At 71.3% G+C, this 460053-nt stretch carries 407 protein-coding genes, 7 pseudogenes and 2 riboswitches (2 of these 416 only partly in view); of the genes and pseudogenes, 217 read left to right on the top strand and 197 right to left on the bottom strand.

Features of this window, described 5'->3' with window-relative positions:
* Positions 1 to 334 carry the final stretch of a protoporphyrinogen oxidase gene (hemG, locus tag OG510_RS07370; RefSeq protein ID WP_406135978.1) on the top strand. The gene continues 1088 nt to the left of window position 1, outside the view, so 334 of the gene's 1422 nt are visible here — the last part of the coding sequence; its start codon lies off the left edge, out of view; the stop codon is at positions 332 to 334.
* Between the two features lie 4 nt (positions 335 to 338).
* Complete coding sequence (gene hemQ, locus OG510_RS07365; protein ID WP_406135976.1) at positions 339 to 1076, top strand: hydrogen peroxide-dependent heme synthase; 738 nt, start codon at positions 339 to 341, stop codon at positions 1074 to 1076.
* 30 nt (positions 1077 to 1106) lie between these two features.
* Here hemQ and OG510_RS07360 read toward each other — a convergent pair whose 3' ends face one another.
* From OG510_RS07360 to OG510_RS07350, 3 genes are all read right to left on the bottom strand, one after another.
* Positions 1107 to 2735, bottom strand: coding sequence for an alpha/beta hydrolase (locus OG510_RS07360; RefSeq protein WP_406135975.1), 1629 nt, complete (start codon positions 2733 to 2735; stop codon positions 1107 to 1109).
* Positions 2736 to 2905: 170 nt separating this feature from the next.
* A complete protein-coding gene (locus OG510_RS07355) occupies positions 2906 to 4333 on the bottom strand; it encodes a DUF692 domain-containing protein (protein WP_406135974.1) in 1428 nt (475 codons plus the stop codon).
* 167 nt (positions 4334 to 4500) lie between these two features.
* A complete protein-coding gene (locus OG510_RS07350; RefSeq protein WP_406135973.1) occupies positions 4501 to 5226 on the bottom strand; it encodes a peptidyl-tRNA hydrolase in 726 nt (241 codons plus the stop codon).
* A gap of 103 nt (positions 5227 to 5329) precedes the next feature.
* Here OG510_RS07350 and OG510_RS07345 point away from each other — a divergent pair, with 103 nt between their 5' ends.
* A complete protein-coding gene (locus tag OG510_RS07345) occupies positions 5330 to 6007 on the top strand; it encodes an AIM24 family protein (protein WP_406135972.1) in 678 nt (225 codons plus the stop codon).
* A gap of 30 nt (positions 6008 to 6037) precedes the next feature.
* Entirely contained in the window at positions 6038 to 6241 is a 204-nt protein-coding gene (locus OG510_RS07340) for a hypothetical protein (RefSeq protein ID WP_406135971.1), read from the top strand.
* 68 nt (positions 6242 to 6309) lie between these two features.
* On the opposite strand, the gene OG510_RS07335 is transcribed toward OG510_RS07340, so the two are convergent.
* On the bottom strand, positions 6310 to 6735 hold the full coding sequence (locus OG510_RS07335; protein WP_406135970.1) for an OsmC family protein: 426 nt from the start codon (positions 6733 to 6735) through the stop codon (positions 6310 to 6312).
* Positions 6736 to 6766: 31 nt separating this feature from the next.
* Positions 6767 to 7837: a cell division protein ZapE gene (zapE, locus tag OG510_RS07330; protein WP_406135969.1), complete on the bottom strand. Its 1071-nt coding sequence runs from the start codon at positions 7835 to 7837 to the stop codon at positions 6767 to 6769.
* A gap of 68 nt (positions 7838 to 7905) precedes the next feature.
* Between zapE and OG510_RS07325 the strand changes: the two genes are divergently transcribed.
* From OG510_RS07325 to OG510_RS07295, 7 genes are all read left to right on the top strand, one after another.
* Complete coding sequence (locus tag OG510_RS07325; protein ID WP_406135968.1) at positions 7906 to 8703, top strand: pyrimidine reductase family protein; 798 nt, start codon at positions 7906 to 7908, stop codon at positions 8701 to 8703.
* Between the two features lie 104 nt (positions 8704 to 8807).
* Positions 8808 to 9278, top strand: a complete 471-nt coding sequence (locus OG510_RS07320; protein WP_164267118.1) for an indole-3-glycerol phosphate synthase — start codon at positions 8808 to 8810, stop codon at positions 9276 to 9278.
* A 61-nt stretch (positions 9279 to 9339) separates the two neighbouring features.
* Positions 9340 to 10734 carry a UDP-N-acetylmuramate--L-alanine ligase gene (murC, locus tag OG510_RS07315; protein ID WP_406135967.1) on the top strand — a complete coding sequence of 465 codons (1395 nt, stop codon included), beginning with the start codon at positions 9340 to 9342 and terminating at the stop codon, positions 10732 to 10734.
* Positions 10735 to 10743: 9 nt separating this feature from the next.
* Positions 10744 to 11151: a peptide-methionine (R)-S-oxide reductase MsrB gene (msrB, locus tag OG510_RS07310; protein ID WP_406135966.1), complete on the top strand. Its 408-nt coding sequence runs from the start codon at positions 10744 to 10746 to the stop codon at positions 11149 to 11151.
* Positions 11152 to 11221: 70 nt separating this feature from the next.
* Positions 11222 to 11878 carry a TetR family transcriptional regulator gene (locus OG510_RS07305; RefSeq protein ID WP_406135965.1) on the top strand — a complete coding sequence of 219 codons (657 nt, stop codon included), beginning with the start codon at positions 11222 to 11224 and terminating at the stop codon, positions 11876 to 11878.
* Positions 11879 to 11880: 2 nt separating this feature from the next.
* The gene (locus OG510_RS07300) at positions 11881 to 12615 is read left to right on the top strand and encodes a 4'-phosphopantetheinyl transferase (protein WP_406135964.1); all 735 of its coding nucleotides are present in this window, start codon (positions 11881 to 11883) and stop codon (positions 12613 to 12615) included.
* Between the two features lie 225 nt (positions 12616 to 12840).
* Positions 12841 to 14049 carry a Gfo/Idh/MocA family protein gene (locus OG510_RS07295; protein ID WP_406135963.1) on the top strand — a complete coding sequence of 403 codons (1209 nt, stop codon included), beginning with the start codon at positions 12841 to 12843 and terminating at the stop codon, positions 14047 to 14049.
* A 57-nt stretch (positions 14050 to 14106) separates the two neighbouring features.
* Here the strand turns inward: OG510_RS07295 and OG510_RS07290 are convergent, their stop codons facing one another.
* A complete protein-coding gene (locus OG510_RS07290; protein WP_406135962.1) occupies positions 14107 to 14892 on the bottom strand; it encodes a DeoR/GlpR family DNA-binding transcription regulator in 786 nt (261 codons plus the stop codon).
* Between the two features lie 124 nt (positions 14893 to 15016).
* On the opposite strand from OG510_RS07290, the gene OG510_RS07285 reads away from it, so the two are divergent.
* Positions 15017 to 15901 (top strand): SIS domain-containing protein, encoded by an 885-nt coding sequence (locus tag OG510_RS07285; RefSeq protein ID WP_406135961.1) that lies wholly within the window; start codon positions 15017 to 15019, stop codon positions 15899 to 15901.
* Between the two features lie 3 nt (positions 15902 to 15904).
* Positions 15905 to 16762: a ketose-bisphosphate aldolase gene (locus tag OG510_RS07280; protein ID WP_406135960.1), complete on the top strand. Its 858-nt coding sequence runs from the start codon at positions 15905 to 15907 to the stop codon at positions 16760 to 16762.
* Between the two features lie 277 nt (positions 16763 to 17039).
* Here OG510_RS07280 and OG510_RS07275 read toward each other — a convergent pair whose 3' ends face one another.
* Entirely contained in the window at positions 17040 to 18530 is a 1491-nt protein-coding gene (locus OG510_RS07275; protein WP_406135959.1) for a hypothetical protein, read from the bottom strand.
* Positions 18531 to 18564: 34 nt separating this feature from the next.
* Positions 18565 to 18705, bottom strand: a pseudogene (locus OG510_RS07270) (VOC family protein); the annotation flags it as partial.
* A gap of 35 nt (positions 18706 to 18740) precedes the next feature.
* Here OG510_RS07270 and OG510_RS07265 point away from each other — a divergent pair.
* Positions 18741 to 19400 carry a nucleoside/nucleotide kinase family protein gene (locus OG510_RS07265; protein WP_406135958.1) on the top strand — a complete coding sequence of 220 codons (660 nt, stop codon included), beginning with the start codon at positions 18741 to 18743 and terminating at the stop codon, positions 19398 to 19400.
* A gap of 219 nt (positions 19401 to 19619) precedes the next feature.
* Positions 19620 to 20744, top strand: coding sequence for a M24 family metallopeptidase (locus OG510_RS07260; protein ID WP_406135957.1), 1125 nt, complete (start codon positions 19620 to 19622; stop codon positions 20742 to 20744).
* Between the two features lie 96 nt (positions 20745 to 20840).
* Here OG510_RS07260 and treZ read toward each other — a convergent pair whose 3' ends face one another.
* Positions 20841 to 22586, bottom strand: a complete 1746-nt coding sequence (gene treZ / locus OG510_RS07255; protein ID WP_406135956.1) for a malto-oligosyltrehalose trehalohydrolase — start codon at positions 22584 to 22586, stop codon at positions 20841 to 20843.
* A gap of 295 nt (positions 22587 to 22881) precedes the next feature.
* Between treZ and OG510_RS07250 the strand changes: the two genes are divergently transcribed.
* Together OG510_RS07250 and OG510_RS07245 are read left to right on the top strand one after the other, a co-directional pair.
* Positions 22882 to 24261, top strand: a complete 1380-nt coding sequence (locus OG510_RS07250) for a GH1 family beta-glucosidase (RefSeq protein ID WP_406135954.1) — start codon at positions 22882 to 22884, stop codon at positions 24259 to 24261.
* A 14-nt stretch (positions 24262 to 24275) separates the two neighbouring features.
* Positions 24276 to 25370, top strand: a complete 1095-nt coding sequence (locus tag OG510_RS07245) for an alpha-L-fucosidase (protein ID WP_406135952.1) — start codon at positions 24276 to 24278, stop codon at positions 25368 to 25370.
* A gap of 65 nt (positions 25371 to 25435) precedes the next feature.
* On the opposite strand, the gene OG510_RS07240 is transcribed toward OG510_RS07245, so the two are convergent.
* On the bottom strand, positions 25436 to 26398 hold the full coding sequence (locus tag OG510_RS07240) for a GNAT family N-acetyltransferase (RefSeq protein ID WP_406135951.1): 963 nt from the start codon (positions 26396 to 26398) through the stop codon (positions 25436 to 25438).
* Positions 26399 to 26567: 169 nt separating this feature from the next.
* Here OG510_RS07240 and OG510_RS07235 point away from each other — a divergent pair, with 169 nt between their 5' ends.
* Complete coding sequence (locus OG510_RS07235) at positions 26568 to 27092, top strand: DUF1707 and FHA domain-containing protein (protein WP_406142326.1); 525 nt, start codon at positions 26568 to 26570, stop codon at positions 27090 to 27092.
* Positions 27093 to 27188: 96 nt separating this feature from the next.
* Here OG510_RS07235 and treY read toward each other — a convergent pair whose 3' ends face one another.
* Entirely contained in the window at positions 27189 to 29528 is a 2340-nt protein-coding gene (gene treY / locus OG510_RS07230) for a malto-oligosyltrehalose synthase (protein ID WP_406135950.1), read from the bottom strand.
* Positions 29529 to 29577: 49 nt separating this feature from the next.
* Positions 29578 to 31740 carry a glycogen debranching protein GlgX gene (gene glgX / locus OG510_RS07225; protein WP_406135948.1) on the bottom strand — a complete coding sequence of 721 codons (2163 nt, stop codon included), beginning with the start codon at positions 31738 to 31740 and terminating at the stop codon, positions 29578 to 29580.
* A 218-nt stretch (positions 31741 to 31958) separates the two neighbouring features.
* Here glgX and OG510_RS07220 point away from each other — a divergent pair, with 218 nt between their 5' ends.
* Together OG510_RS07220 and OG510_RS07215 are read left to right on the top strand one after the other, a co-directional pair.
* Complete coding sequence (locus OG510_RS07220; protein WP_406142325.1) at positions 31959 to 33191, top strand: SAV2148 family HEPN domain-containing protein; 1233 nt, start codon at positions 31959 to 31961, stop codon at positions 33189 to 33191.
* A 171-nt stretch (positions 33192 to 33362) separates the two neighbouring features.
* Complete coding sequence (locus OG510_RS07215; RefSeq protein WP_406135947.1) at positions 33363 to 34076, top strand: exonuclease domain-containing protein; 714 nt, start codon at positions 33363 to 33365, stop codon at positions 34074 to 34076.
* A 60-nt stretch (positions 34077 to 34136) separates the two neighbouring features.
* Here the strand turns inward: OG510_RS07215 and OG510_RS07210 are convergent, their stop codons facing one another.
* Positions 34137 to 34928: an IclR family transcriptional regulator gene (locus OG510_RS07210; protein WP_406135946.1), complete on the bottom strand. Its 792-nt coding sequence runs from the start codon at positions 34926 to 34928 to the stop codon at positions 34137 to 34139.
* A gap of 91 nt (positions 34929 to 35019) precedes the next feature.
* Here OG510_RS07210 and asnB point away from each other — a divergent pair, with 91 nt between their 5' ends.
* The gene (gene asnB / locus OG510_RS07205; protein WP_406135945.1) at positions 35020 to 36579 is read left to right on the top strand and encodes an asparagine synthase (glutamine-hydrolyzing); all 1560 of its coding nucleotides are present in this window, start codon (positions 35020 to 35022) and stop codon (positions 36577 to 36579) included.
* 61 nt (positions 36580 to 36640) lie between these two features.
* Here asnB and OG510_RS07200 read toward each other — a convergent pair whose 3' ends face one another.
* Positions 36641 to 37492 (bottom strand): phosphotransferase enzyme family protein, encoded by an 852-nt coding sequence (locus tag OG510_RS07200; protein ID WP_406135943.1) that lies wholly within the window; start codon positions 37490 to 37492, stop codon positions 36641 to 36643.
* Between the two features lie 88 nt (positions 37493 to 37580).
* Here OG510_RS07200 and mgt point away from each other — a divergent pair, with 88 nt between their 5' ends.
* Together mgt and OG510_RS07190 are read left to right on the top strand one after the other, a co-directional pair.
* Entirely contained in the window at positions 37581 to 38861 is a 1281-nt protein-coding gene (mgt, locus tag OG510_RS07195) for a macrolide-inactivating glycosyltransferase (protein WP_406135942.1), read from the top strand.
* A 37-nt stretch (positions 38862 to 38898) separates the two neighbouring features.
* Positions 38899 to 39447, top strand: a complete 549-nt coding sequence (locus OG510_RS07190) for a DUF1697 domain-containing protein (protein WP_406135940.1) — start codon at positions 38899 to 38901, stop codon at positions 39445 to 39447.
* Between the two features lie 24 nt (positions 39448 to 39471).
* Here OG510_RS07190 and OG510_RS07185 read toward each other — a convergent pair whose 3' ends face one another.
* On the bottom strand, positions 39472 to 40272 hold the full coding sequence (locus OG510_RS07185) for an ABC transporter ATP-binding protein (protein ID WP_406135938.1): 801 nt from the start codon (positions 40270 to 40272) through the stop codon (positions 39472 to 39474).
* 357 nt (positions 40273 to 40629) lie between these two features.
* Here OG510_RS07185 and OG510_RS07180 point away from each other — a divergent pair, with 357 nt between their 5' ends.
* Both OG510_RS07180 and OG510_RS07175 read left to right on the top strand, forming a co-directional pair.
* Positions 40630 to 41655, top strand: a complete 1026-nt coding sequence (locus OG510_RS07180) for a ketopantoate reductase family protein (RefSeq protein ID WP_406135937.1) — start codon at positions 40630 to 40632, stop codon at positions 41653 to 41655.
* Between the two features lie 356 nt (positions 41656 to 42011).
* Positions 42012 to 44660, top strand: a complete 2649-nt coding sequence (locus OG510_RS07175) for a fibronectin type III domain-containing protein (protein ID WP_406135936.1) — start codon at positions 42012 to 42014, stop codon at positions 44658 to 44660.
* Positions 44661 to 44782: 122 nt separating this feature from the next.
* On the opposite strand, the gene OG510_RS07170 is transcribed toward OG510_RS07175, so the two are convergent.
* The 15 genes from OG510_RS07170 to OG510_RS07100 all read right to left on the bottom strand — a co-directional run bounded on the left by OG510_RS07170 (position 44783) and on the right by OG510_RS07100 (position 61079).
* A complete protein-coding gene (locus OG510_RS07170; RefSeq protein WP_406135935.1) occupies positions 44783 to 45532 on the bottom strand; it encodes a sirohydrochlorin chelatase in 750 nt (249 codons plus the stop codon).
* 6 nt (positions 45533 to 45538) lie between these two features.
* Entirely contained in the window at positions 45539 to 46417 is an 879-nt protein-coding gene (locus OG510_RS07165; protein ID WP_406135934.1) for an ABC transporter permease, read from the bottom strand.
* Entirely contained in the window at positions 46404 to 47189 is a 786-nt protein-coding gene (locus OG510_RS07160; RefSeq protein WP_406135933.1) for an ABC transporter ATP-binding protein, read from the bottom strand. Before OG510_RS07160 ends, OG510_RS07165 begins: the two co-directional genes overlap by 14 nt.
* A 36-nt stretch (positions 47190 to 47225) precedes the next feature.
* A complete protein-coding gene (locus OG510_RS07155) occupies positions 47226 to 48338 on the bottom strand; it encodes an ABC transporter substrate-binding protein (RefSeq protein WP_406135932.1) in 1113 nt (370 codons plus the stop codon).
* Positions 48339 to 48584: 246 nt separating this feature from the next.
* On the bottom strand, positions 48585 to 49943 hold the full coding sequence (locus OG510_RS07150; RefSeq protein WP_406135931.1) for a sulfate adenylyltransferase subunit 1: 1359 nt from the start codon (positions 49941 to 49943) through the stop codon (positions 48585 to 48587).
* Complete coding sequence (cysD, locus tag OG510_RS07145) at positions 49944 to 50879, bottom strand: sulfate adenylyltransferase subunit CysD (protein ID WP_406135930.1); 936 nt, start codon at positions 50877 to 50879, stop codon at positions 49944 to 49946.
* A complete protein-coding gene (cysC, locus tag OG510_RS07140) occupies positions 50876 to 51445 on the bottom strand; it encodes an adenylyl-sulfate kinase (protein ID WP_406135929.1) in 570 nt (189 codons plus the stop codon). The genes cysD and cysC overlap by 4 nt, the downstream gene beginning before the upstream one ends.
* Entirely contained in the window at positions 51445 to 52146 is a 702-nt protein-coding gene (locus OG510_RS07135) for a phosphoadenylyl-sulfate reductase (protein WP_406135928.1), read from the bottom strand. The genes cysC and OG510_RS07135 overlap by 1 nt, the downstream gene beginning before the upstream one ends.
* Complete coding sequence (locus OG510_RS07130) at positions 52143 to 52328, bottom strand: hypothetical protein (protein ID WP_406135927.1); 186 nt, start codon at positions 52326 to 52328, stop codon at positions 52143 to 52145. The genes OG510_RS07135 and OG510_RS07130 overlap by 4 nt, the downstream gene beginning before the upstream one ends.
* Positions 52325 to 54022, bottom strand: a complete 1698-nt coding sequence (locus OG510_RS07125) for a nitrite/sulfite reductase (protein WP_406135926.1) — start codon at positions 54020 to 54022, stop codon at positions 52325 to 52327. Before OG510_RS07125 ends, OG510_RS07130 begins: the two co-directional genes overlap by 4 nt.
* Positions 54023 to 54196: 174 nt before the next feature.
* Complete coding sequence (locus tag OG510_RS07120) at positions 54197 to 54280, bottom strand: putative leader peptide (RefSeq protein WP_310591794.1); 84 nt, start codon at positions 54278 to 54280, stop codon at positions 54197 to 54199.
* Positions 54281 to 54405: 125 nt separating this feature from the next.
* Positions 54406 to 54984 (bottom strand): GNAT family N-acetyltransferase, encoded by a 579-nt coding sequence (locus OG510_RS07115; RefSeq protein WP_406135925.1) that lies wholly within the window; start codon positions 54982 to 54984, stop codon positions 54406 to 54408.
* A 33-nt stretch (positions 54985 to 55017) separates the two neighbouring features.
* A complete protein-coding gene (locus tag OG510_RS07110) occupies positions 55018 to 57633 on the bottom strand; it encodes a GNAT family N-acetyltransferase (protein WP_406135924.1) in 2616 nt (871 codons plus the stop codon).
* Positions 57634 to 57696: 63 nt separating this feature from the next.
* On the bottom strand, positions 57697 to 59001 hold the full coding sequence (locus OG510_RS07105; protein WP_406135923.1) for a GAF domain-containing protein: 1305 nt from the start codon (positions 58999 to 59001) through the stop codon (positions 57697 to 57699).
* Positions 59002 to 59441: 440 nt separating this feature from the next.
* Positions 59442 to 61079, bottom strand: coding sequence for an acyl-CoA dehydrogenase family protein (locus OG510_RS07100; RefSeq protein ID WP_406135922.1), 1638 nt, complete (start codon positions 61077 to 61079; stop codon positions 59442 to 59444).
* A gap of 17 nt (positions 61080 to 61096) precedes the next feature.
* Here OG510_RS07100 and OG510_RS07095 point away from each other — a divergent pair, with 17 nt between their 5' ends.
* Positions 61097 to 62251, top strand: coding sequence for a YihY/virulence factor BrkB family protein (locus OG510_RS07095; RefSeq protein ID WP_406135921.1), 1155 nt, complete (start codon positions 61097 to 61099; stop codon positions 62249 to 62251).
* Positions 62252 to 62644: 393 nt separating this feature from the next.
* Positions 62645 to 64984 carry an ATP-binding protein gene (locus OG510_RS07090; RefSeq protein ID WP_406135920.1) on the top strand — a complete coding sequence of 780 codons (2340 nt, stop codon included), beginning with the start codon at positions 62645 to 62647 and terminating at the stop codon, positions 64982 to 64984.
* A gap of 51 nt (positions 64985 to 65035) precedes the next feature.
* Here OG510_RS07090 and OG510_RS07085 read toward each other — a convergent pair whose 3' ends face one another.
* Together OG510_RS07085 and OG510_RS07080 are read right to left on the bottom strand one after the other, a co-directional pair.
* A complete protein-coding gene (locus OG510_RS07085; RefSeq protein WP_406135919.1) occupies positions 65036 to 65386 on the bottom strand; it encodes a hypothetical protein in 351 nt (116 codons plus the stop codon).
* Between the two features lie 113 nt (positions 65387 to 65499).
* A complete protein-coding gene (locus OG510_RS07080; protein WP_406135917.1) occupies positions 65500 to 69570 on the bottom strand; it encodes an amino acid adenylation domain-containing protein in 4071 nt (1356 codons plus the stop codon).
* A 261-nt stretch (positions 69571 to 69831) separates the two neighbouring features.
* On the opposite strand from OG510_RS07080, the gene OG510_RS07075 reads away from it, so the two are divergent.
* The 5 genes from OG510_RS07075 to OG510_RS07055 all read left to right on the top strand — a co-directional run bounded on the left by OG510_RS07075 (position 69832) and on the right by OG510_RS07055 (position 75032).
* Complete coding sequence (locus tag OG510_RS07075) at positions 69832 to 70815, top strand: Ig-like domain-containing protein (protein WP_406142324.1); 984 nt, start codon at positions 69832 to 69834, stop codon at positions 70813 to 70815.
* A 176-nt stretch (positions 70816 to 70991) separates the two neighbouring features.
* The gene (locus tag OG510_RS07070; protein WP_406135915.1) at positions 70992 to 72209 is read left to right on the top strand and encodes a low temperature requirement protein A; all 1218 of its coding nucleotides are present in this window, start codon (positions 70992 to 70994) and stop codon (positions 72207 to 72209) included.
* A 137-nt stretch (positions 72210 to 72346) separates the two neighbouring features.
* Positions 72347 to 73504: an XdhC family protein gene (locus OG510_RS07065; protein WP_406135914.1), complete on the top strand. Its 1158-nt coding sequence runs from the start codon at positions 72347 to 72349 to the stop codon at positions 73502 to 73504.
* Positions 73505 to 73600: 96 nt separating this feature from the next.
* Positions 73601 to 74323, top strand: coding sequence for a GntR family transcriptional regulator (locus OG510_RS07060; RefSeq protein ID WP_406135913.1), 723 nt, complete (start codon positions 73601 to 73603; stop codon positions 74321 to 74323).
* A gap of 25 nt (positions 74324 to 74348) precedes the next feature.
* Complete coding sequence (locus OG510_RS07055; RefSeq protein ID WP_164260629.1) at positions 74349 to 75032, top strand: GntR family transcriptional regulator; 684 nt, start codon at positions 74349 to 74351, stop codon at positions 75030 to 75032.
* On the opposite strand, the gene OG510_RS07050 is transcribed toward OG510_RS07055, so the two are convergent.
* From OG510_RS07050 to OG510_RS07035, 4 genes are read right to left on the bottom strand one after another with little or no spacing between them, the layout of a single operon-like run.
* Positions 74971 to 75657, bottom strand: a complete 687-nt coding sequence (locus OG510_RS07050) for an SRPBCC family protein (RefSeq protein WP_406135912.1) — start codon at positions 75655 to 75657, stop codon at positions 74971 to 74973. The two genes, OG510_RS07055 and OG510_RS07050, sit on opposite strands and share 62 nt — an antisense overlap.
* Positions 75658 to 75660: 3 nt before the next feature.
* The gene (locus tag OG510_RS07045; RefSeq protein WP_406135911.1) at positions 75661 to 76170 is read right to left on the bottom strand and encodes a (2Fe-2S)-binding protein; all 510 of its coding nucleotides are present in this window, start codon (positions 76168 to 76170) and stop codon (positions 75661 to 75663) included.
* Entirely contained in the window at positions 76163 to 77038 is an 876-nt protein-coding gene (locus OG510_RS07040; protein WP_406135910.1) for an FAD binding domain-containing protein, read from the bottom strand. The genes OG510_RS07045 and OG510_RS07040 overlap by 8 nt, the downstream gene beginning before the upstream one ends.
* Positions 77035 to 79434 (bottom strand): xanthine dehydrogenase family protein molybdopterin-binding subunit, encoded by a 2400-nt coding sequence (locus OG510_RS07035; protein WP_406135909.1) that lies wholly within the window; start codon positions 79432 to 79434, stop codon positions 77035 to 77037. The genes OG510_RS07040 and OG510_RS07035 overlap by 4 nt, the downstream gene beginning before the upstream one ends.
* A gap of 448 nt (positions 79435 to 79882) precedes the next feature.
* On the opposite strand from OG510_RS07035, the gene OG510_RS07030 reads away from it, so the two are divergent.
* From OG510_RS07030 to OG510_RS06985, 10 genes are all read left to right on the top strand, one after another.
* Entirely contained in the window at positions 79883 to 80986 is a 1104-nt protein-coding gene (locus OG510_RS07030) for a zinc-binding dehydrogenase (protein ID WP_406135908.1), read from the top strand.
* 58 nt (positions 80987 to 81044) lie between these two features.
* A complete protein-coding gene (locus tag OG510_RS07025; protein WP_406135907.1) occupies positions 81045 to 82295 on the top strand; it encodes an aromatic ring-hydroxylating dioxygenase subunit alpha in 1251 nt (416 codons plus the stop codon).
* On the top strand, positions 82282 to 82818 hold the full coding sequence (locus OG510_RS07020) for an aromatic-ring-hydroxylating dioxygenase subunit beta (RefSeq protein ID WP_406135906.1): 537 nt from the start codon (positions 82282 to 82284) through the stop codon (positions 82816 to 82818). Before OG510_RS07025 ends, OG510_RS07020 begins: the two co-directional genes overlap by 14 nt.
* Before the next feature lie 17 nt (positions 82819 to 82835).
* Positions 82836 to 83174, top strand: a complete 339-nt coding sequence (locus tag OG510_RS07015; protein WP_406135905.1) for a hypothetical protein — start codon at positions 82836 to 82838, stop codon at positions 83172 to 83174.
* A complete protein-coding gene (rd, locus tag OG510_RS07010) occupies positions 83171 to 83362 on the top strand; it encodes a rubredoxin (RefSeq protein ID WP_164260651.1) in 192 nt (63 codons plus the stop codon). The genes OG510_RS07015 and rd overlap by 4 nt, the downstream gene beginning before the upstream one ends.
* On the top strand, positions 83359 to 84546 hold the full coding sequence (locus OG510_RS07005; protein WP_406135904.1) for an NAD(P)/FAD-dependent oxidoreductase: 1188 nt from the start codon (positions 83359 to 83361) through the stop codon (positions 84544 to 84546). The genes rd and OG510_RS07005 overlap by 4 nt, the downstream gene beginning before the upstream one ends.
* 19 nt (positions 84547 to 84565) lie before the next feature.
* Positions 84566 to 85963: an MFS transporter gene (locus OG510_RS07000; RefSeq protein ID WP_406135902.1), complete on the top strand. Its 1398-nt coding sequence runs from the start codon at positions 84566 to 84568 to the stop codon at positions 85961 to 85963.
* 87 nt (positions 85964 to 86050) lie between these two features.
* Positions 86051 to 86350 carry a Dabb family protein gene (locus tag OG510_RS06995; RefSeq protein WP_406135901.1) on the top strand — a complete coding sequence of 100 codons (300 nt, stop codon included), beginning with the start codon at positions 86051 to 86053 and terminating at the stop codon, positions 86348 to 86350.
* The gene (locus tag OG510_RS06990) at positions 86350 to 87312 is read left to right on the top strand and encodes a cyclase family protein (RefSeq protein ID WP_406135900.1); all 963 of its coding nucleotides are present in this window, start codon (positions 86350 to 86352) and stop codon (positions 87310 to 87312) included. Before OG510_RS06995 ends, OG510_RS06990 begins: the two co-directional genes overlap by 1 nt.
* Positions 87313 to 87394: 82 nt before the next feature.
* Positions 87395 to 88222 carry a carbon-nitrogen family hydrolase gene (locus OG510_RS06985; RefSeq protein WP_406142323.1) on the top strand — a complete coding sequence of 276 codons (828 nt, stop codon included), beginning with the start codon at positions 87395 to 87397 and terminating at the stop codon, positions 88220 to 88222.
* Positions 88223 to 88377: 155 nt separating this feature from the next.
* On the opposite strand, the gene OG510_RS06980 is transcribed toward OG510_RS06985, so the two are convergent.
* From OG510_RS06980 to OG510_RS06945, 8 genes are all read right to left on the bottom strand, one after another.
* Positions 88378 to 89673, bottom strand: coding sequence for a CynX/NimT family MFS transporter (locus OG510_RS06980; protein ID WP_406135899.1), 1296 nt, complete (start codon positions 89671 to 89673; stop codon positions 88378 to 88380).
* On the bottom strand, positions 89670 to 90416 hold the full coding sequence (locus OG510_RS06975) for a FadR/GntR family transcriptional regulator (protein ID WP_406135898.1): 747 nt from the start codon (positions 90414 to 90416) through the stop codon (positions 89670 to 89672). The genes OG510_RS06980 and OG510_RS06975 overlap by 4 nt, the downstream gene beginning before the upstream one ends.
* A gap of 220 nt (positions 90417 to 90636) precedes the next feature.
* Positions 90637 to 90891 carry a hypothetical protein gene (locus OG510_RS06970; RefSeq protein WP_406135896.1) on the bottom strand — a complete coding sequence of 85 codons (255 nt, stop codon included), beginning with the start codon at positions 90889 to 90891 and terminating at the stop codon, positions 90637 to 90639.
* Between the two features lie 408 nt (positions 90892 to 91299).
* Complete coding sequence (locus OG510_RS06965) at positions 91300 to 91950, bottom strand: vWA domain-containing protein (protein ID WP_406135895.1); 651 nt, start codon at positions 91948 to 91950, stop codon at positions 91300 to 91302.
* A 14-nt stretch (positions 91951 to 91964) separates the two neighbouring features.
* Positions 91965 to 93089 carry a hypothetical protein gene (locus tag OG510_RS06960; RefSeq protein ID WP_406135894.1) on the bottom strand — a complete coding sequence of 375 codons (1125 nt, stop codon included), beginning with the start codon at positions 93087 to 93089 and terminating at the stop codon, positions 91965 to 91967.
* On the bottom strand, positions 93086 to 94285 hold the full coding sequence (locus tag OG510_RS06955) for a protein phosphatase 2C domain-containing protein (RefSeq protein WP_406135893.1): 1200 nt from the start codon (positions 94283 to 94285) through the stop codon (positions 93086 to 93088). The genes OG510_RS06960 and OG510_RS06955 overlap by 4 nt, the downstream gene beginning before the upstream one ends.
* Complete coding sequence (locus tag OG510_RS06950) at positions 94282 to 94698, bottom strand: hypothetical protein (RefSeq protein WP_406135892.1); 417 nt, start codon at positions 94696 to 94698, stop codon at positions 94282 to 94284. Before OG510_RS06950 ends, OG510_RS06955 begins: the two co-directional genes overlap by 4 nt.
* Before the next feature lie 9 nt (positions 94699 to 94707).
* Complete coding sequence (locus OG510_RS06945) at positions 94708 to 95451, bottom strand: hypothetical protein (RefSeq protein ID WP_406135891.1); 744 nt, start codon at positions 95449 to 95451, stop codon at positions 94708 to 94710.
* A gap of 173 nt (positions 95452 to 95624) precedes the next feature.
* Here OG510_RS06945 and OG510_RS06940 point away from each other — a divergent pair, with 173 nt between their 5' ends.
* From OG510_RS06940 to OG510_RS06930, 3 genes are all read left to right on the top strand, one after another.
* A complete protein-coding gene (locus tag OG510_RS06940; protein ID WP_406135890.1) occupies positions 95625 to 96359 on the top strand; it encodes a Crp/Fnr family transcriptional regulator in 735 nt (244 codons plus the stop codon).
* Between the two features lie 81 nt (positions 96360 to 96440).
* Positions 96441 to 98930: a hypothetical protein gene (locus tag OG510_RS06935; RefSeq protein WP_406135889.1), complete on the top strand. Its 2490-nt coding sequence runs from the start codon at positions 96441 to 96443 to the stop codon at positions 98928 to 98930.
* Positions 98931 to 99042: 112 nt separating this feature from the next.
* Positions 99043 to 99210, top strand: coding sequence for a hypothetical protein (locus tag OG510_RS06930; protein WP_406135888.1), 168 nt, complete (start codon positions 99043 to 99045; stop codon positions 99208 to 99210).
* Between the two features lie 65 nt (positions 99211 to 99275).
* Here OG510_RS06930 and OG510_RS06925 read toward each other — a convergent pair whose 3' ends face one another.
* On the bottom strand, positions 99276 to 100070 hold the full coding sequence (locus OG510_RS06925; RefSeq protein WP_406135887.1) for an FHA domain-containing protein: 795 nt from the start codon (positions 100068 to 100070) through the stop codon (positions 99276 to 99278).
* A 171-nt stretch (positions 100071 to 100241) separates the two neighbouring features.
* Here OG510_RS06925 and OG510_RS06920 point away from each other — a divergent pair, with 171 nt between their 5' ends.
* The 3 genes from OG510_RS06920 (at position 100242) to OG510_RS06910 (ending at position 104875) form a co-directional block, all read left to right on the top strand.
* Positions 100242 to 101888 carry a serine/threonine protein kinase gene (locus OG510_RS06920; protein ID WP_406135886.1) on the top strand — a complete coding sequence of 549 codons (1647 nt, stop codon included), beginning with the start codon at positions 100242 to 100244 and terminating at the stop codon, positions 101886 to 101888.
* 345 nt (positions 101889 to 102233) lie between these two features.
* Entirely contained in the window at positions 102234 to 103370 is a 1137-nt protein-coding gene (gene rsgA / locus OG510_RS06915; RefSeq protein ID WP_406135885.1) for a ribosome small subunit-dependent GTPase A, read from the top strand.
* Positions 103371 to 103543: 173 nt separating this feature from the next.
* Positions 103544 to 104875 (top strand): bifunctional transcriptional activator/DNA repair enzyme AdaA, encoded by a 1332-nt coding sequence (locus tag OG510_RS06910; RefSeq protein WP_406142322.1) that lies wholly within the window; start codon positions 103544 to 103546, stop codon positions 104873 to 104875.
* A 24-nt stretch (positions 104876 to 104899) separates the two neighbouring features.
* On the opposite strand, the gene OG510_RS06905 is transcribed toward OG510_RS06910, so the two are convergent.
* From OG510_RS06905 to OG510_RS06890, 4 genes are all read right to left on the bottom strand, one after another.
* Positions 104900 to 105265 carry a PPOX class F420-dependent oxidoreductase gene (locus OG510_RS06905; RefSeq protein WP_406135884.1) on the bottom strand — a complete coding sequence of 122 codons (366 nt, stop codon included), beginning with the start codon at positions 105263 to 105265 and terminating at the stop codon, positions 104900 to 104902.
* 63 nt (positions 105266 to 105328) lie between these two features.
* A complete protein-coding gene (locus tag OG510_RS06900) occupies positions 105329 to 107701 on the bottom strand; it encodes a glycosyl hydrolase family 95 catalytic domain-containing protein (protein WP_406135882.1) in 2373 nt (790 codons plus the stop codon).
* Positions 107702 to 107855: 154 nt separating this feature from the next.
* Positions 107856 to 108338, bottom strand: coding sequence for a DUF456 domain-containing protein (locus OG510_RS06895; RefSeq protein ID WP_406135881.1), 483 nt, complete (start codon positions 108336 to 108338; stop codon positions 107856 to 107858).
* Between the two features lie 235 nt (positions 108339 to 108573).
* Positions 108574 to 109728: a helix-turn-helix domain-containing protein gene (locus OG510_RS06890; RefSeq protein WP_406142321.1), complete on the bottom strand. Its 1155-nt coding sequence runs from the start codon at positions 109726 to 109728 to the stop codon at positions 108574 to 108576.
* A 1252-nt stretch (positions 109729 to 110980) separates the two neighbouring features.
* On the opposite strand from OG510_RS06890, the gene OG510_RS06885 reads away from it, so the two are divergent.
* Both OG510_RS06885 and OG510_RS06880 read left to right on the top strand, forming a co-directional pair.
* Positions 110981 to 112003, top strand: a complete 1023-nt coding sequence (locus OG510_RS06885; RefSeq protein ID WP_406135880.1) for a protein phosphatase 2C domain-containing protein — start codon at positions 110981 to 110983, stop codon at positions 112001 to 112003.
* A 115-nt stretch (positions 112004 to 112118) separates the two neighbouring features.
* Positions 112119 to 113861, top strand: a complete 1743-nt coding sequence (locus OG510_RS06880; RefSeq protein ID WP_164267061.1) for a pyruvate dehydrogenase — start codon at positions 112119 to 112121, stop codon at positions 113859 to 113861.
* Positions 113862 to 113934: 73 nt separating this feature from the next.
* On the opposite strand, the gene OG510_RS06875 is transcribed toward OG510_RS06880, so the two are convergent.
* The gene (locus tag OG510_RS06875) at positions 113935 to 117036 is read right to left on the bottom strand and encodes an alpha-mannosidase (protein WP_406135879.1); all 3102 of its coding nucleotides are present in this window, start codon (positions 117034 to 117036) and stop codon (positions 113935 to 113937) included.
* A 194-nt stretch (positions 117037 to 117230) separates the two neighbouring features.
* Between OG510_RS06875 and OG510_RS06870 the strand changes: the two genes are divergently transcribed.
* Positions 117231 to 117668 (top strand): ATP-binding protein, encoded by a 438-nt coding sequence (locus OG510_RS06870; RefSeq protein WP_406135878.1) that lies wholly within the window; start codon positions 117231 to 117233, stop codon positions 117666 to 117668.
* Between the two features lie 46 nt (positions 117669 to 117714).
* Here the strand turns inward: OG510_RS06870 and OG510_RS06865 are convergent, their stop codons facing one another.
* Together OG510_RS06865 and OG510_RS06860 are read right to left on the bottom strand one after the other, a co-directional pair.
* Positions 117715 to 118785: a DUF2637 domain-containing protein gene (locus tag OG510_RS06865; protein WP_406135877.1), complete on the bottom strand. Its 1071-nt coding sequence runs from the start codon at positions 118783 to 118785 to the stop codon at positions 117715 to 117717.
* Between the two features lie 166 nt (positions 118786 to 118951).
* The gene (locus tag OG510_RS06860) at positions 118952 to 119800 is read right to left on the bottom strand and encodes a (2Fe-2S)-binding protein (protein ID WP_406135876.1); all 849 of its coding nucleotides are present in this window, start codon (positions 119798 to 119800) and stop codon (positions 118952 to 118954) included.
* Between the two features lie 120 nt (positions 119801 to 119920).
* Between OG510_RS06860 and OG510_RS06855 the strand changes: the two genes are divergently transcribed.
* Positions 119921 to 120763: a GntR family transcriptional regulator gene (locus OG510_RS06855; RefSeq protein ID WP_406135875.1), complete on the top strand. Its 843-nt coding sequence runs from the start codon at positions 119921 to 119923 to the stop codon at positions 120761 to 120763.
* Between the two features lie 118 nt (positions 120764 to 120881).
* Here OG510_RS06855 and OG510_RS06850 read toward each other — a convergent pair whose 3' ends face one another.
* Positions 120882 to 121652 carry a hypothetical protein gene (locus OG510_RS06850; RefSeq protein ID WP_406135874.1) on the bottom strand — a complete coding sequence of 257 codons (771 nt, stop codon included), beginning with the start codon at positions 121650 to 121652 and terminating at the stop codon, positions 120882 to 120884.
* Positions 121653 to 121805: 153 nt separating this feature from the next.
* Positions 121806 to 123509 (bottom strand): PucR family transcriptional regulator, encoded by a 1704-nt coding sequence (locus OG510_RS06845; protein WP_406135873.1) that lies wholly within the window; start codon positions 123507 to 123509, stop codon positions 121806 to 121808.
* 285 nt (positions 123510 to 123794) lie between these two features.
* Between OG510_RS06845 and OG510_RS06840 the strand changes: the two genes are divergently transcribed.
* The 6 genes from OG510_RS06840 to OG510_RS06815 all read left to right on the top strand — a co-directional run bounded on the left by OG510_RS06840 (position 123795) and on the right by OG510_RS06815 (position 132225).
* Complete coding sequence (locus tag OG510_RS06840; protein WP_406135872.1) at positions 123795 to 124685, top strand: FAD binding domain-containing protein; 891 nt, start codon at positions 123795 to 123797, stop codon at positions 124683 to 124685.
* Positions 124685 to 125278 (top strand): (2Fe-2S)-binding protein, encoded by a 594-nt coding sequence (locus OG510_RS06835; RefSeq protein WP_406135871.1) that lies wholly within the window; start codon positions 124685 to 124687, stop codon positions 125276 to 125278. The genes OG510_RS06840 and OG510_RS06835 overlap by 1 nt, the downstream gene beginning before the upstream one ends.
* Positions 125279 to 125280: 2 nt before the next feature.
* The gene (locus OG510_RS06830) at positions 125281 to 127665 is read left to right on the top strand and encodes a xanthine dehydrogenase family protein molybdopterin-binding subunit (RefSeq protein ID WP_406135870.1); all 2385 of its coding nucleotides are present in this window, start codon (positions 125281 to 125283) and stop codon (positions 127663 to 127665) included.
* 239 nt (positions 127666 to 127904) lie between these two features.
* Entirely contained in the window at positions 127905 to 129383 is a 1479-nt protein-coding gene (locus OG510_RS06825; protein WP_406135869.1) for an NCS2 family permease, read from the top strand.
* Positions 129384 to 129420: 37 nt separating this feature from the next.
* Positions 129421 to 130572 (top strand): XdhC family protein, encoded by a 1152-nt coding sequence (locus OG510_RS06820; RefSeq protein ID WP_406135867.1) that lies wholly within the window; start codon positions 129421 to 129423, stop codon positions 130570 to 130572.
* A 156-nt stretch (positions 130573 to 130728) separates the two neighbouring features.
* Positions 130729 to 132225, top strand: coding sequence for a DUF6056 family protein (locus OG510_RS06815; RefSeq protein WP_406135866.1), 1497 nt, complete (start codon positions 130729 to 130731; stop codon positions 132223 to 132225).
* Here the strand turns inward: OG510_RS06815 and OG510_RS06810 are convergent.
* The 3 genes from OG510_RS06810 to OG510_RS06800 all read right to left on the bottom strand — a co-directional run bounded on the left by OG510_RS06810 (position 132200) and on the right by OG510_RS06800 (position 134080).
* Entirely contained in the window at positions 132200 to 132712 is a 513-nt protein-coding gene (locus tag OG510_RS06810; RefSeq protein ID WP_406135865.1) for a GtrA family protein, read from the bottom strand. The two genes, OG510_RS06815 and OG510_RS06810, sit on opposite strands and share 26 nt — an antisense overlap.
* Positions 132709 to 133692: a glycosyltransferase family 2 protein gene (locus OG510_RS06805; protein ID WP_406135864.1), complete on the bottom strand. Its 984-nt coding sequence runs from the start codon at positions 133690 to 133692 to the stop codon at positions 132709 to 132711. Before OG510_RS06805 ends, OG510_RS06810 begins: the two co-directional genes overlap by 4 nt.
* 208 nt (positions 133693 to 133900) lie before the next feature.
* Positions 133901 to 134080 carry a hypothetical protein gene (locus tag OG510_RS06800; protein WP_406135863.1) on the bottom strand — a complete coding sequence of 60 codons (180 nt, stop codon included), beginning with the start codon at positions 134078 to 134080 and terminating at the stop codon, positions 133901 to 133903.
* A gap of 189 nt (positions 134081 to 134269) precedes the next feature.
* Here OG510_RS06800 and OG510_RS06795 point away from each other — a divergent pair, with 189 nt between their 5' ends.
* On the top strand, positions 134270 to 135508 hold the full coding sequence (locus OG510_RS06795; RefSeq protein ID WP_406142320.1) for a cytochrome P450: 1239 nt from the start codon (positions 134270 to 134272) through the stop codon (positions 135506 to 135508).
* A gap of 105 nt (positions 135509 to 135613) precedes the next feature.
* Here OG510_RS06795 and OG510_RS06790 read toward each other — a convergent pair whose 3' ends face one another.
* Both OG510_RS06790 and OG510_RS06785 read right to left on the bottom strand, forming a co-directional pair.
* Complete coding sequence (locus OG510_RS06790; RefSeq protein ID WP_164266061.1) at positions 135614 to 136120, bottom strand: MarR family winged helix-turn-helix transcriptional regulator; 507 nt, start codon at positions 136118 to 136120, stop codon at positions 135614 to 135616.
* A 57-nt stretch (positions 136121 to 136177) separates the two neighbouring features.
* Positions 136178 to 137959 (bottom strand): FUSC family protein, encoded by a 1782-nt coding sequence (locus OG510_RS06785; protein WP_406135862.1) that lies wholly within the window; start codon positions 137957 to 137959, stop codon positions 136178 to 136180.
* A gap of 378 nt (positions 137960 to 138337) precedes the next feature.
* On the opposite strand from OG510_RS06785, the gene OG510_RS06780 reads away from it, so the two are divergent.
* The 8 genes from OG510_RS06780 to OG510_RS06745 all read left to right on the top strand — a co-directional run bounded on the left by OG510_RS06780 (position 138338) and on the right by OG510_RS06745 (position 147200).
* Positions 138338 to 139633, top strand: coding sequence for an ROK family protein (locus tag OG510_RS06780; protein ID WP_406142319.1), 1296 nt, complete (start codon positions 138338 to 138340; stop codon positions 139631 to 139633).
* A gap of 382 nt (positions 139634 to 140015) precedes the next feature.
* Positions 140016 to 140537 carry a flavin reductase family protein gene (locus OG510_RS06775; protein WP_406135861.1) on the top strand — a complete coding sequence of 174 codons (522 nt, stop codon included), beginning with the start codon at positions 140016 to 140018 and terminating at the stop codon, positions 140535 to 140537.
* A 52-nt stretch (positions 140538 to 140589) separates the two neighbouring features.
* Positions 140590 to 141657 (top strand): ABC transporter substrate-binding protein, encoded by a 1068-nt coding sequence (locus OG510_RS06770; RefSeq protein ID WP_406135860.1) that lies wholly within the window; start codon positions 140590 to 140592, stop codon positions 141655 to 141657.
* Complete coding sequence (locus OG510_RS06765) at positions 141654 to 142592, top strand: ABC transporter permease (protein ID WP_406135859.1); 939 nt, start codon at positions 141654 to 141656, stop codon at positions 142590 to 142592. Before OG510_RS06770 ends, OG510_RS06765 begins: the two co-directional genes overlap by 4 nt.
* The gene (locus OG510_RS06760) at positions 142568 to 143320 is read left to right on the top strand and encodes an ABC transporter ATP-binding protein (RefSeq protein WP_406135858.1); all 753 of its coding nucleotides are present in this window, start codon (positions 142568 to 142570) and stop codon (positions 143318 to 143320) included. The genes OG510_RS06765 and OG510_RS06760 overlap by 25 nt, the downstream gene beginning before the upstream one ends.
* A gap of 87 nt (positions 143321 to 143407) precedes the next feature.
* Positions 143408 to 144793, top strand: a complete 1386-nt coding sequence (locus OG510_RS06755) for an LLM class flavin-dependent oxidoreductase (protein WP_406135856.1) — start codon at positions 143408 to 143410, stop codon at positions 144791 to 144793.
* 120 nt (positions 144794 to 144913) lie between these two features.
* Entirely contained in the window at positions 144914 to 145963 is a 1050-nt protein-coding gene (locus OG510_RS06750; protein ID WP_406135855.1) for a hypothetical protein, read from the top strand.
* A 103-nt stretch (positions 145964 to 146066) separates the two neighbouring features.
* On the top strand, positions 146067 to 147200 hold the full coding sequence (locus OG510_RS06745; protein ID WP_406135854.1) for a hypothetical protein: 1134 nt from the start codon (positions 146067 to 146069) through the stop codon (positions 147198 to 147200).
* A 46-nt stretch (positions 147201 to 147246) separates the two neighbouring features.
* Here OG510_RS06745 and OG510_RS06740 read toward each other — a convergent pair whose 3' ends face one another.
* The 3 genes and pseudogenes from OG510_RS06740 to OG510_RS06730 all read right to left on the bottom strand — a co-directional run bounded on the left by OG510_RS06740 (position 147247) and on the right by OG510_RS06730 (position 150025).
* Entirely contained in the window at positions 147247 to 148260 is a 1014-nt protein-coding gene (locus OG510_RS06740) for an NAD(P)/FAD-dependent oxidoreductase (protein ID WP_406135853.1), read from the bottom strand.
* Between the two features lie 137 nt (positions 148261 to 148397).
* Positions 148398 to 148892, bottom strand: a pseudogene (locus OG510_RS06735) (isoprenylcysteine carboxyl methyltransferase family protein); the annotation flags it as partial.
* A 65-nt stretch (positions 148893 to 148957) separates the two neighbouring features.
* The gene (locus OG510_RS06730; RefSeq protein WP_406135852.1) at positions 148958 to 150025 is read right to left on the bottom strand and encodes a type III polyketide synthase; all 1068 of its coding nucleotides are present in this window, start codon (positions 150023 to 150025) and stop codon (positions 148958 to 148960) included.
* A gap of 184 nt (positions 150026 to 150209) precedes the next feature.
* Here OG510_RS06730 and OG510_RS06725 point away from each other — a divergent pair, with 184 nt between their 5' ends.
* On the top strand, positions 150210 to 151079 hold the full coding sequence (locus OG510_RS06725; RefSeq protein WP_406135851.1) for a UbiA family prenyltransferase: 870 nt from the start codon (positions 150210 to 150212) through the stop codon (positions 151077 to 151079).
* Between the two features lie 37 nt (positions 151080 to 151116).
* Here the strand turns inward: OG510_RS06725 and OG510_RS06720 are convergent, their stop codons facing one another.
* Positions 151117 to 152262, bottom strand: coding sequence for a D-alanyl-D-alanine carboxypeptidase family protein (locus OG510_RS06720; RefSeq protein WP_406135850.1), 1146 nt, complete (start codon positions 152260 to 152262; stop codon positions 151117 to 151119).
* Positions 152263 to 152630: 368 nt separating this feature from the next.
* On the opposite strand from OG510_RS06720, the gene OG510_RS06715 reads away from it, so the two are divergent.
* A complete protein-coding gene (locus tag OG510_RS06715) occupies positions 152631 to 153110 on the top strand; it encodes a hypothetical protein (RefSeq protein WP_406135849.1) in 480 nt (159 codons plus the stop codon).
* A 95-nt stretch (positions 153111 to 153205) separates the two neighbouring features.
* On the opposite strand, the gene OG510_RS06710 is transcribed toward OG510_RS06715, so the two are convergent.
* Positions 153206 to 153628: a hypothetical protein gene (locus tag OG510_RS06710; protein WP_406135848.1), complete on the bottom strand. Its 423-nt coding sequence runs from the start codon at positions 153626 to 153628 to the stop codon at positions 153206 to 153208.
* 550 nt (positions 153629 to 154178) lie between these two features.
* Here OG510_RS06710 and OG510_RS06705 point away from each other — a divergent pair.
* From OG510_RS06705 to OG510_RS06675, 7 genes are all read left to right on the top strand, one after another.
* On the top strand, positions 154179 to 155132 hold the full coding sequence (locus tag OG510_RS06705; RefSeq protein ID WP_406135847.1) for an urea transporter: 954 nt from the start codon (positions 154179 to 154181) through the stop codon (positions 155130 to 155132).
* A gap of 4 nt (positions 155133 to 155136) precedes the next feature.
* The gene (locus tag OG510_RS06700) at positions 155137 to 155442 is read left to right on the top strand and encodes an urease subunit gamma (RefSeq protein WP_164263540.1); all 306 of its coding nucleotides are present in this window, start codon (positions 155137 to 155139) and stop codon (positions 155440 to 155442) included.
* A 32-nt stretch (positions 155443 to 155474) separates the two neighbouring features.
* Complete coding sequence (locus tag OG510_RS06695; protein WP_406135845.1) at positions 155475 to 155924, top strand: urease subunit beta; 450 nt, start codon at positions 155475 to 155477, stop codon at positions 155922 to 155924.
* Positions 155924 to 157648, top strand: coding sequence for an urease subunit alpha (gene ureC, locus OG510_RS06690; RefSeq protein WP_406135844.1), 1725 nt, complete (start codon positions 155924 to 155926; stop codon positions 157646 to 157648). The genes OG510_RS06695 and ureC overlap by 1 nt, the downstream gene beginning before the upstream one ends.
* Before the next feature lie 78 nt (positions 157649 to 157726).
* Positions 157727 to 158425, top strand: coding sequence for an urease accessory protein UreF (locus OG510_RS06685; protein WP_406135843.1), 699 nt, complete (start codon positions 157727 to 157729; stop codon positions 158423 to 158425).
* Positions 158426 to 158537: 112 nt separating this feature from the next.
* The gene (ureG, locus tag OG510_RS06680; RefSeq protein ID WP_164263603.1) at positions 158538 to 159215 is read left to right on the top strand and encodes an urease accessory protein UreG; all 678 of its coding nucleotides are present in this window, start codon (positions 158538 to 158540) and stop codon (positions 159213 to 159215) included.
* Positions 159212 to 160153, top strand: a complete 942-nt coding sequence (locus OG510_RS06675; RefSeq protein ID WP_406135842.1) for an urease accessory protein UreD — start codon at positions 159212 to 159214, stop codon at positions 160151 to 160153. The genes ureG and OG510_RS06675 overlap by 4 nt, the downstream gene beginning before the upstream one ends.
* A 182-nt stretch (positions 160154 to 160335) precedes the next feature.
* Here OG510_RS06675 and OG510_RS06670 read toward each other — a convergent pair whose 3' ends face one another.
* Entirely contained in the window at positions 160336 to 160500 is a 165-nt protein-coding gene (locus OG510_RS06670) for a hypothetical protein (RefSeq protein ID WP_406135841.1), read from the bottom strand.
* A 1-nt stretch (position 160501) separates the two neighbouring features.
* On the opposite strand from OG510_RS06670, the gene OG510_RS06665 reads away from it, so the two are divergent.
* The 5 genes from OG510_RS06665 to OG510_RS06645 all read left to right on the top strand — a co-directional run bounded on the left by OG510_RS06665 (position 160502) and on the right by OG510_RS06645 (position 164944).
* A complete protein-coding gene (locus OG510_RS06665; protein WP_406135840.1) occupies positions 160502 to 161098 on the top strand; it encodes an ankyrin repeat domain-containing protein in 597 nt (198 codons plus the stop codon).
* 315 nt (positions 161099 to 161413) lie between these two features.
* On the top strand, positions 161414 to 162229 hold the full coding sequence (locus tag OG510_RS06660; protein WP_406135838.1) for a class I SAM-dependent methyltransferase: 816 nt from the start codon (positions 161414 to 161416) through the stop codon (positions 162227 to 162229).
* Between the two features lie 43 nt (positions 162230 to 162272).
* Positions 162273 to 162977, top strand: a complete 705-nt coding sequence (locus tag OG510_RS06655; protein WP_406135837.1) for a M24 family metallopeptidase — start codon at positions 162273 to 162275, stop codon at positions 162975 to 162977.
* Positions 162978 to 163136: 159 nt separating this feature from the next.
* Complete coding sequence (locus OG510_RS06650; RefSeq protein WP_406135836.1) at positions 163137 to 163937, top strand: SAM-dependent methyltransferase; 801 nt, start codon at positions 163137 to 163139, stop codon at positions 163935 to 163937.
* 125 nt (positions 163938 to 164062) lie between these two features.
* A complete protein-coding gene (locus tag OG510_RS06645; RefSeq protein WP_406135835.1) occupies positions 164063 to 164944 on the top strand; it encodes an aminoglycoside phosphotransferase family protein in 882 nt (293 codons plus the stop codon).
* 85 nt (positions 164945 to 165029) lie between these two features.
* Here OG510_RS06645 and OG510_RS06640 read toward each other — a convergent pair whose 3' ends face one another.
* On the bottom strand, positions 165030 to 166202 hold the full coding sequence (locus OG510_RS06640; RefSeq protein ID WP_406135834.1) for an ROK family protein: 1173 nt from the start codon (positions 166200 to 166202) through the stop codon (positions 165030 to 165032).
* 266 nt (positions 166203 to 166468) lie between these two features.
* On the opposite strand from OG510_RS06640, the gene OG510_RS06635 reads away from it, so the two are divergent.
* From OG510_RS06635 to OG510_RS06605, 7 genes are all read left to right on the top strand, one after another.
* Positions 166469 to 167683, top strand: coding sequence for a Gfo/Idh/MocA family protein (locus OG510_RS06635; RefSeq protein ID WP_406135833.1), 1215 nt, complete (start codon positions 166469 to 166471; stop codon positions 167681 to 167683).
* Entirely contained in the window at positions 167680 to 168603 is a 924-nt protein-coding gene (locus tag OG510_RS06630; protein ID WP_406135831.1) for a sugar phosphate isomerase/epimerase family protein, read from the top strand. The genes OG510_RS06635 and OG510_RS06630 overlap by 4 nt, the downstream gene beginning before the upstream one ends.
* Before the next feature lie 49 nt (positions 168604 to 168652).
* Complete coding sequence (locus tag OG510_RS06625; RefSeq protein ID WP_406135830.1) at positions 168653 to 169762, top strand: Gfo/Idh/MocA family protein; 1110 nt, start codon at positions 168653 to 168655, stop codon at positions 169760 to 169762.
* A gap of 85 nt (positions 169763 to 169847) precedes the next feature.
* Positions 169848 to 170786, top strand: coding sequence for a sugar phosphate isomerase/epimerase family protein (locus OG510_RS06620; protein WP_406135829.1), 939 nt, complete (start codon positions 169848 to 169850; stop codon positions 170784 to 170786).
* Between the two features lie 163 nt (positions 170787 to 170949).
* Positions 170950 to 172269, top strand: coding sequence for an MFS transporter (locus tag OG510_RS06615; protein ID WP_406135828.1), 1320 nt, complete (start codon positions 170950 to 170952; stop codon positions 172267 to 172269).
* A 122-nt stretch (positions 172270 to 172391) separates the two neighbouring features.
* Positions 172392 to 172982: a hypothetical protein gene (locus OG510_RS06610; protein WP_406135827.1), complete on the top strand. Its 591-nt coding sequence runs from the start codon at positions 172392 to 172394 to the stop codon at positions 172980 to 172982.
* 152 nt (positions 172983 to 173134) lie between these two features.
* The gene (locus OG510_RS06605; protein WP_406135826.1) at positions 173135 to 173536 is read left to right on the top strand and encodes a VOC family protein; all 402 of its coding nucleotides are present in this window, start codon (positions 173135 to 173137) and stop codon (positions 173534 to 173536) included.
* Positions 173537 to 173554: 18 nt separating this feature from the next.
* Here OG510_RS06605 and OG510_RS06600 read toward each other — a convergent pair whose 3' ends face one another.
* The 10 genes from OG510_RS06600 to OG510_RS06555 all read right to left on the bottom strand — a co-directional run bounded on the left by OG510_RS06600 (position 173555) and on the right by OG510_RS06555 (position 184601).
* On the bottom strand, positions 173555 to 175231 hold the full coding sequence (locus OG510_RS06600) for an AMP-binding protein (protein ID WP_406135825.1): 1677 nt from the start codon (positions 175229 to 175231) through the stop codon (positions 173555 to 173557).
* 30 nt (positions 175232 to 175261) lie between these two features.
* Entirely contained in the window at positions 175262 to 177199 is a 1938-nt protein-coding gene (locus tag OG510_RS06595; protein WP_406135824.1) for an FAD/NAD(P)-binding protein, read from the bottom strand.
* 32 nt (positions 177200 to 177231) lie between these two features.
* The gene (locus OG510_RS06590) at positions 177232 to 178623 is read right to left on the bottom strand and encodes a TrpB-like pyridoxal phosphate-dependent enzyme (RefSeq protein WP_406135823.1); all 1392 of its coding nucleotides are present in this window, start codon (positions 178621 to 178623) and stop codon (positions 177232 to 177234) included.
* Positions 178624 to 178641: 18 nt separating this feature from the next.
* Complete coding sequence (locus OG510_RS06585) at positions 178642 to 178869, bottom strand: acyl carrier protein (protein WP_406135822.1); 228 nt, start codon at positions 178867 to 178869, stop codon at positions 178642 to 178644.
* Positions 178870 to 179021: 152 nt separating this feature from the next.
* Positions 179022 to 179618 carry a LysE family translocator gene (locus tag OG510_RS06580; protein ID WP_406142318.1) on the bottom strand — a complete coding sequence of 199 codons (597 nt, stop codon included), beginning with the start codon at positions 179616 to 179618 and terminating at the stop codon, positions 179022 to 179024.
* Between the two features lie 413 nt (positions 179619 to 180031).
* Complete coding sequence (locus tag OG510_RS06575) at positions 180032 to 181174, bottom strand: LLM class flavin-dependent oxidoreductase (protein ID WP_406135821.1); 1143 nt, start codon at positions 181172 to 181174, stop codon at positions 180032 to 180034.
* A 63-nt stretch (positions 181175 to 181237) separates the two neighbouring features.
* Positions 181238 to 182560: an SfnB family sulfur acquisition oxidoreductase gene (locus OG510_RS06570; protein WP_406135820.1), complete on the bottom strand. Its 1323-nt coding sequence runs from the start codon at positions 182558 to 182560 to the stop codon at positions 181238 to 181240.
* Positions 182561 to 182563: 3 nt separating this feature from the next.
* On the bottom strand, positions 182564 to 183118 hold the full coding sequence (gene ssuE / locus OG510_RS06565) for an NADPH-dependent FMN reductase (RefSeq protein ID WP_406135819.1): 555 nt from the start codon (positions 183116 to 183118) through the stop codon (positions 182564 to 182566).
* A gap of 35 nt (positions 183119 to 183153) precedes the next feature.
* The gene (gene sfnG, locus OG510_RS06560; protein WP_406135818.1) at positions 183154 to 184272 is read right to left on the bottom strand and encodes a dimethylsulfone monooxygenase SfnG; all 1119 of its coding nucleotides are present in this window, start codon (positions 184270 to 184272) and stop codon (positions 183154 to 183156) included.
* Positions 184273 to 184508: 236 nt separating this feature from the next.
* Complete coding sequence (locus tag OG510_RS06555; protein WP_406135817.1) at positions 184509 to 184601, bottom strand: putative leader peptide; 93 nt, start codon at positions 184599 to 184601, stop codon at positions 184509 to 184511.
* Between the two features lie 137 nt (positions 184602 to 184738).
* Between OG510_RS06555 and OG510_RS06550 the strand changes: the two genes are divergently transcribed.
* Positions 184739 to 185686 (top strand): LysR family transcriptional regulator, encoded by a 948-nt coding sequence (locus tag OG510_RS06550; protein ID WP_406135816.1) that lies wholly within the window; start codon positions 184739 to 184741, stop codon positions 185684 to 185686.
* 88 nt (positions 185687 to 185774) lie between these two features.
* On the opposite strand, the gene OG510_RS06545 is transcribed toward OG510_RS06550, so the two are convergent.
* Positions 185775 to 186281 carry a hypothetical protein gene (locus OG510_RS06545; RefSeq protein WP_406135815.1) on the bottom strand — a complete coding sequence of 169 codons (507 nt, stop codon included), beginning with the start codon at positions 186279 to 186281 and terminating at the stop codon, positions 185775 to 185777.
* Positions 186282 to 186807: 526 nt separating this feature from the next.
* On the opposite strand from OG510_RS06545, the gene styB reads away from it, so the two are divergent.
* Positions 186808 to 187296: a styrene monooxygenase NADH-dependent flavin reductase subunit StyB gene (gene styB, locus OG510_RS06540; protein WP_406135814.1), complete on the top strand. Its 489-nt coding sequence runs from the start codon at positions 186808 to 186810 to the stop codon at positions 187294 to 187296.
* 56 nt (positions 187297 to 187352) lie between these two features.
* Here the strand turns inward: styB and OG510_RS06535 are convergent, their stop codons facing one another.
* From OG510_RS06535 to OG510_RS06490, 10 genes and pseudogenes are all read right to left on the bottom strand, one after another.
* Entirely contained in the window at positions 187353 to 187583 is a 231-nt protein-coding gene (locus tag OG510_RS06535; RefSeq protein WP_406135813.1) for a phosphopantetheine-binding protein, read from the bottom strand.
* A gap of 6 nt (positions 187584 to 187589) precedes the next feature.
* Positions 187590 to 188129: an isochorismatase family protein gene (locus tag OG510_RS06530; RefSeq protein WP_406142317.1), complete on the bottom strand. Its 540-nt coding sequence runs from the start codon at positions 188127 to 188129 to the stop codon at positions 187590 to 187592.
* 114 nt (positions 188130 to 188243) lie between these two features.
* Positions 188244 to 189896, bottom strand: a pseudogene (locus OG510_RS06525) ((2,3-dihydroxybenzoyl)adenylate synthase); the annotation flags it as partial.
* On the bottom strand, positions 189893 to 191101 hold the full coding sequence (locus tag OG510_RS06520) for an isochorismate synthase (RefSeq protein WP_406142316.1): 1209 nt from the start codon (positions 191099 to 191101) through the stop codon (positions 189893 to 189895). The pseudogene OG510_RS06525 and the gene OG510_RS06520, both read right to left, overlap by 4 nt.
* An 85-nt stretch (positions 191102 to 191186) precedes the next feature.
* A complete protein-coding gene (locus OG510_RS06515) occupies positions 191187 to 191966 on the bottom strand; it encodes a 2,3-dihydro-2,3-dihydroxybenzoate dehydrogenase (RefSeq protein WP_406135812.1) in 780 nt (259 codons plus the stop codon).
* Positions 191963 to 199264, bottom strand: a complete 7302-nt coding sequence (locus OG510_RS06510) for an amino acid adenylation domain-containing protein (protein WP_406135811.1) — start codon at positions 199262 to 199264, stop codon at positions 191963 to 191965. Before OG510_RS06510 ends, OG510_RS06515 begins: the two co-directional genes overlap by 4 nt.
* Positions 199265 to 199363: 99 nt before the next feature.
* The gene (locus OG510_RS06505; RefSeq protein WP_406135810.1) at positions 199364 to 199627 is read right to left on the bottom strand and encodes an MbtH family protein; all 264 of its coding nucleotides are present in this window, start codon (positions 199625 to 199627) and stop codon (positions 199364 to 199366) included.
* Entirely contained in the window at positions 199624 to 200439 is an 816-nt protein-coding gene (locus tag OG510_RS06500) for a YqcI/YcgG family protein (RefSeq protein ID WP_406135809.1), read from the bottom strand. Before OG510_RS06500 ends, OG510_RS06505 begins: the two co-directional genes overlap by 4 nt.
* 144 nt (positions 200440 to 200583) lie before the next feature.
* Entirely contained in the window at positions 200584 to 201993 is a 1410-nt protein-coding gene (locus OG510_RS06495) for a hypothetical protein (RefSeq protein ID WP_406135808.1), read from the bottom strand.
* 305 nt (positions 201994 to 202298) lie between these two features.
* The gene (locus OG510_RS06490) at positions 202299 to 203330 is read right to left on the bottom strand and encodes an iron-siderophore ABC transporter substrate-binding protein (RefSeq protein ID WP_406135807.1); all 1032 of its coding nucleotides are present in this window, start codon (positions 203328 to 203330) and stop codon (positions 202299 to 202301) included.
* Positions 203331 to 203465: 135 nt separating this feature from the next.
* Between OG510_RS06490 and OG510_RS06485 the strand changes: the two genes are divergently transcribed.
* The 4 genes from OG510_RS06485 to OG510_RS06470 all read left to right on the top strand — a co-directional run bounded on the left by OG510_RS06485 (position 203466) and on the right by OG510_RS06470 (position 209296).
* The gene (locus tag OG510_RS06485) at positions 203466 to 204512 is read left to right on the top strand and encodes a FecCD family ABC transporter permease (protein WP_406142315.1); all 1047 of its coding nucleotides are present in this window, start codon (positions 203466 to 203468) and stop codon (positions 204510 to 204512) included.
* A complete protein-coding gene (locus OG510_RS06480; protein WP_406135806.1) occupies positions 204509 to 205594 on the top strand; it encodes a FecCD family ABC transporter permease in 1086 nt (361 codons plus the stop codon). The genes OG510_RS06485 and OG510_RS06480 overlap by 4 nt, the downstream gene beginning before the upstream one ends.
* 100 nt (positions 205595 to 205694) lie before the next feature.
* The gene (locus tag OG510_RS06475) at positions 205695 to 207476 is read left to right on the top strand and encodes an ABC transporter transmembrane domain-containing protein (RefSeq protein WP_406135804.1); all 1782 of its coding nucleotides are present in this window, start codon (positions 205695 to 205697) and stop codon (positions 207474 to 207476) included.
* The gene (locus OG510_RS06470; protein WP_406135803.1) at positions 207473 to 209296 is read left to right on the top strand and encodes an ABC transporter ATP-binding protein; all 1824 of its coding nucleotides are present in this window, start codon (positions 207473 to 207475) and stop codon (positions 209294 to 209296) included. Before OG510_RS06475 ends, OG510_RS06470 begins: the two co-directional genes overlap by 4 nt.
* Positions 209297 to 209382: 86 nt before the next feature.
* On the opposite strand, the gene OG510_RS06465 is transcribed toward OG510_RS06470, so the two are convergent.
* Complete coding sequence (locus OG510_RS06465; RefSeq protein ID WP_406135801.1) at positions 209383 to 210246, bottom strand: siderophore-interacting protein; 864 nt, start codon at positions 210244 to 210246, stop codon at positions 209383 to 209385.
* Positions 210247 to 210437: 191 nt separating this feature from the next.
* Positions 210438 to 210566: riboswitch (cobalamin riboswitch) on the top strand.
* Positions 210567 to 210618: 52 nt separating this feature from the next.
* Here OG510_RS06465 and OG510_RS06460 point away from each other — a divergent pair.
* From OG510_RS06460 to OG510_RS06435, 6 genes are all read left to right on the top strand, one after another.
* Positions 210619 to 212220 (top strand): ABC transporter substrate-binding protein, encoded by a 1602-nt coding sequence (locus tag OG510_RS06460; RefSeq protein WP_406135800.1) that lies wholly within the window; start codon positions 210619 to 210621, stop codon positions 212218 to 212220.
* A gap of 1 nt (position 212221) precedes the next feature.
* Positions 212222 to 213169 (top strand): ABC transporter permease, encoded by a 948-nt coding sequence (locus OG510_RS06455; protein ID WP_406135798.1) that lies wholly within the window; start codon positions 212222 to 212224, stop codon positions 213167 to 213169.
* A gap of 143 nt (positions 213170 to 213312) precedes the next feature.
* Complete coding sequence (locus OG510_RS06450; RefSeq protein ID WP_406135797.1) at positions 213313 to 214068, top strand: ABC transporter permease; 756 nt, start codon at positions 213313 to 213315, stop codon at positions 214066 to 214068.
* Between the two features lie 95 nt (positions 214069 to 214163).
* Entirely contained in the window at positions 214164 to 215900 is a 1737-nt protein-coding gene (locus OG510_RS06445) for an ABC transporter ATP-binding protein (RefSeq protein ID WP_406135795.1), read from the top strand.
* Positions 215882 to 216967 carry a hypothetical protein gene (locus tag OG510_RS06440; RefSeq protein ID WP_406135794.1) on the top strand — a complete coding sequence of 362 codons (1086 nt, stop codon included), beginning with the start codon at positions 215882 to 215884 and terminating at the stop codon, positions 216965 to 216967. Before OG510_RS06445 ends, OG510_RS06440 begins: the two co-directional genes overlap by 19 nt.
* Before the next feature lie 48 nt (positions 216968 to 217015).
* Positions 217016 to 217417 carry a DNA glycosylase AlkZ-like family protein gene (locus tag OG510_RS06435; protein ID WP_406135793.1) on the top strand — a complete coding sequence of 134 codons (402 nt, stop codon included), beginning with the start codon at positions 217016 to 217018 and terminating at the stop codon, positions 217415 to 217417.
* 102 nt (positions 217418 to 217519) lie between these two features.
* On the opposite strand, the gene OG510_RS06430 is transcribed toward OG510_RS06435, so the two are convergent.
* The gene (locus tag OG510_RS06430) at positions 217520 to 218374 is read right to left on the bottom strand and encodes a GNAT family N-acetyltransferase (RefSeq protein ID WP_164267821.1); all 855 of its coding nucleotides are present in this window, start codon (positions 218372 to 218374) and stop codon (positions 217520 to 217522) included.
* 146 nt (positions 218375 to 218520) lie between these two features.
* Complete coding sequence (locus tag OG510_RS06425; RefSeq protein ID WP_406135792.1) at positions 218521 to 219348, bottom strand: LuxR C-terminal-related transcriptional regulator; 828 nt, start codon at positions 219346 to 219348, stop codon at positions 218521 to 218523.
* Between the two features lie 137 nt (positions 219349 to 219485).
* Here OG510_RS06425 and OG510_RS06420 point away from each other — a divergent pair, with 137 nt between their 5' ends.
* From OG510_RS06420 to OG510_RS06410, 3 genes are all read left to right on the top strand, one after another.
* A complete protein-coding gene (locus tag OG510_RS06420; protein ID WP_406135790.1) occupies positions 219486 to 221165 on the top strand; it encodes an AMP-binding protein in 1680 nt (559 codons plus the stop codon).
* A complete protein-coding gene (locus OG510_RS06415) occupies positions 221162 to 222760 on the top strand; it encodes an AMP-binding protein (RefSeq protein ID WP_406135788.1) in 1599 nt (532 codons plus the stop codon). Before OG510_RS06420 ends, OG510_RS06415 begins: the two co-directional genes overlap by 4 nt.
* Positions 222761 to 222960: 200 nt before the next feature.
* Entirely contained in the window at positions 222961 to 223728 is a 768-nt protein-coding gene (locus OG510_RS06410) for a polysaccharide deacetylase family protein (RefSeq protein ID WP_406135787.1), read from the top strand.
* 51 nt (positions 223729 to 223779) lie between these two features.
* On the opposite strand, the gene OG510_RS06405 is transcribed toward OG510_RS06410, so the two are convergent.
* Entirely contained in the window at positions 223780 to 224538 is a 759-nt protein-coding gene (locus OG510_RS06405; protein ID WP_406135785.1) for a hypothetical protein, read from the bottom strand.
* 203 nt (positions 224539 to 224741) lie between these two features.
* Here OG510_RS06405 and gcl point away from each other — a divergent pair, with 203 nt between their 5' ends.
* Positions 224742 to 226526, top strand: coding sequence for a glyoxylate carboligase (gene gcl, locus OG510_RS06400; RefSeq protein ID WP_164263098.1), 1785 nt, complete (start codon positions 224742 to 224744; stop codon positions 226524 to 226526).
* A gap of 642 nt (positions 226527 to 227168) precedes the next feature.
* Here gcl and OG510_RS06395 read toward each other — a convergent pair.
* The 3 genes from OG510_RS06395 to OG510_RS06385 all read right to left on the bottom strand — a co-directional run bounded on the left by OG510_RS06395 (position 227169) and on the right by OG510_RS06385 (position 230575).
* Positions 227169 to 228626, bottom strand: a complete 1458-nt coding sequence (locus OG510_RS06395; protein WP_406135783.1) for a catalase — start codon at positions 228624 to 228626, stop codon at positions 227169 to 227171.
* A gap of 201 nt (positions 228627 to 228827) precedes the next feature.
* The gene (locus OG510_RS06390) at positions 228828 to 229718 is read right to left on the bottom strand and encodes a 2-hydroxy-3-oxopropionate reductase (RefSeq protein ID WP_164263094.1); all 891 of its coding nucleotides are present in this window, start codon (positions 229716 to 229718) and stop codon (positions 228828 to 228830) included.
* A 35-nt stretch (positions 229719 to 229753) separates the two neighbouring features.
* Positions 229754 to 230575 (bottom strand): TIM barrel protein, encoded by an 822-nt coding sequence (locus OG510_RS06385; protein ID WP_406135782.1) that lies wholly within the window; start codon positions 230573 to 230575, stop codon positions 229754 to 229756.
* A gap of 125 nt (positions 230576 to 230700) precedes the next feature.
* On the opposite strand from OG510_RS06385, the gene OG510_RS06380 reads away from it, so the two are divergent.
* From OG510_RS06380 to OG510_RS06350, 7 genes are all read left to right on the top strand, one after another.
* On the top strand, positions 230701 to 230961 hold the full coding sequence (locus OG510_RS06380; protein ID WP_164263090.1) for a hypothetical protein: 261 nt from the start codon (positions 230701 to 230703) through the stop codon (positions 230959 to 230961).
* A complete protein-coding gene (locus tag OG510_RS06375) occupies positions 230958 to 231335 on the top strand; it encodes a helix-turn-helix domain-containing protein (protein ID WP_406135781.1) in 378 nt (125 codons plus the stop codon). Before OG510_RS06380 ends, OG510_RS06375 begins: the two co-directional genes overlap by 4 nt.
* Positions 231336 to 231609: 274 nt before the next feature.
* Complete coding sequence (gene uraD, locus OG510_RS06370; RefSeq protein WP_406135779.1) at positions 231610 to 232083, top strand: 2-oxo-4-hydroxy-4-carboxy-5-ureidoimidazoline decarboxylase; 474 nt, start codon at positions 231610 to 231612, stop codon at positions 232081 to 232083.
* A 5-nt stretch (positions 232084 to 232088) separates the two neighbouring features.
* Complete coding sequence (uraH, locus tag OG510_RS06365) at positions 232089 to 232478, top strand: hydroxyisourate hydrolase (protein ID WP_406135778.1); 390 nt, start codon at positions 232089 to 232091, stop codon at positions 232476 to 232478.
* A gap of 7 nt (positions 232479 to 232485) precedes the next feature.
* Positions 232486 to 233409, top strand: coding sequence for a factor-independent urate hydroxylase (gene pucL, locus OG510_RS06360; protein ID WP_406135776.1), 924 nt, complete (start codon positions 232486 to 232488; stop codon positions 233407 to 233409).
* Positions 233410 to 233580: 171 nt separating this feature from the next.
* Positions 233581 to 234966, top strand: coding sequence for an 8-oxoguanine deaminase (locus OG510_RS06355; protein ID WP_164263083.1), 1386 nt, complete (start codon positions 233581 to 233583; stop codon positions 234964 to 234966).
* 283 nt (positions 234967 to 235249) lie between these two features.
* Entirely contained in the window at positions 235250 to 236764 is a 1515-nt protein-coding gene (locus OG510_RS06350; protein WP_406135774.1) for a nucleobase:cation symporter-2 family protein, read from the top strand.
* Between the two features lie 108 nt (positions 236765 to 236872).
* Here OG510_RS06350 and OG510_RS06345 read toward each other — a convergent pair whose 3' ends face one another.
* Positions 236873 to 237742 (bottom strand): chitosanase, encoded by an 870-nt coding sequence (locus OG510_RS06345; RefSeq protein ID WP_406135773.1) that lies wholly within the window; start codon positions 237740 to 237742, stop codon positions 236873 to 236875.
* 233 nt (positions 237743 to 237975) lie between these two features.
* Between OG510_RS06345 and OG510_RS06340 the strand changes: the two genes are divergently transcribed.
* Positions 237976 to 238677, top strand: a complete 702-nt coding sequence (locus tag OG510_RS06340) for an alpha/beta fold hydrolase (protein ID WP_406135772.1) — start codon at positions 237976 to 237978, stop codon at positions 238675 to 238677.
* 61 nt (positions 238678 to 238738) lie between these two features.
* Positions 238739 to 238833: riboswitch (TPP riboswitch) on the top strand.
* Positions 238825 to 240231: a purine-cytosine permease family protein gene (locus OG510_RS06335; RefSeq protein WP_406135771.1), complete on the top strand. Its 1407-nt coding sequence runs from the start codon at positions 238825 to 238827 to the stop codon at positions 240229 to 240231. (Overlaps the previous riboswitch by 9 nt.)
* Here the strand turns inward: OG510_RS06335 and OG510_RS06330 are convergent.
* Positions 240228 to 240878: a TIGR03086 family metal-binding protein gene (locus OG510_RS06330; RefSeq protein ID WP_406135770.1), complete on the bottom strand. Its 651-nt coding sequence runs from the start codon at positions 240876 to 240878 to the stop codon at positions 240228 to 240230. The two genes, OG510_RS06335 and OG510_RS06330, sit on opposite strands and share 4 nt — an antisense overlap.
* 255 nt (positions 240879 to 241133) lie before the next feature.
* Between OG510_RS06330 and OG510_RS06325 the strand changes: the two genes are divergently transcribed.
* Positions 241134 to 242663 (top strand): YfcC family protein, encoded by a 1530-nt coding sequence (locus tag OG510_RS06325; protein WP_406135768.1) that lies wholly within the window; start codon positions 241134 to 241136, stop codon positions 242661 to 242663.
* 19 nt (positions 242664 to 242682) lie between these two features.
* Here OG510_RS06325 and OG510_RS06320 read toward each other — a convergent pair whose 3' ends face one another.
* The 4 genes from OG510_RS06320 to OG510_RS06305 all read right to left on the bottom strand — a co-directional run bounded on the left by OG510_RS06320 (position 242683) and on the right by OG510_RS06305 (position 247779).
* A complete protein-coding gene (locus OG510_RS06320) occupies positions 242683 to 243450 on the bottom strand; it encodes an aspartate/glutamate racemase family protein (RefSeq protein ID WP_406135767.1) in 768 nt (255 codons plus the stop codon).
* Positions 243451 to 243534: 84 nt separating this feature from the next.
* Positions 243535 to 245040: an NCS1 family nucleobase:cation symporter-1 gene (locus OG510_RS06315; protein WP_406135765.1), complete on the bottom strand. Its 1506-nt coding sequence runs from the start codon at positions 245038 to 245040 to the stop codon at positions 243535 to 243537.
* A 335-nt stretch (positions 245041 to 245375) separates the two neighbouring features.
* On the bottom strand, positions 245376 to 246995 hold the full coding sequence (aceB, locus tag OG510_RS06310) for a malate synthase A (RefSeq protein ID WP_406135763.1): 1620 nt from the start codon (positions 246993 to 246995) through the stop codon (positions 245376 to 245378).
* A 214-nt stretch (positions 246996 to 247209) separates the two neighbouring features.
* Entirely contained in the window at positions 247210 to 247779 is a 570-nt protein-coding gene (locus tag OG510_RS06305; protein ID WP_406142314.1) for an NTP transferase domain-containing protein, read from the bottom strand.
* 275 nt (positions 247780 to 248054) lie between these two features.
* Here OG510_RS06305 and OG510_RS06300 point away from each other — a divergent pair, with 275 nt between their 5' ends.
* Positions 248055 to 248363, top strand: a complete 309-nt coding sequence (locus OG510_RS06300; protein WP_406135762.1) for a DUF5955 family protein — start codon at positions 248055 to 248057, stop codon at positions 248361 to 248363.
* The gene (locus OG510_RS06295) at positions 248363 to 248719 is read left to right on the top strand and encodes a VOC family protein (protein ID WP_406135760.1); all 357 of its coding nucleotides are present in this window, start codon (positions 248363 to 248365) and stop codon (positions 248717 to 248719) included. The genes OG510_RS06300 and OG510_RS06295 overlap by 1 nt, the downstream gene beginning before the upstream one ends.
* Here the strand turns inward: OG510_RS06295 and OG510_RS06290 are convergent.
* On the bottom strand, positions 248688 to 249332 hold the full coding sequence (locus OG510_RS06290; RefSeq protein WP_164263057.1) for a response regulator transcription factor: 645 nt from the start codon (positions 249330 to 249332) through the stop codon (positions 248688 to 248690). The genes OG510_RS06295 and OG510_RS06290 overlap by 32 nt on opposite strands.
* A gap of 52 nt (positions 249333 to 249384) precedes the next feature.
* Positions 249385 to 250590 (bottom strand): sensor histidine kinase, encoded by a 1206-nt coding sequence (locus tag OG510_RS06285; RefSeq protein WP_406135758.1) that lies wholly within the window; start codon positions 250588 to 250590, stop codon positions 249385 to 249387.
* 135 nt (positions 250591 to 250725) lie between these two features.
* Between OG510_RS06285 and OG510_RS06280 the strand changes: the two genes are divergently transcribed.
* Together OG510_RS06280 and OG510_RS06275 are read left to right on the top strand one after the other, a co-directional pair.
* Positions 250726 to 251766 carry an ABC transporter permease gene (locus OG510_RS06280; protein ID WP_406135756.1) on the top strand — a complete coding sequence of 347 codons (1041 nt, stop codon included), beginning with the start codon at positions 250726 to 250728 and terminating at the stop codon, positions 251764 to 251766.
* Entirely contained in the window at positions 251763 to 252440 is a 678-nt protein-coding gene (locus OG510_RS06275; RefSeq protein WP_406135754.1) for an ABC transporter ATP-binding protein, read from the top strand. Before OG510_RS06280 ends, OG510_RS06275 begins: the two co-directional genes overlap by 4 nt.
* Before the next feature lie 119 nt (positions 252441 to 252559).
* Here the strand turns inward: OG510_RS06275 and OG510_RS06270 are convergent, their stop codons facing one another.
* Positions 252560 to 253363 carry an IclR family transcriptional regulator gene (locus OG510_RS06270; protein ID WP_406135753.1) on the bottom strand — a complete coding sequence of 268 codons (804 nt, stop codon included), beginning with the start codon at positions 253361 to 253363 and terminating at the stop codon, positions 252560 to 252562.
* Positions 253364 to 253660: 297 nt separating this feature from the next.
* On the opposite strand from OG510_RS06270, the gene allB reads away from it, so the two are divergent.
* Positions 253661 to 254998, top strand: coding sequence for an allantoinase AllB (gene allB, locus OG510_RS06265; RefSeq protein WP_406135751.1), 1338 nt, complete (start codon positions 253661 to 253663; stop codon positions 254996 to 254998).
* Positions 254999 to 255024: 26 nt separating this feature from the next.
* Here allB and OG510_RS06260 read toward each other — a convergent pair.
* Positions 255025 to 255575: pseudogene (locus OG510_RS06260) on the bottom strand (SDR family NAD(P)-dependent oxidoreductase).
* A 189-nt stretch (positions 255576 to 255764) separates the two neighbouring features.
* On the opposite strand from OG510_RS06260, the gene OG510_RS06255 reads away from it, so the two are divergent.
* From OG510_RS06255 to OG510_RS06235, 5 genes are all read left to right on the top strand, one after another.
* The gene (locus tag OG510_RS06255; protein ID WP_406135749.1) at positions 255765 to 256589 is read left to right on the top strand and encodes an AIM24 family protein; all 825 of its coding nucleotides are present in this window, start codon (positions 255765 to 255767) and stop codon (positions 256587 to 256589) included.
* Between the two features lie 265 nt (positions 256590 to 256854).
* On the top strand, positions 256855 to 258069 hold the full coding sequence (locus OG510_RS06250) for a sensor histidine kinase (RefSeq protein WP_406135747.1): 1215 nt from the start codon (positions 256855 to 256857) through the stop codon (positions 258067 to 258069).
* A complete protein-coding gene (locus OG510_RS06245) occupies positions 258057 to 258740 on the top strand; it encodes a response regulator (protein ID WP_406142313.1) in 684 nt (227 codons plus the stop codon). The genes OG510_RS06250 and OG510_RS06245 overlap by 13 nt, the downstream gene beginning before the upstream one ends.
* 4 nt (positions 258741 to 258744) lie before the next feature.
* Positions 258745 to 259932 carry a cytochrome P450 gene (locus tag OG510_RS06240; RefSeq protein ID WP_406135746.1) on the top strand — a complete coding sequence of 396 codons (1188 nt, stop codon included), beginning with the start codon at positions 258745 to 258747 and terminating at the stop codon, positions 259930 to 259932.
* Positions 259933 to 260002: 70 nt separating this feature from the next.
* Complete coding sequence (locus OG510_RS06235) at positions 260003 to 260422, top strand: PaaI family thioesterase (protein ID WP_406135744.1); 420 nt, start codon at positions 260003 to 260005, stop codon at positions 260420 to 260422.
* A 66-nt stretch (positions 260423 to 260488) separates the two neighbouring features.
* Here OG510_RS06235 and OG510_RS06230 read toward each other — a convergent pair whose 3' ends face one another.
* Positions 260489 to 261493: a Gfo/Idh/MocA family oxidoreductase gene (locus OG510_RS06230; protein ID WP_406135743.1), complete on the bottom strand. Its 1005-nt coding sequence runs from the start codon at positions 261491 to 261493 to the stop codon at positions 260489 to 260491.
* Between the two features lie 76 nt (positions 261494 to 261569).
* Between OG510_RS06230 and OG510_RS06225 the strand changes: the two genes are divergently transcribed.
* The 15 genes from OG510_RS06225 to OG510_RS06155 all read left to right on the top strand — a co-directional run bounded on the left by OG510_RS06225 (position 261570) and on the right by OG510_RS06155 (position 281429).
* Positions 261570 to 262334 (top strand): GntR family transcriptional regulator, encoded by a 765-nt coding sequence (locus OG510_RS06225; protein WP_406135742.1) that lies wholly within the window; start codon positions 261570 to 261572, stop codon positions 262332 to 262334.
* 328 nt (positions 262335 to 262662) lie between these two features.
* Entirely contained in the window at positions 262663 to 263667 is a 1005-nt protein-coding gene (locus OG510_RS06220) for a sugar ABC transporter substrate-binding protein (protein ID WP_406135740.1), read from the top strand.
* Positions 263664 to 264701 (top strand): ABC transporter permease, encoded by a 1038-nt coding sequence (locus OG510_RS06215; protein WP_406135739.1) that lies wholly within the window; start codon positions 263664 to 263666, stop codon positions 264699 to 264701. Before OG510_RS06220 ends, OG510_RS06215 begins: the two co-directional genes overlap by 4 nt.
* Positions 264698 to 265618 (top strand): ATP-binding cassette domain-containing protein, encoded by a 921-nt coding sequence (locus tag OG510_RS06210; RefSeq protein WP_406135738.1) that lies wholly within the window; start codon positions 264698 to 264700, stop codon positions 265616 to 265618. Before OG510_RS06215 ends, OG510_RS06210 begins: the two co-directional genes overlap by 4 nt.
* Positions 265619 to 265643: 25 nt before the next feature.
* Positions 265644 to 266789, top strand: coding sequence for an ROK family glucokinase (locus OG510_RS06205; RefSeq protein WP_406135737.1), 1146 nt, complete (start codon positions 265644 to 265646; stop codon positions 266787 to 266789).
* The gene (locus tag OG510_RS06200; RefSeq protein WP_164266683.1) at positions 266789 to 267370 is read left to right on the top strand and encodes a hypothetical protein; all 582 of its coding nucleotides are present in this window, start codon (positions 266789 to 266791) and stop codon (positions 267368 to 267370) included. The genes OG510_RS06205 and OG510_RS06200 overlap by 1 nt, the downstream gene beginning before the upstream one ends.
* Positions 267371 to 267582: 212 nt before the next feature.
* Positions 267583 to 269199, top strand: coding sequence for an ABC transporter substrate-binding protein (locus OG510_RS06195; RefSeq protein ID WP_406135735.1), 1617 nt, complete (start codon positions 267583 to 267585; stop codon positions 269197 to 269199).
* A gap of 12 nt (positions 269200 to 269211) precedes the next feature.
* On the top strand, positions 269212 to 270216 hold the full coding sequence (locus tag OG510_RS06190; protein WP_406135733.1) for an ABC transporter permease: 1005 nt from the start codon (positions 269212 to 269214) through the stop codon (positions 270214 to 270216).
* On the top strand, positions 270216 to 272138 hold the full coding sequence (locus OG510_RS06185) for a dipeptide/oligopeptide/nickel ABC transporter permease/ATP-binding protein (protein ID WP_406135732.1): 1923 nt from the start codon (positions 270216 to 270218) through the stop codon (positions 272136 to 272138). Before OG510_RS06190 ends, OG510_RS06185 begins: the two co-directional genes overlap by 1 nt.
* Entirely contained in the window at positions 272135 to 272917 is a 783-nt protein-coding gene (locus OG510_RS06180) for an ABC transporter ATP-binding protein (protein ID WP_406135731.1), read from the top strand. Before OG510_RS06185 ends, OG510_RS06180 begins: the two co-directional genes overlap by 4 nt.
* A 52-nt stretch (positions 272918 to 272969) precedes the next feature.
* Positions 272970 to 276410, top strand: a complete 3441-nt coding sequence (locus tag OG510_RS06175; protein WP_406135729.1) for a serine hydrolase — start codon at positions 272970 to 272972, stop codon at positions 276408 to 276410.
* 37 nt (positions 276411 to 276447) lie between these two features.
* Entirely contained in the window at positions 276448 to 277644 is a 1197-nt protein-coding gene (locus tag OG510_RS06170) for a M20/M25/M40 family metallo-hydrolase (RefSeq protein ID WP_406135728.1), read from the top strand.
* Positions 277641 to 278552, top strand: a complete 912-nt coding sequence (locus OG510_RS06165; protein WP_406135727.1) for a GNAT family N-acetyltransferase — start codon at positions 277641 to 277643, stop codon at positions 278550 to 278552. The genes OG510_RS06170 and OG510_RS06165 overlap by 4 nt, the downstream gene beginning before the upstream one ends.
* A complete protein-coding gene (gene menC, locus OG510_RS06160; protein ID WP_406135726.1) occupies positions 278549 to 279655 on the top strand; it encodes an o-succinylbenzoate synthase in 1107 nt (368 codons plus the stop codon). Before OG510_RS06165 ends, menC begins: the two co-directional genes overlap by 4 nt.
* A gap of 115 nt (positions 279656 to 279770) precedes the next feature.
* Positions 279771 to 281429 carry a PucR family transcriptional regulator gene (locus tag OG510_RS06155; RefSeq protein WP_406135724.1) on the top strand — a complete coding sequence of 553 codons (1659 nt, stop codon included), beginning with the start codon at positions 279771 to 279773 and terminating at the stop codon, positions 281427 to 281429.
* Here OG510_RS06155 and OG510_RS06150 read toward each other — a convergent pair.
* Positions 281401 to 282561 (bottom strand): serine hydrolase domain-containing protein, encoded by a 1161-nt coding sequence (locus OG510_RS06150; protein ID WP_406135723.1) that lies wholly within the window; start codon positions 282559 to 282561, stop codon positions 281401 to 281403. The genes OG510_RS06155 and OG510_RS06150 overlap by 29 nt on opposite strands.
* Positions 282562 to 282822: 261 nt before the next feature.
* On the opposite strand from OG510_RS06150, the gene OG510_RS06145 reads away from it, so the two are divergent.
* Positions 282823 to 285183 carry a GH92 family glycosyl hydrolase gene (locus tag OG510_RS06145; RefSeq protein ID WP_406135722.1) on the top strand — a complete coding sequence of 787 codons (2361 nt, stop codon included), beginning with the start codon at positions 282823 to 282825 and terminating at the stop codon, positions 285181 to 285183.
* Positions 285184 to 285320: 137 nt separating this feature from the next.
* Here the strand turns inward: OG510_RS06145 and OG510_RS06140 are convergent, their stop codons facing one another.
* From OG510_RS06140 to OG510_RS06125, 4 genes are read right to left on the bottom strand one after another with little or no spacing between them, the layout of a single operon-like run.
* Positions 285321 to 286031, bottom strand: a complete 711-nt coding sequence (locus tag OG510_RS06140) for a glycerophosphodiester phosphodiesterase (protein ID WP_406135720.1) — start codon at positions 286029 to 286031, stop codon at positions 285321 to 285323.
* Positions 286028 to 287395 (bottom strand): ABC transporter substrate-binding protein, encoded by a 1368-nt coding sequence (locus tag OG510_RS06135; protein WP_406135718.1) that lies wholly within the window; start codon positions 287393 to 287395, stop codon positions 286028 to 286030. Before OG510_RS06135 ends, OG510_RS06140 begins: the two co-directional genes overlap by 4 nt.
* Positions 287392 to 288282, bottom strand: coding sequence for a carbohydrate ABC transporter permease (locus OG510_RS06130; protein ID WP_406135717.1), 891 nt, complete (start codon positions 288280 to 288282; stop codon positions 287392 to 287394). The genes OG510_RS06135 and OG510_RS06130 overlap by 4 nt, the downstream gene beginning before the upstream one ends.
* On the bottom strand, positions 288279 to 289238 hold the full coding sequence (locus OG510_RS06125) for a carbohydrate ABC transporter permease (protein WP_406135716.1): 960 nt from the start codon (positions 289236 to 289238) through the stop codon (positions 288279 to 288281). The genes OG510_RS06130 and OG510_RS06125 overlap by 4 nt, the downstream gene beginning before the upstream one ends.
* A 383-nt stretch (positions 289239 to 289621) precedes the next feature.
* On the opposite strand from OG510_RS06125, the gene OG510_RS06120 reads away from it, so the two are divergent.
* Together OG510_RS06120 and OG510_RS06115 are read left to right on the top strand one after the other, a co-directional pair.
* Positions 289622 to 291250 (top strand): class I adenylate-forming enzyme family protein, encoded by a 1629-nt coding sequence (locus OG510_RS06120; RefSeq protein ID WP_406135715.1) that lies wholly within the window; start codon positions 289622 to 289624, stop codon positions 291248 to 291250.
* A gap of 206 nt (positions 291251 to 291456) precedes the next feature.
* Positions 291457 to 292248: a class I SAM-dependent methyltransferase gene (locus tag OG510_RS06115; protein WP_406135714.1), complete on the top strand. Its 792-nt coding sequence runs from the start codon at positions 291457 to 291459 to the stop codon at positions 292246 to 292248.
* An 89-nt stretch (positions 292249 to 292337) separates the two neighbouring features.
* Here OG510_RS06115 and OG510_RS06110 read toward each other — a convergent pair whose 3' ends face one another.
* Positions 292338 to 292778 (bottom strand): VOC family protein, encoded by a 441-nt coding sequence (locus OG510_RS06110; RefSeq protein ID WP_406135713.1) that lies wholly within the window; start codon positions 292776 to 292778, stop codon positions 292338 to 292340.
* A gap of 128 nt (positions 292779 to 292906) precedes the next feature.
* On the opposite strand from OG510_RS06110, the gene OG510_RS06105 reads away from it, so the two are divergent.
* Entirely contained in the window at positions 292907 to 293581 is a 675-nt protein-coding gene (locus OG510_RS06105; RefSeq protein ID WP_406135711.1) for a hypothetical protein, read from the top strand.
* Between the two features lie 35 nt (positions 293582 to 293616).
* On the opposite strand, the gene OG510_RS06100 is transcribed toward OG510_RS06105, so the two are convergent.
* From OG510_RS06100 to OG510_RS06085, 4 genes are all read right to left on the bottom strand, one after another.
* Entirely contained in the window at positions 293617 to 294048 is a 432-nt protein-coding gene (locus tag OG510_RS06100) for a VOC family protein (protein WP_406135710.1), read from the bottom strand.
* A gap of 211 nt (positions 294049 to 294259) precedes the next feature.
* Positions 294260 to 295078, bottom strand: coding sequence for an SAM-dependent methyltransferase (locus OG510_RS06095; RefSeq protein WP_406135709.1), 819 nt, complete (start codon positions 295076 to 295078; stop codon positions 294260 to 294262).
* A gap of 90 nt (positions 295079 to 295168) precedes the next feature.
* Positions 295169 to 295420 carry a DUF397 domain-containing protein gene (locus OG510_RS06090; protein ID WP_406135707.1) on the bottom strand — a complete coding sequence of 84 codons (252 nt, stop codon included), beginning with the start codon at positions 295418 to 295420 and terminating at the stop codon, positions 295169 to 295171.
* Positions 295417 to 296286, bottom strand: a complete 870-nt coding sequence (locus OG510_RS06085) for a helix-turn-helix transcriptional regulator (protein ID WP_164262205.1) — start codon at positions 296284 to 296286, stop codon at positions 295417 to 295419. Before OG510_RS06085 ends, OG510_RS06090 begins: the two co-directional genes overlap by 4 nt.
* Positions 296287 to 296603: 317 nt before the next feature.
* On the opposite strand from OG510_RS06085, the gene OG510_RS06080 reads away from it, so the two are divergent.
* The 3 genes from OG510_RS06080 to OG510_RS06070 all read left to right on the top strand — a co-directional run bounded on the left by OG510_RS06080 (position 296604) and on the right by OG510_RS06070 (position 299315).
* Positions 296604 to 297056 (top strand): ATP-binding protein, encoded by a 453-nt coding sequence (locus tag OG510_RS06080; RefSeq protein ID WP_406135706.1) that lies wholly within the window; start codon positions 296604 to 296606, stop codon positions 297054 to 297056.
* A gap of 122 nt (positions 297057 to 297178) precedes the next feature.
* Complete coding sequence (locus OG510_RS06075) at positions 297179 to 297559, top strand: hypothetical protein (RefSeq protein ID WP_406135705.1); 381 nt, start codon at positions 297179 to 297181, stop codon at positions 297557 to 297559.
* Between the two features lie 148 nt (positions 297560 to 297707).
* Positions 297708 to 299315, top strand: a complete 1608-nt coding sequence (locus tag OG510_RS06070; protein WP_406135704.1) for a hypothetical protein — start codon at positions 297708 to 297710, stop codon at positions 299313 to 299315.
* Positions 299316 to 299342: 27 nt separating this feature from the next.
* On the opposite strand, the gene OG510_RS06065 is transcribed toward OG510_RS06070, so the two are convergent.
* The gene (locus OG510_RS06065) at positions 299343 to 299822 is read right to left on the bottom strand and encodes a MarR family winged helix-turn-helix transcriptional regulator (RefSeq protein WP_406135702.1); all 480 of its coding nucleotides are present in this window, start codon (positions 299820 to 299822) and stop codon (positions 299343 to 299345) included.
* Positions 299823 to 299880: 58 nt separating this feature from the next.
* Here OG510_RS06065 and OG510_RS06060 point away from each other — a divergent pair, with 58 nt between their 5' ends.
* Positions 299881 to 300828 carry an amidohydrolase family protein gene (locus OG510_RS06060; protein ID WP_406135701.1) on the top strand — a complete coding sequence of 316 codons (948 nt, stop codon included), beginning with the start codon at positions 299881 to 299883 and terminating at the stop codon, positions 300826 to 300828.
* A 30-nt stretch (positions 300829 to 300858) separates the two neighbouring features.
* On the opposite strand, the gene OG510_RS06055 is transcribed toward OG510_RS06060, so the two are convergent.
* Positions 300859 to 301239, bottom strand: coding sequence for a winged helix-turn-helix transcriptional regulator (locus OG510_RS06055; RefSeq protein ID WP_406135700.1), 381 nt, complete (start codon positions 301237 to 301239; stop codon positions 300859 to 300861).
* Between the two features lie 73 nt (positions 301240 to 301312).
* On the opposite strand from OG510_RS06055, the gene OG510_RS06050 reads away from it, so the two are divergent.
* Complete coding sequence (locus OG510_RS06050; RefSeq protein WP_406135699.1) at positions 301313 to 302245, top strand: NADP-dependent oxidoreductase; 933 nt, start codon at positions 301313 to 301315, stop codon at positions 302243 to 302245.
* Between the two features lie 117 nt (positions 302246 to 302362).
* Here OG510_RS06050 and OG510_RS06045 read toward each other — a convergent pair whose 3' ends face one another.
* Entirely contained in the window at positions 302363 to 303733 is a 1371-nt protein-coding gene (locus OG510_RS06045) for a DEAD/DEAH box helicase (RefSeq protein ID WP_406135698.1), read from the bottom strand.
* Between the two features lie 179 nt (positions 303734 to 303912).
* Complete coding sequence (locus OG510_RS06040; RefSeq protein ID WP_406135697.1) at positions 303913 to 305076, bottom strand: glutathione-independent formaldehyde dehydrogenase; 1164 nt, start codon at positions 305074 to 305076, stop codon at positions 303913 to 303915.
* A gap of 327 nt (positions 305077 to 305403) precedes the next feature.
* Between OG510_RS06040 and OG510_RS06035 the strand changes: the two genes are divergently transcribed.
* Positions 305404 to 305970, top strand: coding sequence for a DJ-1/PfpI/YhbO family deglycase/protease (locus tag OG510_RS06035; protein WP_406135696.1), 567 nt, complete (start codon positions 305404 to 305406; stop codon positions 305968 to 305970).
* 10 nt (positions 305971 to 305980) lie between these two features.
* Here the strand turns inward: OG510_RS06035 and OG510_RS06030 are convergent, their stop codons facing one another.
* Complete coding sequence (locus OG510_RS06030; protein ID WP_406135695.1) at positions 305981 to 306664, bottom strand: endonuclease; 684 nt, start codon at positions 306662 to 306664, stop codon at positions 305981 to 305983.
* A gap of 260 nt (positions 306665 to 306924) precedes the next feature.
* On the opposite strand from OG510_RS06030, the gene OG510_RS06025 reads away from it, so the two are divergent.
* From OG510_RS06025 to OG510_RS06010, 4 genes are all read left to right on the top strand, one after another.
* Positions 306925 to 307476: a ferritin-like domain-containing protein gene (locus OG510_RS06025; protein WP_406135694.1), complete on the top strand. Its 552-nt coding sequence runs from the start codon at positions 306925 to 306927 to the stop codon at positions 307474 to 307476.
* 238 nt (positions 307477 to 307714) lie between these two features.
* Positions 307715 to 307972, top strand: a complete 258-nt coding sequence (locus OG510_RS06020) for a transposase (protein WP_406135693.1) — start codon at positions 307715 to 307717, stop codon at positions 307970 to 307972.
* Positions 307973 to 308172: 200 nt separating this feature from the next.
* Positions 308173 to 308694 (top strand): TerD family protein, encoded by a 522-nt coding sequence (locus tag OG510_RS06015; RefSeq protein WP_164262168.1) that lies wholly within the window; start codon positions 308173 to 308175, stop codon positions 308692 to 308694.
* A gap of 157 nt (positions 308695 to 308851) precedes the next feature.
* Positions 308852 to 309154 (top strand): hypothetical protein, encoded by a 303-nt coding sequence (locus OG510_RS06010; protein ID WP_406135692.1) that lies wholly within the window; start codon positions 308852 to 308854, stop codon positions 309152 to 309154.
* Between the two features lie 48 nt (positions 309155 to 309202).
* Here the strand turns inward: OG510_RS06010 and OG510_RS06005 are convergent, their stop codons facing one another.
* Positions 309203 to 310237 carry a methyltransferase gene (locus tag OG510_RS06005; RefSeq protein WP_406135691.1) on the bottom strand — a complete coding sequence of 345 codons (1035 nt, stop codon included), beginning with the start codon at positions 310235 to 310237 and terminating at the stop codon, positions 309203 to 309205.
* Positions 310238 to 310360: 123 nt separating this feature from the next.
* Here OG510_RS06005 and OG510_RS06000 point away from each other — a divergent pair, with 123 nt between their 5' ends.
* Positions 310361 to 310573, top strand: coding sequence for a hypothetical protein (locus OG510_RS06000; protein WP_164262164.1), 213 nt, complete (start codon positions 310361 to 310363; stop codon positions 310571 to 310573).
* A 76-nt stretch (positions 310574 to 310649) separates the two neighbouring features.
* Here OG510_RS06000 and OG510_RS05995 read toward each other — a convergent pair whose 3' ends face one another.
* The gene (locus OG510_RS05995) at positions 310650 to 311357 is read right to left on the bottom strand and encodes a TetR/AcrR family transcriptional regulator C-terminal domain-containing protein (RefSeq protein WP_164262162.1); all 708 of its coding nucleotides are present in this window, start codon (positions 311355 to 311357) and stop codon (positions 310650 to 310652) included.
* A 71-nt stretch (positions 311358 to 311428) separates the two neighbouring features.
* Here OG510_RS05995 and OG510_RS05990 point away from each other — a divergent pair, with 71 nt between their 5' ends.
* Positions 311429 to 313021 carry an MFS transporter gene (locus OG510_RS05990; protein ID WP_406135690.1) on the top strand — a complete coding sequence of 531 codons (1593 nt, stop codon included), beginning with the start codon at positions 311429 to 311431 and terminating at the stop codon, positions 313019 to 313021.
* A 66-nt stretch (positions 313022 to 313087) separates the two neighbouring features.
* Here OG510_RS05990 and OG510_RS05985 read toward each other — a convergent pair whose 3' ends face one another.
* From OG510_RS05985 to OG510_RS05960, 6 genes are all read right to left on the bottom strand, one after another.
* The gene (locus OG510_RS05985; RefSeq protein WP_406135689.1) at positions 313088 to 313948 is read right to left on the bottom strand and encodes a SagB family peptide dehydrogenase; all 861 of its coding nucleotides are present in this window, start codon (positions 313946 to 313948) and stop codon (positions 313088 to 313090) included.
* Positions 313945 to 314754 (bottom strand): hypothetical protein, encoded by an 810-nt coding sequence (locus OG510_RS05980; protein WP_164262155.1) that lies wholly within the window; start codon positions 314752 to 314754, stop codon positions 313945 to 313947. The genes OG510_RS05985 and OG510_RS05980 overlap by 4 nt, the downstream gene beginning before the upstream one ends.
* Positions 314755 to 314795: 41 nt before the next feature.
* Positions 314796 to 315752 carry a TOMM precursor leader peptide-binding protein gene (locus tag OG510_RS05975; RefSeq protein WP_406135688.1) on the bottom strand — a complete coding sequence of 319 codons (957 nt, stop codon included), beginning with the start codon at positions 315750 to 315752 and terminating at the stop codon, positions 314796 to 314798.
* A 125-nt stretch (positions 315753 to 315877) separates the two neighbouring features.
* The gene (locus tag OG510_RS05970; RefSeq protein WP_164262149.1) at positions 315878 to 316066 is read right to left on the bottom strand and encodes a hypothetical protein; all 189 of its coding nucleotides are present in this window, start codon (positions 316064 to 316066) and stop codon (positions 315878 to 315880) included.
* A 115-nt stretch (positions 316067 to 316181) separates the two neighbouring features.
* Positions 316182 to 317657 (bottom strand): YcaO-like family protein, encoded by a 1476-nt coding sequence (locus OG510_RS05965; protein WP_406135686.1) that lies wholly within the window; start codon positions 317655 to 317657, stop codon positions 316182 to 316184.
* Positions 317654 to 318910, bottom strand: coding sequence for a cytochrome P450 (locus tag OG510_RS05960; RefSeq protein WP_406135685.1), 1257 nt, complete (start codon positions 318908 to 318910; stop codon positions 317654 to 317656). The genes OG510_RS05965 and OG510_RS05960 overlap by 4 nt, the downstream gene beginning before the upstream one ends.
* A gap of 547 nt (positions 318911 to 319457) precedes the next feature.
* Between OG510_RS05960 and OG510_RS05955 the strand changes: the two genes are divergently transcribed.
* The 10 genes from OG510_RS05955 to OG510_RS05910 all read left to right on the top strand — a co-directional run bounded on the left by OG510_RS05955 (position 319458) and on the right by OG510_RS05910 (position 331285).
* Positions 319458 to 320384, top strand: coding sequence for a SagB/ThcOx family dehydrogenase (locus OG510_RS05955; protein WP_406135683.1), 927 nt, complete (start codon positions 319458 to 319460; stop codon positions 320382 to 320384).
* A gap of 157 nt (positions 320385 to 320541) precedes the next feature.
* Positions 320542 to 321483, top strand: a complete 942-nt coding sequence (locus OG510_RS05950) for a TOMM precursor leader peptide-binding protein (RefSeq protein ID WP_406135681.1) — start codon at positions 320542 to 320544, stop codon at positions 321481 to 321483.
* Positions 321476 to 322831 carry a YcaO-like family protein gene (locus OG510_RS05945; RefSeq protein WP_164262134.1) on the top strand — a complete coding sequence of 452 codons (1356 nt, stop codon included), beginning with the start codon at positions 321476 to 321478 and terminating at the stop codon, positions 322829 to 322831. Before OG510_RS05950 ends, OG510_RS05945 begins: the two co-directional genes overlap by 8 nt.
* On the top strand, positions 322809 to 323570 hold the full coding sequence (locus OG510_RS05940) for a type II CAAX prenyl endopeptidase Rce1 family protein (RefSeq protein ID WP_406135679.1): 762 nt from the start codon (positions 322809 to 322811) through the stop codon (positions 323568 to 323570). Before OG510_RS05945 ends, OG510_RS05940 begins: the two co-directional genes overlap by 23 nt.
* Entirely contained in the window at positions 323567 to 324325 is a 759-nt protein-coding gene (locus OG510_RS05935) for a hypothetical protein (RefSeq protein ID WP_406135677.1), read from the top strand. The genes OG510_RS05940 and OG510_RS05935 overlap by 4 nt, the downstream gene beginning before the upstream one ends.
* Positions 324322 to 325383 (top strand): LLM class flavin-dependent oxidoreductase, encoded by a 1062-nt coding sequence (locus OG510_RS05930; protein ID WP_406135676.1) that lies wholly within the window; start codon positions 324322 to 324324, stop codon positions 325381 to 325383. The genes OG510_RS05935 and OG510_RS05930 overlap by 4 nt, the downstream gene beginning before the upstream one ends.
* A gap of 31 nt (positions 325384 to 325414) precedes the next feature.
* Positions 325415 to 326365 carry an ABC transporter ATP-binding protein gene (locus OG510_RS05925; RefSeq protein WP_406135674.1) on the top strand — a complete coding sequence of 317 codons (951 nt, stop codon included), beginning with the start codon at positions 325415 to 325417 and terminating at the stop codon, positions 326363 to 326365.
* Positions 326362 to 327231, top strand: coding sequence for an ABC transporter permease (locus tag OG510_RS05920; protein WP_406135672.1), 870 nt, complete (start codon positions 326362 to 326364; stop codon positions 327229 to 327231). Before OG510_RS05925 ends, OG510_RS05920 begins: the two co-directional genes overlap by 4 nt.
* Before the next feature lie 51 nt (positions 327232 to 327282).
* Entirely contained in the window at positions 327283 to 328155 is an 873-nt protein-coding gene (locus OG510_RS05915) for an acyl-CoA thioester hydrolase/BAAT C-terminal domain-containing protein (RefSeq protein WP_406135670.1), read from the top strand.
* Positions 328156 to 328447: 292 nt separating this feature from the next.
* Positions 328448 to 331285: an AfsR/SARP family transcriptional regulator gene (locus OG510_RS05910; protein WP_406135668.1), complete on the top strand. Its 2838-nt coding sequence runs from the start codon at positions 328448 to 328450 to the stop codon at positions 331283 to 331285.
* Between the two features lie 142 nt (positions 331286 to 331427).
* On the opposite strand, the gene OG510_RS05905 is transcribed toward OG510_RS05910, so the two are convergent.
* A complete protein-coding gene (locus OG510_RS05905) occupies positions 331428 to 332051 on the bottom strand; it encodes a response regulator transcription factor (RefSeq protein ID WP_164265585.1) in 624 nt (207 codons plus the stop codon).
* Positions 332052 to 332305: 254 nt separating this feature from the next.
* On the opposite strand from OG510_RS05905, the gene pcaC reads away from it, so the two are divergent.
* The 5 genes from pcaC (at position 332306) to OG510_RS05880 (ending at position 336720) form a co-directional block, all read left to right on the top strand.
* Positions 332306 to 333607 carry a 4-carboxymuconolactone decarboxylase gene (gene pcaC, locus OG510_RS05900; RefSeq protein ID WP_406135666.1) on the top strand — a complete coding sequence of 434 codons (1302 nt, stop codon included), beginning with the start codon at positions 332306 to 332308 and terminating at the stop codon, positions 333605 to 333607.
* A gap of 4 nt (positions 333608 to 333611) precedes the next feature.
* A complete protein-coding gene (locus OG510_RS05895; protein WP_406135664.1) occupies positions 333612 to 334259 on the top strand; it encodes an MBL fold metallo-hydrolase in 648 nt (215 codons plus the stop codon).
* Positions 334260 to 334289: 30 nt separating this feature from the next.
* Positions 334290 to 335069 carry an exodeoxyribonuclease III gene (locus tag OG510_RS05890; protein WP_406135663.1) on the top strand — a complete coding sequence of 260 codons (780 nt, stop codon included), beginning with the start codon at positions 334290 to 334292 and terminating at the stop codon, positions 335067 to 335069.
* A 60-nt stretch (positions 335070 to 335129) separates the two neighbouring features.
* Positions 335130 to 335570 carry a DUF6278 family protein gene (locus OG510_RS05885; RefSeq protein WP_406135662.1) on the top strand — a complete coding sequence of 147 codons (441 nt, stop codon included), beginning with the start codon at positions 335130 to 335132 and terminating at the stop codon, positions 335568 to 335570.
* A gap of 568 nt (positions 335571 to 336138) precedes the next feature.
* Positions 336139 to 336720: a hypothetical protein gene (locus OG510_RS05880; protein ID WP_406135661.1), complete on the top strand. Its 582-nt coding sequence runs from the start codon at positions 336139 to 336141 to the stop codon at positions 336718 to 336720.
* Here OG510_RS05880 and OG510_RS05875 read toward each other — a convergent pair.
* Positions 336659 to 337402, bottom strand: a complete 744-nt coding sequence (locus OG510_RS05875) for a hypothetical protein (RefSeq protein WP_406135660.1) — start codon at positions 337400 to 337402, stop codon at positions 336659 to 336661. The genes OG510_RS05880 and OG510_RS05875 overlap by 62 nt on opposite strands.
* 117 nt (positions 337403 to 337519) lie before the next feature.
* On the opposite strand from OG510_RS05875, the gene ggt reads away from it, so the two are divergent.
* A complete protein-coding gene (gene ggt / locus OG510_RS05870; protein WP_406135658.1) occupies positions 337520 to 339355 on the top strand; it encodes a gamma-glutamyltransferase in 1836 nt (611 codons plus the stop codon).
* A gap of 25 nt (positions 339356 to 339380) precedes the next feature.
* Here the strand turns inward: ggt and map are convergent, their stop codons facing one another.
* Complete coding sequence (gene map, locus OG510_RS05865; protein ID WP_406135657.1) at positions 339381 to 340148, bottom strand: type I methionyl aminopeptidase; 768 nt, start codon at positions 340146 to 340148, stop codon at positions 339381 to 339383.
* A 41-nt stretch (positions 340149 to 340189) separates the two neighbouring features.
* Here map and OG510_RS05860 point away from each other — a divergent pair, with 41 nt between their 5' ends.
* Positions 340190 to 340444 (top strand): helix-turn-helix domain-containing protein, encoded by a 255-nt coding sequence (locus OG510_RS05860; RefSeq protein WP_406135656.1) that lies wholly within the window; start codon positions 340190 to 340192, stop codon positions 340442 to 340444.
* Here the strand turns inward: OG510_RS05860 and OG510_RS05855 are convergent.
* The gene (locus tag OG510_RS05855; protein ID WP_406135655.1) at positions 340362 to 341129 is read right to left on the bottom strand and encodes a hypothetical protein; all 768 of its coding nucleotides are present in this window, start codon (positions 341127 to 341129) and stop codon (positions 340362 to 340364) included. The two genes, OG510_RS05860 and OG510_RS05855, sit on opposite strands and share 83 nt — an antisense overlap.
* 105 nt (positions 341130 to 341234) lie before the next feature.
* Between OG510_RS05855 and OG510_RS05850 the strand changes: the two genes are divergently transcribed.
* From OG510_RS05850 to hydA, 5 genes are all read left to right on the top strand, one after another.
* Positions 341235 to 342094 (top strand): IS5 family transposase gene (locus OG510_RS05850; RefSeq protein ID WP_371628189.1). Its coding sequence is split into 2 segments (ribosomal slippage): positions 341235 to 341595 and positions 341595 to 342094, totalling 861 coding nucleotides; the frame shifts between segments, so codons are not numbered across the junction.
* 29 nt (positions 342095 to 342123) lie between these two features.
* Positions 342124 to 342507, top strand: a complete 384-nt coding sequence (locus tag OG510_RS05845) for a PPOX class F420-dependent oxidoreductase (RefSeq protein ID WP_406135654.1) — start codon at positions 342124 to 342126, stop codon at positions 342505 to 342507.
* Positions 342508 to 342750: 243 nt separating this feature from the next.
* A complete protein-coding gene (locus OG510_RS05840) occupies positions 342751 to 343593 on the top strand; it encodes a nitrilase-related carbon-nitrogen hydrolase (protein WP_406135653.1) in 843 nt (280 codons plus the stop codon).
* Positions 343590 to 344870 carry an aspartate aminotransferase family protein gene (locus OG510_RS05835; protein ID WP_406135652.1) on the top strand — a complete coding sequence of 427 codons (1281 nt, stop codon included), beginning with the start codon at positions 343590 to 343592 and terminating at the stop codon, positions 344868 to 344870. Before OG510_RS05840 ends, OG510_RS05835 begins: the two co-directional genes overlap by 4 nt.
* A 51-nt stretch (positions 344871 to 344921) precedes the next feature.
* On the top strand, positions 344922 to 346325 hold the full coding sequence (hydA, locus tag OG510_RS05830; RefSeq protein WP_406135651.1) for a dihydropyrimidinase: 1404 nt from the start codon (positions 344922 to 344924) through the stop codon (positions 346323 to 346325).
* A 97-nt stretch (positions 346326 to 346422) separates the two neighbouring features.
* Here the strand turns inward: hydA and OG510_RS05825 are convergent, their stop codons facing one another.
* Positions 346423 to 348402, bottom strand: coding sequence for a heavy metal translocating P-type ATPase (locus OG510_RS05825; RefSeq protein ID WP_406135650.1), 1980 nt, complete (start codon positions 348400 to 348402; stop codon positions 346423 to 346425).
* A gap of 95 nt (positions 348403 to 348497) precedes the next feature.
* Between OG510_RS05825 and OG510_RS05820 the strand changes: the two genes are divergently transcribed.
* Entirely contained in the window at positions 348498 to 348890 is a 393-nt protein-coding gene (locus OG510_RS05820) for an ArsR/SmtB family transcription factor (RefSeq protein ID WP_406135649.1), read from the top strand.
* 14 nt (positions 348891 to 348904) lie between these two features.
* On the opposite strand, the gene OG510_RS05815 is transcribed toward OG510_RS05820, so the two are convergent.
* Positions 348905 to 349489 (bottom strand): nuclear transport factor 2 family protein, encoded by a 585-nt coding sequence (locus OG510_RS05815; protein ID WP_406135648.1) that lies wholly within the window; start codon positions 349487 to 349489, stop codon positions 348905 to 348907.
* Between the two features lie 288 nt (positions 349490 to 349777).
* Here OG510_RS05815 and OG510_RS05810 point away from each other — a divergent pair, with 288 nt between their 5' ends.
* Positions 349778 to 350776, top strand: coding sequence for a TIGR03842 family LLM class F420-dependent oxidoreductase (locus OG510_RS05810; protein WP_406135647.1), 999 nt, complete (start codon positions 349778 to 349780; stop codon positions 350774 to 350776).
* Positions 350777 to 350804: 28 nt separating this feature from the next.
* Here the strand turns inward: OG510_RS05810 and OG510_RS05805 are convergent, their stop codons facing one another.
* The 4 genes from OG510_RS05805 to OG510_RS05790 all read right to left on the bottom strand — a co-directional run bounded on the left by OG510_RS05805 (position 350805) and on the right by OG510_RS05790 (position 354086).
* Positions 350805 to 351854, bottom strand: coding sequence for a biotin/lipoate A/B protein ligase family protein (locus tag OG510_RS05805; protein ID WP_406142312.1), 1050 nt, complete (start codon positions 351852 to 351854; stop codon positions 350805 to 350807).
* Positions 351855 to 352012: 158 nt separating this feature from the next.
* On the bottom strand, positions 352013 to 352828 hold the full coding sequence (locus tag OG510_RS05800; protein ID WP_406135645.1) for a phosphatase PAP2 family protein: 816 nt from the start codon (positions 352826 to 352828) through the stop codon (positions 352013 to 352015).
* Positions 352825 to 353430 carry a phosphatase PAP2 family protein gene (locus OG510_RS05795; RefSeq protein ID WP_406135644.1) on the bottom strand — a complete coding sequence of 202 codons (606 nt, stop codon included), beginning with the start codon at positions 353428 to 353430 and terminating at the stop codon, positions 352825 to 352827. Before OG510_RS05795 ends, OG510_RS05800 begins: the two co-directional genes overlap by 4 nt.
* Positions 353427 to 354086 carry a DedA family protein gene (locus OG510_RS05790; protein WP_406135643.1) on the bottom strand — a complete coding sequence of 220 codons (660 nt, stop codon included), beginning with the start codon at positions 354084 to 354086 and terminating at the stop codon, positions 353427 to 353429. Before OG510_RS05790 ends, OG510_RS05795 begins: the two co-directional genes overlap by 4 nt.
* 195 nt (positions 354087 to 354281) lie before the next feature.
* On the opposite strand from OG510_RS05790, the gene OG510_RS05785 reads away from it, so the two are divergent.
* Complete coding sequence (locus OG510_RS05785) at positions 354282 to 354791, top strand: phage holin family protein (RefSeq protein ID WP_406135642.1); 510 nt, start codon at positions 354282 to 354284, stop codon at positions 354789 to 354791.
* 323 nt (positions 354792 to 355114) lie between these two features.
* Here OG510_RS05785 and OG510_RS05780 read toward each other — a convergent pair whose 3' ends face one another.
* The 6 genes from OG510_RS05780 to OG510_RS05755 all read right to left on the bottom strand — a co-directional run bounded on the left by OG510_RS05780 (position 355115) and on the right by OG510_RS05755 (position 363449).
* Positions 355115 to 357229, bottom strand: coding sequence for a ricin-type beta-trefoil lectin domain protein (locus tag OG510_RS05780; RefSeq protein WP_406135641.1), 2115 nt, complete (start codon positions 357227 to 357229; stop codon positions 355115 to 355117).
* A 109-nt stretch (positions 357230 to 357338) separates the two neighbouring features.
* A complete protein-coding gene (locus OG510_RS05775) occupies positions 357339 to 358967 on the bottom strand; it encodes a beta-N-acetylhexosaminidase (RefSeq protein WP_406135639.1) in 1629 nt (542 codons plus the stop codon).
* 8 nt (positions 358968 to 358975) lie between these two features.
* Positions 358976 to 359839, bottom strand: a complete 864-nt coding sequence (locus OG510_RS05770) for a carbohydrate ABC transporter permease (protein WP_406135638.1) — start codon at positions 359837 to 359839, stop codon at positions 358976 to 358978.
* Positions 359836 to 360888, bottom strand: coding sequence for a carbohydrate ABC transporter permease (locus OG510_RS05765; protein ID WP_406135637.1), 1053 nt, complete (start codon positions 360886 to 360888; stop codon positions 359836 to 359838). The genes OG510_RS05770 and OG510_RS05765 overlap by 4 nt, the downstream gene beginning before the upstream one ends.
* Positions 360875 to 362200: an extracellular solute-binding protein gene (locus OG510_RS05760; protein WP_406135636.1), complete on the bottom strand. Its 1326-nt coding sequence runs from the start codon at positions 362198 to 362200 to the stop codon at positions 360875 to 360877. The genes OG510_RS05765 and OG510_RS05760 overlap by 14 nt, the downstream gene beginning before the upstream one ends.
* Before the next feature lie 61 nt (positions 362201 to 362261).
* Positions 362262 to 363449, bottom strand: a complete 1188-nt coding sequence (locus OG510_RS05755) for an ROK family protein (protein WP_406135635.1) — start codon at positions 363447 to 363449, stop codon at positions 362262 to 362264.
* A 188-nt stretch (positions 363450 to 363637) separates the two neighbouring features.
* On the opposite strand from OG510_RS05755, the pseudogene OG510_RS05750 reads away from it, so the two are divergent.
* Positions 363638 to 363811 (top strand): annotated as a pseudogene (locus OG510_RS05750) (transporter); the annotation flags it as partial.
* Positions 363812 to 364237: 426 nt separating this feature from the next.
* Here OG510_RS05750 and OG510_RS05745 read toward each other — a convergent pair.
* The gene (locus tag OG510_RS05745; RefSeq protein ID WP_406135634.1) at positions 364238 to 365635 is read right to left on the bottom strand and encodes an MFS transporter; all 1398 of its coding nucleotides are present in this window, start codon (positions 365633 to 365635) and stop codon (positions 364238 to 364240) included.
* Positions 365636 to 365790: 155 nt separating this feature from the next.
* Here OG510_RS05745 and OG510_RS05740 point away from each other — a divergent pair, with 155 nt between their 5' ends.
* Positions 365791 to 366621, top strand: a complete 831-nt coding sequence (locus OG510_RS05740; RefSeq protein WP_406135633.1) for a helix-turn-helix domain-containing protein — start codon at positions 365791 to 365793, stop codon at positions 366619 to 366621.
* Positions 366622 to 366731: 110 nt separating this feature from the next.
* On the opposite strand, the gene OG510_RS05735 is transcribed toward OG510_RS05740, so the two are convergent.
* The 10 genes from OG510_RS05735 to OG510_RS05690 all read right to left on the bottom strand — a co-directional run bounded on the left by OG510_RS05735 (position 366732) and on the right by OG510_RS05690 (position 375578).
* A complete protein-coding gene (locus OG510_RS05735; protein WP_406135632.1) occupies positions 366732 to 367838 on the bottom strand; it encodes a zinc-binding dehydrogenase in 1107 nt (368 codons plus the stop codon).
* On the bottom strand, positions 367835 to 368653 hold the full coding sequence (locus OG510_RS05730) for a phytanoyl-CoA dioxygenase family protein (protein WP_406135630.1): 819 nt from the start codon (positions 368651 to 368653) through the stop codon (positions 367835 to 367837). Before OG510_RS05730 ends, OG510_RS05735 begins: the two co-directional genes overlap by 4 nt.
* A 59-nt stretch (positions 368654 to 368712) precedes the next feature.
* Positions 368713 to 369447, bottom strand: a complete 735-nt coding sequence (locus OG510_RS05725; RefSeq protein WP_406135629.1) for an SDR family NAD(P)-dependent oxidoreductase — start codon at positions 369445 to 369447, stop codon at positions 368713 to 368715.
* Between the two features lie 31 nt (positions 369448 to 369478).
* Positions 369479 to 369895: an aspartate 1-decarboxylase gene (gene panD / locus OG510_RS05720; RefSeq protein ID WP_406135628.1), complete on the bottom strand. Its 417-nt coding sequence runs from the start codon at positions 369893 to 369895 to the stop codon at positions 369479 to 369481.
* Positions 369896 to 369964: 69 nt separating this feature from the next.
* Positions 369965 to 370486 (bottom strand): flavin reductase family protein, encoded by a 522-nt coding sequence (locus OG510_RS05715; protein ID WP_164267142.1) that lies wholly within the window; start codon positions 370484 to 370486, stop codon positions 369965 to 369967.
* Positions 370480 to 371670 (bottom strand): acyl-CoA dehydrogenase family protein, encoded by a 1191-nt coding sequence (locus OG510_RS05710; protein ID WP_406135627.1) that lies wholly within the window; start codon positions 371668 to 371670, stop codon positions 370480 to 370482. Before OG510_RS05710 ends, OG510_RS05715 begins: the two co-directional genes overlap by 7 nt.
* A 29-nt stretch (positions 371671 to 371699) precedes the next feature.
* On the bottom strand, positions 371700 to 372860 hold the full coding sequence (locus OG510_RS05705) for an acyl-CoA dehydrogenase family protein (RefSeq protein ID WP_406135626.1): 1161 nt from the start codon (positions 372858 to 372860) through the stop codon (positions 371700 to 371702).
* The gene (locus tag OG510_RS05700; protein ID WP_164267140.1) at positions 372857 to 373120 is read right to left on the bottom strand and encodes an acyl carrier protein; all 264 of its coding nucleotides are present in this window, start codon (positions 373118 to 373120) and stop codon (positions 372857 to 372859) included. The genes OG510_RS05705 and OG510_RS05700 overlap by 4 nt, the downstream gene beginning before the upstream one ends.
* A complete protein-coding gene (locus OG510_RS05695) occupies positions 373117 to 374787 on the bottom strand; it encodes an AMP-binding protein (RefSeq protein WP_406135624.1) in 1671 nt (556 codons plus the stop codon). The genes OG510_RS05700 and OG510_RS05695 overlap by 4 nt, the downstream gene beginning before the upstream one ends.
* Positions 374784 to 375578, bottom strand: a complete 795-nt coding sequence (locus OG510_RS05690; RefSeq protein ID WP_406135623.1) for an alpha/beta fold hydrolase — start codon at positions 375576 to 375578, stop codon at positions 374784 to 374786. Before OG510_RS05690 ends, OG510_RS05695 begins: the two co-directional genes overlap by 4 nt.
* Positions 375579 to 376142: 564 nt before the next feature.
* Between OG510_RS05690 and OG510_RS05685 the strand changes: the two genes are divergently transcribed.
* Complete coding sequence (locus tag OG510_RS05685; RefSeq protein WP_164267285.1) at positions 376143 to 376997, top strand: LysR family transcriptional regulator; 855 nt, start codon at positions 376143 to 376145, stop codon at positions 376995 to 376997.
* A 301-nt stretch (positions 376998 to 377298) separates the two neighbouring features.
* Here OG510_RS05685 and OG510_RS05680 read toward each other — a convergent pair whose 3' ends face one another.
* The 12 genes from OG510_RS05680 to OG510_RS05625 form a co-directional block, all read right to left on the bottom strand.
* Positions 377299 to 377973 carry a cation:proton antiporter gene (locus OG510_RS05680; RefSeq protein WP_406135621.1) on the bottom strand — a complete coding sequence of 225 codons (675 nt, stop codon included), beginning with the start codon at positions 377971 to 377973 and terminating at the stop codon, positions 377299 to 377301.
* 4 nt (positions 377974 to 377977) lie between these two features.
* Complete coding sequence (locus OG510_RS05675) at positions 377978 to 378262, bottom strand: cation:proton antiporter (RefSeq protein WP_406135620.1); 285 nt, start codon at positions 378260 to 378262, stop codon at positions 377978 to 377980.
* 234 nt (positions 378263 to 378496) lie between these two features.
* The gene (locus OG510_RS05670) at positions 378497 to 379408 is read right to left on the bottom strand and encodes a DUF6282 family protein (RefSeq protein WP_406135619.1); all 912 of its coding nucleotides are present in this window, start codon (positions 379406 to 379408) and stop codon (positions 378497 to 378499) included.
* On the bottom strand, positions 379395 to 380093 hold the full coding sequence (locus OG510_RS05665) for an RraA family protein (protein WP_406135618.1): 699 nt from the start codon (positions 380091 to 380093) through the stop codon (positions 379395 to 379397). The genes OG510_RS05670 and OG510_RS05665 overlap by 14 nt, the downstream gene beginning before the upstream one ends.
* Complete coding sequence (locus OG510_RS05660) at positions 380090 to 382312, bottom strand: isocitrate/isopropylmalate family dehydrogenase (protein ID WP_406135617.1); 2223 nt, start codon at positions 382310 to 382312, stop codon at positions 380090 to 380092. Before OG510_RS05660 ends, OG510_RS05665 begins: the two co-directional genes overlap by 4 nt.
* On the bottom strand, positions 382309 to 383151 hold the full coding sequence (locus OG510_RS05655) for an alpha/beta fold hydrolase (RefSeq protein WP_406135616.1): 843 nt from the start codon (positions 383149 to 383151) through the stop codon (positions 382309 to 382311). Before OG510_RS05655 ends, OG510_RS05660 begins: the two co-directional genes overlap by 4 nt.
* Positions 383148 to 384080, bottom strand: a complete 933-nt coding sequence (locus OG510_RS05650; protein WP_164265871.1) for a 3-hydroxy-3-methylglutaryl-CoA lyase — start codon at positions 384078 to 384080, stop codon at positions 383148 to 383150. The genes OG510_RS05655 and OG510_RS05650 overlap by 4 nt, the downstream gene beginning before the upstream one ends.
* A 281-nt stretch (positions 384081 to 384361) precedes the next feature.
* On the bottom strand, positions 384362 to 385264 hold the full coding sequence (locus OG510_RS05645) for a LysR family transcriptional regulator (protein WP_406135614.1): 903 nt from the start codon (positions 385262 to 385264) through the stop codon (positions 384362 to 384364).
* 158 nt (positions 385265 to 385422) lie between these two features.
* On the bottom strand, positions 385423 to 386712 hold the full coding sequence (locus OG510_RS05640; RefSeq protein WP_406135613.1) for a multidrug effflux MFS transporter: 1290 nt from the start codon (positions 386710 to 386712) through the stop codon (positions 385423 to 385425).
* Between the two features lie 43 nt (positions 386713 to 386755).
* A complete protein-coding gene (locus OG510_RS05635) occupies positions 386756 to 387745 on the bottom strand; it encodes an FAD-binding protein (RefSeq protein WP_406135612.1) in 990 nt (329 codons plus the stop codon).
* Positions 387746 to 387948: 203 nt separating this feature from the next.
* Entirely contained in the window at positions 387949 to 388152 is a 204-nt protein-coding gene (locus tag OG510_RS05630) for a 4-oxalocrotonate tautomerase family protein (RefSeq protein WP_164265867.1), read from the bottom strand.
* Positions 388153 to 388338: 186 nt separating this feature from the next.
* On the bottom strand, positions 388339 to 388701 hold the full coding sequence (locus tag OG510_RS05625) for a hypothetical protein (RefSeq protein WP_406135611.1): 363 nt from the start codon (positions 388699 to 388701) through the stop codon (positions 388339 to 388341).
* Between the two features lie 586 nt (positions 388702 to 389287).
* Here OG510_RS05625 and OG510_RS05620 point away from each other — a divergent pair.
* The 3 genes from OG510_RS05620 to OG510_RS05610 are packed head-to-tail and all read left to right on the top strand — an operon-like array spanning position 389288 to position 392245.
* Positions 389288 to 389515, top strand: coding sequence for an integrase (locus OG510_RS05620; RefSeq protein WP_406135610.1), 228 nt, complete (start codon positions 389288 to 389290; stop codon positions 389513 to 389515).
* A 49-nt stretch (positions 389516 to 389564) separates the two neighbouring features.
* Entirely contained in the window at positions 389565 to 391376 is a 1812-nt protein-coding gene (locus OG510_RS05615; RefSeq protein WP_406135609.1) for a gamma-glutamyltransferase family protein, read from the top strand.
* Positions 391377 to 391417: 41 nt separating this feature from the next.
* Entirely contained in the window at positions 391418 to 392245 is an 828-nt protein-coding gene (locus tag OG510_RS05610; protein ID WP_406135608.1) for an inositol monophosphatase family protein, read from the top strand.
* A 24-nt stretch (positions 392246 to 392269) separates the two neighbouring features.
* Here the strand turns inward: OG510_RS05610 and OG510_RS05605 are convergent, their stop codons facing one another.
* From OG510_RS05605 to OG510_RS05595, 3 genes are read right to left on the bottom strand one after another with little or no spacing between them, the layout of a single operon-like run.
* On the bottom strand, positions 392270 to 392878 hold the full coding sequence (locus OG510_RS05605) for a cysteine hydrolase family protein (RefSeq protein WP_406135607.1): 609 nt from the start codon (positions 392876 to 392878) through the stop codon (positions 392270 to 392272).
* The gene (locus OG510_RS05600; protein WP_406135606.1) at positions 392862 to 393383 is read right to left on the bottom strand and encodes a flavin reductase family protein; all 522 of its coding nucleotides are present in this window, start codon (positions 393381 to 393383) and stop codon (positions 392862 to 392864) included. The genes OG510_RS05605 and OG510_RS05600 overlap by 17 nt, the downstream gene beginning before the upstream one ends.
* A complete protein-coding gene (locus tag OG510_RS05595; protein ID WP_406135605.1) occupies positions 393380 to 393865 on the bottom strand; it encodes an ester cyclase in 486 nt (161 codons plus the stop codon). The genes OG510_RS05600 and OG510_RS05595 overlap by 4 nt, the downstream gene beginning before the upstream one ends.
* Before the next feature lie 304 nt (positions 393866 to 394169).
* Between OG510_RS05595 and OG510_RS05590 the strand changes: the two genes are divergently transcribed.
* Genes OG510_RS05590 through OG510_RS05570 form a run of 5 tightly spaced genes read left to right on the top strand, consistent with a single transcriptional unit; the run spans position 394170 to position 398793 of the window.
* Complete coding sequence (locus OG510_RS05590; RefSeq protein ID WP_406135604.1) at positions 394170 to 395333, top strand: LLM class flavin-dependent oxidoreductase; 1164 nt, start codon at positions 394170 to 394172, stop codon at positions 395331 to 395333.
* The gene (locus tag OG510_RS05585; RefSeq protein WP_406135603.1) at positions 395330 to 395992 is read left to right on the top strand and encodes an amino acid synthesis family protein; all 663 of its coding nucleotides are present in this window, start codon (positions 395330 to 395332) and stop codon (positions 395990 to 395992) included. Before OG510_RS05590 ends, OG510_RS05585 begins: the two co-directional genes overlap by 4 nt.
* Positions 395989 to 396540: an amino acid synthesis family protein gene (locus tag OG510_RS05580; protein WP_406135601.1), complete on the top strand. Its 552-nt coding sequence runs from the start codon at positions 395989 to 395991 to the stop codon at positions 396538 to 396540. The genes OG510_RS05585 and OG510_RS05580 overlap by 4 nt, the downstream gene beginning before the upstream one ends.
* Positions 396537 to 397316, top strand: a complete 780-nt coding sequence (locus tag OG510_RS05575; protein ID WP_406135600.1) for an alpha/beta fold hydrolase — start codon at positions 396537 to 396539, stop codon at positions 397314 to 397316. The genes OG510_RS05580 and OG510_RS05575 overlap by 4 nt, the downstream gene beginning before the upstream one ends.
* Positions 397288 to 398793 (top strand): aldehyde dehydrogenase, encoded by a 1506-nt coding sequence (locus tag OG510_RS05570; protein ID WP_406135599.1) that lies wholly within the window; start codon positions 397288 to 397290, stop codon positions 398791 to 398793. Before OG510_RS05575 ends, OG510_RS05570 begins: the two co-directional genes overlap by 29 nt.
* A gap of 123 nt (positions 398794 to 398916) precedes the next feature.
* Here the strand turns inward: OG510_RS05570 and OG510_RS05565 are convergent, their stop codons facing one another.
* Positions 398917 to 399621: a GntR family transcriptional regulator gene (locus tag OG510_RS05565; protein ID WP_406135598.1), complete on the bottom strand. Its 705-nt coding sequence runs from the start codon at positions 399619 to 399621 to the stop codon at positions 398917 to 398919.
* 278 nt (positions 399622 to 399899) lie between these two features.
* Between OG510_RS05565 and OG510_RS05560 the strand changes: the two genes are divergently transcribed.
* The 6 genes from OG510_RS05560 (at position 399900) to OG510_RS05535 (ending at position 406943) form a co-directional block, all read left to right on the top strand.
* On the top strand, positions 399900 to 401447 hold the full coding sequence (locus tag OG510_RS05560) for a purine-cytosine permease family protein (RefSeq protein ID WP_406135597.1): 1548 nt from the start codon (positions 399900 to 399902) through the stop codon (positions 401445 to 401447).
* A 155-nt stretch (positions 401448 to 401602) separates the two neighbouring features.
* Entirely contained in the window at positions 401603 to 403018 is a 1416-nt protein-coding gene (locus OG510_RS05555) for a phytoene desaturase family protein (RefSeq protein WP_406135596.1), read from the top strand.
* A gap of 83 nt (positions 403019 to 403101) precedes the next feature.
* Entirely contained in the window at positions 403102 to 404571 is a 1470-nt protein-coding gene (locus OG510_RS05550; protein ID WP_406135595.1) for an AlkA N-terminal domain-containing protein, read from the top strand.
* A 59-nt stretch (positions 404572 to 404630) separates the two neighbouring features.
* The gene (locus tag OG510_RS05545; protein ID WP_406135593.1) at positions 404631 to 405137 is read left to right on the top strand and encodes a methylated-DNA--[protein]-cysteine S-methyltransferase; all 507 of its coding nucleotides are present in this window, start codon (positions 404631 to 404633) and stop codon (positions 405135 to 405137) included.
* An 83-nt stretch (positions 405138 to 405220) separates the two neighbouring features.
* Complete coding sequence (locus OG510_RS05540; RefSeq protein WP_406135592.1) at positions 405221 to 406381, top strand: glycerate kinase; 1161 nt, start codon at positions 405221 to 405223, stop codon at positions 406379 to 406381.
* 133 nt (positions 406382 to 406514) lie between these two features.
* The gene (locus OG510_RS05535; RefSeq protein WP_406135591.1) at positions 406515 to 406943 is read left to right on the top strand and encodes a MarR family winged helix-turn-helix transcriptional regulator; all 429 of its coding nucleotides are present in this window, start codon (positions 406515 to 406517) and stop codon (positions 406941 to 406943) included.
* Positions 406944 to 407052: 109 nt separating this feature from the next.
* On the opposite strand, the gene pssA is transcribed toward OG510_RS05535, so the two are convergent.
* The 12 genes from pssA to OG510_RS05475 all read right to left on the bottom strand — a co-directional run bounded on the left by pssA (position 407053) and on the right by OG510_RS05475 (position 421900).
* Positions 407053 to 407907: a CDP-diacylglycerol--serine O-phosphatidyltransferase gene (pssA, locus tag OG510_RS05530; protein WP_203599940.1), complete on the bottom strand. Its 855-nt coding sequence runs from the start codon at positions 407905 to 407907 to the stop codon at positions 407053 to 407055.
* Positions 407894 to 408541 (bottom strand): phosphatidylserine decarboxylase, encoded by a 648-nt coding sequence (locus OG510_RS05525; RefSeq protein ID WP_164265481.1) that lies wholly within the window; start codon positions 408539 to 408541, stop codon positions 407894 to 407896. The genes pssA and OG510_RS05525 overlap by 14 nt, the downstream gene beginning before the upstream one ends.
* Positions 408542 to 408710: 169 nt before the next feature.
* Positions 408711 to 409916, bottom strand: a complete 1206-nt coding sequence (locus OG510_RS05520) for an acyl-CoA dehydrogenase family protein (RefSeq protein ID WP_406135590.1) — start codon at positions 409914 to 409916, stop codon at positions 408711 to 408713.
* Between the two features lie 42 nt (positions 409917 to 409958).
* Positions 409959 to 410462 (bottom strand): MaoC family dehydratase, encoded by a 504-nt coding sequence (locus OG510_RS05515; protein ID WP_406135588.1) that lies wholly within the window; start codon positions 410460 to 410462, stop codon positions 409959 to 409961.
* A 3-nt stretch (positions 410463 to 410465) separates the two neighbouring features.
* Complete coding sequence (locus tag OG510_RS05510) at positions 410466 to 411440, bottom strand: HpcH/HpaI aldolase/citrate lyase family protein (RefSeq protein ID WP_406135586.1); 975 nt, start codon at positions 411438 to 411440, stop codon at positions 410466 to 410468.
* Entirely contained in the window at positions 411437 to 413449 is a 2013-nt protein-coding gene (locus OG510_RS05505; RefSeq protein WP_406135585.1) for a protein meaA, read from the bottom strand. Before OG510_RS05505 ends, OG510_RS05510 begins: the two co-directional genes overlap by 4 nt.
* 9 nt (positions 413450 to 413458) lie before the next feature.
* Positions 413459 to 414856: a crotonyl-CoA carboxylase/reductase gene (gene ccrA / locus OG510_RS05500; protein WP_406135584.1), complete on the bottom strand. Its 1398-nt coding sequence runs from the start codon at positions 414854 to 414856 to the stop codon at positions 413459 to 413461.
* A gap of 380 nt (positions 414857 to 415236) precedes the next feature.
* On the bottom strand, positions 415237 to 416052 hold the full coding sequence (locus OG510_RS05495; protein ID WP_239074674.1) for a TetR family transcriptional regulator: 816 nt from the start codon (positions 416050 to 416052) through the stop codon (positions 415237 to 415239).
* 100 nt (positions 416053 to 416152) lie between these two features.
* Entirely contained in the window at positions 416153 to 417934 is a 1782-nt protein-coding gene (locus OG510_RS05490) for a 3-hydroxyacyl-CoA dehydrogenase family protein (protein ID WP_406135583.1), read from the bottom strand.
* Positions 417935 to 418357: 423 nt separating this feature from the next.
* Positions 418358 to 419146: a 3-oxoacyl-ACP reductase gene (locus OG510_RS05485; RefSeq protein ID WP_406135582.1), complete on the bottom strand. Its 789-nt coding sequence runs from the start codon at positions 419144 to 419146 to the stop codon at positions 418358 to 418360.
* A 1-nt stretch (position 419147) separates the two neighbouring features.
* Positions 419148 to 420521: an aldehyde dehydrogenase family protein gene (locus OG510_RS05480; protein WP_406135581.1), complete on the bottom strand. Its 1374-nt coding sequence runs from the start codon at positions 420519 to 420521 to the stop codon at positions 419148 to 419150.
* A gap of 11 nt (positions 420522 to 420532) precedes the next feature.
* Positions 420533 to 421900, bottom strand: a complete 1368-nt coding sequence (locus tag OG510_RS05475; protein WP_406135580.1) for a glutamine synthetase family protein — start codon at positions 421898 to 421900, stop codon at positions 420533 to 420535.
* Positions 421901 to 421974: 74 nt separating this feature from the next.
* Between OG510_RS05475 and OG510_RS05470 the strand changes: the two genes are divergently transcribed.
* The 4 genes from OG510_RS05470 to OG510_RS05455 all read left to right on the top strand — a co-directional run bounded on the left by OG510_RS05470 (position 421975) and on the right by OG510_RS05455 (position 425754).
* Complete coding sequence (locus tag OG510_RS05470) at positions 421975 to 422706, top strand: FadR/GntR family transcriptional regulator (RefSeq protein WP_406135579.1); 732 nt, start codon at positions 421975 to 421977, stop codon at positions 422704 to 422706.
* Positions 422707 to 422807: 101 nt separating this feature from the next.
* Entirely contained in the window at positions 422808 to 424283 is a 1476-nt protein-coding gene (eat, locus tag OG510_RS05465; RefSeq protein ID WP_406135578.1) for an ethanolamine permease, read from the top strand.
* A 59-nt stretch (positions 424284 to 424342) separates the two neighbouring features.
* Positions 424343 to 425041 carry a gamma-glutamyl-gamma-aminobutyrate hydrolase family protein gene (locus tag OG510_RS05460; protein ID WP_406135577.1) on the top strand — a complete coding sequence of 233 codons (699 nt, stop codon included), beginning with the start codon at positions 424343 to 424345 and terminating at the stop codon, positions 425039 to 425041.
* A gap of 113 nt (positions 425042 to 425154) precedes the next feature.
* Positions 425155 to 425754 carry a HEAT repeat domain-containing protein gene (locus OG510_RS05455; protein WP_406135576.1) on the top strand — a complete coding sequence of 200 codons (600 nt, stop codon included), beginning with the start codon at positions 425155 to 425157 and terminating at the stop codon, positions 425752 to 425754.
* Between the two features lie 137 nt (positions 425755 to 425891).
* Here the strand turns inward: OG510_RS05455 and OG510_RS05450 are convergent, their stop codons facing one another.
* A complete protein-coding gene (locus tag OG510_RS05450) occupies positions 425892 to 426947 on the bottom strand; it encodes an Rv2578c family radical SAM protein (RefSeq protein ID WP_406135574.1) in 1056 nt (351 codons plus the stop codon).
* A 146-nt stretch (positions 426948 to 427093) separates the two neighbouring features.
* Between OG510_RS05450 and OG510_RS05445 the strand changes: the two genes are divergently transcribed.
* The 4 genes and pseudogenes from OG510_RS05445 to OG510_RS05430 all read left to right on the top strand — a co-directional run bounded on the left by OG510_RS05445 (position 427094) and on the right by OG510_RS05430 (position 432205).
* Positions 427094 to 427537 carry an SRPBCC family protein gene (locus OG510_RS05445; RefSeq protein ID WP_406135573.1) on the top strand — a complete coding sequence of 148 codons (444 nt, stop codon included), beginning with the start codon at positions 427094 to 427096 and terminating at the stop codon, positions 427535 to 427537.
* A 261-nt stretch (positions 427538 to 427798) separates the two neighbouring features.
* Positions 427799 to 430204 carry an MFS transporter gene (locus tag OG510_RS05440; protein ID WP_406135572.1) on the top strand — a complete coding sequence of 802 codons (2406 nt, stop codon included), beginning with the start codon at positions 427799 to 427801 and terminating at the stop codon, positions 430202 to 430204.
* Positions 430205 to 430399: 195 nt separating this feature from the next.
* Positions 430400 to 431655, top strand: a pseudogene (locus OG510_RS05435) (IS256 family transposase).
* Between the two features lie 94 nt (positions 431656 to 431749).
* Positions 431750 to 432205 carry a GNAT family N-acetyltransferase gene (locus tag OG510_RS05430; RefSeq protein WP_406135570.1) on the top strand — a complete coding sequence of 152 codons (456 nt, stop codon included), beginning with the start codon at positions 431750 to 431752 and terminating at the stop codon, positions 432203 to 432205.
* Positions 432206 to 432512: 307 nt separating this feature from the next.
* Here OG510_RS05430 and OG510_RS05425 read toward each other — a convergent pair whose 3' ends face one another.
* The 5 genes from OG510_RS05425 to OG510_RS05405 all read right to left on the bottom strand — a co-directional run bounded on the left by OG510_RS05425 (position 432513) and on the right by OG510_RS05405 (position 437610).
* A complete protein-coding gene (locus tag OG510_RS05425; protein ID WP_406135569.1) occupies positions 432513 to 432749 on the bottom strand; it encodes a hypothetical protein in 237 nt (78 codons plus the stop codon).
* Positions 432750 to 432805: 56 nt separating this feature from the next.
* Positions 432806 to 433609 (bottom strand): hypothetical protein, encoded by an 804-nt coding sequence (locus OG510_RS05420; protein WP_406135568.1) that lies wholly within the window; start codon positions 433607 to 433609, stop codon positions 432806 to 432808.
* A gap of 229 nt (positions 433610 to 433838) precedes the next feature.
* Positions 433839 to 435911 (bottom strand): hypothetical protein, encoded by a 2073-nt coding sequence (locus OG510_RS05415; RefSeq protein WP_406135567.1) that lies wholly within the window; start codon positions 435909 to 435911, stop codon positions 433839 to 433841.
* Between the two features lie 29 nt (positions 435912 to 435940).
* Complete coding sequence (locus OG510_RS05410; protein WP_406135566.1) at positions 435941 to 436936, bottom strand: hypothetical protein; 996 nt, start codon at positions 436934 to 436936, stop codon at positions 435941 to 435943.
* Positions 436937 to 436968: 32 nt separating this feature from the next.
* Positions 436969 to 437610 carry a hypothetical protein gene (locus OG510_RS05405; protein ID WP_406135565.1) on the bottom strand — a complete coding sequence of 214 codons (642 nt, stop codon included), beginning with the start codon at positions 437608 to 437610 and terminating at the stop codon, positions 436969 to 436971.
* A 478-nt stretch (positions 437611 to 438088) separates the two neighbouring features.
* Between OG510_RS05405 and OG510_RS05400 the strand changes: the two genes are divergently transcribed.
* The gene (locus tag OG510_RS05400) at positions 438089 to 438430 is read left to right on the top strand and encodes an Lsr2 family protein (protein WP_406135564.1); all 342 of its coding nucleotides are present in this window, start codon (positions 438089 to 438091) and stop codon (positions 438428 to 438430) included.
* A gap of 284 nt (positions 438431 to 438714) precedes the next feature.
* Here OG510_RS05400 and OG510_RS05395 read toward each other — a convergent pair whose 3' ends face one another.
* The 4 genes from OG510_RS05395 to OG510_RS05380 all read right to left on the bottom strand — a co-directional run bounded on the left by OG510_RS05395 (position 438715) and on the right by OG510_RS05380 (position 442362).
* A complete protein-coding gene (locus OG510_RS05395; protein WP_406135563.1) occupies positions 438715 to 440289 on the bottom strand; it encodes an amidase family protein in 1575 nt (524 codons plus the stop codon).
* A gap of 139 nt (positions 440290 to 440428) precedes the next feature.
* Entirely contained in the window at positions 440429 to 441271 is an 843-nt protein-coding gene (locus tag OG510_RS05390; RefSeq protein WP_406135562.1) for an MAB_1171c family putative transporter, read from the bottom strand.
* 13 nt (positions 441272 to 441284) lie between these two features.
* Entirely contained in the window at positions 441285 to 441833 is a 549-nt protein-coding gene (locus tag OG510_RS05385) for an ImmA/IrrE family metallo-endopeptidase (RefSeq protein WP_406135560.1), read from the bottom strand.
* A gap of 22 nt (positions 441834 to 441855) precedes the next feature.
* Positions 441856 to 442362, bottom strand: a complete 507-nt coding sequence (locus OG510_RS05380) for a hypothetical protein (RefSeq protein WP_328333510.1) — start codon at positions 442360 to 442362, stop codon at positions 441856 to 441858.
* Positions 442363 to 442688: 326 nt separating this feature from the next.
* On the opposite strand from OG510_RS05380, the gene OG510_RS05375 reads away from it, so the two are divergent.
* The 5 genes and pseudogenes from OG510_RS05375 to OG510_RS05355 all read left to right on the top strand — a co-directional run bounded on the left by OG510_RS05375 (position 442689) and on the right by OG510_RS05355 (position 449814).
* Positions 442689 to 443153, top strand: coding sequence for a hypothetical protein (locus OG510_RS05375; protein WP_406135559.1), 465 nt, complete (start codon positions 442689 to 442691; stop codon positions 443151 to 443153).
* Positions 443154 to 444196: 1043 nt separating this feature from the next.
* A pseudogene (locus OG510_RS05370) lies at positions 444197 to 445048 on the top strand (collagen binding domain-containing protein); the annotation flags it as partial.
* Between the two features lie 233 nt (positions 445049 to 445281).
* The gene (locus OG510_RS05365) at positions 445282 to 446373 is read left to right on the top strand and encodes an IS110 family transposase (RefSeq protein ID WP_406142311.1); all 1092 of its coding nucleotides are present in this window, start codon (positions 445282 to 445284) and stop codon (positions 446371 to 446373) included.
* Between the two features lie 198 nt (positions 446374 to 446571).
* The gene (locus OG510_RS05360; RefSeq protein WP_406135557.1) at positions 446572 to 449058 is read left to right on the top strand and encodes a SpoIIE family protein phosphatase; all 2487 of its coding nucleotides are present in this window, start codon (positions 446572 to 446574) and stop codon (positions 449056 to 449058) included.
* Positions 449059 to 449091: 33 nt separating this feature from the next.
* Complete coding sequence (locus tag OG510_RS05355) at positions 449092 to 449814, top strand: methyltransferase domain-containing protein (protein WP_406142310.1); 723 nt, start codon at positions 449092 to 449094, stop codon at positions 449812 to 449814.
* 54 nt (positions 449815 to 449868) lie between these two features.
* On the opposite strand, the gene OG510_RS05350 is transcribed toward OG510_RS05355, so the two are convergent.
* The gene (locus OG510_RS05350; protein ID WP_406135556.1) at positions 449869 to 450864 is read right to left on the bottom strand and encodes an MASE1 domain-containing protein; all 996 of its coding nucleotides are present in this window, start codon (positions 450862 to 450864) and stop codon (positions 449869 to 449871) included.
* 191 nt (positions 450865 to 451055) lie between these two features.
* Between OG510_RS05350 and OG510_RS05345 the strand changes: the two genes are divergently transcribed.
* Genes OG510_RS05345 through OG510_RS05325 form a run of 5 tightly spaced genes read left to right on the top strand, consistent with a single transcriptional unit; the run spans position 451056 to position 456843 of the window.
* Positions 451056 to 451889: a M55 family metallopeptidase gene (locus OG510_RS05345; RefSeq protein WP_406135555.1), complete on the top strand. Its 834-nt coding sequence runs from the start codon at positions 451056 to 451058 to the stop codon at positions 451887 to 451889.
* A complete protein-coding gene (locus OG510_RS05340; RefSeq protein WP_406135554.1) occupies positions 451882 to 453228 on the top strand; it encodes a M20/M25/M40 family metallo-hydrolase in 1347 nt (448 codons plus the stop codon). Before OG510_RS05345 ends, OG510_RS05340 begins: the two co-directional genes overlap by 8 nt.
* Before the next feature lie 13 nt (positions 453229 to 453241).
* The gene (locus tag OG510_RS05335; RefSeq protein WP_406135553.1) at positions 453242 to 455239 is read left to right on the top strand and encodes a prolyl oligopeptidase family serine peptidase; all 1998 of its coding nucleotides are present in this window, start codon (positions 453242 to 453244) and stop codon (positions 455237 to 455239) included.
* Positions 455236 to 456264 (top strand): LD-carboxypeptidase, encoded by a 1029-nt coding sequence (locus tag OG510_RS05330; RefSeq protein WP_406135552.1) that lies wholly within the window; start codon positions 455236 to 455238, stop codon positions 456262 to 456264. Before OG510_RS05335 ends, OG510_RS05330 begins: the two co-directional genes overlap by 4 nt.
* Positions 456265 to 456273: 9 nt before the next feature.
* Positions 456274 to 456843, top strand: a complete 570-nt coding sequence (locus OG510_RS05325; protein ID WP_406135551.1) for a GNAT family N-acetyltransferase — start codon at positions 456274 to 456276, stop codon at positions 456841 to 456843.
* A gap of 59 nt (positions 456844 to 456902) precedes the next feature.
* Here the strand turns inward: OG510_RS05325 and OG510_RS05320 are convergent, their stop codons facing one another.
* Positions 456903 to 457238: a DUF6204 family protein gene (locus OG510_RS05320; protein WP_164265292.1), complete on the bottom strand. Its 336-nt coding sequence runs from the start codon at positions 457236 to 457238 to the stop codon at positions 456903 to 456905.
* 227 nt (positions 457239 to 457465) lie between these two features.
* On the opposite strand from OG510_RS05320, the gene OG510_RS05315 reads away from it, so the two are divergent.
* Complete coding sequence (locus OG510_RS05315; RefSeq protein WP_406135549.1) at positions 457466 to 459406, top strand: DUF5107 domain-containing protein; 1941 nt, start codon at positions 457466 to 457468, stop codon at positions 459404 to 459406.
* A 45-nt stretch (positions 459407 to 459451) separates the two neighbouring features.
* Here OG510_RS05315 and OG510_RS05310 read toward each other — a convergent pair whose 3' ends face one another.
* Together OG510_RS05310 and OG510_RS05305 are read right to left on the bottom strand one after the other, a co-directional pair.
* Positions 459452 to 459826, bottom strand: coding sequence for a VOC family protein (locus OG510_RS05310; protein ID WP_406135548.1), 375 nt, complete (start codon positions 459824 to 459826; stop codon positions 459452 to 459454).
* An 80-nt stretch (positions 459827 to 459906) separates the two neighbouring features.
* A protein-coding gene (locus OG510_RS05305; RefSeq protein ID WP_406135547.1) for a methyltransferase domain-containing protein crosses the window boundary here: on the bottom strand, positions 459907 to 460053 show its 3' portion. It continues 663 nt past the right edge of the window; the window shows 147 of its 810 coding nt (coding positions 664–810); the start codon falls outside the window, past its right edge; its stop codon occupies positions 459907 to 459909.

Genomic DNA, 460053 nt, shown 5'->3' with positions numbered 1-460053 from the left:
GGGCCGCCACGGCGACGAGGAACATCTGCACCGTGAGGACACCGACCTGGTGGACCTCTCCCTCCGTGACCTGGGCGAGGCCGTCGGGCTCACGGCGAAGCCGGTCGCCGCCGAGGTGACCCGGTGGATCGGCGGGCTGCCCCAGTACCCCGTCGGCCACCTCGCACGGGTGGCCCGGGTGCGGGAGACGGTCGCCGCCCTGCCGGGCCTGCGGATCTGCGGCGCGGCCTACGACGGGGTGGGCATTCCGGCCTGTATCGCGGGCGCCGAGCGGGCTGCGAAGGAGATCACAGCAACCCTGGCGTCGGGCACCACCGGCGGCGCGGGAGAATAGCGGCATGACTGATGCTCCGGAGACCGTGACGTCCCCCAAGGCCCCGAACGCGGGCAAGAAGGCCAAGGACCTCAACGAGGTCGTGCGCTACACGCTGTGGTCCGTCTTCAAGCTGCGCGACGTGCTCCCCGGCGACACCGACCGCACCGCGGTGGCCGGTGAGGTCCAGGAACTGTTCGACCAGCTCGCGGCCAAGGACATCACCGTCCGCGGCACGTACGACGTCTCCGGGCTGCGCGCCGACGCCGACCTGATGATCTGGTGGCACGCCGAGACCGCGGACGAGCTGCAGACCGCGTACAACCTCTTCCGCCGCACCCGCCTCGGCCGTGCCGTGGAGCCGGTCTGGTCGAACATGGCGCTGCACCGCCCCGCCGAGTTCAACAAGTCGCACATCCCGGCCTTCCTCGCCGACGAGACGCCCCGCGACTACATCTCGGTGTACCCGTTCGTGCGCTCCTACGACTGGTATCTGCTGGCCGACGAGGACCGCCGCCGGATGCTCGCCGAGCACGGCAAGATGGCCCGTGGCTATCCGGACGTACGGGCCAACACGGTCGCGTCCTTCTCGCTCGGCGACTACGAGTGGCTGCTGGCCTTCGAGGCCGACGAGCTGTACCGCATCGTGGACCTGATGCGTCATCTGCGGGGCTCCGAGACGCGGATGCACGTACGCGAAGAGGTCCCCTTCTTCACCGGCCGGCGCAAGTCGGTGGCCGACCTGGTGGCCGGGCTCGCCTGAGGCGGACCCGGTCGTCCATGACCCGGAAGATCAGAGAACGGGCCGCGGCCGCGGCAGCGTCCGTTTCTCCAGCGACACCGGGTCCGGCAGCGGGTGCGGCGCGCATGCAGCGCGCCGCACCGGCGTCCGCCCCGTCAGCAGATAGTCGTCCAGGTACTTGTTGACGCATGTGTTGGGGCCGCCGCCGATGCCGTGCGTACCCGCGCCCTTCTCGGTGATCAGCACCGACCCCCGCAGCCGCCGCTGGAGCTCCAGCGCACCCGGGTAGGGGGTGGCCGCGTCCCGCTCGGCGGCCAGGATCAGCGTGGCCGGCAGCGCGCCGTCGGAGCTGCGGACGTCGAGCGGCTTCTGCCGCGGTGCGGGCCAGTAGGCGCACGGCAGATTCATCCAGGCGTTGTCCCAGGTCTCGAAGGGCGCCCGGCGTGCCAGCGCGGTGTTGTCGGCGTCCCAGACCCGCCAGTCGGCCGGCCAGTCCGCGTCGTTGCACTCGACGGCCGTGTAGACCGCCGTGCCGTTCTCGTCGGCCTTCGCCGCCGCGGGGTCGGGCGCGGCCAGCTTGACCAGCGGCTTCGGGTCACCCCGCAGATACCGCGAGAGCGCCAGCGCGGTGGCCGGCCAGACGTCGTCGTAGTAACCGGCCTGGAGAAAGGCACCCTGCAGCTGCGCGGGGCCCACACCACCCTCCGGCTTGTCCGCGAGCCTGGCGCGCGCCGTCTCGTACGCGGCCAGCACATCCGATGCGTCGGACCCCAGGTGGTACGTCTTGTCGTGGCGCGCCACCCAGGTGCGGAAGTCCGTCCAGCGGCGCTCGAAGGCGAGCGACTGGTCGAGGTTGTCGCGGTACCAGATCTTGGCGGGATCCGGGTCGACCGCGGAGTCGAAGACCATCCGGCGTACGTGCGAGGGGAAGAGCGTCGCGTAGAGCGCGCCGAAGTACGTGCCGTAGGAAGCGCCCATGAAGGTCAGCTTCCGCTCGCCCAGCGCGGCCCGCAGCACATCGAGGTCACGGGCGTTGTTCAGCGAGTTGTACTGCCGCAGAGCCGGACCGGTCCGGCGGGCGCAGCCCTGCGCGTAGCTCTTCGCCTGCGCGATCTTCTTCTGCTTGAACGCCTCCGACGGATAGATCGGGGCCGTCGTCGCGGGCTTCGCGTACTGGGCGGGGTCCTCGCAGGAGAGCGGCGCCGAGCGCCCCACCCCGCGTGGTGCGTAACCCACCAGGTCGTACGCGGCGGCCAGCGGCTTCCACACGGGGACCGAGGCCGCCATCGGGAAGAACATGCCGGAGGCGCCGGGACCGCCCGGGTTGTAGACCAGGGCGCCCTGGCGGTCGGCGGGTTTGCCGGTGGCTTTGGCCCTGCTGACGGTCAGGGAGATCTGCCGGCCGCCCGGCCTGGCGTAGTCGAGCGGGACCCGGACGCTGCCGCACCGGACGGACGCGGGCAGTGACTCGCTCTTGGGGCAGGCGCCGAAGGTGATCCCCGCCGCGGCGGCGCGGGCGGCGGCGGCCAGGGTGCCGGCCGCCTCGGCCGCGCCGGTGTACGGGCCCGCCGCGTGTGTGCCGGCCGGGGCGTCCGTGCTGCCGGGCGGCGCGGCGGCCAGGGCGGCCACTCCGGACAGCACCAGAACGCCGGCCGTTCCGTACCGCGCGACTGCCTTCATCGGATCGGGTTCCCTTCGCCCAGCGACCGAAAGTACAGGTACTGAATAGAACTGAATAAAAGGGATAATTCGCCCGGAGGTTGATGTTGTAAAGGACCGCTCGGCGGTGTCGGTGTCATTGACCCCGCTGTGTCATCGACCCCGCCGGCCGGTGGCGTACACGCCGGGATTCAGCGGTGCGCGCGGCTGAGCCTGGTACGGGCCGCGCGGGCGAACCTGGCCGCCCTGGTCGGCGGGCGCGGGGCGGACCGTTCCCGCCACCAGAGGGTGAGCCGGCGCCTGGCCGCGGGGTCGTCGGGGTGCCCGCTGCGCAGCAGCTGCTCGGCGAAGTCGAGCGCGTCACGCCGGTAACCGCCGCTCATCGGGCGGGACTTGGCGTACGAGAGGAACGCGGGCCGGTATCCGGTGCCGAGCAGGGCGGGCAGCTCGGGGGCGATCTGCGCCACGACGTCGGCGCGCTTGGCGGCCAGCGCACGGCTCTGCACGCCCAGCCGCCGGATGTCGAACCCCTCGGGTGCCGGGGTCCCCGCGACGAGGGCGGAGAGCAGCGCGGTCTCCGCGAGGGCCAGCCGCTGCCTGGCCGCGGTGGTGGAAGCGGGCGTGGGTGTGGGTGCGGGTGCCGGGGCGGCTGCCGGGGCGGGCCTTGTCTTCCCGGCGTTCCCGGCGGCCCCAGCTTCCCCGGACGCCACAGCCGCCCCTGACGCCCCAGCCGGCCTGGACACCCCAGCTGCCCCGGCCGCCCCGGACGCCACAGCCGCCCCTGACGCCCCAGCCGCCCCGGCGGTCAGCGTCTCCCGTATCGCGGTCAGTTCGCCGGCCAGTTCGGCCGCGGGCGGGAAGTCGTCGTCCCGTTCGAGCAGCACGCCCGGCGGATCCACCCGGTCCCGCAGCTGGGCCAGTACGCCGAGGACCGGTGCGGTCACCGGGTGGGCATGGGTGTCGTGCCAGACGCCGTCCTTCTCCACGCCGCCCGCCACATGGACGTACGCGATGGCCTCCACCGGGAGTCCGTCCAGCGCCGCCGCGGGGTCCTCGCCGCGGTTCACGTGGTTGGTGTGGAGGTTGGCCACGTCGATGAGCAGCCGTACACCCGTACGCTCCACCAGTTCCGCCAGGAACTGCCCCTCCGTCAGCTCCTCGTCGGGCCAGGAGATCAGCGCGGCGATGTTCTCCAGGGCGAGGGGGACGGGCAGGGCGTCCTGGGCCGCGCGCACGTTCTCGCACAGCACACGCAGCGCGTCCCAGGTGCGCGGGACCGGCAGCAGATGTCCGGCCTCCAGACCGGGTGACGCGGTCAGCGGGCCACCGGCGCGTACGAACGCGATGTGCTCGGTGACGAGCGGAGACTCCAGCAGGACGGCCCGCTCGGCCAGCGCCGCGAGCCGGTCGGCCGACGGGCGTTCGGCGCCGCCGATGCCCAGCGAGACGCCGTGCGGAACCACCGTCACACCGCGCTCGCGCAGCCGCAGCAGGGAGTCGGGGAGATGGTCGGGGCAGAGGTTCTCCGCGACCACCTCGACCCAGTCGATGCCCGGCAGTTCCTCCACCGCCGCGGCGATCTCCGGCCGCCACCCGATCCCGGTTCCCAGCTTCTCCATGGTGTCCCCCTCCGGCGTCGCTGCCACGGCGCCCGCGGGGGTGATGACCCCGCGGGGCCGCGGTGAATCCACCGGGTGGGACGTTCAGAGCTTTATTTGAGGTTCCCGGCCCACCGGAAACGGGGGCACCGGCCGGAGCCCGGGCCGCCCGCGAACCGGCCGTCCGTTCACGGCCGTACGCCGCGCGGGAGGGGGCAGAAGCGGCTGCCTCCTTCGACCGCGACGGTCTCCCCGGGGGCGATCTCGGTGAAGCCCGCGTCATGTACGACCGGCAGCCCGCTCGTGGTCAGTTCGCCCCAGTGGCCGGGAGCGGCCGTCCGTACCGACAGCGGGAACCCGGCCGCCCGCCACGCGTCCCGCTCCGGATCCGAAAGCTCCCACCAGGCGAGCTGTGCGCCGTGCCCGGTCTGCGCCATCGACTTTCCCGCCGACATGTCGACTTCCGGGTTGAGCCAGATGACCGGCGCCGTGGGCGAGGGCGCCGGAAGCGGCCCGTGATCGTCCAGGTCGGTGCCGCTGACCTGGAGCTTCGCCAGCTCCTTCGGCCAGCCGTCCAGCGGCACCGGCGGGAAGACCCGCACCTCGGCCGCGGTCCCGGTGACCGTGATGCCGGGCAGGGCCGACGCCTTGCGCCACTCGGCGCCGCGCGCCCGCCGTACGACCTTGCGGATCCGGGCGTCCTGCCAGTCCGCCATCGCCTGCGCCCACTCGCCGTCACCCAGCGAGCGCTCGTCCGACAGCATCACGAGCACCGCACGTGCCGACGTCTCCAGTGCGTCCGTACGGGCCGGGGGATCGGTCTTCTCGATGTGGACCACCAGCGGGAGGACGAACTGAGGGGCCTCGTCGCGTGCCGTCGGCTCCGCGCGGAAAGGGCTGTCGTTGCTGCTCACCCGCCCCAGTCTGCCAGCCGGTTCCCGGCGGGATTCCCGCGGATTCCCGGCGGATCCGCCCGCTTTCTTGGCGGAGGGAGATCCTCCGGGTGAGGATGCCCCCATGAAGAGCGATCTTTTCCAGACCGAGAACATGGCGCAGCAGGCGACAGCCCCCGGCATGACCCTGCAGAACGCCAAATCGATCAAGTACACGGTCAACGGTGACATGCTCGCGCGGCAGGGCGCGATGATCGCCTTCCGGGGGAATCTCCAGTTCGAGCGCAAGGGCCAGGGCATAGGCGGCATGCTCAAGCGGGCGGTCACCGGCGAGGGCCTGCCGCTGATGTCCGTCACCGGGCAGGGCGAGGCGTGGTTCGCGCACGAGGCGGCCAACTGCTTCATCGTCGACATCGAGCAGGGCGACGCCCTCACCATCAACGGCCGCAACGTCCTGTGCTTCGACTCCACCCTCTCGTACGAGATCAAGACGGTGAAGGGCTCGGGCATCGCGGGCGGCGGGCTCTTCAACAGCCTCTTCACCGGCTACGGCAAGCTCGGCCTGATCTGTGAGGGCAACCCCATCGTCATCCCGGTCTCCCCGCAGCAGCCGGTCTACGTCGACACCGACGCGGTGGTCGGCTGGTCCGCCCATCTGCAGACCTCGCTGCACCGCTCGCAGTCGATCGGTTCCATGATCCGCGGCGGCTCCGGCGAGGCCGTCCAGCTGATGCTCCAGGGCGAGGGGTTCGTGATCGTACGGCCCAGCGAGGCCAAGCCCGAGAAGCCGCAGCAGCACTGAGCGGGGGCCCGGCTGAGTAGGCTCGTACGCATGGACGAGTCCTACTGCGAGACACCAGCGACGGCCGCACCCGCACCCGTGTCCGCGTCCGGAGAAGCCGTGCCGGGCGGTCCGCCGTACGCCGAGTGTGTGCTGTGCCGCGAGCCGACCGAGTACCCGGAGTCGACGCGCGGTGCGACGCTCTGCCCCGTCTGCGAGTGGCAGGAAGCGGGCCGGACCGCCTGCTCGGGCTGAGCGCGGGGCGGCGGTGAGGGCCTGGCCGCGGGGCCGGCCGGGGTGAACCGGCCGGCCGGGCTCGCGGGTCAGCTCAGCTTGGCGGTGAGCGTGATCGTCGTACCCGTGAGCGCCTGGCTGACCGGGCAGTTGGCCTTGGCGTCCTCGGCCGCCGCCGTGAAGGCGTCCGCGTCGAGGCCGGGAACCTCGCCCTCCACGGTGAGGTGGATCCCGGTGATGCCCTCGCCCGGCTGGAAGGTGACCTCCGCCTGCGTGGTCAGCTTGGCGGGCGGGTTGCCCGCGCCGGTCAGGCCGTTCGAGAGGGCCATCGAGAAGCAGCTGGAGTGGGCGGCCGCGATGAGCTCCTCCGGGCTGGTCCTGCCGTTCGGCGTCTCGGCGCGGGAGGCCCAGGTGACCGGCTGCTCGCCGATGCCCGAGCTGTCGAAGGTGACCGTGCCCGAGCCCTTGAAGAGCTCGCCCTCCCAGACCGTATGAGCGACACGCGTGGTGGCCATGTTGATTCCCTTCTGGTGGCGTGCCCCCAACCTACTGGCGCACCAGCGGCTTCGCGTCGCGCGCCAGCGCCGTCAGCCGGGAGATCGCCCGGAAGTACTTCTTCCGGTATCCGCCGTTCAGCATCTCGTCACTGAACAGCCGGTCGAAGGGGAGCCCGGAGGCGAGCACCGGGACCTCACGGTCGTAGAGCCGGTCGGCCAGGACGACCAGGCGCAGCGCCGTGGACTGGTCGTCCACCGGCTTCACTCCGGTGAGGCAGACCGCGGTGAGGCCCTCGGTCAGTGCGCCGTAGCGGCTCGGGTGGATCCGGGCCACATGGTCGAGCAGGGCGGGGAACGGGTCGAGCGAGGCCCCGGGGGTCGCGTACGCCGCCTTGGTGACCTGCTCGTCGTCGTACGGCGCCGGGGCCTCGGGGAGCCCGCGGTGGCGGTAGTCGTCGCCGTCGATCCGCAGGGGCAGGAAGTGCGCCGACAGCCCCTGGATCTCCCGCAGGAAGTCGGCCGCCGCGAACCGGCCCTCGCCGAGCTTGCCGGGCAGTGTGTTGGAGGTGGCGGCGAGCGCGACGCCCGCCTCGACCAGCCGGCTGAGCAGTGAGGAGACCAGCACGGTGTCGCCCGGGTCGTCCAGCTCGAACTCGTCGATGCACAGCAGCCGGTGGCCGCTCAGCGTCCGCACGGTCTGCTGGAAGCCCAGGGCGCCGACCAGGTTGGTCAGTTCGACGAAGGTGCCGAACGCCTTCTGCTCCGCGGGCGCGGGCGTCGCATGCCAGAGGGAGGCGAGGAGGTGGGTCTTGCCGACGCCGTAACCGCCGTCGAGATAGACACCGCGCGGCCCGGCGGGCGCGGCGGGCTTGCGGCCGCCGAACCAGCGCTTGCGGCCCTGGCCGCTCGCCGTCGCCCCGCCGAGCCCGGCGGCGAACGCGCTGAGCACGGTCACCGCTTCGCTCTGGCTGGGCTGCTTCGGGTCCGGTACGTACGTATCGAAGCGGACCGAGTCGAAGCGCGGCGGCGGCACCATCTCGGCGACCAGGCGGTCGGCAGGGACACGCGGCTCGCGGGCGCACAGGGACTGGGGGACCACTTCAGCTATGGGCGACGACACGTGCCCAGCCTAACGGCCTGCGGCCGCCGGACGGTGGCGGCCGAGAGTGCCGTGCCACACTGCCTGACATGCGACGCCTGCTCCCCGTGACCGACCAGACAGCTGCCGCTCCCGGAACGGAGCACCCCGGCGGGGCCGCTCGTGAGTGGAGCCTGGACGAGCTCGCCGAGGCTTACGCGTACCCCGCGGACACCGGACCCGACAGTGCCTGGCTGCGCGCCAACATGGTGTCCTCGCTCGACGGCGCCGCCCAGCACGAGGGCCGCTCGCAGCCGATCTCGACCGCGACGGACATGCGGATCTTCGGGACACTGCGCGCGCTGGCCGATGTGGTGGTGGTCGGCGCGGAGACGGTACGTCTTGAGGGGTACCGCCCGGCCCGTGCGCGGGCCGCCTTCGCCGAGCGGCGCGCGGCGGCCGGGCAGGGGCCCGCGCCCGCCATCGCGGTGGTCAGCGCGAGTCTGGAGCTGGACTTCTCGCTTCCGCTGTTCACCGCCCCGCTCGTGCCGACCCTGGTGATCACCGGCGCCGGGGCGCCGTCGGGCCGGCTGGCGGCGGCGCGGCAGGCGGGCGCGCGGGTGGTGATCGCGGGGGACGCGAACGCGGTCGACCCGGCCAGGGCGGTGCGGGAGCTGGCCGGACTCGGCTACCGGCGGCTGCTGACCGAGGGCGGTCCGCGGATGCTCGGTCAGTTCGTCGCCGCCGGGGTGCTGGACGAGCTGTGTCTGACGCTCTCGCCGATGCTCACCTCGGGTGATGCCCAGCGCATCGTGGGCGGTCCGGGGCTGGCGGAGCCCGAACGGTTCCGGCTGGCGGGGCTGCTGGAGGAGGCCGGGTTCCTTTTCGCCCGATACCGTCGGATCTGACAATCTGCGGAATCTTCCGTTCCGCTTTCCGTTCAGTGGGCAGACTTAGATCGCAGACCCCGTGCGGGCACGGGGAAGGATGGTTTCAGCAGAAGGGCCCTCAGTTGTTCACGAGCGTATTGATGATCGAGAAACCTCTCACGTCCGAGGACGTGGAGTTCGTGACCACGCTGCACGGGGACGATCCCGTCTCCTTCATCGTGCTCATGCAGCCGCGCGGCGATCAGGCGGACTTCCTGCTCCGGGCGATCGACGACGTGGCACTGGGCGAACTGGACGAGGTGGGCCACGAGAACGAGGTGCCCGAAGGACAGGAGGCGAGGATCCCGGCGGAGTCCGCGCTCCTGCAGTCGCTGGAGGCGCTGCGCGCCACCGGCTGCAAGGCGGCGGGCCGGGTGGTCGAGCAGCATCCGCTCGATGTGCTGCAGACCGTGGTGGGCGAGCAGTCGGCCGATGAGGTGATTGTGCTGACCGCACCGCACTACGTGGAGGAGTTCTTCCACCGGGACTGGGCCTCGCGCGCCCGTCACAAGGTCGGCGTACCGGTGCTCAAGCTCTTCGCGCACAGCGAATAGGCTGGGGCCTTCCATCCCGCAGCCGCAGAGCTGCAGACGCAGAGCTTGGGGAGACACCCGTATGGCACCCGGTAGCCCGACCGCCATGGACCGACCGCACTTCATCGGCATCGGCGGCGCCGGCATGTCGGGTATCGCGAAGATCCTCGCCCAGCGCGGCGCCCGGGTCGCGGGCAGCGACGCCCGCGACTCCCCGGCGGCCGAGGCGCTGCGCGGGCTGGGTGTGACGGTGCACGTGGGCCATGCGGCCGAGCATCTGGCGTCCGACGCGACCTGTGTCGTCGTCTCCAGCGCCATCCGCGAGGACAACCCGGAGCTGGTCCGCGCCGCGGAGCTGGCCATCCCGGTGGTGCACCGCTCGGACGCCCTCGCCTCGCTGATGCACGGGCTGCGCTCCATCGCGGTGGCCGGCACGCACGGCAAGACGACGACCACGTCGATGCTCGCCGTCGCCCTGACCGAGCTCGCCCTCGACCCGTCGTACGCGATCGGCGGCGACCTCGCGGGCCCCGGCACGAACGCGCGGCACGGCGCGGGCGACATCTTCGTCGCGGAGGCCGACGAGAGCGACCGCAGCTTCCAGAAGTACGACCCCGATGTCGCCGTCGTCCTCAACGTCGAACTGGACCACCACGCCAACTACGCCTCGATGGAGGAGATCTACGACTCCTTCGAGACCTTCGTGGGCAAGGTCGTCCCCGGCGGCACCCTGGTGATCAACGCCGACCAGCAGGGTGCGGTCGAGCTGACCGCCAGGGTCCGCGACCTGTCCACCCTGAAGGTCGTCACCTACGGCACGTCCGAGACGGCCGACGTCCGCGTCCACAAGGTCACCCCGCGGGGTCTGACCAGCGAGGTCACGGTCCTGCTGAACGGGAAGTTCCTGACCTTCACGGTCTCCGTCCCCGGCAGCCACTACGCCCACAACGCGGTCGCCGCGCTGGCCGCCGGTGTCGCCCTCGGCATCCCGGCGCACAATCTGGCGTCCGCGCTCGGCAAGTACACCGGTGTCAAGCGCCGCCTCCAGCTCAAGGGCGAGGCCGCGGGCGTCCAGGTCGTCGACTCGTACGCCCATCACCCCACCGAGATGACCGCCGACCTCGAAGCGATGCGCGGCGCGGTCGGCGACGCGCGGATCCTGGTGGTCTTCCAGCCCCATCTGTTCTCCCGCACCCAGGAGCTGGGCATCGAGATGGGCCAGGCCCTGCGGCTCGCGGACGCCTCGGTGGTCCTGGACATCTACCCGGCCCGCGAGGACCCGATCCCGGGCATCACCAGCGAGCTGATCATCGACGCCGCCCGCGCGGCCGGCGCCGATGTCACGGCCGTCCATGACAAGGAGCAGGTCCCGGTGACCATCGCGGGAATGGCGAAGCCAGGTGATCTCGTTCTCACCATGGGAGCGGGCGACGTCACCGACCTCGGCCCGCGCATCCTGGACCACTTGACGAGCTGAGGGAGCGCCATGCCGTACGACATCGAGAAGCCGGACGAGCAGTGGCGGGCGGAGCTGTCCGAAGCGGAGTACGCCGTGCTGCGCAAGGCCGGCACCGAGCCCGCCTTCGTCGGCGAGTACACGGACACGAAGACGACCGGCCTCTACTCGTGCCGGGCCTGTGGGGCCGAGCTCTTCCGCTCGGACACCAAGTTCGAGTCGCACTGCGGCTGGCCGTCCTTCTACGACCCGAAGGACACCGAAGCGGTCGAGCTGATCGAGGACCGCTCGCACGGTATGCGCCGGGTCGAGGTGCGGTGCGCGAAGTGCGGCTCGCACCTCGGGCATGTCTTCGAGGGAGAGGGCTACCCGACCCCGACCGACCAGCGGTACTGCATCAACTCCATCTCGCTGCGGCTGACGCCGGACGAGGGCTGAGCGCACCGGCCCCCGGGAAAGCGGCGCCCGAGGTGGCCACGAGGGTGTCCGGGCACGGACAATCACCCGTATGACCCGTACGCAGATGCCGACCGCCTCCGCGCAGCCCGTCCCCGGGCCGTCCGGGCGCAGGAACGCGACGCCCGTCCCGGGGCTGCGCGAACGCAAGAAGCTGAAGACCCGGCAGACCATCCGGCGTGAGGCGTACCGCCTCTTCGCCGGGCAGGGGTACGAGGCGACGACGGTGGACCGGATCGCCGAGGCGGCCGAGGTCTCGCCCAGTACCTTCTTCCGGTACTTCCCCACCAAGGAGGACGTGGTCCTCGTCGACGAGTACGCCCCGGTGCTCGCCGGGGCGCTGGAGTCCAGGCCCGCGGACGAACCGGTCGTGGACGCCATCCGGCACGCGTTCACCGGCTCGCTGGCCCAGCTCCTGGGCGCCGACAGGCAGGAGCTGCTGTTCAGGACCAGGCTCGCCTTCGCGATTCCCGCCATCAGGGTGCGGGCGGCCGATCAGCAGCTGCGCAGCCAGGACGCCGTGGCCGCGCTGATCGTGGAGCGGACGGGCCGCGAGCCGGGCGACCTGGAGGCCAACTGCGCGGCCGCGGCGATCACCGCGGTCTTCTCGGCGGTCGTCAGGCACTGGACCGAGAGCGGGGGCGCCGGGGATCTCGCGGAGCTCTTCGACCGCCAACTGTCCATGCTCTCCGCAGGGCTGAGGATCTGACCATGGGGACGACACAGCAGGAGGGAATTCCCGGGCCCGGTCTGCGGACCGGCAGTTTCGGGCCGGCCGAGGGCGGTACGGGGCAGCCGGGGGCCGGCCGGGTCGTCCTGGTCGAGTCCTACGGGGACCCGGTGGAGGCAGCGCCGCTCCTTCCCGGGGAGGAGGAGCTGGTGGCCCGCGCGGTGCCTTCGCGCCGGGCCGAGTTCGCCACGGCGCGCGCCTGCGCCCGCGCGGCGCTGGCCCGGCTGGGGGTGGCGCCCGCCGCGATCCTGAGCGGTGCGCGGGGCGAGCCGCTGTGGCCCGCCGGGATCGTCGGCGCTATGACGCACTGCGCCGGTTACCGTGCGGCCGCGGTGGCCCGCGCGTCCGGCGTCGTATCGCTGGGCATGGACGCCGAGCCCCATCTCCCGATGCCGGGGGATGGGGAGCTGCGGCTGGTCACCGTGGACGAGGAGCGGCGGCACCTGCCGGAGCTGGCCGCGCGGAACCCGGACGTCTGCTGGGACCGGCTGCTCTTCAGCGCCAAGGAGAGCGTGTACAAGGCGTGGTATCCGATCACCGGCCGGTGGCTCGGATTCGACGAGGCCGTGATCACGCCGGATCCGGACACGGGCACGTTCACCGCCCGGCTGCTCGTGCCCGGTCCCGTGGTCGCCGGAGAGCGGCTCACCGGGTTCGAAGGGACCTGGGCGATCCAGAACGGCCTGATCCGCACCACCGTCGCCGTCCACCACTGACAGCGGCGCATGCTCGAACAGTGCGTGAAGTGTGCGCGTGCGTGCTCGTAACTGCGCTAACCAAGGTTTTTCCGAGCAGCTCTTGTCATTTATGGCGGGTGCAGGGCAGGATCAGTGCGACGTGGCAGGTCAGGACACCGGATTCCGCCGCACTGGACAGCAGGCGACACCACAGCCGACCGGCCGTACCGCACCGCTTCCGCACATCTGCGTTTAAGGAGCACCATGCAAGACCTCCGTATCGGCGTGGTCGGCCTCGGTCTGCGGGCCAATCTGGCCGATGCCGCCCACCACCCCGGCGCCGGGTCCGTCGTGGCCGCCGTCGCCGACACCGACCCTGCCGTGCGGGCCGGGGTCGCGGACCGGTTCCCCGGGGCCGTCGCTGTGGACGACTACCGCAAGCTGCTCGAGGACGACACCGTCGACGCGCTCGTCGTGGCCACCCCCGACGACACCCACGAGGCCGTCGCCTGCGACATCCTGCGGGCGGGCAAGCCGGTGTACGTGGAGAAGCCGCTCGGTATCACCGTCGAGCAGTGCGACACCATCCTGCGCACCGCGTACGAGACCGGCACCCGGCTCTACGTCGGCCACAACATGCGGCACATGGGCGTGGTGCGGCTGATGCGCGACATCATCGCGCGCGGCGACATCGGTGAGCCGAAGACCGTGTGGGTACGGCACTTCGTCTCGTACGGCGGCGACTACTACTTCAAGGACTGGCACGCCGACCGCACCCGCACCACCGGGCTGCTGCTCCAGAAGGCCGCGCACGACATCGACGTGGTGCACTGGCTGGCGAACGGCTACACCTCGCGGGTCAACGCCATGGGCGACCTGATGCTGTACGGGGACCTGCCGCGCCGCGAGCCGGACACCCCGCGGCCGGACGGCTGGCTGCGGGAGTTCGACTGGCCCCCGGCCACCCGCAAAGACCTCAACCACGTGGTGGACGTCGAGGATGTGTCCGTCATGAACATGCGGCTGGACAACGGTGTGATCGCCGCCTACCAGCAGTGCCACTTCAGCCCCGACTACTTCCGCAACTACACGGTCATCGGGACCGAGGGGCGCCTGGAGAACTTCGGCGACCGGCCCGGCGACGAGGTGAAGGTCTGGAACACCGGGCCCACCGGCTACCGGGCCGACGCCGACGCGGTCTACAAGGTGCCCGAGTCGAAGGGCTCGCACGGCGGTTCGGACGAGCGGATCATCGGCGAGTTCTGCCGCTTCGTCAGGGACGGCGGGGTCACCGACACCTCGCCGGTCGCGGCCCGGATGAGTGTGGCCGCCGGAGTGATGGCCACGCAGTCACTCCGGGACGGCGGTGCGCCGTACGATGTGCCGCCGCTCGACCCGGAGCTGATCGCCTACTTCGAGTCGGGCCAGCGGCGGGGCGCGCAGGACGCGGCCCCGGCGCTCGCCCCGCGGTGACGGCTCACCCCTGACGGCCGCTCACCCCGCGGTGACCGCTCGTCCGCGGGTGGCCGCTCACACCGCGATGACTTCGACGCCGGCGTCGGTGAAGAGAGCTGTCATCTCCTCGCTGATGCCGGTGTCCGTGACCAGGGTGTCCACCTGATCGGTGGTGCAGATCCGGGCGAAGGCGCGGGTGCCGAGTTTGGTGGAGTCCGCGGCGACGACCACCCGCTCGGCCCGCTCGCACAGCAGCCGGTTGATGCCCGCCTCGTCCTCGTGGTGTGCGGCGGCGCCGTGGGTGACGTCGAAGCCGTTCACCCCGAGGACGGCGGTGTCCATGGTGATCTGGCCGAGGACGCCGTCGGCGAGGGGGCCCGTCAGCTCGTACGACTGGGGGCGGGCCACCCCGCCGGTCACCACGATCTTGAACTGGGGCCTGATCGCCAGCTCGTTGGCGATGTTCAGCGCGTTGGTCACGACGGTGAGCGCCGGGGTCCCGGATGCCAGATCGGGCCGGACCGCGAGCGCGCGGGCCACCTCGGTGGTGGTGGTGCCGCCGGTCAGGCCCACCGCCTCGCCCGCGGTGATCAGCTCGGCGACGGCCTGTGCGATGCGCTGCTTCTCGGAGGCGCGGCGGGCCGTCTTGTAGCGGAGCGGGAGTTCATAGCTGACACCGTGGACGACGGCGCCGCCGCGGGTGCGTACCAGCATCTGCTGCTGGGCGAGCTGGTCGAAATCGCGCCTGATGGTGGCGGCCGAGACATCGAGCGCGAGAGCCGCCGCTTCGACATCGAGACGGCCCTGCTCGACGAGCAGTTCCAGGAGTGCCTTCCAACGCGCGTCGCGGGACTGGGACATCTCTCGCACTCTCCTCTTCGGTGGAACGCTGTGACCTTAACCCAGAAACGTCTACGTGCTTGATTGTGCTTGAAACAAGGAAGTATCTTGCAGAAACAATCAATACTTTGAGGGGTGGATCAGCATGAGCCATGTCCAGAACGAGCTGGCCAGTCAGCCCGAGTGCTGGGAGCGCGCCGCGGCGCTGGCCGGGAGCCAGGCGGCGGCGCTGCCGGCCGCCGGCGAGCGTGTCGCGATCGTCGGCTGCGGCACCTCGTGGTTCATGGCGCAGGCGGTGGCCGCGCTGCGGGAGGGGGCCGGGCAGGGCGAGACCGATGCGTTCGCCGCGTCCGAGTTCCCCTTCTGCCGCAGCTACGACCGGGTGATCGCGCTCAGCCGCTCGGGCACCACGACCGAAGTGCTCGAACTCCTCGCCAGGGTACGCGGAAAGGCCCGTACGACCGCCATCACCGGTGACCCCAAGACCCCGGTGATGGAGGCCGCCGACGACATCGTCGTCCTCGACTTCGCCGACGAGCAGTCCGTCGTCCAGACCCGGTTCGCGACCACCGCGCTCACCCTGCTCCGCGCCCACCTCGGTCTGCACACGGACTCCGTCGTGGCCGACGTGCGGACCGCGCTCGCCGAGCCGCTGCCCGAAGGTCTCGTCGACTGCTCGCAGTTCACCTTCCTCGGCCGCGGCTGGAGCAACGGTCTGGCGCAGGAGGCCGCGCTGAAGATGCGGGAGGCGTCGCTCTCCTGGACCGAGGCGTACCCGGCCATGGAGTACCGCCACGGCCCGATCAGCATCACCACCGAAGGGACCGCCACCTGGATGTTCGGCGAGACCCCTGAGGGCCTGGAGGAGCAGGTCCGCGCCACCGGCGGCATGTGGGTGGCCGGCGGTCTCGACCCGCTCGCCGAGCTGGTACGGGCGCAGCGCCTCGCCGTCGCCATCGCGGCCGCCCGCGGCCTCGACCCGGACTCGCCGCGCCACCTCACCCGTTCCGTCATCCTCGACGAGGGCTGAGCGATGGCCCTTGCCGAGAGCGGAGCGCTGGTCGCCGGTGCCGCGGCGCGGCGCGGCGCGGTGGCCGCGTTCAACATCATCACGCTGGAGCACGCGGAGGCCGTGATCTCCGGGGCCGAGGCCGCCGGTGCCCCGGTGATCCTGCAGATCAGCGAGAACGCGGTGAAGTACCGGCAGGGCCAGGTGCTTCCGCTGGCCCGCGCCGCCGCGGAACTGGCCGCGGCGGCATCCGTACCGGTCGCCCTCCACCTCGACCATGTGAAAAGCGACGCCCTGCTGCGGCAGGCCGCCGACGCCGGGTTCAGCTCGGTGATGTACGACGCCGCGCACCTGCCGTACGCGGAGAACCTCGCCGCGACCCGGGCCGCGGCCACCTGGGCGCACGCTCAGGGGCTGTGGATCGAGGCCGAGTTGGGCGAGGTCGGCGGCAAGGACGGCGCGCCGCCGCTGGACGCGCACGCGCCGGGTGCGCGGACCCGCCCGGACGAGGCGGCCGCCTATGTGGCCGAGTCCGGGGTGGACGCGCTCGCCGTCGCGGTCGGCAGCTCGCACGCGATGACCTCGCGGACTGCTGTCCTCGACCACGAACTGCTCGGCCGGCTGCGGGACGCGCTCGACGTGCCGCTGGTGCTGCACGGCTCTTCGGGGGTGCCGGACGCCGAACTGTCGGCGGCGGTCACCGGCGGTATCGCCAAGGTCAACATCGGTACGGCGCTGAACATCGCCATGACCGCGGCGATCCGCGAGGTGCTGACGGCCCAGCCCGACGCGGTCGACTCGCGGAAGTACCTCAAGGCCGGCCGGCAGGCGATGGCGGACACGGTCACCGGTCTGGTCAAGCTGGTCGGGGCCACGGCCTGAGGGGGCGGGGGCGGGCGCGGATGGGTGTGCGTCCGCGGATGGGTGCGCGGACGTGTGCGCGTCCGCGGGCCGGCTGCGCGGCTGTCGCGTAGCCGGCGGGCAGTCGGCGGCCAGTAGGCAGTCGCGGCGGGCAGTCGGCGGCGGGCATGGGAGCGTGCCGGCAGTCGGCCGCCGAGTGCGTGCGGTCCGCGCACCGGCCGCGCGCCGCCCTCGTAAGCTGTCTGCCACATGAGCCCGATGTGTCCAGGGCCCAGTGGCGGACGGCGGCGGCGGGCGGCTACTTGAGCCGGGCCACCGCCCACTTCGCCTCCTGGGCCGGCATGCCGAGACTCCGCTGGGCGGACTTGCCCATGCCCGCGTGCAGTTCCCCGGCGACGGCCAGCGACTCCCGGGCGACGGACGCGAGCCCGGCCCCGGCCGCCGCGCGGGCCAGTTCGAAGAACTCGGCGGCCACCATCCGCCCCGGACCCAGCCGCCGCCACCGCCGCTCGGCGCCGTCCGAGTCGAGGAGCTCCGGGACCTGCCGCAGCGTCCGCCAGGCCGCGGGCAGATCGCCGGTGCGCCGCTGGAGCTCGGCGAGCCTGCGGCACGCCATCCCCCGGTCGCGCGCCCCCTCCGCCAGGGCGGCGCAGGCGGACTGGGCGCGCGCCGATTGGCCGAGGTCGCCGAGCGCCTCCAGCTCGACACTCAACACCCGCAGCAGATCGGCCCGTTCAGCTGTGGCGGCCTCCTCGGCCGCGTCCAGGATGCGCAGCAGTGCCACCCGCGCCAGCTCGGTACGGCCCTGCCTCCTGGCCAGCCGTATCCAGGTCAGCTCGGGCTCCCGCGCGGGGTCGTCGCCCAGCTGCGAGACGTCGAGCCCGCGGGCCCACTCCCGTACGGCCCCGGGCCGTTCGGGTATCTCCGGCAGCCCCCACCGGGCGGCCTGCGGCGCGGCGTGGGCGGCGCGCAGCAGCGGCAGATCCTCCGCGTGGCCGTGCAGCGCCACCAGTACGGCAGCGAGGCGCAGCTCATCGCTCGCCCCCGGATCGGCGGTCTCGGCCGCCAGCAGCCTGCGCAGCAGCGGCAGATCGCGGTCCTGCCGGTCGAACTGCGCCGCCCGCAGCACCGTGGCGCGCCGGGCCTTGTCCCCGGCCAGCCGGGGCCACGACGACGGGTCGTCCCGCAGCTGTGCCAGATCCGTCAGACCCGGACTCAGTACGGTCTCCCGCAGGGGCGGGCGCGGATGCGGATCGAGCCGCGCACAGGCCCGGCCGCCCGCCGCTTCGAGCAGCAGATGGTCGGGCTCGGTACGGAGCAGGGCCGTGTGCAGCCGGGTGAACAGCTCGCCGGGGGAGCGGTCGGGAAGGTCCAGCGCCCCGCGCAGCGCGGCCCGCCGGGCGTCGAGATCCGGCAGCGACTTCCGTATCGCCTCGTCCGACGCGGCCACCGCGGCGGCCGGCTGTGTCCCGGCGTCGGCGGGGGACAGATGCAGCAGTCCGGGCCACCCGGGCAGCCCGATCGCCAGCTCCAGCGCCTCGTCCGCGCTCGCGGCGACGAGCCCGGCCGCGCCGTCCGCCGACGCGTACAGCACAGGCCCCCCGCCGCACACGGCATACGTGCCGCCTCTGCCGTCCCCGGCCACCGCCTCCAGCGGCGCGCCCGACGCCAGCCGGACCGCCGGGCCGTGCGCGGCTCCCGCCAGATCGAAACCGAAGGGGCGCGCGGCCGCCTCGGCCAGCTCCGGCCGGTCCCCGAGGAGAGCGATGGCACGTCCGTAAACCGTCATACGGGAAACGTAACAGCCATGTCCGACATGACTCTCACGCCGGTTGCAGCAGGTCCCACCGGTTCCCGTAGAGGTCCTCGAAGACGGCGACCGAACCGTACGGCTCGCGACGCGGCTCCTCCAGGAAGCGGACGCCGGCGGCCCGCATCCGTGCGCGGTCCCCGGCGAAGTACTCGCGCGGGCATGACCCGTACGGAGACAATGACCGCCATGACACCGCAGCACCTCATCGACCGTGCCCGGCTGCTCGCCTCGGCCGGGCAACGGCGGATCCTCGGCATCGCGGGTCCGCCCGGCGCGGGCAAGTCCACCCTCGCCGCCGGGCTCGCCGAAGCGCTCGGGCCGGGCGCCGTCGTGGTCCCGATGGACGGTTTCCACCTCGCTGGGGCCGAGCTGCGCCGTCTCGGGCGCGCCGACCGCAAGGGGGCCCCGGACACGTTCGACGAGGCCGGGTTCGCGGCCCTGCTCGCCCGGCTGCGTACCTCCGGCGGTGACGTCGTGTACGCGCCCGCCTTCGACCGGGCGCTGGAGGAGCCTGTCGCGGGCTCCGTGCCGGTGGGCCCCGAGGTCCCGCTCGTGATCACCGAAGGGAACTATCTGCTGCACTGGCCGCGCGTACGGGCCCTGCTCGACGAGGCGTGGTTCATCGGGCCCGGGAGCCCGGAGAGCCCCGGGAGCGCGGAGAGCCTTGAGGATTCCGCGGACGCCGCCCGGGTCAGCAGGCTCATCGAGCGTCACATCTTGTACGGCAGGAGCCGCGTGGAGGCCGAGCGCTGGGTGCTGCGGTCCGACGAGGCCAACGCCCGGCTCGTCGCGCGCACCAGGGACCGGGCCGATCTGATCGTGCCGTATCCCTATGCCTGTTCCTGAGCGCTGCTGTCCCTGAGCAGTGCTGCCGTTCCTGAGCACCGCCGCTCCCGAGCGCTGCCGTTCCTGAGCACCGCCGCTCCCGAGCGCTGCCGTTCCTGAGCATTGCTGCCTCTGAACACCGGGCCCGGCCCCTGGACACCGGGCCCCCGCGCACCGCGCCCCCCGAGTTCCCGCCCCGGCGCCATCGCATCTCCGTACCGCGCCCGGCAGGATAGGTCCATGTCCACCGAACCCGTACCGTTCACCGCCGACGACTACCGCGCCCGTATGGCCCACGCCGCCCGGAGCGCCGCGGATGCCGGGCTCGCCGGAGTGCTCGTCGCACCCGGCCCCGACCTCGTCCACCTCACCGGCTACCGGCCGACCGCCGCCACCGAGCGGATGACCATGCTGGTCGTCGCGGCAGGCCAGGACCCGGTTCTCGTCGTACCGACACTGGAGGCCGCGGACGCCGAGCACGCCGTCGGCGCCCCCGCGCTCACGCTGCTGGACTGGACGGACGGGAAGGATCCGTACGCCATCACCGCCGGGCTCCTCAGGCCGGACGGCCGGTTCGCGGTCAGCGACAACGGCTGGGCGATGCATCTGCTCGGCCTCCAGCGCGCCCTCCCCGACAGCTCGTACCAGTCGCTGACGGAAGCCCTGCCGATGCTGCGCGCCGTGAAGGACGCGCCCGAGCTGGCCCGCCTCGAAGCGGCGGGCGCCGCGGCCGACGCGGCCTACGAGGAGATCCTCAAGGTCCGTTTCTCCGGGCGCAGGGAGACCGACGTCGCCGCTGATCTCGCCGCGCTGCTGCGGCAGTTCGGGCACTCGCAGGTGGACTTCACCGTCGTCGGCTCCGGGCCCAACGGCGCCAACCCGCACCACGAGGCCGGCGAACGGGTCATCGGGACCGGCGACATGGTCGTCCTCGACTTCGGCGGGCTCAAGGACGGGTACGGCTCGGACACCTCCCGTACCGTCCACGTCGGCGCCCCGGGCGCCGAGGAGCAGCGGGTGCACGACATCGTCCGCGAGGCGCAGGACGCGGGCTGCCGGGCGGTGCGTCCTGGCGTCGCCTGCCAGGAGATCGACCGGGCGGCGCGCGCGGTCATCACCGACGCCGGGTACGGCGAGCGGTTCATCCACCGCACCGGCCACGGTATCGGGGTGACCACCCACGAACCCCCGTACATGATCGAGGGCGAGGAGCAGCCGCTGGTGCCCGGGATGTGCTTCTCGGTGGAGCCGGGCATCTATCTGCCCGGCCGCTTCGGCGTCCGGATCGAGGACATCGTCACCGTCACCGACGACGGCGGCCGGCGGCTCAACACCACCCGCCGGGAGCTGGCCGTCGTCGAGTAGCCGCCCGCCCGCGCCCAGGCCCGCCCGCGCCCGCCCACGGCGCCCGCGGGCCGCACGCCCGCCCACGGCGCCCGCGCGCCACGCGCCCGCGGGTCGTCAGGAGTCCGCCAGGACGACACACGACTCGGGCGGCAGCAGCAGCATCCCGTCGGTACCCGGCGGCCGGACCGGCTCCCAGGAGGCCAGGATCCGGCCGCCGCGTTCGTTCAGCGGGATCCTGGCCGCCCCGGAGCCGAGGTTGACCGCGATCCGCAGATCGCCCCTGCGGAGCGCCAGCCAGCGGGCGTCCTCGTCGTACGCCACCTTGACCGCGGCCAGATCCGGATCGACCAGGTCGGGACAGGTGCGGCGGAGCGCGATCAGCTCGCGGTACCAGGCGAGCAGCCGTGAGTGGTGGCCGCCGTCCAGCTCACCCCAGTTCAGACAGGACCGCTCCCTGGTGGCGGGCGACTGCGGATCCGGGATGTCCGCCTCGGCCCAGCCGTGCTCGGCGAACTCCCGCCGCCGCCCGTTCCGTACGGCCTCCGCCAGATCCGGGTCCGTGTGGTCGGTGAAGAACTGCCACGGCGTGGCCGCCCCCCACTCCTCGCCCATGAACAGCATCGGCACGGCCGGCCCGGTGAGCACCAGGGTCGCCGCGCACGCCAGCAGACCGGGTGACAGGGTCGCCGAGAGCCGGTCGCCGAGCGCCCGGTTGCCGATCTGGTCATGGGTCTGTGCGAAGCCGACGAAACGGTGCGCGGGCGTCGACGTACGGTGCACGGGCCGCCCGTGGGTACGGCCGCGGAACGTCGAGTACGTACCGTCGTGGAAGAAGACCCGGGTGAGTGTCTTGGCCACGGCGGCCAGCGGCGCACGGGCGAAATCCGCGTAGTACCCCTGGGACTCGCCGGTCAGCGCGGTGTGCAGGGCGTGGTGGAAGTCGTCGTTCCACTGGGCGTGCACCCCCAGACCGCCCGCGTCCCGCGGGGTCGTGGTCCGTGGGTCGCAGAGGTCGGACTCGGCGATCAGGAAGAGCGGCCGCCCGAGACCGGCCGAGAGCGCGTCGGTGGCCGCGGACAGCTCCTCGATGAAAGTCAGCGCCCGGTTGTCGGCGAGCGCGTGGACCGCGTCGAGACGCAGCCCGTCGATCCGGTAGTCGCGCAGCCAGGCCAGCGCGCTGCCCAGCAGATATGCCCGGACCTCGTCGGAGCCCGGCGCGTCCAGGTTCACCGCCGAACCCCACGGGGTGTGGTGGGTGTCGGTGAAGTACGGACCGTAGGAGGGCAGGTGATTGCCCGACGGGCCGAGGTGGTTGTGGACCACGTCGAGCACCACCCCGAGACCCTGCTCGTGCGCCGCGTCGACGAACCGCTTCAGCCCGTCGGGGCCGCCGTACGGTTCGTGCACCGCCCACAGCGAGACCCCCTCGTACCCCCAGCCGTGCCGGCCGGGGAAGGGACAGACCGGCATCAGCTCCACATGGGTGATGCCCAGCGCCGCCAGATGGCCGAGGCGCTCCGCCGCCGCGTCGAAGGTGCCTTCGGGGGTGTACGTGCCGATGTGCAGCTCGTACAGCACGGCGCCCGGCAGCGGCAGACCGGGCCACTCCTGGCGCCACCGGTAGGTGTCGTGGGCGACCACGGCGCTCAGCCCGTCGGGCCCCGCGGGCTGGCGGCGCGAGCGCGGGTCGGGCAGCACGGGACCGCCGTCCAGCCGGAAGCCGTAGCGGTCACCGTCCGCCGCGTCCGCGGTGACGGCCCACCAGCCGTCCCGCAGCGGGTCGCGCTCCATGGCCAGTTCGCGCCCGGCCAGCTCCAGCGTGACGTCGCTCTTCTCCGGTGCCCACACATCGAACAGCACAGCATCCCCCTAGGGCCTGTCGTCAGAGTGCCGCCTGCCGCGCGACGCCTGGCACGCACGATCGCGGCGTTGCCGAAATGCCCTAGTAGCTCCGCTACGAGAACATTCCGGCGCCTTGCGATCGCACGCACCAGACGCCGCGCGGCCGCCCTTCGGGCAACGACGGCACTTTGACGACAGGCCCTGGGCCACTTGTTTGGATCATGTCGTCGCGACCGCCATCAGCCGGCAGGCTCTCATCTTGACAAGATCAGGGGCTGGAGCGAGCGCACTCGGGCCATTAGGGTCGCGATCCATGAGGATTCCCCCACTGCCCGCCTTCCCGCCCGGCTTCCTGTGGGGCGCGTCCGCCTCCGCCTTCCAGACCGAGGGCGCGGCGGGCACCGACGGCAAGGGCCCGTCCGGCTGGGACGACTTCGCCGCCCGGCCCGGCCGGATCAAGGACGGCGCCGACGGCTCACTCGGCACCGGCTTCTACGAGCGCTACCGCGAGGACGTGGCGCTGCTCGCCGGGCTCGGCGCCGGGGCCTTCCGCTTCTCGGTCAGCTGGCCGCGCGTCGTCCCTGACGGCTCGGGCGCCCTCAACCCGGCCGGCCTCGACTTCTACGACCGGCTCGTCGACGAGCTGTGCGCCCGGGGCATCACCCCCGCGCCGACCCTCTACCACTGGGACACCCCGCTCGCGCTCGAACAGGCCGGCGGCTGGCTCAACCGCGACACCGCGTACCGCTTCGCCGAGTACGCGGGCGCCGTCGCCGAGCGCCTCGCCGACCGGGTCCCGATGTGGATCACCATCAACGAACCGGCCGAGGTGACACTCCTCGGTTACGCCCTGGGCGAGCACGCCCCCGGCAAGAAGCTGCTCTTCGACGCGCTGCCCGCCGCCCACCACCAGCTGCTCGCGCACGGCCTCGCCGTCGGGTCGCTGCGCGCGGCCGGGGCGTCGGACATCGGGATCGCCGTCTCGCACACCCCGGTCTGGACGGCGGGCGAGAGCGACGAGGACCGGTTCGGGGCCGGGCTCTACGACACGGTCTCCAACTGGCTGTTCGCCGACCCGCTGCTCACCGGCGCCTACCCGGACGAGAACTTCGCCGCCCTGATGCCGGGCCCGGTCGCCGACGACCTGGAGATCATCTCGGCGCCGCTCGACTGGTACGGGGTCAACTACTACAACCCGACGCTCGTCGGGGCCCCGGCCCCGCAGGCACTCGACACCTTCGCCGGGTTCGGCATACCGCCCGAACTCCCCTTCGGGATCAGGGAGATCGACGGATACGACCGCACCGACTTCGGCTGGCCCGTGGTCCCCGACGGGCTGCGCGACATGCTGATCCAGCTGGAGAGCCGCTACGGCGACCGCCTCCCGCCGCTCTACATCACCGAGAACGGCTGCAGCTACGACGGCCTGCGGGACTCCCGCAGGATCGACTTCATCGACGGCCATCTGCGCGCCCTGCACACCGCCATGGCCGAGGGGGTCGACGTCCGCGGCTACTTCACCTGGTCGCTCACCGACAACTTCGAGTGGATCGAGGGGAACGCCCAGCGGTTCGGCCTGGTCCATGTGGACTACGAGACGATGCGGCGTACGCCCAAGGACTCCTACCGGTGGTACCGCGAGGTGATCCGCAGTTCACAGGCCGGACGCCCTTACGAACACCACCCGGAATGATCAATACTTCAACCATGGTCGCTCCGTGGTGGCAACAGGCTCAACTGGGGATCTTCGTGCACTGGACGCCCGCGTCCGTGCCGGGGTGGGCCCCGCCGTACGACGCCGCCGGGCGCGCACACCTCGGCTGGACCTCGTACGGCGAGTGGTACGAGAACTCCCTGCGCTTCCCCGGCAGCCCGGTGTCCGCCCACCACAGGGAGACCTACGGCAGCCGCCCTTACACGGCGTTCGGCGGTGACTTCGCCGACGCGCTGGGCGGCTGGGACCCGGCGGACTGGGCGCGCCGCTTTCGCGCGGCCGGGGCCCGTTACGTGGTCCTCGTCGCCAAGCACCACGACGGCTACTGCCTCTGGCCGTCCGATGTGCGCAACCCGCACCGCCCCGGCTGGCACACCCCGCGCGACGTCGTCGGTGAGTTCGCCGAAGCGGTCAGGGCCGAAGGGCTGCGCTTCGGCGTCTACTACTCGGGCGGACTCGACTGGACGTTCCAGCCGCGCCCCATCGCGACCGCCGCCGACACCGTCGCCGCCGTCCCGCGCGGCGCCTACCCGGCGTACGCGGACGCCCAGCTGCGCGAGCTGATCAGGCGCTACCACCCGGACATCCTCTGGAACGACATCGCCTGGCCGGCCGGGCGCGCGGGGATCAGGAGCCTGGTGGAGTACTACCGGTTCACCGTTCCGCACGGCGTCGTCAACGACCGGCTCTACCCGTACACCCCGCTGTGGCGGGCGCTGCGGCTGCCCGGTATGCGGGCGGCGTACAACAGCTGGGAGCGCCGCACGGTCGTCAGCGACGAGGGCTTCGTCCCCAAGAAGCCGCCGTACTACGACTTCAGGACCCCGGAGTACTCCCGCTACACCGGCCCCGACCCCTTCGAGATCACCCGCGGCATCGACCACAGCTTCGGCTACAACCGGAACTCGGGCGGCGACTCCTTCATCGGCCGTGACGCGCTCGCCGAGCTGCTCGGCACGGTCCGGTCCGACGGCGGGAACCTGCTGCTCAACGTCGGCCCGCGCGGCGAGGACGCCACCATCCCGCCCGAGCAGCAGCGCCGCCTGGACTGGCTCGGCGAGGCGGCCGGGATCGGCTCCACGGCGTAGGCGGCGCACTCCCGCACCCGCCAGTCCGACACCCGTCGGTCCCGCACCCGTCAGTCCCACACCCGTCAGTCCCACACCATGTTGACCGCACGCTCGAAGTTCACATAGCCGGCCCGCTCGAAGGCCCGCGCCATCGGGACGTTGCCGACGTCCGTCGACGCACGGATACGCGGTACGCCCTCGGCGGCGAGGATCCGGGTCCCCTCGGCGAGGATCTCGTCGATGTAGCCGTGCCCCCGGTGGCCGGGCAGCACCCCGATGTACGCGATGATCGCGTGGTAGTTGTTGCGCGCGGGGAGCACGAATCCGACCGGATCGCCGTCCGGCAGCTCCGCGATCCGCCACCACGCGCCCGGGCTCCGGTACTGCGTCAGCTCCTCGTCGTACTGCTCATCGGCCACCACACGCGGACTCAGCCCGGACTCCAGCGAGGCCCTGCTGTGCGCGTCGAGCGTCCCGTCGAGCACATCGGCCATCAGCGAGACGAGCTCCTCCCGGTCACGCACCGCGCGGAACACCAGCCGGCCGCCGGGCTCAGGCACCGCGGCCGTCCCCGGGGTCCACTCCAGCCGCAGCCGCTCGACCAGCAGCCGCGCCCCGGTCCGCCCGACCGCCCGCATCCGCGCCTCGACCGCGTCGCGGGCCACCGGGTCCGTACGCCAGTCCGGCGGGATGTACCGGCCGTACTCGGGTCGCTCCGCCCCGGCGGGGAAGAGCCGCGCCATCGCTGTCTCCAGCAGCCGCAGCCCGGTCTCGCCGCGTTCCGGTTCGGGCAGGGTGTCGTCCAGATCGAAGAAGTCGAGGGTGAGCGGGGCGGCCCCGGCCGTCTGGGCCCACCAGGCGGCACGCGCCATTACGCGGTCGCCGCGCAGCGCCACCCACATCCACTCGGGGCGGCGCAGCCCGGCCGCGAGGTCGTCGGCGAGTTCATGGTCGAGGACATACGGCAGTGTACGGAAGAGGCTGAGCTCGTCCGGCCCGGTCAGGGGGCGGATCACCAACTCGTGGGCGGGCGGTGGCTGGGTCAATTCGGCTCCTGGGCAGGGGCGATGTCCGCAGACCGTAACAATCGGTGTCCGTCCTGGTCACATGGATATCGGAAACCCGGGGCCGCCTGGACACCTCGATCGGGTCCGGCCGACAATCGACCCTGTGACGTCCTCTTCAGACTCCCCGGCGCCCGCCCACGAGCAGCACATGGCCCCTGCCCGGCTGTCCGACGCCGAGCGGGACCGGGTGCTCGCCGTACTCAAGGAGGGCGCGGTCCAGGGCAAGCTCTCCCACGACACCTTCATGCGCCGGATGGAACTGGCCCTGGCCGCGCGCGGATCCGGTGAACTGTCCGCTCTCACCGCGGACCTGGAGAGCGGGACCGGCTGGTCGCAGCGGCTGCTGGGCGCGGTGGGCCAGGTGTCCGCCTTCCCCGGCCGGATGCGCAGGGCCTGGGCGGCCGAACGGCTGCCGAAACTGCTGCTGCCCGCGCCCGGCCCGTACCCGCTGCGCATCGGCCGCGACCCGGTCAACGGCCTGCGGCTGAACCACGAGACGGTGTCACGGATGCATGCCGAGCTCGGGGTGCGGGCCGGGGTGTGGATCCTGCGGGACCTCGGCTCGGCCAACGGCACGACGGTCAACGGCCGCCGGGTCACCGGAGCGGTCGCGGTCCGGGACGGCGACTCGGTCAGCTTCGGCCGGATGCACTTCAGGCTCGCCGCCCAGTGAGAGCTGCGAGACCTGCGAACCCCGCCGGCCCTGCCTGCCCCACGAGACTCGCTGTCGCCCCTGGGCGTGCTGAACCGCCGTGCTGCGAGCGGCGGTTCACCCCGCCCCCGACGCCACGACCCGCTTGAGCAGTGCCACCGGCCGTACCGCGAACAGTTCGCTCAGCGCGACCCGGCCGGTGAACTCCCGTTCCGGGGACAGCAGATCGAGCCACACCCCTGCAGGCAGCGGCAGCTCCGTGCCGCGCCAGCCGCCCGCCTCCTCGAGCCGCAGGGACAGCCGGGTCACCGCGGTGACTGCCTCGCCCGAGCGGCAGAAGGCCAGACAGTGCGCGGCCGCCGGGCCGTCGGCCGCCAGCGGGGTGTACGTACCCGACTCGCCGAAGACCTCCGGGCAGTCCCGGCGCAGCAGCAGCGCCGTGGTCGTCAGCGCCAGCTTCTCGTCCGAGGGGTCGACGGGCACCGGCGGTCTGCGGTTGTCCGGGTCGACCAGCGCGATGTACGTGCCCTCCGTGCCCTGGTAGACGTCCGGCACGCCGGGCATCGTGAGGTGGACCAGCGCGGCGCCGAGCGCGTTGGCCCGTACGTACGGGCCGAGCTCCCGGGCGAACGCGGCGACCGCCGACTGCGCGGGACCCGCAGGCCCCGCCGCCGTGAAGTCCTCCACGGCCTGCTCGTACACCTCGTCCTGCTCGGTCCAGCTGGTGTGCAGCCCCGCCTCGCGCACCGACTTCAGCAGTGCGGGGCCGAGCCGGTCCCGGTCCGGCAGCCCGAAGCCGAACGCGGTCTGCCAGGCCACCCAGGCCAGCTGCGGGTCGGGTGCCGGTGTGGGCAGCCGGGCCAGCAGCGCGGCCCACCGCTCGGGGCACTCGGTGAGGACCGCGATCCGGGCCCGTACGTCCGCGCTGCGCTTGGTGTCGTGCGTGGTCAGCACTGTTCCGCCGGCCGGCCAGTCGCGTGCCGTCCGCGCGCAGAACGCGTGGAAACGCTCCGGGCTCACCGCGGGCGCCCCCGGGTCGCCGCCCACCTCGCCCGCCGACACCAGCGGCGCGTACCGGTAGAACGCGGTGTCCTCCACGGACTTGGCGCGCAGCGCCGACGCGGTCTGCGCGAACCGCGCGCAGAAGGCGGTGCGGTCGGGGCCGCCGCCCAGCCTGCCGAGCGCCAGATCCCGTACGACACCGACGGCCGCCGACTCCTCCGGCACGGTGAACGACGCGACGGCCTGCTGTACCGCTTCCGCGTCCAGCGTGGCCTCCGCCGCGTCCGGGGTGGGCCCGCCGGCGGTCACATACGGCCGGTAGACGGGCATCCGTACCAGCAGCTCGCGCAGCGCGGCGCGCAGCGCCCACGGTGCGTGGTCGCGCAGCGCGGGGTCGGCCGCGCAGATCCGCTCGGCCGTGCGGACCAGGAACGTGGTCTCGGCCGCCAGCTCATGGGTGATGACCTTGTACGCCGCCCGGCGGAGGGTCGGCTCCCAGTAACCGCCGCGGTCGCCCGGGGGCCCCGCCCGGTCCCGGTAGCGGCGGGCCAGTTCGTCGGCGCCGGCCGGGTCGGTGAACAGGCCGTCGATCCGGTGCAGCGCGTCGTACCCGGTGGTCCCCGCGACCGCCCAGTCGGCGGGCAGCCGCTCGTCGCCGGTGAGGATCTTCTCCACCACGGTCCAGCGGCCGCCCGTCGCCTCGCCGAGCCGCCGCAGATAGGCGCCCGGTTCGGCGAGCCCGTCCGGGTGGTCGACGCGCAGCCCCTCGATGACGCCGTCGTCCATCAGCTCCAGGATCTTGCCGTGGGTGGCGTCGAAGACCGCCGGGTCCTCGACGCGCACCCCGATCAGGTCCGAGATGGTGAAGAAGCGCCGGTAGTTGAGCTCGGTGCGGGCCAGCCGCCACCAGGCCGGCCGGTACCACTGGGCGTCGAGCAGCTCCGGCAGCGGCAGCCGCTCCGTGCCCTCGCGCAGCGGGAACGTGTGGTCGTAATAGCGCAGCACGTCCCCGTCGACCCGCAGCCGCTCCAGTTCGTCGCCCAGCGGGTGGCCGAGCACGGGCAGAAGCACCTTGCCGCCGCCCGACTCCCAGTCGATGTCGAACCAGCGGGCGTACGGCGAGCCCGGCCCCTCGCGCAGCACCTCCCACAGCTGCCGGTTGTACCGGGGGACCGCCGCCATGTGGTTCGGCACGATGTCCACCACGAGTCCGAGCCCGTGCGTGCGCGCGGTGTGCGCCAGCGCGCGGAGCCCGTCCTCGCCGCCCAGCTCGTCGCGGATCCGGGAGTGGTCCACGACGTCATAGCCGTGGGTGGAGCCGGGGACCGCCTCCAGCACCGGCGACAGATGGAGGTGCGAGACACCGAGTGCCGCCAGATACGGCACCGCTGCCTCGGCGGCCGGGAACGGGAACTCCGGCTGGATCTGCAGCCGGTACGTCGCAGTGGGCGTCATGGGAACCTACGTACCCCGTTTCGCCGGCTCCCTGTCACCCCGCCGCTCGTCAGGCCGGCCGTTTCAGCACGGTCAGGCTCCGTCCGATCAGCGCGAGCCGGTCGCCGGCGTCCACCTTCGGGCCCGGCCCCGGCGGCACCCCGTCCTCGTGTGCGGTGTCCACGACGACCTCCCACTGCCTGCCGTGGTTCACCGGCACCAGGAACTCGATCTCCTCCGCGCTCGCGTTGAACATCAGCAGGAACGAGTCGTCGGCGATGTGCTCGCCGCGCGTCCCGGGCTCCGAGATGGCGTTCCCGTTCAGGAAGACCGACAGGGCCTTGGCGTGCGCCGCCTGCCAGTCGCGCTGGACCATCTCCTCGCCCTCGGGGGTGAACCAGGCGATGTCGGAGAGGTCGTCGTGGGTGCCCTCCACCGGGCGGCCGTGGAAGAAGCGCCGCCGCCGGAAGACCGGATGCTCACGGCGCAGCGCCACCATCGCACGGGTGAAGGCCAGCAGGGTGCTGCTCCCGCCGGAGCCGCCCCGGCTGCCGGAGCCGGTCTCGGCCGCACCGGCCCCTTCCGGGTCGGGCCAGTGCACCCAGGCCAGCTCGCTGTCCTGGCAGTACGCGTTGTTGTTGCCGTGCTGGGTACGGCCGAACTCGTCGCCGTGGCTCAGCATCGGGACGCCCTGCGACAGCAGCAGCGTGGCCATGAAGTTCCGCATCTGGCGGTCCCTCAGCTCCAGTACGCCCTGGTCGTCGGTCTCCCCTTCGGCGCCGCAGTTCCAGGACCGGTTGTGGCTCTCGCCGTCCCTGTTGCTCTCGCCGTTCGCCTCGTTGTGCTTGTCGTTGTACGCCACCAGGTCGTGCAGCGTGAAGCCGTCGTGGCAGGTGGTGAAGTTGATCGAGGCCAGCGGGCGCCGCCCGTCGTCCTGGTACAGGTCCGACGAGCCGGTCAGCCGCCCGGCGAACTCCGCCAGCGTGCGCGGCTCGCCCCGCCACAGGTCCCGGACGGTGTCGCGGTACTTGCCGTTCCACTCCGTCCACAGCGGCGGGAAGTTCCCCACCTGGTAGCCGCCCTCGCCCACGTCCCACGGCTCGGCGATCAGCTTCACCTGGGAGACCACCGGGTCCTGCTGTACCAGGTCGAAGAAGGACGACAGCCGGTCCACCTCGTGGAACTGGCGGGCCAGGGTCGCCGCCAGGTCGAAGCGGAAACCGTCGATGTGCATCTCGGTGACCCAGTAACGCAGCGAGTCCATGATCAGCTGGAGGACGTGCGGGGAGCGCATCAGCAGGCTGTTGCCGGTGCCCGTGGTGTCCATGTAGTAGCGCGGATCGTCCGTCAGCCGGTAGTAGGACGCGTTGTCCAGGCCCCGGAAGGAGAGCGTCGGACCCAGGTGGTTGCCCTCGGCCGTGTGGTTGTAGACCACGTCGAGGATGACCTCGATACCGGCCTCGTGCAGCGCCCGTACCGCCTGTTTGAATTCGAGCACCTGTTCACCGCGGTCGCCCCAGGAGGCGTACGCGTTGTGCGGGGCGAAGAACCCGATGGTGTTGTAGCCCCAGTAGTTCGAGAGCCCGCTGTCCGCCAGCCGGTGGTCGTTGACGAACTGGTGAACGGGCATCAGCTCCAGCGCCGTCACCCCGAGCCCGGTCAGATGCTCGATGACGGCCGGATGGGCCAGCGCCGCGTACGTCCCGCGCATCTCGTCGGGGAGCGCCGGATGGAGCATCGTCAGGCCCTTCACATGGGCCTCGTAGAGCACCGTCTCGTGGTACGGGGTGCGCGGCAGCCGGTCGTCCCCCCAGTCGAAGTAGGGGTTGACCACCACCGAGGTCATGGTGTGCGGGGCGGAGTCCAGGTCGTTGCGCGAGTTCGGCCGGCCGAAGTGGTAGCCGTACACGGACTCGTCCCATTTGACCTCACCGCTCACCGCCTTGGCGTACGGGTCGAGGAGAAGCTTCGCCGAGTTGCAGCGCTGCCCGCTCTCGGGTGCGTACGGGCCGTGCACCCGGAACCCGTACCGCTGGCCAGGCATGATGCCGGGCAGATAGGCATGGCGGACGAACGCGTCCGTCTCCCTCAGCTCCACCGCCGTCTCTGAGCCGTCGTCGTGCAGCAGGCACAACTCGATTCGGTCGGCGGCCTCCGAAAAGACCGCGAAATTGGTCCCGGCGCCGTCGTACGTGGCGCCGAGCGGGTATGTCTGTCCCGGCCAGACCTGCATGGGCACGACTCTTCCACATCAGGCGCCGAGTCTCGCGTGTCAGCGCGTCCTCGCCACGAACCACTATGAATCCCCTCACTCGGCCCCCTGCGGTCGCGGAGAACGGTCACCACGAATAGGGGAGTTGGGAAATCAGCCTGTGCATCCGGCTGCACCGGCTCCCGCGCGCGGAGTACCCTTCCTTGATCGTTGCAGGGGCGGTGAAAGGCGGTACGCGGGTGGGCTCGGGAGGGCTGGAGCTGCCCCCAGGTGACCCGGGTCACGACGGGGGCTCCACAGGGGTCCCACCCGGGGCGGTCTCCCTGGCGAGGCCCATGGAGATCGGGGCGGAACTCGACTGGGACGCCGGTGCGTGGAACGAGGTGCGCACCCGCGCACAGCGGGCCGGGCGCGCCTACATCTGGCTGAACCTGGTCGAGCAGCGGCTCCGCGCCGTGGTGGCCGCCGTGCTGCGCCCCATCTACGAACCGGTGCACGCCGACGACTGGGTGGTCGCGGCGGCGGGCCCGGCCGGCCAGGAGTGGGTGCAGCGCGCCGTGGCCGTACGGGAGGTCTCGCGCCGCAAGGGCTATCTGCTGGACCCGGCCGACGACAACGTCCTGAGCTTCCTCACCCTGCCGCAGCTGCGTGAGCTGATGGTCCAGCACTGGCCGTGCTTCGAGCCGTACTACGACGACCGGCGCGACGTGGAACTGGCCCTGGACGAGCTGGAGGTCACCCGCAATGTGGTCTCCCGCAACCGGGCGCTCTCGGAGGCGGTGCTGGCCCAGGCGGAACGGGCCTCGTCCCGCCTGCTGAACATCCTGGGCGCGGGGTCGGGCGCGCCGTCCGCCGACCGGCTCCCGGTGGACGCGGTCGAGGACCTGGTGGGCGACCGGTACGCGGACGTCATCGGGGTCCACCCGGACCGCGTCCGGCTCCAGCGGCAGATCCCGGCCGAGGATCTGTTCGGCGGGGCGCGCAGACTCGATGCGATAGGGATAGGGCTGAACCTCCTCGTCCAGAACTTCTCCGGCCGCAGGCTGGTCAGGCTGGCCGAGTCGGGGTGCCGGGTCCGGCTGCTCTTCCTCAACCCCGCCAGCAGCGCGGTCAAGCGGCGCGAGCGGGAACTCGGGCTGAAGAAGGGCGAACTGAGCCGCTCGGTGGAGACGAACATCCTGCACATGCGCCGGGTGCGGTCCAGGCTCCGGGATCCCGGGGCCTTCGAGATCCATGTGTTCGACGAGACACCGCGCTTCATGGCCTGTCTGGTCGACGGCGACGGCTCGGACGGTCTCGCGGTCGTCCAGTCGTATCTGCGCCGGGCACGCGGGATGGAGGCGCCGGTCCTGGTGCTGCGGGGCGGCGGGCGCGCGGTGGTCAGGCACGGACAGGACTCCGAGCACGGCCTCTTCGAGACATACCGGGACGAGTTCGAGTCCGTGTGGGGTGACTCGCGGCCGGTGTCCTGACCTGCCGTCGCTCCCGTCGCTCCCGCAGCTCTCGCCGGTGCGCGGCCCGGCGTCGCCGACGGCGAGCGTGTCCTGTCCGGTGGACAGGCGGACCGGGTGGCCCGACGCGTTGTCAGTGGCGCGTGCGAGGGTGGTCACCACTTGGGGGACGTACCACGAAGGAGGGCCGCCATGAGCTGGCACCGGGGACCACTGGTCGGCTTCGACCTGGAGACGACGGGCACCGACGTCGAGACCGACCGCATCGTCACGGCGGCCGTCGTGCGGCTGGACGCGGACGGGGGAGTCCAGGAGCAGCGCACCTGGCTGATCGACCCCGGAGTGGTGATACCCGAGCAGGCGGCGGCGATCCACGGCATCTCGACGGACCACGCCCGCACGCACGGCGCCCCGGCGGCCGCCGCCGTGGAGGAGGTCGCACAGACGGTCGCCGATGTGCTGCGCTCGGGGGTGCCGCTGGTGGTGATGAACGCGCGGTACGACCTGTCGCTGCTGGACCGCGAGTGCCGGCGCCACGGGGCGGCGTCCGTCAGTGAGCGGCTCGGCACGGTGCCTTCGCCCGTCGTCGACCCGCTGGTGATCGACAAACACGTCGACAAGTACCGCAGGGGCAAGCGCGCCCTGCACGCGCTCTGCGCCTTCTACGGGGTGACGCTCGATGACGCGCACGACGCGAGCGCGGACGCGGTGGCCGCCGCCCGGGTGGTGCGCCGCATGGGGGAGATGCACCAGCCCGTCGGGGCGATGCCGCTGGCTGATCTGCAGGGCCTCCAGGTGCGTGCGGCGGCCGAGCAGTCGGCCTCGCTGCAGGCGTATCTGCGCCGCACCGCGGACCCGGCGGCGGTCGTCGAGGCGGCCTGGCCGGTGATCCCGCGGAGGGGATGAGACGCGACTCGTACCGGGTAAGTCCGCCGGGGTCGCGATGCGTTGATTCCCGGCTGATCCTCAGTCACCGGTGCCGTGCCGGGCAGGAGATGGCCGCGCCCCGTCGAGCAGGGACGAGAGCTGGTGTGCCGCGGCGGTCACCGCCTCCACGACCGGGGGCAGCGCCTCCGGCGGGAGCCGGAACACCGGCGCGGAGACATTGACCGCGGCGATGACGTCGCCCCGGTGGTCGTGCACGGGGACGGCGACCGCGATCAGGCCCGGCTCCGACTCCTCGACAGCCACCGCGTAACCCCGCTCCCGCTCGGCGCGCAGGCGTGCGAGGACGGCCGGTACGTCCCGGGGTGCCGCGTCCGTGCCCGGAAGCCGGGCGGCACCGTCGGTGGTCAGGAGCGCCCCGACCTGTTCGTCGGGCAGCCCGAACAGCAGCGCGCGGCCGGCGGAGGTGCAGTTCAGCGGGGACGTACGGCCGGCCCACTCGTGCGCCTGGAGCGCGCGCGAGGTGCGCTCCGTCAGTACGGTCATCGCGCCGTGCCCGGAGAGCACCGTCAGATACGCGGGCTCGCCGACCCGGTGCACCAGTTCCCGCAGCACGGGCGGGGCCTCGCGGCGCAGCCGGTCCTCGCCGGCCGATGTGGCGAGCGCGAGCACCTGCCAGCCGATGCGGTAGCGCAGGCTGCGCGGGTCCCGCTCGACGAATCCCTCCTGGGCCAGCACCTTCAGGGTCCGGGACACCTGTGTCTTCTCGCGGCCCACCGCACCGGACACCTCCTGGACGCCCATGGGGCCCTGCCCGAGGGCGCGCAGCACGTCCAGCGCGCGGTGCACACTGCTCAGGTTCTCGCTCGTCATGCCACGACAGTACAGGCGGTACGAGGCCGGCCGTGCGTATGGAGCAACTCGCATTGTTCTTCACGCACGGGGCCGCTCTATGGTCGATGGCATGTGCGGAATCGCGGCGATATACAGCCATGCAGGACATATCGACACCGAATGCGCCGACGCGGCAGCGGAGAAGATGCTCGACCGGCTGGCCCACCGGGGCCCCGACGACAGCGGAACCCGCACGGTCGGCCGCCACACCTGGCTCGGCCACCGCAGACTGTCCATCGTCGACATCGACGGCGGACACCAGCCACTCGGCGGTGCCTGCGGCAATGAAGACGGGTCAGGTGACGACTGGTCACTCGTGTGCAACGGCGAGATCTACAACCATCAGGCGCTGCGCGAAGAGCTGCCCGCCGCCTTCGGTTCCTCCTCCGACTCCGAGGCCGCCCTGGCCCTCCTGCGTACCGAGGGCCCGCAGGGGCTGCACCGGCTCCGCGGTATGTGGGCGCTGTGCGCGGCCACGCCCGCGGGCCGCTTCGTCGCCGCCCGGGACGCCGTCGGGATCAAGCCGCTCTACTGGGCGCGTACGGACACCGCCGTGCACTTCGCCTCCGAACTGCGCGCCTTCGACCCCGCGGTCCAGCCGTGCGCCGAGATCTTCCCGCCCGGCTGCTGGTGGACACCGGAGGACGGCCTGCACCGCTTCGCCCGCGCGGTCCCCGCGCACAGCGCCCGGCAGGACTGGGACGGGGTGCCGAGCGAGGTCGCGGAGAAGGCCACCTTCGAATCCGTCTCCGACTCCGTCCGCCGGCATCTGATGGCCGACGTCGAGGTCGGGGTGTTCCTCTCCGGCGGGCTCGACTCCAGCCTCGTCGCCGCTGTCGCAGCCGACGTCTATGCCCGGCAGGGCCGACGGCTGAAGACGTTCGCCGTCGGCACCGGGGACTCCCCCGACCTCCTCGCGGCGCGGGAGGCCGCCGCGTTCCTGGGCACCGAGCACCACGAGGCGCTCCTCGACGCCGGTGCGGCGCGCACGGTGCTCGACGACGTGGTCGTCTGTGTGGAGTCCTTCGACGCCAGCCTCATCCGCAGCGCCGTCCCCAACTGGTTCCTGGCCGAACTGGCCTCACGGCACGTCAAGGCGGTCCTCACCGGCGAGGGCGCGGACGAGCTGTTCGCCGGTTACGGCTACTACCACGAGCAGCACGGCGCCCCCGCGGACCTGGACACCGAACTGCGACGCACCGTGGGCGCGTTGCACGGCCTCAACCTCCAGCGCTGCGACCGCGTCACCATGGCCCACGGCCTGGAGGCCCGCGTCCCCTTCCTCGACCACGACGTCATGGCGCACGCCATGTCCCTGCCCGCGCATCTGAAGGCGCTGGAGGAGGACGGCATGGAGAAGGGGCATCTGCGCCGCGCCTTCGCCGGCCGGCTGCCGGACCACCTGCTGTGGCGCCGCAAGGAGCAGTTCGGCACGGGCAGCGGCGCGCAGAGTCTGCTCGCTCCGCTGTGGGACAGCCGCATCACGGAAGCGGAGTTCGCCGCGGCCGTGGCCCGGGACGGCATGCCGGAGCTGCGCAGCAAGGAGGAGCTCGGTTACTACCGCATCTTCCGCGGCGCCCTGCCCGGTGTCCGCCCCGACGCCGTCCTCACCCGCTTCGCGACGGTGTGACGGCGGCGCCCCGGGTGCGACCAGTCCTGGAACGTCGGCGGCGCCCCGGGCGTAACCACCCCTAGAACGGATACCAGCGGACCCCGGCGTCGTTCTCCCGCAGTGAGGCCACCCTGCGGCGGAACTCGTCGAGCGCCCGCGGGTTGGCCGGAGCGTGCTGGGCGACCCAGGCGCAGCTCGCCGTTTCCCGGGCGCCGCGCAGGACCGCGCAGCCCTCCCATTCGCGGACGTCCCAGCCGTACGTGCCGACGAACGAGTCGTACGCCTGCGGGGCGAGCCCGTAACGGTCGCGGGACAGGGCCATGACGACCAGGTCGTGTTCCCGCAGGTCCGACGAGAACGTCTCCAGGTCGACCAGGACGGGCCCTTCGGGGGCGATATGGACGTTGCGGGGGAGCGCGTCGCCGTGGATCGGGCCCGGGGGCAGCCGGGGTGTCAGCGCGGCCGCGGCCGAGGCGAAGCCGTCGCGGCGCTCGCGGAGATAGTCCGCGTCCGCCGGGTCGATGGCGTCCCCCGCGAGCCGCAGCCAGCGTTCGACCCCGCCCAGCAGTTCACGCCGGGGGAGCGTGAAGTCCGGCGCGGGCAGCGCGTGGACGGAGCGCAGCAGCGCCGCGAGGTCCGCGGGCCCGGCCGGGCGGACCGCTTCCGGCAGCCGGTGCCAGAGGGTGACCGGGTGGCCGTCGACCAGCCGGGGCGCCGGCTCGGCCGCGCGCACCGCGGGGACGCCCGCGTCCGCGAGCCAGCCCGCCACGGACAGTTCGCGTTCCGCCCGCTCCAGCAGCTCCGGGGCCCGGCCCACCTTGATGACGAGCCCGCCGTCAGCGAAGACCGCGTTCTCGCCCAGCGCCAGCAGCTCCGCGTCCTTCGCCAGACCGGCCGTCCGCAGGATGTCCCGCGCCGTTGCCTCGTCCATGTGGTGTCTCCCGCTCTCGTTCGGAACGGGCCAAGTTTCGCATCCACGCAAGGGGGCCCGTCATCCGGCGGGGCCCGTCGTCCGAGGGATGGCCGTACTTCGCCGAAATAAGTTGCACGAGACGTGTCGTCTCGCCTACCGTTACGGCATGACCTCACCGAAGCCCGCCCATATCGCCATGTTCTCCATCGCGGCCGCCGGGCATGTGAACCCGAGCCTGGAAGTGATCAGGGAACTCGTCGCCCGCGGCCACCGCGTCACGTACGCGATCCCGGAGTCGTTCGCCGGGAAGGTCGCGGAGACCGGCGCCGAGCCCGTTGTCTACACATCGACACTGCCCACCGACGACGACCCCGAGGCATGGGGCACCGAGGTGATCGACAACATCGAGCCGTTCCTCCGCGACGCCATCGCCGCCCTGCCGCAGCTCATCGAGGCCCACGAAGGACCGGACGGGGCGGGCGTACCCGATCTGATCGTGCACGACATCACCTCCTACCCGGCGATCGTGCTCTCCCGCCGCTGGAACATCCCCGATGTCTCGCTCTCCCCGAACCTGGTGGCCTGGCAGGGGTACGAGGAGGAGGTCAGTGAGCCGATGACCGCGCAGCTCATGGCGACCGAGCGGGGCCGGGCCTACTACGCCCGCTTCCACGCCTGGCTGCGGGAGAACGGCATCGACGAGCACCCCGACCCGTTCGTCGGCCGCCCCCGCCGCAGCATCGTCCTCATCCCGCGCGCGATGCAGCCCCACAGCGACCGCGTGGACGGGACCAGATACACCTTCGTCGGCGCCTGCCAGGGTGACCGCAAGGACCAGGGGGAGTGGCAGCGTCCCGCGGGCGCCGAGAAGGTGCTGCTCGTCTCGCTCGGCTCGACCTTCACCAAGCAGCCCGGCTTCTACCGTGAGTGCATCGCGGCCTTCGGCGACCTGCCCGGCTGGCATGTGGTGCTCCAGATCGGCAAGTACGTCGACACGTCCGAACTGGGCCGGGTCCCGGACAACTTCGACGTCGTGCGCTGGGTGCCGCAGCTGTCCGTGCTCCGGCAGGCGGACGCCTTCATCACCCACGCGGGCGCGGGCGGCAGCCAGGAGGGGCTGGCCACGGCGACGCCGATGGTCGCGGTCCCGCAGGCCGTGGACCAGTTCGCGAACGCCGACATGCTCCAGTCCCTCGGCGTGGCCCGGCACGTACCGATGGCCGACGCCACCGCCGCGACGCTGCGCGAAGCCGTACTGGCCATGGCGGACGACCCGGAGGTGGCCCGGCGGCTCGCGGACATCGGTGCCGAAATGGCCGGGGAAGGAGGCACCCGGCGCGCGGCCGACCTCATCGAGGCCGAACTGGCCGCGCCGCCCCGCCCGTAGCCGCCCGGCTGTCCGACCCCCCGTCTATGTTCGTCCCATGACGACCAGATACGCGGTACTGCTGCGCGGGATCAACGTGGGCGGCGCCAGGAAGGTCCCGATGGCGGACCTCAGGGAGCTGCTCACCGGACTCGGCCACGGCGACGTCGGTACGTACCTCAACAGCGGCAACGCCGTCTTCAGCAGCGAAACGGCCGGCGAGGACGGACTGGCGGCCGCGGTGGAGGAGGCCATCGCGCACCGCTTCGGCTTCTCGGTGGACTGCCTCGTCCGCAGCGGCGCCTATCTGCGGGCCGTGGCCGACGGATGCCCGTTCCCGGCGGCGGAGCTCCAGGGCAAGCAGCTGCACGTCACCTTCTTCTCCGGCCCGGTGGGGCCCGAGCGGTTCGCCGCCCTCGACCAGCGGGCCTATCTGCCCGAGGAGTTCAGGCTCGGCGACCGGGTGCTGTATCTGTACGCCCCGGACGGGCTCGGCCGCTCCAAGCTCGCCGAGGCACTGAACAGGCCCGCCGTGAACAAGGACATCACCGGCACCTCCCGCAACTGGAACACCGTGCTCAAGCTGGCGGAGCTGACTGCGGGCTGACCGCAGAGCCCGGCCCGCGGTCAGTCAGTGCCGGGCGGCCCGCTCCGAACGGGCCGCCCACCGGCCGTCCGTGCGGGTGATCCGCACCGGATGGTCGAAGCACTTGCTGACCTGATCCGTGGTGAGCACATCGTCCGCAGGACCCGAGCCCAGGCACGCGCCGTCGCGCAGCAGCATCGCGTGCGTCGTGGACGCGGGCAGCTCCTCCAGATGGTGGGTGACCAGGATCGTCGCCAGCTCCGGGTGCTCGGCGCGCAGCTCGTCCAGGCTGGTCAGCAGCTGCTCTCGGGCGGCCAGGTCGAGACCGGTGGCCGGTTCGTCGAGCAGGACGAGACGGGGGCTCGGCATCAGCGCACGCGCGATCAGGGTCCGCCCGCGCTCACCCTGCGAGAGCGTCGGCCAGCGCGACTCGGCCTTCTCGCCGCCCATGCCCAGCATGGTGAGCAGCCGGTCGGCCCGCTTGAGCTGCTCCTGGGTCGGCGACCAGCGGGGCACCGGCTCGATGGAGTTGGTGAGCCCGGTCAGCACGACATCGCGGACCCGCAGCGGCGAGTGCAGCGGATGGCGCGGATTGATATGCCCCAGATGGGAACGCAGCTCCCGCAGATCCACCCGGCCGAGCGTCCGCCCGAGGATCTCCACCGTCCCCCGGGTGGGGTGCGTCACCGCGCCCAGCAGCCCGAGCAGGGTGGACTTGCCCGCGCCGTTGGCGCCGAGCAGAGCCCAGTGCTCCCCGCTGTGCACGGTCAGCGAGACCGAGTCGAGCAGCAGGTTCCCGTCCCGTACGAAGTCGACGTCGTCCGCACGGATCACGACGGTGCTCACAGGTCGTTCAGCTCCTTCATCCTTTTTCTCGGTCGGGCGCAGCCCGCGACCGGGGTGAGAACCGATGGGCCTCGCCGGGCGGTGCGCCGCAGGGACAGCGGGAACCGGGGCAGAGAGGCGGGTCCGCGCGTCTCGCGCACCGTCCGTATGTCCGCCCGGATGCCCGCCGGCGCGCGGTCGGCGGGAGGGAGGCGGTTCTGCACCGAGGCGGTCCCGGTCAGGGAGAGCGCCTGTTCGAGCTGGTCGGCGGTAATCGTGTCCGGACCGATGTACCGGATCCTACCTTCCTGCCGGGGACCGCCCGGAAGGTGTCATGGATCATGGCCCCGCACCGTCAGGCTGTGCCAGAGTCCCGGTATGCGCTACATCATCATCGGGGCCGGTGCCGTGGGCGGCACCATCGGCGGGCTGCTGTCCGAGAGCGGCAGCGAAGTGGTCCTGGTGGCCCGCGGCGCGCACTACGCGGCCCTGCGGGACGGCGGACTGCGGATCGCGACCCCCGATGGCTCCCGCACTCTCGCCCTGCCGGTCGCCGACGGGCCCGAAGCGGTGGAACTGCGCCCCGACGACGTCCTGGTCCTGACGGTGAAGACGCAGGACAGTGTCGCGGCGCTCGACGCGTGGGGCCCGCGCCCGGTGTCCGGCACCGGCGCGACCGCCGCCGAGGTGCTTCCGCTGGTCTGCGCGCAGAACGGCGTGGAGAGCGAACGCCTCGCGCTGCGCCGCTTCCGCCAGGTGTACGGCATGTGCGTCTGGCTGCCCGCGACCTTCCTGGAACCGGGCTCCGTGGCCGCCGCCGGTTCACCGCTCACCGGCATACTGCACATCGGCCGCTGCCCCTCGGGCACGGACAGCACCGCCCGGCAGATCTCGGCGGATCTGGAGAAGGCCCCGTTCGAGGCGCCGGTCGTCGCGGACGTGATGCGCTGGAAGTACGCCAAACTCCTCTCGAACCTGGTCAATTCACTCCAGGCGGCCTGTGGTCTCTACGGCACCGACCCGGCGGCGGACACCATCATGGAGCAGCTCCTGGGGCAGGCGGAGGCCGAGGGGCGCGCCGTCTACGCGGCAGCCGGGATCGAGGCCGCGAGCGCCGAGGAGCAGCGGCGGACCCGCGGCGACAAGATCACCCTGCTGCCGGTCACCGGGCAGCCGCGCGGTGGCGGTTCCTCGTGGCAGAGCCTCAGCCGGGGCACCGGCACGATCGAGGCCGACTATCTGAACGGTGAGATCGCCCTGCTCGGACGGGAGTACGGCGTGCCGACCCCGGTGAACGCCGTACTCCAGCGGGTGGCCAACGCCTTCGCCCGCGAGCACCGGCCCGCCGGCTCCATGCCCGCCGCCGAGCTGGCCGCCCTGGTGGCCGACGAAACCCGGCACTGAGGGGGGCCGCCCCCGACTTCCGGGGCCGGACCCGACTCCCGACCTCCGTTTTCCGGCCACCGGCCCCTGACTTCCGGCTCCAGGCCCCAGCCCAGGCTCCCGGCCTCGACCCGGGCTCCCGACCCCCACTCCGGCCCGGCCCGGCCCGAACCCGTGCGCACCCGTAGCGCACCCGTCCGTGCCGCGACTCCGGCCGGGCTGGCGCGTTGCGAGCATCTTGTGTGCATCCCCGACGCGCCCGGATTCCTCCGATGACCTGTCGGCAATGACCGGCGCCTGACGGGTATTCCTGTCCGATCCGTTGACCGTTGCATCTCAACCCTCCTACCTTTCTCCTGCCTCATGAACCTGATTCCATGGGAGGGAAGATGCTCGCACCCCGAAGAGCCACGCTCGTCGCGGCTCTCTCCGCCGTCCTGGCGCTCGGCGTCCCTGGCAGCGTGACCGCGGCCGGAGCCGACCCCGGTGACCGCGGCTCCGCCGGTTCGCACTCGGCGGACGTGTATGTGACCCCGTCCGGTGACGACCACGCCCAGGGCACCGCCCACCGCCCCGTCAGAACCCTTCAGCGCGCCCGGGATCTGGCCCGGACGAGGTCCGCCCACCACCACGGGGATCTCACCGTCCACCTCGCCTCCGGTACCTACCGCACGGCGCAGCCACTCGTGCTCGATGCCAGGGACTCCGGGCACGACGGCCACCGGATCATCTGGCAGGGCACCGGCTCCACCGTCATCAGCGGCGGCAAGAAGGTCCAGGGCTGGCAGCCGGTCCACGGCCGCCCCGGCCTCTACTCGGCGCCCGCGCCCCAGGGGCTCACCGACACCCGCCAGCTGTACGTCGACGGGGTCAGGGCCCAGCGTGCCCGCGGCGAAGTGCCCGTCGGGCTGACGGCCACACCGTCCGGCTACACCACCACGGCGGACACCATCGCCCACTGGCGCCACCCGTCGGACGCCGAATTCGTGTACTCCAGCGGCGAGGAGCTCTGGAACGTCGAGCGCAACGGCCTGGGCCAGTGGACCGAACCCCGCTGCCGGATAGCCTCCGCCAAGGGCACCACCCTCACCATGGTCCAGCCCTGCTGGGACAACTCCAACAAGCGGGTGGAGTTCCCCGACATCCCCGGGCGCACGGTGTCGATGGTCGGCCCCGGGCACCTCACCAACAACGGCAAGGCGTCGTACATCGAGAACGCCTACGAACTGCTCGACCAGCCCGGCGAGTGGTACCTGGACCGCACGGCCCACACCGTCTACTACCTCCCGCGCAAGGGGGAGGACATCCGGCACGCGGACGTCGAGGCCGCCGCCGCACAGAAGCTGGTCGACGGGCGGGGCACCGCCTCCGCCCCGGTCCATGACGTGGCCTTCCGCGGGGTGCGGTTCAGTTACGCGACCTGGCTGACCCCGTCCACGCCCGAGGGCTTCTCCGAGATCCAGGCCGGCTACACCATCACCGGTGCGAACGGCTGGGCCACCCAGGGGCTGTGCGGATTCGTCAAGGGCGGCACCTGCCCGTTCGCCTCCTGGACCCCGATGCCGGGGAACGTCTCCTTCACCCACGGCACGCGTATCGAGTTCAGCGACGACGACTTCACCCACCTCGGCGCCGCCGGCCTGCAACTGGGCACCGGAACCAGCGACGCCAAGGTGCGCGGCAACACCTTCACCGACATCTCGGGCAACGGCCTGGAGATCGGCGGGGTCGACGGCCGTACCCCCGCCGACCACGTACAGGTGACGGACAATCACCTGTATGCCCTGCCACGCGAGTTCCACGGCTCGGTCGGCATCCTCAACGGATACACCCAGCACAACACCATCGCGCACAACCAGCTCGACCACCTCGGCTACAGCGCCGTCTCGATGGGCTGGGGCGGCTGGCCCGACAAGGTCGGCTCACCCGCGACCCCCAACCCCAGCCACGACAACACGGTGAGCGACAACCTGATCTTCGACTACATGCAGATGTTCGACGACGGCGGCGGGATCTACACCCAGGGCCTGACGGGCACGTCCCTGGCCGACGGTGAGAAGGTCACCGGCAACGTCATCCACGGTCAGTGGGGCCTGGGCAAGAGCGTCTACACCGACAACGGCTGCACCTACGAGACCGTCGAGGGCAATGTGCTCTACGGCGCCTCGTACGCCAATGTCGCCAGCCGCCACACCGACTACCGCGACCAGCTCGGCAACAACGACCCGACGCTCGTCAAGGACAACTGGTGGGAGGAAGGCACCGCCGACGGCGACAACAAGGGCCTGGTCACGACCGGCAACCACATCATGGCCTCACCGTCGGACGCCCCCGCCGCGATCGTCGCCGCCGCGGGCATCGAGCCCGCGTACCGGGGTGTGCTCGGCCGCACCGCGGGAGCCGTCTCCGTACCCGAGGCGCCGTCCCGGGTCGGCACCAGCACGGCAGGGGCCGATGCCCTGTACGCGATCTTCAACCCGGCCTTCGCCGACGGGGGTTCACCGGTCCGCAGCTACACCGCGCACGCTCTGCGGCCGGACGGCACCGAGGCCGCGCGGCAGACCGTGCCGGCGGCCGACTACCGGCGTCTCGCGTACATCCGTATCGGCGGACTCCCCGCCGGCGGCGGCCCCTTCACCGTCACCGTCACCGCGGCCAACGCCCACGGGAGCAGTGCGCCGTCCCTGGCGTCCGCGCCGCTCACCCCGACGGCCGTCACCGTGCTTCCCGACGCGCCGACCGGCCCGAAACTCCGTACCGGTGCGACAGCCGCGACCCTCGCCTGGACGCCGCCGAAGAACATGGGGGACGCCAAGGTCATCGGCTACCGGCTGACGGTCTCCGACGGCCGCACCATCGAGGTCACCGGCCGGGACGCGATGGTCGGACAGCCGTCGGGCAAGGGGATGTTCCGCGTCATCGGCGGACTCAAGCCCGGCACCCGCTACACCGTGACAGTCGCCTCCGTCACCGCGGCGGGCGCGGGCCCGGCGGCCACCGTCACGGCGACCACCGAGGCGGGGTAGCGGAGTACGAGGACGAGCACCCGGGCGGGCACCGCACACCGTGCCCGCCCGGCACGGCCCCCGCCCGGCACGGCCCTTGGCCGGTCAGGCAGCCGTCCGGTCAGGCAGCTGTCCGGGGGATGTCAGGCGCTCAGCGCCGCAAGGTCGAGCGCCCGCGCCTCGTCGTACCTGGCCAGCAGCAGCCGGGCCAGCTCACCGCAGGCGCCCAGCACACCGGAGAGCACATCGGCGCCGGCCGCGCGGGCCCCCGCCTCGATACGGTCGGGCAGCCGGCCGGGCGCGATGACATACGGCGCGACCGCGACGTGTGCGACACCCGAGGCCCGCAGCTCCCGTACCGCGTCCTCGGTACGGGGCAGGGCAGCGGAGGCGAACGCAGGCCGCACGGCGCACCAACCGGTGTGCCGCAGCTCCCGCGCAATTTCAGCGATCACTGCGATCGCCTCCGGGTCGGTGGAGCCCGCCGAGGCCAGGACCAGCCCCGTCGAGCGTTTACGGGACGGGGTCAGCCCCGCCTCGTACAGCCGGCGTTCCAGCGCGTCCAGCAGCAGCGGGGACGGGCCCAGCACCTCGGCCTGGCGCACCCGCACCCCGGCCGGCGCCTCGCGCAGCACCCCGGGGATGTCCCACTTGGCGTGGAAGGCCCGGGTCAGCAGGAGCGGGAGGGCCACCACATCCCGTACGCCGTCGGACGCCAGCCGTGCCAGCACCTCGGGCACCGAAGGCGCCGCGAAGTCCAGGAACGCCGTCTCCACCCGCGCCCCGGGCCGCAGCGACCGCACCCGCCGGGTCAGCGCGCGGACCGTCGCGGCATGCCGGGGATCACGGCTGCCGTGCGCGACGACGAGGAGCGCCGGGCGGTCGTCGTACATCCCGGCTCAGCTCCGGACCAGCAGCCCGCGGCTGCGCAGCACACGCCGCTCCAGCGGGCTGAAGATGAGCAGGTCGATGGCGATACCGACGATGAGGATCAGGAAGATCGCCAGGAAGACCATCGACATGCTGCTGGTCTCCCGGCCCTGCTCAAGCAACTGGCCGAGACCGATGCCCAGATCGGGCGAGGACGCGATGATCTCCGCGGCCATCAGCGACCGCCAGGAGAACGCCCAGCCCTGCTTCAGGCCCGCCAGATATCCGGGCAGTGAAGCGGGCAGCACCACATGCCAGGTGCCGCGCAGCCCCGACGCGCCGAGCGTACGGCCGGCCCGCAGATAGAGCGGCGGCACCTGGTCGATACCGGAGACCAGGCCGTTGGCGATCGAGGGGACGGCGCCCAGCAGGATCACCGCGTACATCATCGTGTCGTTGAGCCCCAGCCAGATCACCGCGGGCGGCACCCAGGCGACCGACGGCAGGGACTGGAGGCCCGAGAGGATCGGGCCGATCGCCGCCCGGACGAACTTCACCCGGGCCACCAGCAGCCCCAGCGGGGTGCCGATGACCAGGGCCAGCAGGAAGCCCAGCAGGCCGCGCGAGATACTCGTCCAGATGTAGCCCAGCAGAGTGCCCTGCGCCCAGGCGTCGGACACCTCGCCCCACACCTGGCCGGGCGAGGGCAGCTTGTAGCTGTCGGTGACCTTCGCCCAGATCAGGATCTGCCAGACGACCAGGACGAGCACCACGGCCACCACCGGCGGCAGTACCTTCCCCACCAGCACCTGGCGGACCGGGACCCGGTCCACCCGTACGGTGTCGAGCGCGTCCAGGCCCGCTTCGAGGCCGGCCAGCTCGTCCGTCTTGACGTCAGTGTCGGCCATGTCGGCGGATCTCCCCACGCAGTTGTTCAGTGATCTCCACCGAGAGCTCCGCCACCGCGGAGTCCTCGATCCGGCGCGGATGCGGAATGTCCACCGTCCACTCGCGCGCCACCCGGCCCGGCCGCGAGGACAGCAGCACCACCCGCTCGGCGAGCCGCACCGCCTCGCGGACGTTGTGGGTGACGAAGAGGACGGAGACGCTCGTCTCGCGCCAGATCCGGGTCAGTTCGTCGTGCAGCACATCGCGGGTGATGGCGTCGAGCGCGGCGAACGGCTCGTCCATCAGAAGCAGTTGGCTGTCCTGGGCGAGTGCGCGCGCCAGCGCCACCCGCTGCCGCATCCCGCCCGACAGCTCGTGCACCCGCTTGGCGTACGCGCCGTCCAGCCGTACGAGGGCGAGCAGCCGCTGTGCCTCGTCCCGCCGGTCCGCCTTGGGCACGCCCCGCAGCCGCAGGGCGAGTTCGATGTTCTTGCCCGCGGTCAGCCACGGGAACAGCGCGTGCTCCTGGAACATCAGCGCGGGTCGGCCACCGGGGGTCGTGATGGTCCCCGACGACGGTGCGTCGAGTCCGGCCACCAGATTGAGCAGGGTGGACTTGCCGCAGCCGGACGCCCCCAGGAGCGTGACGAACTCGCCCGGCGCGACGTCGAGGGTGATGTCGTCGAGGACGAGCTGCCCGGCGGGTCCGCCGAAGGACTTCGAGACGTGGCCGATACGGGCCGCGTGTGTCACCTCGGTCCGGTCGTCCGACTTGGCGAGTGCTGTGGCCATGGTCGTCACCTCCTGGGAACGGGTCTGGATCCGGGGTTACTTGACGCCGAGACCGGCATCGGAGACGGCCGGGCGGCCGGCGGCCTTCAGGGCCTTGTTGAGCGGCCGCAGGTCGTAGATGCCCTTGAGGTCGGGCTTCTGCAGCAGCCCCGCCTTGACCGCGTGGTCCGCCTCCGTGCTGAGCGTCGCCGCGAGCGGGTCGTCGGTGGTCTGGATGGACTTCCACGCCGGGTCCAGCACATCGGCGGGCAGCGCCTTGCCGGACAGCTTCTTCAGCGCGGCGTTGGCCGACGCCTTCGCCGCGTCCGGGTGGGCCTTGATCCAGGCGTTGGTGTTCACCGAGCCGCGCAGCACGGCCTCGACGACGTCCGGGTGTTCCTTGAGGAACTTCTGCGACACCACGATGTTCGTGATCACGAACTTCTTCTGCGGCCACAGGTCGCTCTCGTCGAGCAGTACCTTGCCGCCCTGCTGCACCAGCTTGGACGCGGTCGGCTCGGGCACCCACGCGCCGTCGATGGAACCGGAGGCGTACGCGTCCGGGGTCACCTTGTTGTCCGTACGGACGACGGAGACATCACCCTTGCCGCTGGTGGCGTCGGTCTTCCAGCCCTTGCTCGCGATCCAGTTGAGGAACGCCACGTCCTGGGTGTTGCCGAGCTGCGGGGTGGCGATCTTCTTGCCCTTGACGTCGTCCAGGGACTTGATCTTCTTCGGGTTGACCACCAGCTTGACCCCGCCGGACGCGGAGCCGCCGATGATGCGCAGGCTCTTGCCCTGGGATGTGGTGTAGCCGTTGATGGCCGGGGACGGGCCGATCCAGCCGATGTCGATCGAGCCGGAGTTGAGCGCCTCGATCTCGGAGGGGCCCGCGTTGAAGGTGGAGACCTTGAGCCGGGTCCCGCCCAGCTCCTTCTGGAATATCCCCTGCTGGTCGCCGACCAGCGCGGTGGCGTGGGTGAGGTTCGGGAAGTAGCCGATCTTCACCGAGTCGGCGGAGAGCTTCTTGGCCCCCGCGGCGACCTGGGACTTGCCCGGGTCGTCCTTGGCCTTGTCCGATCCGTAGCCGCAGGCGGTGAGCGCCACGGCCAGCAGCGGGAGGGCGGCGGCGGCCGCGAGACTGCGGCGCAGGGGGAGAGTGGCAGGCACGGGAGGTTTTCCTCTCGGTGGCCCGGTGCGGGTGTCCCTCAGGACACCGCCGGGCGGTCGGCTTGGTGTGCGGGTCTTCGCCGGGTCGGGCGCGGCGAGTGGGCTGTCCGGGCGCGCAGGCAGTGCGCGTACGCCTTCACGCACATCGCCCGACCCCGCCCTGACCGCTGCCGAGGGCGCCGCTGCCGATGCGGCCGCCCTCCTTGGCGAAGGTGGCGTAGATGTCCAGGACACGCAGGGCCATGGCTAGAAGTCCCACCCGGTCTCGTCCTGCGCGGTCACGTCCGCCTCCGCCGCGGTCTGCGCCGCGGCGGCGAAGGCGTCGCCCGCCATCCCGGCGGCCAGCGTGGTGCCGTCGGCCGGGTCGATCAGCAGGAAGGAGCCGGTGCGCCGGGAGTCCGCGTACGCGTCGAGCGCCAGCGGCTCCGCGGTACGGATGACGACCCGGCCGATGTCGTTGGCGACCAGCTGGCCGGGCGCCGGGTGCTGGGACAGGTCGTCCAGGGTCAGCCGGGACGGGATGTCCTTGACGATGGCCTTGACCGTGCGGGTGGTGTGCTTGAGCAGCACCCGCTGGCCCACCGAAAGCGCCGAGTCGGCCACATGGCAGACCGTCGCCAGGACGTCCTGCGTCGGCACCGGGGCGTGCTCGGTCGGTGCGATCAGGTCGCCGCGCGAGATGTCCAGGTCGTCGGTGAGCCGTACGGTCACCGACTGGGGTGCCCACGCGATGTCCGCGCTCTGCCCCAGGACGTCGATGCCGGCGATGGTCGACGTACGGCCCGAGGGCAGCACCGTCACGGCCTCGCCGACCCGCAGTGCGCCCGAGGCGATCTGGCCCGCGTACCCGCGGTAGTCGGGGTGTTCGGCGGTCTGCGGGCGGATGACGTACTGGACGGGGAAGCGGGCCTTGCAGCCGGTGAGGTCGTGGCTGGAGGGGACCGTCTCCAGGTGTTCGAGGACGGTGGGGCCGCCGTACCAGTCCATGTGGGCGGAGGGCTCCACCACATTGTCACCGGCCAGCGCGGAGATCGGGATCGCGGTGATCTCCGGGACCCCGAGCGAGGCCGCGTACGCGGTGAACTCCTCGGCGATGGCGGCGAACACCGGCTCCGCGTAGTCGACCAGGTCCATCTTGTTCACGGCCAGCACCACGTGCGGGACCCGCAGCAGGGCGGCGACGGCGGCGTGGCGGCGGGTCTGCTCGACCACGCCGTTACGGGCATCGACCAGGACCACGGCGAGTTCGGCGGTGGAGGCGCCGGTGACCATGTTGCGGGTGTACTGCACATGGCCGGGGGTGTCGGCGAGGATGAACCGGCGGCGGGGGGTGGCGAAGTAGCGGTAGGCGACATCGATGGTGATGCCCTGCTCGCGCTCGGCGCGCAGCCCGTCGGTGAGCAGCGCCAGGTCGGGGGCTTCCTGGCCCCGGCCTATGGACGCCTGCTCGACGGCTTCGAGCTGATCCGTGAAGATCGACTTGGAGTCGTGCAGCAGCCGTCCGACCAGGGTGGACTTGCCGTCGTCGACGGAACCCGCGGTGGCGAAGCGCAGCAGCGTCGTCGCCGAAAGCTGCTCGGCGGACTGTGCGGTTGACGTGGTCATTTAGAAGTACCCCTCGCGCTTGCGGTCTTCCATCGCGGCCTCGGACATCTTGTCGTCGGCGCGGGTCGCGCCCCGTTCGGTCAGCCGGGACGCGGCGATCTCGGTGATCACGGCGTCGAGCGTGGTGGCGTCGGAGTCGACGGCGCCGGTGCAGGACATGTCGCCGACGGTGCGGTAGCGCACCTGGCGGGTCTCGACGTGCTCGGTGTCCTTGGGGCCGCCCCACTCACCGGCGGTGAGCCACATGCCGGAGCGCTTGAAGACCTCACGCTCGTGCGCGAAGTAGATCTGCGGGAGGTCGATCTTCTCGCGTTCGATGTACTGCCAGACGTCCAGCTCGGTCCAGTTGGAGAGCGGGAAGACACGGACGTGCTCGCCGGGTGCGTGACGGCCGTTGTAGAGCTGCCACAGCTCGGGGCGCTGGCGGCGGGGGTCCCACTGGGAGAATTCGTCGCGCAGGGAGAAGACGCGTTCCTTGGCGCGGGCCTTCTCCTCGTCGCGGCGTCCGCCGCCGAACACCGCGTCGAAGCGGTGCTGCTGGATGCCTTCGGTGAGCGGGACGGTCTGGAGCGGGTTGCGCAGTCCGTCGGGGCGCTCACGCAGCTTCCCTGCGTCGATGTACTCCTGGACGGAGGCCACATGGAGGCGCAGTCCGTGTTCGGCGACGACGCGGTCGCGGTAGGCCAGCACCTCGGGGAAGTTGTGCCCGGTGTCGACGTGCAGCAGCGAGAACGGCACGGCGGCCGGGGCGAACGCCTTCAGCGCCAGGTGCAGCATGACGATGGAGTCCTTGCCGCCGGAGAAGAGGATCACCGGCCGCTCGAACTCGCCCGCGACCTCGCGGAAGATGTGGACGGCCTCGGACTCCAGCGCGTCCAGGTGGCTCAGGGCGAACGGGCTGTCGGTACCTTCGGTGACAGTGGCAGCGGTCGTCATCGGGCCAGGCCCCTCTCGGTGAGCAGCGCGTGCAGCGCGGCTGCGGACTCCTGCACGGTCTGGGTGTGCGACTCGATGCGCAGGTCCGGGGTCTCCGGTGCCTCGTAGGGGTCGTCCACCCCGGTCAGACCGGAGATCTCGCCCGCCGCCTGCTTGGCGTACAGGCCCTTCACATCGCGTACGGAGCACACCTCGACCGGGGTCGCGACATGCACCTCCAGATACGCGGTGCCGTTGCCCGCGTGGCGCTTGCGCACCGCCTCACGGCTGTCCGCGTACGGCGCGATGACCGGCACCAGCGCCTTCACGCCGTTGGATGCCAGCAGTTCGGCGACGAAGCCGATCCGCTGGACGTTGGTGTGCCGGTCCTCACGGCTGAAGCCGAGGCCCGCCGAGAGGAACTCGCGGATCTCGTCGCCGTCGAGCACCTCCACCCGGTGGCCCTCGCCGCGGAGGGTGTCCGCGAGTTCGTGGGCGATGGTGGTCTTGCCCGCGCTCGGCAGACCGGTGAGCCAGACAGTGGCTCCCTGGTCCGTCGTCATCTCGTTCTCCTGATCCTTCGTCATCAGCCGTGCAGCCCGCACTCGGTCTTGTTCCGGCCGGCCCAGCGGCCGGCGCGGGCGTCCTCGCCCTCCGCGACCCGCCGGGTGCACGGTGCGCAGCCGATGGAGGGGTATCCGTCCATCAGCAGCGGGTTGGTGAGTACGCCGTGCTCGGCCACGTACGCGTCCACGTCGTCCTGTGTCCAGCGGGCGATCGGCGAGATCTTGATCTTCCGGCGCTTCTCGTCCCAGCCGACGACGGGGGTGCCCGCCCGGGTGGGGGACTCGTCGCGGCGCAGCCCCGTCGCCCAGGCCGAGTAGTTCTTCAGCCCGTCCTCGAGCGGCTTGACCTTCCGCAGCGCGCAGCACAGGTCGGGGTCCCGGTCGTGCAGCCGTGGCCCGTACTCGGCGTCCTGTTCGGCGACGGTCTGCCAGGGCAGCAGGGTGATGACGTTGACGTCCATCACGGCTTCCACGGCGTCCCGGGTGCCGATGGTCTCCGGGAAGTGGTAGCCGGTGTCGAGGAAGACGACATCGACGCCGGGGAAGGCGCGGGAGGCCAGATGGGCGACGACCGCGTCCTCCATGGATGAGGTCACACAGAAGCGCTTGCCGAAGGTGCCGGTCGCCCAGGTGAGGATCTCCAGGGGCGACGCGTCCTCCAGTTCACGGCCCGCGCGCTCGGCGAGGGCCTTCGGATCCTCGGTTTCCTGCGTGGTGGTCATATCCCGTCCCCTTCGGCGCCGTTGGCGTGCTGCTGGAGTCCCCGGGCCAGCAGCCCGAGGAACTTCAGCTGGAATGCGCGGTTGCATGCCGCGCATTCCCAGGCGCCGTGTCCCGTCTCGTTGGGGCGCAGGTCCTCGTCGCCGCAGTACGGGCAGAAGAAGGGCGCCGCCCGCTCGCTCACGAGAGGGACTCCGCGTCCGCGCGTGCGGCCCAGGTGGCGAAGCGCTCGCCCTCGGCACGCTCCGCCTGGAAGTTCTTCAGTACCCGCTCGACGTAGTCGGGCAGCTCGTCCGCGGTGACCTTCAGCCCGCGGACCTTGCGGCCGAACCCCGCGTCGAGACCCAGCGCACCGCCCAGGTGGACCTGGAAGCCCTCGACCTGGTTGCCGTCGCTGTCCAGCATCAGCTGGCCCTTGAGGCCGATGTCGGCGACCTGGATCCGGGCGCAGGCGTTGGGGCAGCCGTTGATGTTGATGGTGATCGGCTCGTCGAACTCCGGGATCCTGCGCTCCAGTTCATCGATGAGCAGGGCGCCGCGCGCCTTGGTCTCGACGATCGCCAGCTTGCAGAACTCGATGCCGGTGCAGGCCATCGTGGAGCGGCGGAACGGCGATGCGTTGACCTTGAGGTCGAGCGCTTCGAGGGCGGAGACCGCCGATTCGACCTGCGACTCCTCGATGTCCAGCACGATCATCTTCTGCTCGGCTGTGGTCCGCAGCCGCCCCGAGCCGTGGGCGTCGGCCAGCTCGGCGATCTTCGTCAGGGTGGTGCCGTCCACCCGTCCGACGCGGGGCGCGAAGCCGATGTAGAAGCGGCCGTCGCGCTGCTTGTGCACTCCGAGGTGGTCGCGCCAGACGTCGGCGGGCTGCTCGGGCGCGGGACCGTCCGTCAGTTTCCGCTGGAGGTACTCGTCCTCCAGGATCTGCCGGAACTTCTCCGGGCCCCAGTCGGCGACCAGGAACTTCAGCCGGGCGCGGGTGCGCAGCCGGCGGTAGCCGTAGTCACGGAAGATCGAGATGACGCCCTCGAAGACGTCGGGCACCTCGTCCAGCGGCACCCAGGCGCCCAGCCTGACACCGAGCTTCGGGTTGGTGGAGAGCCCGCCGCCGACCCACAGGTCGAAACCGGGTCCGTGGTCGGGGTGGTCGACACCGACGAACGCGATGTCGTTGATCTCGTGCGCCACATCGAGCTGCGGGGAGCCGGAGATCGCGGTCTTGAACTTCCGCGGCAGGTTGGAGAACGCGGGGTTGCCGATGAAGCGGCGGTTGATCTCGTCGATGGCCCAGGTGCCGTCGATGATCTCGTTCTCGGCGACGCCCGCCACCGGGGAGCCGAGGATCGTACGGGGGGTGTCACCGCACGCCTCGGTGGTGGAGAGGCCGACTGCTTCGAGGCGCCGCCAGATCTCCGGGACGTCCTCGATCCGGATCCAGTGGAACTGGATGTTCTGCCGGTCGGTGAGGTCGGCGGTGCCGCGGGCGAACTCCTGCGAGATCTCACCTATGACGCGCAGCTGCTCCGTGGTGAGGCGGCCGCCGTCGATGCGTACCCGCATCATGAAGAACTCGGCGTCCAGCTCCTCCGGTTCGAGCACCGCGGTCTTGCCGCCGTCGATGCCCTGCTCGCGCTGGGTGTAGAGACCCCACCAGCGCATCCGGCCGCGCAGATCGCCGCCGTCGATGGAGTCGAATCCGCGCTTGGAGTAGATCGTCTCAATGCGTGTCCGCACATTGAGACCGTCGTCGTCCTTCTTGGCCTGCTCATTGCCGTTCAGCGGGGTGAAGTGGCCCTTGGCCCACTGGCCTTCGCCGCGGTGCCGGGTCACTTTGCGTCGGGGCGTGGCTGGCGGGGGCGTTCCAGGGGTGGCGGCCATGATGCTTCGTCCTTCTGTGGCGGCTCAAGGGGGCGGTTGATCAAGCTGAAGGGACCCCGGTGACCTGCCTGTTCAGGGCAGGGCGCAGTGGCGGTGGGATTGCAGGACCCCAGCGGGGGGCTTCGCTCGTCCGCTACGACGGGGACGGCGGGAAAACGGCGTGGCTGGTGGAGATCAGCGCGCCGGACAGATGGCGCTGGACATGCGGCCGAGATCGACGTGGCGTCGACTCACCAAGGCAATTCCAGTTCCAGACATGACGGAAGCGTGTCACGGCGATCTCACGCCAGTCCACTACTATCCAATATTTGGACGAGATGGTCCCGCATCGTGGGACGGTGTGGTGCCCGTCACTCGGCGCGGGCCGCCCGCGCGGGCCGGTGTCAGGCGTCCGCGCCCGGCCACGGCCCCGGCGTCTCGACGTCCGGCTCCTCCTCGGTCTCGGTCCTGAAGAGCCGGAAGCCGCGGCTCAGGTAGTTGTCCATCGCGTGGGCGCCGTCCTTGCTGCAGGTGTGCACCCAGACCCGCTCGGTCGCCGCACGCCCCGGGGTGCGGTCGGCGAGGTCCCAGGCCCGCCGGATGCCGTACGTCAGCAGATGGCCGCCGATCCGCCTGCCGCGGAAGGCCGGGATCAGCCCGAAGTACATGATCTCCACGGCGCCGTCGTCGTGCGCGCACAGCTCCACATAGCCGGCTGGGGTGCCCCGCTCGTACGCCACCCAGGTCTCGGTGCCCGGCCTGGCGAGCGTCTCCTGCCACTGGGCGTACGACATCGAGAGCCGGTCCGTCCAGCGGATGTCCCCGCCCACGGAGGCGTACAGATACCGGCTGAACTCCGGGGACGGGACCTCGGCCCGCACGATCCGGATGTCACCGCCGGGCTCGGCGGCCGGACGCAGATCGGCCGGGGAGGTCTGCTCCAGATACCAGGTGGTCACCGTGACGGTGGTGTCGCTCTTCATGGGGGTCAGCGAATCACGCGGGGGAGCGGCGGCTCACAGCAGCCCCGCGGCCCCCCGGCGCAGAAAGGCCAGCCTGGCCCGCTTCTCCGGCTTGTCGATCTCCGGGCCGAGCTCGAAGCCGAAGCGCAGCAGCCGGTCGATCACCTTCTGATTGCGGACGTCGGGTTCGACGACGATGCGCTGCCGGGTGGGATCCGCCAGTACGAAGCGCAGGAACACGTCCAGCAGCGTGCTGGTGAAGCCGTGCTCGGGCGTGCCTTCGGCGGGGCCGATCAGCAGATGGATTCCGTGATCGCCCGGCTGGACCTCGTAGCACTCGCCCACCGGGTCGGCGGACGGCTCGTAGCTCTGGAAGAGCGCGGCGGGTACGCCGTCGCGGTACAGCAGGTAGGCGTGGTGCGTGGTCAGTGAGTCGACATAGCTGTATGTCTCCAGGACGTCCTCGGGGCTCGCGTCGCCCATTCCCCAGTAGCGGGCACGCTCCTCGCTGACCCACCGGTGGATCAGGGCGCTGTCCCGCCGCGGGTCGACCGGGCTGATCCGGACGGTCCCGAATCCCTCGACCCGCTGTTCGTGCACGGTGGTCATGGAGCTCCTCAGCTGGTTCCAGTCGGTGATCACGGGGACGAGCCCGCCACGCACCCACAGCGGCAGCTGGTCGAGCCGGTGGGGGTCGCCGGATATCCCGGACGCCCCGAGCGGCACCGCCCAGAGGCTGTCGTCGCGCCGGGCCAGGTCCCAGACGTAGCGGGCGGCCGGTGCCCGGGAGGCGTGGTGGGTGAGGCCCGGGACGCTGGAGGTGGACAGGACGCAGTCGTGGTCGCCGGACAGACCGGGCCAGCCGCCGGGCGGCGGACCCCATGGGCCGCCGGGCTCGTCGGTCAGCGCCTGCCACGGGGCGAGCCGGTGCAGTGCGCCCCAGGGGACGTCCGGCGGCGCGGTCTCCTCGGCCGCCTCCCGGACGACCGCCGCCCGGTCGATCTCCGGCAGCAGCTCCGAGGTGAGCAGCCCGTCCAGCGCGAAGGCGACCCGGGTGACCAGGGCCAGCCAGGGGCGGAAGACCTCCGGATAGCCCTCGGCCACCCCGGGTCCGGCCAGGGCGGCGAGCGCCGGATGCCCGGCCAGCCGCCGCACCACGGCCGCCCGGAGCGCGGCGTACGCGGCGGCCTGTGTGCTCCCGGCGTCCATCCGCCGGTCCCAGCCGGCCAGCCGCTCGCGCAGGGCGGCCGCACCCGGACCCGGGTCATCGCCGGCGTCCAGCAGATCGAGCAGGGGCTGCTCCACGGGCAGCCGCGTGTCCGTGTGCACCGCCGCCATGCCGGGCGCCGTCCAGTCCGCCGCCCCGGCCAGCAGCTGCCGGATCCGCCGGGCCCGGTGCGGGGGCGAGAACTCGACCCCCAACGGGGCTGCCAGCTCCCGCTGGTTGGCCATCACCGCCACCCGGTCGACGGCCTCGCGCGGCAGCGGTGCCCGCGTACCGCGCCAGGCGTACCGCGTCTCCCAGCCGGGCACGGCCCGCAGCCCGTTCGCCCGGTCGCGCACCGGGACGGCGCCCGCGACCCGGTGCAGCAGGCCGCCCCGGGTGTCAGCGGCCTGGACGACGTTGACGGGCTCGGCCCACCGGTCGAAGGCCCGGTCCACGTCGTCGACCGTACGGGCGCGCAGCAGCAACGCCATGGCCTCGAAGCCGAGTTCACCGGTGACCCGCGGGGGATACCGCAGGCTGATCGCCGAAGGGGCGTCCGGGCCGCCGACGATGACCGGGCCGCGCGCCGTCTCGGTCACCTCCACCGTGACCGGCTCGCCGCCCGCCACCTCGATGGTCTCGGTGTGCGACGGGGCGGGCTCCCAGCCGTCCGGGCCGAACGCCTCCACGCCCGCGCCGGTGCGCCGCAGACGTTCCCGGTAGAGGTCCTGGTAGTCGGCCATCGCGTTGGTGATCGACCAGGCCACCGTCGAGGCGTGCCCGAAGTGCGGGACGCCGGGGACGCCCGGCACCGCGAGGCCCGCCACGTCGAACTCCGGGCAGGCCAGGTGGATTTGCTGGTAGACGCCCGGCGCCTCGATGAAGCGGTGCGGGTCGCCCGCCAGGATCGGCGCGCCGCTCGCGGTGCGTTCCCCGGTGACCAGCCAGCCGTTGCTGCCCGCGCTGTGGGGGCCGTCGGCGGCGAAGAGGCCCACGGCGCGGTCGCCCAGTGCGGCGGCCACCTCCTCGCGCCACAGCTTGGCGGGGAACCCGGCGAAGAGGATGTGGGTGGACAGCCAGACCGCCAGCGGTGTCCACGGCTGCCAGCTGCCGGGCTCCAGGCCGGTGGCGGCGAACTCCGCCGCGTCCCCGGCCCCTTCGGCCAGCCCGGCGTTGACGCCATCGGTGTAAGCGCTGACCCACTCGGCGGTGTCCGCGTCCAGCTGTGCGTAGCAGCGCCGCGCGGTGTCCGCCAGCCTGGCCTGGCGGGCGAAGCGGTCCCAGCCGACTGCCTCGGGCCCGAGGAAGGCGGCGCTCGTGCCCTGCGCCCGGTGCCGTTCGGTCTCGATCTGCCAGGCGCGGTCCGTCGCCGCGTTACGGCCCTGCGCGTGGGCCAGGGCCAGGGCGCTGTCCGCGCGCAGATGCGGAATGCCCCAGTGGTCGCGGTGTACCTCGGCGCTCACCCTTGCCCCCGTTCCATTAGGTTAGGCTCGCCTAAGCTAATGCATGCCTGGTCGGGAGACAATTCACGCCCGCGGCAGTACGGACCTGCGCACCGCCGGCGCCGTCGAGTACGGCAGCAGGTCCGCCGGGTCGTCCGGGCCCTTCACCTCCACATCGACCCCGTCGGCGAAACGGTACGGGCGGTGCGCCAGCACCTCGGCGAGACCGCGGCGCACCCGCGACATCTCCGCGCGCACCGTCACCGTCCGCGTCGCGTCACCGAACAGGTCGTCCGCCAGCTCGGCCGCGGTCCGGCCCTCGCGGTGCAGGCTCAGCACACACAGCAGCTCCGCGTGGCGGGGCGTCAGATCCTGGGTCCAGCTGCCGGAAGCCCCCGACACGGTCACCGACCAGCGCCTGCTCCCGCTCAGATCGAGGACGACCCGGCTCGCCGCCGCCCCGTCACCCCGCGGGCCGGGCCCCGGCCGCTCCTCGTCCAGCCGGATCAGCCAGCCCCCCGGCAGCGGCTCCACCGTGCACATCCCGAGCGAGGGCAGCCAGATCCGGCCGGGGCCGAAGGACTTGGGCAGCGGCAGACGTCCGGCCGGCGGCATCCCGGTCACCGCGGCGGGCCAGCCGTGCGCGTCCACCGCAAGGGCCCGGCCGCCCACCCTGTTCAGGACCGGCGCCGCCACCGAACGCAGCCGTTCCACGGAGTCGAGATGGCGCTCCCGCAGCTCGGCGGCGGCCAGCCGGGCCACCGAGTCCACCAGAGCGAGCATCGCCGGGTGGAAGGTGGAGTCGGGGCCGCTCACATCGATGACCCCGAGCAGCCGCCCGTCGCGCGGATCCTGCACGGGCGCTGCGGCGCAGGTCCAGTTCTGCAGCGTACGGGCGAAGTGCTCGGCGGAGTGCACCTGGAGGGTCTGACCGGTCGCCAGGACGGTGCCGACCGCGTTGGTGCCGGTGGAACCCTCGCTCCAGGCGGCACCCTCCTGCAGCCAGATGCCGTCGGCCCGGCGCAGGACGGCCCGGTTGCCCTCCCGCCACAGCACCCGGCCGTCGGCGTCGGTGACCACCATGACCTGCATCGACGCGTCGGCGACCGAGGCCAGCCCCCGGCTGAGCGTCGGCAGCAGCTCACCCAGCGCGGTGGCTCTGCGCCGGTGCTCCAGCTCCTCCACGCCCAGCAGCACACTGCTGGTGTCCCGCTCCGGGTCCAGGCCGATCCGGAGCATCCGCTGCCAGGAAGCGCCGATGACCGGGCGCGGTGCCAGCTCCGGACGGTCCCCGGAGAGCGTCGCCTCACGTATGCCGTGCAGCGTACGGGCGCTCTCGCGGGTGTGCCGGGCTATGGGGCCGGCCACGCCGGGGGCTCCGCTCCTCATGGGTACTCCCGATTGTGGTCCACGAATTCGGCCTGAGTCCGGCCTGCCCGGCCGGTGGGCCCACTTGGTCCGGCCGTTCCGGCCGTTCCGGCCGTTCCGGCCGTTCCGGTCGGTCCGGTCGGTCCGGTCGGTCCGGTCAGTCCGGTTAGTCCGGTCATTTCGGTTGTCCGGTCGGTCCGGTCGGTCCGGTCGGTCCGGCGTTCCGGTCGGTCCAGCTGTGCCGTGCCTCATCGTGCATCTCCGGTGGCCCCGGCGCACCGGACTCCGCACAACCCTTGCAACGATCTGCAACCCTGGCGTAAAAAAAGGCCGTTGCACGAAGCTGGGTGTCCAGCCGGGGTGGTGCCGTGTCGGCGCAGCATCGACCCCGGCTGGCCCCGTGCCGTGCCGCGCTGCCCGGCACTGCTCGGCGCTGCCCCGAAGGGAGCGGCCGCCGTCCGCTATCCCTCGGCCCGTGCCCGGTCGACGACCGATCCCAGATCCAGCGTGTGCGGCAGTGTGCCGAACGCCGTACCCCAGTCGCCGCCCAGCCGTGAGGCGCAGAACGCGTCGGCGACCTCGGGCGGCGCCCAGCGCACCAGCAGCGAGCCCTGGAGCACCAGCGCGATGCGCTCGGCGACCCGGCGCGCCCGGGCCTCGATCCCGTCCAGATCGGCCAGCTCGGTGAGCAGGTCCCTGATGGCCCGGTCCAGCCGGTGGTCGGCGCCGCGCGCCCTGCCCACCTCCTGGAGGAACGCGTTGAGCGCCTGCGGCTCCCGCTGGAGCGCGCGCAGCACATCCAGCGCCTGTACGTTGCCCGATCCCTCCCAGATGGAGTTGAGCGGCGACTCGCGCAGCAGCCTGGGCAGCCCGGACTCCTCCACATAGCCGTTGCCGCCCAGACATTCGAGCGCCTCGGCCACCACCGGCGTACAGCGCTTGGTCACCCAGTACTTGGCGGCCGGCACCGCGAGCCGAAGGAACGCCCGCTCCTCATCCGTGTCGCTGTCGTACGCGGCGGCCAGCCGCATCGCCAGCGTCGTCGCCGCCTCCGACTCCAGCGCCAGATCGGCCAGCACGTTGCGCATCAGCGGCTTGTCGATCAGCTCCCCGCCGAACGCCCTGCGGTACGCGGTGTGGTGCACGGCCTGCGCCACCGCCTGCCGCATCAGCGCGGCGGAGCCGATCGCGCAGTCCAGCCGGGTCGCCGCCACCATCTCGATGATGGTGCGCACCCCCCGGCCCTCGTCGGCGACCCGGCGCGCCCAGGTCCCGTCGAACTCGACCTCGGCCGACGCGTTGGACCGGTTGCCGAGCTTGTCCTTGAGCCGCTGGATCGCGAAGACGTTACGGGCGCCGTCCGCCAGCACCCGGGGGACCAGGAAGCACGTCGGCCCGTCCGGCGCCTGCGCGAGCACCAGGAAACCGTCGGACATCGGCGCCGAACAGAACCACTTGTGCCCGGTGAGCAGATACGCGCCCTCGTCCCCGGCGACCGGGGCCGCGGCGGTCGTGTTGGCGCGGACGTCGCTGCCGCCCTGCTTCTCGGTCATCGCCATCCCGAACAGCGCTCCCGGCTTGCTGCCCGGGGCCCCGAGGTCCCGTTCGTACACATGCGAGGTGAGCCGCGGCTCCCACTCGGCGGCGAGCGCCGGATCGGCCCGCAGCGCCGGCACCGCCGCATGCGTCATCGACACCGGGCAGCCGTGCCCCGCCTCGACCTGCGACCAGACCAGGAACCCGGCCGCCCGCCGCACATGCCCGGCCGGCCTGCCCCAGGCGTCGGTCAGCCCCGCCGACACGGCCTTGCCGAGCAGCCGGTGCCAGGCCGGATGGAAGTCCACCTCGTCGATCCGGTGCCCGTAGCGGTCGTGGGTCCGCAGCCGCGGCGGGTTCTCGTTCGCCTGGAAACCCCACTCCCGCGCCTGCGTGGATCCGGCGCTGCGGCCCAGCAGGGCCAGCTCCTCCCGCACGCCGGCGGCGAGATCCGGCGCGGTGTGCCGGTCCACGGCCTCGGCCAGGACCCGGTCGGTGGTGAAGACGTCATGTCCCACCAGGGGCGGAGGCTGGTTGGTCACTGTGTGAGTGCTCGGTGCCATGGGGCTACGGTATGGAGGTGCAGGCAGCAAATGAAACAGGGGAGCAGCATCCGGGTCTGCTCCACCGGGCCAGAGCCCTCTACCGCAACGTCTCCAAACGCAGGATGGCGTGGTTGCTCCTCAAGGACACCGTCAACTCCTGCATGGAGTACCGGATCCTGGGACTCGCGGCCGAGGCGGCGTTCTTCACGCTGCTCTCCCTGCCACCGCTGCTGCTCAGTCTGATCGCCCTGCTCGGGTACGTCGACGGCTGGACCGACACGCACACCGTCGCCAGCCTGGAGAAGAACATCCTGCACGCGGCGAGCACGGTCCTCTCCGACCGGGGAGTCCACGACTTCGCCGAGCCGCTCCTGGAGAACGTCACCCACGGCAAGCGCCCCGATGTGGTCTCCATCGGTTTCGCCTTCGCGCTGTGGTCGGGGTCGCGGGCGGTGAACGTCTTCATCGACACCATCACGGTGATGTACGGGCTCGACGGCCGGCGCGGCATCGTCATGACCCGGCTGCTCTCCATCGTGCTGTACGTCGTCGCGCTGGTGATCGGGGCGGTGGTGCTGCCCCTCGCGGTGGCGGGCCCGGACCGGGTCGTGCAGTTCGTGCCCGGCGGCGAACAGGTCATCGCCGTCCTGTACTGGCCGGTCGTCGTCCTGCTGTCGATCGCCTTCCTCACCACGCTCTACCACGTGTCCGTACCGGTGCGCTCCCCCTGGATCGAGGACGTGCCGGGCGCCCTGGTGGCCCTGGGCATGTGGTTCCTGGGGAGCCTGCTGCTGCGCATCTACCTCACGAGTACGGTCGAAGGCCCGACGATCTACGGCTCGCTGGCCGCACCGGTCGCGGTGCTGCTGTGGATCGGGGTCTCGGCCTTCGCCGTCCTGGTCGGAGCCGCGGTCAATGCCGCCATCGACCGGATCTGGCCCTCGGTGGCGACCGCGGCGGCCCGAGCGGCGAACGAACGGCTCCGGCGCCGGCAGACGGCACCCCCGGAGGGCGGAGCGCACACCCCGGACCATCCGGGCGCGGCGGCCCCCGATTCGGACGACGACGGGTCGGACATGCCGTCCGAATTCCCCGAACGCTGGTCGAAGTTCCTGCCGCCGGAGGATGTCACGGCCCGCCTGCGCTCCAAGAAGCCGGACGACAAACGCACCACACCGGACCAGGACTGACGACGGACGGCCCTTGCACCGGGGTGGGCCTGCCCTGGCGCGGATGTACGCGCGGCCTTCTCCGTGGCCGCCCCGCATGCTGTCCCGGGCGAGGGCGCCATCCCCGCCCCGGACCGCGCGGCGTCGTACCTGTCGTACCCCCGGGCAACCGCCATCGGGGTACCCGGGGTTACGGCCTTGGGAAAGGCTTGGCAACCCCCTTACGGAAAACGTTCCAGGACGGGGCGCAGCCGGGGCCCGCCCGGCGCCTCCGTATCGCGTGCGCGGGTCGCCCGTCCGGTGGGTCTGCTGATCGCCTGGTGTCACTGACCGTGGTGCACCCCGTACGCTGAGGTGCGCGACAGAGGCGCGCGGTGTACGCGGAGACGTTCAGGAAGCGCGGCGGGGGGCGGCATGGCACTCGGTTACAGCCGGCGTACCGGCGAACTGCCCTTGGAAGTGACCGGATTCGTCGGCCGTTCCGCGGAGCTCGACCGGATCCGTGAACTGCTGGCCCGGGCACGGCTGGTGACCCTCGTCGGCCCCGGCGGTGTGGGCAAGAGCAGGCTGGCGCTGCGCGCGGCGCTCACCCTCAAAGGGGGGTACACGGACGGCATCGTCCTGGCCGAGCTGTCCTCGCTGCACGACCCCGAGCTGCTGCCGCAGGCCGTGGCGAGCGCACTGGGACTGGCCGAGCAGTCCGGGCGGGTGCTGCTGGACGTCGTCATGGAGCACCTCCAGGAACGCAGACTGCTGCTCGTCCTCGACACCTGCGAACACCATCTCGACGCCTGCGCGTTCCTCGCCGACCTGCTGCTGCGCGAGGCCCCGGGAGTGACCCTGCTGGCCACCAGCCGCCAGCCGCTGGACGTCCCGGGCGAACACACCCTGCACGTACCCCCGCTGGCGTACGACGACGCGGCGACACTCTTCGAGCAGCGCGCGGCGGCCGTCGTGCCCGGCTTCCGGATCAACGCGGGCAACCACCAGGACGTACTGGCGCTCTGCCGCCGCCTCGACTGCATTCCGCTCGCCATCGAACTGGCCACCGTACGGCTCAGGGCCATCCCGCTCGACCAGCTGACCGCCCGGCTCGAACACCGCTTCCGGGTGCTCACCGGCGGCCGCCGCAGCGCCGCGCTGCCCCGCCACCAGACGCTGCGCACCGCGATCGACTGGAGCCACGACCTGTGCTCCGCCGAGGAACGGCTGCTCTGGGCACGGCTCTCGGTGTTCGCCGGTCCGTTCGACCTGGCCGCCGTCGAAGAGGTCTGCTCGGGCGCCGGCCTGCCCCGCGAGGAGATCATCGAGCACCTCATCGGCCTGGTCGACAAGTCGGTGGTGCTGCGGGTGCTGGACGGCGACGACGGCTCACGCTACCGGCTGCTCGACACCATCAGGGAGTACGGGGCGGACCGCTGCGCCGCGCTCGGCGGCGAGCAGGAGCGCTGCCGCGCCCGCCACCGCACCCACTATCTGGCCCGGGTCCAGCACTTCTACGAGACTGTCCTGACATCGGAACAGGTGCCGCTCTACTGGGAGTTGTACCGTGACCTGGCCGATCTGCGCAGCGCGCTCGACTACTCGCTCTCGCGGCCCGACGGCATCAGGCCCGGTCTGGAGATGGCCGCCAGGCTCTGGCCGTTCTGGGTGACGGCCGGGCTCTCCAAGGAAGGCCGCTACTGGCTGGGCAAGGGCATCGACGCCGACCCCGAGCCCTGCCGCGAGCGGGCGCTCGCGATGCTCTGGCGCAGCCTGCTCGCCCTGGTGCAGGGCGATCTCGAACCGGCACTCGCCGGATTCGAGGCGACCCGTGAGGTGGCGGGGCAGGCCGGGTCGGAACTCGATCTCGCCCTCGCCACCGGCTACACAGGCGGCGTCCGCTGGCTGCTCGGCGACCCGGAGACGGGACAGCGGCTGCTCGACGAGGCGCTGGCCCGCCAGCACCGCATCAACGACCGGCTGAGCCTGGTCGTCTTCCACTACCAGAAGGGCTATATGCACGCGGTGCTGCGCGACTCGGCCGCCGCCGTCGAGGAGTGCGAGAAGGCACTGCTGCTGCTCGGTGACGAGAGCGGTGAATGCATCATCAAGGGCCAGATCCTGGTCATCGAGGCGATGGCGGCCTGGGGGCGGGGGGAGCCCGCGGAGTGTGTGGCGCTGGCCCGCTCGGGTCTGCAGCGCAGCCGCGAGGTCCACGAGATGTTCGGCGCTGCGAACAGCCTGGAGCTGCTGGCCTGGGGCGCCGCCGAACTGGCGAGCCCCAGCAGGGCGGCCTGGCTGCTCGGGGCCGCCGGGGCGCTGTGGCGCAAGGTCGGCTCCCCGATGATGGGGGCCGCGGTGTACCTGGACGACCACGCGCGGGTGGAGAGCGCGGTCCGCGCCGAGCTGGGCGAGGAGGAGTTCGCCCGGCTCTTCGCGCAGGGCGCCGAACTCCCGCTGGACCGCGCCGTCGAGCTGGCACTCATCGACGCCGACACCCCGGCGGTCCCGCTGCCCCGGCAGTCGGACCCGCCGCCGGGCGACACACTGACCCGCCGGGAGCGGCAGGTCGCCGCGCTGGTCTCGGAGGGGCTCACCAACCGGGAGATCTCCGAACAGCTGGTGATCTCCAAGCGCACGGCCGACGCCCATGTCGAGCACATCCTGGCCAAGCTGGGCTTCTCGTCCCGCGCGCAGATCGCGGCCCTGGCCGGGCAGTCCGAAGAGCCCGGGGCCGCCGGGGACGGGACCACGCAGGCGCCGCCCGAGTAGCCGGCCCGAGTAGCCCGGCCCGGGGCAGGGCGGCGCCCGCGCGCGGCGGCGTCAGGGGCGCCGGTCGCTCTGGCCGCAGATCCACGACAGCGCGTCGTACAGCCCGCGGGCGTGGTCGTCGGTGACTCCGCGCTGCACCGCGTCCTCCAGCTGTACGGTCACCGCGTCCACCTCTGCGGTCAGCCGCCCGAGGTCCGGCGCGCCGCCGGTGATGCCGGTGGCCGGAGCCGCTTCGGCCCGCCCCAGGGCCCACAGATACCCGGTCAGCACACCGCGCGAAAGCTGCGTCTGGGCTTCCGGGGCCGCGGCCGCTTCCACCTTCCGGTACGCCGCCTCCACCTCGGCGCGGTACCTGGTACCCACGCGTTCGTCGTCGAATGGTTCTCTCTCCGGGGTGCTCATACCTCTGAGTGTGTCCGATTCCTTCGTGGTGATGTCTCCGTGGGGGTTCCCCCGGGACGGTTTCGGTACGGCTTCCGGCGCTACGGTGCCGCGGCACCGTCCGCGCCCCGACATCAGACCGACGACGCGCCGGCGGCGTCGAGATGGCGGCTCAGCGACCGCCCGATGTGCGCGAGCGGCGCCGCCTGGGTCATGGCGTGATGGGTGCACGCGATGTCGTGCGACTCGATCCGCCCGGTCACCCAGGGACGCCACGCCTCGCCGGTGAGGGCCTGCGCCGACTTTCCCTGGGTGGCGTGGAAGTACAGCAGGTCCCCTTCGAACACGCCCTCCACGAAAGTGGGCTGCAGGCGCACCGAGTTGGTCAGGACCGACGTCATCGCCGCCACATGGTGCTCGCCGAGCCCGGGGTGCTCGGCGAGCGCGGCCGGGCGCCCGTTCCCGCCGTCGCTGCTGAGGATCGCCGCGACCTCGGTGGCGGTCAGCGCCGAGAGACCGGGGCCCTGCGGGGTGTGCCCGGCCGCTTCAAGCAGCAGCGCCAGCGCCGCGTGGTCGTCGGGCAGTGACCTCAGCCGGCTGCGCGGGTCGATGGGACGGGAGTCCAGCATGGCCAGCAGCGCCACCCGTTCACCCCGGTCCTGGAGCCGTACCGCGATGGCGTGCGACAGCGCACCGCCCAGGGACCAGCCCAGCAGGTGGTAGGGGCCCGACGGCTGTACGGAGCGGATGTGCGCCACATAGTCGGCGACCATCTCCTCGAAGGTCGCGGGCAGCCCGCCCGGCCCGGAGAGCCCCCGCGCCTGCAGCCCGTACACCGGCAGGTCCGCCGCGAGATGACGTGGCATCCCCGCGTAGCACCAGCTCAGACCGCCCGCCGGGTGGACGCAGAACAGCGGCGGCCTGGACCCGTCGGTGCGCAGTGGCAGCAGCATCGCGAAGGGGTCCTGTGCCGTGCCGGTGTCGAGCAGCCGGGCCAGTCCGGCCACGGTCGGCGCCTCGAAGACCGCGCCGATGGACAGGGCCGTGCCCAGCGACGAGCGGATCCGGCCGATGAGCCGGGCGGCGAGCAGCGAGTATCCGCCGAGCGCGAAGAAGTCGTCGTCGATGCTGACGTCACCGACGCCCAGCACCTCGGTGAAGAGCGCGCAGAGCGTCTTCTCCTGGGCGCTGCGCGCGGGCCTGCCGGTCCGTTCGGCCGCGGGCTCCGGTGCCGGGAGCGCGGCCCGGTCGAGCTTGCCGTGCGGGGTGAGCGGCAGCGTGCCGAGCAGCAGATACGAGGCGGGAACCAGAGAGGCGGGGAGCCGCTCCGCCGCCCAGGCCCGCAGCGCGGCGCCGTCCGGGGCGCCACAGTCCGGGGCGCCACCCGCCGGGGCGCCACCGTCCGCGAGCCGCGGCCCGGGGACCGCCCCCGGGGAGCGCCCGCCCGCGGGCACCACATACGCGGCCAGCAGCGGCTCGCCCCGCTGAGACATGCGTACCGCGACCGCCGCCCTGGCCACCCCGGGGTGGCGGGCGAGCACCGCCTCGATCTCGCCCGGCTCGATCCGCAGCCCCCGGAGCGTGAGCTGGTCGTCGGTGCGCCCGAGGTACTCGAGCGCACCCTGCGCGGTCCACCGCACCAGATCGCCGGTGCGGTACATCCGGTCGCCCGGCGCCCCGAACGGATCAGCGAGGAAACGTTCGGCCGTGAGCTCGGGCCGGTTGAGGTATCCGCGCGCCACCTGCGCACCGGCCAGGTGCAGTTCGCCGGGCACCCCGGGCGGCACCGGGTCCAGCCGGGCGTCCAGGACATAGGCGCGGACGTTCTGGCCCGGCCGCCCGATGACCGGCAGGTCGCCTTCCGTGTCCAGCCTGCAGTACACGGCGTCGACCGTGCACTCGGTCGGGCCGTAGTAGTTGTACGCGGTCGTGTCCGGGCACTCCCGCAGGGTCCGCCACAGCGCCTCGTCCAGCGGCTCGCCGCCCACCATCAGCAGCCGGGGACGGTGCCGGGCGCCCGAGAGCAGGCCCGCGGCGATCAGCTGGTGCAGATAGGAGGGGGTGACATCCAGGAAGTCGATCCCGTGCCGGTCGACATACCGGGCCAGCGCCGCAGGATCGAGCCGTACGGCGTCGTCGATCACATGGAGTTCCTGACCTGCCGCCAGGAAGAGCGGACCCTCCCAAGCGGTGTCGAAGGTGAACGTCGCGGTCAGCGCCGACCGCAGCGGCCGCCCCGCCGCCGCGACCGCCGGTGCGATCAGCTCGCTGTGGTGGTCGGCGCAGAGATTGCTGAGCGAACGGTGCTCGACGACCACGCCCTTCGGCGCCCCGGTCGACCCCGAGGTGTAGCTGACGTACGCGGGATGGTGCGGCAGCAGCGGGGTACGGCGGTCATCGTCGCCGGGGTCGCTGTCCGGCGCCGCGGCCAGTTCACCGACCGTGCCGGGTGCGTCGATGAGCAGCGCGGGCACGGCGGGCGGCAGCACATCGGCGCCCGCAGCGGTGGTGATGACACAGAGCGGGGCGGCGTCGGTGAGCAGATACCGGACGCGCTCGGCGGGGTGCTCCGGATCCACCGGCACACACGCGGCGCCCGCCTTGAGCACGGCGAGCAGCGCGACCGGGTAGTCGACGGTGCGCGGCAGCGCGAGCGCGACGAAGGTCTCGGGGCCCGCTCCGCGCGAGATCAGCAGCCGGGCCAGCCGGTTGGCGCGCGCGTTCAGTTCGCCGTACGTGAGGGTGCTCGCCCCGCACACCAGGGCGGTCGCCTCCGGCGCCCGGCGGGCGTGCGCCTCGAACATCCCGGTCAGCGTGGCCGTGGCCGCCGGGCGCCCGGTGTCGTTCCAGCCGCTCACCACCAGGTGCCGCTCGTCGTCCGTCAGCAGCCCGATCTCCGCGACGGGCCGGTCGGCGCCCGCGGTGGCCAGCGTGTCGAGCAGGGCCAGGAACCTGCGGTGGTGCGCGGCCGTCACCTCGGCGCTGTACAGGGCGGGGTCCGCGTTGAAGTCGATGCGCAGCGAACCGTCGGCGGGGCGGTCGTACACATTCACGCCGAGCCCGGTCACCGGCCCGTTGGAGAGGTTGTGCAGGACGGCCGGGTGCCGGCCGAACGTCAGCTGCGGGTCGTATCCCATGATGTTGATGCCCCAGTCGCCCAGATACCCGCCGGCCGGGATCCCGCCCAGGTCCTTGACGAGATACGGCGCCGGGTAGCGCTGGTGGCGCAGCAGCCCGCGCGCCTGCCGTGCGGTGTGGCGCACCAGCTCGGACACCGTCGCGCCGGGCTCCGGGCGTACCGCCAGCGGGAGCACGTTGGCCAGCATCACCGGGACCGTACGCGCCACCGCCCCGGTGCGGCCGGTGACCGTCAGATCGAGTGACACCTCGTCCTGTCCGCTCAGCCGGTGCACATACAGCGCGAGCGCCGCCATCGCGACCGACGGCAGGCTCGTCCTCGCCTGCCGGGCCAGGGCCCGCAGTCCGGCGGCCGCCGGGGCCGCGACCGGGCCGCTCTCCCGTACGAAACGGTGCGGGACCGACTTCAGCCGGCCCGCAGCCTCGGGCGCCGTCGGGTGGCCCGCGAGCTGCGCGGTCCAGTACTCCCGGTCCTCGGTGAAGCGCTCCGAGGCGTGGTACGCGGCCTCGTCGGCCAGTACGTCCTCCAGCGTCCCCCAGGCGGAGTCGGGGCGGAAGCGGCCGGACTCCAGCGCCGAGTACAGCTCGGCCACCCGCTGGATGAAGAGGGAGAAGCCGTAACCGTCGAGCGCGATGTGGTGCACGCTGATGTAGATCAGGAAGCAGTCGTCGGCGGTCCTGAGCACCGCGAAGGTGAAGAGCGGGGGCCGCCCCAGGTCGAGCGGGCACCGCATGTCGTCCCACATCCAGGTGTGCGCGGCGGCCCACGGGTCGTCCGCGCCGCGCAGATCCACCAGGGGCAGCGGCCACCGCGGCGCGGGCCCGACGCGCTGCCAGGTGCGGCCCTCGTCGTCCGTCTCGAAACAGGCCCGCAGGGCCTGCGTCTCGCCGACGGCCTCACGCAGGGACTCCTCCAGCAGCTCCAGGTCGAGCGGGCCCCTGATCTCGACGTACTCGGCCGCACGGTAGTTGGGGTTCTCCGCGTCCAGCTCCTGGGAGAACCACATTCCCGTCTGTGCGGCGGTCAGCGGCAAGCGACCGTTCCGGCTGCCGGACTTCCTGTTCATGCGTGCCGTCTCCTGACGCAGGTGCTTGTCTCTACGGGCCATCAGGGCCAACGAGCGTCACCGGACAGGTGTATTGGTCCGGGGCGAAACTCTTTGGGACGGGCGTTCGCGCGCGGGCCGCGCAGCGGGCGGTCCGGCCGCTCCCTGCCCTGTACCAAGACTTGGCCTGTGCTTTACGAGAAGCTCTGCAACCGCTGCGCCCGGACAGTTGTCTCTAGGGGTGTTGTGTCCAGCGGGAAGTAATGTGAGCGGAGCATGAGCATGGGCCGGGTCAAGGGCAGCATAGGGATCGCACTGCTGGTCAGCGCGGTACTGGCGGGCACGAGTGCCTGTGGGGGAAATGCCTCGGCATCCGCCTCGGGAGACTCCGCGAACGGCGCGTCGGCCAAGGCGTCGGCGAGCGCGCACCCGAAACCGACCCATCCGGCGGGCCCGCCCATGCTGCTGGAGACGATAGCCCCGAAGACCGGGACGACCGTCGGCGTCGCGATGCCGATCTCGGTGGTCTTCACCAACCCGGTGGCCACCTCGGCCCGTGCCACGGTCGAGAAGCACCTCAAGGTCTCCGCCTCCACACCGGTCACCGGCGCCTGGCACTGGTTCAGCAGCACCCGCGCCGACTGGCGGCCCGAGAAGTACTGGCAGCCCGGCACCAAGGTGACGCTGGACGCGAACCTGACGGACGTGAGCAACGGCAACGGCCGTTACGGTACGCACAACTACCAGCACAAGTTCACCATCGGTGACGACGTCGAGGCGACCGCTTCGGTGCCCGGCCACTCGATGAAGGTGACGCGCGACGGCAAGGTGGTCCGCACCCTCCCGATCGACGCCGGCAGCCCCAGCTTCCCCTCCTGGGACGGCACGATGGCCGTGATGGACAAGGCCAAGGAGGTCCACATGACCTCGTGCAGCGTCGGCATCAGCTGCACCAAGGGCAGCCCGGACTTCTACGACCTGACGCTGCCGTGGGACGTGCACCTCACCAACTCCGGTACCTACATCCACTACTCGACCGGCGACCCCTACCCGGGCCACAGCTACGGCTCGCACGGCTGTGTGCACCTCTCGCTCGCCGACGCCAAGTGGTTCTACGACTTCGTCAAGCAGGGCGACCCGATCACCATCACGGGCTCCCCGCGCGGCAAGGCGGCCGGTGACAACGGCTACGCCGACTTCAACCTCTCCTGGGCGCAGTGGCTGAAGGACAGCGCCACCGGCCAGCAGACGACGGCCACCGGCTGACGCGGCTCCCGCTTCCCGGAGCCCGGCCGCTGACCGGGCTCCGGCCTCCGCGTCCTGAGCCGCAGCCTCCTGAGGCGCCGCGTCGATGAGGCGTTACGCCGCCGACTGCGCCATGGTGAGGTGCTGAGCGGCCCAGGCACAGGGCAGGGCCGGGCGAGCGGAGGAGCGGCGCGCTGATGACCGAAGAGACGACGGCGTCCGGAGCTGGACAGGGCGGATTCCCACGGCCCGGGCTCCGGATGCGGGCCAGGGACCCCGCCGAGCCGCACCGGGCGTCCACGCCGCTGGAGCTCTTCTTCGACCTGTGCTTCGTGGTGGCGGTGTCCCAGGCGGGCGGGCGGCTGGTGCACGCGCTCACCGAAGGCGAACCGGCCCACGGGATCACCGGCTACCTGGTGGTGTTCTTCGCGATCTGGTGGGCCTGGGTCAACTTCTCCTGGTTCGCGTCCGCGTACGACACCGACGACGTGATCTACCGGATCGCGACCCTGGTCCAGATCGCCGGGGTGCTCGTCCTCGCCGCCGGGGTCCCGCGCGCCTTCGACCACGCCGACTACACGGTCGCGATCGTCGGCTATCTGATCATGCGGGTCGTCCTGACACTCCAGTGGCTGCGGGCGGCGCGCAGCGAGACGGGCGCCGCCAGGACCACGGCCCGGCGGTACGCGGCCGGGCTCGTGCTCGTACAGATCGGCTGGGTCGTCCTGCTGCTGCTTCCCGGCGCCGCGTGGAAGTGGGGCTTCGTCCCGATGGCCGCCGCCGACATGGCGGTTCCCGCGTACGCCGAGCACCGCCACCGCACCCCCTGGCATCCGCACCACATCGCCGAGCGCTACGGGCTGTTCACCATCATCATGCTCGGCGAGACCGTCGCGGCCGCCACGGTCGCGGTGCAGTCGGCGGTGGACGAGTCGGCCGCGCTGGGTGAGCTGCTTCCGATCGCGGCGGGCGGCCTCGTCATCGTCTTCGGCGCCTACTGGATCTACTTCGCGGTGCCCATCCACGAGCACCTGGTCTCCAACAGGCAGGCGTTCCTGTGGGGTTACGGCCACTATCTGGTCTTCGGCTCGGCCGCCGCGATCGGCTCCGGTATCGAGGTCACCGTCGAGGAGGTGACGGGCCACACGGACATCCCGGCGGTCGCGGCGGCGGCGACGGTCACGGTGCCCACCGCGCTGTTCCTGCTCACGGTGTGGCTGCTGCACAGCCGCCACTTCAAACGGGGCCCGGCCCAGCGCGCGGTCCTGCCGGTCAGCGTGCCCCTGGTCCTCGCGGCCACTTTCGCCGGGCACCGGGCGGTACCCCTGGCCGGCCTCGTCGTCGCGGTCACGGTCGCGGTGGGCGTGGGGCTGGCGCACCGGGCCGCCGCCGCGTCCCCTGGTCACGAACAGTAAGAAACCCCGGGAATGTATACGACTGCTGGGAGATTCTCTCTCAGTTGCCTGTCTGGTGCGACCCATAGGATGAGCTCCGGCATTTTTGTATACTAAGAGCCTCCGGGAGGGTGGTCGGCGGGGAAGGGAGCCGGGGCATGAGGGAGGTACTGGACCAGGCCATGGCGTGGTACGGGCGGGGCGTGCGGTTCGCGCAGGCGACCGTCGTGCGGACCTGGCACTCGTCGCCCCGGCCACCCGGAGCGACCATGGTGGTCGCCGAGACCGGCGAGGTGGCGGGCAGTATCTCCGGAGGCTGCGTGGAAGGGGCGGTGTACGAACTCGCCCGCGAGGTGCTGGAGACGGGGCGGCCCGTGACCGAGACCTACGGCGTCAGTGACGGCGACGCTCTCGCGGCCGGGCTCACCTGCGGCGGCATTCTGGAGGTCTTCGTCCGGCCGGTCGGGACCGGGCAGGACCCGGCGCTTGAGGACATCGCGCACGCGATCGGGGCGGGCCGGCCGCTCGCCGTCGCGACCACCCTCGCCGACGGTCATCTCCCGGCAGGGGCGCGGCTCGTCGTCGGCCCCACCGGGGTCCGCGGCTCCCTGGGAGACGTCCGGCTGGACTCGTCGGCGGCCGAGTGCGTACGCGAGATGCTGCGCCGGGGCGAGACCGGTGTGCCGCGGTCCGTAGCGGGGTCCGGGTGTTCATGGGCGGTACCGGTGTTCGTCGAGTCGTACGCTCCCGCGCCCCGCATGCTGGTCTTCGGCGCGATCGACTTCGCCGAAGCGGTGACTCGTATCGGGAAGTTCCTCGGCTATCACGTGACCCTGTGCGACGCGCGGCCTGTGTTCGCGACCTCGGCGCGCTTCCCCCAGGCCGACGAGATCGTCGTCGACTGGCCGCACCGCTACCTCGCGGCCCAGCGCGAACGGATCGACGAGCGCACGGTGATCTGCGTTCTGACGCACGACCCGAAGTTCGACATCCCGCTGCTGGAGGTCGCTCTGCGCACGGACGCGGCATACGTGGGCGCCATGGGCAGCCGGCGCACCCACGAGGACCGGCTGGAGCGACTGCGGGAAGCGGGGGTCGGACAGGCCGAACTGGGGCGTCTGTCCTCACCGATCGGACTGGACCTCGGGGCCAGGAGCCCGGAGGAGACGGCCGTGTCCGTGGCCGCCGAGATCATCGCGGCGCACTGGGGCGGCACCGGCAAGCGGCTGTCCGGGACCCGCGCGCCCATCCACCACCGGACGCCCCGGGAACCCCTGCCGGGCAGGCCGCCGGATCCCGTGCGCGACACCGGGTGAAAACAGAAAACTGTATGCTTCACACGGTTACTCACCGACAGTGTCCTCCGTCCTCCCGGCCCGGCCTGTCGTGCGGAGGGGAAGGGAAGGGGCGCTGTGGCGAGGCGAGCGGTCCACAAGATCGGAGCCGACGGAGTGGAGACTCCCGGCACCATCACGGATTTCGTCACGGCCCAGATCCGCAACCGGATCGTGCTGGGAGCGCTCGGTCCTGGAGCCAAGGTGCCGGTGTACGAGCTGGCCGACGAGCTGGGCGTGAGCCGCGTACCGTTGCGCGAGGCCGTCCGCCAGCTCGAGGCGGAGTCCCTGGTGGACAACCTGCCGCGCCGCGGAACGGTCGTACGGCCGCTGAGCGCCCACGATCTTCAGGACGCGTTCGTGATCCTCCAGGCCATCGAGCCGATCGCGGCGCGCCGCGCGGCCGAGTCCGACGACGGGACGATCAGCGCCTCGATGCGGCGGTGGCTGGAAGAAATGCAGGAACTGGCCGACAAGCGGGTGCCGCAGGTGTCCGAGGCGATGCTCCACGCGCACCGGGAGTTCCACTTCGCGCTCTTCAGGGCCGCGGGTGAAGGAGTGCTGCAGCGCCACCTGTGCATGCTGTGGAACACTTGCGAGCGGTACGTGATGAACAGTCTGCCCAACCACGAGCGGCAGACCGCGGCGGCGCGAGAGCACGCCGACCTGGCGCGGTGCATCCAGGAAGGCGATCCCGAAGGCGCGGCGGCGGTCCTGCGCCGGCATCTCGAGGCGAGCCTCGCCGGCGCCCTGGACTATCTCGCGGGGCAGGGAGCGGAGTCCGCCCCGTCGCCTTCCTGATCCTGGTAACGACGAGGAGATTTCCGTGACAGACGGTCGTGGGGCGGAGTCGTCCGCCGCTCAGCGGGCCTACGCCGAGATCGCCGAACGGATGGCCTCGGGTGAACTCCGTCCCGGCGTCTGGCTGCGCGAGGAGTCGCTGGCCGCATCGATGGGGATCAGCCGGACGCCCGTACGGGAGGCGCTGCGCAAGCTCAACTCCGAGGGCCTGGTCCGCACCGAACGCTACCGCGGCGCGCAAGTCGTGGACTGGAGCCCGGAACAGGTCGCCGAGATCTACGGACTGCGTGCGGTGATCGAGGGCTATGTGGCGGCTGTCGCCACACAGAACATCACCGAGGACACCCTGCGCGCGCTCGAAGCCAACCTCGTCGAATTCGAGACGGCGACAGCGGAGGGCGGCGCCGCCGGCAGACAGCGGGCCGCCGCGCTGAACAACGACTTCCACAAGATGCTGCTGGAGGCCACCGGCAACAGCAGCCTCATGCACCTGCTCACCGGAGTGCTCGGGCTGCCCCTGGTGCACCGTACGTTCCTCCGCTACACCGAGCGCGACCTCGCGCGCAGCGCCGAGCACCACAGGGAGCTGATCGAGGCGCTGCGACGCAGGGACGCGATCTCAGCGGAGATGATCATGAAGGTTCACATCAGGGCTGCCCAACAGGCAGTGCTGGAGCAGCAGGAGCGTGACGTCCCCGCAGACGGGTGACGAGCCACGTCGCCAGTACGCCACCCACGAAGGCACCCGCCGCCGGGGCGCAGCGGCGGGCGATGGGCCATACGAAGGCGAGCGCGTTCAACTCGGAGCCCCCGGCAGGGGCGTCGGTGGTGGTGGCAGGGGCAGCGGCGGCCGCCGGAGTCTGCTGACCCGATGCGCCGGCCGGCTGTTCCCGGGTCAGCATGCCTTCGAGGTTGGTGGCGAACTGCCCGATGATCCGCGCCCCGACATCCGCCATGGCGCTGCGCCCGAACTGCGCCACCTTGCCGGTGATCTGCAGCTGGGTGCCCACCAGGACACGGGTCCTGTCACTGCCGTCGGCCACCAGGTCGACAGTGACGACCGCTTCGGCCGAACCCTTCCCGCTGCGCTCACTGCCGCCGGCGTCGAGCACCATACGGCGCTTGTCGGCGTCGCGCTCACGGAAGGCCGCCGTACCGCCGTAACTGACCTTGATGGGACCGACCTTGACGGTCACCGTCCCCTCGTAGGAGCCGTCGTCCTTCGGCGTGACACTCGCCCCCGGCATGCAGGGCGCGATCCTCGGTACGTCGGTCAGCAGCGCCCACGCTTCTTCCGGGGCGGCCGGGACGACGAACTCGTTGGTGAACTCCATGCTCTACTCCTCGTGGTTCCGGGTCATGACCGCTGCGTCCTCAGCGGCGATTCCGTCTTCCAGGGCCTCTCCGACCGCGCCGACGATGCCGTTGTAGCCGGTGCAGCGGCAGATGTTGCCTGACATGGCGACGCTGACTTCCTCCCGGGTGAGCGGCTGCCGCGCGCACACCAGATGGTGGCCGGAGAGCAGCATCCCGGGTGTGCAGAACCCGCACTGCAGCGCGCCGTGCCGGGAGAAGGCGGACCGCAGCCGTTCCGCGTCGGGACCTTCCAGTCCTTCCACGGTCACCACGTCGCTGCCTTCGCAGGCTCCTGCCAGGGTGAGACAGGCGCGCATGGGCAGACCGTCGACCAGCACGGTGCAGGCCCCGCACACCCCCTGTTCGCAGCCCAAGTGCAGCCCGGTGAGGTCGAGTTGGTCGCGGAGCAGGTCGGCGAGGGTGGTGCGGCCCGCCGTCCGCACGGTGTGCGGCCGGCCGTTGACCGCCATACGGACCGTGATCTCATTCATGCGGTGTCCTCCCCTCTGCGGCCCGCAGTGCCCGGTGCACCGTGACCGCGTGCAGTTGCAGCGCGTGCCGCGCCGTGGAATCGATGGCCGACAGGCTCTGGCCGATGTCGGCCGCGAGGGGCTCGACGAGGCGGACCGGCGCGAGATCGGCGGCCGCCCTGCCCCGTACGGCCGCTTCGGTGCTGCTCAGCCGGAGCGGCCGGTCGGTGGCCGCTCCGAGCCACAACTCGACGTCCCGCCACGCCCCGTCCGCGTCCCGTTCGCCGAGGACGACGCCCAGGGACTCGGCGAACTCGCCGGGCTTGCGGCACATCTTGTACATGCCCCAGCGTGCCGTCGGAGCGAGGCGCCGTACCTCCACCTCCGTGATCAGCTCATCGGGTTCGAGTGCGGTGGTGAAGAAGCCGAGCAACAGCTCCCTCACCGGGACGGCACGTGTGCCGCGTACCGACCGGACGTGCGCCGTCGCGTCCAGGGCGGACATGACGGTGGGCCACTCGGCCGAGGAGTCGCTGTGCGCGAGACTTCCGCCGAGGGTGCCGCGGTTGCGGATCGCCGGATAGCCGATCCCGGCCGCGGCGTGCGGGAGCAGCCCCCGGGTGACGTCCGGCGCGAGCCCGTACTCGAACATCATGTGTGTGGTGGTCGCCCCGTAGGACGCGCCGGTGGGTGTCTCCCGGCTGGTGCGCAGAGCGGCGACGCCGGTGAGGTCGACCAGGGTCTCCGGTTCGGCCAGCCGCATGTTCATGATGGGCACCAGGCTCTGGCCGCCGGCGATGACCTTGCCGTCCTCGCCCGCGGCGGCCAGCAGTCCGGTCGCCTCGTCCAGTGTGGTGGGGCGCTGGTACTGGAAGTCCGGTGCCTTCACCGGGTCACCTCCAGCGCCGCCTGCTCCTCGGGTTCGGCGTCCGGCCGGCTCAGCTGGAGCGCCGTCCACACCCGCTCCGGGGTCATGGGTGTCTCGTTGACCTCCGTGCCGTACTCGCGCAGCGCGTCCCGGACGGCGTTGGCGAGGGCGGCGGGCACCGGAATGGCGCCGCCCTCGCCGGCGCCCTTGATGCCGAACGCGGTGTGCGGGGACGGCGTCGCCATGTGTTCGATCTTGAGCTGCGGGACCTCGGTGGCCCCCGGGAGCAGGTAGTCCAGGAAGCTCGTCGACTTCGGCTGCCCGTCGGCGTCGTGCACGATCTCCTCCAGGAGGGCGTTGCCGATGCCCTGGGCGATGCCGCCGGTGATCTGACCGTCGACGATGAGCGGGTTCACCACGGTGCCGCAGTCCTCGACGGCGCCGTAGTCGAGAATCCCGACCGCTCCGGTGTCCAGGTCCACCTCCACCACGGCCACCTGGGTGGCGTAGGTGAACGCTCCGGTCTGCACGTCCGGCCGGTAGTAGTAGGTGGCTTCGAGCCCCGCCTCGATGCCCGGCACATGGTCGGGGGTGAAGAGGAATTCCTTGGCCAGCCGGGCGTAGGTGACCGAGCCCTTCCTGCCCACGACGGCGTGATCGCGCAGGATCAGGTTCTCGGCCGGTTCGTCCAGCAGCACGGCCCCGATCCGCTTGACCTTCTCGGCCAGCGCGAGGGCGGCCCCGTGCGTGGCCCCGCCGGCCATCACCATCGTGCGGGAGGCGAAGGTGCCGTCGCCGCGCGGTGTCATGGCGGTGTCGCCGTGCGACACGGTGATGTGGTCGAGGTCGACGTCGAAGACCTCGCTGACGACCTGCGACAGAGTGGTCTCCGAGCCCTGTCCGTGGCTCTTGATACCGACGCCAAGGCTGAAGCTCCCGGTGGCGTCCATGGCCAGCCGCGCACCCTCCGTACCGATGGTGACGGCCAGCCCCCGCGCGGCCCACTCGATGCAGCCGTGAGCGGTCTGCTCCGTGAAGGACCCGTACCCGATACCGATGCGTGTGCGTGCCGCTGCGGGAAGCGCCCGCTGACGCTCGCGCCACTTGTCGTGCCCGATGAGGGCGGTGGCGCGGCGTACGGCCTCGGGGTAGTCGCCGCTGTCGTAGACCTTGTTGGCGACGGAGACATACGGCATGTCCTCGCTGCGCACCATGTTCCTGATGCGCATCTCGTACGGCTCCATGCCCAGTGCGTGGGCGAGTTCGTCGATGGTGCGCTCGATGGTGAAGGCCGCGGCCGGCCTGGCGACGCCGCGGTACGGGCCCGACGGGGTCTTGTTGCTGGCCAGACTGCGGGTACGGAAGCGGTAGTTGCGCAGCCGGTACGGTCCGGGGATCATCGCCGAGGCCATTGTGGCGTCCATCGTGGCCGTCCACGGGTGCACCGAATAGGCTCCGCCGTTGACGAGGATGTCCGCCTCCACACCGAGCAGCGTGCCGTCGGCCGCCGCGTGGGCGGTGACCCGGTGCCGGTGGTCCCGTGCCTGCGTCGAGGAGACCTGCGCCTCCCAGCGGTCCTCGACCCAGCGCACCGGGTGGTCCACCTGGGTGGCGATCGCGGCGAGCGTGATCTCCTCGGGGTAGACCGAGCACTTGGCGCCGAAACCGCCGCCCATGTCGGGGGCGATCACCCGCACGCGGCGTGCCTCCATCCCGAGCTGCAGCGCGATCATGTCCCGGATCATGTGCGGGGTCTGGGTGGACGACCACACCGTGAGCTCGTCGGCCGACCGGTTGTACTGGGCCATCACGCCCCGGGTCTCCAGCGGTACGACCGCCTGGCGGTGCATCGTGTACTCGCGGGTGACGGAGACGGCGGCCTCGCGGGCCGCCGCGTCCACATCGCCCACCTCGCCCGAGGTGGTGGCGTAGATGTTGTCCGGCCAGTCGTCGTGCACCGTCGGGGCGTCCGGGGCGAGGGCCGAGTCGAAGCCGACCACGGCCGGGAGCGGCTCGATGTCCACGCCGACCCGGCCTGCCACATCCTCCGCCTCCGCCCGGGAGGCGGCGATCGCCAGGGCGATCGGCTCCCCGACGTAACGCACCTTGTCCGCCGCGAGGTTGGGCAGCGGTGCGGCACGGAACCCGTCCAGTGTCGACGTCGCCGTCAGGGGCTCGGCGAACGGCGCGAGCCGTGCCGCGGTCCACACCGCCTCGCGGTCCGCCCCCGGAACCGTGACCGCGCGGAGCCGGCCGTGCGCCGCCTGGCTCCGTACGAACGCGACCTCACGCAGCCCGGGGAGCCGCATGTCGGCGACGAAGCAGCCCCGGCCCGCCAAGTGCCGGGAGTCCTCCCGGCGGGCTGCCCGCGCCCCGACCCCGTTCCGCCGTGCTGAGACGGCCTTCTCAGTGCTCACATGGCTCACCTCACTCGTAGTGGCTGGTCTCCGGCTGCTTCTGCCGCGCGACCGCCGTTGAGGAACCGTATACAAGATGGAGGCTACCGGCTAGTGAGGACGGAGGTGTTCCGTCGTTCCCCGTGACGACTCCCCATGACGCGCCGAGCCCCGGATGGGCCCGGAAGGGGCCGCAGAGCCCGCACCATCCAGGGCGCTTGCGCGGGTGATCGGCCCGCAATCACGGGCTACATGAGCCTTGACAACCATCCAGGCGCCCAGCATTCTCAATGTGCATAAAGAATTCTATCTGCTGCTGAGTGGCCTTCCCGGTGCGCCTCCGCATCCCTGCGCTTGTCCGCGAGCTCCTCTTGAGGGGAGTCGATCGCCGCAGGTTGTATACGAGGTGTTGTTTCCCTTCGGGGTTCTCCCTTTCTGCCCCAGCCCCCGCCATGAGGAGTGATGTCGTGTGAGCAGAACCAGCAGGACCAGTGGGACCAGCAGGGCCGCGGTGCTGTACGGGCCCGGCGAGCTGAGGATCGAGGAGTTTCCGCTCCCCGAGATCCGTGCCGACGACGGTCTGCTCAAGGTGGAGGCCACCGGGGTGTGCGGCACCGACATGGCCGCCTACCACGGGGTCAACCCGTTCTACGAGCTGCCCTGCGCGCTCGGCCATGAGCTGGTCGGCAGGATCGTCGAGATCGGTCCTGATGCCAGTGCGCGGTGGAACGTGTCGGCCGGGGACCGCGTCGTGGTGGAGGAGTACCTGCCGTGCGGCACCTGCCGCTCCTGCCTGGCCGGCGCCTACCAGATGTGTGAGGTGCCGCGGTACGGCGGCAAGTCCGTGCACAGCGGCTGCGGACTGTTCGGCGGCTACAGCGACTACCTCTACCTGCACCCGCAGGCGATCGTCCACAAGGTCGCCGATGACATCCCCGCCGAACTCGTACAGCTCTACATCCCCCTCTCCAACGGCCTGGACTGGGTCGCCGGCATCGGCGGCCTGCGGCCCGGCGGCACCGTCGTGATCGTCGGGCCAGGGCCGCACGGCCTGTCCTGCGTGGTCGGGGCACGCGAAGCGGGCGCGGGCACCGTTGTCGTCGTCGGCCGGCCTGCGGACGGGACCCGGCTGGACGTCGCCAGGGCGCTGGGCGCGGACCACACCCTCACCGGTGACCTGCCCGAAGTCCTCTCGGCGGTCCGGGAACTCACCGGCGGCGTCCTCGCCGACACGGTGATCAACGCCGCGGACTCCTCCGCCGCCCTGGAGACCGCGACGGCCGTCGCGGGCAACCGGGCGACCGTGGTCCAGGCCGGCCTCGCGAAGGGGGGCGGTGGCGGGGCGGAGGCCCTCGTCGACGCGATGAACCGCAAGGTCCTCACGCTCCGCGGCGTCCGCGGCCGCCCCAGCCGGATGGTGCCGCCGACGCTGCGGCTCATCGAGTCCGGCCGCTACCCGCTGGAGCGCATGTGCACCGGCCGGTTCCCGATCGAGCAGACCGAACAGGCCCTGACGGTCACCGCGAGGGACCCCTCCGCCATCCGTTCCAGCATCATCCCCGGCCTCGTATGAGCGCACACCGGCGAACACACGCGGACCCGGAACACCAGCACCAGCAGGAGGAAGGCACGTGACTTCGGCCCACACAGCCCACACAGCCCACACAGCGAACGAACCGCTCATCACCGACGACTGGCACGTCAGCGGCAAGATCTACCGCGACCCCGCGATCTTCGCGCGGGAGCTCTCAGCCGTGTACGGGCGCACCTGGGTGTTCGTGGCGCACGAGAGCGAGATACCGTCCGGCGGCGACTACCGGACCGCCCACATCGGCCGCCAGCCCGTCATCGTCAACCGCGGCTCCGACGACGGCGCCGTCAACGTCATGTTCAACCGCTGCCGCCATCGCGGAGCAGCCGTCTGCCGGCGGGAGTCCGGCAACGCCAACTTCTTCCGCTGCGCCTACCACGGCTGGACCTACGGCTCGTCGGGCGAACTGACCGGCGTCCCGTTCGACGACGGCTACGGCGACAGCTTCGACCGGCCGGCGATGGGCCTGGTGCACGTCCCGCGCGTGGAGACCTACCGCGGCTTCGTCTTCGCCTCCCTCGACCCCGGCATCGAGCCGCTCCCCGAGTACCTCGGCAACGCCCGCCGCTATCTCGACTTCATCGCGGACATCGGCACGGACGGGCCCGAACTCGCCTCCGGCGCCCACAAGCTGGTCTTCAAGGGGAACTGGAAACTCCAGGTGGAGAACACCATCGACCCCTACCACTTCTCGTTCACGCACAAGAGCTGGCTGGACATCCTCAAGGAACGGTCCGGGAAGAGCAGCCCCTGGCTGAAGAACGTCCGCACCAATCCGGAGTGGCGGGGCATCGATCTCGGCGGCGGTCACGCCGTGCACGAGTACGGCAGCCTGGACGCCGGGGGACCGGACAACGCCCACGCCATCGCGATCGGCGAGCTGATCCCCTTCAACCTGAACATCTTCCCGAGCCTGGCCTTCGTCGGCGCGCATCTGCGGCTGATCGTCCCCCGCGCGGTCGACGAGACCTGGGTCTACCTCTACCCCCTGCTGCCCAAGGGCGCGGACGAGGCGGAGCGCAGCCGGATCCTGCGCGACCACGAGATCTTCTACGGTCCGTCCGGCTTCGGCTCCACCGACGACGTCGAGGTCGCCTTCGACCGGGTCACGGACGGCAGCCAGGCATCGGAGAGCAGTGCCGACTGGGCGCTGATGAGCAGGGGACTGGACCGCGAGGAGGTCGACGAGGCCACCGGTGTGCGGATCGGCAGGTCGTCCGACGAGGTGCCCCAGCGGGCGTATCTGCGCCGCTGGCTCGAACTGCTGGAGGCCGGCCATGAGCAGGACTGACAACGGGGTGCCGCGCGTGGACGACCGGACGCTGCGGGCCGCTGTGGAGGAGTTCCTCTACGCGGAGGCGGAGCTCCTCGACACCCAGGACTACGCGGGCTGGCTCGGACTCTTCTCGTCCGACGCCCTCTACTGGATCCCCGTGGCCGGCGGCGACGCCGACCCGACCCGTGCGGTGTCGATCGTCCACGACGACTACGGCTCACTCTCCGAGCGGGTGTGGCGCTTCGACAGCGGCCTCGCCTACGCCCAGGAGCCGCGCTCGCGCACGGCGCATCTGGTGACCAATGTCCGGGTGACCGGCGTACGCAAGGACGAGTCCGAAGGCTCAGGGAGCGTGGAGACCGTCGAGGCCGAAGCGAACTTCCTCACCGCCGAGTTCCGCAAGGACGTCCAGCACACCCACGCGGGGCGCTGCCGCTACCTGCTGCGCCGGTCGGGCGGCGAGTTCCGGATCACGCGCAAGACGGTCGAACTCCTCAACAGCAGCGGCTACCTGGGCAATCTCAGCCTGCTCCTGTAGCGCGGAAAGGACCCGGCATGACCGACGGCATGCCCCTGGAGCAGATCCTCGCGGCGCTGGACCCTGACCCTGACCGACTGGTCGTACGCAATGAGTTCGCGGCCGTCGCCGTCAGCCTGCGCGACCCAGGGCCCGGCCGGCCCCGGCTGCTCATCGAGGACCTCCGTACCCACCGGACCGTGGAACTGGACGCACTCGAACTGGAGACGCTCGCCTGGGCCCGCCACGAGGACCTCGCGCCCCTGCTGGACCCCAGCAACTCCCGCTGGCCCGGCGGTTCCACACCCCCCGGCACACCCCCCACCACACCCCCCACCACACCCCCCGACGCACCACCCGAGAGGGAAGGCACATGAGTACCACCAGGACAGCACAGAAGTGGATCTGCATGTCCTGCGGGGACGTCTACGACCCCGCGGAGGGCGACCCGGAGGGCGGCATAGCCCCCGGTACTGCCTTCGAGGACATCCCCGACGGCTGGGTCTGCCCGGTCTGCGGCGCCCGCAAGGACGACTACGAGCCCTACGACGAGGACGCGGCGTGAGCGCGCCCCGGGACGGCACGCCCGTCGACATGCTGCTGATCGGCGGCGGCGCTGCCTCCGCAGCGGCGGCGGCCGAGCTGCGCAAGCAGGGCTTCCGCGGGTCGGTCGCGCTCGTCACCCGCGAGCTGCTCACCCCGTACCATCGGCCCGCCGTCACCAAGGAGTTGCTGGGACCCGACGCGGACCGGCACGACCCGTCGCTGTATCCGGCGGACTGGTGGCTCCGCCATGACATCCGGCTGATGACCCGCTCCGCCGTCGCTGCCCTGGACACGCGGGGCCGCACGGCGACGCTCGTGAACAAGAAGGTTCTGCACTACGACAAGGCCCTCCTGGCGACCGGGGCCATGGTGCGCAGGCTGTCGGTGGACGGCGCCACGCTCGGCGGCATCCACTACCTCCGTGCCCCCGGCAACGCGGCGAAGCTGCGTGCCGAGGCGAGCGAGGCCCGGCGGGCCGTGCTCGTCGGCGGCTCCTTCATCGCGGTCGAGGTGGCTGCGGCGCTCTCCACGGCGGGCGTCCACTGCACGATGGTGATGCCCGAGAACGGCCCCCTGGAGCTGGCGTTCGGGCCCACCGTGTCGGCGTACACGGCAGGGCTCCTGCGCGCGCACGGCGTGGAGCTGGTGTGCGGCCGGCAAGTGGCCGGGTTCACCGGCGACGGCCGGGTGGACGGTGTCCGCACGGACACCGGCGACCGGATCCCGGCGGACCTCGTGGTGGTCGGTATCGGCGCGGTCCCCGACACCAAACTCGGCCGGGCGGCCGGCATCGAGGTGGGCCCCACCGGTGGCTTCGCCTGCGACCCGACGCTGCGCACCAGCGATCCGCACATCTTCGCGGCGGGCGACGTCTGTGAGTACGACAGCCCCGTGCACGGCCGCAGGTTGCGGGTGGAGCACGAGGCGCACGCGACCGCGCAGGGGGCGACAGCGGCACTGGGCATGCTCGGCTCCCCGGCCGCGCACCTGGAAGTGCCGTACTTCTGGACCGATCTGGCCGACTGGGCGCGGTTCGAGTACGTGGGCCCGGCCTCCGACTGGGACAGCGAGCACATCACCGGCTCCCTCGACAGCGGCCGGTTCACAGTCCGGTACACGCGCGGCGAGCGAGTGGTCGCTGCCTTCACCTGCGGACGGCCCGATGACCTGGAGCAGGCCCGTACCGCCATCACCACCGGCTGACCTCACCGAAGGAGCACCCGTGGAAGAGATCCAGGCCACCGGAGAGCCAACGCGGACACCGGCGCCGCACGAGCCCGGCCGGATGCCGCTGCAGGCGAAGCGGGCGGCGAGGGCCGCGTTCCTCGGTTTCGCCGTCGACTACTTCGACATCTATCTTCCGGTGGTCGCGCTCGCACCCGCGCTCCACTACTTCCAGTCGCCGTCCCTCTCCGGGACGGCGGGGACCACGCTCTTCTTCCTGACGTTCGCGGTGACACTGATCGGGAGGCCGATCGGCTCGGCCGTTTTCGGCAGCCTCAGCGACCGGATCGGCCGCCGCCGTTCCACCCTCATCGCCGTCGCCGGCTTCACGGTCGCCACGTTCCTGATGGCCGCCCTGCCGGGGTACGCGGACTGGGGGTACGGCGCGCTGGCCGCGCTCATGGTGCTCAGGCTGCTGGGCGGCGTCTTCATGGGCGGCGAGTACACCAGTGCCAACCCGCTCGCCCTGGAGTCCTGCCCCACGCAGAAGCGCGGCTTCGTCGGCGCGCTGATCGCAGCCGCCTACCCGGTCGGCTACATGGCCATCTCGCTCGTCACGCTGCCGCTCCTCCAACTCCTCCCGGCCGGCGGGACCGGATCCGCGTATGTGCAGTGGGGCTGGCGGATCCCGTTCGTCGTCGGCGGCCTGCTCGGCGTGGTCTTCTTCTGGTACTTCCACCGCACCGTCGAGGAGTCCGGTGCCTGGACAGCGGCGGTCCAGGACCGGGCGGCCGGGGCGGAGGACCGGGGCGGAGTGCGGAAGGCACCGCTGAGAGAGCTGTTCGCAGCGGGCAACATCCGCCGGCTCGGGCAGGTGTTCCTGCTGATGAGCGGTCTGTGGTTCGCCGTCCAGTCGGTCGTCTCCCCGATGTCCGGGCTGCTGATCTCACAGCTGAGGCAGGACCCGGACGCGGTGACCGCCGGTCTGCTCGTCGCCAACGTCGCGCTCTTCGCCGGCTACCTCACGCTCGGCGTCCTCGGCCAGAGGTACGGCAGGCGCAAGGTCCTGCTGCTGTCCGGGACCGGTACGGCGACCATCGCCGCACTCACCTTCTTCCTCGCCATCCGCATCCTCGACGGTGGCGGCAACTTCCCGCTGGCGATGGTCCTTTACACCGTCTGCCTCGTCGTGGCCGTCTCCCCCTACGGAGTGGCGACGGTGTACCTGCTGGAGGCGTTCCCCACCCACATCCGTGCCTCCGGCTACGGCGTGGCCTTCAGCTTCTCGCTCGTCGTCCCGTCGTTCTACAGCCTCTACATGCTGGGGCTCTCGGCCGTCATGCCGTACGCCTACACCCCGCTCGTGCTGATCGTGCTCAGCGGTGTCCTCACCGTCCTGGGCGCCCGGCTCGGGCCGGAGACGAAGCACCTGGACCTCCGCCCACAGCCCGCATGAGACCCCAGCGATCTCCTGCCCCCGACCACCGGGCGGTCCCGCCCGGTCCACCCCGGAACTCCACTCTCCCGAAAGGATTTCGACACCATGATCCGTCATGTCTTTCTCTGGAAGGTCGCTCCCGGATGTGACCACGACAAGGTCATCGAGCTGCTGAGCCGGCTGTCCGAGCAGATCCCCTCGCTGCGCAGCTGGGAGATCGGCAGGCACCAGGGCGACCCGGGTGACAACGGCACCCCGTGGGACGGCATGCTCATCTCCGACTTCGACGACTGGCAGGGCCTCCAGGAGTACTCCGACCACCCCTTCCACGTGGAAATCGTCAAGGAACTCAAGCCCCTGGTCGCCGACCGGGCCGTCGTCGACATCGAGAGGGGGAACGTCTGATGGCGAACAAGGCAGACACCAAGGCCGGTATCGAGGTCGCCAGGAGCCCCTACGGCGAGGACGACCAGCGGGGTGCGCTCAATCTGATGACCCCCGCCTCGCAGGCGGCCATCATGTCCCGCGCCGACGCCTCTCGCGTCTACGACCTGAGCATCGACTACTTCATCGGGATGCCGAGCTTCCAGGCGGCCGGCGACCCCGCGTACCAGATCTTCATGAGCCACACGCCCGACGGCACGGCCGTGGACAACCTCAACGGCGCGGGCGGCGAGGTCAACCGTCGCGTCTGTTACTCCGGTGACGTCATCTTCATGTACACCCACACCGGCACCCACATCGACGCCCTGAACCACTTCGGCGTCGGCGGGGAGATCTACAACGGTTTCCGCGCCGACGACCACCTGGGCAGCCGGCACTGGGACCGCGGTGGCGCCGAGCAGATCCCGCCCATCGTGGCGCGCGGTGTGCTGCTCGACATCGCCGGCCTCAAGGGCGTCGCGTGTCTGCCTGACTCGTACTCCATCACGGTCGAGGACTGCCAACAGGCCCTGAAGCAAGCCGATCTGGAGCTGGCCGAGGGCGATGTCGCCCTGGTACGCACCGGCCGGATGTCGCACTGGCCGGACGGGGCCAAGGTGCTCGGTAACCCTCCCGGCCTGAGCCTGGACGCGGCCCGCTGGCTCACCGGGCAGAGCATCATCGCGATCGCCGCCGACCAGGAGTGCGTGGAGGTGGGGCCGTCCGAGCACGAGGACAACTGGCTCCCGGGGCACTGCCACTTCCTCGCAGAATCCGGTGTGCCGATGATCGAGCTGGTCGACCTGGAGGCGCTGGCCCGCGACGGCGTGCATGAGTTCTGCCTGGTGGCGGCACCGATCAGGCTGCGCGGCGCCACCGGTGCGCCGCTGCGCCCGCTGGCCATGGCCCTGCGGGACCGGCCGTCCCGCCCGCGCGAGAAGTAGGGCGGTCGGTGTGACGGAATCAGTGTCCGGGGGGCGCGGGGCGCCCCCCGGCGCGCTGCCACGTTCGGCGGGAGCCCGCCGACTGCGCGTCCATGTGCTCCAGGTGGCATACGGGGACGAGGAGCCGGTGGCGGAGCGGACGGCACGGGTCGCGGAGCTCGTACGCGGGCAGCGCGGCGCCGATCTCGTGGTGCTGCCCGAGCTGTGGGCGCACGGTGCCTTCGCCGCGTCCTCCTGGCGGGAACGGGCGGAGACGCTGGACGGCCCGGTGCGCACCGCGCTGGCGGCGGCCGCGCGGGAGATCGGTGCCACCGTCCACGCGGGCTCGATCGTGGAACGCCCGCCCGCTCTCGTACGCCCGGATCCGGAAGCGGAGAACCAGGGGTGTGGTTTCTGGAACACCTCGTTGCTGCTCGGCCCCCGCGGCGAACTGGAGGCGGCCTACCGGAAGATCCACCGCTTCGGATTCGGCGAGGGCGAGGCGCTGCTCATGCGGCCGGGCGGGGAAACGGTGACCGCGCCGCTGAGCGGGGCGCGGGGGCTGCCGGTGACGAGGGCCGGACTGGCCACCTGTTACGACCTGCGGTTCCCTGAGCTGTTCCGGGAGTTGCTGACTGCCGGGTCCGAGGTATTCCTGGTGCCTGCGGCCTGGCCGGCGTCCCGTGTCGGCCACTGGACCCTGCTCGGACGGGCCCGCGCGGTGGAGAACCAGTGTGTCGTCGTGCAGTGCAACACCGCGGGCGCCCACAGCGGGCTGCCCATGGGAGGCCGCAGCCAGGTCGTCGGGCCCACCGGGGACGTACTCGCCGAGGCGGGCGACGGTGAGGAAGTGCTCGCGGTCGAGGTCGATCTCGCCGAGGTGGACATCGCCCGTGCGAGCTTCCCCGTACTGGCGGACCGACGGCTCTAGCTCCGCTTCCCAGGAGGGACGGCCCTCCCTGTGGCCTCGCCCCCGTACCGCCGGAGCGGTACGGGGGCGAGCGCCGGTTCCGGCGGTACGGGGGCCTCGACCGCTGCCGCCCCCGGTCCGGTCGGCCGGACCGGGCGTGGGTCTCACCCCGGTGGTCACGGGGCCTTGGCGAGTGAGGCGTCCTCCGTCACGTGCCGGTTGCGTGCGGCGGCCATACCGAACAGGAGCTGCGGCACCAGCATCACCAGCAGGACGGTCAGCGGCAGCGTCCAGTTGCCCGACGCGTCATGGAGCGAGCCCAGAGCCAGTGGGCCCACCGAGGCGAGGACATAGCCGAAGCCCTGGGACATGCTGGCCAGTTGGGCGGCATGCCGGGCGTCAGGGGCGCGCTGGACGATGAACAGCAGGGCGAGGCTGATCGCGCCGCCCTGGCCGAGACCGAGCAGCACCATCCACAGGTACGCGAGGCCGACCGGCATGACGAGCATCCCGGCGAGGCCGATCGCGCACAGCACCGTCGACAGCACGGTCACCGTCGCCGGACGCAGACGCCGCTCGGCGATGACGGGGGCGAGGAAGGAGCCGGCGATCCCCAGCAGGGAGGAGAAGGACAGCATCCAGCCGGCGGTTCCGCCGCTCATCCCGGCGTGCTCCAGGATGGCCGGCAGCCAGGCGGTGGCCGCGTAGTAGGTGAGGGACTGCAGGCCCATGAAGGCGGCGACGTGCCAGGCGAGCGGCTGCCGCCACAGGCCCTTCACGGGGTGCGAAGCCTCCCGCACCTCACGGGTGGAGACCCGTGTGCGGTTCCGGATCTGCGGCAGCCAGACCAGAGCGGCGACGAGGGCGAGGACGCCCCAGCCCGCCAGCACCATCCGCCAGTTCGCGCCGGACGCCTGCTGGATGGGCACGCTGAGCCCGGCGGCCGCAGCGGCGCCGGTGAAGAGGGACATCGAGAAGACGCCCATCAGCGGGCCGACGCGGTGCGGGAAGTCCCGCTTGATCAGACCGGGCAGCAGGACGTTGCCGATGGCGATGCCCGCACCGATGACGATGGTCCCGCCGAACAGCGCGACCGTGCTGGGCGCGAGCCGTACGAGCGTACCGGCGACGACCAGGCCCATCGCGACGAGCAGGGCCCGCTCCATGCCGAGCCTGCGGCCCAGGCGCGGAGAGATCGGCGCCAGCAGCCCGAAGCAGAGCAGCGGCAGCGAGGTGAGCATGCTGATCGCCGGGGACGACATCCCGCTGCTGTCCCTGATGGAGGGGGCCAGGGGCGAGACGGCGACCAGCGCGGGCCGCAGGTTCAGTGCGAGCAGCACGATGCCGGCGATGAGCAGCCCCGCCTTACGGGCCGGCGTCTGCGGCGGCCGGTCTCCGGGTGTGTGCGCGGGGCCGGTGGCCGTGGCGGACGGGGCCTGTGGGCCGACCGTCCCGGTGGTGTCCTTGTTCATCCGCTTTCCTTGTCCGATCCCGGGGAGCCGGATGAGCCCGACGAGCCCGGGGCGTCGGAGTCCCCGAGACCACGCAGGGCCTCCATGGCCGCTGACAGATGGGTGAACGCGGCCAGTTCCGCCGCTGCGGGGTCCTGGGCCTCGATCGCGTCGACGATGGCGGTGTGCTCGGCCACCTGCCGCCGTACCGTGTCCGGCAGGGGCGCGGTGGTCACGGAGCGGAGGGTCTCGCGCAGCGAGTCGCTGAACTGGTCGTACAGCTCAGCGAGTACGGAATTGCTGGCCGCCGCGGCCACCGCCCGGTGGAAGGCCATGTCGGCCTCCACGAAGGCGGCGTTGTCCCCCGCGGCGTTCCGCACGGCGAGAGCCTCGCGCAGTGCGGCCACGTCCTCCGGGGTGCGTCGCTGGGCGGCGTAGCGAGCCGCGTCCCGCTCCAGGCTGGCACGTACCTCGTACGCCTCGAGCGCGGTGCTGCGGTGCAGCCGGCGCTGGAGGGCGGCGCCGAATCCGCTCTCGGCCCGTACATACGTCCCGTCGCCGGGGCGGGGCTCCAGCATTCCGGTGTGGGTGAGGGCGCGCACTGCCTCGCGCACGGTGTTCCGGCCGACGCCGAGCTCCTCCACGAGGACGGGCTCGGGCGGGATCCGGACACCGACGGGCCACTCGCCCTCGGTGATGAGCGCCTCGATCTGCTCGATGACGGCTTCCACGAGGCTGGTGCGCGCGGTGCTCCGCAGGGGCATGTACGGCTCCTTCGGCCGGTCCTGGATCTGGCCACTGTTCTTGTGCGGCCGGCGCCAATATGCCGACCATACGAAGACACTAACATCCCATGTTTGGATGTTTGCCGTGCGGGCGGTGTGGGCTACGTCGCCCACGGGGCTTCCCGCCGTGGACCGGGAGGGGCAGGCCGACGCGGCCAGGACCGCGCCCGCGTCGGCGTGCCGGTTCAGGGGCTGGGACTCAGCTCGCGCGGACGAACTCCATATTGATCGAGTACATGAACTGGTGCACGCCCACGCACTCCCAGCCGACGTCTTCGACGGATCGCACGACCAGATCGATCTCCTTGCGGATCTTCTTCATGGGGTTCCTGATCCGGGCCATGCCCCGGGGGTCGATATCGATGGACGCTCCGAAGGTGCCGTCCCCCTGCGCGTGTGCGCGCCTGGCATCCGTGACGAGCTTCTGTATCCGGATCGCGTGCAGTATTCCCATGTGTGCCTCCCGCGCTGCGCTGCCGTGGGCCCGTAGGCGTGTCCAATTGCCTGACGAGCACGTGTCATTGGAGCCAGAATCGCTGTCTGGATGGTTGCGTGGCCGTGGCCGTGGCCGTGGCCGTTGCTGTGGCCGTGGCTGTGGGGCTGGGCACGTCGGCGGGGGAGGTCGGGGGTGGGCGGTGTGGCGCCGGTGTCTGTGTCTCGGAGGGGCGGGAGCGGGTGTGGGTCGGCTGCACCGTCGGCGCCGGGTGCGGGCCGCTTCCCCTCCCGTTCCCCGAGGAGCCGTGGAGATTGCCCGTCACCTGGACCGCGGCGCCGCAGACGAGCAGCACCGCGGCCAGCGCGGTCAGTTGGACGGAGGCGCGCAGTGGCCTGGACGCCGTGGAACGCGGGTCGACGTCCCTCATCAGTCCACGTATTCCTGGGCGACCTGGACGTACTCGAAGCCCTTGACGTCGGTGGCGATCTGCATCTGACCCGTCTTCGACGAGGCGATCAGGGTGTTGAGCAGACCGGTGATCGCCGCGCTCAGTGCCGACTCGGTGTCCGAACCGTCGGCGATGAACAGCGCCTTGGTCGCCACCTGTTCCAGGACGTCGCGCTTCGCGCCGCCGAAGCCGTACGCGATCACGTGAGGGTGGCGCGGCCAGTCCCTGTCCACGAGCGTGCGGAAGGAGTCCTTCCAGTACGCGTCGGTCGGAGCGCCGTCGGTCAGGAAGAAGACCGTCGGCCGTAGCACGTCGAGGTTCTGCGACCTCAGGTCGCTGACATCCTGTTCGATGCACTCCCTCACCCGGTCGAAGGTCTTGCCGTACTCGGTGCGCCCGCCGCAGATCACCTCGGGCATGGCCGGCACCTGCTCCATGTCCGACATCGGGATCACCACGTGCACATCGGTGGAGAAGGCGACCACGCAGACTCGGGCGAACTCCGAGACGCGGGGGTTTGTCGCCAGGTTGTAGTGCAGACGGGAGAGGGTCGCGTTGAGCACTGCCTCGTGCGGCTTCATCGACGAGGACGCGTCGATCACCACGTAGGTGGGCAAGCAGAGTGACATGGTGCACCTCTGAGCTAGTGGTTGGAGGCGATGGCGAACAGCAGGATCGCGGCTATGACGATGACGAGAATCCAGCCGGCCTGCGAGCCGGCCCCGGGCGGCTCGGCGGGCGTCTGCGCGGGTTCCTTCACGGGCTGATGGGCACCCGCCGGGGACTCCGGGACCGGCTGAGTGACCGGCTGCGGGGGCAACGGTGGCAGCGCGGTGCGTGTCGGACGTGGCGTGGTTCTGAGATAGGGGCCGCTGCTCAGCGCCTGGTTCAGCTGGGCGGCCGAGGGCCGCCGCTCACGGTCGGTCGCGAGCAGCATGTCGAGCAGGACTTCGGAGGCGGCGGGCTGGTTCGGCCAGGGGGACGCGGCGACCGTGTGGAAGGCGTGCGCGTCACGCCGGCCTGTCAGGCATTTGGCGACGAGCAGTCCGAGCCGGTAGCGGTCCGTGTACTCGTCGGCGTCGGTGCCCGGCGGCGTGAGTGGGTCGGCCCAGTTCGGCTGATGGATGTCATGCATCTTCTTCGGCTGACAGCCGTCGACGTCGATGAGGTAGACGGAGCGCTGTTCCGGGCTCCAGAAGGCGTTGGAGAACGACCAGTCCGAGTAGACCAGGCCCAGGCTCTCCAAGATCGCCGCGAGCTCCGTCAGTTGGAGGCAGGCAGCCAGCCTGCCCGCGAAGCCGGGAGGCGGCAGTCCGACGCCCCGGATCGACTCGTCGGACTTCGCCAGCCAGTCGATCTCCACGAAGCGGCGCTCGCTGAACGCGCCGCGCCGCAGCTCGGAACGGTACTGCTCGGGCGCCATCGGGATGACGCAGCCGACGGCCGGGTTGCCGGGCTCCTGGATACGGGCCGCGGGCCAGCATGTGCCGGTGTACAGGAGCGCACGATCCGCCTCAGGCAGCGTGCCCGGAGCCGAAATGAGCTGGTCGAGCCGGTCGGCGTCCTCCGGGTGCTGGTCCGGCCGGTAGAGCTTGGCCAGCCAGCCCGGATGGTCCGTCAGTGGCTTCACGGCGATGGCCTGGCCGTTGTGTTCGGAGACCGGCTCGCCCAGGGGCCCGAGATCGCTGGCGCTCACGGTCCGCGGCAACACCCAGTCCCGTACACCGGCCGCCCGGCCGTCGCCGTCGGTGAGAGGGGGCTCCGTCATGCCCGGTCACCGTTCCACATCACGACAGCGGTGCGGTCGTCAAGGCACTGAGGTGCGTCGAAGCCGACGTCGGCGGTGAACCGTGTGGCCGGGACCGGCGAGCGCCAGGCGTTCGCGAAGTACTCGTTGACGTTGCCCGCCGGGTCCGCCCACGCGTCGCCGATCCCGTCCGTGACCAGGGCGAGGGCGGCACCGGGAGCCAGCGTGACGTACTGGCCCATGGCCAGTTGCGGTGTGTCCGGCAGCCGCCCGGCGACCTCGTTCGAGACGACCGCGGCCGTGCGGTCCTTGGCCTCACCGGCGGAGAACCGCCACTGTGGGACGCGCGGGTCGAGCGTCCAGGCCGAACTGTCGCCGAGCCACGTGATCCATGCCTTGGCAACGCCGTTCGCGTCCGGCTCGGCGAGCACCGCGGTGATCAGCACGGTGGCCACGTGCGAGGTGTCGACGCCGCGTCCGGCCGCGTGAGCGGCGACCGATTCCGCGATCCGCCCGTACAGCTCTTTGACATCGAGCCCGCCGAACCCCACTGTCTCGATCTGCTCGCGCAGCAGGGTGACGGCCCGGCTGGACGCCGTGGTGGCCCCGGCGTCGGACCACGCTGCGCTGGACAGGCCGTCGGCCACGGCCACGATCGCGTACCGGCTGTCCCGGCTCCGCCCGATCCGGTACGAGTCCTGCCGCGGCTCGGCGGGCTGGCTGCAGCGGTGGCCGGGCCCGATGACGGAGGCCGCGCGGACGGTGAACGCACCGACCGTGGCCTCGTCGGCGGCGATCCCGTTCTGTACCGTGCGCTCGGGCAGCAGCCAGGGGTAGCCCTGGGCACGTGCGCCGTCGCCGAAGCGGGGAACGCTGAGGTCGGTCGGCCGCTCGCGCAGGAACGGCCGGGGCTTCGGGGGCTGCGGCTGCGGCGCCGCGGGCCCGGCGATGTAGCGGCAGACCGGGACCGCTGTGGTGGGCCGGGATTCCGGTTCGAGCCGGTCCCGCTGCCGGGCGAGCGCCGTGGACTCGGACCCGAGTACGGCCGCCGCGCCGACGACACCCACTGCCGCGAGGGCGAACCCGTCCACCAGCAGGTCGTACCGCTGATGCGACGTGCCGACCTCGATGAAGGCCCCGATGGCGACGGCCATGAGCAGCACCGTCCGCAAACGTCCGTCCATGAGGCCGTCCCGACGGCCGTCGTCGCGGCTCACGGCCGTTCCTCGGAATCCCGGGAATTCGGCCGGGAGGAAAAATTCTGAGTGCCGTGCTGCACCGCGAATACCTCACCTGAATGGGTGGCGGAATTGACCTGGATCACGATGTCCGGCCTTTCCGGAGGGCGCAGTGAAGCCAGGGCCATGACGTCCTGGGCGATATCCCGGTTCCGGTCGAGCAGCTGAGCCAAAGCTTCGGTCCAGTAGTCCACCGCCCCGGCGTCGACCGCTCCCCTCGTGGCGGTCGACTGCCGGGTCAGCGCGGCGGACAACTCGTGGTGGCGGCCGCCGCGTACCTGTGCGAGAACCCTGTCCATCAGCCTCTTCGCCTCCTGCCAGAGATCGGTGCCCATTGCGGAGACCAGAGCGGTGGCGCCGCTCGCGGCCAGCGCGGCGAGTTCCTCGTTCATCGGCGCGTCTCAACCCCGGTCGTTGTGGCGGATGTACTGGTCGCCCCGGTGCACGGCGAAGGCCGTGCCGTGTCCGGTGGCCTGGACGAGCTGCTCCACGGTCCGTGGTTCGGGCTGCGCAGGCTGCTCGCCGGAGACGGGATCCAGGCCGGAACCGACGCGTGGCCCGACGGGGCTGCCCGGGTACCAGAGCCAGGCCCGCGCGGCGTACTCCTTGACCCGGACGTCGGCCGCGGTGAAGGCGTCCGCTTCGAGCCCCTCGTAGCCGTGCCCGACTGTTTCCTCGTAGAAGTGGCGCGAAAGGATCGCGGCCAGCGGGGTGCCGCCGGTGCCGGCCAGGGTCGCGTGCCGCAGCGGGGCCGAGTCGAGCAGCCGGGCCAGCGCCTCGAAGGGGGCTCCGGAGACGGTCCCGTCCGGATCGAGCCGGATCTCCCCGGCGTGCACCGCGGCCCGCACGCGCAGCCGAGTGTCCACGCCGGCCTGCCCGTTGTGCTCGCGGATCCGTGAGCACAGCTCAGGGAGCAGCGGGAACAGCAGTCCGGCCTTGGGCAGTGCGGCCGGGGCGACGAGCTGGCAGCCGTCCCCGGTGTCGACGTACAAGAAGTCCCGCGTGTTCAGACCCGCGATGCCCAGAGCATCGAACAGCGTGGAGCGCAGAACTCCGCGGATCTCCTGAAGCCGCTGCTCGCCACGGCCCGCGGAACCCGCGATGTCGCACGCCAGCAGGGCTCGGTATTCATACCTCGGATTCACAATCCCTCCGCGATCACGACGAGGACCGGCAATTCGGCGATCGATTTGCCGTCGTCCCTGGTGTCCGGTGCAGACAAGATGATTGACGGGATCGTAGAGGAGGGGTCCCCGGGTAGAACGGCTACTAATACGGCTTGTACGGCTTCGGCCGAACGACGAGAGAGGTGTGGCCGATGAGCAACACACAGGTTCGCGGGTCCACTGCCTACTGGCCGTCGGCCGGGCTGCTCGGCCGGGTGGACGACGCCGACCGGGGAATCCTCCTGGGACTCGGCCACCGCGTGGTCTACCCGGCGGGTCAGATCACCATCCGCGAGGCCGACACGTCGGACTTCGCGCTGCTCCTGCTCGGCGGCACCGTGAAGGTCACCGCGCTCGCGCAGGACGGCCGCGAGGCGCTGCTGGCCGTGCGGATGGCCGGGGACCTGGTCGGGGAGTTCGCCGGGATCGACGGTCAGCCGCGCGTCGGCACCGTGACCGCCTGTGGCAGGGTGCTGGCCCGCTACATCCTCCGCTCCGAACTGCTGGAGTGCACGAAGCGGTATCCCTCCATAGGACTTGCGCTCAGCGCGAGCGTGGTGGCCAAGCTGCGCACGGCGACCGGCCGGATCGTCGACTTCACCGGCTGCGACGTGCTCGGGCGGCTGGCCAGGATCCTGCACCACCTGGCCGTCATCTACGGCCCTCCGGGCCGGAACGAAGTGCAACTCCCGCTGTCGCAACCGGAGATGGCGACACTGGCCGGCGCGGCGGAGTCGTCGATCCACAAGGCGCTCCGGGCGTTGCGGGAGTCCGGCGCGGTGGTGACCGGCTACCGCAGGATCACGATCCTCGACCTGGATCATCTCGCCCGGATCGCTCTTGCGGCCGGGGCCGGAGAATCACCGGCGATTTCGCCGAACACGTAAAAGCGCCGGGTTCGTACGGCGGGACGGCGCCAGCATGACCACGTGCCGGGACCCGGCAGGGGAGAGGACGGGGGGAAGAAGATGTCGGAGAACAACGGTGTTCCGGACGCTTCCGGGCGGATACGGACGGGCGACGTGTCCGGAACGATGGTCGTAGGCAGCCACAACACGGTGAGCAACCTCAAGATCACCGCTGAGTACGGTTCGACCGTCACCGTGCACGGGGGGCCGCTGCCGGATCCGGTCAAGCGCCGACCGATCTGCCAGCTGCCGCGGTCCGCCGCCGAGCGGCTGATCGGACGGGAGCGGGACGTACGCGTACTGCGAGACGCCATCGAGACACGGCAGTTGGTGCAGATCTGGGGCGCATCAGGGGTCGGCAAGAGCGCGCTGCTGCGCCACCTCGCGTGCGAGATGCCGCGCGGGCCCGAAGGGGTGGCCTATGTCGAGGCCGGCGGACGAACAGCCGATGACATCGCGCAGGCGATATTCGACATCAGCTTCGACGCGCCGGACTACAAGCCGTCGCTGGAGGTGCTGAAGGAGCATCTGAAGACCCTGCGGCTGCGGATCTACCTGGACGACGCGGGACTCGACGAGAAGGACCTGCGCCGGCTCTTCGACATGGCCGGGCAGTCCACGTTCGTCTTCACCTCGCAGCAGCGGTCCGCGGTCGACTGTGTGCACGCGATCCGGCTCGAAGGGCTGACGGCCCCGGCGGCGGCCGAACTGATGGAGGCGCTGCTCTCCCGCGAACTGCTGCCCGACGAGGCGCCGGTCGTGGGCGCGCTGTGCGACGCGGTGGGAGGCAACCCGCTCCGGCTGCGGCGCATCGCCCTGTCCGCCGTGACCGGCAAGGGTCTGCCGGGCATCGCCGATCTCCCGGAGCTGCTTCCCGCGCTGCTGAACAAGCTCCGGCCGCAGGAGCGCGACCTGCTGCACCTGCTCGGCTCGCTGTCCGGCGCCGAGCTGGCCACCGGGCATCTCCACGATCTGCTCGGTCTGCCGGACGTCGACACGCTCGCCGGTGGTCTGGTGCGACACGGCCTGCTGCTCGCATCGGAGAGCGGCTACAGCTGTCCGCCGGACGTCGCCGAGTCCGTGCTGGCCAACCGGAGGACGGTGTATCCCGCCGACCGGCTCTGCCGGACGCTCACCACGTGGGTCGAGGCGAGGGACACCACCCCGGACGACGTCGCGGCACACTTCCAGGCCCTGGATGTCGCGGTGCTGCGAGCGGAGAAGAGCGGACACGCGCAGCTCGGCGCGGCGCTGGCGCGTGCCGCCTCGCCGAAGCTGGCGCTGTCCCGGCAGTTCGACGCGTGGGGCAGCCTGCTCGGAGTCGGCTGGGCAGCGGCGAAGAGCGCGGGGGACAAGGAGGGAGAGGAGTTCTTCCTGCGCGAGGCCCGCACCCGCCGGAGGGCGATCGGGCGGGCCGCGCAGACGGCGGCGCTGGTGCTGGAGGCGGATGTGCTGTGGCGGGAACTCACCTCCCTGCACACGCATGCGGCGGTCCAGCAGGTCACCGGTGCGGCGTCGACCGGCACACCGCCGGTCGGTGCGGCGTCGACCGGCACAGCGCCGGTCCACCCGATCGCTCCGACGCACGGCGTGGTCCACACGCAGGCACTGACACACCCGGCCGCCGCCACGTCGGCCACGTCGGCTCCCGGGCACGCCGCCTTGTCCACCCACGTCGCGAGGCCGGTGGTCGACCTGTCCCGTTCCTCCGCGCAGCCGCACGTCGCCGCCCACCTGACCGGCGCACACTCAGCCGCACCGGTACCCAAGCGGATCGACCTCTCGGCGGCGCACTCCTCCGCCGCCCACTCGACGCATGCCGCGAGCACCTCCGCGCCCGCCACCACCGCGCCCGCGACGAGCGCAGGCCACACGGCACTCACCGCGGCCGGTGCGGCGAGTGCCAAGGGCGGAATATCGGCACTCGCCCTCGCCTGCACGATCGGCCTCGCGGCCGTACTGGGCGTGGGTGCCGTGGTCTACGCGAACGATCAGTCGCACCCGTCTCCCACCGTGGTGGCGGGCCCTGCCGGCGCGCCGAGCCCGATCGACGACACCTCGGCCGGTGCCGACACCGACCCCGGCGACGACACCGCGGCCACCGATGACACCGAGCCCAGCGATGACGCCTCGCCCACCGTGGATCCCGTGTGCGCGACAGCGCTCCCGAAGCTGACTTCGGAGTCCCAGCAGTACAAGACCGATGCCGACGCGTCGGACACCGCGTTCGACTCGTACAGCAGTGCTGTGGACAGCTACAACTCGGGCGTGACGTCCACTGCTCCCGACGACAGCGCGGTCGTCTCCGCCGACAACACCGTCGCCGCCGACCTGAACGTCATCGAGTCCACGTTGCAGCTCGCCATATCGGAAGCGCAGGACAGCTCCGTGGAAGCAGACCTCACCAGCATGCTGACGGCCGTTCAGCAGATGGCGAGTCAGTACCAGGCATTCCAACCCGATGTCTCAGGCAGCGTGATCGACACATCGAGTCAGAGCTCGGCGATGGGATCCGCCATCGACAGCCTGCTGACCGACTGCGGCGAGTGACCTCGCCCGGGACCAACCAGAAGAAAGGCCGGCCATGCCTGCGGAATCCACACACGGAGACATCCACACCGGGGACGTTTCCGGCACCTTCGTCGTAGGAGACAACAACCGCGTGACGAACACGACGCGGCGCCCCGTACAGCCGGTGCCGCAGCCGGGTCCGGACCCGGAGCCTCAGCAGCGGAGCTCGGCGGAGGACCAGGCAGCCGTGTTCGCAGTGCAACACGGCACCATGCACGTCACGTACAACGCCGAAGCCGAGCGTGAGGCGGAAGGCTGAGGAACGCGGCGTGCCCCGGCCTGTGTTCGGCCGGGGCACGTGCCGTGCGATCCGCTCAGTTGTCGTCAGTCCTGGTCGGCCAGCAACTCCAGGTCCTGAGCACTCAGCGTCGCCGTCTTCAGCAGTTCCCTGATCAGGTTGACACTGAGCGTCGAGCCGACCGGCTCGCCGACCTCGTCGCGCAGCAGTCCGCGTACGCCCCGGCGGTGCAGCCGTTCGCGTACGTCCTCGACCGTGTTCGCGACCGACTTGTAGGTCCAGGACTTGGTCACATAAGGGGAGGCGTTGACCACACGGGCCGTGTCCTCCCAGGCCAGCGGGAGCGGGAAGGCGTCGTGGCCCTCCAGGTAGCGCCGGGCGAGCGCGGTGAGCACCAGCCGCTCCTGCGGGGAGAGTTCGTAGACCGACTCGGGGTCCACGGTCTCCGCACCGCTCGTGGAGCGGGGGTTCCGGTCGTCCTCGTCCACGACGCGGACCTCCACCAGGTGGGAACGCCGCTTGGACGAGTTGATCACCAGCGGGGTGTACCCGGTCTCGATAAGGCGCTTGTGGCCGGTGAGCATCAGCACGCCGTCGGGCAGTTCGATCGGCAGATTGCCGGTGTTGACCAGCCACCAGTCGCCGTCCGCGGCCGTGCAGGTGAACACGCCGTGCCGACGGCTGACGGTCGGGTCGTCCACACCGACCGGCACATGCACGTCTTCCCGGTCGCGCCCGAACAGCAGCGTGTAACGGCGCGGCGGCACGGCGTACCCGCCTTCCGGACCCAGTACGAAGATCGTCCCCGGCGGCGCCGAGAGCACCCTGTCGGATGGACTGCCCGGCGGCAGTATCTGCGGTGGGAAGTTTCCGTACGCCATGTCGCATACCTCCGGGTCGGCTCGCGTCAGTGTAAGAGCGCACCGGGAGGACCGGTCCTCCCGCGAACGCGTACGGTGGGCAAGGGCGTGCGCGCCGCCAACTCGTCTTGCCCCGGCCTGACTTGCTCGATAGCCTGCCCGCTGTGAGCGCGAGCGGCCGGGGAACTGCTGATGATCGATAGCACGATCGCCGAATCGCTCGGCGCGGACGATCCGCAGGAGATCGGCAGCTTCACCCTCATCGGTCTGCTCGGTGTCGGCGCCATGGGCGAGGTCTACCTCGGGGCGTCCGACAAGGGCTACGCCGCTGTCAAGCGCGTCCGGCCACGGCTGGTCTCCAGCGAGCGCTTCGAACGCGAGGTCGGCATCCTCTACCGTGTGCCGGCCGGGGTCGGGCCGCGGGTGCTGGCGAGCGACGGCACAGCGGAACGCCCCTGGTTCGCCACCGAGTACGTGCCCGGACTCACTGTGGACGAGGCGGTCAGGCTGCGCGGCCCGCTGCCCGCCGCGGCGCTGTGGCTGCTGCTGGCCGAGGCGGCCACCCACCTGTCGGCCGTGCACGCGTCAGGCATCGCGCACCGTGACGTCAAGCCGGGCAACGTCATGCTGGTGCGGGACGGCGTGAAGCTGATCGACTTCGGGATCGCGCGCGCCGCGGACCAGGCGAGGCTCACCAAGAGCGGTGGCGGCTACGGGACGCAGGGATTCTCGGCACCGGAACAGCAGGCCGGGGACGGGGACGTGGGCGCGCCCGCGGACATCTACTCGCTGGGGACGCTCGTGCTCTACGCGGCTTCGGGCCGCACGCCCGGTGCTGTCCCCGACGCCGAGCCGCTGCGTGCCGTGGACGCCGGCCTCGCCGCCGTCATCGGATCCTGTCTCGCGACCGGCCCCGGGGCCCGCCCCACCGCCCGGGAGTTGGTGGACGCGGTCCGCCCACACCTGCCTGTTCCTTCTCCCTCCTGGCCTTCCGAGGTCATGTCACGCATCGCCTCGCGACGTGCCTTCGCCGCGACGCCGGTCGGCAAGCTGGAGACCGTCCCGCCGCCGGACCTGGACGCGGATCCGGTGCCCGAGGCCGCGCCCCCTTCCGCCGCGCCACCCCGGCACCCACGCAAACGCCTGTTCCTGCTCCCGGCCGCCGCGGTGATCGCCCTCGGCGCCGTCGCGGCGTTCGTACTCCTGCCGTCCGCTCCTCGGCACAACGGCGCCGCCCATCCGGCCCACAGCGCATCGGTCAGCGTCGAGCCCGTGGCCGGGGCGACACGGAAGTCCTCCGCGAGCCCGAGCCGTTCGGCCTCGTCCACCGCGGCGGAGTCCGGGCGCCCGGCCCCGGCCGGCACGGACAAGAGTGTCCCGGCCGGCCCGGGCACGACCGTCCCGCCGAGCGCGCCCGGCGTGCGTTCGCCCTCCGCCCCCGTCGCGACCGCCGGCTCCTCAGCACCCGCCACCCGCGTCACCGCGTCGTCGATCAGCGGTATCAACGGCAGCGACGACCCGGCGCAGGTCAAGGGCTCCGAGGCGGACACCGCCTGGGTCGGCAACGACGCCACCTGCTCCGCCTGGCTGGACGACAACGGCTCAGGCGAGCTCGCAGGCGTGCTCAATACCTCCCTGAAACGGAGCTGCGACGCCGAACTCCACCGCAGCGACGGCATCGCGTACACGTTCCATGCCTCCTGGGGCGCCGCGAAGACGAATTTCATCCCGGACGTCGGACACACGATGTGGATCTGCGTCTGGAACGCGAGCGACCGGTCCGACGAACAGTGCTCCGCCCGTTTCGCCATGAACGACGGCACCCCGGTCAAGGACTGAGACCAACGCTTGTACCGCTGGGAGGCCGGCGGCCGGCCGAGACCGACCTTCTTCAGGTATCCGCCGGACCCCGGACGCATGATCGGGCTCGGCCGGAGAAAAACCGTTGGCGCGCTGCCGGGGCCGTGGCTAAGGTCTGCTGTGTTCTTCCGGTGGCTTGTTGCTGCCGGAGCCGGCTGACGCAAGGCAGGAGGTGTGACCGATGGCTGTCGTCGTGATGGGTGCTGTCTGCACCCGGAAGCTCATCCACTCCACCTCTGTGGCCTCCGGCTGATCCCTCGCTGATCTGTCTTCCTCCGCGCCAGTGCGCGCGGTGCCGGGGCCACCCTTGTGAAGGGTCACCCCTTGTCTTTCTCTTCTTTCTCTTCTTTCTCCCAGGCTTCCTCCGCTTCTTCCGCTTCCGCGCACCCGCTCGCCGCTTACGGCTGGGACGCGGACTGGGAGGCCGAGTTCGCCCCCTATGCCGCTCAGGGGCTGCTGCCCGGCCGGGTCGTGCGGGTCGACCGTGGGCGGTGCGATGTCGTCACGACGGCCGGTCCTGTGCGGGCCGACACCGAGTACGTCGTACCGCGTGACCCCATGCGGGTCGTGTGCACCGGGGACTGGGCCGCGGTCGATCCGGTCGGTGACCCACAGTTCGCGCGGGCGCTGCTGCCCCGCAGGACCGCTTTTGTGCGCTCGACCTCGTCCGACCGCTCCGAGGGCCAGATCCTGGCCGCCAACGTCGACCACGCGATCATCGCCGTGTCGCTGGCCGTCGAGCTCGACCTCGGGCGGATCGAGCGGTTCCTCGCGCTGGCGTGGGAGTCGGGCGCCACGCCGCTGGTCGTCCTCACCAAGGCCGACCTCGTACCGGATCCGACCGGACTCTCGTATCTCGTCGAGGATGTCGAGACCACCGCACCGGGTGTGCAGGTGGTGCCCGTCAGCTCCGCCACCGGTGACGGTGTGGACGTGCTGGCCGCCCTCGTCGCCGGGGGCACCAGTGTGCTGCTCGGAGCATCCGGCGCGGGCAAGTCGACCCTGGCCAACGCGCTGGTCGGCGAGGATGTGATGGAGGTCCAGGCGATCCGGGACGTGGACGGCAAGGGCCGGCACACCACCACCACCCGCAACCTGCTCCTCCTGCCCGGCGGAGGCGTCCTCATCGACACTCCGGGGCTCCGCGGTGTCGGGCTCTGGGACGCGTCGAGCGGGGTCAGCCAGGTCTTCGCCGAGATCGACGCGCTCGCCGGGCAGTGCCGTTTCCACGACTGCGCCCATGACACCGAACCTGGCTGCGCGGTGCTCGCGGCCATCGACGACGGCTCACTGCCGGTCCGCCGCCTGGAGAGCTACCGCAAGCTGCTCAGGGAGAACCAGCGGATCCTCGCGAGGACCGACGCCCGGATGCGCGCCGAGATCCGGCGGGACTGGAAGCTGAAGGGGGCGGAGGGCCGGGCCAACATGGAGGCCAAGCGCGGCAAGATCCGCAAGCCCTGACCGGGCCGGGGGCGGGGCCGGCAGCTGGGCCCTTGCTCCGGGTCCCGGCCCCCGTCCTCCCTGGGGCCCGGGCCCACCTCCCCGCCCCACCCCGGGCACCCACCCCACCCCCGGTTGCGCTGTCCGATTTCCGCCAGCCGGAGGGTGGGCGCCGGGGCACACTGGACTCCGTGATGGATGAAGAGACCAGGTACGAGGCGGTGAGCAGCCGCGACGCGCGCTTCGACGGAGAGTTCTTCTTCGCCGTGCGCACCACCGGGATCTACTGCCGGCCCAGCTGCCCGGCGGTGACCCCCAAGCGCCGGAACGTCTGTTTCTATCCGACAGCGGCGGCGGCCCAGGGCGGCGGCTTCCGCGCCTGCCGCCGCTGCCGGCCGGACGCCGTGCCCGGGTCGGCCGCCTGGAACGTACGCGCCGACGTCGTCGGCCGCGCCATGCGTCTGATCGGCGACGGGGTGGTCGACCGCGAGGGTGTGCCGGGCCTCGCGGTACGGCTCGGGTACAGCACCCGGCAGGTCCAGCGGCAGCTGACCGCCGAGGTCGGCGCCGGTCCGGTCGCCCTGGCCCGTGCACAGCGCTCGCACACCGCCCGCGTCCTGCTCCAGACCACCGTGCTGCCCATCACGGAGATCGCGTTCGCCGCCGGGTTCGCCAGCGTCCGTCAGTTCAACGACACCATCCGGCAGATCTACGCCCGCACCCCGAGCGAGCTGCGGGCCGAGGCCGCCACCACCGTGCCGGGCGCCGCCCCGGGGACGGCCGCCGGTATCCCGCTGCGCCTCGCCCACCGCGGCCCCTACGCGGCACGGGAGGTCTTCGACCTGCTGGCGCGGGAGGCGATCCCGCGGACCGAGGAGGTGCTCGGCAAGCCCGGCTCCCGTACCTACCGGCGCACCCTGCGGCTGCCGTACGGCGCGGGTATCGCCGCGGTCGGCGAGCGGTCGGCCGGGCGCTGGCTGGAGGCGCGGATCCACCTCACCGACCTGCGGGACCTGACCACCGCGGTACAGCGGCTGCGCCGCCTCTTCGACCTCGACGCCGATCCGTACGCCATCGACGAGCGCCTCTCCGCCGACCCGCGTCTCGCACCGCTCGTCGCGCGCCGCCCGGGGCTGCGCTCGCCCGGTACGGCGGGGCCCGAGGAGTACGCGGTACGGGCGCTGGCCGGGCGGGAGAAGTCGCAGTGGCTGGTCGAGCGCTACGGCACGCCGCTCGACCGGCCCTGCGGCGGCCTCACCCACCTCTTCCCGGCACCGGACGAACTCCTCACCGACGAGCCGTCGCTGGGCGCCGTGTCCGGCGTACGCCTCGACCCGGGAGCCGACCGTGACGAGACCGAACAGGCGCTCCTCGCGCTGCCCGGGATGACCCCGCCGGCCGCCGCGCTGATCCGGATGCGGGCGCTGGGAGACCCCGATGTGACGCTCGCCGGTGAGCCCGGCTCGGAGATGTGGCGGCCCTGGCGCTCGTACGCGCTGCGGCACATCTGGCTCGATCAGCAGTGAGCACCGGGGGAGTGGCTCACCGCGTCACTCCAGACCCCAGCTGTGGATCTTCGCGGGGTGGATGCGGATCAGCTCGTTGCTGAAGTGCGGGCCCAGCTCGTGCGGTCCGGTCAGCAGCTCGGCCTCACCCCTGATGTCCACCCCGCGCACCTGCCACGGCTGCACGCTCACCACATCGTCCACGACCAGCGCCACCTTCGGATTGGCCTCCAGGTTGCGCCACTTCTTGGTCGTGCCCAGGGCGTAGCCCCCGATCAGGATCGTCCCGTCCTCCTGCGGATAGAAGCCGACCGGATTGGCCTGCGGCTGGCCCCTGGGGTCGACGGTGGCCAGCCGCCCCAGCCGCTGGGTGGCGAGATACGCGCGTTCGGCATCGGTGAATTCACTCATGTGCCCAGCATCGCGCGCCGGCCCCGCCACCGCAGCGGCGGCACGGCCCGCTCGCCCGTGGCGTTACCCGGGCAGCCCCCAGCGGGCGGCCTGTTCGTTGGGCGCGACCGGCCGCACCGTCAGGTCGGGCCGGTCACCCGCGGCGGTGATGAGCGCGGACTCGCCCCTGCGGAGCGCGAGGGTGACGGTGGCGTCGGCCGCGTCCTCGTACCGCACCTTGCGCCCGTGGCCGTCGCGTACGTCGATGCGGCCCGGGATCCCATGGCGTACGGCGCACGGTGCGCCCGCCTCACTGGTCACCCTGACCCAGCGGGTCACCCCCTTCTCCCGTACCGCGCTGAGCAGGAACGCCCCCTGAGTACGGAAGTCGTGCAGCACGAGGTCGCGCCAGGCCGCCGGGACCGCGGGGAACACCCTGAGCACACCACCCCACGACTGGCAGAGCATGTCGTGCAGCGACTGCGCCGCGGACAGCGGTGTCTCGATGACCGGGCCCGACTCCTTGTACATGGTGTTGGCCTGGATGAAGCGGGCCATCAGCTCACCGAGGTACTTCAGCGCGTCCTCGCCCTTGCCGAGCAGCGCGGACATCGAGACGGCGCCGGTGAACGTATAGCCCTGGAGGGCCCCTTCGAAGCCGACCCAGTGGGCCAGTGACTTCTCGATCAGCGCGCGTTCGTCCGGAGTGCGGCCGGTCAGCTCGTACAGCGGGTAGACCGCGAGGAGATGCGAGTAGTGGCGGTGGGACATCGCGAAGGGGACACCCGCGCCGATCATGAAGCCGTTCTCGTCGACCGGGTAGGGCACCAGCTTGGCCAGTACCTCCTGCCAGCGCTCCTTGAGCGGGTCCTTGATGCCCAGGACGGTGGCCGAGTCGACCAGGGTGCGGCAGCCCCAGCGCAGCAGCATCAGGTCGTAGTTGGTGTCCGGGGCGTTGACCCCGTACTCGGGCGAGAAGGTGGCCGGCAGATGCAGCTTGCCGTCCTTGCCCGGGGTCAGGAAGTGCAGGTAGTAGTTGACGGCCTTGCGCAGCAGCGGGAAGAGCGTGTCGCGCAGGATCCGCTCGTCCATGGTGTGGCGGTAGCTCAGCCAGACGTTGTGCAGCGCCCAGGTGAGGTTGCCGACCTCGGGTGTGGGCGGGTCCTCGCCGGGGATGCCCACGCCGTAACCGCCGTTGGCGACGGCCGCGCCGTTGACCAGCTGGGGGTCGGTGGTGCGGGGGATGCCTGCGGAGTCCTTCCGGTACGGCGCCGCCAGCTGGTTCGAGAGGTTCCCCCGGAACTCTCCCAACGCCCTTGTCACCGCGTCGAGTTCCAGATGGTTCGAGCCGTGGATCAGCCAGTACTCCAGCTGGACGTTGAGATTCCACCAGGTGTTGGGCCAGGGCGTCTCTTCCAGCCAGGGCCCTGATGTCGCCATGACGGGGGCGTCGGCGCGGGCGGCGGACGCGACCTTGTAGAGCTGGATCCAGTAGAAGCGCTGGATGCGCGCGTCGGGTACCGAGACGAAGCTCTTGCGGTAGTAGCGGTGCCACCAGGCGCGGTGGGACGGTGCGTGGACGTCGACGGGGACCGGTGCCACGGTGCGGATCAGCCGTACGGCGCGGTCGCGTGCGGTGTTCTTCGGGTGGGAGTGCGCCACGGTGGCGTACAGGGTGCGCCGGGTGCTCGGAGTGCCGTGCGCGCCGTGGGTGCGCTCCTGCCACGCGGTCACATGCTGGCCGCCCGCGAGGAGCGGCTGCACGGCGGTCGTCACCCCGCTGTGCTGCTCGGTCACGGCGGGCGGGTTGGCCGTGTAGCCGTCGGGGAGCGGCTTCGAGGCCGCGCGCGGGCTGATGGCTTCGGCCGGGTGGAAGACCCAGCGGAAGTCCTTCTCGCCCTCGCTCGGGGTGACCTCGACGGCCAATACGGAGAGCGAGTTGTGGACGAGGGCGCGCAGGGTGAGGGTGCCGCGGTCGGTGGTCAGGGTGCCGGTCAGCTCGGCGTCGCGCAGCCCCAGCCGCCAGTCGATGCCGGTGATGGTGCCGGCCGGTTCCAGCGTGAAGTAGCCGATGGGCAGCCGGGCCAGGCCGAAGAGCGAGCCGAACTCGGGGCGGTGGTCGGTGACCTCGGAGTGCTGGACGTTGAAGCGGACCGCGTTCCGGCCGGGCTCGGCGTAGATGCCGGAACCGAGGTAGCCGTTGCCGAGGTACGGGCCCTCGTACCAGGTCTTCGGCATCTGCTGCCAGACGAGGTCGGCGTCGTCCAGGATCGCCTTCCAGCTGTCATCCGATGACTGAACGGCGACCGGAGCGAGCCGGGGTGATGCCGCCCGGCTCTCTTCGGGGGCGGCCTGTGCGGGTACGGCGGCCAGGCCCCCGGTGAGCAGGGCGCCGCCGATGGCGGTGCCGGTGGCGAGAACGGTGCGTCGTTCCGGTGGTTCAGGTGCAGCGGCCATGACGCCTCCCGGCGGCTCGTAACCCATGAATTCATCCGAGCTATCCCTCGGAGAAAGGTAGACATGGCGCTGTGGTGCGTCAATGAGTAGGGAGGGAGTCGTGAGAGCTCCTATGTATTGCGGGCGTTGCGGGCATTGCTGTACCGGGGCGGCGTTACCCCCAGATGAGGGCGCCGAGCCAGGCTCCGGTGACGGTCAGGCAGGCGGTCAGCTCGACCAGCACCGCCGTGCCGATGGCCCGCATGACCGTGCGGGTGGATGCCCAGCCGGCCCGGTGGCCGCCGAGCCGTGCCCATTCCGCCCCGAAGATCCCTCCGATGAAACCGGCGATACCGCCGAGCACGGGCACGATGAAGAACCCCACGATGCCCGCGGCCCCGCCGATGTGGACCGTCCTGCGCGGCGCCCCGGACTCACGCGGGCGGCGGGTGGGCAGCAGCGGGCGGAGGGCCTGGTTCAGCAGCAGCAGAGCCGTGGCGCCGGCCAGGATGCCCCAGGCCAGCCCGGTGGTGTCGGTCAGCGCCCACCAGGCGACGGCGGCCCACACGATCGCCGGCCCCGGCACACCGGGAACCAGTACCCCCACCAGGCCGAGCAGCATCACCAGGCCGACCGCGACGAGCTGCCACAGACTCATCTGCCAAGCGTGCAGGAAGCGACCGTCTCCCGCAGCACGGCATCGGACCTCCGGCCACCGGAGCCGCGTGGGCCGGCTGGGTCGCCGGGTGCGCCGGGTGCGCCGGGTGCGCCGGGTGCGCCCTGTTCCTGGACGCGCGGATCCGGTGTGGGTGCTCGGGCCGCTGGGGCCGCTGGGTGTGCGGATCGGGCGGTGGGCGCTCGGCGGGTGTGCCGGGCGCGGACGCCGGGGGCCGTCAGCCGCTTCCCTCGACGGTCCCGGCCGGTGTGCTCCGGCCGGGCGTGCCCTGGGAGGCGGTGCTCGTGGGGGCGGCTGTGCTCGGGGCGGCTGTATTCAGAGCTGCCGTGCCCGGGGTGGCGGCGGCATTCAGGGCTGCTGTGCTCAGGGTGGCGGTGTTCCGGGCGGGGTCCCGGGCGACCCATCCCTTCTCGTACGCGTGCCAGCCGAGCTGCAGCCGTGTGCTGACCCCGGTCAGCTCCATCAGGCCCTTCACCCTCCGCTGCACCGTGCGCAGCCCGAGCTCCAGCTGCTTGGCGACGCTCGCGTCCGTCATCCCGGCCAGCAGCAGCGAGAGGATCTGCAGATCCGTGGCATCGGGCCCGGGTTCGCCCTCCTCGGCGACCTCTCCGCCGTGCCCCAGCCGCAGGGGCAGCGCCTCCCGCCAGACCGCTTCGAACAGCCCGCGCAGCGACTCCAGGAGTCCGCTCCCATGGACGACGAGCGCGGAAGGCTGTGCGCCCCGGCCGGTCAGCGGCACCATCGCCAGGCTCCGGTCCGCGATCACCAGCTTCGTCGGCACCCGGTCGACGACCCGTACCTGTTCCTTGCGGCCCATCGCCTCGGCCAGCGCCGCGATCCCGCCGGGCGCCTCCAGGACGACCCGCTCCAGCACCACCCGGTAGGCGACCCCGCGGGTCGCCGCCCGCTCCTCGGCATCGTTGTCAACGCCGGACACCGCGATCGGATCGCCGCCCGTCACCAGCGCGCACACCTCGTCCGTCGCGCCCAGCTGGAGCTGGAGGAAGCGCTGGGACACCGCGTTCGCCCCGGTGACCACCTCCACCAGGTCGAGTACGGCCGGCTCCCTCGCCTCCGCCCGGAACTCCTCGACCAGCAACGCCGCCGCCAGTTCGGCCTGTTCCAGCTCGTGGCGGTGCTGGGTGAGCAGCGCGCCGAGCGCGACACCCGGCGGCGCGGCCACCCAGCGGCCGGTCCTGGCGGACGACTGGGCGGCCAGACCGTGCCGTTCGAGGCGGCGCAGGGCGCGTTCCGTATCGGCCTCGGGGAGCTGGAGCCGGTGCGCCAGGTCGGCCACATCGGCCGCGCCCAGCGCGACGAGTGAGCGGTACGCCGACTCCTGAACGTCGTCCAGACCTATGACGCCGAGCAAGGGAACCTCGATCCGGTGGCGGTTTTGAGTCACGGCGGGTTTCCGCCATGGCACATCATCGCCGCTCAACTCCGGTTTCTGCCAGGGTGATCGAACTGGTGTAACAGAACCCGGCTCACCGCCGCGCCCGGTTGACCGTATCGGGCGGTTTGCGGCGCCCGTTCCGCAACTCCGTTGGGCCGCACCCCCGTGGGGGGCGGTGCGGCCCAACGGGCATTTTCGCGTGCTCTGTACCGGGACCACCCCATCGGTGGACAATAGGGGCATGAGTCAGCAGGGGGAGAAGCCCGCCACCGCCGACGACTGGTGGGGCCGGCTGTACGACGAGAGCGCAGAGGACCGGGCGACCGCCGACAAGGGCGACACCCTGGACGACCGTTTCGTCTCCGCGGCGGGGGCGGTGGGCGCCGCGCGGGGCGCGGTTCCTGGCGCGGACGGACCCGAACCACCGGGTACGGAAGGGCACTTGCCGTCTGCGGCCGATCCGCCCGGAACTGATCCGCCGGGAACTGATCCGCCGGGAACTGATCCGTCTGCGGCTGATCCGTCCGCGGCGGGGCCCGCGCGTGTGGCGTGGCCGGTGGCCGGGGCGGAGGGCCGGGCGCCGTGGGAGCCGCCTGAGGACGGCGTACTGCCTTCCCGTACGTTCCCGTTCCAGCGGGGGAGAAGCGGTGCCCCGCCCGGCACCGCGCCTGCACCTGCGCGGCCACCGCAGCCCACAGGGCAGCCCGAACCACTGCCGCCGGAGGCCGCGCCCCCGCAGGAGCCTGCGTGGCGGCCCGAGACCGTGCCGCCGCCCGCGACCGCCCCGCTACCGGAGCCTGCGCTGCCGGAACCTGCGCCATCGCCGGAGGCTGCACCGCCCCCGGAGCCTGCGTGGCGGCCCGAGACCGTGCCGCCGCCCGCGACCGCCCCGCTACCGGAGCCTGCGCTGCCGGAACCTGCGCCATCGCCGGAGGCTGCACCGCCCCCGGAGCCTGCGTGGCGGCCCGAGACCGTGCCGCCGCCCGCGACCGCCCCGCTACCGGAGCCTGCGCTGCCGGAACCTGCGCCATCGCCGGAGGCTGCACCGCCCCCGGAGCCTGCGTGGCGGCCCGCGACCGCCCCGCTACCGGAACCCGCCCCACCGCCCGAGGCCGCCCCACCCCCCGAACCTGCGCCGCCGCAAGCTGGACGGCTGCCCGAGACCCCGCCGCCTCCGGAGGCCACAGCCGCGCCGAAGGCACCCGCGCCGCGCCCCGGTGTCGCCCATGTGGGTGATGGGCCGCCCACCTACGACGCCGAGCCCACGGCCCTCCAGGACGCGAACCCCGACGCCCTCGACGAGCTCGTCGCCGACACCGTCCTCGACGGCGCCCGGTACGGCTCGTACACCGTGCGCGCCACCTCCGTACGCGGGGACTCCGCGCGGTACCGGGGCGAGCCCCGCAGGGACGCCCTGCTCACCGCCCGGTTCGGCAGCGGCGACAGCGCGCTCGTCCTGGTTGCCGTGGCCAGCGGCGCCCGCGCCTCGCACAGCGCGCACCTCGCGGCGGCCGATGCCTGCCGGTGGATCGGCGGGGCCGTCGGACGCAGCAGGCTGCGGCTCTCCGAGGACATCAGGGCGGGCCGCAGGGAGGACCTCAAGTCCGGGCTGCACCGCCTCACCGGCCGCGGCTTCGGCAAGCTGCGGGCCCGCGCCGCCGAACTGGGCCTGGAACCCCACGAGTACACGGCGTCCCTGCGCTGTCTGCTGCTCTCCGGGGACCCCGAGTGCCGTACCAGGGTCTTCTTCGGCGTCGGCAGAGGCGGGCTCTTCCGTCTCCGGGACGGCGCCTGGCAGGACATGGAGCCCGCGGAGCCCGGCCCCGCCGACACCGTGGGGGAGGCCGTGCTCGGCTTCGGCTCGGCGCCCTCCGAAGTCCACCCCTCCGAAGTCCACCCCTCCGACGTCCACCGCTCCGAGGTCCACACCTCCAGGACGTACCCCTCCGAAGTCCACCCCTCCGGGACGTACCCTCCCGAGCCTCCGTCCTCGGCGGCCCCGGCGCCCGCGCCGTCGCCCACCGAGCCGTTCCGCTTCCGTGCGTCGGTGGCCAGGCCGGGCGACACCCTGCTGCTGTGCAGCGCGGGCCTCGCCGAACCGCTGCGCGGCGAGCCGGCGCTCTCCGGTGAACTGGCCGCACGCTGGTCGCCCACCGAGCCGCCGGGGCTCGCCGAATTCCTGGCCGACGCCCAGGTGCGTGTCAAGGGGTACGCCGACGACCGCACCGCCGCAGCGGTCTGGGAGAGCTGACCACCACCGGCTGGGCCGATCGGCAGAGGGAGGGCCGAGAAGGCGGAGGGGAGGAGAGGGCTGAGAAGGCGTAACAGCGCAGGCGCGCCCCCGGCGCCCATGGGTTGATGGAGGCATGGCCAAACAGAACGTTGCGGAGCAGTTCGTCGACATCCTCGTCCGCGCGGGTGTGGAGCGCCTGTACGGAGTCGTCGGCGACAGCCTGAACCCCGTCGTCGACGCCATCCGGCGCAACGCGTCCATCGACTGGATCCAGGTCAAGCACGAGGAGACCGCCGCCTTCGCGGCAGGCGCCGAGGCACAGGTCAGCGGGAAGCTCGCGGCCTGTGCCGGATCCTGCGGCCCCGGGAATCTGCATCTGATCAACGGCTTGTTCGACGCCCACCGGTCCATGGCGCCGGTCCTCGCCCTGGCCTCGCACATCCCCTCGGGCGAGATCGGCCTCGGCTACTTCCAGGAGACCCATCCCGACCGGCTGTTCCAGGAGTGCAGCCACTACAGCGAGATGATCTCCAGCCCGCAGCAGATGCCGCGGCTGCTCCAGACCGCCATCCAGCACGCCATCGGCCAGAGCGGTGTCAGCGTGGTCACGCTCCCCGGCGACATCGCGGGGGCCCAGGCCCCGGACCGGACCGGCGAGAGCGCGCTGGTCACCTCGCGCCCCTCCGTGCGCCCCGGCGAGGCGGAGATCGAGAAGCTGGCCCGGCTGATCGACGAGGCGGACCGGGTCACGCTCTTCTGCGGCGCCGGCACGGCGGGGGCGCACGCCGAGGTGATGGAGTTCGCCGAGCGGGTCAAGTCCCCGGTGGGCCACGCGCTGCGCGGCAAGGAGTGGATCCAGTACGACAACCCCTACGACGTCGGCATGAGCGGGCTCCTCGGCTACGGAGCCGCCTACGAGGCCACGCACGAGTGCGATCTGCTGCTCCTGCTCGGCACCGACTTCCCTTACAACGCCTTCCTGCCCGACGACGTGAAGATCGCCCAGGTCGACATCCGCCCCGAGCACCTCGGCCGCCGCACCAAGCTGGACCTGGCCGTCTGGGGCGATGTGCGCGAGACGCTGCTGGCGCTGACCCCGAGGGTGAAGGCGAAGACCAGCCGCAAGTTCCTCGACAAGATGCTGAAGAAGCACGCCGACGCCCTCGAAGGGGTCGTCAAGGCGTACACCCGCAAGGTCGAGAAGCACACCCCGATCCACCCCGAGTACGTGGCGTCCGTCCTGGACGAAGTGGCCGACGGGGACGCCGTGTTCACCGTGGACACCGGGATGAACAACGTGTGGGCGGCCCGCTACCTGACGCCCAACGGCCGCCGCCGGGTGATCGGTTCCTTCAGCCACGGTTCGATGGCCAACGCCCTGCCGCAGGCCATCGGCGCCCAGTTCACCGACCGGAACCGGCAGGTCGTCGCGATGTCCGGCGACGGCGGCTTCTCGATGCTGATGGGCGACTTCCTGACTCTCGTGCAGTACGACCTGCCGGTGAAGGTCGTCGTCTTCAACAACTCCGCACTCGGCATGGTCGAGCTGGAGATGATGGTCGGCGGCCTGCCCGCGTACGGCACCACCCACCAGCACTCCGACTTCGCGGCCATCGCACGGGCCGCAGGGGCCTACGGCGTCCGCGTGGAGAAGCCGAAACAGCTGGCCGGGGCGCTCGCGGACGCCTTCAAGCACAAGGGGCCGGCCCTGGTCGACGTGGTCACCGACCCCAACGCGCTCTCCATCCCGCCGCGGATCAGCGCGGACATGGTCAGCGGCTTCGCGCTCTCCGCGTCCAAGATCGTGCTGGACGGCGGGGTGGGCCGGATGGTGCAGATGGCCCGCTCCAACCTGCGGAACATGCCCCGGCCGTAACCGGTCGCGCCCGGCCCTACGCGCCCCGCCTGAGCAGCACCGTACGCGCCCGGCCGTACGCGACCGGCCCCGCTCAGGCCGGGCGCAGCCGCAGGGTCAGGATCTGGAAGGGCCGCAGCGTCACCGCGAGCCTGTCCCCGTCGGCCGTCACCTCGCGCAGCGGCCGCTCCAGCAGGTCGGTGACCTCGGCCCGCTCCACCGGAAAGCCGAACCCGACCGTGGCGTCCGCGCGGCCGCCCGCCGACTCGTACAGCCGCACCACCACATCACCGCCCCGGTCCTCCGCGAGCTTCACCGACTCCACCGTCACGGCCGGATGGTCCGTGGTCACCAGCGGCGCGAGCGCCGGCGCGTCCGCCGTCCGCAGCGGCAGATTGAGCGCGAGCCCCTCCCGTACGGCGTCGGTCACCCCGGCGCCGGGGTACAGCGCGTAGCTGAACCGGTGGGTGCCCAGATCCGCCTCCGGGTCCGGGCTGTGCGGCGCGCGCAGCAGCGTCAGCCGTACGGTCGTGCCCAGGCCGTCCCGGTGCTCCGCCCGGGTCACATCGTGGCCGTACGTCGAGTCGTTGAGCACCGCGACCCCGTACCCCGGTTCGGCGACCCGCAGCCAGCGGTGCGCGCAGATCTCGAAACGGGCCGCGTCCCAGCTGGTGTTGGTGTGCGTGGCGCGGTGCACATGGCCGAACTGGATCTCGGCCGTCGACCGTTCGGCGTGCACATCGAGCGGGAAGGCCGCCTTGAGCACCTTCTCGGACTCCTGCCAGTCCACCTCGGCGACGATGTCGAGGCGCGGGCTCTCGGCGTCCAGCCGCAGTTCCTGAGTGATACGGGAGGCCCCGAAGGTCCGCACGACCCGCACCGCGGCCCGCAGCGGCCCCTCGGCGACGACCTCCACCGAATCGGCGTCGGTGAGATCGGTGCGGCTGCGCCGGTAGTGCCGGTCGATGTCCCAGGCGTCCCACTGGTTGGGGTGGTCGGGGTGCAGCTGGAGCAGATTGCCGCGGCTCCCGGGCGCCAGGACCTCGCGGCCCGCCGTCAGGTCGCGCACCGAGGACAGCAGCCCGTCCGCGTCCACCGTGGCCCGCAGCAGCCCGTTGTCGAGCACGGTCTCCGGGCCGTCCACGGCCACCGTGACGGCGGCGCCGGGCGCCGTGCCGCCGAGCGGCGCGGACCCGAGCGGCGGTACCTCGGCGAAGGCGAGGGCGCCGTCCGCCGTGCCGCCGTGGCGGTCGGTGCGCACGACCTCGCGGCGCCCGTACGGTGACGCGTTGAGCACCGCCCCGGGGGTATGGGTCTCGCTCAACGGCCGCACGTCAGGGCCGAGTTCCAGCGCTGCGAGCGCCCCGGCGATGATCGCCTCCAGCTCCTCCCGTACCCCCGCATAGGTCTCCCGCGCCTCCCGGTGCACCCAGGCGATCGACGACCCCGGCAGGATGTCGTGGAACTGGTGCAGCAGCACGGTCTTCCAGATGCGGTCCAGCTCGTCGTGGGGATAGGCGTACGCCCCCGACCGGAGCGCGGCGGCCGTCGCCCACAACTCGGCCTCCCGCAGCAGGTGTTCGCTGCGCCGGTTGCCCTGCTTGGTCTTCGCCTGGGTGGTGTACGTGGCGCGGTGCAGCTCCAGATAGAGCTCGCCCGACCAGACCGGCGCCTGCCGCCCGTACTCCTCCTCGGCCGCAGCGAAGAACGCCGACGGCCGCTCGATCTCCACGCGCGGTGAGCCCTCCAGGTCCCGGAGCCTGCGCGCCTTCTCCAGCATCTCGCGGGTCGGACCGCCCCCGCCGTCGCCCCAGCCGAACGGCACCAGGGAGCGGGTCGCCCGGCCCTTGTCGGCGAAGTTCCGCTCGGCATGGGCCAGTTCGGTGCCGTGCAGCTGTGAGTTGTAGGTGTCGACGGGCGGGAAGTGGGTGAAGACCCGGGTCCCGTCGATGCCCTCCCACCAGAAGGAGTGGTGCGGCATCCGGTTCGCCTGGTTCCAGGACAGCTTCTGGGTGAGGAACCACCTGATCCCCGCGAGCTTCGCCAGCTGCGGGAAGGCCGCCGTGTAGCCGAAGGAGTCCGGCAGCCAGATCTCCTCGGTCTCGACACCCAGCTCCTCGGCGAAGAACCGCCTGCCGTGCACGATCTGCCGGGCCAGCGCCTCGCCGCCCGGCATATTGGCGTCGGACTCGACCCACATGGAGCCGACCGGCGCCCAGTTGCCGTCCGCCACCGCCTTCTTGATGCGCTGCCAGATGTGCGGCTGGTGCTCCTTGACCCAGGCGTACTGCTGGGCCTGCGAGCAGGCGAAGACAAGCTCCGGGTAGTCGGCGGCCAGCGCGGTCACATTGGCGAAGGTACGCGACGCCTTCCGTACGGTCTCGCGCAGCGGCCACAGCCAGGCCGAGTCGATATGGGCGTGGCCGGTGGCCGAGATCCGGTGCGCGCCCGCGTCGGCGGGCCTGGCCAGCGCGGGGGCGAGCGCCGCCCGCCCGGCCGCCGCCGTGCCCGGCACATCGTGCAGGTCCAGCGCGTCCAGCATGTCCTCAAGGGCGCGCAGGATCTCGTGGTGCCTGCTCCGGTCGGTGGGCAGCTCCCGCATCAGCTCGGAGAGCACCTCGATATCGATGACCAGCTGCCAGACGTCCTCGTTGAGCACGGCGAGATCCGCGGATGCGAAGCGGTAGACGGGGTCGTCGCCCGCGGTCAGCACATCGCCCAGCGGAGTCGGCTCGAAACCGTGCCGCAGTACGGCCGGGTTGGCGGCGGCCTCCAGGAGCAGCCGCACCTGCTCGCCGCCCGCGGCGGGGGCCGCGACGGGCACATGGCGGTTGCGCGGATGGATGCCCTTGACCGGCACGCCATCGGCGTCGTAGACCATCCCCTCGGCCTGGAACCCCGGGCCGTCACCGGTGAACCCCGGATCGATCACGGCCTCGACCCGGCGGCCCGCCCAGGCGTCCGGGACGGCGCCCGCCAGCCGGAACCAGCTGGTCGACCAGGGCCGGCCCCACTGCGTCCCCGCCGCGAAGGGTTCGTACGTGCCGCGCAGCGCGTCCGCCACGGGCACCGGCTCACCCGGCACGTGCCAGACGGACAGGGTGAGCGCCACCCGGTCGGTGTACTGAGCGGGGCGGATGAACTGGTTGAGGGCCCGCTCCAGGCGGCCCTCGACCAGCGATCGGTCGTCGTGCATCGCGGCTCCTACGGAATCGGCTCGGCGTGACGTTCCCCGCTTGCCTTCCCCGGCGGAGCGCACGGCACCCGCCCGCCATGCGTGAGCACCCGCCTGCCGGGCATGCATTCCGTGAGGCCGTTCGGACACGGCAGAGCACCACCACAGAGCACCACGACTTGCAGGCGGGGGATATGACGGGGCGTCATAGTGGCATGAGTACCGCACCTGACCGGCGCGGCCAGGGCTCCGGCACGCCAGGGGGGCGCCGGAGCGGGCGGCTCCGCCGGAGACTGGGCCGGGGGGATCTGCCGGCGGTGAAGGACGTACGGCACGGGCTGAGGGAGCTGCTGCGGCGGTGCGGGAGTCAGAGCAGCGCCGATGTGGCCGAGCTGCTCACCAGCGAGCTGGTGACGAACGCGCTGATCCACACGGACCGGGGAGCGGTCGTCACGGCCGGGGTCGGCCCGGCCGGACTCCGGGTGGAGGTGCGGGACTTCACGGACGGGCAGCCTGAGCCCTACCGGGCGTCCGACGAGAGTACGCACGGCCGGGGGCTCGCCCTGGTGCAGGCGCTGGCGGACGCCTGGGGGGTGCGGACGCACGAGGTGGGCAAGTCGGTCTGGTTCGAACTCGAAGGCGGTCAGGTGTGAACCACACCTGACCGCCTCCGGGCCGCTGGGCCGAGCCGTCGGCCACTCAGCCGAATTGCTGTTCGAGATCCTTCAGTTTCTGCTCCAGGGAGTCGAGGCGGGGGAGCGTCTGGGTGTCGTCCTCGGCGGTGAGGTCGACGGTCGTGGCATCGGTTCCCGGTGTGGCCCGGTCGGAGTCAGGGCTCGTCACGGCCTGCAGGGAGGGCCTGGAGCGTAAGGGCAGCTGTCCTGGCTCGGGTATGGCAGGCTCCGATACCGCTTTCGCCGCGCCGACGGCCGGGGGTGCGGCCGCCGCCTCCACCTGACGGCCGGCCCGGCCGCGCCCCAGCGACCGGTGCTGCCGGTTGATCGCCTTGAGGTGAGCCCGCTCCAGCTTCTCGTGCTCCCGCTTCCGGAGCCGGTCCTGTTCCCTCTTGCGCCGGTCGTCGCGGACCTCGTCGACCGCCTCGTCCAGTGTCCGTACGCCCTCCAGGAGCATCAGCGACCAGGCGCCGAAGGTCTCCCGGGGGGCCCGCAGCCACCGTACGATCCGGATCTGCGGCAGCGGCCGGGGCACGAGCCCCTGCTCGCGCAGCGCGGCCACCCTGGTCTGCTTCAGCGCGCGGTCGAACAGCACCGCGGCCGAGAGCGACATCCCCGCGAAGAACTGCGGGGCGCCCGCGTGGGCCAGACCGCGCGGCGCGTGCACCCAGTTGAACCAGGCGGCGGCCCCGGCGAACGTCCACACCAGCAGGCGCGAGCCGAGCGCCGCGTCACCGTGGCTCGCCTCCCGTACCGCCAGCACGGAACAGAACATGGCGGCGCCGTCGAGGCCGAACGGAACCAGGTACTCCCAGCCGCCCGTGAGGTTGAGGTTCTGCCGGCCGAAGCCAACCAGCCCGTGGAAGGACAGCGCGGCGGCGACCGCCGCGCAGCAGAACAGCAGCAGATACGAGGCGGTGCCGTACACCGCCTCCTTGTGCCGTCTGCGTTCCTCGCTGCGCTCCCAGGTGTCGTCGGCCGAACCCTTGTCGGCGGAGCGCCTGCCGCGCACGAGCACCGCCACCGCGACCAGGACCCCCGCGATCATCACGCCACCGGGAAGCAGCCAGTCCAGAGATATGTCGGTCAGTCGCATGCGGTGTCCCTTGCATCGCGTCAGTGCATTGCGGCCGCAATATTGGCCCAGATCCCGGGGCGCCCAGAGCGTTTCGGGACAAGAGCACGCCAACGGAGTGCGGGGAGCACCGGATAGGGGCGATCTGATCGAACTGCCTTGCGTATGAGCCGTGTTGGGTTCGAATTCAGTCAGCCGAAGGAGGGGTGTCGGCGCTGAGCCGGGCGACTCGGTCGGCATCGCAGGTGCGGGGACAGGTGACGCAGGTGTCCCCGGGGCGCACGGTGTAGAAGAGGCAGCAGCTCGCCCGGTCGCGGGTCGGCAGCGTCCTGCCCTGCGGCCCGGCCAGTTCGCGGAAGCCCGCGGTGCCGACGTACGGGGCGGTCGTGCCCGGCAGCAGCAGCTCCAGCTCCGCCACCCCGCGCGCCTCGTCGCCGAGCAGATGGGCGACGTACCAGAGGCCCTCGACGATCTCGTCCGTCGCCATCCCCCACAGGGCCCGCCTGCCGCGGCGCATCCGCGGCCCGAAGCCGTCCAGCACCGGTTCCAGATGCTCGGCCACGGCCGCCCGCACCTCGGCGCGCAGCGCGTCCTCGTCCGCCACCACATACGCCCCGGGCTCACCGGCGGCCGGGTCGTCCGGCAGGCAGGCGAAAGCACCGGTTCTCACGGCCATCCGGCCCAGAGTGCGCTGGAAGGCGACGGAGCCGACCGGCAGCCTCGGCACCCTGCGGTGCAGGAACCACGGGACGGTGATCAGCAGACAGGCGGGCCAGGCGTACCGGTGGAAGCCGAAGCCGGCGATGACGTCGGACCTGGCGTGCTGCCCGTAGTCGCGCAGCACCTGGGCACTGTCCCAGTCGAGGAAGGCGTCGAGGTCGGCGCCGCCCGCCGCCAGGCCGGCCGCGGTCACCCAGCCGCCGCCGGACGGGGCGGGAGCGTCCGCCGACTCGGTGACGGACAGACTGGGGAACACCTCGGCCAGCCGCTCGTAGGCGGCGGTGACGGGGGAGCGCAGCAGGGTGGAGACAGTCATGCAGGGACCACCGAATCGCGATCGTTTGCAGGTAAGCCTTACCTTATCCGATCCGATCGATGTTTGAACTGCGGCCCGGTCCGCCTATCGTGCTGAACAGGACGCCGGAGGAGGACCCAGGTGGAACAGGGCAGAGCACGCGACGTGGTGCAGCCGTCCGTGCCCGCGTACCCGCCCGGCCCGGCCCGGATCCCCGATCCCGCCCGCAGCCCCGAGCGCTCGGATCGGTCGGATCGGGGCGAGGCGACTGGTCCGTCCGGTGGTGAGCACAGCCGCTGCGCACCGGCCGCCCCCGCCGTACGGCCGGTGCCCGGTCTGCCCGCGCCCGCCGGGGCGAAGCCGGTACGCCGCCACTCGGTGCGCGGCCAGGTACTCGACGCGCTGCGCACCGCCCTGGTCGACGGCGAGCTGGTTCCAGGCGAGGTCTACTCGGGTCCGGTGCTCGGTGAGCGCTTCGGTGTCTCCGCCACCCCGGTACGTGAGGCCATGCAGCAGCTGGCGGTCGAGGGCGCGGTCGAGGTCGTGCCGAACCGGGGCTTCCGGGTCGCCGAGCGGAGCGCACGGGAACTCGCCGAACTGGCCGAGGTGCGCGCCCTGATCGAGGTCCCGGTGATGCTGCGGCTGGCGCGCACCGTCCCGGCGGGCCGCTGGGCCGGGCTGCGGCCGCTCGCCGATGCCACGGTCTCCGCCGCCGCGGTCGGTGACCGTGCCCGCTACGCCGAGTCCGACCGCGCTTTCCACGGGGCGGTGCTCGGGCTCTCCGGGAACCAGCAGCTGGTCGCCGTCGCCGACGACCTGCACCGCAAGGCCCAGTGGCCGCTGGTGAGCGCGCCCGTCACCCGGCGCGCCGACCTCCTGGCCGACGCCTCGGAGCACACGGCCCTGCTGGACGCCCTGATCGCACGCGACCTCGCGGTCGTCCAGTCGCTCGTACGGGAGCACTTCACGGGATCGCCGGGCTGACACAGCCCGGCCGAGCTGACGGAGCGCCCGGCGGCGGGAGAACCCGGCCGAGTGCCGCCGACGGCGCTCCCGTACTCCGGCGGCGCACACCGGTGCTCCCGTACCCCTGTCCCGCGGCTCACACCGCCGCGGCCGGTGGGGTGAGCTGCGCCGCAAGCCAGGTCGGTACGCCGTCGAGCAGCCGGAACAGCCGGGCCGCCTCGGCCCGCAGCCTGGTCGCCTCCGGTTCCGGCTCCGCGTCGGCCAGCGCGGCGAGTGCCGGGGCCGTGCCGACGAGATAGCCCAGCTCCTCCCGTATCCGCAAGGACTCGGTGAAGCCGTGCTTCGCCTCGGCGAGTTCGCCCTCGCGCAGGGCGAGCGAGGCCAGATGGCGCCAGGTGAAGGAGAGCAGCAGCGTCTGGCCGTGTGCCGTGGCGCCCGCGTGGGCCCGGCGGTAGGCGGCGCGCGCCGACTGGGCCGAGTCGGCGAGGTTCTGGGCGATCAGCCCGCGGCGGAAGTCCAGCAGCGGCCGGCCGGGCGAGCCGGGCGCGATCAGCGCGGCCGCCCTGCCCATCGCGGCCCGTGCCTCGTCGGCCCGGTCCCTTATGCCCAGGAGCGTGGACGCGTAGCCGAGCTGGCCGCGTTCGCAGGCGGCGGCACCGCGTGCCTCGTCGCCGCGGGCGAGCGCCTCGGCCGTCCGCAGGGCGTCCTCCGCGTCCGTCCAGCCCTGCTCCGTGTAGAGACACCGCTCGATCAGCAGCGCGGCCCGGTGCAGGGCCGCTTCGGCGTCGTGCTTCGCGTGCGGTTCCAGCAGGGCGGCCGCGTCCGCCCAGCAGCCGCGCGAGCGCAGCCGCCATACCGCGGTCTGGAGTGGAGGATCGTCATCAGGTGTCGTTCCGTAACCAGACATGGCGGTATAGGCCACATTGCCCTCCCCGAGCGCACCATTGAGCTGTTGAGTCTGGGCGCATCTCAGCACGGATTGGCACGCCGGGCCAAGGGGTCGGGTGAATCAATTCACAATCTTGCCGGTCCGCGCGGACCCCCGCCGGGGCCCGGCGCGTCAGCTCATCCGCAGGGCCAGGAAGAAATCGAGCTTGTCCTCCAGGCGCGAGAGATCACGTCCCGTCAACTGCTCGATCCGGCCGACGCGGTAGCGCAGTGTGTTGACGTGCAGGTGGAGCCGGGTCGCGCAGCGGGTCCACGAACCGTCGCAGTCGAGGAACGCCTCCAGCGTCGGGATCAGCTCCGCCCGGTGCCGCCTGTCGTAGTCCCGCAGCGGGTCGAGCAGCCTGGCGGTGAACGCCCGGCGCACGTCGTCGGGGACGAACGGCAGCAGCAGCACATGCGAGGCGAGCTCGTGGTGGCCGGCCGCGCAGACCCGGCCGGGACGGGCCGCCGCCACCCGCCGGGCGTGCCTGGCCTCTTCCAGGGCGCCGCGCAGCCCCTCGGCGGAGTGCACCGAAGCGGAGACCCCGAGCGTCAGCCGCCCGTCGTCGGCGAGCCCGGCCGTGAGCGGTTCGCGTACGGAGGTGAGCAGCTCGTCGGCGTGCAGCCCGGCGTCCGGGCCCTGCTCCGTACCGTCGTCACCGGCCCCCTGGGTGAGCGGCGGCAGCGGAACGAGCGCGATGGCCTCGTCACCCGTGTGGGCCACCGCGATCCGGTCGGACGAACCGGGACCGCCGCCGCCCGGCAGCGCCTGCTCGACGAGGATCTCCTCCAGCAGGGACTGGGCCACAGGACCCGCGTCGATCACCGGGCCCTCCTGCTGCTCCCAGTCCACCCGGGCGACGACCACCTGCCAGCGCGGGGCCGACCCGATCCCCGGCATCAGCACCGGCGCCGCCACCCGCAGCCGGGCCGCGATCTCGGCGGGCGGCGCACCCGTCTGGACGAGTTCGAGCACTTCCTGGGCGAGCCTGCGCCGTACGGTGCGGGCCGCGTCGCGCCGGTCGCGCTCGACCGCGATCAGCTGGGTCACGCCCTGGAGCAGATCGAGCCGGGCGGCGGGCCAGTCGCTCGCGTCCGCCTCGACGGCGAGCAGCCAGTCGGAGAGCACGGTCTCGCGCACATCGCGCAGCCCGGATGCCACACCGCGCCCGCCGCCCCGCACCGGGAACAGCGAGTACGAGGTGGAGCCCACCGTGATCCGGTGCGGGCCGCGGCGGCCGGTCCTGGTCGCGGCGAGGTGCCCGGCCGCGAGCACGGCCCCGGCGCCTTCCGGCAGCGGGGCGCCCGCCCCGGCGATCTGGCGTCCGGTGGGCGAGAGCACCCACGCGTGCAGATCGAGATCGGTGGTCAGCAGATCGAGCACCACGTCCGGGCCACCGCCCGCGGGGCCCGACGTCATCAGCCTGCGGTGCCGGTCCACGACCGCGGCCAGGTCCCCGGCCCGCTCGCCCGAGACCTGGCGCACCACGTACTCGGTGACGACCGCGAAGGCGACCGACTCCTCCACCGCGAAGATCGGCAGCCGGTGACGCTCACAGGCTGCCACCAGGTCGTCCGGGATGGCCCCCAGCTCCGCCTCGCCCGCGGCCAGGCCCACGACCCCGGCGCTCGCCAGGATTCGTACGAACGGCTCGGAGTCCTCTGCGGTGCGCCGCCAGGCGAGCCCCGTGAGGACCAGTTCACCACCGGTGAGGTACCGGCTCGGATCGCGCAGATCCGTCGTCATCACACCGCGGACCGTGCGGTCCAGCTCATCCTCACCGCCGAGCAGCCGCAGGCCCAGTGCGTCCGTGTCCAGCAGTGCGCGCAGCCGCATCTCGTCGCCGCCGATCCATGTCGTCCGCCGTTCCGGTGCAGCCGGTCGGCGGAACTTGTCGTTTCCCGAGGAAAGCCGAGAGGTACCTGAACTCCGTCTTTCGTTCGAACATACAAGACGACCAAGGTCACCAGCCAACTCCTTCATGGTTTCGGTGACTGCACCCCGCGCGGCCCGGCTTGTGTACTTGTGCCGTCAAGCGTTAACAGCAGATGAACGTCCAGTCGAGGGCCGGCCGTCCCGGGCCCCAGCGAACAACCCGAATGAGAAGAAGAGAGCCGCTTCATGGACTTCCTTCGCCCCGCCAGCTGGGAGGAGGCGCTCGCCGCCAAGGCCGAGCACCCCACGGCTGTGCCGATCGCCGGTGGTACCGACATCATGGTGGAGATCAACTTCGACCACCGCCGGCCCCAGTACCTCCTGGATCTGAACCGCATCGGCCTCCTCAGCGAGTGGCACGTCGGCGAGGAGACCGTCCAGCTGGGCGCGTCCGTTCCGTACGCGAGGATCATGGAGAACCTGCGCACGGAGCTGCCCGGTCTCGCGCTCGCCTCGCACACCGTCGCCTCCCCGCAGATCCGCAACCGCGGCGGTGTCGGCGGCAACCTCGGCACCGCGTCGCCCGCCGGTGACGCCCACCCGGCGCTGCTCGCCGCCGGCTGCCAGGTCGAGGCCGAGTCCGTGCGCGGCTCCCGCCTGATCCCCATCGACGACTTCTACACCGGGGTGAAGCGCAATGCGCTCGAACCCGACGAGCTCATCAAGTCGGTCCACTTCAAGAAGGCCGACGGCCCGCAGCAGTACTCCAAGGTCGGCACCCGCAACGCCATGGTCATCGCGGTGTGCGCCTTCGGGATCGCGCTGCACCCCGAGACCCGGACCGTGCGCACCGGCATCGGCTCGGCCGCCCCCACCCCGATCCGGGCGAAGGCGGCCGAGGACTTCCTGAACGCGGCGCTCGAAGAGGGCGGCTTCTGGGACAACGGAAAGATCATCACCCCGTCGATCGCCAAGCAGTTCGCCGAGCTGGTCTCCGGTGCCGCGAACCCGATCGACGATGTCCGCGGCACGGCCAGCTACCGCCGCCACGCCGTCGGCATCATGGCCCGCCGCACGCTCGGCTGGACCTGGGAGTCGTACCGCGGCAACGGCCGCAGCACAGAGGGAGTCGCATAATGCGCGTGAACTTCACGGTCAACGGCCGTCCGCAGGAGGCCGACGACGTCTGGGAGGGCGAGAGCCTGCTCTACGTGCTCCGTGAGCGCATGGGCCTGCCCGGTTCCAAGAACGCCTGCGAGCAGGGCGAGTGCGGCTCCTGCACCGTGCGCCTCGACGGTGTCCCGGTCTGCTCCTGCCTGGTCGCCGCCGGCCAGGCCGAGGGCCGCGAGGTCGTCACGGTCGAGGGCCTGGCCGACTACGCCAAGCACCGCGACGGCGCCCACCCCGGCACCGGCTGCGCCTCGTCCGACTGCGGCACCAGCCTGGACGCCGCCAAGCGCTGGCAGTCCAAGCCGGCCGACGGCGCCACCGGCGAGGCCCGCGAACTCTCCCCGATCCAGCAGGCGTTCATCGACGCGGGCGCCGTGCAGTGCGGCTTCTGCACCCCGGGTCTGCTGGTCGCCGCCGACGAACTGCTGGAGCAGAACGACTCGCCGTCCGACGCGGACATCCGCGAGGCGCTCTCCGGCAACCTCTGCCGCTGCACCGGTTACGAGAAGATCCTCGACGCGGTCCGCCTCGCGGCCGCTCGCCAGGAAGAGACGGTCTGATCATGGGCGTCACTGGTTCACCCACCAATATCCAGCAGGGTTCGAAGACCAAGGGCGGTATCGGCGAGTCCACGCTCCGCCCCGACGGCACCCTCAAGGTCACCGGCGAGTTCGCCTACTCGTCCGACATGTGGCACGAGGACATGCTCTGGGGCTTCACGCTCCGCTCCACCACCGCGCACGCCGAGATCAAGTCGATCGACGTCTCGGAGGCGCTCGCGACCTCCGGCGTCTACTCGGTGCTCACCTACGACGACCTGCCCACCGAGGTGAAGAACTACGGCCTGGAGATCCAGGACACGCCGGTTCTCGCCCACGGGAAGGTCCGCCACCACGGTGAGCCGGTGGCCCTCGTCGCCGCCGACCACCCGGAGACGGCGCGCCGTGCCGCGGCCAAGATCAAGATCGAGTACGCGGAGCTGCCCGTCATCACCGACGAGGCGTCGGCGACCGGCCCGGACGCGCTGCTCGTCCACGAGGGCCGCGACGACCACCACATCGGCCACGTCCCGCACCCGAACATCGTGCACCGCCAGCCGATCATCCGCGGCGACGCCGACGGGGCCGCGCAGCGCGCCGACGTCGTCGTCACCGGCGACTACTACTTCGGCATGCAGGACCAGGCGTTCCTCGGCCCCGAGTCCGGCCTCGCGGTGCCCGGGGAGGACGGCGGTGTCGACCTGTACGTCGCCACCCAGTGGCTGCACTCGGACCTCCGGCAGATCGCGCCCGTACTCGGCCTGCCCGAGGACAAGGTCCGGATGACGCTGTCCGGCGTCGGCGGCGCGTTCGGCGGCCGCGAGGACCTGTCGATGCAGATCCACGCCTGCCTGCTGGCGCTCCGCACCGGCAAGCCGGTCAAGATCGTCTACAACCGGTTCGAGTCCTTCTTCGGCCACGTCCACCGCCACCCGGCGAGGCTCCACTACGAGCACGGGGCCACCAAGGACGGCAAGCTCACCCACATGAAGTGCCGGATCGTGCTGGACGGCGGCGCCTACGCGTCCGCGTCCCCGGCCGTCGTCGGCAACGCCTCCTCGCTCGCCGTCGGTCCGTACGTCATCGACGACGTCGACATCGAGGCCCTGGCGCTCTACACCAACAACCCGCCCTGCGGCGCCATGCGCGGCTTCGGCGCGGTCCAGGCGTGCTTCGCGTACGAGGCGCAGATGGACAAGCTCGCGGCGAAGCTGGACATGGACCCGGTGGAGTTCCGCCGGCTCAACGCCATGGAGCAGGGCACGCTGCTGCCGACGGGCCAGGTGTGTGACTCACCGGCGCCCGTCGCCGAGCTGCTGCGGCTGGTCAAGTCGCGTCCGCTGCCGCCCGAGCAGCAGTGGCTCTCGGCCGGCGAGGACGCGGACGTCCGCGCCCTGCCCGGCGGGCTCTCCAACACCACGCACGGCGAGGGCGTCGTACGCGGGGTCGGGTACGCGGTCGGCCTCAAGAACGTCGGTTTCTCCGAGGGCTTCGACGACTACTCCACCGCCCGGGTGCGGATGGAGATCATCAACGGCGAGCCCGTCGCGACCGTGCACACCGCGATGGCCGAGGTCGGCCAGGGCGGCGTCACCGTCCACGCGCAGATCGTCCGCACCGAACTCGGCGTCAACCAGGTGACGATCCACCCGGCCGACACCCAGGTCGGCTCGGCCGGTTCGACGTCCGCCTCCCGGCAGACGTACATGACCGGCGGCGCGGTGAAGAACGCGGCCGAGGCGGTACGCGAGAAGGTCCTGGAGATCGGCCGGGTCAAGCTCGGTACGTACCACCCGGCCTGGGCCACGGCCGAACTCCTCCTGGAGGGCGGCAAGGTCGTCACCGACGGCGGCGAGGTCCTGGCCGACCTGGTCGACGTCCTGGAGGACGAGGCGGTCGACCTGGAGCTGGAATGGCGCCACCGTCCCACGGTCGCCTTCGACCTGGTGACCGGGCAGGGCGACGGCCACGTCCAGTACTCGTTCGCCGCGCACCGCGCGGTCGTCGAGGTCGACACCGAGCTGGGCCTGGTCAAGGTCATCGAACTCGCCGTGGCGCAGGACGTCGGCAAGGCGCTCAACCCGCTCTCCGTCGTCGGCCAGATCCAGGGCGGTACGACCCAGGGCCTGGGCGTCGCGGTGATGGAGGAGATCATCGTCGACCCGAAGACCGCGAAGGTGCGCAACCCGTCCTTCACCGACTACCTGATCCCGACGATCCTCGACACCCCGACGATCCCGGTCGACGTACTCGAACTGGCCGATGAGCACGCGCCGTACGGTCTGCGCGGTATCGGCGAGGCCCCGACCCTGTCCTCCACCCCGGCCGTACTCGCGGCGATCCGCAACGCGACCGGGCTCGAACTGAACCGGACACCGATCAGGCCGGAGCACCTCACGGCCACCTGACCGTCCCCCAGCTCTCCGGGCGGCGCTGTGCCTCCTAGGAACGTCACAACTTCCCAGCGCGCGCCGCCCGGAGCCCCCAGTACCGCCCCGCTCGCGGTCCTTGCCCCCACAGTCCCCACACAGTGCAGTACTCAGTTCGTCTCGGGCCGTCCCCCGGGTCGTGCAGCCCACGCAACATCCCAAATCCCGCGTCTCCAATCTCCAGGCGGGTGCCCCTTTGAACCTTGGGAGTAGGCACCATGACCCAGCAGTCCCTTGAGCCGGAGACCGTCCCGGAAGACGCCGGCGCAGGCACGCGCCAGCCGTCCGGACGGTCCTGGCTGGACCGGTACTTTCACATAACGAAGAGAGGCTCCACAGTCGCGACGGAGGTGCGCGGCGGCATCACCACCTTCATGGCGATGGCCTACATCATCCTCCTCAACCCGGTGATCCTCTCCGGGGCCGATGTCACGGGCCACCATCTCAACGGCGGCCAGATCACCACCGCCACCGCGCTGGCGGCGGCCGTCACCACCCTGGTGATGGGCTTCATCGGCAATGTGCCGCTGGCTCTCGCGGCGGGGCTCGGCGTCTCCGCCGTGATGGCGTACCAGGTCGCTCCGGAGATGACCTGGGGCAACGCGATGGCGATGTGTCTCATCTACGGCGCCATCATCGTGCTGCTGGTCGTCACCGGCCTGCGCGAACTCATCATGAACGCCATCCCACTGGCGCTGAAGCACGCCATCACCATGGGAATCGGCCTCTTCGTCTGCCTCATCGGCCTGATCCAGGCCGGTTTCGTCACCGGGATGAAGGGCCCCGGCGGCGTCACCGGAGCGAAGCCGCTCCAGTTGGGCACCAGCGACATGCTCACCGGCTGGCCGGTGGTCTGCTTCGCCGTCACCCTCCTGCTGATCTTCGCACTCCAGGTCCGCAAGGTCCCGGGCGCGATCCTGATCGGCATCGTCGGCGGCACCGTCTTCGCGGCGATCGTCCACCAGGTCGCCGGGCTCTCCCAGAAGGACTGGGGACTCAACGCCCCCGCGCTCCACGGCTCGCCCGTCAGCGCACCTGACTTCGGCCTCTTCGGCAGTGTTTCGTTCAGCGGTATCGGCCATGTCGGCGGTATCACCGTCGGCGTCATCGTCTTCACCCTCGTACTCGCCGGATTCTTCGACGCGATCGGCACGATCATCGGTGTCGGCCAGCAGGCCAACCTCGTCGACAAGGACGGGAAGATGCCGGGCCTCAACAAGGCCCTGACCATCGACGGTGCCGGCGGCATCGTCGGCGGGCTCGCCGGAGCTTCGGGCCAGACGGTCTTCGTCGAGTCCACCGCGGGTGTCGGTGACGGTGCGCGCACCGGCCTCGCCAGCGTCGTCACCGGCCTGGGCTTCGCGCTCTGCCTGGTCTTCACCCCGCTCGCCCAGCTCATCCCCACCCAGGTCGCGTCCGCGGCGCTGGTCGTCATCGGCTCGATGATGCTGACCAACGCCAAGCACATCGACTGGAACGACCAGGCCACCTCCATCCCGGTGTTCCTGACCACCGTTCTGATGCCGTTCGCCTACTCCATCACCGTGGGCATCGCGGCCGGCGTCATCTCCCACGTCCTCATCAAGGCCGTCCAGGGCAAGTTCCGGGAGATCGGCTGGCTGATGTGGGTACTCACCGCAGTGTTCCTCGCTTACTTCGCCCTCCATCCCATTGAGAGCTGGCTGGGCGTCAGCTGACGCCCGCCCCCTTTCACACATCCGTGAGGAGACCGACATGCTGGACATCGCCGAAGAACTGAACCGGTGGGTCGAGCAGGGACGCGAATTCGCCGTCGCCACCGTGGTGGCGGTCGGTGGAAGCGCGCCGCGCCGCCCGGGAGCCGCACTGGCGGTGGACACCGAAGGCACGGCGATCGGGTCGGTCTCCGGCGGCTGTGTGGAAGGGGCGGTCTACGAACTGTGCCAAGAGTCCCTGGAAACGGGCCGCCCTGTTGTCGAACGCTTCGGCTACAGCGACGAGGATGCCTTCGCCGTGGGTCTGACCTGCGGCGGAGTCATCGACATACTGATCACCCCGCTCCGCGCCGACGCACCCTCGCGGCAGACGTACATGGCCGCGCTGGCCGCTGCCGCCGAGGGCACGTCGGCAGCCGTCGCCCGCGTCACCGAAGGCCCCGACGACCTGCTCGGCCGCGCCGTACTGGTCCACACCGACGGTTCGTACGAAGGGACGCTCGGCGGCCACCGCGAGCTGGACCGCACCGCCGTCGCCGAAGCGCTCGCCCTGCTGGACGCGGGCCGCACCGAGACCGTCACGATCGGCGAGGACGGCTCCCGCTGCGGCCGCCCGCTGACCCTGCTGGTCGAGGCGAGTGTGCCGCCGCCCCGGATGATCGTCTTCGGCGCGATCGATTTCGCTTCGGCCCTGGTCAGCGTCGGGAAACTGCTCGGCTACCGGGTCACTGTCTGCGACGCGCGCCCGGTCTTCGCGACCGCCACCCGCTTCCCGGACGCCGACGAGATCGTCGTCGACTGGCCGCACCGCTATCTGGAGTCCACCGAGGTCGACAGCAGGACGGCGCTCTGCGTCCTCACGCACGACGCCAAGTTCGATGTGCCGCTGCTGAAACTGGCCCTCACCCTGCCGGTCGCCTATGTGGGCGCGATGGGCTCACGCCGTACCCACATCGACCGGAACGCCCGGCTCCGCGACGTCGGCGTCACCGAGATCGAACTGGCCCGCCTGCGCTCGCCCATCGGCCTCGACCTCGGCGCCAGGACCCCCGAGGAGACCGCCCTCTCGATCGGCGCGGAGATCATCGCCCACCGGCGCGGCGGCACCGGCGTCCCGCTCACCGGCGCGCACACCCCCATCCACCACGACGGCTCGACGGCGCCCGCCGGCCGGATAGGCTCCGTCGCCTGATGCCTCCGGGCAGTGCGTGCTCGGGGGAGACGCACTGCCCGGCTTCACCCGATCGGGGCAATTAGGTGTCCTGAGGGGGTACGGGATGGAACGTGCGGGCATCGAATCACGTCTTCGGGGCCGACCGGCAATATCCCCCGAGAGGCAGTGGTGCACATGGCCGTCGACGCATCGAGCGTCACCGTCCCCAGGCAACCGGGCGACGGAGACCGGACGTCGAGAGGCCCCGGACGTGAAGGCCCGCTCCGGGAACTGGCCAGATCCTGGGCGCTCGTCCTCTCCCTGGTGCCGCTCGGCCTGCTCGCCGCCGCGGCATGGTACGGGCAGTATGTGCGGCCCAGCGCCGACGAGTGGTGCTTCCTGCCGTACGTACGCGACCACGGCATCTCCGGGCTCACCGGCAAGTTCTACTTCCACGACAACGGCCGGATCGCCAACGGCTGGCTCGTCGGCCTCTACGCCGAGCCCGGGGTCCCGGGACACCAGTGGTTCGGACTGGTCAGCGGTGTAGTGATGGTGGGGCTGCTTTGGGCGGTGGCCGCCCTGGCCGTCCGGGCCTGCCGGCTCACCGTGCCGCGCGGCGTGCCGCTCCTGGTGGCCTCCGTCAGCGCCGTGGTCTTCCTGCTCGCCACCACCAACACGTACAAGACGTTCTTCTGGCCGGCGGCCTCCGTCTCGCACACCGTGGCGCCCGTGCTGGCCTGCGCCGCCGTCATCCCTGCGCTGCTCGCCCGCGGCCCCCGGAGCAGGATCGCCGCCCTCGTCGTCGCCCTGTTCGCGGGCACCTTCCTGGGGACGCTGTCCGAGGAGACCTCGGTGGTGGTCATGGTGGTCCTCGCGGGCGTCGTGCTCTTCGCCGGGCAGGTCTTCACCGTCGGCGCACGGGGCTTCGTCCGCCGCTGGGCGCTCGCCACGATGGCCGGGGTGGCCATCGGCGTCCTGCTCCTGGTGACGTCACCGGGCTCCCGCGAGCGGCGGGAGAAGTTCGGCGCCGGCACCTCGATGCTGGCCCCCCACTCGCTCTCCGCCTCGCTGCACCTGTACGCCCACATCCTCTGGACGGTCCTGACGACCTGGCAGTACCTGGGCGCGGTCGCGGCCGGGCTGGTGCTCGGGCTGGTGGCGCGCCGGCAGAAGCAGGACGTCCTGCTGCCGTGCCGCCCGTTCCTCATCGCAGGCGTCGGGCTGCTGGCCTTCCTGGTCTCCGGCTTCCTGTGCACCGTCATCACGTACCCGGTGTTCGGGAAGCACGTCCTGACCACTCAGCGGACCTGGAACGACTATCTGCTGCTGTACGTCGTGCTGCTCGTCGGCATCGGCGCGCTGCTGGGGCGCGCGATCAGGCTGCGCCCGGCCGGTGCGCTGGCCCTGACGGCCGCCGCGGGGGTCGTCTGCGCCGGGGTCTGCGTCTCGCTCGCCCCGCCGCTGCACACCCTCGGCCACCAGATGCACGTCAGGGCCGAGAGGTGGGACCGCCAGGACCACTGGATGCGGCAGCAGGCGGCGGCCGGTGCGAAGGTACTGCCGTACAAGCCGCTCCACGTGGGGAAGATGCTGGAGCCGTTCGGGAAGAAACCGCACGGCTGGCCCGCCAGTTGTGTCGCCGACTACTACCACGTGGAGCGCGTCACCCACGCGAAGCGGCTGCCCTGACCCGTTCGTCGCCGGGCGCGGGCGCCGCGGCGCCCGAGTCGATGGCCCAGCGGGCCAGCAGGAAAGAGACGGGAGTGACGAGGACACCGGCCGCGACAGCGGCGATGTCCTCGTTCATCCCGAGCATGCTCACCGCCAGATAGAGCAGGATTCCGCTGCCCACGACATTGACCAGGCCGGACAGCGGATAGCGGGCGAACGCGCGCCAGGTGGGGCGGGTGCGGCAGGTGATGTACGAGTTGAGCAGGAACGACACGGTGATGCCCACGGCCCAGCCCAGCACATGGGCCGCCAGATACGGCATCCAGTGGTTCAGCGTGGCGAACACCGCGTAGTAGACAGCGGTGTTGGCGACCCCGATCGCCGCGAATGTGACGAACTGCCCGAATGTACGGGCCTTCGCGGCCGGCTTCGGGGAGCTGTCCGGCTGCCCGGCCTGCGGGGGAGGGGCGGGCGCGGGGGAGGGGCGCGTCGCGTCGGGGCTCATGAGGTCGGCCGCACCTGGCCCGCGGCCTCCAGCGGGGCGCGCGGCGAGAAGTCCCTGGGCCTGTTGTCGGTCTCGCTGACCACGTAGTGCGGCCTGCGCTTCGACTCGTGGTAGATCCGCCCGACGTACTCGCCGATGATGCCGAGGGTGGCGAGCTGGATCCCGCTGAGCGCGACGATAGCGGTGAGCAGCGTCGCGTATCCGGGGGTGTCGACCCCGTCGAGCACGACGTTCCCGATGATGTACGCCGCGTAGACGAGCGCGGAGAGGAAGAGGCACAGGCCCGTGTGGATGGCCAGCCGCAGGGGCTTGCTGTTGAACGAGAGCAGCCCGTCGATGCCGTAGTTGAGCAGATGGCGGCCGCCCCACTTCGACTCGCCTGCCGCTCGCTCGACGTTCTGGTAGGTGAAGCTGACGGTGTCGAAACCGATCCAGGAGAAGATCCCCTTGGAGAAGCGGTTGCTCTCCGGGAGGGACAGCACACTGTCCACGGCGCGGCGCGACAGCAGCCGGAAATCACCGGCGCCGTCGATGACTTCGACGTCCATGCAGCGCCGGACGAGCCGGTAGTACATGCGGCTGAGTGCGGTCCGCAGCGCGCCCTCGCCCGTACGGTCGCGCTGGGCGACGACCTGGTCGTATCCGTGCCGGTGCAGATCGAGCATGCGCGGCAGGAGCGTGGGCGGGTGCTGGAGGTCGGCGTCCATCAGGACGGCCGCGTCACCCGCGGTCATCCGCAGTCCGGCGAGCATCGCCGACTCCTTGCCGAAGTTGCGGCTGAAGGAGGTGTAGCGCACCCGTGTGTCGTCGGCCGCCAGCCGGCGCAGTTCGTTCAGGGTCCGGTCACCGCTGCCGTCGTCGACGTAGCAGATCTCGAATGTCTCCCCGGTCGGTTCGAGGGCGGCGACCAGGGCGGTGTGGAAGTCACCGATCACCTCCGCCTCGTTGTAGCACGGTACGACAACCGAAAGATGGACCATCGTCATTCACTCCGTGTCTCGTGCGAACGGCGATTTCCCTCCGGAAATCGCTACCCATCAAGAACGGTGGTGAGGGCGGTGGGGTTGCCTGTCGTGACCAAACCGATTCAGACTTTGCGTCACCGGGCCAACACGATCGAAAAGCAACCGAACGGTGGCGAGTCGGACCCGGTACGGGGGTGCGGGGCGGTGTAGAGCGGTGTACGGCTCAGCCCTGCGGGACTCTCTCCGACGCGCGCCGCTGGGGCAGCGCGCCCTGCCAGTACTGCGCGGGGTCCGCCTGCTGGAGGGCTTCCTCGGCGAGTTTCCGTGCCTCGGCGAGAACGTCGCCCTGCTCCTGGACCAGCTGGTCGTATATCGGCGAACCTGGGGTGGAGAGGTAGCTCACTGTCGTACGTTCCTTGGGTCTCGGGTTCCTGTCCTGCCGCTGGTGCCCGGAAACGGCCGGTCCATGCACGATCGGCCGCACGCCGCTCCGGCCGGCTCGCCGGCGGGACGGTCAGGACCCACCGGATCCAGCCGGCCCGACCCAGTCAGGAGTCCCGAGTTGAACACCTCACCTGTCTCCCCGCACCGGATGGACCCGGCCGGCGGCTGCCCGCACGCCGCCAACGCGCGGCTGCTGGCCGGTGGCGCGGTGGTCCCGGTCGTCCTTCCCGGCGAGGTCGCCGGCGCGGCGGTCCTCGGGCACGCGACGCTCAAGGAGTTCCTCACGCACCCCGATGTCGCCAAGGGGCCGCAGCACTTCACGGCGCTCCGCGAGGGGCGCATCGGGGAGGGCTGGCCGTTGCGGACGTTCGCCACCGTACGGTCCATGACCACGGCCGACGGCGCCGACCACCGCAGGCTGCGGCGCCTGGTGAGCCGGGCGTTCACCGGCCGCCGGGTGGAGTCGCTGCGGCCGCGGATCGAGACGCTGGCCGCCGGACTGCTCGACAGGGCGGCGGAAGCGGCTGGTGCGGCGGCAGCGGCGGGCGGGGACGGCACGGTCGATCTGCGCGGCCATTACGCGCTGCCGCTCCCGATGGGCGTCATCAGCGAGCTTCTCGGTGTCGGCCCCGAGCACCGGGAGCGGCTGCACCACCTCTCCGAGCAGGTGGTCTCCACCGGGATCGGACCCGAGGACGTGGTGGCAGCCAATCAGGAGATGGCCGCGGTGCTGGCCGCGGTCGTGGCGGCGCGGCGCGAGCGGCCCGGCGACGATCTCACCAGCGCGCTGATCGCGGCCCGTGAGGAGGACGGCGACCGGCTGAGCGAGCCGGAGCTGACCGGCACCCTGCTCCTGATGATCGTGGCCGGTCATGAGACGACGCTCAACCTCATCGTCAACACCGTACGGGCGCTCTGCGCCCACCGGGAGCAGCTCGACCTGGTGCTGGCGGGCCGGGCCACCTGGCTGGACGCCGTGGAGGAGACGCTGCGCTGGGACAGCCCGGTCAGCTTCTTCCCGTTCCGCTACCCGACCCGCGAACTGACCGTCGGTGGCACGGTGATCCAGCCCGGCACCCCGGTACTGGCCGGATACACGGCGGCCGGCCGCGACCCGGCCGCCCACGGACCCGACGCCGACCGGTTCGACCTCACCCGGGACGCCCGCCATCTCTCCTTCGGGCACGGCCCGCACGTCTGTCCGGGCGCTCCGCTGGCCCGGCTGGAGGCCACCATCGCCCTGGAACGGCTCTTCACCCGCTTCCCCCAACTCGAACAGGCCGTCCCCGAGGGGGAGTTGCCCCGGCTCTCGGGCTTCGTGGGGAACGGGGTGCTCGAACTCCCCGTACACCTCGGCCCCGACCGGAGTGCCCCGGCGCCCCGGTGAACGGCCCCGGCGCCGCGGTGAACGGTCCCGGCTTCCCGGTGAACCGCCCCGGCGCCGCGGTGAACGGTCCCGGTGGCGGGGCGCCGGGGCGTGCGACGTGCCGGCTCACTCCACGATGCTGCCCAGCCGCCCTTCCAGCAGCACCAGCAGTTCGCTCAGCGCATCGGACAGCTCGGCCCGGCCCCGGGCGTCGATCCCGTCGAGCAGCGCCGCCTCGTACCGCAGCTGGACGGGGAGCAGCCGGTCGAGGAGCGTGCGCCCCTCATCGGTGAGGGAGAGGTGCGAGACACGGCGGTCGCGGTCGTCGGGGCGCCGGGCGACGAGCCCCCGCTCCTCCAGCTGCCGTACGCGCTTGGTCACCGCGGCCCCCGACGCGAAGGTCTCGCGGGCGATCCGGCCCGGCGTCAGCTCACGGTCCACCCTGCGCAGGGTGCCGAGTACGTCGAATTCCGGCCGGGAGAGCCCTTCCCGCCGGAGCGGTGCGTCGGCGGCCTGCTGCAGCAGTGCGGAGCAGCGGTTGAGCCGTCCGATCACCGCCATCGGGTCGGTGTCGAGCCCGGGCAGCACCTGCTCCCATTGCCGGATCACCCCCGCGACGATGTCCTCGGCCATGTACACCCTCCTCGCTCTCGGTCGGGGTCGATTCTGCCCCCTGGGCGAGCCGTCTCCCTAAGCGGCCGGTGCGGACGGCGCGGTGTGGCGTACCAGCAGGGCGAGGGTGCGGTGGCCGTCCTGTTCCGCGGTGGCCACCGGTCCGGCGGGCAGGGCGCGTTGCCACCACTCACCGGCGGCGACGTCGGCGGCCTCGTGCAGCTCCACCAGCGCGAGTGCCAGACGGTCCCGGGCCCACCCGGTCGTGTGGTCGGGGACGGCCCGCAGTTCGACGATGCGCCGTGCGGCGGCCTCGGTCGCCGTGACGTGGGCCAGGGCCGCTTCGATACGGTCGGTGGCCCGGCGGTTGGTGACCAGCAGACAGCAGAGCAGCCCCAGGGCCGCGCCCATCAGGGTGTCGAGCGCGCGGTCCGCGATCAGGGTGCGGGCGGGCAGGGTGGCGCCGAGCTGGGTCAGCAGCAGCGCCATCGGGGTGACGCACACCGAACCCAGCCAGTAGTTGCGGGTGATGAGGGCCTCCGCGCCGATCTGGAAGGCCAGCGCCAGCGCCACCATGGTGAGTTGGCCGGTGTGGATCAGCGGCAGGAGCGCGAAGAACAGGGCGAGGCCGAGTACGTTGCCGATGAGGCGCTGCACGGCCCGCTGCCAGGAGAGCGTGGTGTTGGCCTGGAAGAGCGAGGCGGCGGTGACCACGGCCCAGTACGGATGCCCCACCCCGACGGCGAGCGAGGCCCAGCCCGCGAGCGCACAGCCGACGGCCACCCGCGCCCCGATGGGCAGCAGCGGTGACCCAGGACGCAGCCGTGCCAGCACCTGGCGCACCCCGGGGGCGCGGCCGGGCGGCGGAGGGCCCGGCCGGAGGGCGAGAATCCGGTCGTCGGCGGGGGTGAGCACGGCCGGGGGCAGTGACCGGCCGCGCCGCAGGACGCGCGCCAGGTCCGCGCACCGCTGCCCTTCGCTGTCCGGATCCGGCGCCGGTGTGACGGGTACGCCGGGTGCGGCGAGCGCGGCGGGTGCGGCCAGCGCGGACTCCGCGTGGACGAGCAGCCGTTCCAGTGCGGCCCGCTCCGATTCGGCCTGTTCCGGTGCGGTCCGCTCATCGCCGCTGCCCGGCCGGACTTCCGGCCGGACCAGAGCGAGGGTGCGCCGGGCGGCATGGACGGCGGTCGCGGTGGCGTGCCGGCCGGCGAGGCCGCCCTGCTGCTCGGCCCGCCACAGCGCGGCGGCCGCCTCCAGGGCCCGGGCGACGGCGATCCGCTCCGGTCCGTGCGGCCGCACCAGCGCCGGAGCCATCCCGACGGCCCAGGCCACCGCTCCGCCGCCGAGCGCGAGCGCCAGATGGAAGGGCACCTGTCCCAGGTGCTGGGGCACGAAGAAGGCGGACGCGGCGATGAACGTGAAGATCAGATTGCCGGGCGGCCCTATCCGGGTCGCGTCGCAGACCGTTTTGTGGAGGGCGGCCAGCAGCGAGGCGAGCAGCACCAGCAGTACGGGCGAGGTGACCAGCGAAGCGGACAGCAGCGCGGCACCGAGGCTCGCGACCATGCCGAGCACCACCCACAGCAGGGTGCGGGCGCGCGCCGCGTACGGCAGACCGTGTGCGTACAGGGCACACATGGCCCCGGCCGATGTGTAGAGGACGAGGTCCATCCGGCCGAGCGTGAGGAGCACCGCGTCGGGTACGGCGAGCGCCACCGCGGCGCTGAGCGCGGGTTTGTGCCAGATGTCGACGGGGCGTCTCAGCTGGAGCGTGGACCGCAGGGGGAGCGGGCGGGTCCGGGGGAGCCGCGCTCCCCCTTGTCGTCTCCCTGCCTGTTGTCTCCTGGCGTGCTTCGGCATAGTAAAAGCTTAGCAGGTGTTTTACTCGTAAAAGAAAAGCCGCTCGTCGGCCGCTGTCCATGATGTGGTCGATGGTTTGACCGGGTTCGGCCGTGCCGGATACGTTGCGCGCCATGCAGCCCTCCGCACACCTGACGACGCGTGGTCATGTCGACCTCAAGCGTGTGTGCTCCGCTGCGTGTCACCGGGCCTGAACGCACCGTCTGTACGGCGCCGCCCGCTGACGACACCTCCCCGCACCGGTTGCACCGGACGGCGCGGCGCCCCCTGGAAGAAGCAGCGCTCCGCCGGCGGCCCCGTCGGCGCGGTCTGCCGTGGGGCTCCCGCACCGGAGCCCCAGCTGGAGTGCCACCCCCACCGAGTACCGGGATGCCATCCGTGGACCGTACGCCCGCTCCCGCCCGCCGCCCCGTCCCTGTCCGTCGCACCGCTCCCGTCCGCCGCTCCGACATACCGGCCGCCGGCCCGCAGCGGCGGGCCGGCACCGCCACCGGTGCGGTGCTCGGCGCGATCCTCGACCACGGCCCCGTCGCCCGCTCCACCGTGGCCCGTCTCACCGGGCTGTCGCCCGCGTCGGTCACCGGCCACTCCAGACAGCTGCTGGCACGTGGGCTGATCCGGGAGGCCGCCGAGACGGCCGGGCCACGCGGTCTCGGGCGGCCGCACATCCCGGTGGAGATCGACACCGGTCAGTGCCTGGTGGCCGGTGCGCATATCGCCGTGGCCCACTCGACGCTCTCCCTGATGGACCTGCGGGGCCGGGTCGTCTCCGAGGACCGGCAGCCGCACCGGGACACGGACCCCCGGCGGGTGCTGAGCGCGCTGGCCGCGCGGCTGCCCGGGCTGGTGGCCGCGCACGCGGACGGCCGTACGGTGCTCGGACTCGGGGTGGCCACCGGGAACCGGGTCGACCCCGCGGCCGGGACGATCGTGCACCACCCCCAACTGGGCTGGCGCGATGTGCCCGTACGGGAGTACCTCGCCGCCGCCACCGGGCTGCCGGTCCATGTCGACAGCCACGCACGGGCGTTGGCGCGCGCGGAGCAGATGTTCGGTCAGGTGACCACCCGCAGCAGCGCGGTCCTGCTCTTCGTGGGCGCGGTCATCGACGCGGCCTTCACCTCCGCGGGAACGGTCCATCTGGGGCCGCGCGCCGGGGCCGGGAGCGTCGCGCATCTGCCGGTCGGCCCGGTCGGCCCGGATGGCCAGGTCGGCCGGGCCGGTGCCGCGATGTCCTGTGTGTGCGCCAGGCCCGGCTGTCTTCACTCGGTGGCATCGGAGTCCGCCCTGCTGGGCATGACGGCCGAACAGGGCCTGCGCGTACCGACGTTCAGGGAGCTGCTCGATCTCGCCCTGGCCGGTGAACCCCGTGCACGCGAGCTCTTCGGGCAGCGGGCCCGGTACGTCGGCCGGGCTGTGGCCCTGCTGCTCGACACCTTCGACCCCGAGATCCTGGTGGTCGTCGAACCGGCGGCCGCCCGGCTGCCGGAGTGTCTGGCCGCCCTGCGGGCGGAGGCGGGCGCACGTTCCCTGGTCTGCGACGACCCCGAACAGGCCATCGTGCCGGGCAGTTTCACCGGTTCGGTGCTGGCCACCGCGGGCGGTGCGGTGGCGCTGGGCGCCCTGTACGCGGACCCGCTCGGCCCCTGGCCCGCGGTGACCGCTGTGTGCTGACCCGACTCCAGCCCCGGCGGCGCGCGGCCGAATTAATTCAGAACGTTGCATTGTTGACCCGGCGGGAAACAGGACGCGAGGATGGATTCATGACCGGATCGCAGCGGATTTCCCCGTACATGTCCCGTGGGGCATGCGGCTGCTGCTGCGCGGTCGGGCCGGCCGGCCTCTTCGCCCGCCTTTTCTGTTGTCGCCACGCCGGGGTGTCCCGATAGCCGCTGGGCGTTCGGCCCACGCCTGCTGAAGAGCGCGCGGAATTGCTGTGGTTCCGCCCCCGCGCTGTCTCTCTTTGCGCTGTCTCTTTGTTCCTTTCGCTTTCCTGCCTCCGGGTGTGCCGTGCCGATCCGTCATGCCCGACGGCCCCATTTCTCCTGGGGAGATCATGACTGTCACCGCTGCTCCGTACCCCGTACCGTCCTCGTACTCCGCGCCCGCCATCCCTCCCGAGCGGTTCCGGCAGGTCTTCCGCCGGTATCCCGCCGGGGTGGTGGCCGTCACCGCCGACTCCGGGAAGGGGCCGGTCGGGTTCACCGCGACCTCGCTCACGTCGCTCTCCCTCGACCCTCCGCTGGTGTCCTTCGGCATCGCGGTGACCGCCTCGTCCTGGCCGCACATCGAGCGTGCCACGACAGCCGTCGTCAACTTCCTCGGCTCCGAACAGGAGTCGCTGGCCAGGACGTTCGCGACAAGCGGCATCGACAGATTCGCCGCGCCGACCGAGTGGCGGCGGCTGCCCGGCGGCGAGCCGGTGCTCGGCGGGGTGGCCGGCTGGCTGCGGATCGGCGTCGAGCAGATCGTGCCGGCCGGGGACCACCGGATCGTGGTGGCCCGGGTCGAGGACTCCTGGCTCGACGAAGGCAGCAGCCCGCTGGTCTTCCACGACGGCAACTACCTCTCGCTCTGAACCCGTTGCCCCGTACGCGGTGACGCGGTCCGCCCACTGATCAGGAATCACCATGTCAGCTTCTTCCCCGCCATCGGCGCCCGTCGGCCGCAGGTCCCTGCTCGCCCTCCTGGGCGGAGCGGCACTCGGCCTCGCCGGCTGCGCTCCACAGACCACCACGACAGCCGGCCACAAACCGCTCGGAAAGCTCCCGTCAGGAGCCCCGCCGCCAGGAACGAAACTTTCGGTGGCGGTGCGCACCACACAACTGCAACTGGCCCCGGCCGGGCTGACAAAGGAACTGCGGTTCACCGTTTCCGACTGGCCCAATCTGAATGCGGGCCCCGATATCATCCAGGGATTCAGGGCGCACTCCATCGACCTCGCGGTCAATGCGGGAATTCCCCCGATCCAGGCCGCGGCGATCGGGGTCGGCGCACGGATCGTCGCGGTCCAGGAGCGCAACCACCCCTCGTACGTCTTCGCCACCGCCCCCGGCTCGCCGATCAGGTCGGCCGCCGATTTCCGCGGCAAGAAGATCGGCTTCTCGCAGGGCCAGGCGCAGGGCGTCGTCGTCCTGCGGGCGTTGAAGAAGGCCGGGCTGCGCAACAGCGACGTCACGCTCGTGCCCCTGCCCAGCACCCAGTTCCTCACCGCGCTCCAGTCCCGGCAGGTGGATGTGGCCCCGCTGGCGGAGCCCACGCTCACCAAGTACCTCGGTCAGTACGCGAAGGACGGCGCCCGGGACGTCCACACCGACGTGGTCGACCTGCTCACCGTTCTCTGGGCGCCCGACGCGGTGCTGGACGACCCGGCCAGGGCCGCTGCCGTCCGCGAGTTCATCCCGGTGTGGGCCCGCGGCCAGGTCTGGGCCTGGGAGAACCCCGGGCGGTGGATCGACCGGTACTACGTGAAGGACCAGGGCGTCACGGCCGCGGACGGCAAGCGCATCGTCGCCTCCCTGGGCAGGCCGGTCTTCACCACACGCTGGGACCGGGCGATCGCCTGGGAGCAGGAGACCGCGGACCTGATGGCCGCGGGCGGCTTCGTGCCCCGGCAGGACGTCACCAAGCTGTTCGACCGGCGCTTCGAGCGGATCGCGGCAGCGGCCGTACCCGCCGCCTACCGGGAGGGATCATGACCGAAGTACTGCCGGACGCCCGCGTCCAGGGGCCGGCGCCCGCGGATGCCCGCGTCGATGAGGCGGCGCCCCCGGGTGCCCGCGTCGATGAGGCGGTGCCCCCGGAGGCCGGTGTCCAGGAGTTGCCGCCCCGGACCCGGCAGGCCGGCCGCACCGCCCGCAGGCGGCTGGGGCCCGGACGTGCCCTGCCCTTCGGCCGGCTGATCGGTCCGGTGCTGGTGGTCGCCGTCTGGTGGGCCGCGTCGGCCCTCGGCTGTCTCGACCCGCGGATCCTCTCCGGCCCCGGCACCGTGCTCTCCACCGCCGGTGACCTGGCCGCCGACGGACGGCTCCAGACGAACGTACTGATCTCGCTCCAGCGCGCCGGGCTCGGCCTCCTCTTCGGGGTGGCGTCCGGTACGGCCCTCGCGGTGGCGGCGGGGCTGAGCCGCACCGGGGAGTATCTGCTCGACGGCCCGCTCCAGATCAAGCGGGCCATCCCCTCGCTGGCGATGCTGCCGCTGCTGATCCTCTGGCTCGGCATCGGTGAGCAGATGAAGGTCACCGTCATCGCCCTCGGTGTCGCGGTGACCGTGTACGTCAACACGTACGCGGCACTGACCGGCATCGACAGCAGGTATGTGGAGCTGGCGGAATCCCTCGGACTCGGCCGCCTCCAGTTCATCCGCAAGGTGATCGGCCCCGGCTCGCTGCCCGGCTTCTTCGTCGGGCTGCGGCTCGGGGTGACCGCCTCCTGGCTCGGCCTGATCGTGGTCGAGCAGATCAACGCCACGAGCGGAATCGGCTACATGATGTTCCAGGCCCAGCAGTACGCCCAGTCCGACGTGATCATCGTGGGTCTCGTCGTCTACGGGATCTTCGGCTTCGTCTCGGACGCCCTGGTCCAGGCGATCGGAAGGAGGGCGCTGTCATGGCGACGCACCCTGGCGGGCTGACCGGTACACGGCCGGCCGTACGGATGACGAACCTGGTGCGCCGCTTCGGCGACCGCACCATCCTGCACGGGCTCGATCTCACCCTGGGCCAGGGTGAGTTCACCGCTCTGCTCGGCCGCAGCGGCTCGGGCAAGTCCACGCTGCTGCGCGCCGTGGCCCGCCTCGACCACGCGGTCGAAGGCTCCGGCGGACTCGACGTCCCCGACCGCGTGTCGCTCTCGTTCCAGGACTCCCGGCTGCTGCCCTGGCTGCGCCTGCTGGACAACGTGGTGCTCGGGATACGCGGCCCAGGCACCCGGGAGCGCGGACTGACCGCGCTCGACGAGGTCGGCCTCGCGGGCCGCGAACGGTCCTGGCCGCACGAACTCTCCGGCGGGGAACAGCAGCGGGCCGCACTCGCCCGCGCCCTGGTACGCGATCCCGAACTGCTCCTCGCCGACGAGCCGTTCGGGGCGCTGGACGCCCTCACCCGGATCAAGATGCACGGACTGCTGCGCGAGCTGTACGAACGCCACCGGCCGGCCGTGCTGCTGGTCACCCATGACGTCGACGAGGCGGTCGAACTCGCCGACCGGGTGCTGGTCCTGGACGAAGGCCGGATCTCGCTCGACCTGACGATCGGCCTCGCGGCGCCCAGGACCCGGCGCGATCCCCGGTTCCAGGAGTACCGCGACACCCTGCTGGCCGCGCTGGGCGTCACCGAGGCCGAGCCGCGGCCCGGGTCGTAGCCCTGAGCGCAGTCCGCGCCCCGGCCCAGTCCCAGCCCCGAGCACGCCCCCGTACCCACCCGTACCTCCTGAGGAGACGACCCCGCCATGCCCAGCGACCGCAATCACAACCGCAACCCCGGAGCCACCCCCGGCCGCGCCCCGCTGCACCTGAACGCGTTCCTGATGTCCACCGGCCACCACGAGGCGTCCTGGCGGCTCGCCGAGAGTCCGGCGCGCGCCGACTCCGATATCGAGCACTACAAGAACCTCGCCCGGATCGCCGAGCGCGGCAGACTCGACTCGGTGTTCCTCGCCGACAGCCCCGTCCTGATGGGCGACCCCGGCAGGCGGCCGTCGGCCAAGCTGGAGCCCACCGTCCTGCTCACCGCGCTGGCCGGCGCCACCGAGCACATCGGTCTCATCGCCACCGCGTCCACCAGCTACAACGAGCCGTACAATCTGGCCCGCAGGTTCGCCTCGCTCGACCATGTCTCCGGTGGCCGGGCGGGCTGGAACATCGTCACCACCGCGGGCGCCGACGCGGCCCGCAACTTCGGCCTGGACGACACCCCGCTCCACCACGACCGGTACCGCAGGGCCGCCGAGTTCGTCGAGGTGTCGACCAAACTGTGGGACAGCTGGGCCGACGACGCGGTGGTGGCCGACAAGGAGCGCGGGGTGCACGCGCTGGCGGACCGGGTACGCCGGATCGACCACAGTGGCGAGTACTTCCGCGTCGACGGACCGCTGAACGTCCAGCGCCCGCCGCAGGGCTATCCGCTGCTGGTGCAGGCGGGCTCCAGCGAGGACGGCAAGGACTTCGCCGCCCGTTACGCGGAGGCGGTGTTCACCGCGCAGCAGACCCTGGAGGAGGGCATCGCCTTCTACCAGGACGTCAAGCGGCGCGCACAGGCCGCGGGCCGCGATCCGGAGGGCATCCGCATCCTGCCGGGGATCGTCCCGGTCATCGGGGACACCGAGGCCCAGGCACGGGAACTGGACGCCGAACTGGACCGGCTGATCGTGCCCGACTACGCCAAGCGGCAGCTGGCGGAGCGGCTGCGGATCGCCCCGGACGACCTGGCACTCGACGAGGAGCTGCCCGACGACATCCCCACCGAGGACGAGATCGAGGGAGCGAAGAGCCGGTACACCCTCGTCGTGGAGCTGGCCAGGCGCGAGCGGCTGACGGTACGACAGCTCATCGGACGACTGGGCGGCGGCCGCGGCCACCGCACCTTCGCGGGCACGGCGGTGCAGGTGGCCGACACCATCGAGCACTGGTACGACAGGGGAGCGGCCGACGGTTTCAACATCATGCCGGCCGTGCTCCCCTCCGGCCTGGAGACCTTCGTGGACCAGGTGGTGCCGATCCTCCAGGAGCGCGGACTGTTCCGCACCGAGTACACGGGGCGCACACTGCGCGAGCACTACGGCCTGCCGCGCCCCGCCAACCAGCTGTTCGATCTGGCGACCCCACTGGCGGGCTGACCCGCCGGCCCGCGCGTGAAGGCAGACACGGACGCCCGTACGCGAAGGTCATGTGCACGCTAAGCGTGACGGCTAGGCTGGAACCCGAGCAGCGGCATGCAGGGGTACGGGGGTGTCGTCTTGGGTGTGCCGGGAAAGCCGTTACTCCGTGACACGGAGCCTGCGGCAAGAGGGCGCAGGCTTGTCGTCGGCGGGTGGGCCCTGCGGCTGGCGGGGGCGGCGCTCGGCCTGCCCGGCTGGCTGGTCCTCAGCTCCGGATTCCACAGTGACCACCTGTCGGAGGTGACGCAACTCGCCTGGTGGCTGCGCGGGCTCGGGGGCCTGGTGGCGCTCCTGGTGGGCCTGGCAGTCTTCGGGGCCGGCCGCCGCCTTGTCGTACGGGGCAAGCGGTACGCCGCCGATGTCATCGACTCCTTCGACGCGCTGCCCGACTCCCGCTACGTCCTGTATCTGCGCCCCTTCTCCAACGACTCCGAGATGGCCTCGCTGAACACGGACGTCCAGAGCGGCGGGGCCCAGCCGCCGAACCTGTTCTTTCTCTCCGGGCTGACCCACGAGGAGGCGCTGGTACGCCGCTTCGGGCGACTGGGCCGTGTCATCGCGGTCGGCAGACCGGGGGAGCACCTGCCCCCGGCCGGTGCGGTCCGCGGGCAACTTCCCCTCGACGACTGGCAGGCCACCGTCAGCGGGCTGATCGCCGGAGCGCATGTGGTGCTGATGTCGGTGGGTCCAGGACCGGGAACGGTCTGGGAGTTTACCGAGGCGGTGCGGCTCCTGCCGCCCACCCGGCTGGTCCTGGTGGTCTACTCCGACGCCGTGACCTACCAGCGTTTCCGGGAGGCGGTCGCTGTGGAGTACGAGCGGCGCTCACGTACCGAGACACCCGCGCCGGGCACCTCATGGCCGCCGCTGCCCGCGCTGCCGGACTACCCGCAACCCGCCCGTCCGCACCGCCCGCGCTGGGAAGTCCTGCTCAACGGCCGGAAGCGGCTGCGCTGGGACTTCGTACTCAAGGGTGTCGTGGTGTTCGCCCCGGACTGGAAGGCCGGCTTCACACGGTTCGACCCGACGACGCTGCGCCTGCCGAGTCCTCTGACGGTGACTCGCCTCGTCAGGCGTGAACTCCGGCCGATCATGGCCGAGTTGGACGCTCTGGCCGCACGGGACTGACCCACGGGGCCCGGCCACCGGGGAACGGATCCCGTACGGCCCCTCGTGGTCGTACGCTCGATACAGCGCGACAGTGCGACACCGCCGACCGGAAGGGTGGGCCATGGCAACCAGCGGGGGACAGTGGGCACTTGATCCCAGCGGCCTGCCTGCCGGAGGGTGGGCGCCGACAGGCAGGGCCCACGCGGACCCCGCCCCCAAGCCGGGAACGGTGCCGCTGCGCCGCCTCGACGCCAGTGACATCCTCAGAGGCGTCTTCGCCACCGTCAGGCGCTATCCGAAACCGCTGTATCTCCCGCTGCTCGCCCTCGCGTTGGGCTCCGCCGTGCTGCTCGGCGGCTGCGTCTGCGCCGCCTGGTTCCTGATCACGCACGGGACGGCACATGGCGGCCGGCCCTTCACGAGCCATCTGTCCGGGATGGTCACGGCCGGGGCGGTCGTCCTTGTCCCGGCTCTGATCTGCGCGACCGTCGCCTACGCCGTGACCGCGACGGTCAGCATCACCGTACTCGGCCGCCATGCCGTACTGGGCCGTCGTCCCCCGACCGCCCGTCAGGCGTGGACCGAAGCCCGGCCGTACCTGTGGCGGGTGCTGGGGACCCAGCTCCTGACCAGCCTGGCCGCCGTCGCCGTCATGGTCGCCTCCATGCTTCCGGCCATCCTGCTCGGTGTCGTCCTGCACAGCCTCACCGCCCTGGCGTTCGGCCTGCTTCTGCTGATCCCCGGCGTGCTCGGCGCCGTCTATGCGGGCGGGCGGCTCGTCCTCGCCGTGCCGGTCGTGGTCCTGGAGAACCGGCGCCCGGTGGCCGCCCTGCGCCGCGCCTGGAAACTCAGCCACGCGGCCTCCTGGCGCACGCTCGGTATCGCCTGCCTGACCAGAATGATCTGTTACACGGCCACCCAGCCGGCCATGGCCCTGGCGGGGACAGTCGCGACGCGGCTCGCCCCGCCGGGAGTCCTCGACAGCTCATCGAGCGGCCAGTCGTCGACACCGTTGACCGGCCTCATCCTTCCGGCTGCCGTCGTGGGGCTCGCAGCAGTCGGCGCCGCGATCGGCAGGGCCCCTCTGACGCCCCTGACTCTCGGCCTGCTGTACACCGACCGTCGCATCAGGCTGGAGCAGCTCGACACCGGCCTGGCCGCCGCGGTGGCCGGCCCGACCAGCCATGCCCCTTTCGCCACTTGCCCGGCGCCTTCGCCCGTACGACGGACCGAACGTCCCGGTGGCGTGGAGTGAGGCCGCGCGCCGGCCGAGCGGCTCGGCAGCCCGGAACCCCGCCCGGTCACTGGAGCGCGTGGACGGCCGCTGCGAAGACGGTGGGCAGGCGGGCGGCCGCGGGTACCACGAGGCCCGCCGTGCGTGGGCTGCCGCTGAAGGACAACAGCGCTCCGGTCAGCAGGCGGTGGCGCCGGGTCAGGCGCTGCCAGGCGGCCTCGTAGTCCGCGGGGCGGCCCGCGGCCAGGCAGCGCACGGCTGCCCCGGCGGTCGCCAGGGCCAGGGCGATCCCCTCGCCGGTGAGCGCGTCGACGTACCCCGCGGCGTCGCCGACGAGCAGTACCCGCCCGGCCACCCGGCTCCGTACCCGCTGGCGGAGCGGTCCCGCGCCCCGCACCGTGCTCGCGTGGGGGCGGCGCAGCGCCTCGTGCAGCGCAGGGAAACCGGCCAGGTGCGCGTCGTAGCCGCGGCGGCTGCGGCTGAGCACCGCGACCCCGACCAACTCGTCGCCGACAGGCGTCACATACGCCTCACCGTGCGCGGACCAGTGCACCTCGACGAAGTCGGTCCAGGGGGCGCACCGGTAGTGGCGGCGCAGCCCGTACCGGCCGGGGGAGCGGGCGGGCAGGTCGAGCCCGAGGGTGCGGCGCAGCGGTGAGTGCAGGCCGTCGGCGGCCACCAGCCAGCGGGCGGTGAGCCCGGCCGCTGTGACGGAGTCGGCGCTCTGCCGCACCTCGCCGACCTTGCCCGTGACCATCCGTACGCCCAGCTCGCGGGCGCGCTCGTACAGCGCGGCGTGCAGCACCGTACGGCGGATCCCGAGACCGGTCCCGTCCCGGAACGCGGCCTCGGCGCTGCGCCGGCCGTCGAGATAGCGGATACCGCGCAGCTCGCGCCCCCGCACCGGCACCCCCAGCGCCCGCAGCGCGTCGACCCCGCCGGGCATGACGCCCTCCCCGCATGCTTTGTCGACGGGTGAGGTCCTGGGTTCCACGACGACGGCCTCCAGACCGGCCAGCGCGGCATGGACAGCGGTGGCGAGTCCGGCGGGGCCGCCGCCCGCCACCAGTACGTCGATCACGCCGTGACATCCCCCGCTGTGACATCCCCCGCCGCACCGGACTCCGACGCACCGGACCCCGCTGTACCGGGCCCCGCCGTACCGGATCCCGACGCACCGGACTCCGCAGTACCGGACCCCGCCGTCCAGGAGCCCGTCAGTGCCGTGTTCTCGCAGCGGATACGGACGGTCAGCAGCGCGGCGTTGAGCACCGTGAACACCAGCGCGGTGAGCCACGCGGTGTGCACCAGCGGCAGCGCCACCCCCTCGGCGACCACGGCCACATAGTTCGGGTGCCGCAGCCACCGGTAGGGGCCGCCCTGCACTAGGGGCAGGCCGGGCACGACGATCACCCGGGTGTTCCAGCGCGGGCCCAGCGTTCCGATGCACCACCAGCGCAGCCCCTGGGCGGCCACCAGGACGGCCGCCATCGGCCAGCCCAGCGCGGGCAGGAACGGCCGGCCGCCCAGCCAGACCTCGGCCACGCACGCCGCGAGCAGCCCGGTGTGCAGGGCGACCATCACCGGATAGTGGCCCTGTCCGGCGACGGTCGCACCGCGTGCCATGCTCCAGCGCTCGTTGCGCCGGGCGACGACGAGTTCGGCGATGCGCTCGGCGGCGACAGCGGCCACCAGCAGCACGTACCAGATCATGGGGTCCTCCGAATCACGGCCGCAGCACGTCCTGCGGCTCATTGCGGCTGCTGCGGTTCGCCGGGCTACCAGCGCAGCAGAACCAGTTCGCAGCAGAAGCCCGGGCCCATCGCCAGCAGCAGCCCCGGTGTGCCGGGCGCCGGAGGGTCCCCCGCCAGAGTGTCGCGCAACACGTGCAGCACCGACGACGAGGACAGATTGCCCACATCAGCCAGGTGGCGCCAGGTCACCCCGAGCGCTTCGTCGGGCAGTCCGAGCGCTTCGGTGACCGCCTCCAGTACTTTCGGCCCGCCCGGGTGGCAGACCCAGGCCGACACGTCCTTCGGCTTGAGACCGTGGTCGGCGAGGAAACCCGTGACGTCCGAGGCGAGATGACGGCGGACCACATCGGGCACGGACGGGTCGAGCACCACCTGGAAGCCCGAGCTCTTGATGTTCCAGCCCATGACATGACCGGTGTCGGGGTAGAGCCGGCTGCGGGTGTCCACGACGGTCGGCCCCGGCAGCTCGCGCCGTGCGGCGGGGTGGTCGGGGCCGCACGCCACGACCGCCGCAGCGCCGTCCCCGAAGAGGGCGGTGGCGATCAGATTGGCCATCGAGCTGTCGTCGCGCTGGAAGGTGAGGGAGCACAGCTCGACGGAGAGCAGCACCGCCACCTGGTCCGGGTGTCCGAGCAGATAGTCGTGGGTGCGGGCCAGCCCCGCCGCGCCCCCGGCGCAGCCGAGCCCGAAGAGCGGCAGCCGTTTGACGTCGGGGCGCAGCCCGAGCCGGTTCGCCAGCCGTGCGTCGATGGACGGGGTGGCGATTCCGGTGACCGAGGTGAAGATCAGCAGGTCCACGTCCTCGGGACGCAGCCCCGCCGCGTGCAGCGCGCCCCGGACGGCCGTGGCGCCGAGCTCCGTCGCACCGGTGATGAACGCGTCGTTGGCGGCGCCGAATCCGTCCAGCTTCTCGTACGCGTCAAGCGGCAGCGTCATATGGCGGGTGCGGACCCGGGAGCTGTGGTGCAGCCGGTCGAGGACCCGCCGGTCGGTGCCGTCGGGCAGGCAGACGCGGGCCACCATGTCGGTGATCTCGTGCTGGGCGTGGCGGTGCGGTGCCAGGACACCGTGGACGGCTGCGATCCGGGTCATAAGTTCTTCCGCCTCGGGGATGACGTGCCCTGCATTGCAGCATCCCTGCCCCCGGCAGGGCTCCCGACACCCTGGCCGTCCACTCGGCGCCCCCGGCCGATTCGCCCGTACGCGTGGCGAGTCCGCACGGGTGAGCAGCGCGCGCAACGGTGGCGCCGGGGCAGGCCGTGTCTACGATCACCGGGTGGGAACTCCCGAGCAGCCCCTGGCAGATCGACCCGTCGCCGGGCGGGGCGGTGTCGCGGCCGCGCTGGCCGGATCGTGCCACCCCGGGCCCGTCGTGGCGGTCACCGTCCTGCTGACCGGGCTTGCCGTGACCGCGGGGCAGAGCCCCGGGCGGTGTGTGCTGACCGCCGCGGCCGTGCTCGCAGGGCAGCTGTCCGTCGGCTGGTGCAACGACGCGGTCGACGCCCGCCGGGACACCGCGGCCGGCCGCAGCGGCAAGCCGGTCGCCGACGGCAGGGTCGGCGTACGCACCGTGTGGGCCGCCGCGTTCACCGCGCTGGCGCTCTGTGTGCCGCTGTCGTTCGGCTGCGGCAGGTGGGCGGGCGCCGTGCATCTGACGGGGGTCGGCCTGGCCTGGGCGTACGACCTCGGGCTCAAGGCGAGCGGCTGGTCCTGGCTGCCGTACGCGGTGGGCTTCGCCGCACTGCCCGCCTTCGTCGCACTCGGCCTGCCGGGACAGCCGCGGCCCGTCTGGTGGATCGTCACCGCGGGCGCGCTGCTGGGGACCGGCGCCCATCTCGGCGACGTCCTGCCCGATATCCGCAGCGACCTGGCACTCGGAGTGCGCGGCTGGCCGCACCGGCTGGGCCCGCACCGCACCCTGCTGCTGCTGCCGGTCCCGCTGGTCGCCGCGTCCGCCGTCCTGGTCCTGGGGCCCGCGGGGCCGCCCTCAGGACTGGCGCTCGCGGCGCTCACGGCGGCGGTCGCGGCCGCGGTCGCCGGGACGCTGCTCGGCCGCCGCCGGGAGCGGGCCGCGTTCGCCTCGGCGGTCGTCGTCGCGGGGATCGATGTGGCGCTGCTGCTGTTCGGTGGCGCCGCCATCGTCTGAGCCGGCTGCCGGCCGAGGCCGTCGGTGTCCGGCCCCGTCAGCGCCGCATCCGCCGACGAAGCAGCCACAGCGAAGCGGAGAGCGAGACGAGCAGCGCCCCGACCGCGGCGAATCCGCCCAGCGTCGACGACTTCTTGATCGTGGAGTGGTGGTTCGCGACGAGCGCCGGGTCCGGCGGGGCCTGTGCGGGACCCGGGGCTCCCGCGGTCGTGGTCCGTGCCACGGCGGGCCGGAGCGAGCCGACCGGCCGCACCTTGCCGGAGGCGGCGAAGCCCCAGTCGAGGAGCGAGCGGGCATCGTCGTAGACCGTGCTGTCCTGAGGGTTCATCACCGTCACGATCAGGGTGTGGCCGCCCCGGCGGGCCGCGGCGATCAGGGTGTTGCCCGCCTCGGACGTGTAGCCGTTCTTGACCCCGATGAGGCCGGGGTAGCGGCTGACGTCCTGGGTGCCCGCCAGCAGCCGGTTGGTGTTCTGGATCTGGAAGGGCGCGCCGGCCCGCCCCGAACTGTCGAGCCCGCCGGGGAACTCCGCGACGCGCGTCGAGCAGTAGCGGGCGAACGCCGGGTCGGCCAGGCCGGTGCGGCCGAAGACCGCGAGATCGAAGGCCGACGAGTACTGGCCCGGTGTGTCGTAGCCGTCCGGGGACATGACATGGGTGTCCTCGGCCCCCAACTGCACGGCCCGCTCGCGCATCTCGTCCCTGGTCTTCTGCCAGCCGCCGTTCATGGAGGCCAGCACGTGCACCGCGTCGCCGCCCGAACTGAGGAAGACCCCGCGCCACAGGTCGTCCACCCGGTAGGCACGGCCCTCGACCACCCCGACCCGGGCGCTCCCCGCACCGACACCGTCGAGGTCCGCGCTGGTCACGGTGTGCAGCAGCCGCGTGGGCAGATGCGGCAGCACGGTGAGGGCGAAGAGCGTCTTGAGGGTGCTGGCCGGGGGCAGATGGCGGTGGGCGTTCCTGGACGCCAGCACATCGCCGGAGGTCGCGTCGGCGACCACCCAGGACAGGGCCGAGACCTGTCCAGGCAGCTCGGGGGCGTGCGTCCCGCTTCCCGTGCCGCTTGCCGGGCGGTGACCGGGGCGCGGGGCCAGCGCGGCGCAGGGCGCGATCGCGGTGACACCGGCGGCCAGCACCACGGCTCCGGTGCAGAGACTTCGTACGGCTGGTCTGAAGATCATTCAGTTACGTTAAAAACACTGGGCGTTACCCGCATCTCAGGCGTGGACCCAGGAGTCCGAACGGCCGATACCCGGCTGCCGTGCGCCGGAGGAGCCTCCGCGGGCCCGCGGACCGGGCGGCTGGCCTGTCCGGCGCAACCTGACGACCCGTACGGGTGGCCGGATTGGCCGGATGACCGCGAACCGGCTTACCGTGGCCCGGCAGTGGTGTGCGCTGCGCGCCGAGCGCGCGGCCGCGGCAGAGCCCGACCCGCGCACGTGTTCCGCCGCCGCGCACCCCTGGTGGCCGCAGCCCGGTTGCCGCAGTGCCCCGCGCCGGCCTGCTGCCGCGGTCCGTTACCCGCATCGTGTGCCCGGAGGTACCCCCCATGCGCTTGACGAGTGTCGGGTCTGCCGCCCTGCTGAGCGCCGCCGTGCTGTCCCTGGCCGCCCCGGCCGCGACGGCGGACGGCGACGGCGGGCCCGCGTCGTTCGGGTTCACCGTGTCGCCCCGGTCGGTCGCTCCCGGTGAGACGGTCACCCTCGCCGCCAGCGGCTGCCGGGCGCCCGGCGTCAGCGTCTCGTCCGGTGCGTTCGGCCCGGTCACGCTGCGTCATGGGCACCCCGCGACAGTCGTCGTCGACCCGGATGCGAAAGCCGGGAAGCGGTACGAGGTGACCTTCGCGTGCGCCGGGCGGAAGGGCAGTGCGCCGCTGCTGCTCTCCGGCACCCCGGACAAACGCATCAGGGCGGTCCTCAGCGGTTCGCTCACCGACCTGGACACCACCGAGCTGGTCGCGGGCGGTGTCCTCATCGCGGCGGCCCTCGGCGGGGTCCTCCACCTGCGCCGACGCGCCACGCACGGCTGATCCCGGCCGGTACGGCAGGCCCGGCAGCGGCAGACCCCCCCCCAGGAGGCCGACGAAGCCCAGGGGCCCCGGCGGGCCGGCCGCCACGACCGGCCTCAGTGGGCCCCGCACTCCGCCCTGATCAGCCGCGCCGCGTAGCGCGCGTCGAGGGCCGGGCTGTTGAAGCTGTCCGGATGCGCGCACATCCGGGCGCGGCCGGCCGCCGTGGTGCCCTTCCAGGTGAGCCGTACGGTCTGCTCGGTGAAGGCGCGGCGGTCGTACGGAGGCGGATTGGTGTCCCCCTCGGTCCGCTGGGTCTGCTGGGTCTCCTGCGTCTGCGCGCCGGGCGCCTGCGCGGGGTGTCCCGTTGTCCCGGGCGTGCGCTTCTCCGGTGTCTCTGTCCGGTGCGTCTGCGTCCTGGGCGCCGACGGCTTCGCGCTCGCCGGGTGAAGCACATCGCTGGGGGTGATCGCGGCTGCGGTGAGGGTGGCGCACAGGGCTGCCGCGGCGAGCGCGGTTCGCGTCAGGGCGGAGTGCATGGCGGGGCTCCTTCGGCTCGTCGGAGGCGGTGTCGGGGCGAGCCGCCCTCGGGCGGGCTGCGGGGGTCCTCACACTGCCGGTGCGGCGACGGGGGCGTCGGAATCGGTCGCGCCGTTGGGGGTGTCGCTCTGCCGGAGCGGTGGGGACACCGGGGACAGAGCCTGCCGAAGCCGTTCCAGGATGGGCGCGGCCCGGCAGCCCCGCAACCCGGTGCTTTTCCCGGGCGGAAACGCCTGGTCGACGGGGCACGCGGCAGTCCATGCCCAGTTCGGTCAAATGACAGGTATGAAGCGTTCAAAAACAGTTCAACCTCTTACCAAGACTTGCGGCCGGGCCGACGGGGGGCAGGCCGCGGTGAGCCGGTGGAGCGCCACATCCCAACAGCGGTTATGCCGTACCGTACCGCTCCGGACACGCTCGGTGGCCGATGTCCGTGACCTTGCTCCGCTTGTGCCGGGCGTACGGTTTTCAACAGAAAGTTGATCTAGCGCCAATCCCCCCTGATGTGGGGGTTTCTGGCCAATTCGCCATGTCCTCAAGGGAGTAGACATGTCTGCGGCGGAACAGGCGGTGCAGGCAAAGAGCCGGGCACCGCTCCAGCTCGGGCAGGTGGAGCTGCGGGGCATCGCCCAGGTCGCACTCAGCGCGAACTCGTGGACGGGGCTGCTGTTCACCGTCGCGCTCTTCGCCGAGGGCTGGCGCACCGGCGTGTACGGGCTGCTCGGCGCGGGCGTGTCCACCGCGACCGCCGCGCTGCTGGGCGCCGACCGCGGGAACCTGGTCAAGGGCCTTGACGGCTACTGCGGTTGTCTGACCGGTATCGCCCTCCTCGTCTCGTTCGGCTCCTCGGGACGTACCGTCCTGCTCACGGTCCTCGGCGCGGCGGTCTGCTCGGTGCTGAGCGCGGCGGGCGGCCGCCTCTTCGGGCGCATCGGACTGCCGGTGCTGACAGCCCCGTACTGCCTGGTCGCCGGGGTGCTGGTGATCGCGCTGCCGACGGCCCCGGCCGTGACGGGGGCCACCGCGCGGGTCGGCGGCTTCACCTCACTGACGGCGGCGGAGGCCGGCCGGGCGTTCTGCGACGGCATCGGGCAGGTCTTCTTCCTCGACAAGTGGTACGCGGGCCTCATCCTCCTCGTCGGGATCCTCCTCACCTCGCGTGCCGCCGCCGTCGCCGCGGCCGCTGCCAGCGCCCTCGCACTGCTGACCGCCTGCGTGGCCGGGCTGCCGGCCGACCGGATCACCCAGGGCCTCTACGGCTACAACGGGGTGCTCTGCGCCATCGCGCTGGCGGCCACCTTCCTGACCCTCACCCCGTGGACCGCCGGATACGCCGCGCTCGCCGTGGTCGCCTCGGTCCCGTTCACCGCCGCCTGGGAGGCGTTCACCCGGCCGTCCGGCGGATCCCCCTTCACCTGGCCGTTCGTTGTGACGACCTGGCTCTTCCTCGCGGCGGGTCCAGCGCTGGGCCGGCCCGGCATCTCGTTCGAGAAAGCAGAGTGACGCCATGAATCTCGCACCACGCGAAATCGACAAACTCCACGTCTATGTGGTGGCCGACCTGGCCCGCCGCCGCAGGGCCAGGGGAACCAAGCTCAACTACAGCGAGGCCGCCGCACTGATCACCGAGGCCGTCATGGAGGCGGCCCGTGACGGCCACACCGTCGCCGAGTGCATGGAGCTGGGCCGCAAGGTCGTCGCCCAGGACGACGTGATGCCCGGAGTACGGGAGATGCTCACCGTCCTCCAGGTCGAGACGGCGTTCGTCGACGGGACGAAGCTGGTCACCTGTCACGACCCGATCAGCGCCTGAAGCCTGCAGTCTGAACCACCGAGGAGACAGAGATGTCGGGCGGAGCCCACTACCTCTACGGAGATGACCCCGTGGAGATCAACGCCAATCGGGCCACGGTCAGGCTCACGGTCGCCAACACCGGCGACCGCGCCGTCCAGATCGGGTCGCACTACCACTTCTTCGAGATCAACCGCGCGCTGCGCTTCGACCGTGAAGCCGCCTTCGGTATGCGTCTCGACATCCCCTCCGGCACCGCCGTGCGCTTCGAGCCCGGCGACACCCGTGAGGTCGACCTGTGCGCCTTCGCCGGCACCGGGCGGCTCGTGGGATTCGCCGGGCTCGTCAACGGCGGCCTGTCGGCACCCGACACCAAGCGCAACGCACTGCGCCGCGCCGCGGAGCTGGGATTCACACACGCCGGCAGCGCCGCCGGCACGGACAGCACAGGGAACACGCCCGGCGCCGACAGCACCCCGGGCACCGAGGGGACTCAGCACTGATGGCGATCATTCCGCGCAAGCAGTACACCGACCTGTTCGGCCCCACCGTGGGCGACCGCTTCCACCTCGCCGACACCAATCTGGTGGTCGAGGTCGAGTACGACCACAACGCCGGTTCCTACGGCGAAGAGGCCGTCTACGGCGGCGGCAAGGCCATCCGTGACGGCATGGCCCAGGACCCCTCGGCGCTCAACCGCGAGGGCGCCCTCGACCTGGTCATCACCAACGTCGTGGTCATGGACCCGGTCCTCGGTGTCGTCAAGGGCGACATCGGTGTCCGCGGTGGTCTGATCGTCGGCGTCGGCAAGGCCGGCAACCCGCAGCTCCAGAACGGCGTGGACCCCAAGCTCGTCATCGGCCCCGGCACCGAGGTCATCTCCGGCGAGCACCTGATCGCCACCGCGGGCGGCGTGGATACGCACATCCACTTCATCGCCCCGCAGCAGGCCCAGGAGGGCCTGTCCAACGGCATCACCACCTTCTTCGGCGGCGGCACAGGCCCGACCGACGGCACCAACGGCACGACCTGCACCCCCGGCCCGTGGAACATCCACCGGATGCTGGAGGCCGTGGAGGACATGCCGGTCAACGTGGGGCTGCTCGGCAAGGGCAACGGCAGCCGGCCCGAGGCACTCCGCGAGCAGATCGAGGCGGGCGCGGCCGGGCTGAAGGTGCACGAGGACTGGGGCGCGACCCCGGCCACCATCGACACCGCGCTGAGCGTCGCCGACGAGCACGACGTGCAGATGGCCATCCACACCGACACCCTCAACGAGGGCGGGTTCTTCGAGGACACCCTCTCCGCGATCAACGGCCGTACCATCCACACCTTCCACACCGAGGGTGCGGGCGGCGGCCACGCCCCGGACATCATCCGGGTCTCGGGCGAGGCGAACGTACTGCCCGCGTCGACCAACCCGACGCTGCCGTACACCGTCAACGCGGTGGACGAGCTGCTCGACATGGTGATGGTCTGTCACCACCTCTCGCGTGACATCCCCGAGGACGTCTCGTTCGCCGACAGCCGGGTGCGCGCCGAGACGATCGCGGCCGAGACCGTGCTGCACGACCTCGGCGTGATCAGCATCTTCTCCTCCGACTCCCAGGCCATGGGCCGCGTCGGCGAGTCCTTCGTCCGGGCCTTCCAGACCGCGCACCACTGCAAGGAGCTGCGCGGCCCGCTGGCCGAGGACAGCTCCCGCAACGACAACCAGCGCGTGCTGCGGTACCTGGCCAAGCTGACCATCAACCCGGCCATCGCGGTCGGCGCGGCCGATGTGATCGGCTCCCTGGAGCCGGGCAAGCTCGCCGACATCGTGCTCTGGCCGATGCACTCCTTCGGCGCCAAGCCCAAGCTGGTCATCAAGGGCGGCATGGTCAACTGGGCGCTGATGGGCGACCCCAACGCGTCCCTGCCGACGCCGCAGCCCGTCTACTACCGCCCGATGTTCGGCTCGTACGGCCGCGCCAAGCAGCAGACCTCGGTCACCTTCATGTCGCAGGCATCCATCGCCGCCGGTGTCCCCGGCGAACTGGGCCTGCAGCGGCGGACCGAGCCCGTACGGCGCTGCCGCACCATCGGCAAGGAGCACATGGTGCGCAACGACGCGCTGCCGCGCATCGAGGTGGACCCGGAGACGTACAAGGTCACCGTCGACGGCGAACCCGCGACGATCGAACCCGCCGAGCGGCTCCCGCTCAACCACCTCTTCTACATCGTCTGACCGCCACCGCCCGGCCGCCCCGGCGGTCACGGCGGCCGGATCACCGCGTCCCACCCCTCGCACGAACGGAGCCCCGGTATGAACGACCCGATGCCCACAGCGGCGCTGCTCACCGGGCTCCAGCTCACCGACTCGGCCTTCCCCAGCGGCTACTACACCCTGTCGCACGGCCTTGAGGGCTTCCAGCAGGCCCGCGCGGTGACCCCGCGCGGCCTGCCCGGCCTCCTCCACGACCTGCTGCGGCACAGCGCGGGGCCGTCCGACGCCACCGCGCTCGCGCTCGCCCACCGGGCGGTCACCGCGGGCGACTGGGCGGAACTGACGGCCGTGGAAGAGCGGTTGCACGCCACCAAACTGGGCCGTGAGGCCCGGCAGGCCAGTGTCCGCACCGGGCGCCAGCTGCTCGACCTGGCGGCGGAGGTGTACGGGACTCCGGAGACCGAGCAGTACCGCACCCTCTACCGGGAGGGCGCCGTACGCGGCTGCCAGCCGGTCGTCGCCGCCGTGGTCCACGCGGGCAACGGGGTCTCCGTACGGCAGGCGGTCACCTGCGAACTGTTCGCCTTCGCGGCCAGTTTCGTGGGGGCAGCGCTGCGGCTGCGGCTGACCGACCACCGCCAGGCGCAGGTCGTCCTGCACCGGGCGGCGCCGGTGATCGAGGAGACCACCGAAGCATCCCTGGAGCGGGAGCTCGCCGACATCGGCGGCTTCGTCCCGGTGGCGGACATCATGGCCGGCCGCCACGAGCGGGCCGAGGCACGGCTGTTCGCCAGTTAGGCGGAGTGCGGCCCGGGCGGTGCCCGGCCGTACACCCCGTACGGCCGGCCCGGCCTCGCGGGCCACCCCCGCGGAGTCACCACACCAGAGAAGGATCACCATGCACGACCCCATGCAGGCCCGGCACCACCACCACGACGACGAACTCCTGCGGCGCCCGAAGGACGGCGTCCTGCGCGTCGGGATCGCGGGCCCGGTCGGCTCGGGGAAGACGGCTCTGATCGAGGCGCTCGTCCCCGTCCTGTTCGCGCGCGGCCGCACCCCGGCCGTCATCACCAACGACATCTTCACCACCGAGGACGCCGCCCACGTCCGGCGCACCCTCGACGGGATCCTCGACGCGGACCGGATCGTCGGCGTCGAGACCGGGGCCTGCCCGCACACCGCCGTCCGGGACGACCCGACGATGAACCAGGCGGCGGCCGACGAGCTCCTTGAGCGCCACCCCGACGTGGACACCCTGCTCTTCGAGAGCGGCGGCGACAACCTGACGCTCACCTTCAGCCCCGCGCTGGTCGACCTCTTCCTGTTCGTCCTGGACACCGCCGAGGGCGACAAGATGCCGCGCAAGCGGGGCCCCGGCATCACCGAGTCCGAGCTGCTCGTCATCAACAAGGTCGACATCGCCCAGTACGTGCGGTGCGATCTGGACGTCATGGAGTCGGACGCCCGCAAGGTCAGGGAGGGGCGGCCCGTGGTGCTGACCAACTCCCTCACCGGGGACGGCCTCGACGCCATCGCCGACTTCATCCTGGCCCACGAAGCCGCCCAGGCGGCGGCTCCCGCGTGACCACGGCGCCCGCGCGGCTGGACCCCGCGCACTACGAACCCCGGCGGACCCCGGCCCGGCTGCTCGGCCTGGCCGGTCCGGCGGACACCCTGGCCGCCGGGCGCCCCGGCAAGGTCGGCCTGCTCGAACTGCGGTACGCGCGCGTCGGCGACCGCACCGAACTCGTCGACCGCTACCAGAAGTCACCGCTGCAGATCATGCGGCCGCTGTACATCGACCCGCACCGGCCGGATCTGCCGGTGACCTATCTGATGTCGACCGGCGGCGGCATCCTGCAGGCCGACCGGAACCGGATCGACATCGAGTGCGGGCCCGGCACCGCCGTGCACCTGACGACCCAGGCCGCAACCAAGGTGCACCGCATGGAGTTCGACCACGCGACCCAGCTGGTCAACCTGACGGCGGGGGAGGACAGTTACGTCGAGTACCTGCCCGACCCGCTGATCCCGTACCGCGACGCGCGCTTCTACCAGCACACCCAGGTGACGGCCGACCCGTCGGCGACCGTGCTCATCGGCGAGACGATCGCGGCCGGGCGGCTGGCCCGGGACGAACGGCACGCCTACCGGATGCTCTTCAGCGACCTGGAGGTGCGGCGCCCGGACGGCTCGCTCCTCGCGGCCGACACCGTACGCCTCGAACCCCACGGTCCTGGCGGGGTGACCGGGCCCGCGGTCTTCGCGGGTCACGACCTGATGGCCTCGCTGTACGTGCTCACTCCGCTGGCCCCGGCCGCGCTGGTCGCCGACACCCTCCACGACGCGCTCGATGCCACCGGTCTGGTCTTCGGGGTGAGCGTGCTGCCCGACGACACGGGGGCGTGGGTGCGCGTCATGGGCAGCGACTCCCCGGCGGTCACCCGCGCGCTGCGGGCCGCGTGGGACGCCGTACGCCGCCTGCTGATCGGGGTGCCGGCCCCGGACCTGCGCAAGACCTGACGGCGGGGCGGCGTACCGGCCGGACAGCCCCTGCGGGACGGGGGGCTGCTCCTCCGCCACCGCGGGCAGGCTGTGCCCGCGCAGGTCCTGCCCGCCCGCGGGCGCCCGTGCGGCGGCCTGCTCGGGGTCCAAGCTCCGGCCGTCGTCCGCGATATCGAGGACCACCTGGTCGTCCAGGCTGGTCAGGTGAGCAGGGCGGCGGTGGCACCGGCGTGTGCGCGTACGTTGGCGTGGGCGCCCGGGGCGATCCGCAGCAGCGTGTACCCCACCCGGGCGGGGCGGGCGTCGCGGCCCTCACCGGGTGAGCGACCTGATCCGCGGAACAGCGCCCGACCGAGGAGGAACACAGTGAACGAGCAGGACAGCGCCGTCCTGGAGGCGGCCGGCCGTGGAGACACGGCAGCGGTACGGGCTGCCCTGGCGGCCGGCGCCGATCCGGAGGCCCGCGACGCGCACGGCCGTACCGCCCTCCTGCTCGCCGCCATCGGCGACCATGTCGAGGCCGCCCGGGTCCTGGTCGCCGAGGGCGCCGACCCCGACGCCCAGGACGACCGGGACGACAGCCCCTGGCTGGCCACCGGTGTCACCGGCAGCGTGGCGATGATGCGCGTACTGCTGCCGGCCGGACCGGATCTGACACAGCGCAACCGGTTCGGCGGGATCGCGCTGATCCCGGCGTCCGAGCGCGGCCATGTCGACTACGTACGCGCCCTGCTGCGGGAGACCGACATCGACGTGGACCACGTCAACCACCTCGGCTGGACAGCCCTGTTGGAGGCGGTGATCCTCGGCGACGGAGGCCCGGCGCACCAGGAGATCGTCGGGCTCCTGCTCGCGGCCGGTGCCACGCCCGGCCTGCCGGACGGCGACGGGGTGACGGCCCTGCGCCACGCCGAGCAGCGCGGGTTCACCCGGATCGCCGACGCGCTGAGGGACGCCGGGTGAGACGGACGCCGCAGCACCGGAACAGCTGAGCTGCCAGGCCCGGCCGCTCAGCTGTCCTGGAGGTGTCCACAGGTCCACATCTGCGAGGAATTTGGGTGATGTAACGAGCATTAGCCAGCTGATTTACGCCAAGGGTAGGGCAGATGCAGTATGGGGGTGACGGATTCCCGGTAGGTGCGGAGGCGAAGGCGGTGGCTGGTGTCGCGGAGGGTTCCGGGGTGCGTGAGCCGTCGCACGGGCCCCGGGGGTCCGCCGGGTGGCCGGGCTCTCCCTCCGTCTCTGATTCCCTGCTCACAAGGCGAGGTTTGGATCTTCATGGATGTCCGCAGCTCTGATGGCAGCGCCGGTGATGTCGACTACGGCGGCATCGGTACCGGCTATGTGAACTACCGGCGGCCCGATCCCCGGATCGCCCAGGTCATCGCGGACGCCCTCGGTGATGCCAGGAAGGTCGTCAACGTGGGCGCGGGGGCGGGTTCGTACGAGTCCGCCGCGCCGGCCGTCACCGCGGTCGAGCCGTCGGAGACCATGCGGGCCCAGCGCTCGACCGGCCTGCCCAGGGCGGTGGACGCGGTCGCGGAGAACCTGCCGTTCGCGGACGGGGAGTTCGACGGCGCGATGACCCTCTTCAGCGTGCACCAGTGGTCCGACGTCGACGTGGGCCTGCGCGAGATGCGCCGGGTGACCCGGGGCCCGGTGGCCGTACTGACCTGCGATCCGGCGCTGGTCAGGGATTTCTGGCTGTACGAGTACGCGCCCGAGGTCCTGGACACCGAGGCGCGGCGCTACCCTGCGATCGGCACCATGGCCGAGGCGCTCGGCGGCGCCGCGAGTGTGCGGGCCGTGCCGATCCCGCTGGACTGCACGGACGGTTTCAACGAGGCGTACTACGGGCGCCCCGAGATGCTCCTCGACCCGGCCGCGCGGCAGGCGTGCTCGGCGTGGAGCTTCGTGGACGACGGGGTGCGCGAGCGGTTCACGGAGCGGCTGCGCGCGGATCTGGACTCCGGGGCGTGGGACGCGCGCTTCGGCCATCTGCGCAGCCGGCCGTACTACGAGGGGTCGCTCGTCATCGTGCGCGCGACACCGCATGAGGCACAGGAACAGGGACAGGCGCGGGGACAGGCATAGGCGCAGGCACAGGCCCGGGCCCAGGAAACAGAGGAACAGCACCATGGCGGTACCTGACCGGATGGATGAGCAACTGCGGGCGCTCGGCCTGGAGGAGGCGCAGCGCAAGGCCGTGGCCCTCTTCGCGGAGGTCGAGGGGCGCGGCCTGGTGGCGCCGGGCGCCGGTGAGAAGGAGGTCAGCGACCGGATCCGCGACCTCGCGAACGACATGTTCGGGACGACGAAGCACTGGCACAAGCGGATCGTCCGCTCCGGCCCGCACACGATGTTCCCGTACCGGGAGAATCCGCCGGACCGGGTGATCGGCGAGGACGACATCGCGTTCGTCGACTTCGGCCCGATCTTCGAGGAGTACGAGGCGGACTTCGGGCGCACCTTCGTCCTCGGCGGCGACCCCCACAAGAAGCGGCTGCGCGACGACCTGGCGACGGTCTTCGCGGCCGGCCGCGAGGCGTTCAGGTCGGCCCCGGACATCACGGGCAAGCGGCTGTACGCCGAGGTCGAGCGGCTGGCCGCAGAGGCGGGCTGGACGCTGGGCGGCTGGCACGCGGGCCATCTGGTCGGCGAGTTCCCGCACGAGACGATCGACGGGGCCAGGACGGAGTCGTACATCACGCCGGACAACGACACCCCGCTCCGCCGCAGGGACCGGGCCGGATGGCGCTGCCACTGGATCCTGGAGGTCCATCTGGTCGACGAGGAGCGCCGCTTCGGCGGTTTCTACGAGCAGCTCCTCGACCTCGCCTGACCGCCCGGCGGGTACGGCGGCCGGGGCGGTGGCCGGGGCTGCGGCGGAGCCGTCGGGCCGCTGCCCGGAACTGGCGTCTCACCTGGCCGAGTTGGTGTGCGAAGCTGTCGGCACCGTCCGCCGGTGGGGAGCCGGGGCGGCCGTCGAGAGGGGCGCAGTGTGGGACAGGACGGCGGCTTCAGCGCCGAGAGGATCGACACCAGCAGACCGCATCCGGCGCGGATCTACGACTATCTGCTGGGCGGCAAGGACAACTACCGGGTCGATCAGCAGGCCGCCGAGGAACTCGCCGCCGCTGCGCCCGAGGTACGGATCGGCGTACGGGCCAACCGGGCCTTCCTGCGGCGCGCCGTCCGGCATGTGGTCGGCAGCGGTGTCCGGCAGATCCTCGATGTCGGCACCGGGCTGCCCACCTCCCCGAACGTGCACGAGACCGCGCAGGAAGTGGCGCCCGACGTGCGGATCGCGTACGTCGACAACGACCCGATCGTGAACGCGCACGCCGACGCCCTGCTCAGCCGCTCCGGGGCGACCAGTGTCGTGCTCGGTGACCTGCGGGACCCGCGGGCCATCCTGGACCACCCCGAGGTCCGCCGGGTCATCGACTTCGACGAGCCGGTCGCCGTGCTCCTCATCGCCGTCCTGCACTTCCTCACCGACGCCGAGGAGCCGGCGCGGGTCGTCGCCACCCTGCGCGACGCGCTGCCGGCCGGCAGCTTCCTGGTCCTCTCGCACGCCACCGGCGACTTCGCCGACCGCAGCGGCGCCCAGGCCGTCTACACCAACGCCACGGCCACCCTGAACCTGCGCTCGCGCGCCGAGGTGGAGCGGTTCTTCGACGGCTTCGACCTCATCGAACCCGGCCTGGCCCAGGTGCCGTTCTGGCGCCCGGACGCCCCGCCGCCCGCCGGGGCGGACGAGATCGGTTTCTACGGAGGGGTGGCCCGCAAGACCGTCTGAACCGGGCCTGCGGCCCGCCCTTCCCGCCGGGACGCTGCGGTGCTCCGGCCGCCACTCGCGGTCGGACTGCACCGCGGCACTCGGCGAACCCCGGGAAGTGGCCGCCGTACGGGGATAATCGGACGGTGAACTCTTCTCCGGAGAGGTGGCCGAGGGCCGAGCGCCTCGATGCCGAGCGGGTGGCGGAAGCCTTGTACACGCAGACGGGCGTTCGTCTCACGGTCCAGGGCCCGTGTCCGGGTGGGCAGGTGGGTGCCGCCTACGTGCGGTGGTCCGACGGCCGCCGGTCCGTCCTGAAGTGGCGGCCGCACAGCACGCTCGCGGACGTCACGGCAGGACCGCTCAGCGTGGCCGACATCCTCCGCTCCGCGGATTACCCGGCACCGGAGACCGAGTTGGCGGTCCAGATCGGCCATGCGGTGGTCGTTGTGCAACAGCTCATGCCGGGTGCGAAGATCGACGACCTGGACCACCGCGGTCTGGAGCAGGCCCTCGCACTCAACCGGTTGCAGGCCGGTCGACTCGCCGACCGCCCGGACATTCCTCCGGTCGGCCTGCACCTGAGCGAGGACGGTGTCGGCTATTGCCTGCACGAGCCGTTGCGCCGGCACAACCGTCGCAGTGCCGCACTCGAACGCTGGATCACCGCGGTCGGGGAGGACAGCCCTGACCAGCTCGTCGGATACGACGCAGTGCACTACGACTTCCATCCCGGCAACATGCTGGCCGACGGCGGTGTGATCACGGGCGTCGTCGACTGGGACGGCGCCGGGCGCGGTGATCGCCGATTCGATCTGGTGACCTTGCGCTTCGGCATCCATGCGAAGACGTGCGAACCGGGTGTCGGCAAACGACTCGATGACGTCCTCGACGCTGTGCCCGGCGATGTACTCCGACTCGCTTGGGCCCATATGAGCCTGCGCATGGTCGACTGGGCCATCCGGCATTTCGCTCCGACCGATGTCGAGCACTGGCTCGACCTGGCCGAACAACGCGCCTGCCAGTGAGCTCCGGTGCTCAGTGAGTACGTCCCGCTCTTCGGTGCCCCGCAGCGGCACCGGATCACCGCGAGACCGGCGGGGGCGGCCGATGTCAGCCGTGCGGGTGTGACCGCAGCAGGCGGGTGATGCCGTCGGGGCTGAAGATGTCGCGGGCTGCCAGGGCGACGGCGCCGGTCAGGCCGGGTTCGGAGCCGGGGTCCGTGGTGGTGATGGTCAGTCTGCGGGTGGCCAGGGGGAGGGCCCGCTGGTAGACCACGGCACGTACACCGGACAGCAGCTCGTCGCGCTGTTCGCTCATGGGGCCGCCGAGCACCAGGGTGCGGGGGTTGTACATGTGCACCAGCATGGCGACGACTTCGCCGATCTCGGTGGCGGCCTGCCGGATGCGGTAGAGCGCCCTGGGGTCGCCGTTGGCCACGGCTTCGGCCAGCAGCCTGGAGCCGGCCGCCGCGTCGCCGGGGCCGGTGTGGAAACCGAGGTCGCGCAGGACGGCGTGGTGGGAGGCCACGGCCTCCACGCAGCCGGTCTTGCCGCAGTTGCACAGGGCGTCGGAGTGGCTGGACGCCCGCAGATGGCCGATGTCGCCCGCCGCGCCGTCCGCGCCGCGGTGCACCCGGCTGTCGGCGGTGATGATTCCGGCCCCGATTCCGGCCCCGACCTTGACCACGAGCAGCGGCGGGTCGACGTCATGGCGTTCGGCCTCGCCGAGTGCCATCAGATTCACGTCGTTGTCGACCACCACGGGGGCGTGGAAGCGCTCGCGCAGATAGGCGCCGACGCCGAAGGCGTCCCAGCCCGGCATGATCGGCGGCCGTACCGCGCAGCCGTGCTGGAAGTCCACCGGGCCCGGCAGCCCGACGACGACCTCGCGCACCGATTCCCGGCCCCGGCCGTGCTCCCTGAGCAGTTCGCCCAGCCGGTCGGTGACCGCGCCGAGCACCTGGGCCGGGCCGGCCTCGACCGGTACGGCGACCACGTCACGGGCGAGAATCCGGCGGCTGAGGTCGGCGATGACCACCCGGGTCTCGCTGACGTCCACATCGGCGACGGCGATGGTGCCCGCGTGCGGGCTGATCGAGAGCTCCTTGGGCGGCCGGCCCCGCACCGACGCGCCGACCTCGGTCTCCTCCAGGATGCCGCGGCGCAGGAGCTGGTCCACCTGCTGTCCCACCGTGGAGCGCGCCAGTGAGGTGCGGCGGGCGATCTCCGCGCGGCTGGTCGCCTCACCCGATGCCACGGCGCCGAGGATCCGGCGCAGAGCCACCGTCGCGGAGTTCGCGTGCGCGGCCGGACGGCCCGGGGCCGCACCGGTCGGAGCCGGACTACTTGGGGCTGGACCGCTCAGCGCCGGACCTGTCGGAGCCGCATCGCCCAAGGCATCGAAGCTCTCGTTGTCGCCGTCTTTATGCACTACAGAAAACTAAAAGCGGCGTCTTGTGCTTGTCAACGGGCTGAATGAGGCTGGAATTCGTCGGACCGCGGAACGCATCTCCTGTCCGGCAGAACGAAAGCAACAGGAAGGTCCTTCAGATGTCCCGCGGGTACAAGGGCGCAGCCATCGTCGGCACCGGCATGATCGCCGGTGTCCATGCCCAGGCGGTGCGTGCCGCTGGGGGGAGAGTGCGCGGGGTGGTCGCCTCCTCACCCGAGGGCGGCGCGCGGGTCGCCACCGAGTGGGGGCTCCCGTACGGCTATCCGGATCTGGCGGCCGCGCTGGCCGACGACAGCGTGGACGTGGTGCACATCTGCACCCCGAACGCCCTGCACGCCACCCAGGCCGAGGCCGCGCTGCGCGCCGGGAAAGACGTCATCTGCGAGAAGCCGATGGCCACTTCGGTGGCCGACGCCGAACGGCTGGCCGCCGTCGCGCAGGAGACCGGACGTCTGCTGGCCGTGCCGTTCGTGTACCGCTACCACCCGCTCGTCCGCGAGATCCGGGCCCGGGCAGCGGCAGGCGAGTTCGGGGCCTGGCAACTGCTGCACGGCAGCTATCTGCAGGACTGGATGCTCGACGCGGACGCCGGAGGGTGGCGGGTGGACCCCGAACGCGGCGGGCCGTCCCGGGCGTTCGCCGACATCGGATCGCACTGGTGCGACCTGGTCGAGTGGGTCGCCGGAGTGCGCTTCAGCGAGGTCTCGGCCCAGCTGGCGACCACCGTCCCCGAGCGCCCCGCCGATGACACGCCAGGCGCACCCCGTACGCCGGTCCGTACCGAGGACGCGGCGGCCGTACTGCTGCGCACCACGGAAGGCGTCCTGGGCACGCTCACCGTCTCGCAGGTCTCGGCCGGCCGGAAGAACCGCCTCTGGTTCGAACTGGACGGCGCCGGATCGAGCGCCGTCTTCGACCAGGAACAACCCGAGACCGTATGGCTCGGCACCCCCGAAGGGGCCACGGTACTGGCCCGCGACCCCGGCCGGGGCAGCCCCGAGCAGCGCCGGCTGGCCACGCTGCCCGCGGGGCATCCGCAGGGATACGCGGACTGCTTCCGCGCGTTCGTCGCCGACGCCTACGCGGCGGCCGACGGCGGCGCACCGGAAGGGCTGCCGGTCGCCGCCGACGGGGTGCGCTCGGCGCGGCTCGTCGAAGCGGTCGTCGCGTCGTCCCGCTCGTCGGCCTGGACGACGGTCGGCGAGGCGCCCGGCGCGGTGACCATGACCGGCCCGGCCCCCGCGAACTGCCCCGCCCCCGTGACCGGCCCGGCCCCCGCGAACGGCCCGACCCCGAAGGAGTACGCCGTATGAAACTCGGAATGCTGACCGCCTGCCTCCCACAGCTCTCGCTGGAGCAGATCGCCGGCTGGGCCGCTTCACGCGGGTACGAGGCCCTGGAGGTCGCGGTATGGCCCGGCACCGGAGGGCGGGACTTCGAGGCCGCGCACCTCCCGGTGGCCCGGTTCGGCCCCCGCGATGCCGATACGACCCGCACGATGCTGGCCCAACACGGCCTGGACATCTCGGCGTTGGCGTACTACGAGAACAACCTGCACCCGGACCCGGGCCGGCGCGAGGAGATCCGTACCCATCTGCGGCACGCGATCGACGCGGCGGCGGCCCTGGAGGTGCCCTGCGTCGGCACGTTCATCGGCCGCGACTGGAACCGCTCCGTCGCACAGAATCTCGCCGATGCCGAGAAGGTCTTCCCGCCGCTGGTCGAGTACGCGGGCGAGCGGGGCGTGAAACTCCTGATCGAGAACTGTGTGATGGAGGGCTGGCACCCCGACGGCTACCCGGGCAACCTCGCCTACTCGCCCGAGCTGTGGGAGTGGATGTTCTCCCTCGGCCTGTACCTCAACTGGGACCCCTCGCACCTCACCTGGATCGGCATCGACCCGGTGGAGACCATCGCGCCCTACATCGGGCACATCGCGCACGCCCAGGCCAAGGACGTGGAGCTGCGTCCGGGCGACCGGCAGCGCTGGGGCCACTTCGGCCCGGCCGTGGACCGCGGCGGCAACCCCTGGGACATGGGCTGGTGGCGCTACCGCGTGCCCGGCCTCGGCCAGGTCGACTGGGCGCGTGTGGTCGACCGGCTGTACGAGGCCGGCTTCACCGGCACGCTCTCCGTCGAACACGAGGACCCCGTCTGGGGCGGCGACGAGACCCGTGTCAAGCAGGGCCTGGACATCGCCCACCGCACCCTGCGCCCCCTGATCGTCGGCTGACAGGCCGTACCGAAACCCGTCAACAAGCATCAGCGATGTGGAGCAATCCGTGACCTTCTCAGCCACCAGGCCCGCCCGTGTCGGCATCATCGGCACCGGCAACATCTTCGACAGGTACGTCAACGGCATGGCCCGCTACCCGCGGCTGCGGCTGACCGGCTGCGCCGACCTGGACCACGCCCGCACGCTCAAGGCCGCGGCGGACCACGGGATCAGGGCGTACGCATCGGTCGACGCGCTGCTGGGCGACCCCGGGGTGGACATCGTCGTCAACATCACCCCGCCGCTCGCCCACGCCGCGGTCTCCGCCCAGGCACTCAGGGCGGGCAAGCACGTCTACGTCGAGAAGCCCGTGGCCGCGACCGTCGCCGAGGCCGCGCCGCTGACCGCGCTGGCCCGCGAATGCGGCGTCCTGTTCGGCTCGGCCCCCGACACCTTCCTCGGCAGCGCCGCCCAGACCGCCCGCAAGGCCCTGGACGACGGCCTGATCGGGCAGCCGGTGGGCGTGACGGCCTTCGTCACCCACAGCAAGGCCGAGACATGGCACCCGAACCCGGGCTTCCTCTTCGCGCCCGGCGGCGGCCCCGGACTCGACCTCGGCCCGTACTACCTGACGAGCCTGGTCAACCTCATCGGCCCGATCGCCACCGTCTCCGGTCTGAGCCGGATCGGCGCGCCCGTACGGGAGGTGACGAGCCCCGGCCGCACGGTCGAGAGCATCGAGGTGACCACACCCACTCACGCGGCGGCCGTCATCGGCTTCTCTTCCGGCGTCATCGGCTCGCTCCAGATGAGCTTCGACGTATGGAACCACCATCTGCCGTTCATCGAGGTCTACGGCACCGACGGCACCCTCACGATCCCCGACCCCAACGGCTTCGACGGCGACGTACGGCTCCGCGGCAACCGCGAGGAGCAGTGGCGGACCCTGCCGCCCGTCTTTCCGCCGTCCGGCCCGCTCGACATGGACGTCCAGATGCTCCGCGGCGCCGGAGTCGACGACCTGGCAGGCGCCGTCGACGGCGCACCGCACCGGGCATCGGCCGAACTCGCCTTCCACGTACTGGAAGCGCTCGAAGCGGTGGAGACGTCCAGCGGCTCGCGGCAGGTCGTGGAACTCACCTCGACAGCCGAGCGGCCCGCGGCCAGGACCCAGTAGACGCCATCACCGGCGCACTCCGCACACCCCTGGTGCAGCCGGCGCGCCCCGCACATCCCGTACGTCATGGAGGAGAGACACCCGCATGAGCAGCACCGCACCCAAGTTCGGCGTCGACCTGATCACCTTCTACAACCCGTCGTTCTGGAACCTGCCCGACGAGAAGGCCATCCAGGAGCTTTCGGACCGCGACCCCGAAGCGATCTGGCGCAAGATCCTCGACGCGGCCGCGGCCGCGGGCATCACCAGCCTCGAGGTCACCTTCGGCCCGGCCGACATCGGCAGCATCCGCCGCGCCTTCGGCTCAGCCGCCGAGTTCAAGAAGGAACTCGACGGCCGTGGCATGGAGTTGAAGAGCGCCTTCTACCTCGAAGGCAGCTGGCAGCCGGACGCCGACCGCGGTGAGATAGCCGACAGCGCGGCCGCCTACGCCCGTTTCATCAAGGAGGCAGGCGGTGATGTGCTGGTCGCCGCACCCCCGATGCGGACGACGTGGAACGCCGAGCCCCCGCAGTTCAACGATTTCGACTTCCTCAAGAACGTCGCCGACATCGCCCATGTGGTCGGCCACGCCAGCCTCCAGGAAGGCGTGACCACCGCGCTGCACACCGAGGCGCACTCGACCTTCTGCACGGCCCGCGACGTCGACCTGCTGATGGCCCTGACCGACCCGCTGTTCGTCAGCCTGTGCCCGGACACCGGGCATCTGGCTCTGTCGGGCGGTGAGCCCACACAGATCGTCTCCCGGCACCGCGAGCGGGTCGTCATCTCGCACTGGAAGGACGCGACCGGCCCCGCGCCGCTGCGCGTTCCCATCGACGACTCGATCCACGACAGCCACCGCGCGTACTTCCGCAGGGTCGGCGCCGGCTCCGTCGACTGGTTCGCCTGGGGCCGCCTCATGCGGGAGATCGGCTTCACCGACCTCGCGCTGCTGGAACTGGACGCGGTCGCCGACCCGGTCACGGAGATCACGGCAGCCCGCGAGTTCATCGAGCAGTCCCTCACGACCGTCTTCCCGTAACGGCACCTCGCCCGTCACGGCACCTCACGCGCGCTGAGCGGCGCGCCGCGCCGCGCCGCTCAGCCATGCCTTGCCGCCGTACGCACCGGCATCCGTACCCCTTGCAGGCCGTACGCCCTACAGCCGTACCCCCGAGTCGCGTAGGCCCGTCGAAAGGCCGTCCATGAGTGACAGAGTCGTCAGCTCACCCGAGTTCACAGGTGAGCCCCCATCAGGCGAGACACCGTCTGATGAGCCCCCGCCATCCGCCCCCGCGCCGCCGGCGCGTGCGAGCGCGTCCTTCATCGCCGTCTACATCCTGGCTCTCTTCGGCAGCTACGTCGCGATCATCACCCCGTCCGTCGTCTCGCTCGCGCTGAAGATCCAGCAGATCGACCCCGCGGGCAAGGTCGGATCGCTCTCCCTGGTGCTCAGCGTCGGTGCGCTGTGCGCCGTCATCGCCAACCCGCTCTTCGGGAAGCTCAGCGACCGCACCACCTCGCGGTTCGGTATGCGCCGCCCCTGGATGATCGTGGGCCTCATCGGGGGCGCGGCGGGCCTGGCGCTCGTCGCGGGCGCCGCGAACACCGGCACGGTCCTCATCGGCTGGTGTGTGGCCCAGATCTTCTTCAACGCCCTGCTGGCCCCGCTCGTCGCCGTACTCCCCGACCAGATCCCCGTACGCCAACGCGGAGTCGTCGGCGGCCTGATGGGCATCTGCTATCCCGTCGGTCTGATCCTCGGCACCTGGATCGCGCAGCGCCTGGCGACCACCGCACCCCGGGCGATGATCCTGGTGCCCATGGCCATCGCCGCGGTGACCGTGCTGCTGCTGTGCGCCAGGCTCAAGGACCGCAGACTCGACCCGGCGGACCAACAGCCCTGGAACGCGGGCCAGTTCGTCCGTACCTTCTGGTTCAACCCGCGCAAGAGCCCCGACTTCGGCTGGGCGGTCCTCAGCATCCTGCTGGTCTCCACCGCGATCATGACGTTCGTGACCTACCAGGTCTACTACCTGTCCGACTACCTCCACATCAGCGAATCCAGGCTCCCCGGACTGACCTTCGTCCTCACCCTGGTCGTCAACGGCACGAGCGCGCTCACGGCGCTCGTCTCCGGATGGCTGGCCGACCGGTTCCACCGGCGGAAGTTCTACATGGTCTGCGCGGGGATCCTGGCGGTCGCCGGATTCCTCGTCCTCATCACCACACGCTCGATGACCGGCATGTTCACCGGCGCGATCGTGCTCGGCCTCGGCAACGGGTTCTTCTACAGCGGGCACTACACCCTGCCCAGCTCCGTGCTGCCGAGCGAGAAGGACGCCGCGAAGGACATGGGCGTCGTCAACATCGCGGTCACGCTGCCCAGCTCCCTGGTGCCCATCTACGCACCCACCCTGCTGGGCACCGGCGGCGGCAGCAACTATCCGGCGCTCTTCGTCTCCGGAATCGTGCTCGCGCTGCTCGGTATCCCCGCGGTCCGGCGCATCCGCGGCGTCAGCTGACCGGGCAGGCGGAGCGGGCAGCGGCCATCCGGCGGACCGGGCGCACCCGTGCGGAGGGCGTTCGCGTCCGACAGCGCCCGACACCCCGGTGAGCCGTCATTCGTGTGCTTAACGTGCCGGGCATGAGTCGCACCAGCCTTCTCTCCGTGACCGCCTGCGCCATGTGCCCGAGCGCCGCACCCACCGAGCGTGACAGGGCCCTGGCCGGTGGCGCCCCCACCGGGCGTGGCTACCACGTCGCACTGCACACACCCAGTGTGTTCGGCGCACCCGTGGACTACCACCCGACCGCGCTTCTCGTCGGAACAGCGGGCGAGGGGCAGCCGGTGCCCGATCCGCGCAGCCTCATCCCCGGCTCGCGCTCGTACAGCCCGCTCGAAGGCCCGTCCGGCAGGCCGCCACTGACCGGTGGGGGACCGGCGGCCGTCATCAACGACGCGGACACCTGGCGCGCCCCCGCATACATCCACATCTCGGGCGAACGGTGCTCGTACCTGCCGTGGAACCCCGCCCCGGCGACCGGCCACCCCACCCCGGCCGCCGGTTCCGCCCCCGAGACCGGCCCCGTCCCGGCCGCGCCCGGTGCCTGGGCCCGCGGCAGGGCCGCCGGGGCGGGCGCCGCCCCGGCGGCCGTCCTCTACGCCGCGGGCGGCGCGCTGCTGCTGGTGATCGCCGGGGTGGTACTGGTCCGACGGCGGCGGGCTCAGCACTGACCGCTCCCGCCGAAGCGCCCCCGGCCGCACTCCTCCGGCCGGGGGCGCGGGCGTGCGCCCTCCCGGGCGGGGTAGACGCCTCCCCAGCGAGCCCGGAGAACCCGGCGAAGCCAGCGACCAGGGCCGGGCCGGAGAGCGAAAGCAGGAGGACCATGGCGGTTCCGAAAACGACGGTGCTCGTACTGGACTGTTCCGAGCAGGCAGAACTCGCGGATTTCTACGCGCAGTTGCTCGGCGCCGAGACGCGGATGGGTGCCGACCCCGACGTCATGGAGGTCATCGGTAACCACGGCGTCCATCTGGCGGTCCGCAAGGACCACGGCTACGCCCCGCCGAGCTGGCCACGGCCCGACGACGCCTCGCAGGCGCACCTTCGCATCCTGGTGTCCCAGGCCGACATGGACGAGGCGGAGCGCGAGGCGATCGGCCTCGGTGCGCGGCCCCTCGACACCAAGAACAACGGCGGCCGGCGCGATGTCAGGCTGTACGCCGACCCCGCCGGCCACTCCTTCGCTCTCGTGGTCTCCCGCCAGGCCCCGCCGCCCGGTCCCTGAGCGCCCACGCCCCGGCCCCTATGCCTGGGCGGCGGGCAGCCCGGCGGCGAACTCGGCCTGGCGGGACCGCCGCAGCAGCCGGACCGCCTCGCGCTGGACCTTGCCCGATTCGGTACGCGGCAGGTCGTCCACGAACTCCAGGAACCGCACGAGCGCGGCCGCCGGAAGGCGTTCCCGCAGATGCGCGAAAAGTACCTCGGCGGTGGCCCGGCTGGCGTTCCACCCGGCGGAGAGCACGACGTACGCCTTGGGGACCAGCTCCTGGCCCTCGGACACCGGCACCACGGACAGTTCGGCGACGGCGGGGTGCAGCACCAGCACATGCTCCAGTTCGAGGGGCGCGACCCGTACCCCGCCCGGCCCCTCGAACATGTCCTTGCGCCGCCCGAGATAGACCAGGGAGCCGTCCTCGTCCCAGCGGGCCAGGTCACCGGTCCGGTAGAGCCCGCCCCCGGTGTGGCTGCCGACGTTGTCCTCCGGGTCCAGATAACCGCGCATCATGCCGACGGGTCTGTCGGCCAGGCTCAGACACAACTCCCCTTCCCGCGCCGGTTCGTCGGTGCCTGGCCTGACCACCACCAGGTCGTACCCCGGCAGCGGGTGCCCCATGGACACCGGGTCCGCGGTGGACGAGGCGGTGACCCCGGCCATCGCGGTGACCTCGGACTGCCCGAACCCGTTGCGGACGGTCACCCCGGCGAGCGCGCGGACCTGTTCGACCACATCGCCCATGAGCGGTTCTCCGACGCTGACCGCGTGTTTCAGCTCGGGCAGTCCGCCGGGCAGCCCGGTCCTGATCAGCGCCCGCCAGATACTGGGCGGCGCGCAGAAGCTGGTGACCTCACCGGTCCGCAGTACATCGAGCAGCCGCTGCGGGGTCGCGCCGGCGCTGTCCATGGACACCACGGTGGCCTCGGCGTTCCACGGCCCGAACAGTGAGCTCCACGGGTACTTCGCCCAGGCCGGAGCGGAGACATTGAGGTGTACGTCTCCCGGCTTCAGGCCGTTCCAGTACATGCTCGCCAGATGCCCGATGGCGTAACTGACGTGTGTGTGCACGACCAGTTTCGGCCGCGAGGTGGAGCCGGAGGTGAAGTAGTAGAACAGCGGCTCGTCGGCGCTCGTGGGGCCCTCAGGTACGAAGCGGCCCTTGTGCCCGGCCGATGCGGCGAAGTCGGCCCAGCCCTCGTGCCCGCCCTCGCCGCCCACGACGATCTTCGTGCCGAGCCCGTCCACCGCGAGCCCCGGCACGATCCGGTGGTCGGCGATCACATGCCGGGCCCCGGCCCTGCGGATCCTGGTGCGCACTTCTTCCGGCGCGATGGTGATGAACGCGGGCGCGACCACGGCCCGGATCTTGATCAGTGCGAGCATCAGCTCCCACAGCTCGATCCGGTTGTCCATCAGCAGCATCACCACATCGCCCCGGCGCACGCCCTGTGCCAGCAGCCAGTCGGCGACCCGGCCGGAGCGCCGGGACAGCTCCTGGAACGTCAGCTCGCCCTGCCCGACGATGCGCAGGGCCACCCGGTCATTGCCCTCGGCGATCCGGTCGAACCAGTCGATCGCCCAGTTGAACCACTGTGGCCGCGGCCACCGGAACGCCTTGCGCGCTGCCTCCTGGTCGTCGGCGTGGTGCAGCAGGAGGTCCCGTGCGGCCCGGAACTCCCGGTACGCGTCGTCTTGCCCCGGCACAGCTGATCCCCAATCGGTGGAAGGCGTCGATCACTGGAAGGCGCTGGACCTGGCCCGGCGCAGGACGCTGAGCGCGATCACGTCGGCGTCCCTGGAGAACGAGGTGGGCACGCCCGGCCGGCCGTTGCCGATCTGGGTGAACCAGCACACCCCCTCGGTGGGGATGCCCAGCGCGTACACGGCCCGGTGCGGGCGGCCTCCGGCGGTGACCACCCGGCGCTCGGCCGGTGTGATGTGCAGGGCGCCGGTCTCGAAGACCTCTCCGGCGCCGTCGTGCACGAACCCGACAGCCAGGCCCTCCTCGGCGAGCTGCCGCATCAGCGGGTCGGTGTTGTGCACCAGCCCCGTGGCCGGGATACGTGAGTCGATGAGTACGTCGCAGTGCCTGCGCGAACCCTCGACGGCCGGGGACTCAAGGAAGAACCGGCCCGCCCCGGGGTCACAGCCGTGCACCACGTCGGGCCCCACCACTTCGAGCACCCCGGCGTCGATCAGGGCCAGGAACTGCAGGGTGCGTTCCAGCGGCGGTCCGGTGAACAGCGGCGAGGTCCGGGAGACGAACCGGCCGAGGAAGTCGGCCCGGTGGGACCCCGGGGTCAGGCCGCCGAAGTCGACGGCGTGCCGCAGCACCTCACGGGAGTCCCGGATGGCGTCCAGCGCGGCCTTGAGCGGACTGTCGATGTTGCCCTGCCCGGCCTCGGTGACGTCGGCGAGCAGGATGCGCCGTACTTCGGCGACGAGGGCGTCACCCGATTCGAACCGTTTCGGGTGCAGCGGTCTGGACAGCCGGTCCAGGTCGACCGGGTCCACGTCGTCGAGCCCGTGGCTCAGCGCCACCTCGCGCCAGCTCGCCAGATCGGGGCCGAGCGCGTGCAGTTCGGCGGCGACGGCCTCGGCACGCTCCGGCCCGTGCTGGGCCCTGGCCTGGGTGGTGTAGTACACGTGGTTGATCTCGGCCTGCAGCAGGCAGAGCACGTCCTGGTCGAAGTCCAGGGCCGGGCTGCCCCGGTGCGCGGTATTGCGCTCGCGCAGCCGGCCGACGGCGGCCGAGGTGAGGAACCGGGGCGCGGAGCGGCCGGTCACGCCCTTCTGGTTGCGGCCCCGTGAGCGGATCGGCAGCCCACTGCGTGAACCGGCCACCACCCGGGGCTCCTTGCCGCCCGGCACGTAGAACATCGTTCCGTCGACGGTCTCCTTGAACTTCCCGCCGCGGCCCATGGTGAAGGACATCAGGATGTCGTAGAAGGACAGGCCGAGCCCCACGACACCGACCGCGGAGCGCGGCGCGACCGAGGCCAGGTCCAGATCGGCCGCCGAGTCCCCGCTGAGATAACGGAGTCCGGGTCCGCGCCCGGCGAACCGCGCCAGCTCGGGCCGGTGTTCCGCCGGCTCGGCCCTGGCGTGCCCGGTGGCGATCACCACCGCGTCGACGGTCAGGGTCTGCGGGCCGTCCGGATCACTGCCCGGATCGCTGTCCGGAGTGGACACCTGGAGTTCGTAGCTGTTCCCGTTCTCGCGTAACGAGGTGACCCTGCCGGCCACTTCGACGACCTGGCCGAGCCCGGACATGCCACGCACCACCGCGTCGTACACATACCGCAGGTAGCGGCCGTAGGCGTACCTGGGTGCGTAGTCGTCATGGCCGAGACCCGACAGCGCCGGATCCGACTGGGTGCGTAACCAGTGCTGGAAGGACAGGCCGGCGCCCGGCCGGCACGGGCCGCCGTCGGAGACCCCGGAGAACATACTGATCTCACCGACCACCGTGTTCATCAGGAAGCAGGTCTCCTGGTCGGTGCGCCAGATACGGCCGGCCCCCAGCTGCACCGCGTCGATCAGCCAGATCCTGACGTTCCGTGGCTCCGGCCGGTCCGCCAGATTGGCCGCGATCCGCTCGAACACCGAGATCCCGCGTGGGCCGGTGCCCACGATCGCGACGTTGAGCACCTCGTCGGTAACGTGTCGCACGACCTGCCACCCCCCATCTGGAAAGTTCGTCCTCAGCGCGCCGCGGCGCCCAGGTCGGTCATGGCCGGGAGCCGGCCGAGCGAGGCGGCGATCAACTCGTCCGATGCCGCCATGTCGGTCATGTTCCCGCTGAGGAACTGCTGGTAGGCCGACAGGTCGAGCAGCCCGTGGCCGCTGAGGTTGAACAGGATGACCCGCTCCTTCCTCTCCTTCCTGGCCTGCAGCGCCTCCTCGATCGCGCCCCGGATGGCGTGGGCCGACTCGGGGGCCGGGATGATGCCCTCCTCGTGGGCGAAGGTGATGCCGGCCTCGAACACCGGGCGCTGCGGGTAGGCCACCGCCTCGATCAGCTTCTGGTGGTACATCGCGCTCACCAGCGGCGCGGCGCCGTGGTAGCGCAGGCCGCCGGCGTGGATGCCGGGGGAGACGAAGGTGTGTCCCAGGGTGTACATCTTGGTCATCGGTGTGATGCCGGTGTAGTCGTTGTAGTCCCAGGCGTAACGGCCCTTGGTGAGCTTCGGGCAGGCTTCCGGCTCCACCGCGACGAACCGGGTGTCCAGGCCCTCGCGCACCTTCTCGTGGAAGAACGGCAGTGAGATACCGGAGAAGTTACTGCCGGCGCCGACCGAGCCGATCACCACGTCGGGGAAGTCGCCGATGGCATGGAACTGCCGTACGGCCTCCTGCCCGATCACGGTCTGGTGCAGCAGTACGTGGTTCTCGCCGCTGCCCACCGAGAGGTTGCAGCGCTCCACCTGGCGGGCGTGCTCGAAAGCCTCCGCGTTGGCGATGGACAGACTGCCGTCGGTGTCCGGGTCGCGGGCCAGCGCCGCGCGGCCGGCCTCGGAGTCCTTGTGGGGGCTGGAGATGACCTCGGCCCCGTTCATCTCCATCATGATCCGGCGGTACGGCTTCTGGTCGTAGCTGACCCGGACCATGTAGACGGTGCACTTGAGGCCGAAGATGCGGCAGGCGACCGCGAGGGCCGAGCCCCACTGGCCGGCGCCGGTGCCGGTGGTCAGGCTGGTGATGCCTGCCTGCTTGTAGTAATACGCCTGGGCCAGCGCGGTGTTGAGCTTGTGGCTGCCCGTGGTGTTGGTGCCTTCGTACTTGTAGTAGATGCGGGCCGGGGTGTCGAGCAGCTTCTCCAGGCGGCGGGCCCGGTGGAGCGGGGTCGGCCGCCAGCGCAGATACTCGTCGCGCACCGGCTGCGGGATCTCCACGAAGCGCTCCCGGCCCATGCTCTGCCGGTACATCGACAGCGGGATCTGCGGGGTGACCGGGCCGCCGTCCCCGCGGGTCTCCGGCCTTGCCTGGCGCAGTTTCGCCGCGTCCTCGACGCCGGTGAGGTCGGACAGCACGTTGTACCAGTGCGTGGGAACGATTTCTTCAGCGGTCAGCGAGGCTCCTGCCGAATTCACCATGGGTTCCGATCCTCGTCTCTAGGAGTTTTCCACGTGCGCCTTGACCAACTTCACGAGATCGCCGACCCGTTTCAGCGGGGCCTCGAATATCTCGCTGTCACCGATCTTGATTCCGCATTCCTGCTCGACTCGGACAACGATTTCAAGAATGGTCAACGAGTCGATTCCGAGCCCGTGCAACTCGTCGTCGAGCCCGATATCGGGCGGCGCGGAAGGGCCGAGTGCGGACGCGATGATTCCGCGCACTTGTGCGCCGGTCCTCTCGGGAGCGCCTGGCGTATCGGGAGCGCCTGGCGTATCGGGAGTTTCGATTCTTTCGGGAGACGTCACAATGATCCCTCTTCCCTGAACTGTTCTTCGCTTTCCGGCCGTTCCGCCGGCCCATGAGGGCCCGCTGCCTAGGCCATGGGGCCCGTCATCACCGCGGTACGGAGTCCGAGCAGCAGCAGGACGACCCCGCTCACCCAGGCCAGCGCCACCCCGACCGCGGGCCGGGCCAGCAACTTCCTCGCCAGGCCGACCAGGGTGACCACCACCGCGTACCAGCAGGCGCTGATCATGATCTGCACGCCGGTGAGCGTGATCACGTCGGCGGGTGTGCCGCCGCCGACCGGCAGGAACTGCGGGATCAGGGCCAGATAGACGGTGGCCATCTTGGGGTTGGCGGCACTGGTGACCAGCCCTGATCGGTAGGACCGCCACAGGCTGCCCGCGCTGGACTCCTCGGGTTCTTCCGCCTGTTGGCGGCCGAAGTTCCGCCGGTTGCGCACCGTCGTCACCGCGAGGTAGCAGAGGTAGACGGCGCCGGCGAGCTTGAAGATGGTGAACACCAGTGGGGAGGTCTGTGTCAGCGCGGCCAGGCCGAGAGCGGAGGTTGCCGCCCACATGAGCAGTCCGGTGCTGCTTCCGAGTATGGTCACAAGCCCGGCGCCGCGTCCAAAACGCAGTGTTTCATTCACCAGCACCATGAATGACGGTCCTGGAGCGGCCACCATCGCGAAAATCGTCGCGATGAAAACCCCACTCACCATGGGGCCGCCGCACATCCGATCGCCATTCGACCGGGGTGCGGCGCTAACGCATGCGCATCCAATCGAAATGCCCCTTCCAAGACCCGGCGCCCGGCCGGATCTTGATTGCCTTCGAGTGGCACGCTATCGGCTTCTGGTGGCTCAAGCAACAGTTTGTTGAAGAGGGTGCGGGGTGCGGCAGGAAGTTACAGCCCAGTAAGAATCGATTTCAGTCACCCGGAATACGCCTATGCCCCGGTCACGTCGCACGCGCTCCTTCGGGCCGTACACATTCAGCCATGAGCAGATTGCCGCGCATGGAATGAACGGAACCCCGCGTACCGAACGCACCGAGGGGGCCCAGCCGGTCGGCGGGGCCCCCTCGGCGCGGCGGCCGGTCAGGTGAACGGCACCTGGGCGGCCGGAGCGGCGCCCCGCGCCGACGGGTGCTGCCACAGACCGTCGGCCGCCAGCCGGGGCAGCACCCCCTCCCCGAACCAGTACGCCTCCTCCAGATGCGGGTACCCCGAGAAGACGAACTCCTCGATACCCAGCGCCGCGTACTCCTTGATCCGCTCGGCGACCTCCGCGTGACTGCCGACCAGCGCCGTGCCCGCGCCCCCGCGCACCAGGCCGATCCCGGCCCACAGATTGGGGTGGATCTCCAGGCCGCCCCTGCTGCCGCCGCCGTGCAGCGCGAGCATCCGCTGCTGTCCCACGGACTCGCTGCGGGCCAGCCCCGCCTGCACCGACGCCACCGTCTGCTGGTCGAAACCCGCCAGCAGCCGGTCGGCCTCCGCCCACGCCTGCTCGGAGGTGTCCCGGGTGATGACATGCAGCCGGATCCCGAACCGCACCGAACGCCCCTGCTCCGCAGCGAGCTTCCGGATCCAGGCGATCTTCTCGGCGACCTGCGCCGGAGGTTCGCCCCAGGTGAGATAGACGTCGGTGTGCCGGGCCGCGATCTCGCCCGCGATCGGCGATGAGCCGCCGAAGTAGACCTCGGGGACCGGATCCGGCGTCCTGGCCAGCTTCGCGTCCTCGACGCTGAGGTACTCGCCCCGCAGATCGACCGACTTGCCCGTCCACAGCCCCCGGACGATCTCCAGGAACTCCCCGGTGCGGCGGTAGCGGGCGTCCTTGTCGAGGAAGTCGCCGTACGCGCGCTGCTCGTGGCTCTCACCGCCGGTGACCACGTTGAGCAGGAGCCGGCCTCCGGTCTGCCGCTGGAAGGTGGCGGCCATCTGCGCGGCGAGCGTGGGGGAGACGAAGCCGGGGCGGAAGGCGACCAGGAACTTCAGCCGTTCGGTGTGCTGGGCGACCATCGCCGTGGTCAGCCAGGCGTCCTCGCACCAGGCGCCGGTGGGGGTGAGCGCGCCCACGAAGCCGAGATCCTCGGCGGCGCGGGCGATCTGGCTCAGATAGGCGACCGTCGGCGGGCGGTCGCGTCCGCTGGCGGTGGCGGGTGTGCCGTGGCCGCCGCCGACGACATGGCGGCTGTCGCCGTTGGTGGGCAGGAACCAGTGGAAGGTGAGGGGCACGTGGTGTCTCCGTTCGGGGAGTTCCGGGGGCGGGACAGGCAGCGGGAGAGGGGAGACGAGATGTCAGAGCAGGCCGTGGCGGGGCGGCCGGATGTTGTCGAGTACGTACCGTCCGATGTGCTGGACCTTCCAGCGGACCGGGTCGTGCAGCGTGTGGGTGCGGGCGTCACGCCAGTACCGGTGCAGATTCAGGGAGTTGAGAGCCGAGCGGGTCCCCGACACCTCGAACAGGGCGCCGGACACCTCCACCGCGGTCTGCGCCGCCTGCACCTTCGCCGCGGCCACCGCGATCGACGCCTCGGCCGCCGTGTCGTCCGTGAGATCGGCGCGCGCCGCGTCCACGGCCCGCGCACCGTCACGCAGCAGCGCCTCCGACGCCCGGAGCCGGACGGCCAGTTCACCGAAGCGCTGGATCAGCAGGGGATCCTCCGCCGCCCTCTCGGCGCCACTCTCGAACCAGGGGCGGCTCGTGGTCCGTACGAACCGGGCCGCCTCGGCCAGGGCGCCCCCGGCGATACCGGTGTCGATCGCCGCGTGCAGCAACTGCGCCACAGCGCCGTGGAGTTGTGGCCCCTGGAAAGTGAGGTGGTGCGGCAGGACGCGGTCGGCCGGTACCCGTACGTTCTCCAGACGGACCGTGCCGCTGGCTGTCGTGCGCTGGCCCAGGCCGTCCCAGTCGTCCACGACGGTGAGCCCCGGCGCGTCCCGGGGCACGTAGGCCACCTGCGGCGTCTCGTCCTCGGCGCGGGCCAGGACCGGGATCCAGTGGGCGAAGAGGGCCCCGGTGGAGTAGTGCTTGACACCGGTCAGGGTGTACGAGCCGTCCGGCCGTGGTGTCAGGCGGGTGCGGATGTCCTGGACGTGCCGGGTGCCTGCCTCCGACTGGGCGTTGCCGAAGCGCGCCCCGGACAGCAGCTCGCCGAAGAAGAACTTCCGCTGCTCGTCGGTGCCTTGCCGGCGGATCACGTTGACGTACGCGAAGTGGCTCTGCGGGATCTGGGCGAGGCTGGCGTCGGCGGTGGCCAGCAGCCGGAAGATCTCGGCGAGGGTCTCCGCGGAGACATCCGCTCCGCCGTGTCCGGCGGGGACGGTGACGGCGAGCAGGCCCGACGCGGAGAGCCGGTCCAGCTCCGCGCGCGGCAGACGGCGTTCGGCGTCCCTGGCCGAGGCGTCCGTACGGAACTCGTCGGCCAGCGACGCGGCGACCGCGCGGGCCTCCGCGTCATCGGCGATGACGTGGGCGGGGGCGACGGGGCCGTCGGGGGCGCCCGGGGTGGCGACGGTGGGGTCGGTCCTGGCGCGGGCGGTCCCGGTGGGGTCGGTCCTGGCGCGGGCGGTCCTGGCGCGGGCGGTCCCGGTGGGGTCGGTCCTGGCGTGGTCGGCCATGGCTCAGCCCGCCGCGGCCAGCAGTGGCGTACGGCCGATGGCCGCCGCGAACTGGTCGAGCACCTGCGTCAGGGCCTCGCTCGCCCCCGGCGCGACGGTGAGGGAGCCGTCCTCGTGAGCGGTGAGGTCCGTGTCGAGGGTGAACCAGCCCTGGACGATGTGCCCGGCGCCCATGGAGCTGAGGACCGGCCGCAGGGCGTAGTCGATGGCCAGCACATGCGCGGTCGTACCGCCGGTGGCGAGCGGCAGCACGGTCTTGCCGGCCAGGGCGTACTGCGGGAGCAGATCGAGGAGGGCCTTGAGGGCGCCGGAGTAGGCGGCCTTGTAGACGGGGGTCCCGACGACTATCCCGTCGGCGCGGGCGAACAGCTCGGTGGCCCGGACGATCGCGGGGTGCCGGAAGTCCGCGCCGAGCAGCGCTTCGGCGGGGATGGTGCGGACGTCGAGCGGGACCACCTCATGGCCCTGGGCCGTGAGCCGGGCGTCGAGATGGCTCAGGAGTCTGCTGGTGCGGGAGGTGGGGGAGGGGCTGCCGGAGACGGACAGGACGGTGGCCATCAGGGGTCCTTTCTGGAGAGTCGGGGGGTGTGTGCTCAAGCGGACAGGGGCGCGGACTCCGTGGCGTCGTCCGGCAGTTGGGCCTCCAGCTCGCGTACCAGCGGCAGCACACGCCGCCCGAAGTACTCGACTTCCTCGTGGTAGTGCAGGAAGCCGAGGAGGAAGAGATCGACGCCGAGCTTCTTGTACGCGACCATCCGCTCGGCGATCTGCTCCGGCGTACCGATGAGCCCGGTACGGAAGCCGTCGTTGTACTGGATGAGGTCCTCGAAGGAGGAGTCCTGCCACATGCCCTTGCCGTCGGCGGCTGACCGGCCCGCCTGTTTGACGGCCGCGCCGAAGCCCTCGACGGCCTCGGTGTCGGCCTGCGCGACGATTCCGCGCAGGGTGTCGCGCGCCTCGGCCTCGGTGTCGCGGGCGATGAGGAAGCCGTTGAGGCCGAACTTCGGGGCCTTTCGGCCCGCTTCGGCGGCCGACCTGCGGACGTCCTCGATCTGCTCGGTGACCCCGGCGAAGTCCTTGCCGTTGGAGAAGTACCAGTCGGAGACCCGGCCCGCCATGGCACGGGCTGCCGTGGAGTTGCCGCCCTGGAAGATCTCCGGATGGGGGCGCTCGGGCGTGTTCAGCGGCTTGGGCTTGAGGGAGAAGTCACGCAACCGGTAGAAGTCACCGGCGAGTTCGGCATGGTCCTCGGTCCAGATCTGCCGGAGCGCGCGGATGAACTCCTCCGAGCGGCGGTAGCGCTCGTCGTGTTCGAGCCAGGGCTCACCCAGGGCCGTGAACTCGCCCTTGAACCAGCCGCTGACGACATTGACCGCGAACCGGCCCTGGGAGAGATGGTCCGCCGTGGCGCCGAGCTTGGCGAGGACACCGGGGTGCCACAGACCGGGGTGCACAGCGGCGACCACCTTCAGGCGTTCGGTGGCCAGCAGCAGGGCCAGGCTGAAGCTGGTCGACTCGTGCTGGTACTCGGCGCCGTAACCGGCCATGTACCGGACCTGGCTGAGGGCGTAGTCGAAACCGTTGTTCTCGGCGAGAACGGCGAGTTCGCGGTTGTAGTCGTATCCCCAGTCGGTGCGCTGCTCGATTTTGCTGGTGACCAGACCACCGCTGACATTGGGAACCCAGTAGGCGAAGGTGAGGGGCGCGGGCATGCGGAACTCCTGTTGCGGAATGCTCGGAATTTCAGGCACGCCGAATACGGCGGGCTCGGCCGGGAGCCGGATTCGGACGGTGTGACGACAGCGCGCGGCGACCCCGCCGCACCGACCGGTAGGGGCGGCGGGGGCGAGGACGCGGTACGAGCGTGGGCGCGGGCTCGGGCGCGGAGGAGCAGAGGCAGAAGAGCAGAAAAGGCGGCGGACCAGCGAAAATCAGGCCGCTGGGCGGATCAGCGAGTCAGGCCGCAGGCACGACAGGAGGCGCTGGAGACGCGAGCGAGGTCGACGTAGCGTCGTCGCGTGAGGCCCTGTCGCTTGTTCATGAACTCGATGCTGGCAGCAGGCCGGGAGAACCGTCAAGGGGAACCCGACCGGTTTTGTGGCGCTGACCATTGAATTTCACGAACCTGTGACAGGGAAACCCTTGAATGGCAGGGAAAAACAACCGCATTCTGCTGGGATGCGGACCGAACAACTGGAATACATCGCTGCGGTGACCCGGCTCGGTTCGCTGCGCCGGGCAGCGGAGGAACTGCGCCTGTCGCAGCCCGCGCTGAGCGAGACGGTCAGAAATCTGGAAAGGGAACTGGGCGTCGACCTCCTGGACCGCAAGCGGTCCGGGTCGACGATGAGCGCCCAGGGCCGTGAGCTGCTGCCGCACATCGTGAGCGTGCTGGAGGCACTGGACCGGCTGCGGTCGGCGGCCGGCGAGCAGCACCGGATCAGCCGGATGGTGCGGGTGGGCACGGTGAACGCGGCGACCGTGCCGCTCCTGGTGCCCGTGGTACGGGACTTCCGCGCGACGCACCCGGTCACCCAGGTGGAGGTCGTCGGAGCACAGCAGACGGAGATCCAGCGGGCCCTGGCCGAGGGCGGGTTCGACCTCGGGCTGGTCAACCACCTGGACGGCGACGACGTACCCGCCGGCCTGGAGACGTCCCGGCTCCTGCGCGGCCGCCCTGTGGTGTGCATGCACCCCGACAGCCCGCTCGCTTCCCGCCCGGCGGTCACGGCCGACGAACTGCTCGGCGAGCCACTGGTCGCGATGCGCTCCGGCTATGTCATGCACCGGTTCGTGCACCGGCTCCTCGCGGGCCGTGTACCGGCGTTCTCGTACTCGACGGACGGTGCCGAGATGGGGAAACTGATGGTGGCCGAAGGGCTCGGGGTGACGGTACTGCCGGATTTCAGCGTGATCGGCGACCCGCTGGAGCGGCTCGGCCGGATCACCCACCGGCCGCTCGCGGACGATTCGACGCGGGTGCTGCTGATGCTGCAGCGGCGCAAGGGCGACTCGGTGCCCCAGGCGGCGCAGGATCTGCACCAGGGGTTCGTGGACAGAGCCAGGGAACTGAACCGGCTGCGGTCCCTGGCCGGCGCCGGCCCCACGGCGGCGCCAGGGACCTGAGCCGGCGCCGGAAGGCACAAGGTCGTCGAAGGGATTCCGCCCAGCGGGACAGCCTGCTGACACTTCCCGTACCCGGGGACCCGGCTGCTCAGTAGTGCCACCGGTTCGCGCCGGCCGAATAGCCGCACGCGATCCGCCGCCCGGCCGCGTCCGTGGTGGTCGCGCCCACGTCGGCGTTCCGGCAGAACTGTCCGGCGTGGTAGCAGTTGCCGGCGTTGGACCGGATGCCGCACACCTGTGTCCTGGCGGAGCCGCCGCCCGTCGACGTACTCCCGCCCGAGGCGGCGCTACCGCCGCCGGATGATGACGACCCGCCGCTGCCGGACGTACTGCCCGACGTACCGCCGGACTTGCTGCTGGGTACGGCGTGCGGTGGGTGGGCGCATGACTCGCCTGTCTCCACGGCCTTGAACGTGAGCGTGGTGGCCGTGCTGTAGACACCCGAGGACGGTGTCTGGGTGCACACCTTCCAGTTGTAGGTGTGCACCACGGAGCGCCTCAACTCGCTCGCGTCCGCGTACGAAACGGACTTCACGTGGTGCTTGCGGACGTCTGCCACTGCCTTCTGGAGGTTCCAGCTGGTGTGGTCGCTCACGGGCTCCGTGACGGCCGGCTTCTTCGAAGGGGGCGCGGAGGGCGAGGCGGACGGGGACGCGGTGGTGGTCGGTGTGGCGGACTGAGAAGCGGCTGTTCGCGCTGAAGCCGACGGTGTGGCTGATGCTCTGTCGTCCTGGCCCCCGCCGGAGCACGCGGAGACGCCCGCGAGCAGAACCGCCAGCCCGACCGCCGCCGGCCCTCGGGAGACCCGGCGCCCCTTCCTCCCGCCGTGCTCCCGGTCCTGGGCACCGTTGCGTTCCGACGATCTCGGTGCAGCCCGAAGAGACATGCGACCCCCTGGTTCTTGTTGCCACTCGCTGCCGCGCTCCTGGGCAGATTAGGGGAGATCTTAAGGAGGTTGTGAGGTTCTTGTGAAATCAGGAAGGTGGGGGTCGGTGCGCGATAGTCAGTGCGCGGCATCCCGAAAGTCGTCTTATGTAGGTTAGGCTAACCTAAGTTTGAATGGCTGGGCGGGGAACTCCGCTCCAACGCCGTCCCGTTCACCAGGAGAAAGGGGAGCGCCGATGCGACCGTCCAGGCCGGAGGTGTCCACGGCCCAGTACCGCAAGTCCGTTGCTCTGTTCGCGACGGGCATCGTCGTGGTGACTGCCGTCGATGCCGAGGGGAAGACACACGGCGCGACCGTGAACAGCTTCACCTCGGTCAGCCTCGATCCGCCGACCGTCATGGTCTCGCTGCGGAAGGGGAAGACCCACTCACTCATATCCGAGAGCGGCTGGTACGGAGTCAGCGTGCTCAGCCAGGAGCAGAGTGCGTACGCGTCCCACTTCAGCGGCCCGCGCGACGGGCTCGTGGAACCGGACTTCGTCTCGGGCGACCACGTTTCCACGCTTGAGGGGAGCCTCGCCCGGTTCGAGTGCGAGGTGATGCGCGAGATCGGGATCCACGATCACACCCTGTTCGTCGCGCGGGTGGATTTCTCCAGCGCGACCGACGGGATCCCGCTGGTCTTCTTCGGCAGCCGGCACAGCCACGTGCTGCAGCTCGGCTGAACCGGCCGTAGCGCCGCACGGGGCGACGCCCCCCGCCCCCCCGGCGGGGAGCACGGTCAGGAGCCGGCCCCGAGGAGCGGCGCCCAGATACCTATCTCGGGTCGTGCCGCGAGGTCCGCGAACCCGGCTTCCACCCCGTGCTCGCGCCGCCATCCCTCCAGGAGGGTCATCATGCGGATGGAGTCGAGCCCGTAGTCGACCAGGTTCTCGTCGAGGGGGACGTCCGCCGGGTCCTCGCCCAGCGCGTCGGCGACATCCGCGCGGATCCGTTCCACGGTGAGTGCCATGACCGCTCAGAGCTCCTTGAGAAGCGCGTCTGTGCTGGTGACGACGGCGCAGCGGCCGGCCGCCCAGCGCAGGGCCATGTCGTGGTCCTGCCGGGAGAAGTCGGCGACCGCGTCGGCGACCACGAAGGCTTTGATGTCCTGCATCCAGGCGTCGCACGCGCTCATCAGCACACCGATGTGCGCGTAGACCCCCACGACGACCAGTTGATCGCGCCCGAGGTCGCGCATCCGCCGGAGCAGATGCGTCTGGACGAACGCGCTGTACTTCCACTTGGTGATCACCGTGTCGCCCACCTGGGGTGCGAGGACGGCGGGAATGGCCTTCGCGCGCTCGCCGTCCGGCAGCCCCGGACCCCAGAAGTCCTGCTGGAGGCCCCGCTGTTCGGGCGTCTGGCCGCCGGGCTGCGCCGAGTACGCGACCGGAATGCCTCTGCGGCGTGCCTCGGTCGTCAGGCGCTCCACATTGTCCAGCAGCTCGGTGACCGGGGAAGCGCCTTCGGTGAAGGCGTCCAGGAAGTAGTTCTGCAGATCGTGCACGAGCAGCATGGCCCGGTCCGGGTCGACGGTCCACTCGACGCGGTTCGCGGGCAGCTCGTCCGTGGTGGGCATGGGGTACGGGGTGATGGCGGGAAGTGCCATGGCGGAAGCCTCTCGGTGGTGCGGGGGTGCGGTGGTTCCCGGGGCGGCCGCGGTACGCAGGTCCTTCTTGCTGACCTTGCCGATCCCGGTCTGCGGGAAGGCGTCGACGAACTCGACCCGGTCGGGGACCTTGTAGGCGGCCAGGCCCCGTTCGCGGACGTACTTCTTCACGGCGGTGGGCTTCAGCGGCTCCGCGCCCCGGCGCAGGATGACGTACGCGCAGCTGCGTTCGCCGAGGTAGCCGTCCGCCATCGCGACGACGGACACGTCGTGCACGGCCGGGTGGGCGAGAATGACGTTCTCGACCTCCTCCGCCGCGATCTTCTCGCCGCCCCTGTTGATCTGGTCCTTGGCCCGCCCTTCCACGACGAGGTGTCCGGTGGGGGTCCTGCGGACCACGTCGCCCGTGCGGTAGAAGCCGTCATCGGTGAAGGCGCGCGCGTTGTGTTCCGGGGCGCGCCAGTAGCCGCGGATCGTATAGGGGCCCCGGGTGAGCAGATGGCCTGTGGCGCCCGGAGCCACCTCACGGTCCGCGTCGTCCACGATGCGTATCTCGTCGTCCGGTGAGATGGGCCTGCCCTGGGTGGTGACCACGGTCTCGCACGGGTCGTCGAGCCGTGTGTAGCTGACCAGGCCCTCGGCCATCCCGAAGACCTGCTGCAGGGCGCATCCCAGTGCGGGCCGCACCCGGCGGGCCGCTGCCTCGCTGAACTTCGCGCCGCCCACCAGCAGCACCCGCAGGCTGGACAGGTCGTACGGTGTGCCGGGCCCGGCATCCGTCCAGACCAGGGCGAGGGGCGGCACCAGACCGGTGAGGGTCACGCCCTCCCGTTCGATCAGCGGGAAAGCGGTGGCCGGATCGGGCTGCGGGCACAGGACGACCCGCCCGCCCGCGTACAGCACACCCAGCGAACCGGGTGAACTGAGCGGGAAGTTGTGCGCGGCGGGCAGCGCGACCAGATACACGGAGTCCTCGTCGACCCGGCAGATCTCATTGGAGCCGCGCAGCGAGTAGAGGTAGTCGTCGTGCGTGCGCGGGATGAGCTTCGGCACTCCGGTGCTGCCGCCGGAGAGCTGGAGGAAGGCGAGGTCGTCCGGGGCGGGCCCGTCGCTCCCCTCGCTCCCGCCGTGGCCGTCCGGCTCACGGGGCACATCGGTGAGCGCGGTGTGCTCACCCGGCTCGCCCACCACGAACACCTCGCGCAGCGTGGGTACTTCGGTGCGGACGGCCGAGGCCAGGGCGCGGTGGTCGAAGCCGGCGTGCGTGTCGGGCACGACATACGCGACCGCCTCGGTGAACGAGCAGAAGTAGCCGATCTCCAGCTCCCGGTGGGCCGGCAGTGCGAAGACGGGCAGCGCGCCCATCCGGAAGAGAGCGAAGACGACCTCGAAGAATTCCGCGACATTGGGCAGTTGCACGACGACACGGTCGCCCTTGCGGATGCCCCGGGCGGCGAATCCGGCGGCCAGCCGGTCGGCCCGCTCGTCCAGCTCCCGGTAGGTCCAGGCCCGCCGCTCGCCCGCCGGGTCCACGACGGCGATCCGGTCGGGGTGCTCCGCGGCCCGCTCGCGCAGCATCCCGCCGAAGGTCTCGCCGCGCCAGTAGCCTGCCGCCCGGTAGCGCTCGGCGAACTCCTGCGGCCACGAGGGCGCTCCCTCGACCGCGGGGCTCACTGCTCGACCCCCAAGGCGTCCAGGAAGGTACGGAACTTGGCTGCGGTCTCCGCCGTCTCGGCCTCCGGCGACGAGCCGGGCACGACCCCCGCGCCCGCGTACAGGCGCAGTCGGCGCCCCTGCGCTTCGGCGCACCGTATCGAGACGACCCATTCGCCGTCGCCGCTCGCGTCGGACCACCCGGCCATCCCGGTGTAGTGGCCCCGGTCGAAGGGCTCCAGCTCGTTGATCACCTCACGGGCGCGCGCGGTCGGGGTCCCGCACACGGCGGGTGTCGGGTGCAGCGCACCGGCCAGCTCCAGCGCGGAGACGGCCGGGTCCTGCACCTCCCCGCTCAGGGTGGTCGACAGATGCCACATGGTGGCGGTGCGCACCAGAGTGGGACGTGCGGGCACGTCGAGGTGTGCGCAGTACGGGGCGAGCGCCGCACGCACGGCGTCCACGACCACCGCGTGCTCGTGCAGGTCCTTGGCGGAGTCCAGCAGCGCCGACGCCCGGCGCACATCCTCGGCGAGATCGGCGCTGCGGGGCGCCGACCCGGCCAGCGGGTTGGCGACCACGCGGGATCCACGCCGGGACACCAGCAGTTCGGGGCTCGCGCCGAGCAGCGTACGGCCGGGGCCCGACGGCATGGCGAAGGTGTAGCCGCCGGGGTCGGACCCGGCCAGTCTCCGGAGCACGGCCGGGATGTCGGGCTCGGCGGCGGACGTCAGCTCCAGGGTGCGGGCGATGACCACCTTGCTGAACTCACCGGCCCGCATCCGGCGGACGGCGGACGCCACCGATGCGGCGTACTGGCGGGCGGTGGGCACCTCCCGTACCGTCCAGCCGCCGGCCGGCGGCGTACAGGCGGGCGCGGGCAGTGCGATGAGCGGGTCGTCCCGCAGGGCGGGGGCCCAGCTCACCGTGTGCGGTACGGCCAGCAGCGCGGGGGCCGAGCGGTCGAAGGGCACCGTGCCGACGACGAGCGCCGCACGGTCACCGCTGCTCCGCCGCTCCGCGAGCAGCTCCGACACGCGTGCGGCCGGCGGGCGTTCGTCCTGCGGTACTTCGAAGCGGGCGCCGTGGGCGAGCAGAGTGCGGGTGGGCGAGGCGAAGAACCAGTGGTCGCCCGGCTCGTACGCGGTGAGGAGTGCGGTGGCGGCTGCGGCCCCCGTGAGGGGCCGGGGGCCGGAGCCCGAGGAGCGGGAGGTGCCGGCGGACACCGGCGGTCCTGCCAGGCCGGGAAGGGAGGTCACGGGGGCTCCGATCGGAGAGGAGGGGTGAGACGTGCGGAGGGGCTGGTGCCGGTCAGGCACGGAGTGTGGCGCCGCCGTCCACGTACAGGTCGTGCATCGTGATGTGACGGGCCCGGTCGGAGACGAGGAACGCGACGGCGTCGGCGATATCGGCGGGATCGGCGATCCGGCCGAGCGGGATTCCGGTGCGGTAGGTCAGCGGGTCACCGTCGATGACCCGCTGTGGTGCACCGGGGTCAGTCCACAGCTGCCGCTGCATATCGGTCAGGGTCGAGCCGGGCGAGACGATGTTGCAGCGCACGCCGACGGGCGCGAGTTCCAGGCCGAGGCACTTGGTGAACATGACCGCGGCCGCCTTGGACGCCGCGTACGCGGCCATCCCGCTGCGGGGCACCCCGGCCGCGTTCGAGCCGACGGTGACGATGCTGCCCGCGCCACGGCCGCCCATCACACGGGCCGCGGCCCGTGAAAGGTGGAAGACCCCAGTGGTGTTGACGGCGAAGGTCGCGGCCCAGTCGGCGTCGCCGAGATCGACCACAGGCGCGGGGCGGAGGATTCCGGCCACGCTCACCGCGATGTCCAGGCGGCCGTCGGTCCGCTCCGCCCGCGCCACCAGCTCGTCCACCGCGGCCGCGTCGGTGACATCGACCCTGCGGGCGGTCACCAGGCCCGGGTACGCATCGGCGAGCCGGTCGACACCGTCGGAGTCCTGGTCCGCCGCCACGACCCTTGCGCCCTGCCCGACGAGCGCCCGGACGACCGCCTCGCCGATGCCCCGGCCCGCGCCCGTCACCACGGCGACACGGCCGGAGAGTTCACTGCCCGCGCTCATATGCCCATGACCTTCCGTATGCCGGCCGGGGCCGGGGTCTGTGCCGATGCCGACGCGACGACGCGGGTCTCCGCGGCCGGCCGTACGCCGGCCAGATCGCGCAGTCTGCGGTCGAGATGGCGCCCGATCTCCGCGAGGGGGCCGTTGCGGGTCATGTCCTTGTGGCGGCAGGTGACGTTGTGGTTCTCGATCGCGCCCTCCACATACGGCTTCCAGTCCCGGTGTGTCAGCGCCGTGTCGACCTGGTCGACCGTGGCAGTGAAGAAGAGCAGGTCGCCGTCGAACACCCGGTGCTCCACGCCCTGTTGCAGGACCGCCGATGACACGAAGGTGTCCATCACCCCCTGGATCGAAGGTGCGGCCAGCTCGGAGAGGATGCCGCCGCGTTCCGCGATGACCGCCATCACCCGCTCCCGGTCCAGCGGCTCGTCGTCCAGCTGCGACAGGTCGTAGTGCGACATGTACAGCAGTGACCGCAGGGCCTGCTGCTCGTGGTCGTCTGCCAGCTTCTCCCAGGGGTAGCGCGGGTACGAGTCGAGCATCCCGAGCAGGGCGACCTGCTCCCCGTCCCGGCGCAGCAGGGTGGCCATCGTGTGGGCCACGACGCCGCCGAACGACCAGCCCACCAGGTGGTACGGGCCGTGCGGCTGGACCTCCCGGATGTGCTGGACGTACTCGGCCGCCATGTCCGCCAGCGAGGGTGCCGCCGGGAGTTCGCCGGTGAGCGCCCGGCTCTGGATGCCGTACAGCGGGCGCCGGATGTCGATGTGCTGGCGCAGCCCGGCGAACGGCCAGCTCAGCCCGGACGCGGGGTGCAGGCAGAACAGCGGCGGCAGATCGCCGCTGGTCCGCAGCGGCAGCAGGACACCGAGGGCCTGCCTGCTGCCCGCGCTGGAGGCGGACGGCGGCGCCAGGCCGTCCCGGTCGTCCAGATACCCGGCGAGAGCGGACACCGTCGGGCGGGTGAACAGGTCAAGGACCGGCACATCCCAGCCGAGGCGGGCGCGCAGCGCCGTCTGGACCCGGGCCAGCAACAGGGAGTGGCCGCCCAGGTCGAAGAAGTTGTCGTGCGCGCCGACCCGCGGCAGACCGAGCGCCTGCGCCCACACCTCCGCCACCAGCCGTTCGGTGTCGTTGGCCGGCTCCGTGTAAGGGGCCGTCGCGGCGCGTCCGTCCGCCGCCCCGTCCTCGGACGCGGCGAGCGCCTTCCGGTCCACCTTGCCCGACGTCATCAGGGGGAAGGCGGACACGACCCGGCAGTTCCGCGGCACCATGTACTCGGGCAGCGCGGTGCGCAGCCAGTCGAGCAACTCGTCGCCGTCCGCGGGCGGATGCCCCAGGTCCGGGGTGCACCAGGCGGCCAGCTGGTCGCCGCCGGGCCCGCCGTGCCGGACCAGGACGACGGCCTGGCGCACGCTCGGGTGCCGGCCGAGCACCGACTCGATCTCCTCCAGCTCCACCCGTACTCCGCGGATCTTGACCTGGTTGTCGACCCGGCCCAGGAACTCGATGTTCCCGTCCGCCCGGAAACGGGCCAGGTCGCCGCTGCGGTACAGCCGCGCCCCCGGCTCGCCCGAGAAGGGGTCGGGGACGAAGGCGGCCGCCGTGCGGCGGGGATCGCCGAGGTAGCCCCGGCCCAGCGGGACACCGCCCAGATACAGCTCGCCCGGCACCCCCACCGGCACCGGATTCATCGCCGGATCGAGTACGTACACCGCGGTGTTGGGGTTCGGCCGGCCGATGGTGATCCCCTGCTCCGCGTCGCCGCGGTAGACCTGGCAGGTCACCCCGATCGTGGTCTCGGCCGGACCGTACCCGTGGTACATCGTGGCGTCGCCCAGCCGGTCCCGGAAGCGACGGAACAGCTCGGGGGTGAGCACCTCGCCACCGCACCAGACGTGTTTGAGCGAGGCGCCCGCCTCCGCGATGTCCTCGCGCCCCAGCATGATGTCGAGGATCGAGGAGACGAGATAGACGAAGGCGATCCGCTCCCGCCCGATCAGCTCCAGGAGATGCGCCACGTCCCCCTCGCGCCCCGCGTCGGCCACCACCAGGGTCGCACCGGCGGCCAGTGGCAGAAAGATCTCGTTGACCGAGATGTCGAAGGTCAGCGGGGCTTTGTGGAGCACCGGGTCGTCCGGGGTCAGGCCCAGCAGCCCGATCTGCCAGGGCAGCCGGTTACTGATGGCGCGGTGCCGGATCATGGCGCCCTTGGGGGTGCCCGTCGAGCCCGACGTGTAGATCACGTACGCCAGGTTCTCCGGATCGATCGGCACGTCGGGGCTGTGCTCCGGATGGCCGGTGAACCAGTCCCCGTCGAGGTCCAGTTCGAGGGTCCGCACCGTCGCGGGCAGGTCGCTCGCGGCCTCGGCCGTGGTGAGGACGGCCGCAGGACGGGCGTTGTCGACGATGGTGGCGATCCGCTGCGCGGGCCACGAAGGTTCCAGCGGTACGAAGGCGCCACCGGCCTTCTGCACGGCGAGCAGGCCCACCACCATCTCGGCGCTCCGCGGCAGATGGATGCCGACGGTGCGCTCGGGGCCCACACCCAGCTCGCGCAGCCGGTGCGCCAGCCGGTTGGCCAGCGCGTCCGTCTGCCGGTAGGTGAGCCGGCGGCCGCCCGCGACCAGCGCCTCGCGCTCCGGGTGGCTGCGGGCCTGCTCCTCGAACATCGCGGGGAAACTGCGGGCGTCGACCGGGGCCGCGGTGTCGTTCCACTGGTGGAGCATCAGGTCCCGTTCGGCGCCCGAGAGTATCTCCAGCCTGCTGATCGGGAGGCCGGGCTCGGCCACCGCCTGCCGCAGCAGCCGCAGCAGCCGCTCGGTGAGCCCCCGGGCGGTGTCCTCGTCGAACAGGTCGACGGCGTACTCCAGGAACCCTTCGATGCCGTCGCCGCCGGGGGCGTCGCTCAGCGAGAGAGTGAGGTCGAACTTGGCGGACCCGTTGTGTACGCGGACCGGCCGGGCGGTGAGCCCGGGCAGACTCGGGTCGGGGCGCCCCGCACCGTAGGAGAGCATCACCTGGAACAGGGGGTGCCGCGCGGGTGAGCGGACCGGGCGGAGCTCCTCGACCAGCCGCTCGAAGGGGATGTCCTGATGGTCGAAGGCGGCCAGGTCGACGGCGCGCACCCGGGCCAGCAGCTCGGCGAAGCCGGGGTCGCCCGACGTGTCGGTGCGCAGGACAAGGGTGTTGGCGAAGAACCCGACCAGATCCTCCAGGGCCCGGTCGGTGCGTCCGGCCACCGGGCTGCCCAGCGGGATGTCGGTGCCCGCGCCGAGCCGGGTGAGCAGAGCGGCCAGGCCGGCCTGGAGCGTCATGAACACGGTCGCCCCGCAGCGCTGGGCCAGTGCCCGGACGGCGCGGTGCAGCTCCGCGTCGATACGCACCGGGACGGTCCCGCCCCGGTGGCCCGCGACTGCCGGGCGGGTCCGGTCGGTGGGAAGGTCGAGCTGATCGGGGAGCCCGGCGAGCTGCCCGGCCCAGAAGGCCAGCTGCCCGGCCGCGACATCGTTCGTCCCGGAGAGCAGTTCCCGTTGCCACAGGGCGTAGTCCGCGTACTGCACGGGCAGTGGCGCGAGGTGCGGGGCGCCGCCCTCCCGCCGGGCGGTGTAGGCCGCGGCCAGATCGTCCGCCAGCGGCGCCAGGGACCAGTCGTCACCGGCCGAGTGGTGCAGCAACAGCAGCAGTACGTGGTCCTCGGGGCCTGCCCTCAGCAGCCGTGCGCGCAGCGGGAGTTGGCTGGTCAGGTCGAAGGCGAAGCGGGCGGTCGAGGTGAGTGCGGCCGTCAGGCCGTCCGTTCCGGTCTCCGTCACATCCCATTCGACGGTGGCACTCCCGGCGTCCAGCACGACCTGGCACGGGTCGCCGTCGTCCGGCGGGAAGACCGTCCGCAGACTCTCGTGCCGGTCCACCAGATCCGTCACGGCGAGCCGGAGCGCGGCCATGTCCAGCGGCCCGGTCAGCCGCATGGCCAGCGGGATGTTGTACGTGGGGCTCGGCCCCTCCATCCGGTGCAGGAACCACAGCCGGCGCTGGGCGTACGAGAGCGGGACGCGCGCGGGCCTGACCGCCGGGACCAGCCGGGGGCGGGCCGGGGCCGAGGTGTCCAGCCGGGCGGCCAGCCGGGCCGGAGTGGGCGCCTCGAACAGATCGCGGACACCGATGCCGGCGTCCAGCGCGTCGCGGACCCGGCCCACCAGCCGGGTCGCCAGCAGCGAATGTCCGCCCAGCGCGAAGAAGTCGTCGTCGGGGCCCACCTGTTCGGCGTCGAGCAGGTCGGCGAAGAGCCCGCACAGCAGCTGCTCGCGGACATCGGCGGGCGGGCGGCCCGCCCGGCCGGCGGCGAGGGAACCGGGGGCGGGCAGCGCGGCGCGGTCCAGTTTCCCGTTGGCGGTCAGTGGCAGGGCGTCGAGCACCACGACGGCGCCGGGCACCATGTGCTCGGGCAGCAGGCCGGCGGCGTGGCCGCGCAGCGCGGCGGGGTCCACCGCCGCGTCGGCGTGCGGCACGGCGTAGGCGACCAGCCGGCGGCCCACGCCGGTGTCCTCCCGGGCGACCACGGTCACCTGGGCGATACCGGGGTGGGTGAGGAGAGCCGCCTCGATCTCCCCGGGCTCGATCCGGAAGCCGCGGAGCTTCACCTGGTCGTCGGCCCTGCCCCGGTGGTCGAGGAGCCCCTGCCCGTCACGGCGTGCCAGGTCGCCGCTGCGGTACATCCGCGAACCGGGCGGCCCGTAGGGGTCGGGCAGGAACCGTTCGGCGGTCAGTCCGGGCCGCCCGAGGTACCCGTCGGCCAGCCCCGGGCCCGCGACGTACAGTTCGCCGACCGCGCCCGGCGGTACCGGGCAGAGCGCGGAGTCGAGCAGCCGCACGCGCAGGTCCGGCAGCGGGACGCCGATGAGTCCGGTGGCGTCCGGTGCCGCGTCGGCAGGCCCGAGCTCCCGGTGGGTGACGTGCACGGTGGTCTCGGTGATCCCGTACATGTTGACGACCCGCGGCGCTCCTTCGGGGTGCCGCAGGAACCAGTCGCCCAGCACGGCCGGCCGCAGCGGCTCGCCGCCCAGAATCACATGACGTAGCGTCAGTTCGTTTCCGGTCAGCGGATCCTGGCGGTCGGCGGCGGACAGCTGCTCGAAGGCGGTGGGCGTCTGGTTGAGCACGGTGACGCGCTCGTCCACGAGCAGCCGCAGGAACTCGGCCGGCGCCCGGCTGACGGTGTGCGGTACGACGACCAGCCTGCCCCCGGTGGCCAGCGCGCCGAACAGTTCCCAGACGGAGAAGTCGAAGGCGTAGCTGTGGAACAGCGTCCAGGTGTCGTCGGGCCCGAAGCCGAACCACCGGTCGGTGGACGTGAGCAGCCGTACGACGTTGCGGTGCGGGATCACCACGCCCTTGGGCTCGCCGGTGGATCCCGAGGTGTGGATGACGTACGCGCAGTCGTGCTCGCTCGCCCCGGCGACGTCCGGCGCCGTGCGGGGGTGCGCCGCGAGGGCTTCGAGTACGGCGGGGGCGTCCAGCACCAGCCGGCCGGCGGCCACTTCACTGTCCGCTTCACCGCCCCCTGCATTGTCCACTTCTCCGTCTGCCGTCCCGGTGACCAGCAGCGCGGGGCGGGCCGAGCGCAGTACGGCGGCGGTGCGCGCGTCGGGCTGGTGCGGGTCCAGGGGCAGATAGCCGGCACCCGCTTTGAGCACGGCCAGGACCGCGGTCACCAGCCGCGCCGACCGGGGCAGGGCGAGGGCGACCAGGTCGCCCCTGCCGATGCCTCTCCCGGCGAGTTCGTGCGCGAGCCGGTTGGCGTCCTCGTCGAGCTCCCGGTAGGTGAGCCGGGTGGCACCGTGGACCACGGCGATGGCGTCGGGGCTGGTACGGGCCTGCCGGCCCACCAGCTCGGTGAGGGTGGTGCCCGGCTCGTCCGGCGGGTAATCCGCTGTGGCCGGGGCGAGTTCGGGGAGCTCGTGCCGCTCCTGTCCGGCCACGGTGTCCAGGAGGCCGATGGGGGAGTGCGGGGCGGCCGCGAAGGACTCCAGGAAGGTGAGCAGACGGCGGTGGTGCGCGGCGATCTCCTCGCCGTCGTAGAGGGCCGGGTTGCCGTCGAGGGTGAGATCCGCGCTCTCCTCCCGCGGGTCTTCGCGGAAGGTGAGGGTCAGGTCGTCGACCGGACCGGCGGAGAGGAAGTGCACCTGCGCCGGGCGGCCGTCGAAGCGCAGATCGGGGGCGGTCATCCCGACGTTCACCAGGGGGCCGGTCAGGCGGCGTCCGGTGGCGGGGAGCCGCAGATCGCGGCGGATGTCCTCGCCGCGGTACCTGGCGTGCCTGCGGAGCGCGCGGAGCCGCTCGTGCACCTGACCGGTCAGCTCGGCCGGGGTCATCCCCGGGCTGAGGTCGAGGACCAGCGGCAGGACGTTGACCGTGGCCGTCGGGATGCGGGCCGCGACCGATCCGAGGCGGCCGGCGAAGGGCAGTCCCAGTACGATGTCGGACCGGCCGGTGACCCGGTGCAGATAGGCGGCGACGGCGGCGAGCTGGAACTCCGGCCGGGTGGTGCGCAGTTCCTCGACCGCCCGCTGCACGGTGCGGCGCGCGGCCTCCGGCTGCGGGCACCGCGCCCGCAGGAATCCCGCGGAGGGCGGAGCCGTGCCGGAGGCGAGACCGGCGGGCTCGGCGGCGCCCCTCAGCAGGTCCTTCCAGTGGTCACGGTCGCGTCCGAAGCGCTCCGACGCCCGGTAGCCGGCCTCTTCGGAGAGCAGTTCGCCCAGCCCGGCGAACGGTGCGGAGGGGCTGTCATCGCCCTTCCCCGCCGCGGTGTACAGCTCGGCCACCCGGCTTTCGGCCAGGGCGAACCCGTAGCCGTCCAGGGCGATGTGATGGCACATGAAGTACCAGATGTGGTGCTCGGGGCCGATACGGATCAGCGCGTTGCGCACCAGGGGGCCGGCCGCGAGGTCCACCGGCCGCCGCAGATCCGCGCGCATCCACTCCAGGGCGTGCGCGCGCGGGTCCTGCCGGGCCGCGGCGTCGATCCTGAGCAGCGGCACACCGGTGTCCGCCCGGTCGGGTTCGCGCTGCACGGCGACCGGTTCCGCACCCGTGCCCCGCTCGGCGTAGCGGACCCACAGCGCCGGGATCCCGGTGACCGTCCGCCGCAGCGCCTCTTCGAAGCGCTGCACGTCCAGCGGGCCGGTCATCTCGATGTATTCGGCGCAGTTGTACGCCGGGCTCATCGGGTCGCGCTGCTGGGCGTACCAGATGCCCGACTGGGAGCCCGTCAGCGGCTGTCCGTCGGCAAAGTCGGTCATGGCGGGCGGTATCCGTTCTGTGGTCGGAGGGTCGGAGGGTCGGAGAGTCGCTGGGGCGGAGGGGCCCGGATGAGGGGCGGACCGGTTTCTGCCGCCGGTTCAGCCGGCGGGCTGTTGCGGCTCGTCGCGCAGGCTGCGGGGGCGCATGTCGGTCCACTTGCGCTCGATGTACGCCAGGCACCGCTCGCGGTCGCCCCGCATCCCCGTCGGGTGCCAGCCGCCGGGCAGCGGACGCCAGGCCCGCCACAGGGCGTACTGGCCCTCGTCGTTGACGACTGCGGCGTACTCGTCCGCGGCGCCGTCGGCGGCGCCGCCCGCGTCGGCGCCGGGCGCTGTGCCGTTACCGGGTCCTGTCGTGTTCATCGCTTGTGCTCCGGGATCTCTTCGTCGGTCGCCAGTTCTGTACGGTGCTCCCGGCCGGCTCGGAACGGGCAGGCGGGCACGGTCCCCTCAGGTGTGTCCGGCAGGAAGTACTGGCGCCACTCCAAATTGCCCTCTTCGCCGTAGTTGCCCAGTTCGGGGGCGGGCTCCATGCCGTCGAAGCGCCGGATCCGGTTGCGGATCACCTTGCGTGCCTTGGCGCCGCGCGGGGAGTCGGCCTCCAGGCCCTCGAAGACCCAGCGCGGCTGGAATGTGATCATGAATCCCTGGCTGTTGCGGCTGTGCCGGGTGACATGTCCCGGGGTGTTGCAGACCACGAAGATCTCGGTGCCGCCGAAGCTGAACTCCCACATCAGCTCCTGCGGATCGGTCGGCACCGCCCCGGGCCACGGTTCCGGGTCCTTCTCGTGCAGGAACTGCAGCACCGACCAGAACCGCTGGAAGTACTCGTCCAGGCTCAGGGCGTGTTCGTCGGGGCGGAAGAACACCACCAGGGAGGTGTCCTTGCCGAGCTCCTGGTAGCACTCCAGATAGCTGCTGAGGATGTCGACGAGTGGTCCCCATGTCCCGTCGTCGTGCGCACTCTCCACGAAGCCGAACCGCAGGGCGCGTTTCTTCGCGGCGGCCACCGCGAAGGTGCAGGGGAACGGATTCCCGGCGCTGAGCAGGGTCGTTATCAGATCCCGCGCCACGGAAGGGCCCCACTGGGGCGTACTCCCGATGGTGCAGGCGGCGATCTCCGCTTCGGCCGTCGGCCCGGCGGGCATGCCGTTGCTGTCAGAAGGGGTGGGCACTGCTGGAACTCCATCCCGGAAGGGGCCGTGACGTGCTCGGTCCGGCGACCGCGCTGAGTCGAACGGGCGGCGCGCGGGGCGGCGTTGCCGCGCGCCGCACCGGCCGGGCGCCGTGCTCGGTGGCGCCCGGCCGGTGGGCGAAGGTCAGAACTGCTGGTACATCTCTTCCGGGATGATCGGCTGGTGGTAGGTGCACTCGCCGGAGAGCACGGTCGAGCCGTGCAGCCGGGACACCGGGATGAGGACCTTGTCCCCCTCGTTGAACTCCAGTTTGTGCGTCGTGTTGTTCCAGAAGTGCATCTGGCCGCGCTCGACCATCACGAGCCGGTGCTCGTTGTGCACATGGGTGGTGGAGGTCTCCTCGTTGCTCTCCACGAAGGTGTCGAGGTCCACCACGATGTTGTTGTCCTCGATGTGCTTGTTGATCCGCTCGGCCTTCTCCTGGTGCAGTTCGATGCTGTCGGCCCAGGCCAGCTGCTCCGCGAGGTCCTCGTCCCAGAGCCGGGAGAACCAGCGGGCGTCGGCGAACCCCTGGTGGAAGCGGTCCACGGCCTGGTCTCCGTAGACGCTGACCAGCGGCAGCAGCAGCCGGTCGACCAGCGCGTCGAGGTCGGTCTCGCGGACGGCGCCCAGAGCGTCGAACAGGGTGCTGCGCAGACCGAGTCCGTCCTCGAAGACCTCTGCGAAGCGCGGCCCGTCGGCTGCTTCCTCGATCTTGTGGTGCAGCAGGGCGCCGAGGAACTCGGGGTACTTCTCGCGGTTGTGCGACAGCTGGTGCAGATGGTTGCCGCGCGCCAGCGAAGTGCCGAGGTAGAGCTGCCAGTAGGCGGCCGCGGTGGGCTTGAGGGCGGCGCCGGCGAGCAGGCTGCGGTACGTGTCGTGCAGCCCGGCCCAGGAACGGTAGTCGTCGAGGAGGAAGGTGCGGGCACCCGGGTGTGTCGCGTCGTACTCACCGAGCGCGGCGCGGCCGACTGCGGTGCGGGCGGCCGGCAGGAAGGCGCTGAGCTGCAGCATCACGAAGGTGGCGGACGCCTTGCGGTCCTTGGTGGCCAGAGCCGTGGTGAACGCTCTGCCGGGCTCCGCGATCCGCTGCTGGTAGTACTCGCGCACCTCGCGCCTGAGGTGGATGGGGTCACTGCTGCCGAGGGGCTTGCGCTCACCGTCGAGCAGGGTGAACAGATGCTGTTCGAGTACGGGAGCGGCAAGGGCGCCGAGCATCCGGTTGCGGTCGCTGTAGAACGCGGCGCCGTCGGTCTCGGGCGCCTTGCCGGCTGTCGGCGGCAGGTAGAGCAGTCCGCTGTCGTAGACGTTGCGCAGCATCCGGTGGCCGAGGAGCGCGCTGAGCTTGAGTGCCTTGGCGGCCGGCATCGGCTTGCTGTAGTCGAGCCAGGCCAGGTCGTCCGGCCTGACGGGCCGCCGGTAGGGGTTGTCCTCGGTGGTGAGTTCCTCCCACTCGGCGGCGCGGAAGGCGGTGTTGGCGGCGAACGCCTTGACGATGCTGTTGGAGTCCTCGGGATCCAGACTGCTGAGTATCTCCGAAGGGGCAAGTGTCATGACGGTCCTCCAAGCGGACGGGAACAGGCGGACGGGAGCAGGGGACGGAACTGGGGCACGGGGACAGGCGCACGGGGAGGCGGCCTGCGGGCACGACGGTGCTGCGGCATGCCACGGGGCCCGGCAGTCGGCGACTTGCTTAGGTAAGCCTTGCCTTAGTTGTGGCTCTCGTCAAGTGGCCTGTCGCCGTGGGGGCGCCGCGTCGGCCGTGGTCCCGTCCCGGCCGCGGACATGCCGAAGAGCCGCATGTCCGGCCCGCCTTGGCGGGCATGCGGCTCTTCGGTGCGCCGTGGTGGCGCCGGGCGTCAGCCCAGGGACTTGGCCAGCGGCGGCAGCAGCTTCCGCATCGACCACGGGATGCTCAGCACGCTGGGGGCGCTGGTGGCCTGGGACATGGTCCGGTCGAGCGGGACATAGGCGTGGTTGCGGACCGCGGGCAGCTTCTTGAACGCGGCGCTCGACTCCAGCTGGGTCCGGTCCTTGGGCGTGTTGTACCAGATGATCAAGGCGTCGGACGTCAGCTCGTCGAGGTGCTCCGTGCTCAGCGAGTTGGCGAAACTGTTCATCTTCGCGCCCTTCTCGACCACAGGATCCAGCGTGAGGCCGGCCTGCTGGAGCACCTTGGTCCTCTCGTCCTTGTACAGCACCACCCGGCCGTTGGCGGGCTGGGGGAATGCGTACAGGAAGCTCTTGCCGTGCAGCTGCGGGTAGGTCTTCGCGTCCTTGCGCAGTCCGGCCTTCACGTTCGCGACGGCCGCCTCTGCCTCCTTCTCGCGCCCGACGGCCTTGCCGATCAGGTCGGTCTGCTCCTCCCAGGGGGTGCCGTACGCCTGTCGGCCCTTCAAGTAGCCGACGGTGGGTGCGATCTGGGAGAGCTTGGCGTAGTCCGCGCTGGTCAGCCCGGACTGGACGCCGACGATGAGGTCCGGGTGGAGTGCGGCGATCTTCTCGACGGAGTAGCCGTCCGTGGTGTTGAGCACCTCCGGCCGGGAGTCACCCAGCGCCTTCTCGGCCCAGGGGCCGACGCCGTTCTTGAAGCTGTCCTCGGTCTTGACGATCGCCACGGGCTTCACGCCGAGCGCGAGCAGCGCGTCCTGGTCGCTCCAGCCCAGGGCGACGACCCGCTCGGGGGCCTTGGGGATCTTGGCCGTGCCGAACTTGCTCTTGATCGTGACGGGGAAGGAGCCCGCGTCGGCCTTGGCGGCCTTGGCGTCCGCCCGGCCCGCGTCACTGTCGGACGAGCCCCCGCACGCGGTCAGGGTCGCGGCGGCGGTCAGCAGACAGCAGGCGCCCAGCAGGGCGCGGCGTGACCGCGACGGGCGTATGGGGCTGTTCATGGTCGAAATCCCTTCTCGGGGCCGCCGGTTGCACGCGGGCGCGGCGGCATGACGGCGCGAGACGGCACCGTGCATTGCTGGTGGAGAGAAGGTTAGGCTAACCTCACCTTCGTGTCCTCGTCCGCTGCACCCCAGATATCTCCGGTACCGCCCCGGACCAAGGCCCGACGCGACAGCCGGCGATATTCCACCGTGGGCCGGGCTACGGGGCTGCTCATCGGCCTCGCCCTGCTGGCTCTCGTCGTGGCACTCAGCTTGGTGGTCGGTGCCAAATCCATCGCCTGGCACACCGTGTTCGACGCCTTGTTCCACTTCGACGGCAGCGACGACCAGCTCGTGGTCCGCCAGCAGCGGCTGCCGAGAACCGAACTGGGTCTTGTGGTCGGCGTGGCGCTCGGCCTGGCCGGTGCGCTGATGCAGGCGCTGACCCGCAACCCGCTGGCCGACCCCGGTCTTCTGGGTGTCAACTCCGGTGCTTCGGCGGCCGTCGCCGTCGGTATCGGCTTCGCCGGGCTGCAGAGTACGTGGGCCTACATCTGGTTCGCGTTCGGCGGCGCCGCCGCGGTCTCCGTGGTCGTCTACCTCCTCGGTTCGGCCGGGCGGTCCGGTGCCACGCCCGTGCGGCTCGCGCTGGCCGGCACCGCGGTGACGGCCGCGCTGACGGCGTTCACCACCGCCGTCCTGCTGCTCAAACCCGCCGCTTTCGACCAATTTCGCTACTGGAACGTGGGCTCGGTCGTCGGGCGCGGCAGCACGGTGATGTGGCAGGTGCTTCCGTTCATCGCCGTGGGGGTGCTCCTGGCGCTCGGCCTGGGCCGGTCGCTCAACGCCGTCGCGCTCGGCGAGGACACCGGCCGCGCGCTCGGAGCCCATGTGGGCCGCACCCGCGTCCTCGGCGCCCTCGCGGTGACGCTGCTCTGCGGCGCTGCCACCGCCGCCGTCGGCCCGATCGGCTTCATCGGACTCGCCGTACCGCATCTGGCGCGCTTCCTCACCGGGCCCGACCAGCGCTTCGTACTGCCCTGTTCGATGCTCGTGGCCCCGATCCTGCTGATCGGCTCCGATGTCGTCGGCCGGGTGGTGACCCGGCCCGGCGAGCTCGAAGTGGGCATCGTCACCGCCTTCCTGGGCGCTCCCGTCTTCATCGCCCTGGCACGCAGCGGAAGGATCGCCCAGCTGTGACGTCCGTCCTTTCGCGCCGGGACACCGGCGCCCGGACCCCCCGCCCGGCCGCGCACTTCCGGGTCGTACGCGTCGGCGGCCTGCTGGCGGTACGCGTACGGGTCCGCAGCGTGGCGGTGTGCGCGGCGCTCCTGGCGTCGGTGGTCGCCGTCGGTCTCTACACCCTGGCCACCGGGGACTACCGGATCCCGGTCGCCGACGTGGTGCGCGCCCTGCTCGGCAGCGGGGACCACGCCACCCGGTTCGTCGTCGACGGGCTGCGTCTGCCGCGGCTGCTGACCGGGATCCTGGTGGGCGGTGCGCTCGGCGCCGCCGGTGCGGTCTTCCAGAGCATCACCCGTAACCCGCTGGGCAGTCCGGACGTCATCGGCTTCGGTACGGGATCGGCCACCGGCGCCGTCGTGTGCCTCGTGGTCGTGCACGGTTCGCCCGCGGCCGTGTCCGCGAGCGCGGTGGCCGGTGGTCTGCTGACCGCCACCGCCGTCTATCTGCTGGCTTTCCGGCACCGTTCGGTGCAGGGGTTCCGGCTGATCCTGGTCGGCATCGGGGTGACCGGCATGCTGACCGCCTTCAACCAGTGGATGCTGACCAGGGCGTCGCTCAACGACGCCCTGACCGCCCAGGTGTGGCTCACCGGCAGCCTCAACAGCCGCAGCTGGAGCCAGGTGGTGCCGCTCGCGGCGGCCATGGCCGTGCTGCTGCCGCTCCTCCTGCTGCTCAACCGCGGCGGCAACCTGCTCGAAATGGGCGACGACAGCGCCCACGCACTCGGCCTCTCGGTGGAACGCACCCGGCTGACACTGGTGGTCACCGCCGTGGCCCTGGTGGCGGTGGCGACCGCGTCGGCCGGGCCGGTCACCTTCGTCGCGCTGGCCGCGCCGCAGCTGGCCCGGCGGCTGACCCGGGCGCCCGGTGTCGGCATCGGACCCGCCGCTGCCATGGGGGCCCTGATCATGCCGGTCAGCGATCTGGCCGCGCAGCGGGCGCTCCCGACGGAGCTTCCGGTGGGCGTGGCCACCGGCGCGGTGGGCGGTCTCTATCTGATCTTTCTGCTGGCCCGCCAGTACCGACGGGGCCGCTGAACACCGCGCGGTACGGGACCGCGACCCCGCAGCACGACAACACCCGTACAACACCCGTACGACGACACCGGTACGACGATGAACAAGCTTGGGGAGACCTATGGTGGCCCGCACAGCCGAGGCTGAACTGGAGAGGGTGACCACCGCGGCGACGCGGGATGACCCGGACGCCGGGGACGAACCCGTACCCGTGCCGGGACCCGAACCCACCGAACAGGGCGTACTGCGCTGGGCGTTCCTCCGCAGGCGCCGCTGGATCGTCGGCGCCGCGGCCTTCACCGCCGTCCACCAGATGTGCGAAGCGGCCGTCCCGGTCCTCATCGGCGCTGTCGTCGACCACGCCGTGCGCCGCGGCGGGCCGGGCGATCTGACCCTCTGGATCGGGCTGCTCGCCGTCCTGTTCGCCGTACTGACCACCGCCATGCGGCTCGGCGGACGCTGGAACCGGCAGGGCAGCCAGGGCGCCGCCCACGACCTGCGGGTGGTCGCGGTCGCCCGCATCCTCGACCCGAGGGGCTTCGCCGACGGCGCGCGCAACTCGGGCTCACTGCTGAGCACCGCCACGTCGGACAGCCTGCGCATCGGTCTGGGCAACCGCGCCTGGGTCATCGGCTCGGGAGCGGTCGCGGCTCTCGCCTTCGGCGCCGTCGCCCTGCTGCTCACCTCCGTGCCGCTCGGCCTCCTGGTGCTGATCGGACTCGTGCCCCTGCTCGCCGCCACCCGGCTGCTCGCCAAACCGCTCAGCGCGCGGGGCAGCGCCGAGCAGGCGCAGGTGGCCAGGGCCACCGGGACGGCCGCCGACCTGATACGCGGACTGCGCATCATCAAGGGGCTCGGTGTGGAGCCCGCCGCACAGCGGCGCTACCGCACGGCCAGCCGCAGCGCGCTCGCAGCCACCGTGCGGGCCGCGCGCTGGGACGCCGGGTACGACTCCGTGACGCTGCTGCTCAACGGGCTCTTCCTCGCTCTGGTGACGTGGGTCGGTGCCCGGCTCGCGGTCGAAGGCACCATCTCCATCGGGGAGTTCGTCGCCTCCGTGGGGCTCGCCCAGTTCCTGATCGGACCGAGCAGCCGGTTCGGCGGCGCGATGAGCCTGCGGGCGCGGGCGCGCGGCTCGGCGGGCCGGATGGCGGCGCTGCTGGCCGAGCCGTACGCGGTGACCGGCGGCAGCCTGCCCGGTGATCCGCTCCCGGCCGGGGCGCTTGAGCTCACCGGAGTACGCAACGGCCCGCTGCGGAAGCTCGATCTGCGGATCGAGCCCGGCACCACCGTCGGGATCGTCGCGCCGGACCCGGCCGTCGCGGCCGCCCTGCTCGACGTGCTCGCGCTGCGTACGGTCCCGGAGGACGGCGACGTCACCCTGGGCGGGGTCCCGCTGGCCGGTCTCGAACTCGACGCCGCCCGGCGGCTGCTGCTGGTCGCCGACCACGACGCGGACCTCTTCGACGCCACCGTGGCCGAGAACGTCGCGGTCGCCGCGCAGCCCGGGCGGGTGGCCGCCGCCATGACCGCGGCGGACGCCGACGAAGTCGTCCGGTCCCTCCCCCGGGGAGCGGAGAGCCGGATCGGCGAACGCGGCCGGTCGCTCTCCGGCGGCCAGCGCCAACGCGTCGCTCTCGCCCGCGCGCTGGCCGCCGATCCGCCCGTACTCGTCCTGCACGAACCGACCACCGCGGTCGACGCCGCGACCGAGGCGAAGATCGCGGCCGGGCTGCAAGCCCTGCGGACCGGGGGCAGCACGGTCCTCGTGACCACCAGTCCGATCCTGCTCCAGAGCTGCGAGCGGGTGGTCCTGCTGACCGAGGGTGCCGTGGGAGCGACCGGCACCCACCATGAACTGACCTCCGAACAGCCCTCCTACCACGCGGCGGTGATGGCATGACCGCGCCCACGACCGATCGCGTCGGCGACAGCGGAACACACCGGCGTGAGCTGCTGCCCACCGCCACCGCTGCCGACGTACGCGCCGACCTGCTGACCCGGATACGCGCAAGACCGGCCCGCCCGGTCGCAGCCCTGGCGCTGATCGTCATCGGGGTCGTCGGCGGACTGGTGATCCCCCGGGCACTCGGCCGGGTCGTCGACCTGGTGGCATCGGGCGGGCACACCACATCAGCGGTCACCGCACCTGTGATCATCGTGGCCGCGGCCTGCCTGGTCCAGGCCGTCTTCAGCGGCTGGGGCGACGCCCTGGTGGCGCGCTGCGGGGAGGAGATGCTCGCCGATATCCGGGAGAGCGCCCTCGGCAGAGCACTCGCCGTACCCCTGGAGCGCCTGGAGCGCTCCAGCATGGGCGACCTGGTCTCACGGGTCAGCAGCGACACGGCTCTGCTGGCGGAGGCCGTACGCAGTCTGGTGCCCCAACTGGTGGGCGCCGTACTGGAGATCGGGCTGACCATGGTCGCCCTGCTGCTGCTCGACTGGCGTTTCGCGCTGGCCGCGCTGCTCGCGGTGCCCCTGCAAGTGTGGGCGGTGCGCTGGCTGATGCGCACCTCACGCCCGGTGCGGCGCGCCGAGCGGATCGCGCAGGGGGAGTTGGCCCAGACCGTTCTGGAATCGGTCGACGGCGCCCATACCGTACGCGCCTTCCGGCTGGTGCCGGGCCGGCTGGCCGCGGCCGCCCACAGCTCCCGCGTCACCCGGGATCTCGCGCTGCGCTCCACCCGGATCGGCACCCGCTTCTTCGGCCGGCTCAACGTCGCCGAGTGGACCGGACTGAGCGCCCTGCTCGTCGTCGGCTATGTCCTGGTCCGTACGGATCACGTCGGCATCGGTACGGCCAGCGCCGCCGCTCTCTACTTCCACCGGCTCTTCGACCCCGTCAACGGGCTGCTGTCGTCCTTCGACGAGGTGCAGTCCGCCGGAGCCGCCGCCACCCGCGTCCTGGGGCTCGCCCAGCTGACGGAGCCCCTCACCGGCGAGGCGGACACCACGCGGACCACGGGCGCCACCGTCGAACTGCGCGGGGTGGGCCACTCCTATGTCTCCGGCCACCGGGTGCTCCACGGGGCCGATGTCCGGCTCGCCGCAGGGGAGCGCGTCGCGGTGGTCGGCACGACCGGCGCCGGAAAGAGCACCCTGGCCAGGCTGGCGGCCGGGGTCCACCGGCCCACCGAGGGCCGCGTACTGCTGGGCGGGGTGCCGCTGGACGCGATGTCCGCCCCACTGCTGCGGCGCACGGTGGCCCTGGTGAACCAGGAGACGCATGTCTTCGCCGGCTCACTCGCCGACGACCTCCGGCTCGCCCGGCCCGATGCCGACGAGTCCGAACTGCTCACCGCCCTGGAGACGGTGGACGCGCGGGACTGGGCGCAGGCACTGCCGCAGGGTCTCGCCACCCGGATCGGCCAGGGCGGCCTGCGCCTCACCCCCGTACAGGCGCAGCAGCTCGCCCTGGCCCGGCTGGTGCTCGCGGACCCGCCGATCGCTGTCCTGGACGAAGCCACCGCCGAGGCGGGCAGCGCGGGTTCGCGGGTCCTGGAGGCGGCGGCCGAGCGGGCACTCGAGGGGCGCACCGCACTGGTGGTGGCCCACCGGCTCACTCAGGCGGTACGCGCCGACCGCGTACTGGTGCTGGCGGACGGCCGCATCGTGGAACACGGCACCCACGGCGAACTCGTCGCGGCCGGCGGGGGATACGCGGCGCTGTGGGCGGCCTGGTCGGGGGCGCGCGGACAGGGCGCGGTCCCTGATCCGGCCTGATCCGGAGAACTGCGGAGGGACGGCCGGCGGCCTTCGAAGAGGAGCGGGAGGGCTCTTCGAAGGCCGCCGGGCGCGCGTCGACGCGCTCAGTCGTCCACGGGGTCCGACGGGGAGGGGGGTGCGGTGCTGTCGTCCTGGTCCTCGGTCAGCCCGCGCCGCCAGTACCCCTGGAAGCACACCGAACCGCGGTCGACACCCCGCTCCCGCACCAGGTGGCGCCGCAACTCCTTGATGGCGGACGCTTCTCCGGCCAGCCAGAAGTAGGGCGCCGCGTCGGGCAGAACGGCGCCCCGGACGGCGTCCAGCAGGGGGGAGGGGCCATGGCCGCGGTGCACCCAGGTGACCTGCGCGGTTGCGGGGAGCGGCTGCTCCTCGGCCGGGCCGGCCACCTCGGCGAAGATCTGGACCGGCAGCCCCGGCGGGAGCCCTTCGGCGATCGAGGCCATGGCGGGAAGGGCTGTTTCGTCGCCTGCCAGCACGATGGACCGCGTACCGGGCGGTGGCTGGAAGTTGACGCCGCCCGCGTCCTCGCGGGCCGGGCCGACGAGGAGGACGCGGTCCCCGGGACGGGCCGCGGCGGCCCAGCGGCCGGCGGGGCCGCCGTCGCCGTGCAGTGCGAAGTCGATGTCGACCTCGTCGGGATCGGTGCGCTGCGCGCGGAAGGTGTAGGTGCGCAGGACGGGCCGGGTCTCCGGTGGCATCGTCCGCCAGGCCGCGTACCACCCGCTCTCGGCCGCGCCTTCGGGCAGGAGGGGCTCGGTCAGGCCGGGGGCCGGGAACAGGATCTTGCCGCGCTGGTCGCGGTTGCCGGTCCGGAAACCGGAGAGCGTGGGGCCCGTGAAGGTGATCCTGGCCATCTGCGGGGTGAGCCGGACGGCTCGTTCCACCTGGACGGGAAAGACGCGGAACGCCGCTTGGACGGGGCGTGCGGTGGTGGATCCGGCAGCCATGTATCACTCCAGCCGATGAGGGGGCGGGGCTGGTGCGCGCCCTGGTGGGCGTACACCACCCCGGAATCACTTTGTTAAGGGTAGGCTAACCTAATTTCGAATGGGTTCCAGGGGGTTCCAGGGTGTCCGCGTGAGCCGGGTTACGGCCCCCGCCGGCCCGTGCGACACAATGAGCGCACGAGGCGACGGGGATCAGGAAGCCGGTGCGAGTCCGGCGCGGTCCCGCCACTGTGACCGGGAAGCGACCCTCCTGTACGTCACTGTCCGCAGGCGCGGACGGGAAGGCGGAGGGGAGCGATGATCCGGGAGCCAGGAGACTGACCCGTCGCCGGTCCGACAGCAGGGGCGAGGAAACCCCGGAGAGGATCGACTGTGACGACCCATGCCCGGACGGAGCCGCGATACCGGCCCGAACCCGGCAACCGGCCCGCGCCGGCCGGCCCGCCGAGCCCCGGCAGACGTAGTGTGCTGGCCGCCGGAGGCGCCCTGGCCCTTGCCGCGTCCTCCGGGCTGCTCGCCGGCTGTGGTGCGGACGCGAAGGACGGCGGGGGGAGCGACCGGTTCCGCGCCGCGTTCACGGCCGGCGGCTCGCAGGAGACCCTCGACCCGCACGTCGCCCCGAACTTCGTCGACCAGGCCCGCGCCAAGGCCCTGTACGACACCCTCGGCACCTACGCGGACGACATGTCCGTCCGTGAGCGGCTCGCGGAGTCCTGGGAGAGCGACGCGTCCGGCACCCGGTGGCGGATACGTCTGCGCAAGGCGGAGTTCCACGACGGGAAACCGGTCACGGCGAAGGACGTCCTCTACAGCTACCGCCGCGCCGCCGACCCCGCCACCGGCTCCCCCTCGCAGGTGCTGCTGTCGGCCATCGACTTCCACACCACCAGGGCCGACGGCGAACGGTCCGTCGTCTTCGCCCTGAAGGCGCCGAACTTCGAGTTCCCCACCGTCTTCGCAGGCCCCGGCACCGAGATCATCCCCGACGGTACGAAGGACTTCCGCAAGCCCGTCGGCTCCGGCCCCTTCACCTATGTCTCCTTCACACCCGGCGGCACCGCACGCTACCGGCGCTGGACCGGCCACTGGGACGGCGCCCCGCACATCGCCGAGCTGGAGATCGTCCCCGCGAACGAGGAGTCGGCCCGGCTCAACGCGCTGCTGTCCGGGCAGGTCCACTACGCATCCGACATGGCCGGAGCCTCCGTGGACCGGCTGAAGAAGGAGGGCTCGACGCGGGTGCTGACCGCCGAACGGGCCACCGCCCAGCAACTGCTGCTGCGAATAGGCCGGAAGCCCTTCGACGACCCCCGGCTGGTACGGGCCGTACAGCTCGGGATCGACCGGGCCGCGCTGGTCCGGGTCGCGCTGGCCGGGCACGGTGAGGTGGGGAACGACCTGTTCGGGCTGGGCCTGCGCGGCTACCCGCAAGGTCTCCAGCCCCGCGAACGGGACGTCGGCGAGGCGCGGAGGCTGGTGAAGGAGGCCGGCGCGGAGGGGCTGCACATCACCGTGGAGACCAGCTCCGTCGACGCCACCTGGGAGACGGCAGCGGACCTGATGGCACGCCAGCTGCGTGAGGTGGGGCTGAGGCTGACCGCCAACACCCGTGCCTCCAGTACATATTTCAGCGAGATCAGGACGCAGGGCGTCGCCGCCTTCAACACCACGTCCACGCTGCCGGTGTCCGACTTCCTCCAGCAGCGGGTACGCGGCGGGGCGGCCCGCAACCAGACGCAGTACGCGTCGAAGAAGTTCGACACGCTGCTCGAACACGCCCGCACCACCCGCGACGAGCGGAACCGGCTGGCGTTGCTCGCGCGCGCCCAGAAGATCGCCCGGGACGAGTCCGGGCTGCTGGTATGGGCGTTCTCGGACGCCAACGACGCGATCGGCCCCTCGGTCCGGGGGCTGCGTGCCGCACCTCCCAACTCGCACGACTGGGCCCGGTTCGACCGGGTCCGCCTCGGCTGACGTGCGCGCCTATGTCCTGCGGCGCTCACTGCTGGCGGTCGTGCAGTGCCTGATGGTGCTGGTCGCCGTGTTCGCGGTCGGTTCGCTGCTGCCCGGTGACACGGCCGACGTGCTCCGCGGTGAACTCGGCACGCCCGAGCAGGTGGCGTCGCTGCGGAGCCGGCTGGGACTCGACCAGCCGGCCTGGTCCCGCTTCGGCCACTGGCTCGGCCACCTGCTCACCGGCGACCTCGGGAACTCCCTGACGACCGGGCTGCCGGTCGGCGACGACATCGGCCGCCGTATCGGCGTGACGCTGCTCCTCGGCGTCCCCGCGCTGGTCCTGGTCACCGTCCTCGCGCCGCTCCTCGGCACGGTGTCGGGGCTGCGGGAGGGCAGCCGCGTCGACCGGACGCTGAACACGGCGGCCGTTCTGCTGCACGCCGTACCGGAGTTCGTGCTCGGGCTGCTGCTGGTGGCTTCGGTGTCACTGACGGCCGGGCTGCTGCCCGCCACCGCTGTCGGCATGGACACGGCGGCGCTGCTGGCCCAGCCGGCCGTGCTGGTCCTGCCCGTCACCGTACTGACGGCCCGGCATCTGTGTGACCTGGCGCGGCAGATCCGTGCCGGTGTGGCGGCGGGGCGGCACAGTGCGGTCGCCGCGCATCTGCGGCTGCTGGGGATGCCGGAACGGACGGTGGTGCTGCGGCATGTGCTGCCCGGCGCCCTGGGGCCCGCCGCGCAGCAGTTCGCGCGCTGTGTGGAGGGGCTGCTGGGCGGCACCGTACTGGTGGAGGCGGTCTTCGGCTTCCGGGGCCTCGGGAACGGTTTCGTCGATGCGGTGCAGAACCGCGACCTGCCCCAAGTACAGACGTACGCGCTGCTGTTCGCCGGTACGGCGGTCGCGGTGAACCTCATCGGCGACCTGGCCGCGCACCGGCTGGCCCCGCACCGCGAGGTGACCGCGTGACGGCGGAGGAGCGGGGGACGCGGGGAGAGCGGGAGGCATTGGGGGAGTGGGGGACGGCCGATGCGGATGGCTGCGCCGATGCCGTGCGCAGTGCTCGGCCTCGTCGGCCCCGTCGGCCGTGGGCCGCTCCGGTGCTGCTCGGCGTGCCGGTGCTCGTGGCCCTGCTGGGGCCGTGGGCGGCCGGGACCGCGCCGTCGGCGGAGGGCGCGCTGCCGTCGCAGCCGCCCGGCGGCGGGCACCCGCTCGGTACGGACGTACTGGGCCGCGACGTCCTGTGGCTCGTCCTGCACGGCGGCGCCTCCGTACTGGGCAGCGCCCTGGGCGCGTTGCTGATCGGCATGGCCGCCGGGGTGCCGCTGGGGCTGCTGGCCGCGGGCCCGCGACGCGGCATCGACGAGACGGTGATGCGCGGCCTCGACCTGCTGCTCGCCTTCCCCGGGCTGCTGGTGCTGATGACGCTGGCCGCGACGGGGCACCGCGAGTGGTACTGGCTGGTGACGGTCGCCGGGGTGCTCCAAGTCCCGGCCGTGGCACGGCTGGTACGCGGAGCCGCTCTGGCGCCGGGCGCCCGTACGGTCGTCGAGGCGCTTCGGATGCAGGGGCGCGGCTGGGCGTACATCCACCTCCGGCACCTGGCACGGGAGTTGGCCGCCCCGCTGGCCACCGACGCGGGCGGCAGATTCTCCGTGGTGCTGTACCTGCTGGCATCCGCCAACTTCCTCGGCCTGGGGCTGCCCGCGGCCTCGCCGGACTGGGCGGTGCTCATCGAGCGGAACAGCGACGCCCTGTTCACCCAGCCCGCGGCGGTGCTGGTGCCCGCCGGACTGCTGACGGCGCTGTGTGTCGGGGGCAACCTGCTCGTGGACCGTGCGCTGGCACGGAGGAGGAAGCCCCGATGAAGGGTTCTGTCCCTGAGCGGTCTGAGCGGCCTGTGGGGCCTGCGCGGCCCGCACGGCTTGTGGGGCCTGTGGGCCCTGAGCGGTCTGCGCGGCTTGTGCCGCTGCTGGACATCCCGGAGGTCTCCGCGTATGCCGACGGGACGGACCGGCCGCTGCTCGACCGGGTCGCACTGACCGTGCCGCCGGGGACCGTCACCGCCGTCGTCGGGCCTTCCGGAAGCGGCAAGACCACGCTCGGCCTGGCGGCGCTCGGCAGCTCCCGGGGCGGCGTACGGCTGGCCGGACAGGTGCTGTTGGGCGGCACGGACCTGCTGCTCCTGGAGCCGTCCCGGCGTTCCGCGGCCCGTGCAGGCCGGGCCGCGCATCTGCCCCAGCATCCGGAGACGGTGCTGGACCCGGTCCGCCGGTCCGGCGGCGCGCTGACGGAGCTGGCCGCGCTCGGCCACCCGGGGCGCGCCGCGCGGAAGCCCGCCGCGCGCCGGGCGCTGACCGACGCCGGCCTGGAGTGGGAGGCCGTCCACCGCCGCTTTCCGCACCAGCTCTCCGGCGGCCAGCAGCAACGTCTGGCACTCGCCTCCGCCCTGGTGACGGGGGCGCGGCTGCTGGTGCTCGACGAGCCGACGAGCGGCCTGGACCCGGCGCTCGCCCAGGCGCTGGGCCGTACGGTACGGGGGCTCGCGGACGGCGGCGCGGGGGTGCTGCTGCTCAGCCATGACCTGCGGCTGGTGCGGGAGACGGCCGACAGGGTCATCGTGCTGGAGCACGGCAGAGCGGTGGACGACGGGCCGACGGCGGACATCCTCGGCGCGGGTGGCGCGGGTGGCGCGGGTGGCGCGGGTGGCGCGGGTGGCGCGGGTGGCGCGGGTGGCGCGGGTGGCGCGGGTGGCGCGGGTGGCCTTGGCCCCGGCCCTGGCCCCGGTGTTCCCGGCCCCGCCCCCGGTGACCCCGGCCCTGGCCCCGGTGACCCCGGGCCAGGTTCCGCCGGCTCCGGCCATCGGGCCACCCGGGCCCTGCTCGCCGCGGAGTTCCCCGTCGGCGCGGGCGCGGGCGCGGGCGGGGTCGCAGGCGCAGTGCCGGATCCCGGCCCGGCAGCCACCACCGCGGGGGACCGCGCCGGGGTGGCCGCCACGGGGATCGTCGTGCGCCGCCGGTCCGGCGATCCGCTCGCCGGGCCGGTGTCGATGGCGTTCCCGCCCGGCAGCAGGACCGCGCTGCTGGGTCCGTCAGGCGCGGGCAAGACGACCTTCGCCCGGGTGCTGGCCGGACTGACCACTCCGTCCCGGGGAGAAGTGCGGTACGACGGCCGACCGCTCCCGGGCCGTGTCGACCGGCGGTCGGCCGCACAGCGGCGCGTCGTCCAGTACGTGCACCAGAGCAGCGCCGGCTCCTTCGAGGATCACCGTCAGGTCCTGCCGCAACTCGCCGACACCGCAAGGCTGTTGCGCGGTCTGCCGGAAGCGGAGGCGACGGCCGGGGCGCTGGAGGCCGCCCGGCTGCTGGGACTTGACGAGACGCTGCTGCACCGGACCCCGGGCCGCCTGTCCGGTGGCCAGCTCCAGCGGTGTGCGCTGGTACGTGCGCTGACCGCGCGACCGGCGCTGCTGATATGCGACGAGGTGACAGCGGCGCTGGACACCGCTTCCCGGCAGCAGGTCATCGACGCGCTGCCCGGTTTGCTCGCCCCGGCCGGAACGGCCCTGCTGTTCATCAGCCACGACGTGCCCGCGGTGCGGGCGATCGCCGATGAGGCCGCGCTGTTCGACGGCGGCCGCTGTGCGATCCGCGGGCCGGTCGACGAGGTGCTGCCCGCGGCGTGGTCGGGCGGACCATGACACAGGGCAACGCCGACCAGGCGTTCGTCGCTTCAACCCCGTTTCCGGTCTGTTGCGCCCGTTCGATGACGGAGGCTTGTACCGCGCGCTTGTGCAGAGGGAAGCTGAGCACTCAGCAGAAGGAGAATGTGATGCACGCACAGGACCGGAAGCCGGAAGAGACGCAGCGGAAAACCGCGGTCAAGCGCCACTCCGGTATAGCCGCCGTGACCGTCGGGACGCACAGTCCGGAGGCGATGCGGGCGCTACAGCGGAGCATCGGCAACGCGGCGGCGACCCGCATGATCGCACAGGAACGGCATGCACACGGCGCGGGCCGCGGCCAAGCCGTCCAGCGGGCGGCGACCGGTCCCGCCGCCGGGTACGCCGTGCAGCGGTGGCCGAAGGGAACGGCGATGCAGGGCTACGCCCGCCCGGGAATCTCCAACGCGGCGACCGACGAGATGATCAGCTATCAGGATGTTGGTCCCGAACGCCCGTCGTCGCCACGGGCGGAGAAGCGCGGCGACGAACTCAAGGGCAAGAACAAGTTCGACGTCGATCTCGCCGCCAACTGGGAGCAGGGCAAGCGCACCGGCAGCACCCATGGCACCTCGTCCGTCGCCATCTCGCGAAACCACAGGCTGTCGGATCACTACATCGGGCACATCATCGAGGAGGCTGCCGGGAGCAGACGGGCCGCCGGGGCAGCGGCCTTGCAGGTGCTGGAGATCGACACCGCAATGAGGCAGTTCTTCACCGCGTGTGCCCCCTCCACCTCGGTCGGCGGCATCATGGCCCGGTTCACCCAGTTCGCCACGCAGGGCGCCGGCTTCCACGAACTCGTCGTCGCGGCCTCGAACAATGGCCGGAACCTGCGAGCGGGCCACTCCAAGGACAACTCCACCATCCAGGAGCACTTCGACCCGGGCATCATGGCGGGTGGAACGCCGACCCCCATCACCAAGTCCATCCAGGACGCGGTGAACAATCTGGTGAGCGCGAAGGTCATCGGGAAGGCGCTGGCAGAGGAAGCGCTTCAGCCGTACCGGGGCTGGACCTCATCCGATATCCGCTTCCCCGCCTGACCCGGGAGGGGCCCGGGTAGCGTGCCCGCATGGCCCCGATCACCACCCGTGCCATCAGCACCCGCGCACTCAACCGCGCCACCCGGGAACGCCAGCTTCTGCTCCGCCGCGCCCCGGCCGGACGAGGACACCCCCGCACCACCGCGCTTTCTGCCCGAGTTCAACAATCTGCTGCTCGCCCACGCGGACCGTACGCGTGTCATCCCGGCCGAGTACCGGGGGCGCAACGGTGCGGGCAACCAAGCCTTCGGCAGCTTCCTGCTCGACGGATTCCTCGCCGGTAGCCGGCGGTTGAAGGAGCACGGCACCACGGCTGTGCTCCGCATCGAGCCGCTCGCCCGGCCCACCCGCGCGGACCGGGCCGCCCTTGCGGGCGAGGCCGGGCGGCTGCTCGCCGGTATGACGGGGGCCGATGACCACGACATCGGATTCGGTGTCCCCGGCGTATGAGCCGGGTGGCGGCCGGCTCACCGCCGACAGGTAGCCGTCCGCGGCGGCACCCAGCACCGGGTGCCGCCGCGGCCGGCTGCCTGCCGGCCGACCGGACAGGCCCTAGCCGAGTTCCAGTGTCGTGATGCCGTACACACACTGGTCGGCGACCGGTCGGATCGGGCCCGTGTACATGCGGGCCGTCTCGAAGGAGGGCGTGAGCTTCAGCGCCCTCGCCAGCGCGACAGCGGCCGGATTGGACTCGGGGACGTCCACCGCGACCTGCGCCGTACCGGTCTCCTCGGCGATCGCCCCGTACAGCGCGGCCGCGTCGGCGGGCGAGTTGGCGAACAGCGGCCCGATACGCAGAACGTCGCCCGCGGCCGGGCGGACCACCGCGTACCCGGTCAGCTGCCCGTCGTCGAAGCGTACGAACGCCCGGTGCCCCTCCGTGGTCAGCCAGTGCTTCAGGAAGGTCGGGCGGTCCGCCGGATAGCAGGCGCTGTCGTACGCGGCGATGGCCTCGTGGTCGCCCGGCCTGATCTGCCGTACGCCCGCCGGGCTGCGGGGCGGCAGGACGCCGGTGTGGCGGAAGGTGGTGTGGGCGAGCGTGAACCCGGACTTGCGGTAGTTGTCCTGCTGGGCTACCACCCCGTCAAGACCGATGGTGCGGGTCCCCGCGTGGGCCTGCGCCGCCTGCCAGGTGGCCAGTCCGTGGCCGCGGCCCCGCAGATCGGGGCGGACCAGATAGCAGCCGAGAAACGCGTAGCGCGCACCGTAGTTGACGACCGAGACCGCGGAGACCGGCTCCCCGTCGAGGCGTCCGAGGAAGAACCCCTCCGGGTCCTGGGCGAAGAAGCTCCGCCCGTCGCTGATCCCCGGGTTCCAGCCCTCGTCGTGCGCCCACCCGCTGATGACGGGCCAGTCCTCCTCGGCCGCCGGCCCGACGACGAGCTGCCCGGCGGATGAGTACGTCATGCATGCTCCGTAAGTGTATGAATGCGTTGACTCGCAGTAAGTGGGACGGACGCCCCGGGGGCGCCCCCCTGTGTCCGCGTGCCCTCCAAGGGGCCTTCCCCTGGGGGTTTCCTCCTGAGGCTTTTCTCATGGCTTCGGCCGGGATGTTACGGCAGCAGACCCGCCCGCCGGGCCGCAACGACGGCCTCCAGCCGGGTGTGCGCCCCCAGTTTGCGCATCGCGGAGCGCAGATAGCCCTTCACGGTCTCCGGCTTCAGCCCCAGCCGGGCGCCGGTTGCCGCGTTCGTCGCGCCGGTGGCCACCCAGGCCAGCACGTCCACCTCGCGCGGCGCCAGCGCGGCAGGCCGCTCGCGCGTCGGGGCGCCGCCGCCACCGGCCAGCCGGGCGCAGACGGCGAGCAGTTCGTCGCGCAGCTCCCGGTCCGCGATGCGCGGGGCCAGCGCGCGCAGTTCGCCGTGCGCCTCGCGCACCTGCTCCCACGCGCCGGGCCCGGCCACCGGCTCGCGCGCCGCCGCGAGCCGCTGTTGCACCTCGTCGCGCACCGCCAGCGACTGCTCGACGTCCCGGGCCGCCTCGACCGCCGCGTTGTACGTCCGGTCGCCGAACGACAGCCGTTCGCGTACCGCCCCGTACAGCACACCGCGCACCTTCCGCCGCACCACCACCGGCACCGCGAGCACCGCGTGCAGCCCTTCCGCGCCCACCGCCGTGTCGTACTCATGGCTGATGTGGAGCGACGAGCGGTAGTCGGTCACCGCACACGGCCGGGACAGCGCTATCGACTTTCCGCCGAGGCCGTTGCCCGCCGATACCGCGAGGCCGCGCAGCGCCGGTGTCGCCGTACCGCTCAGCTCCGCGATGCGCAGCTGCCCGGCCCCGGTCAGCAGGCCGCCGAACGCGACCGGCAGCCCGGTGGCCCGGCGCATCCGCAGCAGCGCCGCCCGCATGTCCACCGCTTCGACCGGCTCCGGCACGCCGCCGCTCCTCTCCGCCGGGCCAGGGGCTCCGGCGCTCCTCCACCGGGACACGCCTTCGCCCCCGTTCGGGGGTGGTGGGACCCGGGCCACTGATTACACGATGCTGGGCAGCAGTCCCGCAATGAGGAGGACACATGGTGTCGAACAACGCGACGGAGGAGTTCCGGGCCGCACGGGACTTCCTGCTCCGCCACCGCGAGGAGTACCGCACGGCCTACGACGGTTTCAGCTGGCCGCGCCCCGAGCATTTCAACTGGGCGCTCGACTGGTTCGACACCATCGCCCGGGGCAACGCGCGCACCGCGCTGCGCATCGTCGAGGAGGACGGCACCGAGTCCGAGGTCTCGTTCGACGAGATGGCCGTGCTGTCCGACCGGGCCGCCAACTGGCTCCGTGCGCAGGGCGTCCGGGCCGGCGACCGCATCCTGGTCGTGCTCGGCAACCAGCAGGAGCTGTGGGAGACGGCACTGGCCGCGATGAAGCTCAGGGCCGTCGTCATCCCGGCAACTCCGCTGCTCGGACCGGCGGATCTGCGTGACCGGGTCGACCGCGGCGGCGCCCGGCATGTGCTCGTACGGACCGAGGACACCGCCAAGTTCGCCGAGGTGGCAGGCGATTACACCCGGATCGCGGTCGGCCCCGACACCCCCGAAGGCTGGCTCTCGTACGGGGACGCCGCGGCCGCGTCCGCCGACTTCGAGCCCGACGGGGCCACCGGCGCGGACGACCCGCTGATGCTGTACTTCACCTCGGGGACGACGGCCAGGCCCAAGCTGGTGGAGCACACCCACACCTCGTACCCGGTCGGCCATCTGGCGACGATGTACTGGATCGGGCTGCGCCCCGGCGACGTCCACCTCAACATCTCCTCACCCGGATGGGCCAAGCACGCCTGGTCGAACCTGTTCGCCCCGTGGAACGCCGAGGCGACCGTCTTCATCCACAACTACACACGCTTCGACCCGGCCCGGCTGATGGCCGAGATGGACCGGGCGGGCGTGACGTCCTTCTGCGCGCCGCCGACCGTCTGGCGGATGCTGATCCAGGCCGACCTCAGCAGGCTGCGGACCCCGCCGCGCGAGGTCGCGGCGGCAGGCGAGCCGCTGAACCCCGAGGTCATCGAGACCGTACGGCGCGCCTGGGGCACCACGATCCGGGACGGCTTCGGGCAGACGGAGACAGCCGTGCAGGTGGCCAACAGCCCGGGCCAGCTCCTCAAGTCGGGCTCCATGGGCCGCCCGACGCCCGGGTACAAGGTCGAACTGCTCGACCCGGTCACCGGCGAGCCGGGGGTCGACGAGGGCGAGATCTGCCTGGACCTCTCCGCCCGGCCCGTCGGCCTGATGACGGGGTACCACGGCGACCCGGAGCGCACCGCCGAGGCGATGGCGGGCGGCTACTACCGCACCGGCGACATCGGCTCGCGTGACGCGGACGGCTACATCACCTACATCGGCCGCTCCGACGACGTCTTCAAGGCGTCCGACTACAAGATCTCGCCGTTCGAGCTGGAGAGCGCGCTCCTGGAGCACGAGGCGGTGGCGGAGGCCGCGGTCGTGCCGGCCCCCGACCCGCTGCGGCTCGCCGTGCCGAAGGCGTACGTGGTCCTGGCTGAGGGCTGGGAGCCGGGCCCGGACGTGGCGAAGGTGCTCTTCGAGCACTCGCGTACGGTGCTCGCACCGTACAAGCGGATCCGGCGGATCGAGTTCGCCGAGCTGCCCAAGACGGTCTCCGGGAAGATCCGCAGGATCGAGCTGCGCCGGGCGACCGCGGAGGGCTCCACCGCCGAGTACGACGAGGGGGAGCTGCGATGACTCTCTCCTACGCACATGGCACCGGGACGACACCGCTGCTCGGCGACACGATCGGCGCGAACCTGGACCGGATGGTCGCCGCGTTCCCCGCCCGCGAGGCGCTCGTCGACGTGCCGTCCGGGCGGCGCTGGACCTACGCGGAGTTCGGCGCCGCGGTGGACGAGCTGGCCCGGGGGCTCATCGGCAGCGGGGTCCGCACCGGCGACCGGGTGGGGATCTGGGCGGTCAACTGCCCGGAGTGGGTGCTCGTCCAGTACGCCACCGCGCGGATCGGCGCGATCATGGTCAACATCAACCCGGCGTACCGGGCGCACGAGCTGGAGTTCGTGCTGCGCCAGGCCGGGATCTCGCTGCTGATCGCATCGGCCGGGCACAAGAGCACCGACTACCGGGCGCTGGTCGGCGACGTGCGCGGCAACTGTCCACGGCTGCGGTCCGTCCACTACATCGGTGACCCGTCCTGGGACGAACTGGTGGCGGCCGCACGGCCGGTGGCGCTCGACGAGGCGCTGCTGTCCTGCGACGACCCGATCAACGTCCAGTACACATCGGGCACCACCGGATTCCCGAAGGGTGCCACGCTCTCCCATCACAACATCCTCAACAACGGTTTCTTCGTGGGGGAGTTGGTGGGCTATACGGAGCAGGACCGGATCTGTCTGCCGGTGCCCTTCTACCACTGCTTCGGCATGGTGATGGGGAACCTGGCGGCCACCTCGCACGGCGCGTGCATCGTCATCCCGGCGCCCTCCTTCGACCCGGAGGCCACTCTGCGGGCGGTCGAGCAGGAGCGCTGCACCTCGCTCTACGGGGTGCCCACGATGTTCATCGCGGAGCTGAACCACCCGGACTTCGCTGTGTACGACCTGAGTTCGCTGCGTACCGGGATCATGGCGGGCTCGCCCTGTCCCGCGGAGGTGATGAAGCGGGTCGTCTCCGAGATGCACATGGCGGAGGTGTCGATCTGCTACGGGATGACCGAGACCTCGCCGGTGTCCACCCAGACCCGCCGCGACGACGATCTGGGCCGCAGGACCGGGACGGCGGGCCGGGTGCTGCCGCATCTGGAGGTGAAGGTCGTCGACCCGGCGACCGGGGTCACGGTGGAGCGCGGTGAGCCGGGTGAGCTGTGCACCCGGGGCTACAGCGTGATGCTCGGCTACTGGGAGGAGCCGGAGAAGACCGCCGAGGTGATCGACGCGGGCCGCTGGATGCACACCGGGGATCTGGCCGTCATCCGGGAGGACGGATACGTACAGATCGTCGGCCGGATCAAGGACATGATCATCCGGGGTGGCGAGAACGTCTATCCGCGCGAGATCGAGGAGTTCCTCTACGGCCATCCCAAGATCGCCGATGTCCAGGTGATCGGCGTACCGGACGAGCGGTACGGCGAAGAGGTGCTGGCCTGTGTCATCCCGCGGGATCCGGCCGATCCGCCGACGCTGGACGGGATCCGGGAGTTCTGCCGCGACCGGCTGGCCCATTACAAGATCCCGCGCGGGCTGCGGATCCTGGACGCCTTCCCCATGACGGTCAGCGGCAAGGTCAGAAAGGTGGAGCTGCGGAACCTGTACGGCGCGATTGACGTCTAGAAGGGCGGCTGACGTCCGGAGGGAGCAGCGGCTGACGTCCTGAGGGGCGCCGGCCGGGGGCCGGGGCAGCGCGGGACGGGGGTCCGCGGCAGTGGGGGGACAGGGGTCCGAAGGGGAGGGCAAGGAGGTCCGAACACCGCCCGGCTGATCGAGGCCCCCACTATGCACTCGCTGTATACATGCTGTGTATAGTCCTGGTCATGTCATTGCTGAAGAAAAAGGCCGGCCGGCTCGGTGCCGCCGCTGCCGTGGCCGCGCTCATATCCGTGGCCCTGAGCGGCTGTTCGATGGAGACCACGTCGCCGTCCGAGGCGCGCGACCACGTGGGCCGGAAGGACACCGCCCCGCTGGGCCCCGCCGACTGCCGCAAGGTCAAGTGCATCGCCCTCACCTTCGACGCCGGTCCCGGCCCGAACACCGCGCACCTGCTCGACGTCCTGAAGGAGAAGAAGGTCCACGCGACCTTCTTCCTGCTGGGCCGGGACCATGTGATGAAGTACCCCGAGCTGGTCAAGCGTGAGGCGGCCGAGGGGCACGAGGTGGGCAACCACACCTGGACCCACAAGATCCTCACCAAGCAGAAGGCCGACGTCGCCCGCGCCGAGATCGACAGGACCGAGGTCGCGGTCGAGAAGCTCACCGGCAAGCGGCCCCGGGTGATGCGCCCGCCGCAGGGCAGGACCAACGACGACGTGTCCAAGATCTGCAAGGAGCTGGGCGTCTCGCAGGTGCTGTGGAGCACCACGGCCAAGGACTACTCGACGAACGACACCGCCCTCATCGAGAAGCGGACGCTCGATCAGGCGAAGCCCGACGGCATCATCCTGCTGCACGACATCTACAAGGGCACGGTGCCCGCGGTCTCCGGCATCATCGACACCCTGCAGAAGCGCGGCTACCACTTCGTGACGGTGCCGCAGCTGATCGCCCCCGCGAAGCTGAAGCCGGGCGAGATCTACCGCCCGTAGTGCGCCGAGGCAGCCCAGCTGCCCCGCGCTTGTGTCCGGCCGGGGCGCCGCTCAGGTCTGCGCGGCGCCCGTACTGACCAGTTCGTCGGCCGGTCCGTTCACCGGCTGCGGGACGCCCGTGAGATCCAGCGCGAAGAGCGGTACGGCCAGTGCGTCGGCCCGGGTGCGCGCGTCATCGGCGTACCCCGAGAGCGAGAAGAAGACGCACACCGCCGCCGAGTTCATCCCGTGCAGCCACAGACACTCGATGTCCCGCAGCGCGGCGGGCCGTGTGGTGGCCTCCACGGCCGCGATCAGACCAGGCCCGTGCAGATCGATGCCGGAGGCCGGCCGGCGCTGCGGCTGTGCGATCTCACGGAAGCCCAGCCACTCCAGATAGCGCGCCGCCGTCGACACCACGTCGACCGCGGTGCGGATCGGCATGGGACGGAAGGCGGGCCGTGGAGTGGCGGCCGTGCGCGGCAGCGGTATGTGGGCCGGTGGCCGCGGGCCGGCGGGGTCCGCCACCGGCCGTACCGCGAGCCGCAGGACCGTACCGCAGGAGCATCCCAGCTCGGGCCGCGGCCACTCGCCCTGTCGCCCGCACGACGCGCAGCGGACCGTGACCCACTCGTCCGACCAGCTCCGGCGGGTGAGCAGGACCGGGGGCGCGTCCGCCAGCAGCGGCGGGGCGAGCGGGGCGCCGCAGGCGCAGGGCAGGACCGTCGCCGTATAGGCGTGTTCCCTCAGGCAGACCGGACAGCGCACGACCGCGCTCGTCGCCCACTCGTCCGCGCCTCTCCCCGCACCCTTTCCCGCTCCCTCTCCCATGGGGACATCGTCCACCAAGCGGACCGGCCCGCGGGCGCACTTGGCGCAGGTGACGTAAGTCCGCCGTCCCTCTCTTGACGACAGGCGCAGCCAGCTCTTACATTGCTTCCGTATAGCAGAAATGAACTTCCGTAATACGGAATTGGGCGATCTCAGGTTGGCGCGACAGGAGGCCCACTCCGACTGGCGAGCAGGAGTATTCAATGCCTCGTATGACCGCTGCCCGAGCGGCAGTCGAGATTCTCAAGCGCGAGGGCGTCAGCAACGCGTTCGGCGTGCCGGGCGCGGCGATCAACCCCTTCTACGCGGCCCTCAAGGCCGCCGGTGGCGTGCGGCACACGCTCGCCCGCCACGTCGAGGGCGCCTCGCACATGGCCGAGGGGTACACCCGTACCCACCCCGGCAACATCGGCGTCTGCATCGGCACATCGGGCCCTGCGGGCACCGACATGATCACCGGTCTCTACTCCGCCACCGGTGACTCCATCCCGATCCTCTGCATCACCGGCCAGGCTCCGGTCGCCGTGATGCAGAAGGAGGACTTCCAGGCCGTCGACATCGCCTCGATCGCCAAGCCGGTCACCAAGGCGGCGACCACCGTCATGGAGGCCGCGCAGGTCCCCGGTGTCTTCCAGCAGGCGTTCCACCTGATGCGCTCGGGACGTCCGGGACCGGTCCTCATCGACCTGCCGATCGATGTGCAGCAGACCGAGATCGAGTTCGACCCGGAGACGTACACCCCGCTGCCGGTCTACAAGCCGGTCGCCTCCCGCGCCCAGATCGAGAAGGCGATCACGCTCCTCAACGAGTCGGAGCGCCCGCTGATCGTGGCCGGCGGCGGCATCATCAACGCCGACGCCTCCGAGCTGCTGGTCGAGTTCGCCGAGCTGACCGGTACGCCGGTCATCCCGACGCTGATGGGCTGGGGCATCCTCGCCGACGACCACGAGCTGAACGCGGGCATGGTCGGCCTCCAGACCTCGCACCGCTACGGCAACGCCACGTTCCTGGAGTCGGACTTCGTCCTCGGCATCGGCAACCGCTGGGCCAACCGCCACACGGGCAAGCTCGACGCGTACACCAAGGGCCGCAAGTTCGTCCACGTCGACATCGAGCCCACCCAGCTGGGCAAGATCTTCGCCCCCGACTTCGGGATCGCGTCCGACGCCAAGGCCGCCCTGGAGCTGTTCGTCGAGGTCGCGCGTGAGCTGAAGGCCGCGGGCAAGCTCCCGGACCGCAAGGAGTGGGCCGCGTCGGCCCAGGACCGCAAGGCCAGGCTGCAGCGCCGTACGCACTTCGACAACGTGCCGATGAAGCCGCAGCGTGTGTACGAGGAGATGAACCGCGCGTTCGGCCCCGACACCCGTTACGTCACGACCATCGGCCTCTCCCAGATCGCCGGCGCGCAGATGCTGCACGTCTACAAGCCGCGCCACTGGATCAACTGCGGCCAGGCGGGCCCGCTGGGCTGGACGATCCCGGCCGCGCTGGGTGTCGCCACCGCCGACCCCGGTGCGACGGTCGTCGCGCTCTCCGGTGACTACGACTTCCAGTTCATGCTGGAGGAGCTGGCCGTCGGCGCGCAGCACAACATCCCGTACGTCCATGTCCTGGTGAACAACGCGTACCTGGGCCTCATCCGCCAGGCGCAGCGCAACTTCGACATCGACTTCCAGGTCAACCTGGAGTTCGAGAACATCAACTCTCCCGAGCTCGGTGTGTACGGCGTGGACCACGTCAAGGTCGCCGAGGGCCTGGGCTGCAAGGCGATCCGGGTCACCGAGCCCGACCAGCTGCTGCCCGCCTTCGAGGAGGCCAAGAAGCTGGCCGCGCAGTACCGCGTCCCGGTCGTCGTGGAGGCGATCCTGGAGCGGATCACCAACATCTCGATGAGCGGCACCGACCTCGCCGGTGTCAACGAGTTCGAGGACATCGCGACGGAGGAGGGTCACGCTCCCACCGCGATCCTCCCGCTCAAGACGTCCTGACCTTCGGACGGAGAGGGGCGGGCCCGCCGGCAACGGCGGGCCCGCCCTTTTGCCGTGTGCGTTGCGCGCGCGTGGTGTGTGGCCCGTGGGCGGTGTGGGTTGCGGTGCGTTGCGCGCGTGGTGTGCGGGCCTCCGGGCGGCGTGCGGTGGTGCGCCTGGTGTGTGCCTGGCACCAGGCGTACGTACCAGGCACACGAGCACAGTCGCGGGCACACAAAAGGAGTGCGGAACAAGGGATCGTGGACCCTGTTCCGCACTCCGGCTTGTGTTGCTGGTGACCGCCCGACGGCACGAGACTGGGCGCGACAGGACATTCGCGCCGCCGGGCGGGGCATGGGGAGAAGCTCCGAGCGGTGAGGCTGCTGTGAGGAGCTGAGGGCTCCGAGCGGGGAGGCTCCGAGCGGGGGAGGTGTTCCGTGCCGGAACAGCAGGGGACCGCGGCGGAGTGCGATTGGCTCCCCGGTCCCTCTCCTTCACATCAGGAGAGCGCCGGGGAAGCCTTGACCACCGCACTGGCATCGTCACTCCGCCGCGGTCCGCAGGCTTGTCCGGACCGCCGGCCACCCCTCATCGGGACGGCGGACCGGACCGCGCCGGTGACCTGACCTCCCGTCAAGTCACCAGCGCCGTCTATCGGTCGACTCAGTCCTCGCGCAGGGCGCGGACCGCTTCCTCGACGCGCTTGCCGTACTCCGTGTCGGCGGCGTGGAAGTGCGCGAGGTTCTTCTCGATGACGTCCTCGAGGGTGACCTGCGAGAGGCCGCCCGCGATGTTGGCGATCAGCCGCGACTTCTCGTCGTCGGACATCAGCCGGTACAGCTCGCCCGCCTGGAAGAAGTCGTCGTCCTTGACGTGCTCGGCCGCGCCCTGTGCTCCGGTCCAGCCGGTCACGGCCAGCGGGGCGGCCAGCGGCGCGTCCGTCTGGGCCGGGCCCGCGTGGGAGTTGGGCTCGTAGTTCTTGTCCTCGCGCGAGCCGTAGCGGGTCGCCATGTAGCCGTCACGGCCGTAGTTGTCGACGGTCGCGTTCCGCGGCGCGTTGACCGGCAGCTGCGTGTGGTTGATGCCCACGCGGTAGCGCTGCGCGTCGGCGTACGCGAAGAGACGGCCCTGGAGCATCTTGTCGGGCGAAGGACCGATGCCGGGAACGAAGTTGTTCGGCGAGAACGCGGCCTGCTCGACCTCGGCGAAGACGTTGTCCGGGTTGCGGTCCAGGACCAGACGGCCCACGCGCTGCAGCGGGTAGTCGCTGTGCGGCCACACCTTGGTGACGTCGAACGGGTTGAAGCGGTAGTCGGCCGCCTCGGCCGCCGGCATGATCTGGACGTGCAGCGTCCAGGACGGGTTGACGCCCCGCTCGATGGCCTGGAGCAGGTCGGTCTGGTGGCTGTTGCCGTCCTTGCCCACCAGCTCGGAAGCCTGGTCGGCGGAGAGGCTGCGGACGCCCTGGTTCGTCTTGAAGTGGTACTTGACGAAGAAGGCTTCGCCCTGGGCGTTCGTCCACTGGTAGGTGTGCGAGCCGTAGCCGTTCATGTGCCGGTACGAGGCGGGGATGCCGCGGTCCCCCATCAGCCAGGTCACCTGGTGGGTGGCCTCGGGGGAGTGCGCCCAGAAGTCCCAGACGTTGTTGGGCTCCTGCTTGCCGGTGAACGGGTCACGCTTCTGCGAGTGGATGAAGTCCGGGAACTTGATGGGGTCCTTGATGAAGAAGACCGGGGTGTTGTTCCCCACGAGGTCGTAGTTGCCCTCGTCGGTGTAGAACTTCAGCGCGAAGCCACGGGGGTCGCGTACGGCGTCGGAGCCGCCCAGCGAGTCGGCCACGGTGGAGAAGCGGATGAACGTGTCGGTGCGCTTGCCCACGCTGGAGAGGAAGTCGGCGCGGGTGAAGCCGGTGACGTCGTCGGTCACCTCGAAGTAGCCGTAGGCGCCGGAGCCGCGGGCGTGGACGACACGCTCCGGGATGCGCTCCCGGTTGAACCGGGCGAGCTTCTCCAGCAGGTGCTGGTCCTGGAGGAGGATCGGGCCGCCGGCGCCGGCGGTGGCGGAGTTCTGGTTGTCGGCGACCGGGGCGCCTGACTCGGTCGTAAGCACGCGCTTCGACATCGTGGACCTTCCGTACTGGGGCTGCTGACGGCTTGAGGAGCGTAAATACGCTGCGAACGCCGCGTCAACAGTTTGTTGAAATTGAGGAGGGAGGTGACCGGACCGCGGCAGCGCCTGGGCGCGACAGGACAGGTGTCAGCGCTGCCGCGGACCGGAGTTCGGAAGGGGCCGGACGGAGCCCCGGAAGGGGAGCCTCGGGGGTCAGACCTGCTGGCCGGACAGCCGCTCGACCGAGCGCAGCAGCGCGGAGTGGTCGAGGCCGCCGTCGCCCTGGGCGCGCAGCGAGGCGACCAGCTGGGCCACGACCGCGCCGACGGGCAGCGCGGCGCCGACGTTGCGGGCGGCGTCGGTGACGATGCCCATGTCCTTGTGGTGCAGGTCGATCCGGAAGCCGGGCTTGAAGTCCCGGTTCAGGAAGTTGTCCTTCTTGCGCGTCAGGACGGTCGAACCGGCCAGGCCGCCGTTGAGGACGTCGAGGGCGGCGTTGAGGTTCACACCGGACTTCTCCAGGAAGACCACGGCCTCGGCGCACGCCTGGATGTTGACCGCGACGATCAGCTGGTTGGCGGCCTTCACCGTCTGGCCCGAGCCGTGCGGACCGCAGAGCACGATGGTCTTGCCCAGCGCGTCCAGGATCGGCTTCGCGGTGTCGAAGTCGGCCTGCTCGCCGCCGACCATGATGGACAGTACGGCCTCGATGGCACCGGCCTCGCCGCCGGAGACCGGGGCGTCCAGGACGCGCAGGCCCTTCTCGGCGCCGGCCTTGCCCAGGTCGACCGAGGTCTGCGGGGTGATCGACGACATGTCGATCAACAGCGCGCCCGCCTTGGCGTTCTCCAGGATGCCGTCAGGGCCGTACGCGATGGCCTCGACGTGCGGCGACGCGGGCACCATGGTGATCACCACGTCGGCGTCGCGCACCGCTTCGGCGATCGAGGAGACGGCGGTGCCGCCTGCGGCGGCCAGCCGGTCCAGCTTGTCCTGCTCCAGGGTGTAGCCGGTCACCGAGTAGCCGGCCTTGATCAGGTTCTCGGACATCGGGGAGCCCATGATGCCGAGGCCGATCCATGCGACCTTGGGGAGATTGCTCATGCGGGGGTCCTCTTTCAACACGCGGGTGAAGATGGTCAGTTGGGGAGCCAGCCGAAGGCTTCGGCGCTCGGGCGGTCGCCCGGCTTGTACTCCAGGCCGACCCAGCCGTCGTAGCCGGCCTTGCTCAGCCGGTCGAGCAGGTCCTCCAGTGGCAGCGCACCCGTGCCGGGCGCGCCGCGGCCGGGGTTGTCCGCGATCTGTACGTGGCCGGTCTGTGCGGCGTAGGTGTCGATGACCTCGTTGAGGTCCTCGCCGTTCATCGACAGGTGGTACAGGTCGAGCAGGAACTTCGCGTTCCCGAGCCCGGTCAGGGCGTTGACCTTGTTGACCACGTCGATCGCCGCCGGAGCGCTCACCAGCGGGCAGAGCGGCGACTCGGGCTTGTTGAGCGCCTCGATGAGCAGGATCGCGCCCACCCGGTCGGCGGCGCGGGCCGCTACCGTGAGGTTCTCCAGGGCCAGCTCGTCCTGGACGGCCGGGTCCACGCCCTCGACACGGTTGCCGTACAGCGCGTTGAGCGCCTTGCAGCCGACCGAGGCGGCGAAGTCGGCCGCGATGTCGATGTTGGCGCGGAAGCGGTCGGACTCCTCGCCGGGGACGGAGAGCGCGCCCCGGTCCGGGCCGGGCAGCTTGCCGGCGTAGAAGTTGAGACCCACCAGCTGGGTACCGGCGTCGTCGAGCGCCTTTTTGAGCGCGTCGAGCTCGCCCTGCGGCGGGGTGGGGGTCTCGATCCAGGGCCACCACAGCTCGACCGCGCTGAAACCGGCCGCGGCGGCGGCCGCGGGACGCTCCAGAAGCGGGAGTTCCGTGAAGAGGATCGAGAGGTTCACATCGAAGCGCTGGTCCGTGTAGCCCATAAGGCGTTCGGCGCTCCTTCCGTATTGCGGAAGTTACTTTCTACTTGATGGAAGATTGCCTGCCGACCTGCTGAGCTGTCAAGTGGGCCTGCCTTTTTTCGTCCCGCGCGCAGTAGGTTGTGCGCGTGCGATTGAGAGTGGAATTCACGACGGAGCCCTTTGATCTGGACGATGCGCCGCCGCATGCGGTGGTCGCCCGGGAGGTCATCCAGGCCGCCGAGCTGGACGCGGTGGATGTCGGACCGTTCGGAAACACCGCCGAGGGCGCATCGGACGCGGTGCTGACCGCGGTGGACGCACTGCTGCGCCAGGCCCTGGGCGCGGGCGCCACCCGGGTGTCCCTCCAGGTGAACGTGATCGGGCAGGACGGGGAGGACGTGAAGTGACCGAGCCGGGAGACCACCCACTCGTCGCCGCGGTGAAGCCGCTGGTCGACGCCATGGGGGCCGAGATCCTCGTACCGGGCCAGGCGACGGAGGACGACGTCGTGCTCGCCTGGGAGGGGGTGGACGTCCTGGCCGTACGGCTGCCGCAGCTCTCGGATTCCCTGGACCACATCCTGGCGGCGCTCGAACGCCGGCACGGGGTGCCGCTCTCGGAGCTCGACCGCAGGACGAAGCAGGCCGTGGTGCGGATACTGGAGGCGCGGGGCGCGTTCTCGGTGCGCCACGGCGTGGAGACGGTGGCCGGTGCGCTGGGTGTCAGCCGCTTCACCGTCTACAACTACCTGAACAGGGAAAACGTCGCCAAGAGCGAGTGAGCGTTCCCGTGGCGGCGCCGACGGGCCACGCCACGGCCGACAGCCGCCGTCCGGGATCCCGGGCGGCGGCTTTTGTCTCATCAAAGTTTTCAACAAAGTGTTGACGTGGTGTTTCCGAGGGCGTTAGCTATCCGCAGCCCGTCCAGCACAAGGCCCATACAAGGCCACGGAGGTCCCCGTGACTTCGAGTCCAGAGCGCTTGCCGGGGGAGAACCCCGGAACCCCCGGAGGTCTCGTCCGGTTCAACACCCTGCGGGACAGTGCGGCGCTAGCCGTGCTTCACGAGGTCTGCGCCAGTTCGGTCTGGGGGAGCAAAATCCTCGCCCAGCGCCCTTACGCCACAGCTGAAGCCCTCTTTCTCGCCAGTGACGCCGCCACGGCCGAGCTGACCACGGAAGACCTGGCCGAGGCGATGGCGGGGCACCCGCCGATCGGGCGGCCGAAACCCGGAGACCCGACGTCCTCCCGTGAACAGCGGGGGATGGCCGGAGCGACCGAGGAGCTCAAGGCCGAGATGCTCGAACTGAACCTGGCCTACCAGGAGAAGTTCGGACATGTCTTCCTGATCTGCGCGACCGGTGCCACCGGCGAGCAGATGCGCGACGCGATGAAAGCCCGGTCCGGCAATACGCCCGAGCAGGAACGCGCGATCGTGCGCACCGAACTCGGCAAGATCAACCGCATCCGGCTGCATCTGGTCGCAGCGGAAGCCGCGCAGCCCGCGGCGGCCGCGGAAGAAGGAGAGTGAAGGTCTTGAGCACGCAGACCACCGCATCGGTGTCCACGCACATCCTGGACACCAGCGTGGGACGCCCCGCCGAAGGTGTCGCCATCTCGCTCGCGGCCCGCAGTGGCCACGGCGCCGGGTGGACGGCGCTCGGCGGGTCCGCGACCGACGCGGACGGGCGCTGCAAGGACCTGCCGGCCCTGCCGGAAGGAACCACCCACGTACGCCTCGATTTCGAGACCGAGACGTACTTTGCCAAGAAACAAGCCGAGGAACAGCAGGACGCCCCCCGCGTAAGGGACAGCGGCGCTTTCTTCCCGGAGGTGGCGATCACGTTCGCCGTCGTCCCGGGTGAGCACTTCCACGTACCGCTGCTGCTCAACCCGTTCGGCTACTCCGTATACCGAGGGAGCTAGTACCGAAATGCCCACGATTCTCGGCCAGAACCAGTACGGCAAAGCAGAGAACCGCGTCGTCAAGATCACGCGGGACGGCGACACCCACCACATCAAGGACCTCAACGTCTCGGTCGCCCTCTCCGGCGACATGGACGACGTCCACTACTCGGGCTCCAACGCCAACGTCCTGCCGACCGACACCACCAAGAACACGGTGTACGCGTTCGCCAAGGAGCACGGTATCGAGTCCGCCGAGCAGTTCGGCATCCATCTGGCCCGGCACTTCGTGACCAGCCAGGACGGGATCCACCGCGCCAGGATCCGGATCGAGGAGTACGCCTGGGAGCGCATCGCGACCTCGGACGCGAGCTCGCAGTTCATCGGCGCCGACGACGTCCAGCACTCCTTCGTCCGCAAGGGCCAGGAGCTGCGCACCGCCGAGATCACCTTCGACGGTGAGAACTGGCAGGTCATCTCGGGTCTGAAGGACCTGAAGGTGATGAACTCCACCAACTCGGAGTTCTGGGGCTACGCCAAGGACAAGTACACGACGCTCAAGGAGGCCTACGACCGCATCCTCGCGACCGCGGTGTCCTCCCAGTGGCGTTACGGCTGGTCCAGCGACGCGGACCGCATGCCCAACTGGGACAAGTCCTACGAGCAGAGCAAGAGGCACATGCTCCAGGCGTTCGCCGAGACGTACTCGCTCTCCCTGCAGCAGACCATGTACCAGATGGGCTCGCGCATCATCAACAGCCGCAGCGAGATCGACGAGATCCGGTTCTCGCTGCCGAACAGCCACCACTTCCTGGTGGACCTGGAGCCCTTCGGGCTCAAGAACGACAACGAGGTCTACTTCGCGGCGGACCGCCCGTACGGACTCATCGAGGCGACCATTCTGCGGGACGGCGCCGACCCCCGTATTCCGGTCGACATGACCAACCTCTGAGACCCGAGCGGGGCGCCGCCGGGCCGCATCGGTCGGCGGCGGCGCCCTGAACGGACCCGACACACAACTTCACTGCACTACTTTCGGCACCCGGAGCCACGCGGCTGCGGCACTCAAATCCTCCTGGGGTCCTGCCGTGCCCACATCGCCACTGCGAGAGAAGGTATCCCCATGGCAGCAACGGCAGCCGCGCGCACGGTCATTGAGAACGTAGCCATCGCGACGGTCGACGCACACGACACCGAGTACGCATCGGGTCATGTCGTGATCGCTGGGAATCGCATCGAATCCGTCGGCGCGGGCAAGGCCCCCGAGGGACTCACCGGCGTGGAACGCCGGATCGACGGCACCGGGCACCTGGTGACTCCGGGTCTGGTCAACACCCACCACCACTTCTACCAGTGGATCACCCGGGGTGTGGCCACCGATCACAACCTCTTCAACTGGCTCGTCGCGCTCTACCCGACCTGGGCGCGCATCGACGAGCAGATGGTCCGCTCGGCCGCGCAGGGCTCCCTCGCGATGATGGCCCGCGGCGGTGTCACCACCGCGATGGACCACCACTACGTCTACCCGCAGGGCTCCGGCGACCTGTCCGGCGCCGTCATCGGCGCCGCCGCCGAGATGGGCGTACGGTTCACGCTGGCCCGCGGCTCCATGGACCGCAGCAAGAAGGACGGCGGGCTGCCCCCGGACTTCGCCGTCGAGACCCTGGAGGGCGCGCTCGCGGCCACCGAGGCGACGGTCGACCAGCACCACGACGCCTCCTTCGACGCGATGACCCAGGTAGCCGTCGCGCCCTGCTCGCCCTTCTCCGTCTCGACCGAACTGCTCAAGCAGGGTGCCGAACTGGCCCGCCGCAAGGGCGTACGCCTGCACACCCACGGCAGCGAGACCGTCGAGGAGGAGCAGTTCTGCAAGGAACTGTTCGGGATGGGCCCGACCGACTACTTCGAGTCGACCGGCTGGCTCGGTGAGGACGTATGGATGGCGCACTGCGTCCATATGAACGACTCCGACATCGCCGCCTTCGCGCGCACCGGGACCGGCGTCGCCCACTGCCCGTCGTCCAACGCCCGTCTGGCGGCCGGGATCGCCCGCGTCCCCGACATGCTCAAGGCCGGCGTGCCGGTCGGCCTCGGCGTCGACGGCACCGCGTCCAACGAGTCCGGCGAGCTGCACACCGAGCTGCGCAACGCCCTGCTCATCAACCGCCTCGGCGCCCACCGCGAAGCGGCACTCAACGCCCGGCAGGCGCTGCGCCTCGGCACCTACGGCGGTGCCCAGGTCCTGGGCCGCGCCTCGGAGATCGGTTCGCTGGAACCGGGAAAGCTCGCCGACCTCGTGCTGTGGAAGATGGACACCCTCGCCCACGCCTCCATCGCCGACCCGGTGACCGCGCTCGTCTTCGGAGCCGCGGCCCCCGTCACGCTCTCCCTCGTCAACGGCAAGCCCGTCGTCGAGGACAACCACCTGACCACGGTGGACGAGGACGCCATCGCCCGCTCCACGCGGGACGAGGCCCGGCGCCTGGCGCAGATCGCCGCGCGGGCCTGACGTCCGAAAGAAGCTCCGGCCGGGGAGGACGGTCCCCGGCCGGCGGCCGCGAACCCGAGCGGGGTTCACGGCAGCCGTGACCGGGGGGTGTGTGCCCAGAGTGCATACGCCCTCCGGGGCGGTGACGTACCCGGAAACCCTCGCCGGAACCCCCGTGCCCCGCCCGGTACTCGACTCAGAAACGCAGTAGCACCACCCGCACCCCCGCAGCCGCACCTGCATTCCGCACCACCTCCCTGATACCCACGTCACCGCCGACGTGTACCCGACCGGAGGAGCCACCGTGGCCGCCGAGCCCAGGTTTCGCACTGATGCAGCAGAAACAGCCGCCGACACCGAATCACCCGGGACCTCCGGAGAGACTTCCGCGGACCCCGGCTCCACCTCAGCGGATACGGGAAAGACCGCCTCGAAGCACCCGGTCGACGAAGTCCTCCCGCCCGTCAAGATGTTCAGCAGCGGCCTTCAGCATGTGGCCGCCATGTACGCGGGAGTTGTCGCCCCGCCGATGATCGTGGGCCCCGCCGTGGGGCTCAGCGCGAAGGAGACCTCGTTCCTCGTCGGGGCTGCCCTGTTCACCGCGGGCATCGCCACCCTGTTCCAGACCCTCGGATTCTGGCGGGTCGGTTCCCGTCTGCCGTTCGTCAACGGTGTCTCGTTCGGTGGTGTCAGCCCGATGATCGCCATCGGCAAGGGCCGCGGACACGACGGCATCGCCGTGATCTTCGGCGCGATCATCGTCGCGAGCGTGCTGGGGTTCATACTCGCCCCGTACTTCAGCAAGTTGCTCCGGTTCTTCCCGCCGGTCGTCACCGGCACCGTCATCACCCTCATCGGGGTCTCGCTGCTGCCGGTCGCGTTCGGCTGGGCGCAGGGCACCGAAGGGGCCGCCGACTACGGTTCGATGAAGAACATCGGGATGGCCGCACTCACCCTGGTGATCGTCCTGGCGCTGCGGAAACTGCTCCGCGGCTTCCTCCAGCAGATCGCCATCCTGCTCGGTCTGGTGGTCGGTACGCTCATCGCGATACCGATGGGCATGACCAGCTTCGACGCGATGCGCAACGCCGACCCGATCGGATTCCCGACGCCCTTCCACTTCGGCGCCCCGCAGTTCGAGGTCTCCGCCATCATCTCGATGTGCATCGTGATGCTGGTCTGTATGACCGAGTCGACCGCCGACATGCTGGCGCTCGGCAAGATCGTCGGGCGTCCGGCCGACGAGCGGACCATCGAAGGGGGCCTGCGCGCCGACACCCTGTCCAGCTTCATCAGCCCGTTCTTCAACAGCTTCATGGCGAGCGCCTTCGCCCAGAACATCGGCCTGGTGGCGATGACCAAGGTGCGCAGCCGGTACGTCGTGGCTACCGGCGGCGGGATCCTGATCCTGCTCGGTCTCTGTCCGATGGCAGCGGCCGCGATCGCCCTCGTACCGCTGCCGGTCCTGGGTGGTGCCGGGGTCGTGCTCTTCGGCTCGGTCGCCGCCAGCGGCGTCCAGACGCTGGGCGGCGCGGCCATGGAGAAGGGTGAGAACGCCCTGATCGTCGCCGCCTCGCTCGGTATCGGCCTGATCCCGATCGCGGCGCCGAACTTCTACCACGCGTTCCCGAAGAACGTCCTGGTGGTGCTCGACTCGGGCATATCCACCGGGTGTGTGGTGGCCATCGTGCTCAACCTGGCCTTCAACCACCTGGGGCGCAGGAAGGACGCCGGAGCCCCGGAGGGCCCTGAGGAACCGGCCGCCGAGGACAACGCGACACAGCAGGCAGTCGCCAAGGCGGCCGCCGCGCTGCACTGACGGTGGCGCGTGCCCGCCCAGGGCGTGAGTGACCGAGGCATGACATACGGGGCGCGTTCCGCACCACTGGTGCAGAACGCGCCCCGCCTGTCGGCAGCGGCAGCCCGGTCAGCCGATGCTGTACGGGTCCCCGTAGACCTTCCAGTTGAGCGGTGTGTGCAGGTCGAGGTTGCCGTTCTTCAGGAAGACGCGCTGCTCGGTGTCGACCCGGCTGGTGTCGCTGTGGGCCTCCTCCTGCTGCATCGCCCAGACGCGGGCGTCGAGGAAGGCGTTGAGATACGTGGTCTCGTCGCCGCCCTGGGCCGGGGTCTTGGCCTTGGCCAGCGCCCTCTTGCGGATGGAGCCGAAGCTGGTCTTGTCGTCGCCGTCACCGTGCATGACGATGGCGTCGTAGTACGCGAACTGGCCCAGGACACCGATGCCGTCCGTCTTGCCCTGCTTGACGGCCGGGTCGAAGTACACCCGGTCGCGCTCGTCGTTCTGCGCGGTCTGGAACGCGGTGTCCTTGGCCGCGGTCTTCCAGGCGCTCTCGAAGGCCGAGCCGAGCCCCGAGTGCGAGTCACTGCCGTTGACCTTCTCCAGCGCGGGGAGGTATTTGGCGAGCGGGTTGCCCGGCTCCCGGTCGGTGTAGAGCTTCACCAGGTCCAGCATGTCGCCGGTGCCCGAGCAGAACCCGATGATGCCGGCGGTGTAGCCGCGGCCGTCTCCTATGTCCTCGATGTACTTGTACTGGGCCTTCCAGTCCAGCGAGGAGTTCTCGGCGCTGGAGACCAGCTTCATGGCGATCTCCTTCTTCGCCGGGTCGTCGAGTCCGGTCGCGGCGGCGGCCACCTGCTGAGAGCTGTGCGAACTCACCGGCTGCGCAGGGGCGTTGGCGGCGTGGGCGGTGGCCGGTACGGCTACCAGGGCCAGCCCGAGCACGGTGCGCGTGATGATCCTCTTGCTGCGTCCAGCGGTGGTGCGGTGGGGGGCTTTCACCGGTCCTCCAAGGGGGAGTTGGTGCGTCGGTGTTCTGTTAGGAAGCTTTCCTATCAGCTGCCCGGAGGGTCGTACACCCCTGAGGACAGGGGAGTTGAGCGAATCGTGTGCGATCAGGTTCGATCCGGTCAGGGGGAATAGCGGGTTTTGCCCTGATGTGACTCTAGGTGGCCAAGTCGCTTCCGTACGCGACGTGGCGTAGGGGCCGTGCCGCGCGCTGTAGCGTCTGCGGTATGGACGATCACTCAGCGGCCGACGATCACTCCGTGGTCGATGTCGGCGACGTACGGCTCGCATACCGCGCCTGGGGCGACCCCTTCGGCGCGCCTGTGGTGCTGCTGCACGGGCTCGGCGGCTCGTCCGCGACCTGGGAGGAGACCGGCCGGGCGCTCGGCGCCGAGTGGCGGGTGTACGCCCTGGACCTGCGCGGACACGGAGAGAGCGACTGGCCGGACGAGTACTCGTTCGAGCTCATGCGCGACGACGTCCTGGGGTTCCTCGACGAACTGGAACTGGAGCGCGTCGGGGTCGTCGGCCACTCCATGGGCGGTGTCGTCGCCTATCTGCTCGCCCAGGAGCACGCGGACCGGGTGGAGCGGCTCGTCCTCGAGGAGACTCCGCCGCCGTACCCCAGGGAGATGGCCGAACCCGCGAGTCCCGAAGGGCCGGTCGACTACGACTGGAACGTGGTGCCCGCCATCAGGAACGAGATCGGGCGCCCCAGCCCCGAGTGGGCCGAGCGGCTCGGCGAGATCGTCGCCCCGACGCTGATCGTCACCGGCGGCCCGGACAGCTCCATGCCGCAGGGGCGGATCCCCGACATGGCGGCGGGGATCCCCGACTCCAGGGTCATCACGATCCCGGTCGGCCACACCGTGCACGCCCTGGAGCCCGCACAGTTCTCGGCAGCGGTCAGCGACTTCTTCACCAGCTGAGCCGCGCGCGGCCGCCCACCCTCACCGCGGACGGCGTGACGCCGCGCGTTAGCCTTGCAGCGTAACGGACACGGGGTGCCCCGCCCAGGGGCTGAGATCACACCCGCCGAACCTGAACCAGTTAGTACTGGCGGAGGGATGTCGCTCATGTCATTGCCACCTGCTCCCAGCAGCACACCGGCCACCGGACCGCAGTCCGTCTTCGACGGCCGGATGCCCGCCGAGCCCGGCGACCTGCGGATCGAGGCCCGCGGGATCGCGCCGGTGCCCGGCCACCACCGCTACGGCGGCCCTGGGCGGCTGTTCACCGTGTGGTTCGCCCCGAACCTGACCATGACCGGGGTCTTCACCGGCACCGTCGGTATCGCCCTCGGCCTCGACCTGCCCACCGCGCTGGCCGCCGTGGTGCTGGGCACCCTGCTCGGCGCCGTGCCCACCGCGTACCTCGGGACCTGGGGCAGCCGCACCGGTGCGGGCCAACTGCCCCTGGCCCGGCTCGCGTTCGGCCGGTCCGTCACGGTGCCCGGCCTGCTGCAGTGGCTGTCGTCGGTGGCCTGGGACGCGCTCATCGGACTGTTCGGCGGGGACGCGCTGGCCCGGCTCTGCGGCTGGCCGTTCTGGCTCGGCGTGCTGCTGATGATGCTGGGGCAGGGGTCGCTCGGCGTACTGGGCTATGAGGCGATCCACCGGCTGCAGAAGCTGATGACCTTCGTACTCGCCGCCGCTTTCGTCGCCCTGGCCTTCAGGCTGCCGGACAGCGTCCACACCGCGGCAGGCAGCGCACACGGCGCCGACCGCGCCGGCGCGTTCATCCTGACCAGCACCATCGCGCTCAGCCTCGCGCTGTCGTGGGCTCCGTACGCCAGCGACTTCAGCCGCTATCTGCCGCAGAACACCTCCCGCCCGCGCATGTTCTGGTACACGCTCCTCGGCGTCAGCGTCTCCTTCGTGGCCGTGCAGTCGCTCGGGCTGTGGGGGGCCGCCGTCTTCACCGACCAGACCGCCCGGGGTGTCGACCGGCTGCTGGGCGGCGGTGTGCTCGGCGCGCTGGGGCTGCTGGCCGTGGCGCTGGCCGCCCTCTGCAGCAACGCCATGAACGACTACAGCGGCTCACTGGCCCTGCAGACCATCGGGCTGCGCGTTCCGCGCCCGGTCGCGGCCGCGATCGCCGCCGTACTCGGTTTCCCGCTGGTGCTGTGGATGCACGCCGCCGACACCACCGCGCGCTTCCAGAACGTCCTGCTCTTCGTCGGCTACTGGATCCCCGGCTTCGTCGCCGTCGTCGCTGTCGACTGGTTCGCCCGGGGCCGCAGGGGCGAACCGGTCGACCCGACCACGGAGAGCGTCCGTACGCGGTCCGGCCGGCCCGCCCTGGTGGCGTTCTGCGCCGCGTTCGCCGCGGCGGTGCCGTTCATGAACACCGGCCTCTACACCGGCCCGGTGGCTTCCGCACTGCACGGCGCCGACCTCGCCTATTACGTGGCCTTCCTGACCGCGCTCGTCGTCTACGCACCCCTCAGGCTGCGCCGCCACCGGACCCCGCACAGCACCTAAGGCTTCCAGTCCGGGCTGCGCCCGCTGAGTCCGATCACCCGGTCGACGAAGGGGGCGTCCCGCGCGACCTCGACGGCCGGGCCGAAGGCCGGAGCGCGTGTCGGGCTGTCCGGCTGCCCGAGCAGCGCGTACGAGACACCCAGGCTCGCCGGGTCCGGGGCGTACCGCTGCCCGGTCGCGCGGGCCAGATCCCAGCCGTGCACCACCAGCTCGTTGAGCGCGATCCGTCCGGCGACCACCGCGGGCAGGGTGAAACCGCCCGCTCTCGTCTCGCCCTCCCAGGCGCCGGGGGAGTGCCAGGCCGCGATCAGGTCCGCCAGCTGCCGGGGCAGCGCCGTGCGCCAGTCCGCGGCCAGCTCGGGGTTGGGTACGGTGCCCGGCGCGGTGTCGGTGTGCGGCCCGAACTCCTTCTTCGCCGCGGCGCAGAACGCCACCGTCAGTCCGGAGACATGGGCGAGCAGGTCCCGGACCGCGAAGTCCGGGCAGGGCGTGGGGTCACCCAGCTGCCCGTCCCCGACGGCGTCGGCGAGCCCGGCCATGTGCCGGGCCGGTGGTTCCAGATCGGGCAGACCGCCGTCCTGGTTCCTGTGCGCGCCCGTGTTGGCTGCGCCCGTGTCCGTTGCGTCTGTGTCCGTTTCGATGTCCATACCCTTGAGACCGGATCCGGTACGAGAACTCATCGGTCGGCCGGCCGCCCGCCGTGGCAACATGCGGCCCCGCGCTCCCTGTGGTCCCGTTGGCGCAGAATCCTCCGGAGCGAACAGGGGCTGCACGATGGAGCTGGGACCCAGGACCGACGCCTCCCCGGCCGGGCGCACCGCGTCAGCCGTCGTGCCGTACGCGCGGGCGAGCGGGCCCGTCACCCGCTCGGCCGCACCGGGTCCGAGCCATGGGGCCGCCGCGTGAGCACCGTCCGGACCCGGCAGGCCCAGGACGGGAAGCCACCGGGAAAACGCGGCTTCGTCTTCCCGAGCGCCCTCACCGTCCTGGCCGTCGTCACCATCGCCGTCTGGGCCCTGGCCTTCCTCATCCCACCGGGCGAATACCGCAGGAACAAGTCGGGGGCGCCCATCCAGGGCACCTACCACCGGGTCGCGTCCGACCGGGGAATCGTCCACCGGCTCAACGATCTCTTCCTCTCCCCGGTCAACGGCCTCTACGGCGTCCAGGACGCGAAGACCGGCCAGGTCGGCCCCGGTCTGGCCGGTGAACTGTACGGCAGCGCGGGCGTGTTCCTCTTCGTGCTCGCGATCGGCGCCTTCATCACCGTCGTCTTCGCGACCGGCGCGCTCGACCTGGGCATCGGCCGCCTCGCCCACCGGCTCCGCGAGCGCGGCGCGCTGCTCATCGCGGGGGTGATGCTGGTGTTCGCGCTCCTCGGTACGGTCGAGGGCTTCGCCGAGGAGACCCTCGGCTTCTACGGGCTGATCGTCCCGCTGATGCTGGCGCTCGGCTACGACCGGATGGTGGCGACCGGCACGATCATCCTGGGCGCCGGGATCGGTGTGCTGTGTTCCACCGTCAACCCCTTCGCGACCGGGGTGGCTTCGTCGGCGGCCGACATCTCGCTGGGCGACGGCATCGTGCTGCGCGGGCTGATGTGGGTGGTCCTGACCTCGGTGACCATCGCGTACGTCATCCGTTACGCGAGACGGGTGAGCCGCGATCCAGGGCGGTCGCTCTCCGGCTTCCTGCCGGGCGACCGCGAACAGAGCGCCACCGGGGCGGCGGAGCCCCCGCCGCTGACCACCCTGCACAAGGTCATCCTGGTGCTCGTCACCCTGACCTTCGCGTTCATGATCTTCTCGGTCGTGCCCTGGGCGAGCGCCCTGTCCGGAGACGCCGACGCCACCCCGTACGGATTCGAACTGGGCTGGTCCTTCCCGCAGTTGGCCGCCCTCTTCCTGGTGGCCGGGGTGCTCGTCGGGATCGTGGCTCGGCTCGGCGAGCAGAAGCTGAGCGCGACGATCGTGCAGGGCGCCGCCGACTTCATCTCACCGGCGCTGGTGATCGTGCTGGCCCGCGGTGTCACTGTCATCATGAACAACTCGCAGATCACCGACACCGTGCTGCACTCCATCGAGGGCCTGGTCTCCGGCACGTCCTCGTCGGTCTTCGCGTTCTTCGTCTTCCTCGTCAATCTGCCGCTGGCGTTCCTGATCCCCTCGACCTCGGGCCATGCCACGCTCGCGATGCCGATCCTCGCGCCGCTGGCCGACTTCGCGGGGGTGTCGCGCGCCCTGGTCGTCACGGCCTGGCAGTCGGCGAGCGGCTGGATGAACCTCTGGGTCCCGACCACCGCCGTCACGATCGGCGGGGTGGCGCTGGCGAAGGTGGGTTACGACAAGTACCTGCGCTTCGTCTGGCCGCTGCTGGCGATCCTGTTCGTACTGATCGGGGGCTTCGTCGCGGTGGGGGCGGTGTGGACGTGACGCGCGGTCCCGGGGCCTCTCAGCCGTGAGCGTCGGCGTGGCCGGCCGCCGGGCCCGTCTCCGCGAAGGCGGCGCCCGGCCAGCCCGTGACGCGCTTGGGCCTGGGGCCCGCGTAGGTGCGTACCTTGGAGGTGGAGAGGCCGAGCCTGACCAGTGACTCGGCCACGGTGACGGCGGCCCCGACACCGTCCACGACCGGGACACCGGTGCGCTTCCTGATCTGCTCGTCCAGTCCCGCCATGCCGCCGCAGCCCAGACAGATGACCTCGGCCCTGTCCTCGGTCACGGCACGTTCGGCCTGCGACACGATCGACTCGACGGCCGCGGCCGGGTCCTCCTCCAGCTCCAGCACGGCCAGGCCGCTGGCCCGCACCGAAGCGCACCGGGCGTCGAGCCCCGCGAGCTTCAGCCGGTCCTCGATCAGCGGGACCGTCCGGTCGAGCGTGGTGACCACCGCATAGGTGTGTCCGAGGTACAGGGCGGTGCTCGCCGCCGCCTCGGTGATGTCCACGACGGGCACGGACAGCAGCTCCTGGAGCCCCTCCCTGCCGTGCTCGCCGTAACCGGCCTGGATGACCGCGTCGAAGGGCTCCGGGTAGGAGAGAACCCGGTCCATGACGGCGATCGCCGCGAGATAGCTCTCGAAGTTCCCCTCCACGGACTCGGCCCCGAAGCGCGGGGTCAGGCCCACGATCTCCGTGCCGGCCGACGCCACCGACCTCGCCTGTGCGGCGATCGCCTCCGTGATGGATTCGGTGGTGTTCACATTGACGACGAGTATCCGCATGGGGGTACCTCACAGATGGTGCGCACGGGTGCGCGGCTGGATCGGATGGGCCGGTGTTCTCCCGTACGGGCGCTGCCGCCCGTGTCAGTGCACGCTCGGCACGGCGATGGCCGCGCCGGGCACGTCCTCGTGGCTGACGTTCCGCTCGGAGACGGCGACGTACACGGCGGCGGCGATACCGGCGCCGATGAACCAGGCGAACGGTGCGACGGCGGAGAACAGCGGTACGAGGGCGCAGACAACGGCCGCGACGGCCGCCGGCGCGAAGGCGGCGATGGCGCGCGGATTCACCCCGCGTGTGTAGTGGTACGCGGCCGACGGTTCCATGGTGTACAGCTCGGGCACATTGACCCGCCCCTTCCTGATCAGCCAGTAGTCGGCGATGATCACGCCGAACAGCGGGCCGAGGAAGGCACCGAGACCGCCCAGGAAGTAGTTCACGACGGCCGGGTTGTTGTAGAGGTTCCACGGCAGGATGACGATCCCGATGACACCGCTGACGATCCCGGCCCGCCGGAAGTCGAGGTGCTTGGGGAAGAGATTGGCCAGCGCGTACGCCGGGGCCACGAAGTTGGCCATGAGGTTCACCGCGACCGTGAGGATGATCAGCGCCAGGCCGGCGAGCACCACGAACCAGGTGTTGGGGATGGCCTGTACGACGTCCGCCGGGCTGTTGATGACCTTCCCGTTGATCCGGAACTGCCCCCCGGCCAGCACGACGGTGATCACGCCGAAGAGCATGATGTTCACGGGAATGCCGCAGAAGTTGCCGATGGTGATCGACTTCTTATTGGTGCAGGACCGGGTGAAGTCGCAGAAGTTCAGCGCGAACGTGCCGTAGATGGCGACCCACAGCGAGGCGCCCGCGAAGATCTCACGCCACATCTTCCCGCCGCTCAGCGGGTGGTCGTTCGACAGCGCGATGGAGCCGCCCGCCCTCCAGAACATCCAGACGGCGAGCGCGGAGAGCGTGAAGAGGATGACCGGCCCCGCGAACGCCTCGTACTTCCGGACCATCTCGATGCCGTACATGACGATGCCGATCTGTACGCACCACAGGAACCCGAAGGAGATCCAGCCGAGCGTCGACAGACCGAGGAAGGAGTTCTCGGACAGCCCGGCCAGCGGGTGGTGCAGCGTGATCAGCAGAACGTTCAGCACATGGGACGCGAGATAGGTCTGGATGCCGAACCACGCGATGGCGACGGCGCCGCGGATGAGGGCGGGAATCTGCGCGCCCCGTACGCCGAAGCTGATACGGCTCATGACCGGGAAGGGGATGCCGGTCTTCTGGCCCATGTACCCGGAGAGGTTGAGTATCCCGAAGAGCAGCGCGGCGCCGATCGCGAGAGCGAGCAGCACCTGCCAGGCGCCGAGCCCGAGGGCGAACAGCCCGGTGGCGAAGGTGTAGTTGCCCAGACTGTGCACGTCGTTCGCCCACAGGGTGAAGATGTTGTAGCTGCCCCAGCGGCGCCCGTGGACCTCGGTCGGCGCCAGGTCGTCGTTGTACAGGCGGGGGCTCAGCGGGGGCGCGCCGGCGCCGGCGGCGGCATCGGTAGCGGTATCGGCGGCGGTATCGGTGGTGCCCACGGCCGGTGTCGATCGGGGCGGTTCCACAGGCGTGTCTGCACTCGTCACCGGGCCACTCATCCTTGATTAAATTCCGCAATGTGGAATACGGGTATCGGGATGCGGCAAGGCTAGATTCGTCCAAGTGGGCTGTCAAGGGTTTGTAGTTTTCCCGAACTTGCCTGGTGGGCGCGGTCGTAGACGCGTCGCGGAGAGGCTGCGGAGAGGTCGCGGAGGACTCGCGGATGCGCGGAGCGGGGAACCGGCCGAAGACAACCGGGACAACGAAAACCGGGGCAGTCCGGGCGCCGTGCGGCGCCCGGGACTGCCCCGGTCGGGTGCGTGGTGGTGCTCGGTTACCCCAGCTGCTCGTACGCCGGCAGCGTCAGGAAGTCCGCGTAGTCGGCGTCCAGGGACACCGTCAGCAGGAGGTCGTGTGCCTGCTGCCACTTGCCCGCGGCGAACGCCTCCGTGCCGATCTCCTTCTCGATCGCGGTGAGTTCGTCCGCCGCGATCTTCCGGGCCAGTTCAGCCGTCGCGTGCTCGCCGTTCTCGAAGACCACGTTCGCGTTGATCCACTGCCAGATCTGCGAGCGGGAGATCTCCGCCGTCGCGGCGTCCTCCATCAGGTTGAAGATGGCCACGGCGCCCATGCCGCGCAGCCACGCCTCGATGTAGCGGATACCGACCTGGACCGCGTTGACCAGGCCCTCGTACGTCGGCTTGGCGTCCAGGGAGTCGATCGCGATCAGGTCACCGGGTGCCACCGTGACGTCCTCGCGCAGCCGCTGCTTCTGGTTCGGGTTCTCGCCGAGGACCGCGTCGAACGACTTCATGGCGATCGGCACCAGGTCCGGGTGCGCGACCCAGGACCCGTCGAAGCCGTCGGCGGCCTCGCGGTCCTTGTCCGCCTTGACCTTCTCGAAGGCCACCTTGTTGACCTCGGCGTCGCGCCGGGACGGGATGAAGGCCGCCATACCGCCGATGGCGTGCGCGCCGCGCTTGTGGCAGGTGCGCACCAGCAGTTCGGTGTACGCGCGCATGAAAGGCGCCGTCATCGTGACCAGATTGCGGTCCGGCAGGACGAACTTGGAGCCGCCGTCGCGGAAGTTCTTGACGATGGAGAACAGGTAGTCCCAGCGCCCGGCGTTCAGCCCGGACGCGTGGTCGCGCAGCTCGTAGAGGATCTCCTCCATCTCGTACGCCGCCGTGATCGTCTCGATCAGGACGGTCGCGCGGACGGTGCCCTGCGGGATGCCGACGTAGTCCTGCGCGAAGACGAAGATCTCGTTCCAGAGGCGCGCCTCCAGGTGGGACTCGGTCTTCGGCAGGTAGAAGTACGGGCCCTTGCCGAGCTCGATGAGGCGCTTGGCGTTGTGGAAGAAGTACAGACCGAAGTCGACCAGCGCGCCGGGGACGGGGCGGTCGTCGAGGACGAGGTGGCGCTCGTCGAGGTGCCAGCCGCGCGGGCGCACCACGACGGTGGCGAGTTCGTCGGCGGGCTTCAGTGCGTACGACTTGCCGGACCTCGGGTCCGTGAAGTCGATCCGGCGCTCATAGGCGTCGGTCAGATTGAGCTGGCCGGTGACAACGTTCTCCCAGGTGGGGGCGGACGCGTCCTCGAAATCTGCGAGCCAGACCCTGGCGCCCGAGTTCAGGGCGTTGATGGTCATCTTGCGGTCGGTCGGGCCGGTGATCTCGACGCGGCGGTCGTTCAGCGCGGCCGGAGCCGGCGCGACCTTCCAGCTGTCGTCGTTGCGGACGCTCGCGGTCTCCGGGAGGAAATCGAGCGAGGACGTCCGGGCGATCTCGGCGCGGCGCTCAGCACGGCGGACGAGCAGCTCATCACGGCGGTGGGTGAACCGCCGGTGCAGCTCGGCCACGAAGGCCAGGGCCGCATCGGTGAGGACCTCGTCCTGCCGCGGCAGGGGCTCGGCATCGACGATGGCCAGCGGAGACGGCGCTGGTGCGGACATGAGCTGTCACTCCTTCAGCGGGCGGTACCTGACGGCCGCAGGACTCTCATGGTGGCACGGAGTGCCATGGGGTCGCGATACGGTCGCGGGCGCTCTGTGAGGCACAGAGCGCTTCTGACGTGTGGATACTAGTTTCCTCATGGTGGAAGTTCAACGCTGTGTTGACATCGAGATTCTTCGGATCGACAGAAGTCGTCGCAGAGTGCCAGGCTGGTCACTCCAAGTGGAACAGGTCTTCGACGGTGTCGATGTCGTACGCCTCGGCGACATCGGAGCACTCCACCAGGGTGATCGCGTCCTGGTGGGCCTTGAGGTAATCGCGGGCCCCGCGGTCCCCGGCCGCCGTCCGGGCGATGTCCGCCCAGCGCTCGGCGCCGAAGAGCACGGGGTGGCCGCGCCTGCCCCCGTACGCGGCGGCCACCAGGCTCGTCGCGGAACCGCCCGCCTCCCGTACCCGGGCCACCGCTGCCGCCCCGATCCCCGGCTGGTCGACCAGCAGGACGAGGGCGGCGTCCGCACCCGACCCGGCGAGCGACGCCAGCCCGGTGCGCAGCGACGACCCCATGCCCTCCTCCCAGCGGGGGTTGTCGGCCAGGACGCAGCCGGACAGCTCGGCCCGTTTCCTCACGTCGTCCGCCGCTGCGCCCAGCACGACATGCACCGGACCGCAGCCCCCTTCGCGCAGCACCCGGACCGCGTGCTCGACCAGCGGCCGGCCGCGGTGTTCGAGCAGGGCCTTGGGGCGTCCGCCCAGCCGGCGGCCACCACCCGCCGCGAGCAGCAGTCCGGCGACCGCCGGGCCGGCCGGCCGGTCGTGCCCGTGCCCCGGCTCCGGAGTACCCGTCCCCGTGTCTGTGTTGTTCACTTGGTTCCGCCTTCGTGTCGCATCGGGACTGGATACCTCATGGACACCACCCCGTCCGGCTGAATTCCCGTCGTGGAGTGGCGAGAACGACGCGCGGTGGCGTTAACTGACTCGTGACCCGCGGTGTCCGACCAGCGCCACACGGTCGATCAACCGTAGGGAATGACCAGCACAGAGTTGTGCGAGGGGGAGCTTTGTTGCGAAGTGCGGGGCAGAAACGCGTCACGGGAGCCGGTGCGGATCCGAGAGTGACGGAGCTCAGCTCGTCGGTCACCCGGCTCCGCCGTGAACTGGCCGCCCACCCGGCCCAGTTCCCCGACCGTGCCATCGCCGAGGACGAACTGGCCGCCCTGGAGGCGATGGCCAGGAGCGGCGTGCCGGAGATCCTGCGGCTGCGTCGCTCCCTGCTGCTGGTCGCCGGCGCGATCGGTTCGGTCAGCGCACTCGCGGTCTCGCTCTCCGAGGTGCGGAACGCGGTGGAGCTCTTCGGCTCGGCCTCCTGATGTCCGTGCGCCGGGTGGTGCCGGACATCACGACGCACTCCATGGCCGAGAGCCGGGACTTCTACGGGCTGCTCGGGCTGGGCGAGGTCATGAACCACGGCTGGGTCATGACACTCGCCTCGTCCGTCAACCCCACGGCGCAGCTCACCCTCACCACGCACGACGCGAGCGCCGCCGTGCAGCCCGACCTCTCGGTCGAGGTGGACGACGTGGACGCGGTGCACACGGCGGTGCTGGCCTCGGGGACGGAGATCGTGCACCCGCTGACGGACGAGGAGTGGGGCGTACGGCGGTTCTTCGTACGCGATCCGAACGGCAAGGTGGTCAATGTGCTGAGCCACCGGCACGGCGGATGAGCCGCTTCGCCGATGCCACGGCCACCGCTGACGTCCGGGAGTCCACGCCCAGCTTCGCGTAGATGTGCACCAGATGGGACTTCACCGTCGCCTGGCTGAGGAACAGCGCCTTGCTGATCTGCTGGTTCGACAGGCCGTCCCCGACCAGCTGCAGCACCTCCAGCTCCCGCCGGGTGAGCGACTCGCCGGGCGCCCGCATCCGGTCCATCAAACGGTGGGCGACGGCGGGCGCCAGCGCCGAGCGGCCGGCCGCCGCCGTCCGCACGGCGGCGGCCAGCTCCTCCGGCGGCGCGTCCTTCAGGAGGTAGCCGCTCGCACCGGCCTCGACCGCGGCCAGGATGTCCGCGTCCGTGTCGTACGTCGTCAGCACCAGGACCCGCGGCGCCCCTTCGACGGCGGCGATGGCGGCCGTGGCCTCCGAGCCGTGCATGCCCGCGCCGAACTGGAGGTCCATCAGGACCACGTCGAACTCTCCCGAAGCGGCCAGCTCGACGGCCTGTTCGGCGGTCGCGGCCTCCCCGGTCACCCGGAAGCCGGGCTCGGTGTCGAGGACGGCGCGCAGCCCGGCCCTGACCACCGGGTGGTCGTCCGCGAGCAGGAGCCGGATCGTCATGGGGACACCTTTTCCGTCATGTCGTCAGTCGTGTTGTCCGTCGTGTTGTCCGTCACGGGGACACGTCTTCGGACGTGGGCGCCTCTTCGGATTCGGGCAGCGGCAGCGTGACCGCGACGGCCGTCCCCTGGCCCGGTGTGGACTCGACGGCGAAGGTGCCGCCCAGTGACTCGACACGCGACCGCATGGCGGGCAGGCCGAAGCCCGCGTCGCCTGACGCGGCACCGGCGGACAGCGGATCGAAGCCGGAGCCGTCGTCCACGACGTCCAGCGCGACGGCGGTCTCCATGAAACTCAGGGTGATCTCGGCGCGGGACGCCCCGGCGTGCTGGACGGTGTTGGCCAGCGCCGACTGCGCGATCCGCAACAGCGCCACCTCGTACGGGGTGGGCAGCTCGACCGGCGTACCGCTGGTCGAGAAGCGGACACGGGGTCCGGGGCCGCCGGTGCACAGGCGGTCGAGCGCGGCCGCCAGCGAACCGTGCTCAAGGGCGGGCGGTGACAGTGCGCGGACGAAGCGGCGGGCCTCGGCCAGATTGTCCTGCGCGGCCTGTCTGGCCTGTTCGATGTGGGCGGCGGCAGGGGCGTCGGCGGGCAGGGTGCGCCCGGCCGCCCGCAGCAGTAGCTGGATGGAGGAGAGCCCCTGGGCGAGCGTGTCGTGGATCTCCCGGGCCAGCCGCTCCCGCTCGGCGAGGGTGCCCGCGGTCCGTTCGGCCTCGGCGAGTTCGGCCCGGGTCGAGATCAGCTCCTCGATGAGCCTGCGGCGGCTCTCGCTCTCGCGGTAGAGCACCTGGTAGCCGAGGACGGTGGCGACGGCGACCGCCGCGCCGAGGAGCGGCCCGATGAACGCGCCCGGATTCAGCGCCGCACCGTGCCCCACATAGGCCGCGATGGCCGCGCCGGCGGTGACCACCACGACCGGTACCGACCAGCGCACGGGCAGCAGATGCAGCTGGAGGAAGTACAGCGGGAACGCTACCCACAGCCCGTCGGGCGAGACCACCAGCAGCCCCAGCCACGCGAGGCCCAGCACCCCGAGCCAGAGGGCGGCGGACGGGCGCGAGTTCCGTACCGACGGCCAGAGCGTGCCCGCCGCGTACACCGCGCCCATGACCGCGGCCGCCGTCACCACCGCCGGCGCGTTCGCCGTGTGGCCGGTGAGCGCCCGCGCCGCGGCCAGCACCAGCAGCCCCGCCATCAGCAGATGGAGGCAGAGCCGCAGGACGAGCAGCGCCGGGGTCAGTGCACGAGGATCCATGATCCTCCCAGCCTAGGCGGATCGTCCCGGAACGCCCTCAATCGAAAGTTTGATTGCCGGCTCCGTCTTTTGATCCTCGCGAAGCCATCCGTGGCGCGATGCCCACGCACCCCTGTGGCCAGCAGGGTTGAGCACATGTTCGTTGCATGGAGAGATCTGAGATTCGCCCGGGGGCGGTTCGCCCTGATGGGCACGGTGATCGTGCTCATCACCCTGCTGGTCGGCCTGCTGTCCGGACTGACCGCCGGGCTGGCCAAGGACAACACATCGGCCATCACCAACCTGTCCGCCGACCACCTGGCCTTCGCCGCGCCGCCCTCCGGGCAGTCCGCGTCCTTCTCGGGATCGCAGCTGCCGGAGAGCGCCTGGCGGACCTGGGCCGCGCAGCCCGGCGTGAAGAGCGCGCAGCCGGTGGCGATCGACACGGCCAACGCCGAAGCGGGCGACCGTACGGCCGCGGTCTCCGACTTCGGGGTGCGGCCCGGCTCCGGGCTCGCGCCCAAGGACCCGGGGCGCTCCGGTGTGGTGCTGTCCACCGGCGCCGCGAAGGACCTGGGCGCTGCGGCCGGGGACACCGTCACACTGTCCGGCAGGAAGCTGACGGTGAAGGCGGTCGCCGGGGACGACTCGTACAGTCACACCCCCGTCGTCTGGACCTCCCTCGGCAAGGGCGAGCAGGCCGGCGTGGTGGCCCTGACCACCGACGGGGCCGACATCGGCAAGGGGGACCGGGCGGCCCGTACGACGACGCTGACCCGGGACGGCTCGCTGGGCGCGCTCCCCTCGTACCAGGCGGAGAACGGCTCGCTCCAGCTGATGCGCGGCTTCCTCTTCGTCATCTCGGCCATGGTGATAGGCGCGTTCTTCACGGTCTGGACGATCCAGCGCAGCGGCGACATCGCCGTCCTGAAGGCGCTGGGCGCCTCCACCCGGTATCTGCTGCGTGACGCGCTCGGCCAGGCGGTGCTGATGCTGCTGGCCGGGACGCTGCTGGGCACCGCCGTCGCCGGCGGGATCGGCGCCGTCGTGCCGGAGAGCGTCCCCTTCGTACTCGATCCGCTGACCGTCCTGGTCCCCGCCGCCGTGATAGTCGCCCTCGGGGTGCTCGGCGCCGCTCTGTCCATCCGGCGGATCACCGCCGTCGACCCGCTGACTGCTCTCGGGAGCGCACGATGACCCTGACCCTGGACGATGTGACCCTGACCTACCCCGACGGGGACGGCCGGGTGGTCGCGCTCGACGAGGTGTCCCTCGAGGTCCCGGCCGGTTCGCTGACGGCGGTGGTCGGGCCCTCCGGCTCCGGCAAGTCGAGCCTGCTGGCGGTGGCGGCGACGCTCGTGACCCCCGAACGGGGCCGGGTGGTCGTCGACGGCGCGGACACGGCCGTGCTGAGCCGGGCGGAGAAGGCGGTGCTGCGGCGCGAACGCATCGGGATCGTCTTCCAGCAGCCGAATCTGCTGCCCGCGCTGACCGCCGCCGAGCAGCTCCAGGTGATGGCGCATCTCGCGGGCCGGTCGACCGCCCAAGTCCGCGAGCGTGCGGTGGAGTTGCTGGACGCGGTGGGCCTCGCCGACCAGGCGGGCAGGCGTCCGCACCAGCTCTCCGGCGGCCAGCGGCAGCGCGTGAACATCGCCCGCGCGCTGATGAACGAGCCGTCGGTGCTGCTGGTGGACGAGCCCACCAGCGCCCTCGACCACGAGCGGGGCGCCGGGGTGCTCGACCTGCTGGTCACGCTGACCCGGGCGCGTGGGACCGCGACGGTGCTGGTCACGCACGACCACACGCACCTGGACCGGATGGACAGGACGGTGTCGATGGCGGACGGCCGGCTGACGGTGCCGGTCGGCTGAGCGCGCCGGTTACCGGCCATGCCGGTCGGCCGACCGGCCGGTTCGGCCGAACGTCTGAAAAATCGGACCGAGTCCGCCGGGGCGCCCGCCGGACCGGATCCGCCGGGGCCCCCACGCGGTCAGACCTGCTGGGGCCCCGCGCTCGCGAGCGTGGCCGAGAGCTCCTGGGCGATGCCCTGGAGGATCGGCACGATCCGCTCGGTGGCCTCCTCCGTCACCCGGCCGGCCGGACCCGAGATCGAGATCGCGGCGGCCGTGGGGGAGTTGGGGACCTGGACCGCGAGGCAGCGGACCCCGATCTCCTGCTCGTTGTCGTCCACCGCGTAGCCCGCGCGCCGCACGACCTCCAGCGCGTCCAGGAATCCCTCGGGTGTGGTGATCGTCTTCTCGGTGGCGGCCGGCATACCGGTCCGCGCGAGGAGCGCCCTGACCTCGGGTGGCGGGGTGTGCGCGAGCAGCGCCTTGCCGACACCGGTGGAGTGCGGCAGGACCCGCCGGCCCACCTCGGTGAACATCCGCATGGAGTGCTTCGACGGGACCTGTGCGACGTACACGACCTCGTCCCCGTCGAGCAGGGCCATGTTCGCCGTCTCGCCGGTCTCCTCGACCAGCCGTGCGAGATAGGGGCGGGCCCAGGTCCCGAGCAGCCGGGCCGACGACTCGCCGAGCCGGATCAGGCGGGGGCCCAGGGCGTAGCGCCGGTTGGGCTGCTGGCGTACGTAGCCGCAGGCGACCAGGGTGCGCATCAGCCGGTGGATCGTGGGCAGCGGCAGACCGCTGGCGGCCGAGAGCTCGCTCAGGCCGACCTCGCCACCGGCGTCGGCCATCCGCTCCAGCAGATCGAAGGCGCGCTCCAGTGACTGGACGCCACCGCTCGGTGCTGCGGTCTTGGCGTCGGGTGCGCTGGCGTGGGACTGCGGCACGGCGGCGGTCCTTTCGAGGCGGGCGGGGCAAGGCGCCAGCCTACCGGGCCGTAGTCCGCTGTATCCCCCTAGGCGGCAGGCGTTGGGGCCGGTCAGGACCCCTTTGTCCGGATCAGGACGTCCGCTGGGTACGATCCGGACCCAGAGCCACCACGAGAAGCACATTCCGGTGGTCGAAATTTGGCTTTTGCTTTGTGGAATCATCCAGGCGGCTGGTCCAGTCTTGACGAGCCAGGATGTGCGGCGAACACTCCATTATTGGAAGTTGTATTTCGCTATATGGAAAGAGGGGCCCGGGTGTCCACCACCGAACTGGTACTGCGCTCGACGCGAGTCATCACCCCCCAGGGGACACGCGCCGCATCGGTCGCCGTCGCCGAGGGAAAGATCGCAGCAGTGCTGCCCTACGACGCGGAGGTGCCGGACGGCGCCCGGCTGACGGACTTCGGTGACGATGTGCTGCTCCCCGGCCTCGTCGACACCCACGTCCACGTGAACGACCCGGGCCGCACCGAGTGGGAGGGCTTCTGGACCGCGACCAGGGCCGCGGCCGCGGGCGGGATCACCACACTCCTCGACATGCCGCTCAACTCGCTGCCGCCGACCACCACCGCCGACAACCTGCGGACCAAGCAGGACGTGGCCCGCAGCAAGGCCCACATCGACGTCGGCTTCTGGGGCGGCGCGATCCCGTCCAACGTCAAGGATCTGCGCCCGCTGTACGACGCCGGTGTGTTCGGCTTCAAGTGCTTCCTGTCGCCGTCGGGTGTCGAGGAGTTCCCCGAGCTCGACCAGGAGGAGCTCGCCCGGTCCATGGCCGAGATCGCCGGCTTCGGCGGGCTGCTGATCGTCCACGCCGAGGACCCGCACCGGCTGGCCGACGCCCCGCAGCGCAGCGGCCCGCAGTACGCGGACTTCCTGGCCTCCCGCCCGCGTGCCGCCGAGAACGCGGCGATCGAGGGCCTCATCGCACTGGCCAGGCGGCTGGACGCGCGCATCCACGTCCTGCATCTCTCGTCCAGCGACGCGCTGCCGCTGATCGCCGCCGCCAAGCGCGAGGGCGTCCGGGTCACCGTGGAGTCCTGCCCGCACTTCCTGACCCTGACGGCCGAGGAAGTCCCGGACGGGGCAACGGAGTTCAAGTGCTGCCCGCCGATCCGCGAGGCCGCCAACCAGGACGCGCTGTGGCAGGGGCTCGCCGACGGGACGATCGACTGCATCGTCTCCGACCACTCGCCCTGCACCACCGACCTCAAGACCCCCGACTTCGCCGACGCCTGGGGCGGGATCTCCTCCCTCCAGCTGGGGCTCCCGGCGATCTGGACGGCCGCCCGCGAGCGGGGCCACACCCTCGACGACGTGGTCCGCTGGATGTCCACGGCGCCTGCCGAGCTCGCCGGTCTTTCCGCCAAGGGCGCGATCGAGGCCGGCCGGGACGCCGACTTCGCGGTGCTCGCGCCGGACGACACGTTCACCGTCGACCCGGCGGAGCTGTACCACCGGAACCAGGTGACCGCGTACGCGGGCAAGACCCTGTACGGCGTGGTGCGCTCCACCTGGCTGCGGGGCGTACGGATCGCCGAGGACGGCGTCCCGGGCGAGCCGGTCGGCCGGCTGCTCGAACGCAACGGCTGAGCCCATGGGCGGCGGCCTCGCGGGCGTTACGCCGCGTGCCCGCCGTCCACCAGCAGCTCGGCCCCCGTCACATACCCGGCCTCCTCGCCGGCCAGATACGCCACCAGCGAGGCCACCTCGTCCGCCGTCCCGAAGCGTCCCAGCGCCGTCGCCGCGCGCTGGGGCCCGGCGTACGGGCCGTCCGCAGGATTCAGGTCCGTGTCGACCGGGCCCGGCTGGATCACGTTGACCGTGATGCCCCGCTCGCCCAGCTCCCGGGCGAGCGACCTGGTCAGCCCGGTCAGCGCCGCTTTGCTCAGCCCGTAGAGGGTGGCGCCAGGGCCGCCCGCGAAGCGGGTCAGCGCCGAACCGGTCGAAATGATCCTGCCGCCCGGCTGCCCGGCTGCCCGGCTGCCCGGATCCCGGCGACGACCTCGTCGGCCGCGGTCCCGTTCCGCTCGAAGGTGATCGCGACGTCCGCGCCCTCGCGGGCCGGCCGCAGCGCCACGGCGGCCCCGATCCCGCGGCTGCCGCCCGTCACCAGCGCCACCCGGCCGTCCAGCGCCGCCCTGTCCGGAGTGCTGCCCGGAGAAGACATGGTGTCCCCGCCCCTTCGTTTCGTCGGTAGTGTTCGCAGGTCCCAGCAGAGCGGCGGACGGCCACCCGTACCGGCGGGAAACAGACCGCGCATCCGGAACCGGACGGCCGGAACCGGACAGCGGGTGCCGGTCGTTCACCTGCCGGTACGGACGTACCGGCCCCGCCACCGCCCCAAGGAGAACCGGCCGTGACCCTCCAGCAAGAGATCGTCGGCAATGCCATGCAGATGGCCGTCGTCAGCCTTCAGCCAGGCCAGACCGTCTACTGCGAGGCCGGGAAGTTCCTCTTCAAGACCTCGAACGTGAGCATGGAGACCCGTCTCTCCGGGCCCGGCGGTGGCGGCGGGCAGCAGGGGCAGGGCGGCCAGCAGGGGGCCGGCGGCATGGGCGGGATCCTCCGGCAGGCCATGGGTACGGCGATGCAGGTCGGCCAGCGTGCGCTGGCGGGGGAGTCGCTCGCCTTCCAGTACTTCGCGGCCACCGGCGGCGAGGGCACCGTCGGTTTCGCGGGGGTGCTCCCCGGCGAGATGCGCGCCCTGGAGCTGAACGGCAGCCGGGCTTGGTTCGCCGAGAAGGACGCGTTCGTGGCGGCGGAGTCCACCGTCGACTTCGGGATCGCCTGGCAGGGCGGCCGGACCGGCCGCAGCGGTGGTGAGGGCTTCATCCTGGAGAAGTTCACCGGCCGCGGCACCGTGATCATCTGCGGTGCGGGGAACTTCATCGACCTCAACCCGGCCGACTTCGGCGGCCGTATCGAGGTCGACACCGGCTGCATCGTCGCCTTCGAGGAGGGCATCGAGTACGGCGTCGAGCGCATCGGCGGGCTCAACCGCCAGGGCATGATGAACGCCGTCTTCGGAGGCGAGGGCCTCTCCCTGGCCACGCTGGAGGGCAATGGCCGCGTCATCCTCCAGTCGCTCACCATCGAGGGCCTCGCGAACGCCCTGAAGAAGGCCCAGGGCGGCGACAAGCAGGGCCCCACCGGCGGGCTCTTCTCCACGAACGCCGGATAGCCACGCCCCCCTGGCGCCGCGGCCCCGCCGCACGGGCGCCCGGTGGGGCCGAACGCCGCGGCCTTGCCGCACGGGCGCCGGACGGCAGCTCAGGAGCCCCGGGCAGGCCGCCGGACGCGGGCCCGCCGGGCTGGACGGGCCCGCCGGGCTGGACGGGCCCGCCGGGCCGGGCGTACCGCTTCCAAAGTCTCGGACCCCGCGACTTTGGTCTCGACCGCCCCTCCGGACCCCGCGCCGGGCGCGGCTCCTGCGTAGCTTTGTCGATATGACGCGTTCCGAGTACCCCTGGCTGCTGCCCTCGGCCCTCGCGGGCAGCGAGCCTGCCGTGGACCGGGTGAGGCCGCGCCGGACCCTGCGCGACTGGATCGTGGACATCGCGGCCTTCCTGATCGCCGCGGGCATCGGGGTGCTCGCCCTGGACGCCCTCAAGGACGCGGGCGGCTACTCCGCCGTCGACAGCGTCGTCGACCAGCTGGTGGGCGCCGCCGCCTGCTGTGCGCTCTGGGTGCGCAGACGCTGGCCCGTGGGGCTCGCCGTGGTGCTCGTACTGGTCAGCGCCTTCGCGCCGCTCAGCGCCGGCGCGGTGCTGGTCGCGCTGTTCAGCCTCGCCGTGCACCGCCCGTTCCGGCCGGTGCTCGTGCTGGGCGTGGCCGCGGTGGCCGCCGGGGGAGTGGAGGCCGCGCTGCGCCCCGACCCCACGATGTCCTGGATCGGCTCGACGCTCTACGGCGCGGTGCTGGTCCTCCTGGTGATCATCTGGGGCATGTTCGTGCGCTCCAGGCGCCGGCTCGTCGTGGTGCTGCGTGAGCGCGCCCTCCGCGCCGAGGCGGAGGCCGACCTCCGCGCCGAACAGGCGCAGCGGCTGGCCCGCGAGGCCATCGCCCGCGAGATGCACGACGTACTGGCCCACCGGCTCACCCTGCTCAGCGTCCACGCCGGCGCTCTGGAATTCCGCCCCGACGCACCCGCGCCCGAGGTCGCACGCGCCGCCGGGGTCATCCGGGACAGCGCGCACGAGGCCCTCCAGGACCTGCGCGAGATCATCGGGGTGCTCAGGACCCCGGGCGACGGCGAGGAGAACCGGCCGCAGCCCACCCTGGTGACGCTCGAAGCCCTGACCGCCGAGTCCCGGCAGGCCGGGATGTCGGTCACCCTGCACAACAAGGTCGACGACCCCGCCACCGTCCCGGCCGCCACCGGCCGCACGGCCTACCGCATCGTCCAGGAAGGGCTCACCAACGCCCGTAAACACGCGCCGGGGGCCGCCGTCACCGTCACCGTCGCGGGCAGCCCCGGCACCGGACTGACCGTCGAGGTACGCAATCCGCCGCCGCCCGGGGACGTGCCGAAGGTACCGGGGTCGGGCCAGGGGCTGATCGGGCTCACCGAGCGGGCCACCCTCGCGGGCGGACGGCTGGACCACGGCGCGACGGGCGGCGGCGGCTTCCGGCTCGCCGCCTGGCTACCCTGGCCCGGGTGACCATCAGGCTTCTCGTCGTCGACGACGACCCCCTCGTACGCGCCGGGCTCGCCCTCATGCTCGGCGGCGCCGCCGACATCGAGATCGTCGGCGAGGCCGCTGACGGCTCCGAGGTGCCCGCGCTGGTGGCCGCCGTCCACCCCGATGTGGTGCTGATGGACATCCGGATGCCGGGCGTGGACGGGCTGACGGCCACCGAACGGCTGCGGAGCGGCGCCGGCGCGCCCGAAGTCGTCCTGCTCACCACCTTCCACGCCGACGAACAGGTGCTCCGGGCGCTGCGCGCGGGGGCGGCCGGGTTCGTCCTGAAGGACACCCCGCCCGCCGAGATCGTCGCCGCGGTCCGCCGGGTGGCGGCCGGTGATCCGGTGCTCTCGCCCGCCGTCACCCGGCAGCTGATGGCCCATGCGGCGGGCGGCGCCGCCGACGACCGCGCGGCGCGGGCCCGTACCCGGCTGGGCCAACTCTCCGGCCGGGAGAGGGACGTGGCGGTCGCCGTCGGACGCGGCGAGTCCAACGCGGCGATCGCCGGCACTCTCTATCTGAGCGTGCCCACCGTCAAGGCCCAGGTGTCACGCATCCTGGCCAGGCTCGGCCTCAACAACCGTGTCCAGATCGCGCTGCTGGTCCACGACGCGGGCTTCCTCGACGGGGACGGCGACGTACGCTGAGGCGATGACGCTGATTGATCTGCGGCAGGACACCGAAGACTTCAACGCGAATCCCTACCCGTACTACGAGAAGATGCGCGCGGCCGGCCCCGTGCACCGCATCCGCACCCAGGAGACCGACGCTGCGGGCGTCTGGCTCGTCGTCGGCCACGAAGAGGCGCGGGCCGCGCTCAACGACCCCCGGCTCATCAAGGACTCCCGGCGGATCAACGGCTGGCAGGACGAGTCGGCCGGCATCTTCACCAACATGCTGGACACCGACCCGCCCCAGCACACCCGGCTGCGCAAGCTGGTGGTACGGGAGTTCACCGCGCGCCGCGTCCAGGCGCTGCGTCCGCGCGTGCAGCAGATCACCGACGCCTGCATGGACGCGATGCTCGCGGCCCCGGAGCGTACGGCCGATCTGGTCGACTCGCTGGCCTTCCCGCTGCCGATGACCGTCATCTGCGAACTCTTCGGGGTGCCCGACCTGGACCGGGCGAGCTTCCGGGTCTGGTCCAACGAGCTGCTCGGCCCGACCGGCAGCGACCAGGAGAGCGCCGCGGCCCAGGCGATGAGCGACTACCTCGTCTCGCTCATCGAGTCCAAGCGGAAGCAGCCGGGCGACGACCTGCTGAGTGCGCTGATCCGGGCGCGCGACGAGGACGGCGACCAGTTGTCCGCGCAGGAACTCGTCGGTATGGCCTTCCTGTTGCTCGTCGCCGGTCATGAGACCACCGTCAACCTGATCTCCAACGGGGTACGCGCACTCCTCGGCCACCCCGGGCAACTGGCCGCGCTGCGCGCCGACATGAGCCTGCTGGACGGCGCGGTCGAGGAAATGCTGCGCTACGACGGCCCGGTGGAGACCGCCACCTACCGGCACGCCGTGCAGCCGCTGCGGATCGGCGCCGCCGACATCGCGGCGGGCGAGCCCGTGCTGGTCTCGCTCGGCTCGGCCGACCGCGACCCGGCGCGCTTCCCGGACGCCGACCGGTTCGACATCCGGCGCGCCCCGCAGGGGCACCTGGCCTTCGGGCACGGCATCCACTTCTGCCTGGGGGCACCGCTCGCCAGGATGGAGGGCCGGATCGCCGTCCGTACGCTGCTCGAACGCTGCCCCGAGCTGGCGCTCGACCAGGACGCCGGGGCGTACCAGTGGATTCCGGGACTTCTGATGCACGGGGTGCGGAAGCTGCCGGTGCGCTGGTGAGGCCGGCCCCACGGCCGGGCACCCGGCGAGGACGAGGACGACGAGGACGACAGCGAGGGGGAGCGGCACGGTGAGCGGACTCGACCTGGAACTGGCCCGCCGGACACTGGACGCGCAGCCGTTCAGCCGTCTCCTCCGGGCGCGTGTCACCGAGTTCGGCGGCGGCGCGGCCGTCCTGGAGGTGGACGTCCGTGACGAACTGCTCCAGCAGAACGGCTTTCTGCACGGGGGAGTGCTGGCGTACGCGGCGGACAACGCCCTGACGTTCGCGGCCGGGACCACCCTGGGGGCCGCCGTGCTGACCGGTGGCTTCTCCATCCAGTACGTACGGCCGGGCGCGGGCCGTACGCTCGTGGCCCGCGCCGAAGTGGTGCACACCGGGCGCCGTCAGGCCACCGTCCGCTGCGATCTGGTCATGGTGCGCGACGGCGGCGACGAGGTGCTGTGCGCGGTGGCGCAGGGGACGGTGCTCTCCGCCGCACCGTCCTGACCGGTCGCCGGCGGCCGCGCTGTCCTGACCGGTCGCCGGCCGCACCGCTCGCGGGGGCGTACCGGTTCAGCCGGTGGCGAGCTCGTCCGCGCGGACCGGGCGCCGCTCGCGCCGCGACAGCTCGCACGCCTCCGCGATACGCAGCGCGGCCAGCGCCTCCCGGCCGTCGCACGGATTGTCCAGCTCGCCCCGGACCACCCGCAGAAAGGCGTCGAGCTCTGCCTCGTAGGCCGGGCCGAACCGCTCGAGGAAGCCGGGCCACGGGCGGTCCGCGGGCGGCCGGCCCGCCGGTTCGGCCGAGGTGACCGGCGTACGGCCGTCGAGCCCCACCGAGATCTGGTCCAGCTCCCCGGCCAGTTCCATCCGGACGTCGTAACCGGCGCCGTTGCACCGGGTGGCGGTCGTGGTGACCAGCGTCCCGTCGTCCAGCGTGAGCAGTGCGGCCGCCGTGTCCACATCACCGGCCTCGCGGAACATCGCGGGCCCCGCGTCCGACCCGGTCGCGTACACCTCGGCCACCTCGCGCCCGGTCACCCAGCGCACCATGTCGAAGTCGTGCACCAGACAGTCCCGGTAGAGCCCGCCGGAGAGCGGCAGATACGCGGCGGGCGGCGGCGCTGGGTCGGAGGTGAGCGCGCGCACGGTGTGCAGCCGGCCCAGCGCACCCGACCGCACCCGCTCGCGCGCCGCCGCGTACCCGGCGTCGAAGCGGCGCATGAAGCCGAGCTGCAGGACGGTGCCCGCCGCCTCGACCTCCCGCAGCGCGGCCAGCGTGCCCGGCAGATCGATGGCCACCGGCTTCTCGCAGAAGACCGGCAGCCCGGCGCGGGCGGCCCGGCCGATCAGCGCGGCGTGCGAGGCGGTCGCCGAAGCGATCACGACCGCGTCCACGTCCCGGGCGAAGATCTCGTCGACCGAGGCGGCGGCCGTCGCCCCGGTCCGCCGGGCGACCTCGGCGGCCCTCGGCCCCTCCGCGTCGGCGACCACCAGCGCGCCGACGTCCCGGTGGCCGCTGAGAGCCCTCGCGTGGAAGGAACCGATGCGGCCTGTCCCGATGAGTCCGATACGCATGGACCCCAACGTGGCCGGGGCCCCGCCCGCTGTCAAGCCTTTGTCCTGACAACCGGACCTGGGCTACCCTTCCGGCGTGTCCAAACCCGTGGCCGACCCCACCCTCAGCCTTGAGCTCGGCGTGGACCGCAGCAGCCCGGTCCCGCTGTACTACCAGCTCGCGCAGCAACTGGAGGCGGCCATCGAACGGGGCAGGCTCGTCCCCGGCAGCCTGCTGGGCAACGAGATCGACCTCGCGTCCCGGCTCGGCCTGTCGCGTCCCACCGTCCGCCAGGCCATCCAGTCGCTCGTCGACAAAGGGCTGCTGGTGCGCCGCAGAGGTGTCGGCACCCAGGTGGTGCACAGCCAGGTCAAGCGCCCTCTCGAACTGAGCAGCCTCTACGACGACCTGCTCGCCGCCGGACAGCGGCCCACCACCCGGGTCCTGTGCAACGAGTCGGTCCCCGCGCCGCCCGAGGTCGCCGCCGCACTCGCGGTGCCCGACGGCAGCCAGGTCCGCTGTCTCGACCGGCTGCGGTTCGCGTACGGCGAGCCCATGGCGCAGCTCCGCAACTACCTGCCCGAAGGGGTGCCGGCGCCGGAGACCCAGCGGCTGGAGGCCACCGGGCTCTACCGGCTGCTGCGCGCCGCGGGGATCACCCTGCACAGCGCCCGCCAGACGGTGGGCGCGCGGGCCGCGACAGCCGACGAGGGCAGCCGGCTCGGGGAGCCCGAAGGGGCACCGCTGCTGACGATGGAGCGGACCACGTACGACTCCACGGGGCGCCCGGTGGAATTCGGCACGCACATCTACCGCGCCTCCCGGTACGCCTTCGAGTTCCAGCTGCTGGTGCGCCCGTAGGAGCCGGCCGGGCCTCGTCAGAATGTTCTGACAAACCATTGACGGAGCCCGGCGCCCACCGCTAGAACTCCTCTGCCGCAACCCGGCGGCCGGGAGAGAGGGCGGACCCCTTGCGTACCACCCGCACAGCAGCAGCCCGCACAGCGGCGGCGCGCCTCGCCGCACCCGCGGGCGGCACCCGATGAATGGGCCGGGACCGGCGGTGACCCATACTTGGGCCGCCGGACCGGACGGGACCGGCCACCGTCCGCACCGGCGGGTACGGCAGCAGCCGCAGCGAGCACAGCGCCCGCGGCAGGCACAGGAACACCGAGAAGGGCATCACGTCGTGGCAAGGGTACGAACCTGGGTCAGCGGGGCGCTGGCGCTAGCGCTGGGGCTCTCCCTGGCGGGATGCAGCAGCACCGGCGGCAAGCGGGCCGAGGAGCGCGCCTCACGGGCCGCGGCCGTCGGCAAGGCGGCGGTGAACACGCCCCGCTGGAAGTTCGCCATGGTCACCCACTCGGGCGACGGCGACACCTTCTGGGACATCGTCCAGAAGGGCTCCAAGCAGGCCGCGGCCAAGGACAACGTCACCTTCCTCTACTCGCACAGCGAGGAGGGCCAGCAGCAGGCGCAGTTGGTGCAGACGGCCATCGACCAGAAGGTCGACGGACTCATCGTCACCCTCGCCAAGCCCGACTCGATGAAGGCCGTCGTGCAGAAGGCCGAGAAGGCCGGCATCCCGGTGATCACGGTCAACTCCGGCTCCGAGGAGTCCAAGCAGTTCGGCGCGCTCACCCACATCGGCCAGGACGAGACGATCGCGGGCCAGGCCGTCGGCGACGAACTCAACAAGCGCGGCCGCAAGAAGGCGCTCTGCATCCTGCACGAGCAGGGCAACGTGGGCCATGAGCAGCGCTGCGCCGGAGCCAAGAAGAACTTCCACGGCACGATGGAGAATCTGTACGTCGACGGCACCAACATGCCCGACGTGCAGTCCTCCATCGAGGCCAAGCTCCAGGCCGACCACTCCATCGACGCGGTCGTCACCCTCGGCGCACCGTTCGCCGACGCCGCGGTCCAGGCCAAGGACACCGCGGGCAGCAAGGCCGAGATCGACACCTTCGACCTGAACGCCAAGGTCGCCTCCGCCCTGCAGAAGGGCACCCTCGGGTTCGCCGTCGACCAGCAGCCGTACCTCCAGGGGTACGAGGCGGTCGACCTGCTCTGGCTCTACAAGTACAACGCCAACGTCCTCGGCGGCGGCCGCCCGGTCCTCACCGGCCCCCAGGTCATCACCAAGAAGGACGCCGGCGCGCTGGCCGCCTACACGCAGCGGGGTACGCGATGAGCAGCGCCGCACAGACACCGGACGAACGGCTGCTGCGCGCCTCACCGCTGCGCCGGCTGCTCGGCCGCCCCGAGCTGGGCTCGGTCGTCGGCGCCGTCGCCGTCTTCGTCTTCTTCTCGGTCGTCGCGGACAGCTTCCTGCGGCCCTCCAGCCTCTCCACCGTGCTGTACGCGGCGTCGACCCTGGGGATCATGGCCGTCCCGGTGGCGCTGCTGATGATCGGCGGTGAGTTCGACCTGTCGGCCGGGGTCATGGTGACCAGCTCCGCGCTGATCTCCTCGATGTTCAGCTACCAGATGACCGCGAACGTCTGGGTGGGCGTCGGCGTCTCGCTGCTGGTCACGCTCGCCATCGGCGTCTTCAACGGCTTCATGCTGACCCGCACCAGGCTCCCCAGCTTCATCATCACGCTGGGCACCTTCCTGATGCTGACCGGGCTCAACCTCGGCTTCACCAAGCTGATCAGCGGCACCGTGTCGACGAAGTCCATCGGTGACATGGAGGGCTTCCCCTCGGCGAAGAAGGTCTTCGCGTCCCAGCTCACCATCGGCGACGTCGACCTCAAGGTCACCCTCCTGTGGTGGGCCGCGCTGATCGCGGTCGCGACCTGGGTGCTGCTGCGCACCCGCGCCGGCAACTGGATCTTCGCGGTCGGCGGCAACGACGACGCGGCCCGCGCGGTCGGCGTCCCGGTCGTCAAGACCCGGATCGGCCTCTACATGGGGGTGGCCTTCGCGGCCTGGATCTCCGGCCAGCACCTGCTCTTCAGCTACGACGTGGTGCAGTCGGGTGAGGGGGTCGGCAACGAGCTGACGTACATCATCGCGGCCGTCATCGGCGGCTGTCTGATCACCGGCGGCTACGGTTCGGCGATCGGCTCCGCGGTCGGGGCCTTCATCTTCGGCATGACCAGCAAGGGCATCGTGTACGCGGAGTGGAACCCGGACTGGTTCAAGTTCTTCCTGGGAGCCATGCTGCTCCTGGCCGCCCTGCTCAATGCCTGGGTGCGCAAGCGAGCGGAGGCGTCGCGATGACGGAGCGTACAGCGGCGGAACACACGGCGCCCGAGCAGACCACACCCCTGGTGGAGCTCGACCGGGTCAGCAAGTTCTACGGGAACATCAAGGCGCTCGAAGAGGTCTCCCTCGTCGTGCACGCCGGTGAGATCTCCTGTGTCCTCGGCGACAACGGCGCGGGCAAGTCGACCCTCATCAAGATCATCTCGGGGCTGCACCGGCACGACGCGGGCCGCTTCCTGATCGACGGCGACGAGACGAGCCTCGGCAAGCCGCGCGAGGCGCTCGACCGGGGCATCGCCACCGTCTACCAGGACCTCGCCGTCGTCCCGCTCATGCCGGTCTGGCGGAACTTCTTCCTCGGCTCGGAGCCGACCAAGGGCGTCGGCCCCCTCAAGCGCCTCGACGTCCGGCTGATGCGCGAGACGACCCGCTCCGCGCTGCTGCGCATGGGCATCGACCTGCGCGACGTCGACCAGCCCATCGGGACGCTCTCCGGCGGTGAACGCCAGTGCGTGGCCATCGCCCGCGCCGTCCACTTCGGCGCCAAGGTGCTGGTCCTCGACGAGCCGACCGCCGCGCTCGGCGTGAAGCAGTCGGGGGTCGTGCTGAAGTACGTCGCAGCGGCCCGGGACGCCGGACTCGGCGTGGTCCTGATCACGCACAACCCGCACCACGCCTATCTGGTCGGTGACCGCTTCGTCCTGCTGAAGCGCGGGGCGATGTTCGGCAGCCACAGCAAGGACCGGATCACCCTGGACGAGCTCACCCGGCAGATGGCGGGCGGCAGCGAGCTGGAGGAGCTCAGCCACGAGCTCCGGCGGGCCCCGCGCCCCGGCGAGCCGGGCTCGGGCGACCCCGGCTCAGGCGACCCCGGCTCGGGCGGGTCCGGCCCCGACAGGACGGACGGAAACTCCGCCGAGGACGCCTCCTGAGGATTCGGATGGCATCATCTGACCGATGAGTACGTACCGTGACTTCGCGCACCGCGGCTCCGCCCGCGCCACGGTCCTGCGGACCGTCGGGACCCGCGAGCGGCGCTCGCACCTCACAGCGCCCCGCGTCCCGACCGTCGGCATCGACATCGGCGGTACGAAGGTGATGGCGGGCGTCGTCGACGCCGACGGCGTCATCCTGGAGAAGATCAAGACCGAGACGCCGGACAAGTCCAAGAGCGCCAAGGTCGTCGAGGACACCATCGTCGAGCTGGTCCTCGATCTCTCCGACCGCCACGACGTGCACGCCGTCGGTATCGGGGCGGCCGGCTGGGTCGACGCCGACCGCTCCAGAGTCCTCTTCGCCCCCCACCTCGCCTGGCGCGACGAGCCGCTGCGCGACGCGCTCCAGGGCAGGCTCGCCGTCCCCGTCATGGTCGACAACGACGCCAACACCGCCGCGTGGGCGGAGTGGCGCTTCGGCGCGGGCCGCGGCGAGGACCATCTGGTGATGATCACGCTCGGCACCGGTATCGGCGGCGCCATCCTGGAGGACGGTCAGGTCAAGCGCGGCAAGTACGGCGTCGCGGGTGAATTCGGTCATATGCAGGTGGTCCCCGGCGGCCACCGCTGCCCCTGCGGCAACCGCGGCTGCTGGGAGCAGTACAGCTCGGGCAACGCGCTCGTCCGTGAGGCCAAGGAGATGGCCGCGGCCGACTCCCCGGTGGCGTACAGCATCATCGACCGGGTCAAGGGCAACATCCCCGACATCACCGGGCCGCTCATCACCGAACTGGCCCGTGAGGGCGACGCGATGTGCGTCGAGCTGTTCCAGGACATCGGCCAGTGGCTCGGTGTCGGAATCGCCAATCTGGCCGCCGCCCTCGACCCGTCCTGCTTCGTCGTCGGCGGGGGCGTCAGCGCCGCCGACGACCTGCTCATCGGCCCCGCGCGGGACGCCTTCAGGCGCCAGCTGACCGGCCGCGGCTACCGCCCCGAGGCCCGGATCACGAAGGCGCAGCTCGGTCCTGAGGCAGGTATGGTCGGGGCCGCCGACCTCTCCAGGCTGATCGCCCGGCGGTTCCGCAGGGCGAACCGCCGTCGCGTGGAGCGCTACGAGCGGTACGCACAGGCTGCCCGTACCACCCGCACCACCCAGGGATCCCCGTAATGACGACGTCCGTGCCCCACCAGACCTCGCCCCCCGAGGGCGGTGGACAGTCGCCGGAGGACCACCGCCACATGATCCGTCGCAGATGGCTCACCGCGGTCATCATCGTGCTCCTCATCGGCATCCCCGCCGGCTATCTGGTCATCTCCGCGGAGCAGAGCCGCGACAGCGGCAGGTCCAACGAGAAGAAGGCCATGGCGACCGGCCTCACGCACGCCTGGCCGTCGAAGGTGCAGCGCCGTACGTTCGACGTACCGATCCCGGAGAACGCGGTGGGCGTCTGGTACTACCAGACCAGCAACTGGAAGGTCAGCCGGCTGTACGTGCGGTTCACCACCACCCAGGCCGGCCTCGACGCCTTCCTCAAGAAGGCGGGGACCAGCAGCGCCGCGCTCAAGGACGGGAAGGTCACCGTCAGCCCGCGCAACGCGAAGATCGTCGGCTGGAAGTTCCCCGACACCCGCGACTGGGCCGGCACGACCGTCACCCGCAAGGCGCCGCTGCCCACCGTCGACATCACCGTCGACCGGACCTTCCCGCGCGGCAAGAGGGTGTACCTCGTCTCGACCGACACGCCCTGAGCCGACGGGCGCCGTGCGGGCGTTCGTCGGCGCCGACGAACCGGGCCGTACCACCTTGTCGTAGCCGACGAACCACGGACAGGGCCCCCTGGCCTACCTTTCGGGCAGCACCGGTTCGCAGCCTCGGAGGTGGGGATCCGTATGTCCGCAGGGGATGAGCTCAGCCGTACGCCCGCAGGGACCCAGGTCCGTACCGCGCCCGGGCGGTCGATATGAGAGGCGGCGCGGCGGCACCCGCCGGGCGCGTCCTGCCGCTGGTGGCGGCCACCCTGCTGCTGGCCGCCGGCTGCGGTGGCGCACCCGGCCCGGACGCGGCCGGGGGCGGCACGTTGGCCAACGGCAGGACGTTCACCACGTCCTTCACCTCCGACCCGGGCGCACTCGACCCGGCGAAGACGGTGATGTCGATCGGTATCGGCATCAACCTCTATCTGTACGACCCGCTGATCCACCTCGACGGGCGGGGCCGGCCCGAGGCCGGGCTGGCACAGAAGTGGCGGGCGACGGTCAGGACGGCGACCTTCACCCTGCGCCCCGGCATCACCTGCTCCGACGGTTCGCCGCTGACCGCGAGCGAAGTGGCCGCGAACATCGACTACATCGGTGACCCGGCGAACAAGTCGCCCCTGGCCGGTGTGCTGATCCAGCCGGGCACCACCGCCAGGGCCGACGACGGGCGGCGCACAGTCACCCTGACCAGCGGCGCCCCCGACGCGTTCCTGCTGCGCAACGCGGGCTCCGTGCCGATCGCCTGCGGCCACGGGCTCAAGGACCGTACGGTGCTGGCCAAGGGCGGCAAGGGAAGCGGCACCGGCATGTTCACCATGACCGAGTCCGTCCCCGGCGACCACTACACGCTCACCCGGCGCAAGGACTACCGCTGGGGCCCGGGCGCGGCCGGCAAGGCGGCCACGGGGCTCCCGGACAAGGTGCAGGTCCGGGTGGTCCCCAACGAGACCACGGCCGCGAACCTGCTGACGTCAGGAGAGCTGAACGCGGCGGCGTTCTCCGGTCCCGAGCAGAAGCGGCTGGCCGCGCAGAAGCTGTTCCACGCCGATGTGCAAGCACCGCTGGGCGAGCTGTACTTCAACCAGAGCGCGGGCCGCCCCGGAGCGGACGAGGCGGTGCGCCGGGCACTGGTCCGGGCGCTGAACCTGCCCGATGCGGGCAAGGTGATCACCGACGGCACCGGGGAACCGTCGCAGGGCATGGTCACCGACGAGCCGCGGGCCTGCCCGGGCGACCCGGTCACCGGCAGCCTCCCCTCGTACGACGTCGCGGCGGCCAAGGCCGCCCTGGACGCGGCCGGCTGGGCACCGGGATCCGGCGGGACCCGCGCCAAGGGCGGCAGGAAGCTCAGGCTGAGTCTGATGTACGGCACCCAGAACGGGCCCACGATGGCCGCGGGCGCCGAGCTGATCCAGAAGGAGTGGCAGAGCCTGGGGGCCGAGGTCACGCTGAAGCCGGTCGACAGTCCCGCACTGAACAGCACGCTTTTCGGCTCGGGCAACTGGGACGTCTCCATGGGCCCGATCGCGGTCTCGGCGCCCAATCAGCTCGTCCCCTTCATGGCAGGGCCGAGGCCGCCGAAGGGCCTGAACTTCTCCGGAATCGACAACCCCGGGTACACGGCCCTCGTGCGGAAGGCGTCCGCGAAGGCCGGCGCCGCCGGCTGCCCGCTGTGGCAGCAGGCCGAGACGGCGCTGATCGAACACCTCGATGTGGTGCCGTACTACAACTCCCGTACCCCGGTCTTCGGCAAGGGGGCGCGTTTCGCGGTCGGTCAGGGCTCGATCGTCCCGTCGTCCATCCGTATGTACGCCAACTAGGAGGGCGGCCCGATGACGACTGCGACGGCCGTCGAGACGGCGCGGACGGCGCCGGCCGCCGACCGGCGGGGCCACCGGTGGCTGGTGTTCTCCGTCCGGCGCTCGGTCCGGCTCGCGGTGTCGCTGTGGGTGCTGGTCACCGCGGCGTTCCTGATGATCCATCTCGTCCCCGGTGACCCGGTGCGCGCCGCTCTTGGCATGACCGCTTCGCCGGACCTGGTCGCGGCACGGCGCGCGGAGCTGGGGCTCGACCTCCCGCTGTGGGAGCAGTATCTGCACTTCCTGGGCGGGCTGTTCACCGGCGATCTGGGCACCTCCACCATCAGCGGCCGGTCCGTGACACAGACGATCGGCGCCCGGCTGCCCGCGACCCTGCAACTGGCCGGCCTCGCCTTCGTACTGGCCCTGGCCATCGCGGTGCCCCTGGGGACGGCGATGGCCGCCCGGACCAGGGGCGGGCGCCGGCGCGGCACCGAACTGGCCTTCACCGCGGGCAGCGTGCTGCTGGCCGCCGTACCCGAGTTCCTGGTCGCGGTCGTGCTGGCCTATGTGTTCGCGGTCCGCCTGCGCTGGTTCCCCGTCGCGGGTATGCAGGGGCCCGGCTCGTACGTACTGCCGGTGGTGGCCCTGGCGATCGGCCCCGCATCGGTGCTGGCCCGGATCTGCCGGGTGGAGATGCTGTCGGTCCTGGCCCAGGACTTCGTGCGCACCGCGCGCGCCAAACGGCTGCCGCCGCACCGCGTCCACCTGCGCCACGCGCTGCCCAACGCCCTGACCGCCACGCTCACCCTCGGCGGTCTGCTGCTCTCCGCGCTGGTCGCCGGAACGGTCCTGGTGGAGAACGTGTTCGCCTGGCCGGGACTCGGCTCGACGATCGTGCAGTCCATCCTGCAGAAGGACTATCCGGTGGTGCAGGGCGTCGTCCTCGTCTACGGCACCGGGGTGCTGGTGGTGAACCTGCTGGTCGATGTGGCCCTCGCCGTGCTCGACCCGCGTTCCGCGATCAGGGAGGTCTGATGCCCGCACCCCGCTCCCGATGGCTGACCGCCGCCCGCACCCCGGTGGGCGCCTGCGCCGGGCTGCTGCTGCTCGCCGTCGTCGTCCTGGCCGTCCTCGCCCCGGTCCTGTGGGGGGACAGGGCGTCCGTGGTGGACACCTCCGCGCTCCAGCAAGGGCCGTCCGGCGCCCATGTGCTGGGCACCGACAGCCTGGGCCGCGACATCCTCTTCCGGGTACTGGTGGCCACCCGGCTGTCGCTGCTCCTCGCGGTCGCCGCGACCCTGCTGGGGGTGGCCCTGGGGCTGGTTCTCGGCACGGTGCCCGCGGTACTGCCGCGCCGGGCGGGGCAGTTGGTGGTCTCCGTGGTGAACATCGCCGTCGCCTTCCCCGGCCTGCTGCTCGCCCTGTTCTTCGCGGTCATCTTCGGAGTGGGCGCCACCGGCGCCGTGCTGGCGATCGGTCTGGCCATGGCCCCGGCCTTCGCCCGGCTCACCCATACGCTGAGCGCGTCGGTCGCGGGCCAGGACTTCGTGGCCGCCGCCCGGACCGTCGGGGTCGGCAGGACCCGGCTCCTGACCCGGCACATCCTGCCCAACATCGCCGAGCCGCTGGCCGTCAACGCCACCATCGGCGCGGGCTCCTCGCTCCTGGCCTTCGCCGGACTCTCGTTCCTCGGGCTGGGCGTACAGGCACCCGACTACGACTGGGGGCGGCTCCTCGGCGAGGGCCTCGGCCGGATCAACCTCACCCCCGCGCCCGCGCTCGCGCCCTGCGCGGCGGTCGTCGTCGCCGGTCTTGCCTTCAACCTCTTCGGCGAGGCCGCGGCCGCCGCCCTCGGCGTACGCACGCTGTCCCCCCGGTCCGCAGGCCCCCGCCCACTCACACCGCCGGCCCGGGCCGCAGCCGCGCAACAGCCGCCCGGCGACGGGCAGCCGGTCCTGGCGGTGGAGGACCTGCGGGTGTCCTTCCCGGCACCCGAGGGGTGGACCACGCCGGTGCGCGGGGTCAGCTTCGCCGTACACCCGGGCGAGGCCGTCGGTGTGGTGGGGGAGTCGGGCTCGGGCAAGAGCCTGACCGCGATGGCCGTGTCCCGGCTCGTCGAATCACCGGCCCATGTCACCGCCCGGCGGCTCGATTTCACCGGCACACCCCTGCTCGGCACCGGCGAGCGGGAGCTGCGTACCCTCCTCGGCACCTCCCTCGCCATGGTCTTCCAGGACCCGATGTCCTCGCTCAACCCGGTCATGAGCGTGGGACGGCAGCTCGCCGAGGTCGCCGTACACCACCAGCACCTGTCCGGGCGCGCCGCCCGCACACGGGCCGTGGACCGGCTGCGCGCCGTGCACGTGCCCGCTCCCGAGCGGCGTGCGCGCCAGTATCCGCACGAGTTCTCCGGCGGTATGCGACAGCGCGCGATGATCGGGATGGGGCTGATGGGCGACCCCCGGCTGATCGTCGCCGACGAGCCGACCACCGCACTCGACGTGACCGTGCAGCGGCAGGTGCTGCGGCTGCTCGACGAGGTACGGGCCGTGCGGGCCACCGCCGTCCTGCTCATCAGCCACGACATCACGGTCGTCGCCCGGACGTGCGACCGGGTGCTCGTCATGTACGCGGGCCGGATCGTCGAAGACCTGCCCGCCGAGAGCCTGTTCACCGCGGCCCGGCACCCCTACACACGGGCCCTGCTGGCCGCCGTACCGGATCTCGGCACCGACCGGGACCGCCCGCTCGCCGTGATCCCCGGCCGGCCGCCGGAGCCGGACCGGATACCGGAAGGGTGCGCGTTCGCCCCGCGCTGCGCCCGCGCCGACGACCACTGCCGCCGCGTGGATCCCGATCCGGTCACCTGTGCCACCGGGCACCGGATCGCCTGCTGGCACCCGGTCGCCGACGGGACCGGACCGGTGGCGGAGACCAGGACAGGAGACACCGTATGAGCGAGCTGGTCTTCGACGGGGTGAGCGTGCGCTACGGCGCCCGCCGCCATGCCCTGACCGCGGTGGACGGCGTGCGGCTGACCGTGCCGTCCGGCCAAGTGACCGGCCTGGTGGGGGAGTCGGGCTCCGGGAAGTCGACGCTGGCCCGCGCCGCTGTCGGTCTCGCCCCGCTCACCACGGGCCGCATCCTGCTCGACGGGACGGACGTACGTCAGCTGCGCGGACGCCACCGCCCGTTGCAGATGGTCTTCCAGGACCCGTACTCCTCCCTCGATCCGCGGATGAGTATCGGGGATTCCATCGCCGAGGCACTGCCCCGCGAACGGGGCCGCGGCCGGGCGGCCCGGCGCGCCGAGACCGCCCGGCTGCTCGAACAGGTCAGCCTCGATCCCGGCCGGGCCCCGATGCTGCCCGGACAGCTCTCCGGCGGACAGCGCCAGCGGGTGGCACTCGCGCGGGCACTGGCGGGGCGGCCGCAGGCCGTGATCGCCGACGAGATCACCTCCGCCCTCGATGTCTCCGTCCAGGGCGCCGTGCTCAACCTGGTGCGCGACGTGCAGCGGCAGACCGGGCTGACCATGCTGTTCATCTCGCACGACCTGGCCGTGGTGCGCTATCTCAGCGACCACATCGCCGTGATGTACCTCGGCCGGATCGTCGAGGCCGGCCCGACCGACGAGATACTCGCCGATCCACGCCACCCCTACACCCGTGACCTGCTCGCGGCCGTGCCCTGCCGTACCCCGCCGGCACGGTTGCGTACGGAAGACACTCCGTGACACTCGTAGTCCGGCCCCAACCGTTCCGTCCACGAGGAGACCGCACACTGTGATGCGACGCCTGGGTATCGACGACCTCTACTCCATCGCGCTGCCCGAGCAGCCGGCGCTGTCCCCGGACGGCGCGCGCATCGCCTATGTGCTGCGCACCGCCGACCGCGAACACGACCGCGAGGACCGTGCGTTGTGGACGGTGCCCGCCGGTGGCGGCGCGGCACGCCGGCTCACCCGCGGCCCCGCCGACACCGCGCCCGCGTGGTCTCCCGACGGCCGGTGGATCGCCTTCCTGCGCGGTGGCGACGGCCCCACCCAGCTGTGGCTGCTGCCCGCCGACGGGGGCGAACCCGAGCCGCTCACGCGCCTTCCCGCGGGCGCCGGTACGCCGGTGTGGAGCCCGGACTCCACCACGATCGCCTTCGCCGCCCCGGTCGGCAGCCGCCCCGGGACCGAAGCTCCCGGAACGCCGCCGGCCCCCGTGGTGACGGACCGGATCGACCACAAGGCCGACGGCCAGGGCCTGCTGGGCACGGCCCGCGGCCATCTGCACACCGTGGACACCGGCAGCGGCGAGGTCCGGCAGCTCACCCGGGGCGACTGGCACGCGGGGAGCCCGGCCTGGTCGCCGGACGGGCGCACCCTCGCCTTCTGCGCGGCGCGCGGCGCCGACGCCGATCTGACGCTGCGCTCCGAGGCGTACGTGGTGGACGCCCGGACCCCGGGCGCCGGGCCACGGCCGGCCGGCCCGGGTGAGGGCACCGCGTACGCCGTCAACTGGGCCGCCGACGGCGACGCGCTGCTGGTCGTGGGCCGCACGGACACCGCACTCGGCCACGCGAGTCTGCTGCGCGTCCCGCTGCACGGCGGCGCACCCGCCGACCTCACCGCAGGACTCGACCGCAATGTGATGCCCGGCGGCCCCGGCTACCCGGGCGCCCTGCCCCAACCGGCCGCCGAAGGAAGCCGTTTGCTCTTCTGTCTCCGTGATCGCGGCTGCACCCATGTGTACGCGATGGACGCCGACGGCGACGATCCCCGCCCGCTCGTCGGCGGCGCGGGCCGCGTAGTCTCGGGCCTGTCCACCGCGGGCGACACCGCCGCCTTCGTGCTGGCGACCCCCACCTCGTACGGCGAGATCGTGACCGTCGAGCTGTCCACCGGGCGCGAGCAGGTGCTCACCCGGCACGGGGCGGCGCTGGGGGAGGTGGAGCTGCTGGCCCCGCAGGAGCGGGAGTTCACCGTGTCCGACGGCACCACGGTGCACGGCTGGCTGCTGCGCGACCCGGCCGCCACCGGCCCCGCGCCGCTGCTGCTCGACATCCACGGCGGCCCGCACAACGCCTGGAACGGGGCGGCCGACCCCTTCCACCCGTACCACCAGGTGCTGGCGGCACGCGGCTGGTCGGTGCTGCTGCTCAACCCCCGTGGCAGCGACGGCTACGGCGAGGCGTTCTTCACCGCCGCGCGCGGGGCGTGGGGCGCGGCCGACGCGCCGGACTTCCTCGAACCGCTCGACACCCTGGTGGCCGAGGGGACCGCCGACCCCCGGCGGCTGGCGGTGGCCGGCTACAGCTACGGCGGCTTCATGACCTGCTACCTGACCAGCCGTGACAACCGCTTCGCCGCCGCCGTCGCCGGTGGCGTGGTCAGCGACCTCACCAGCATGTGCGGCACCAGCGACCAGGCGCATCTGCTGGCGGCGGCCGAGCTGGGCGGGGAGCCGTGGGAGAACCGTGAGCGCTACGCCGAACTCTCCCCGTACGCACGGGTGGAGCACGTCCGCACCCCGACGCTGGTGGTGCACGGCGCGGCCGACGAGCGCTGTCCGGCCGGGCAGGCCGAGCAGTGGTTCACCGCGCTGAGGGTGCGGGGTGTCCCCACCCGGCTGGTGCTCTACCCGGGCGGCTCGCACCTGTTCCTGCTCGACGGGCCGCCCTCCCACCGGGCCGACCTCGCCCGCCGCATCGTCGACTGGGTGGAGTCCTACGCGGGTGGGTCCGGGCCGGGGTCCGGTGCCGGGGCCGGACGTGCCGCGCGTGCCCCGCTGGACGCCGCGCACTGGGAGGCCAGGCTCGGTGAGCTGGCGGCCAGGCACCGGGTGCCGGGCGCGGTCCTGGGTATATCCCGCGGCGGTGAACTCGCCCTGGCCGCCTGCGGTGTGCTCAACAAGGACACCGGCGTCAGGGCCACCGATGACTCGCTCTTCCAGATCGGGTCCCTCACCAAGGTGTGGACCGCCACCCTGATCATGCAACTCGTCGACGAGGGGAAACTCGACCTCGACGCCCCGGTCAGCGATGTCCTCCCCGAACTGCGGCTGTCCGACCCGCGCGCGCTGGAGCAGCTGACCGTACGGCATCTGCTCACCCACACCAGCGGCATCGACGGCGACATCTTCACCGACACCGGCCGCGGTGACGACTGCCTCCGGGGGTACGTGGACCAGCTGGTCACGGCGGCGCAGATCCATCCGCCCGGGGTGACGTTCTCGTACTGCAACTCGGGCTTCGTGCTGGCCGGCCGGATCGTCGAGAAGCTCACCGGCATGAGCTGGGACAGCGCCGTCAAGGAGCGGCTCTGCTCACCGCTCGGCCTCACACACACGGTCACGCTGCCCGAGGAGGCGCTGCGCTTCCGTACCGCGACGGGCCATGACGCCGAGGGCGGTCAGGACCCCCGGCCGGTCCCGGTGTGGGGCCTGCCCCGCTCGGCAGGACCGGCCGGACTGATCACCGCGTCGGCCGCCGACGTACTGGCCTTCGCCCGGATGCACCTCGCCGGTGGCACCGCCGCCGACGGCACCCGTGTCCTGTCGGAGCGGGCCGCACACGCGATGACCGAGAAGCAGGTCGACCTGCCGGACGTGCACACACTCGGGGACTCCTGGGGGCTCGGCTGGATCCGCTTCGACGCGGACGGGCACCGGATGCTCGGACACGACGGCAACACCATCGGCCAGTCGGCGTTCCTGCGGCTGCTGCCGGAACAGGACCTCGCCGTCACCCTCCTCACCAACGGCGGGAGCACCCACGACCTCTACCTGGAACTCTTCACGGAGATCTTCGCCGAGCTGGCCGGGGTCACCCTGCCGCAGCCGCTCCAGCCCCCGGCCACCCCGGCGCCGGTCGATGCCGGCCGCCATCTCGGGCGGTACGAACGGGCCGGAGCGCGCATCGAGATCATCGAGGACACCGAAGGATCTCGCACCGAAGGCCCCAACACCGAAGGCCCGCACACCGAAGCACCGCACACCGAAGGACCCCGTACCGAAGCACCGCACACCCACGGGCTACGGCTGCGCCACACCGTGACGGGCCCGCTCGCCGATCTGGTACCCGAGACGGTGCAGGAGGTCGGCCTGGTGCCCGTGACCGACGACCTCTTCGTCGTCATGCTGCCCGGCAGCCGGTCATGGACCCCGGTGACCTTCTACACCCCGGCGACCGGTGAGCCGTATGTGCACTTCGGTGTCCGCGCCACCCCGAAGGTGTCCTGACATGCCAGCCATACCCGAGGGGAAGGGACCGCACGGCATGCGAATGCCTCACGAGCGCATCCCCGTCGCTCTGTTCGAGCGCCGGCTGCCTGCCATGACCGACGACATCGGGCGCCTCGTACGCACGGAGTCACCGTCCGCCGACCTCGCCGCCGTGGCCCGCAGCGCCGAGGCGGTCGCCGCGACCGCCGCACCGTATCTGGGCACCGGGCCCGAGCTGATCACTCTCGACGGCCGTACGCATCTGCGCTGGCGACTGGGGAGCGGCCCCCGGCGCCTGCTGCTGCTCGGCCACCACGACACGGTGTGGCCCATCGGCTCACTGGACACCCACCCGTTCACCGTCCTGGACGGCGTGCTCCGCGGGCCCGGCTGCTTCGACATGAAGGCCGGACTCGTCATGGCCTTCCACGCCATCGCCGCACTCGGCGCCGCAGCCGCGGCCGGGACGACCCTCCTGATCACCGGCGACGAGGAGATCGGCTCGCCGTCATCGCGGGAACTGATCGAGTCCGAGGCGGCCGGCTGCGCCGCGGCGCTGGTCCTGGAGGCATCCGCCGACGGCGGCGCGCTGAAGACCGAACGCAAAGGAGTGTCCCTGTACGAGATCCTCGTCGGCGGCCGGGCCGCCCACGCGGGCCTGGAGCCGCACCGCGGTGTGAACGCGGGGATCGAGACCGCCCACCAGATCCTCGCGGTCGCCGCCCTGTCCGACCCCGGCAGCGGCACCACGGTCACCCCCACCCGGGTGACCGCGGGAACCACCACCAACACCGTGCCCGCCCACAGCCGGTTCTCCGTCGACGTCCGGGTGCGCGACGCCGCGGAACAGACCCGGGTGGACACCGCTCTCCACCGGCTGCGGCCCGTGCTCGACGGCGCGACCGTCGAGGTGACCGGCGGCCCCAACCGCCCGCCCCTGCCGCACAGCGCGTCGGACGCGCTCTACCGCCGCGCCGCCCGACTGGCCGGAGAACTGGGCCTCGACCCGCTCACGGCCGCCGCCGTGGGCGGAGCGTCGGACGGCAACTTCACCGCCGGTGCGGGTGTGCCGACCCTGGACGGGCTCGGCGCGGTCGGCGGCGGCGCACACGCCGCCGACGAACATGTGGCCGTCATCGAACTCCCGCGTCGCACCGCGCTGTTGGCGGCGCTCATCGCCGATCTGCTCGCCGATGACCCGCGCACGGCACGCGACAGCGGCACGGCGACGACCGGCGGGAGCACCCGATGACGGACATGCCGGCCGCCACCCCGTGCGTACGGGAGACCGGGCCCGGGATCCTGGCGGACGCGCTGACGGCGGCCGGCGCCGCGGCGCACCGCGCGGGCTGCCAGGTACGGCCGATCAGTGCCCTGGCGGATCTGGAGGCGGCCTGCCGCCTCTTCGAAGGCGTCTGGAAACCGGCCGGTGAGAACGCCCTGGCGACCACCGAGTTGCTGCGGGCGATGGACAAGGCGGGCAGCTATGTCGCGGCCGCCTTCGACTCGGACGCGGGCGGCGAGCCGGCCGGCGCCTGTATCGGCTTCTTCGGCCCGCCGCCCGACGGCGCACTGCACAGCCACATCGCGGGAGTCTCCGCCCGGATGCGCGGCCGCAGCGTCGGCTTCGCCCTCAAGACGCACCAGCGCTCCTGGGCCCTCCAGCGGGGCGCGGCACAGGTGTCCTGGACCTTCGACCCGCTGGTGCGGCGCAACGCCTACTTCAACATCGGCAAGCTGGCCGCCCGGCCCGCGCAGTACCTGCCCAACTTCTACGGCCCGATGAACGACGGCATCAACGGCCCCGACGACACCGACCGGCTGCTCGTGGAGTGGCAGCTGGCCGCCCCCGAGGTCGCCGCGGCCTGCCACGGCCACCCCCGGGTCACCGGCGCGGCGGCCGAACGGGCACGCGGCGCCACCGTCGCCCTGGGCGCCGACGCCGACGGCCGGCCGCGGGTCCACCCCGTCACCGGGGGCCGCTCCCTGGTCGCGGTGCCCGCGGACATCGAGCGACTACGGCGCAGCGACCCCCGGTCGGCCGCGGCCTGGCGCTCCGCCGTACGCGAAGTACTCGGCGGGCTCATCGCCGACGGGTGGCGGGTGACGGGATTCGACCGCGCCGGCTGGTACCTCCTCACAGACAAGGACACAAGGTGAAGCTCACCGGAGTCGAAGTCCGCCAGGTCCGGCTGCCGTTGGTGGCCCCCTTCCGTACCTCGTTCGGCACCCAGACCGAACGTACGGCGCTGCTGCTCCGCGCGGTCGGTACCGACGCCGATGGCTGGGGCGAGTGTGTGGCGATGGCCGACCCGCTGTACTCGTCGGAGTACACAGCCGTCTGCGCCGATGTGCTGCGCCGGTATCTCGTCCCCGCGCTGGGGCGTCACCGGCGGCTGGACGCGGTCGGTGTCGGCCCGGCCCTGGAGCCGTTCAGGGGCCACCGGATGGCGAAGGCCGCGCTGGAGATGGCCGTACTCGACGCCGAACTGCGCACCCGTGGTGTGCCGTTGGCGCGCGAACTGGGCGCCGTCCACGACCGGGTGCCGTGCGGGGTGTCCGTGGGCATCATGGACTCGGTGCCGGAGCTGCTCGACGCGGTGTCCGGCTACCTCGACGAGGGCTATCGGCGGATCAAGCTGAAGATCGAGCCCGGCTGGGACATCGAGCCGGTCCGTGCGGTACGCGAGCGCTTCGGCGACGATCTGCTGCTCCAGGTCGACGCCAACACCGCCTACACCCTCGCCGATGCCCGGCACCTGGCCCGGCTCGACCCGTTCGGGCTTCTGCTGATCGAGCAGCCGCTCGACGAGGAGGATCTCCTCGGCCATGCGCAGCTGGCCGGAGCCCTGGCCACACCGGTCTGCCTGGACGAGTCGATCACCTCCGCCCGCACCGCGGCGGCGGCGATCACCCTGGGCGCGTGCAGCATCGTGAACATCAAGCCCGGCCGGGTCGGCGGCTATCTGGAGGCCCGCCGTATCCACGACGTGTGCGCCGCGCACGGTGTGCCGGTGTGGTGCGGCGGCATGCTGGAGACCGGCCTGGGGCGCGCCGCGAACATCGCACTGGCCGCACTGCCGGGCTTCACACTGCCCGGTGACGTCTCCGGATCCGGCCGCTTCTACCGGAACGACATCACCGAGCCGTTCGTGCCGGCCGACGGCCACCTCACGGTGCCCGAAGGGCCCGGACTCGGTGTCGAGCCGCTCCCGGACGCCCTGGAGGAGTTCACCGTCGACACGGAGTGGATCCCCGTGTGACGGGACCCGTGGGCCGGGCTCTTGTGCCGACCGGCGAAAGCACCGCACAATCCCGTCCACACCGGCGAGGAACGGCCGCAAGCACTGTCTGGGTGGACCGGGGGTACAGGGCACGGTGAACACACAACCGCGGGCCAGCCTCAGGCGGGTCCTGGAAGACCTCGGCACGACGCTGCTCGACCTCGTGTGCGGCGACCCGGACACGGCGGACGAGATCGGCGGAGTCGTCATCCACGACGCGCTGGACGAACCGGTGCTGCCCCGGCAGGCGCTGGTGCTCGGCGTCGGCGTCCACGGCGCGGACGAGACCGTCCGGCTGCTCACCACCATCGGCGACGCGGGCGCGGCGGCGCTGGTGGTCCGCGCGCCGGTACCGGCCGACGCGGCGGTCACCGCTGCGGCTGAGCGGTCGGGGGTGGCGCTGCTCGCGCTGACCCGCGGCGCGTCCTGGGCCCAGCTCGCCGCGCTGCTGCGCTCGCTGCTCGCGGACGGCGACATCGGCGAGGCCGGCCCACAGGTGCTGGGCGGCACCCCGTCCGGCGATATGTTCGCCCTCGCCAACGCGGTGGCCGCGCTCCTCGACGCCCCCGTCACCATCGAGGACCGGAGCTCCCGCGTGCTGGCCTTCTCCGGCCGCCAGGACGAGGCCGACCGCTCCCGGGTGGAGACCGTACTGGGCCGCCAGGTCCCCGAACGGTTCACCCGCTTCCTCGAGGACCGCGGGGTCTTCCGCTCCCTCTACCGCAGCGACCAGCCGGTCCACGTCGACCCGCCGGAGACCGACGGATTCCACATCCCGCGCGCCGCGATCGCCGTACGCGCCGGGGACGAAGTCCTCGGCTCCATCTGGGCCGTCGTCCCCACCCCGCTCACCCCGCAGCGCGGCCAGGCGCTGCGCGAAGGGGCCAAGCTGGTGGCCCTGCACATGCTGCGGCTGCGGGCCGGAGCCGACGTCGAGCGCCGGCTCCGCGCCGATCTGGTCTCCACCGCCCTCGAAGGGGGACCGGGCGCCGCCGAGTCGCTGGGCAGGCTCGGCCTGACCGACTACGCGGGCGTGGTCCTGGCCCTGGCCGTGCCCGACCCGCCCGAGCTGACCGGATCGACCGATCTGCACGCCCAGCACACGGCCGAACGCCAGCGCCTGGCCGACGCGTTCGCCATGCACCTCTCCGCCATCCACGCCCGCGCCGCCACCGCGCTCATCGGGGACGTGGCCTACGGCATCCTCCCGGTGGCGCTCAACCGGACGGACGCGGAGGAGCGGGCGGCGCGCACCGGCACCGACTTCCTCACCCGCATCGGGGACCGGCTGGCCCCGCTGATCGGCATCGGTCTGATGGCCCCGGACAGCAGCGCACTGGCCCGCTCCCGCGAAGGAGCCGACCGGGCGCTGCGCGTCCTGCGCGCCAACGGAGGCCCGCGCAGGCTCGCCCGTATCTCCGACGTCCATGTCGAGGCGCTCCTGCTGGACCTCGCCGACCTCGCCGCCGAGCGGGGCGATCCACCGACCGGCCCGCTGGCGAGGCTGGTCGACTACGACCAGCAGCACGAGTCCCAGCTGGTCGACACCCTCCGCGTCTGGCTCAGCGCCTTCGGAGACGTCCCGGCGGCAGCCGAAGCGATGTACGTCCACCAGAACACCTTCAGGTACCGTCTGCGCCGTGCCACCGAAGTCGCCGGGGCCGACCTCACCGACCCCGACGTCCGCTTCGCGCTGATGCTGCAACTGCGCCTGCTGCCCGGGTTCACTTCGGGCAGTACTCCGCTTCGATGACTGCCTCGCTGTTCCCCGCCCAGTCGCCGTTGAAGTTGAAGGCCAGCGAGTGGGTGCCGTCCGCCGAGGTCACGGCCTGGGAGGCCGAGCCCTGGATGTTGCCACCGTGGCCCCAGACCGTGACACCGCAGGACGGCGAGAACCTCATCAGCCCCAGGCCGTACGCGGTGATCATCCCGTAGCCGCTGACCGGGACCGTGGTCGTCATCTCCTTGAGCTGCTTCGCGGGCAGCAGCCTGCCGCCCAGCAGGGCCGAGTAGAAGCGGTCCAGATCGGCCGAGGTGGAGATCATCGCGCCCGCCGATGCCGCGGCCGACGGATTGAGCTCGGTGACGTCGTACGCAGGGTCGGCCGGCTGCGGCGTCAGGGAGAGCTTGGAGTACGCGCGGGAGCTCGGCACCGGCATCGACGATGCGGTGCGGGGGACGGAAGTGCCGTACAGGCCGAGCGGATTGATGACGCGCTGCCTGATCTCGTCCTCGTACGGGTGGCCGGTGACCTTCTCGATGATCATTCCGGCGAGGATGTAGTTGGTGTTCGAGTAGCTCCAGCTCGTGCCCGGGTCGAAGAGCGGCTTCTGACGCAGGGCGATCTCCACCAACTGCGCGGGCGTGTAGGTGTCGTAGCGGTGCTCCAGGAACTTCACGGTGAAGCCGTTCTCCAGGAACTCCGGGTCGGTCGTGTAGCTGGGGATCCCGCTGGTGTGGTTGAGCAGCTGCCGCACGGTGATGCGGCGGCCGTCGTTGCCGTTGCCCCGCACCACTCCCGGCAGCAGCGTGTCGACCGTACTGTCGAGGTCGATCCTGCCCTCCGCCTCCAGTTGGAGCATCACCGTCGCGACGAAGGTCTTGGTCATGCTGCCGATCCGGTAGCGGTCGACCGACGAACGCGGCGCACCCGTCTTGAGGTTCCCCACGCCCGAGGTGCCCGTCCAGAGCGAATTCGCCTCGGTGGCCTGCCCGGTGACCCCGGGGACCCCTTCCTCGACCGCGGTGTCCATGGCCTGCTGGGTCTGCGTATGCCCAGGGCCCGCCACGGCCGACGCGGGCGAGGTGAACGAGGCGGCGGCCAGAGCCGCCGCTGCCACCAGGCCCACCGTGCCGGTCCCGATCCGTGCTGTGCGTGCTGCCATCTGGTGCCCCTCCTGGTTCTCGAACTGGTGATGTCCGGAAGGTAGGGGCAGCCGCCGGGCCACCGCTTCGTCGCGGACGACAACGCGGAACGGCCCGCTCATCGGGGACGACGAACGGGGGAGAAGCGGAGAGCACGAGGGGTGATTTGCCCCGGACTGGGGACGGTTCGGGGTTCAACCCCTCGCAGGCGCATTGACGGAGCAGTGCTCGGCGGGCAAAGATCACAGAAAGTTGACAACGTTGTCACAGGAAGGATCGCGATGAGAGCATGGAAACGCGCGTTCACCGCCGTGCTGCTCGCTACCACCATGGCCGCGGCATCCGCCACCCCCGGCATCGCGGATGCCGGGGCGCGGGGGCCGCAGTTCGCCGGTGACCCCACCACGCTGGTCGACACATCGATCGGCAACAACGGCGACGGGACCACGTTCCCGGGCGCCACCGTCCCGTTCGGCATGGTGCAGCTGAGCCCGGACACGCAGCTCGACCAGTACGCCTCCTACGACTACAAGCAGGACACGATCCTCGGCTTCAGCCACACGCACCTCTCGGGCGTCGGCTGCCAGACCATGGGCAACTTCCGTTTCATGCCGACCACCGGCGCGGTCACATCGTCCGACCCGGCGCAGTACGCTGCGAAGTTCAGCCATGACAACGAGACCCGCGCGCCCGGCTACTACGGGGTGAAGTTCGACAACGGCATCAGGGCCGAGCTCTCCGCGACGCAGCGGACCGGCCAGCACCGCTACACGTACCCCGCCGGATCGGGCCCCGAGAACGTACTCATCGAGACCGGCCGGAGCAACGGCAGCACCTATGCCGGCGACGTCCACGTCGTCGGCAACGACACGGTCGAAGGCTGGCTCCAGGGCGGCAACTTCTGCGGTGAGACCGGCAAGGAGCGCTACCGGATCTACTTCAGCGCCAAGTTCGACCGGAAGTTCGCAAGCTTCGGCACCTGGACCGACGGCACCATCACCCCGAACCGGCGCGACGCGTCGCGCGGCACCGAGCGGGCCGGCGCCTATGCGACCTTCGACCCGGCCAAGGGCCACCAGGTCGGCACATCGGTCGGCCTGTCCTACACGTCCATCGACGGCGCGCGCCTCAACCGGAGGGCCGAGCAGCCGAAGTCGTTCGACAAGGCCCGCAGTGCCGCGCACCACACCTGGCAGGAGGAGCTGAACCGGATGCGCGTGGCCGGCGGCAGCACCGCCGACCGGCGTACGTACTACAGCGCGCTCTACCACTCGCTGCTGCACCCGTCGGTCGGGTCCGATGTGGACAACCGCTACCGCGGCTTCGACGACCGGGTGCACCGCGCGGACTCCACGTACTACCAGATGTTCTCGCTCTGGGACACCTACCGCTCGCAGAACCAGCTGGTGGCCCTGCTGAACCCGGACAAGGCCACCGACATGGCCAAGTCCGTGCTGCACATCTACCAGGACGGCGGCTGGCTGCCACGCTGGGGGCTCGGCAACAGCGAGACCAACGTGATGAGCGGCGACCCCGTCACACCGTGGATCGTCGACATCTACAACCGCGGCCTGCTCGACCGGCATACCGCCGACCAGCTCTTCGGCGCGCTGTGGAAGAACGCCAACGAAGTCCCCGCGGACCAGTCGCTCTTCCGCGGCCGCGACGGCAACCCGACGTACGTCAAGAACGGCTGGGTCGGCTACCAGAACCTGCCGGGCTACAAGTACGGCGACAGCCGCCAGTCCGGCTCGGCCACACTCGAGTACTCGCTCGCCGACTGCGCGCTGTCCACGATGGCCGGCGGTCTCGGCCACAAGGACCGGGCGGCGACGCTCGCCTCGCGCTGCGACAACTTCACCAAGCTGTGGGACCCCACCGTCACCTCGCAGGGTTTCTCCGGCTTCCCGGTGACCAGGAACGCGGACGGCACCGTCGCCGGTGACCCCGATCCGGCCCAGGCCGGCGCGTTCCACGAGGGCACCGCGTGGCAGTACGAATGGCTCGCGCAGCAGGACCCGCAGACGCTCTTCGGGCTCATGGGCGGCTCCTCGCAGGCCGAGCAGCGGCTCGACACGTTCTTCGACATGCCGACCGTGCTCACCGACCCGGCGAAGGCCGCTGCGGACTCGTGGGTGACCGGCGCGTACGACTACCACAACAACTTCGCGTTCAACCCCAACAACGAGCCGGACTTCCACGCGCCGTGGATGTACACGTGGACGGACGCGCCGTGGAAGACCTCCGCCGTGCTGCGCGCGATGCGGACGCTCTTCACCGACAACGTGTACGGAATGCCCGGCAACGACGACCTCGGCGCCACTTCGTCGCTGCTGGTCTTCGCCATGGCCGGCATCTTCGAGCCCCAGCCCGGCTCCGCCACCTATGTGATCAGCGCGCCCATGTTCGAGAAGGTCGAGATCCGGCCCGAACACGGACGCACGATCAGGATCGACGCCCGGGGCGCCGACGCGTCGAAGCTCCAGTACGTGTCCTCCGTGGCCACCGGCAAGGGTGCGCTGCGCCGGAGCTGGCTGTCCCACAAGGACCTGCTCCGCTCCGGCACGATCAGCGTCAAACTCTCCGAAAGGCCCACGAGTTGGGGAGCCGGTTCCGCCCCGCCGGCCATGGCCGGGCACTGAGGCGGTCGGCTGACGCCGGGCGCTGAGTCCCTGCGCTGAGTCCCGGCGCTGAGCCTCGGATCCGAATCCCCGGCCCCGAATCCCCGGCCCCGAATCCTTGGGTGCGGTCCCTCACGCGAGGGGCCGCACCCAAGGCTTCACCGGTCGTCGGATGTGGCCAGCCACTCGGCGATCCGGCCCGGGTGGTCCGTGGTCACGGCGTCCGCCCCGATCTCCACCCAGCGGAGCAGCTGGGCCCGGTCCGCGGTGGGCCAGGCATCCACCTGGATACCGGTCCCGTGGCAGCGGTCCACGAGGTCCCGGGTGAGCTCGGGTTTCAGCTCGGGGCAGACCCAGGTGGCCTTGAGCTCCAGCGCCTCCTTGATCATCTCGTCGCCGGGGTGGTGGGTGATCAGGCCGCGGGGGACGTGCGGCAGCCACCGGGCTGCCTCTTCCACCGCCGCCCTGCTGAAGGAGGTCAGCACGACCGACCCGGGCAGCGGGGTGTGGCGCTCCCGCTCGGCCAGCGCCTGCACGGCTTCCAGTGCCTTGATCTCGATCTGGACGACGTCCCCGCAGACCTCCATCGCCTCGTCGAAGGTGGGAATGCGCTCGCCGTCCCCGGCGTCCAGTGCCTGGATGTCGGCCAGGGTGAAGTCGGCGACGAGGCCGGTGCCGTCGGTCGTACGGTCCACGGCCTTGTCGTGGATGACGACAAGGCGGCCGTCCGATGTGAGCCGGATGTCGAGTTCGATGCCGTCGGCGCCGAGAGCGAGAGCCCGTCGGAAGGACCGCAGGGTGTTCTCCGGCTCGTCGGCCCGGGCTCCACGGTGCGCGTACACCACAGGGCGCCTCACGGGGTGGTTCACAAGTGCTCCTCGATCATGGGGCCATAACGGTCAACACCCTTGCGCAGCTGGTCGGCGACCTCCGCGAAGGCGTGCTGTGCGGGGGTGTTCGCGGACCATATGCGCTGCAGAGCGGTGTAGATACGTACATTCGCATTCGGGATCGTCATGCGCACCTGGTCGCAGGGGCGTGTGAGGTCCAGCTGCCGGACGGCCGTCGCGAAGTTCGGCTCGTCCTTCATCAGTGTGGCGAGTACGGGTTCCCTGACCGCCGCCGGCACCACGGGCAGATAGCCGGTCTCGACGGCCCACTGCGCGGCGTTCTCGGGGCGGGCCAGGAAGCGCACGAACCGGGCCGCCGCCTCCTTGCGTTCGCGAGGGACGCGCTTGAATATGCCCAGGCCGCCGCCGCCCGTGTTGACCGCGAACTTCTCCTTCTTCGGCAGGAAGCCGGTGCCCAGCTCCCAGCCGTTCGCCTTCGCCATCTCGTTGATCTTCTTCAGGCCGCCGGTGGAGGTGACGAGGGTGGCGATCAGCTGGTTGCCCATGTCGGCGGTGGGCTCGGTCGCCATGTAGGCGATCCTGTCCTTGAAGATCAGCTTGCGCTGCCACTCGCCCGCCGCCACGGCGCCGCCCTCGTCGAGAGTGACGTCCAGGCCCTTGGAGATCGCCCCGCCCCACTGCCAGGCGCTGCACTGGAACTGCCAGTCCCCGTCGACCTTCTGGTACGCCTCCAGGGCCACCCGCTTGCCGCCCACGCTCAGCCGGGAAAGGTGGTGCGACCAGTCGTAGAGCTCGTCGTAGCTCTCCGGCGGGCGTACCGGGACGCCGGCCTTCTTGAAGAGGGTCTTGTTGTAGTAGAAGAGCGGCGTGGAGCGGGCCAGTGGCAGCCACCAGGTGTGGCCCTTGCGGACACCCTCGCTGAGCAGCCGCGGATTGTAGGTCCGCTCCAGCTCACCCGGTGCGAAGTAACTGTCCCAGGGTTCCAGGGCGTCACCGAAGTAGAACTTGTACCACTTGACGTCGGACAGTACGCACAGGTCGGGGGCCTGGGCGCCGAGCAGGCTGATGACCGCCTTCTGGGCGCAGTCGTCGTAACTGCCCTGGAACTGCACCTCCACGTAGACGTCGCGCTGCTCGCGGTTGAAGGCGTCGACGAGTTTCTGCAGGGCCGGGCCCACCGGATCCGCGAACGTCGACCAGAGCACCACCCTGGTGCGCCCGCGGAACGCGCCGGGCACCGAACCGCCGGGCTGTGCGACGGTGCCCGTGGTCTGGCCGCAGGCGCTCAGCGCCGCTGCCAGGCCGAGTCCGGCGCCCGCCCCGAGCATCCTGCGCCTGCCGAGCACGGGGCCCGCGGATCCCCGCGGCGACGTCCGCGTCATTTTCCGGCTCCCTGGGTCAGCCCGGCGATGATGTAGCGCTGGGCGAAGAAGAACATGACGAGGACCGGCGCGATCACCATGACGGCTCCGGCGAGGATCGCTCCCCAGTTGGCGAAGGTCTCCGTGTTCTGGAGGAAGAGCAGACCGATGGGGAGGGTCCGCATGTCCGCGCTGCTGGTGACGATCAGCGGCCAGATGAAGTCGTTCCACTTGCCGACCATGACGACCAGGGCGACGGTGATCACCATCGGGCGCGACATCGGCAGCACCACCCGGAAGAGGATGCGCAGATGCCCCGCCCCGTCGATCTTCGCCGCGTCCGTGATCTCCTGGGGCAGGGTCAGCATGTGCTGGCGCAGCAGGAAGGTACCGAAGACCGAGCCGAGGCCCGGTGCTATCAGGCCCGCGTAGGAGTTGACCCAGCCGAGCTGGGCGATGGTCAGGAAGTTCGGCAGCAGCGTGACGTGGCCCGGCACCATCATCGCGCCCAGCAGGAACAGGAAGAGGATCTTCTTGCCGGGGAACGGCAGGAAGACGAACGCGTAGGCGCACAGCAGCGCGGCGGTCAGCTCGATCGCGGTGCCGACGACGGACACGATCAGGGTGTTGAGGAAGAAGCGGCCGAACGGCGCGGCGTTCCAGGCGTCGGCGAAGTTGGACCAGTGCAGCTCCGTGGGGATCCAGTGCGGGGGATAGCTGTAGATCTGCGGATTGGTCTTCAGCGCCGATGAGAGCAGCCAGTACAGCGGGCCGCCCGCGATGACGGCGACCAGGACGAGCAGCGCGTACAGACCGAGGCGCCGGGCGCGGCGGTTGCCGGACCGACGGCGCGTGGCGACCTGCCGGGTGTCAGGGCGGGCGTCCGGCGGGGAGTCGGTGACTGTCACTGGTAGTGCACCTTTCGCTGGAGGAAGCGCGCCTGGAAACCAGTGATCAGCAGCAGCACGACGAACATGATCATCGCGCCGGCCGAGGCCCGGCCCGCGTCGAAGGTGCGGAATCCCTGGTCGTAGATGAACCAGCTGAGGATCGAAGTCGAGGTCCCCGGGCCGCCGTTGGTCATCACGGCAATCACGTCGAACGCCTGGAAGGTGCTGATGGTGCAGGTCACCAGCAGGAAGAAGGTGACGGGCGAGAGCAGCGGCAGGATGATGCGGCGCAGCCGTGTCCACGGCCCCGCGCCGTCCAGGGCCGCCGCCTCGAACACGTCCCTTGGCAGGCCCTGCAGACCGGCCAGGTAGACCACGGCGACGAAGCCGGTGTTCTTCCAGAGGTAGACCAGGACGAGTCCGGACAGCGCCCACTTGGAGTCGGTCATCATCGCCGGCGCGGTCAGACCGAGAGGGGCCAGCAAAGGGCGTATCAGCCCGTAGTTGGGATCGAAGACGAACAGCCACAGGGTGCCGACAGCGGCTCCGGAGAGCACGTAAGGGGCGAAGGCCAGCGTCCGTACGGCGTCCCGCCCGCGCAGCCGCTGGTTGAGCAACAGGGCGGTGCCGAGGCCGAGTACCAGTCCGCCCGCGACGATCCCGACGACGAACAGCACGGTCGTCCACAGGCTGCCGCGGAAGTCGGGGTCGGCGAACAGCGACGTGTAGTTGTCCAGACCGATCATGTGCCACGACGAGGAGACCATGTCCCAGTCGGTGAGGCTCAGATAGGCGTTGTAGATCACCGGCCAGTAGGCGAAGACCAGCAGGAAGAAGAAGTTCGGGGCGGCGAACGCGGCGAACAGCAGGTACTCGCGCCGCCTGCGCCACGCGCGGGTCCTGGGCCTCGCCCCGCCGGCAGCCGCCGGGCCAGGTGAGGCGGCTCTGCCGTCCTGTATCAAGTCGGTCGTCAAGACAGCGTTGTCCTTCCGGCGAACCGTACAGCGCGCCCGGCTGGGCGCCGTATCGGCCCAGGAATACCAACAAAGTGAACGAGAAGAGAACACTCCTGCGTGTTACGAATTGACAGCCAGGGCGCAGGGCGGCCTGCGGCGGGGCCTGTGATGTCCGCCCTGAGCAGCTGGTTCACCGGGAGTTGGTGGGCCGGTGTCCGCCTCACATCCGGTATGTGAAGAAGGCCGGGCCGGTCCCGACGGGGCGCCATGCGGCGGGGTGCCGGCCCTCGGCCGCGTACTCCAGGAAGCGCCCGGGGCGGGGCATGTTACGCAACCGGCTGATGGCCGAAGGACGTCCCCCATGAGCCCCCGTCGCCTGAGCGGCATGTTTGCATATGTTCATGATCGTTAATGAATCGGAAACAAGCGCACAGCGGACGTACATAGACCACATCCTGGAGCGCTGGCAGCAGGACGAGGACGCCGAGGCGCTCGTCCAGGGCGCGCAGCGGCTGACCCGGGGGGAGGCCCGGCTGCGGCTGTTCCGGCTGGGGCACGCGCTGCGCCGTCAGGGGCTCGCGCCCGGCGACGGAGTGGGGCTGTTTCTGGCCAACCGTGTGGACTCCGTCCTGGTGCAGCTCGCGGTCCACCTCATCGGCTGCCGTGTCGTGTTCCTGCCGCCCGAGCCGGGGCCCGGCGAACTCGCCGCCCTGGTGGAGCAGTCCGGGGCGCGCGCCGTGGTCACCGACCCGGTCTTCGCACAGCGGGCCGCAGCCGCGGCCGGCCACAGCGTCCACGCGCCCGTGCTCCTCAGCCTCGGGCCCTGCGAGCAGCGGTGCGCGGATCTGCTGGCGCTGGAGGCCGAGTGCCCGGCGGAACGCCCCGACGGCGTACCGGCGCCGGGACCGGACGAGGCCGTCACCGTCCTCTACACCGGCGGCACCCTGGGCCGTCCCAAGCTCGCCGCGCACAGCCACCGGCTCTACGACGTACTCGTGGACCTGGCGGAGGGCGCACCGGACGACTCCAGGCCGGCGGTCTTCCGGACCGCGGAACCGGGCACGGACCGCGTGCTCGCGGCCACGCTGCTCACTCACGGCAGCGGCCATCTCACCGCGCTGCAGGCCCTGATGACGGGCTCGGCCCTCGTCGTGCTGCCCGAGTTCGAAGCGGGCGCGGCGCTGAGGGTGCTGCGCGAGGAGCGGATCACCGCCACCATGTTCGTACCGCCGATGCTGTACGCGCTCCTCGACCACCCGGAGTGCGAGCCGGGGGCCCTCCCCGCGCTGCGGCGGATCGTCGTCGGGGGCGCGGCCACCTCGCCCAGCAGGCTGCAGCAGACCGTCGAGTTCTTCGGGCCCGTGCTCAGCCAGGGCTACGGGCAGTCGGAGGCGCTCGGTATCGCCGCGTTCGGTGCGGACGACCTCGCGTCGGCGGCAGTCCGGCGGCCCGAGCTCTGGAGCAGCTGCGGCCGTGCGATCTCCGACACCGAGATCGAGATCCGGGGTGAGGGCAGCACGGAGGCGCTCCCCGCCGGGCAGGTCGGCGAGGTCTGTGTCCGGGGCAAGAGTGTGATGCTCGGCTACTACGAGGACCCGGAGCGCACCGCCGAAGCGCTGCACGACGGCTGGCTGCGCACCGGGGACCTGGGCTACCTCGACGCCGATGGGTACCTCTATCTCGTCGACCGGGCCAAGGACATCATCGTCACCGGCAGTACCAGCGACAACGTCTACTCCCGGGTCCTGGAGGACTTCCTGCTCACCCTGCCCGGCGTACGCAACGCGGCGGCCCTGGGCGTCCCCGACGCGGAGTACGGCGAGGCCGTACAGATCTTCCTGGCCACGGCCGAGGACGCCGACATCGACCCGGACAAGGTCGGCGCTGCGGTGACCGCCGAACTGGGAGAGCTGTACACACCCCGCAAGACGGTCCTGCTCGACCGGCTGCCGACGACGAAGGTCGGCAAGGTGGACAAGAAGGCGCTGCGCGCGGCGTGGACGAGTGAGACGGTGGGCGCCACACCGTAGGCGGCGCGTCCGCCCGCTACGGGCGGGCGGACGGTGTACGCCGTCCGGGGCCGAGGCCAGCACACCGAGTGACGGCTGACGCTCGGACCCGTGCGCATCTGGATGCCCGCAAATTTGGTTGAGCCCGCGCCCCGCAACGGTGTTGGCTGGCGGCACCGAACTGTCGTTACCGCAGGTGTCCGCCTGGCTGGAGCAGGGAGTTGGACGTGCAGGACATGGGTGTCGACCCCATTGCCCACAATCGGGCGGCCTGGGACAAGTGTGTCCAGGAGGGCAACGAGTGGACGAGGGCGGTGAGTGCTGAGGACGTCGAGCGCGCCCGCACGGGCGACTGGTCGATCGTTCTCATCGGGCGTGAGCCGGTCGACCGCTCCTGGCTGCCGTCGGACCTGACCGGCAAGGACGTGTTGTGCCTGGCCTCCGGCGGCGGCCAGCAGGGGCCGATCCTCGCCGCCGCGGGGGCGCGGGTCACCGTATTCGACAACTCACCCCGCCAGCTCGGCCAGGACCGGATGGTGGCGGCGCGCGACGGACTCGAACTGCGCACCGTGCTGGGCGACATGCGCGACCTCAGCGCCTTCGGCGACGCGACGTTCGACGTCGTATTCCATCCGATCTCCAACCTGTTCGTACCGGACCTGGCAGCGGTGTGGCGTGAGTGCTTCCGCACCCTGCGACCGGGCGGAAAGCTGCTCGCGGGCTTCCTCAACCCTGATGGGTACTTGTTCGACCACGAGGCACTCGACGAGCGCGGCGAGCTCGTCGTCGTACACAAGCTGCCCTACAGCGATGTCACGCAGTACACCGCCGAGGAACGCGCCACGAAGTTCGGCGCGGATGCCCCTCTCGAATACAGCCACACCCTCACCGACCAGATCGGCGGGCAACTCGCCGCGGGGTTCGTCATCACCGGATTCGCGGAAGCGCCGCACCAATCCAACGCATCCGCTCAGTACATGTCGAACTACTTCGCGACGCTGGCGGTCAAGCCGGGCTGACCGGGCGACGGCGGCCCGGGAAGCCCGGCTCTGCGCCGACCGGCTCAGTGGCCGCCGTGGATACCGCCGGTTCCTCTTCCTTCCCGCAGTCAGCCGATCTGTTCGGCCAGGGCGACGAGGATGCCCGCCGGGCCGCGGAGGTAGCAGAGCCGGTAGAAGTTCTCGTACTGCGCCACCTCGCCGAGGAGTTCGGCACCGTGGGGGCGCAGACGGGCGAGGGTGGCGTCGATGTCGTCGACGGCGAACATGACGCGATGCAGGCCCAGCGTGTTGGGCGGCGGGTTCGCCGGCTCGGCGGCGGACGCGGCCGGGGAGTGGTACGTGGACAGCTCCAGCTTGCTGTGGCCGTCCGGGGTCCGCATCATGGCGATGTCGCTCCGGAGGCCGTCGAGTCCGAGGGTCCGGTCCGCCCAGACGCCTTCGATCTGTCCTCTGCCTTCCAGCTCCATGCCGAGTTCGGTGAAGAACGCGACAGCCGCTTCGAGATCGTCAACAACGATGCCGACGTTGTCCATTCGCTGAATAGTCATGCCGCCGAGCATATGGACCGACGTGAGCCACCCTCCCGTTTCCCGGAGGCGACGCGCCGCGCCGGGTGGTGGCGCCCAGGGTGTCGCGGCGGGCGCAACGGACTCTGCCGGCGATCGTTGATCACCGTATGAGAAAAGCCACCGCATTGCGGCAGTTGCGCGTTCTGATCACCGTCTCCGCCCTGACGCTCGGCGTCGCGGGCGCGGGAGGCGCACCGGCGAGCGCGGCAGACCATGGGTGTCCGGCGGGGGAGGTCTTCGCCACGAACAACACCGCGATCATCACGGATCCGGCCGACCCCCGGCTCAGGACCCGTCTGACGCGTTTTGACCACGAGGTGCGCGGGATCATCCACGCCAACGGGGCACGGCCCGGCGCCTCGGAGCTGCTCGACGGCATCTTCTGGTCCGGCGACCTCAAGCAGGCCACCTACGAGCGTTCCCGTGAGTTCGACATCAACAGGGTCGGCAGGGACGGGCTGCACCACATCGCGGGCGTCATCGCCAAGCAGTACCACCAGGAGTCGGTGCTGACCTTCCGCTGTCTGCCGCGTACCTCTCCGGAGACCGACGCGGCCGAGATCCAGGCTTCCGGCGTCAGCGCCACTCGTCTGCATGACGCGCTGGTGGCGAACCCCGAGGCCCGCGACAAGCTTGGAGGCGGTTCGGTCACCCTTGACGGACGGCTCGTCCTGGTCGTCCCGCGGGCGGATCTGTCGCCGGCCGAGAAGTTCACGAAGGATCTGGGTGTCGACTGGAACACGGTCGAAGTGCGCTACGGAGAAGGGGAGTTCGTGAGCTGAGCCGCTGACGAACGGTGCGGGGCACGACAGGGCGCTCAGGCCGAAGCGTCGTCGTGCGGTCCGTCATGCAGCACGGGAGCACAGGAGATGCCGACGATCAAGCCGTCGTCCGTGAGGACCCGCGTCACTGTCTGCCCCCACGGCTCCGTACGGGCTGGATGCAGCGATGCGAAGCCCGCGCGCTCAAGCTCGTCACCGGCCGCTGCGACAGCGTCCGCGTCCTCGACCTCGATCGAGGCCTGGGGGATCACCCGGTCGGCGGGCCACGTCGGTGTGCCGAAGCACGCCTCGGCCGCCTGCGAGAGCGGCCACACACCGAAGTGCTTGCTGCCCGGGATGCTCCCGCTGGAGTAGTAGCCGTCGCCCTCACCCTCCAGCGGGAGGCCGAGGGCTTCGACGAAGAGTCTGCGGCTCTGCGGCGGGTCGGCGACGACGACCGCCGTACTCGTGATGAAGAGAATGTTCATGCGGCGGAGCCCATGGCCCGCGTCCGGCAGGAGGCGGGAACGCCGACAGCCCGGACGTGTCCCGGCCGGGAGCGGGCTTCTGAGGGGGCGCCCGGCGGTGAGGCCGGCCCTGGCCTCACCGCCAGGGCGTGCCGGCGCTCGGCCTTGGCGCTCGGTCAGCACCCAGCCGGGGCCCGAGCCTGCTGGCCGGTCGGGAGTCCGGCCGTTCCGGCTAGCGTTTGATGCCCACGCCCGCCAGCAGACTGATCTGGGCGTCCGCGATCTCCGGCTCGCCCGGGGCGGGATCGGCGGCGCGCCAGCGGTGGCAGCAGCAGATGCCGGGTTCGATCAGGTCGAGCCCGTCGAAGAAGCGGCCGACGTCGCTGTGCGAACGGAACTTCACCGGCGTCCCGGAGTTGGTGTAGACCTCCGCGACATGGTTCCAGGTCTCGGGGTCGAAGTCCGGCGTGCAGTGGTTCATGGCGAGCGCGCTGCCCGCCGGGAGCGGGTCGAGCAGTCGGCGGACGATGCTGTACGGGTCGTGCGGGTCGGTGATGAAGTGCATCAGCGCGTTGAGGGAGAGCGCGATGGGCTGGTCGAAGTCCAGGACGCCCGAGTCCTCCACGGCGCTCATCAGCGCGTCGGGGTCGGTGGCGTCGGCCTCGACATAGGCCGTGCGCCCCTGTGTCGTACTGCGCATCAGGCGTTCGGCGTACTTGAGGACGAGCGGGTCGTTGTCGGCGTACACGACGCGGGCCTCGGGCACCACGGACTGGGCGATCTGGTGCAGGTTCGGCTCGGTGGGGATACCCGTGCCGATGTCGAGCCACTGGCGGATGCCGTGCTCCTGCGCCAGCACCTTGGTGGCCCGCTGCATGAACGCCCGGTTCTCGCGGGCGGTCACGTAGAGACCGGGGTGGGCCTCGGCGGCGACCAGGGCCGCTTCCTTGTCGACTTCGAAGTGGTCCTTGCCACCGAGGAAGTAGTCGTACATCCGGGCCGAGTGCGCCCTGCTCGTGTCGAGATCCCGGCCGGCCTGCCTGGTGGTCATGTTCTCCCCTTCATCTGTCTGTCTGTCGGCCCGGAAGCCAGGTACGGGACCGGTGTCGGTGTCCTTGTCCCCTTCTTGCCCGCCGTCGGTTCACCCGGCGGCCAGGTGATCGGCCAGACCCTCCTTGACCCCGCGGACGAAGGCGCCGATCTCCTCCGGCGTGTAGATCAGCGCCGGCCCGGCCGGGTCGGTCGACTGCCGGACGGCCACACGGCCGTCCGTGAGTTGCTTCGTCTCGACGCACTGGCCGCCGTTCGGCCCGCTCCACGGGCGTTCCCAGCCCTGTTCCCCGAGCTCGCGCGCCGGCATGCCGTTGTAGATGCTGACGTCGGTGACCGTCATGAGTACTCCTTGCGCATGCGGTTCAAGAGCGCCTTGCTGTCGTCGGACGACGTCTGCAGCGACATACGGGAGTGCGCCTCGAGATGGGAGACGACGTCCGCGCGCTGGTCGAGATAGACGGCGGCGGACAGGAGTTCGCTGTAGACGATGTCCGGCAGCTCGGGTTCCTCGAAGCGGAAATACGTGAAAGGTGCGCACGCTCCGATGTGCGCACCCGCCGTGAAGGGCACGATGTCGAGACTGACGTGCGGAAGTTCGGTTATGTCCAGGAGCCGCTCCAGCTGCTCCCGCATCACCTCGGGGCTGCCCACCGTCCGGTGCAGGACGGCTTCCTCCATGACCACCCACAGCGTGGGAGCGTCCTCCCGCTCCAGCAGGCTCTGGCGGCGCAGCCGCAGCTCCACGCGGCGGGTGAGCTCTTCCTCACTGCCGTTCGGCAGCCCGCCGCGCAGTACGGCGTGCGCGTAGTCGGGGGTCTGCAGAAGGCCGGTGACGTACTGGGGCTCGTACGTACGGAGGGTCTTGGCGCCTGCTTCCAGGCTGACGTAGGCGGTGAACCAGCTGGGGACCGCATCGCGATAGGAGTGCCACCAGCCGGGCTTGTTGGCCTGCTCGGCCAGGTCGACGAACTCGTCGATCTCCTGGCGGTCGGCGCCGAAGGTCTCCAGGAGCTTCTCCACGTAGAGAGGCTTCAGCGCGACCTCGGCCTTCTCCAGCCGGCGGATCGTCAGGGTCTTCACGCGCAGCGCCTTTGCCGCGTCCTCCAGCGAGGCACCGGCGCCGATCCGCATTTCCTGCAGCCGGCGGCCGAGGATCATGCGCAGGACCGTCGGCGCGCTGGTGCTGCCGGAACGGGCTTCGCTCACGCCCAACCTCCTGAGGATCTATCAAGGCTCCCATTCTGACACCGACTTGATGCGGAAGCCATACTGATACCCGTGCTGCTGAAATTATCAGGGAGTCGGTTGCAGGGTGAGTCCGATCACGCGCATAGTGGCTGTGTGAGCGGTCAAGTCACAGTTCTGGCGCAGGATTCGGCCCGGAGGGGGAGCGTGATGCCGATGGCGTCGTCGGTGCCCCGCCGCCGGGTGTTTGCCTCGGCATGCGCCTCTCACTGCTCGAGTTGCACCCCGCATCCCCTCACCGCGCCCGTCCCCCCGGCAGGCGCTGGAAGGCGACATCCGTGATTCTGTCCACGCCCTCAGCCCCGGCCCTCGCGTTAGCCCGGACGGTGCCGCGCCGGGAGTACTGGTTCGGTCTGCCCGCTCTCTGTACCAGCGCCAGATCGGCCCGCGACACCGTGCGCGACCGGCTCCGGGCGTGGGAGCTGCCGGGGGACACCTGCTGCGACGCGGTGCTGCTGGTCTCCGAGCTGATCACGAACGCCGTACTGCACACCGCCGGCGGCCGTGTCCTGTGCGGCCTCACGCTGACGGGCGACGAGCGGCGTCTGCGTATCGAGCTCCACGACGAGTGCAGCACTCCGGTCGGTCCGCCCGAGCATCGCGCGGGCCCGGGCGAGGAGAACGGGCGGGGGCTGCTCCTCGTCCAGCAAATCGCGGACAGCTGGGGCTGCGCACGCTCGACGCGGGCCGAAGGCAAGGTCGTCTGGGCCGAGTTGACGGCCGCCTGCTGATGTCCTGGGCACGGGACGACACCGAACACGACGGCTTTGCCGGCAGCGACCGTACGGGCTCGCTGCGTCCCCTTCGCGCGGTGAGGAACCCCTCCTCCCCGATCTCTCTCCAGAAGGCGCCCATGACCCCCCACGGTGAAACGGCTTCTCCCGTCGTGCTGTACGTATGCGCCGACCGGGCCCGCGGTGCGCGCGGGGAAGCCACGCAGCGCGCGCAGACGGAAGGCCAGACGTTCGCCCGGGAGCACGGACTGACGATCGCCGAGGTCGTCACCGACACCTACGGTGAGCCCGACCCGGCCCGGCGCGGCGGGTGGCGGCGGGTGAGACAGCTGGCACAGACGGGCCACGTCACCGCGGTACTCGTCCGCTGGCCCAGCGCCATCGCCCCGGAGTCCGCGCGCGAACTCCGCCATCGCGAGGCCGCCTGGCTCCGCGACCAGGGTGTCCGCGTCCGCTACACCTGGGCGCCCCTGTCGGCGAGGGGTGTCGAGGCCAGGTGATCCCGCCCGGCGATACCGAGCGTTTCCGGACCGTGAGCGCGGAGCCATGAGCGCGGAGCCATGAGCACGGAACCGTGAGAACGGAACCGTTGTTGTTCCGTCATCCCAGGGTGTCCTGGGCGTGCGCGTGGACTGTTCGACTGGAGCGATGGCCGCCGCAGAAGCTGTTGTCCCGCGCCCTCGCGCCCTTGCGTCCCACCTGCCTCACCTGTCGCGCCTGTCCCGCCTGAGGGATTCCCGGCTCGTCCGGGGCCTGCTCGTCGGCGTCCTCGCGCTGCTCGGCTCGGGTGTACTCCCGCCGAGTACGGCCCTCGCCGACGCGAGCTCGGACGCGCAAGGGCTCACGGCGCCCGCGTCGTTCCGTATCGCCCCCTACGGCGGAAAGCCGCGCCCCGACCGCGAGAAGCACATCCTCATCAGGTACGACAGGGGAGCGCCGCGCGGTGAGGAGAACGGGTCGACGCTCACCATGGATGTCACGGACTCCTCCGACGTACTGCGACTCAAGAAGTACGGCAACGGCTGCTCGGGGACGGACCTGAGGATCGTGTGCCATGTCGGCGAGGCGTACGACAGCTGGACCGACGCGGCCGGTGCACTGCCGCACGCGGCGCCCGCGAGCAAGCCGGGGGACAAGGGCGAACTGCACGTCAGTTTCCGTGACGCGAAGGGGAAGGTGAGCCGGGTGACGACCCGCGTCGAGGTCGGCGGCCCCGTCCTCGCCCTGCGCGAGCAGGACACCCTCCGCGTGGACCCGGGCAAGGAGCACGCGGTCACGCTCGGCGTCCGCAACACCGGGGAGCTGCCCGCGGACGGCTTCACCGTCACCGCGACGGTCGACGAGGGTCTGGCCCCGGTGCGCCGCTCACGGTCGTGCGACTACCTGTCCCACGGCGGCGCGACCACCGTGCTGTGCCGCTTCCCCGGAGCACGCCTCGAACCCGGCGATGAGGCACACGTCGGCGACTGGCTCGTCCTCGGAACCTCGCGCACCCTGATGTACTCCTCCTTCCGGGCCACCGTCGCGCTCCTGGGCAGCGGCGCCGACAACGGGGGCCTCGACGGTTCCTCCCGCTCCACGGCGGAGCCCACCCCGTCGGGCACCTCACGCAGGGGCACCGGCGCCGCACTCGTCCCGCAGGTGGGTAAGGCGCGCGGCGGGAGCGAGAAGTACAGCGAGGCGAAGGACGTCTGGACGAAGGTACGCATCGCCAACCACCCTGACTACGCGGTCCTTTCGGAGCTCTCCGCCGCGGAGGGCGGCGGCCGCCGTCTGAAGGTGGGACTACGCAACGACGGCATGGGCGACGCGCAGGAGGCGAACGGCGGCGGGGGCGCCACACTCGTCCTGACGCTGCCGGACGGCACCGACGTACGCAAGGAGCCGATGGAGGAGATCGACGAGGACGAGTTCGAGCCGGTCTGCCGGCACCACGAGTCCACCTACACCTGCCCGCTGAACGCGGCCGCGCCCGGCGGTTCGTCCACCCTCGACTTCGAGGTGCGCAAGGGCGAGGGAATGGGCCACGGTGAGGCCGCGGGGAGCGGACTGGCGAAGGCCGCGCTCAGGATCGGTGACACGGGGGCGGACCACGCCGATCCGGACGCCGCGAACAACACGGGCACCTTCGACCCGTTCGGACCGGTGCCCGCCGAGGCCGGCTCAGGCCCGGGGACGGGCCTCGTCGTCGCCTGTGTGCTCGGCGGGTGCGTGGTCATCGCGGGGTCGGCCGTGCTGTGGCGGCGGAAGCGGTAGCCGCACCGCGCTCGGCGGACGTCCGCCTCAAGCGTCGAGGGCGTTGATGGCCGCGGCCAGGCGGTGCAACTGGCGGGTGAGCTGGGCCCGTTCCTCCGGCGGGAAGCCGGCGAGGGTACGTGCCTGGCGTTCACGGAGCCGCGCGCGGACGGCGCTGAGCTGGCGGGCCCCCTCCTCGGTCAGGCTGACCAGGACGCGGCGTTCGTCGGTGGGGGAGCGGCGGCGGATCACGCTGCCCTTGCCCTCCAGCTGCTGCAGCATCCGGGTCGCCGTGGGGACGCTGACATCGGCCGCGGCGGCGAGCTGCCCCACGGGCAGTTCGCTCGCCGCGGCCAGCGGGTCGATGAGGGCCAGCTGTGCGAGGGTCAGGTCCGGGCCCGCCTGGCCCGCCACCGAGCGGGCGCGGCGCATCGCGTAGAAGAGCACGTCCGCCGCGTGCGCCAGCTCTTCCACCCCGGCGTCCGGCGCGGCGCTCGCGTTCGGGGCTCCGTTGCTTCCTCTGTCCATGACTGTTACCTTACTGAAGAAATTGGTTAGCTTACTAGTGTTTAGGAGGGCAGAGGAAGTGAGCTTCCCCGCACGCATAGACGTCCACCAGCACATCGTTCCGCCCGTCTGGGCGGATGCCCTGGAATCCCGCGGCATGGACTCGGGTGGCTGGGCCATCCCGGCCTGGAGTGCGGCCGACGCGATCGCGATGATGGACCAGCAGGGCATCGCGACCGGCATCCTGTCCGTCACGGCGCCCGGCGTCCGCCTCGACGACGACCCGGCCGCCGCCCGCGCCCTGGCCCGCGCCGTCAACGAGTACGGCGCCGAGATGGTCAAGGACCACCCGGCCCGGATCGGCTCCTTCGCCTCCGTCCCCCTGCCGGACGTGGACGGCGCCCTGGACGAGACCGCCTACGCACTGGACACCCTGGGCGCGGACGGTGTGGTCCTCATGTCCAACGCCCGGGGCCGCTACCTCGGCGACCCGGACTTCGACGCGCTCTGGGCCGAGCTGGACCGGCGGAAGGCGACCGTGTTCATCCACCCGGCGCAGCCCCCGATGGCACTGCTCCCCGGAACCCCGGCCCCGCTGGCCGACTACATCTTCGACACCACCCGTACCGCGGTGAACATGGTCCTCAACGGAGTCATGAGCCGGCACCCGGACGTCAAGGTGATCCTGTCGCACGGCGGCGGCTTCCTGCCCTACGCCGCCTACCGGTTCTCCGGTCTGACCTCGACCGTGGTCGACACCGGCCGCACCGCCGATGACATGCTCAAGGACCTCAAGCGCTTCTACTTCGACACCGCGCTGGCCGCCAGCCCCAGCGCCCTGCCCTCGCTGCTCGCCTTCGCCGAGCCGGGCCACGTCCTCTACGGCAGCGACTGGCCCTTCGCCCCGCAGGACGCGGGCAGTTACTACAACCACTTCCTGGAGACCTACCCCGACTTCACCCCCGGCCAGGCCGAGGCGATCAACCGCGGCAGCGCCGAAGTCCTCTTCCCCCGGCTCGCCCGCTGACCGCCCACCGGACGGCCCCCGGCGATGGCGTCAGTCGCGAGGGGGGACCGGCTCGGGCCCGCCGTCGAGCGCTTCGAGCACCGCGTCGCCGTTGGCCCTCGCCCACTCGGTCAGCATGTGGATCGGATCGATCAGCGTCGCCCCGAGCGGTGTCAGCTCGTACTCGACACGGGGCGGCGCCTCGGCGTAGGCGTGGCGGCGGATCAGCCCGTGCGCTTCCAGCCGTCGGAGGGTCTGGGTGAGCACCTTGCGGGAGATGCCGCCGATCAGACCGATCAGTTCGCCATGGCGCACCGGGCCCCTGCTGAGGCCGTAGAGCACGACCGCCGTCCACTTGTCGGCGATGAGCTCGACCGTCAGACGTGCCGGACAGTCGGCGAGGAAGCAATCACCGGGACCGAAACCGCTCATGGCGCCAAGGTACCTGCTGGTTCCTTTCGGAAACCTAGCCTGGGTCCATCCCCTTTCCCGAGCCAGGAGAGTCATGCGAGTCATCACCCAGCAGACGCTCGGCGGCCCCGAGGTGCTCACCATCGTGGACGCGCCCGAGCCCCAGCCCCTTCCGACCGAGGTACTCGTCCGTGTCAAGGCGATCGGGCTGAACCCGGTGGAGGCGCTTCTGCGCTCCGGCGAGTTCCCTCCGGTGCTCGGCCGGCCGCCGTTCGTCCTCGGCTGGGACATCAGCGGCGTGGTCACCGAGGGGTCACTGACGTATCGGTTCAGGCCCGGCGACGAGGTGTTCGGGATGCCGCTGTTCCCGCGGGCGGCGAACGCGTACGCCGAGGTCGTCGCGGCCCCGGCGCTGCACCTGGTACGCAAGCCGGCGTCGCTCTCGCACGTCGAGGCGGCGGCGCTGCCGATCGTCGGGCTGACGGCGTGGCAGGGGCTCGTCGACCTCGGCGGCGTGAAGGAGGGCGACCGGGTCCTGGTCCACGCCGGTGGCGGCGGTGTCGGCCATGTCGCGGTCCAGATCGCGAAAGCGCTCGGCGCGCATGTGATCGCGACCGCGGGCGGGAGCAAGCGGGCATTCGTCGAGGAGCTCGGCGCCGACGAGGTGATCGACTACACGGCGGTCGACTTCACCGATGTGGTCCGTGACATCGACGTCGTGCTCGACACGATCGGCGGCGACACCGTCGAGCGGTCGCTCGAAGTGCTCCGCCCCGGTGGTCACTTGGTGACGGCGGTCGCCGAGGGCGATGCGGAGCTCGCCGCCAGGTTCGCGGCGGCCGGTATGCGGTTCAGCGGTATCGCGGTCGACCCCGATCCGGTCGCGCTGCGAGGTCTCGTCGACCTTGTCGAACGGGGCAGGCTCCGGGTCCACGTACAGGAGACGTTCCCCTTCGAGCGTGTCGCCGACGCGCACCGGCTGCTCGACCGCGGTCACCTCCGGGGCAAGCTCGTCCTCACCGTCTGATCCGGTGATGGGGGTGGTGGGGCTTCGCGGGAGCGAGGCCCCACGGGTGAACGGGCGGCGGCCTCCCGCACGAGGCGGCGGCGTGGCGCCAGGCCCCTCCCGGGCAGGCCGTCCGGGTCAGCGGCCCTTGCGTACCCGGGCCGCCGCGCGTGCTTCCGCCGTCTTGCGGGCGTCGGCCGTTCTGCGGGACTCCTTGGCCCGGCCCGGACGCGTGCCGATGCCGCGGAAGGGGGCGTTGCCGCCGCCCTTCCCCTCGATCGGCGGGCGCTTCGCCCCGGTGATGGCGGTCAGCTTCTCCTCGCCGGAGCGCACCTGGGTGACAGTCGGCCGGATCCGGGCCTCGGTCATGATCTGGTTCACGTCCCGCCGCTGGTTCGGGGTGACCAGCGTGACCACGTTCCCGGACTCCCCGGCGCGAGCCGTACGCCCGCCACGGTGCAGGTAGTCCTTGGCGTCGGCAGGCGGGTCCACGTTGACGACGAGGTCGAGCGCCTCGATGTGGATGCCGCGCGCCGCGACATTGGTGGCCACCAGCACGGTGATCTCACCGTCCTTGAACTGCGCGAGCGTGTGTGTGCGCTGGGGCTGCGACTTCCCGCTGTGCAGGCCGGCGGCCCGTACGCCGCTGGCCCGCAGGTGCCGGGTGAACTGGTCGACACCGGCCTTGGTGTCCAGGAACATCAGGACCCGGCCGTCCCGCGCGGCGATCTCGGTCGCGGTCGCGTACTTGTCGGCGGGGTGGATGTTCAGCACATGGTGTTCCATCGTGGTGACCGAGCCCGCCACCCGGTCGAGCGAGGTCACGACCGGCTCGTGCAGATAGTTCCGCACCAGCTGGTCGACATTGCGGTCGAGCGTGGCCGAGAACAGCAGCCGCTGCCCGTCCGGGCGCACCTGGTCCAGGATGTCCGAGACCTGCGGCAGGAACCCCAGGTCACACATCTGGTCCGCCTCGTCCAGCACCGTGATCCGCACCTGCCGCAGATCGCAGGACCGACGCGATACGAGGTCGGCGAGCCGCCCCGGTGTCGCGACGACCACTTCGGCTCCGGTCCGCAGCACCGCCGCCTGCCGGTTGATCGCCAGCCCGCCCACCACCGTCGCCAGCCGCACGTCCAGCGCCCGCGCGTAGGGTGCCAGCGCGTCGCTCACCTGCTGTGCGAGCTCCCGGGTCGGCACCAGGACCAGTGCGAGCGGGCACTTCGACTCCGCTCGCGCGTCCGCCGTCCGCGCCAGCAGCGCAAGCCCGAAGGCAAGCGTCTTGCCCGAGCCGGTCCGGGCACGGCCGAGGACATCACGGCCGGCCAGCGCGTTGGGCAGGGTCGCCGCCTGGATCGGGAAGGGCTCCGTCACACCGAGGCGGGCCAGCGTCGCCGTCAGCTCCGGCGGCAGCCCGAGTGCGTCGAAGGACTCGACGGGCGGCAGGCTGCGGGCGGCCCCCTGCGGCGTGGTGAGTTCGCCCTTCGGGGCCGGCGGCTTCGCGTTCATGGGGGAACCTTCCTCGGTCTGGCGCCCGGAACGCGCCGGGGCCCGTACCCCTCGGTACGGGCCCCAACGGTTTTCGAAGCGTGACCGCCAGTTTATCAGTGGCCCTCTCAGGCATGGCCTCCTCGTCAGCGGCCCCGCGCGGTCCGGTCCGTCGGGAGCGGCGGGAGCGCGCCCGAGGGTCAGGCGGAAGGCCCGCCCGGATGGAGCACGACCTTGGTCCACCCGTCCTCACGCGCGTCGAACTTCTCGTACGCGGTGGACGCCTCGCCGAGGTCGAGTTCGTGGGAGACCAGGAAGCTCGGCTCGGCCTTCCCTCCCGCGATGAGGTCGCGCAGGGCGCGGTTGTAACGCTTGACGGGTGCCTGGCCGGTGCCCATCCGCTGGCCCTTGAACCACATCAGGCCGTAGTCGAAGGCCACCTTGCCCTGTCCTTCGAGTTCTCCCTGGGCTTCGGCGCCGCCCGGATCCTCCGGCAGGAACACCCCGACCACACCCAGCGATCCGGTGAACCGCACGGCGTCGATCAGGCCGTTGAGGGTGAGGGCCGCGTCCTCCTTGCCGTGGGGATCGTGGGCCTGGTAGCCGACGCACTCGCAGCCGTTGTCGGCGCCCAGTCCGAGTGTCGCTTCCTTGACCACTTCGGCCGGGTCTTCGCGGCCCGTATCGATCGGGATGGCCCCGATCTCCTCCGCGATGCGCAGCCGGTCGGGCTGGTGGTCGGCGACCCACACGCGCCCGGCGCCCTTGAGGAGCGCCGAGTAGGCGGCCATCAGACCGACAGGGCCGGCCCCGTAGACGATGGTCTGGTCGCCGGGCTTCACATCCGCCATCTCGGTGGCGTGGTAGCCGGTGGGAAAGATGTCGGCGAGCATCACATAGTCCACCTGCCGCTCGGCCGCGTCCTCGCCCAGCCGCAGGGCGTTGAAGTCGCCGTACGGGACCCGCAGCAGCTCGGCCTGTCCGCCCTGGTACGGACCCATCTCCGCGAATCCGTACGCGGCCCCCGCCTTGGCGGGTTCCGGCTGCATGGTCAGGCAGTAGTTAGTCAGTCCCTTCTCGCACTGTTTGCAGAAACCACAGGCGATGTTGAACGGGAGGACGACGTACTCGCCGACCTTGACCTTGCTGACGCCCGCCCCCACCTCCACGACCTGCCCCAGGTTCTCGTGCCCGAGCGTGCGCCCGGTCTCGAACGAGGTCCGCCCCTCGTACATGTGGAGATCGGAGCCGCAGATGTTGGTACTGGTGATCTTCACGATGATGTCGCAGGGATGCTCGATCCTCGCGTCCGGTACGTCCTTCACCGTGACCGTCCGTGGTCCTTCGTACACTGCTGCCCGCATGGCGGACCGCCGCCCTCTCTTCTGCTCGGTATGGGCACACAGCAGCCACGACCCGCTGACCGGTCGACCGGCGCGTCGCCCCGGAACTGCCGGAGCCACGGACGCGGCCTGCTGAACCACCCGCTCCATCAACCGTCCCACCGCGGCCCGAACTGTCAAATCCGCGGCGCATCGGGCGAGCCATGGCGGGAAACCCGAATGGATCGTCTACTGGGGTACTCAGCCGCATACGGGCAGAATGAGAAACAAGGCCCGGAGCTGTCCGCGCCGGGCCTCCGTATGGACTCGGCCCCTTCGGCCGACGGATTGTACGAAGGAAGGCGCATCATGGCTGACAAGCCGCTCAATGGTCACCGCGTCCTCGCACTCGTCACCAATTACGGTGTCGAGCAGGACGAATTGCTCGTTCCTCTCAGGCGGTTGCGTGAGGACGGCGCCGACGTCACTGTCGCCGCCGCCACGGCGGAGCCCATTCTGACTCTGGTGGGTGACAAGGATCCCGGCGAGACCGTACAGCCCACCGCCACCTTCGACACGGTGGATCCGGCCGCCCACCAGCTGCTGCTGATCCCCGGCGGCACCATCAACGCCGACAACCTCCGGCTGAACGACAAGGCGATCGGCGCGGTCAAGGCGTTCGCGGCTTCGGGCCGCCCGATCGCCGCGATCTGCCACGGCCCCTGGGCCCTGGTCGAGGCGGATGTCCTCCGGGGCAAGACGCTCACGTCCTATCCCTCCGTACGGACCGACATCCGTAACGCGGGGGCCAAGGCATGGGTGGACGAACCAGTGGTGAGCGATGCCGAGGGCGGCTACACGCTGGTGACGTCCCGGACACCGAAGGACCTCGACGACTTTCTCGGCGCGGTCCATCACGCCCTGGTCGGCCCCTGAACCGCAGGTGTCAGCGGCTGTGGGGCTTGCGCGCAGCCGCGCCCGTCCTCTCCTGTACGTCCTCCACGACTGATTTGTCGAGCGCGGCTCGTACGAGGGCCGCGGCGAAGACGGCCAGCTGCTGCGCGGACACCAGCTTCGCGAGCTGCGCGGGGGCCGTGGGCAGCCCGAGGCGCTCAGCGCCCTGGACCGCCTTTCCGTCGAGGTAGGGCTCCAGCTCCGTCCAGATCCCCTGAACCTCGCGCAGGAAGATGGCCGCGCCGGCCGGGCCTATCCCGGGCAGCTCCTGCAGGAGTTCCGCCATGCGTTGCGGGTCGCCGTCGGCTTCTTCGCGCAGACGCCGCAGGTCGCCGCCGTAGCGCTCCCGCAGGAATGCCGCACCCTTGCCGAGGGTGGTGGACGTGCTCTCGTCGTACCGCCGGTAGTGGCCGGCGCCCAGTGCGTCCACCCGCTGCTGCCAGGTGGCGTCCTGCATGCGGCGGGGGGTGCGCATGTCCGCATCGAACAGTTCGCGGGCCGCGTCGACGGCGACCGAGGCCCGGATGCGGGCACTGAGGAGACAGGCGAGCACGAGGAGCTGGTAGAGCGGCTGGGGAGTGTCCCGGAGCCGGATTCCGGCCTGGGCAGCGTAGGTCTGCCCGTGCGTGTCGAGCAGCGCGCGGGCTGTTTCGCGGCGCGTGGCCGTGGTGCTCATGACGACGTCCTCCTGAGCGTATGGGCGGCCGCTTCGGACTCCGTACGACTGAATTGTCCCAAAGCGGATGGACGGCCGCAGAGGCAGAGGCCGGCTGCGGTATTTCCCCGGCGCGCGGCGCCGCGGTGGTTCTCCTGCAAACGATGTGCGGGGGCAGATCGCCGGGCGAGTCGGGCCGAAGCCGGGAAGTTCGCTGATTATCCTTTCGGGGCCGCTTGAAGACTCCATTCCTGAGTGCTCGATGACTGATGGGAATCCCCGTGAAGAATCAGTTCGCCATCGACGTGACGAGAATCCGCGAAGAGGCTCGGAAAAACATCACCAAAGGGCCGGTAACCCCCGCGAACACCGCTGACCTGGAACGCCTCATCGAGGTGCTCAACCAGGTCGTCGCCACCGAAATGGTCTGCTATCTGCGTTACACACAGAACGCGATCGTGGCGCAGGGCATTCACCGGGAGCAGGTCACCGACATGTTCCGTGAGCACGCCACGGAGGAACTCGACCATTTCCAGCGCGTGTCGGACCGGATCAACCAGCTGGGCGGGAGCCCCGACCTGGATCCTGGCACCCTCGTGGTCCGCTCCCACACGGAGTACGAGACACCTGCGGAGACCGACCTCCAGGAGATGATCCGGGAGAATTTCGTCGCCGAGCGGATCGTCATCGAGACCTACACGGAGATCGTCCGGTGGATCGGCGAGAGCGACCCCACGAGCCGCCGGCTCATCGAGGACATTCTCAAGGAGGAAGAAGACCACGCGGACGAGCTGAACGACCTCTACCAGCCCTCGTCGGCGGGTAACGCCTAGGACTACTGCCGGTTCTTCACGCGACGTGACGGCGGTTGGCTCGTTGCTCCGTCGGCGGACGACGTGTTCGCGCGTCCGGTCTCGCGGGAGGACCTGCGCGCGATGGTGCGCGGGCTGCTGGGCGAGGTGCCGCGCAAGGACCTGTGGCAGCTCGCCGAGGCGGCCGGGTCTCCAGACCCGGACCGGTCGCAGGGGTTCCTGGCCAAGGCGGCCTGGGACGCGGACTCGCCGCGCGACCGTGTCCGCGTGCTCGTGCGCTCGCCTGACCGTCCTGGCCGCCGACGACGCGGTACCGATCGCGGACGAGACCGGCGACCGGAAGAAGGGCACCAGGAGCGCGGGCGTGCGGCGGCAGCACACCGGCACTGCGGGACGGATCGAGAACTCCCAGATCAACGTGCACCTGTCCTACCCCTCCCGGCTCGGGCGCACCCTGATCGACCGGGAGCTCTACCTGGTCAGGGGCTGGGCCGATACCTCAGCCCTCAGATCCTGAAGTTTCTTGTCGATGAACACGTCGACCCCGTCACCTCATTTCCGGACCGCGAACTGTGTTTCGGGGCAGGTCATGCTGCTGCACCGCTGGGCTCTGAGCCTCGGCCATCCTGCGCCGGCCTTGCATCAAGAGCAGTGTCAGCGGCCATACTTGATCACGCGGGGGTTCTCCCGCGGCGACGCAGCAAGGGGGAAGACGGCGTGAACGGCGAACTGGGCAAGGTCGAGGTAAGGCTCCGGTGGGATCCGAGCCCGCTGGGGGAGGCACCGCACCATCTGGACATCATCGGCGCGGTCTACTCCGCCGATGACCCCCGGGGGCGGCCGGCGTACGTCGTCCACACCGAGAGCCGTTCCCCGGACGGCACCATCACCATGGACCGGCACAGCGAGACCGGCCAGGGTCTCGGCTTCGACGAAGTGATGGTCCTGGAGTTCGACCGGATCCCGTCCGACTACGGCCGGGTGGTGGTGGGGGTGGCGATTCACCAGAACGCCGGGCCTCTCACCTTCGGCGAGATCGCCAACCCCGGTGTGGTCGTCGTCGAGCGGTACCGGGAACTCCTCGAGGACGACTTCGCGCAGCTTGCGGGGGCCACTGCCGCGACAGTCGCGGAGTTCACCCGGGACGGATCCGCGGGCTGGGAGCTGCGCGAGATGCTCCGCGGCTTCGACAGCAATCCGGTGGACTTCATGGCGGAGATGGGCACGGTCGGCGAGTGACGGCGCCTGACATGAACAGGGATGCGCCGCGTTCACGAAGCGGTGATGACGCCCCAGTGCAGTGAGGTCGTCGAGCGAAGTTCCCGCTGCCGCCCCGCCCGGATCTGCGGCTACGCAGTCCGGACGGGGTGCGGCGGCACAGGTCTCGCGGGAGGCCGTGCCCACCGGGCTGAAGCCGCGCAGCGACGTAGAGCTGCCCGTCCTGCTGGATCTGCTGGATTTGGTCGATTCTGCCCAGCCGTTCGCGTTGTATGACGCGGTTGCGACGGTCCCGTGGGCATTGGTCGTACGTGTAGCCCGTCGTGCCACCGTCGGGTGCGGTTACGGTCACGAGGCGGCCGATGCTGTCGTAGGCATAGTCGGTGCGGTGCTTGTTGGCATCGGTGCGAGCCGGGACGAGGCCGGCAATGTTGTACTCAGTGGTTTCGACGTGACCGAGAGGAGACCCGGTCACGGCTGAGTGCCGCGCCGGGACTCCCGCAGTCCTGGCCGCCCGGTCCGCGGTGCCTCAGGCGAGCCGCGCCTCGATGATGCTCTGCGGCGGGGTGGTCGGCGTGATCGAGGTGAGGGAGAAGCCGGCCCGCGTCAGGAGGGCGCGCCACTCGGCGGCGGTCCGCTCCCGTCCGCCGTTGTTCGCCATGACCTCGATGTCGATGAACTTCGCCCAGTCGAACCGGTCGTCCTCGGCGATGACCGCCTCGACGAGGATCAGCCTGGTGTGCGGCCGGCCCTTCATCGCGGCGGCGACGTCGGCGAGCAGGTCGACGCACGCGTCGTCGGTGAAGCAGTGCAGGACGTTCTTGAGCACGTACGCGTCGGCGTCGGTCGGCAGTTCGCCGATCGGGCTGAAATCGACACGGTCCGCCAGGGGGTCGTCGGCGAACCGGGCACGCGCGGTCTCCAGCACGTCCGGGCGGTCGACGAGGACACCACGTGCGCCGGGGAGCGCGGTGAGCAGTCCGGAAAGGAGTTCGCCGTTGCCGCCGCCGATGTCGGCCAGGACCCGGAAGCGGGCGAAGTCGTAGTCCCTGGCGGCCTCTTCGGCGAGTTCCGCAGTCAGCGGACCCCAGGCGCCCTGGTAGCGGCGGGCCAGCTCAGGGGCGTGCGCGAGATGTTCGAACAGCGGTCGGCCGTGTGCGAGGTCGAAGGCGGGCCCTTCGCCGCGCATGGTGCCGGTGAGCGCGGCGAAGGAGGACATGGTCGCCGGATCACCCATGAAGAGGGTGAAGTCGCGCAGGCTGTTGGGCACGCCCGCGCGGAGTTTCTCCCCGACCACGGTCATTCGCCAGCCCGCGCCGCCCGGGTCGCGCGCCACCACGCCCAGGCAGGCGGCAGCGCGCAGTATCCGGCCCAGGGCGTCGGCTTCGGCGCCGACCCGCGCGGCGAGGGCCGGGGTGTCCAGCGGGCCGTCCGCGAGCGCCTCCGCGACGTCGAGCTCCGCGAGTATGACGATGGGCTGGGCCATCCACTTACCCGCCACGATGGTCATCAGCCGCACATGCGGCGGGAGTTGGGCCTGTGAGGACTCGGTCAGCTGGGTCATTGCTGCCTCCTGGGCAGATTCGCGCGGTGGGTGCGTCAGACGTGCTAACACTGTTCGCAAGAGATGCTAACCTCGGCGCTACAGGGACCGAAAGTCCCCTTCTCGCTGGCATGGGAGGACGCCATGAGGTGGCCGTGGCAGGGTGATCCGGAGGAGCGGGCCCGCCGTGAGGTGGAGCAGGACGAGCGCGACGGGCGCCGTCGCCAGGAGGAATTCCTGCGCGACGAACGGCGCCGAGTCGCGGAGGAGGAGCGCGACCGGGCGCAGCGCGAACGGCAGCAGGCCCGTGAACAGGCCCAGCGTGAAAGGCAGGAGAACCGGCGATGGCGCCGCTGACCATCGCCGCCGTCCACCGGCGCCGGCCGCGCGGGCATCCGGGACGCGGCGCCGGCCGGACCGGCCCGTGGGTACGTCAGCTGGTGGCGGAGCCCGTGCCGACCTGCAGCGCGAGACCGTCAAGCAGCAGTTCGAGACCGTAGCGGAACCGGGCGTCCAGGCCCGGTTCGGCCAGGAAGGGCGCCGCTTCGCGGACCCGTGGGAAGTCCTCGTCCGGGAAGTGCTCCAGGATGTTCCGGATGGACGTGAGCGTCAGCTCCCGGCTGAGCCCCGCCGCGTTGGACGCGGAGAGCGGCGCCTTCTCGTGCAGGACGAACCCCTGCACATGGACGATCACCAGATACAGCACATACGCGGAGTCACGCTGGTTCAGGCCGACGTCCCGCAGCGTCTGCAGGACCGGCTCGATCAGCCGTACGAGGTTCTTGCCGACAGCGAACCGGCCCGCCAGGACACGCTCGGCATCCCTGCGGCCCAGGAGGAAGGAGCGGTAGGTCGTGGCCACACGGGTCAGATACGAGCGCCAGTCGTCCTCGGGGCCGTATTCCAGAGATGGTTCGAAGTCGCCGAAGAGCGAGTCGGCCACCAGGTCGACGAGTTCCTCCTTGTTGTGCACGTGCCGGTACAGCGAGGCGGCCTGGGTGTCCAGGCGCTCGGCCAGCCGCCGCATCGACAGCGACTCCAGCCCGTCGTCCTCGATGAGTTCGCGGGCACAGCGGATGATCGCCGCCGTCGAGAGCGGCACCGCACGGCGCGTGGAGCCGCCCGACGTCTGTCGCGTCACCACGGCGTCCTCACCAGGGCCCGGCCGGGTGCCGGCCGCGCACAGCTCTTCCCCGACGCATTGGAGTGATCATGCCCACCGTTCATCCTGACTCCCGCGACGTGAGCGCTGCCGCGTCCCCGGCGGCGGCCGGCACCGCGTTGAGCCGCAGGCGCCGCACGGCGGCGCTGCTCGTGTTGTGCGTGTCCCTGTTCATGGCGATGCTCGACAATACCGTGGTCAATGTGGCGCTGCCCAGCATGCAGAACCATCTGGGGGCCGACATCAGCGATCTGCAGTGGATCGTCGACGGCTACAGCCTGAGCCTGGCCGCGCTGATGCTGACCGCGGGCACGGTCGGTGACCTCTTCGGACGCCGGAAGGTCTTCCTGTTCGGCCTGCTGCTGTTCGGCGCGGGATCCGCCGTGTGCGCGCTGGCCGGGCACGTCGGCATCCTGATCGCGGGCCGGGTGCTGCAGGGCGCGGGAGCCGCGGCCTTCATGCCCGGCACACTGTCGATCATCCGGCAGATCTACACCGACGAACGCGAGCGGGCGATGGCCATCGGCATCTGGGCCGGGGTCTCCGGCCTCGGCCTCGGAGTCGGGCCGATCGTCGGCGGTCCCATCGTGGACCACTTCGGATGGACCTGGGTCTTCTGGCTCAATGTGCCGATCGCGCTGATCGGGCTCGTCGGCGGAGCCCTGCTCATCCCGGAGTCGTCGGACCGCGACGGCCGCACCCTGGACCCGGCCGGGCAGTTGCTCGGCATGGTGGTGATCGGCGCGGCGGTCTACTCCACGATCGAAGGCCCGTTGCGCGGCTGGAGCGACCACTTCGTGCTGGGCGGCTATGTGCTGGCCGTGGTCGCGCTGCCGCTGTTCGTACTGGTCGAGCTCAAGGTGAAGAGCCCGATGCTCGACCTGGCGATGTTCCGGGACCGGCTGTTCACCGGCGCCCTGCTCAACGGTCTCTTCCTGTACCTGGGCATGTTCTCGGTGCTGTACTTCCTGAGCCTGTGGCTGCAGGAGGTGCTGGGCTGGTCGGCCACCGGCGCGGGCCTCGTCGTCATGCCGGCGATGGTGGTGGTGGCGGCGGTGACACCCGTGGCGGGCTGGATCGCCGGGCGGATCGGCGCCGGGTACCCCATGACTGCCGGGCTGTTGGTCTCGGCTTTCGCGATGGCGGCGATGGCGCAGTTCGGCTCGGACGCGTCGTTCCGCTCCTACTGGTGGCTGCTGCCGGTGATCGGTCTGGGCATGGGTCTGGTGCTCACGCCCATCACGGCGACCGCGCTGGCCCGGGTCCCGGCCCGCCGAGCGGGCATGGCGTCCGCGTCCAGCAACACACTGCGGGAGCTGGGCGGTGTCATCGGTGTCGCTGCCCTGGGCTCGGCACTGACCGCGGCGATGCACCGCGATCTCGGACACCGCCTGACGTCGCTCGGGCTGCCGGTTGACGAGCGCGCCCGGCTCATGGACCGGCTCAACGGCGGTACCCGGCTCAGCGGCGGCGACCTGCCGGCGGCGGTGGCACACGCGGCCAACGAGTCGTTCGTGCGCGGTCTGCACGTGGCGGAGTACAGCGGCTCCGCGGTGCTGTTGTTCGGCTGCCTGCTGTCACTGGTGCTGGTGAGGCGGGGCCGGCTGGACCAGGACACGCAGGCCGCCCCGGACGGGGCCTGAGCGGGCGCGCGGAAGCCACGCGGCCGGTGTCCGCGGGAGACACGGGCCGCGTGGCTGGTCGGACGGTCAGGCGCGCGAGCCGACCGGCATGAGCAGCAGCGGGATGTCCTGCTTGCCGTCGAGGCCGAGTACCCCGGCCACCCGGTCCGAGTCGAAGCCGGCCACGGCGCAGACCCGCAGACCGAGCGAGGTGGCGCAGAGGTACAGGTTCTCGCCGACGAATCCAGCGTCGAAGTGGGCGAAACAGTAGGCTCGGTTGCCGTACTTCCACCGCCCCCGCGTCAGCGCCCCCGCGAGCACCAGCACCGCCCCCGCGCTGTACATCCACTCGGTGTCGGGACACGCGTCGACCAGCAGACGGCGCATGTCACCGCGGTTGACCAGCCGCAGCGCGTCGTCCTGCGGTGCGTAGAGATACGCGCCGGGTGCGACGCCCTCCACGTCGTGGACGACGACGTAGATGTCGGTGGACTGGATCCCGCCGGCGCTCGGGGCGTAACGGCTGGGGAACGAGGGGCTGTTGTAGGCGGCCGTGGTGCCCCGGATGCCGTAGGAGTGGCTGAGGAGCCCGGCGATGTCCTCCAGGGCCAGCGGCCGTCCCGCGAAGTCGCGGCGGGAGGCGCGGGCCGCGAGTACATCCTGCAACAGATGGGTGAGCTTGGGCAGTTCGCCGGGGAAGGACACCTCGGCCCGCCCGGCGCGGTCCGGCAGCACCTGTGGGGTCTGCGCGCCCTGCATCTCCGACCTGCTCGCCATGGACGCCGGGTCGTTGAGCGCCCGGTGGGCCACGGCGACGAGGTCGAGCACCGCGCGGTCGCCGGTGCGTTCGCGTACGCGCAGAGCCGGGCGCAGCATCGCGGCGAGGGCGTCGCGGTCGCGGGCCGAGAGCCCGGCCAGCAGGGTGTCAAGTTCGTCGGTGGTACTCATCGCCTGCTTCCTCCGTCGTGTGCGGCCCGGTCCTGCCACGGCAGCGGGATGACGGCCTGGACGGCGCGTTCCAGCCCGTCGAGGCCGAGCAGCCCGTGCATACGGTCGTCGTAGAAGTCCAGCAGCACGGGCGGGGCGCTGCCGGTCGCGTCGGCGATCGCGCGCACCAGCCGGTCGGTGAGGCGCCCCGCGGTCAGCAGCAGCCTGCGGTAGCCGCGCGGGCCCTGCAGGGCGGTCCAGCGCGGAGCGACGCCGACCACGAACAGCAGCGCGTCGGCCTGCGGGGCGGCCGGCAGCAGGCAGCCGTGGATCGCGGCCACCGTGTCGTCCGCGAGCCGGGAGTCGGTGAACAGCCAGTCCCTGCCGGGGAACCAGCGGTAGAGCCGCCCGTGCAGCAGCAGCATCAGGTCGGTGCCGTACAGCAGTTCTTCGCCGTCGTCTCCGAGCGAGCCCGGCAGGTCCACGCCCCAGGCGTCGCGTACCGCCGCCGCGGGCAGCACCGCACCTTCCGCCTCGGCCTCGCGCGGGTCCCACTCGTCGTCGTGCGGTGCGAACGCGCTGCCGTGGAACCACGCCAGGATCTCGCGGAACTCGCTGTCGTCCAGCGGCGCGTTGTGCGCACCCGCCGGGGACAGGGACGAGTTGACGTGGAAGAACTCCGCGGGGTCCGGGGTGCGGGCGGTCAGCCGGGCCTGGTACGTGGCGGACGGCGACGGCCGCAGTACCAGCGTCTTGGCCGGGTCCGACACGGGGGTCTCGTCCAGCGGTACGCCGCCCCGGCCGGTCGGGGGGAAGGCGGTCTCCATGGTCGCTCCCGTCGAGGAGGTGGGCCGGCGGGCGGGGCCCGTCACAGGAACGGGTTCCGGTAGGGCGCCCGCTGCGGCCCGCAGGCAGGACAGCGCGGCAGTCTCATCACGTCCTGGTAGTCGATTTCCATGCGTTCGAAGTCGAACCGCACGGCGCGGCCGGAGGTGATCCGGTCGCTGCCGACCAGGTGTGCCACGACCGCCTCGACGGCCAGGCCGGAGACGATCTGCACCTGGTGCGGCGGGGGAGTGGCGGCCGGGCCGTGCGCGTCACGCGCGTGCCGCAGCTCCAGCATGTGACCAGTGAAGCCGACGGAGGAGTCGGTCAGCAGCTCGAACTCCAGATGGCAGGCGCTCTCGCCAGGGACGTGGGTGGGGCCGATGACACCCTCGCCGCCGTCGAAGTACACCGGGAGCCACGGGGTCTTGCCGCGGAGCGCCGTGTCGTTGAGGGCGTGCAGCAGCGTCGAGTCGGGCCTGTCGAGGGCGACGACCACGAGGGTGGCGCCGGTGAACAGCTCCTCGGGTACGTCGTCGGGAGCAGGCGCCGGTACACGGCGGAGCGTGGCACCGGCCTCGGTGGCGCCGGAGGTGGCCAACTGGCCGGCCAGGGTGTCGGCGAGCGTGCCGTCCCCCATGACGGTGACCACCGAATCGCGCAGTGCGTCGTCGGGGGCGGATGAGGCGGGGAACACGGTGCGCAGATGGGTGTGGGCCGGGTCGGAACCGGCCGGGACCACGATGCCGCGCTGCGCGAGGTGGCTGAGTACGGCGGGGACGTCCAGCGACACCCCGGGCGCCGACTCCCGGGCCCAGGAAGCAAGTTCGTCCTCGCCGGCGCAGGTGCGCAGACGTTCCAGCAGGTCGGCGAGGATGCCGCCGCCCGCGTCGTCACGCAGCAGTTCCGCGTAGACAGAGCGGCTGCCGCGGCTGATCAGCACCTCGTCGTCGGTGCGCCGGACAAAACGCAGATGGGGGTTGAGCGTATAGAGGGTCATATGTGCCTTCCGCGAGTCGGCCGACTGGGTCCGGGCCCGGCATACCGGGCCGGGGACGGAGCGTGGTCCGGCGAATGCGCCGGTGCGGAGCCGTGCGGGCCCCGGACGGGACCCGCACGGGTGGTTCACCGGCCGGCGGGAACGAGCTCCGCCTGGTCGGTCTGTACGGCACTCATACCGGTCGCCACACCGCAGCAGCAGCAGCACAGGACTGAGGAGCTGCAGCAGGAAGCGGCCAGGATGGCCCGGCTCTCGGGGTTGGTGCTCCACTTCTCCGTGGGCACGTGTTCGGTGGTCAGGTCCATGGTGACCATGACTCCAATCGTGTCGGTCAAACCTTGTGAGGGGACAGCGCGCGGACGCGCCCCCGGCCGGACGGGCCGGCCGGAGTCCGTACGGCCATTCCACGGACCCGCGTGGTGGCACCGGTCAGGGGTACGGCAGCGGCGGAGCCGCCTGTGGCTCGCCGGTCAGCGGCGAGCGCTCCCCCAACCAGTCGCGCACCCGCGCGAACCGGGGGTGACCGAGCATGGGTCGGGACTGCAGGAACGGCTGCGTCAACTCGGGTACGAAGACCCGCATCAGCCGCAGGTGGGACAGTCCTTCGGGGGTGCGGTCGAAGACGACGGGGTCGATGCCGTGGCGGTCGAGCACGGCGCACAGCGCGGCGAGCCTGGCGGCGTCGGCCGGCCCGCCCTCACGGCGCGGCGGCGCCCCGCTGATGTCCGCGAGCGCGATCTCGTCCCCGGCACCACGGTGTGCGGTCAGCAGTCCGCGCAGCTCGCGGTTGCCGTAGTAGCCGAGGGACTGGACATAGGTGAGCATCTCCGACAGCGGGGCATCCGGGGCCAGATCGAACTGGCGGGCGAACAGCTGCGAGACCGGACGGTCGGGGGCGAGGAAGGAGGAGCGCAGGATGCGCTCGGACTGTCCGAACTCGCCGATCGCCTCGCTCAGCGCGGTCTCCGCGTCGAGGTCGGCGCCTGCCCCGGCACAGAACCCGAAGCGGTGCCTCCACGGCTCCACCCGCACCGCGGTGAAGACCGGGATCTCCGTGATGTCCAGCGAGTGGTACAGCAGGTCCACCGGCTCGTTCTGGACCGCCAGTTCGGCCAGCAGCGTACGCAGCCGGTGGCCGCGCGGCGCGGTGGTGACCGTGACCCGCTCCGGCGGCACCCGCAGGTACCAGCGGAGATTGAGCGCGTCACGCTCCACGATCTCGCGCACGCCGTGGTAGATCGCGGCCTCCCGCGTGACATGACTGCTCAGGCCACCGGACGAGCCGTAGCCGATGGACGCCTCGCCCGGTTCCGCCAGGTGCACCAGCTCCACCAGCTGGCTGGGAACCCACACCTCCTCGCCCGAGACCAGATGCGACCCGCGGGTCCAGCTGAGCGGCGTGCCGGTGGTGAACGGCTCGTAGACGAAGTCGGGGCGAGCGTACTGGGCGGCGGAGAACAGGGGGATCCGGTCCGGGTGCATGCACGGCACACCGGCCCTGCACAGTTCGTCGTAGGTCCCCGAGCGCTGCTCCGCACCGCCTGTGCCGCGCAGCGACCCGATGACCCGCTCCACGGTCTCGCCTGCGCTGGAGGCGAACATGTCGAAGAGCGTGAAGCCCTTGCCGCCCGCGCTGATGCTGTCCTGGGTGCCGGGATCGAGCGACGGCACACCCGTCAGCCGCCGCAGCAGCCGGTCGATGCTGCTGAACGAGGCGGTGGACACATTGCTGTGCAGCGGCCCCGGCCCGGCGAGTTCGGTGAACACCTTCGTGATCGGGCCGCCCACCGGGTTGTACAGCGCGAGCAGTTCGGTCAGAGCGGCATGCTCCTCGTCGGCCATGGCCGCGGGGAACGCCTCGTGGCCCCGGTTGACCCAGGTGGAGCGCAGTACGGGCGCGGTCATCGCACACCGCTCGTGTCCGGGCCGGGCACGACCGGCAGCGCGGTGACGCCTCGCATCATCAGGTTGTCCCGCCACTGCAGTTCCTCCGCCGGGACCGCCAGCCGCACGGCCGGGAAGCGCTCGAAGAGGGCTGACAGCGCGACCCGGCCCTCCAGACGGCCGACGGCAGCGCCCAGGCAGTGGTGGATGCCGTGGCTGAACGCCAGATGGGGGCAGGCTCCCCGGTCCAGACGGAAGCTGTCGGGGTCGTCCACCATGTCCGGGTCGCGGCCGGCCGAGTTCAGCAGCGCGAGCACCGCGTCGCCGCTGCGTACCTGAACGCCCGCCAGGTCGAAGTCCTGGTTGGCGAAGCGCCAGGTCGGCACCTTCACCGAACCCTCAAGGCGCAGCGCCTCCTCGATCACCGCCTCCATCAACTCGGGCCTGGCACGCACCTGTTCACGCTGCTCGGGGTGGGTGAGCAGCAGCAGGGCGGTGTTGCACACGAAGTAGGCGCTGGACTCGTATCCGGAGAAGAACAAGTGGAAGACGACGTCGACAAGCTGGTGCGGGTCGAGTTCCTCCTCGCCCTCGCCCGTCGCGAGCAGCGCCACCAGGCCGTCGTCGCCGCCCCGTTCGCGGGCGCCCAGGACCCAGGGCACCAGGTGCCCACCGAGTTCGTCGGCGGCCTCCGCGAAGTCGTCGCCCTCGTCCAGCTCGGCGCGGGAGAAGGCGCGGGCGCAGGCGTGGAACGGTTTTGTCAGCTCCTGGGGCACGCCCAGCAGCCTGCACCCCACCTCGACCGCCAGAGGTACGGCGTAGTCGGCGAGCAGGTCGAAACGCTCCCGGCCCGCCGCCGCGTCCAGCAGTTCGGCCGCCCACCGCCGCATCGGCTCATCGAGGGTGGCGGCGTGGCGCGGGGTCATCGCCCGTGACATCAGCCGGCGCATCGATGTGTGCTCCGGCGGGTCTGTGCTCAGCAGGTGGCGGCCGAGGAGGGACACCTTCTCCTCGGGCCGGCCGCGGCCGATGGCCTCACGGACCGGACCGGCCGCAACGGCCGGGTCGGTGCTCAGCCGCGGATCGCCCAGCATCGACTTGACCTCCGCGTACCGGCTGACCACCCAGGGATCGAGACCCTCGCGGATGTGCACGCGCCGCACCGGCCCCTCCTCGCGCAGTCGGGCGTAGGCGGGGTACGGGTCGGCCGCCCACGCGGGCCCGAAGGGGGCGTCGGGAAGGTCCGCGGGCGGGCTGTTCACGCTGCTTGTCATCAATTCTCCTTCCGGCGGCACACCGGCCGGCCACAGCCCCTGAGTGCGCGCCGGGCCGGGATGTCCTGGCGGGCGAATTTGAGAGTAATCGCAGCGACATTCAATCCTTTCACCATCGCTGCTAACACTGTTCATTGGTGCAGTTTTCGGTGCACCAACGGGCGTTGTTCTTTCGGTACCTGCTGTGGTTGCCTGGCTTTGGCCGGATCGCCTGATGGCCTTTCCGGCCGAGTACGACAGGGATTGCCGGCCCGCCGGAATTAATTTCCCGGCCGGTCGATCTCGCGGTTCCTGGTTCTTCCCGTCGAGCGCCATTACCGAGGCGTTCACCATTCGAGGAGGTTCACCATGAAGCTCACCACCACCACCGTCACCGAGGACCGCGACGACCGTGAGGTCGTCGTGCCGGGCGCCTGTTCCTCCTGCTGTGGCGCCGTCGTGCGCCGCCGCGGCTGAGCTGTAGCCCAGTGATCGCCGGGTGCGGGCCCACGGCCCCGACGCCGCAGCCCGCACCCGGCTCCGCCCGCCCTTCGAAGAAGGAGCAGCCGTGACCGACCCGGTCTCCGCCTCGCCCCAGCTCTCCCGCGCGGCTGTGCTGGCAACCGCGCGCCGCTCCCGCGCCTCCGAGGCGGACGGCGTGGGACTGCGTACGCACTCCTTCCGCGCCGACAACGCCGGCGACCCCAGGCTGCCCCGGGTCGCCGAGGAGTTCCTGGTCTCCTCCCGCCTCAAGCGGTGGGACCGCCAGACGCAACTGTCCATCTCCGCCTACTCGTCCGACCCGCTGGCGATGTGCTGGGCGTACAACGGCGCCGAACAGGTGCCGGACGGCATGCTGACGGCGCTGCCGCCGTCCGAGCCGGTCACCGAACCGCTGACCGAAGTCATCAACCGCAGGCGCAGCGAGCGTGTCTTTGCCGACGCGCCGCTCGGCGCCGACCGGCTGGCCGCGCTGCTGCGGCACGCCGCGGGCCCCACCGCCGAAGGCGAGGTCGAGACCGCCGACGGCGTGACGCTGACCGGCTCCTTCCACGCGGTGCCCAGCGCCGGCGGACTGCGGCCCGTCCAGGTGTGGGTGGCCGCCTCCCGGGTGGCAGGCGTGCCGGCCGGAGTGCACCGCTACCTCCCCGAACGTGACGCGCTGGCAGCGCACTCGGGCCCCGAGGGACTGGCCGCACTGCTCGACGCGCTGCAGGACTCCCCGGACGGACCACACCCCCGGCAGGCCGCCGCTGTCGTCCTGCTGGTGGCGCGCCCGTGGCGGGCCATGCGCAAGTACGGGCCGCGCGGCATGCGCTTCGTGCTCCACGAGTGCGGCGCGCTGTCCCAGAACATTCATCTCGCGGTGACCGGCGCCCGTCTCGCGGCCACCGACTTCTCGGGTTTCTACGACGACGAGGCGAACGCCGCACTCGGCATCGACGGCGTTCTCGAGGCCCTGCTGCACACGGTCCTCGTCGGACTTCCCGCATGACACCGCGGCCGGGCTGCACGGAATTCAATTCAGAGCTCGCTCCACTTTCCGGGATGGAGGTTTCTCGGTGACGGGCAGAAATCCCCGAGTGCGTCAATCGGTCACGGTGATCGGGCACAGTCCGGACATCGTTGAGTTCCGAACGGGCATTTGGAATATGCAGTCGTACACGGTCACCGACGACAGCGGCGGCGGAAAGATGTTCGCTCTCGTATCGGCCCTGGACGGCACCACCACCCCCGGGGAACTCGCCGATCGGCACGGCGTCGCACCGGAGGAGGTAGCGGCCCTGACCGGCCACCTCGCGGACCTGGGGGTGCTCCAGGACGGCCCGGAGAGCGCGCTCGACGCCTACCTCGACGAGGTGTCCGGGCTCGGCCGCGCGGAACCGGCCGAGCAGGCCACGCAGGTGCTGCTGCTCGGCGATCCGGCACTGACCGATTCCGTGCACGCCGCCATGGGAAACGGGCACGGACTGCCGGTGCTGCGCCCCGGCTCCGACGACCCGTTGGTGAGGCGGCTGGCGACCGTCGATCCGGCCGTGCTCCACGACGGGCTCCAACTGCGCACCCTGGAAGCGGAGTTCGAGCCCTGGCGAGGAGCGTTCGCGGTGGTGGCCGCCGCGGTGATCGACCCTCAGCGCTTCCAGGTCTTCAACCGGCTCGCCGCCCGGCTGGGCATCACCTGGCTGCACGGCGCCGTCGACGGGCCGTACGTCTTCGCCGGTCCCACCGTGCTGCCGGGCCGGTCCGCCTGCTACGAGTGCTTCGAGACCCGCGTGGTGATGAACCTGCGCGAGAAGTCCTCCTACGTGCGTTACAAGGAGGCGCTGGCCCGCGGCGCCGCCCGGCTCGGCAGCCGCCCTTCGGCCGCTCCCGTCACCGCGCTGCTCGGCTCGCACCTGGCCCTGGAGGCCGTCAACTACCTCCACACCGGGACGGCTTTCACCATCGACAAGGCACTGGGCATCCACCTGCCGACAATGGAGATCGCCTACAACGAGGTGCTTCGGCTGCCCGGCTGCGCGGGCTGCGGCACCGTGGTCGAACGCGACGACTCGCCGCTCTACTACGACCCGAGGGCGTGGCTGGATGTCTGAGCCGATGGCCCTGTCGGTACGGCAGGACGAGATGCAGCGCGCCGAGGCCCTCAGGCGCCGCATGCACGGCCGGCTGTGCGGAGTGGTGCCGGTGCTCGACCACCTCACCCGCAGCAGGAGCGACGCGCGCATGCTCATCGCAAGCGCCGACCTGGCCGGGGTGCACCTGCTCCAGGACCTGCCCGCGCCGAAGGCCGGCAGCTTCCACCTCGGAGGCTTCGGCACCGAGCCGTTCGAGGCGCAGATCCGTGTGCTCGCCGAGTCCCTTGAACGCTACGCCTGCAACGTCGCCCCCCTGGAGGGGCGCTTCCCGGTGCGCTACGCCACTCACCGGGAGCTGGCCGCAGCCGGCGAGAACGTCCCCACCGAAGCGCAGCTGACGCTGTTCAGCGCCGCCCAGCACGGCAGCGGCGACTTCTGGTTCGACCGGTTCGACCCGGAAGCGGAACTCGGCTGGGTCCAACTGCCGTCGCTGCTCGGCCGGTTCAGCGGGTGGATACCGGCGCAGTGGTACTTCCTCGGTTACGCGCCGCCCGACCGCGAGCCGTGGATCGCGCCGGCCGTCACCACCGGCGCCGCCGCGCACACCGACCCCGACGCAGCCCTGGCCGCCGCGCTGTCGGAGGCGGTGCAGATCGACTCGGCCATCGGCCACTGGCACGGCACCCGCCCCAGCGTGCGCATCACCGGCGACCGCCGCACGAGCATCATCGACAACCTGGTGCGCGAGGTGTTCCCGCGCGGCGACCTCGCCCCGGAGTTCCACCTGCTGACCAACCCCGACCTGCCCGGATTCACGGTGGCCTGCCTGCTGCGCCGCCCGCCGGGACTGGTGCCGCAGATCGCGGTGGGCCTCGGCAGCGGCACCAGACTGGTCAACACCATGTACCGGGCGCTGCTGGAGGCAGCCGGCGTGCGGTGGCTGGCCGGCTGGCTGGCCGTGGAACGGCGGATCGACCACGGGCCCGGCGAACACCGGCCCAGCGGCGACGAGTTCTACGACCTGGAGGCCAACGTCGGCACCTACGCGGCCGCGGACGGCGCCAAAGTGGTCGAGGACCGCTTCGCCGCCTGCGACGAGGCCGCGGCGGGCGACTTGCCGGCGGACGACGACCGGCCGCGCAGGGAACAGATCGCCGCGCTGGTCGACGCGTACCGGGGCAGCGGCAAGGACCTGTTCTTCGCCGACCTGACCACCACCGACGTCCGGGCGCTGGGTTTCACCGTGGTGCGGGTCTTCTCGCCCGACACCCTGGTGCTGCCGCTGCCCGCAGCGCCGCCGGCCGCCCACCCCCGGTTCGCCGCCTACGGAGGCTTCCACCACGATGCCCCTCACCCTTACCCCTGACCTGCGGCTGTACCTGCTGATGGGGCTGGGCCTGTGCGCGCTCGCCGCGCTGAATCTGGCGGGGGCCGTGCACAGCCGCTACCTCGACGACCGGGGGACGCCGATGCTGCCGGTCTACGTGGTTCTCTGCGCCGCGGTCACCGCCGGCGGGCTGCTCGTACAGGGCCCCGGCGTGCTGTGGCGCGCCTCGCCCTCCCTGTCCCCGGCCTGGCGGCTGGCCGCTGCGGCCGGGGCGGGCGCGGCGGTGCTGGCTGTGGCGGCGGCGGGCGACGCGTGGGTGCTCGGGGCACTGGGGCGGCTGCGTACGGGCGGACGCGGCCGCCCCGGTGCCCCGACCCGTGAGGCGTCCGGTGCCGCCCCGGCGCGCGAGGCCGACGGCTCGTGGCGGCCGAGCGCGAAGGACCGGCGGTTGCCGACCGGTCCTGCGTGGACGCTGTCGGCGGCCGTGGTGGAGGAGACGGTCTTCCGGGGCGTCTGGTACGACCTGGCGGTCCGCGCGCACGCGCCGGCGCTGTGTCTGGCGGCGCTCGCGGTCGGTGTGCTGGCGTTCGGGCTCGCGCACCTGTTCTTCGGCTGGAACCAGGTGCTGGCGAAGCTGCCCCTGTCGGTGGCCGCGACCGCCGCGGTGGCGGTGACCGGCACCGTACTGGCAGCGGTGCTGGGGCATGTGCTGTTCAACCTGCGGGCATGGCTGCGCTACCGGGCCGTCCTGCGTGCCCGGGCGGTGGGTGCGACGTGACCGCCGACGTCGTACCGCCGCTGCTGGTGCTGGCGTGCTGGGCGGTCCCCGCCTCCCTGCCGGCGCGCGGAGGCACAGCGCCGTCGGCCGCGACGCGCTGGGCGGGGCGGTTCGCGACGCCCCTGGCCGCTCTGGCACTGGCCGGCGTGTGGTGCGCGGCGGCGCCGTCCGGCCACTTCGGCGCACCCCTCCGGCTCTCCGGTCACGCCTGGGCGCTGCTGCCGGCCGGGCTGCTCGTGGGCGCGGGTGAACTGGCCTGCGGCGCCCTGGCGTGCGGCGCGCTCGGCGAGCTGGCCGCCGCCCGGCAGGGCACCGGCGGGCAGGCCTCGCAGTGGTCGGCGCTCCAGCGCAGCGCCTGGATGCGCCGGACGTCCGCGCTGCCGGGTGCGGGAACGCTGCCGCCCGGTGTGCCGCTCGCACTGGGCCTGCTCGCGGCCTGGGCCGAACAGGCCGCGGTCTTCGGTATCGGCGTCGCGGGAGCGACGCGCTGGGCGGGGGCCGCCGCAGGCTGGGCCTTCGCTCTCGTGGCCGCCGCACTGCGCTCCTGCCGGCCGGACGCCCGGCGCTCCCCCCGGGTGGCCCCGGTCGCGACGCTGCTCACCATGGTCGTCGAGACCACCCTGTTCCAGTCGGTTCCGCTCGTCCTGCCGCTGGCGGGCGCGCGGTGGACCTTCCTGCTCCTGGCGCGCTCCCGGCAGGAGCCCTCGTCAACCGGCCGACCGGCCGATGTCACCACCACCGGAGGTACAAGATGAAGCACGGTATTTCGCTGCTGCCCGACTGCCGCCCCGCGGCCCGCTCGGCGCGCGACTACTTTCAGGAGGTGCTGACGCTCTCGCAGATCGCCGAGGAACAGGGCCTGCACTACGTCAAGATGACCGAGCACTATCTGCGCGACTACGGCGGCTACTGTCCCGACCCGCTGGGCTTCCTGTCCGCGGTGGCGGCGCGCACCAGCACGATCCGGCTGATGACCGGCGCCATCCAGGCGGCCTTCCACCACCCGGTGCAGATCGCGGCCCAGACGGCGATGGTCGACGCCATCAGCGGCGGACGGCTCGACGTGGGCTTCGCGCGGGCCTGGCTGCCGTACGAGTTCGAGGTGTTCGGCATCCCGATGGACGAGTCGCGCGCCCGGTTCCAGGCCACGGTCAACGCCGTCCGCCGCCTGTGGACGGAGGAGTCGGTCGACGAGGAGACGCCGTTCTTCGGCTTCCGCCGCGCCACCAGCCTGCCGCGCCCCGAGCAGCGCCCCCACCCGCCGGTGTGGGTCGCCGCCGTGCGCTCCCGGCAGAGCTTCGCGTGGATCGCCGAGCAGGGGTTCGGCCTGCTCGTGACGCCACCGCCGCACAAGGACGCGCTGCCCGGCACCCGCGAGATGGTGGAGGTCTACCTGGAGACCTTCCGCTCGGTGCACGGCACCGACGCGGTGCCGCGGGTCGCGGTCAGCGTGCCGATGTTCGTCGCCGAGACCGACGAGGAGGCGTACCGCGTCGCCGACCCGTTCCTGCGCGAGTACCTGACCGTATGGGCGGAGTCGGCGGAGGACTGGAGCGGCACCACATCCAAGGACTATCCGTCGTACGAGGCGATGGGCCAGGCGCTGCGCACCATGCGTATCGACGACTTCCGCAGTGTGGGCACCGCGGTGGTCGGCTCCCCCGAGCAGGTCGTGGAGCGGGCACAGCACCTCACGTCGCAGCTGCACGCCGACACGATGCTGTGGCAGGTGGACTTCGGCGGCCAGACGCTGGCCACGATGGAGCCGAGCCTGCGGCGGTTCGCCTCACAGGTCATGCCGAAGCTCGGCTGACGGCCACCGACGCACGGGTACAAGCCGAGGAATGGAGGAGCCGGTGGACGCACCGGTGATCGAGTGTGCGCGGCTGCGCAAGGCGTACCGGCGCAGGCCGGCGCTGCGCGGGGTGGACCTGAGGGTGACGGCGGGGGAGGTGTTCGCGCTGCTCGGACCGAACGGCGCGGGCAAGACCACCGCGGTGGAGATCCTCGGGGGTTTCCTGGCGAGAGACGCGGGCGAGGTGAGCGTCCTCGGCCACGACCCGGGACACGCCGGGCCCGGCTGGCGCCGGAGAGTCGGTGTCGTGCCGCAGGAGACCGGCGCCCTGTCCGAGCTGACGGTGCACGAGGCGGTGGCGCACTTCGCCGGGCTGTACCCGGCGGCCGCGCCCGTGCCGCCGCTGCTGCGGGACGTCGGTCTCGAAGAGGTGGCGGGGCGGCGCATAGGCCGGCTGTCGGGCGGCCAGCGGCGCCGGGTCGACATCGCGCTGGGCATGGTGGGCAGGCCCGAACTGCTCTTCCTCGACGAGCCCACCACGGGTCTGGACGCGGTGGCCAGGCGGCAGGTGTGGGATGCGGTGCGGGAGCTGACCCGCCAGGACGGCACCACGGTGCTCCTCACCAGCCACTCCATGGAAGAGGTCGAGGAACTGGCCGCGCGCGGGGCGGTGCTGGCCGACGGGAAGGTGGTGGCCCAGGGCACGATCGCGGAGCTGGCGGGCGGCCAGTCGCAGCGGTGCGTGGTGGAGTTCACCGGGCAGCGGCTGCTGCCGCCATCGGGCCTGCCGTCCGGCACCGACGTCGAGTTGCTGACGGACGACCGGGTGCGGATACGGACCGCGCAGCCGTCCGGCGTGCTGCGCGCGGTCCTCGACCGGGCGGCCGAGCTCACCGTTGTCGAGGTCCCCGGGCTGCGCGTGAGCCGTCCGACACTGGAGTCCGGCTACCTGTCACTGATGGCGGAACTGACCGGACCTGCCGAGGAGGTTGCCGCATGAGGACGCACACACAGGACACGGTGGTGCGCGCCTCCGCGGCCCGGGAGCGCGAACCGGCGCCGGCGGCGACCGCGCGTGTGCTGCGGGCCGGGTGGTCGCGGGCCGCGGTCGAACTCAAGGGCTATGTGCGCAACTGGCAGGCGGTGCTCTTCACCTTCGCGCTGCCGCTGTTGCTGCTGGTGGTGTTCGGCGCGCTGTTCACCGGGAACGTCGGGCGGACCGGGGTACCGCTGCGCCACGTGCTGGTGTGCGGGATCATCGCATCCGGCATGGTGGCCACCACGTTCATGAGTCTGGCGGTGGGCATCGCGTCCGACCGGGAGGACGGCACCCTCAAACGGCTGGCGGCCACCCCGCTGACCCCCGCGGGCTATGTGCTGGGCAAGACCGGGCAGGCCGTCGTGGTGGGGCTCGCGGAGACCGTACTGCTGCTGGTGATCGGCCGGCTGGGCTACGGGGTGGCGCTGCCGCCCACCGTCGGGCGCTGGTGGACGCTGGTGTGGGTGACCGTGCTCGGGGTGGTGGCCTGTTCGCTGGCCGGGATCGCGTTCAGCCGGCTCACCTCGTCGGTGAAGGCGGCGATGCCGGCCACTCAGATCCCCTACCTGATCCTGCAGTTGATCTCCGGGGTGTTCTTCGTGTTCACCTCGCTGCCGGGCGCTCTCCGGCTCGTCGCGTCGCTCTTTCCCCTCAAGTGGATGGCGCAGGGCTTGCGTTCGGCGCTGCTGCCGGACTCCTTCAGGGCCGCCGAGGCGACCGGGGGCTGGGAGCACGGGCGTACCGCGCTGGTGCTGGGCGCCTGGTGCGTCGGCGGCTTCCTGCTCTGCCTGCTGGCGTTCCGCCGCCGCCCGCCGGGGCTGCGCTGAAGGCGCCCGCCGGTAGCCGTTCCCCCGCCCGCCGACCGGTCAGGAGCCGTCGTGCACAACGCAACGAAGATCACGACCCAGTCCATCACCGAACCCTGGGAGGGTGTGCTCACCGAGCCTGCGGGCAGCTCCGGCCGGGCGGTGCTGGTGCTCGGCGGATCGGGTGGGGAGATAGCGGATGAGCGCTGCCGGCTGCTCGCGGCCGAGGGGCTGACGGCGCTCTCGGTCCGCTGGTTCGGCGGTCCCGGCCAACCGCCCGGCATCTGCGAGATCCCGCTGGAGACGTTCACCGCCGCGGTGGACCTGCTGTGCGCACGCGGTGCGCGGCGCGTTGGCGTGCTGGGCGAGTCCAAGGGCGCGGAGGCTGCGCTGCTGCTCGCGGTGCACGACCCGCGGGTGGCTGCCGTGGTGGCGATCGCGCCGACATCGGTGGTGTGGGCCAACCTCGGTGCGGGCGCGGACGGGCGCTCGTACCCATTCCGTTCCTCCTGGTCCCACCACGGTGTGCCGCTGCCGTTCACCCCGTACGACGCGGCCCACCTGCCGAGGCAGGACGGCACCGGTCCCGTGGGGTTCCGGGCGCTGTACGAGCACAGCGCCCGGACGTTCGCGGCGCAGGCGGCTGCCGCGGCGATCCCGGTGGAGCGAACACCGGCCCGGGTGGTGCTGGTGGCCGGCGGGGCGGACGCGATGTGGCCGTCACTGGAGTACGCGTACGAACTGCAGCGCAGGATACGGAAGTCGGGCGGCGAGGTGACCGTGGTGAGTGACCCGGGCGCGGGCCACCACCCGTTGTTGCCGGGGGAGCCGGAGCTGGCGGGCGAGCCGGTGTACGCCATCGGCGGCGGCCCCGGCCCGGACGCCGCGCTCGGCGCTGCGGCCTGGCCGCACATCCTTTCCGCCCTCAACGGCGCCAAGGAGTAAATACGGCCGGAGCTGGTACGCTCGTCGATGCGAACACTGGTAGCAGCCAGTCCTGGCAGGTGCTTGACCGAGCACGCCGGGGCGAACGGCCCGGGCGGGGCCGGCCGGTTCATTCCCGAACCGGTTACCCGGTTTCCGTACGGTGGGGTACGGGAAGCAGCGGGTAAGCAGTGCGTGCCGTCCGCCCGCTCGCGTCGTACGCGACGATGGGGGGATGTCCGTGAACCATCTGTACAGGGCTGTCCAGCCAGCGAGAACCGCGGCGCCGGTGCGGATAGGCATACTGGGTTCCGTGACCGTCGAGGTCGGCGGGGTGCGGCAGAGCGCGGGTCCGCCGCTGCGGCAGGCCGTACTCGCCTATCTGTCCAGCCTGGCCGGCAGTGTGGTCTCCAAGGAACAGCTCATGGACGCGGTGTGGGGCGAGCATCTGCCCGGCAACGCGAGCGGGAACATCCACACGTACATCGCCGCGCTGCGCAAGCAGTTGGACCCCGGGCACCAGCAGCGCGCCACCGACGGCGTGCTCGCGAGTGTCACGGGCGGCTACTGTCTGCGGCTGCCCCCCGCGCACTTGGACAGCACCCGGTTCCTCGACCTGTGCGCCCGCGCCAGAACCGACCGCGGCCGTGCCCCGGACGCCGCCGCCAGAGACCTGCGCAGGGCACTCGACATGTGGCGCGGTACCTCGCTCCAGGGCGTGCCGGGGCCGTTCGCCCAGGCCGAGCGGGAGCGGCTGACCGGGCTCAGACTGTCGACCGTCGAGGACTACGCCCGGCTGATGACAGAGCTGGGGCACTACGACATCGTTGTCCAGGAGCTGTCACCGGTGGTCCGCGACCACCCCCTCCGCGAGTCCGCGCACGCGCTGATGATGACCGCGCTGGAGCGCAGCGGGCACCGCGACGAGGCGCTCCGCCTGTACGACCGCATCGACCACAGGCTGCGCGAGGAACTCGCGGTCCCACCGAGGGCCGCGCTGCGCGAACTGTACCGGCGACTGCGCGAAGGTGGTGTCGTGCAGGGCGCCGCTCCCGCCGCACAGGGGGCCGCGCCCGGCGCGCCCCGGATACTTTCGCGGACCCCGGCCGAACGCGCCGCGCCGTCGGGCAGCGGGGGCGGCCAGGGATCAGCCATGCGCCATCTGCCGCCGCGGCCCGGGCGGTTCGTGGGCCGCGAGGGAGCGCTGGCCACCCTGAGGGAGATCCTCGCGCCCGGCGGCGCAGCACGGCTCTGTGTGGTGGCCGGCAGCGGCGGCGTAGGAAAGACCACACTGGCGCTCGAGTGGGCCCACCGCTCCGTCAAGGAGTTCCCCGACGGCTGCCTCCACGCCGAGATGCGCGGATTCAACCCGACCGCAGCACCGCTGGACGCAGGCGAGGCGCTGTACGACTTCCTCGTCGCGCTCGACGTCGCCCCCGACCGTATGCCGCACACCGTCACCGCCCGCGCCGCGCTCTTCCGCGCCCTCACTGAGGACCGCAGGCTGCTGGTCGTGCTCGACGATGTGCGATGTACCGAGCAGGCGCTGCCACTGCTGCCGTCGGGCCCCGGCTGCGCCACCCTCATCACCAGCCGCCGCCGGCTGGACACCCTCGTGGTGCGGCACGCCGGACGGCCCCTCCTGCTCGGGCCGATGAGTCACGAGGACGCCAGGAAACTGCTCGACGCCTGCGCGGGGTTCAGCCGCACCGGCGCCGAGCCTGCGGCGGCGGACGAACTCGTCCGCTACTGCGCCCGGTTACCACTGGCCGTAGCCGTGATCGGCAACCGCGTGGTGAGCAGCCCCCAGATGCCGCTGCACGAGCTGCTGGAGCGCGTACGCGACGGCGGCAACCGTCTCGACATGCTCTCCTCAGGACTCCCGGAGATCGGCGTCGACCTGCGCACCGTCTTCCGGGCCTCCATCGAGGAACTGTCCGCCCAGGCACGGGAGGCGTTCTGTCTGCTGAGCCTGTGCCCGGGCTCCCACATCGACCTCCAGGCGGCCGGCGCGCTGCTGAACCGCTCTCCCCGGCAGGCCGCAGAGCTGCTGGCCGAGCTGACTGCCAACACACTGCTGTCCGAAGTGGGTTCGGGCCGCTACCGCTTCCACGACCTGCTGGGCGAGTTCGCCCGCGAACTGGCCGCGGAGGTGATGACCACCGGCGAACTGGAGGCCGCCCACCTGCGCCTGCTGCGCTGGACGCTGCACGCGGTGTGCGGGGCCAGCACCCTGATCGCGCCGCGCCCGCTGAGGGACTTCTTCCCGGCCCAGCCCACCCCGTGGTCCACCGGAGGTCCGACCGACCGGCGCGGTGCGGCGCGCTGGCTCGCCACCCGTCAGCATTCCCTGGTCGCCACCAGCGAACTGGCCCTCCGCTGCGGGCAGTACGACGTGGCCTGGCGCATTCCCGTAGCGATGACCACCTGGTTCTACGTACGCAAGAACTGGTCGCTGTGGCTCCTCTCGCTGCGGGTGGGCGCTCTCGCCGCGCGCCGGGCGGGATCCCGTACCGGACTGGCGCAGGTCCGGGCCGCGTCCGGGCTGGCCCACCTGGATCTGCGCCGCTACCGGCAGGCCCGCAAGCAGCTCACCCGTGCGGCGGCGGAGTTCCAGCAACTCGGGGAGTACTGGCAGTTGGGCACAGTGCTGGTGCCGCTGGGCGACCTGTATCTGCGCACCGGCAGGCCCGCCCAGGCCCTGCACACCTTCGAGTCGGCCCGCCGCGCCTACGAACGTACCGACGACCACTGGGGCACCGCCTGGGCGCTCAGCGCGCTCGGCCGTGTCCTGATGGCGACCGGCAGCCCGGGGAAGGCGATCGACGTACTGCAGCGGGCGATGGGCTTCTGGCGCAAGTCGGGCTACACCCGTGGTGAGGCGGACGCGATGATGCAACTGGGCCAGGCCCAGCTCGCTGTCGGCAGCACCCGCGACGCCCAGCGATTCATGTACAAGGCCGATTCGGTGTTCCAGTCCCTGGGCGACAGCTTCCGGCACGCTCAGACGCTGGTGTGGATCGGCCGGCTGCGCGACGGAGCGGGTGACACCGCAGGCGCCTCCGAGGCGTGGCGGACGGCGCTGAAGGTCTTCGAAGGACTCGACGCCCCGGAGGCGGCCGAGTGCAGCCGCCTGCTCGGCAGCCGTTGACGGCGCCCGGCAGGGGGCGCGGCGGGCCCACCGACCGGGGCAGGAGTCGGAACAGCGGTCGGAACAGCGGTCGGAACAGGGGCCGGAACAGCGGTCGGAGTGGAGATCAGAACGGGGGCCGGAACAGCGGTCGGAGCGGCGATCAGAACAGCCCCTCGCGGACGGCCTGGGCCACCGCCTGCGCACGGTTGCGGGCCCCGAGGCGGGCCGTGATGGAGTGGACGGCGTTCTTGACGGTGCGCTCCGAGTAGGCGAGCTTGGTGGCGATCTCGCTGGTGCCCAGCCCCTCGGATATGAGCCGCAGTACCTCGATGTCACGCGGGTTGAGACCGGTCAGGGTCTGTCCTGCCGGACGCAGCACTTCCTCCTCCAGCCGGCCGAGCTGGGCGACGAGGGACCCCTGGAGCGTCTGAGGGAATACGCCCTCGCCGTTGCGGGCGGCGTGCACGGCACGGCCGATGGTGTCGCTGTCGGCCTCGTCGCGGCTCAGGACGGCGTGGATACGACAGGTCACCAGGTTGTGCAGACCGATGCCCGGTATCTTGGCCACCACCAGGACGAGTTTCGCCCTGTGCTGCTCGGCCTGGTGCCGCAGCAGACACATTTCGGTGCCGCTCACCACGTGCGAGGCGTACACGACGACGTCGGCCTCGGCCGCGGAGTCGACCAGGGACACCGACCGTGGCTCCAGTTCCCGGAGCATCGCCCTCAATCCGGCGGCCGACAGCCTGTCGGAGCCCTGTGAATGGACAAGCACAGCGGACATGTCTCTCCCTCTGTCTGCCGAAGGACGCATCTGGTGAAGCGTCAGTGTCGCCCTGTGCTCTTAACGGCCTCTGTACGGCGTCTCAACACCGGCCCGGTGATCGACAGCCCATGGCGCTCGCCCGCAGAAATTGGGAAGGGCGCGGGTGCGGATGACAGACTGACGGCAGGTTCGCGCGTACACGCCGGTGGGCGCTTACCTGGAGGTCCACCCCGGCGATGTGACATCTCGCGACAGATGAGAGGGTCGGACGAGTGAGCGAGACACCGAAGAACACCCTCCAATACCGCTTCGACGGGCCAGAAGACGCACCGGTGCTGGTCCTGGGTCCCTCACTGGGTACCACGTGGCATATGTGGGATCGGCAGACGCCCGAGCTGGCCAGGACCTGGCGCGTCCTGCGCTTCGACCTGCCCGGTCACGGCGGCGCTCCCGCCCACCCCGTCCCCTCCGTCGCCGGGATCGCCGAGCGGCTGCTGGCCACGCTCGACGGGCTCGGCGTGCAGCGTTTCGGGTACGCGGGATGCTCCATCGGAGGCGCTATCGGCATGGAGCTGGCCCTGCGCCACCCGGAGCGGGTCGCCTCGCTCGCCCTGGTCGCCGCCTCGCCCCGGTTCGGTACCGCCGACGAGTTCCGCCAGCGCGGGGTGATCGTCCGCACCAACGGGCTCGACCCGATGGCGCGCAGCGCGCCCGAGCGCTGGTTCACGCACGGTTTCGCGACGGCGCAGCCCGCCATCGTCGAGTGGGCCGTGCAGATGGTCCGTACCACCGACCCCGGCTGCTACATCGCGGCCTGTGAGGCGCTCGCCGCCTTCGACAGCCGCGCCGAGCTGGGCCGGATCGGCGTGCCCACCCTGGTCGTCGTCGGCGCCGAGGACCGGGTGACCGGGCCCGCCGACGCCCGGACGCTGGTGGCCGGGATACCGGACGCACGGCTCGCGATGGTCCCGGCCGCCTCCCATCTGGCGCCGGTCGAGCAGCCCGCGGCCGTCACCGATCTGCTGGTACGGCACTTCTCCACGGCCTGGCAGGACAACGTCGCGTCGACCTCGTCGACCACATCGCCGTCGATACCGGTCCCGCCGCAGGTACCGGGTCTCTCGGTCCCGGTGGCGCCCATCGCCGAGATCGCCCCCGCTGCGCTCCAGCCGGAGGCGGTGCCCGCCGGGCGCCCCGACCCGTACGACGCGGGCGTGAAGGTGCGCCGCGAGGTCCTGGGCGATGCCCATGTGGACCGGGTGGAGGCCGCCGCCGACGGGTTCACCGCGGACTTCCAGGAGCTGATCACCCGCTACAGCTGGGGCGAGATCTGGACCAGGGACGGGCTCGACCGCCGTACCCGCAGCGTGGTGACGCTGACGGCGCTGGTCGCCGGCGGTCATCCGCAGGAGCTCGCCTCCCACGTCCGTGCGGCCCTGCGCAACGGACTCACCCCGTCGGAGATCAAGGAAGTGCTGCTCCAGACCGCGGTCTACTGCGGTGTTCCCGCGGCGAACTCGGCGTTCGATGTGGCCCGGACCGTGATCCAGCAGGAGACCACCCCCGAGACGTAGCAGGATGGTGGGTATGACGATCGAACTGACGAAGAAGACCCACGCCTGCATCCGGCTGGAGAAGGACGGGCGCACGCTCGTCATCGACCCCGGTGGGTTCAGCGAGGCGGACGCGGCGCTCGGCGCCGACGCCATTCTCGTGACCCATGAGCACCCCGACCACTTCGACGAGAACCGGCTGCGCGCCGGGATGGAGGCGAACCCGACCGCGCAGATCTGGACCCTGCGCAGCGTCGCCGAGCAGCTCTCCGCCGGGTTCCCCGGCCGGGTCCACACCGTCGGCCACGGCGACACCTTCGAGGCCGCGGGGTTCGACATTCAGGTGCACGGCGAGCTGCACGCCGTGATCCACCCGGATCTGCCGCGGATCACCAACGTCGGCTTTCTGGTGGACGGTTCGGTCTTCCACCCCGGTGACGCCTTCACCGTTCCCAATCAGCCGGTCGAGACACTGATGCTGCCGGTGCACGCCCCGTGGAACAAGATCTCCGAGGTGATCGACTACGTCCGCGAGGTGCGGCCGCAGCGTGCCATCGACATCCATGACGTGCTGCTCAAGGACCTGGCGCGCGGTATGTACGACACACATATCGGCAATCTGGGCGGCGCCGGCCACACCCGTCTGATGCCGGGGGACACCACAGAGCTCTGACTGTCGGTGCCACGAGCTAGGTTTGGTTCCATGCGCATCGCGACCTGGAACGTCAATTCGATCACCGCCCGTATCCCGAGGGTGCTGGCCTGGCTGGAGAGCACTGGCACGGACGTGCTGTGCGTCCAGGAGACCAAGTGCTCCGCCGAGCAGTTCCCCGCCGACGAGCTGCGCGAGCTGGGGTACGAGTCGGCGGTCCACGCCACCGGCCGGTGGAACGGGGTGGCACTGATCTCCAGGGTCGGCCTGGAGGACGTGGTCACGGGCCTGCCCGGCGGCCCCGGCTACGAGGGCACCGAGGAGCCGAGGGCTATCTCGGCGACCTGCGGCCCGGTCCGGGTCTGGTCGGTGTACGTGCCGAACGGCCGCGAGGTCGACCACGCGCACTACACGTACAAGCTGCAGTGGCTCGCCGCGCTGAAGGAGGCGGCCGCCGCGGACGCGGCGGGCGCGCGCCCGTTCGCCGTCCTCGGGGACTTCAACGTGGCCCCGGTGGACGAGGACGTCTGGGACCCCTCGCTGTTCGAGGGCGCCACGCATGTCACCCCGGCCGAGCGGGCCGCGCTCGCCGCGCTGCGCGAGACGGGGCTGAGCGATGTGATGCCCCGTCCGCTCAAGTACGACCGCCCGTACACTTTCTGGGACTACCGCCAGCTCGCGTTCCCGAAGAACAGGGGCATGCGTATCGACCTGGTGTACGGCAACGAACCCTTCGCGGCGGCCGTCAAGGACAGCTATGTGGACCGCGAGGAGCGCAAGGGGAAGGGCGCGTCCGACCATGCCCCGGTCGTCGTCGATCTCGACGTCTGAGGCCCGGGGGCCCGCGCGCCTGTTGGTGCGACTGTCCGGCTGAATGCGAGGCTGAGTGGTGTGAATATCCCTTTCCTTGACCAATGGCGCAGGCGGCACGGCACGGAATACGCGGCGACACTCGCCACGGCGGTACGCAACGACCCGCAGGGGGTGGGCGAGCTGCTCTCCGAATGCGAGTTGCTGCGGGCCAGGGCCGGACAGGAAGGGCTTCAACTCGACGACTCACCCGCCTCGTTGGCCGCGCTCGACCAGCTTCCGCCGCACTGGCGCGACGATCCCGAGGAGCTGCCCTGGCTGGGCAACGACGCGGGTCTCTATCTCGGGACCATCCTCGTCAGGACGGTCCCCGGCGCCGCCTGGGACGTCCTGCCGGGCGGTACGCCGGTGGTCAGGCTGGAGTCGGGACGCGAGATCAATGTGGTCGAGGCCGGCCTCGACTGGGCGGTCGGCGGCGCACCCGAACTCTCCCAGGTCTACTCGGAAGCGGCGGAGGGCTGACTGCCCGAATTGGTGCACTTCACCGCTTTTCAATACAAATACGGTTTATGGCTACTTAGCGCGTGTCGGGTGTGAAGTCCCTTGTCGGGGTGGATAGTTTGCGTCATCGACCGTCCGCAGACGGCCGGGTCCGGCCGAACCAGGAACGCTGCTGCCGGGTGCGCAGTAGCACGTGGGGCACCATGCCCGCCCGGCAGCAGCCGGTGATCACTTCTCGCGCGACGGGACCGACAGGTATGACCGGTCGGACTCGGCGAGGAGAAGGTCAGCTGCGCGCCGGTCGGGTTGTGCTCGATGTACAGCGGGTCGACGGTGTCGGTCACCAGGGCCGGATGACGGCCCGCCGACTGCCGCGCGGCCGGGCGGGCTCATGTCGCGGCGTTACGCGACGGGAACCTCAGGCCCGCCCGGTCGCGGCGGCCGCCGCTGAGCGCCATCGGCGCCATCACGCCATTGACCGAAATTCAGCGAAACCCTGGCGCAAACGCGATCGGCGTCCCAAGCTCTCGGTGTGACGAATCTCGGTGTGACGAATTCAGAGAGCGGCGCGGACCGGAGGCGAACGGACATGACCTTGCGGCTCAGGGGGAAGCTCCAGTGGGTCCCGGTGGCGGCGGTGGTGGTGCTCGTCGCCTGGGTCCTGGCCATCCCGCCGGTCGTCTCGGGGGCGTACGGAGCGGTCGGCGGCACCCTGATGGTGATCGCCGGGCTGCTGCTCGCCTTCTTCACGGCCACGTTCGTCGGCTATCTGGTGCGGCCGCTGCGGCTCACCCCGGACGCCGGCGGCCTGGCCGTACGTCTGCCCAGCTGGCCCACCCGTACGGTGCCGTGGACCGCGGTGGCGGGTGTGTCGGCCGCCGAGGTCACCGAGGGCGGACGGACCGGTACCCATGTCGTCGTGGACTTCGAGCCGGGGGCCGGTGCGCTGCCCCGGTTCTGCCGGCCGCGGTCGATGTACCGCAGGCTCGCGCCGTCGCTCGGCCGGAGCGAGCAGGCGCAGGGCCTCTGCATCGAGGCGCAGGTCTTCGATATGGACCCGGCCGGTCTTGTGGCGCTGATCCGGGAGTGGGCGCCCGCCGGTGTGCCGGTCAGCGATCCGCGCGATGCGACGTACGGGGTGCGGGGATCGGGGTCTGGGCCGCGCGCGTGACGTCCGCGACCAGTTCCACCACATCCGGGCCGTACGCCTGCGAGTTGACCACCTTCAGCAGCAGACAGAACGACTTGTCACCGTACTTGCGCGCCAGCTTCTCGTGGTTGCGGGCCAGATAGCGGGAGGCCGCCTGGTTGGTGATGGACTGCTGGCCGCAGAAGAGGAAGACCGGCCGCGCGCCGGGCTGCGCGGTCAGCCGGGCCAGCAGGACATGGGCGAGCCGGCCGCTCTCCAGCCGGTAGCGCTCACTGCCGATCTGGAAGGCGGTCCGGTCGGGCCCCGGCTCCACATCGGTGTTCACGTCGACCCCGGGCAGCAGCGACTGGAGGTGCGCGCCCATCCGGCGGTTGGACGCGGGGCCCCCGACGCAGAACTCCGTACGCTCACCGATCCCCTGCTGAGCGGTGTCGGCCGGGAGGATCTGGGCGTGGGCGCCGCAGTCCTTGACCAGGGCGGAGAGTTCGAGCAGCGCGAAGACGTCATTGCGGGCGACCGCGCCGTCGCCGCCCGCCTCACGGTTGACGACCAGCAGGCACTCGGAGTTCCCCGGCAGCCCGAAGAACCGCTGCTTCCTGCGGAGTCCGCGCCGCCACAGCGAGGTGCGCGCGAGCCAGCCGAGTGCGGCGCTGACGCCGGCGGCGATCACGCCGAGCAGAATATTGCGCAGGTCGTCGTTCACTGGCACACACCTCGGAAGTCCGGTCCGGTACGAGGCGGCATGCTACCGACGTGTCCATGACGAAGACGGAGCGGGCGGGCTACTCTGCGTCGTACGTCTCTCCTCTGGAGGTCATGGATGCGCCGTGTCACCGTCCGGAAGCTGTCGTATCTGGCCGTCGCCGCCGCCGTGTTGTCGCTGGGCGCGACCGCGCCGCCCTCCGCCGGAGCACCGCCGGGGCAGCCCCAGGGGAGGACGGCGGCGAAGGCGGCGGGCAAGTCACCGGTCGCTGTCGGATACGGCGGCGCCGTGTCGAGCGTCGACGCGGACGCGTCGGCCGCGGGCATCGAGGTGCTCCGCGAGGGCGGTAACGCGGTGGACGCCGCGGTGGCCACGGCCGCCGCGCTCGGAGTGACCGAGCCGTACTCGGCGGGCATCGGCGGTGGCGGCTACTTCGTCTACTACGACGCCAGGACCCACCGGGTGCGGACCATCGACGGCCGCGAGACCGCGCCGCGCTCCGCCGACTCCTCGCTCTTCCTGGAGAACGGCAAGCCGCTGCCCTTCGCGGACGCCGTCACCAGCGGTCTCAGCGTGGGCACCCCGGGCACCGCCGCCACCTGGGACTCCGCGCTCTCCTCCTGGGGACGCAAGTCGCTGGGGGCCGTACTGAAACCGGCCGAGCGGATCGCCAGGGACGGCTTCACCGTCGACCCCACCTTCCGCGGCCAGACGCAGGACAACCAGGCGCGGTTCGCGGACTTCCCCGCGACGGCGAAGCTCTTCCTGCCCGGCGGCGAGCCGCCCGCGGTGGGCTCCACGCTGAAGAACCCGGATCTGGCCCGCACCTACGAGGAGCTGGGCCGCAAGGGCGTCGGCGAGCTCTACCGCGGCAGCCTGGGGCGGGACATCGTACGGACCGTCAGGAAACCGGATCTGGCCCCCGGCTCGACCCGCGACGCCCGCCCCGGCGACCTGACCACGAAGGACCTGCGGGCGTACGAGCCGCTGCACCGGGCCCCCACCGAGACCTCGTACCGCGGCCTCGACGTGTACGGCATGGCGCCGTCGTCATCGGGCGGCACCACGGTCGGCGAGGCGCTCAACATCCTGGAGCGGACGGACCTCTCGAAGGCGTCCGAAGTGCAGTATCTGCACCACTACATCGAGGCGAGCCGGATCGCGTTCGCGGACCGGGGCCGCTGGGTCGGTGACCCGGCCTACGAGTCCGTACCCACCAAGGGGCTGCTCTCCCAGCGCTTCGCGGACTCCCGCGCCTGCCTCATCAAGGACGACGCGGTACTGAAGAGCCCGCTGGCGCCGGGCGACCCGCGCCACCCGGCGCGGTGCGGGAGCGGCGGCGGCGCGGCCCCCACCACGTACGAGGGGGAGAACACCACGCATCTGACGGTGGCCGACAAGTGGGGCAACGTCGTCGCGTACACGCTGACCATCGAGCAGACCGGCGGCAGCGCCATGACCGTGCCGGGCCGCGGCTTCCTGCTCAACAACGAGCTGACGGACTTCTCGTTCGCCCCGGCGAACCCGGCCGTCCACGACCCCAACCTGCCGGGGCCCGGGAAGCGGCCCCGGTCGTCGATCTCGCCGACGATCGTCCTGCGCCACGGGAAGCCGGTGCTCGCCGTCGGATCGCCGGGCGGCGCGACCATCATCACCACCGTGCTCCAGACCCTCATCGGCCATCTCGACCGCGGGCTGCCGCTGGTGGACGCGATCGCCGCGCCGCGGGCGAGCCAGCGCGACGCCGCCACGACGGAGCTCGAACCTGCCCTGTACAACAGTCCGTTGCGTGGCCGGCTGGAGGCGCTCGGGCACAAGTTCACACTCAACCCGGAGATCGGCGCGGCGACCGGGGTGCAGCGGCTGCCGGACGGCCGCTGGCTGGCCGCGGCTGAACCGGTGCGCCGCGGCGGCGGCTCCGCGATGGTGGTACGTCCGGACGGGCGCCCTTGAGGGGGTGCCCTTCCGGGGCCGCGGCTCAGAGCGCCGTGAGGATGCGCGGGCCCGCGTCGGTGATGGCGACGGTGTGCTCGGCGTGGGCGGCGCGGCTGCCGTCCACGGTGCGCAGCGTCCAGCCGTCGGGGGCCGCGTAGTACCCGTCGCCGCCGCCCGCGATCACCATCGGCTCGATGGCCAGCACCATGCCGTGGCGCAGCGGCATGCCGCGCCCCGGCCGGCCCTCGTTCGGGACGCCGGGGTCCTCATGCATGGCGCGGCCGATGCCGTGGCCGCCGAACCCGTCGGGGATGCCGTACCCGGCGGTGCGGCAGACCCGTCCGACCGCGTGGGCGATGTCGCCGATCCGGTTGCCGACCACGGCCGCGGCGATGCCCGCGGCCAGGGCGCGTTCGGCGGTCTCGATGAGGCGCAGGTCGTCGGGGCGCGGGCGCCCGACCGTGAAGCTGATGGCGGAGTCCCCGGCCCAGCCGTTCAGGGTCGCGCCGAAGTCCGCGCTGACCAGATCGCCGTCGCGGAGACGGTATCCGTCCGGGACACCGTGCACGATCGCGTCGTTGACGGAGACGCAGAGGACGGCGGGGAACGGTACGGGGGCGAAGTCCGGGTGGTAGCCGAGGAAGGGGGATCCGGCCCCGGCTTCGCGGAGGATCGTGTGCGCGGCCGCGTCGAGCGCCCGCAGTGTGACTCCGACGCGGGCCGCGGATCTCACCGCTGCCAGGGCTTGGGCGACGACGCGGCCCGCTTCGCGCATCGCGTCTACCGACAGGTCTGTCTTGAGTTCAACCATGCCAATTACTATACCGGTCTCGGCGGTATTAGAATGACGGCATGGTCCGTACCCCTCTCACCCCAGAAGAGCGCGCACGCGGCGAGCGTTTCGGCCGTCTGCTCCGCGAGGCGCGCGGCGCGCGCACCATGACCGAGGTCGCCACGGCGGCGGGTGTCTCCGCCGAGACGCTGCGGAAGATCGAGACGGGGCGGGCCCCGACCCCGGCCTTCTTCACGGTCGCCGCGCTGGCGGCGGCGCTCGGTCTCTCCATGGACGAGATCGCCGAACGCTGCGCTTTGGCGGGGGTGGTCTGACCGTTCGGCGGATCCGGGCGCCGAGGTCCTTCGCCCGGATCAGGCCGGGGCGGCTTCCTCTCTCCAGTGCCCGGACCAGCGCATCGAAGCCCGCGCCGACGCCTTCGGTGTCACCGCTGGTCAGCCAGTCCACCCGAAAGCCGCGCAGTACGGCGAGGATCATCTCGGCGACCTCGGACTTCCGTCGCTCGGACCAGTGTTCCGGGCAGATGGACCGCAGTGAGGGCAGGTACTGCGCCGACGCCTCCCGTACGAACTCCCCGTAACGGCCCGGGTCGTACATCGCAAGCCCGATCGCCTGGTCGAGTACCCGCAGCCCCGACTCCGCCCCCATCAGGACGGGCCACATCGCGCGCACCCGGTCGGCCAGTGACCGGTCGTCCGGGCCCTGTGCGGCGGCGGCCGGCGCATTGCTGATGCGCCGCTCCCGCAGGCGCAGGATGGCCTGCTTGAGCAGGTCGTCCGCGCCGTCGAAGTGGTAGAGGAGCACCTTGTGGGTGGTCGGTGCCCGCTGCTGGTCGTCGTCTGCGACCAGGACCGGTCCGCGCTCGCCGGCCCAGCTCTCCGTGCGACGCGGCGGGTGCCCGGTGCGGAGCTGGTCAGGCTGCCCGGCGGGCGCTACGCGCCGTTCCTGGACGCGCACGAGCAGGCCGTCGACGCCGAACTGGCCTTCCTGCGCAGTCACCTGCTCGACGGCGAAGCGGGGCGGTGCGGTCCGAGGGGCGCCGCGCCGTACCGGAGGACACGCCCTAGGCCGTGTCTTCAAAGCTGTTTTAGGTGTTGAGGGATCATGTCGGTTGTGGTGCGTCGTCATGAGCTGTCGGATGCTGAGTGGGCTGTCCTGTCGCGGTTGTTGCCGAGTTCGGGGACGGCGGGGCGGCCGCGGTCGGATGACCGCGTGGTGCTGAACGGGATTGTGTGGAAGTTGCGCACGGGGTCGGCCTGGCGGGATGTGCCGGAACGCTACGGCTCCTGGCAGACGCTCTACACGCGTTTCCGCAGGTGGGCACTGGATGGCACGTTCTCTCGCATGCTGCGGGCTCTGCAGGCGGAGAAAGATGCGGCCGGGGACATCGACTGGCTGGTGTCGGTCGATTCCACGATCGTGCGGGCCCATCAGCACGCCGCCGGCGGCAAAAAGGGGTCACCGAGGGGGACGAAGCGGGTGATCACGCCCTCGGTAGATCCCGAGGCGGACTGAGCACCAAGCTCCACTTGGTCTGCGACGGACACGGCCGCCCACTCGCCTTCGTTCTGACCGGCGGGAACGTCAACGACTGCACTCGCTTCGAGGAGGTCCTGGACGCCATCTGCGTTCCCCGCATCGGTCCAGGCCGGCCACGCACCCGGCCCGACCACGTCATCGCGGACAAGGGCTACAGCTCCCGTAAGATCCGCGCCTACCTGCGAAAGCGCGGCATCCGCCACACGATTCCCGAACGCATCGACCAGGCCAGCGGCCGCCTACGCCGAGGCTCACGTGGCGGCCGACCACCGCGTTTCAACAGGGAGGTCTACCGACTCCGCAACGTCGTCGAGCGCTGCTTCAACCGGCTCAAACAATGGCGCGGCCTGGCCACCCGCTACGACAAGACCCACGAGTCGTTCCAGGCCACCGTCACCATCGCCTCAATCCTGTTATGGATCTGACCTTTGAAGACACACCCTAGGCTCCGGGCATGATTCCCGATGCGCTCGGCCGCAGTAAATACGTCAGCCTGACCACCTTCCGCAAGGACGGCACACCGGTCGCCACCCCCGTATGGGCCGCGCAGGACGCCGGCGAGCTCTTCATCTGGACCCGCACCGACTCCTGGAAGGTCAAGCGGCTGCGCCGGGACACCCGCGTGCGGGTGGCCGTCTGCGACGTACGCGGCAGGGTCGCGGAGGGCGCGACGGCCGCGGAGGGGGTCGGGCGACTGCTCGATGAGGCGGGCACCCGGCGGGTGCGGCGGCTGCTGCGGGCCAAGTACACCTGGCAGTTCGTGCTCCTCGACGTCCCGGGCGCCATCATCCGGCTCGGCAAGCGGCCGCACACCGGGATCGCGGTGACGTTCGGCTGACGGGGCTCCGGGCGGGCGGACCGGCGCTGGGCGACTGTCCGTCCGTCGCGCTGCCAAACGGAGCGGGACGCGCAATTTGATCACGGCGGGATGGTGAAGTGATCATGATGAGGCGGAACGTGATCGACTCTGCCGGTTAACGGCGATGGTCTTGCCCCAGTGTGTGACGGGGCTTACGTTCTCCTCCTACGCAAGCCATCTACGTGCGTAGAGCTTCGTGGCGCCCTGTTGAAGGAGCTGCACATGTCCCACGTCGTACGCGCCGCACTGGTCCAGGCCACCTGGACCGGCGACACCGAATCCATGATCGCCAAGCATGAGGAACATGCCCGTGAGGCCGCCCGCCAGGGTGCGCGGATCATCGGATTCCAGGAAGTCTTCAACGCCCCGTACTTCTGCCAGGTGCAGGAGGCCGAGCACTACCGCTGGGCGGAGCCCGTGCCCGACGGGCCGACCGTGACCCGGATGCGGGAACTCGCCCGCGAGACCGGCATGGTGATCGTGGTTCCGGTCTTCGAGCAGGAGCAGTCGGGCTTCTACTTCAACACGGCGGCCGTCATCGACGCCGACGGCTCGTACCTCGGCAAGTACCGCAAGCACCACATCCCGCAGGTCAAGGGCTTCTGGGAGAAGTACTACTTCAAACCGGGCAACGCGGGCTGGCCGGTCTTCGACACCGCCGTGGGCAAGGTCGGTGTGTACATCTGCTACGACCGCCACTTCCCGGAGGGCTGGCGCCAACTCGGCCTGAACGGCGCGCAGATCGTCTACAACCCCTCCGCCACCTCACGCGGTCTGTCCGCCTATCTCTGGCAGCTGGAGCAGCCGGCCGCCGCCGTCGCCAACGAGTACTTCATCGCCGCCATCAACCGGGTCGGCCAGGAGGAGTACGGCGACAACGACTTCTACGGCACGAGCTACTTCGTCGACCCGCGCGGCCAGTTCGTCGGGGACGTCGCCGACGACAAGAGCGAGGAGCTCCTCGTCCGCGATCTCGACCTGGACCTCATCGACGAGGTCCGCCAGCAGTGGGCGTTCTACCGGGACCGCAGGCCCGACGCGTACGAGGGGCTGGTGCAGCCGTGACCGACCTCTACAACAGGCACCGGGCCGTCCTCCCCGACTGGCTCGCCACCTACTACCGGCAGCCGATCGAGATCACCCACGGCGAGGGACGGCATGTCTGGGACGCGGACGGCAACCGCTACCTCGACTTCTTCGGCGGCATCCTCACCACCATGACCGCCCACGCGCTGCCCGAGGTGACCAAGGCGGTCAGCGATCAGGCCGGGCGCATCGTGCACTCCTCGACGCTCTACCTCAACCGGCCGATGGTGGAGCTGGCCGAGCGGATCGCGACGCTCTCCGGGATCCCGGACGCCCGCGTCTTCTTCACCACGTCGGGGACCGAGGCCAACGACACCGCGCTGCTCCTCGCCACCGCGTACCGAAGGTCCCACCAGATCCTCGCGATGCGCAACAGCTACCACGGCCGCTCCTTCTCGGCCGTCGGCATCACCGGCAACCGCGGCTGGTCGCCGACGGGGCTCTCCCCGCTCCAGACGCTCTACGTCCACGGCGGCGTCCGCAGCCGGGGCCCGTTCGCGCATCTCAGCGACGCCGCGTTCATCGAGGCGTGCGTCGCCGACCTGGAGGACCTGCTCGGCCACACCCGTGAACCGGCGGCCCTGATCGCCGAGCCGATCCAGGGCGTCGGCGGCTTCACCGCACCGCCCGACGGGCTCTACGCCGCGTTCCGCGAGGTGCTCGACCGGCACGGCATCCTCTGGATCGCCGACGAGGTGCAGACCGGCTGGGGGCGCACCGGCGACCACTTCTGGGGCTGGCAGGCGCACGCCGAGAACGGCCCGCCCGACCTCCTCACCTTCGCCAAGGGCATCGGCAACGGCATGTCCATCGGCGGTGTCGTCGCCCGCGCCGACATCATGAACTGCCTGGACGCCAACTCCATCTCGACCTTCGGCGGCTCCCCGGTCACCATGGCCGCCGGCCTCGCCAACCTCACCTACCTCCTGGAACACGACCTCCAGGGCAACGCCCGCCGGATCGGCGGCCTCCTCCTGGAGCGGCTGCGGGCCGTCGGCGCGCAGTCCCCGCTCGTACGCGAAGTACGCGGCCGCGGCCTGATGATCGGCGTCGAGCTGGTGAAGCCCGGCACCGACGAGGCGAACCCGGACGCGGCGTCGGCCGTCCTTGAGGCGGCCCGGGAGGGCGGGCTGCTGATCGGCAAGGGGGGCGGGCACGACACCAGCGTGCTGCGTATCGCACCCCCGCTCTCGCTCAATGTCGCGGAGGCCGAGGCGGGCGCGGCCATCCTCGAACAGGCCCTGCGCGCAGGGTAGACGGCAGATCACGCAGCAGGCACCGCGGTACGAGAGAGGGAGCACAGCGCCATGAGTACCCGCACCTTGATCCGCGGCGGTCTCGTCATCACCGCCGCCGAGGAGACCCACGCCGACGTCCTCATCGAGGACGGCCGGATCGTCGCGCTCGCCGCGCACGGCTCGGCCGTCGCGGAGGGCTGGACCGCCGGCCGTACGATCGACGCCACCGGGAAGTACGTGGTGCCCGGCGGGGTCGACGCCCATACGCACATGGAGATGCCCTTCGGCGGCACCTTCGCGTCCGACACCTTCGAGACCGGGACCCGGGCGGCGGCCTGGGGCGGTACGACGACCGTCATCGACTTCGCCATCCAGTCCAAGGGCGGATCGCTCGGTGAGGGGCTCGACACCTGGCACGGGAAAGCGGACGGGAAGTGCGCGATCGACTACGCCTTCCACATGATCATGTCCGATGTGAACGAGTCGTCGCTCAAGGAGATGGACCGGCTCGTCGCGGGCGGGGTCAGCTCGTTCAAGCTCTTCACGGCGTACCCGGGGGTGTTTCTCTCCGACGACGGGCAGATCCTGCGGGCCATGCAGCGAGCCGCGTCCAACGGCGGTCTGGTGATGACCCACGCGGAGAACGGCCTCGCGATCGACGTACTGGTCGAGCAGGCGCTGGCGCGCGGTGAGAAGGACCCGCGCTACCACGGCGAAGTCCGCAACGCGCTGCTGGAGGCCGAGGCGACGCACCGGGTGATCAAGCTGAGCCAGGTCGCGGGCGCCCCGCTGTACGTGGTGCATGTGTCGGCGCAGCAGGCCGTCGCCGAACTGGCGCGGGCCAGGGACGAGGGCCTTCCCGTGTACGGCGAGACCTGTCCGCAGTACCTCTTCCTGTCGACGGACAATCTGGCGGAGCCCGGCTTCGAGGGCGCCAAGTACGTCTGCTCGACGCCGCTGCGCCCCGCGGAGCACCAGGAGGCGCTCTGGCGCGGACTGCGCTCGAACGATCTGCAGGTGGTCTCCACCGACCACTGCCCGTTCTGCTTCAAGGGCCAGAAGGACCTGGGGAAGGGCGACTTCTCGAAGATCCCGAACGGGATGCCGGGGGTGGAGAACCGGATGGACCTGCTGCACCAGGCAGTTGTCGACGGGCACATCAGCCGCCGCCGCTGGATCGAGATCGCCTGCGCGGCCCCGGCGCGGATGTTCGGCCTGTACCCGCAGAAGGGGACGATCAGCCCGGGCGCCGACGCCGACGTGGTGGTCTACGACCCGGCGGCCGAGCAGGTCATGTCGGCCGGGACGCACCATATGAACGTCGACTACTCGGCGTACGAGGGCAAGCGTGTGACCGGCCGGGTGGAGACGGTGCTGTCCCGGGGTGTGCCGGTGATCGACAACCGTGACTACGTCGGCCACGCCGGGCACGGGGCCTATGTGCCGCGCGGGCTCGGTGAGTACGCGCACTGAGCGCTCGGCTCCGGCGGGTCCGGGCGGGCGCGGGGACAGCCGGCGCGTGATGCCCGGGCGCGGGGGACAGCCCGGCGCGTGATGCCCGGGCGCCGGCTCACCGGGCGTCGCCCCGGACGGGGCTCCTCCAGGCCGCTTCACGCAGCAGCCGCAGACCGTTGAGGCCGACGATCACGGTGGAGCCCTCGTGCCCGGCGACGCCGAGCGGCAGCGGCAGCGTGGCGACCAGGTCCCAGGTCACCAGGGCGGTGATGAACGCTCCCGCGATGACCAGGTTCTGGATCACCAGGCGCCGGGCGGCACGGGAGAGCAGCAGCACGGCGGGGACCGCGGCGAGTTCGTCGCGTACGACGACGGCGTCCGCGGTCTCCAGGGCGAGGTCGCTGCCCGCCTGGCCCATGGCGATGCCGGTGTGTGCGGCGGCCAGCGCCGGGGCGTCGTTGACACCGTCCCCGACGACCAGGACCCGGCGGCCTTCGCGCTCCCACGCCCGGACCGCGGCGACCTTGTCATCGGGCAGGAGCGCGGCGCGGACATCGGTGATGCCGACCTGGCCGGCCAGCTGTCCCGCCGCGTTCACGTTGTCGCCGGTCAGCAGGGCCGGGGCGCGGCCGGTCAGTTCGGCCAGGGCGGCGACGGTGGCGGCGGCGTCCGGCCGCAGCCGGTCGGCGACGCCGATGACACCTGCCGGAGCGTCGTCGTCAAGGACGAGCATCACCGTCTGTCCCGCGCCCTCCAGTTCCCGTACGGCCTCCCGTACGGGCCCGGCGGCCGATGCGGGCAGGAGACGGGCGGGGGAGCCGATACGGACGCGGTGACCGTCGACGGTGGCGCTCACCCCGCGGCCGGGAGCGGAGACGAAGCCGACCGCGTCGGGCAGTGACAGGTGGCGCTCGCGGGCGGCCTCGACCACGGCGCGGGCCAGCGGGTGTTCACTCGGGAGTTCGGCCGCGGCGGCCAGGGTGAGCAGGGCGTCGTCGGTCAGGCCGCTGCCGGGCAGGGCCGTCAGTGCGGTGACGTGCGGCGTGCCTTCGGTGAGGGTGCCGGTCTTGTCCAGCGCGACGGCGTCGACCTGGCCGAGGCGTTCCATGACGACGGCGGACTTGGCGAGGACCCCGTGGCGTCCGGCGTTGGCGATCGCGGACAGCAGCGGCGGCATGGTGGAGAGCACGACGGCGCAGGGTGAGGCGACGATCATGAAGGTCATCGCGCGCAGCAGCGCGGGCCCGAGCCCGGAGCCGTACGCGAGGGGCACGGCGAAGACGGCGAGGGTGGCGGCCACCATGCCGACCGAGTAGCGCTGTTCGACCTTCTCGATGAAGAGCTGGGTGGGCGCCTTGGTCCCGGACGCCTCCTGGACCATTTTCACGATGCGGGCGATCACCGAGTCCGACGGGTCGCGCTCGACCCGTACGCGCAGGGCGCCGGTGCCGTTCACGGTCCCGGCGAACACCTCGTCGCCCGCCTGTCTGGCCACCGGCAGCGGCTCGCCGGTGATGGTGGCCTGGTCGAGGTCGCTCGCCCCGTCCAGGATCCGGCCGTCGGCGCCGACCCGCTCGCCCGGCCGCACCAGGATGCTGTCCCCGCCCCTCAAGTCCGCGGCGGCGACCGTCTCCTCACCGCCGTCGGGCAGGAGCCGGGTCGCGGTGCCGGGCGCGAGATCGAGCAGACCGCGTACGGAGTCCGCGGTGCGGGCGGTCGCCAGCGCCTCCAGTGCGCCGGAGGTCGCGAAGATGACGATCAGCAGCGCCCCGTCCAGGACCTGGCCGATGGCCGCGGCGCCGCACGCGGCGACCACCATCAGCAGATCCACGTCCAGCGTCCTGTCCCGCAGGGCCTTCAGACCCTCCCACCCCGGCTCCCAGCCGCCCGTGACACAGGTGGCGGCGAACAGCGGACCCCAGGCCCACGCCGGGGCGCCGGACAGATCCAGCGCCAGCGCGCACAGGAACAACACCAGGGATGCGAGCGCCCACCGCGTCTCCGGCAGCGCCAGGACCCGGGTGCGCCGCCGGGGCGGGGCGGGGCGCGGGCCGGCCGTGGCCGGCGGGGTGCGTTGGTCCAGGACAGAAGACATGACGAAACAACCCTTCGCGGGTGGACCGGTGGCAACGCACACACCGTACAGGAATATCTGAAGAGGTATTCATGTGTGGTGCGTACGATGGCCTCATGGGCCATGGAGTCGACACCACCAGCAGCGCCACCACCCGCGAGCGTCTCGACGCGGTGGGGACCGCTGACGTCGCCGCGACGCTCCAGGCACTCGCCACCCCCTCACGGCTGCACATCCTGGCCCGGCTGCAGGAGGGGCCGTGCTCGGTGAGCGCGCTGGCGGCCGCCGTCGACATGGAGCCCTCGGCCTGCTCCCATCAACTGCGCCTGCTGCGCAACCTGGGGCTGGTCACCGGCGAGCGCCACGGCCGCTCGATCGTCTACGCCCTCTACGACGACCACGTGGCCGAACTCCTCGACCAGGCCCTCTACCACGTGGAGCATCTGCGCCTGGGCGTCCGGGACGTCCCCGCCGATGTCGTGAAGGACGCCGCGCGGCCGGGGCGCTGACCGCGGAAGCAGGGTCAGGCTGTGCCGAGCCAGGCCCGTCCCGCCGCCTTCATGGCGGCCTCCAACTCGCCGCCCCTGGTGGGGAATTCCCGGTCGACCGGGAAGCCGGACTTCTCCAGGACGTAGGCGAGGGCCGCGTAGGCGCGCGGATGGCGCCGGAACGTGCTCTCGTCGATGTCCGGGACCGTCGCGAGGAAGTTGAACGCGCTCATGTCGTACACGCTCGCCCGGTGGACGATGCGCCAGTCGCCTTCGCGCCGTTCGACGCGGTCCCAGAAGCGGTTGTGCGCGGTGCAGGCGAGATCGAGCGCGGCGTTCTCGGCGATGAGTATCGCGTTGGTCTCGACCAGGGCCCGGTCGCCGTTGAAGGTGATCGACGGGCCGCCGATCACGTGCTTGGACCGCAGATCGGAGCTGCCCATTCGCGCGGAGGCGTCCACGAACTCTCCGGCCGGGCCCTCGAACCAGGTGATCTCGATGGTGCCGTCGGGATGGAAGAGCTCACGCAGCTGATCCCACTCACCCAGGTCGCGGTGCAGCCATCCGGTCATCAGCTCGGCGATGGCGGAGCGGTCCTCGACGCGCGTGCTCACGGTCATGGCGTTCTCCTTCTGCTGGGGCCCGGGACCGGACAACAGAGGGTACTGCGGCGGGCCTTCGTGACGGCCGTCTTCCCAAGGCCGCGCGGGCGGTCCAGGATTGTCCCCTCGCGACTCGCGTCCGAAGCGCTGTCGCACCGGCTTCCGCACGGTCCGATGTGGAAGGATTCCCGGGCCGTCGCCTCATCTGACGCCCTCTCACCTCTCCTCGCCTCTCCTCATCTGTTCCTCTCCTCAACTGATCCTTTCCTCATCTCCTGACTCCGCACCCGCACTAGGAGCCATGCCTTGGACTTCGGACTCGTCCTGCAGACCGATCCGCCCGCTTCTGCCGTCGTCGGACTGATGCGGCGCGCGGAGCGCAACGGCTTCCGCCACGGCTGGACCTTCGACTCGGCCGTCCTCTGGCAGGAGCCGTTCGTCATCTACAGCCGCATCCTGGAGCACACCACCGGCCTGATCGTGGGGTCGATGGTCACCAACCCGTCCACCCGGACCTGGGAGGTCACCGCCTCGACCTTCGCCACGCTCAACGAGATGTACGGCAACCGCACGGTCTGCGGTATCGGGCGCGGCGACTCGGCGATGCGCGTCGCGGGCCGCAAGCCCAACACGCTGGCCACGCTGGGCGAGGCGATCGGCGTCATCCGCGACCTCGCCGAGGGGCGCGAGGCCGACGTGGACGGGCGGCCGGTGCGGCTGTCCTGGGTCGAGGACGGGAAACTGCCGGTCTGGATGGCCGCGTACGGCCCCAAGGCCCTCGCACTGGCCGGGCAGCAGGCCGACGGGTTCATCCTCCAGCTCGCCGACCCCTATCTGACCGCCTCGATGGTCGCCGCGGTCCGCACGGCGGCGTCCGACGCGGGCCGGGACCCGGACGCGGTGAAGATCTGCGTGGCCGCGCCCGCGTACATCGGCGACGATCTGGCCCACGCCCGCGAGCAGTGCCGCTGGTTCGGCGGGATGGTCGGCAACCATGTCGCGGACCTGGTGGCCCGCTACGGGGAGCACTCCGCGCAGGTCCCTGACGCGCTCACCTCGTACATCGAGCAGCGTGAGGGGTACGACTACAGCCACCACGGCCGGGCCGGGAACCCGGACGCCGCTTTCGTGCCCGACGAGATCGTGGACCGCTTCTGTCTGCTCGGCCCGGCCGACGCGCACATCGAGAAGCTGCGGGAGCTGCGGGCGCTGGGCGTGGACCAGTTCGCGGTGTACGCGATGCACGATGCGCGCGAGGCCGTCATCGACGCGTACGGCGAGCGGATCATCCCGGCTCTGGGCTGATCGGCACGCCCGCTGGTCGCCGTGCTTGTCACGGCACCCGCGCTGTCCACTCCGGGGTGGCGAACTTGGCCGCGGCCAACTCCCGTGCCCGGGCCATTTCCTCCTCCGTCACGCCGCCGTCGGCGAGGCCGTAACGGCCGCGGAAGGACCCGATCATCCGCTCGATGACCTCTTCGCGCCGCAGCCCCGTCTGCCGGGCCAGCGGGTCGACACGCTTCTTGGCGCTCCCGATCCCCTTGTCCGACAGCTTCTCGCGGCCGATGCGCAGCACGTCGGTCATCTTGTCGGCGTCGATGTCGTACGCCATGGTCACGTGGTGCAGCACCCCGCCGCCCGCGATGCGCTTCTGCGCCGCGCCCGCGATCTTGCCCGCTTCGGTGGCGATGTCGTTGAGCGGCTGGTACCACGCCTTGATGCCCATGTCGGCCAGCGCACCGAGCACCCAGTCGTCCAGATACGCGTAACTGTCGGCGTACGAGAGGCCGGACACCAGGGACTCGGGGACGGAGAGGGAGTAGGTGATGGTGCTCTGTGGCTCCACGAACATGGCTCCGCCGCCGGAGATCCGGCGGACGACCGTCACCCCGTGGTGTTCGGCGCCCTCCGGGTCGACCTCGTTGCGCAGGGACTGGAAGCTGCCGATGATCACTGCAGGGGCGGCCCACTCCCAGACCCGCAGCGTCGGCGGACGCCGGCCCGCCGCGACCTCGGCGGTGATGACCTCGTCCAGCGCCATGTGCAGGGCGGGGGACTGCGGACGGTCGTGGATCAGCTGCCAGCGGTGGGCGCTCCACTCGGTGGCCCGGGTGAGGGCCCGGCGTACGGCGACGGCGACGCCCTCGGGGGAGAGGCCGAGCAGCACGGCGGCCGGGGGCAGTGCGGCGGTGATGCGGGCGGCGAGGGTGGCCGCGTCGGCGTGGGCGGGGGCGCCTTCCAGGGCCGCGTCGATGTCCAGGATCGCCTCGTCGGGCTCCAGGAAGAAGTCACCGGCCACCCGGACGTTGCGCAGGGCGCCGCCCTCGACGTCCAGGTCGACGACGACGAGCTTGCCGCCGGGGATCTTGTACTCACCGTGCACAGCCATGCCTCCAGGTCCGACGGGGCCGGGCACCGGCCGATTGGCTCGATCCGCTCGATCCGCGCGTGGGCTCCGGGCAGCAACAACGCCGGAGGGTGCGGGGGCATTCCGCAGCGGGTCCGGGCCGCCGGTCTGCCGGTCTGTCCTGGCCTGGGCGTCTACCCGGGCGGGCCGCCCGGTGCGCCGGAGCGTCCGCCGGCGCTGTCCGGCGAGCGGGGCGCGGGCGCCTCTCCCGGCGGCGGCGGCGCGGTGCTGTCGTACGGCGGCGGTGCGGTGCTGTCGTGTGGCGTGGGCGGGACCTCGGGGCAGCGGCGGACCGCCGACCGGAAGAAGATCCGGAAGCAGACGCGGAAGAAGCAGACCCGGAAGCAGATGCTGAGCCAGCACAGGGCGAACAGCCAGCCGCCGGCCACGTCCGTTGACCAGTGGACCCCGAGGTACACCCGGCTCAGCCCGACGAGCACGGCCCAGCAGCCGATCCCGGCCGCGATCGTCCGTCTGCCGTGCCGCGCCCGCAGCAGCACCGCCGCGATCAGCAGCCCGGCGGTGACCGCCGACGTGGTGGTGTGGCCGGACGGGAACGACCAGCCGGAGGCTCGCGCGGCCCAGTCGCCGACCGGCGGGCGGTCCCGGGCGACCAGCGACATCACCCCGTACCGCACCAGCTGCGCCAGGACCAGACAGGCCAGGCAGGCCGCTGCCGCGATCACCCGCTGCCGCGCACCGCGTCCGGCGATCACACCCGCCAGGACGGCCGGCAGATACGGGATGATGCCGGTACCGGTGTCGGTGACGCCGCGCGCCGCGGCGACCGCGACGGGCGGCCGGTGGTGCACCGACCAGGAGAGCAGCCGGCTGTCGGTCAGCAGTGGGGCGCCGTGGTGCCCCGCCACCACCAGTGTCAGCAGCACGAACGCCACCAGGGTGCCCACCGCCGTCGACACGGCCAGGTCGGCGGCGCCGCGCCGGTTCACGACGAGACCAGCAGCGGACGCAGCCTGGTGTCCGTGAGCCTCCTCGCCAGGGCCTCGGGCCGCCGTCGCAACGCGGTCGCGAGTACCAGCGCGACCAGCGCTCCCACCAGCGCCCCCGCGACGACATCGTGCGGGTAGTGGGCGCCCACCCAGACCCGGGAGGCCGCCATCGCGACCGCGCAGACCAGGGCGGTCACGCCCAGCCTGCGGGAGACGAACAGCAGGGCCACCGCGGCGGCGAAGGCGAGGGCCGCGTGGTTGCTCGGGAAGGCCCAGTCGCCCGGTGCCGGGCACGCCTCCAGCGTCGTCACACGCAGGCTCTGGCACGGCCGGTCCTCCCGTACGACCAGCTTGACCGCGTCGTTGACGCCGTAGGCCAGCACCACGATCACCGGTACGGCCAGCGCCATCAGCCCGGCCGTGGCCCCCTCCCTGCGGGCCCGCCACCACCCGGCGACCATCAGCACGGCGAACAGCGCGAGGCCGTACGACGACCAGGCGGAGACCGCCGAGTCCAGCCAGCCGGGTGCGCGGTGGGCCAGGTCCACCGTGTCGGTGTAGAGGCCGCCGTCGACCGGCGATCCGTCATAGGCGAGGTTCATCCACTGACTCCGTCTGTGCGCGGGCGGTTCTTGCGGGAGCGTCGCAGCTCCAGGGCGAGCGGCAGCAGAGACACGACGACGATCACCGCGATGATCGGCAGCAGATAGTGGTCCACGTTCGGGACGGACTTCCCCAGCGCGTATCCGGCCAGCACCAGGCCCTGGCTCCAGACGAGCCCGCCGACCACCTGCCAGAGTGTGAACGTCCTGGCCGGTACGGAGAGCGCGCCCGCCATCGGGTTGAGCACCGTGCGCACCACCGGGACGAAGCGGGCGAGCACGACGGCCTTCGCGTGGCCGTACTTGCCGAGCAGTTCCTCCGCGCGGGCCGCGCCCTTGCGCAGATGCTCCGAACGGCTGCGGGCGAGCAGGGCGCCTCCGGCCTTGCGGCCGATCAGATAGCCGCACTGGGCCCCCGCGAGCGCGCCGACCGCCGACGCGAGCAGCACCATGGGCAGCGACAGCTTCAGCCCGGCGGTCGAACTGCCCGTGCAGAGCAGCCCGGCGGTGAACAGCAGGGTGTCGCCCGGCAGGAAGAAGCCGACCAGCAGGCCGGTCTCGGCGAACATCACCACGGCGATTCCGGCCACGCCGAAAGCGGTCAGCACGGACTGCGCGTCGAGGATGTTCACCGCGAGTGTCGAAGCTGTGAGCAAGGTCCCGGCCTTTCCGGTCGGATGAGGGAGGGCCCGGCGCGGGCGCCGCACCGGTGCGGTGGTGCGGTCCTGGCCGGAGGGTGTGGACCGCACCGAAGCGACTACAGCTCAGTAGACGGTCTACGTAACTGTAGACGATATCGCTTCGCGGGCCGGCGGGGGCGGCATGGCGTGATCGCGGGGTAAGTTCCGTTCATGGAGCGCAACGAACGGCCGACCACGGCTTCGCGGTGGCTCGTCCGCACCACGGCGACCCGGTACTTCGCGCTGGCGGGGATCTTTTTCGTCTGGGCGTTCATCTGGCTGGCCTGGGCGCCGAAACCGTACGCCTGGATCGCCACCGTCCTGTGGATCGTCATCGCGGCCGTCTTCGCCGCCCAGGGACTCCGGCTCCGCAGGCAGGCGCAGGCCGGGGAGCCCGGGGAGGAGACGGAGGGGCCCGGGAAGGCTGAGGGGCGGGAGGAGCCGAACGGGCCCGAAGGGTCGGACGGCATGGGCAGGGCCGGTGGCGGGGTACGCGGCGGTGAGGCCCGAGGCGGTGATGCCCGTGGGCCCGCCGTGCAGCGGGGCCGGACCGGGCGGCGGCCGGCGCAGCCGGTCCACCGCCCGCACCACCGGATCCCGCCCCCGAACCTCCGCAGACGCCCCCCGCACCGGCGGGAGCACGGGCCGGGCACCGGAGGCACCGGGGACCACCGGCCGTGACTGGTCACTGAGGCCAGGGCCAGGGCCAGGGCCAGGGCCAGGGCCAGGACCAGGGCCAGGGCCAGGACCAGGGCGGGCGCCGGCCAAGCCAAGCCAGGGCCGGCCAGGCCGGAGCCAGTGAAGCAAGATCCAGTCCAGTCCAGCCAAGCCAGAGCCGTAGCCTGCCGCCTGCCGCCTGCCGCCTGCCGCCTGCCGCCTGCCGCCTGCCGCCGGCCGGCCGGGCCGTGGCCCGGTGGTCCGTTCGTGGAAGCGGGCCCTCAAGACCCCGTCCAGGTCTTGAGGGCCCGCTTCTTCGTCCGCCGCTCGACGATCCGCCGTCGGCGTCAGCGTCGGAACGACATCATCTGGGCCGCGTCCGCGTGCTGCGGTGCCGTCGAGACCGAGCCGTGGCTGTCGACGCTCAGGGCGAGTCCGCTGGAGCGGTTGACCAGGCGGTACTCACCTGTGGCCCGGGAGGCACCACCCGCAGCGGGGGACTTCACGATCCTCTGGAGGTACCACTGCGAGGTGGCCGCGGCCTTGGCGCCGGCCGAACCGAGCGAGACCGGTGCGCCCCAGGCCCGGCCCTTCGTACCGTCCGCGACGCGCAGCGGCCGTCCGTCGCTTCCGGTGACCGTGTAGAAGCCGTCCCCGGTGCCGGTGACCTTCCACTTCTGGGCCCTGCCGCCGGACAGCGCGAGCTGCCTGCCGTTCGCTGCCCTGATCTCCCGGGCCCCGCCGCCCGCCGGGGATGCGGGCAGCTCCGTCTTCGACGTGGGCTCGATGGTGATGTCGGCGTACTCACCCGTGTAGGTGTCGCAGGAGAACGAGCAGTACGAGCGGAACGTCCTGCCCACCACGGTGGACGTCGTCCTGGTCTCCGAGTCGAGGAACCACCGGTACCACGAAGCGTTCTGGTTCTCCGCGACGCTGCCGATGTCCACCCACTTCTGGGTGGCCAGGTCGTCCGTCGCGTAGAAGTGCAGCGGGGACTTGGTGTCGGTGGCCTGGGCGATGTTGTTCTGCGGGGTGCCGATGTACTTGCCCAGGTAGGCGCTCCAGGTGATGTTCATGACGGCCAGCTGCGAGTTGTCCGGCATGGCGCCCTGGGCGACCTGGTCCGCGGCCTTGCCGCCGGTGGACGGCTTGTACTCGTCGGCGGGCGCGGTGTAGCCGGTGCCGTTGCCGTCCGACGGGATGATGTTGGACTCCTCGCCGCCGGTGCCCGGCGACTGCCAGGCGCCGTCGTGCCACTTCTTCCACGACGACGGCGCCATCTTCTGGGCGATGGGCGCGCGCGCCACATGCTGGTGCCAGATGTTGCCGCCGCCGGACTTGTTCAGCACCCGGTCGGCGTAGAAGACGTAGAAGTATCCCGAGGCGTTGTCCACGTACAGGCGGGGGTCGCCGTCGCCGTACTCGTAGGTGTCCTTCGGGAACTGGCCGGTGTCGTCACGCTTCGTGCTGTACGGCGAGGTGATGACGTGGTCCTGGATCGACCAGGTCTTGCCCTCGTCCCGGGAGACGGCGTAGTCGATGCCGTCGAAGTGCATGCCGTCGCCGAAGGGGCTCGGCGTGAACTCGTTGTGCACCAGGCCGTACCAGTCGCCACTGGCCGGGTCGACCCACACGCCCGCCAGGTCGCAGTAGTTGGCGTGGGCGTAGCTGGAGGTGTCAGGGGCCGGGGTGGCTTCCTTGCCGGTGGGGCTGGTGTCGCAGCGCCACGTCGTGTCGTCGTTGCGGTCCTGCGCGTTGGCGGGGTCGACCGCGCCGGATATCGGATCGAGCTTCGCGGAGTCGAAGTCGGCGCCGCTGTAGAAGCTCCACGCGCGCGGGTCGTTCGCGCCGTACTCCGCGTCCGACTGCTGGTAGAAGAACCGGCCGTCCTTCGCCGTGAACACTCCGGCCGGGGTGTCGTCGGGATTGGTGTACTCGACGGGGGCACCGCCGGAGAGGCTGTACTTCGGACCGGGCGCCGATCCGGCGGTCCACTTCTGCGCGGTCTGCTTCGGGTCGCAGGGGGCGAGCCCGACACGGGCACCGTTCGCCACCTGTCCCTGGACGGCCAGGCACTTGCCGGACTTGGCGCTGTAGATCGTGCCGTCCGGCAGATACGCGAACTTCTGCTGGTTCACCCGCGCGCAGTCGTAGAGCTGGACGAGCGCGCCGTTGGCGTCGGAACCGCCGGTGACGTCAAGGCACTTGCCGAGCACCTTCGCCGTACCGTCGTCCGCCCAGCCGAACTGCTGGGCGGCGCCGCCGTTGCAGTCGAAGAGCTGGATGGCGGTGCCGTTCGCGTCGCTGCCGTCGGTGACGTCCAGACACTTCCCGCCGATGGTCACCGTCCCGGAGGCCGCGGCGGCGTTCGCGGCGGGGACACCCACCACTCCGGTCGCCACCGCCACGGCGAGCGCGGACAGGGCCGCGATGCCCGCCCGTCGTCCTGTTCTCTGCTTCACTGTTTCTCCCTTGAAGACATGCGGAATTGCAGGTATTGCGGGGGAACATCCGGAGCGTTTCGCCGAGAGAGCTGGCTGAGACGGCCCGCTGAGAGCTCGCCGAGAGAGCTCAGGTCTTGATGTGGGCCACGAGCCCGTCGATGAACTCGGTCCAGTCGGCGCGTGTCGCCGGTTTGCCGGGGACACCGGGCCGGCTCTGCCACGGCAGCGGGCCGTCCTCCCTGCGGTACTCGACGCCGAGTGCGTCGAGCCGGGCCAGATGGGGGCGCAGCCGTACGAGGAAGTCGTCGAAGTCGCGTCCGCCCCGGCTCCACAGCGCCTCCGCGACGGCGCACAGCCGCGGGAAGACGTAGTAGTCGACGGTCCGCGGCGAATCCATGTGCTCGGTCCAGATGTTGGCCTGGCCGCCGAGGATCCGGGCCGTCTCCTGTTCGGTGAGCCCGTCGGGGACCGGGTCGAAGGCGTACGCGTCCGCGAGCGTCAGCGGCACGGCGAACGGGATGGGCTCGCTCTCCAGCTCAGACTGCCGGTAGTCCAGGTACACCTGGTCGTCGGGGCAGGAGATCACGTCGTACCCCCGGCGCGCCGCCGTGCGGGCGCCGGTCATGCCGCGCCACGAGGCGACCGCGACACCTTCAGGGACGGCTCCCTCCAGGATCTCGTCCCACCCGAACACCCGGCGCCCGCGCGCCGCGATGTGCGCGCCGATCCGGCCGAGGAACCACGCCTGGAGCTCCTTCGAGTCACCGAGCCCGCGCTCCGCCATCAGTTCCCGGGTGCGCGGATCGGCGTCCCACTGGTCCTTGGGGCATTCGTCGCCGCCGATGCCGATGAAGGGGCCGGGGAAGAGGTCCATCACCTCGTCGAAGACGCCGAGGAAGAAGCCGAGTGTCGACTCCTCGGCGTTCAGGATGTTCGTGTTGATGCCCCACCGAGGGCTCGCCTCCAGCTGCTCTCCCCGTACGCCCAGTTCGGGGTAGGCGGCGATGGCGGCCTGCGAGTGTCCCGGTACGTCGATCTCCGGCATGACGGTGATGTGCCGCTCGGCGGCGTACGCGACGATCTCGCGCAGGTCGTCCTGGGTGTAGTAACCACCGTGCGGACGGCCGTCGTTGGGCGCGTCGGGCGCCGCGCCCAGCTGGGACTCGCGGCGCCACGACCCCACCTCGGTCAGCCGGGGGTGGCGCAGGATCTCCACCCGCCAGCCCTGGTCGTCGGTCAGGTGCAGATGGAGGGTGTTGATGCGGTGCATCGCCAGCAGGTCGAGGAAGCGCAGCACGTCGTGCTTGGGCATGAAGTGCCGGGCCACATCCAGCATCGCGCCGCGCCAGCCGAAGCGTGGTGAGTCCTCGACGGTCGCGTACGGCACGGCCCAGCGCACCCCGGCCGTTCCGGCGGCGCGGTAGATCTGGGGCGGCAGGAGCTGGCGCAGCGCCTGGCAGCCGTAGAACACGCCCGCGGTGTCGCCACCGGTGATGCTGACACCGCCAGGACCGCAGACCAGCCGGTAGCCCTCGGCGGGCAGGTCAGGATCCAGGGCGAGCGCCAGCGCTGAGCCGGTGGGGGCGGGCTCGGCCCTGCCGGACACCGGCAGCGGGAGGCCCGTCGCCGGACGCAGTACGGACTGCAGCCAGCGAGCCGTCGGGGCCAGTTCGCCGGGCGCCGTGATCCGGGTGGACTCGGTCAGCGGGAACACGCCGTCGCCCGGTACGGCCGAGCAGGGGAGGGGGAGGAGCATGGCGGGGGTCATCCCTTCACGGCGCCGGCGGACATGCCGGACACCAGCTTGCGTTGGATGATCAGGAAGAAGACGACCACCGGCAGCGAGAAGATCACCGAACCGGCCATCTGGCCGCCGAAGTCGGTGCCGGTGGCGGGGGTGCTGAACGACGCGAGCCAGACGGGCAATGTGTAGTGGCCCTGGTCCTTCATGAAGGTGTAGGCGACCAGGTAGTCGTTCCACGCCGTGATGAACGCGAAGATGCTGGACGCGATCACACCCGGCGCGACCAGCGGGAAGAGGATCCGGGTCAGGGTCTGCCAGGTGGTCGCGCCGTCGAGCCGCGCGGCTTCCTCGATCTCGGCCGGGACGGTGATGAAGAACCCGCGCATGACCCAGATCGAGAACGGCAGCACTGTGGCCACGTACGCGAAGACCAGGCCGATATAGGTGCCCAGCAGCCCGATCTCGTTGAAGATCAGGAAGGTGGGGATGAGCAGTGCCGTGATCGGCAGCATCTGCACGACCAGGATCGACACCATGATGGTGCGCCTGCCCCGGAAGCGGAACCGGGACAGCGCCGCGGCGGCGAACGTCCCGAGGACCACGGCCAGCAGCACCGCACCGCCCACCACGATCAGGCTGTTGCGCAGATTGGTCAGGAAGCTGGTCTGGTTGACCGCCGCGTCGAAGTTGCGCAGCGTGGGCGATGACGGCCAGAAGTGCGGGGTCGGCGTCATCGCCTCGGAGCGGGGCTTGAAGGCCGTGTTGACCATCCAGTAGACAGGGAAGATCCACACGAGGCAGAAGACGACGGCGAGGGTGTTGTTCAGCCATCCGCCCCGGGGGCTGCCGGCCCGGTGACGGCGGTTGCGCACACGGTTGCTCACAGGTCCTCCCCCGAGCGCAGCAGATTGCGGATGTACACGGCGGTGATCCCCAGGAGGATCGCGGTGGTGATGACCGACAGGGCCGCGCCCTGGCCGATCCGGAAGGACACGAAGGCCGTCTTGTACGCGAAGATCCCCAGCGTGCTCGTCGCCGAGTCAGGACCGCCCGCCGAGACCAGCCAGATCTGGTTGAAGACGTTGAAGTCCCAGATCACCGACATGATCGTGACCAGCAGCAGGGTCGGGCGCAGGAACGGCAGCGTGACCGACCACCACACCCGCCACTCGCCGGCCCCGTCCAGCCGTGCGGCCTCCGGCAGTTCCACCGGCAGCTGGGTGAGCGCCGCGTACAGGGTCAGCGCGATGAACGGCACCGCCTGCCACACCACCAGCAGCCAGATCGACAGATACGCGAGCGAGGCGTTCTGCCCCCAGTCGGTATTGGTCATGTCGCCGAACACATGCGCCTGGGTGAGCAGCCAGTTGACCACCCCGTAGCCGGGCTGGAACAGCCACTTCCACACCAGCGACGAAGCGACGTTCGGCATGGCCCACGCGAAGATCAGTACCACCGTCACGGTCATCCGCATCGCGGTGCGCAGCCTGGTGAGCAACTGGGCCATGGCCGTACCGATCGCGATGCTGCCCGCGACCATCGCCACGGTGAACAGCACGCTGCGCACCAGCGACTTCCAGAATTCCGGGTCCTGGAACATGTCGGTGTACTGCTGCACGCCGACCATGCTGAACTCGCCGGTGAACAGGGTGCGCTGGTTGTAGTCCGTGAACGAGGTGAAGATCAGGAAGAGGACCGGGGCCACGCTGAACGCGGCCATCACAAGACCGGCAGGCGAGAGCAGCCACAGCACCGCCCACTGCCGCCCGCGCTTCACCGGCCGCTTCGGCGGCTCTGCCGTACGGTTCCCGGCCGACGGCCTTTCGGCCGGCGTCCCTGCCACGGGGGCCCGGTCCTCGGTGAGCAGATCCCCGGTGAGCAGGTCGCGGGCACCGGAGGTGCGGGGGCGGCCTGCCTCGTCAGCCGGTCGCATTGAGGGCCTTGTCCACTGCCGTGTCGAAGGTCCGGGCCGCGTCCGCCGGGGACTTCGTACCGGAAGCGACCTGGGAGAACAGGTGGTTGACCGACTTGTCGGCCTCGAGCGACGCCCACCTCGGGCTCGCCGGGGTGGCCCGGGAATGCAGGGCGGCCTCGAAGAAGCCCTTCTTGAGCGGGGTGGCCCGGCTCATGGCCTTCTTGTTCGCCTCTGCGCTGTTCGGGTTCCAGCCGTCGTGCCCGACGATCCACTTGTCCTGGATGCCGGGGCTCGCGGCGATCTTCATCCACTGGAGCGCCAGGTCCTGGTGCTTGCTCTTGGCCGCCACCCCCCACACGGCGCCGCCCAGCATCACCGGCTGCGCCGCGCCCGAGGTGCCGGGCAGCGGGAAGGAGCCCAGATCGGCGTCGGTGAGCGCGGGGTTGGCCTTCTCGATCTGGGCGATCTGCCCGCTGGTCGCGGTGATGGCACCCGCCTTGCCGTCGGCGAAGACCTGGAGCTGGTCGGGGTTCTGCGGGTCGGCGGTGCGCGACGCGGGCGCCGAGTACGCGTTCTGGAACTTCCTGAACGCGGCGAGACCGGTCTGCGCCTCGGCGGAGCTGAAGCCGCCCGTCCACTTGCCGCCCTTCTGCACGGCTATCTCGCCACCCGCGTCCCAGACGAACTGCAGCCCGGCGGCCCAGTGCTGGCCCGGCAGATAGAAGGGCGAGAAATCCGACGCCTTGTTGGCGGCCCCGACCTTCGTGAGGGCCGCGGTCAGTTCGGCGTAGGTCTTCGGCGCCTTGGTGACACCGGCCTTCCTCCACATCGTCTTGTTGTAGATCACCGCGCGCGCGGCGGCGAAGCCCGGCACGGCGTACAGCCTGCCGTCGACGGTCGAGGGGTCCGCGAGACCGGGAAGCCACTTCTGGCCCTGCCGGAGGTCCTTGGCGTACGAGGTCAGGTCCATCAGGCCACCGCTGGAGGCGTAGCTCGCGACCTGGGTGTTGCCGAGGTCCAGGACGTCAGGCGGGGAGTCGGTGGCCAGCGCCGTGGTGAGCTTGGTGGCGATGCCGTCCCAGCTCTGCGTCTCCATCGTGACCTTGGCGCCGGTCTTCTCGGTGAACTCCCGCTTCACCGCCTTGAGCGACTCGGGGGAGTAGTCGTCCTGCATGACCCAGACGGTCAGGGTCTTGCCGGTGCCCTTCGCGGCGGAGACCTTCTGCTGGGCACCGCCGGAGCCGCCCGTTCCTGAGCCGTTGCAGGCGGTCAGAGTGAGAACCGAGGCCAGGCCGACGGCGCCGGCCGCGGCGAACCGTGAGTGTTTCATCGCAACTCCTGTGCGTAAGGGGAAGGATCAGGCGGGCAGGGCGGGTGGGCGACGGCCCGGGTCACAGCACCCCGAGCTCCGCGGCGAGCACCAGGCACGCACCGCCGAGCAGGGTCAGATCGGTGTCCCCGGCGAGGGAACGGATGTCGAGGGACGTGTGGACCGGGCCCAGCGTGCGCGCCCTGACGACCTCACGCGCGGCGTCGAGGAACTCGCCGTCGACCAGCTCGGGAGGGCCGGTCAGCACGATCTCGTTCAGGTTCAGGACGCTGATGATCGGGGCGAGCACGGTGCCGAGTGCCCGGCCCGCGGCCGACCGCAGAGCAGGCCGACGTTCGGCGTCGGCCCCCGCCAGGCGCCTGCTCAAGTGGCCCGCGTCGATGGCCAGATCGAGGCAGCCGCGCCGCCCGCACATGCACAGCTCGCCGTCCTCGTCGACCGTGACGTGCCCGATCTCGCCCGCCGCGAACTGTTCTCCCTCGACTCGCTCGCCGCCGACGACCAGTCCCGCGCCGACGCCGTGCTCGATCGAGATCACCATCAGGTTCTGGGTGCGCGCGCCCCGGAAGTGCAGTACCCCCAGCGCCGCGAGGTTCACGTCGTTCCCGACGTACGCCGGGATGCCGAAGCATGCGGACAGCTCAGCGGCCAACGGCAGATCGGTCCAGCCGAGATGGGCGGCGAGGCGGATGATCCCGGAGTCGTCGATGATGCCCGGTGAGCCGACGCCGATCCCCAGCACCCGGCGCGGCGCCGCTTCGATCAACTCGGCGGCGAGCCTGAGCACCAGCGCATGTGCGGCAGCCCCCAGGGCGTCGCCGAGCGGCACATCCCGGCGCTCGACCGCCTCGCCCCGCAGATTGAGCACCGCACCACTGAACCGGTCGTTGTGCGACAGGTCGAGCACCACCAGGTTCACCGCGTCGTCCTCGATGCGTACGAGACTCGCGGGCTTGCCGAGCCGGGCGCCCTGGCGGGGGCCGATGTCGGCGACGAGCCCGTCCTCCTCCAGGTCCGCGACGAGCGCGGAGATCGTCGGCGCGGTCAGCCCCGAAGCCCGCGCGATCTCCGAACGGCTTTTGGGGCCCCCGTGGTACAGGGTCGCCAGCACCAGCGACCTGTTGTGCACCCGGCTGTCCAGCGTGCTCGCCTTCGTCCGCTCGGGAGGCCGCCGCTGCAGCGCGGGAACCTGGAGCAGACTGCGCTGCGGACGGTGGGGCCCGGCGGGGGGAACGGTGGATTCGGCCATGGAATGAGGCTGCTTCCTAAAGGGTCTTTAATTAAGATGCTTTAGATAATCAGCCGCACCTTAGCCACCGTCAAGAGGAGCGCACGGAAAACTTTCGGCCGCGGCCGGACGCCCACTCGGGCCGGAGGCGGGGAAGTGCGCGGTGTGCGCCGGTCGATAGCCTGCGAGGGGAAGCGTCGGAGGGGGAGGTGTCGGGCCTGCAACTGTTTCGCACGGACACGACACATGGCGGGGTGACTGAAGCCACGCCGCATTCTGCTGAGGTCGAGGCCGACGTACAGGGCCTCGTCGAGGCGCACATGGAGACTCTGCTGGGCGTTCGCTTTCTTGCGAGCGAGTACGGCACGGGGCCCGTGCCGGGGAACGAATGCCTCGCTCGGCACCCTGAATCGCAGATCGTCGCCGTGTCGAAGCGCGCTCGTTCGGGATCGAGCCCTCCAACCCGTACGAGGACAAGGGCATGTGGACGGACTTCTTCGATGCCGTGATCTTGTCGGAGCTGGAGGGCGTACGGAAGCCGTCGCCGCGAGAGGGTCGCCTTCCATCTCAGCTGGGTCGTCTCGCCCGAGGGTGACGACCTGAAAGCCCCCATCAGCGTGGCCGTCATCCGTCACAGGTCCAACTTGGCTGTTCACAAAGCCATTCCCGCCAGTCCGCCGGCCTGGGACGTCATCCCGAGCGACCTCGCCAACGCCCAGTCGCAGGTGCTGGACGCTGCCGGCCGAAGCGCGGCGGACTGGCGGGCCGGCGGAGCAGAAGCTCCGACCGCCACCGAAACGGCGCGGGCGTCAGCCCCGGTCCGGACGCGTCCCCCGGTCATAGCGCGCCCGCCCCACCCCCGCCGCGACCGTCAGCGGGATCGTGAGGAGGGCGGCCGTCAGGAACAGGCCCCTGTACGCGTGGTGTTCCGCGGGGCCGGCGGCGATGGCGCTCGCCAGGGCGCTGCCGACGTAGAGGGCCAGGCCGAACATCGCCACACCGGTGGCCCGGGCCGCCGGGGACAGGCCGGTGGCCCAGGACTGGATCGTGGAGTGCATGAACGACCAGCCGCCGCCGAGCAGCAGCGTGCACACCACCAGCGCGGGCACCGACCGGCTGGCCGCCGCGAGGCCGAAGGCCAGGGCCATCTGCACCCCGCCGACCACCATCAGCCGCACCGGCGTCCAGCGCCCCACCAGCCGCTTCACCGTCTGGGCCGCAGCCATGGAGCCCACCCCGTACAGCGCGGACACCGCGCCGGCCAGCGTCGCCGACGACCCCTGGGCCTCCAGGGCAGGCGCGATGTACGTCAAAAAGCCCAGCAGGACCGCGCCTTCGAGCATGGCCACTGCCATCACGTACCACTGCCAGCGCGAGCGCAGCACGACCTTGAACGGGGCGAGCAGCGCCCCCGGCGCCGCACGCGGCGGCTCCGGCAGGCGGCGCAGGGCGACGGCCAGGTAGGCGGCCATTACGCCGGGCAGCGCGAAGACGAGACGCCAGCTCACGAAGTGCGCCAGGGCGCCGGCGACGACGGTCGCCACGGCCGTGCCCAGGGCGAACGCGGTCATCAGCTCGCTCAGCGGGCGCTGGCGGACCGCCGCGGGCACGGTGTCCCCGATGTAGGTGATGGACGCGGCGATGGACGCCGCGAAGAACGCGCCGGCCGCGGCCCGCGCCACGATCAGCACCGTCGCGTCGGGCGCGAGCACCGAGCAGAGCGCGGCGACCGCGGCGCCGGCCAGGGAGATCCGCATGACGCGCACCCGGCCGAGCCGGTCGCTGGCCAGTCCCCACACCGGCTGCATCAGACCGTAGGCGAGGAAGTAGCCGCTGGCCGCGAGCATCACCGTCGGCAGCGGAACGCCCAGCTGGGCGCCGATGAGCAGCAGCATCGGGGTGATGCAGAAGCGGTCGAAGTTGCTGACAAACCCGGCGGCCCGCAGCAGCCGTAAAGAGGCGGCAGGCAGGGCCGACAGCGTGGGCGGCACGGGCAGCGCGGGTGCCTCCGGCGGCGATACGGGAGCCTCCCCGGGCGCAGGGGCTGCCGCACCACGCGCCGCCGAAGGGGCAGCGGCGTGCCCGGCTCCCTCGGCGGGCCCGGACGGGTCGGCGGGCCCGGATGCGGCGGCGGACCCGGCCGAGTCCGCGGGCCTCGCCGGGTCGGCGGGCCCCGCTGAGTCGGTGGTTTCCGTATGGGCGTCCATGACGGCTCTCCTTGTGGTAATCCTGTGGTGGTCACTCGGTCCCGCACCAGACCCGGCCTGGCTGGTGGTTCCACCCCATCACCGCCGGTGAGCGGCGCGGCCCCGCAGCCGATTACCCTTGCTCACACCCTGGGAGTGCGGGGCGAGGGGGGATCATGAACGGCGGCGCGGGCAGCGTCCGGGATCGGGAACTGGGCGCGTTCCTGCGCTCGCGGCGTGAGCGGCTGACGCCCGCCGAGCTGGGGCTGCCCGGGTCCGCACGGCGGCGCACCCCGGGGCTGCGGCGCGAGGAGGTCGCGGAGCTCGCCGGGATCAGCAGCTCCTGGTACGCGTGGCTGGAGCAGGGCCGGGTGCGCACGTCGGAACAGGTGCTCCGGTCGGTGGCGCGGGCGCTGCGCCTGGACGCGGACGAGACCGCGCACGTGCTGTCGTTCCTGGAGCACGCCGCGCCGGACGAACACCCGCCGGGATGGGTCTCGCGCAACCTGCTGACCCTGGTGGAGGCGCTGACGCCCAACCCGGCCGTGGTGCTCGACCCGCACTGGGACCTGCTGGCCTGGAACTCGGGGTACGCAGCCCTGCTCACCGATCCGGCCAGGCTCGCGCCCAAGCGGCGCAACCTGCTGTGGCTGGTGTTCCGCTGGGCGCCCGCCCGTACGCTGCTGGCCAGTTGGGAGCCCGAGGCGCGGAGCCTGCTGGGCCAGTTCCGGGCGAAGGCGGCCCGACATCCCGAGGACGGCCGATACGCCGAGATCACCGAGGAACTGCTCGCCGACCCGGACGCGGCGCGCTGGTACGGCCGCCGGGAGACATCGGCGTTCCATCCCGCCGTACGCCACTTCCGGCATCCGGCCACCGGCGATCTGCGGCTGCGCTACGTCAAGCTCGCCGCCGTCGACGAGCCGGGCCACCATCTGCTCGCCTACCTGCCCGACGACCCGGCGACGCAACAGGCCCTGGGAACGCTGGGGGCGCCGGGCCGCTGAGCGGGGTGCGGCGCCGCCCCGCGTACCGACGGCACGCGGGGCGGCGGGGCGAGGAGGGGCGGGCCCGGGCGACCGCCTCCCGCCCCGGCGCCCTCAGGTGCGCGACCCGCTCAGGAGGTGAGCACCGCCTTCATCACCGACCCGTCCGCGACCGCCCCGAGCGCGTCGGCGTGCCGCTCCAGCGGGAAGGGCGTGACCAGGCTCACCAGGTCGAAGCGGGCGGTGAGCGCGGGCAACAGGCGTACGTACTCGACGAGATGGGCTCCGGTGAAGGCCCAGGAGCCGATCACGTCCAGCTGCCGGTGCACGATCTGGTGCGGGTTGATCAGGGTGTCGCCGGCGTCGGTGTACTGGCCGATGATCAGGTAGCTACCGCCCCGGCGGGGCAGGCTCAACCCCTGGCCGACCGCGGCCGGCACCCCGGCGCACTCGATGACCAGATCGGCTCCGTCTCCCCCGGTGGCGTCCTTGACCTGGCGCAGGACGTCCGCGGGGTCGGCCGCCCCGGCGATGTCCAGGTGGACGTCACCGATACCGGCCGCCGCCGCCCGTTCGAGCCGCGAGGCCGGGCCGCCCACGACAACGACCCTGGCCGCACCGGCCAGTTGGGCGAACGCCGCCGCAGCGAGACCGACCGGGCCGCTGCCCTGCACCACCACGGTCTCGCCCAGACGCACCGGCCGCCGCTCGTACAGGGCGTGCGCCACCGTGGGCCCGGCGCAGGCCAGCGACATGGCGGCGAGCGGATCGATGCCCTCGGGCACCTTGATGACGGCGGTGCCGGGTTGCAGCACGATGTGGTCGGCCCAGGCGCCGGAGAGCTCGGGGCCGCTGTCCAGGGCGCGGTTGACGCCGTAGGTGCGGCGCTGCTCGCACAGGGTTGGTTCGCGGTGCAGCCGGCAGGGCGGGCAGACGCCGCAGGCGATGGAGGAAGCCCACATCACCGTGTCACCGGTCGCGAGCGGCGCCCCGGTGGCGTCGCGGTGCGTCCCGATCCCCAACTCCCTTACGTTGCCCAGGCCTTCGTGGCCGAGGACCAGCGGGACGGGGATGTCGAGGTGCCCCTGCCTCAGGTGCAGGTCGGTGCCGCAGACGCCGCCGTATCCACAGGCGACGATCATGCCGCCGTCGGGAGCGGGCGGGATCTCGAACTCCCGAAGTGCCAGAGGCGAGTTGAACTCTTCCAGGACGACGGCGCGTCCGGTGCGGGGCGTCACGACGCCACCATAGGCAGGGCGAGCGTCTCGGAGAACGGCGCGTCCAGGGGGCGCAGCGGCTCGGTGTCGCGGCACACCACGTAGTCCGGACGCGGCTCGCCCACGGGCCGCGGCAGGTTGGCCGTGTCGTTGTAGGTGGCGATCAGCAGGCGGCGGGCGAACGGCGACATGTTGGGGGCCGAGCCGTGCACGATCTCCGGCGAGAACAGCACCACGGAGCCGGCCGGCCCCTTGGGGCTGGTCATACCGTGCCGGTCGACGAGCGTGGCGAGCTGCTCCGGGGTTAGTGAGATGTCGTCGGGGTCGAGGTGCTGGTCGGACTTGGCGGTGGCCGAACGGCCCTCGCGGACGAGCCCCTCGCGGTGCGAGCCCGGCAGGAAGATGACGGGACCGTTGAACTCGGTGACGTCGTCGAGAAAGACGCCGATGCTGATTTGACGCGGCGCGGGCAGCCCGTCGGCCAGCCGCCAGGCGAGGTAGTCCTGGTGCCAGGCCCACTTGTCGCCGCCGAAGGCCGGCTTGGCGTTGATCTTGAACTGGTAGATGTACACGTCGTCGGTGAGCAGCTGCTGCACGGCCGGCAGGATGCGCGGATCGCGGACCAGGCCGGCGTACTCGGGCTGGCGCTGGTGCGAGGAGTAGACCGCGCGCACCGCGGTGCCGCCGTCCTCGGTCACCAGCTGCGGTCCGGGGACCTTGGCGTCGCGGTCGAGGGCCGCCCGCAGCGTGTCCACCTCCCGGGGGTCGAGAAGGGCTTCCAGCGTCAGGAATCCCTGGTCGTGGTACTGGTCGACCTGGTGCCGGGTCAGTCGCATGGGTGTGTTCTCCTGAGTTGTGGGGTGTGTCGGTGCGTGTGGGGTGCAGAGGGGCGTCCTCACCCCATGAAGTGGCCGCCGTCCACGACGAGTTGCTGCCCGGTGAGGTAGCCGCTGCGGGTGGTCACCAGGTACTCCAGGGCGTCGGCCATGTCGTTGGTCGTGCCGAGCCTGCGGGCGGGGATGGTGCCGAGGACGGTGGCCAGCCGCTCCGGGTCGTCCAGGCCGTAGCGCTCGGTGACCTCCTCGGTGTCGGTGAAGCCGGGCAGCAGCGCGTTCACCCGGACGTGCGGGGCCAGTTCGAGGGCCAGGCACTTGGTGAGCTGGATCAGACCAGCCTTGCCGGCGCAGTAGTTGGCGCCGTTGCTGCGGGGACGGATCGCCGTGGTGGAGGCGATGTTGACGATGCAGGCGCCGCCGGCCTCCACCATCGCGGGCGCGAGAGCCCGGCTCAGGTGGAAGGGGCCGGACAGGTTGGTGGCCAGCACCGTGTCCCAGTCCTCGGCGGTCATGGACAAAAAGGGCCCGTCGCGGTTGACCCCGGCGTTGTTGACGAGCACGGCGGGCGCGCCGTACTCGGCGGTGATCCGGGCGCAGACCGCGTGGATCTCCTCGGGTCGGGTGAGGTCGCAGCGCAGCGCCGTGACCCGGCCCTCGCCGGCCTTCTCGGTCTGCTCGGCGGACTCGCCGTCACCGCGGTAGAGGGCGATCACCTCGTGTCCGAGCGCGGTGAGCCGCAGGGTCAGTGCGCGCCCGATGCCGCGGGTGCCCCCGCTGACCACGGAAACCGTCATGCCGACCCCCTGAACTGGCTTGTACTCACGCTCAGTTGGCGATGAGGTCGCCGCGCTTGAGGCCGGAGCCCTCGGGCACCGCGGCCGGGTCGCCGCCGAGGTCGACGACCGTGTTCCGCTCGTCGACGAAGACGACGTGCGGGATGAAGCCGGCGGTCTCCTCGTCCGTCATGGTGGCGTACGCGATGATGATCACCCGGTCCCCGGGGCTGATGAGACGGGCGGCGGCGCCGTTGATGCCGATGACGCCGGAGCCGGCCGGGCCCTCGATGACGTAGGTGGACAGCCGGGAGCCGTTCTCGATGTCGACGATGTCGACCTTCTCGCCGGGCAGCAGGTCCGCGGCCTTCATCAGGTCGGAGTCGATGGTCAGCGAGCCGACGTAGTGCAGGTCGGCCTGGGTGACGGTGGCGCGGTGGATCTTGGACTTCATCAGGGTGCGGTACATGCGTATTCCTCGGGTTCGGGTGGGACGTGGATGGGGAGGTGGGGCGAAAGCCGGATCGGAACGGCCGGGTCAGCCGGCCGGCCAGGTGGCGTAGCGGCGCATGCCGTACAGGAGCGGCGCCGCGTCGGTCGCGGGTGCGTGGGTCTCGGTGTCCAGCACCTCGCCGATGACCAGGGTGTGGTCGTCGGCCGGGATGAGCCGGGCCACGCGGCACTCGGCGCTGGCGTGGGCGTCCTCGGCGAGGACGGGGAGGCCGGTGGCCGGCCCGGGCCGCCAGGCGACCGAGCGGAAGCGTTCGGCCGCGGGCCCCGCGAAGACCTCGGCCGCGCGACGGCCCGCACCGTGCAGGAAGTTGACGGTGAAGGCGCCGCGGGCGGCGAGGATCGGCAGGGTGCTGCCGGTGTTGGACACCGACACCAGGAGTTGCGGCGGATCGAGGGACAGGGAGCACAGGGCGGTGCAGGTGAAGCCGTACGGCGTGCCCTGCGCGTCGGCGGTGGTGATGACGGCGACGCCGCTGGGGTGCGAGCCCATCAGGGCCCGGAAGGCGTCGAGGGTGACGGCGGGCGCGTCCTGGACCGGGATCACCATGCGAAGGCCCGGGCGTCGTAGAGGTTGACGCCGACGGCGGCCTTGCCCAGGTACTCCAGGCAGTCCTGCGGCTTGGCCGGCATCACGTGCGCGAAGGACGCCTCGCGGATCAGCCGCTCCAAGGGGTGGCTGCGGCTGACGGCGGCCGAGCCGCACAGCCGCAGCGCGTCCTGCGCGAGCTGCGGGCCCACCTCGCCGACGACGTACTTGGCCGCGTGCACCATGGCGTTGGCCTCCAGACTGCCGCGCTCGGCGGTGACGAGGTCACCGGCCTCGTGCACCAGGGCGCGGGCGGCCCGCAGCCGGGCCGACATGCGCCCCAACTCCTGCTGCACCACGGGTGAATGGGCCCGCTCGGGGGAGGCCGTGACATGGTCGACGGTGTGCCGGAAGAGTGCCTCGGCGATGCCGAGGTAGGCACCGGCGTAACCGGCGATCATCCAGTGCGGCTCGCGTACGACCTTGAACAGCGACATGCCCTCGACGCCCATGTAGAGCCGGGAGCGCGGCACCGGAACCTGGTCCAGGGTCATGGGGGCGGTGCTGGTGCCGTACATCGCGGACATGCGGTGGACGCTGCCGAAGCTGACGCCGGGGTCGTCCGCGGCGACGACGAAGTGCGAGACCTCGGCGGTGTCCTCCGCGGTGTCCTCGGCCACGGCCGCGACGACGTAGTAGTCGGCGGCGCCCGCCAGCGAAACGAACGACTTGTGCCCGGTCAGGATGTAGTGGGCTGCGTCGTCGGAGAGCCGGTAGCGGGTCCGCAGCCCGTGGAGCTTGGCGCCCCGGCCGGTCTCCGAGGTGGCGGAGGCGAACAGTTTGCGGCCGTGCACCACCTCGTCCAGCATCCAGGCGCGGAACGCGTCGGCGGCCGGGGAGAGACGGGTTCCGGCGGAGTCGGCGAGCGCGCCCATCACCACGTGGTGCATGTTCACGCCGAGGGCCGCGGCCCCGTTGTGCGCGCCGAGTTCGGCGAGCACACGCCAGTAGTCGCCGAAGCCGAGCCCCGCGCCGCCCGCCTCCTCGGGGACGAGCAGGGCGAGCAGGCCGGATTCGCGCAGGAGGCGGTACGTCTCGTGGCCGTCGGCGTGTCCGGCGTCCACATCGGCGGCGAGGGGGGCGAGCCGGGCGCCGGTCTCCGCGGCGAGTTTGAGGAGATCCTCGAGTTGGGTCGGCAGCGTCATCGATGTCCTTCGGTTCGGGTCTCGATCGGTCAGTTCTCGACCGGTAGGCCGAGTTGCCGTGCGACGCCCACGCGCAGCAGGTCATTGGAGCCGGCGTAGGTCAGGGCCGCCATCGGGCTCGCCAGGTCGGCGGCCAGGTCCCAGTCGGGCAGGAAGGCCCGTACGCCGGACAGCGCGGTGGCGTGTTCGGTCAGCCGGACGTAGTCCTCGGCGACGGAGATCTTGGTGAGGGCGGCTTCCGCGGCGAGCTTGCGGGCCGGGACCCCGGCGTCGAGCCGGGCGGCCATCGCGTAGAGCTGGACGCGGGAGCGGTGCAGGGCCATGGCCATGTCGCTGACACGGGCGGCGACCTGGTGGCTCGCACCCATGCGGCGGCCGAAGTGCTCGCGCTGTGCGGCCCACTCGACGGTACGGGCCAGGGTGCGGTGCATCGGGCCGAGCGCGTAGCCGAGGATGACAGAACGCTCCCATGCGGTAGTGGAGGCCATCACCGCGAGACCGGAGCCCTCCTCGCCCAGCAGCGCCTTGGGCCCCAACCGCACGCCGTCGAAGAGGAGTTCACCCATCGGCACGCTCGGCAGCGCGGTCTTGGTGAAGGACTCTCCGCGCCGGACGCCGGGCAGGTCGAGCGGGAACAGGAACGCGGACAGCGCGAAGGGGGAGCGTCCTTCGGCGGTGCGGGCGAAGACGATCGCCCGGTCGGCGACGGGCGCGGCGGTGATGAAGGTCTTGGCGCCGTCCAGGACGAAGCCGTCGCCCTCCCGCCGGGCCCGCGTCGCCATCGAGAACGGGTCGCTGCCGCCGCCGCGCTCGGTCAGCGCGTGGCACAGCAGCACCTCACCGTCCTGGACGTCGGCGACCGCACCCCAGGCGTCCGCGCCGAGGACGGCCCGCAGCGGGAACTGCATGCCGAAGAGCTGCGAGGCCAGCGCGTAGCACAGGCCCGGATCAGCGCCCGCGAGCCCGAGGCCCTCGATCGCGGCGAGCGAGCGGGTGACGGGGCCGGGTCCGGACGCATCCGGGTCGGCGAGCCGCAGCACACCGAGGTCGGCCATGGCCCGCCACTGGGCGAGGAAGTCGTCGCCCGCGGTCTTTTCCAGGACCGGCGCCGCCAGGTCCCGGTAGGTGTCGACGAGCCGCTCCGTCTCGGGCGGGCCGGAGCGCAGCGCCGCCAGGGCCACCGCGGTCACTTGCCGCCCTCGGCTTCGAGACGCTCGATGGCGACCCAAAGGGCCTTGGGGCTGCGGAAGTTGGCGGCGACGATCTCGGTGTCGGGCAGGCTGATGCCGGCCTCGGCGTCGAGCGCCGAGACGATCTCCATGATCGCCAGCGAGTCGACCAGGCCCATCTCCAGGAGTGGGGTGTCCGGGGTCAGGGACTGCGGGTCCTCGCCCCGGCCCCAGGTGATCCGGCGGGCGATGAGGGTGCAGAGGTCTTCGACGCTGTTCATGCGGGGATCTCCTCGATGAGTACGGGGCCGGTGGGTAGGGCGCCGGTGGGTACGACGCCGGGGGGTTCGGTGCTGGTGAGGACGGGGTCGCCGTCGCCACTCAGGGCGCGGCGGTCGACCTTGCCGCTGGTGGTGGTGGGCAACGTGGTGACCGGGACGATCCGGTCGGGCAGCATCCGCTTGGGCAGTACGTCGCGCAGCGCGGCCAAGAGCTCCGGCTCGGTGGCGCCGGTCTGCGCGTAGGCCCATATCTGGCCCGCGTAGGGACCGTTCTTGGCGACGACCGCGGCGGTGGCGACCTGCGGCAGATCGAGAACGGCGCTCTCCACGTCCATCAGGTCGATGCGGTGGCCGCGCCGCTTGATCTGGGAGTCGCGCCGGCCCCGCAGGAAGACCCGGCCGTCGGCGGTGATCCGCCCGATGTCTCCGCTGGCGTAGGCGCGGCGTGTCACGCCGTCGCGGAAGGTGACGGTGCGGGTGGGGTCGCTCGGTTCGCCACCGCGCAGATATCCCTGGAAGACGGTGGGCCCGGCGATGTGGATCTCACCTTCGCCGTCGGTGGGCCGGCCGTCCTCGTCGAGCACCTCGATGTGGACGCCGCCGATGCCGCGGCCGATGGTCAGCTCCTGGTCGGCGGTCCAGTCGGAGGGCATCCGGTAGGAGGTGCAGGCGTTCGTCTCGGTGGGCCCGTACAGGTTGTAGAAGGGGACGTTGTCGAGCAAATCCAGGTAGCGCGCGAGGAGTTCGGGCGCGAAGGCCTCCCCGCCGAAGGCCGCGACGCGCAAGTGCGCCGGTGGGGTGTCGGCGATGCCGCCCTGCTGGAGCATGCCGTGGTAGAGCGAGGGCACGGCCACGAAGTGCGTGATGCGCTGTTCGGTCAGCCAGCCGACGACATCGCGCGGGAAGGCGCGCAGCAGGTCCGGCATCAAGACCGTGCAGGCGCCCGCGGCGGCGGCGCTGAACAGGTCGAAGGTGGTCAGGTCGAAGGTGAGGGCGGCCTGGGAGCCGATCCGGTCGTCGGGGGTGAGCCCGAACTCGCGGGCGGCCCACAGGGCGTAGTGGGCGACGTTCTCGTGCGAGAGCAGGACGCCCTTGGGCCAGCCGGTGCTGCCCGAGGTGAAGAGGATGTAGCCGCCGCGATCGGTGGGCGCGGGCAAGGGCGCGGGCCGCTCCTCGGCGCCGAGGACGCGCAGCCGGTGCAGGCCGTGGTCCAGGGCGGACTCGTCGGCCGGGGCGCCTTCGCGGGCCCGGGCGGCGGCCCGGTGTGCCCCGGCCAGGGCGCGGTCGCTGGTGAACAGCAGGGACAGCCCGGCATTGTGGATCATGCGGGCGGTGCGTTCCGGCGGGTCGGCCACATCCAGGGGCGCGGCCACCGCACCGGCCCGCAGGGCCGCGTACAGGGCGATGACGGTGGCGGGGGCCTTGGGCGCGTAGACACCGACCCGGTCGCCCGGAGCGAGCCCGTCGGCGGTGAGCCGGTCGGCCAACTCCGCTACAGCGGACTCTAGTTGAGCATAGGTCCAGCTCTGGCCGGCACCTTCGAGGGCAGTGCGCCCGGGGTGCAGGCGGGCGGATCGGGCCAGGAGGGCGTCGAGGCGCACGGGGGCCTCAGTGGCCGCGGGGGTGCTCGCCTGCGGGGGCGTCCGCGCGCTCGTCGGCGCGGTCATCGGACGGCCTCCGCGGCGGGGGCGCCGGTGGGGGCGGGGTCGGTGTGCGCGGCGAGGAAATCGCAGACGCTCTCGATGACGAGGTCGGGGCAGACCAGGTAGGGGTAGTGGTCGCAGCCCTCGGGCACCAGGCGCTGGAAGAGGCCGCTTACCACGCGTTCGACGGCGTCGACCTGGCCGAGCGAGCCGTACTCGTCCGCGTCGCCCTGGATCATCAGCACCGGCGCGGTGACGTCGAGGTCGTTCTCGATGTTCCAGTGGCGGAACCCGGGCGAGAGCCAGACGCCGGACCAGCGGTCGAAGACTCCCCGGGGGTCGTCGTGCACCAGGGCCAGCTTCTTGGCGAGCGGACCGGCCTCGTAGGAGGCGCGGGCGGCCTCGATGCCGAGGCGGTTCTCCTCCTCGAAGTACATGTGCGGCCCCATCCCGATAACGGCTTCCACCGGACGCACCGAGGCGTGCAGCAGGGCGATCGAGGCGCCGTCGCTGTGGCCGACCAGGACGGGGCGCTCCAGACCGAGGGCGTCGAGCAGGCCCGGCAGTACGTCCTGGGCGTGCTCGTGCATGTAGCGTGGGGTGCGCGGCAGCGGGTCGGAGCCGCTGCCGCCGTTGCCGTGTCGGGAGTAGACCAGGGCGCGGCGTCCGGTGGCGGCGGCGAGCCTGGCGGGAAAGCGGCCCCAGGCGGCGACGCAGCCGAGTCCGCCGTGCAGGAAGACCAGCGGTGCCAGGTCCGGATCCCCGTCGACGATGACGTGTTCTACCGGACCGTTGTATGTATCAATTACCGGCACATCAATATCCTTCTCGGTGATTACGGAAGCGGAACAGGCATTCCGGAAGGGTCGGCCAGAATTACGTCACGCCGATGTACCGCGCGGCGCGGAGTGAAATCCGCGCAGCCCGGACGGATAGGCGGCGCAAAAAAGTTGAGGAAAGAACTTCCGCAGGTGACGGAGGTCACCGCCGAAGAAGAGACGCGAGGCCGATACCTCGTCGGAGATCACAGCGCGCAGGCGTCCCCCGGAGTGGACGGCGCGGGCCAGCGCCCTATCGACGACCCTTGGGGCGCCAGGGGCGCCGGGCCGGAACGGTGCCGGGAGCACACGCCCGCGGCACAGAGCTGTCCCCTGTGGATTCCTTTGCTCTTGGTTGAACCGGTTTTGGCGCCAGCCCGGTTGACGGCGCGCACCAGTATTCACTCATGACGTACCCCCGTTTGAGTGCATGGCAGCACACCAGCAGTTCGCGAATGCCGGCCCTGCCGGTCATCCCGTCCGCTCGGTGACATCAAGCAGCCTATGCATACGATCGCGCCTTGAGAAATGACAGTGCGGAGCCACCTATAGGATTGCCGAATGAATATAGACCTGCGTCACCTGAGATGCTTTCTGGCCGTCGCCGAAGAGGGGGGCTTCACCGCCGCCGGCCGCCGCCTGCACCTGGCCCAGCCGACCCTGACGCGCAACATCCGCATGCTGGAGGAGTCTTTGGGGGTGCGGCTCTTCGAACGCAGCACGCGCCGCACGGAGTTGACCGACAAAGGCGCCGCCTTGCGCAGGAAGGTCACCCCCCTGCTGCGTCAGCTCGACGCGGCGCTGCGGGAGGTGCAGGAGGGGGAGGCCCTGCGCATCGGGTTCAGCTGGGGACTGCCCGAGGGGTTATCGCGGATCGCCGCGCGGTTCGGCGAGGAGGCGGGCGTGGCCGTCCAGTTCATCCGCTGCGACACCCCGCAGGCCGGGCTCGACACCGGGCAGGTGCATCTGGGTCTGCTGCGCTGTGCGGAACTGCCGTCGGGGCTGCGGGGCGTGCTGCTGTGCGAGGAGCCCCGCATCGCCGCGGTCCCCGCGAGCTGGCGACTGGCCGAGCGCACCGAGCTGGACTGGGCGGAGCTCGCGGAACTGCCCCTGATCATCAACACCGTGAGCGGCACCACGTTCCCGGACATGTGGCCGGACGGGAACCGGCCGGAGGTCGGGGCCGAGTGCCGCAACTTCGACGAATGGCTGGAGCAGGTGGCGGTCGGCCTCGGTGTGGGCACCGCGCCCGTCTCCGCGGCCCGCCGCTACACCCACCCCTTCGTCCGTCTGGTCCCGCTGACGGGGGCGCCCAAGGTCCCCGCCTACCTCGCCCACCCCTCGCACGGCGCCCATCCCCAGGCCGTTCGCTTCGCCGACCACGCCTGGCGGGCGGCGGACGAGCTCCAGCTCTAGGGTCTGTCGTCAAAGTGCCGCCTGCCGCGCGGCGTCTGGCACATCCCCAAGTTCTCGGCTGCGCTCGAACAGGGGAGGCCCCACTGATCGCGGCGTTGCCGGAATGCCCTAGTAGCTCCGCTACGAGAGCATTCCGGCGCCTTGCGCTCGCACGCACCAGACGCCGCGCGGCTGCCCTTCGGGCAACGACGGCACTTTGACGACAGACCCTAGCCCGGCCGCGACAAAGCCCGCCTCTGCCCATCCGGCCCTCTACTCGGCGGTGTGGGCCGGGTAGACCCGCACGTCGGTGTACGCGCCCTCACTCGACGCCGAGCCGCCGCCGTCCGTTGTGGCGGTGCCGCCGGAGGGCGTGGAGGGCGCGGCCGTGGAGGCGGGGCTCTTGGCGGACGCGTCGCTGCCGGAGTCGTCGTTGCCGCCACACGCGGTGAGCGAGAGGGTGGCGGCGAGCCCGACGGCGGCCAGAGCGGCGATGCGGGTGTACTTCTCGGTGTTCCCCCAGGAATGGCGGCGCGGTCCATGCGGTCAGAACTATGGGTAGCTCGCACCGAATTACGGCAGGTTCCCCATGAGATCTTCGTTCTGTCACAGCCGCATCCGGCGCACCTTCCCTACCCGGCCCCGCCGCGCCGCCCCGCCGCGACCAGCTCCGGCCCCGCGCCTTCCGTCCCTGGCCCGCCGCCACTTGATGGACCGCCGGGACGTTGCGCGGTGTGGCGGCGCCGAAGAGGAACGCGCCCAGGGTCGCGTGGACGCCGATGCGGTCGGTGGCCAGCGCCGACAGGCACAGGCCACCCGTGACGAGGACGGATGCGGGGCCCGGACGGGCGCGTTGGAGCGCGCGGGCCAGCAGCGGGCGTACGACGCGGAGCATCAGGGCCGCGAAGGCGACGGTCAGCGAGACCGTGGCCAGGGCGGAGAGCGTCGAGGTGCTGCGGGTCAGGGCGGCCACCAGGGCGAGCAGTGACCACGCCACAACGTCAGGTCAGGGCCAGGGTGCCCATACGGGTGTGGGCGAGATCGCGGTCGGTCAGGATGCGCGCGAGGACCGGGAAGGCCGTGATGCTCAGGGCGACCGCGATGAAGAGGGTGAAGGGCAGGCGGGCGGCCGTACCGGGGGCGTAGGGGTCCCACAGCGCGAGCGCGAGGAGCACTCCGCACACCAGGGGCACGATCAGGCCCGCCAGGCCCACCGTGAGGGCCGTGCCGCGCTCGCCGCGCACCTGCTCGGCGTCCAGTTCCGGCCGAGCGGGAACATGAAGCACGGCAGGCCCAGTTGGCCGAGCGCGTCCCGGACCGGGGCGAGATCGAGAGGGAAGAGGGCGGCCGTCCCCGCGGGCCACACACGGCCGAGCAGCGCCGGGCCGAGCAGGATCCCGCGGCCATCTCCCCGATGACGGGGGGCTGGCCCAGGCGCCGGCACAGCGCTCCCCCCGCCCAGCATGCGAGGAGCACGAGCGGCAGGGAGAGCAGCAGCGCCGACAGGACCGTCGGTGCGGTCACAGACTCAGCATCTTCAGCGGGCCGGTGTGAGTGATGTCGATGACGCGCTCGGGCGCCAACCCGGCCTCTGAGTAGCTATTCTGATTCCACGTCAGCCAGTCCGTGATGTCCATCTGGGACGGCTGTCCCAGATCCGAGCTGTAGACGACGCGGGGCAGCAGGGACAGCACGTCGGCGAAGTCCGCCCAGTCCTGGTAGCCGAGGAGGCGGGTCAGCGCGGTCTGTTCGGTCCACACCTGCTCCGCCGCCGCCACCTCCACCAGGTCCTTGCAGCTGAGCCCGGTCATCGGGTTGGCGGGCTGGTTCAGCATCAGGCGCGGCACGTCGAGGCGTACGACCTCGTCGACGAGCAGCCGCACCTCGTGGCCGTCGGCGTGCCCGGTGGAGATGACCACCGGCAAGTTTCGTGCGGCGCGCAGGAGTTCGGTGACCTCCGGGCGCAGCGCGCCGCTCTCGTCGGCGACGGTCAGCGGGGGCTGACCGTCGCCGAGGAGCGGGTGGGAGGGGGTGCGGGCCAGGCGGCTGCGGTGGGTGCGGCCGGTGACCGTGGGCAGGTGCACGATCAGGCGCAGCCCGCTGTCGTCGCCGTGCTGGATGACGGCCTGTTCCACCGCCCGCGGGTCGAAGCCGCCCGCGAGCCGGTTCAGGACGATCGAACCGGAGACCGGCAGGCCCTGCTGCCGGGCCTCCCACGCCTGGGCCGCGGTGGAGCCGAGGTGGTTCTTGAGGACGACCCAGCCGCGGTGCTCGGCGTAGAGCGCGCCGGCCGTGGTGGCGGTGTGGCGGCGCAGATAGGCGTCCGGGCCCACGTGGTAGTGGACGTCGATGAAGCGGGACTCCCGCGCGGGCAGCGGGGCCGGGCCCGAGCCCGCGGTGCCCGCCGCCCCGGTGGGCTCAGCGCTGCTCATCCTCGCCGCCCTCCTCCCATGGCCGCGCGTAGCCGAACCGCGCCCGCGCCTCGTCCAGCCGGGCGCCGCCGAGCGCGGCCTCCCGGATGCGGGACTCGGTGCGCTCGACTGCCTCGGCGCGGCGCACCACCTCCTCGACCAGGTCGGCCGGGATGCGCAGCGCCCCGTTGTCGTCGGCGAAGATCCAGTCGCCGGGGCGCACCGGCGTACCGGCGATGTCGAGCTCGACACCGGTACGGTCCAAGACCACCCGGTTCTTGCCGCTGACCATCGTCACATCGGTGCTGAACAGCGGGTATCCGGCGGTCCGCGTCTCCAGCACGTCGCGCACCGAGCCGTGCACGACCGTGCCGGCCACCTCGCGGTGCTGTGCGACGGAGCTGAGCAGCGAGCCCCAGTTGGTGCAGGTGCGGCTGCCGCCGTTGTCCACGACGACGACCGAGCCCGCCGGTACGTCGTCGATGTAGTTGGCGGCGTTGTGGAAGCTCGTGGCGTCGTCGATGGCGCGGTAGCGGACCGTGAAGGCGGGCCCGCAGGCGATGCTGCCGGGGGTGCGGGTGGCGATGCCGGGCAGCACGCACGGCGGGGTGCGCAGGCTGTCCATCGCGTCCGACAGGGCGGCGGTGTCCAAGCGGGACAGGCGCTCGCGCAGGGCGTCGGCTGCCACGGGGGCGGCGGTGGTCATGCGGTTTCCTCCGTGAGTAGGTGGGGGTGCGCGGTGAGGTGCCGGGCGAGCGACCAGGCGGCGAACTGGGCCGCGTACGCGGTGACTTCGGCGCCGCGGTTGGGCACGGTCAGCGTGGCGGTGTGCTCGGCGCCGGACTCGTCGCGGACGGTGCGGACGAGGTCGAGCGTGCCGGTGTACTCCGTGCGCGAGCCGCCGTGCCAGACGCCGGACAGGGAGACGGCGAGGGTGCGGGTGCCGTCGCTGGTGTCGCGCTCGAGGGCCAGTTCGGCCGCGAGCACGCCCGCGGTGAGCCGGTCGTCCAGGTCGAGGACCAGGCCGCGCTCGTCCAGCAGCAGGGCGAGTTCCTGGACGGCGGTGCGGTCGCGGTCGGTGACGATGTGGCCGGCGAGGGCCAGATCGAGGCGCATGGCCAGGTCGTCGGCGGCCTCGGGCGGGCAGCCGAGCCGGACGTCGACGTACGGGTAGTGCCAGCGGTAGGCGGGCTTGACCGGCACGCCGGTGTCCTGGACGAGCTCGTCCACCAGGGCCGCCGCGTCCGCCTCGATGATGCCGAGGGTGCGGCGGAAGACGGTCATCACCTCGGGCGGCTCGGGCAGGTGCGGCAGACCGTCGCGCAGGACCGCCTCCACCATCGGCAGGCATTCGCGCGGTGGCCCGGGAAGCATGATCACCGTGCTGCCCTGCGACTCGGTGCGGCAGCCCCAGGCGGTGCCGTTGACGTTGGGCAGCAGGTCGGCGCCCTCGGCGAAGAGCGCCTGGCGGCGGTTGTCGTCGTGGATGGCGACCCCGAAGCGGGTGAGGCGTTCCACGACGCCCTGCCACGCCTCCTCACGGTGTTCGAGGGGGCGGCCGAGCGCGCGGGCCACCCCGCCGCGGGTGACGTCGTCGGAGGTCGGACCGAGGCCGCCCATGACCACGATCACGTCGTCGCGGCCGATGGAGTGGCTGATGGCGTCGGCGATGGTGGCCTCGTCGTCGCCGATGGTGTGCCGCACCCGGACCGTGACGCCGCGCTCGCCCAGCATCCGCGAGGCGTTGGCGGCGTTGGAGTCCTCCAGGTCGCCGCGCAGCAGTTCGTCGCCGATGGTGATGATGGCCGCGGTCGGGGTGTGGGGCACCTCGAGGCAGGCGTCGATGACGGCCTGCGCAGCCTCGCCGGTGCTCGCGGAGCCGCCGAGGTCGTAGGTGACCCGGTCGCGTCGGCGCGTGACGTGGCGTACCGCGTCCTGGATGCCGGCGGCCTCGTCCGGGAAGCCGAGGTGTTCCAGCATCAGACCGATGGTGAGGAACGCGGCCACCGGGTTGGCGCGCTCGCGCCCGGCCATCGCCGGGGCGCTGCCGTGCACCGGCTCGAAGTAGTTGCCCTTCTCGCCGATGTTGGCGCTGGGCGCGAGGCCGAGGCCGCCCATGACGCCGCCGCCGAGGTCGGAGAGGATGTCACCGAACATGTTCTCGGCCACGATCACGCCGAAGCGCTCGGGGCGGCGGGCCATCCACAGGGCGACCGCGTCCACGTTGAGGACCTCGAAGGGGATCTCCGGGTAGTCGGCGGCGACGGCTTCCAGGCGCTCCAGGACGTAGGCGCTGCTGTGCCGCAGGACGTTGGGCTTGTCGGCGAGGGTGACCCGCTCGTAGCCGTGGGTGCGGGCGGTCTCGAAGGCGAACCGCAGGATGCGGTCGAGGCCGTGCGAGGTCTGGAGCCGGACGCTGGCGGTCGCGCCGTCACGGCCGCTGCGCCGGACGTTGGGGTGCTCGGCCACCAGCGGCCACATCTCGTCCGGTACGTGGTTCCAGTCCAGGCCCGCGTACAGGCCCTCGGTGTTCTCGCGGACCACGCAGAAGCGGTACGGGGTGCCGCCGCCGAGGTAGTTCTCCACCGGCCGCAGGTTGGCGAACAAGTCCAGGCGCTGGCGGAGTTGGATGATGGGTGAGATGTACTGCGGGTCGGTGGCACGCAGTTCCGGACTCAGGTCGGCCAGCGCCTCGCGGCGCGGCTTGCTGGTGGTGGCGCCGAGCAGGACGGCGTCGCTGCGGCCGATCAGGTCCCAGGTGCGGTCGGGGACGGGGTTGGCCTCGGTGCGCCAGCAGTCCCAGCCGATGTCACCGAATTCCAGGTCGATGGGCAGGCCGACGGCGTCGATCACCGGCAGCGCGGCATCCAGGACCTCGGGCCCGATTCCGTCGCCGGGCAGGACTGCGACGGTCTTGCGGTTCATGATTCTTCAGCTCCCAGGAAGCGGGCGATGGTGCCCCGGGTGAGGGCGGCCTTGTCGGCGTGCGGGCGCATGCCGGCCCCGGGGATGCCCACGAGGTGGTGGTCGGGGCGGGGTCCGGTGGCCAGGTGGTGGCGCCGCACGAGCAGCGACTGTTCGCCGTACACGTGCAGCAGGGGTCCGGGAAAGCCGCGGACGGGCTCCCGGGCGTCGGCGTCGTGCAGCAGGCGCAGTCCGGCCGCGAGCCGTGCACCCGCCAACCCTTCGTCGGCGGACGGCGGTTGGGCCGACGCGACGTCCCGCGCGGCGGGACGCGGGCCCGGTCCTCGGACCACCTCGTCCAGCAGCCCGAGGGCCGCGGCGAGGCCCTGGCCCGTGACGGCGGCGATGCGTTCGAGGGTGGTGTTCAGTTCGTCGTCGGCGACGGTGGGCCCGGACAGCAGCACCACCCGGGAGCGGTGCGTCCACTCCCGGTCGAGCAGGGCCTGGACGACGGCGCCGCCCAGTGCGTTTCCGGCCAGCACGGCCGGGCCCGCGTCCGCGGCCCCGGCCTCTTCGGCGGCGTGGCCGCCCGGTGCGAGACAATCGGCCCAGCGGTCCACCAGCGCCTTCAGGTCGTCGCCCTCGTGCAGCAGCGACAGGGTGTCGTAGACCGTGATCCGGTGCCCGCCGGCGAGCAGCGGCTCGGCGACGTGCCGGAAGAACGCGCCCTGGTCCCAGCGGGGCATGACGGGCGCGAGGACGACCGCGTGGCGCGGCGCGCCGCGGTCGCCCAGGACGGCGCGGGCCGGAGCCGGCGCGCTGGTGCGCGCCGGCTCCGGGTGCGGGGGACGCGAGGTCACCTGGCGCCCGCCGCGGTGAGCTCGCGGGCCGCCGAGAAGGCGTCGGCGATCCGGTCCAGGGGGAGCTTGGCGCGCTCCTCGACGGACAGGTCGAAGTGGCCGAGGACCAGGTCGGGCAGCGGGAGCGACGGCGCGGCCTCCGCGATCTCGGACTCCATGCGGTGCGCGAGGCTGAGGATGCGGCCGAGGTCGTACGTGGCGGTGCCGGTACGCCGTCCGAGGTAGGCGAGCCACTGCTCGGTCACCAGGTTGCCCGGACCCTTGCCCATGCCGAGGACGGAGGAGTCGATCCAGGTGGCTCCCGCGTCGACGGCCGCGATGGCGTTGGCCAGCGCGAGGCCGAGGTTGTTGTGGGCGTGCAGACCGATGGCCGCGTCGGTCACCGACCGCACCAGGGTTACCAGTTGGGACACCTCGCCCGGGTGCATGCTGCCGTTGGAGTCGGCCAGGTAGACCACGTCCGCGCCGGCGTCGCCGGACATGGCGGCGAGGTCGACGAGGCGGCGTCTGGCGAGCTGGCTCACCCGGGTGATGTTGACCGTGGTGGTGAAGCCGAGCTCGGCGGCCCGGGAGAGCAGTTCGAGCCCGGGCTCGGGCGTCGCGGAGGGAAGGCAGAACCGCAGGAGGCGGGCGCCGGCCTCGTACATGCTGCCGAGGTCGTCCTCGGTGATGTTCTTCGGGTGCAGGATCATGCAGAGGCGCTCGGGCGGGACGACCTCGGCGACCGCCCGTATGTACTCGTCCGCCCCCATGCCGGTGCGGCCGAGGCCGGGCTTGGTCTTGAACGACCCGTTGCGGTACCCGATCTCGACCCACTCCATGCCGGCCGCGACGCTCTCCCGGGCGTGGTGGAGCGCGTAGTCCAGCGGGAAGTCGAAGTTGTTGCGGTAGCCTCCGTCGCGCAGCGTTACATCAAGATTGACGATCATTACCCCTCCAGGTATGAGTTGGCAGGGCGACAGGTGGCATGTGAATCCGTCGTGACACGACGAATTGATGGAGAGTTAACTCGCGGTTTTTTTGGCGGGACTTCCACCAGGACATATCAAAAATCACCCCGTTTACGAACTTGGCGATTCCACAGCCGGACGCCCATCAGCCGGAAAGAACATCGGCGGGACACCAGGCTGGAAGCTCGTTGCTCAGAACGTATCGCACCGCCGCCATCAAAACCTAATGGGAAGGTAAAGAATTCGCCAAGCAAAATGGCTCAGTCCCCGCCCGCAACCTTTCGTCGAACCTGCCTACTCGCAGCCGTCAACAACTCGAGACGTGCGGGGTCGGCGTTTTCCTGCAGGGCGAGAAACATACGGATAGTGACCGGCTCCCCGTTAAGGGGAAGCAGCGCGATGCGGCGCGAGGACACCGTGTTGGTCGCCGTCGGGTACACCAGGGTCCAGCCGGAGCCGCCCGCGCCGATGTCGGCCAGGGTGTCCTGGAGCCGCGTCGAGGGCGGCCCGAGGAGCGGCTCGAAACCGGCCGCGCGGCACGCCGCGACGACCGTGTCGAACAGCACCGGATTCTCCTCGCGGCCGGCGATGCGCAACGGCAGTTCGGCCAGATCGGCCAGATCCAGGCGCTCACGTTCGGCCAACGGGTGCGCGGCGGGCAGCGCGACCACGAGCGGGTCGTACCAGAGCGTGAGAAGCAGCAGGCCAGGAGCGCGCTCGATGCCCCGGATGAAGGCGGCGTCCAGGCGCCCCGCGCGCACCTCCTCCAGGCGCGTACGGGCGTCCAGGGTCTGGAACTCGAAGCGGGTGTCGGCCCCGTGGCGCGGCAGCGCGTCCAGGAAGTCGTCCAGGCGCTGGCCGAGGGCGGAGCTGATCCCGAGGCGGAAGGTGGCCGCGCTCTGGACCGCGAGCTGCTGCGCCATGGAGGCGAAGGAGTCCAGCGCCTTCAGCAGTTCGCGGCCCTCCGGCAGCAGGGCCCGGCCGACCGGTGTGAGGGTCACGGTGCGGCTGGAACGGTCGAAGAGCTGGGTGCCCAGCTCCCGTTCCAGGCGGCGCACTTGCTGGCTCACGGCCGGCTGGCCTATGTGCAGGCGTTCGGCCGCGCGGCCGAAATGCAGCTCTTCGGCCACCGCCACGAAGTACTGAATCTGGCGTAATTCCACAGGATCCCCCTATCGCTGGGGCGACCCCTTTCATTGAAAGTACAACCTTCGGTGTCCGAGGGATCGCCACGACGGAGGAATCCTCGCACACCGACGAGCGGCACCTGCCACCGGGAGGGCCGCTCCGTCGGTAATGGAGTTTTGTTTACCTCGGGAATTTATTTACTCTGAGCGGTAGCTTTCTGGAAATCCGCTGCGCGGCCGTTGGTAATGCGAATTTCCCTGTCCAGTGCCTGCGCGCGGTCGGTCTGCCGGGCGGCCAGCGAAAGGAAGAGGGCGAAGGCGGCGATTCCCACCGAGGCGGCCCCGAGGACGAACCAGCCGAGCGCGAAGAGGTCGCCCGCGGGCAGCCGGCTCGAAAGGAAGATACCGAGCGAGGCGGCGAGCAGCTGGAGCGCGCCCATCAGACCGGACGCCGCACCGGCCGTCGCGCGGAAGGTCGTCACGCCCGCGCTCATCGACAGCGGGAGCAGGAAGCCGTTACCGAAGGTCATCACCGGCATGAAGACGAGGACCAGGAGCCCCCACCGCCCGCCGACCCCGCTCAGGCCGAGGCCGACCATCATCAGCGCGCCGAGCAGGAAGAACCCGTGGCCCATCCAGAGCAGCTGGTTGACGGGCCGCTTGCGCAGCAGGGTGCGCGAGGTGAGGTTGCCCGCCACATAGGCGATCGAGACGGTGATGTAGCAGTAGCTGGTGGTCTCGGTGGCCAGGCCCATCTTCTCGAAGACCAGCGGGGACGCGGCCAGGTAGCCGAAGTAACCGCCGTACGCCACCGCCAGGTTGAGGGTGTAGGCCCAGAACAGCGGGCGGGTCAGCAGCTTCGGGTAGTTGCGCAGCGTGGCGCCCAGGTGCTTGCTGCGGCGCTCGGGCGGCAGGCTCTCGGGGATGGAGGTGACCATCACCACCAGCGTCGCGAGCCCGATCAGGGCGGTCACCACGAAGGGCGCGCGCCAGGAGACGTACGTTGTCAGATAGCCGCCGACCAGCGGCGCGATGGACGGTGAGACGCCCACGATCGGCATGACCGTGGCGAACATCCGGGCCGCGTCCTTCTCGTCGTACAGGTCGCTGATCACGGCCCGGCCAAGCACCATGCCCGAGCCGGCGCCGAGGGCCTGCAGGAGGCGGGCGGCGCCGAACACCTCGACGGTGGGCGCCGCCGCGCAGATCAGGGAGGCCACCACGAACAGGCCGAGCCCGGAGACGATGACGTGCTTGCGCCCGTACGCGTCCGAGATCGGCCCGTAGATCGCCTGCGAGACCGCGATGCCGATCATGAAGGCGCTGAACGTCCACTGCACGGACGCGACCGGGGTGTTGAAGGCATGCGCGGTGGCCGGCACGCCCGGCAGGTTGATGTCGGAGGCGAACAGGCCACCGGCGTTCAGCGAGCACAGGACGGCGAGCAACAGCGCGTAGGGAGTGCGTGTTGATGCGGTCTTCATGGCAACTGGCAACTTCCTCGGTGTGGGGAGGGGCGGGGGGTTTTCAGCCGGCCGATGCCGTCACCTGGGCGATCTCCGCCCCGGCGAACCGACCGAACGTGAGCGCGCGCAGCACCGAGGTCGCCCCCGGGCAGCGGCTGTAGGAGAGGCCGGCGGTCTCGCCGACGGCGTACAGGCCGTCGATGGGCGTGCCCGCCGGTGTCAGCACCCGCGAACGGGCGTCGGTCCGCAGACCGCCGTGGGTGAAGGTGATGGCACAGTGCACCGGCCAGGCCATGAAGGGCCCGGTGTCGAGCTCCACGGCCCAGTTGGACTTGGGCGGCACCAGGCCGACGGTGTGCTTGCCGCCGGGCGCAATCGGGCTCAACCCGCGGCCGGTGGCTTTCATGTGACGGCCCAGCAGGTCCGGGTTGCCCCGGAAGCCGCCGCCGCAGGCGAGCACGGTGCGGCGGGCGGCGATGTGCCGCAGCCTGCCGCCCTCGCGCACCTCCACGCCGTTGACCGCGCCCAGCGCGTCGGTGCTCAGGGAGGTGGCCCGCACGCCGTAGGCGATCGAACCGCCCAGTCGCTCAGGCGACTTGGCGAGCTGGTCCACCAGGCCCGCGCCGCCGCAGGCGGGCATGAGCCGGGGGCCGCGCGCGGTGACGAAGTAGGTCGGCCGGGTCTCGAACTCCACCCCGTGGTGCTCGGCGAGCCAGCGCACGGCGGGTGCGGCGTTGAGGCTGAGCGTCTTGATGTGGTCGGTGTCCGACTGCCCCTCGCTCAGCTCGTGCAGCCGGCTCTCGAAGTCGTCGGCCGGAGCGCCGTCCGCGGCGAACCGGAAGAACGAGCCGGTCCAGGTCGTGTTCCCGCCGCGGTCGTAACGGCTGGAGCGCTCCAGGACCAGGACCCGGCTGCCCGGGGCGTTCTCGGCGAAGCTGACCGCCGTCGCGAGGCCGCCCGCACCGCACCCCACGACCAGCAGATCCAGGGGACCTGCGGTGCCGGCTGCGGTGCCGGCTGACGGGACGGCGGTGTCAAGCGCGTCGCTCACGACGGCTCATCTCCTGTTCGGGGTGGGCGCAAGGGGCGGCCTGGGCGACCGGGTTCGGGTGCGGGGCACCTCCAAGCCCGGCCCTGGCGGCCGGGTGGGGAGACGAAGGGGGGCCGTTTCCGGGCCGGAACGGGGGAATCTCGGTCCGGAAACGGCGGCTGCGGAGCCCTCGCGTCAGGCCGGCGGCCCGGCGGGGCCGCGGGTCACTTGGCCGCTGCGGCGGCGCGGGCCGCGAGGGTGTCGCCGGCGATCGACCAGCTGTCGGTTGCGATCTCCTGCACGGTCACCCAGACGCTCTCCGGCTTACTGCCGGTGGCCTTCACGTACGCGTCGGTCAGCTCGCGGACCAGCTCGGCCTTCTGCTCGGCGGTCTTGCCGGGGGTCTGCTGCACGTGGATGAGAGGCATGTGTTCTCCGCTGGATCGAGGTGGAACGGCTGACGCGCGGTCCCTCTGGCCGGGGAACCGCCGCGGATCCAGTCCAACACCGGGCCGTGAGCCGTCCAAGACGCAATCCGATCTGACACCGATCACGAATCGTGATGCGTGGGAGATGGCCGGCCGCGAACGGCGCGGTCTGTTCATGACACGGCGTCAGGTCTTGCGCATGGCGATGAGCGCCGCGAGGCCCATCGCGGCCAGGCACACCGCGACCACGCCCGTCCACCCCGCGCCGTGGTAGGCGGAGGCGGCCAGGGTGCCGCTGACGCTGTTGGCGATGTAGTAGAGCGTCAGGTAGACGGCTGAGGCCTGGGCGCGGCCGGTGGTCGCGGCGCTGCTCACCGAGCTGGAGGCGATCACATGGCCGGTGAAGAACCCCGCCGTGATCAGGACCAGACCCGCGACGCTGTCGGCCACGGTCACCAGGACGCCCGCCGAGGCCACCACGATGCCCCCGTACAGGGCGGTGCGCCGCCCGAAGCGCTCGTCGAGCCGGCCGACGCGCGCCGAGGTCACCGTGCCGACCAGAGCCGCACCAGGAGCGGGTCTCCTCGGCAAAGATTTCCCGCAACGCGGGCATCGCGGTGATCGTTTCGTCCTCGCGCACGTGGCACGGCATTCCGGTGCCACACTTCGGGCAAGTGGTGTTAGCCCTGGGGCCCCCGAGTGCTGTGCGACGGTGAGTGTCGATCGGCTAGTGCACGACGGTCTGCTAGCGCTCGCCTCGGGTGACACGCCTCGGGCCCCGCGGCTGTACGTGCTTCCCCTCGTCGTTGGTGATGCCGAGCCGCTGTCGGGTACGTGATGGGGCGGGCAACATGGCCGACGATCGCCGGTTACCCAAAACTGCGATTCTCCGGACCACTGGAGGAGTCCGGTCGCCGTGCGATTTGCATGTGATGGCCGGACGGCTGCGTTCATCCCCGCGCCTCACCCCAAGGAGTCTTCCCATGACCGCAGTTATCAATGAAACGCGATCGCCGCCAACACGTGGAACACCGCGATCTGGAAGCCTGCTCCGGCCAGGGCGGGTGTCATCCCTTCGCGTGCCGAGGGGGCGAAACCTTGGCAGTGGCAAGCGGCGCCGAAGGACGGGTTCCATGTGTTGAGGCACACGTATGCATCCCTCGTGCTGGAGGCAGGAGAGCCAGTCGTCACCCTCGCCAAGTGGTTGGGGCATTCATCGCCGACCATCACGCTCGATCACTACGCGCACTTCATGCCGGAGGCGGGGAAGAAGGGGCGCAGGGCGATCGATAGCCTGCTGGGGGAGCGGGTGGAGGAGAGTGCCGATCCACACTCCCCAGATTCTCTCCAGGCCCGATCCTGAGTGCAGATTCGACCGTCTGACGCGCGTAAACAGTGAGGTGAGAGCCCCTATGTTCACCACCCGCCCCACCCTGCAGGGCACCTTCGGCATGGTGTCGTCCACCCACTGGCTCGCCTCGCAGTCCGCGATGGCCGTTCTGGAGGCCGGCGGAAACGCCTATGACGCGGCCGTCGCCGCCGGCTTCGTCCTGCATGTCGTCGAGCCGCACCTCAACGGACCGGCCGGTGAGGTGCCCGCGATCATCGCCCCGGCCGGCGGCGAGGTGCGGGTGCTCTGCGGACAGGGCCCCGCCCCCGCCGGCGCGACCGTCGCCCACTACCGCTCGCTCGGCCTCGACCTGGTCCCCGGCACCGGGCCGCTGGCCGCCGCGGTCCCCGGCGCCTTCGACGCCTGGATGCTGCTGCTCCGCGACCACGGCACGAAGTCCCTCGCCGACGTCCTGAAGTACGCCATCGGTTACGCCGAGGACGGCCACGCGCCCGTCGAGCGCGTCGGCCTGACCGTGGAGACCGTAAGGGAACTCTTCGAGACCGAGTGGACCTCGTCCGCCGATGTGTACCTCCCCGGTGGCAGGGCACCGGCGCCCGGCGAGCTGTTCCGCAACCCCGCGCTCGCCGCGACCTGGCGCAGGCTGATCTCCGAGGCCACCGAAGGACGGACGGACCGCGCTGCCCAGATCGACGCGGCCCGCGCCGTCTGGCGCGAGGGCTTCGTCGCCGAAGCGCTGGTGCGCCAGTCGCAGCGCCCCACCAGGGACACCAGCGGCGACCGCCACACCGGCACCCTCACCGCGGCCGACCTCGCCGGCTGGTCGGCCACCTACGAGGCGCCCGCCACGTACGACTGGAACGGCTGGACCCTCTGCAAGGCGGGCGGCTGGAGCCAGGGCCCGGCCTTCCTCCAGCAGCTCGCGCTGCTCCCCGGCGACCCCGCAGAACTGCCCCCGTACGGCTCGGCCGACTACGTCCACCTGCTCATAGAGGGCTGCAAGCTCGCGATGGCCGACCGGGAGGCCTGGTACGGCGACGCCGGGGAAGTCCCGCTCGACGCGCTCCTCTCCGGCCCGTACAACGCGCGGCGCCGCGCCCTGATCACCGGCGCAGCCTCGCACGAGCTGCGCGCCGGCAGCCCGGAGGGCCGCACGCCCCGGCTCAGCCGGCAGGCCACCGCGGTGGCCGCGGGCGAGCCGGGCTTCGACGCCATGGGGATCCCCGCGCCCGGCTCCGGCGAGCCGACCGTCGCCAAGGACGGCGCGACCCGCGGCGACACCTGCCACCTCGACATCGTCGACCGCTGGGGCAACATGATCTCGGCCACCCCGAGCGGCGGCTGGCTCCAGTCCAACCCGGTGGTGCCCGAGCTGGGCTTCCCGCTCGGCACCCGGCTCCAGATGGCCTGGCTGGACGAGGGGCTGCCGAACTCGCTCACCCCGGGCCGCCGTCCGCGCACCACCCTCACCCCCTCGCTCGCCCTGCGCGACGGTGTACCGGTGCTCGCCTTCGGGACGCCGGGCGGCGACCAGCAGGACCAGTGGCAGGTGCACTTCTTCCTCGCGGTCGCGCTGACCGCACCGGTCCGCGGCGGTCTGGACCTCCAGGGCGCGATCGACGCCCCGAACTGGCACAACGACTCCTTCCCCAGCTCCTTCCACCCGCGCGGGATGCGGCCGGGCAGCGTCACGGTCGAGTCGCGGATCGGGGAGGAGACCATCGCCGAGCTGCGCCGCCGCGGGCACGAGGTGACCGTCGGCGGCGCCTGGTCGGAGGGCAGGCTGTGCGCGGTCGCCCGCGACCCGCTGACCGGGGTGCTGAGCGCGGCGGCGAACCCGCGCGGCATGCAGGGTTACGCAGTCGGCCGCTGAACCGGTACGGGGCCTTCACCGGGGTGTGCTGTGATGGGGGCATGACCGAACAGCTTCTGACCAGGGATGTGACCGAGGTCGACGCGGTGGTCCGCGAGGCGGCCGCCGCCGAGATCCTGCCGCGCTTCCGGCAGCTCGCCGCGCACGAGATCGCCGAGAAGAGCGGTCCGCACGACCTGGTGACGGTGGCCGACCGCGGCGCGGAGGACCACCTCACGGCCGCCCTCACCGCACTGCTGCCGGGCTCGGTGGTGGTCGGTGAGGAGGCCGTCGCGGCCGACCCGTCCTCGTACGCGGCCATACGGGGCGACGCACCCGTCTGGATCGTCGACCCGGTCGACGGCACCCGCCAGTTCGTACGCGGCGAACCTGGTTTCTGCACCCTGGTGGCGCTCGCCCACCGCGGCGAGCTGCTGGCCTCCTGGACATACGCCGCGGCGCTGGACGAGATGGCCGTCGCCGTACGGGGCGGTGGCGCCCGCCTCAACGGGGAGCTGCTCCAGGCCGGTTCACCCGCGCCGGGCGCGGAACTCCGGGTGGCCACCTCGCACCCGGACTTCACCACACCCGAGCAGAAGAGCTCGCTGCTCGCCCTGCGTACCGAAGGGGTCCGCACCAGGCCGTGCGGTTCGGCGGGCCTGGAGTATCTGGCGATCGCCCGGGGGACCCTCGACGCGGTGGCCTTCAACTGGGAGCTGGCCTGGGACCACGCGGCCGGACTGCTGCTGGTCGAGGAGGCGGGCGGCGCCCATCTGACGCTCACGGGCGAGCCGTTCCGTGTGACGGGCGGCAACGCGCTGCCCTTCACCGCCGCCCGTGACACGGCGACCGCCCGCCGGGTGCGGCAGCTGCTGGCGGCGGGCGCCTGAGGCACGGACTCACCGCAAGCCAGGTCAGCCGCCCGGCCCCGGCAGGGAGCGCGCCTCGCACACCTCGACCATCGGTGAGAGCAGACCGAGCAGGCGCAGAGTGTCGCCGTGGCTGCGGTCGTCGACGCCCGCACAGGCGTCGGACACAACCGTGACCGCCCGCCCCGCGTCCGCCGCCGCCAGAGCCGTCGCCAGCACACAGCAGTCGGTGGCGACACCGCACAGCACCAGCGGGGCGCCCGCGGTGAGCGCCGCCAGTTCCCCGCCCCACTTGCCGAACGTGGGCAGTGAGACCACCGGGGTGCCTCCGGGGAGCGGCCGGGTGAGCTCCCACAGTGGCGAGTCCTGCGGGCGGCGCATCGTGCTCCAGCGGTCGTAATAGCGGGCCCACTGGTCCGGTTCGGCGGGGTCGGGCACGAAGCGGGTGTGCACGGTGCGGCCGGCGTACCGCTCGCCCAGCGCGTCGATGACCGGCTCGATCTCCGCGTAGCGCGGCACCCGCCAGGCACTGTCAGCATCGGCGAACGCCCGCTGCATGTCGATGACGACGAGCCAGGGTCCGGGCGCGCGGTCGCCGGGGCGGGCCGCGGCCCGGTCCCCGGCCCGTTCCACCGGCTCAGAGAGCGGCGGCATCGAGCTGCCCGCCGTCGTAGAAGCCGCCCGCGCTGTAGATCAGCGGCGGCCGCTCGGAGTGGGCGGCCTGGGTGACCCGTCCGACGAAGATGGTGTGCGTACTGGTCTGCAGGCGTTCCTGGATCCGCGCCTCCAGTACGGCCGCGCTGCTGTCGATCAGCGGCGAGCCATGGGCGCCCGCGGTCCAGCGCAGCTCTGCGAACTTGTCGTCGCTCTTGCCCGCGAAGACCGTCGCGACGGGCAGCTGGTCGGAGGCGAGGATGCTGATGCCCATGTGGCCGGCGCGGAAGAGCGGTTCATAGGTCGACGAGGTCCGCTGGACGCAGACCATGACCAGGGGCGGGTCGAGCGAGATGCTGGAGAAGGCGTTGACGGCGAGACCGCGCGGCCGTTCCCCGTCCATCGTGGTCACGATGGTGACCCCGGTGATGAACTTGCGGTGCAGTCCCTTGACATCGGACTCGGCCACTTCCGCCGCCGGCCGGTTCTCCGCGGTCGTGCTCATGACGCCACCGCCGATCGCGCGTGGCGCCCCTGGGCCCCGGCCCCGGCGGGCGCCTCCGCCCGTGCGCTGTCCAGCGGGATGATCCCCAGCGCTGTCAGCAGCTGGCGGGGATCCCAGGTGACCCACTCCTCGGCGACCATGCCGTCCTCGATACGGGAGAACGTGGCGCCGGAGACCGTGACGGTCCGGCCGGTCGGCGGTACGTCCATCAGCCGCCCGGTGTGTGTACCCCTGCTGACCCAGCGGGTCGCCACCCGGTCCCCCTCGACCACACAGTCCTCGATCTCGGTGACCAGATCGGGGAAGCCCGCACGGCACGCGGTGATATTGGCCTTGAGGTCAGCCGTGCCCTGCGCGGTGCGGCCGTGCCGCCGGTAGTCCGCCGCCAGGACGGTGTCGAGCGCGTCGACCTCGCCACGCTGCCAGGCCGCACCCCATGCCGCGGAGATGCGTTCCCTGATGTCGGTGCTTCCGGTACTCATACGTCGTCCACCGTGCCCTTTCCTGCGGGAAGCGGGACCCGCGGATCGCCCGCCGGTTCGCTCCGCCGTGCACTGCTCTTGTGTGGCAGGACGCTATGAACGCTCCTCTTGCATGTCAAGGGATGGCCTCTTTCTCGCTGGTTCCATGGCTCCAACTCCCTTGTTTCGTCTAGATATAGCGGCTATTTCCCACTGAATGGGACCGTTCTGAAAAACGCCATTCCGAGTCTTGACGGCTGAAAGAAGCGGCACCTACGGTCTGTTGTATGCCAGCAGCTGCTGGCCGGCACAGAGAGGCAGGTCCATGCGTTTCTCGATCTTTCACGCGCTCGGCGCTCCTGGTCAGCTCGGTGAGTACCACCGTCTGATGCGGGAGGCACGCGAGTTCGCCGTCGCCGCGGAGGACGCGGGCTTCTGGTCGGTCTGGTACACCGAGCACCACTTCGGCCACGAGGGGCAGGAGCTCACGCCCAACCCCGTCCTGATGGGCACCGACATCGCCGCGCGCACCGAGCGCATCCGCATCGGCCAGGCCGCCAACATCGTCACCTTCTGGCATCCGCTGCGCCTCGCCGAGGACCTGGCACTGCTCGACCAGCTGTCCGGCGGACGGGTCGAGGTCGGCGTGGGCCGCGGTCTCTACGGGCGCGAGGCGATGAACCTCAACCCGCAGGCCGACCCGCGCGACCAGGAGCAGAACCGCGCTCTGTTCGAAGAGACCCTGGAGATCCTGAAGAAGGCGTGGTCCGGGGAGTTCTTCGAACACCACGGCCGCTTCTACGACTTCCCCGCCCCCGGCCTGAAGTGGAGCCACCCCCTCTCCCCGGCCACCGAGGACTTCACCACGGACGGCGAGATCACCAAGCTGGCCGTCACACCCGCCCCGTACCAGCGCCCGCACCCGCCGATGTGGCAGGTCGTCGACTCGCCCCGGTCCATCGAGTCCTGCGCGAGGAACGGGATCCAGGGCATCCTCTGGCTGCCGCCGGTCTCCGCGCTCAAGGGGCGCTTCGACCTCTACCGGCGGGCCGCCACCGAGGCGACCGGCCGTGAGCACGCCCTCGGCGAGGGGCTCGCCCTGGTCCGCGACGTGTATGTCGCCGACACGATGGAGCAGGCCAGGGAGGAGTTCCAGGAGGCGCTCCTGCAGACCTACCGGTGGGTCACGCACTGGCGCGGTCTGTCCAACCTGATGGAGGAGGGCGAGGAGCTGACCGACGCCCACGAGCTGAGCTTCGACTTCCTCCAGGACCGCAATCTGCTGGTCGGCACCCCCGACTACGTGGCCGGGAAGATCAGCGAACTCCAGGACGAGATCAACCTGGAGCATCTGATGCTGTGGACGACCCACCCCGGACTGCCGCACAAGCACGCCATGCGCAGCCTGGAGCTCTTCTCCGAACAGGTGATGCCCCGCTTCACCTCGGACGCGAGCACCGCCGGGACGAGCGGCGCGGGCCGCTCGTGACCGTCATCCGGCGCATCGTCACCTCCTGCGAGGACTTCGTCAGCGAACTGGGCGAGCCGGTCGTCACGACCGTCCGGCGCGGTGCCGTCGCGGTGGTGGTGCGCAACCCCTGGGCCGGGCGCGGCATCGTGGCCGACCTGCCGGCCGAGGCCCAGGAGCTGGCGCCCCTGGTGGCCAGGGAGATCACCAGCCGGCTGACCGCCATGCTCGGCGGCGCGGACGCCATCGAGTCCTTCGGCAAGGCGGCCGTCGTCGGCCTGGATGGCGAGAGCGAGCACGGCGGCGCCCTCATCCACACCCCGTACTTCGGCAATGTCGTACGCGAGATCCTCGAAGGCACCTCGATCATCGCCTTCAGCGAGGAGCAGGCCCCCGCGGGGACCACGGTCACCGTCCCCATCTGGCACAAGACGGCCGCGGCGACCCGCTCGCACTACGCCGCCACCCGGATCAGGGTCCCGGACGGCCCGCGCCCCGACGAGCTGGTGATCGTCGCTGCCGCCGCCACCGGGCCGCGCCCCAACGCCCGGATCGGGGACCGGCGCACCGACCCCGTGGTGACCCTGGAAACCCTGGCGACCGCATCCCCTGCGGCCCAAGCCCCGGCAAGTCCCGGCCCGGCAACCCCCGCCCCGGCAAGCCCCGAGAGGACCTCATGAACATCCGTAAGATCGTCACCCTCGTGGACGAGATCCACACCGAGGGCGGCGTCCCCGTCGAACCGGCCGCCCGTACCGCTGTGGTGGCGGCCGTCATCGACAACCCCTGGGCGGGCCAGGGCTTCGTCCAGGATCTCGGCCCCGGCATCGAGGCGACCGCTTCCGAACTGGGCGCGCTGCTCGCCCCGTTGGTCGTCAAGGCACTGGGGGAGACGGTCGAGGCGTACGGCAAGGCGGCCATCGTCGGTCTGGACGGCGAGACCGAGCACGGCTCGGCGCTGATCCACACCCTGAAATTCGGCAACCACTTCCGGAACGCGACCGCCGCCACCACCCTGCTGCCCGCGGTGGAGAAGCGCGCCGGGGCCGGCACGGTCTTCGACATCCCGCTCAAGCACATCACCGACGCCACCATCCGTTCGCACCACCAGACCGTGGAGGTCCGCGTCCCCGACGCCCCGCGCGCCGGTGAGATCGTCGTCGCGCTGGCCGCCGCGGCCCAGGGCCGCCCGCAGGCCCGCCTCGCACCGCTGGCGACCGAGCAGTGATCGGCTACGAGGACCACGGCAGCGGCACGGACCTCGTGCTGCTGCACGGGGTCGGCCTCGACCGGCACATGTGGGACCGGTGCGTACCGGCGCTCGCGGCGCACCACCGTACGCGGACCGTCGATCTGCGCGGCCACGCCGGTTCACCGCCGGCCGAGCCCGGTGTCACCCTCGACGACCTCGCCACCGACGTCCTGGACACCCTCGAAGGCCCCGCCCACCTCGTCGGGTTCTCGCTGGGCGCCCTGGTGGCGACCCGGGCCGCGCTGCTGGGGCCGGCCGCCGTCGCGTCCCTGACCCTGGTCAGCTCGGTGGCCCGGCGCACCCCCGAGGAGAGCCGGGACGTGGCCGGCCGCCTCGACCGGGCCAGGGACGACTTCCCGGGCTCGGTGGACGCGGCGATCGACCGCTGGTTCACCCAGGAGTGGCAGACGGCAGAACCGGACCTGGTCGAAGAGGTCAGGGCGACCCTGCTGGGCCAGAACCACGCCTCGTACCTGGCCTGTTACGAGGTGTTCACCCGGGCCGACGCCGAACTGTGGCCCCAGCTGCCCGCGGTCGGTGTGCCGACCCTCGCCGTCACCGGCGGGGCCGACCCCGGCTCGACCGAGGCGATGACCCGGGCACTGGCCGCGGCCGTCCCCGGCGCACGGGCCGCCGTCATCCCGGGCGCCCGGCATCTGCTCGCGCTGGAAGCGGCCGGGCAGCTCACCGACGAGATCATCCGACACACCACGGAGGTGGACCGTGACCGCACCGCGACTCCCGCGTCATGACCACTACATCGACGGCGCCTGGGTGCGGCCCGCGAGCGGCGCCTATCTGCCCAGCGTCAACCCGACGACCGCCGAACCCTGGTACGAGACGGCACGCGGTGACGCCACCGACGCCGACCGTGCCGTACGGGCCGCGCGCGCCGCGTTCGACGACCCGTCCTGGCGCGATCTGACCGCTACCAGGCGCGGCGCGCTGCTGCGCCGGCTCGCCGAACTCATCGGCGAGCACGGCGAGGAACTCGCACGTACCGAGACGCTCGACAACGGCAAACTGCTCAGCGAGATGCGCGCCCAGCTGGCCAGCCTGCCGGAGTACGTGCACTACTACGCGGGCCTGGCCGACAAGGTGCACGGCAGCACCATCCCGGCCTCCCGCAAGGAGATACTCAACTACACGGTGCGCGAGCCGCTCGGCGTGGTCGTGGCCATCACCCCGTGGAACTCCCCGCTGCTGCTGACCATCACCAAGCTGGCCCCCGCGCTGGCCGCAGGGAACACCGTCGTCGTCAAACCGTCCGAGCACACGTCGGCCTCGCTGCTCCAGCTGGCCCCGCTCCTGGAGAAAGCCGGCTTCCCGCCCGGCGTCGTCAACGTCGTCACCGGTTACGGCGACGAGGTCGGCACACCGCTGGTGGAGCACCCGCTGGTCGCCAAGGTGACGTTCACCGGCAGCACCCGCACCGGGTCGCGGATCGCGGCGAGCTGCGGCTCCCGCTTCGTCCGCACCACGCTGGAGCTGGGCGGCAAGTCGCCCAACATCGTCTTCGGCGACGCGGATGTGGCCAACGCGTCCGTCGGCATCGTGGCCGGGGTGTTCGCAGCCGCCGGGCAGACCTGTGTGGCGGGCAGCCGGGTGTACGCCCAGCGGGACGTCTACGACGAGGTGGTGGAGCGGGTGGCGGCGCGGGCCGACGCGATCCGGCTCGGCGACCCGCTCGACCCGCGGACCCAGCTCGGGCCGCTGGCGATCGAGAGCCAGCGCGACAAGGTGGAGGAGTACGTCGCCGCGGGCCGGGCCGAGGGCGCGGTGACCGTCGCGGGCGGCAGCAGGCCCGAACCGGGCGCGCTCAACGGTCTCGGCGGGTTCTTCTACCGCCCCACCGCCTTCGTCGAGGCCGACAACAGCATGCGGCTGTGCCGGGAGGAGATCTTCGGCCCGGTCGTGGCGATCATGTCCTTCGGGACCGAGGAAGAGCTGGTGGGGCTCGCCAACGACACAGAGTACGGGCTGGCCGCGGGGCTGTGGACCCGTGACCTGGCCCGTGCGCACCGTGTCGCGTCCCGGCTGGACGCCGGGACGGTCTGGGTGAACACCTACCGCTCGATGTCCCCGATGTCACCGCGCTCCGGCTTCAAGTCCAGCGGTATGGGCGTGGAGCACGGCACCGAGGTGATGGGCGAGTACACCCGGCTCAAGAGCGTCTGGATCAACACCGATGAGGGACCGGCCGACGACCCCTTCGTCCTGAAGTCCTGAAGTCCTGAAGTCCAGAGGTTCAGAGGTCCCAGAAGTCCTGGACTCCGGCGCGCCGCGGTGCTGAACCGCGGGCCGGGCGGGGGAGCGGCGCACGGGCGGTCGGGCCGACCGCGCGCCGGTCCGTCAGCCGGATTCGCCGTTCGCGCCTTCCGGGGCTTCCGGGGCTTCCTGGCCTTCCGCGCCGGGAGCGGACCGGTCGAGACCGTCCATCAGAGCCCGGTGGCTGGCCCGTACGTGCTCGCGCATCACCCGCTCCGCACCGTCCCCGTCCTTGGCCCGGATCAGTTCCAGGACATGGTGGTGTTCGGAGTCGGACCGGGTGGGGCGGCCGGGCTGGGCCAGCGACGTGTGCACCAGGCGCGGGTAGGCCAGCTGGTTCATGAGCGTGCGGTAGTGGTCGGCGAGCTTGGCGTTGTCGGCGCCGCGCATCACCAAGTCGTGGAACTCATGGACCAGTTCGGCGTAACCCTCCTGGTCGCCGCTGCGCACCGCGGCGTCGGCCGTGGACAGGTTGGCCTCCAGCGCGTCCAGTTCGGGCACCCGGCCGCGCTGGGCGAGCAGCCGGGCGGCGGCACCTTCGAGCAGTTCCTTCATCTGGAACAGTTCGGTGATCTCCCGCCGAGACGGGGCCGCGACGAATGTCCCCACCCGGGGCCTGATGTCGACGAGCCCCTCGGTCTGCAGCTGCTTCAGGGCCTCGCGGACGGGAGTGCGGCTGACGCCGAACGCCTCCGCGAGCACGATCTCCGACAGGCTGGTCCCGGGGGCGAGTTCGCCGGAGATGATGCGGCCGCGCAGCTCGACGATCACCCGGCTCTGGATGCTCATACCGCTCAGCCGTTGCTTGCGGACGGCGGGGTTGCGGTCCGCAGGGAGGGCACCCTCGCTAGAAGAAGTATCTTGCATGGCACGAACCTAGGGTGCGCTCCCGCACAGCGTCAAGACGATGTCGCGCCGCGTTGCGCCCCTGTATGCCGCTCCGCCTCTCTGCTCAAGGCTGTTGGGCGGATGTGACCGGCCCTTGCCGGAACCCTTGACAAGCACACATGGCACTTTCACTCTGACCACTGGCATACAACATGGCAGCAGTCTGTAGGAGGCATGGCATGGACAGTGACAAGCCCGCGCAGCAACCGCCCGACCTGGGATACCGCGACAGCATCGCGAAGGTGGAGCCGTACGGCGTGGACCACATCCCCGAAGTGGAACGCCACGGAAAGGCCGGCTCCCAGTTCTCCGTCTGGTTCGCCGCAGGACTCAACTTCCCGATCATGCTGCTCGGTTTCAGCGCCGCCGCACTGGGCCTGTCCATGACGGCCGCGGTCACCGCCATCATCGCCGGAGCCCTGGTCGGCTCGGCCACGATGGGGATCATGTCGCGGATGGGGGTGCGCCTGGGCGTGCCCCAGCAGATGCAGGCCCGCGGCCCGCTCGGCTTCGTGGGCAATCTGCTGCCCGTCGCGTACATCAATGTGTTCGCGGGCGTCGGCTGGGCCGCCGTCACGGTCATCCTCGGCGGCAAGGCGCTCGGGGTCCTGCTGGGGACACCGTTCTGGCTCTCGGCCGCGGTGCTGACCGCACTCCAGCTGACCGTCGCCGTCTTCGGCTACAACATGATCCACTATCTGCAGCGGATCCTCTCCGTCGTCCTGTTCGTTCTCTTCACCCTGGTGACGGTCGTCGCGCTGTACCGCGGCGGCCACTTCCTGGCGGCCAACCCCGGCGCTTCCGGATACATCGGGGCATCCGGCGGCTGGATCACGCTCGGCGGCTGGTTCCTGGCGTTCCTGATCGCCTGGCTGCCGTTCGCTTCCGACTACTCGCGCTATCTGCCGGACAGCAGGAAGGTCAGCACATCGGCCGGTCTGCTGACGGCGCTCGGCAACTTCGTCACCCTGTCGTGGCTCGGCATCACCGGGGTCGTCCTGGCCGGTGCGGCGACCACCACCGACGACCCGATCCTGGCGCTCAAGGAGCTCACCGGGCCGTGGTCGGTCCCGGCGATGCTGGCGATCCTGCTCTCCTCCTTCTCGCAGAACTTCCTCAACGTCTACGGCGGCGCGATCTCCCTGCAGACGCTGGGGCTGCCCCTCAAGCGCTGGCAGAGCGTGACCCTCATCTGCGTGGCGGCCTTCGGCGTCAGCCTGTGGGGGGTCGGCGGGATCTACACGTCCTTCGAGGTCTTCCTCAACCTCACCGCCTACTTCATCGCGCCCTATGTGGCGGTCATCCTGCTCGACTACTTCGTGGGCCCGCGCCGCGACAAGACGCGTATCCCCGAGCTGTACGAGAAGCGCCGCATCCTGGAGTGGGGCTTCGTGGCCTGGCTGGCCGGGGTCATCTGTTCCGTGCCCTTCTGGCAGTCGGACCTCTATACGGGCCCGGTCGCATCGGCCCATCCCGAGTGGGGCGAGCTGACGTACTACGTGGGGTTCGCCGTGGCAGCGGTGCTCTATCTGCTGACCTACAGGCTGCCGCCGCTGTGGCACCGCGGGCCGGCGGGCGCGGACGTGGCGGGTGTGCCGGACGCGGCGGGGGAGCCGGCGGCGCCCGCGCAGCCGCGGACCAGGCCGGAGGCGCAGGACATGGCCGGTGCGGAGCCGGGCCTGGACAGCGCCCAGACCCCGGACGAGCACGTACCGGCCAAGCCCTGACGGGCTCCGCGGCCCGGACCCCGGCTGTCCCGGCCCCGGCGGCCCGGACCCCGGTCACCACATGCACCGGTCGGTGACGCCACCCCCGGCCGCACTGTCGGCGCACGGGAATATCCTTGGGACCTCTGGCCATCGGCTGACGAAGGAGTCCGAAGGTGCCGTCGATGCTCGATGCTGTCGTCGTGGGGGCGGGACCCAACGGGCTGACCGCCGCTGTTGAGCTGGCCCGCCGCGGTTTCGCGGTCGAGGTCTTCGAGGCCCGGGAGACCGTCGGAGGGGGCGCGCGGACCGAGGAGCTCACCCTCCCCGGCTTCCGCCACGACCCGTGCTCCGCCGTCCACCCGCTGGGCGTCGGCTCACCGGTCTTCGCGACCATGCCCCTCGACCGGTACGGCCTGGAGTGGCTGCACCCCGAACTGCCCATGGCCCACCCCTTCGACGACGGGACCGCCGCCGTGCTGTCCCGCTCGGTCGCCGAGACGGCCGCCTCCTTCGGGCCGCGCGACGCGGGCGCGTACCGCAGGCTCGTCACCCCCTTCCTCGGCCGGTGGCCCACGCTGGCAAGGGACTTCATGTCGCTGCCGCTCACCGCGCCGCCCCGCGACCCGGTCACCCTCGCGCGCTTCGGACTGGCCGGACTCCCGCCGTCCACCTGGCTGATGAAGCGCTTCCGCGACGACCGGGCGCGTGCCCTGTTCGCCGGGCTCGTGGCCCATGTCATCGCCCCGCTCGACGGCCTCGCCACCGGCGCCGTCGGGCTGATGTTCGCGCTCGCCGCGCACGAGGGCGGCTGGCCGCTGCCGCGCGGCGGCTCACAGTCCATCTCCGACGCGCTGACGGGGTATCTGGGCGACCTCGGCGGTGTGGTGCACACCGGTTTCGAGGTGAAGCGGCTGGACGATCTGCCGCCCGCCCGGGCGTACATCTTCGACACCTCACCGACAGCCGCCGCGCGCATCGCGGGCCTCGGCCGCGCCTACGACGGATACCGGTACGGGGCGAGCGTCTTCAAGATCGATTACGCGCTCGACGGGCCGGTGCCCTGGACGGCGGAGGCCCCCAGGACCGCCGGGACCGTCCAGATCGGCCCGAGCAGCCGTGAGATCGGTACGGCACTGCGCCAGGCGTCCGGCGGTCGCGCCCCCGAGACACCGTTCCTGATCAGCGCCCAGCCGAGTCTGGTCGACCCGTCCAGAGCGCCCGACGGCAAGCACGTCTTCTGGACGTACGGACATGTGCCGCACGGCTGGGACGGCGACCTCACCGAGGCCATCGAGCGCCAGATCGAGCGCTTCGCGCCCGGGTTCACCGACCGGGTGCTGGCGCGAGCCACCGCGGGCCCCGCCGAACTCTTCGCGCGCAACGCGAACTATGTGGGCGGCGACATCGCCTGCGGGGCGGCCGCCGGACTGCAACTGGTCCTGCGGCCCAAGCTCTCCCTGTTCCCCTACACGACCTCGCACCCCGCGGTGTACCTCTGCTCGGCGGCGACCCCGCCGGGCCCGGGCGTCCACGGCATGTCGGGCCACAACGCGGCGAAGGCGGTATGGCGGCGGCTGCGGAGGACGTGAGCGGGCCGGCGGCCGTGGCCGGGCTGAGGGAGATGTCGGATTCTCGCCAGCCGCCGGTGCCGTGGGTGGCCGATGCTTGAACCATGCACACCGACACCGAGCGCTGCGTACGCGCCGTCCAGTCGAAGGACGCCCGCTTCGACGGCTGGTTCTTCACGGCCGTCCTGACCACCAGGATCTACTGCCGCCCCAGCTGCCCGGTCGTGCCGCCCAAGGTCGAGAACATGACCTTCTACCCGAGCGCCGCCGCCTGCCAGCAGGCCGGGTTCCGCGCCTGCAAACGCTGCCGCCCGGACACCACCCCCGGGTCCCCCGAGTGGAACGCCCGTGCCGACGTCGTGGCCCGCGCGATGCGCCTGATCCGGGACGGCGTCGTCGACCGGGAGGGCGTGCCCGGCCTGGCCGGACGGCTCGGATACTCGACCCGGCAGATCGAGCGTCAGCTCCTCGCCGAGCTGGGCGCAGGACCGCTCGCCCTGGCCCGCGCGCAGCGCGCCCAGACGGCGCGCATCCTCATCGAGACCACCGAACTGCCCCTGGCGGCCGTGGCGTTCGCCGCCGGGTTCTCCTCCATCCGCACCTTCAACGACACGGTCCGTGAGGTCTTCGCGCTCGCCCCGGGCGAGCTGCGCACCCGCGCCGCGCGCGGCGCCCGGCCGCACACCCCGGGCGCCATCGCGCTCCGGCTCCCGTTCCGCGCGCCCCTCAACCCCGACAACCTCTTCGGCCACCTCGCCGCGACCGGGGTCCCCGGCGTGGAGGAGTGGCGGGACGGCGCGTACCGCAGGACGCTCACCCTGCCGTACGGGCACGGCATCGCCGAACTCACCCCGCACCCCGACCACATCGGCTGTCTGCTCTCCCTCACCGATCTGCGCGACCTCACCCACGCCATCAGCCGCTGCCGCTGGCTCCTCGACCTCGACGCCGATCCGGTCGCCGTCGACGGCGAGCTGGGCAACGACCCGCTGCTGGCCCCGATGGTCGACAAGGCCCCGGGCCGCCGGGTGCCCCGTACCGTCGACGCGGCGGAGTTCGCGGTACGCGCGGTGCTCGGCCAGCAGGTCTCGACCGCGGCGGCCCGCACCCACGCCGCCCGGCTCGTCACCGCGCACGGGGTGCCCGTCGAGGACACCAGGGGCGGTCTCACCCACCTCTTCCCGTCGCCGCGGGCCCTGGCGGCCCTCGACCCGGAGTCCCTGGCGCTGCCGCGCAGCAGGCGCACCACCCTGACCACCCTGGTGGGCGCGCTCGCCGCCGGGTCGCTCACCCTCGGGGTGGACAGCGACTGGGACGAGGCCCGTGCCCGGCTGCTCGAACTGCCCGGCTTCGGACCGTGGACCGTCGAGGTCATCGCGATGCGCGGCCTGGGCGACCCGGACGCCTTCCTCGCCACCGACCTGGGCATCCGGCGGGCGGCGGGTGAGCTGGGCCTGCCGTCGACCCCCGCGGCGCTCACCGCCAGAGCCGCGGCCTGGCGGCCCTGGCGGGCGTACGCGGTGCAGTATCTGTGGGCCACCGACTCCCATCCCATCAACAATCTGCCCGTCTGACACCGGACGGCACCGGAGACCGGTCAGCACCGGTCAGCACCGGAGAGAGGAGCACGCTCATGTCCGCGAAGCAGCACACCGTCGTCGGCAGTCCGTACGGTCCGCTCACACTCGTGGCGACCGACGGCCTGCTCAGCGGCCTGTACATGACCGAACAGCGCCACCGCCCGCCCGACGAGACCTTCGGCGAACCCGACCCCCGGCCCTTCGGGCAGGTGAAGGAGGAACTGGCCGCGTACTTCGCTGGCGAGCTCACCGAGTTCACCGTGGAGCTGCACCTGGCGGGCACGCCCTTCCAGCGCGGTGTCTGGGAGCAGCTGCGGCAGATCCCGTACGGCGAGACCCGTTCGTACGGCGATCTCGCCGACCGGCTGGGCAGCCCCGGCGCCTCACGGGCCGTCGGCCTGGCGAACGGCAAGAACCCGGTCGGGATCATCGTCCCCTGCCACCGCGTCATCGGCTCGACCGGCAGCCTCACCGGATACGGCGGCGGACTCGACCGCAAGCAGCGGCTGCTGGCCTTCGAGTCGGGCGTCGCGGCACCGGAGGAGCACACCCTCTTCTGACCGGTCCCCATGGGCAGCGGGCCTGTGGTGCGGATAGGGTCGGAGCGGCGCGACTGCCTGTTCGAAAGCAAGGGATAAACAAGGTGACGGACGGAGCAGTAACTGAAGCCGCACGGGTGCTCGTGGCGGCCGACAAATTCAAGGGGTCCCTCACGGCCGTGGAGGTCGCCGAGCGGGTCACGGCCGGCCTGCGGCGGATCGTCCCCGGCGTTGAGGTCGAGACGCTGCCCGTCGCCGACGGCGGGGACGGCACCGTAGCCGCCGCGGTCGCGGCGGGGTTCGACCGGCACGAGGTCCGGGTCACCGGGCCCATCGGCGAGCAGGTGACCTCGGCGTTCGCGCTGCGCGACGGCGTGGCCGTGGTGGAGATGGCCGAGGCATCCGGCCTCCAGCACCTCCCCGCCGGGGTGTTCGCGCCGCTCACCGCCACGACGTACGGCTCCGGTGAGCTGCTGCGCGCGGCGCTCGACGCGGGGGCCACGTCCATCGTCTTCGGCGTCGGCGGCAGCGCCACGACCGACGGCGGCGCGGGCATGCTCGCCGCACTCGGTGCCCGTTTCCTGGACGCGGACGGACAGCCCGTGGGACCGGGCGGCGGGGCACTGAGCGAGCTGGCGACGGCCGATCTGTCCGGTCTGGACGCCCGGCTCGCGGGTACGGAGATCGTGCTGGCCAGCGACGTGGACAACCCGCTGACCGGGCCCAAGGGCGCACCCGCGGTCTACGGCCCGCAGAAGGGCGCGTCGCCCGAGCAGGTCGAGGCCCTGGACGCGGCGCTGGCGCACTTCTCCGCCGTACTGGAGAAGTCCATCGGGGCGGGTGCCGCCGAGGCCGCTCTCGCACCCGGGGCGGGCGCAGCGGGCGGTATCGGCTTCGGGGCGCTGGTCGGCCTCGGGGCGAGCTTCCGCGCGGGTATCGACGTGATGCTCGACGTCCTCGGCTTCGCCCCGGCCCTGGCCCGGGCGACCCTGGTCGTCACCGGTGAGGGGTCGCTCGACGAGCAGACCCTGCACGGCAAGGCACCGGCCGGTGTCGCAGCGGCGGCACGGGCGGCGGGCAAGGAGGTCGTCGCGGTCTGCGGCCGCCTCACGCTCCCGGCCGAGGTCCTCGGCAGGGCGGGCATCCGCCGTGCGTACGCCCTGACCGACCTGGAGCCGGACGTGGAGCGCTGCATCGCCAACGCGGGCCCGCTCCTCGAACAGGCCGCCGAGAACATCGCCCGCGACTTCCTGATCCGCGGGTGACAGCCGGTCCTTCCGGGGTGTGAACCGGGCCGGGCGGGGCGCACCGCCCGGCCCGGCCCGTGCTGTCGGCCGCGGGCCTGCCGCGCCCGCCAAGTGTTGGAGATGCTCAACTTTCCTGGCGTAGCATCGGCCCATGCCAGAAACCCCCGGAGCCGGCACCGACCGGCTCATGGAGCTGCTCTCGGTGTCGCTCGGCGCCTACTACGGCGACTTCACGGCCGCGGCAGCCGCCGAGGGCCTCACCGCCAGCCAGGGCAAGACGCTCAGTGTGCTGCGCCGGGGGCCGTCCGCGATGCGTGCTCTGGCGACCACACTGGCCTGCGACGCCTCCAACATGACGGGGGTCGTCGACCGGCTGGAGAAGCGCGGCCTGGTACGCCGCGAACCCGCTCCCACCGACCGCCGCGTCAAGAACGTCCTGCTCACCGCCGACGGCGAGCGCACCGTCGACGCGATCAGGGCGGGGATGCACGCGACGCTCGCCGGTATCGGAGCCCTGCCCGAAGACGACCGGGCCGCCCTCGCCGACCTGCTGGAGCGTGTCTTCGCCGCCCGCACCTGAGCCGCCGCGCACCGGCTGAACCGCCCCGCACCGGCTGACCCGGGCACGGGAAACGGCGGAGGCCCCGAGTGCGATGCACCCGGGGCCTCCGCCGTTGTCCGCAAGCTGCCTACGGCAGCTGCGCCGTACGCGCCTCGCGACGGTTGTCGCGGAAGGTGTTGACCCGGCGCGCCGTGGCGAAGAGCGGGATGACCGCGCCCAGCACCACCTGGAGCGCACAGCCGGTCTGCAGGAGCAGCTGGCCGCCGGGGGCGTCGAACGCCCACGCGGCGAGCAGTCCCATGGCGCCCACGATCCAGCTGAGCATCCCCACCGCGAGGACACCACGCGGCTTCGGGTACTCGACCCGGCTCACCATCAGCCAGGCGACCCCGATGACCGCGAGCAGGGTCGGTACGAAGGGCAGCTCCAGCAGCACGATGGAGACCACGGTCAGCGCACCGAAGGGGGACGGCATGCCCTGGAAGGTGCCGTCCTTCAGGGCCACGCAGGAGAACCGCGCAAGCCGCAGCACCACCGCCAGCAGCACCACGATCGCCGCCACCGCCGCGACCCGCTGGTGGGCGTCGTCCGCGACCATCCCGTACACGAGCACGAAGTAGGCCGGGGCGAGCCCGAAGCTGATCAGGTCGGAGAGGTTGTCCAGCTCCGCGCCCATCGGCGAGCTGCGCAGCTTGCGCGCCACGAGCCCGTCGCAGAGGTCGAAGATCGCGGCGAGCAGCATCAGGATCACGGCGGTCGCGGCGGAGTGCCGCCCCATGCCGGTCTCCTGGCTGCCCTGGAGGTGCGGGATGAGGATCCCGGTGGTGGTGAAGTACACCGCCATGAACCCGCATGTCGCGTTGCCGAGTGTCAGCGTGTCCGCTATCGACAGCCGCATGGAGAGCGGCATGTCCTCGGTGTCGTCCTCGGCGTCCGCCTCGGGAACCCAGCCGGTCTGTGTCTCCGGATCAATCACGGTCAATTCGAGTCACCCCCGCGGTGGTGGTCTGGCCGACCTCGACCGCGACATCGATACCTTCCGGAAGGTAGATGTCGACGCGCGAACCGAAACGGATCAGGCCGATCCGCTCGCCCTGCTCCACCTTCGTGCCCTGGGGGAGATACGGCACGATACGGCGGGCGACGGCGCCGGCGATCTGCACCATCTCGATGTCACCGAGCTCGGTGTCGAAGTGCCAGACAACGCGCTCGTTGTTCTCGCTCTCCTTGTTGAACGCCGGAACGAAACCGCCGGGGATGTGCTCGACCGACGTCACGGTGCCCGCGAGCGGTGCGCGGTTCACATGGACGTTCAGCGGGCTCATGAAGATCGCGACGCGGGTGCGCCCGTCCTTCCACGGCATGATGCTCTGCACTACACCGTCGGCCGGGGAGATGACCCGGCCCTGTGTGATCTCCCGCTCGGGGTCGCGGAAGAACCACAGCATGCCCGCCGCGAGGGCGGTGGTGGGCACGGCGACGGCAGCCCAGCGCCCGGACCTGCGGGCCCGGGTCAGGCTGAGCGCCGCGGTCGCGACAGTCGGCAGGAGCCACGGCGATGCTCCGCGCGCAAGACGGACGCGACCGCGTGGTGCAGAGGTTTGGCTGTGGGGCATGAATGACCTTCGTAGCGGATGATGCCGCGCGGGAACGGGGGACGGCGGCTTTCGGGCGATGCTATCGGTTGTGGACCACAACTGGGCAAGCCAGGAAGCCGAGTCGGCGGCTGGAAGACGATGACTGGCTGTGATCTTCTTCGCTGATATATCGCCACGAAAGGGACAATCAGCCCTGGAATCGGTACTCTTCGAGGAGTCGGCGGCCGATGATCATTTTCTGGATCTCGGCGGTACCTTCGCCGATCAGCAGCATCGGGGCCTCGCGGTAGAGCCGCTCGATCTCGTACTCCTTGGAGAACCCGTATCCACCGTGAATACGGAAGGCGTCCTCCACGACCTCCTTGCAGTACTCGGAGGCCAGGTACTTGGCCATCCCTGCCTCAAGGTCGTTTCGTTCCCCGGAGTCCTTTTTGCGTGCCGCATTCACCATCATCGCATGGGCGGCTTCCACCTTGGTAGCCATTTCGGCCAGCTTGAACTGAATCGCCTGGTGCTGGGCGATCTGTTTGCCGAACGTATGACGTTGCTGTGCGTAGCCGATGCCCAGTTCGAAGGCGCGCTGTGCTACGCCGCAGCCACGCGCTGCGACATTCACCCGGCCGACTTCCACTCCGTCCATCATTTGGTAAAATCCTCGGCCCGTAACGCCGCCAAGTACGCGATTGGCCGGAATTCGCAGTCCGTCCATAATCAGCTCGGTGGTGTCGACCCCCTTGTAACCCATCTTGTCGATCTTGCCGGGGATGGTCAGGCCCGGACGGACCTCACCGAAGCCCGACTCCTTCTCGACCAGGAAGGTCGTCATCGACTTGTGCCGGGCGGTCCCCTCGGGGTGACCCTCGTCACTGCGGCACAGAACCGCGACGAGCGAGGACGTGCCGCCGTTGGTCAGCCACATCTTCTGGCCGTTCAGGACGTAGTCGTCGCCGTCCTTGGTCCCCTTCGACGTGATCGCCGACACATCCGAGCCCAGCGCCGGCTCGGACATCGAGAACGCCCCGCGGACCTCGCCCGCGGCCATCCGCGGCAGGAAGGTGTCCTTCTGCTCCTGGGTGCCGTGCTGCTTGAGCATGTACGCCACGATGAAATGCGTGTTGATGATGCCCGACACGCTCATCCAGCCACGCGCTATTTCTTCGACACACAGCGCGTAGGTGAGCAGCGACTCGCCGAGCCCCCCGTACTCCTCGGGGATCATCAGCCCGAACAGGCCGAGTTCCTTGAGGCCCTCGACGATCTGGGACGGGTACTCGTCGCGGTGCTCGAGTTCGGTCGCGACCGGCAGGATCTCCTTGTCGACGAAGTCCCTGACGGTGGCCAGGATTTCCTGCTGCACATCGGTCAGACCCGTGGTCTGGGCGAGTCGGCTCATGACTGCTTCTCCTGTGACGTCACGCAGTTGGTGGGAGTTCGCCTAGTGGGAAGGCACGGGGCGGCCGGGCTGCTCGCCGCCGCGTTCCTTGATGTAGGTCGCGGTGGGGACCATGACCTTGCGGCGGAAGACGCAGACGACGGTGCCGTCCTGCTTGTAGCCCTTGGTTTCGACGTGGACGATCCCGCGGTCGGTCTTGGACTTCGACGGGGTCTTGTCCAGGACCGTGGTCTCGCCGTACAGCGTGTCGCCGTGGAAGGTCGGCGCGATGTGCTTGAGCGACTCGACCTCCAAGTTGGCGATGGCCTTGCCGGAGACGTCGGGGACGGACATGCCGAGGAGCAGCGAGTAGATGTAGTTCCCGACGACGACGTTCTTGCCGAAGTCGGTCGTCTCCTCCGCGTAGTTGCTGTCCAGGTGCAGCGGGTGGTGGTTCATGGTGAGCAGACAGAAGAGGTGGTCGTCGTACTCGGTGACCGTCTTGCCCGGCCAGTGCTTGTAGACCGCGCCGACCTCGAACTCCTCGTAGGTGCGTCCGAACTGCATGGCTCAGACCTCCGGGGCTTCGAAGGCGGTGGTGCGCCGCATCCCGGCGGCCCGGCCCTTGCCCGAGATGACCAGGGCCATCTTGCGGCTGGCCTCGTCGATCATCTCGTCGCCGAGCATCGCCGAGCCCTTCTTGCCGCCCGCCTCCGATGTGCACCACTCGTAGGCGTCGAGGATCATCTCGGCGTGGTCGTAGTCCTCCTGGGACGGCGAGAAGATCTCGTTCGACGCCTCGACCTGGCCGGGGTGCAGGACCCACTTGCCGTCGAAGCCGAGGGCCGCGGCCCGCTTGGCGACCTCGCGGTAGCCGTCGACGTTGCGGATCTGGAGGTAGGGGCCGTCGATCGCCTGGAGGTCGTAGGTGCGGGCCGCCATGAGGATCTTCATCAGGATGTAGTGGTAGGCGTCCGCGCCGTAGCCGGGCGGCTGCTCGCCGACCACCAGGGTCTTCATGTTGATCGATGCCATGAAGTCGGCCGGGCCGAAGATGATGGCCTCGTTGCGGGGCGAGGCCGCCGCGATCTCATTGACGTTGACCAGGCCCTTGGCGTTCTCGATCTGCGCCTCGATGCCGATCTTGCCGACCTCTAGGCCCACGGTCTTCTCGATCTGGGTGAGCAGCAGGTCCAGGGCGACGATCTGCTGGGCGTCCTGCACCTTCGGGAGCATGATGCAGTCGAGGTTCTGCCCGGCGCCCTCGACGACGGTGATGACGTCGCGGTAGGTCCAGTGGGTGGTCCAGTCGTTGACGCGCACGACGCGGGTCTTGCCCGTCCAGTCGCCCTTGTTCAGCGCCTCGACGATGGTGTGCCTGGCGCCCTCCTTGGCGAGCGGCGCGCAGGCGTCCTCCAGGTCGAGGAAGACCTGGTCGGCCGGGAGCCCCTGGGCCTTCTCCAGGAAGCGCGGGTTCGATCCGGGGACGGCGAGACACGAACGCCTCGGACGCAGCCGGTTCACGGGGCTGGTTGACTCGGTCATGCGGGGACCTCCAGAGGGTCGAGCTTGTTCGCTTTCCGGATCACTTCGACGATACGTCCGATGATCTCCGTGATCCCGAAGTCCTTCGGGGTGAAGACGGCGGCCACACCGGCCTCCTTGAGTGCCGTGCCGTCGGCGTTCGGGATGATCCCACCGACGATCACGGGGATGTCCGACGCGCCGGCATCGCGCAGCCGTTCGAGCACGTCCGGGACCAGTTCGGCGTGCGAGCCGGACAGGATCGACAGGCCCACACAGTGCACGTCCTCGGCCAGGGCCGCTGCGACGATCTGCTCGGGGGTCAGTCTGATGCCCTGGTAGACCACTTCGAACCCGGCGTCCCGGGCGCGTACGGCGATCTGCTCGGCGCCGTTGGAGTGACCGTCCAGGCCCGGCTTGCCCACCAGCAGGCGCAGCCGCCCGCTGCCGAGATCCTGGGCCGTACGGGTCACGGCGGCGCGTACGCCGGCGAGCGGGGTGCCCTCGTCGGCGGTCACCGCGACCGGCGCGCCGCCCACCCCGGTGGGCGCCCGGAACTCGCCGAACACATCGCGCAGGGCCCACGACCACTCGCCCGTGGTGACCCCCGCGCGGGCGCAGGCCACGGTCGCTTCGAAGAGGTTGCCGTCACCGGCCGCGGTCGCCTTGAGGACCGCGAGCGACTCCTGCGCCGCACCCTCGTCGCGGTTGTCGCGCCAGGTGTGCAGCGCGGCGACGACCCGCGCCTCGTTCTCCGGGTCGACCGTCATGATCGCCGTGTTCAGGTCGGCGGTGAGCGGGTTGGGCTCGGTCGACTCGTAGCAGTTGACGCCGACGATCTTCTCCTCGCCGCCCTCGATCCTGGCCCGGCGCCCGGCGTGCGAGGAGACCAGCTCCGACTTGAGGTAGCCGGACTCGACGGCCGCCATCGCGCCGCCCATCTGCTGGATGCGCTCGATCTCCGCGAGCGACTCCTCGACCAGCTCCTCGACCTTGGCCTCGATGACATGGGAGCCGTCGAAGATGTCCTCGTACTCCAGCAGATCGCTCTCCTGGGCGAGCACCTGCTGGATCCGCAGCGACCACTGCTGGTCCCAGGGCCTGGGCAGCCCGAGCGCCTCGTTCCAGGCGGGCAGCTGCACGGCGCGGGCCCGTGCGTCCTTGGACAGGGTGACGGCCAGCATCTCCAGGACGATGCGCTGGACGTTGTTCTCCGGCTGCGCCTCGGTGAGCCCCAGCGAGTTGACCTGCACGCCGTAGCGGAAGCGGCGCTTGCGGGGGTCCGTGATGCCGTACCGCTCCTGCGTCAGGCGGTCCCAGATGCGGCCGAAGGCGCGCATCTTGCACATCTCCTCGATGAAGCGGACGCCCGCGTTCACGAAGAACGAGATCCGGGCGACGACCGCGTCGAACCGCTCGGGCGGCACCTGCCCCGAGTCGCGTACCGCGTCCAGGACCGCGATCGCGGTGGACATGGCGTACGCGATCTCCTGGACGGGGGTGGCACCCGCCTCCTGCAGGTGGTAGCTGCAGATGTTGATCGGGTTCCACTTGGGGATGTGGGCCACCGTGTACGTGATCATGTCGGTGGTGAGCCGCAGGCTCGGCCCGGGCGGGAACACATGCGTCCCGCGCGACAGGTACTCCTTGACGATGTCGTTCTGTGTCGTGCCCTGGAGCCGCTCCGCGTCCGCGCCCTGCTCCTCCGCGACCACCTGGTAGAGCGCCAGCAGCCACATGGCCGTGGCGTTGATGGTCATCGACGTGTTCATCTGCTCCAGCGGGATGTCCTGGAACAGCCGCCGCATGTCGCCGAGATGGGAGACGGGCACCCCGACCCGGCCGACCTCGCCCCGGGCCAGGATGTGGTCCGGGTCGTAGCCGGTCTGCGTGGGCAGGTCGAAGGCGACGGACAGACCTGTCTGGCCCTTGGCGAGGTTGCGCCGGTAGAGCTCGTTGGACGCTTCGGCCGTCGAGTGGCCCGCGTAGGTCCGCATGAGCCAGGGGCGGTCCTTGTGACGTTCAGTCATCGGGAGACCTCAGACGTTCCGGCCGGCGGCCGCGGTCGGCGCCGCCGGGGTGTCGCGGAACAGGTTGATGGAGCCGATGTGCTTCTCGCGCAGCTCCGGGTCGCGCACCCCGAGCCCCTCGGCGGGGGCCAGCGCCAGGACGCCGACCTTGCCCTGGTGCAGGTTGCGGTGGACGTCGTACGCGGCCTGGCCGGTGTCGTCCAGCGAGTACACCTTCGACAGGGTGGGGTGGATCTTGCCCTTGGCGATCAGCCGGTTGGCCTCCCACGCCTCGCGGTAGTTGGCGAAGTGCGAGCCGATGATCCGCTTCAGCGACATCCACAGATAGCGGTTGTCGTACTCGTGGGTGTACCCGGAGGTCGATGCACAGGTGACGATCGTGCCGCCCTTGCGGGTCACGTACACCGAGGCGCCGAAGGTCTCGCGGCCCGGGTGCTCGAAGACGATGTCCACGTCCTCGCCACCGGTCAGTTCGCGGATGCGCTTGCCGAACCGCTTCCACTCGCGCGGGTCCTGGTGGTGCTCGTCCTTCCAGAACCTGTAGTCATCGGCGCTGCGGTCGATGATCGCCTCGGCGCCCATCCGGCGGCAGATGTCCGCCTTCTGCTCGCTGGAGACGACACAGACCGGGTTGGCGCCGCCGGCCAGCGCGAACTGGGTCGCGTAGCTGCCCAGTCCACCGCTCGCGCCCCAGATCAGCACGTTGTCGCCCTGCTTCATCCCGGCGCCGTTGCGCGACACCAGCTGGCGGTACGCGGTGGAGTTGACCAGACCGGGGGCGGCGGCCTCCTCCCAGCTGAGGTGGCGGGGCTTGGGCATCAGCTGGTTGGACTTGACGAGCGCGATCTCCGCCAGGCCGCCGAAGTTGGTCTCGAAGCCCCAGATGCGCTGCTCGGGGTCGAGCATCGTGTCGTTGTGGCCGTCGGAGCTCTCCAGCTCCACCGACAGGCAGTGCGCGACGACTTCGTCACCCGGCTGCCAGGCGTTGACGCCGGGGCCGGTCCGCAGCACGACGCCCGCGAGGTCGGAGCCGATGACGTGGTACGGCAGGTCGTGGCGCTTGGTGAGCTCGCTGAGCCGTCCGTAACGCTCCAGGAACGAGAACGTCGAGACGGGCTCGAAGATCGAGGTCCAGACGGAGTTGTAATTCACCGAGCTGGCCATGACGGCCACCAGGGCCTCGCCCGGGCCGAGTTCGGGCACCGGCACGTCCTCGACGTGGAGGGACTTGCGGGGGTCCTTGTCGCGGCTCTCGAGGCCGGCGAACATCTCGGCCTCGTCCTTGTGCACGGTCACCGCGCGGTACGAGTCGGGGAGGGCCAGGGCGGCGAAGTCGGCCGCCGTGGCAGCGCTGGATCCGCTTGCTGTGTCGGTCCGCGACTGGATCGCGTCCAGGATGTCCTTCACGGTGCTGCCTCCGGCGAAGCGTGTTGGGGGATTCGGTCGGGTGGGCCCCACGGGAGGCGGGGCCGCTGCTGTGTGGAGGTGTGCCGTCGGTTCGGCGTGGTACGGGGAGCGGCTGCGCCGTGGTGGGGCGCTGAAGGGGCCTGTGACGCAGGCGTCCGGGCGCGTGAACACGTGGTCCACGGGGACAGCCGGCACGCGAAGGTCGCTGCACACCGGCCGCTCGGACACCTTCAACGTATGGCACCGGGTGCCAAGCCGCAAGACACTGAGTGCCAACAAATTCCCTCAGTTGTCACCGGCGGGTCACGAATGAGCGGAAACGCCAGAAACGGCCGCCCCCGGAGGGGCGGCCGTCGCGGTGAGGGTGCGGTCGGGTGGGGTCAGCGCTTCCTCAGTGCCTGCTCGATGGTGCGCATGACCTCATCGAGCGGGGCGTCGGTACGCGCCACCGTCACCAGGACCTCACCACTGCTCCGCACGGCCGCGGCCGGGCTGCGCTCAGCGGTGCGGCCGGCGCCTATCCCGGTGCCGAAGGTGTCCCGGACGATGGCGAAGGCGTGGTCGAGCCTGGCCTCCACATCGCCCTGGCCGCCGGACCGCAGCCAGCGGCGCAGTACGTGGTTGTGCGCGGTGACCACGGCGGACGCCGCGACCTCGGCCAGCAGCGGGTCGTCGTTGCCGTCGTGCTGCTCGTGCTCGTCGAAGTGGCCCAGCAGATAGCGGGTGAACAGCCGCTCGTAGCGGGCCACCGAGGCGATCTCCGCCTCCCGCAGCGTCGGCACCTCGCGGGTCAGCTTGTACCGCGCGACCGACACCGCGGGCGACGCCGCGTACATCCGCATGACTTCCTTGATGCCCCGGCACACGGTGTCCAGCGGGTGCTCGTGCGGCGGCGCCGCGTTCAGCACCGCCTCGGCCCGTACCAGCGTGTCGTCGTGGTCCGGGAAGATCGCCTCTTCCTTGGAGCGGAAGTGCCGGAAGAAGGTCCGGCGGGCGACCCCGGCCTGCGCCGCGATCTCGTCGACGGTCGTCGCCTCGTACCCCTTGGCCGCGAAGAGCTCCATCGCGGCCGCGGCCAGTTCACGGCGCATCTTGAGCCGCTGAGCCGCCGCGCGGCTGCCTGCGGCACTCTCAGGGGCGTCGGACGACGCCTTCTTGCGGACAGGCCGTCGGACGGGGCCGGTGAGCTCGGGCATGGTCCGAACGTACTGCATGGGACCGTCGGAACGTGGCGCCGGGCTGCTGGGACCGGGCGGGCCACCCGGTCCCAGCAGCCCGCCCCAGCCGCCCGCCGGATCAGCGACGGGCATACTCGCGGAAGCCGCGCCCGGTCTTGCGGCCCAGGCAGCCCGCCGCCACCAGGTGTTCGAGGAGCGGCGCGGGAGCCAGGCCCGGGTCGCGGAACTCGCGGTGCAGCACCCGCTCGATGGCGAGCGACACATCGAGACCGACCACGTCGAGCAGCTCGAACGGGCCCATCGGATAGCCGCCGCCCAGCTTCATGGCCGCGTCGATGTCGTCGAGTGTCGCGTAGTGCTCCTGGACCATCTTGACCGCGTTGTTGAGGTACGGGAACAGCAGCGCGTTCACGATGAAACCGGCCCGGTCGCCGCAGTCCACCGGATGCTTGCGGACCGCTGTGCAGACCTCGCGGACCGTGGCGTGGACGTCATCGGCGGTGAGGACGGTACGGACCACCTCGACCAGCTTCATCGCCGGGGCCGGGTTGAAGAAGTGCATCCCGACGACGTCCTGCGGGCGCGATGTGGCGCGGGCGCACGCGATCACCGGCAGCGAGGAGGTCGTGGTGGCGAGCACCGCGCCCTGCTTGCAGACCTTGTCGAGCATCCCGAAGAGCTGCTGTTTGACCTCCAGGTCCTCGGCCACCGCCTCGACGGCCAGATCCACATCGGCGAACGCGTCGAGCGAACCGGCCGGGGCGATCCTGGCCAGCGTCTCGTCACGGGCCGCGGCGGTCATCCGGCCCTTGTCGACGGAGCGGGCGAGCGACTTGGCGATACGGGCCTTGGCGGTGTCGGCCTTCTCCGGGCTGCGGGCGGCGAGCACCACGTCGTAACCGGCCTTGGCGAACACCTCGGCGATGCCCGACGCCATCGTCCCCGAGCCCGCGACGCCCACCGATGCGACCGGACGTGCGGTGGCGGCCCGAGCGCCGTCGAGCGGGGTCAGGGCGTCCCGCACCACATCGGAGCTGCCCGGCGCTCCGTACGTGTAGAAACCGCGGCCCGACTTGCGCCCGGTGAGCCCGGCGTTGCTGAGCTGCTTGAGGATCGGCGCGGGGGCGTGCAGCCGGTCCCTGGACGCCGTGTACATGGCCTCCAGGACGGTGCGCGCGGTGTCGATGCCGATCAGGTCGAGCAGCGCGAGCGGCCCCATCGGCAGCCCGCAGCCGAGCCGCATCGCCGCGTCGATGTCCTCCCGGGACGCGTACTTGGCCTCGTACATGGCCGCGGCTTGGTTGAGATAGCCGAAGAGCAGCCCGTCGGCCACGAAACCGGGGCGGTCGCCGACCGCGACGGGCTCCTTGCCGAGTTCGCGGGCCAGTACGGTCACGGCGTCGACGGCCGTGGGCGCGGTCAGCACCGACGAGACCACCTCGACCAGCTTCATCGCCGGGGCCGGGTTGAAGAAGTGCAGGCCGAGGACGCGTTCGGGGTGCGAGGTGTCGGCGGCGAGCCGGGTCACGGACAGCGCGTTGGTGCCGGTCGCCAGGACCGCCGTGGGACGGACGATCGTGTCCAGGGCGCGGAACACCTGCTGCTTCGTCTCGTACGACTCCGGCACGACCTCGATGACCAGATCGGCGTCGGCCGCGGCCTGGAGGTCGGAGAAGGTGCGGAAGCGCGCGAGGACGTCCAGGCGCTCCTGGCCGGTGAGGCGCTCGCGCTGGACGGCCCGTGCGGTGGAGGCTTCCAGCGCGGCCACGGCGCGGCCCGCGGCTTCGGGGCTGACGTCGATACCGATGACCTCGCGGCCGCCGCGGGCCAGGACCTCGGCGATGCCGGTGCCCATGGTGCCGAGGCCGACCACGGCGATGGTGTGCAGAGGGATGTCCATCAGGGGACTCCAGGGATGAGTGACGACTGAGGGGCGCACGCGGTGCCGGTCGTACGGGAGGTACGCGCCGGGGGCGTGCGGAGGTGTCGTAGGAGAGGGCCGACGGGCCCGGTCCCGGGGCCACGTCGTACAGAACTGCTGAACCGACAGACACTCGTCGCGGCTGCGTCACCAGGCCGCGTTGAGATGGAGCTGAGGTCGAACGGACGGGATGATGTCCCGCTCACTTGAGACTAACCGGCGGGTAACGAGCGCGCCATACCTGGGGCGCTGTGATCTGGATCGCTGCCACGGATCCGGCCCGCCGCTGCCGTGCGCCGGACCGGCTCCCGGGCGGCACGCCACTGGGCCCCTGCCCGCGCCGAGACCGGCGGGGGCAGGGGGAGGAGACAGGGGGAGGAGACAGGGGCAGGAGACAGCGGATCAGGCGACGGGCGTGACGTACGCTCCCGCGATCCCGCCGTCCACCAGGAACTCGGCGGCGTTGACGAAGGAGGAGTCGTCGCTGGCGAGGAAGGCGACGGCCGCCGCGATCTCCTCGGGCTCGGCGAACCGGCCGACAGGGACGTGCACCAGACGGCGCTCGGCGAGCGCCGGGTCGTCGGCGAACAGCTTCTTCAGGAGCGGGGTGTTGACCGGCCCCGGGCACAGCGCGTTGACGCGGATGCCCTCGCGGGCGAACTGGACGCCCAGTTCGCGGGACATGGACAGCACACCGCCCTTGGACGCGGAGTAGCTGATCTGGGAGGTGGCCGCGCCCATCACGGCCACGAACGACGCGGTGTTGATGATGGAGCCGCGCCGCTGGTCCCGCATGTACGGCAGGGCGTACTTGCAGCACAGGTAGACCGAGGTGAGGTTGACCTCCTGGACCCGCTTCCAGGCGTCCAGTTCCGTGGTGAGGATCGAATTGTCGTCGGGCGGGGAGATACCGGCGTTGTTGAAAGCGATGTCGACCGAGCCGTAGGTGTCGAAAGCGGTCCGGTACAGCGCCTCGACCTGGCCGGGGTCGACCACGTCCACCTGGACGAAGAGCCCGCCGACCTCCTGGGCCGCGGCCTTGCCCGCCGTGTCGTCGATGTCGGCGCAGACGACATGGGCGCCTTCGGAGGCGAGCCTGCGGGCGGTGGCGAGGCCGATGCCGCTGCCGGCTCCGGTGATCACTGCGGTGCGGCCCACCAGCCGGCGGCACACGGGGGTCCGGTCGGTCACTTCAGTACTCCTCGGATGCGATGAAGACGTTCTTGGTCTCGGTGAAGGCGGACAGCGCGTCCGGGCCCAGCTCACGGCCGAGCCCGGACTGTTTGAAACCGCCGAAGGGGGTCGAATAGCGCACGCTGCTGTGGGAGTTGACGGACAGATTGCCTGCCGCGACGGCGCGCGAGACCCGCAGCGCCCGGCCGACGTCGCGGGTCCACAGGGAGCCGGAGAGCCCGTAGTCGGTGGCGTTGGCGAGGCGGACCGCTTCGGCCTCGTCGTCGAAGGGGAGGACGACGGCGACCGGGCCGAAGATCTCCTCGACGGCCGTACGGTCGTCGGGCCGCCCTTCCAGGACGGTGGCCGGGTACCAGAACCCCTTGCCCGTGGGGGCATCGCCGCGGATGGCGGCCGGGGCCTCCTCGCGGACGTAGGACCGTACCCGTTCGCGCTGGGCGGCGGAGATCAACGGCCCCATCAGGGTGGCGGGATCGGTGGGATCGCCGACGGTGAACGCCTTGACCGCGGGCTCCAGCAGCTCCATGTACCGGTCGTAGACCTGGCGTTGGACGAGGATGCGGCTGCGGGCGCAGCAGTCCTGGCCGGTGTTGTCGAGGAAGGAGCCGGGGGTGGCGGCAGCGGCGGCCTCGATGTCGGCGTCGGCGAAGACGATGTTGGGGCTCTTGCCGCCCAGCTCCAGGGTCAGCCGCTTGGTCCGCTCCGCGCAGCGGGCCGCGATCCGCCGGCCCGTCGCGGTGGAGCCGGTGAAGACGACCTTGGCGACGCCCGGGTGGTCGACGAGGGCGGCCCCGGTGACCGGGCCCTCGCCCGGCAGGACCTGGAAGAGGCCGTCGGGCAGCCCGGCGTCCAGTGCGTACTGCGCGAGCCGCAGCGCGGTGAGCGGGGTGGTCTCGGCGGGTTTGAGGAGCACCGCGTTACCGGCCGCGAGGGCGGGGGCCGCGCCCCAGGCGGCGATCGGCATCGGGAAGTTCCAGGGGGCGATCACGGCGACGACGCCGAGCGGCTCCTGGAAGGTGACGTTCAGGCCGCCCGCGACGGGGATCTGGGCGCCGTTGAGGCGCTCCACTCCGCCGGCGGCGTACTCCAGCAGGTCGCGGACGTTACCCGCTTCCCACTCGGCGTTGCCCAGCGGGTGGCCGGCCTCCTGCACCTCGAGGCGGGCCAGCGGTCCGCGGTGGGCGTCCACCACGTCGGCGAACCGGCGCAGCAGGCGCGCCCGGTCGGCGGGTGCCAGGGCGGCCCATCCGGCCTGGGCGGCGGCGGCCCGCCGGACCGCCGTGTCGACCTCGGCGGGGGATGTGGTGGGCACGGTGGCCACCAGGTCCTCGTTCGCCGGATTGATGATGTCCAGCTCATGCACTGTGACCATGTGGTTGTTCCTCACATGCGCTCGAAGGAGCGGAAGCGTTCCCAGTCGGTGACGGCCGCGTCGTAGGCGTCCTGTTCGACGCGGGCCATATGGCGGTAGTGGTCGACGACCTCGTCGCCGAAGGCCGCCCGGGCGATCGGGCTGTTCTCCCAGCGCTCGGCGGCCTCGCGGAGCGTGGTGGGGACGTGGGCGGCGTCGCTGCTGTAGGCGTTGCCGGTGCACGGCTCGGGGAGTTCCAGCTCGTTCTCCACCCCGTACAGACCGGCCGCGACCATCGCCGCGACCGCCAGATAGGGGTTCACATCGCCGCCCGGCAGCCGGTTCTCCAGGCGGTGCGAGCGGCCGTGGCCGATCACCCGCAGGGCGCAGGTCCGGTTGTCCGGGCCCCAGGCGACGGCGGTGGGCGCGAAGGAACCGGCGCGGAAACGCTTGTACGAGTTGATGTTCGGGGCGTAGAAGAGCGTGAAGTCCCGCATGGCGGCGATCTGGCCGGCCAGGAAGTGCCGCATCACGTCCGACATGCCGTACGGGCCGGTGTCGTCGGCCAGTACGGGCCGGCCGTCCGCGTCCTGCAGCGACAGGTGGATGTGGCAGGAGTTGCCCTCCCGCTCGTCGTACTTGGCCATGAAGGTGAGCGACATGCCCTCCTGGGCCGCGATCTCCTTGGCGCCGGTCTTGTAGACGCTGTGCTGGTCGCAGGTGGTGAGCGCCTCGTCGTAGACGAACACGATCTCGTGCTGGCCGAGGTTGCACTCGCCCTTGGCCGACTCGACGGTCAGGCCGGCCGCGCCCATCTCGTTGCGGATACGGCGCAGCAGCGGCTCGACACGGCCGGTCCCGAGCACCGAGTAGTCGGCGTTGTACTGGTTGGCCGGGTTCATGTGGCGGTAGCCGCGTGACCAGCCGTCCTCGTAGGTGTTCTTGAAGACCATGAACTCCAGCTCGGTGCCCGCGTAGGCGCTCCAGCCCCGCCCGGCGAGCCGGTCGAGCTGACGGCGCAGGATCTGCCGGGGCGACGCGGTGACCGGCGAGCGGTCGTGCCAGGCCAGGTCGGCGGTGATCAGCGCAGTGCCGGGGTTCCAGGGGGTACGGCGCAGGGTGGCGGGGTCGCCGTGCATGGCGAAATCGCCGTAACCGCGCTCCCAGGAGGACATCTCGTAACCGTCGACGGTGTTCAGGTCCACGTCCACGGCGAGGAGGTAGTTGCAGCCCTCCGTGCCGTGTTCGAGGACGGTGTCGAGGAAGTAGCGGGCGGCGAACCGCTTGCCCTGGAGCCTGCCTTGCATATCGGTGAAGGCGAGGACGACAGTGTCGATCTCTCCGGTGTCCACGAGCGCTCTGAGCGCATCGGCCGAGAGTGGGGGCGTGCGGTCAGCCACGGTACTGCCTCCTGTCACTGCATCCGGAGGTCATAAGGTATGCGCGTGAACCATTGATTGGGAAGGTGTTGGTGATGGACGGTGCGTTGGACCGGCTCGCGCCCGTGCTGCGGCCGGTGCGGGCGGGCAACGGTTTCGAGGAGGCGCTGGAGCAGATACTCCAGACGGTCCGGCTCGGTCTGGTCCCCCAGGGCGAACGGCTGCCGTCCGAAAGGGAGTTGGCCGAGCGGCTGCGGATCAGCAGGGTGACGCTGCGTGAGGTGCTGAAGGTCCTGCAGGACCAGGGTCTGGTGGAGGCCAGGCGGGGGCGGTACGGCGGCACGTTCGTCCGGGTGCGTACGGAGAATCCCGGCGAGGCCGAACTGCGGCGCCGGATCGGGCGGACCGACGTCGAGGACGTGCTGCGGTTCCGTGAGGTGCTGGAGGTCGGCGCGGCCGGGCTGTGCGCCACGCACGGGCTGACCGGAGCGGAGAGCGACCGGCTGCGCTCCGCGCTGGCGGCGACCCAGGACGCGCCGCTGGCCGAGTACCGCAGACGCGACACGATGCTGCATCTGACGCTGGCGGAGCTGTCCGGTTCGGCGTCGCTTGCGGCCCAGTACGCGGCGGTGCGGTCGGGCGTGAACGATCTGCTGGACTGCATTCCGCTCCTGGTGCGGAATCTGGAGCATTCGCAGACCCAGCACAGCGCCGTGGTCGACGCGGTTCTCGAGGGCGACGCGGACGGGGCGCGCGAGGTGATGCGCGAGCACTGCTGCGGCACCGCCGCCCTCCTGCGCGGATTCCTGACCTCGCCCGCGCCCTGACGGTCCATTGCCGCACGGGGTCTTGCGCCGGAGCGATCGGGCAGCAAAGGTATGCCGCTGAACCTTTACTCCGATCCCCAGCGGCGAGGCAGGAGCGGCTCATGGCCGACAGCGAGGAAACCGCACGGACCGCACCTCCCCTTCCGCCCCCGGGCGGCCGGGCATCGCCCGAAGACACCTATCTGGAGCGCCGCGCGCTGCGCCGCGGCAGCGCAGGGCCCCTGCTGCTGACCGGCCTGGGTGTCGCCTATGTCGTATCGGGAGACTTCTCCGGCTGGAACAACGGCCTGGCGCAGGGCGGTTTCGGTGGTCTGGCGATCGCCGCCGTCCTGATGGGCCTGATGTACACCTGTCTGGTCTTCGCGCTGGCGGAGCTGTCCTCGATCCTGCCGACCGCGGGCGGCGGTTACGGCTTCGCCCGGCGCGCGCTGGGTACCTGGGGCGGCTTTCTGACCGGAACCGCGATCCTGATCGAATACGTGCTGGCGCCCGCCGCGATAGCCATCTTCCTCGGCGACTACGTCGAGGCGCTCGGCCTGTTCGGCCTGCACTCGGGCTGGCCGGTCTATCTCGCCTGCTTCGTGATCTTCATCGGCATCCATCTGTGGGGCGTCGGCGAGGCGCTGCGGTTCAGCCTGGTCGTCACCGCGATAGCCGTCGCCGCGATCGTCGTCTTCGCGGTGGCCGCGTTCACCGGCTTCCAGGTGGACACGCTCAACGACATCCCGGTACGCGGCGGCGCCCTCGGGGCCAACTCCTGGCTGCCGTTCGGTGTGCTGGGCATCTGGGCGGCCTTCCCGTTCGGCATGTGGTTCTTCCTCGGCGTCGAGGGCGTACCGCTGGCCGCCGAGGAGACCAAGGACCCGGCCCGCGTCCTGCCGAAGGCGATGGCCGCCGCGATGGGCGTGCTGCTGCTGCTCGCCCTGGTCACCTTCACCGCGGCGACCGGCGCCCGCGGCTCCGCCGCGATCCAGTCCGTGGGCGATCCACTGGTCCACGCGCTGCAGCCGCACGGCGATCCGACCGTGGTCAGCCGGATCGTCAACTACGCGGGTCTCGCGGGCCTGGTCGCCTCGTTCTTCTCCCTGATCTTCGCCGGCTCCCGGCAGCTCTTCGCGCTCTCCAGGGCCGGCTACCTGCCCCGTTTCCTCTCTCTCACCAGCCGCCGCAAGGCGCCCTATCTCGGCCTGCTGATCCCCGGCGTACTCGGCTTCGCGCTCGCGGCGGCCACCGGTGACGGCGCCCGGATGCTGAACGTCGCGGTTTTCGGCGCCACCATCTCGTACGCGCTGATGTCCCTTTCGCACATCGTGCTGCGCCGCCGCGAGCCCGGACTGCACCGCCCGTACCGCACCCCAGGCGGCGCACTCACCTCGTCCGTCGCCTTCGTGCTCGCCTGCTCGGCGCTGGTGGCGACCTTCCTGGTCGACAAGGAGGCGGCCTTCATCGCGCTGGGTGTCTACGGCGTGGCGCTGGCCTACTTCGCCTGCTACTCCCGCCACCGTCTGGTGGCCGCGGCGCCCGAGGAGGAATTCGCGGCGCTGGCGGCGGCCGAGGCCGAACTCGAACGCGACTGACACCCGGCGGACCGCACGCCGGACCGCCGGCCCCCCACACCCACGCACGGAGGAGCCCGATGTCCCAGCCGCTGATCGGCATCAGCACGTATCTGGAGGACGCCAGGTGGGGGGTGTGGTCGCTGCCCGCCGCGCTGCTGCCCGCCGGTTACCACCGGATGGTGCAGCGCGCGGGCGGGCTCGCGGTGCTGCTGCCGCCGGACGACCCATCGGCCGCGGCGGCGACTCTCGCCCGCCTGGACGGGCTGGTGATCGCCGGCGGCGCGGACGTCGAGCCCGTCCGCTACGGTGCGGCCGCGCACCCGATGACCGGGCCGCCTGCCCAGGAGCGGGACACCTGGGAACTGGCCCTGATCGAGGCCGCGCTGGAGAGCGGCCTACCGCTGCTCGGCATCTGCCGGGGACTGCAACTGCTGAACGTGGCGCTGGGCGGCACCCTCGTCCAGCACCTCGACCAGCACGCGGGCCCGCCCGGCGTCTTCGACCGGCATGTCGTCGAGCCGGTCCCGGGGACGCTGCTGGGCCGGACGCTGCCCGAGCCGGTGTCCGTGCCGACCTACCACCATCAGGCGGCGGACCGGCTCGGGCGCGGGCTGCTCGCTTCGGCCCATGCGCAGGACGGCACCGTCGAGGCGCTGGAACTGCCCGGCGCGCGCGGGTTCGCGCTGGCCGTGCAGTGGCATCCGGAGGCCGGGGACGACACACGGGTGATGGCCGCACTGGTGGCGGCGGCGCGCACCGGGACAGCCGTGCGGTGAGAGCCGTACGGTGAAGAGGCGGCCCTCGTACGGGCGTTCACAGGCGTACCCCCCGTCCGGCCGTGAAAGCCGTCTGCCCCTCATGGCCGCGGCCCCGGCATTACGCTTCCGGCATGGACGAGGCTTCCGGCACGGACGAGGATGCGCGGGCGTTCACCGACCGGCTGCGCCGCGAGGCCGGGGGCTCGGTGGCGTACGAACGGCTGGCCGTCTCCGCGGATCCGGAGGAGCTGGCCGGGGTCCTGACCGAGCCGGGACAGCCTTTGTGGGCCAGGGAGCTGGCGGCGTTCCGGCTCGGCTGCGCCGGGGACCGCCGGGCCTTCGAGGCGCTCGTGCTGCTGCTCAACCACCGCGACCCGGAGCGCTGCGTTCCGGCGGCCCGCGCGCTCGCCCGCCTCGGCGACCCGCGCACCGCCCGCGCGGCCGCCGCCCTCGCGACCAACCCCCTGCGTACGGCCTACGCGCTGCAACCGGTGCGGCTGCTCACGGAGTTGCGGGCGCCCGAGTCCGCGCCCGCGCTGATCCGTACGCTGGCCCCGCTGCTGACCCCCGACGGCCCGCATCCGCGCGTCGCGCTGGCCTGCGTCGAGGGGCTGGGGCGGCTCGGCGACCCGCGAGCCAGGCCCGTGCTCGAAGCGGCGCTGACCCGCCCCGAGCTGCACGCAGCGGCGTCCCGCGCGCTGCGGCTGCTGGCCGAAGCGGCTGCCGGCTGACGCGGTGCCGGCTGACGCGCGTGCCGGCTGGTGCACGTGCAGGCTGATGCGCGTGCCGGCCGACGCGGCTGCCGACCTGCCCGGCTTACTGCTGCCCGGCGCCCCGCGTGGACCGAGCCCTCCGCACACCGCCGGGATCAGATCAGCGTCAGCTGAGTGGGCACCGCGGGCTCGGGCTCCTGCGGTACGGGTATCCGGCGCGGCATACCGCGCTGGGCCGGGCCGATGCCGTACTCGGCGGCCAGTTCGTGCACCTGGCGGGTGATCCGGCGCTGGTACCACTTGGGGGCGTACGCCCCCGCCGCGTACAACCGCTCGTAGCGCCTGACCAGATGCGGATGGTGCTCGCCGAGCCAGGACATGAACCACTCGCGTGCGCCGGGCCGCAGATGCAGGACGAGCGGGGTCACCGAGGTCGCCCCGGAGGCCGCGACGGCGCGGACCGTGGCGCGCAGCTGGTCCGGGTGGTCGCCGAGGAACGGGATCACCGGCGCCATCAGCACCCCGCAGCCGATTCCGGCGTCGGTCAGGGTGCGTACGGCGTCGAGCCTGCGCCGCGGTGCGGGGGTGCCGGGCTCCACCGTGCACCACAGCTCCTCGTCCACGAAGCCGACCGAGACCGAGACACCGACATCGGTGACCCGCGCGGCCTGCTGGAGCAGCTCCAGGTCGCGCAGGATCAGCGTGCCCTTGGTCAGGATGCTGAACGGGTTCGCGTAGTCGCGCAGCGTCGAGATGATGCCCGGCATCAGCCCGTACCGCCCCTCGGCCCGCTGGTAGCAGTCGACGTTGGTGCCCATCGCGATGTGCGCGCCCTGCCACTGGCGGGAGCCGAGCCTGGCGCGCAGCAGCTCGGGGGCGTTGGTCTTCACGACGATCTGTGAGTCGAAGCCGAGGCCGGTGTCGAGGTCCAGATAGCTGTGGGTCTTCCTCGCGAAGCAGTAGACGCAGGCGTGACTGCAGCCCCGGTACGGATTGACCGTCCATTCGAACGGCATACGGGAGGCGCCGGGCACCCGGTTCACGATCGAACGGGCCCGCACCTCGTGGAAGGTGATCCCGCGGAACTCCGGGGTGTCGAAGGTGCGGGTGGTCACGGATTCCGCTCCGAACAGCGCGGCCTTCTCGCCGGTCCCGCCGCCCTCGGCTGTGCGGTTGTCCCCGCCGTTCTCGGTCAGCTGGTCCCAGCGCATGGCGCCTCCTCGATAGCACGTACCCTTGAATAGAACACCTGTTCCCATGATTCGCGCAACCCGGATTTCCGTGCCCGCACCCGAGGTGGTTGGCTCAGGGCGCGGTTCATCACACCGACTGAAGAACGACAGCTGGAGGAACTGGTATGGCGCAGGTAGAGGCCACCACGGAGCGGATCATCGGGGCCGACGCGGAGACGGTGTTCGACGCGCTCGCCGACTACACCGGTACGCGCGAGAAGCTCCTGCCCGGGCACTTCAGCGAGTACGAGGTCCGGGAGGGCGGCGACGGTGACGGCACACTCGTCCACTGGAAGCTGCAGGCCACCAGCAAGCGCATCCGGGACTGCCTGCTGGAGGTGACCGAGCCGACCGACGGACAGCTCGTCGAGAAGGACCGGAACTCCTCCATGGTGACCACCTGGACCGTCACCCCCGCCGGCGAGGGCAAGTCGAAGACCGTCGTCTCCACGGTGTGGAACGGCGCCGGCGGCATCGGCGGATTCTTCGAGAAGACCTTCGCGCCCAAGGGCCTCGGCCGCATCTACGACGAGCTGCTCACCAAGCTCGAAGCAGAAGTGGCCAAGTAGCCCGCTCCGCCCGCCGCTCCTGCCGTTTCCGCCGTTTCCGCCGCTTCCGACGGGCCGTCCGGTCCACCGCGTAACCCCTTCGGGCGGAAATGATGCTCACCGGTTCGAGTGGTTTTCCGTACGGCCCAGTTGTGCGCCGTAGGGGCTCCCACCGGCACAGAAGCCCCCGGCGTGCGCCTCGCGCGCCAATCGTCGCGCTTGCACCCCCTTGTCGCCGAATGCGAGAAAAGGGCGGCGCAGGCGCGACGAGGGGAGCGGTACGTGGGTGGAATCACTCTGGTGAAGGACGGTCCGGACGGGCAGACCGATGTCCTGACGGAAGCGGTGACCGTCCCGCTCCCACCACCCCCCGCTGCGGGGGAGCAGCCCGAACTCAGCCCCGGCCGGGTGCGGATGGTCTTCTTCGGGCTGATGCTGACGCTGCTGCTCGCGGCCCTCGACCAGATGATCGTGGCGACAGCGCTGCCGAAGATCGTCGGTGAACTGCACGGCCTGGACAAGATGTCCTGGGCCGTCACGGCGTATCTCCTCGCCTCCACGATCGGCCTGCCGGTCTACGGCAAGCTCGGGGACCTCTTCGGCCGCAAGAGCATCTTCATGTTCGCGATCATCGTCTTCGTGATCGGCTCGGCGCTGGCCGGCTGGTCCCGGACGATGAACGAACTCATCGCCTTCCGCGCCGTCCAGGGCATCGGGGGCGGCGGTCTCATGATCGGCGTGCAGGCGATCATCGGGGACATCGTGCCGCCGCGCGAACGCGGCCGCTTCATGGGGCTGATCGGCGCGGTCTTCGGGCTCGCCTCCGTGGCCGGGCCGCTCATCGGCGGGTTCTTCACCGATCACGCCTCCTGGCGCTGGTGCTTCTACATCAACGTGCCGTTCGGCCTGGTCACCCTGGCCGTCATCGCGGCCGTACTCAAACTGCCGAAGCCGACGGCCAAGCCGCGCCTGGACATCCTCGGCGCGCTGCTGCTGGCCGCCACGTCGACCTGTCTGGTGCTGCTGACGACGTGGGGCGGCACCGAGTACGCCTGGGGCTCGCGCCCCATCGTGGGACTGGCCGCCGGGTGCGCCGTGACCGCCCTGCTCTTCCTGGCCGTCGAGCACCGCGCGCCCGAACCGATCATCCCGCTGCGGCTGTTCCGCGACTCGATCTTCAATGTGACGGCGCTCGTCGGGGCCGTCGTGGGCGTCGCGCTCTTCGGCGCCGCCAGCTATCTGCCGACCTTCCTCCAGATGGTCGACGGCGCCAGTGCCACCGAGTCGGGGCTCTTCATGCTGCCGATGATGGGCGGCGTCGTCATCGCCTCCATCGTCTCGGGGCAGCTGACCAGCCGCACCGGGCGGTACAAGATCTTTCCGCTGCTCGGCTGTGCGATCTCGGCGGTCGGGATGTGGCTGCTCTCGCGGCTGGAGACGGACACCCCGCAGCTCACGTACAGCGTCTGGATGGCCGTCCTTGGCATCGGCATCGGGCTGATCATGTCGATCCTGGTGCTGGCCGTGCAGAACTCCGTGGCACCCCGCGACCTCGGCACCGCCACCAGCGCCAACAACTACTTCCGGCAGATCGGCGGCAGCGTCGGCGCGGCCGTCTTCGGCGCGCTCTTCGCGGGCCGCCTCACGGACGCGCTCAAGACCCGCCTGCCGTCCGGCGCGCGGCTGCCCGACCCCGAGTCGATCACCCCGCAGCTGGTCCGCACGCTGCCGCCCGCGCTGCGGGACGGCTACATCCGGGCGTACGCCGACGCCATGCCCCGGATCTTCCTCTACCTCGTGCCGGTGCTCGTGCTCGGCCTGCTCATCGCCTTCTTCCTCAAGGAGAAACCGCTGGTGTCCCATAACGCCCCCGCAGCCGCACCGGATGCGTCCGTACCCGCAGCCCGCGCCCCGGAAGCCCCGTACGTCCCGGGCGTGCCCGTCTGCGGGACCGTCCAGCACTACGACGGATCCACCGTGCCGCGCGCGGCACTCACCCTCATCGACATCACCGGGCGCCAGATCGGGCGCGGTGCGAGCGGCGAGGACGGGCGGTACGCGCTGAGCGTGCCCGGATCCGGCTCGTACGTCCTCATCGCGGCGGCCGGCGGCCACCAGCCACAGGCCGTCAGCGTGACGGTCGGCGAGCGCCCCGTCGATCTCGACGTGGTCCTCGGCGGCGCCGGACGGCTGGCCGGCACCGTGGTCACCGCGGACGGCACACCCGTGCGGGACGCCGCCGTGACACTCACCGACGTACGCGGTGAGGTCGTCGCCTCCACCCGCAGCGGGCGCGAAGGCGGCTACGTCATCAACGAGTTGGTGGCCGGTGAGTACACCCTCGCCGGCAGCGCCCCCGCCTTCCGCCCCGCCGCGATGCCGGTGAGCGTGCAGGCCGCACGGGAGACCCGGCAGGACGTCGAGCTCGCGGGCGGCGCCCTGTTGCGCGGCACCGTGCGGGCCGGCGGCGGGCGGCCGGTCGAGGACGCTCGGGTGACACTGCTCGACGCCGCGGGAAATGTGGTGGACACCCTCACCACGGGCGCCGACGGCACCTTCCGCTTCGTGGACCTGTCGTCCGGGGAGTACACGGTGATCGCGGCGGGCTACCCGCCCGTCGCCACGGTTCTGCAGGTCGCGGGCGGAGGCCGGACGGAGAGGGACCTTCAATTGGGGCACGAGGACTGATGAGCTGATGTCGAGCGGCCGAGCCGTTGATCCGGGATCGGCCCGCTGTTGTCGCATGGTGAGCCATGGGCAGAGCAATGCTCAAGACCTGTGGATCGGCCTCGGGTTGAACGCGAAGGGCGTACCTTCCCGAGTGATCGATTGATGGTCATCGAGTAGGCCGGTGCGGCGAACACCGGCCGGGAAGGCACGCCTGTGTTCAGCGTAGTCAACGCCGACGGCACCACCGCCAACGGCTCCTCGCTCATCGACGAGATCGTCCGGGAGGGAGCGAGGCGGATGCTCGCCGCCGCGCTGGAGGCCGAAGTTGATGCCTATATAGCCGAGTTGGCTGACGAAATGGATGAGTGTGGGCGGCGGCTCGTGGTCCGCAACGGCCACCACCAGTCCCGCTCGGTGACCACCTCGGCCGGGACCATCCAGGTCAAGGCCCCGCGCGTAAACGACAAGCGCATCGACGAGGCAACCGGCGAGCGCAAGCGATTCAGCTCGGCGATCCTGCCGCCCTGGGCCCGCAAGTCCCCGAAGATCAGCGAAGTACTGCCTCTGCTCTACCTCCACGGCCTGTCCTCGGGTGATTTCGTGCCCGCGCTGGAGCAGTTCCTCGGCTCCTCGGCGGGCCTCTCACCAGCCACGGTGACCCGGCTGACCACCCAGTGGCAGGCCGATCACAAAGCGTTCGGTGAGCGCGATCTGTCCCCACGGACTACGTCTATGTCTGGGCCGACGGCATCCACCTGCGGATACGCCTGGAGGAGGCGAAGGCTGCCGTCCTGGTGGTCATGGGCGTTCGGGCGGACGGCACGAAGGAGCTGATCGCAATGGCGGACGGCTACCGGGAATCATCGGAGTCCTGGGCGAGCCTGCTGCGGGGCTGCCAGCGCAGGGGCATGCATGCCTCGGTCCTCGCCGTCGGCGACGGCGCCCTCGGCTTCTGGAACGCAATCAACGAGGTCTTCCCCGAAACCCGCCACCAAAGGTGCTGGGTTCACAAAACGGCCAACTGCCTCGACAGCCTCCCGAAGTCGGCCCAGCCCGCGGCGAAGAAGGCCATCCAGGACATCTACAACGCCGAGGACAAGGAGCACGCGGCCAAGGCCGTCGCCGCGTTCGCCAAGCAGTACGGGGCGAAGTTCCCCAAGGCCGTCAAGAAGATCGTCGACGACGAGGACGAGCTGCTGGCGTTCTACGACTTCCCGGCCGAGCACTGGATCCACCTACGAACGACGAATCCGATCGAGTCGACCTTCGCGACGGTGCGGCTACGGACGAAAGTCACCAAAGGGGCCGGCTCTCGAGCCGCCGCGCTGGCGATGGTGTTCAAGCTCGTCGAGTCTGCTCACGCCCGCTGGCGAGCCGTGAACGCACCCCACCTCGTCGCCCTCGTGAGGGCCGGCGCCCGCTTCGAACGCGGCCACCTCGTCGAACGCCCCGAAGCTCACGCAGCCTGAAGAGACCCCAACCGACCTGTGAACATTCGCTGCGGGCAGATCGCTGAGGGATGACAAACTCGTCGAACATCCCGACCGAAGAAGGGCGAGCAAAATGAAGATCGTGGTGGACGACCTGTCAGGCTCGGAGATCGCCAGGTTCCTCAACGAGCACGTCCAGCAGATGCGGTCCATCACGCCCTTGGAGAGCAAGCACGCCCTCGATCTCGATGACCTTCGCAAGCCCGAGGTCACGTTCTGGTCGATCGTGGACGGTGACACCGTGGTGGGCTGCGGTGCGATCAAGAAGCTGGACGCGGGGCACGCAGAGCTGAAGTCGATGCGCACCACGCCGACGCGCACGCGAAGCGGGATCGCATCCCGACTGCTGGAACACATCATCACCGAGGCCAAGACCATGGGGTTCACTCGGCTGAGCCTGGAGACCGGCGCAGCCGAGTTCTTCCTGCCCGCCAGAAAGCTCTACGGGAAGTTCGGGTTCATCCAGTGCGAGCCGTTCGCGGGCTACTGGCCCGACCCGAACAGCACGTTCATGACGAAGACCCTCTAAAGAATCTCGATCCACAGGTCTTGACTATTACTCCGAACCCCCCCCGCAGCTCCCCGTCCACGAACGCGCCGTCGTTATCGACGTGGTTCTGGACTCCACGTTCACGCCCCAGGTCGACCCGACTGGCCGGCCATCGTTTGGGAGGGCACTCCGGCCGAGGAGCGCCGCGCGTGGCTCGACGGACAGCTGACCGGCGTTCTTCTGCGCTAGTGCCGTAACGTCCGGCATATCGCGGCCTGGCCACGCGTCGGTTTCTGCCCACGCGTCCAGTGCGTACACGCCGGGCTCTATGAATAGTCGAAGCCAGTCAGCCTGTCCCGTGCATTTTCTTGTCCAGTGCCGCCTGTTTCTTCTGAGCTTGTTCGATTAGCTGCTTCTCTTCGTCAGGAAAAGAAGCGAAGAGGGTCTTGAGTCGCTTCATGTGCCCTTCGTGGTCAGCCCGCCAGTTGTCGGCCTTCGTACCGATCCACGTGTGTGGCAACATCTGTTCAACCTGCTTCATCGCCGACCGGATCGCCGTCACGGCGGTTTCGACTTCGTTCATGTTCTTACGGCATACGTTCTCTAGCCGATCTTCGTCAGGTATACCCACTTTGATCCTTACTTCTCGTAGGCGCGGATGGAGAGTGCGGGCGCCGGGGGCCCCGTCAAGGTGCTGGGGTTTCCCATGGCGAGTACCTGGTCACCACTTTGAACAACAAACCAGGGGATTTGACACGGGGCGTTGAGGGCAGGGAACATTTTGCCTGCCTTGCATGAGGCATGGCCGTTTTCCAGAGTTCCCTTGGCGATGACGACGACGTCACCGGAAGGCGCCAAATGCATGACGTAGGCAGAGGGGCCGGACGGACCTTTGGAAGGGTCCTTGACGGTCTTTGCGTATAGGCCGCCATCATGTGCTGCGGCCATAGTGAGCGCTGTCAGGTTGGAGAGGGGCACCTTTGATCCGGGGATATTCCCACGCAGGGTCAGGGCTCGCGGATTTTTCCCTATTGCCAGAACATGCATGTCCGCGAACGTGTCGCCCTGCAAGTAGACGGTCCCTTTGGCATCGACGATTCCTGCAGTCACACTGTTGGGTGAGGTGTACAGCTTGGTCACCTTGGAGCCCTTGAGCGACCAGGTTTGATCACGGTCCAGAATGATCACCGATCCGTCGGGGCGAACCCCAATAGGATTAGGAGATTCGAAGTGATGCGTGGTATTGAGGTGAGTAGCTATGCCGCGTCGGTTGACTTGGATCAGACCGGTGCCCCCGCCCATAATCAAGCCCCTGTCCGGGGTGGTCGCCATTCCGGATCCGACTCTCTTCTGATCCGTCGGTTTGATCCGGGCGAACTGGCTAACATTCCCATTCGGGGTAATACGTAGCACGGTGATGTCTGATGGATCCTCGGTGTTCATCGTGTAGACGTTCCCGGATCGGTCTGAGGCTACGAAACTACTGCCCGTCGCGCCATCGACAGAGCTGTTGACGTCATACTTTTTGCTGAGTTCACCGGACGCAAAGGCTGATACGTCTCCCTGTTTCGGAACAGGAAATCCAGATCTTTCGTGTTCGGTGTCGCCCCCTGAGCATCCTGCGAGCAGAAGGGTGAACAGAGCAGGCAAGATGAGAGAGTTCGCACGTTTCTTAACTGCCATCGAGAGACTGCGTAGAGTCATTGAATCCATCTTGGAAATCTTTCTGGAAATCTAGCGGTTGGAATTTCTTGAGATCCGCCGGCTGCTTTTCTCCCGCCTGTGCCCACCAAGCTTCGAAGTCTTGAATGTCTGTGGGTCCGGGGGCGACAGTTCCAGTAGCCGGGTCGTACCAAGACCTTCCTGTGGGGATAGGTACTCTGCCCGACCGAATCATTCCCTGTGCTACTGACGGAATGAAAGAGTGATATTGTTTCTTTGCTTCCTTTGGACTGATCCGCTCCTGCTTGTCAGCATTGTCAATGGAGAAAGGGTCGGTCTGCGGGGCGACAATCGTCCGACCCATGAGGACCATGTTCTGGGAGTATTTAAGGCCCTTTTCTGTGACCTTCGCCGCAACGCTCTCTGCCGTCTTGGGGCCCGGCGCGAACCCGAATAGGGTTCCGGCGGTGTTCAGCAGGTTCAGGTTAGTCTGATGTTCTTCATCCTTCTGCTGTGCTGCAGAATACTTGACACCGACCTTCGCCTTCGAGAGCATCCCCGCCGTATTTCCTATATAAGTGAGGTTTCGTGAATAGGCGTCACTTTCTGCGGCGTCCGACACCTTGTTGTGAATGGTGCTATCGAACATGATTGCAGCTTTAGTGTTGCCGTCCCGAACGAACAGCTGCATAACTTTGGTCATGTCTTCTTCGTTGGCAACGAGGAAATGATCCTTGTAGCCCAGTACACCTTCATCGGTCGACAAACCTGTGTTCCCGATGTCGTCAGCCCAGGTCGCAGTGATGCCAGCCAAAGCGACGGCAGTGCCTGTCGGGTACTTCTGGTACTGCTCCTGGCTGTCCGAGTCATCACGCCCGGTGAATGTGTCCTCTTGTTCGGCTGCCGCCTTCAGGATGTTCGCCGCTGCCTGCCCGGACTGGTCCTGGTGGGCAGCGCTGCGGTCGGTGGCGGCTAGCGTCAGGACGCGGCGTACAGGGTCCGAGTCGTCGTGCGGACCATGCTCGCCCGGCGTTTCCCACTTGTAGTCGACCAGTTCCTTGGCGTGGCGCAGCCCGCCGCCGTTCGGTTGTGTGAGCAGATCACGCGAGGCCTCGGGATTCTCGCCGACACGGTCCATCAAGGCGAACGCCGGGTCGTTGGCCTGGATGCCAGCCACGATCTTGTTGTTGGCGCCGTCGTCGTTCGTATAGACGGGGTCCAAGCCGAGAGATTGGTACCAGGCATGCCTGTCGGGACCGCCGGTGTAGCCGTTGTACCCGGCTCCCGGCAGGTACATGGGCCGCATCTCCACCTGCTTGTGGCGCCAGTCGAGCATGGCCCCTCCGACGTCCGACAGTACCTTCGCGTCCCACTGGTCGCCCTTGGGCCCGTACTTGAAGAGCGTCCCGACCGACCACATGTCGCCGCCGGGTGGGTTGGTGAGGGACTTGACGTAGGCTGGGTTCGGCGGGACTTTGCCAGCCTTCTGGTACTTGAAGATCTGGCTGATACCTCGGCCGTACTGGCCGATCAGCTGTGTTGATGCGTGGTTCAGTACCGTGCCGTCGTGCGTACCGTCCTCGATGTGCAGGGCATGACCGACCCTGGCGGCATCTGCGACGCCGCCAGCGGCGGCGAAGGCGGTGAGGTAGGACGGGTCGTTCTGGTGGTCGGCGAGTGACTGCCCGATGGCTGCGATGTCCGCGCGGGAGCCTGTGGCCTTCGGGTCGTCGAGCGCCTTCTTCAGCGTGGCGGCTTCCTGCTTGGCTTCCTTCGCGCTGAGCTTCGAGACACCGTCCATGCCCCAGGGGATGTTGACCATGTCGCCACCCGGAGTGCACAGCCCGATATCTCCGTGCTCCTCCAGGTTGCGGGCCAGATCTGCGCGCTTGGACATGTCGCGAGCGTCATTACCGACGTTATGCGTCTGCTGTGCAATCTGCGACAGATCGAGTCCGCTGTCCCAGTCGCGGAACTTGGCCCGAATGACCGCACCGTGCTTGGCCAGTGCGCCTTCCAGATCCTGGAGGCGATTGGCTAGTTTGCGCACCCGATCTGGATCGACACCGACGTATTCCCCCATGGGTAACTTCCCCTTTAACTTGCCGTCCGTCAGCGGACGATGCTCTGGATTTCCTTCACGGTGACGTCTTGCGGCGTTCCGTAACTGCCGGCCGGCAACTTGGTGGGCTTGGGATGGCCGGTGCCGATCCAGCTGATCTTCCAGGTGATGGTGGCCTTGAACTTGTACGGCCCGGAGTTCGCTGTCGAGCGCAGATATTCCAACCCGCAGGGGGGCTTACCCTTGTCGCCTGGGGTCCGTTCGGTGCCGATCCTGCCGTTGTGGATCGGGCAGTCACCACTAGCCGGGTAGGTCTGGGCGTCTGCGGTGCCGGCATCGATATGCATGTTCACCGGCGTGGCCGTAGTAGTGGCCTGGATGTTCAGCACGTCGACGCGGGCCGTGACGGAAACCGGGTGGAAGTCCGCGTTGTTCAGCCACACCCAGGTCGGCAGATTCACGACCTGGTTGCCGTCGGAGGGGGCCATGCTTGCCTTGCCCTGCGGGATACGAACCTCCCCGTAGGCCAGCTGCGCCAGAATTTCCGGGCTGACCACCTCGGGTACGTCGGTGGGTGGCTGGTGGCCTGTGTCCACCCAGAAGGGAGACTTGGTGCAGTCGGAAGCGCCGGAGTCGTTGAGGCGGTCGGACTTGTACGCGCCCCACCAGTAGCCCTTGCCCTGCTTCTTGACGTTGAAGTTCCCGTACTTCCCGTCGAGGTATTTTTCCCTGTTCGCCTTTGCAGTCAGCGCGTCGTGATTCGGGCTGAAGTCGACACTGCCCCCCAGTCGCGTCTGCGCGGCACTCTCCGCTGTCCACTTCGGCGCATACCAGCACGCCGGTGGCGACCAATTGCCAATCGGTATCAGCGGCCCGGCACCGCCCTTATTAGAATTCTTGCTGTGGTCGTAGTGGACGAATTCACCGCCAGCGGTCGCGGAAGCCTTCCCGTTAGAAACATCCGTGTGCCCTACGGAAATCTGGTTACCGTATTTCCCCCTCGCGGCATACGCGACACCCGGCGCAAGAGCTACCACTGCGGCCACCGATACGAGGAACAGTTTCCTCAGCGTGTCCCCTACGGCTGGCATTCTGCCGCCCCCCTCTTCGAGTCCACGTCTACGGTGCGCCATACGCCCTGGCCCGACTTGACAAGCCGGGTGTTGTACAAGACATATGCGTCACTCGTCGCAGGTGAACGGTCGACCTTCCCAGTCTTGTCCTTGACGAACGCCTTGCTTTCGTCCGAGCAGTAGATGACCACCGCGGCTCCGTCACTACGAAAGCTCACCTTGCGGTCGAAGTAGCGAGTAGTCCCGATCCAGGTGGCGCCATCCGCCACCCATCCCTTGATGTATACCTGCGCAGACCCGATAGCTGCGCCTGTGCTGTAGAAATCCAGAGCCTGAGTATCCGTCTTACCGCGGGAGATCGCGTCGTCTTCGGAGTTCACCATCCGTGCGTTGTCCGCCAGAACCGCGTCCTTCTTCGGATCGCCCGTGTGCTGCCCCTCGAAGACATTCTTCGTCGAGCTCGGCAGCGTGATCTTCGGCCGCTGTACTCCAGGTGATGCGGAAGCGCTCGGGTACGCGGAGTGAGTAGCTGTGTCCGCTCCCTTGATCTTGTTCGAGTTGCCGCTTCCGTCGCCTCCGCTGCAACCCGTGAGCAGGAAAATTCCTGCCGTCGCAAACGCACCGGTACGTGCCATGCCTCGCGTCACGCCCGCCCCCGTTCCTCGTTGCCCTGCGCCGCCCCGTCACTCTGCGGCGATGCCTCTGTTACCAACAGCTGCCACTCTAGGGCCGAGTTGGGCGCGATTCGCCACCGGGCTAGCCAATCGCAGCGGCCATGTGCAGTTGTGGAAGCCGGATCGTGACCATTGCTTCAGGTAATTCCGATTTGGCGCCCAGGGGTGGCCGCCGCCAAAGCGCAGCCGTAGGTACGCGGGTGAGGTGCTGCATGAGTGGTGGGCTTCGCCGGACCGCAATTGAGCCGCTCGGGCCGCGCTGTAGCGCGCCCATCCGTGTCCTCAGCCTCGAACCTTCGTGGCGGGCCGACGCATCTTCCTGTGACGTTTCGGATTGTCATGCCGGTGACTGTCAGGGAGGCCTAGACCCGCGACAGCAGCTGGCGCGACCACGCTGCGGAGCTGGTGACGGGCTAATATCCGAGATTCAAGTAGCGGTATCATCCTTCGCATGGCGCAAAAGGTAATTACGACATATGTGGACGACCTGACCGGAGAAGAGTCGGCGGAGATCTCCACGCACAGCATTCTTGTTGATGGGGCCGGGGTCGAGATCGACCTCACGGATGAGAATTACGAAAGGCTTCTTGAGATCCTTCACTCCTACCTCCAGGCCGAGGGGGCCCGGAGGGTGCGCGGTGGCATCGCAGGCAAGCAGCAGCATCGCAAGGCTTCTCCGGTCCATGGGGACACAGCGACTATCAGGGCTTGGGCCAAGGGAAACGGTTTCCAGGTCAACGACCGCGGCCGCGTGTCGGCGGCGGTGCGCGAGGCGTATAGGAAAGCGCGGTAAGCCCAGCTCAGCGCTAACAGCTCCGGCAATTCATCGGAGCAACGGGTCTCTGGTCTTGCAGTTGAGGGGAGAGTCGGCCGGCGCGTTGCTGACATGCGGCAATGTGCAGGCGCTCGACCGCAATGCCTCAAACGATCGACGTACGACCGCTGACGACCTCCTCATGGTGACGCCTCTGGACCGCAGAACGATGAGGACCCCGGCACGGTGCACGTGCCGGGGTCCTCGCGTTGTACGGGCGCGCCTCGCCTCACCCCCGTGAAGGCAGGACGCGCCCGGGCCTGTCAGGCCGTCAGGTCGGGAGCCTGCGGCGGGGCGGGCAGCGTCTTGGCCAGCAGCTTGGCCACGGCGATGACGGTGCGGTCGGACAGGTAGGGGCCGATGATCTGGATGGCGAGCGGCAGACCGTCGCGGGTCTGCCCGGTGGGCATCACCACCGCGGGCAGGCCGACGGGAGAGGCCAGGTTGACCCAGCTCGTCTGGTCGAAGAAGCTGCGCTTCTCGCCGTCCACGGTGATGTACCGGTCCGCGGCGGGCACGGACGTCTGGTCGAGGACGGCGGCGGTCGGCGCGGCCGGGGTGATCAGTACATCGTGCTCGGCGAAGTAGGCGGCCCACTTCGTACGCAGCTTCTGCCGGTCCTCGTCGGCCCGTGCCCAGTCGCGGTGACGCATGGTGCGGCTCTTGAGGTAGCGAGCGGACGGAGCGTCGTCGGCCACGGAGTCGGCTGCCTTCACCTCTCCGGCGAATGCCTCGTCGGTGGCCGAGGCCGCGGAGGTGGCGTACATCAGACGCTCGAACAGGGTGTTGCTCGCCTCGAAGTCCACGGGGCGAGTCGAGTCGTCGAGGCTGGCGCCTGAGGTACGCAGAGCACCGGCCACCTGGTCCATCAGGCTGCGCGTCGAGGCGTCCACGCGGCAGAACGCATCGTCGGCCCACACACCCACCCGGTACTGGCCGAGGCGGGTCTTCGACGGGGCGGGCAGGTCGATCTTCCACGCGGCGTTGTCGGCCGGTGCCGGGGCGGCGAGGACGTCCAGGAGCAGGTCGAGGTCATCGGCGTCCCGGGCGATCGGGCTCAGGGTGAGCATGTCGCTGGATGTGAGCCAGCCGGGCGGCCGGGGGATGTGTCCGCGGGTGGGGACGATCGGGGAGGCGCCGCGCGAGGTGCGCAGGGCGAACACGCCGCAGTACGCGGCGGGCAGTCGCAGCGAACCGGCGAGGTCCGAGCCGATCTCCAGGGCGCTGAGGCCGGTAGCGACGGCAACGGACGGCCCGCCGGAGGAACCGCCGGCGGTGTGGTCGGGAGAGAACGGGTTGTTCGTCTTCCCGAAGATCGGGTTGCTCGTCTGAATGTCCTGGCACATCGTCGGCACGTTCGTCTTGCCGATGATGATGGCTCCGGCCTGGCGGAGCAGCGCGACTACGTCTGCGTCGGCGGTGGGGACGTGGTCGCTCAGGTCGGTGCTGCCGCACGTGGTGCGCAGGCCCGAAGTCTCCAGAGCGTCCTTGACCGTGATGGGCAGGCCGTGGAGCGGACCCAGGGTGCGCCCGGTCTCGGCGAGGTGGGCATCTGCCTTGTCGGCGGCGGCGCGGGCCGCCTCGGCGTCCAGGGTCACCACGGCGTTAAGGCCGGGGTTGACCTTGGCGTGGTGGGCGAGGACCTGGTCCAAGAGGTCTCGGGCCGTGATGGTGCCGCCTCGCAGGGCGGAGATCTGGGCGAGTGCGGTCGAGCGGTACGGGGCGGTGCTGTTCATGGCGTCCTTGGTGGCTGCGGCTGAGGGTGCCGGGATGGCCGTCTTGGGTAGGGAGGCTGCGACCACCGTGGTGGCGGCGGCCAGAAGGGTTCTGCGGTTCACGTGCGGACTCCAGGGGCGCATTCGGCCTCGGGCTTCGTCGACGGTGCCGTGAAGTAGCGGGCGACGCGGACGAGGTGGCGGAGGTCCTGCTGTGGGGTCGGGGTGTTCAGGGCCGCGTCAGCGTAGGTGGCCGGGGTGCTTACCGGCCCGGCTCGACGAAGACGATGCTCGGCGCGGCGGCGGAGACGGCCTGCCAGAGCCGTTCGAGCTGCTGGTACTGCTGGCGTTCACGGCGGACACCCAGCAGGCGCGCGGCCACGATCGGTATGAAGTAGCCGATCTGAGTCAAGGTGGCGCCGATGTCGCCACAGATCCAGGCGTAGGGCTCCGCGGGCCGCACGCTGAAGCCGAACTCGGCACCGAGGATCGCGCACAGGCGGATGCCGCTGTAGCCGAGGGTGACGACAGCGCCCACGGCGATCAGGCGCAGGCCCCGGCTGATCCACCGGTCCTCGATCTCTCCGGCGTATTTCCAGCACACGCGGGCAAGGTAGATCTCGGCGACCGTGTACGTACACATGTAGAGCAGCAAGTACGCCTGGAACACCGGGTCGTGCGCGTAGTACAGCGTGAAGTCCGTGGGGCGCTGTGAGACGGGAGTCAGCAGCGCGAAGAGAACTGCCATCACCGTGATGACCGAGATCGCGCCGGCCATCAGCAACTTCGCTCGGCGTGCGGCCTGCTCAGCTGGTTTCGTCCAGAACGCGAGGACGCTGGCCTGGAGGCCGAAGACGAGCATGACGCAGCCCTGCGCCAGGGGCACAGCGACGTTGGTCACGCCGAACACGCCGTCAATGCGTACCCACACCCAGGTCAGGGAGATGACATAGCTCAGCGCGGAGAAGAAGTACGTGAAGGCGAGCGCGACAAGTGCAGGGTCGCGCTGCTCGGGGGTGCGCCAGGCAGTGCGCAGGTCGCGCAGGAGCAGCAGGAAGCCGGAACCCGCGATGATCAGGCACAGCGGGTGAAGTATGTCTTTCACTGTTTCCGTCTGGTCAGTCTTCGCGCCGCATGAGCGTGCGCGTGATGCGGTCAGCCGACTCGCTCTGTGATGCGGGGCGGCTGGTGATGACGTGTGCCTGGAGGAAAGAGCCGATGGCTTCTGCCTCGCGCTCGATGGTCTCGGCATAGTTTGTCCGTCCGAGGACGGTGGCCCACAGATCCATCTCGACGTCGCCGAGGATGATCCCTTCCTGTGAGGCAGGTTCCACGCGGCTCCCGCTGTGGCCCTTCAGGAGGTGGCCGAACTCGTGCGCGATGATGAAATCCTGGTGGGTGGGGCTCGTGTCAGGGTCGTACCTGACGTAGTGGACCCCGCCACTCTTGACCACCATGCCGCAGGGCGTGTCCCCGTCAGTAGGGCGGCCAGGCGCGATCTCGATGGGCTCACCGATCAGGGTCTCGATGTAGCCGCGGAGGTCGCGCACGCTCGACGCACGGGGGAGATCCAGAGATTGGACGAAGCGGCGGCTTTCTTCGAGAACAGGGTCCACCGATATCGAAGGCTCAGCCTTGCCGTTGCGGCGAGAGCGGCGGCGCCTCATGGATCCCTCCTCGTGCTGGTGGTCAGGTGTGCTCCCGACCGGTGTCGGGCTGGTCAGCCGGCTCGGTCGGTAGACCTTCGAGCCGGCGGACCTGTTCGATCATTGCGGCGGCAGCGGAGAGACCTTCGTCGGACAGTCCGGCGGCCCGCATCGCGATGCTGGTCACCCGGGCGTCCTGCAAGCGCTTCAGCGTGCTCGCGCTCACTCCCTGCTCATTCATCCGGGCCAGCTCGTCCAGCTGCGCGATGAGCGCTTCGGGCGCTGCGCCCTCGCTCATCCGTCTTGTGAAGCTGACGAGCTGCCTGTGCAGCTGCTCCGGCGTCGCGCCGTTGGCCTTGAACCCGTTGAGGCGAGTGATCAAGCGGTTGATGATCTGGGCCGTGGCACGGCTGGACCAGTAGTCCTTCGGGACGCCGAAGAACTCCGCGAGCCCATCCATGTTGTTCTTCGTCGGGTTGTCGGCCCGGCCAGTGCGGAGTTGCCACATGTAGGTGTTCGAGAAGCTGGGCAACCCCTGCTCCTCCAGCATCTTCACGACTGTCGGATTGGTAAACGGGCCTCGTGGGTCGTTAGTACACAAGAAATCCAGACGCTCCGCGAAGCTGCCCTCGTCGGGCCCCTCCGCAGGCAACTGCGTCCCGTGGGCATGGGTCACGGTGGTGCCTCTCCCTCCATTCATTTCAGTTGACCTCCGTTGATGAGACGATCAACCTTCGGCTTAGGATGTTAACTCAGGTTGCTCAACCGGCTGGAGCTGGGTCGTACGGACGCCGTGAGCGGGGGCTCCCTTACTGGGCTCGTAGGAGCTCATCGAACTAGTATTCGACTACGGCTCGACTGACGGGATGGATCAACGTGACGACTTTCCCCACTGAACGACGCCTGCCGACCATGCCGTCGACGATGTGGCAGCACCTCACGATGGACCGAGACATCACCTTCACCATCGGCCCAGACACGAAGCCGGTCGACGCCATGGCCCGCGCCACAGCCTTCGCCCGGAGAACCCTGCCCATGCTCCTCAAGGACGCGCCCGGCGCCGAGGCCGCGGCGAGTAACGCCATCAAGGTGCTCGCCGAACTCGTCGACATCACCGCACGGGACCGGCACAGCACAGACGTACTCGGCCGCGTCGCGTTCGACGGGGCACACATCACCGTGTCCGTCGGCGAGATGAGCAGCTCTCTGCCCTCCCCGGACGAGGAGCCCGGCCTGTACCTCGTGTGCGGTCTCACCGACGACATCGGCCAGTACCGCAGCGATGAGGGCGGTTACGCGACCTGGGCGTCAGTCCCTGTTCATTCCAGCGGCCAGGAATGAGGCGATCCGGGATTCTGTCCGCCTGCCCTTTGAGGAAATAGGCACCCGCGATTCTTCGCGCCTGACCGTGTCTTGGAGGTGGCGAGTCAATCGCTCCCGGGGTGCCGCCCAAGCGAAGCCGCCGGCTCCCGTCGCAACGCAGATCAGAGTCCGCCCGATCGGTGTTTGATCCCCAGCGATTTAGCTTCGGGCGATACCTCGGGGGCGGATTATCGTGCGACAGGCGTAACGCCTGGATATCCGCAGACGCCGCCCCGGGAAAATCCCAGGCGTTCAACGAAATCCATGAGTGCGTGACGCAAAGTCACAAGGGGAGTCCACATGTTGGACGAGTGATCGGGTGCTCTTCTGGCCGCCGTGAACCCCAAGTGTCAGTTCCCGCACGTACGGTCGTGCCGTGAATGAGCATTGGGACCCGACGCTGCACCGGCTGAACAAGGACGTACTTGAGGCTCACGGCTGGCCTCCGTTCGGCGGCATGACCGACATCCTGAATGGGTGGCCCGGCGAACTCCTGAACGAACGTGGGGTCTACGTCTTCTTGGCCGCCGGAGATCGACGGATCACGTACCCGGTTGGCGAGTCGTCGATCGTGTACTTCGGCAAGGCCGACCAGGAGCGAGGAGTGCGTGGGCGGGTGAGCCAGCATAGGGGGAGGATCAAGCGGGGCCCGCAAGAGCAGTCCCCAGGGCACCCGGCCCACGAATGGCTCATGGCACGGGGCGGTTTCTGCCTTTTCTCTGTCGCCCCTGAGCGAGTCCCAGGCGCCGGTCTGAGGAACAGCGCAGCGTGGCTGGAGGGCCAATTGGTCCAGGCGTTTCAGCGCCTGCATCGCACGCGCCCTGTGGGCAACGGGATCGCCGCCTAGTGGGGACTCGCAGCTAGCGCTCCGCTGACCTCCAGAGGCAGACTGGGATCAGGGTCAGCCCGGTGCCGCTTCGCCGACGCAGAGCCAGACCAGAGGGCCTAAGTAGCCGCCAAAGTAGCCACAGGAGCGGGCTCTCCGGACGTTTAGGCAGGTAGCAGCGCTGCGGTGAATCTCCCTCAAGGAGAAACCGCTGGTGTCCCATAACGCCCCCGCAGCCGCACCGGATGCGTCCGTACCCGCAGCCCGCGCCCCGGAAGCCCCGTACGTCCCGGGCGTGCCCGTCTGCGGGACCGTCCAGCACTACGACGGATCCACCGTGCCGCGCGCGGCACTCACCCTCATCGACATCACCGGGCGCCAGATCGGGCGCGGTGCGAGCGGCGAGGACGGGCGGTACGCGCTGAGCGTGCCCGGATCCGGCTCGTACGTCCTCATCGCGGCGGCGGGCGGCCATCAGCCGCAGGCCGTCAGCGTCACCGTCGGCGAACGCCCCGTCGATCTGGATGTGGTGCTCGGCGGCGCCGGACGGCTGGCCGGGACCGTGGTCACCGCGGACGGCACCCCGGTGCGCGACGCGGCCGTGACACTCACCGACGTACGCGGTGAGGTCGTCGCCTCCACCCGCAGCGGGCGCGAAGGTGGCTATGTCATCAACGAGTTGGTGGCCGGTGAGTACACCCTCGCCGGCAGTGCCCCCGCCTTCCGCCCCGCCGCGATGCCGGTGAGTGTGCAGGCCGCGCGCGAGACCCGGCAGGACGTGGAGCTCGCCGGCGGCGCCGTGCTGCGCGGCACCGTGCGAGCCAGTGGCGGGCGGCCGGTCGAGGACGCCCGGGTGACGCTGCTCGACGCGGCGGGAAATGTGGTGGACACCCTCACCACGGGCGCCGACGGGGCGTTCCGCTTCGTGGATCTGTCGTCCGGTGAGTACACCGTGATCGCGGCGGGCTACCCGCCGGTGGCCACCGTGCTCCAGGTCGCGGGCGGCGGGCGCACCGAGCGCGACCTCCAGCTCGGGCACGAGGACTGACAGTGAGGATGTGTGGTGGCTTCTCCGCCGGGTCTGACTCACGGACTGACCGACGCTGATCAGCTGTCTTCTAGCGGATTTGTCGGCCCGGGCGGAGGGCCACTGCACGCGACCGGACGGGCGCTCGTGACCTTATAGGAGCTTGGTCAAGAAGCCCCGCCACTGTCTTGTCCGCCCGCCCGGCCGGCGCGTGCCGCCCCACCGGTATCAGCGAGAGGACGGCAGTGACCAGCATGACGGACCAGGCCCTGGATGTCACAGGCGGCGTCGACACCCACGGCGAGACTCACCATGCGGCGGTGGCCGACCGGCTCGGCCGTCACCTGGCCGACCGGGAGTTCGCGGCCACTGGTGTCGGATACCGGCAGCTGCTGGCCTGGCTGCTGGCCCAGGGCACCGTGACCGCGGTCGGGGTGGAGGGCACCGGCGCCTACGGGGCCGAGCTGGCCCGGGTCCTGGCCAGGGCTGGGCTGAAGGTCGTCGAGGTCGACCGGCCGGACCGCAAGACCCGCAGGCTGAAGGGGAAGTCCGACCCGATCGACGCCTACGCCGCCGCCGAGGCGGTGGCCTCCGGCCGGGCGTCGGGGACGCCCAAGACCCGGAGCGGTGTGGTGGAGGCGGTCCGCGCGCTGCGCGTGCCGCGCCGCTCGGCGGTCAAGTCCCGCACCCAGGCGGTCAATCAGGCCCGGCAGTTGCTGGTCACGGCGCCCGAGGACCTGCGTGCCCCACTACGCGGGCTGTCGGCCGCCGCGCTGGCGAAAGCCTGCGCGCGGCTGCGGCCCGGCGATGATCTCGCCGACCCGCTGCACGCGGCCAAGGCGGCCCTGCGTCGGCTGGGCCGGCGGATCCTGGCCCTGAGCGAGGAGACCGACGAGCTGGAGGCCGAGCTGAAGACGCTCACCGCGCAGGCCGCCCCCGAGCTGCTGGCGCTTCAGGGCGTCGGCGCGGACGTGGCCGGGCAACTGCTGGCCACCGCCGGGGACAACCCCGGCCGGCTGCACTCCGAAGCCGCCTTCGCCCACCTCTGCGGCGTCGCGCCGATACCGGCTTCCTCAGGCCGCCGGGACCGCCACCGTCTCAACCGGGGCGGCGACCGGGCCGCCAACCACGCCCTGCACACCATCGTGCTCTGCCGCCTGCGCTGGGACGAACGCACCCGCACCTACATGGAACGACGCACCCAGCAGGGGCTCTCGAAGAAAGACATCATGCGCTGCCTCAAGCGCCATATCGCCCGCGAGGTCTACCGCGTCCTCATGCGATCCCTGGACCACCGCACCTCCAACCGGCAAACCACTCAAAGCGTCCTCACCGAAGCCGCTTGACATCCATAGGAGCATCCGGCCACCAGGGGAAACGGCCCCGGCGGCGCGCACCGGATCCGGCGGCCACCGGGTCCGGTGCGCGCCCGGCGCACCACCCGTCGGGCCTGATTCCGCCGATGGCCCCCGGGCGCCGTACGCGGGCCGTACGGTGGAGCCACGCACCGCAGAACGTTGCGGCCGGGAAGGAGCCTGCCACCCATGGACCTTGGTGTGCCGCCGCAGCAGCCGGACCGGCCGCGGGACGGTGCGGCGGGGCGTGTGCCGCTCGCCGTGGTGGTCGTCGACGCCGAAGGGCTGGTCTCGCACTGGTCGACGGGAGCCCGCCGCCTCTTCGGTGTCCCGCGCCAGGACGCGATCGGCTGCCCCGCGGGTGAACTGCTCCCGGTCTCCGGGGCGTTGCGCAGGGAGGGGGAGCGCGGACCTGACGGGACGTACGCCGACCTCGGCCCCGAACTGGACAGTCCGGTCGACGGGATCGTCGCCTACCCGTCGGCAGGCCGGGCCCGGCTCGACGAACCGCGGCGCGGCCGTATCGATGTGCTCTGGTGGGCCTATCCGCTGGCCGGGCCCGGCCCGGAGCGGCTGCTCGTCCTCGCGGCCGACGCCGCGCTGCCGGGGGACGGCGACAGCGGCGGTCTCCCGGGGACCGTCGCCCCCGGCTTCGCGCTCCACACCGACTTCCCCGGGTACCAGGAGCTGGCCGGCCGGCTCCCCGAGATCCTGCCGAACATGAGCGTGCAGGAGGCGACCGGGATCGTCGCCCAGGTGCTCGAACTGGGCTATCCCGTCGTGGAGTTCAGCCACTGCGAACAGGTGCCGGTCACCCCGGACTGGGGGGTGCCGCGGCACACCCCGCGCAGCAGGCAGGGTGACGGGCCCGGCGAAGCCGGAACCGTTCCCCGCGCGGCGCGCACCGTGCCCCGCCCCGAACTCGACCTGGAGTACGCCGCCGTCCGCGAGCGGCTGGAATTCCTCAACGAGGCCAGCGGGCGGATCGGTTCCTCCCTCGACCTGGAGCGCACCATCCGCGAGGTGACCAGCGCCGCCGTTCCGCGCTTCACCGACTTCGCGGGCACCCATCTGCGCGCCGCCGTGCTCGCGGGGGAGGGCTTCCCGGACGGCCCGCCCGACGTCACCACCGTCTGGCACCGGGTGTGGGTCGAGCACAACGACGAGCCGGGCCGCTGGGACGACACCGTGCCGGTGGGCGAGGCCATCGCGTTCCCCGAGCACACACCGTTCTTCCAGTGCATGGTCACCGGCGAGCCGGTGCTCGTGCGGTACGTGGACGAGCAGCTGAGCAACCGCATCTCAGGCGAGTTCGAGAAGCGCGACCTGCGGCCGCTGATCACCGGCAGGTCGCTGCTGATCGTGCCGTTGAAGGCCCGCGACGTGGTGCTCGGCTTCATGGTGCTGATGCGCCGTCCGGGCCGGGAGCCCTTCGACGACATGGACCGCACCACCGGCGCCGAACTCGCCGCCCGCGCCGGTCTCGTCCTGGACAACGCCCGTATGTACACCTACCAGGAGAACGTCGCCGAGACGCTCCAGGACAGCATGCTGCCCAAGGTCGAACCCCGCATGGCGGGCTGTGACATCGCCACCCGCTATCTGCCGGGCGCCCGGCTCGGCCGGGTCGGCGGCGACTGGTTCGACTCGGTGAAGCTGCCCGGCTCCAGGACCGCGCTCGTCGTCGGTGACGTCATGGGACACGGGCTCAACTCGGCCGCCATGATGGGCCAGTTGCGTACCGCCGTCCTCACCATGGCGACCATGGAGATGCCGCCTGCCCAGCTGCTGCGCAATCTGGACGACCTGGCGCAGCGGCTCGGCGAGCTGTATCTGGCGACCTGTCTGTACGCCGTCTACGACCCGATCCGCTCCGAACTCCAGATCGCCAACGCCGGTCATATCCCGCCGGTCCTGGTCCGGGCCGCCGACGGCCGGGCAGAGCTGCTCGACCTGCCGACCGGCGCGCCCATCGGCGTCGGGGGCGTCGCCTTCGAGACCGCGACCGTACGGGTCAGCCCCGGCGACCGGCTGATCCTGTGCACGGACGGTCTCGTCGAGGTGCGCGGCCAGGACATCGGGGCCGGGCTCGCCGCGCTCTGCGCCTCGGCGGCGCACCCGGCTGCCTCCATGGACGACGCCTGCGACACCATCATCCGGGCGCTGAACCCGCGCGGCGGCCGCAAGGACGACGTGGCCCTGCTGATGGCCAGGGTGAACGGGATCCCCGCGGACGACGTCGCCCAGTGGCAGCTCGCGCTCGATCCCCGCGAGGTGGCGCGGGCCCGGCGGCTGGTACGCGGGCAGCTGCTCAACTGGGGGCTGCCGGACGCGGTGGAACCGGCCGAGCTGATGGTCAGCGAGCTGGTCACCAACGCCGTCCGGCACGGCCGCACCGGGCCGGTGGGGCTGCGGCTGGTCAGGACGGGCGCCCTGCTCTGCGAGGTCAGCGACGACGAACCGGCGCCCGCCGCACTGCTGAGCACATCGGGTGACGACGAGTCCGGCCGCGGGCTGCTGGTGGTGAGCGGTCTCGCCCGGGAGTGGGGCACCAGCACCACCGCGCACGGCAAGACCGTCTGGTTCGAACAGGCGCTGCCCGGGGCGCGACGCTCCCGGGCGACGGCGCCCCCGGCGACGGTGTCATCGGTGCGGGTGCCGTCGGTGAGGGCGTAATCAAGGTGGGAGTACGTGGACGTGGGAGTACGTATGGACGTGTCGCCGCAGTACCGGAAGGCGTGGGAAGGGTTCTGGTCGGCTACGTCCGACGCCCCGGGTGAGGCGATCTGGGACTCGGATCCGTCGCTCACCGCCGTACCGCACAGCGAGCTGCTGCTGCCGTACGCCGACACGGCGCTTCCCGTCGTGGACCTCGGCTGCGGGAACGGCACCCAGACCCGCTATCTGGCCACGGTCTTCGCCCGCGCGCTGGGTGTGGACCTCTCGGACGCCGCGATCGGGCACGCGCTGCGGGCGGACACCGCGGGAGTGGCCGAGTTCGCGCAGCTCGACCTGGTCGACGCGGACGCGGTACGGGCCCTGAGCGAGCGGATCGGCGACACCAACGTCTATATGCGGGCGGTCATCCACCAGAGCGAGCCCGAGGCGCGTCCGGCCGTCGCCGCGGCTGTGGCGGCTCTCATCGGCGAGCGCGGGCGGGCCTTCGTCGTGGAGCTGACACCCGCGTCGAAGGACCTGATCCAGAAGGTGGCGGAAGCGCGCGGCGGGCCGCCGCCGAAGCTGCGCAGGGTGATCGAGCACGGCCTCAAGCCGGCTGATGCGTCCGAGGAGGAGGTGCCTCAGCTGCTCCGCGGCGCGGGGCTGACGATCCTGGCGGAGGGCGACACCGCACTGGCCCAGACCGAACATCTGCCGGACGGCACCCGGATCGACCTGCCGGCGCGCTGGTTCGTCCTCGCCCCTGCGGGCTGACGCCCCGGCAGCAGCGAGACGGCCCGGTTCCCCGGGTGCCGCCCGGACGACGGGTCAGCGGCCCGGCTCGTCGTCCGGGGGCGGCCAGATGTTCACCTGCCCCGGCGCGAGCTGCTCGACCAGGTCGGCGAGTTCCAGGCAGGCCAGCTCGATCTTGCTGCGGATGTTCTTCTGCTCGGTGACGATCGCGGCCAGCAGCAGGGCGGTCAGCGCCACCGAACCGTTGAACACGGCGACATTGGCCGTCACCTCGAACAGGGACCGGTGGCGGAAGGGGCCCTCCCTCCCGGTTGCCGAGAGGACGGCGAGTACCGAGGCCAGACAGGCGCAGGGCGCGCTGCCCGCCAGCTCGAAGCGGAGCGCGGCCCAGATGAGCAGCGGGAAGACCAGGAAGAGCAGGGTGAGCGTGCTCCGGGTGGCCACCAGGCTCACCACGACCGCCGCGACGGCCAGCGCGGTCCCCTCCAGCCACCGGTCGGCGGCCCGGGGGAGCCGGAACCTGGCCAGTACGAGCAGCACCGGGGTGACGATGAGCACCCCCATCGCGTCACCGGCCCAGTACGCCGACCAGACCGCCCAGAAGTCCCGTAGCGGGAGTTCGCCGGTCACCGCCAGCGTGCCGCAGCCGATGGTGGCGCTGACCAGCATCGCCACCACGGCGCCCAGGAAGACCAGGGACACTCCGTCCCGCAGCCGGTCGAGCTCCGGCCGGAACCCCACTCTGCGCAGCAGCAGGAACGCGCAGACCGGGGCCAGGGCGTCGCCTGCCGCGATGACGACACCCGCCTCGGTGAGCGAGCCGTTGATCGTGACGATGGCGAGCAGGGCACCGACAGCGATGCCGGGCCAGACACGCAGTCCCAGATAGAGCAGGGAGCTGAGCGCGACACCGGTGGGCAGCCAGAGCGGTGTGATCACCGCACCGTCGGCGACCACCTCTCTGAGGAGGCCGAGGCGCGCAGAGCCGTAGTACGCGGCGGCCACCAGGACCAACTGCACGGCCACCGCCGTCGGCCGCCGGGAGTCCGGCGCGAACAGAGCAGTCGCCATCAGTGTGCGCCCCGGGGAGAAGAGTCGATTTGATCCGGTATTCCCCGTGCGGGCTGCGGATGTGCCGAATCCCGGAAAGTTAGCTGAGCCAGACCAACCGGCCCCGCCGAACCGGACCTGCCAGTGGTGTGGACCTGTGGTGGTGGGGCATGTGCTGGCCAGCATATTCGGCGGCAGGTAGCGTCATGCGCATGAAGATCCTCATCAGCGCCGACATGGAGGGCGCCACCGGTGTGACCTGGCCCGGCGACGTACTGCCCGGCAGCGCGCAGTGGGAACGCTGCCGGTCGCTGTTCACGTCCGACGTGAACGCGGCCGCCCTCGGCTTCTTCGACGGGGGCGCCGACGAGGTGCTCATCAACGAAGCCCACTGGTCGATGCGCAATCTGCTCATCGAGCAGCTCGACGAGCGGGTCCAGATGCTCACGGGCCGTCATAAGTCGCTGTCCATGGTGGAGGGCGTCCAGCACGGCGACGTCGACGGGATCGCCTTCGTCGGCTATCACACGGGGGCCGGAATGGAGGGCGTACTCGCCCACACCTATCTGGCCAACTCGATCACCGGCGTCTGGCTCAACGGCGTACGGGCGAGTGAGGGTCTGCTCAACGCGCATGTCGTCGCGGAGTACGGCGTCCCCGTCGTGCTCGTCACCGGCGACGATCTGGCCTGCGCCGACGCGCTGGGGTACGCGCCCCGGGCCCGCACGGTTGCGGTGAAGGACCACGTCTCGCGGTACGCGGCGGTCTGCCGCACCCCGGCCCGTACGGCCGCCGACATCCGTTCGGCCGCGGCGGACGCCACCGCGCTCGCCGTGCGCCACTCACCGGTGACCGGCCCGTCCTTCACCGTGGAGCTGGAGTTCGACGCCGAGCATCTGGTGGGTGCCGCGACCGTCGTTCCGGGGGTCAGGCGCACGGCCGAACGGCGTGTCGCGTACACCAGCGCGACGATGTATGAGGGCATTCGAACCTTCAAGGCGGTTACGACGCTCGTCTCGTCCGCGGTGGAGGAACAGTATGGCTGACGTGAACTCGACCGAAGTGGGACGGCTGGACGCCCGGGCGCTCGACGAGGTGGTGGACTTCACCTCGGAGCTGATCCGGATCGACACGACCAACAGGGGCGGCGGCGACTGCCGGGAGCGCCCCGCGGCCGAGTACGTCGCCGAGCGGCTGGCCGGTGCGGGGATCGAGCCGACGCTCCTGGAGCGCACCCCGGGGCGCACCAATGTGGTCGCGAGGATCCCGGGCAGCGACCCGTCCGCGGACGCGCTGCTGGTCCACGGGCACCTCGACGTGGTGCCGGCCGAGCCGGACGACTGGACCGTGCACCCCTTCTCCGGTGAGATCCGCGACGGTGTGGTCTGGGGCCGCGGAGCCATCGACATGAAGAACATGGACGCGATGATCCTCGCGGCGGTCCGGTCCTGGGCGCGCGAGGGTGTGCGCCCCCGGCGCGACATCGTCATCGCCTACACGGCCGACGAGGAGGCGAGCGCCGTCGACGGCTCCGGCTTCCTCGCCGACCAGCACGCCGGGCTCTTCGACGGCTGCACCGAGGGGATCAGTGAGTCCGGCGCCTTCACCTTCCACGCGGGCCCCGACCTGCCGGTCTACCCCATCGCGGCGGGCGAGCGCGGCACCGCCTGGCTGAAACTCACCGCACACGGCAGAACAGGACACGGCTCCAAGGTCAACCGGGACAACGCGGTCAGCAGGCTCGCCGCCGCCGTCGCCCGGATCGGCGAACACCAGTGGCCGGTGCGGCTCACCCCCACCGTGCGGGCCGCGCTCACCGAGATCGCCGCACTGCACGGCATCGACACGGACACCACGGCGCCGGACTTCGACGTGGACGCGCTGCTCGCGAAGCTGGGGCCGGCGGCCGCGCTGGTCGAGCCGACCGTCCGCAACAGCGCCAACCCGACGATGCTGGACGCCGGTTACAAGGTCAATGTGATCCCCGGGCACGCCACGGCGCACGTCGACGGAAGGATCCTCCCCGGCGGCGAGGACGAGTTCCGCACCACCCTCGACCGGCTCACCGGGCCGGACGTCGACTGGGAGTTCGACCACGGCGAGGTCGCGCTCGAAGCGCCGGTGGACTCGCCGACGTACGCGAAACTGCGCGCGGCCGTCGAGAAGTTCGCCCCGGAGGGGCATGTGGTGCCCTACTGCATGTCGGGCGGCACGGACGCCAAGCAGTTCTCCCGGCTGGGGATCACCGGGTACGGCTTCTCGCCGCTGCGGCTGCCCCCCGGCTTCGACTACCAGGCCCTCTTCCACGGGGTCGACGAGCGGGTGCCGGTGGACGCGCTGCACTTCGGCGTCCGGGTGCTCGATCACTATCTGCGTACTGCATAGGGGAGTTGTCACCATGGCATCCACCGGGGCCTACGGAACGTGGCCTTCGCCGATCGACGCCGCCCTCGCGGCGTCGCAGGACGGCCGTCCCGAGTTCGTCGGCACGGTCGGCGACGAAGTGTGGTGGACAGCGCCCCGCCCCGCCGAGGGCGGCCGGCGCGCGCTGGTGCGGCGGCGGACGGACGGCAGCGAGGAGACGGCCCTGCCCGCTCCGTGGAACGTCCGCAGCCGGGTCATCGAGTACGGCGGACAGCCCTGGGCCGGGGCGGTGCGGCCGTCGGGCGGCCCGCTCGTGGTCTTCGTCCACTTCGCCGACCAGCGGCTGTACGTGTTCGAGCCGGACGCGCGGGGCGGCGCCGCGCAGCCGAGGCCGCTCACCCCGGTCTCCACCGTGGGCGGCGGACTGCGCTGGGTGGACCCGGTGGTCCACCTCGGCCGCGGCGAGGTCTGGTGCGTCCTGGAGGAGTTCACCGGCGCGTCACCCACCGATGTGCGGCGGGCCGTCGTGGCCGTACCGCTGGACGGCTCGGCGGCGGGTGACCGCACCGCCGTACGTGAACTCTCCGGTGGCGGGCACCGCTTCGTCACCGGTGCACGGCTCTCGCCCGACGGGCGCCGCGCGGCCTGGCTCGGCTGGGACCACCCGGGGATGCCGTGGGACGGGACCGACGTCATGCTCGCCGATGTCACGGACGACGGCCGCTTCGACGGCGTCCGGCGCTTCGCCGGGGGGCCGGACGAGTCCGTCGCCCAGGCCGGCTGGGCGGCCGACGGGCGGCTGCTGTTCGCCTCCGACCGCACCGGCTGGTGGAACCTCTACCGGGCGGACCCGGACCAGGACGCCGCCGCTGTCGCGCTCTGCCCGCGCGACGAGGAGTTCGGCGGGCCGCTCTGGAAGATCGGCCAGAAGTGGTTCGAGCCGCTGGACAGCGGGCTGATCGCCGTCCTCCACGGCGCAGGCGCCACCGCGCTCGGGGTGCTCGACCCGGAGTCGGGCGAACTCGTCGACGCACCGGGCCCCTGGACCGAGTGGGCCCCGGCCCTGGCCGCCGACGACAGCCGGGTGATCGGTCTGGCGGCGGGCCCGCGCTCCACGTTCGAGATCGTGGAGCTGGACACCGTCTCGGGCCACGCCCGGGTCATCGGCGCCCCGCACCGTGACGTCGTGGACCCCGCGTACTACCCCGAGCCGCGGTCCCGTACGTTCACCGGGCCCGGCGGCCGGGAGATCCACGCCCACATCCACCCGCCGCACAGCCCGGAGCTGACCGCACCCGACGGCGAACTGCCGCCCTTCGTGGTCTGGGCGCACGGCGGCCCCACCAGCCGTACACCACTCGTACTCGACCTGGAGATCGCCTACTTCACCTCGCGCGGCATCGGCGTCGCCGAGGTGAACTACGGCGGCTCCACCGGCTACGGCAGGGAGTACCGCAACCGGCTGCGCGAGCAGTGGGGCGTCGTGGACGTGGAGGACTGCGCGGCCGTCGCCGGGGCGCTCGCCGACGAGGGCGCGGCCGACCGGGCCAGGCTCGCGATCCGCGGCGGCAGCGCGGGCGGCTGGACCTCGGCCGCCTCGCTCACCTCGTCCGGTGTCTACGCCTGCGGCACCATCATGTATCCGATCCTCGATCTGACCGACTGGGCGTCCGCCGACGGCACCCACGACTTCGAGTCGCAGTATCTGGAGACCCTCATCGGCCCGTTCGCCGAGGTCCCCGACCGCTACCGCGACCGCTCGCCCGCGGAGCACGCGGACCGGATGTCCGCACCGTTCCTGCTGCTCCAGGGGCTGGACGACGTGATCTGTCCGCCGGTGCAGTGCGAGCGGTTCCTGGAGCGGATGGCGGGCCGGGGCATTCCCCACGCGTACCTCACGTTCGAGGGCGAGGGGCACGGCTTCCGCAGGGCCGATACCATGGTCCGGGCGCTGGAGGCGGAACTCTCCCTGTACGCACAGACCTTCGGCATCGAACGCCCCGACGTGCCCGCCCTGGAGCTGGGCGAATGAGCCTGCTCCCGGCGCCCGGCCCCACCGCACCGGCCCTCGTGCCGCTGACCCGGCCGGCCCGGCTGCGGCCGGGCGCCAGGGTCGCCGTCGTGTCGCCCAGCGGGCCCGTCCCCGACGACCGGCTCACCGCGGGCCTCGACATCCTGCGCGGCTGGGACCTGGAGCCGGTGGTGATGCCCCATGTGCGCGACCGGCACCCGCAGTTCAGGTATCTGGCGGGCACCGACGAGGCGCGCGCCCGCGACCTCCAGGCGGCCTGGTGCGATCCGGGGATCTCCGCGGTCCTCTGCGCGCGCGGCGGATACGGTGCCCAGCGCATGACGGACCTGCTCGACTGGGCGGCGATGCGCGCGGCCGGGCCCAAGGTGTTCGTCGGCTACAGCGACGCGACCGCCCTGCACGAGGCGTTCGCGGTACGGCTGGGGCTCTCCACCCTGCACGGCCCGATGACCGCGGCCCTCAGCTTCATCGAGAACGCCGGCACCCAGGAGTCCCTGCGCGCCACGCTCTTCGAGCCCGACACCGTCCGTACGCTCGGCCTCGGCACCGCCCGCACCCTGGTACCCGGCCGGGCCGCAGGCGTCACCTTCGGCGGGTGCCTCTCCATGCTCGCCGCCGAGCTGGGCACACCGTACGCCCGGCCGACGGGGCGCGGCGGGCTGCTGCTGATCGAGGACATCGGCGAGGAGGGCTACCGCATCGACCGGATCCTCACCCAGCTGCTCCGCTCGGGCCTCCTCGACGGTGTCGCGGGCATCGCTCTCGGCTCCTGGGAGGAGTGCACCCCGGGCGACGAGGTGCGGGCGGTGTTGCGGGACCGGCTCGGCGGCCTCGGTGTCCCGGTGGCCGGGGAGTTCGGCTTCGGACACTGCGCCACGGCGCAGACGGTGCCCCTCGGTGTGCCGGCCGTCCTGGACGCCGACGCGGGCACGCTCACCCTGGACGTCCCGGCACTGGACGTCCCGGCGCTGGACGTCCCTGCACTGGACGGAACCGCCGGGGTGCGACGGCACCACCCGGTTTAATCTGGCCCGATGTCAGACACCACCGCATCAGACACCTCCGCCTATCTCGCCGCGGGCCCGCGCGTGGGAATCCGCCACTTCTCGTACGAGGACGCCGGGGAGTTCACCGCGCTGGTCAGGGAGAGCAGGGACCTGCACCACCCCTGGCTCGCCCCGCCCGCCGACCCCGAGAGCTACCTCGTCTACGCACGGCGGCTGATCGAGGACCCGGCCAGGGCCGGTTTCCTGGTGTGCGAACGCGGGGGAGAGGCTCCCGGGCGGATCGCGGGGTTCATCAACATCAACAACATCGTCGAGGGCGCGTTCCGCAGCGGGGCGCTCGGATACGGCGCGTTCGCGCACTCCGCGGGCCGGGGCCTGATGGCGGAAGGGCTGCGCCTGGTGCGGGAGTACGCCTTCGGGCCGCTCGGCCTGCACCGCCTCGAAGTCAACATCCAGCCGGCCAACGAGGCGTCGGTGGCGCTGGTCCGCCGTGCCGGGTTCCGTCTCGAGGGGTACTCGCCCGACTTCCTCTTCATCGACGGGGCCTGGCGGGACCACGAGCGCTGGGCGTTCACCGCCGAGATGACCGCCCGCTGACAGTGGTTGCCCGCTGACGGCGGCCAGGCCGGGCGGCCGGGCCGGGTCGGGCGGCCGGGTCAGCGGCCCTTGCGGTTGATCTTCATGGTGTCCATGTCCGTGACGGTCGCGCGCAGCGGGCCGAAGCCGTGCCCCAGCTCCTTCAGCGCGGTCTCGGCCCGGTCCTCGGCGATGGCACCCGCCATCTCCTCACCGTCGGCCGCGTCCGAGACGACGACATAGCGGAACGAGAAGTGCCTGAGCGCCTTGTCGTAGGTGAGTGAACCCTGCTCGGTGAAGTGCATCTGCGTCAGCCCGTGGTCGTCCACATCGGCGAGCAGCCGGGCCCGGGAAGCCTCCGACAGCCCGTCCCAGGTGCCCCGCACAATGACCCGGTAGGTGTGCTGCTCGGCCATCTCGTCCGCCCTCGTCTCGTTCGTACACCGTTCCCGGTGCAGGGTACGGGTCGGGCCGCCTCCGGCGTAAACCATTTCCTGGAGCGCCCTTCGTACCAAATCGGCCCGCGGGAACCCCTGGTCAGACCAGCCCCACCGGTGTTCCATGGTCATCAGGGGGGCCGGGCGGACGGCTGCCCCCATGAGCGAGTGAGGTTGCCTTGGCCACGACCGTGCGACGTGCCGTAATGACGCTGCCCGCTGCCCCGTTGGGGCCGGAGAACCCGCTTCCGGCGCTGCGCCCGCTCGACGAGACACACACCGTCGACGCCGACGAACGGGCCGGACTCCCGCGCGACATGGCCCGTCAGGTCGGGTACGGGCCGCTGACCAGTGTGCTGCCGGTGCGTGTCATCGACGGGTACGGAAGGGAGCGCACGCCCACCCGCGTCGACACCATCGTGATCGAGAACGACCAGCTGCGGGCCACCGTGCTGCCCGGCCTCGGCGGCCGTATCCAGTCGCTCTTCCACAAGCCCTCAGGACGGGAGCTGCTCTACCGCAACCCGGTGCTCCAGCCCGCCGACTTCGCGCTGAACGGCGCCTGGTTCTCCGGCGGCATCGAGTGGAACATCGGCGCGACCGGACACACCACCCTCAGCTGCGCCCCGCTGCACGCCGCGCTGGTGACCGCGCCCGACGGCGGTGACATGGTCCGGCTCTGGGAGTGGGAGCGGCTGCGCGACCTGCCCTTCCAGGTGGACCTCTGGCTGCCCGACGGCTCCGACTTCCTCCACGTGGGCGTGCGGATCCGCAACCCGCACGAGCAGCCGGTGCCCACCTACTGGTGGTCCAACATCGCGGTGCCCGAGAGCCCGACGACCCGGGTGCTGGCCCCCGCCGACGAGGCGTGGCACTTCGGCTACGAGCGCAGCCTGCGGCGTGTCCCGATGCCCGGCTGGAACGGCGCCGACCGTACGTACCCCCTGCGCAGCGAGTACCCGGCCGACTACTTCTACGAGGTTCCGCCCGAGGCGAGGAAATGGATCGCCTCGCTGGACGCGGAGGGCCGGGGGCTCGTCCAGACCTCGACCGACCAGCTGCGCGGCCGCAAGCTCTTCCTGTGGGGTTCGGGCACCGGCGGCCGGCGCTGGCAGCAGTGGCTGACCGAACCTGGCACCGAGGGGTACGCGGAGATCCAGGCGGGTCTGGCCCGTACCCAGCTGGAGCACGTACGCCTCGAAGGGGGCGCCGAGTTCAGCTGGCTGGAGGCGTACGGGCCGCTCGAAGCGGACGCGTCGGCCGTCCACGGCGACGACTGGGCCGCGGCACGTGGCGAGGCGGAGGCCCGGCTCGAAGCCGCGCTGCCCCGGGACGCGGTGGAGGCCGCCCACGAGGCGTGGCGCGGCTGTGTGGACCGCGAGCCGCACACGATGCTGGCCACCGGGTCCGGCTGGGGCGCGCTCGAAGTGCTGCGCGGCGGGCACCAGTTGCCCGGCACGCCGTTCTACGCGTCGGCGCTCGGCGACGACCAGCAGCCCTGGCTCGAGCTGTACCGCTCGGGTGCGTTCCCGGCGCCCCGCAAGGTCACCCCGCCCGGCCCCTCACTGGTCTCCAGGCACTGGCGGGACATGCTGGAGACGGCGCTCGCCGAACCGCTGACCGAGTACCACCTGGGGATCGCGCAGTGGCACGGCGGCGACCGTGCCCAGGCGGTGCGCAGCTGGGAGCGCGGTCTCGAACTGGCCCCGTCCCGCTGGCCGCTGCTGCGCTGCCTCGCGGTCGCCGACCGGTGCGACGGCCATGACGGGCGGGCGGCCGACCGGTACGCGGAGGCGTTCGACGACCTCTGCGAGGAGCGCAGGACCGGCCCGAGCTGGACCGCGGTGACCGCCGCCCTGGGACGCGAGGCGATCGACGTACTGCTCGCGGTCGGACGCACCGGTGACGCGCGGGGCGTCTGGAAGCGGCTGGACCGGGAGACCCGGGCGCGCGGCCGGTTCCGGCTGGTGGAGGCCCAACTGCTGCTCGCCGAAGGGGACAAGGGGGCGGCGCGCGCCATCTTCGACGCGGGCTTCGAGGTGGCGGACCTCCGCGAGGGCGCCGAGATCCTCAACGAGGTCTGGTCGGCCCTCACGGACGATCCGCTGCCGGAGCGGTACGAGTACCGGATGCGGCCGCAGAGCTGACGGGCCCGGAAGGGGGCCCGCCGGGGCTGGCGGTGGCCGTACGGCTCAGGCGGTGGTGCCGCTGCCGGTGCCGTCCCCGTTCCTGTCGACGTACTCGAACACCGACCCGTCGGGGTGGACCGCGATCAGATTGCGGCCCACCGGGGTCGGTACCGGCCCCGCGATGACCTGTGCGCCGATGTCGGTGAGCGTGGTGAGGGCCTCGTCGACATCACGTACCGCGATGGTCGCCGTCACCTTGCGCAGAATCTCCAGCTCCGACTCCGGACCGCTCATCAGAAGGAAGAAGCCGACCGCGGCGACGGACACCCCGCCGCGCTCGAAGCGCAACGCCTTGGCGCCGGTGAGGCGTTCGTAGAAGAACACCGAAGCTTCGAGGTCGGCGACGCAGATTCGCAGCGTGGTTCCCAGGATCTCCATGCGGAGAAGCCTAGTTGACGAGGGGCGCGGGGTGGCCGGAGTGGGCCGGGAGAGGTGATGCGGCCGCTCCGGCCGGTGCCTCAGACGCGGCAGAGCACCTCGCCGTGCGGCACCAGGAACCAGCCGTCCTGCTGCGCGCCCCACTCGCGCCAGCCGTCCGAGACCGCCGCCAGCTGTTCCCGCGTCGCGTGGCCGCCGTCGACCGCCTGCTGCGCGTACACCGATTC

This window comes from Streptomyces sp. NBC_01089 (assembly GCF_045162975.1).
GTDB lineage: Bacteria > Actinomycetota > Actinomycetes > Streptomycetales > Streptomycetaceae > Streptomyces.
This window is presented reverse-complemented; position numbering and strand designations above follow the sequence as displayed.

Coding starts and splice junctions, on each gene's coding strand:
- hemQ (WP_406135976.1), top strand. CDS start 339: ATGACTGATGCTCCGGAGACCGTGACGTCCCCCAAGGCCCCGAACGCG.
- OG510_RS07360 (WP_406135975.1), bottom strand. CDS start 2,735: ATGAAGGCAGTCGCGCGGTACGGAACGGCCGGCGTTCTGGTGCTGTCC.
- OG510_RS07355 (WP_406135974.1), bottom strand. CDS start 4,333: ATGGAGAAGCTGGGAACCGGGATCGGGTGGCGGCCGGAGATCGCCGCG.
- OG510_RS07345 (WP_406135972.1), top strand. CDS start 5,330: ATGAAGAGCGATCTTTTCCAGACCGAGAACATGGCGCAGCAGGCGACA.
- OG510_RS07340 (WP_406135971.1), top strand. CDS start 6,038: ATGGACGAGTCCTACTGCGAGACACCAGCGACGGCCGCACCCGCACCC.
- OG510_RS07335 (WP_406135970.1), bottom strand. CDS start 6,735: ATGGCCACCACGCGTGTCGCTCATACGGTCTGGGAGGGCGAGCTCTTC.
- OG510_RS07325 (WP_406135968.1), top strand. CDS start 7,906: ATGCGACGCCTGCTCCCCGTGACCGACCAGACAGCTGCCGCTCCCGGA.
- murC (WP_406135967.1), top strand. CDS start 9,340: ATGGCACCCGGTAGCCCGACCGCCATGGACCGACCGCACTTCATCGGC.
- msrB (WP_406135966.1), top strand. CDS start 10,744: ATGCCGTACGACATCGAGAAGCCGGACGAGCAGTGGCGGGCGGAGCTG.
- OG510_RS07305 (WP_406135965.1), top strand. CDS start 11,222: ATGACCCGTACGCAGATGCCGACCGCCTCCGCGCAGCCCGTCCCCGGG.
- OG510_RS07300 (WP_406135964.1), top strand. CDS start 11,881: ATGGGGACGACACAGCAGGAGGGAATTCCCGGGCCCGGTCTGCGGACC.
- OG510_RS07295 (WP_406135963.1), top strand. CDS start 12,841: ATGCAAGACCTCCGTATCGGCGTGGTCGGCCTCGGTCTGCGGGCCAAT.
- OG510_RS07290 (WP_406135962.1), bottom strand. CDS start 14,892: ATGTCCCAGTCCCGCGACGCGCGTTGGAAGGCACTCCTGGAACTGCTC.
- OG510_RS07285 (WP_406135961.1), top strand. CDS start 15,017: ATGAGCCATGTCCAGAACGAGCTGGCCAGTCAGCCCGAGTGCTGGGAG.
- OG510_RS07280 (WP_406135960.1), top strand. CDS start 15,905: ATGGCCCTTGCCGAGAGCGGAGCGCTGGTCGCCGGTGCCGCGGCGCGG.
- OG510_RS07275 (WP_406135959.1), bottom strand. CDS start 18,530: ATGACGGTTTACGGACGTGCCATCGCTCTCCTCGGGGACCGGCCGGAG.
- OG510_RS07265 (WP_406135958.1), top strand. CDS start 18,741: ATGACACCGCAGCACCTCATCGACCGTGCCCGGCTGCTCGCCTCGGCC.
- OG510_RS07260 (WP_406135957.1), top strand. CDS start 19,620: ATGTCCACCGAACCCGTACCGTTCACCGCCGACGACTACCGCGCCCGT.
- OG510_RS07250 (WP_406135954.1), top strand. CDS start 22,882: ATGAGGATTCCCCCACTGCCCGCCTTCCCGCCCGGCTTCCTGTGGGGC.
- OG510_RS07245 (WP_406135952.1), top strand. CDS start 24,276: ATGGTCGCTCCGTGGTGGCAACAGGCTCAACTGGGGATCTTCGTGCAC.
- OG510_RS07235 (WP_406142326.1), top strand. CDS start 26,568: ATGGCCCCTGCCCGGCTGTCCGACGCCGAGCGGGACCGGGTGCTCGCC.
- treY (WP_406135950.1), bottom strand. CDS start 29,528: ATGACGCCCACTGCGACGTACCGGCTGCAGATCCAGCCGGAGTTCCCG.
- glgX (WP_406135948.1), bottom strand. CDS start 31,740: ATGCAGGTCTGGCCGGGACAGACATACCCGCTCGGCGCCACGTACGAC.
- OG510_RS07215 (WP_406135947.1), top strand. CDS start 33,363: ATGAGCTGGCACCGGGGACCACTGGTCGGCTTCGACCTGGAGACGACG.
- OG510_RS07210 (WP_406135946.1), bottom strand. CDS start 34,928: ATGACGAGCGAGAACCTGAGCAGTGTGCACCGCGCGCTGGACGTGCTG.
- asnB (WP_406135945.1), top strand. CDS start 35,020: ATGTGCGGAATCGCGGCGATATACAGCCATGCAGGACATATCGACACC.
- OG510_RS07200 (WP_406135943.1), bottom strand. CDS start 37,492: ATGGACGAGGCAACGGCGCGGGACATCCTGCGGACGGCCGGTCTGGCG.
- mgt (WP_406135942.1), top strand. CDS start 37,581: ATGGCCGTACTTCGCCGAAATAAGTTGCACGAGACGTGTCGTCTCGCC.
- OG510_RS07190 (WP_406135940.1), top strand. CDS start 38,899: ATGACGACCAGATACGCGGTACTGCTGCGCGGGATCAACGTGGGCGGC.
- OG510_RS07180 (WP_406135937.1), top strand. CDS start 40,630: ATGCGCTACATCATCATCGGGGCCGGTGCCGTGGGCGGCACCATCGGC.
- OG510_RS07175 (WP_406135936.1), top strand. CDS start 42,012: ATGGGAGGGAAGATGCTCGCACCCCGAAGAGCCACGCTCGTCGCGGCT.
- OG510_RS07170 (WP_406135935.1), bottom strand. CDS start 45,532: ATGTACGACGACCGCCCGGCGCTCCTCGTCGTCGCGCACGGCAGCCGT.
- OG510_RS07165 (WP_406135934.1), bottom strand. CDS start 46,417: ATGGCCGACACTGACGTCAAGACGGACGAGCTGGCCGGCCTCGAAGCG.
- OG510_RS07160 (WP_406135933.1), bottom strand. CDS start 47,189: ATGGCCACAGCACTCGCCAAGTCGGACGACCGGACCGAGGTGACACAC.
- OG510_RS07150 (WP_406135931.1), bottom strand. CDS start 49,943: ATGACCACGTCAACCGCACAGTCCGCCGAGCAGCTTTCGGCGACGACG.
- cysD (WP_406135930.1), bottom strand. CDS start 50,879: ATGACGACCGCTGCCACTGTCACCGAAGGTACCGACAGCCCGTTCGCC.
- cysC (WP_406135929.1), bottom strand. CDS start 51,445: ATGACGAAGGATCAGGAGAACGAGATGACGACGGACCAGGGAGCCACT.
- OG510_RS07135 (WP_406135928.1), bottom strand. CDS start 52,146: ATGACCACCACGCAGGAAACCGAGGATCCGAAGGCCCTCGCCGAGCGC.
- OG510_RS07125 (WP_406135926.1), bottom strand. CDS start 54,022: ATGGCCGCCACCCCTGGAACGCCCCCGCCAGCCACGCCCCGACGCAAA.
- OG510_RS07120 (WP_310591794.1), bottom strand. CDS start 54,280: ATGTCTGGAACTGGAATTGCCTTGGTGAGTCGACGCCACGTCGATCTC.
- OG510_RS07115 (WP_406135925.1), bottom strand. CDS start 54,984: ATGAAGAGCGACACCACCGTCACGGTGACCACCTGGTATCTGGAGCAG.
- OG510_RS07105 (WP_406135923.1), bottom strand. CDS start 59,001: ATGAGGAGCGGAGCCCCCGGCGTGGCCGGCCCCATAGCCCGGCACACC.
- OG510_RS07100 (WP_406135922.1), bottom strand. CDS start 61,079: ATGGCACCGAGCACTCACACAGTGACCAACCAGCCTCCGCCCCTGGTG.
- OG510_RS07090 (WP_406135920.1), top strand. CDS start 62,645: ATGGCACTCGGTTACAGCCGGCGTACCGGCGAACTGCCCTTGGAAGTG.
- OG510_RS07085 (WP_406135919.1), bottom strand. CDS start 65,386: ATGAGCACCCCGGAGAGAGAACCATTCGACGACGAACGCGTGGGTACC.
- OG510_RS07080 (WP_406135917.1), bottom strand. CDS start 69,570: ATGAACAGGAAGTCCGGCAGCCGGAACGGTCGCTTGCCGCTGACCGCC.
- OG510_RS07075 (WP_406142324.1), top strand. CDS start 69,832: ATGGGCCGGGTCAAGGGCAGCATAGGGATCGCACTGCTGGTCAGCGCG.
- OG510_RS07070 (WP_406135915.1), top strand. CDS start 70,992: ATGACCGAAGAGACGACGGCGTCCGGAGCTGGACAGGGCGGATTCCCA.
- OG510_RS07065 (WP_406135914.1), top strand. CDS start 72,347: ATGAGGGAGGTACTGGACCAGGCCATGGCGTGGTACGGGCGGGGCGTG.
- OG510_RS07050 (WP_406135912.1), bottom strand. CDS start 75,657: ATGGAGTTCACCAACGAGTTCGTCGTCCCGGCCGCCCCGGAAGAAGCG.
- OG510_RS07045 (WP_406135911.1), bottom strand. CDS start 76,170: ATGAATGAGATCACGGTCCGTATGGCGGTCAACGGCCGGCCGCACACC.
- OG510_RS07020 (WP_406135906.1), top strand. CDS start 82,282: ATGAGCAGGACTGACAACGGGGTGCCGCGCGTGGACGACCGGACGCTG.
- OG510_RS07015 (WP_406135905.1), top strand. CDS start 82,836: ATGACCGACGGCATGCCCCTGGAGCAGATCCTCGCGGCGCTGGACCCT.
- rd (WP_164260651.1), top strand. CDS start 83,171: ATGAGTACCACCAGGACAGCACAGAAGTGGATCTGCATGTCCTGCGGG.
- OG510_RS06995 (WP_406135901.1), top strand. CDS start 86,051: ATGATCCGTCATGTCTTTCTCTGGAAGGTCGCTCCCGGATGTGACCAC.
- OG510_RS06990 (WP_406135900.1), top strand. CDS start 86,350: ATGGCGAACAAGGCAGACACCAAGGCCGGTATCGAGGTCGCCAGGAGC.
- OG510_RS06980 (WP_406135899.1), bottom strand. CDS start 89,673: ATGAACAAGGACACCACCGGGACGGTCGGCCCACAGGCCCCGTCCGCC.
- OG510_RS06975 (WP_406135898.1), bottom strand. CDS start 90,416: ATGCCCCTGCGGAGCACCGCGCGCACCAGCCTCGTGGAAGCCGTCATC.
- OG510_RS06970 (WP_406135896.1), bottom strand. CDS start 90,891: ATGGGAATACTGCACGCGATCCGGATACAGAAGCTCGTCACGGATGCC.
- OG510_RS06965 (WP_406135895.1), bottom strand. CDS start 91,950: ATGTCACTCTGCTTGCCCACCTACGTGGTGATCGACGCGTCCTCGTCG.
- OG510_RS06960 (WP_406135894.1), bottom strand. CDS start 93,089: ATGACGGAGCCCCCTCTCACCGACGGCGACGGCCGGGCGGCCGGTGTA.
- OG510_RS06950 (WP_406135892.1), bottom strand. CDS start 94,698: ATGAACGAGGAACTCGCCGCGCTGGCCGCGAGCGGCGCCACCGCTCTG.
- OG510_RS06940 (WP_406135890.1), top strand. CDS start 95,625: ATGAGCAACACACAGGTTCGCGGGTCCACTGCCTACTGGCCGTCGGCC.
- OG510_RS06935 (WP_406135889.1), top strand. CDS start 96,441: ATGTCGGAGAACAACGGTGTTCCGGACGCTTCCGGGCGGATACGGACG.
- OG510_RS06925 (WP_406135887.1), bottom strand. CDS start 100,070: ATGGCGTACGGAAACTTCCCACCGCAGATACTGCCGCCGGGCAGTCCA.
- OG510_RS06920 (WP_406135886.1), top strand. CDS start 100,242: ATGATCGATAGCACGATCGCCGAATCGCTCGGCGCGGACGATCCGCAG.
- OG510_RS06910 (WP_406142322.1), top strand. CDS start 103,544: ATGGATGAAGAGACCAGGTACGAGGCGGTGAGCAGCCGCGACGCGCGC.
- OG510_RS06905 (WP_406135884.1), bottom strand. CDS start 105,265: ATGAGTGAATTCACCGATGCCGAACGCGCGTATCTCGCCACCCAGCGG.
- OG510_RS06900 (WP_406135882.1), bottom strand. CDS start 107,701: ATGGCCGCTGCACCTGAACCACCGGAACGACGCACCGTTCTCGCCACC.
- OG510_RS06895 (WP_406135881.1), bottom strand. CDS start 108,338: ATGAGTCTGTGGCAGCTCGTCGCGGTCGGCCTGGTGATGCTGCTCGGC.
- OG510_RS06880 (WP_164267061.1), top strand. CDS start 112,119: ATGGCCAAACAGAACGTTGCGGAGCAGTTCGTCGACATCCTCGTCCGC.
- OG510_RS06875 (WP_406135879.1), bottom strand. CDS start 117,036: ATGCACGACGACCGATCGCTGGTCGAGGGCCGCCTGGAGCGGGCCCTC.
- OG510_RS06870 (WP_406135878.1), top strand. CDS start 117,231: ATGAGTACCGCACCTGACCGGCGCGGCCAGGGCTCCGGCACGCCAGGG.
- OG510_RS06865 (WP_406135877.1), bottom strand. CDS start 118,785: ATGCGACTGACCGACATATCTCTGGACTGGCTGCTTCCCGGTGGCGTG.
- OG510_RS06860 (WP_406135876.1), bottom strand. CDS start 119,800: ATGACTGTCTCCACCCTGCTGCGCTCCCCCGTCACCGCCGCCTACGAG.
- OG510_RS06850 (WP_406135874.1), bottom strand. CDS start 121,652: ATGTCTGGTTACGGAACGACACCTGATGACGATCCTCCACTCCAGACC.
- OG510_RS06845 (WP_406135873.1), bottom strand. CDS start 123,509: ATGCGGCTGCGCGCACTGCTGGACACGGACGCACTGGGCCTGCGGCTG.
- OG510_RS06840 (WP_406135872.1), top strand. CDS start 123,795: ATGGACTTCCTTCGCCCCGCCAGCTGGGAGGAGGCGCTCGCCGCCAAG.
- OG510_RS06835 (WP_406135871.1), top strand. CDS start 124,685: ATGCGCGTGAACTTCACGGTCAACGGCCGTCCGCAGGAGGCCGACGAC.
- OG510_RS06830 (WP_406135870.1), top strand. CDS start 125,281: ATGGGCGTCACTGGTTCACCCACCAATATCCAGCAGGGTTCGAAGACC.
- OG510_RS06825 (WP_406135869.1), top strand. CDS start 127,905: ATGACCCAGCAGTCCCTTGAGCCGGAGACCGTCCCGGAAGACGCCGGC.
- OG510_RS06820 (WP_406135867.1), top strand. CDS start 129,421: ATGCTGGACATCGCCGAAGAACTGAACCGGTGGGTCGAGCAGGGACGC.
- OG510_RS06815 (WP_406135866.1), top strand. CDS start 130,729: ATGGCCGTCGACGCATCGAGCGTCACCGTCCCCAGGCAACCGGGCGAC.
- OG510_RS06810 (WP_406135865.1), bottom strand. CDS start 132,712: ATGAGCCCCGACGCGACGCGCCCCTCCCCCGCGCCCGCCCCTCCCCCG.
- OG510_RS06805 (WP_406135864.1), bottom strand. CDS start 133,692: ATGGTCCATCTTTCGGTTGTCGTACCGTGCTACAACGAGGCGGAGGTG.
- OG510_RS06795 (WP_406142320.1), top strand. CDS start 134,270: ATGGACCCGGCCGGCGGCTGCCCGCACGCCGCCAACGCGCGGCTGCTG.
- OG510_RS06790 (WP_164266061.1), bottom strand. CDS start 136,120: ATGGCCGAGGACATCGTCGCGGGGGTGATCCGGCAATGGGAGCAGGTG.
- OG510_RS06785 (WP_406135862.1), bottom strand. CDS start 137,959: ATGCCGAAGCACGCCAGGAGACAACAGGCAGGGAGACGACAAGGGGGA.
- OG510_RS06775 (WP_406135861.1), top strand. CDS start 140,016: ATGACTGTCACCGCTGCTCCGTACCCCGTACCGTCCTCGTACTCCGCG.
- OG510_RS06770 (WP_406135860.1), top strand. CDS start 140,590: ATGTCAGCTTCTTCCCCGCCATCGGCGCCCGTCGGCCGCAGGTCCCTG.
- OG510_RS06765 (WP_406135859.1), top strand. CDS start 141,654: ATGACCGAAGTACTGCCGGACGCCCGCGTCCAGGGGCCGGCGCCCGCG.
- OG510_RS06760 (WP_406135858.1), top strand. CDS start 142,568: ATGGCGACGCACCCTGGCGGGCTGACCGGTACACGGCCGGCCGTACGG.
- OG510_RS06755 (WP_406135856.1), top strand. CDS start 143,408: ATGCCCAGCGACCGCAATCACAACCGCAACCCCGGAGCCACCCCCGGC.
- OG510_RS06745 (WP_406135854.1), top strand. CDS start 146,067: ATGGCAACCAGCGGGGGACAGTGGGCACTTGATCCCAGCGGCCTGCCT.
- OG510_RS06730 (WP_406135852.1), bottom strand. CDS start 150,025: ATGACCCGGATCGCAGCCGTCCACGGTGTCCTGGCACCGCACCGCCAC.
- OG510_RS06720 (WP_406135850.1), bottom strand. CDS start 152,262: ATGATCTTCAGACCAGCCGTACGAAGTCTCTGCACCGGAGCCGTGGTG.
- OG510_RS06715 (WP_406135849.1), top strand. CDS start 152,631: ATGCGCTTGACGAGTGTCGGGTCTGCCGCCCTGCTGAGCGCCGCCGTG.
- OG510_RS06710 (WP_406135848.1), bottom strand. CDS start 153,628: ATGCACTCCGCCCTGACGCGAACCGCGCTCGCCGCGGCAGCCCTGTGC.
- OG510_RS06705 (WP_406135847.1), top strand. CDS start 154,179: ATGTCTGCGGCGGAACAGGCGGTGCAGGCAAAGAGCCGGGCACCGCTC.
- OG510_RS06700 (WP_164263540.1), top strand. CDS start 155,137: ATGAATCTCGCACCACGCGAAATCGACAAACTCCACGTCTATGTGGTG.
- OG510_RS06695 (WP_406135845.1), top strand. CDS start 155,475: ATGTCGGGCGGAGCCCACTACCTCTACGGAGATGACCCCGTGGAGATC.
- ureC (WP_406135844.1), top strand. CDS start 155,924: ATGGCGATCATTCCGCGCAAGCAGTACACCGACCTGTTCGGCCCCACC.
- OG510_RS06685 (WP_406135843.1), top strand. CDS start 157,727: ATGAACGACCCGATGCCCACAGCGGCGCTGCTCACCGGGCTCCAGCTC.
- ureG (WP_164263603.1), top strand. CDS start 158,538: ATGCAGGCCCGGCACCACCACCACGACGACGAACTCCTGCGGCGCCCG.
- OG510_RS06660 (WP_406135838.1), top strand. CDS start 161,414: ATGGATGTCCGCAGCTCTGATGGCAGCGCCGGTGATGTCGACTACGGC.
- OG510_RS06655 (WP_406135837.1), top strand. CDS start 162,273: ATGGCGGTACCTGACCGGATGGATGAGCAACTGCGGGCGCTCGGCCTG.
- OG510_RS06635 (WP_406135833.1), top strand. CDS start 166,469: ATGTCCCGCGGGTACAAGGGCGCAGCCATCGTCGGCACCGGCATGATC.
- OG510_RS06630 (WP_406135831.1), top strand. CDS start 167,680: ATGAAACTCGGAATGCTGACCGCCTGCCTCCCACAGCTCTCGCTGGAG.
- OG510_RS06620 (WP_406135829.1), top strand. CDS start 169,848: ATGAGCAGCACCGCACCCAAGTTCGGCGTCGACCTGATCACCTTCTAC.
- OG510_RS06615 (WP_406135828.1), top strand. CDS start 170,950: ATGAGTGACAGAGTCGTCAGCTCACCCGAGTTCACAGGTGAGCCCCCA.
- OG510_RS06610 (WP_406135827.1), top strand. CDS start 172,392: ATGAGTCGCACCAGCCTTCTCTCCGTGACCGCCTGCGCCATGTGCCCG.
- OG510_RS06605 (WP_406135826.1), top strand. CDS start 173,135: ATGGCGGTTCCGAAAACGACGGTGCTCGTACTGGACTGTTCCGAGCAG.
- OG510_RS06590 (WP_406135823.1), bottom strand. CDS start 178,623: ATGGTGAATTCGGCAGGAGCCTCGCTGACCGCTGAAGAAATCGTTCCC.
- OG510_RS06580 (WP_406142318.1), bottom strand. CDS start 179,618: ATGGTGGCCGCTCCAGGACCGTCATTCATGGTGCTGGTGAATGAAACA.
- OG510_RS06570 (WP_406135820.1), bottom strand. CDS start 182,560: ATGGCCGACCACGCCAGGACCGACCCCACCGGGACCGCCCGCGCCAGG.
- ssuE (WP_406135819.1), bottom strand. CDS start 183,118: ATGGCCACCGTCCTGTCCGTCTCCGGCAGCCCCTCCCCCACCTCCCGC.
- sfnG (WP_406135818.1), bottom strand. CDS start 184,272: ATGCCCGCGCCCCTCACCTTCGCCTACTGGGTTCCCAATGTCAGCGGT.
- OG510_RS06555 (WP_406135817.1), bottom strand. CDS start 184,601: ATGAACAAGCGACAGGGCCTCACGCGACGACGCTACGTCGACCTCGCT.
- OG510_RS06550 (WP_406135816.1), top strand. CDS start 184,739: ATGCGGACCGAACAACTGGAATACATCGCTGCGGTGACCCGGCTCGGT.
- styB (WP_406135814.1), top strand. CDS start 186,808: ATGCGACCGTCCAGGCCGGAGGTGTCCACGGCCCAGTACCGCAAGTCC.
- OG510_RS06535 (WP_406135813.1), bottom strand. CDS start 187,583: ATGGCACTCACCGTGGAACGGATCCGCGCGGATGTCGCCGACGCGCTG.
- OG510_RS06530 (WP_406142317.1), bottom strand. CDS start 188,129: ATGCTGCTCGTGCACGATCTGCAGAACTACTTCCTGGACGCCTTCACC.
- OG510_RS06515 (WP_406135812.1), bottom strand. CDS start 191,966: ATGAGCGCGGGCAGTGAACTCTCCGGCCGTGTCGCCGTGGTGACGGGC.
- OG510_RS06510 (WP_406135811.1), bottom strand. CDS start 199,264: ATGACCGACTTTGCCGACGGACAGCCGCTGACGGGCTCCCAGTCGGGC.
- OG510_RS06505 (WP_406135810.1), bottom strand. CDS start 199,627: ATGAACACGACAGGACCCGGTAACGGCACAGCGCCCGGCGCCGACGCG.
- OG510_RS06495 (WP_406135808.1), bottom strand. CDS start 201,993: ATGACACTTGCCCCTTCGGAGATACTCAGCAGTCTGGATCCCGAGGAC.
- OG510_RS06490 (WP_406135807.1), bottom strand. CDS start 203,330: ATGAACAGCCCCATACGCCCGTCGCGGTCACGCCGCGCCCTGCTGGGC.
- OG510_RS06475 (WP_406135804.1), top strand. CDS start 205,695: ATGGTGGCCCGCACAGCCGAGGCTGAACTGGAGAGGGTGACCACCGCG.
- OG510_RS06470 (WP_406135803.1), top strand. CDS start 207,473: ATGACCGCGCCCACGACCGATCGCGTCGGCGACAGCGGAACACACCGG.
- OG510_RS06465 (WP_406135801.1), bottom strand. CDS start 210,246: ATGGCTGCCGGATCCACCACCGCACGCCCCGTCCAAGCGGCGTTCCGC.
- OG510_RS06430 (WP_164267821.1), bottom strand. CDS start 218,374: ATGACGTACTCATCCGCCGGGCAGCTCGTCGTCGGGCCGGCGGCCGAG.
- OG510_RS06420 (WP_406135790.1), top strand. CDS start 219,486: ATGGTGTCGAACAACGCGACGGAGGAGTTCCGGGCCGCACGGGACTTC.
- OG510_RS06415 (WP_406135788.1), top strand. CDS start 221,162: ATGACTCTCTCCTACGCACATGGCACCGGGACGACACCGCTGCTCGGC.
- OG510_RS06410 (WP_406135787.1), top strand. CDS start 222,961: ATGTCATTGCTGAAGAAAAAGGCCGGCCGGCTCGGTGCCGCCGCTGCC.
- OG510_RS06405 (WP_406135785.1), bottom strand. CDS start 224,538: ATGGGAGAGGGAGCGGGAAAGGGTGCGGGGAGAGGCGCGGACGAGTGG.
- gcl (WP_164263098.1), top strand. CDS start 224,742: ATGCCTCGTATGACCGCTGCCCGAGCGGCAGTCGAGATTCTCAAGCGC.
- OG510_RS06395 (WP_406135783.1), bottom strand. CDS start 228,626: ATGTCGAAGCGCGTGCTTACGACCGAGTCAGGCGCCCCGGTCGCCGAC.
- OG510_RS06390 (WP_164263094.1), bottom strand. CDS start 229,718: ATGAGCAATCTCCCCAAGGTCGCATGGATCGGCCTCGGCATCATGGGC.
- OG510_RS06385 (WP_406135782.1), bottom strand. CDS start 230,575: ATGGGCTACACGGACCAGCGCTTCGATGTGAACCTCTCGATCCTCTTC.
- pucL (WP_406135776.1), top strand. CDS start 232,486: ATGCCCACGATTCTCGGCCAGAACCAGTACGGCAAAGCAGAGAACCGC.
- OG510_RS06355 (WP_164263083.1), top strand. CDS start 233,581: ATGGCAGCAACGGCAGCCGCGCGCACGGTCATTGAGAACGTAGCCATC.
- OG510_RS06340 (WP_406135772.1), top strand. CDS start 237,976: ATGGACGATCACTCAGCGGCCGACGATCACTCCGTGGTCGATGTCGGC.
- OG510_RS06335 (WP_406135771.1), top strand. CDS start 238,825: ATGTCATTGCCACCTGCTCCCAGCAGCACACCGGCCACCGGACCGCAG.
- OG510_RS06330 (WP_406135770.1), bottom strand. CDS start 240,878: ATGGACATCGAAACGGACACAGACGCAACGGACACGGGCGCAGCCAAC.
- OG510_RS06320 (WP_406135767.1), bottom strand. CDS start 243,450: ATGCGGATACTCGTCGTCAATGTGAACACCACCGAATCCATCACGGAG.
- aceB (WP_406135763.1), bottom strand. CDS start 246,995: ATGTCCGCACCAGCGCCGTCTCCGCTGGCCATCGTCGATGCCGAGCCC.
- OG510_RS06295 (WP_406135760.1), top strand. CDS start 248,363: ATGTCCGTGCGCCGGGTGGTGCCGGACATCACGACGCACTCCATGGCC.
- OG510_RS06290 (WP_164263057.1), bottom strand. CDS start 249,332: ATGACGATCCGGCTCCTGCTCGCGGACGACCACCCGGTGGTCAGGGCC.
- OG510_RS06285 (WP_406135758.1), bottom strand. CDS start 250,590: ATGGATCCTCGTGCACTGACCCCGGCGCTGCTCGTCCTGCGGCTCTGC.
- OG510_RS06280 (WP_406135756.1), top strand. CDS start 250,726: ATGTTCGTTGCATGGAGAGATCTGAGATTCGCCCGGGGGCGGTTCGCC.
- OG510_RS06275 (WP_406135754.1), top strand. CDS start 251,763: ATGACCCTGACCCTGGACGATGTGACCCTGACCTACCCCGACGGGGAC.
- OG510_RS06250 (WP_406135747.1), top strand. CDS start 256,855: ATGACGCGTTCCGAGTACCCCTGGCTGCTGCCCTCGGCCCTCGCGGGC.
- OG510_RS06240 (WP_406135746.1), top strand. CDS start 258,745: ATGACGCTGATTGATCTGCGGCAGGACACCGAAGACTTCAACGCGAAT.
- OG510_RS06230 (WP_406135743.1), bottom strand. CDS start 261,493: ATGCGTATCGGACTCATCGGGACAGGCCGCATCGGTTCCTTCCACGCG.
- OG510_RS06215 (WP_406135739.1), top strand. CDS start 263,664: ATGAGCAGCGCCGCACAGACACCGGACGAACGGCTGCTGCGCGCCTCA.
- OG510_RS06210 (WP_406135738.1), top strand. CDS start 264,698: ATGACGGAGCGTACAGCGGCGGAACACACGGCGCCCGAGCAGACCACA.
- OG510_RS06205 (WP_406135737.1), top strand. CDS start 265,644: ATGAGTACGTACCGTGACTTCGCGCACCGCGGCTCCGCCCGCGCCACG.
- OG510_RS06200 (WP_164266683.1), top strand. CDS start 266,789: ATGACGACGTCCGTGCCCCACCAGACCTCGCCCCCCGAGGGCGGTGGA.
- OG510_RS06195 (WP_406135735.1), top strand. CDS start 267,583: ATGAGAGGCGGCGCGGCGGCACCCGCCGGGCGCGTCCTGCCGCTGGTG.
- OG510_RS06190 (WP_406135733.1), top strand. CDS start 269,212: ATGACGACTGCGACGGCCGTCGAGACGGCGCGGACGGCGCCGGCCGCC.
- OG510_RS06185 (WP_406135732.1), top strand. CDS start 270,216: ATGCCCGCACCCCGCTCCCGATGGCTGACCGCCGCCCGCACCCCGGTG.
- OG510_RS06180 (WP_406135731.1), top strand. CDS start 272,135: ATGAGCGAGCTGGTCTTCGACGGGGTGAGCGTGCGCTACGGCGCCCGC.
- OG510_RS06175 (WP_406135729.1), top strand. CDS start 272,970: ATGCGACGCCTGGGTATCGACGACCTCTACTCCATCGCGCTGCCCGAG.
- OG510_RS06170 (WP_406135728.1), top strand. CDS start 276,448: ATGCGAATGCCTCACGAGCGCATCCCCGTCGCTCTGTTCGAGCGCCGG.
- OG510_RS06165 (WP_406135727.1), top strand. CDS start 277,641: ATGACGGACATGCCGGCCGCCACCCCGTGCGTACGGGAGACCGGGCCC.
- OG510_RS06150 (WP_406135723.1), bottom strand. CDS start 282,561: ATGGCAGCACGCACAGCACGGATCGGGACCGGCACGGTGGGCCTGGTG.
- OG510_RS06145 (WP_406135722.1), top strand. CDS start 282,823: ATGAGAGCATGGAAACGCGCGTTCACCGCCGTGCTGCTCGCTACCACC.
- OG510_RS06135 (WP_406135718.1), bottom strand. CDS start 287,395: ATGACGCGGACGTCGCCGCGGGGATCCGCGGGCCCCGTGCTCGGCAGG.
- OG510_RS06120 (WP_406135715.1), top strand. CDS start 289,622: ATGATCGTTAATGAATCGGAAACAAGCGCACAGCGGACGTACATAGAC.
- OG510_RS06110 (WP_406135713.1), bottom strand. CDS start 292,778: ATGACTATTCAGCGAATGGACAACGTCGGCATCGTTGTTGACGATCTC.
- OG510_RS06105 (WP_406135711.1), top strand. CDS start 292,907: ATGAGAAAAGCCACCGCATTGCGGCAGTTGCGCGTTCTGATCACCGTC.
- OG510_RS06100 (WP_406135710.1), bottom strand. CDS start 294,048: ATGAACATTCTCTTCATCACGAGTACGGCGGTCGTCGTCGCCGACCCG.
- OG510_RS06095 (WP_406135709.1), bottom strand. CDS start 295,078: ATGACCACCAGGCAGGCCGGCCGGGATCTCGACACGAGCAGGGCGCAC.
- OG510_RS06090 (WP_406135707.1), bottom strand. CDS start 295,420: ATGACGGTCACCGACGTCAGCATCTACAACGGCATGCCGGCGCGCGAG.
- OG510_RS06075 (WP_406135705.1), top strand. CDS start 297,179: ATGACCCCCCACGGTGAAACGGCTTCTCCCGTCGTGCTGTACGTATGC.
- OG510_RS06070 (WP_406135704.1), top strand. CDS start 297,708: ATGGCCGCCGCAGAAGCTGTTGTCCCGCGCCCTCGCGCCCTTGCGTCC.
- OG510_RS06065 (WP_406135702.1), bottom strand. CDS start 299,822: ATGGACAGAGGAAGCAACGGAGCCCCGAACGCGAGCGCCGCGCCGGAC.
- OG510_RS06055 (WP_406135700.1), bottom strand. CDS start 301,239: ATGAGCGGTTTCGGTCCCGGTGATTGCTTCCTCGCCGACTGTCCGGCA.
- OG510_RS06050 (WP_406135699.1), top strand. CDS start 301,313: ATGCGAGTCATCACCCAGCAGACGCTCGGCGGCCCCGAGGTGCTCACC.
- OG510_RS06045 (WP_406135698.1), bottom strand. CDS start 303,733: ATGAACGCGAAGCCGCCGGCCCCGAAGGGCGAACTCACCACGCCGCAG.
- OG510_RS06040 (WP_406135697.1), bottom strand. CDS start 305,076: ATGCGGGCAGCAGTGTACGAAGGACCACGGACGGTCACGGTGAAGGAC.
- OG510_RS06035 (WP_406135696.1), top strand. CDS start 305,404: ATGGCTGACAAGCCGCTCAATGGTCACCGCGTCCTCGCACTCGTCACC.
- OG510_RS06030 (WP_406135695.1), bottom strand. CDS start 306,664: ATGAGCACCACGGCCACGCGCCGCGAAACAGCCCGCGCGCTGCTCGAC.
- OG510_RS06005 (WP_406135691.1), bottom strand. CDS start 310,237: ATGACCCAGCTGACCGAGTCCTCACAGGCCCAACTCCCGCCGCATGTG.
- OG510_RS06000 (WP_164262164.1), top strand. CDS start 310,361: ATGAGGTGGCCGTGGCAGGGTGATCCGGAGGAGCGGGCCCGCCGTGAG.
- OG510_RS05990 (WP_406135690.1), top strand. CDS start 311,429: ATGCCCACCGTTCATCCTGACTCCCGCGACGTGAGCGCTGCCGCGTCC.
- OG510_RS05985 (WP_406135689.1), bottom strand. CDS start 313,948: ATGAGTACCACCGACGAACTTGACACCCTGCTGGCCGGGCTCTCGGCC.
- OG510_RS05980 (WP_164262155.1), bottom strand. CDS start 314,754: ATGGAGACCGCCTTCCCCCCGACCGGCCGGGGCGGCGTACCGCTGGAC.
- OG510_RS05975 (WP_406135688.1), bottom strand. CDS start 315,752: ATGACCCTCTATACGCTCAACCCCCATCTGCGTTTTGTCCGGCGCACC.
- OG510_RS05970 (WP_164262149.1), bottom strand. CDS start 316,066: ATGGTCACCATGGACCTGACCACCGAACACGTGCCCACGGAGAAGTGG.
- OG510_RS05965 (WP_406135686.1), bottom strand. CDS start 317,657: ATGACCGCGCCCGTACTGCGCTCCACCTGGGTCAACCGGGGCCACGAG.
- OG510_RS05960 (WP_406135685.1), bottom strand. CDS start 318,910: ATGACAAGCAGCGTGAACAGCCCGCCCGCGGACCTTCCCGACGCCCCC.
- OG510_RS05950 (WP_406135681.1), top strand. CDS start 320,542: ATGCAGTCGTACACGGTCACCGACGACAGCGGCGGCGGAAAGATGTTC.
- OG510_RS05945 (WP_164262134.1), top strand. CDS start 321,476: ATGTCTGAGCCGATGGCCCTGTCGGTACGGCAGGACGAGATGCAGCGC.
- OG510_RS05940 (WP_406135679.1), top strand. CDS start 322,809: ATGCCCCTCACCCTTACCCCTGACCTGCGGCTGTACCTGCTGATGGGG.
- OG510_RS05930 (WP_406135676.1), top strand. CDS start 324,322: ATGAAGCACGGTATTTCGCTGCTGCCCGACTGCCGCCCCGCGGCCCGC.
- OG510_RS05925 (WP_406135674.1), top strand. CDS start 325,415: ATGGAGGAGCCGGTGGACGCACCGGTGATCGAGTGTGCGCGGCTGCGC.
- OG510_RS05920 (WP_406135672.1), top strand. CDS start 326,362: ATGAGGACGCACACACAGGACACGGTGGTGCGCGCCTCCGCGGCCCGG.
- OG510_RS05905 (WP_164265585.1), bottom strand. CDS start 332,051: ATGTCCGCTGTGCTTGTCCATTCACAGGGCTCCGACAGGCTGTCGGCC.
- OG510_RS05895 (WP_406135664.1), top strand. CDS start 333,612: ATGGTGGGTATGACGATCGAACTGACGAAGAAGACCCACGCCTGCATC.
- OG510_RS05890 (WP_406135663.1), top strand. CDS start 334,290: ATGCGCATCGCGACCTGGAACGTCAATTCGATCACCGCCCGTATCCCG.
- OG510_RS05880 (WP_406135661.1), top strand. CDS start 336,139: ATGACCTTGCGGCTCAGGGGGAAGCTCCAGTGGGTCCCGGTGGCGGCG.
- ggt (WP_406135658.1), top strand. CDS start 337,520: ATGCGCCGTGTCACCGTCCGGAAGCTGTCGTATCTGGCCGTCGCCGCC.
- map (WP_406135657.1), bottom strand. CDS start 340,148: ATGGTTGAACTCAAGACAGACCTGTCGGTAGACGCGATGCGCGAAGCG.
- OG510_RS05860 (WP_406135656.1), top strand. CDS start 340,190: ATGGTCCGTACCCCTCTCACCCCAGAAGAGCGCGCACGCGGCGAGCGT.
- OG510_RS05845 (WP_406135654.1), top strand. CDS start 342,124: ATGATTCCCGATGCGCTCGGCCGCAGTAAATACGTCAGCCTGACCACC.
- OG510_RS05840 (WP_406135653.1), top strand. CDS start 342,751: ATGTCCCACGTCGTACGCGCCGCACTGGTCCAGGCCACCTGGACCGGC.
- hydA (WP_406135651.1), top strand. CDS start 344,922: ATGAGTACCCGCACCTTGATCCGCGGCGGTCTCGTCATCACCGCCGCC.
- OG510_RS05825 (WP_406135650.1), bottom strand. CDS start 348,402: ATGTCTTCTGTCCTGGACCAACGCACCCCGCCGGCCACGGCCGGCCCG.
- OG510_RS05820 (WP_406135649.1), top strand. CDS start 348,498: ATGGGCCATGGAGTCGACACCACCAGCAGCGCCACCACCCGCGAGCGT.
- OG510_RS05815 (WP_406135648.1), bottom strand. CDS start 349,489: ATGACCGTGAGCACGCGCGTCGAGGACCGCTCCGCCATCGCCGAGCTG.
- OG510_RS05795 (WP_406135644.1), bottom strand. CDS start 353,430: ATGAACCTCGCCTATGACGGATCGCCGGTCGACGGCGGCCTCTACACC.
- OG510_RS05785 (WP_406135642.1), top strand. CDS start 354,282: ATGGAGCGCAACGAACGGCCGACCACGGCTTCGCGGTGGCTCGTCCGC.
- OG510_RS05775 (WP_406135639.1), bottom strand. CDS start 358,967: ATGCTCCTCCCCCTCCCCTGCTCGGCCGTACCGGGCGACGGCGTGTTC.
- OG510_RS05765 (WP_406135637.1), bottom strand. CDS start 360,888: ATGCGACCGGCTGACGAGGCAGGCCGCCCCCGCACCTCCGGTGCCCGC.
- OG510_RS05760 (WP_406135636.1), bottom strand. CDS start 362,200: ATGAAACACTCACGGTTCGCCGCGGCCGGCGCCGTCGGCCTGGCCTCG.
- OG510_RS05755 (WP_406135635.1), bottom strand. CDS start 363,449: ATGGCCGAATCCACCGTTCCCCCCGCCGGGCCCCACCGTCCGCAGCGC.
- OG510_RS05745 (WP_406135634.1), bottom strand. CDS start 365,635: ATGGACGCCCATACGGAAACCACCGACTCAGCGGGGCCCGCCGACCCG.
- OG510_RS05740 (WP_406135633.1), top strand. CDS start 365,791: ATGAACGGCGGCGCGGGCAGCGTCCGGGATCGGGAACTGGGCGCGTTC.
- OG510_RS05730 (WP_406135630.1), bottom strand. CDS start 368,653: ATGCGACTGACCCGGCACCAGGTCGACCAGTACCACGACCAGGGATTC.
- OG510_RS05725 (WP_406135629.1), bottom strand. CDS start 369,447: ATGACGGTTTCCGTGGTCAGCGGGGGCACCCGCGGCATCGGGCGCGCA.
- panD (WP_406135628.1), bottom strand. CDS start 369,895: ATGTACCGCACCCTGATGAAGTCCAAGATCCACCGCGCCACCGTCACC.
- OG510_RS05715 (WP_164267142.1), bottom strand. CDS start 370,486: ATGGTGATCCCGGTCCAGGACGCGCCCGCCGTCACCCTCGACGCCTTC.
- OG510_RS05710 (WP_406135627.1), bottom strand. CDS start 371,670: ATGACGCTGCCGACCCAACTCGAGGATCTCCTCAAACTCGCCGCGGAG.
- OG510_RS05700 (WP_164267140.1), bottom strand. CDS start 373,120: ATGAACAGCGTCGAAGACCTCTGCACCCTCATCGCCCGCCGGATCACC.
- OG510_RS05695 (WP_406135624.1), bottom strand. CDS start 374,787: ATGACCGCGCCGACGAGCGCGCGGACGCCCCCGCAGGCGAGCACCCCC.
- OG510_RS05685 (WP_164267285.1), top strand. CDS start 376,143: ATGAATATAGACCTGCGTCACCTGAGATGCTTTCTGGCCGTCGCCGAA.
- OG510_RS05670 (WP_406135619.1), bottom strand. CDS start 379,408: ATGAGCAGCGCTGAGCCCACCGGGGCGGCGGGCACCGCGGGCTCGGGC.
- OG510_RS05665 (WP_406135618.1), bottom strand. CDS start 380,093: ATGACCACCGCCGCCCCCGTGGCAGCCGACGCCCTGCGCGAGCGCCTG.
- OG510_RS05660 (WP_406135617.1), bottom strand. CDS start 382,312: ATGAACCGCAAGACCGTCGCAGTCCTGCCCGGCGACGGAATCGGGCCC.
- OG510_RS05650 (WP_164265871.1), bottom strand. CDS start 384,080: ATGATCGTCAATCTTGATGTAACGCTGCGCGACGGAGGCTACCGCAAC.
- OG510_RS05640 (WP_406135613.1), bottom strand. CDS start 386,712: ATGAAGACCGCATCAACACGCACTCCCTACGCGCTGTTGCTCGCCGTC.
- OG510_RS05630 (WP_164265867.1), bottom strand. CDS start 388,152: ATGCCTCTCATCCACGTGCAGCAGACCCCCGGCAAGACCGCCGAGCAG.
- OG510_RS05615 (WP_406135609.1), top strand. CDS start 389,565: ATGTTCACCACCCGCCCCACCCTGCAGGGCACCTTCGGCATGGTGTCG.
- OG510_RS05610 (WP_406135608.1), top strand. CDS start 391,418: ATGACCGAACAGCTTCTGACCAGGGATGTGACCGAGGTCGACGCGGTG.
- OG510_RS05605 (WP_406135607.1), bottom strand. CDS start 392,878: ATGCCGCCGCTCTCTGAGCCGGTGGAACGGGCCGGGGACCGGGCCGCG.
- OG510_RS05600 (WP_406135606.1), bottom strand. CDS start 393,383: ATGAGCACGACCGCGGAGAACCGGCCGGCGGCGGAAGTGGCCGAGTCC.
- OG510_RS05595 (WP_406135605.1), bottom strand. CDS start 393,865: ATGAGTACCGGAAGCACCGACATCAGGGAACGCATCTCCGCGGCATGG.
- OG510_RS05590 (WP_406135604.1), top strand. CDS start 394,170: ATGCGTTTCTCGATCTTTCACGCGCTCGGCGCTCCTGGTCAGCTCGGT.
- OG510_RS05580 (WP_406135601.1), top strand. CDS start 395,989: ATGAACATCCGTAAGATCGTCACCCTCGTGGACGAGATCCACACCGAG.
- OG510_RS05565 (WP_406135598.1), bottom strand. CDS start 399,621: ATGAGCATCCAGAGCCGGGTGATCGTCGAGCTGCGCGGCCGCATCATC.
- OG510_RS05560 (WP_406135597.1), top strand. CDS start 399,900: ATGGACAGTGACAAGCCCGCGCAGCAACCGCCCGACCTGGGATACCGC.
- OG510_RS05550 (WP_406135595.1), top strand. CDS start 403,102: ATGCACACCGACACCGAGCGCTGCGTACGCGCCGTCCAGTCGAAGGAC.
- OG510_RS05545 (WP_406135593.1), top strand. CDS start 404,631: ATGTCCGCGAAGCAGCACACCGTCGTCGGCAGTCCGTACGGTCCGCTC.
- OG510_RS05535 (WP_406135591.1), top strand. CDS start 406,515: ATGCCAGAAACCCCCGGAGCCGGCACCGACCGGCTCATGGAGCTGCTC.
- OG510_RS05525 (WP_164265481.1), bottom strand. CDS start 408,541: ATGCCCCACAGCCAAACCTCTGCACCACGCGGTCGCGTCCGTCTTGCG.
- OG510_RS05520 (WP_406135590.1), bottom strand. CDS start 409,916: ATGAGCCGACTCGCCCAGACCACGGGTCTGACCGATGTGCAGCAGGAA.
- OG510_RS05515 (WP_406135588.1), bottom strand. CDS start 410,462: ATGCAGTTCGGACGCACCTACGAGGAGTTCGAGGTCGGCGCGGTCTAC.
- OG510_RS05510 (WP_406135586.1), bottom strand. CDS start 411,440: ATGACCGAGTCAACCAGCCCCGTGAACCGGCTGCGTCCGAGGCGTTCG.
- OG510_RS05505 (WP_406135585.1), bottom strand. CDS start 413,449: ATGACTGAACGTCACAAGGACCGCCCCTGGCTCATGCGGACCTACGCG.
- OG510_RS05495 (WP_239074674.1), bottom strand. CDS start 416,052: ATGCCCGAGCTCACCGGCCCCGTCCGACGGCCTGTCCGCAAGAAGGCG.
- OG510_RS05490 (WP_406135583.1), bottom strand. CDS start 417,934: ATGGACATCCCTCTGCACACCATCGCCGTGGTCGGCCTCGGCACCATG.
- OG510_RS05480 (WP_406135581.1), bottom strand. CDS start 420,521: ATGGTCACAGTGCATGAGCTGGACATCATCAATCCGGCGAACGAGGAC.
- OG510_RS05470 (WP_406135579.1), top strand. CDS start 421,975: ATGGACGGTGCGTTGGACCGGCTCGCGCCCGTGCTGCGGCCGGTGCGG.
- eat (WP_406135578.1), top strand. CDS start 422,808: ATGGCCGACAGCGAGGAAACCGCACGGACCGCACCTCCCCTTCCGCCC.
- OG510_RS05460 (WP_406135577.1), top strand. CDS start 424,343: ATGTCCCAGCCGCTGATCGGCATCAGCACGTATCTGGAGGACGCCAGG.
- OG510_RS05455 (WP_406135576.1), top strand. CDS start 425,155: ATGGACGAGGCTTCCGGCACGGACGAGGATGCGCGGGCGTTCACCGAC.
- OG510_RS05450 (WP_406135574.1), bottom strand. CDS start 426,947: ATGCGCTGGGACCAGCTGACCGAGAACGGCGGGGACAACCGCACAGCC.
- OG510_RS05445 (WP_406135573.1), top strand. CDS start 427,094: ATGGCGCAGGTAGAGGCCACCACGGAGCGGATCATCGGGGCCGACGCG.
- OG510_RS05430 (WP_406135570.1), top strand. CDS start 431,750: ATGAAGATCGTGGTGGACGACCTGTCAGGCTCGGAGATCGCCAGGTTC.
- OG510_RS05425 (WP_406135569.1), bottom strand. CDS start 432,749: ATGAACGAAGTCGAAACCGCCGTGACGGCGATCCGGTCGGCGATGAAG.
- OG510_RS05420 (WP_406135568.1), bottom strand. CDS start 433,609: ATGAACACCGAGGATCCATCAGACATCACCGTGCTACGTATTACCCCG.
- OG510_RS05415 (WP_406135567.1), bottom strand. CDS start 435,911: ATGGGGGAATACGTCGGTGTCGATCCAGATCGGGTGCGCAAACTAGCC.
- OG510_RS05400 (WP_406135564.1), top strand. CDS start 438,089: ATGGCGCAAAAGGTAATTACGACATATGTGGACGACCTGACCGGAGAA.
- OG510_RS05385 (WP_406135560.1), bottom strand. CDS start 441,833: ATGAGGCGCCGCCGCTCTCGCCGCAACGGCAAGGCTGAGCCTTCGATA.
- OG510_RS05380 (WP_328333510.1), bottom strand. CDS start 442,362: ATGCTGGAGGAGCAGGGGTTGCCCAGCTTCTCGAACACCTACATGTGG.
- OG510_RS05365 (WP_406142311.1), top strand. CDS start 445,282: ATGACGGACCAGGCCCTGGATGTCACAGGCGGCGTCGACACCCACGGC.
- OG510_RS05360 (WP_406135557.1), top strand. CDS start 446,572: ATGGACCTTGGTGTGCCGCCGCAGCAGCCGGACCGGCCGCGGGACGGT.
- OG510_RS05355 (WP_406142310.1), top strand. CDS start 449,092: ATGGACGTGTCGCCGCAGTACCGGAAGGCGTGGGAAGGGTTCTGGTCG.
- OG510_RS05350 (WP_406135556.1), bottom strand. CDS start 450,864: ATGGCGACTGCTCTGTTCGCGCCGGACTCCCGGCGGCCGACGGCGGTG.
- OG510_RS05345 (WP_406135555.1), top strand. CDS start 451,056: ATGAAGATCCTCATCAGCGCCGACATGGAGGGCGCCACCGGTGTGACC.
- OG510_RS05340 (WP_406135554.1), top strand. CDS start 451,882: ATGGCTGACGTGAACTCGACCGAAGTGGGACGGCTGGACGCCCGGGCG.
- OG510_RS05335 (WP_406135553.1), top strand. CDS start 453,242: ATGGCATCCACCGGGGCCTACGGAACGTGGCCTTCGCCGATCGACGCC.
- OG510_RS05330 (WP_406135552.1), top strand. CDS start 455,236: ATGAGCCTGCTCCCGGCGCCCGGCCCCACCGCACCGGCCCTCGTGCCG.
- OG510_RS05325 (WP_406135551.1), top strand. CDS start 456,274: ATGTCAGACACCACCGCATCAGACACCTCCGCCTATCTCGCCGCGGGC.
- OG510_RS05320 (WP_164265292.1), bottom strand. CDS start 457,238: ATGGCCGAGCAGCACACCTACCGGGTCATTGTGCGGGGCACCTGGGAC.
- OG510_RS05315 (WP_406135549.1), top strand. CDS start 457,466: ATGACGCTGCCCGCTGCCCCGTTGGGGCCGGAGAACCCGCTTCCGGCG.
- OG510_RS05310 (WP_406135548.1), bottom strand. CDS start 459,826: ATGGAGATCCTGGGAACCACGCTGCGAATCTGCGTCGCCGACCTCGAA.